418 protein-coding genes, 16 tRNA genes, 6 rRNA genes, 2 pseudogenes and 2 riboswitches (2 of these 444 running past the window's edge) are annotated in these 461,373 nt (G+C 34.9%); of the genes and pseudogenes, 328 read left to right on the plus strand and 114 right to left on the minus strand.

Annotated features, from left to right (window positions below):
• The 43 genes from H9L01_RS03355 to H9L01_RS03565 form a co-directional block, all read left to right on the plus strand.
• Nucleotides 1-529: the 3' end of a transglutaminase-like domain-containing protein gene (locus H9L01_RS03355; protein WP_187534620.1), read on the plus strand. The gene continues 1,766 nt to the left of window position 1, outside the view; only the last 529 of its 2,295 coding nucleotides appear in the window; its start codon lies beyond the left edge, outside the window; it ends in the stop codon at nucleotides 527-529.
• A 123-nt stretch (nucleotides 530-652) separates the two neighbouring features.
• On the plus strand, nucleotides 653-853 hold the full coding sequence (locus tag H9L01_RS03360) for a DUF1146 domain-containing protein (RefSeq protein WP_187534621.1): 201 nt from the start codon (nucleotides 653-655) through the stop codon (nucleotides 851-853).
• A gap of 24 nt (nucleotides 854-877) precedes the next feature.
• A complete protein-coding gene (mreB, locus tag H9L01_RS03365) occupies nucleotides 878-1,876 on the plus strand; it encodes a rod shape-determining protein (RefSeq protein WP_187534622.1) in 999 nt (332 codons plus the stop codon).
• A gap of 93 nt (nucleotides 1,877-1,969) precedes the next feature.
• Nucleotides 1,970-2,533 carry a hypothetical protein gene (locus H9L01_RS03370; protein ID WP_246449154.1) on the plus strand — a complete coding sequence of 188 codons (564 nt, stop codon included), beginning with the start codon at nucleotides 1,970-1,972 and terminating at the stop codon, nucleotides 2,531-2,533.
• Nucleotides 2,534-2,551: 18 nt separating this feature from the next.
• Nucleotides 2,552-3,754, plus strand: a complete 1,203-nt coding sequence (gene tilS / locus H9L01_RS03375; protein WP_187534623.1) for a tRNA lysidine(34) synthetase TilS — start codon at nucleotides 2,552-2,554, stop codon at nucleotides 3,752-3,754.
• 26 nt (nucleotides 3,755-3,780) lie between these two features.
• On the plus strand, nucleotides 3,781-4,320 hold the full coding sequence (hpt, locus tag H9L01_RS03380) for a hypoxanthine phosphoribosyltransferase (RefSeq protein ID WP_187534997.1): 540 nt from the start codon (nucleotides 3,781-3,783) through the stop codon (nucleotides 4,318-4,320).
• 13 nt (nucleotides 4,321-4,333) lie between these two features.
• Entirely contained in the window at nucleotides 4,334-6,208 is a 1,875-nt protein-coding gene (gene ftsH / locus H9L01_RS03385; RefSeq protein ID WP_187534624.1) for an ATP-dependent zinc metalloprotease FtsH, read from the plus strand.
• Nucleotides 6,209-6,262: 54 nt separating this feature from the next.
• Nucleotides 6,263-7,138, plus strand: coding sequence for an Hsp33 family molecular chaperone HslO (gene hslO, locus H9L01_RS03390; protein WP_187534625.1), 876 nt, complete (start codon nucleotides 6,263-6,265; stop codon nucleotides 7,136-7,138).
• Nucleotides 7,139-7,267: 129 nt separating this feature from the next.
• Complete coding sequence (gene lysS / locus H9L01_RS03395; RefSeq protein ID WP_187534626.1) at nucleotides 7,268-8,761, plus strand: lysine--tRNA ligase; 1,494 nt, start codon at nucleotides 7,268-7,270, stop codon at nucleotides 8,759-8,761.
• A gap of 203 nt (nucleotides 8,762-8,964) precedes the next feature.
• Complete coding sequence (locus tag H9L01_RS03400; RefSeq protein ID WP_187534627.1) at nucleotides 8,965-9,600, plus strand: IspD/TarI family cytidylyltransferase; 636 nt, start codon at nucleotides 8,965-8,967, stop codon at nucleotides 9,598-9,600.
• 135 nt (nucleotides 9,601-9,735) lie between these two features.
• Complete coding sequence (rpsF, locus tag H9L01_RS03405) at nucleotides 9,736-10,029, plus strand: 30S ribosomal protein S6 (protein ID WP_187534628.1); 294 nt, start codon at nucleotides 9,736-9,738, stop codon at nucleotides 10,027-10,029.
• Nucleotides 10,030-10,042: 13 nt separating this feature from the next.
• Nucleotides 10,043-10,480 carry a single-stranded DNA-binding protein gene (gene ssb, locus H9L01_RS03410; RefSeq protein WP_187534629.1) on the plus strand — a complete coding sequence of 146 codons (438 nt, stop codon included), beginning with the start codon at nucleotides 10,043-10,045 and terminating at the stop codon, nucleotides 10,478-10,480.
• Nucleotides 10,481-10,498: 18 nt separating this feature from the next.
• Entirely contained in the window at nucleotides 10,499-10,732 is a 234-nt protein-coding gene (gene rpsR / locus H9L01_RS03415; RefSeq protein WP_187534630.1) for a 30S ribosomal protein S18, read from the plus strand.
• A gap of 57 nt (nucleotides 10,733-10,789) precedes the next feature.
• Complete coding sequence (locus H9L01_RS03420) at nucleotides 10,790-11,341, plus strand: DUF2232 domain-containing protein (protein ID WP_187534631.1); 552 nt, start codon at nucleotides 10,790-10,792, stop codon at nucleotides 11,339-11,341.
• A gap of 66 nt (nucleotides 11,342-11,407) precedes the next feature.
• Entirely contained in the window at nucleotides 11,408-13,363 is a 1,956-nt protein-coding gene (locus H9L01_RS03425; RefSeq protein WP_187534632.1) for a GGDEF domain-containing protein, read from the plus strand.
• A gap of 1 nt (nucleotide 13,364) precedes the next feature.
• Nucleotides 13,365-13,814: a 50S ribosomal protein L9 gene (gene rplI / locus H9L01_RS03430; protein ID WP_187534633.1), complete on the plus strand. Its 450-nt coding sequence runs from the start codon at nucleotides 13,365-13,367 to the stop codon at nucleotides 13,812-13,814.
• An 8-nt stretch (nucleotides 13,815-13,822) separates the two neighbouring features.
• Nucleotides 13,823-15,187: a replicative DNA helicase gene (gene dnaB, locus H9L01_RS03435; protein WP_187534634.1), complete on the plus strand. Its 1,365-nt coding sequence runs from the start codon at nucleotides 13,823-13,825 to the stop codon at nucleotides 15,185-15,187.
• 9 nt (nucleotides 15,188-15,196) lie between these two features.
• A complete protein-coding gene (locus tag H9L01_RS03440; protein ID WP_187534635.1) occupies nucleotides 15,197-16,711 on the plus strand; it encodes a M23 family metallopeptidase in 1,515 nt (504 codons plus the stop codon).
• Nucleotides 16,712-17,434 carry an MBL fold metallo-hydrolase gene (locus tag H9L01_RS03445; RefSeq protein WP_187534636.1) on the plus strand — a complete coding sequence of 241 codons (723 nt, stop codon included), beginning with the start codon at nucleotides 16,712-16,714 and terminating at the stop codon, nucleotides 17,432-17,434.
• A 1-nt stretch (nucleotide 17,435) separates the two neighbouring features.
• Nucleotides 17,436-18,539 carry a S1C family serine protease gene (locus H9L01_RS03450; protein ID WP_187534637.1) on the plus strand — a complete coding sequence of 368 codons (1,104 nt, stop codon included), beginning with the start codon at nucleotides 17,436-17,438 and terminating at the stop codon, nucleotides 18,537-18,539.
• On the plus strand, nucleotides 18,536-18,997 hold the full coding sequence (gene rlmH / locus H9L01_RS03455) for a 23S rRNA (pseudouridine(1915)-N(3))-methyltransferase RlmH (RefSeq protein ID WP_187534638.1): 462 nt from the start codon (nucleotides 18,536-18,538) through the stop codon (nucleotides 18,995-18,997). The genes H9L01_RS03450 and rlmH overlap by 4 nt, the downstream gene beginning before the upstream one ends.
• Nucleotides 18,998-19,094: 97 nt before the next feature.
• On the plus strand, nucleotides 19,095-19,361 hold the full coding sequence (locus H9L01_RS03460) for a phosphocarrier protein HPr (protein ID WP_187534639.1): 267 nt from the start codon (nucleotides 19,095-19,097) through the stop codon (nucleotides 19,359-19,361).
• 64 nt (nucleotides 19,362-19,425) lie between these two features.
• Entirely contained in the window at nucleotides 19,426-21,090 is a 1,665-nt protein-coding gene (locus H9L01_RS03465; RefSeq protein WP_187534640.1) for a phospho-sugar mutase, read from the plus strand.
• An 86-nt stretch (nucleotides 21,091-21,176) separates the two neighbouring features.
• On the plus strand, nucleotides 21,177-23,147 hold the full coding sequence (gene tkt, locus H9L01_RS03470) for a transketolase (RefSeq protein ID WP_187534641.1): 1,971 nt from the start codon (nucleotides 21,177-21,179) through the stop codon (nucleotides 23,145-23,147).
• 243 nt (nucleotides 23,148-23,390) lie between these two features.
• Nucleotides 23,391-24,930 (plus strand): 16S ribosomal RNA (locus tag H9L01_RS03475).
• Between the two features lie 292 nt (nucleotides 24,931-25,222).
• Nucleotides 25,223-28,130: ribosomal RNA gene (locus H9L01_RS03480) — 23S ribosomal RNA — on the plus strand.
• Between the two features lie 76 nt (nucleotides 28,131-28,206).
• A 5S ribosomal RNA gene (rrf, locus tag H9L01_RS03485) occupies nucleotides 28,207-28,320 on the plus strand.
• Together the 16S, 23S and 5S rRNA genes form the textbook arrangement of a ribosomal RNA operon.
• 62 nt (nucleotides 28,321-28,382) lie before the next feature.
• Nucleotides 28,383-29,306 carry an aldo/keto reductase gene (locus H9L01_RS03490; protein ID WP_187534642.1) on the plus strand — a complete coding sequence of 308 codons (924 nt, stop codon included), beginning with the start codon at nucleotides 28,383-28,385 and terminating at the stop codon, nucleotides 29,304-29,306.
• A 110-nt stretch (nucleotides 29,307-29,416) separates the two neighbouring features.
• Nucleotides 29,417-30,073 (plus strand): SatD family protein, encoded by a 657-nt coding sequence (locus H9L01_RS03495; protein WP_187534643.1) that lies wholly within the window; start codon nucleotides 29,417-29,419, stop codon nucleotides 30,071-30,073.
• Nucleotides 30,074-30,952 (plus strand): DUF3307 domain-containing protein, encoded by an 879-nt coding sequence (locus tag H9L01_RS03500; protein ID WP_187534644.1) that lies wholly within the window; start codon nucleotides 30,074-30,076, stop codon nucleotides 30,950-30,952.
• A gap of 420 nt (nucleotides 30,953-31,372) precedes the next feature.
• Nucleotides 31,373-32,913: ribosomal RNA gene (locus tag H9L01_RS03505) — 16S ribosomal RNA — on the plus strand.
• Between the two features lie 292 nt (nucleotides 32,914-33,205).
• Nucleotides 33,206-36,113, plus strand: a 23S ribosomal RNA gene (locus H9L01_RS03510).
• A gap of 76 nt (nucleotides 36,114-36,189) precedes the next feature.
• Nucleotides 36,190-36,303, plus strand: a 5S ribosomal RNA gene (rrf, locus tag H9L01_RS03515).
• A 67-nt stretch (nucleotides 36,304-36,370) separates the two neighbouring features.
• The gene (locus H9L01_RS03520) at nucleotides 36,371-36,802 is read left to right on the plus strand and encodes an N-acetyltransferase (RefSeq protein ID WP_187534645.1); all 432 of its coding nucleotides are present in this window, start codon (nucleotides 36,371-36,373) and stop codon (nucleotides 36,800-36,802) included.
• A gap of 106 nt (nucleotides 36,803-36,908) precedes the next feature.
• Nucleotides 36,909-37,601, plus strand: a complete 693-nt coding sequence (locus H9L01_RS03525) for an MgtC/SapB family protein (RefSeq protein ID WP_187534646.1) — start codon at nucleotides 36,909-36,911, stop codon at nucleotides 37,599-37,601.
• Between the two features lie 8 nt (nucleotides 37,602-37,609).
• Complete coding sequence (locus H9L01_RS03530; RefSeq protein ID WP_187534647.1) at nucleotides 37,610-38,374, plus strand: inositol monophosphatase family protein; 765 nt, start codon at nucleotides 37,610-37,612, stop codon at nucleotides 38,372-38,374.
• Complete coding sequence (locus H9L01_RS03535) at nucleotides 38,365-39,135, plus strand: inositol monophosphatase family protein (protein ID WP_246449156.1); 771 nt, start codon at nucleotides 38,365-38,367, stop codon at nucleotides 39,133-39,135. Before H9L01_RS03530 ends, H9L01_RS03535 begins: the two co-directional genes overlap by 10 nt.
• A 4-nt stretch (nucleotides 39,136-39,139) precedes the next feature.
• Complete coding sequence (locus H9L01_RS03540) at nucleotides 39,140-39,781, plus strand: HAD family hydrolase (RefSeq protein WP_187534648.1); 642 nt, start codon at nucleotides 39,140-39,142, stop codon at nucleotides 39,779-39,781.
• 79 nt (nucleotides 39,782-39,860) lie between these two features.
• Nucleotides 39,861-40,538, plus strand: coding sequence for a DsbA family oxidoreductase (locus tag H9L01_RS03545; RefSeq protein ID WP_187534649.1), 678 nt, complete (start codon nucleotides 39,861-39,863; stop codon nucleotides 40,536-40,538).
• A 61-nt stretch (nucleotides 40,539-40,599) separates the two neighbouring features.
• The gene (locus H9L01_RS03550) at nucleotides 40,600-42,186 is read left to right on the plus strand and encodes a hypothetical protein (RefSeq protein ID WP_187534650.1); all 1,587 of its coding nucleotides are present in this window, start codon (nucleotides 40,600-40,602) and stop codon (nucleotides 42,184-42,186) included.
• A 137-nt stretch (nucleotides 42,187-42,323) separates the two neighbouring features.
• On the plus strand, nucleotides 42,324-43,094 hold the full coding sequence (locus H9L01_RS03555) for an endonuclease/exonuclease/phosphatase family protein (RefSeq protein WP_187534651.1): 771 nt from the start codon (nucleotides 42,324-42,326) through the stop codon (nucleotides 43,092-43,094).
• A gap of 21 nt (nucleotides 43,095-43,115) precedes the next feature.
• Entirely contained in the window at nucleotides 43,116-43,793 is a 678-nt protein-coding gene (locus H9L01_RS03560) for a YjjG family noncanonical pyrimidine nucleotidase (RefSeq protein WP_187534652.1), read from the plus strand.
• A 59-nt stretch (nucleotides 43,794-43,852) separates the two neighbouring features.
• Nucleotides 43,853-44,158 carry a hypothetical protein gene (locus tag H9L01_RS03565; RefSeq protein WP_187534653.1) on the plus strand — a complete coding sequence of 102 codons (306 nt, stop codon included), beginning with the start codon at nucleotides 43,853-43,855 and terminating at the stop codon, nucleotides 44,156-44,158.
• A gap of 45 nt (nucleotides 44,159-44,203) precedes the next feature.
• On the opposite strand, the gene H9L01_RS03570 is transcribed toward H9L01_RS03565, so the two are convergent.
• A complete protein-coding gene (locus H9L01_RS03570) occupies nucleotides 44,204-44,887 on the minus strand; it encodes an EpsG family protein (RefSeq protein ID WP_187534654.1) in 684 nt (227 codons plus the stop codon).
• 122 nt (nucleotides 44,888-45,009) lie between these two features.
• Here H9L01_RS03570 and H9L01_RS03575 point away from each other — a divergent pair, with 122 nt between their 5' ends.
• Nucleotides 45,010-45,567, plus strand: a complete 558-nt coding sequence (locus H9L01_RS03575) for a TetR/AcrR family transcriptional regulator (RefSeq protein ID WP_187534655.1) — start codon at nucleotides 45,010-45,012, stop codon at nucleotides 45,565-45,567.
• A 77-nt stretch (nucleotides 45,568-45,644) separates the two neighbouring features.
• On the opposite strand, the gene H9L01_RS03580 is transcribed toward H9L01_RS03575, so the two are convergent.
• Nucleotides 45,645-46,133 carry a thiol peroxidase gene (locus tag H9L01_RS03580; protein WP_187534656.1) on the minus strand — a complete coding sequence of 163 codons (489 nt, stop codon included), beginning with the start codon at nucleotides 46,131-46,133 and terminating at the stop codon, nucleotides 45,645-45,647.
• Between the two features lie 100 nt (nucleotides 46,134-46,233).
• On the opposite strand from H9L01_RS03580, the gene H9L01_RS03585 reads away from it, so the two are divergent.
• The 9 genes from H9L01_RS03585 (at nucleotide 46,234) to H9L01_RS03625 (ending at nucleotide 55,268) form a co-directional block, all read left to right on the plus strand.
• Complete coding sequence (locus H9L01_RS03585) at nucleotides 46,234-46,767, plus strand: HNH endonuclease (protein WP_187534657.1); 534 nt, start codon at nucleotides 46,234-46,236, stop codon at nucleotides 46,765-46,767.
• Entirely contained in the window at nucleotides 46,754-48,130 is a 1,377-nt protein-coding gene (rlmD, locus tag H9L01_RS03590) for a 23S rRNA (uracil(1939)-C(5))-methyltransferase RlmD (RefSeq protein WP_246449158.1), read from the plus strand. The genes H9L01_RS03585 and rlmD (H9L01_RS03590) overlap by 14 nt, the downstream gene beginning before the upstream one ends.
• Nucleotides 48,131-48,257: 127 nt before the next feature.
• Nucleotides 48,258-51,629, plus strand: coding sequence for an NACHT domain-containing protein (locus H9L01_RS03595; RefSeq protein ID WP_187534659.1), 3,372 nt, complete (start codon nucleotides 48,258-48,260; stop codon nucleotides 51,627-51,629).
• 175 nt (nucleotides 51,630-51,804) lie between these two features.
• On the plus strand, nucleotides 51,805-52,380 hold the full coding sequence (locus H9L01_RS03600) for a DUF6933 domain-containing protein (protein WP_187534660.1): 576 nt from the start codon (nucleotides 51,805-51,807) through the stop codon (nucleotides 52,378-52,380).
• Nucleotides 52,373-52,513, plus strand: a complete 141-nt coding sequence (locus tag H9L01_RS03605; protein ID WP_187534661.1) for a hypothetical protein — start codon at nucleotides 52,373-52,375, stop codon at nucleotides 52,511-52,513. The genes H9L01_RS03600 and H9L01_RS03605 overlap by 8 nt, the downstream gene beginning before the upstream one ends.
• Before the next feature lie 21 nt (nucleotides 52,514-52,534).
• Complete coding sequence (locus tag H9L01_RS10660; protein ID WP_223151042.1) at nucleotides 52,535-53,017, plus strand: hypothetical protein; 483 nt, start codon at nucleotides 52,535-52,537, stop codon at nucleotides 53,015-53,017.
• A gap of 61 nt (nucleotides 53,018-53,078) precedes the next feature.
• Nucleotides 53,079-54,482, plus strand: a complete 1,404-nt coding sequence (rlmD, locus tag H9L01_RS03615) for a 23S rRNA (uracil(1939)-C(5))-methyltransferase RlmD (protein WP_187534662.1) — start codon at nucleotides 53,079-53,081, stop codon at nucleotides 54,480-54,482.
• Between the two features lie 22 nt (nucleotides 54,483-54,504).
• Nucleotides 54,505-54,654, plus strand: coding sequence for a hypothetical protein (locus H9L01_RS03620; RefSeq protein ID WP_187534663.1), 150 nt, complete (start codon nucleotides 54,505-54,507; stop codon nucleotides 54,652-54,654).
• Between the two features lie 104 nt (nucleotides 54,655-54,758).
• Nucleotides 54,759-55,268 (plus strand): GNAT family N-acetyltransferase, encoded by a 510-nt coding sequence (locus H9L01_RS03625; RefSeq protein ID WP_187534664.1) that lies wholly within the window; start codon nucleotides 54,759-54,761, stop codon nucleotides 55,266-55,268.
• A 322-nt stretch (nucleotides 55,269-55,590) separates the two neighbouring features.
• Here H9L01_RS03625 and H9L01_RS03630 read toward each other — a convergent pair whose 3' ends face one another.
• The gene (locus H9L01_RS03630; RefSeq protein ID WP_187533310.1) at nucleotides 55,591-56,988 is read right to left on the minus strand and encodes a UPF0236 family transposase-like protein; all 1,398 of its coding nucleotides are present in this window, start codon (nucleotides 56,986-56,988) and stop codon (nucleotides 55,591-55,593) included.
• Nucleotides 56,989-57,187: 199 nt separating this feature from the next.
• Here H9L01_RS03630 and H9L01_RS03635 point away from each other — a divergent pair, with 199 nt between their 5' ends.
• From H9L01_RS03635 to H9L01_RS03650, 4 genes are all read left to right on the plus strand, one after another.
• On the plus strand, nucleotides 57,188-58,603 hold the full coding sequence (locus tag H9L01_RS03635; RefSeq protein WP_343062698.1) for a DEAD/DEAH box helicase: 1,416 nt from the start codon (nucleotides 57,188-57,190) through the stop codon (nucleotides 58,601-58,603).
• 3 nt (nucleotides 58,604-58,606) lie between these two features.
• Nucleotides 58,607-58,810, plus strand: coding sequence for a YwbE family protein (locus H9L01_RS03640; protein WP_187534665.1), 204 nt, complete (start codon nucleotides 58,607-58,609; stop codon nucleotides 58,808-58,810).
• A 17-nt stretch (nucleotides 58,811-58,827) separates the two neighbouring features.
• Nucleotides 58,828-60,159 (plus strand): 23S rRNA (uracil(1939)-C(5))-methyltransferase RlmD, encoded by a 1,332-nt coding sequence (rlmD, locus tag H9L01_RS03645; protein WP_187534666.1) that lies wholly within the window; start codon nucleotides 58,828-58,830, stop codon nucleotides 60,157-60,159.
• A gap of 150 nt (nucleotides 60,160-60,309) precedes the next feature.
• Nucleotides 60,310-60,525, plus strand: a complete 216-nt coding sequence (locus H9L01_RS03650; protein ID WP_187534667.1) for a sulfurtransferase TusA family protein — start codon at nucleotides 60,310-60,312, stop codon at nucleotides 60,523-60,525.
• A gap of 30 nt (nucleotides 60,526-60,555) precedes the next feature.
• Here H9L01_RS03650 and H9L01_RS03655 read toward each other — a convergent pair whose 3' ends face one another.
• Nucleotides 60,556-61,440 (minus strand): LysR family transcriptional regulator, encoded by an 885-nt coding sequence (locus H9L01_RS03655; protein WP_187534668.1) that lies wholly within the window; start codon nucleotides 61,438-61,440, stop codon nucleotides 60,556-60,558.
• Between the two features lie 166 nt (nucleotides 61,441-61,606).
• On the opposite strand from H9L01_RS03655, the gene H9L01_RS03660 reads away from it, so the two are divergent.
• From H9L01_RS03660 to H9L01_RS03680, 5 genes are all read left to right on the plus strand, one after another.
• Nucleotides 61,607-62,293, plus strand: a complete 687-nt coding sequence (locus tag H9L01_RS03660; protein ID WP_187534669.1) for a YeeE/YedE thiosulfate transporter family protein — start codon at nucleotides 61,607-61,609, stop codon at nucleotides 62,291-62,293.
• 17 nt (nucleotides 62,294-62,310) lie between these two features.
• Nucleotides 62,311-62,538 (plus strand): sulfurtransferase TusA family protein, encoded by a 228-nt coding sequence (locus H9L01_RS03665; RefSeq protein WP_187534670.1) that lies wholly within the window; start codon nucleotides 62,311-62,313, stop codon nucleotides 62,536-62,538.
• A 15-nt stretch (nucleotides 62,539-62,553) separates the two neighbouring features.
• Nucleotides 62,554-63,102 (plus strand): YeeE/YedE thiosulfate transporter family protein, encoded by a 549-nt coding sequence (locus H9L01_RS03670; protein ID WP_187534671.1) that lies wholly within the window; start codon nucleotides 62,554-62,556, stop codon nucleotides 63,100-63,102.
• A gap of 9 nt (nucleotides 63,103-63,111) precedes the next feature.
• Nucleotides 63,112-64,317 (plus strand): NAD(P)/FAD-dependent oxidoreductase, encoded by a 1,206-nt coding sequence (locus H9L01_RS03675; protein ID WP_187534672.1) that lies wholly within the window; start codon nucleotides 63,112-63,114, stop codon nucleotides 64,315-64,317.
• A 139-nt stretch (nucleotides 64,318-64,456) separates the two neighbouring features.
• A complete protein-coding gene (locus tag H9L01_RS03680) occupies nucleotides 64,457-65,074 on the plus strand; it encodes a peptidylprolyl isomerase (RefSeq protein WP_187534673.1) in 618 nt (205 codons plus the stop codon).
• A gap of 48 nt (nucleotides 65,075-65,122) precedes the next feature.
• Here H9L01_RS03680 and H9L01_RS03685 read toward each other — a convergent pair.
• The 3 genes from H9L01_RS03685 to fabV form a co-directional block, all read right to left on the minus strand.
• Nucleotides 65,123-65,199: transfer RNA gene (locus H9L01_RS03685), tRNA-Pro, on the minus strand.
• Nucleotides 65,200-65,288: 89 nt separating this feature from the next.
• Nucleotides 65,289-65,864: an NADPH-dependent FMN reductase gene (locus H9L01_RS03690; RefSeq protein WP_187534674.1), complete on the minus strand. Its 576-nt coding sequence runs from the start codon at nucleotides 65,862-65,864 to the stop codon at nucleotides 65,289-65,291.
• Nucleotides 65,865-65,950: 86 nt separating this feature from the next.
• Nucleotides 65,951-67,132, minus strand: coding sequence for an enoyl-ACP reductase FabV (fabV, locus tag H9L01_RS03695; protein ID WP_187534675.1), 1,182 nt, complete (start codon nucleotides 67,130-67,132; stop codon nucleotides 65,951-65,953).
• Between the two features lie 80 nt (nucleotides 67,133-67,212).
• Between fabV and H9L01_RS03700 the strand changes: the two genes are divergently transcribed.
• The 11 genes from H9L01_RS03700 to H9L01_RS03750 all read left to right on the plus strand — a co-directional run bounded on the left by H9L01_RS03700 (nucleotide 67,213) and on the right by H9L01_RS03750 (nucleotide 75,858).
• A complete protein-coding gene (locus H9L01_RS03700; RefSeq protein ID WP_187534676.1) occupies nucleotides 67,213-67,623 on the plus strand; it encodes an acetyl-CoA carboxylase biotin carboxyl carrier protein in 411 nt (136 codons plus the stop codon).
• 5 nt (nucleotides 67,624-67,628) lie between these two features.
• Entirely contained in the window at nucleotides 67,629-68,984 is a 1,356-nt protein-coding gene (gene accC, locus H9L01_RS03705) for an acetyl-CoA carboxylase biotin carboxylase subunit (RefSeq protein WP_187534677.1), read from the plus strand.
• Nucleotides 68,977-69,825 carry an acetyl-CoA carboxylase, carboxyltransferase subunit beta gene (accD, locus tag H9L01_RS03710; protein ID WP_187534678.1) on the plus strand — a complete coding sequence of 283 codons (849 nt, stop codon included), beginning with the start codon at nucleotides 68,977-68,979 and terminating at the stop codon, nucleotides 69,823-69,825. The genes accC and accD overlap by 8 nt, the downstream gene beginning before the upstream one ends.
• A 1-nt stretch (nucleotide 69,826) precedes the next feature.
• Complete coding sequence (locus tag H9L01_RS03715; RefSeq protein ID WP_187534679.1) at nucleotides 69,827-70,639, plus strand: acetyl-CoA carboxylase carboxyltransferase subunit alpha; 813 nt, start codon at nucleotides 69,827-69,829, stop codon at nucleotides 70,637-70,639.
• A complete protein-coding gene (locus tag H9L01_RS03720) occupies nucleotides 70,629-71,591 on the plus strand; it encodes a beta-ketoacyl-ACP synthase III (protein WP_187534680.1) in 963 nt (320 codons plus the stop codon). Before H9L01_RS03715 ends, H9L01_RS03720 begins: the two co-directional genes overlap by 11 nt.
• A 65-nt stretch (nucleotides 71,592-71,656) precedes the next feature.
• Nucleotides 71,657-71,878, plus strand: a complete 222-nt coding sequence (locus H9L01_RS03725; protein ID WP_223151043.1) for an acyl carrier protein — start codon at nucleotides 71,657-71,659, stop codon at nucleotides 71,876-71,878.
• Between the two features lies 1 nt (nucleotide 71,879).
• Nucleotides 71,880-72,785: an ACP S-malonyltransferase gene (locus tag H9L01_RS03730; protein ID WP_187534681.1), complete on the plus strand. Its 906-nt coding sequence runs from the start codon at nucleotides 71,880-71,882 to the stop codon at nucleotides 72,783-72,785.
• A complete protein-coding gene (gene fabG, locus H9L01_RS03735) occupies nucleotides 72,778-73,500 on the plus strand; it encodes a 3-oxoacyl-[acyl-carrier-protein] reductase (protein ID WP_187534682.1) in 723 nt (240 codons plus the stop codon). Before H9L01_RS03730 ends, fabG begins: the two co-directional genes overlap by 8 nt.
• Nucleotides 73,501-74,742 (plus strand): beta-ketoacyl-ACP synthase II, encoded by a 1,242-nt coding sequence (gene fabF / locus H9L01_RS03740; RefSeq protein WP_187534683.1) that lies wholly within the window; start codon nucleotides 73,501-73,503, stop codon nucleotides 74,740-74,742.
• Nucleotides 74,732-75,157 carry a 3-hydroxyacyl-ACP dehydratase FabZ gene (gene fabZ / locus H9L01_RS03745; protein WP_223151052.1) on the plus strand — a complete coding sequence of 142 codons (426 nt, stop codon included), beginning with the start codon at nucleotides 74,732-74,734 and terminating at the stop codon, nucleotides 75,155-75,157. Before fabF ends, fabZ begins: the two co-directional genes overlap by 11 nt.
• 5 nt (nucleotides 75,158-75,162) lie before the next feature.
• On the plus strand, nucleotides 75,163-75,858 hold the full coding sequence (locus H9L01_RS03750; RefSeq protein WP_187534685.1) for a lysophospholipid acyltransferase family protein: 696 nt from the start codon (nucleotides 75,163-75,165) through the stop codon (nucleotides 75,856-75,858).
• A 315-nt stretch (nucleotides 75,859-76,173) separates the two neighbouring features.
• On the opposite strand, the gene H9L01_RS03755 is transcribed toward H9L01_RS03750, so the two are convergent.
• Entirely contained in the window at nucleotides 76,174-77,103 is a 930-nt protein-coding gene (locus H9L01_RS03755; protein WP_187534686.1) for a virulence RhuM family protein/type II toxin-antitoxin system death-on-curing family toxin, read from the minus strand.
• Nucleotides 77,104-77,361: 258 nt separating this feature from the next.
• Here H9L01_RS03755 and H9L01_RS03760 point away from each other — a divergent pair, with 258 nt between their 5' ends.
• Genes H9L01_RS03760 through H9L01_RS03770 form a run of 3 tightly spaced genes read left to right on the plus strand, consistent with a single transcriptional unit; the run spans nucleotide 77,362 to nucleotide 80,318 of the window.
• The gene (locus tag H9L01_RS03760) at nucleotides 77,362-77,688 is read left to right on the plus strand and encodes a hypothetical protein (protein ID WP_187534687.1); all 327 of its coding nucleotides are present in this window, start codon (nucleotides 77,362-77,364) and stop codon (nucleotides 77,686-77,688) included.
• A gap of 33 nt (nucleotides 77,689-77,721) precedes the next feature.
• Nucleotides 77,722-79,701, plus strand: coding sequence for a hypothetical protein (locus tag H9L01_RS03765; protein WP_187534688.1), 1,980 nt, complete (start codon nucleotides 77,722-77,724; stop codon nucleotides 79,699-79,701).
• Complete coding sequence (locus tag H9L01_RS03770; RefSeq protein ID WP_187534689.1) at nucleotides 79,698-80,318, plus strand: ATP-binding cassette domain-containing protein; 621 nt, start codon at nucleotides 79,698-79,700, stop codon at nucleotides 80,316-80,318. Before H9L01_RS03765 ends, H9L01_RS03770 begins: the two co-directional genes overlap by 4 nt.
• Nucleotides 80,319-80,354: 36 nt before the next feature.
• Here the strand turns inward: H9L01_RS03770 and H9L01_RS03775 are convergent, their stop codons facing one another.
• Nucleotides 80,355-80,927 (minus strand): Imm64 family immunity protein, encoded by a 573-nt coding sequence (locus tag H9L01_RS03775; protein ID WP_187534690.1) that lies wholly within the window; start codon nucleotides 80,925-80,927, stop codon nucleotides 80,355-80,357.
• Nucleotides 80,928-80,964: 37 nt separating this feature from the next.
• The gene (locus H9L01_RS03780; RefSeq protein WP_187534691.1) at nucleotides 80,965-82,380 is read right to left on the minus strand and encodes a pyridoxal phosphate-dependent decarboxylase family protein; all 1,416 of its coding nucleotides are present in this window, start codon (nucleotides 82,378-82,380) and stop codon (nucleotides 80,965-80,967) included.
• A 101-nt stretch (nucleotides 82,381-82,481) separates the two neighbouring features.
• Here H9L01_RS03780 and H9L01_RS03785 point away from each other — a divergent pair, with 101 nt between their 5' ends.
• The 4 genes from H9L01_RS03785 to H9L01_RS03800 are packed head-to-tail and all read left to right on the plus strand — an operon-like array spanning nucleotide 82,482 to nucleotide 87,179.
• Nucleotides 82,482-83,360 carry a LysR family transcriptional regulator gene (locus H9L01_RS03785; RefSeq protein WP_187534692.1) on the plus strand — a complete coding sequence of 293 codons (879 nt, stop codon included), beginning with the start codon at nucleotides 82,482-82,484 and terminating at the stop codon, nucleotides 83,358-83,360.
• A 46-nt stretch (nucleotides 83,361-83,406) separates the two neighbouring features.
• The gene (locus H9L01_RS03790; protein WP_187534693.1) at nucleotides 83,407-85,566 is read left to right on the plus strand and encodes a peptidase domain-containing ABC transporter; all 2,160 of its coding nucleotides are present in this window, start codon (nucleotides 83,407-83,409) and stop codon (nucleotides 85,564-85,566) included.
• A 9-nt stretch (nucleotides 85,567-85,575) separates the two neighbouring features.
• The gene (locus tag H9L01_RS03795) at nucleotides 85,576-86,043 is read left to right on the plus strand and encodes a hypothetical protein (RefSeq protein WP_187534694.1); all 468 of its coding nucleotides are present in this window, start codon (nucleotides 85,576-85,578) and stop codon (nucleotides 86,041-86,043) included.
• A gap of 41 nt (nucleotides 86,044-86,084) precedes the next feature.
• Nucleotides 86,085-87,179 (plus strand): beta-barrel domain-containing protein, encoded by a 1,095-nt coding sequence (locus H9L01_RS03800; protein WP_187534695.1) that lies wholly within the window; start codon nucleotides 86,085-86,087, stop codon nucleotides 87,177-87,179.
• A gap of 33 nt (nucleotides 87,180-87,212) precedes the next feature.
• Here the strand turns inward: H9L01_RS03800 and H9L01_RS03805 are convergent, their stop codons facing one another.
• The 5 genes from H9L01_RS03805 to H9L01_RS03825 form a co-directional block, all read right to left on the minus strand.
• Nucleotides 87,213-87,965 carry an ABC transporter permease gene (locus tag H9L01_RS03805; protein ID WP_187534696.1) on the minus strand — a complete coding sequence of 251 codons (753 nt, stop codon included), beginning with the start codon at nucleotides 87,963-87,965 and terminating at the stop codon, nucleotides 87,213-87,215.
• Nucleotides 87,965-88,822 (minus strand): ATP-binding cassette domain-containing protein, encoded by an 858-nt coding sequence (locus H9L01_RS03810; protein ID WP_187534697.1) that lies wholly within the window; start codon nucleotides 88,820-88,822, stop codon nucleotides 87,965-87,967. The genes H9L01_RS03805 and H9L01_RS03810 overlap by 1 nt, the downstream gene beginning before the upstream one ends.
• A gap of 2 nt (nucleotides 88,823-88,824) precedes the next feature.
• The gene (locus tag H9L01_RS03815; RefSeq protein WP_187534698.1) at nucleotides 88,825-90,387 is read right to left on the minus strand and encodes a sensor histidine kinase; all 1,563 of its coding nucleotides are present in this window, start codon (nucleotides 90,385-90,387) and stop codon (nucleotides 88,825-88,827) included.
• Nucleotides 90,374-91,024: a response regulator transcription factor gene (locus H9L01_RS03820; RefSeq protein WP_187534699.1), complete on the minus strand. Its 651-nt coding sequence runs from the start codon at nucleotides 91,022-91,024 to the stop codon at nucleotides 90,374-90,376. The genes H9L01_RS03815 and H9L01_RS03820 overlap by 14 nt, the downstream gene beginning before the upstream one ends.
• Before the next feature lie 246 nt (nucleotides 91,025-91,270).
• Nucleotides 91,271-91,423, minus strand: coding sequence for a hypothetical protein (locus H9L01_RS03825; protein WP_187534700.1), 153 nt, complete (start codon nucleotides 91,421-91,423; stop codon nucleotides 91,271-91,273).
• A gap of 249 nt (nucleotides 91,424-91,672) precedes the next feature.
• Here H9L01_RS03825 and H9L01_RS03830 point away from each other — a divergent pair, with 249 nt between their 5' ends.
• A complete protein-coding gene (locus H9L01_RS03830) occupies nucleotides 91,673-91,894 on the plus strand; it encodes a hypothetical protein (protein ID WP_187534701.1) in 222 nt (73 codons plus the stop codon).
• Between the two features lie 487 nt (nucleotides 91,895-92,381).
• Here H9L01_RS03830 and H9L01_RS03835 read toward each other — a convergent pair.
• Nucleotides 92,382-92,458, minus strand: a tRNA-His gene (locus H9L01_RS03835).
• Between the two features lie 103 nt (nucleotides 92,459-92,561).
• Here H9L01_RS03835 and H9L01_RS03840 point away from each other — a divergent pair.
• The 4 genes from H9L01_RS03840 to H9L01_RS03855 are packed head-to-tail and all read left to right on the plus strand — an operon-like array spanning nucleotide 92,562 to nucleotide 95,338.
• Nucleotides 92,562-93,404 carry a DegV family protein gene (locus H9L01_RS03840; RefSeq protein WP_246449161.1) on the plus strand — a complete coding sequence of 281 codons (843 nt, stop codon included), beginning with the start codon at nucleotides 92,562-92,564 and terminating at the stop codon, nucleotides 93,402-93,404.
• Between the two features lie 56 nt (nucleotides 93,405-93,460).
• A complete protein-coding gene (locus tag H9L01_RS03845; protein WP_187534703.1) occupies nucleotides 93,461-93,832 on the plus strand; it encodes a GntR family transcriptional regulator in 372 nt (123 codons plus the stop codon).
• The gene (locus H9L01_RS03850) at nucleotides 93,825-94,526 is read left to right on the plus strand and encodes an ABC transporter ATP-binding protein (RefSeq protein ID WP_187534704.1); all 702 of its coding nucleotides are present in this window, start codon (nucleotides 93,825-93,827) and stop codon (nucleotides 94,524-94,526) included. Before H9L01_RS03845 ends, H9L01_RS03850 begins: the two co-directional genes overlap by 8 nt.
• Nucleotides 94,520-95,338 carry a hypothetical protein gene (locus tag H9L01_RS03855; protein ID WP_187534705.1) on the plus strand — a complete coding sequence of 273 codons (819 nt, stop codon included), beginning with the start codon at nucleotides 94,520-94,522 and terminating at the stop codon, nucleotides 95,336-95,338. Before H9L01_RS03850 ends, H9L01_RS03855 begins: the two co-directional genes overlap by 7 nt.
• Before the next feature lie 54 nt (nucleotides 95,339-95,392).
• Here H9L01_RS03855 and yfcE read toward each other — a convergent pair whose 3' ends face one another.
• Nucleotides 95,393-95,929, minus strand: coding sequence for a phosphodiesterase (gene yfcE / locus H9L01_RS03860; RefSeq protein WP_187534706.1), 537 nt, complete (start codon nucleotides 95,927-95,929; stop codon nucleotides 95,393-95,395).
• 125 nt (nucleotides 95,930-96,054) lie between these two features.
• On the opposite strand from yfcE, the gene H9L01_RS03865 reads away from it, so the two are divergent.
• The 20 genes from H9L01_RS03865 to H9L01_RS03960 all read left to right on the plus strand — a co-directional run bounded on the left by H9L01_RS03865 (nucleotide 96,055) and on the right by H9L01_RS03960 (nucleotide 106,189).
• The gene (locus H9L01_RS03865; RefSeq protein WP_187534707.1) at nucleotides 96,055-96,735 is read left to right on the plus strand and encodes a hypothetical protein; all 681 of its coding nucleotides are present in this window, start codon (nucleotides 96,055-96,057) and stop codon (nucleotides 96,733-96,735) included.
• Entirely contained in the window at nucleotides 96,713-98,695 is a 1,983-nt protein-coding gene (locus tag H9L01_RS03870; RefSeq protein ID WP_187534708.1) for an LCP family protein, read from the plus strand. The genes H9L01_RS03865 and H9L01_RS03870 overlap by 23 nt, the downstream gene beginning before the upstream one ends.
• 66 nt (nucleotides 98,696-98,761) lie before the next feature.
• A complete protein-coding gene (locus H9L01_RS03875) occupies nucleotides 98,762-99,646 on the plus strand; it encodes a diacylglycerol/lipid kinase family protein (protein ID WP_187534709.1) in 885 nt (294 codons plus the stop codon).
• A gap of 47 nt (nucleotides 99,647-99,693) precedes the next feature.
• On the plus strand, nucleotides 99,694-100,002 hold the full coding sequence (trxA, locus tag H9L01_RS03880; protein WP_187534710.1) for a thioredoxin: 309 nt from the start codon (nucleotides 99,694-99,696) through the stop codon (nucleotides 100,000-100,002).
• Nucleotides 100,003-100,130: 128 nt separating this feature from the next.
• Nucleotides 100,131-100,664, plus strand: coding sequence for a helix-turn-helix domain-containing protein (locus tag H9L01_RS03885; protein WP_187534711.1), 534 nt, complete (start codon nucleotides 100,131-100,133; stop codon nucleotides 100,662-100,664).
• 9 nt (nucleotides 100,665-100,673) lie between these two features.
• Nucleotides 100,674-101,723 carry a spermidine/putrescine ABC transporter ATP-binding protein gene (potA, locus tag H9L01_RS03890; RefSeq protein WP_187534712.1) on the plus strand — a complete coding sequence of 350 codons (1,050 nt, stop codon included), beginning with the start codon at nucleotides 100,674-100,676 and terminating at the stop codon, nucleotides 101,721-101,723.
• Nucleotides 101,723-102,568 (plus strand): ABC transporter permease, encoded by an 846-nt coding sequence (locus H9L01_RS03895; protein ID WP_187534713.1) that lies wholly within the window; start codon nucleotides 101,723-101,725, stop codon nucleotides 102,566-102,568. The genes potA and H9L01_RS03895 overlap by 1 nt, the downstream gene beginning before the upstream one ends.
• Nucleotides 102,565-103,377 carry an ABC transporter permease gene (locus tag H9L01_RS03900; RefSeq protein WP_187534714.1) on the plus strand — a complete coding sequence of 271 codons (813 nt, stop codon included), beginning with the start codon at nucleotides 102,565-102,567 and terminating at the stop codon, nucleotides 103,375-103,377. Before H9L01_RS03895 ends, H9L01_RS03900 begins: the two co-directional genes overlap by 4 nt.
• Nucleotides 103,374-104,423 (plus strand): ABC transporter substrate-binding protein, encoded by a 1,050-nt coding sequence (locus H9L01_RS03905; RefSeq protein ID WP_187534715.1) that lies wholly within the window; start codon nucleotides 103,374-103,376, stop codon nucleotides 104,421-104,423. The genes H9L01_RS03900 and H9L01_RS03905 overlap by 4 nt, the downstream gene beginning before the upstream one ends.
• 107 nt (nucleotides 104,424-104,530) lie before the next feature.
• Nucleotides 104,531-104,604: transfer RNA gene (locus tag H9L01_RS03910), tRNA-Cys, on the plus strand.
• A gap of 8 nt (nucleotides 104,605-104,612) precedes the next feature.
• Nucleotides 104,613-104,699 (plus strand) — tRNA-Leu (locus H9L01_RS03915).
• A gap of 43 nt (nucleotides 104,700-104,742) precedes the next feature.
• Nucleotides 104,743-104,819, plus strand: a tRNA-Arg gene (locus H9L01_RS03920).
• Nucleotides 104,820-104,824: 5 nt separating this feature from the next.
• A tRNA-Pro gene (locus H9L01_RS03925) sits at nucleotides 104,825-104,901 on the plus strand.
• A 29-nt stretch (nucleotides 104,902-104,930) separates the two neighbouring features.
• A tRNA-Met gene (locus H9L01_RS03930) sits at nucleotides 104,931-105,007 on the plus strand.
• 32 nt (nucleotides 105,008-105,039) lie between these two features.
• Nucleotides 105,040-105,116 (plus strand) — tRNA-Ile (locus tag H9L01_RS03935).
• 6 nt (nucleotides 105,117-105,122) lie between these two features.
• A tRNA-Ser gene (locus H9L01_RS03940) sits at nucleotides 105,123-105,211 on the plus strand.
• 24 nt (nucleotides 105,212-105,235) lie between these two features.
• Nucleotides 105,236-105,312 (plus strand) — tRNA-Met (locus H9L01_RS03945).
• Between the two features lies 1 nt (nucleotide 105,313).
• A tRNA-Phe gene (locus tag H9L01_RS03950) sits at nucleotides 105,314-105,389 on the plus strand.
• 69 nt (nucleotides 105,390-105,458) lie between these two features.
• The gene (locus H9L01_RS03955) at nucleotides 105,459-105,695 is read left to right on the plus strand and encodes a helix-turn-helix domain-containing protein (RefSeq protein WP_187534716.1); all 237 of its coding nucleotides are present in this window, start codon (nucleotides 105,459-105,461) and stop codon (nucleotides 105,693-105,695) included.
• A gap of 230 nt (nucleotides 105,696-105,925) precedes the next feature.
• Nucleotides 105,926-106,189: a hypothetical protein gene (locus H9L01_RS03960; RefSeq protein WP_187534717.1), complete on the plus strand. Its 264-nt coding sequence runs from the start codon at nucleotides 105,926-105,928 to the stop codon at nucleotides 106,187-106,189.
• 17 nt (nucleotides 106,190-106,206) lie between these two features.
• Here H9L01_RS03960 and H9L01_RS03965 read toward each other — a convergent pair.
• Nucleotides 106,207-107,369, minus strand: a protein-coding gene (locus tag H9L01_RS03965) for an IS3 family transposase (protein ID WP_187533829.1) whose coding sequence is annotated in 2 segments (ribosomal slippage) — nucleotides 106,207-107,072 and nucleotides 107,072-107,369 — 1,164 coding nt in all. Because the reading frame shifts where the segments join, the coding sequence is not laid out codon by codon here.
• A gap of 498 nt (nucleotides 107,370-107,867) precedes the next feature.
• Here H9L01_RS03965 and H9L01_RS10835 point away from each other — a divergent pair.
• The 3 genes from H9L01_RS10835 (at nucleotide 107,868) to H9L01_RS03975 (ending at nucleotide 109,050) form a co-directional block, all read left to right on the plus strand.
• Nucleotides 107,868-107,993, plus strand: coding sequence for a hypothetical protein (locus tag H9L01_RS10835; protein WP_281381199.1), 126 nt, complete (start codon nucleotides 107,868-107,870; stop codon nucleotides 107,991-107,993).
• A gap of 2 nt (nucleotides 107,994-107,995) precedes the next feature.
• Nucleotides 107,996-108,412, plus strand: a complete 417-nt coding sequence (locus tag H9L01_RS03970) for a hypothetical protein (protein ID WP_187534718.1) — start codon at nucleotides 107,996-107,998, stop codon at nucleotides 108,410-108,412.
• A 470-nt stretch (nucleotides 108,413-108,882) separates the two neighbouring features.
• Nucleotides 108,883-109,050 (plus strand): hypothetical protein, encoded by a 168-nt coding sequence (locus H9L01_RS03975; RefSeq protein ID WP_187534719.1) that lies wholly within the window; start codon nucleotides 108,883-108,885, stop codon nucleotides 109,048-109,050.
• Between the two features lie 61 nt (nucleotides 109,051-109,111).
• Here the strand turns inward: H9L01_RS03975 and H9L01_RS10840 are convergent, their stop codons facing one another.
• Together H9L01_RS10840 and H9L01_RS10845 are read right to left on the minus strand one after the other, a co-directional pair.
• Complete coding sequence (locus H9L01_RS10840; RefSeq protein WP_187534720.1) at nucleotides 109,112-109,414, minus strand: replication initiation protein; 303 nt, start codon at nucleotides 109,412-109,414, stop codon at nucleotides 109,112-109,114.
• Complete coding sequence (locus H9L01_RS10845; protein ID WP_187534721.1) at nucleotides 109,387-109,713, minus strand: RepB family plasmid replication initiator protein; 327 nt, start codon at nucleotides 109,711-109,713, stop codon at nucleotides 109,387-109,389. The genes H9L01_RS10840 and H9L01_RS10845 overlap by 28 nt, the downstream gene beginning before the upstream one ends.
• A gap of 620 nt (nucleotides 109,714-110,333) precedes the next feature.
• Between H9L01_RS10845 and H9L01_RS03990 the strand changes: the two genes are divergently transcribed.
• The 3 genes from H9L01_RS03990 (at nucleotide 110,334) to H9L01_RS04000 (ending at nucleotide 113,170) form a co-directional block, all read left to right on the plus strand.
• The gene (locus H9L01_RS03990) at nucleotides 110,334-110,513 is read left to right on the plus strand and encodes a hypothetical protein (protein ID WP_187534722.1); all 180 of its coding nucleotides are present in this window, start codon (nucleotides 110,334-110,336) and stop codon (nucleotides 110,511-110,513) included.
• A 187-nt stretch (nucleotides 110,514-110,700) separates the two neighbouring features.
• Nucleotides 110,701-112,344: a DUF6138 family protein gene (locus H9L01_RS03995; protein WP_187534723.1), complete on the plus strand. Its 1,644-nt coding sequence runs from the start codon at nucleotides 110,701-110,703 to the stop codon at nucleotides 112,342-112,344.
• Nucleotides 112,345-112,516: 172 nt separating this feature from the next.
• Nucleotides 112,517-113,170 (plus strand): ankyrin repeat domain-containing protein, encoded by a 654-nt coding sequence (locus H9L01_RS04000; protein ID WP_187534724.1) that lies wholly within the window; start codon nucleotides 112,517-112,519, stop codon nucleotides 113,168-113,170.
• A gap of 72 nt (nucleotides 113,171-113,242) precedes the next feature.
• On the opposite strand, the gene H9L01_RS04005 is transcribed toward H9L01_RS04000, so the two are convergent.
• Nucleotides 113,243-113,728: a hypothetical protein gene (locus tag H9L01_RS04005; RefSeq protein WP_187534725.1), complete on the minus strand. Its 486-nt coding sequence runs from the start codon at nucleotides 113,726-113,728 to the stop codon at nucleotides 113,243-113,245.
• A 169-nt stretch (nucleotides 113,729-113,897) separates the two neighbouring features.
• Here H9L01_RS04005 and H9L01_RS04010 point away from each other — a divergent pair, with 169 nt between their 5' ends.
• The 3 genes from H9L01_RS04010 (at nucleotide 113,898) to H9L01_RS04020 (ending at nucleotide 118,269) form a co-directional block, all read left to right on the plus strand.
• Complete coding sequence (locus H9L01_RS04010; protein WP_187534726.1) at nucleotides 113,898-114,299, plus strand: hypothetical protein; 402 nt, start codon at nucleotides 113,898-113,900, stop codon at nucleotides 114,297-114,299.
• A 120-nt stretch (nucleotides 114,300-114,419) separates the two neighbouring features.
• A complete protein-coding gene (locus H9L01_RS04015) occupies nucleotides 114,420-114,824 on the plus strand; it encodes a hypothetical protein (protein WP_187534727.1) in 405 nt (134 codons plus the stop codon).
• Nucleotides 114,825-115,029: 205 nt separating this feature from the next.
• Complete coding sequence (locus tag H9L01_RS04020) at nucleotides 115,030-118,269, plus strand: InlB B-repeat-containing protein (protein ID WP_187534728.1); 3,240 nt, start codon at nucleotides 115,030-115,032, stop codon at nucleotides 118,267-118,269.
• 134 nt (nucleotides 118,270-118,403) lie between these two features.
• On the opposite strand, the gene glpK is transcribed toward H9L01_RS04020, so the two are convergent.
• Entirely contained in the window at nucleotides 118,404-119,885 is a 1,482-nt protein-coding gene (glpK, locus tag H9L01_RS04025) for a glycerol kinase GlpK (protein WP_187534729.1), read from the minus strand.
• A gap of 239 nt (nucleotides 119,886-120,124) precedes the next feature.
• Here glpK and H9L01_RS04030 point away from each other — a divergent pair, with 239 nt between their 5' ends.
• The 3 genes from H9L01_RS04030 to H9L01_RS04040 all read left to right on the plus strand — a co-directional run bounded on the left by H9L01_RS04030 (nucleotide 120,125) and on the right by H9L01_RS04040 (nucleotide 123,913).
• Nucleotides 120,125-121,363, plus strand: coding sequence for a polysaccharide deacetylase family protein (locus tag H9L01_RS04030; protein WP_187534730.1), 1,239 nt, complete (start codon nucleotides 120,125-120,127; stop codon nucleotides 121,361-121,363).
• A 93-nt stretch (nucleotides 121,364-121,456) separates the two neighbouring features.
• Nucleotides 121,457-122,425: an amidohydrolase family protein gene (locus H9L01_RS04035; RefSeq protein WP_187534731.1), complete on the plus strand. Its 969-nt coding sequence runs from the start codon at nucleotides 121,457-121,459 to the stop codon at nucleotides 122,423-122,425.
• Between the two features lie 138 nt (nucleotides 122,426-122,563).
• Nucleotides 122,564-123,913 (plus strand): MATE family efflux transporter, encoded by a 1,350-nt coding sequence (locus tag H9L01_RS04040; protein WP_187534732.1) that lies wholly within the window; start codon nucleotides 122,564-122,566, stop codon nucleotides 123,911-123,913.
• On the opposite strand, the gene H9L01_RS04045 is transcribed toward H9L01_RS04040, so the two are convergent.
• A complete protein-coding gene (locus H9L01_RS04045) occupies nucleotides 123,893-125,242 on the minus strand; it encodes an esterase/lipase family protein (RefSeq protein ID WP_187534733.1) in 1,350 nt (449 codons plus the stop codon). The two genes, H9L01_RS04040 and H9L01_RS04045, sit on opposite strands and share 21 nt — an antisense overlap.
• Nucleotides 125,243-125,708: 466 nt before the next feature.
• On the opposite strand from H9L01_RS04045, the gene H9L01_RS04050 reads away from it, so the two are divergent.
• From H9L01_RS04050 to H9L01_RS04095, 10 genes are all read left to right on the plus strand, one after another.
• Nucleotides 125,709-128,855, plus strand: a complete 3,147-nt coding sequence (locus H9L01_RS04050) for a MucBP domain-containing protein (RefSeq protein WP_187534734.1) — start codon at nucleotides 125,709-125,711, stop codon at nucleotides 128,853-128,855.
• A 209-nt stretch (nucleotides 128,856-129,064) separates the two neighbouring features.
• A complete protein-coding gene (locus H9L01_RS04055) occupies nucleotides 129,065-131,143 on the plus strand; it encodes an InlB B-repeat-containing protein (RefSeq protein WP_187534735.1) in 2,079 nt (692 codons plus the stop codon).
• A gap of 83 nt (nucleotides 131,144-131,226) precedes the next feature.
• Nucleotides 131,227-131,913: a pseudouridine synthase gene (locus H9L01_RS04060; RefSeq protein WP_187534736.1), complete on the plus strand. Its 687-nt coding sequence runs from the start codon at nucleotides 131,227-131,229 to the stop codon at nucleotides 131,911-131,913.
• 15 nt (nucleotides 131,914-131,928) lie between these two features.
• Nucleotides 131,929-132,684: a YbgA family protein gene (locus H9L01_RS04065; RefSeq protein WP_187534737.1), complete on the plus strand. Its 756-nt coding sequence runs from the start codon at nucleotides 131,929-131,931 to the stop codon at nucleotides 132,682-132,684.
• 187 nt (nucleotides 132,685-132,871) lie between these two features.
• Complete coding sequence (locus tag H9L01_RS04070) at nucleotides 132,872-134,221, plus strand: FAD-dependent oxidoreductase (RefSeq protein ID WP_187534738.1); 1,350 nt, start codon at nucleotides 132,872-132,874, stop codon at nucleotides 134,219-134,221.
• 136 nt (nucleotides 134,222-134,357) lie between these two features.
• Nucleotides 134,358-135,851, plus strand: coding sequence for a collagen binding domain-containing protein (locus H9L01_RS04075; protein WP_187534739.1), 1,494 nt, complete (start codon nucleotides 134,358-134,360; stop codon nucleotides 135,849-135,851).
• 115 nt (nucleotides 135,852-135,966) lie between these two features.
• Nucleotides 135,967-138,066 carry an InlB B-repeat-containing protein gene (locus H9L01_RS04080; RefSeq protein WP_187534740.1) on the plus strand — a complete coding sequence of 700 codons (2,100 nt, stop codon included), beginning with the start codon at nucleotides 135,967-135,969 and terminating at the stop codon, nucleotides 138,064-138,066.
• Between the two features lie 307 nt (nucleotides 138,067-138,373).
• Nucleotides 138,374-139,120: a bactofilin family protein gene (locus H9L01_RS04085; protein WP_187534741.1), complete on the plus strand. Its 747-nt coding sequence runs from the start codon at nucleotides 138,374-138,376 to the stop codon at nucleotides 139,118-139,120.
• 154 nt (nucleotides 139,121-139,274) lie between these two features.
• Nucleotides 139,275-140,117: a PhzF family phenazine biosynthesis protein gene (locus tag H9L01_RS04090; RefSeq protein ID WP_187534742.1), complete on the plus strand. Its 843-nt coding sequence runs from the start codon at nucleotides 139,275-139,277 to the stop codon at nucleotides 140,115-140,117.
• Between the two features lie 22 nt (nucleotides 140,118-140,139).
• Nucleotides 140,140-140,730 carry a hypothetical protein gene (locus tag H9L01_RS04095; RefSeq protein WP_187534743.1) on the plus strand — a complete coding sequence of 197 codons (591 nt, stop codon included), beginning with the start codon at nucleotides 140,140-140,142 and terminating at the stop codon, nucleotides 140,728-140,730.
• A 71-nt stretch (nucleotides 140,731-140,801) separates the two neighbouring features.
• Here H9L01_RS04095 and H9L01_RS04100 read toward each other — a convergent pair whose 3' ends face one another.
• Together H9L01_RS04100 and H9L01_RS04105 are read right to left on the minus strand one after the other, a co-directional pair.
• Nucleotides 140,802-141,032 (minus strand): hypothetical protein, encoded by a 231-nt coding sequence (locus H9L01_RS04100; protein WP_187534744.1) that lies wholly within the window; start codon nucleotides 141,030-141,032, stop codon nucleotides 140,802-140,804.
• A gap of 75 nt (nucleotides 141,033-141,107) precedes the next feature.
• Nucleotides 141,108-142,250 carry a MucBP domain-containing protein gene (locus H9L01_RS04105; protein WP_187534745.1) on the minus strand — a complete coding sequence of 381 codons (1,143 nt, stop codon included), beginning with the start codon at nucleotides 142,248-142,250 and terminating at the stop codon, nucleotides 141,108-141,110.
• Nucleotides 142,251-142,472: 222 nt separating this feature from the next.
• Between H9L01_RS04105 and H9L01_RS04110 the strand changes: the two genes are divergently transcribed.
• The 6 genes from H9L01_RS04110 (at nucleotide 142,473) to H9L01_RS04135 (ending at nucleotide 146,632) form a co-directional block, all read left to right on the plus strand.
• Entirely contained in the window at nucleotides 142,473-142,880 is a 408-nt protein-coding gene (locus H9L01_RS04110) for a hypothetical protein (RefSeq protein ID WP_187534746.1), read from the plus strand.
• 82 nt (nucleotides 142,881-142,962) lie between these two features.
• Complete coding sequence (locus H9L01_RS04115) at nucleotides 142,963-144,051, plus strand: VOC family protein (protein ID WP_187534747.1); 1,089 nt, start codon at nucleotides 142,963-142,965, stop codon at nucleotides 144,049-144,051.
• A 10-nt stretch (nucleotides 144,052-144,061) separates the two neighbouring features.
• The gene (locus tag H9L01_RS04120; RefSeq protein WP_187534748.1) at nucleotides 144,062-145,054 is read left to right on the plus strand and encodes a ring-cleaving dioxygenase; all 993 of its coding nucleotides are present in this window, start codon (nucleotides 144,062-144,064) and stop codon (nucleotides 145,052-145,054) included.
• Between the two features lies 1 nt (nucleotide 145,055).
• Complete coding sequence (locus H9L01_RS04125; protein ID WP_187534749.1) at nucleotides 145,056-145,496, plus strand: MarR family winged helix-turn-helix transcriptional regulator; 441 nt, start codon at nucleotides 145,056-145,058, stop codon at nucleotides 145,494-145,496.
• Nucleotides 145,483-146,070 carry an alpha/beta hydrolase gene (locus H9L01_RS04130; protein ID WP_187534750.1) on the plus strand — a complete coding sequence of 196 codons (588 nt, stop codon included), beginning with the start codon at nucleotides 145,483-145,485 and terminating at the stop codon, nucleotides 146,068-146,070. Before H9L01_RS04125 ends, H9L01_RS04130 begins: the two co-directional genes overlap by 14 nt.
• 19 nt (nucleotides 146,071-146,089) lie before the next feature.
• Complete coding sequence (locus H9L01_RS04135; RefSeq protein ID WP_187534751.1) at nucleotides 146,090-146,632, plus strand: NADPH-dependent FMN reductase; 543 nt, start codon at nucleotides 146,090-146,092, stop codon at nucleotides 146,630-146,632.
• Nucleotides 146,633-146,657: 25 nt separating this feature from the next.
• On the opposite strand, the gene H9L01_RS04140 is transcribed toward H9L01_RS04135, so the two are convergent.
• The 3 genes from H9L01_RS04140 to pbp4b all read right to left on the minus strand — a co-directional run bounded on the left by H9L01_RS04140 (nucleotide 146,658) and on the right by pbp4b (nucleotide 150,781).
• Nucleotides 146,658-147,401: a hypothetical protein gene (locus tag H9L01_RS04140; protein WP_187534752.1), complete on the minus strand. Its 744-nt coding sequence runs from the start codon at nucleotides 147,399-147,401 to the stop codon at nucleotides 146,658-146,660.
• Nucleotides 147,402-147,505: 104 nt separating this feature from the next.
• The gene (locus tag H9L01_RS04145) at nucleotides 147,506-148,375 is read right to left on the minus strand and encodes a PRD domain-containing protein (RefSeq protein ID WP_187534753.1); all 870 of its coding nucleotides are present in this window, start codon (nucleotides 148,373-148,375) and stop codon (nucleotides 147,506-147,508) included.
• Nucleotides 148,376-148,441: 66 nt separating this feature from the next.
• Nucleotides 148,442-150,781 (minus strand): penicillin binding protein PBP4B, encoded by a 2,340-nt coding sequence (pbp4b, locus tag H9L01_RS04150; protein WP_187534754.1) that lies wholly within the window; start codon nucleotides 150,779-150,781, stop codon nucleotides 148,442-148,444.
• Nucleotides 150,782-151,298: 517 nt separating this feature from the next.
• On the opposite strand from pbp4b, the gene H9L01_RS04155 reads away from it, so the two are divergent.
• Nucleotides 151,299-152,702 (plus strand): PTS transporter subunit EIIC, encoded by a 1,404-nt coding sequence (locus tag H9L01_RS04155; RefSeq protein WP_187534755.1) that lies wholly within the window; start codon nucleotides 151,299-151,301, stop codon nucleotides 152,700-152,702.
• 54 nt (nucleotides 152,703-152,756) lie between these two features.
• Here the strand turns inward: H9L01_RS04155 and H9L01_RS04160 are convergent, their stop codons facing one another.
• The 5 genes from H9L01_RS04160 to H9L01_RS10765 form a co-directional block, all read right to left on the minus strand.
• The gene (locus H9L01_RS04160) at nucleotides 152,757-153,743 is read right to left on the minus strand and encodes a saccharopine dehydrogenase NADP-binding domain-containing protein (protein ID WP_187534756.1); all 987 of its coding nucleotides are present in this window, start codon (nucleotides 153,741-153,743) and stop codon (nucleotides 152,757-152,759) included.
• On the minus strand, nucleotides 153,733-154,110 hold the full coding sequence (locus H9L01_RS04165; protein ID WP_187534757.1) for a MarR family winged helix-turn-helix transcriptional regulator: 378 nt from the start codon (nucleotides 154,108-154,110) through the stop codon (nucleotides 153,733-153,735). Before H9L01_RS04165 ends, H9L01_RS04160 begins: the two co-directional genes overlap by 11 nt.
• A gap of 115 nt (nucleotides 154,111-154,225) precedes the next feature.
• Entirely contained in the window at nucleotides 154,226-155,221 is a 996-nt protein-coding gene (locus H9L01_RS04170; RefSeq protein ID WP_187534758.1) for a D-2-hydroxyacid dehydrogenase, read from the minus strand.
• A 35-nt stretch (nucleotides 155,222-155,256) separates the two neighbouring features.
• Nucleotides 155,257-156,168 carry a PTS sugar transporter subunit IIC gene (locus tag H9L01_RS04175; RefSeq protein ID WP_246449165.1) on the minus strand — a complete coding sequence of 304 codons (912 nt, stop codon included), beginning with the start codon at nucleotides 156,166-156,168 and terminating at the stop codon, nucleotides 155,257-155,259.
• Nucleotides 156,102-156,308: a hypothetical protein gene (locus H9L01_RS10765; RefSeq protein WP_246449168.1), complete on the minus strand. Its 207-nt coding sequence runs from the start codon at nucleotides 156,306-156,308 to the stop codon at nucleotides 156,102-156,104. Before H9L01_RS10765 ends, H9L01_RS04175 begins: the two co-directional genes overlap by 67 nt.
• 347 nt (nucleotides 156,309-156,655) lie before the next feature.
• On the opposite strand from H9L01_RS10765, the gene H9L01_RS04180 reads away from it, so the two are divergent.
• From H9L01_RS04180 to H9L01_RS04195, 4 genes are all read left to right on the plus strand, one after another.
• On the plus strand, nucleotides 156,656-157,393 hold the full coding sequence (locus H9L01_RS04180) for a GntR family transcriptional regulator (protein WP_187534759.1): 738 nt from the start codon (nucleotides 156,656-156,658) through the stop codon (nucleotides 157,391-157,393).
• Between the two features lie 73 nt (nucleotides 157,394-157,466).
• Nucleotides 157,467-158,288, plus strand: a complete 822-nt coding sequence (locus H9L01_RS04185; RefSeq protein ID WP_223151045.1) for an SDR family NAD(P)-dependent oxidoreductase — start codon at nucleotides 157,467-157,469, stop codon at nucleotides 158,286-158,288.
• 19 nt (nucleotides 158,289-158,307) lie between these two features.
• Nucleotides 158,308-159,732 carry a PTS transporter subunit EIIC gene (locus H9L01_RS04190; protein WP_187534760.1) on the plus strand — a complete coding sequence of 475 codons (1,425 nt, stop codon included), beginning with the start codon at nucleotides 158,308-158,310 and terminating at the stop codon, nucleotides 159,730-159,732.
• Complete coding sequence (locus tag H9L01_RS04195) at nucleotides 159,719-160,138, plus strand: PTS mannitol transporter subunit IIA (RefSeq protein ID WP_187534761.1); 420 nt, start codon at nucleotides 159,719-159,721, stop codon at nucleotides 160,136-160,138. The genes H9L01_RS04190 and H9L01_RS04195 overlap by 14 nt, the downstream gene beginning before the upstream one ends.
• A 26-nt stretch (nucleotides 160,139-160,164) precedes the next feature.
• Here H9L01_RS04195 and H9L01_RS04200 read toward each other — a convergent pair whose 3' ends face one another.
• The 3 genes from H9L01_RS04200 to H9L01_RS04210 form a co-directional block, all read right to left on the minus strand.
• The gene (locus H9L01_RS04200; RefSeq protein WP_187534762.1) at nucleotides 160,165-161,364 is read right to left on the minus strand and encodes a multidrug effflux MFS transporter; all 1,200 of its coding nucleotides are present in this window, start codon (nucleotides 161,362-161,364) and stop codon (nucleotides 160,165-160,167) included.
• Nucleotides 161,365-161,573: 209 nt separating this feature from the next.
• On the minus strand, nucleotides 161,574-162,491 hold the full coding sequence (locus H9L01_RS04205; protein WP_187534763.1) for an InlB B-repeat-containing protein: 918 nt from the start codon (nucleotides 162,489-162,491) through the stop codon (nucleotides 161,574-161,576).
• A 44-nt stretch (nucleotides 162,492-162,535) separates the two neighbouring features.
• Complete coding sequence (locus tag H9L01_RS04210; protein ID WP_484489037.1) at nucleotides 162,536-165,145, minus strand: InlB B-repeat-containing protein; 2,610 nt, start codon at nucleotides 165,143-165,145, stop codon at nucleotides 162,536-162,538.
• A gap of 428 nt (nucleotides 165,146-165,573) precedes the next feature.
• On the opposite strand from H9L01_RS04210, the gene H9L01_RS04215 reads away from it, so the two are divergent.
• Entirely contained in the window at nucleotides 165,574-166,299 is a 726-nt protein-coding gene (locus H9L01_RS04215; protein ID WP_187534765.1) for a Type 1 glutamine amidotransferase-like domain-containing protein, read from the plus strand.
• 50 nt (nucleotides 166,300-166,349) lie between these two features.
• Here H9L01_RS04215 and H9L01_RS04220 read toward each other — a convergent pair whose 3' ends face one another.
• Complete coding sequence (locus tag H9L01_RS04220; protein ID WP_223151046.1) at nucleotides 166,350-166,874, minus strand: GlgC family sugar phosphate nucleotidyltransferase; 525 nt, start codon at nucleotides 166,872-166,874, stop codon at nucleotides 166,350-166,352.
• 56 nt (nucleotides 166,875-166,930) lie between these two features.
• On the minus strand, nucleotides 166,931-167,863 hold the full coding sequence (locus H9L01_RS04225; protein ID WP_187534767.1) for a helix-turn-helix transcriptional regulator: 933 nt from the start codon (nucleotides 167,861-167,863) through the stop codon (nucleotides 166,931-166,933).
• Between the two features lie 87 nt (nucleotides 167,864-167,950).
• On the opposite strand from H9L01_RS04225, the gene H9L01_RS04230 reads away from it, so the two are divergent.
• The 3 genes and pseudogenes from H9L01_RS04230 to H9L01_RS10970 form a co-directional block, all read left to right on the plus strand.
• Nucleotides 167,951-168,571 carry a Type 1 glutamine amidotransferase-like domain-containing protein gene (locus H9L01_RS04230; protein WP_187534768.1) on the plus strand — a complete coding sequence of 207 codons (621 nt, stop codon included), beginning with the start codon at nucleotides 167,951-167,953 and terminating at the stop codon, nucleotides 168,569-168,571.
• A 62-nt stretch (nucleotides 168,572-168,633) separates the two neighbouring features.
• Complete coding sequence (locus H9L01_RS10665; protein WP_223151047.1) at nucleotides 168,634-168,867, plus strand: GNAT family protein; 234 nt, start codon at nucleotides 168,634-168,636, stop codon at nucleotides 168,865-168,867.
• Between the two features lie 12 nt (nucleotides 168,868-168,879).
• Nucleotides 168,880-169,074: pseudogene (locus H9L01_RS10970) on the plus strand (GNAT family N-acetyltransferase); the annotation flags it as partial.
• Between the two features lie 14 nt (nucleotides 169,075-169,088).
• On the opposite strand, the gene H9L01_RS04240 reads toward H9L01_RS10970, so the two are convergent.
• From H9L01_RS04240 to H9L01_RS10975, 8 genes are all read right to left on the minus strand, one after another.
• A complete protein-coding gene (locus tag H9L01_RS04240) occupies nucleotides 169,089-169,529 on the minus strand; it encodes a hypothetical protein (protein ID WP_187534769.1) in 441 nt (146 codons plus the stop codon).
• A gap of 203 nt (nucleotides 169,530-169,732) precedes the next feature.
• Nucleotides 169,733-171,127: an SseB family protein gene (locus H9L01_RS04245; RefSeq protein ID WP_187534770.1), complete on the minus strand. Its 1,395-nt coding sequence runs from the start codon at nucleotides 171,125-171,127 to the stop codon at nucleotides 169,733-169,735.
• A 181-nt stretch (nucleotides 171,128-171,308) separates the two neighbouring features.
• The gene (locus H9L01_RS04250) at nucleotides 171,309-173,411 is read right to left on the minus strand and encodes a heavy metal translocating P-type ATPase (RefSeq protein ID WP_187534771.1); all 2,103 of its coding nucleotides are present in this window, start codon (nucleotides 173,409-173,411) and stop codon (nucleotides 171,309-171,311) included.
• Nucleotides 173,395-173,763 (minus strand): ArsR/SmtB family transcription factor, encoded by a 369-nt coding sequence (locus tag H9L01_RS04255; RefSeq protein ID WP_187534772.1) that lies wholly within the window; start codon nucleotides 173,761-173,763, stop codon nucleotides 173,395-173,397. The genes H9L01_RS04250 and H9L01_RS04255 overlap by 17 nt, the downstream gene beginning before the upstream one ends.
• A 119-nt stretch (nucleotides 173,764-173,882) precedes the next feature.
• Entirely contained in the window at nucleotides 173,883-174,563 is a 681-nt protein-coding gene (locus H9L01_RS04260; RefSeq protein ID WP_187534773.1) for an ABC transporter ATP-binding protein, read from the minus strand.
• Nucleotides 174,547-175,608, minus strand: coding sequence for an FtsX-like permease family protein (locus tag H9L01_RS04265; protein WP_187534774.1), 1,062 nt, complete (start codon nucleotides 175,606-175,608; stop codon nucleotides 174,547-174,549). Before H9L01_RS04265 ends, H9L01_RS04260 begins: the two co-directional genes overlap by 17 nt.
• Before the next feature lies 1 nt (nucleotide 175,609).
• Complete coding sequence (locus tag H9L01_RS04270; protein ID WP_187534775.1) at nucleotides 175,610-176,554, minus strand: FtsX-like permease family protein; 945 nt, start codon at nucleotides 176,552-176,554, stop codon at nucleotides 175,610-175,612.
• A 200-nt stretch (nucleotides 176,555-176,754) separates the two neighbouring features.
• Nucleotides 176,755-177,837, minus strand: a complete 1,083-nt coding sequence (locus H9L01_RS10975) for an acyltransferase family protein (protein WP_415696608.1) — start codon at nucleotides 177,835-177,837, stop codon at nucleotides 176,755-176,757.
• A gap of 144 nt (nucleotides 177,838-177,981) precedes the next feature.
• On the opposite strand from H9L01_RS10975, the gene H9L01_RS04280 reads away from it, so the two are divergent.
• Nucleotides 177,982-178,707, plus strand: coding sequence for a helix-turn-helix transcriptional regulator (locus H9L01_RS04280; RefSeq protein ID WP_187534777.1), 726 nt, complete (start codon nucleotides 177,982-177,984; stop codon nucleotides 178,705-178,707).
• A 395-nt stretch (nucleotides 178,708-179,102) separates the two neighbouring features.
• Here H9L01_RS04280 and H9L01_RS04285 read toward each other — a convergent pair.
• Together H9L01_RS04285 and H9L01_RS04290 are read right to left on the minus strand one after the other, a co-directional pair.
• Nucleotides 179,103-179,178, minus strand: a tRNA-Phe gene (locus tag H9L01_RS04285).
• 1 nt (nucleotide 179,179) lies between these two features.
• A tRNA-Met gene (locus H9L01_RS04290) sits at nucleotides 179,180-179,256 on the minus strand.
• 186 nt (nucleotides 179,257-179,442) lie between these two features.
• On the opposite strand from H9L01_RS04290, the gene H9L01_RS04295 reads away from it, so the two are divergent.
• Complete coding sequence (locus tag H9L01_RS04295) at nucleotides 179,443-182,097, plus strand: InlB B-repeat-containing protein (RefSeq protein ID WP_187534778.1); 2,655 nt, start codon at nucleotides 179,443-179,445, stop codon at nucleotides 182,095-182,097.
• Between the two features lie 153 nt (nucleotides 182,098-182,250).
• Nucleotides 182,251-183,807, plus strand: coding sequence for an LTA synthase family protein (locus tag H9L01_RS04300; protein WP_187534779.1), 1,557 nt, complete (start codon nucleotides 182,251-182,253; stop codon nucleotides 183,805-183,807).
• A 38-nt stretch (nucleotides 183,808-183,845) separates the two neighbouring features.
• On the opposite strand, the gene H9L01_RS04305 is transcribed toward H9L01_RS04300, so the two are convergent.
• The 3 genes from H9L01_RS04305 to H9L01_RS04315 are packed head-to-tail and all read right to left on the minus strand — an operon-like array spanning nucleotide 183,846 to nucleotide 185,976.
• Entirely contained in the window at nucleotides 183,846-184,856 is a 1,011-nt protein-coding gene (locus tag H9L01_RS04305; RefSeq protein WP_187534780.1) for a hypothetical protein, read from the minus strand.
• Nucleotides 184,853-185,632 (minus strand): permease prefix domain 1-containing protein, encoded by a 780-nt coding sequence (locus H9L01_RS04310; RefSeq protein WP_187534781.1) that lies wholly within the window; start codon nucleotides 185,630-185,632, stop codon nucleotides 184,853-184,855. Before H9L01_RS04310 ends, H9L01_RS04305 begins: the two co-directional genes overlap by 4 nt.
• Nucleotides 185,629-185,976 (minus strand): PadR family transcriptional regulator, encoded by a 348-nt coding sequence (locus H9L01_RS04315; RefSeq protein ID WP_187534782.1) that lies wholly within the window; start codon nucleotides 185,974-185,976, stop codon nucleotides 185,629-185,631. Before H9L01_RS04315 ends, H9L01_RS04310 begins: the two co-directional genes overlap by 4 nt.
• Before the next feature lie 233 nt (nucleotides 185,977-186,209).
• Between H9L01_RS04315 and H9L01_RS04320 the strand changes: the two genes are divergently transcribed.
• The 5 genes from H9L01_RS04320 (at nucleotide 186,210) to H9L01_RS04340 (ending at nucleotide 190,564) form a co-directional block, all read left to right on the plus strand.
• Entirely contained in the window at nucleotides 186,210-187,250 is a 1,041-nt protein-coding gene (locus H9L01_RS04320) for a DUF6709 family protein (RefSeq protein WP_187534783.1), read from the plus strand.
• Between the two features lie 50 nt (nucleotides 187,251-187,300).
• Nucleotides 187,301-187,681 (plus strand): DUF805 domain-containing protein, encoded by a 381-nt coding sequence (locus tag H9L01_RS04325; protein ID WP_187534784.1) that lies wholly within the window; start codon nucleotides 187,301-187,303, stop codon nucleotides 187,679-187,681.
• Nucleotides 187,682-187,788: 107 nt separating this feature from the next.
• Nucleotides 187,789-188,148 (plus strand): VOC family protein, encoded by a 360-nt coding sequence (locus tag H9L01_RS04330; RefSeq protein ID WP_187534785.1) that lies wholly within the window; start codon nucleotides 187,789-187,791, stop codon nucleotides 188,146-188,148.
• A 16-nt stretch (nucleotides 188,149-188,164) separates the two neighbouring features.
• Entirely contained in the window at nucleotides 188,165-188,956 is a 792-nt protein-coding gene (locus H9L01_RS04335; protein WP_187534786.1) for a GNAT family N-acetyltransferase, read from the plus strand.
• Between the two features lie 135 nt (nucleotides 188,957-189,091).
• Nucleotides 189,092-190,564, plus strand: coding sequence for an ATP-binding cassette domain-containing protein (locus H9L01_RS04340; protein WP_187534787.1), 1,473 nt, complete (start codon nucleotides 189,092-189,094; stop codon nucleotides 190,562-190,564).
• A gap of 21 nt (nucleotides 190,565-190,585) precedes the next feature.
• Here H9L01_RS04340 and H9L01_RS04345 read toward each other — a convergent pair whose 3' ends face one another.
• Nucleotides 190,586-191,764 (minus strand): saccharopine dehydrogenase family protein, encoded by a 1,179-nt coding sequence (locus tag H9L01_RS04345; protein WP_187534788.1) that lies wholly within the window; start codon nucleotides 191,762-191,764, stop codon nucleotides 190,586-190,588.
• Nucleotides 191,765-192,051: 287 nt separating this feature from the next.
• Between H9L01_RS04345 and H9L01_RS04350 the strand changes: the two genes are divergently transcribed.
• The 6 genes from H9L01_RS04350 to trhO all read left to right on the plus strand — a co-directional run bounded on the left by H9L01_RS04350 (nucleotide 192,052) and on the right by trhO (nucleotide 197,441).
• Complete coding sequence (locus H9L01_RS04350; protein ID WP_187534789.1) at nucleotides 192,052-192,846, plus strand: alpha/beta fold hydrolase; 795 nt, start codon at nucleotides 192,052-192,054, stop codon at nucleotides 192,844-192,846.
• 207 nt (nucleotides 192,847-193,053) lie between these two features.
• Nucleotides 193,054-194,373, plus strand: coding sequence for a PTS sugar transporter subunit IIC (locus tag H9L01_RS04355; RefSeq protein ID WP_187534790.1), 1,320 nt, complete (start codon nucleotides 193,054-193,056; stop codon nucleotides 194,371-194,373).
• Between the two features lie 99 nt (nucleotides 194,374-194,472).
• On the plus strand, nucleotides 194,473-194,616 hold the full coding sequence (locus H9L01_RS04360) for a hypothetical protein (RefSeq protein WP_187534791.1): 144 nt from the start codon (nucleotides 194,473-194,475) through the stop codon (nucleotides 194,614-194,616).
• A gap of 14 nt (nucleotides 194,617-194,630) precedes the next feature.
• Complete coding sequence (locus H9L01_RS04365; RefSeq protein WP_187534792.1) at nucleotides 194,631-195,719, plus strand: DUF871 domain-containing protein; 1,089 nt, start codon at nucleotides 194,631-194,633, stop codon at nucleotides 195,717-195,719.
• Between the two features lie 16 nt (nucleotides 195,720-195,735).
• On the plus strand, nucleotides 195,736-196,395 hold the full coding sequence (locus H9L01_RS04370) for a GntR family transcriptional regulator (protein ID WP_187534793.1): 660 nt from the start codon (nucleotides 195,736-195,738) through the stop codon (nucleotides 196,393-196,395).
• 89 nt (nucleotides 196,396-196,484) lie between these two features.
• The gene (gene trhO / locus H9L01_RS04375; protein WP_187534794.1) at nucleotides 196,485-197,441 is read left to right on the plus strand and encodes an oxygen-dependent tRNA uridine(34) hydroxylase TrhO; all 957 of its coding nucleotides are present in this window, start codon (nucleotides 196,485-196,487) and stop codon (nucleotides 197,439-197,441) included.
• Between the two features lie 10 nt (nucleotides 197,442-197,451).
• On the opposite strand, the gene H9L01_RS04380 is transcribed toward trhO, so the two are convergent.
• Complete coding sequence (locus H9L01_RS04380; protein WP_187534795.1) at nucleotides 197,452-197,784, minus strand: MazG nucleotide pyrophosphohydrolase domain-containing protein; 333 nt, start codon at nucleotides 197,782-197,784, stop codon at nucleotides 197,452-197,454.
• A 107-nt stretch (nucleotides 197,785-197,891) separates the two neighbouring features.
• Between H9L01_RS04380 and H9L01_RS04385 the strand changes: the two genes are divergently transcribed.
• Genes H9L01_RS04385 through H9L01_RS04400 form a run of 4 tightly spaced genes read left to right on the plus strand, consistent with a single transcriptional unit; the run spans nucleotide 197,892 to nucleotide 202,194 of the window.
• Nucleotides 197,892-199,223 (plus strand): Sapep family Mn(2+)-dependent dipeptidase, encoded by a 1,332-nt coding sequence (locus H9L01_RS04385; protein WP_187534796.1) that lies wholly within the window; start codon nucleotides 197,892-197,894, stop codon nucleotides 199,221-199,223.
• A 1-nt stretch (nucleotide 199,224) separates the two neighbouring features.
• Nucleotides 199,225-200,769 carry a YfcC family protein gene (locus tag H9L01_RS04390; RefSeq protein ID WP_187534797.1) on the plus strand — a complete coding sequence of 515 codons (1,545 nt, stop codon included), beginning with the start codon at nucleotides 199,225-199,227 and terminating at the stop codon, nucleotides 200,767-200,769.
• Nucleotides 200,770-200,781: 12 nt separating this feature from the next.
• Entirely contained in the window at nucleotides 200,782-201,291 is a 510-nt protein-coding gene (locus tag H9L01_RS04395) for a GNAT family N-acetyltransferase (protein WP_187534798.1), read from the plus strand.
• Between the two features lie 54 nt (nucleotides 201,292-201,345).
• The gene (locus H9L01_RS04400) at nucleotides 201,346-202,194 is read left to right on the plus strand and encodes a hypothetical protein (RefSeq protein ID WP_187534799.1); all 849 of its coding nucleotides are present in this window, start codon (nucleotides 201,346-201,348) and stop codon (nucleotides 202,192-202,194) included.
• Nucleotides 202,195-202,218: 24 nt separating this feature from the next.
• Here H9L01_RS04400 and H9L01_RS04405 read toward each other — a convergent pair whose 3' ends face one another.
• Nucleotides 202,219-203,028: a MerR family transcriptional regulator gene (locus H9L01_RS04405; protein ID WP_187534800.1), complete on the minus strand. Its 810-nt coding sequence runs from the start codon at nucleotides 203,026-203,028 to the stop codon at nucleotides 202,219-202,221.
• A 79-nt stretch (nucleotides 203,029-203,107) separates the two neighbouring features.
• On the opposite strand from H9L01_RS04405, the gene H9L01_RS04410 reads away from it, so the two are divergent.
• The 7 genes from H9L01_RS04410 to H9L01_RS04440 all read left to right on the plus strand — a co-directional run bounded on the left by H9L01_RS04410 (nucleotide 203,108) and on the right by H9L01_RS04440 (nucleotide 214,873).
• On the plus strand, nucleotides 203,108-204,850 hold the full coding sequence (locus H9L01_RS04410; protein WP_187534801.1) for an ABC transporter ATP-binding protein: 1,743 nt from the start codon (nucleotides 203,108-203,110) through the stop codon (nucleotides 204,848-204,850).
• Nucleotides 204,837-206,594, plus strand: a complete 1,758-nt coding sequence (locus H9L01_RS04415) for an ABC transporter ATP-binding protein (protein ID WP_187534802.1) — start codon at nucleotides 204,837-204,839, stop codon at nucleotides 206,592-206,594. The genes H9L01_RS04410 and H9L01_RS04415 overlap by 14 nt, the downstream gene beginning before the upstream one ends.
• A 141-nt stretch (nucleotides 206,595-206,735) precedes the next feature.
• Nucleotides 206,736-209,864, plus strand: coding sequence for a BspA family leucine-rich repeat surface protein (locus H9L01_RS04420; protein WP_187534803.1), 3,129 nt, complete (start codon nucleotides 206,736-206,738; stop codon nucleotides 209,862-209,864).
• Between the two features lie 123 nt (nucleotides 209,865-209,987).
• Complete coding sequence (locus H9L01_RS04425) at nucleotides 209,988-210,461, plus strand: GNAT family N-acetyltransferase (protein ID WP_187534804.1); 474 nt, start codon at nucleotides 209,988-209,990, stop codon at nucleotides 210,459-210,461.
• Nucleotides 210,462-210,566: 105 nt separating this feature from the next.
• Complete coding sequence (locus H9L01_RS04430) at nucleotides 210,567-211,187, plus strand: YczE/YyaS/YitT family protein (RefSeq protein WP_187534805.1); 621 nt, start codon at nucleotides 210,567-210,569, stop codon at nucleotides 211,185-211,187.
• A gap of 174 nt (nucleotides 211,188-211,361) precedes the next feature.
• Nucleotides 211,362-213,944: a cation-translocating P-type ATPase gene (locus H9L01_RS04435; RefSeq protein ID WP_187534806.1), complete on the plus strand. Its 2,583-nt coding sequence runs from the start codon at nucleotides 211,362-211,364 to the stop codon at nucleotides 213,942-213,944.
• An 86-nt stretch (nucleotides 213,945-214,030) separates the two neighbouring features.
• A complete protein-coding gene (locus H9L01_RS04440; RefSeq protein WP_187534807.1) occupies nucleotides 214,031-214,873 on the plus strand; it encodes a PRD domain-containing protein in 843 nt (280 codons plus the stop codon).
• A 30-nt stretch (nucleotides 214,874-214,903) separates the two neighbouring features.
• On the opposite strand, the gene nagE is transcribed toward H9L01_RS04440, so the two are convergent.
• The 3 genes from nagE to H9L01_RS04455 all read right to left on the minus strand — a co-directional run bounded on the left by nagE (nucleotide 214,904) and on the right by H9L01_RS04455 (nucleotide 218,146).
• Nucleotides 214,904-216,352, minus strand: a complete 1,449-nt coding sequence (gene nagE / locus H9L01_RS04445) for an N-acetylglucosamine-specific PTS transporter subunit IIBC (RefSeq protein ID WP_187534808.1) — start codon at nucleotides 216,350-216,352, stop codon at nucleotides 214,904-214,906.
• A 205-nt stretch (nucleotides 216,353-216,557) separates the two neighbouring features.
• Nucleotides 216,558-217,487, minus strand: coding sequence for an alpha/beta fold hydrolase (locus H9L01_RS04450; RefSeq protein WP_187534809.1), 930 nt, complete (start codon nucleotides 217,485-217,487; stop codon nucleotides 216,558-216,560).
• A gap of 2 nt (nucleotides 217,488-217,489) precedes the next feature.
• Nucleotides 217,490-218,146, minus strand: coding sequence for a TetR/AcrR family transcriptional regulator (locus tag H9L01_RS04455; RefSeq protein ID WP_187534810.1), 657 nt, complete (start codon nucleotides 218,144-218,146; stop codon nucleotides 217,490-217,492).
• Between the two features lie 196 nt (nucleotides 218,147-218,342).
• On the opposite strand from H9L01_RS04455, the gene asnA reads away from it, so the two are divergent.
• The 3 genes from asnA (at nucleotide 218,343) to H9L01_RS04470 (ending at nucleotide 219,846) form a co-directional block, all read left to right on the plus strand.
• Nucleotides 218,343-219,347 (plus strand): aspartate--ammonia ligase, encoded by a 1,005-nt coding sequence (asnA, locus tag H9L01_RS04460; protein WP_187534811.1) that lies wholly within the window; start codon nucleotides 218,343-218,345, stop codon nucleotides 219,345-219,347.
• A gap of 47 nt (nucleotides 219,348-219,394) precedes the next feature.
• Nucleotides 219,395-219,470: transfer RNA gene (locus tag H9L01_RS04465), tRNA-Val, on the plus strand.
• Nucleotides 219,471-219,552: 82 nt separating this feature from the next.
• A complete protein-coding gene (locus H9L01_RS04470) occupies nucleotides 219,553-219,846 on the plus strand; it encodes a GNAT family N-acetyltransferase (RefSeq protein ID WP_187534812.1) in 294 nt (97 codons plus the stop codon).
• Between the two features lie 231 nt (nucleotides 219,847-220,077).
• Here the strand turns inward: H9L01_RS04470 and H9L01_RS04475 are convergent, their stop codons facing one another.
• The gene (locus H9L01_RS04475) at nucleotides 220,078-220,308 is read right to left on the minus strand and encodes a hypothetical protein (protein WP_187534813.1); all 231 of its coding nucleotides are present in this window, start codon (nucleotides 220,306-220,308) and stop codon (nucleotides 220,078-220,080) included.
• Complete coding sequence (locus H9L01_RS04480; RefSeq protein ID WP_187534814.1) at nucleotides 220,292-220,903, minus strand: TetR/AcrR family transcriptional regulator; 612 nt, start codon at nucleotides 220,901-220,903, stop codon at nucleotides 220,292-220,294. Before H9L01_RS04480 ends, H9L01_RS04475 begins: the two co-directional genes overlap by 17 nt.
• Before the next feature lie 223 nt (nucleotides 220,904-221,126).
• Here H9L01_RS04480 and H9L01_RS10850 point away from each other — a divergent pair, with 223 nt between their 5' ends.
• The 6 genes from H9L01_RS10850 (at nucleotide 221,127) to H9L01_RS04510 (ending at nucleotide 229,496) form a co-directional block, all read left to right on the plus strand.
• A complete protein-coding gene (locus H9L01_RS10850) occupies nucleotides 221,127-223,133 on the plus strand; it encodes an InlB B-repeat-containing protein (protein WP_187534815.1) in 2,007 nt (668 codons plus the stop codon).
• Nucleotides 223,134-223,322: 189 nt separating this feature from the next.
• Entirely contained in the window at nucleotides 223,323-223,823 is a 501-nt protein-coding gene (locus H9L01_RS04490; RefSeq protein WP_187534816.1) for a sigma-70 family RNA polymerase sigma factor, read from the plus strand.
• Nucleotides 223,816-225,159 carry a hypothetical protein gene (locus H9L01_RS04495; RefSeq protein ID WP_187534817.1) on the plus strand — a complete coding sequence of 448 codons (1,344 nt, stop codon included), beginning with the start codon at nucleotides 223,816-223,818 and terminating at the stop codon, nucleotides 225,157-225,159. Before H9L01_RS04490 ends, H9L01_RS04495 begins: the two co-directional genes overlap by 8 nt.
• A 108-nt stretch (nucleotides 225,160-225,267) precedes the next feature.
• The gene (locus H9L01_RS04500) at nucleotides 225,268-227,271 is read left to right on the plus strand and encodes an InlB B-repeat-containing protein (protein ID WP_187534818.1); all 2,004 of its coding nucleotides are present in this window, start codon (nucleotides 225,268-225,270) and stop codon (nucleotides 227,269-227,271) included.
• 98 nt (nucleotides 227,272-227,369) lie between these two features.
• Entirely contained in the window at nucleotides 227,370-227,627 is a 258-nt protein-coding gene (locus H9L01_RS04505; RefSeq protein ID WP_187534819.1) for a hypothetical protein, read from the plus strand.
• 189 nt (nucleotides 227,628-227,816) lie between these two features.
• Nucleotides 227,817-229,496, plus strand: coding sequence for a Na/Pi cotransporter family protein (locus H9L01_RS04510; RefSeq protein WP_187534820.1), 1,680 nt, complete (start codon nucleotides 227,817-227,819; stop codon nucleotides 229,494-229,496).
• A gap of 42 nt (nucleotides 229,497-229,538) precedes the next feature.
• On the opposite strand, the gene H9L01_RS04515 is transcribed toward H9L01_RS04510, so the two are convergent.
• From H9L01_RS04515 to H9L01_RS04525, 3 genes are read right to left on the minus strand one after another with little or no spacing between them, the layout of a single operon-like run.
• The gene (locus H9L01_RS04515) at nucleotides 229,539-231,296 is read right to left on the minus strand and encodes an ABC transporter ATP-binding protein (RefSeq protein WP_187534821.1); all 1,758 of its coding nucleotides are present in this window, start codon (nucleotides 231,294-231,296) and stop codon (nucleotides 229,539-229,541) included.
• Entirely contained in the window at nucleotides 231,277-233,052 is a 1,776-nt protein-coding gene (locus tag H9L01_RS04520) for an ABC transporter ATP-binding protein (protein WP_187534822.1), read from the minus strand. The genes H9L01_RS04515 and H9L01_RS04520 overlap by 20 nt, the downstream gene beginning before the upstream one ends.
• Nucleotides 233,049-233,243 carry a hypothetical protein gene (locus tag H9L01_RS04525; protein ID WP_187534823.1) on the minus strand — a complete coding sequence of 65 codons (195 nt, stop codon included), beginning with the start codon at nucleotides 233,241-233,243 and terminating at the stop codon, nucleotides 233,049-233,051. The genes H9L01_RS04520 and H9L01_RS04525 overlap by 4 nt, the downstream gene beginning before the upstream one ends.
• Before the next feature lie 137 nt (nucleotides 233,244-233,380).
• Here H9L01_RS04525 and H9L01_RS04530 point away from each other — a divergent pair, with 137 nt between their 5' ends.
• Entirely contained in the window at nucleotides 233,381-233,893 is a 513-nt protein-coding gene (locus tag H9L01_RS04530) for a TetR/AcrR family transcriptional regulator C-terminal domain-containing protein (protein ID WP_187534824.1), read from the plus strand.
• 54 nt (nucleotides 233,894-233,947) lie between these two features.
• Here H9L01_RS04530 and H9L01_RS04535 read toward each other — a convergent pair whose 3' ends face one another.
• From H9L01_RS04535 to H9L01_RS04545, 3 genes are read right to left on the minus strand one after another with little or no spacing between them, the layout of a single operon-like run.
• Nucleotides 233,948-234,412 carry a hypothetical protein gene (locus tag H9L01_RS04535; protein WP_187534825.1) on the minus strand — a complete coding sequence of 155 codons (465 nt, stop codon included), beginning with the start codon at nucleotides 234,410-234,412 and terminating at the stop codon, nucleotides 233,948-233,950.
• Complete coding sequence (locus tag H9L01_RS04540) at nucleotides 234,409-235,239, minus strand: hypothetical protein (RefSeq protein ID WP_187534826.1); 831 nt, start codon at nucleotides 235,237-235,239, stop codon at nucleotides 234,409-234,411. The genes H9L01_RS04535 and H9L01_RS04540 overlap by 4 nt, the downstream gene beginning before the upstream one ends.
• A gap of 9 nt (nucleotides 235,240-235,248) precedes the next feature.
• Complete coding sequence (locus H9L01_RS04545) at nucleotides 235,249-235,665, minus strand: LytTR family transcriptional regulator DNA-binding domain-containing protein (protein ID WP_187534827.1); 417 nt, start codon at nucleotides 235,663-235,665, stop codon at nucleotides 235,249-235,251.
• A gap of 194 nt (nucleotides 235,666-235,859) precedes the next feature.
• On the opposite strand from H9L01_RS04545, the gene H9L01_RS04550 reads away from it, so the two are divergent.
• From H9L01_RS04550 to H9L01_RS04635, 18 genes are all read left to right on the plus strand, one after another.
• Complete coding sequence (locus H9L01_RS04550; protein WP_187534828.1) at nucleotides 235,860-236,897, plus strand: ABC transporter substrate-binding protein; 1,038 nt, start codon at nucleotides 235,860-235,862, stop codon at nucleotides 236,895-236,897.
• Nucleotides 236,898-236,942: 45 nt separating this feature from the next.
• Nucleotides 236,943-238,025, plus strand: a complete 1,083-nt coding sequence (locus H9L01_RS04555; protein WP_187534829.1) for an ABC transporter ATP-binding protein — start codon at nucleotides 236,943-236,945, stop codon at nucleotides 238,023-238,025.
• Nucleotides 238,018-239,679: an ABC transporter permease gene (locus H9L01_RS04560; protein ID WP_246449171.1), complete on the plus strand. Its 1,662-nt coding sequence runs from the start codon at nucleotides 238,018-238,020 to the stop codon at nucleotides 239,677-239,679. Before H9L01_RS04555 ends, H9L01_RS04560 begins: the two co-directional genes overlap by 8 nt.
• Before the next feature lie 83 nt (nucleotides 239,680-239,762).
• A complete protein-coding gene (locus H9L01_RS04565; RefSeq protein WP_187534831.1) occupies nucleotides 239,763-241,403 on the plus strand; it encodes a sensor histidine kinase in 1,641 nt (546 codons plus the stop codon).
• Nucleotides 241,396-242,115 (plus strand): response regulator transcription factor, encoded by a 720-nt coding sequence (locus H9L01_RS04570; protein WP_187534832.1) that lies wholly within the window; start codon nucleotides 241,396-241,398, stop codon nucleotides 242,113-242,115. Before H9L01_RS04565 ends, H9L01_RS04570 begins: the two co-directional genes overlap by 8 nt.
• A 49-nt stretch (nucleotides 242,116-242,164) precedes the next feature.
• Nucleotides 242,165-242,240, plus strand: a tRNA-Arg gene (locus H9L01_RS04575).
• Nucleotides 242,241-242,515: 275 nt separating this feature from the next.
• A complete protein-coding gene (locus tag H9L01_RS10855) occupies nucleotides 242,516-243,622 on the plus strand; it encodes a MucBP domain-containing protein (RefSeq protein ID WP_187534833.1) in 1,107 nt (368 codons plus the stop codon).
• A 532-nt stretch (nucleotides 243,623-244,154) separates the two neighbouring features.
• Nucleotides 244,155-244,904, plus strand: a complete 750-nt coding sequence (locus tag H9L01_RS04585) for a MurR/RpiR family transcriptional regulator (protein ID WP_187534834.1) — start codon at nucleotides 244,155-244,157, stop codon at nucleotides 244,902-244,904.
• A 131-nt stretch (nucleotides 244,905-245,035) separates the two neighbouring features.
• Entirely contained in the window at nucleotides 245,036-246,358 is a 1,323-nt protein-coding gene (locus H9L01_RS04590) for a family 4 glycosyl hydrolase (RefSeq protein ID WP_187534835.1), read from the plus strand.
• Nucleotides 246,359-246,633: 275 nt separating this feature from the next.
• Nucleotides 246,634-248,187 (plus strand): PTS transporter subunit EIIC, encoded by a 1,554-nt coding sequence (locus H9L01_RS04595; protein ID WP_187534836.1) that lies wholly within the window; start codon nucleotides 246,634-246,636, stop codon nucleotides 248,185-248,187.
• A gap of 30 nt (nucleotides 248,188-248,217) precedes the next feature.
• Entirely contained in the window at nucleotides 248,218-249,405 is a 1,188-nt protein-coding gene (nagA, locus tag H9L01_RS04600) for an N-acetylglucosamine-6-phosphate deacetylase (RefSeq protein WP_187534837.1), read from the plus strand.
• Between the two features lie 17 nt (nucleotides 249,406-249,422).
• Nucleotides 249,423-249,905 (plus strand): PTS sugar transporter subunit IIA, encoded by a 483-nt coding sequence (locus tag H9L01_RS04605; protein WP_187534838.1) that lies wholly within the window; start codon nucleotides 249,423-249,425, stop codon nucleotides 249,903-249,905.
• An 8-nt stretch (nucleotides 249,906-249,913) separates the two neighbouring features.
• Nucleotides 249,914-250,684 carry a hypothetical protein gene (locus H9L01_RS04610; RefSeq protein ID WP_187534839.1) on the plus strand — a complete coding sequence of 257 codons (771 nt, stop codon included), beginning with the start codon at nucleotides 249,914-249,916 and terminating at the stop codon, nucleotides 250,682-250,684.
• 55 nt (nucleotides 250,685-250,739) lie between these two features.
• Nucleotides 250,740-251,933, plus strand: a complete 1,194-nt coding sequence (nagA, locus tag H9L01_RS04615) for an N-acetylglucosamine-6-phosphate deacetylase (protein ID WP_187534840.1) — start codon at nucleotides 250,740-250,742, stop codon at nucleotides 251,931-251,933.
• Nucleotides 251,933-253,123 carry an MFS transporter gene (locus tag H9L01_RS04620; protein ID WP_187534841.1) on the plus strand — a complete coding sequence of 397 codons (1,191 nt, stop codon included), beginning with the start codon at nucleotides 251,933-251,935 and terminating at the stop codon, nucleotides 253,121-253,123. The genes nagA (H9L01_RS04615) and H9L01_RS04620 overlap by 1 nt, the downstream gene beginning before the upstream one ends.
• The gene (locus H9L01_RS04625; protein ID WP_187534842.1) at nucleotides 253,120-254,307 is read left to right on the plus strand and encodes a MalY/PatB family protein; all 1,188 of its coding nucleotides are present in this window, start codon (nucleotides 253,120-253,122) and stop codon (nucleotides 254,305-254,307) included. Before H9L01_RS04620 ends, H9L01_RS04625 begins: the two co-directional genes overlap by 4 nt.
• Before the next feature lie 291 nt (nucleotides 254,308-254,598).
• Nucleotides 254,599-256,968, plus strand: a complete 2,370-nt coding sequence (locus H9L01_RS04630) for an InlB B-repeat-containing protein (protein ID WP_187534843.1) — start codon at nucleotides 254,599-254,601, stop codon at nucleotides 256,966-256,968.
• Between the two features lie 444 nt (nucleotides 256,969-257,412).
• Complete coding sequence (locus tag H9L01_RS04635) at nucleotides 257,413-258,948, plus strand: ABC-F family ATP-binding cassette domain-containing protein (RefSeq protein WP_187534844.1); 1,536 nt, start codon at nucleotides 257,413-257,415, stop codon at nucleotides 258,946-258,948.
• Between the two features lie 39 nt (nucleotides 258,949-258,987).
• Here H9L01_RS04635 and H9L01_RS04640 read toward each other — a convergent pair whose 3' ends face one another.
• The 3 genes from H9L01_RS04640 to H9L01_RS04650 are packed head-to-tail and all read right to left on the minus strand — an operon-like array spanning nucleotide 258,988 to nucleotide 261,184.
• Nucleotides 258,988-259,770 (minus strand): MetQ/NlpA family ABC transporter substrate-binding protein, encoded by a 783-nt coding sequence (locus tag H9L01_RS04640; RefSeq protein ID WP_246449174.1) that lies wholly within the window; start codon nucleotides 259,768-259,770, stop codon nucleotides 258,988-258,990.
• Between the two features lie 11 nt (nucleotides 259,771-259,781).
• Nucleotides 259,782-260,453 carry a methionine ABC transporter permease gene (locus H9L01_RS04645; protein ID WP_187534846.1) on the minus strand — a complete coding sequence of 224 codons (672 nt, stop codon included), beginning with the start codon at nucleotides 260,451-260,453 and terminating at the stop codon, nucleotides 259,782-259,784.
• The gene (locus H9L01_RS04650; RefSeq protein WP_187534847.1) at nucleotides 260,450-261,184 is read right to left on the minus strand and encodes a methionine ABC transporter ATP-binding protein; all 735 of its coding nucleotides are present in this window, start codon (nucleotides 261,182-261,184) and stop codon (nucleotides 260,450-260,452) included. Before H9L01_RS04650 ends, H9L01_RS04645 begins: the two co-directional genes overlap by 4 nt.
• 436 nt (nucleotides 261,185-261,620) lie before the next feature.
• On the opposite strand from H9L01_RS04650, the gene H9L01_RS04655 reads away from it, so the two are divergent.
• The 5 genes from H9L01_RS04655 (at nucleotide 261,621) to adhE (ending at nucleotide 268,461) form a co-directional block, all read left to right on the plus strand.
• A complete protein-coding gene (locus tag H9L01_RS04655; protein WP_187534848.1) occupies nucleotides 261,621-262,022 on the plus strand; it encodes an OsmC family protein in 402 nt (133 codons plus the stop codon).
• A gap of 87 nt (nucleotides 262,023-262,109) precedes the next feature.
• The gene (locus tag H9L01_RS04660; RefSeq protein ID WP_187534849.1) at nucleotides 262,110-264,395 is read left to right on the plus strand and encodes a hypothetical protein; all 2,286 of its coding nucleotides are present in this window, start codon (nucleotides 262,110-262,112) and stop codon (nucleotides 264,393-264,395) included.
• A 25-nt stretch (nucleotides 264,396-264,420) separates the two neighbouring features.
• The gene (locus H9L01_RS04665; RefSeq protein ID WP_187534850.1) at nucleotides 264,421-265,266 is read left to right on the plus strand and encodes an aldose 1-epimerase family protein; all 846 of its coding nucleotides are present in this window, start codon (nucleotides 264,421-264,423) and stop codon (nucleotides 265,264-265,266) included.
• Nucleotides 265,263-265,670 (plus strand): zinc ribbon domain-containing protein, encoded by a 408-nt coding sequence (locus H9L01_RS04670; protein WP_187534851.1) that lies wholly within the window; start codon nucleotides 265,263-265,265, stop codon nucleotides 265,668-265,670. The genes H9L01_RS04665 and H9L01_RS04670 overlap by 4 nt, the downstream gene beginning before the upstream one ends.
• A 157-nt stretch (nucleotides 265,671-265,827) precedes the next feature.
• Complete coding sequence (gene adhE / locus H9L01_RS04675) at nucleotides 265,828-268,461, plus strand: bifunctional acetaldehyde-CoA/alcohol dehydrogenase (RefSeq protein ID WP_187534852.1); 2,634 nt, start codon at nucleotides 265,828-265,830, stop codon at nucleotides 268,459-268,461.
• 52 nt (nucleotides 268,462-268,513) lie between these two features.
• Here adhE and H9L01_RS04680 read toward each other — a convergent pair whose 3' ends face one another.
• On the minus strand, nucleotides 268,514-271,270 hold the full coding sequence (locus H9L01_RS04680; protein WP_187534853.1) for a MucBP domain-containing protein: 2,757 nt from the start codon (nucleotides 271,268-271,270) through the stop codon (nucleotides 268,514-268,516).
• 203 nt (nucleotides 271,271-271,473) lie between these two features.
• On the opposite strand from H9L01_RS04680, the gene H9L01_RS04685 reads away from it, so the two are divergent.
• The 3 genes from H9L01_RS04685 to deoD all read left to right on the plus strand — a co-directional run bounded on the left by H9L01_RS04685 (nucleotide 271,474) and on the right by deoD (nucleotide 273,431).
• Nucleotides 271,474-272,058 (plus strand): TetR/AcrR family transcriptional regulator, encoded by a 585-nt coding sequence (locus tag H9L01_RS04685; protein WP_187534854.1) that lies wholly within the window; start codon nucleotides 271,474-271,476, stop codon nucleotides 272,056-272,058.
• Nucleotides 272,059-272,589, plus strand: coding sequence for a GNAT family N-acetyltransferase (locus tag H9L01_RS04690; RefSeq protein ID WP_187534855.1), 531 nt, complete (start codon nucleotides 272,059-272,061; stop codon nucleotides 272,587-272,589).
• Between the two features lie 122 nt (nucleotides 272,590-272,711).
• Entirely contained in the window at nucleotides 272,712-273,431 is a 720-nt protein-coding gene (deoD, locus tag H9L01_RS04695) for a purine-nucleoside phosphorylase (RefSeq protein ID WP_187534856.1), read from the plus strand.
• Nucleotides 273,432-273,456: 25 nt separating this feature from the next.
• Here the strand turns inward: deoD and H9L01_RS04700 are convergent, their stop codons facing one another.
• Both H9L01_RS04700 and H9L01_RS04705 read right to left on the minus strand, forming a co-directional pair.
• Nucleotides 273,457-274,239, minus strand: coding sequence for an ABC transporter permease (locus H9L01_RS04700; protein WP_187534857.1), 783 nt, complete (start codon nucleotides 274,237-274,239; stop codon nucleotides 273,457-273,459).
• Entirely contained in the window at nucleotides 274,239-275,195 is a 957-nt protein-coding gene (locus tag H9L01_RS04705; protein ID WP_187534858.1) for an ABC transporter ATP-binding protein, read from the minus strand. The genes H9L01_RS04700 and H9L01_RS04705 overlap by 1 nt, the downstream gene beginning before the upstream one ends.
• Before the next feature lie 211 nt (nucleotides 275,196-275,406).
• Here H9L01_RS04705 and H9L01_RS04710 point away from each other — a divergent pair, with 211 nt between their 5' ends.
• A complete protein-coding gene (locus H9L01_RS04710) occupies nucleotides 275,407-276,039 on the plus strand; it encodes an NAD(P)-dependent oxidoreductase (protein ID WP_187534859.1) in 633 nt (210 codons plus the stop codon).
• Nucleotides 276,040-276,067: 28 nt separating this feature from the next.
• On the opposite strand, the gene H9L01_RS04715 is transcribed toward H9L01_RS04710, so the two are convergent.
• Nucleotides 276,068-276,493: a GNAT family N-acetyltransferase gene (locus H9L01_RS04715; protein WP_187534860.1), complete on the minus strand. Its 426-nt coding sequence runs from the start codon at nucleotides 276,491-276,493 to the stop codon at nucleotides 276,068-276,070.
• Nucleotides 276,494-276,607: 114 nt separating this feature from the next.
• On the opposite strand from H9L01_RS04715, the gene H9L01_RS04720 reads away from it, so the two are divergent.
• Together H9L01_RS04720 and H9L01_RS04725 are read left to right on the plus strand one after the other, a co-directional pair.
• Nucleotides 276,608-276,811, plus strand: coding sequence for a heavy-metal-associated domain-containing protein (locus H9L01_RS04720; RefSeq protein WP_187534861.1), 204 nt, complete (start codon nucleotides 276,608-276,610; stop codon nucleotides 276,809-276,811).
• A gap of 9 nt (nucleotides 276,812-276,820) precedes the next feature.
• Nucleotides 276,821-279,274 carry a heavy metal translocating P-type ATPase gene (locus H9L01_RS04725; RefSeq protein WP_187534862.1) on the plus strand — a complete coding sequence of 818 codons (2,454 nt, stop codon included), beginning with the start codon at nucleotides 276,821-276,823 and terminating at the stop codon, nucleotides 279,272-279,274.
• A 65-nt stretch (nucleotides 279,275-279,339) separates the two neighbouring features.
• On the opposite strand, the gene H9L01_RS04730 is transcribed toward H9L01_RS04725, so the two are convergent.
• The gene (locus tag H9L01_RS04730) at nucleotides 279,340-279,543 is read right to left on the minus strand and encodes a cold-shock protein (RefSeq protein ID WP_187534863.1); all 204 of its coding nucleotides are present in this window, start codon (nucleotides 279,541-279,543) and stop codon (nucleotides 279,340-279,342) included.
• A gap of 208 nt (nucleotides 279,544-279,751) precedes the next feature.
• Here H9L01_RS04730 and H9L01_RS04735 point away from each other — a divergent pair, with 208 nt between their 5' ends.
• From H9L01_RS04735 to eno, 6 genes are all read left to right on the plus strand, one after another.
• Nucleotides 279,752-281,149: a UPF0236 family transposase-like protein gene (locus tag H9L01_RS04735; protein WP_187533310.1), complete on the plus strand. Its 1,398-nt coding sequence runs from the start codon at nucleotides 279,752-279,754 to the stop codon at nucleotides 281,147-281,149.
• A gap of 110 nt (nucleotides 281,150-281,259) precedes the next feature.
• Nucleotides 281,260-281,451: a copper chaperone gene (locus H9L01_RS04740; RefSeq protein WP_187534864.1), complete on the plus strand. Its 192-nt coding sequence runs from the start codon at nucleotides 281,260-281,262 to the stop codon at nucleotides 281,449-281,451.
• Nucleotides 281,451-281,630: a thermostable hemolysin delta-VPH gene (locus tag H9L01_RS04745; RefSeq protein WP_187534865.1), complete on the plus strand. Its 180-nt coding sequence runs from the start codon at nucleotides 281,451-281,453 to the stop codon at nucleotides 281,628-281,630. Before H9L01_RS04740 ends, H9L01_RS04745 begins: the two co-directional genes overlap by 1 nt.
• Before the next feature lie 550 nt (nucleotides 281,631-282,180).
• Complete coding sequence (locus tag H9L01_RS04750) at nucleotides 282,181-283,380, plus strand: phosphoglycerate kinase (RefSeq protein WP_187534866.1); 1,200 nt, start codon at nucleotides 282,181-282,183, stop codon at nucleotides 283,378-283,380.
• 2 nt (nucleotides 283,381-283,382) lie between these two features.
• Nucleotides 283,383-284,126 carry a triose-phosphate isomerase gene (gene tpiA / locus H9L01_RS04755; RefSeq protein ID WP_187534867.1) on the plus strand — a complete coding sequence of 248 codons (744 nt, stop codon included), beginning with the start codon at nucleotides 283,383-283,385 and terminating at the stop codon, nucleotides 284,124-284,126.
• Between the two features lie 24 nt (nucleotides 284,127-284,150).
• Nucleotides 284,151-285,446 carry a phosphopyruvate hydratase gene (gene eno, locus H9L01_RS04760; RefSeq protein ID WP_187534868.1) on the plus strand — a complete coding sequence of 432 codons (1,296 nt, stop codon included), beginning with the start codon at nucleotides 284,151-284,153 and terminating at the stop codon, nucleotides 285,444-285,446.
• A gap of 117 nt (nucleotides 285,447-285,563) precedes the next feature.
• Here the strand turns inward: eno and H9L01_RS04765 are convergent, their stop codons facing one another.
• A complete protein-coding gene (locus tag H9L01_RS04765) occupies nucleotides 285,564-286,844 on the minus strand; it encodes an ISL3 family transposase (protein ID WP_187533253.1) in 1,281 nt (426 codons plus the stop codon).
• A 208-nt stretch (nucleotides 286,845-287,052) separates the two neighbouring features.
• Between H9L01_RS04765 and H9L01_RS04770 the strand changes: the two genes are divergently transcribed.
• Nucleotides 287,053-289,026 carry a hypothetical protein gene (locus tag H9L01_RS04770; protein ID WP_187534869.1) on the plus strand — a complete coding sequence of 658 codons (1,974 nt, stop codon included), beginning with the start codon at nucleotides 287,053-287,055 and terminating at the stop codon, nucleotides 289,024-289,026.
• A 72-nt stretch (nucleotides 289,027-289,098) separates the two neighbouring features.
• Here H9L01_RS04770 and H9L01_RS04775 read toward each other — a convergent pair whose 3' ends face one another.
• Entirely contained in the window at nucleotides 289,099-290,496 is a 1,398-nt protein-coding gene (locus tag H9L01_RS04775; protein ID WP_187533310.1) for a UPF0236 family transposase-like protein, read from the minus strand.
• A gap of 127 nt (nucleotides 290,497-290,623) precedes the next feature.
• A riboswitch (purine riboswitch) is annotated at nucleotides 290,624-290,725 on the plus strand.
• Between the two features lie 166 nt (nucleotides 290,726-290,891).
• Here H9L01_RS04775 and H9L01_RS04780 point away from each other — a divergent pair.
• The 3 genes from H9L01_RS04780 to H9L01_RS04790 all read left to right on the plus strand — a co-directional run bounded on the left by H9L01_RS04780 (nucleotide 290,892) and on the right by H9L01_RS04790 (nucleotide 293,636).
• Nucleotides 290,892-292,175 (plus strand): NCS2 family permease, encoded by a 1,284-nt coding sequence (locus H9L01_RS04780; protein ID WP_246449177.1) that lies wholly within the window; start codon nucleotides 290,892-290,894, stop codon nucleotides 292,173-292,175.
• A gap of 33 nt (nucleotides 292,176-292,208) precedes the next feature.
• The gene (locus H9L01_RS04785; RefSeq protein ID WP_187534870.1) at nucleotides 292,209-292,781 is read left to right on the plus strand and encodes a phosphoribosyltransferase family protein; all 573 of its coding nucleotides are present in this window, start codon (nucleotides 292,209-292,211) and stop codon (nucleotides 292,779-292,781) included.
• 129 nt (nucleotides 292,782-292,910) lie between these two features.
• Nucleotides 292,911-293,636, plus strand: a complete 726-nt coding sequence (locus H9L01_RS04790; protein WP_187534871.1) for a DsbA family oxidoreductase — start codon at nucleotides 292,911-292,913, stop codon at nucleotides 293,634-293,636.
• A 69-nt stretch (nucleotides 293,637-293,705) separates the two neighbouring features.
• Here H9L01_RS04790 and H9L01_RS04795 read toward each other — a convergent pair whose 3' ends face one another.
• Nucleotides 293,706-294,530, minus strand: coding sequence for a helix-turn-helix transcriptional regulator (locus H9L01_RS04795; protein WP_187534872.1), 825 nt, complete (start codon nucleotides 294,528-294,530; stop codon nucleotides 293,706-293,708).
• Between the two features lie 133 nt (nucleotides 294,531-294,663).
• Here H9L01_RS04795 and H9L01_RS04800 point away from each other — a divergent pair, with 133 nt between their 5' ends.
• The 6 genes from H9L01_RS04800 to H9L01_RS10980 all read left to right on the plus strand — a co-directional run bounded on the left by H9L01_RS04800 (nucleotide 294,664) and on the right by H9L01_RS10980 (nucleotide 301,399).
• On the plus strand, nucleotides 294,664-295,752 hold the full coding sequence (locus H9L01_RS04800; RefSeq protein WP_187534873.1) for a phosphotransferase enzyme family protein: 1,089 nt from the start codon (nucleotides 294,664-294,666) through the stop codon (nucleotides 295,750-295,752).
• Nucleotides 295,753-295,880: 128 nt separating this feature from the next.
• Complete coding sequence (locus H9L01_RS04805; RefSeq protein WP_187534874.1) at nucleotides 295,881-297,194, plus strand: carbohydrate ABC transporter substrate-binding protein; 1,314 nt, start codon at nucleotides 295,881-295,883, stop codon at nucleotides 297,192-297,194.
• A gap of 73 nt (nucleotides 297,195-297,267) precedes the next feature.
• On the plus strand, nucleotides 297,268-298,164 hold the full coding sequence (locus H9L01_RS04810; protein WP_187534875.1) for a carbohydrate ABC transporter permease: 897 nt from the start codon (nucleotides 297,268-297,270) through the stop codon (nucleotides 298,162-298,164).
• A gap of 9 nt (nucleotides 298,165-298,173) precedes the next feature.
• Entirely contained in the window at nucleotides 298,174-299,055 is an 882-nt protein-coding gene (locus H9L01_RS04815) for a carbohydrate ABC transporter permease (protein WP_187534876.1), read from the plus strand.
• A 12-nt stretch (nucleotides 299,056-299,067) separates the two neighbouring features.
• Nucleotides 299,068-301,260: a 1,3-beta-galactosyl-N-acetylhexosamine phosphorylase gene (gene gnpA / locus H9L01_RS04820; protein WP_187534877.1), complete on the plus strand. Its 2,193-nt coding sequence runs from the start codon at nucleotides 299,068-299,070 to the stop codon at nucleotides 301,258-301,260.
• Entirely contained in the window at nucleotides 301,232-301,399 is a 168-nt protein-coding gene (locus tag H9L01_RS10980; protein ID WP_425486354.1) for a DUF6903 family protein, read from the plus strand. Before gnpA ends, H9L01_RS10980 begins: the two co-directional genes overlap by 29 nt.
• Before the next feature lie 88 nt (nucleotides 301,400-301,487).
• Here H9L01_RS10980 and H9L01_RS04825 read toward each other — a convergent pair whose 3' ends face one another.
• From H9L01_RS04825 to H9L01_RS04835, 3 genes are all read right to left on the minus strand, one after another.
• Nucleotides 301,488-302,534 (minus strand): InlB B-repeat-containing protein, encoded by a 1,047-nt coding sequence (locus H9L01_RS04825; RefSeq protein ID WP_187534878.1) that lies wholly within the window; start codon nucleotides 302,532-302,534, stop codon nucleotides 301,488-301,490.
• A 65-nt stretch (nucleotides 302,535-302,599) separates the two neighbouring features.
• Entirely contained in the window at nucleotides 302,600-302,911 is a 312-nt protein-coding gene (locus H9L01_RS04830; protein WP_187534879.1) for a hypothetical protein, read from the minus strand.
• A complete protein-coding gene (locus tag H9L01_RS04835) occupies nucleotides 302,908-303,558 on the minus strand; it encodes a hypothetical protein (protein ID WP_187534880.1) in 651 nt (216 codons plus the stop codon). Before H9L01_RS04835 ends, H9L01_RS04830 begins: the two co-directional genes overlap by 4 nt.
• A 275-nt stretch (nucleotides 303,559-303,833) precedes the next feature.
• Here H9L01_RS04835 and H9L01_RS04840 point away from each other — a divergent pair, with 275 nt between their 5' ends.
• Nucleotides 303,834-309,272, plus strand: coding sequence for an endo-alpha-N-acetylgalactosaminidase family protein (locus H9L01_RS04840; protein ID WP_187534881.1), 5,439 nt, complete (start codon nucleotides 303,834-303,836; stop codon nucleotides 309,270-309,272).
• Between the two features lie 17 nt (nucleotides 309,273-309,289).
• Here H9L01_RS04840 and H9L01_RS04845 read toward each other — a convergent pair whose 3' ends face one another.
• Complete coding sequence (locus tag H9L01_RS04845; RefSeq protein WP_187534882.1) at nucleotides 309,290-309,844, minus strand: hypothetical protein; 555 nt, start codon at nucleotides 309,842-309,844, stop codon at nucleotides 309,290-309,292.
• 82 nt (nucleotides 309,845-309,926) lie between these two features.
• Here H9L01_RS04845 and H9L01_RS04850 point away from each other — a divergent pair, with 82 nt between their 5' ends.
• The 10 genes from H9L01_RS04850 (at nucleotide 309,927) to H9L01_RS04895 (ending at nucleotide 319,509) form a co-directional block, all read left to right on the plus strand.
• Nucleotides 309,927-310,523 carry an SIMPL domain-containing protein gene (locus H9L01_RS04850; protein WP_187534883.1) on the plus strand — a complete coding sequence of 199 codons (597 nt, stop codon included), beginning with the start codon at nucleotides 309,927-309,929 and terminating at the stop codon, nucleotides 310,521-310,523.
• Between the two features lie 129 nt (nucleotides 310,524-310,652).
• The gene (locus H9L01_RS04855; protein ID WP_187534884.1) at nucleotides 310,653-311,939 is read left to right on the plus strand and encodes a PTS sugar transporter subunit IIC; all 1,287 of its coding nucleotides are present in this window, start codon (nucleotides 310,653-310,655) and stop codon (nucleotides 311,937-311,939) included.
• A gap of 50 nt (nucleotides 311,940-311,989) precedes the next feature.
• A complete protein-coding gene (locus tag H9L01_RS04860; RefSeq protein WP_187534885.1) occupies nucleotides 311,990-312,775 on the plus strand; it encodes a MurR/RpiR family transcriptional regulator in 786 nt (261 codons plus the stop codon).
• Complete coding sequence (locus tag H9L01_RS04865; RefSeq protein ID WP_187534886.1) at nucleotides 312,744-313,919, plus strand: aminotransferase class I/II-fold pyridoxal phosphate-dependent enzyme; 1,176 nt, start codon at nucleotides 312,744-312,746, stop codon at nucleotides 313,917-313,919. Before H9L01_RS04860 ends, H9L01_RS04865 begins: the two co-directional genes overlap by 32 nt.
• A gap of 1 nt (nucleotide 313,920) precedes the next feature.
• Nucleotides 313,921-314,295: a RidA family protein gene (locus H9L01_RS04870; RefSeq protein WP_187534887.1), complete on the plus strand. Its 375-nt coding sequence runs from the start codon at nucleotides 313,921-313,923 to the stop codon at nucleotides 314,293-314,295.
• A 198-nt stretch (nucleotides 314,296-314,493) separates the two neighbouring features.
• Entirely contained in the window at nucleotides 314,494-315,627 is a 1,134-nt protein-coding gene (locus H9L01_RS04875) for a J domain-containing protein (protein WP_187534888.1), read from the plus strand.
• Between the two features lie 71 nt (nucleotides 315,628-315,698).
• On the plus strand, nucleotides 315,699-317,393 hold the full coding sequence (locus tag H9L01_RS04880) for an Hsp70 family protein (protein ID WP_187534889.1): 1,695 nt from the start codon (nucleotides 315,699-315,701) through the stop codon (nucleotides 317,391-317,393).
• Nucleotides 317,394-317,401: 8 nt separating this feature from the next.
• Nucleotides 317,402-318,115 carry a J domain-containing protein gene (locus tag H9L01_RS04885; RefSeq protein ID WP_187534890.1) on the plus strand — a complete coding sequence of 238 codons (714 nt, stop codon included), beginning with the start codon at nucleotides 317,402-317,404 and terminating at the stop codon, nucleotides 318,113-318,115.
• A 90-nt stretch (nucleotides 318,116-318,205) separates the two neighbouring features.
• The gene (locus H9L01_RS04890) at nucleotides 318,206-318,910 is read left to right on the plus strand and encodes a J domain-containing protein (RefSeq protein WP_187534891.1); all 705 of its coding nucleotides are present in this window, start codon (nucleotides 318,206-318,208) and stop codon (nucleotides 318,908-318,910) included.
• Between the two features lie 77 nt (nucleotides 318,911-318,987).
• The gene (locus H9L01_RS04895) at nucleotides 318,988-319,509 is read left to right on the plus strand and encodes a hypothetical protein (RefSeq protein ID WP_187534892.1); all 522 of its coding nucleotides are present in this window, start codon (nucleotides 318,988-318,990) and stop codon (nucleotides 319,507-319,509) included.
• Nucleotides 319,510-319,556: 47 nt separating this feature from the next.
• Here the strand turns inward: H9L01_RS04895 and H9L01_RS04900 are convergent, their stop codons facing one another.
• Both H9L01_RS04900 and H9L01_RS04905 read right to left on the minus strand, forming a co-directional pair.
• Entirely contained in the window at nucleotides 319,557-320,465 is a 909-nt protein-coding gene (locus tag H9L01_RS04900; RefSeq protein WP_187534893.1) for a Gfo/Idh/MocA family protein, read from the minus strand.
• A 96-nt stretch (nucleotides 320,466-320,561) separates the two neighbouring features.
• On the minus strand, nucleotides 320,562-321,518 hold the full coding sequence (locus tag H9L01_RS04905) for an META domain-containing protein (RefSeq protein WP_187534894.1): 957 nt from the start codon (nucleotides 321,516-321,518) through the stop codon (nucleotides 320,562-320,564).
• A 384-nt stretch (nucleotides 321,519-321,902) separates the two neighbouring features.
• Between H9L01_RS04905 and H9L01_RS04910 the strand changes: the two genes are divergently transcribed.
• Complete coding sequence (locus tag H9L01_RS04910) at nucleotides 321,903-322,100, plus strand: hypothetical protein (protein ID WP_187534895.1); 198 nt, start codon at nucleotides 321,903-321,905, stop codon at nucleotides 322,098-322,100.
• A gap of 181 nt (nucleotides 322,101-322,281) precedes the next feature.
• Here H9L01_RS04910 and H9L01_RS04915 read toward each other — a convergent pair.
• Nucleotides 322,282-322,357, minus strand: a tRNA-Lys gene (locus H9L01_RS04915).
• Between the two features lie 202 nt (nucleotides 322,358-322,559).
• On the opposite strand from H9L01_RS04915, the gene H9L01_RS04920 reads away from it, so the two are divergent.
• From H9L01_RS04920 to H9L01_RS04935, 4 genes are all read left to right on the plus strand, one after another.
• On the plus strand, nucleotides 322,560-323,435 hold the full coding sequence (locus tag H9L01_RS04920; RefSeq protein ID WP_187534896.1) for an NAD(P)/FAD-dependent oxidoreductase: 876 nt from the start codon (nucleotides 322,560-322,562) through the stop codon (nucleotides 323,433-323,435).
• The gene (locus H9L01_RS04925) at nucleotides 323,435-324,202 is read left to right on the plus strand and encodes an HAD family hydrolase (RefSeq protein WP_187534897.1); all 768 of its coding nucleotides are present in this window, start codon (nucleotides 323,435-323,437) and stop codon (nucleotides 324,200-324,202) included. The genes H9L01_RS04920 and H9L01_RS04925 overlap by 1 nt, the downstream gene beginning before the upstream one ends.
• A gap of 54 nt (nucleotides 324,203-324,256) precedes the next feature.
• A complete protein-coding gene (locus H9L01_RS04930; protein ID WP_187534898.1) occupies nucleotides 324,257-324,592 on the plus strand; it encodes an ArsR/SmtB family transcription factor in 336 nt (111 codons plus the stop codon).
• 90 nt (nucleotides 324,593-324,682) lie between these two features.
• Complete coding sequence (locus H9L01_RS04935) at nucleotides 324,683-325,057, plus strand: Inorganic pyrophosphatase (RefSeq protein ID WP_187534899.1); 375 nt, start codon at nucleotides 324,683-324,685, stop codon at nucleotides 325,055-325,057.
• Nucleotides 325,058-325,131: 74 nt separating this feature from the next.
• On the opposite strand, the gene H9L01_RS04940 is transcribed toward H9L01_RS04935, so the two are convergent.
• Entirely contained in the window at nucleotides 325,132-325,464 is a 333-nt protein-coding gene (locus H9L01_RS04940; RefSeq protein WP_187534900.1) for a winged helix-turn-helix transcriptional regulator, read from the minus strand.
• A 105-nt stretch (nucleotides 325,465-325,569) separates the two neighbouring features.
• On the opposite strand from H9L01_RS04940, the gene H9L01_RS04945 reads away from it, so the two are divergent.
• On the plus strand, nucleotides 325,570-326,295 hold the full coding sequence (locus H9L01_RS04945) for an SDR family oxidoreductase (protein WP_187534901.1): 726 nt from the start codon (nucleotides 325,570-325,572) through the stop codon (nucleotides 326,293-326,295).
• Nucleotides 326,296-326,359: 64 nt separating this feature from the next.
• Here the strand turns inward: H9L01_RS04945 and H9L01_RS04950 are convergent, their stop codons facing one another.
• Nucleotides 326,360-327,223 (minus strand): HAD family hydrolase, encoded by an 864-nt coding sequence (locus H9L01_RS04950; RefSeq protein WP_187534902.1) that lies wholly within the window; start codon nucleotides 327,221-327,223, stop codon nucleotides 326,360-326,362.
• 23 nt (nucleotides 327,224-327,246) lie between these two features.
• Between H9L01_RS04950 and guaB the strand changes: the two genes are divergently transcribed.
• The 8 genes from guaB (at nucleotide 327,247) to H9L01_RS04990 (ending at nucleotide 335,238) form a co-directional block, all read left to right on the plus strand.
• Nucleotides 327,247-328,380 (plus strand): IMP dehydrogenase, encoded by a 1,134-nt coding sequence (gene guaB, locus H9L01_RS04955; RefSeq protein WP_187534903.1) that lies wholly within the window; start codon nucleotides 327,247-327,249, stop codon nucleotides 328,378-328,380.
• Between the two features lie 9 nt (nucleotides 328,381-328,389).
• On the plus strand, nucleotides 328,390-329,682 hold the full coding sequence (gene guaA / locus H9L01_RS04960; protein ID WP_187534904.1) for a glutamine-hydrolyzing GMP synthase: 1,293 nt from the start codon (nucleotides 328,390-328,392) through the stop codon (nucleotides 329,680-329,682).
• A 171-nt stretch (nucleotides 329,683-329,853) separates the two neighbouring features.
• The gene (locus tag H9L01_RS04965; RefSeq protein WP_187534905.1) at nucleotides 329,854-330,561 is read left to right on the plus strand and encodes a LytR/AlgR family response regulator transcription factor; all 708 of its coding nucleotides are present in this window, start codon (nucleotides 329,854-329,856) and stop codon (nucleotides 330,559-330,561) included.
• A gap of 221 nt (nucleotides 330,562-330,782) precedes the next feature.
• On the plus strand, nucleotides 330,783-331,223 hold the full coding sequence (locus H9L01_RS04970; RefSeq protein WP_187534906.1) for a hypothetical protein: 441 nt from the start codon (nucleotides 330,783-330,785) through the stop codon (nucleotides 331,221-331,223).
• Between the two features lie 71 nt (nucleotides 331,224-331,294).
• Complete coding sequence (locus H9L01_RS04975) at nucleotides 331,295-332,191, plus strand: hypothetical protein (protein ID WP_187534907.1); 897 nt, start codon at nucleotides 331,295-331,297, stop codon at nucleotides 332,189-332,191.
• The gene (locus tag H9L01_RS04980) at nucleotides 332,188-333,288 is read left to right on the plus strand and encodes a hypothetical protein (RefSeq protein WP_187534908.1); all 1,101 of its coding nucleotides are present in this window, start codon (nucleotides 332,188-332,190) and stop codon (nucleotides 333,286-333,288) included. The genes H9L01_RS04975 and H9L01_RS04980 overlap by 4 nt, the downstream gene beginning before the upstream one ends.
• Nucleotides 333,279-334,151, plus strand: coding sequence for an ATP-binding cassette domain-containing protein (locus tag H9L01_RS04985; RefSeq protein WP_187534909.1), 873 nt, complete (start codon nucleotides 333,279-333,281; stop codon nucleotides 334,149-334,151). Before H9L01_RS04980 ends, H9L01_RS04985 begins: the two co-directional genes overlap by 10 nt.
• Entirely contained in the window at nucleotides 334,129-335,238 is a 1,110-nt protein-coding gene (locus H9L01_RS04990; protein ID WP_187534910.1) for a hypothetical protein, read from the plus strand. The genes H9L01_RS04985 and H9L01_RS04990 overlap by 23 nt, the downstream gene beginning before the upstream one ends.
• 87 nt (nucleotides 335,239-335,325) lie before the next feature.
• Here the strand turns inward: H9L01_RS04990 and H9L01_RS04995 are convergent.
• Nucleotides 335,326-336,488, minus strand: a protein-coding gene (locus tag H9L01_RS04995) for an IS3 family transposase (protein ID WP_187533829.1) whose coding sequence is annotated in 2 segments (ribosomal slippage) — nucleotides 335,326-336,191 and nucleotides 336,191-336,488 — 1,164 coding nt in all. Because the reading frame shifts where the segments join, the coding sequence is not laid out codon by codon here.
• A gap of 635 nt (nucleotides 336,489-337,123) precedes the next feature.
• Here H9L01_RS04995 and H9L01_RS05000 point away from each other — a divergent pair.
• From H9L01_RS05000 to abc-f, 3 genes are all read left to right on the plus strand, one after another.
• Nucleotides 337,124-338,512 (plus strand): DUF5050 domain-containing protein, encoded by a 1,389-nt coding sequence (locus H9L01_RS05000; protein WP_187534911.1) that lies wholly within the window; start codon nucleotides 337,124-337,126, stop codon nucleotides 338,510-338,512.
• A gap of 111 nt (nucleotides 338,513-338,623) precedes the next feature.
• Nucleotides 338,624-339,058: a GNAT family N-acetyltransferase gene (locus tag H9L01_RS05005; RefSeq protein WP_187534912.1), complete on the plus strand. Its 435-nt coding sequence runs from the start codon at nucleotides 338,624-338,626 to the stop codon at nucleotides 339,056-339,058.
• A gap of 277 nt (nucleotides 339,059-339,335) precedes the next feature.
• Complete coding sequence (gene abc-f, locus H9L01_RS05010; RefSeq protein WP_187534913.1) at nucleotides 339,336-340,748, plus strand: ribosomal protection-like ABC-F family protein; 1,413 nt, start codon at nucleotides 339,336-339,338, stop codon at nucleotides 340,746-340,748.
• A 632-nt stretch (nucleotides 340,749-341,380) separates the two neighbouring features.
• Here the strand turns inward: abc-f and H9L01_RS05015 are convergent.
• Nucleotides 341,381-342,202 carry a DUF4839 domain-containing protein gene (locus H9L01_RS05015; protein WP_187534914.1) on the minus strand — a complete coding sequence of 274 codons (822 nt, stop codon included), beginning with the start codon at nucleotides 342,200-342,202 and terminating at the stop codon, nucleotides 341,381-341,383.
• Between the two features lie 971 nt (nucleotides 342,203-343,173).
• A complete protein-coding gene (locus tag H9L01_RS05020; RefSeq protein WP_187534915.1) occupies nucleotides 343,174-343,875 on the minus strand; it encodes a TetR/AcrR family transcriptional regulator in 702 nt (233 codons plus the stop codon).
• Between the two features lie 226 nt (nucleotides 343,876-344,101).
• Between H9L01_RS05020 and H9L01_RS05025 the strand changes: the two genes are divergently transcribed.
• The 4 genes from H9L01_RS05025 to H9L01_RS05040 all read left to right on the plus strand — a co-directional run bounded on the left by H9L01_RS05025 (nucleotide 344,102) and on the right by H9L01_RS05040 (nucleotide 348,427).
• Nucleotides 344,102-345,682, plus strand: a complete 1,581-nt coding sequence (locus H9L01_RS05025) for a BCCT family transporter (protein WP_187534916.1) — start codon at nucleotides 344,102-344,104, stop codon at nucleotides 345,680-345,682.
• Nucleotides 345,679-346,638 (plus strand): ornithine cyclodeaminase family protein, encoded by a 960-nt coding sequence (locus H9L01_RS05030; protein ID WP_187534917.1) that lies wholly within the window; start codon nucleotides 345,679-345,681, stop codon nucleotides 346,636-346,638. Before H9L01_RS05025 ends, H9L01_RS05030 begins: the two co-directional genes overlap by 4 nt.
• A 422-nt stretch (nucleotides 346,639-347,060) precedes the next feature.
• Nucleotides 347,061-347,729: a hypothetical protein gene (locus H9L01_RS05035; RefSeq protein ID WP_187534918.1), complete on the plus strand. Its 669-nt coding sequence runs from the start codon at nucleotides 347,061-347,063 to the stop codon at nucleotides 347,727-347,729.
• Nucleotides 347,730-347,767: 38 nt separating this feature from the next.
• On the plus strand, nucleotides 347,768-348,427 hold the full coding sequence (locus H9L01_RS05040; RefSeq protein WP_187534919.1) for a membrane lipoprotein lipid attachment site-containing protein: 660 nt from the start codon (nucleotides 347,768-347,770) through the stop codon (nucleotides 348,425-348,427).
• A 55-nt stretch (nucleotides 348,428-348,482) separates the two neighbouring features.
• Here the strand turns inward: H9L01_RS05040 and H9L01_RS05045 are convergent, their stop codons facing one another.
• The 4 genes from H9L01_RS05045 to H9L01_RS05060 form a co-directional block, all read right to left on the minus strand.
• Nucleotides 348,483-349,139: a redoxin family protein gene (locus H9L01_RS05045; protein ID WP_187534920.1), complete on the minus strand. Its 657-nt coding sequence runs from the start codon at nucleotides 349,137-349,139 to the stop codon at nucleotides 348,483-348,485.
• A 121-nt stretch (nucleotides 349,140-349,260) separates the two neighbouring features.
• Nucleotides 349,261-350,019 (minus strand): ABC transporter permease, encoded by a 759-nt coding sequence (locus H9L01_RS05050; RefSeq protein ID WP_159633273.1) that lies wholly within the window; start codon nucleotides 350,017-350,019, stop codon nucleotides 349,261-349,263.
• Nucleotides 350,009-350,656, minus strand: a complete 648-nt coding sequence (locus H9L01_RS05055) for an ABC transporter ATP-binding protein (protein ID WP_187534921.1) — start codon at nucleotides 350,654-350,656, stop codon at nucleotides 350,009-350,011. Before H9L01_RS05055 ends, H9L01_RS05050 begins: the two co-directional genes overlap by 11 nt.
• Before the next feature lie 40 nt (nucleotides 350,657-350,696).
• A complete protein-coding gene (locus H9L01_RS05060; RefSeq protein WP_159633267.1) occupies nucleotides 350,697-351,116 on the minus strand; it encodes a cupin domain-containing protein in 420 nt (139 codons plus the stop codon).
• A 289-nt stretch (nucleotides 351,117-351,405) separates the two neighbouring features.
• On the opposite strand from H9L01_RS05060, the gene H9L01_RS05065 reads away from it, so the two are divergent.
• From H9L01_RS05065 to H9L01_RS05090, 6 genes are all read left to right on the plus strand, one after another.
• Complete coding sequence (locus tag H9L01_RS05065) at nucleotides 351,406-352,755, plus strand: PTS mannitol transporter subunit IIBC (RefSeq protein ID WP_187534922.1); 1,350 nt, start codon at nucleotides 351,406-351,408, stop codon at nucleotides 352,753-352,755.
• Nucleotides 352,756-352,872: 117 nt separating this feature from the next.
• Entirely contained in the window at nucleotides 352,873-354,897 is a 2,025-nt protein-coding gene (locus H9L01_RS05070) for a BglG family transcription antiterminator (RefSeq protein WP_187534923.1), read from the plus strand.
• Nucleotides 354,890-355,336 carry a PTS mannitol transporter subunit IIA gene (locus H9L01_RS05075; protein ID WP_187534924.1) on the plus strand — a complete coding sequence of 149 codons (447 nt, stop codon included), beginning with the start codon at nucleotides 354,890-354,892 and terminating at the stop codon, nucleotides 355,334-355,336. The genes H9L01_RS05070 and H9L01_RS05075 overlap by 8 nt, the downstream gene beginning before the upstream one ends.
• The gene (pfkB, locus tag H9L01_RS05080; protein ID WP_187534925.1) at nucleotides 355,333-356,268 is read left to right on the plus strand and encodes a 1-phosphofructokinase; all 936 of its coding nucleotides are present in this window, start codon (nucleotides 355,333-355,335) and stop codon (nucleotides 356,266-356,268) included. The genes H9L01_RS05075 and pfkB overlap by 4 nt, the downstream gene beginning before the upstream one ends.
• Before the next feature lies 1 nt (nucleotide 356,269).
• The gene (locus tag H9L01_RS05085) at nucleotides 356,270-357,529 is read left to right on the plus strand and encodes a zinc-binding dehydrogenase (RefSeq protein ID WP_187534926.1); all 1,260 of its coding nucleotides are present in this window, start codon (nucleotides 356,270-356,272) and stop codon (nucleotides 357,527-357,529) included.
• Between the two features lie 182 nt (nucleotides 357,530-357,711).
• A complete protein-coding gene (locus tag H9L01_RS05090; RefSeq protein ID WP_187534927.1) occupies nucleotides 357,712-359,160 on the plus strand; it encodes a DEAD/DEAH box helicase in 1,449 nt (482 codons plus the stop codon).
• A gap of 54 nt (nucleotides 359,161-359,214) precedes the next feature.
• Here H9L01_RS05090 and H9L01_RS05095 read toward each other — a convergent pair whose 3' ends face one another.
• Genes H9L01_RS05095 through H9L01_RS05105 form a run of 3 tightly spaced genes read right to left on the minus strand, consistent with a single transcriptional unit; the run spans nucleotide 359,215 to nucleotide 361,151 of the window.
• Nucleotides 359,215-359,559, minus strand: a complete 345-nt coding sequence (locus H9L01_RS05095; RefSeq protein WP_187534928.1) for a hypothetical protein — start codon at nucleotides 359,557-359,559, stop codon at nucleotides 359,215-359,217.
• Nucleotides 359,560-359,578: 19 nt separating this feature from the next.
• Entirely contained in the window at nucleotides 359,579-360,055 is a 477-nt protein-coding gene (locus H9L01_RS05100; RefSeq protein ID WP_187534929.1) for a DUF4352 domain-containing protein, read from the minus strand.
• A 46-nt stretch (nucleotides 360,056-360,101) separates the two neighbouring features.
• Complete coding sequence (locus H9L01_RS05105) at nucleotides 360,102-361,151, minus strand: serine/threonine protein kinase (protein WP_187534930.1); 1,050 nt, start codon at nucleotides 361,149-361,151, stop codon at nucleotides 360,102-360,104.
• Nucleotides 361,152-361,183: 32 nt separating this feature from the next.
• Here H9L01_RS05105 and H9L01_RS05110 point away from each other — a divergent pair, with 32 nt between their 5' ends.
• The 4 genes from H9L01_RS05110 (at nucleotide 361,184) to H9L01_RS05125 (ending at nucleotide 364,872) form a co-directional block, all read left to right on the plus strand.
• Complete coding sequence (locus H9L01_RS05110) at nucleotides 361,184-361,600, plus strand: hypothetical protein (RefSeq protein ID WP_187534931.1); 417 nt, start codon at nucleotides 361,184-361,186, stop codon at nucleotides 361,598-361,600.
• A gap of 10 nt (nucleotides 361,601-361,610) precedes the next feature.
• Nucleotides 361,611-362,444, plus strand: a complete 834-nt coding sequence (locus tag H9L01_RS05115) for a hypothetical protein (RefSeq protein ID WP_187534932.1) — start codon at nucleotides 361,611-361,613, stop codon at nucleotides 362,442-362,444.
• A 221-nt stretch (nucleotides 362,445-362,665) separates the two neighbouring features.
• Nucleotides 362,666-363,553 (plus strand): hypothetical protein, encoded by an 888-nt coding sequence (locus tag H9L01_RS05120; RefSeq protein ID WP_187534933.1) that lies wholly within the window; start codon nucleotides 362,666-362,668, stop codon nucleotides 363,551-363,553.
• A gap of 29 nt (nucleotides 363,554-363,582) precedes the next feature.
• Nucleotides 363,583-363,650: riboswitch (Fluoride riboswitch) on the plus strand.
• A 40-nt stretch (nucleotides 363,651-363,690) separates the two neighbouring features.
• Nucleotides 363,691-364,872, plus strand: coding sequence for a cation:proton antiporter (locus H9L01_RS05125; RefSeq protein ID WP_187534934.1), 1,182 nt, complete (start codon nucleotides 363,691-363,693; stop codon nucleotides 364,870-364,872).
• A 36-nt stretch (nucleotides 364,873-364,908) separates the two neighbouring features.
• On the opposite strand, the gene H9L01_RS05130 is transcribed toward H9L01_RS05125, so the two are convergent.
• Complete coding sequence (locus H9L01_RS05130; protein ID WP_187534935.1) at nucleotides 364,909-365,163, minus strand: kinase to dihydroxyacetone kinase; 255 nt, start codon at nucleotides 365,161-365,163, stop codon at nucleotides 364,909-364,911.
• Between the two features lie 128 nt (nucleotides 365,164-365,291).
• On the opposite strand from H9L01_RS05130, the gene H9L01_RS05135 reads away from it, so the two are divergent.
• The 14 genes and pseudogenes from H9L01_RS05135 to H9L01_RS10675 all read left to right on the plus strand — a co-directional run bounded on the left by H9L01_RS05135 (nucleotide 365,292) and on the right by H9L01_RS10675 (nucleotide 381,979).
• On the plus strand, nucleotides 365,292-365,405 hold the full coding sequence (locus H9L01_RS05135; RefSeq protein WP_187534936.1) for a putative metal homeostasis protein: 114 nt from the start codon (nucleotides 365,292-365,294) through the stop codon (nucleotides 365,403-365,405).
• Between the two features lie 87 nt (nucleotides 365,406-365,492).
• On the plus strand, nucleotides 365,493-366,833 hold the full coding sequence (locus tag H9L01_RS05140) for a murein hydrolase activator EnvC family protein (RefSeq protein WP_187534937.1): 1,341 nt from the start codon (nucleotides 365,493-365,495) through the stop codon (nucleotides 366,831-366,833).
• Between the two features lie 84 nt (nucleotides 366,834-366,917).
• A complete protein-coding gene (locus H9L01_RS05145; RefSeq protein WP_187534938.1) occupies nucleotides 366,918-367,430 on the plus strand; it encodes a hypothetical protein in 513 nt (170 codons plus the stop codon).
• A gap of 175 nt (nucleotides 367,431-367,605) precedes the next feature.
• On the plus strand, nucleotides 367,606-369,138 hold the full coding sequence (guaA, locus tag H9L01_RS05150; protein WP_187534939.1) for a glutamine-hydrolyzing GMP synthase: 1,533 nt from the start codon (nucleotides 367,606-367,608) through the stop codon (nucleotides 369,136-369,138).
• A gap of 370 nt (nucleotides 369,139-369,508) precedes the next feature.
• A pseudogene (locus tag H9L01_RS10985) lies at nucleotides 369,509-369,679 on the plus strand (IS3 family transposase); the annotation flags it as partial.
• A 78-nt stretch (nucleotides 369,680-369,757) separates the two neighbouring features.
• Complete coding sequence (locus tag H9L01_RS05155) at nucleotides 369,758-370,009, plus strand: IS3 family transposase (RefSeq protein ID WP_187534940.1); 252 nt, start codon at nucleotides 369,758-369,760, stop codon at nucleotides 370,007-370,009.
• Nucleotides 370,010-370,911: 902 nt separating this feature from the next.
• Nucleotides 370,912-373,404 carry an RNA-directed DNA polymerase gene (locus H9L01_RS05160; RefSeq protein ID WP_187534941.1) on the plus strand — a complete coding sequence of 831 codons (2,493 nt, stop codon included), beginning with the start codon at nucleotides 370,912-370,914 and terminating at the stop codon, nucleotides 373,402-373,404.
• 136 nt (nucleotides 373,405-373,540) lie between these two features.
• Complete coding sequence (locus H9L01_RS05165; RefSeq protein ID WP_187534942.1) at nucleotides 373,541-375,997, plus strand: hypothetical protein; 2,457 nt, start codon at nucleotides 373,541-373,543, stop codon at nucleotides 375,995-375,997.
• A 475-nt stretch (nucleotides 375,998-376,472) separates the two neighbouring features.
• Nucleotides 376,473-376,727 (plus strand): hypothetical protein, encoded by a 255-nt coding sequence (locus tag H9L01_RS05170; protein ID WP_187534943.1) that lies wholly within the window; start codon nucleotides 376,473-376,475, stop codon nucleotides 376,725-376,727.
• Nucleotides 376,728-376,854: 127 nt separating this feature from the next.
• Entirely contained in the window at nucleotides 376,855-376,989 is a 135-nt protein-coding gene (locus tag H9L01_RS05175; protein ID WP_187534944.1) for a helix-turn-helix domain-containing protein, read from the plus strand.
• 209 nt (nucleotides 376,990-377,198) lie between these two features.
• On the plus strand, nucleotides 377,199-378,623 hold the full coding sequence (locus H9L01_RS05180; RefSeq protein WP_187534945.1) for an ATP-dependent DNA helicase: 1,425 nt from the start codon (nucleotides 377,199-377,201) through the stop codon (nucleotides 378,621-378,623).
• A gap of 73 nt (nucleotides 378,624-378,696) precedes the next feature.
• The gene (locus H9L01_RS05185) at nucleotides 378,697-379,209 is read left to right on the plus strand and encodes a DUF262 domain-containing protein (protein WP_187534946.1); all 513 of its coding nucleotides are present in this window, start codon (nucleotides 378,697-378,699) and stop codon (nucleotides 379,207-379,209) included.
• A 26-nt stretch (nucleotides 379,210-379,235) separates the two neighbouring features.
• Complete coding sequence (locus tag H9L01_RS05190; protein ID WP_187534947.1) at nucleotides 379,236-381,506, plus strand: DUF4268 domain-containing protein; 2,271 nt, start codon at nucleotides 379,236-379,238, stop codon at nucleotides 381,504-381,506.
• A 110-nt stretch (nucleotides 381,507-381,616) separates the two neighbouring features.
• Nucleotides 381,617-381,979, plus strand: coding sequence for a hypothetical protein (locus H9L01_RS10675; RefSeq protein WP_223151048.1), 363 nt, complete (start codon nucleotides 381,617-381,619; stop codon nucleotides 381,977-381,979).
• Between the two features lie 484 nt (nucleotides 381,980-382,463).
• On the opposite strand, the gene H9L01_RS05200 is transcribed toward H9L01_RS10675, so the two are convergent.
• Nucleotides 382,464-385,931 carry a MucBP domain-containing protein gene (locus H9L01_RS05200; RefSeq protein ID WP_187534948.1) on the minus strand — a complete coding sequence of 1,156 codons (3,468 nt, stop codon included), beginning with the start codon at nucleotides 385,929-385,931 and terminating at the stop codon, nucleotides 382,464-382,466.
• Between the two features lie 467 nt (nucleotides 385,932-386,398).
• On the opposite strand from H9L01_RS05200, the gene H9L01_RS05205 reads away from it, so the two are divergent.
• From H9L01_RS05205 to H9L01_RS05235, 7 genes are all read left to right on the plus strand, one after another.
• Nucleotides 386,399-387,757, plus strand: a complete 1,359-nt coding sequence (locus H9L01_RS05205; protein ID WP_187534949.1) for a PTS transporter subunit EIIC — start codon at nucleotides 386,399-386,401, stop codon at nucleotides 387,755-387,757.
• 37 nt (nucleotides 387,758-387,794) lie between these two features.
• The gene (locus H9L01_RS05210) at nucleotides 387,795-388,826 is read left to right on the plus strand and encodes an AbrB family transcriptional regulator (protein ID WP_281381207.1); all 1,032 of its coding nucleotides are present in this window, start codon (nucleotides 387,795-387,797) and stop codon (nucleotides 388,824-388,826) included.
• A 16-nt stretch (nucleotides 388,827-388,842) separates the two neighbouring features.
• Nucleotides 388,843-390,306 (plus strand): M81 family metallopeptidase, encoded by a 1,464-nt coding sequence (locus tag H9L01_RS05215; RefSeq protein ID WP_187534951.1) that lies wholly within the window; start codon nucleotides 388,843-388,845, stop codon nucleotides 390,304-390,306.
• Between the two features lie 16 nt (nucleotides 390,307-390,322).
• Nucleotides 390,323-391,117, plus strand: coding sequence for a MurR/RpiR family transcriptional regulator (locus tag H9L01_RS05220; RefSeq protein ID WP_187534952.1), 795 nt, complete (start codon nucleotides 390,323-390,325; stop codon nucleotides 391,115-391,117).
• Nucleotides 391,118-391,121: 4 nt separating this feature from the next.
• Entirely contained in the window at nucleotides 391,122-392,504 is a 1,383-nt protein-coding gene (locus H9L01_RS05225; RefSeq protein WP_187534953.1) for a M24 family metallopeptidase, read from the plus strand.
• Nucleotides 392,505-392,647: 143 nt separating this feature from the next.
• Nucleotides 392,648-393,619 carry a DNA-processing protein DprA gene (locus H9L01_RS05230; protein WP_187534954.1) on the plus strand — a complete coding sequence of 324 codons (972 nt, stop codon included), beginning with the start codon at nucleotides 392,648-392,650 and terminating at the stop codon, nucleotides 393,617-393,619.
• 151 nt (nucleotides 393,620-393,770) lie between these two features.
• On the plus strand, nucleotides 393,771-397,565 hold the full coding sequence (locus H9L01_RS05235) for an InlB B-repeat-containing protein (protein WP_187534955.1): 3,795 nt from the start codon (nucleotides 393,771-393,773) through the stop codon (nucleotides 397,563-397,565).
• 112 nt (nucleotides 397,566-397,677) lie between these two features.
• Here the strand turns inward: H9L01_RS05235 and H9L01_RS05240 are convergent, their stop codons facing one another.
• From H9L01_RS05240 to H9L01_RS05255, 4 genes are all read right to left on the minus strand, one after another.
• Entirely contained in the window at nucleotides 397,678-398,103 is a 426-nt protein-coding gene (locus H9L01_RS05240) for a GNAT family N-acetyltransferase (protein WP_187534956.1), read from the minus strand.
• A complete protein-coding gene (locus tag H9L01_RS05245; RefSeq protein WP_187534957.1) occupies nucleotides 398,093-398,548 on the minus strand; it encodes a MarR family winged helix-turn-helix transcriptional regulator in 456 nt (151 codons plus the stop codon). Before H9L01_RS05245 ends, H9L01_RS05240 begins: the two co-directional genes overlap by 11 nt.
• A 100-nt stretch (nucleotides 398,549-398,648) precedes the next feature.
• Complete coding sequence (locus tag H9L01_RS05250) at nucleotides 398,649-399,050, minus strand: HIT family protein (protein WP_187534958.1); 402 nt, start codon at nucleotides 399,048-399,050, stop codon at nucleotides 398,649-398,651.
• A 38-nt stretch (nucleotides 399,051-399,088) separates the two neighbouring features.
• A complete protein-coding gene (locus tag H9L01_RS05255) occupies nucleotides 399,089-399,949 on the minus strand; it encodes a Cof-type HAD-IIB family hydrolase (protein WP_187534959.1) in 861 nt (286 codons plus the stop codon).
• 178 nt (nucleotides 399,950-400,127) lie between these two features.
• On the opposite strand from H9L01_RS05255, the gene H9L01_RS05260 reads away from it, so the two are divergent.
• A complete protein-coding gene (locus H9L01_RS05260) occupies nucleotides 400,128-400,601 on the plus strand; it encodes a hypothetical protein (RefSeq protein ID WP_187534960.1) in 474 nt (157 codons plus the stop codon).
• A gap of 41 nt (nucleotides 400,602-400,642) precedes the next feature.
• On the opposite strand, the gene H9L01_RS10785 is transcribed toward H9L01_RS05260, so the two are convergent.
• Both H9L01_RS10785 and H9L01_RS05270 read right to left on the minus strand, forming a co-directional pair.
• Nucleotides 400,643-401,989: a YjiH family protein gene (locus H9L01_RS10785; RefSeq protein WP_187534961.1), complete on the minus strand. Its 1,347-nt coding sequence runs from the start codon at nucleotides 401,987-401,989 to the stop codon at nucleotides 400,643-400,645.
• The gene (locus tag H9L01_RS05270) at nucleotides 401,990-402,934 is read right to left on the minus strand and encodes an L-lactate dehydrogenase (RefSeq protein ID WP_187534962.1); all 945 of its coding nucleotides are present in this window, start codon (nucleotides 402,932-402,934) and stop codon (nucleotides 401,990-401,992) included. It lies immediately after the preceding gene.
• Between the two features lie 189 nt (nucleotides 402,935-403,123).
• Between H9L01_RS05270 and H9L01_RS05275 the strand changes: the two genes are divergently transcribed.
• Nucleotides 403,124-403,873: an IclR family transcriptional regulator gene (locus H9L01_RS05275; RefSeq protein WP_187534963.1), complete on the plus strand. Its 750-nt coding sequence runs from the start codon at nucleotides 403,124-403,126 to the stop codon at nucleotides 403,871-403,873.
• Between the two features lie 99 nt (nucleotides 403,874-403,972).
• Here H9L01_RS05275 and H9L01_RS05280 read toward each other — a convergent pair whose 3' ends face one another.
• Nucleotides 403,973-404,806 carry an ion transporter gene (locus H9L01_RS05280; protein ID WP_187534964.1) on the minus strand — a complete coding sequence of 278 codons (834 nt, stop codon included), beginning with the start codon at nucleotides 404,804-404,806 and terminating at the stop codon, nucleotides 403,973-403,975.
• 183 nt (nucleotides 404,807-404,989) lie between these two features.
• Here H9L01_RS05280 and dgt point away from each other — a divergent pair, with 183 nt between their 5' ends.
• Nucleotides 404,990-406,462: a dGTP triphosphohydrolase gene (gene dgt, locus H9L01_RS05285; RefSeq protein ID WP_187534965.1), complete on the plus strand. Its 1,473-nt coding sequence runs from the start codon at nucleotides 404,990-404,992 to the stop codon at nucleotides 406,460-406,462.
• A gap of 35 nt (nucleotides 406,463-406,497) precedes the next feature.
• Here dgt and H9L01_RS05290 read toward each other — a convergent pair whose 3' ends face one another.
• Entirely contained in the window at nucleotides 406,498-408,213 is a 1,716-nt protein-coding gene (locus H9L01_RS05290; protein ID WP_187534966.1) for an ABC transporter ATP-binding protein, read from the minus strand.
• A 185-nt stretch (nucleotides 408,214-408,398) separates the two neighbouring features.
• Here H9L01_RS05290 and H9L01_RS05295 point away from each other — a divergent pair, with 185 nt between their 5' ends.
• From H9L01_RS05295 to H9L01_RS05310, 4 genes are all read left to right on the plus strand, one after another.
• Nucleotides 408,399-408,719 carry a hypothetical protein gene (locus H9L01_RS05295; protein WP_187534967.1) on the plus strand — a complete coding sequence of 107 codons (321 nt, stop codon included), beginning with the start codon at nucleotides 408,399-408,401 and terminating at the stop codon, nucleotides 408,717-408,719.
• A 231-nt stretch (nucleotides 408,720-408,950) separates the two neighbouring features.
• Nucleotides 408,951-409,337: a RidA family protein gene (locus H9L01_RS05300; protein ID WP_187534968.1), complete on the plus strand. Its 387-nt coding sequence runs from the start codon at nucleotides 408,951-408,953 to the stop codon at nucleotides 409,335-409,337.
• Nucleotides 409,338-409,485: 148 nt separating this feature from the next.
• A complete protein-coding gene (locus H9L01_RS05305; RefSeq protein ID WP_187534969.1) occupies nucleotides 409,486-410,982 on the plus strand; it encodes a M23 family metallopeptidase in 1,497 nt (498 codons plus the stop codon).
• A 236-nt stretch (nucleotides 410,983-411,218) separates the two neighbouring features.
• On the plus strand, nucleotides 411,219-413,330 hold the full coding sequence (locus H9L01_RS05310; RefSeq protein WP_187534970.1) for a leucine-rich repeat domain-containing protein: 2,112 nt from the start codon (nucleotides 411,219-411,221) through the stop codon (nucleotides 413,328-413,330).
• A 24-nt stretch (nucleotides 413,331-413,354) separates the two neighbouring features.
• Here H9L01_RS05310 and H9L01_RS05315 read toward each other — a convergent pair whose 3' ends face one another.
• Nucleotides 413,355-414,548 (minus strand): hypothetical protein, encoded by a 1,194-nt coding sequence (locus tag H9L01_RS05315; RefSeq protein ID WP_223151049.1) that lies wholly within the window; start codon nucleotides 414,546-414,548, stop codon nucleotides 413,355-413,357.
• A gap of 293 nt (nucleotides 414,549-414,841) precedes the next feature.
• Between H9L01_RS05315 and H9L01_RS05320 the strand changes: the two genes are divergently transcribed.
• The 3 genes from H9L01_RS05320 to H9L01_RS05330 all read left to right on the plus strand — a co-directional run bounded on the left by H9L01_RS05320 (nucleotide 414,842) and on the right by H9L01_RS05330 (nucleotide 416,834).
• Nucleotides 414,842-415,387: a hypothetical protein gene (locus tag H9L01_RS05320; RefSeq protein ID WP_187534972.1), complete on the plus strand. Its 546-nt coding sequence runs from the start codon at nucleotides 414,842-414,844 to the stop codon at nucleotides 415,385-415,387.
• 91 nt (nucleotides 415,388-415,478) lie between these two features.
• Nucleotides 415,479-416,003, plus strand: coding sequence for a hypothetical protein (locus H9L01_RS05325; RefSeq protein ID WP_187534973.1), 525 nt, complete (start codon nucleotides 415,479-415,481; stop codon nucleotides 416,001-416,003).
• Nucleotides 416,004-416,066: 63 nt separating this feature from the next.
• The gene (locus H9L01_RS05330; RefSeq protein WP_187534974.1) at nucleotides 416,067-416,834 is read left to right on the plus strand and encodes an AAA family ATPase; all 768 of its coding nucleotides are present in this window, start codon (nucleotides 416,067-416,069) and stop codon (nucleotides 416,832-416,834) included.
• 25 nt (nucleotides 416,835-416,859) lie between these two features.
• Here the strand turns inward: H9L01_RS05330 and H9L01_RS05335 are convergent, their stop codons facing one another.
• Both H9L01_RS05335 and H9L01_RS05340 read right to left on the minus strand, forming a co-directional pair.
• Nucleotides 416,860-417,582 (minus strand): HAD-IIB family hydrolase, encoded by a 723-nt coding sequence (locus tag H9L01_RS05335; RefSeq protein WP_187532950.1) that lies wholly within the window; start codon nucleotides 417,580-417,582, stop codon nucleotides 416,860-416,862.
• A 106-nt stretch (nucleotides 417,583-417,688) separates the two neighbouring features.
• Nucleotides 417,689-418,012, minus strand: coding sequence for a hypothetical protein (locus H9L01_RS05340; protein WP_187532951.1), 324 nt, complete (start codon nucleotides 418,010-418,012; stop codon nucleotides 417,689-417,691).
• Between the two features lie 328 nt (nucleotides 418,013-418,340).
• Here H9L01_RS05340 and H9L01_RS05345 point away from each other — a divergent pair, with 328 nt between their 5' ends.
• The 20 genes from H9L01_RS05345 (at nucleotide 418,341) to H9L01_RS05435 (ending at nucleotide 440,814) form a co-directional block, all read left to right on the plus strand.
• On the plus strand, nucleotides 418,341-419,270 hold the full coding sequence (locus H9L01_RS05345; protein ID WP_187532952.1) for a DMT family transporter: 930 nt from the start codon (nucleotides 418,341-418,343) through the stop codon (nucleotides 419,268-419,270).
• A 97-nt stretch (nucleotides 419,271-419,367) separates the two neighbouring features.
• Nucleotides 419,368-422,106, plus strand: a complete 2,739-nt coding sequence (locus H9L01_RS05350; RefSeq protein WP_187532953.1) for a sigma-54-dependent transcriptional regulator — start codon at nucleotides 419,368-419,370, stop codon at nucleotides 422,104-422,106.
• Between the two features lie 116 nt (nucleotides 422,107-422,222).
• The gene (locus H9L01_RS05355) at nucleotides 422,223-422,630 is read left to right on the plus strand and encodes a PTS sugar transporter subunit IIA (RefSeq protein WP_187532954.1); all 408 of its coding nucleotides are present in this window, start codon (nucleotides 422,223-422,225) and stop codon (nucleotides 422,628-422,630) included.
• A 4-nt stretch (nucleotides 422,631-422,634) separates the two neighbouring features.
• The gene (locus H9L01_RS05360; RefSeq protein WP_187532955.1) at nucleotides 422,635-423,129 is read left to right on the plus strand and encodes a PTS sugar transporter subunit IIB; all 495 of its coding nucleotides are present in this window, start codon (nucleotides 422,635-422,637) and stop codon (nucleotides 423,127-423,129) included.
• 22 nt (nucleotides 423,130-423,151) lie between these two features.
• A complete protein-coding gene (locus H9L01_RS05365) occupies nucleotides 423,152-423,895 on the plus strand; it encodes a PTS mannose/fructose/sorbose/N-acetylgalactosamine transporter subunit IIC (RefSeq protein WP_187532956.1) in 744 nt (247 codons plus the stop codon).
• Between the two features lie 2 nt (nucleotides 423,896-423,897).
• The gene (locus H9L01_RS05370) at nucleotides 423,898-424,743 is read left to right on the plus strand and encodes a PTS system mannose/fructose/sorbose family transporter subunit IID (RefSeq protein WP_187532957.1); all 846 of its coding nucleotides are present in this window, start codon (nucleotides 423,898-423,900) and stop codon (nucleotides 424,741-424,743) included.
• A gap of 16 nt (nucleotides 424,744-424,759) precedes the next feature.
• Nucleotides 424,760-425,992: an RNA polymerase factor sigma-54 gene (locus tag H9L01_RS05375; RefSeq protein WP_187532958.1), complete on the plus strand. Its 1,233-nt coding sequence runs from the start codon at nucleotides 424,760-424,762 to the stop codon at nucleotides 425,990-425,992.
• A complete protein-coding gene (gene gndA / locus H9L01_RS05380) occupies nucleotides 425,983-427,365 on the plus strand; it encodes an NADP-dependent phosphogluconate dehydrogenase (protein ID WP_187532959.1) in 1,383 nt (460 codons plus the stop codon). The genes H9L01_RS05375 and gndA overlap by 10 nt, the downstream gene beginning before the upstream one ends.
• Before the next feature lie 10 nt (nucleotides 427,366-427,375).
• Nucleotides 427,376-428,935: a carboxylesterase/lipase family protein gene (locus H9L01_RS05385; RefSeq protein WP_187532960.1), complete on the plus strand. Its 1,560-nt coding sequence runs from the start codon at nucleotides 427,376-427,378 to the stop codon at nucleotides 428,933-428,935.
• 512 nt (nucleotides 428,936-429,447) lie between these two features.
• Entirely contained in the window at nucleotides 429,448-431,829 is a 2,382-nt protein-coding gene (locus H9L01_RS05390; protein ID WP_187532961.1) for an ATP-binding protein, read from the plus strand.
• Nucleotides 431,819-432,109: a hypothetical protein gene (locus tag H9L01_RS05395; protein ID WP_187532962.1), complete on the plus strand. Its 291-nt coding sequence runs from the start codon at nucleotides 431,819-431,821 to the stop codon at nucleotides 432,107-432,109. The genes H9L01_RS05390 and H9L01_RS05395 overlap by 11 nt, the downstream gene beginning before the upstream one ends.
• A gap of 326 nt (nucleotides 432,110-432,435) precedes the next feature.
• On the plus strand, nucleotides 432,436-432,561 hold the full coding sequence (locus tag H9L01_RS10860) for a hypothetical protein (RefSeq protein ID WP_281381162.1): 126 nt from the start codon (nucleotides 432,436-432,438) through the stop codon (nucleotides 432,559-432,561).
• Nucleotides 432,562-433,339: 778 nt separating this feature from the next.
• A complete protein-coding gene (locus tag H9L01_RS05400) occupies nucleotides 433,340-434,017 on the plus strand; it encodes a KAP family P-loop NTPase fold protein (protein ID WP_187532963.1) in 678 nt (225 codons plus the stop codon).
• Nucleotides 434,018-434,360: 343 nt separating this feature from the next.
• The gene (locus H9L01_RS05405) at nucleotides 434,361-435,005 is read left to right on the plus strand and encodes a hypothetical protein (protein ID WP_187532964.1); all 645 of its coding nucleotides are present in this window, start codon (nucleotides 434,361-434,363) and stop codon (nucleotides 435,003-435,005) included.
• Nucleotides 435,006-435,315: 310 nt separating this feature from the next.
• Nucleotides 435,316-436,005, plus strand: coding sequence for a hypothetical protein (locus H9L01_RS05410; protein WP_187532965.1), 690 nt, complete (start codon nucleotides 435,316-435,318; stop codon nucleotides 436,003-436,005).
• 179 nt (nucleotides 436,006-436,184) lie between these two features.
• Nucleotides 436,185-437,255, plus strand: a complete 1,071-nt coding sequence (locus H9L01_RS05415) for a Dam family site-specific DNA-(adenine-N6)-methyltransferase (RefSeq protein ID WP_187532966.1) — start codon at nucleotides 436,185-436,187, stop codon at nucleotides 437,253-437,255.
• Nucleotides 437,256-437,262: 7 nt separating this feature from the next.
• The gene (locus H9L01_RS05420; protein WP_187532967.1) at nucleotides 437,263-438,069 is read left to right on the plus strand and encodes a DNA-methyltransferase; all 807 of its coding nucleotides are present in this window, start codon (nucleotides 437,263-437,265) and stop codon (nucleotides 438,067-438,069) included.
• On the plus strand, nucleotides 438,062-438,922 hold the full coding sequence (locus tag H9L01_RS05425) for a type II restriction endonuclease (RefSeq protein ID WP_223151000.1): 861 nt from the start codon (nucleotides 438,062-438,064) through the stop codon (nucleotides 438,920-438,922). The genes H9L01_RS05420 and H9L01_RS05425 overlap by 8 nt, the downstream gene beginning before the upstream one ends.
• Nucleotides 438,923-438,930: 8 nt before the next feature.
• Nucleotides 438,931-439,929, plus strand: a complete 999-nt coding sequence (locus H9L01_RS05430; RefSeq protein ID WP_187532968.1) for an AbiH family protein — start codon at nucleotides 438,931-438,933, stop codon at nucleotides 439,927-439,929.
• 135 nt (nucleotides 439,930-440,064) lie between these two features.
• Nucleotides 440,065-440,814: a hypothetical protein gene (locus H9L01_RS05435; protein ID WP_187532969.1), complete on the plus strand. Its 750-nt coding sequence runs from the start codon at nucleotides 440,065-440,067 to the stop codon at nucleotides 440,812-440,814.
• 60 nt (nucleotides 440,815-440,874) lie between these two features.
• Here H9L01_RS05435 and H9L01_RS05440 read toward each other — a convergent pair whose 3' ends face one another.
• Genes H9L01_RS05440 through H9L01_RS05450 form a run of 3 tightly spaced genes read right to left on the minus strand, consistent with a single transcriptional unit; the run spans nucleotide 440,875 to nucleotide 444,511 of the window.
• On the minus strand, nucleotides 440,875-442,416 hold the full coding sequence (locus H9L01_RS05440) for a PTS transporter subunit EIIC (RefSeq protein WP_187532970.1): 1,542 nt from the start codon (nucleotides 442,414-442,416) through the stop codon (nucleotides 440,875-440,877).
• Nucleotides 442,417-442,436: 20 nt separating this feature from the next.
• Nucleotides 442,437-443,192 (minus strand): carbohydrate deacetylase, encoded by a 756-nt coding sequence (locus H9L01_RS05445; protein ID WP_187532971.1) that lies wholly within the window; start codon nucleotides 443,190-443,192, stop codon nucleotides 442,437-442,439.
• Entirely contained in the window at nucleotides 443,192-444,511 is a 1,320-nt protein-coding gene (locus H9L01_RS05450) for a family 4 glycosyl hydrolase (RefSeq protein ID WP_187532972.1), read from the minus strand. Before H9L01_RS05450 ends, H9L01_RS05445 begins: the two co-directional genes overlap by 1 nt.
• A 148-nt stretch (nucleotides 444,512-444,659) precedes the next feature.
• Between H9L01_RS05450 and H9L01_RS05455 the strand changes: the two genes are divergently transcribed.
• From H9L01_RS05455 to H9L01_RS05470, 4 genes are all read left to right on the plus strand, one after another.
• On the plus strand, nucleotides 444,660-445,424 hold the full coding sequence (locus tag H9L01_RS05455) for a MurR/RpiR family transcriptional regulator (protein ID WP_187532973.1): 765 nt from the start codon (nucleotides 444,660-444,662) through the stop codon (nucleotides 445,422-445,424).
• Nucleotides 445,425-445,480: 56 nt separating this feature from the next.
• Entirely contained in the window at nucleotides 445,481-445,975 is a 495-nt protein-coding gene (locus H9L01_RS05460) for a hypothetical protein (protein ID WP_187532974.1), read from the plus strand.
• A gap of 102 nt (nucleotides 445,976-446,077) precedes the next feature.
• The gene (locus tag H9L01_RS05465) at nucleotides 446,078-446,626 is read left to right on the plus strand and encodes a VanZ family protein (protein ID WP_187532975.1); all 549 of its coding nucleotides are present in this window, start codon (nucleotides 446,078-446,080) and stop codon (nucleotides 446,624-446,626) included.
• 385 nt (nucleotides 446,627-447,011) lie between these two features.
• A complete protein-coding gene (locus H9L01_RS05470) occupies nucleotides 447,012-449,195 on the plus strand; it encodes a DUF1430 domain-containing protein (protein ID WP_187532976.1) in 2,184 nt (727 codons plus the stop codon).
• Between the two features lie 59 nt (nucleotides 449,196-449,254).
• Here H9L01_RS05470 and H9L01_RS05475 read toward each other — a convergent pair whose 3' ends face one another.
• Together H9L01_RS05475 and H9L01_RS05480 are read right to left on the minus strand one after the other, a co-directional pair.
• Nucleotides 449,255-449,881, minus strand: coding sequence for an ATP-binding cassette domain-containing protein (locus H9L01_RS05475; RefSeq protein ID WP_187532977.1), 627 nt, complete (start codon nucleotides 449,879-449,881; stop codon nucleotides 449,255-449,257).
• Nucleotides 449,878-452,070, minus strand: a complete 2,193-nt coding sequence (locus tag H9L01_RS05480; RefSeq protein WP_187532978.1) for a hypothetical protein — start codon at nucleotides 452,068-452,070, stop codon at nucleotides 449,878-449,880. The genes H9L01_RS05475 and H9L01_RS05480 overlap by 4 nt, the downstream gene beginning before the upstream one ends.
• A gap of 422 nt (nucleotides 452,071-452,492) precedes the next feature.
• Between H9L01_RS05480 and H9L01_RS05485 the strand changes: the two genes are divergently transcribed.
• The 5 genes from H9L01_RS05485 (at nucleotide 452,493) to H9L01_RS05505 (ending at nucleotide 456,114) form a co-directional block, all read left to right on the plus strand.
• On the plus strand, nucleotides 452,493-452,675 hold the full coding sequence (locus H9L01_RS05485) for a hypothetical protein (protein WP_187532979.1): 183 nt from the start codon (nucleotides 452,493-452,495) through the stop codon (nucleotides 452,673-452,675).
• Between the two features lie 222 nt (nucleotides 452,676-452,897).
• A complete protein-coding gene (locus H9L01_RS05490; protein WP_187532980.1) occupies nucleotides 452,898-454,019 on the plus strand; it encodes an iron-containing alcohol dehydrogenase in 1,122 nt (373 codons plus the stop codon).
• The gene (locus H9L01_RS05495; protein ID WP_187532981.1) at nucleotides 454,009-454,767 is read left to right on the plus strand and encodes a Cof-type HAD-IIB family hydrolase; all 759 of its coding nucleotides are present in this window, start codon (nucleotides 454,009-454,011) and stop codon (nucleotides 454,765-454,767) included. Before H9L01_RS05490 ends, H9L01_RS05495 begins: the two co-directional genes overlap by 11 nt.
• 21 nt (nucleotides 454,768-454,788) lie before the next feature.
• Nucleotides 454,789-455,502 (plus strand): ribulose-phosphate 3-epimerase, encoded by a 714-nt coding sequence (locus H9L01_RS05500; RefSeq protein ID WP_187532982.1) that lies wholly within the window; start codon nucleotides 454,789-454,791, stop codon nucleotides 455,500-455,502.
• A gap of 3 nt (nucleotides 455,503-455,505) precedes the next feature.
• Complete coding sequence (locus tag H9L01_RS05505) at nucleotides 455,506-456,114, plus strand: YitT family protein (protein WP_187532983.1); 609 nt, start codon at nucleotides 455,506-455,508, stop codon at nucleotides 456,112-456,114.
• On the opposite strand, the gene H9L01_RS05510 is transcribed toward H9L01_RS05505, so the two are convergent.
• Nucleotides 456,111-457,640 (minus strand): BglG family transcription antiterminator, encoded by a 1,530-nt coding sequence (locus H9L01_RS05510; protein WP_187532984.1) that lies wholly within the window; start codon nucleotides 457,638-457,640, stop codon nucleotides 456,111-456,113. The two genes, H9L01_RS05505 and H9L01_RS05510, sit on opposite strands and share 4 nt — an antisense overlap.
• Before the next feature lie 52 nt (nucleotides 457,641-457,692).
• Here H9L01_RS05510 and H9L01_RS05515 point away from each other — a divergent pair, with 52 nt between their 5' ends.
• The 4 genes from H9L01_RS05515 to H9L01_RS05530 form a co-directional block, all read left to right on the plus strand.
• Nucleotides 457,693-458,958 (plus strand): M20/M25/M40 family metallo-hydrolase, encoded by a 1,266-nt coding sequence (locus tag H9L01_RS05515; protein ID WP_187532985.1) that lies wholly within the window; start codon nucleotides 457,693-457,695, stop codon nucleotides 458,956-458,958.
• Between the two features lie 105 nt (nucleotides 458,959-459,063).
• Nucleotides 459,064-460,653 (plus strand): PTS transporter subunit EIIC, encoded by a 1,590-nt coding sequence (locus H9L01_RS05520; protein ID WP_246448920.1) that lies wholly within the window; start codon nucleotides 459,064-459,066, stop codon nucleotides 460,651-460,653.
• Entirely contained in the window at nucleotides 460,654-461,058 is a 405-nt protein-coding gene (locus tag H9L01_RS05525) for a heme-binding protein (protein WP_187532986.1), read from the plus strand.
• 16 nt (nucleotides 461,059-461,074) lie between these two features.
• Nucleotides 461,075-461,373, plus strand: the 5' portion of a protein-coding gene (locus H9L01_RS05530) for a PTS sugar transporter subunit IIA (protein ID WP_187532987.1). The gene runs 163 nt beyond the window's last position; the window shows 299 of its 462 coding nt (coding positions 1-299); it begins with the start codon at nucleotides 461,075-461,077; its stop codon lies off the right edge, out of view.

Consider the following 461,373-nt stretch of genomic DNA (forward strand, 5'->3'; position numbering starts at 1 on the left):
CTACTTAGCGATTGCTTCAAATAGACTTCCAAATGGGACAATTATCGCAACAGCAGTCATGAAAAATATCGTGGATGATTGCGACTTAGATATCGATGTAAAACATGTGTCTATTGAAGATTTATTAGAAAATATTGATATCAGTGACTTAATGAAATCTTTAGATATCGATCTTCCAAAAGGTTTTCTTGTGATTGGTAATCCAGATGAGGAACCGACACAACATGTTATTAATGAACTTATTACCAAAAAAGAAACAATCAAGAATTCGGGTTCTAAGATTATCTTTTTGAATGGTGGAGAAACGAATCATCCGATGTTGAAATTACTCTCAGATTCCTTTGATAATGTGTTATTTGTTGATACCTGGCGTAAGGATATCGAGGAAATGATGGTTCGAAGACACTTTAGAGAACCGAAGGTGTATCCGTTTGTGGCTATTGTTAAGAATGGGAAGACATTACTAAGTAGTTGTGGATATCAAGTCGGATTTGTGGACAATGAAAATCTTGATGAAATCTTAAAATAGAGAGAAGCCTCTCTATTTTTATTAGGAATAAGCGAAATAAGTGTTAATATGTGATGCAATGAAACATTAATATTATCGTGGAAATCGACAATTATTTTTGATATAGTAATATAGGTGATAATAATGATTGACATCATGAGGATAGTAATCTATTTAGTATGCTTTTTATTAGCAGGTTATGCATTGAGTGGCATTGATTTTGAAAAGATTATGAAACGCGGTCATACGATTCATATTCAAATTCTTTATCTCTTGTTATCAATGGGAATTGGATACCTTGTGGCACAATTCATTTTAGGATTATCGTTGAATTATATCATGTAGAAAATTGAAATTGGAGGAATAAATATGTTTTCAAAAGCAGTCGGTATTGACTTAGGGACGGCCAATATTCTTATTTATGTACGTGGAGAAGGTGTTGTTCTTGACGAACCATCAGTAGTATCCATTGATGCAGAAACAAAGAAATGTTTAGCAGTTGGACAAGAAGCGAAAGAAATGTTAGGAAGAACACCAGTGAGGGTTTCAGCAATTAGACCTTTACGTGATGGTGTTATTGCAGATTTTGAAGTTACAGAAATGATGCTTCAATATTTTATGCGTAAATTAAAATTAAAAGGTGCATTCTCGAGACCTACAATATTAATCTGTTGTCCATCGAATATCACATCTGTTGAACGCAAGGCTATCAGTGATGCTGCATACCGTGCTGGAGCAAAACGTGTTTATATCGAAGAAGAACCTAAAGTAGCTGCAGTTGGTGCAAACTTGGATATTTCCAAGCCTACAGGTTCAATGGTTCTTGATATAGGTGGTGGTACTACTGACGTTGCAATCCTTTCATTAGGAGAAATCGTAACAAGTACTTCCCTTAAAGTAGCGGGAGACCGTTTAGATCAAGATATCATTAAATATGTCAAAGAAACTTACAAACTATTAATTGGTGATCGTACAGCTGAAGCAATCAAAACAAATATTGGTACAGCAACAGTTGAAGGAATCGCTGACATGGAAGTTACTTCTTACTCAGTAAGTGGTCGTGACCTTGTTACAGGACTTCCTAACACAATTACATTAAAGGCAGAAGAAACAGCTCATGCAATGCATGAAAGTCTTCAAGATGTTGTTCGTGCATGTCGTACAGTGCTTGAACAAACACCTCCTGAGTTATCAGCTGATATTGTGACTCGTGGAATTGTCTTAACAGGTGGTGGAGCATTACTTCACGGTCTTGATTCATTAATTTCTAATGAATTAAGCATTCCTGTATATGTTGCGGAAAATGCATTGACATGTGTTGCTGAAGGTACAGGAATCATGTTGGAAAACTTAGAACTTATTGGATAATAAAATGAAACTCAAGAACCGCTAATGCGACTTCTTGAGTTTTTATTAGGAATTTATGCTTCTGACATGTAATTAATGTTGGGGGTGTAAAGAATGGGTTATCGTGTTGAAGAAAAATGGTTGTCCGAATATGATCAAGATAAGCATTGTGATCTTTTAGAATCTTATTTTGACGACTACAAGAAATATCTATTGTCTTTGTCGAAAGGGCAACAACGGAAAGAATGTGTCAGTGGCTACAATCGGATGAAGCGAGTGAAATATTGGTCGTGTGATGCTCTGAATATCTCTGTTGAAGTTGGTGATATCTGTTTTATTGAGTATGGTCAAGTGTTTATTAACGAAGCAGGTTATCAACATTTTGGACTTGTCGTTTCTCAGTTTAATCACAAGTTGCTTGTTGTGCCAATGACGTCTAATGATGAGGCAGTGAGACAGGCTAGAAATGTTATTGATGAAGGCAAAGAACATTTGTATTATATTGGTAAAGTAGAAGGTTTAAATAAACCATCGGTGCTATTTTTAAATGATTGTAAATTTATAAACTCATGCCGAATCATTTCGGTTAATGGACATATCTCACCACGATCGAGAATGTTTAAAGAAATTTGCCAATGTTTAAAAGAGGGAATATCTTCGGGAGCTGTGGTAAAATAATTGCAAGGTGACTTAAGTATGGATAACGAAATTTGGATTGTAGGAGTTTCTGGCGGGCCAGACTCAATGGCTCTTTTGGATATATACTCTAAACAAGGAAAAAAATGTATCGCAGCACATGTTAATTATCATCAAAGAGAAACAAGTCAAAGAGATGAAGACATTGTTGTTGCATACTGCAAAAAACATAAGATTGAGGTTTGTGTAAAAAACTTTGAGCAAGAAGTATTGGGAGAAAATTTCCAAGCTCTTGCTCGAAATTTTCGTTATGATTTTTTTGAAGAGTTAGTGGTGCAATATGGTGCACGAGGTGTTGCCATCGCGCATCACCTTGATGATGACCTGGAGACCTATATTTTTCAAAAGCAAAGAGGTATATCAAGTGATACAAAAGGAATTGCAAACCAAACTATCATTAAAAATATTTTAGTTGTTCGACCCTTACTCGGCTACACAAAGCAAGAGCTCATTGATTACTGTCATGATAATAATATTACATACGGAATCGACGAGAGTAATGCAAGCTTAAAGTATGCGCGTAATAAAATAAGACATGAACTGACATATTTGGATCCGATTGAAAAAGAAATTTTAATAAAGTCCATGCGTCAAGATAAAAAAGACTTCACAAATTATCAGCGTCAAGTCATGGAAGCCACTAACGAAATGGAGTTGGTGAATTCGTTAGTGGATTATAGAAAACACGGTCCACGTCTTAGAAAAGATGTTCTAAGAAAATGGATGTCAAACAATGGCATTGAAACTCACAAAATATCTGCGCGGTTCATTGATCAGATTGATAGTGCAATCTTAAATGAAAAAGCGTGGTTTGAGTTTGGGAACCTCATTTTGAGTTGTAGCTATGGAGAGTTGGCTATAGTAAAAAGAAATGTCGTAGATGATACCTATAATTCTCTAGAGTATGTCAAAAAAGAGAATTATGAATTAAAAAAAGAAGGGCGAAAAATAGAAGGTGTATTTCTAACTGAATCCGATTTTCCAATCATCGTGAGAAATGTTAGAGACGGTGACCAAATAGAAATGAGATTTGGTAAAAAATCGCTGAATCGCTTCTTCATAGATCGAAAAATTCCGCGTCATAAACGGATAAATTGGCTTGTGATAGAAAATCAAAAAGGTAATGTTGTGTTTGTTGTGGGATTAGGGTGTGATACACATCATTACTCTAACAATCTGAATTTATTTATGATAGAATTATAGGTATCGCAGGAGGACTATTTTTGAGTATGCACGCAGATATTAAAGAAATATTGATTTCAGAAGCTGAGATCGTCGAAAAAAGTAAGGAACTCGGTAAAACATTAACCGAATATTACAAAGATGTAGAAGGACCTATCGTTTTGGTTGCACTACTTAAAGGGTCGGTACCATTCCTTGCAGAATTAATTAAACATATGGATTTAGATATTGAATATGATTTTATGGATGTATCAAGCTATGCAGGTACTGAAACGTCTCGCGATATCAAGATATTAAAAGATTTAGATCGTTCAATTAAAGGCACAAATATCCTACTTGTAGAAGATATTGTGGATACAGGGCACACAATCCAAGCAATTATTAAGTTACTCGGAAACAAGGGTGCAAGTGATGTGAAGGTAGTTTCTCTATTGGATAAACCATCACGTCGCGAAGTTGAGGTTTACGCTGACTTTATAGGATTTGAAATTCCGAATGAATTTGTAGTAGGATTCGGGTTGGATTTTAATGAACGTTATCGTCACTTGCCTTATATTGGAATTTTGAAAGATGAACTATATCAGTAAGGAGTGATTTCGATTGAAAAACAAGAACAGCAAAAAAAATAGTTTAATTCTAACCGTTTTAACACTGTTAATGGCAATTACACTGCTTCAATTATTTACGAATCAACCAAATAACAAATTAACAGTAAATCAGTATAACGAATTAATTGAAACTGAAACAATAACCGAAGCGAAAGTTACTGCAAAAAGTGCAGTGATTGAAGTTGAGGGAACATACGAAAAAGATGGACGTAAAAAAGGATTCTCTGTTCGTATGCCAAAATCAGAACAAATTTTGGATGAAACAATTACTAAGTTGAATGAAAAAAATGTTCCTTACGAAACGATTGACCCAAACTATGTTAATCCAATCGTCGAAGGACTTATGGTTATCGTTCCCTATGCACTTTTAGGTGGACTCATGTTCTTCCTATTTTCTAAAATGGGTGGAGGCGGAACGAATAAAGCCTTTGAGTTCAGTAAATCACGTGCTAAGATCCAAGGCGATATTAAAGTTCGCTTTAAGGACGTAGCGGGAGCGGATGAGGAAAAAGAAGAAATGACTGAATTAATTGATTATCTTCGTCATCCTAAAAAATATGAAGAAATGGGAGCTCGTATTCCTAAGGGAATGTTACTAGTTGGGCCTCCAGGAACGGGTAAAACACTACTTGCAAAAGCAGCAGCTGGTGAAGCTGATGTACCATTCTATGCAATTTCCGGTTCGGACTTCGTGGAAATGTTTGTAGGGGTTGGAGCGAGCCGTGTGCGTGACATGTTTAAAGAAGCGAAAGCAACTGCGCCTTGTGTTATTTTCATTGATGAAATTGATGCGGTAGGTCGTCAACGTGGAGCGGGACTTGGTGGTGGTCACGATGAACGTGAACAAACTCTTAACCAAATGCTTGTTGAAATGGATGGTATTCAAGAAAACTCAGGAGTTGTTGTTCTAGCGGCAACGAACCGTGCTGACGTACTTGACCCAGCATTACTTAGACCAGGTCGTTTCGACCGTACGATTACTGTCGGATTACCTGATATTAAAGGTAGAACAGCAATTTTAGGAGTTCATGCTCGTAATAAACATATTGCGCCAGATGTTGAACTTGAAAATATTGCCCGTCGTACACCAGGATTCTCGGGTGCTGACTTAGAAAACGTCTTGAACGAAGCTGCTATTCTAGCGGTTCGCGAAAAGAAAGATTCAATCAATATGGACCTTCTAGATGAAGCAATCGACCGTGTAATGATGGGACCTGCTAAGAAATCTAAGAAGTATACAGAAAAAGAACGTCACATGGTTGCGGTTCACGAAACTGGACATGCTATTGTCGGTATTCGTCTTGCAGCTGCAGATAAAGTACAAAAAGTTACAATCATCCCACGTGGTGAAGCGGGTGGATATAACTTGATGACACCTGAAGTTGAAACATTTACACAAAGTGAAACAGATCTTAAAGCACGTATTACTGGTTTACTAGGTGGTCGTGTCGCTGAAGAAGTTTACTTTAATGAAATTTCAACGGGTGCTTCAAATGATATTCAAAGAGCAACTAAGATTGCACGTGCTATGGTTACTACATTTGGAATGAGTAACTTAGGTCCAATTCAATATGATGTCGGATCTGACAATGTATTCTTAGGTCGTGATTATTCATCGGGTCAAAATTACTCTGGTGAAATTGCATACGAAATTGATAAAGAGGTTCGTCGAATTATTGATGAAGCGAAAGAAGAAGCGCTTCGCATCGTTGAACAAAATAGAGAACTTATGGATAAGATTGTGGATGCTCTACTTGAGTATGAAACAATTACTGCCGAACAAATTAATAATATCGTTGAAGGCAGAGACGCAAACGATTTTGGTGTTGACACAGTCACAACTGAATCAGAAAGTACTGAAGCTTAATTTCAAAGCCCCAACAATGTTGGGGCTTTAGTTAAATATTGAAGGAGAATATATATGAGCGATAAAGTAGTTAGAGCACTTGCTCTTGGTGGCAATGTTCGCGTTATTGTAGCGAAAACAACGGATATGGTAACAAGAGCTCAAGAAATACATCAAACATATCCAACATCGTCAGCTGCATTAGGACGTGTTATGAGTGTTGCAACAATAATGGGTGCAACATTGAAAGATGAGCGAGAAAAAATGGTTGTTGAAATTAAAAGCGATGGCGATATTAAACATATTCTCGTAAATGCAGATAATAAAGGTTTTGTTAGAGGATTAATCGATAATCCAAATGTCTTAATGATTAAAAAAGATAGTCCTAAGCTGGATGTCGGTGGTGCTGTAGGAAATGGATACTTAAGAGTTACGCAACAGTATGATGATACAGCAACATTCAGTTCTCAAGTTGAATTACAAACGGGAGAAATTGGCGATGATTTCGCATATTACTATGTTCAATCAGAACAGATTCCTACGGCATTGTCTGTCGGAGTTCTTGTGAATGAAGATTTAACGATTAAATCGGCTGGAGCAATTTTAATTCAATTGTTACCATCAGCAACAGATGTGGAACTTTCAATGGTTGAAAATGTTGTAAATAACTTAAAACCTGTTTCTGAATTGATGATAGACTATGAAGCAAAAGATCTTTGTGAGGCACTCTTTGATGATGTGGAAATTTTAGGTGAAACGGATGTCGCTTACTTCTGTGGCTGCAATCGAACACAAATGAAGGATGTTTTAGAAACATTAAATGCTGATGATTTAAATGATCTAATCAATAACGATCACGGTGCTACACTTGAGTGTCACTACTGTCATACTAAATACACATTTAAGGAAGATGAGTTGAAAGAATTGTTGGAAGAACGTTCTAAAAATTAGTCTTAATAAGATTCTTTGAAAGAAATATCATTCAAAGATTTAAAATGTGTTAGAATTAATGGGTATATTAAGGCAAGTGCGCTTTAGGGAAAGTACTTGCAAATTATAAAAGCGAGGTAGGTTAAGAATATGAGTCACGAACTAACAGAACAAGAAATTGTTCGTAGAGAGAAAATGGAGGCACTTCGCGAAAAAGGAATCAATCCTTATGCGAGTGGATTTAAACCTCAAGCACATGCAGATGAACTAGCAACTACATATGCTGAGAATAGTAAAGAAGAACTAGAAGGGCTTGCTGTCGAAACTTCGGTTGCAGGTCGTGTGATGACAAAACGTGTTATGGGGAAAGCGGGTTTTGTTCACTTACAAGATAAGACAGGTCAAATCCAAGTGTATATCCGTAAGGATACAGTTGGTGATGAACAATTTGAATATTTCAAAGATTTAGATCTTGGAGATATTATTGGTGTTGAAGGACTTGTGTTCCGAACAAATCATGGAGAGCTTTCAGTTAAAGCTACGAATCTTGTTCATTTAACTAAAGCGTTAAGACCGCTTCCTGATAAATTCCACGGACTGCAAGATGTTGAAGAACGTTACCGTCGTCGATATTTAGACTTAATCATGAATGAGGAATCAAGAAACACAGCATTCATGCGTCCAAAAATCATGCGTGCAATTCGTGACTTCTTTGATGACAGAGGATTGGTAGAAGTTGAAACTCCTGTATTAACATCAATTCTATCCGGTGCTGCAGCACGTCCTTTTGTTACACATCATAATACTTTGGATATGGAATTCTACTTGCGAATCGCAACAGAATTACCATTGAAACGTCTCATTGTTGGTGGGATGGAAGGTGTTTATGAAATCGGTCGCTTATTCCGTAATGAAGGAATGAGCCCAAAACATAACCCTGAATTCACAACCATTGAAGCATATGTAGCTTATGCAGATATGAAGGATATGATGACTCTTACAGAAGATTTAGTTGGCTACCTAGCAGATAATGTATTAGGTACACGACAAATCGAATATCAAGGAACACCAATCTCCTTAGAGGCACCATTTAAACGTGTTCATATGGTGGATCTCATTAAAGAAGTTAAAGGTGTTGATTTCTGGAATGTTGCATCTGATGAAGAAGCAGTAGCGATTGCGAAAGAACATGGCGTTGAAGTTGCGAAGCATCAAATGTCATTAGGACATGTTGTGAATGAATTCTTTGAAACATTCTGTGAAGAAACGATTGTGCAACCAACATTCGTATATGGTCATCCAGTAGAAGTATCACCATTAGCTAAGAAAAATGAAGAAGATCCTCGATTTACAGATCGTTTTGAATTCTTTGTTGATGGTCGCGAATATGCTAATGCATTTAGTGAACTTAATGATCCAATTGATCAACGTGAACGTTTTGAATCACAACTTAAAGAACGTGATCTCGGAAACGATGAAGCAAATGAGATGGATATTGATTATGTTGAAGCGCTTGAATACGGTATGCCACCAACAGGTGGAATCGGAATTGGTCTTGATCGACTTATTATGTTGTTGACAGACAGTGCATCAATTCGTGATGTTCTCTTATTCCCACATATGAAGAAAAGAGTCGGAGAATAGTCCGTTTACTTTAATAAAATGCTCCGTAATATCGTATGATATTGCGGAGTTTGTTGTATTGCTCTGGATTGGTTTATTTGGATAATGATCAACAGTTGATAACATTATTTAAGAGACTTGAAACATGTTTGGGTATTTATTATTGAATTGGCTTTTAAGTTACATATGATTATGTTAGAATAACTGACAAGAAGAGGTGTATTATGAACTATTCAGTCTTAATTGTTGCGGCAGGAAAAAAAGCAAGCGAAGGAGCAAGTTATGAAAAAGCACTTGCATCGTTTAATGATAAGAAGAGCGTATTGGCGCAAACAATTTCCATATTTTTGAATGATGACGCTTGTAAGCAAGTTGTCATTGTAGCAAGCTCTGCGGATTTAAGAAAAGTTGTCCTTGCAAATGAAAGTGGAAAAATTGTTTACGTCAAAGGTGGTAAAACTCGTCAAGAGAGTGTACTCATTGGATTAACAGCAATATCTGAAGATGTTGTGTTGATTCATGATGGTGTCCGTCCTTGGGTAAAACAATCCCTAATTAATCGTATTCTTAGTCGTATGGAAACTGAGCAAGCATGTGTTTTGGCAATCCAACCTAAAGCATCAATTCGCACAGTAAAAGACGGTTACCTCGAGACAGTTGTGGAGAAAGAATCAATTGTAATGACACAAACACCTCAAGCATATAACACTTCACTCATTATAAATTGCTATCAAAAGGCAATTAAGCAAGGTTTGACCAATCTTGATGATGCTGAAATAGTTTCCCTTGTCTCTGATACTAAAATTGCGGTAGAAAAAGGCGATATTCGAAATACACGATTTATTCTAAAAAATAATTAGGGACTAAGTGAATGAGATCATAGTTTATAAAGATGTTATAGTTTACACTTTTGATTTCATTTGCTATAATGGTTCAGGATAAGAAATATAAATATCCTTGCCCTAAAGGGCCATAGACCAGAAGGAGGTGTACAGATGCGTAATTATGAATTAATGTACATCGTAAAACCAACATTGGACGAAGAAAGTCGCAAAGCTTTAATTGAAAAGCTACACGCTATCCTTACAGATAACGGTGCAACTATCGATAAAGTCGATGAATGGGGATTACGTGAGTTAGCATACGAAATTAATGACTTTAAAAAAGGTTATTATGTGGTAACTACATTTACATCAGATGAACAAGCTGTCAACGAATTCAATCGTTTAGCACGTATTAACCATGATGTTATTCGTCATATGATTGTTCGTTTAGACGAAATCAAATAAGGAGTGATGATTAATGATTAATCGCACTATATTAGTGGGTCGTTTGACTCGAGACCCAGAACTTCGTAAAACTAATACTGGAAAATCAGTTGCCTCATTTACGCTTGCATGCAATCGTAGATTTGGACAACAAGAACAAGCGGACTTTATCAATTGTGTTGCTTGGGAAAAAAGTGCTGAATTTCTTGCTAACTACTTATCAAAGGGTGCTTTAATAAGTGTTGAAGGACGAATTCAATCGAGATCATATGAAGATGCTACTGGCAAACGTGTTTATGTTCAAGAAGTTGTTGCGGAAACAATACAATCTCTAGAATCAAAAGCGCAAAGTCAAAGAACGCAGGCTTCACAAGATAGTTTTCAACCATCTTATCAAGCTGATCCAGAACCATCATTCTCTGTGGATGATGAACCAGTTCTTGACATAACCAGTGACGATCTTCCATTCTAAAAGAAAAGGAGTGCTAGTATGTCATACAAAAAATTCCGTGGTCCACGTCGTAAAGTATGTTATTTCACAAAAAATAATGTAAAAACGATTGACTACAAAGATGTGGAACTTTTAAAACGTTTCATCTCAGCAAATGGTAAAATTATTCCTAGACGTGTTACAGGTACTAAAGCTAAATACCAACGTCCATTAGCAACAGCTATTAAACGTGCACGCCAAATGGCATTGTTACCATACGTTTCAGATAATTAATTTTTAAAATATCCTCTCCTTGTGAGAGGATTTTACTTTTATAGGAAGGGTCTTAAAATGAAAAATACGCGAAGTATTACTTCGGGAGCCATGACAGTGGCATTAACTGGAATCATCTTGTTTTTAGATCGAATAACTGTGGGTTTGTTTATGTCGTTTTTAGGAATTCCATTGATGGTGTATGGATATTTCTTTACATTTAATGAGAGCATTATTGTTTATATAAGTATCGTATTGCTTTCGGTCATCGTGTCGGGAATGTTGCCGACGGTTGTGATGATGGCGGGGTATGGATTAGTAGGGTTATCTTTTATTTGGGCTAAGGAGAAAGGCTTAAGTACGAAGAAATTACTAACAGTTATGGGGATTGTACTGGGATTTGTGTATATAATAATGGTTTTATTTTTCGGGGAATATTTTGGTTTCTCAATTGGTGTCGCTACTGAAGCAGTGAGATCTTTTCTTGAAACCTTTGGAATTAATGCGACTTGGGGAGTCGACTTGGTTGCTTATTTACTTTTATTTGTAACCTATCTTATGGAGTTATTTGTGATTTATATGTGTGGGAATCTTATTATTAATATGCTTTCCAAACATAAGAAGTCATAAAGGATGAAAATAGAAACTCAGTTGATTTTATGGTAAAATTACAGTTGAAAACCATGGAGGCTTACTATGACTAAAAAGTTTGAAACTATGAAGACTCGATTAATGGCTTTAATATTTGTTGAACTCGTATTACTTGTTCTATTTCACTTCGCCTTCAACAAATATTTATACATTGTTCAATATATTCTAATACTAATAAATATTGCGGCTATTTGTATTATGTTCTACTACATTATTAAAACACATAAGAGCCGAGTTCTTGAAGTATCCCAGTTACTGGGAACTGAAGCAAGAGACGCATTTGATTATGGTAAAATCGGAATTATTACATTAGATAGTGATAATACAATCAGTTGGATGAGTGAGATTTTTGATGAATTAGGAATTGAGGGCATTGGTGAAAAACTCGTGGATGTCTTTCCAAGTTCTGAAGGTGTTTTGGATGGTAATAAAGATTTCGCAACCGTGACCATTAAGGGTAATAATTATGAAATCACATCAATGGGACACAAGCAAATTATGTTTGTTAAGGATATTACTGAACTTACTGAACTTGAAAGAGTAAACCGATTAAATTCAGTTGTACTTGGAATTGCTAATCTGGATAACTATGAAGAGACGACGCAATATGAGGAAGAACAGCAAACAGCATTAATTGATTCGAATATTCGACAAGCTGTTGTTCGTTGGGCAGATAAACATAATATGTTTATTCGTCGTATTAGACCAGATCGTTATTTATTAGTAATGAATGAGGAGATTTACCAAAATATAGTCTCTGAACGATACTCAATATTACATGAAATTCGTAAACAATCTCGTGAGATGGATGTAAATATCACATTGTCATTAGCTTTTGCAAGACAGTCTACAAACCTTAAGGAACTAGAAGATATGTCTAACAAGGCTTTAGAGATGGCTCAGGCGCGTGGTGGAGACCAAGTGGCAATCAACACTAAGGGATCAGATATTACCTATTTTGGTGGTAGTTCTGAGGCTGTGGAGAAACGTTCGAAAGTTCGTGTTCGTGTTGTTGCGCAGGATTTAGGTAACCGAATAAAGCAAGCAGACAATGTAATCATTGTGGGTCATCGCATGACTGACTTTGACTGTTTTGCCTCAGCTCTAGGAGTGTCTTCAATAGTTGATGTTTATGGTAAAAAGGCTCATATCGTAATCAATCTGGAAGATACGGATTCTAACCTAGCAAGTGCCATTACTGAACACCGTGAAAGCTTTGAACCAAAACACAGTTTTATTGATAAAAATGAAGCAAAATCAATGATGGGTGATAATACACTCGTAATTATGGTGGATCACCATAGTCTTGAACAAACACAGACTCCAGAGTTGATTCATAAAGCAAAACGTATCATTGTAATCGATCACCATAGACGAACCGGTGAATTTAAGTTCAAGCCTGAACTTATCTATATTGAATCTTCAGCTTCTTCCGCAAGTGAATTGGTTGTTGAGTTGTTCCCATACCATCGTAAGAATGTTGTCATCTCAAAACAAGAAGCAACGTTTATGTATACGGGTATGATTATTGATACAAACAGATTTAGAAATAGATCGGGAAGCCGTACTTTCCAAGCTGCAGCAGAACTTAGAAAATTTGGTGCTGACTTGGCACAAGTTGAAAATATGCTTCGAGACGATTATGTAGACTTTGAAATGAGAAATAAAATTTTAAGTCGCTGTGAACTCTTTGAAGATCATTACGTTATCGCTGCATATAAAGATGAACCATTACCAAGAACCTTAATGTCGCAAGCTGCTGATGAAATATTATCGGTACGTGAAGTGGAAGCATCATTTGTGGTCGCTTCTGTAGATGATGATACAATTGCTATCTCATCAAGATCTAAAGGTGATCTTAATGTTCAGTTAGTTATGGAAAGATTGGGTGGTGGCGGTCACTTTACTGGAGCTGCTACAGTTATTAAAAACAAATCATTTAATGAAATTACAGAAATGCTAAAAGAAGCCATCGTTGATGTGCGAAAGGAAAGTGAATAATATGAAAGTTATCTTACTACAAAATGTTAAAAAAATTGGTAAAAAAGATGAAATTGTTGATGTTGCGGATGGATATGCACGTAACTTCTTGATTCCTAACAAACTTGCGGTTATGGCAAGTGATAAAAGTCGTGAAATTCTAGAAGATCAAAAAATTGAACGACAAGAAGAAGTTGCGCTTGAAATTGAAAAAGCAAAAGAAGTTGCGAAACAACTCGAAGGAATTACTCTTGAATTCTCAATTAAAGCTGGAAAAGATGGTCGTATCTTTGGATCTGTCTCAACCAAGCAAATCGAACAAGAATTAAAGAAAGAACATGATATTATCGTTGATAAACGTAAGTTTACACCATCAACTCCAATTTCTCATCTTGGAACTTCGCGAATTAAAGTCGTAATTTATGGTGAAGTTGTTGGTGAAATTAAAGTACACGTTAGTGCGAAGGAATAGGTGTCGTAATGCGAAAGTTGCCATATAGTCAAGATGCAGAAATGGCACTTTTAGGAACCTTGATGGTTTTCCCTGAAAGTGTTCATGCTGTTCAAGAATACAATCTACAAGTAGATGATTTTTATAATACGGAACATCAACGTATTTTTTCTCACATGCTCGAAATTATTGAAACAGGACGTATACTAGATGCAACAACGTTGATTTCGCGAATGAAGGATCATAATGAAATCGATTCAGTAGGCGGGATGGATTACCTATTCAGTCTAACTCAAAACTCTGCTGCCCCAGTGAGTCTCAAACACTACATTGAAGTTGTTCAAGAAAAGGCACAGATACGTCGTTTAATCGCAGTAGGACAAATGATTTCTGAAAAGGGGTTCGATACATCTACAAATTTAGATGCACTTCTCGACCTTGCGGAATCATCCGTCCTTGAAGTGACACGCGTGCGTAGAACTGAAGACATGCAAAAGAGTAAAGATGTTGTAGCGGAGTTCTTGGAAAATCTTCGCAGAATTCAAGAAAACAAAGACCGGATTACGGGTCTAAAAACAGGTTACAACAGTCTCAACTCGTTGATGAATGGATTACAACGTGGGGACTTAATAATCCTTGCTGCGAGACCATCTGTAGGGAAAACAGCGTTTGCGCTTAACTTAGGACTTAATGTAGCGCGTCATAATGATTCGGGTAAAGCCGGAGTCGCTATATTCTCACTTGAGATGCCTGCAACACATTTGATGAGTCGTATGATTGCTGCTCAATCGTCTGTAAAATCTGAGTTTCTTAAAACGGGATATTTGAATGATGATCAATCCAATCAGCTTCATATGGCTGCCGGTGTTTTATCTCAGACAAATATATTTATCGATGATAGTTCTACAGTTACCATTCCTGAAATATTCTCCAAGTGTCGGAAGTTGAAAGCTGAAGGAACATTAGACTTAATAATCATTGACTATATCCAACTTATTTCTGGACGCGGGAATACAGAAAGTCGTCAACAAGAAGTTTCGGAAATCTCACGTGGCCTTAAACAATTAGCCCGTGAAATGAATGTACCGGTTATTGCTCTATCGCAATTATCCCGTAATGTTGAAAAACGTGACGTAAAGATTCCACAGTTAAGTGACTTGCGTGAATCAGGGTCTATTGAGCAAGATGCCGATATTGTTATGTTTCTGTATCGTGAAGAATATTACAATCGAAACAATGAAGATAATGATGAACCCAAACCACAACAAAATGATGACGGAACTCAAGAGGTTCTCGTAAAAATTGCTAAGCATCGACAAGGTGCGTTAGCGGATGTATATATGAGATTTGATCCAACTATTAGTAAATTTTATGATGTTGCTAATGAAAGGTAGGTGTTTAAGATGAAGAAAAATTTAATCGTAATTTTAGCGGCTCTTGTAGTCAGTATTGGTTTAGGATTTGCATTGAAAAATGTCTCTGCTGCGCAAGAAGTTAAAACAATGTTTGAAATGACGGATGCTTCAATGGCATTGTTCCCGCAAAAAGTAATAAGTACAGGGAAGACGCCTCATGAGGTTACAAAACTTTATCGAGGAAAAGATCTTGTTGGTATTGTAAGTGATGAAAGTCGTCTGGATGCGCTTGTTGAAGAAGTGTATGAAAAAGAATATCAAGATGATTACCCCGGGTCGAAATTAGGGTTTAAAGATGATCTTTATCAAACAAACGAACTAACCTACAATGTATACGAAAATAAAGATGCTGAGATTTTTGACTATATCCACAAAGAAAATCTATTTGCAATTGAAACCAATCGTATTGAATTTAAAAACGGTGCTGTAATTTATGTAAAGAATATGGAAGACTTTAAGAAAGCTCAAGAAAGTTTTGTTAAGAACTTTATATCTGATAGTGCTTATGATGCTTTAAAAAATAACAAAGCAATTCCTGCTCTTGTCGACTATGGAACACGAGAAGTAGGGCTTGAAGTTAAAGAAGGTAATGAGATTGAAAGTTTGAAGATATCTAAAGGGCTTGCTTCGAAAGAAAAAATCTATCAAAGTGAAGCAGATATTCTTACATTCTTAAGTTACGGATTTGAACCAGAACTTAAAACATATGTTGTTGAAAAATATGAAAATCTTGATGGAGTTGGTTGGAAACACGGTATGACGGCTCAACAAATTGCGTCAATTAACCGTGATAAAATCAAATCTGTGGATCAAGCTATCTATGAAGGATTGGAACTTAACGTAAGTGAGTTCAATTCACCTTTTAATGTTGAGGTTGTAAAAGAGACGCTCACATCAGAAGTTGTATATCCAGATCAAACAATTTATCAAGAAGATCCGACTCTCACTGAAGGTAAGGAAGTTGTTGAAGTTGTTGAACAAAATGGTTCTAAGGATGTTGTTTATCAGGAAACGTTTGTAAACGGTAAAGCCGTAGCATCCAAAGATGTTTCGTCCAAAGTTATCATTGAACCTGTCCGTGGTGTCGTTCGATATGGTACTAAAGTTGAACCTAAAGTAGGTAGTGGTAAATTTAGATGGCCAATTAATGGTGGTGCTGTACTCTGTGGGTATGGATGCTATAGCGGCCATCAAGGTGTTGATTTCCATTATCCAGGTGGTGGTTATGGACCAATCTACTCAGTAGACCGAGGCGTAGTTGTAACAAATTCATACAACCCAGGCGGTTGGGGTAACTATATTGTTATTGACCATCAAAATGGATATCGATCACTTTACGCCCATATGATGACCCCAGGTTATTTCCAACCAGGACAAACAGTAGCAAAAGGTGATAATATCGGTACAATTGGGATGACTGGTCGAACTACTGCACCACATATTCATCTTGAAATATATTCGGGTGGTTCCAAGATTAACCCATGTACCGTGGTAGGTTGTTAAATGAAGTATACTATTTTAGCTAGTGGCTCGAAAGGAAATGCTTGTATTGTTGAATCGCAAGGAGTTAGACTCATGATTGATTGCGGGACAACTAAAAAGTATTTAACACAAAGATTTGCGGAAATTGACATGAACTTTAGTGATATTGATGCATTGTTAATTACCCATGATCATACTGACCATACCAGTCAGGTGAAGCATTTCCAAGAAAGCACATTATTCAGCCCGAGTATATTAAATTGGGAATATCAACACGTAATTCCCTACGAATCGTTCAAATTTGCACATTTTGACATCTTTCCCATAAAGACGTCACATGATGTTCAAGATTCTGTGGGATATATTATATGTGATGGTTACGAAACACTAGTGTATATTACCGATACCGGATACATTCGTGATTATGATTTGCAGTTTCTCAAGGGTGCTGATTACTACATTCTTGAGAGCAATCATGACCCAGAGCTTTTGATGCAAACGCGAAGACCTTATTCGATCAAACGTCGGATATTGTCAGATACTGGTCACTTGTCGAATGAAGAGGCAGGACTGGTATTGTCAAAAATTGTAGATGCAAATACAAAGGAGATTGTTCTTGCTCACATGAGTGAAGAAGCGAATGAAGTGGCGTTGGCGTTGTCGACAGTTCAAGAACTTGTTGATAATGAACACATAGATTTTAATGTAGCCAAACAGTTTGAACTTATGTTTGGAGGAAATTAAAATGAAAAGTGATCAAGGATTTAAAAGAACATTTCTAGGAATAATGGTAATGCTTCTGTTATGGAATGGCTTTCTAACATACCGCTTATGGGAAGTTAGTGAAAAGAAAGGTTCTCAATCATCGGATTCTGGTGATAAAGTGGTTGAAAAAGTCGTAACTGAGTTTGATACCAATGTCACAGATGTTGTAGACAAGTCGCAAAACAAAGTTGTGAGTGTAATTAATGAACAACAAGGTCAAGTTGCGGGTAGTGGATCTGGGGTTGTTTATAAAAATGAATCTGGAGTGGTGAAGATTATTACGAATCATCATGTTGTTGATAAAGGAACTAAATTCATTGTTCGTTTCGCAAATGGTGAAGAACATGAAGCTCAACTACTCGGCTCAGACCCTTACACAGACCTTGCTCTCTTAGAAATTAAAGCAGACTTAGATATTGAACCGTTTAAAATGGGAGATTCTTCCTTAACGAAAGTTGGGGAATTCTCGGTAGCGATTGGTAGTCCTGTAGGACTTGAATTTGCGAATTCAGTTACATTTGGTATTATTTCAGGAAAAGATCGTGTTGTTCCAGTAGATTTAAATGGTGATGGTGTTTCAGATTGGGATATGGTCGTGCTCCAAACGGATGCTGCTATCAATCCTGGTAATAGTGGTGGTGCTCTTGTTAATATGGCGGGAGAACTCATTGGTATTAATTCCATGAAACTGTCGTCAGCTCAGATTGAAGGAATGGGATTCTCGATTCCTATTAATGAAGTAATTCCAATTATTAATCAAATTGAAGAAAATGGAAAAGTAACATATCCGATTTTAGGTATCTCAGCAGTTTCGGTGCAAGATCTGAATCCTTTCCAAAGAAACTATTATCAAATACCACAATCAATTCAATCGGGTGTGTATATTGCTGAATTAACTCAAAATGGCCCAGCTAAAAAAGCAGGAATCAAAGAAGGTGATATTCTAACGGAATTTGATGGAGATACAATGTCCAGTTTCAAAGATTTTAGAAGAAAACTTTACGGTAAAAAGGTTGGCGATAAAGTTAATCTGAAATTGGCACGTGGTAGTGAAACATATGAAGTAGAGGTTGTCCTTGAATGATAAAAATAGTAGCTATTGGTAAAGTTAAAGAAAAGGCAATGAATGAACTCATTGCTGAATATCAAAAAAGGCTAAAGCCTATTTCCCAGGTAATGTTGATTGAACTGCCCAATAGCAAAAAGCAAGATTCAGATATTCAAGGCATAATAGAAGATGAAAGTGATCGAATACTGAGCAAAGTTAGTCCTCAAGATTACGTGATTCTTCTAGACTTGAAAGGTAAAGATTTAAGTTCAGAAAAAATGTCAGAGCATGTTATGGGAGTTCTTGATACAAGTAAACCCATCGCGTTTATTATCGGAGGCTCACATGGTGTGAGTGATGAAATAAGAAATAGAGCGAACTATCGTTGGAGAATTTCCAACCTAACTTTTCCCCACCAATTAGTTCGTCTCATGTTATATGAACAAATCTATAGAATATTTATGATTTCAAAGAATCACCCTTATCACAAATAATGTAAAGGCTTTTCATTTATTGAAAAGAATAAGGGCTAATCGTTGTAATATTGATTTAAATAGTATAGAATTGTAATGAAAAGTAGGAGGTTATACTATGAACGAAATTACAGTAACAGTTATTGATCCAGTTGGTCTACATGCACGTCCTGCAACAGTGGCAGTTAACGCAGCAAGCAAATTTAAAAGCGAAATTAAAATTAGCTATAAAGGTAAAGCTGTGAACATGAAATCCATCATGGGTGTTATGTCACTTGGTATCCCAACACAATCAGAAATCGTTATTTCTGCTGAAGGTGAAGATCAAGAAGAAGCAGTTAAGACAATCGAAGAAGTTCTAAGAGCTCAAAAAGTCGTTGCTTAATTTTATAATTGAATTAAAATAGAAGATGGTTATCTTCTATTTTTTTATATACAGGAGGCGAAACATGAATATTGAAAAATGGTTGGAATTATCTAAAGAATATCCATGGATTAAAGAGAGTTATGAGGCAATGAGCGAAAAGCAAATTGAAGATGCTTTCTATAAAGAATTGGAATTTGGAACTGCGGGGATGCGAGGCGTTTTAGGAATGGGGCCAAATAGAATGAATGATTTCACGGTAGCTCGTGCAAATTATGCATTTGGTCAATACCTTACAGAGACATTTAGTGATAAACCACTCAAGGTTGCGATTGCTTATGATAACCGTCATCAATCTCGAGAGTTTGCGGATGTCAGTGCAAGAGTGTTGTCAACATTTGGAATTGAATCGCATGTATTCCAAGATCCAAGACCTACTCCTGAATTATCATTTGCTGTACGAAGCCTGGGATGTGTGGGTGGTATCGTTATCACTGCTAGTCACAATCCCAAAGAATATAATGGTTATAAAATCTATGACGAAACAGGTTGCCAACTTGTAGATAATAAGGTGGCGAGAGTTATCGAAATTATTGGTGAGTTAGGTGATGTCACTGATATCGCCCTACCAGAAGGGGAACGCGATCTGATTCATAAAATTCCCTTTGATTTTGATACCTTATATATGGATGCAGTCAAATCATTGCAATTAAGAAAAGAATTAGACAAAAAAGTTAAGATTGTATTTAGTTCACAACACGGTACATCATACCCTATTGTTCCCAATATTTTAGAGGAATGCGGTTATGATGTGATTGTGGTGAAAGAACAAAGTAATTACGATCCTGACTTTACGAATACTAAAACCCCAAATCCCGAAGAACGAGCAAGTTATGAGTTGCCTATCAAATATGCTGAGAAGTATGATGCTGACTTAATTCTTGTTTGTGATCCCGACGCGGATAGAATGGGTATTGTCGTGAAACACCAAGGTCAGTATGTAAATCTGACCGGAAACCAAGGCGGTTCACTCTTACAAGATTATATTTACAGTTCCCTTATCGAGAAAAAGATGATGCCAGAACATCCTTATATGTTTAACACAGTTGTGACATCTAATCTCGGTGAATTGATTGCTAAAAAGTACAATGTTAATGTTGAAAAAACTTTAACGGGATTCAAGTATATTGGTGAAAAAATCGAGAATCTTAACAAGAGTAATAAAGGAACCTTCGTGTTCGGTTACGAAGAAAGCTACGGTTACTTAATTAAGGAATTCGTAAGAGATAAGGATGCACCACAGGCATGTATCATGGTTGCTGAAATGGCAAACTACTATCTTCACGAAAATAAAACTTTGGTTGATCGTTTGAATGAGCTCTATGATGAGTTTGGTTACTATCATGAAAATCAAGTAGCATTTACTTTGGCTGGAGCTGAAGGACTTGCAAAAATCCAAGAAACTCTCAGTTATTTCCGTGATAATGAAATTAATGAAATAGGTGGGCTCAAGGTAGTTGATAAAGAAGATTACCTTCTCTCGGTAAATTCAAAAGGCGATGTTCTTAATTTTCCAAAATCAAACGTTCTAAAATTCTTCTTAGAAGACGGTTCTTGGATTGCAATTCGACCATCAGGAACAGAACCAAAATGCAAGTTCTATTACTGTGTAGTGGATACCAGTCCGGAAAAATCATATGAGAAGTTTATACAGTTAAAGAATGCAATTGCTGCAATCACAAAATTATAGCCAGATACGTCTGGCTTTTTTTATGGAATGAATTGAAAGATTGGTCGAAATGAGGTATTGTAAGAATGCAGGAGGAGCGTATTTTTATGAGTAAAATTGAAGATTTAGCGGTTAGTTCACTGCGTGTTCTGTCGGTTGATTCAGTTCAAAAAGCAAATTCCGGTCACCCGGGAATGCCTTTAGGTTCTGCACCAATTGCTTACACAGTGTGGGCAAACCACATGAATTTCGATGTTAACGATACGAAATGGATTAATCGTGACCGGTTTATTTTGTCTGCTGGTCATGCATCAGCATTGTTGTATTCGTTATTACATCTATTTGGTTATGGAGTATCTCTTGAAGATCTCCAAAACTTCCGTCAACTGGGTTCAAAAACACCAGGACATCCAGAGTATGGTCACACTGAAGGTGTGGAAGCGACGACAGGTCCATTAGGGGCAGGTCTTTCTACAGCAGTTGGTATGGCAATGGCTCAAGAGCATCTTGCAGCTAAATATAACCGTGAAGGTTATGAAGTGCTCAACAACTTCACTTATGTTCTGTCAGGTGATGGATGTATGATGGAAGGAATTACCAGCGAAGCTTCATCACTAGCTGGTACACTTGAATTGGGTCGTTTAATTGTTCTTTACGATTCAAATAACATTACTATTGAAGGTGACACAGATTTAGCTTTCAGAGAAAATGTTAGACAACGTTATGAAGCATATGGTTTCGAAACATTCTTAGTCGAAGACGGAAATGATCTCGAAGCAATCAATGCTGCAATAACACTAGCTAAAGCAAATCTTGATAAACCATCGTTTATCGAAGTTCGTACCAAAATTGGATACGGAAGTGCTAAAGAAGGAAGTTCAGCAGCACACGGTGCACCTCTAGGTGAAGATAACATCGTTGCCCTTAAAGATTTCCTCGGATACCCAAGCCACGAGCCATTCTTTGTTCCTGAAGAAGTATACGCTCACTATAACGAAATTGCACAAGAAGGTGCAGCAGCACACGAAGCTTGGAACGTAATGTTCGAAGACTACCGTCGTGAATATCCTGAACTTGCTAAGTTGTGGGATGAAGATTTTAAAGAGATTACATTAGAAGAACTTGAAGCAGATTCATCACTATGGGAATTTGAGGATAAACCTCAAGCAACTCGTAATGTTTCAGGAATTATGATTAATCGTCTTAAAGATAAATATTCAAACATTTTTGGAGGGTCAGCAGACCTTGCTTCATCGAACATGACTCATATGAATGATGAAGAATCCTTTGCGGCAAACAACTATCTTGGAAGAAATATCCACTTTGGTGTTCGTGAACATGCAATGGCAGCAATGGGAAATGGAATTATGTTATATGGAGGACTTCGTTCTTATGTAGCTACATTCTTCGTATTTGCTGATTTCTTAAAACCAATGGCTCGTTTGAGTTCATTAATGGGTGTTCCATTAACATATGTACTAACACACGATAGTATCGGTGTTGGTGAGGATGGACCAACACATGAACCAATCGAACAATTAGAAATGTTGCGTGCATTACCAAACTTCCATACTTTCAGACCTGCAGATGCAACTGAAACAGCATATGGATGGGCACATGCTCTAACATCAAAAACAACACCTGTAGGATTGATCCTATCACGTCAAAACTTACCTCAATTAGAAATGACGGGTAAGGGAGCACTTAAAGGTGGCTACATTGTTTATGAACCAAAAGAAGTTGAAGCAATTATTATTGCTACAGGATCTGAAGTTTCATTAGCAATTGATGCAGCTAAAGAACTTGATGGTAAATTAGGTGTTCGTGTTGTAAGTATGCCTTGTATGGAATTGTTTGATGAACAATCAAATGAATACCGTGAAGAAATCTTACCGAACGCAATCCGAAACCGTATGGTAGTTGAAGCAGCTACGTCACGTGTTTGGGGTAAATATGTTGGAATTGATGGGAAGTATTTAACATTAGATACATTCGGAGCATCAGGTCCAGGTAACCAACTTTTCAAACATTTTGGATTTACTACAGAAAATCTAATTAATCAATTACTAAATAAATAAAATATTTACACTGAAAACAGCCTATTTAGGCTGTTTTTTGTATGTGTTTCACTAATAAAATAAAATAAATGAAATAAATGCGAAAAAGCGTTGACAGGGTGTTGAGGTAATGATATTATGTACAAGCGCTAAGGGAAACCGGCGCAGCAAATGGTCTTTGAAAACTGAACAGGAAACGTCAATTTCAAGTAAATAAAAACAAAACAAAATAAACTCGTCAGAGTTAAAAAAATGAGAAAGAATCAAATGGAGAGTTTGATCCTGGCTCAGGATGAACGCTGGCGGCGTGCCTAATACATGCAAGTCGAACGAAGTTCGAAACTAGCTTGCTAGATTCGAAACTTAGTGGCGAACGGGTGAGTAATACATAAGCAACCTGCCTCTATGCCTGGGATAACAGATGGAAACGTCTGCTAATACCGGATACGTTAATCGAAGACATCTTCGATTAATTAAAGTTGGGATACAACACAAAGAGATGGGCTTATGGCGCATTAGTTAGTTGGTGAGGTAACGGCTCACCAAGACGATGATGCGTAGCCGACCTGAGAGGGTGACCGGCCACACTGGGACTGAGACACGGCCCAGACTCCTACGGGAGGCAGCAGTAGGGAATTTTCGGCAATGGGGGAAACCCTGACCGAGCAACGCCGCGTGAGTGAAGAAGGCCTTCGGGTTGTAAAGCTCTGTTGTAAGGGAAGAACAAGTATGAGAGGGAATGCTCGTACTATGACGGTACCTTACCAGAAAGCCACGGCTAACTACGTGCCAGCAGCCGCGGTAATACGTAGGTGGCGAGCGTTATCCGGAATTATTGGGCGTAAAGGGAGCGCAGGCGGTTTATTAAGTTTATGGTGAAAGTTCGGGGCTTAACCCCGTGATGCCATAGAAACTGGTAGACTAGAGTGCAGGAGAGGTTAGTGGAATTCCATGTGTAGCGGTAAAATGCGTAGATATATGGAGGAACACCAGTGGCGAAGGCGGCTAACTGGCCTGTAACTGACGCTGAGGCTCGAAAGCGTGGGGAGCAAATAGGATTAGATACCCTAGTAGTCCACGCCGTAAACGATGGATACTAAGTGTTGGATAGAATTCAGTGCTGTAGTTAACGCAATAAGTATCCCGCCTGGGGAGTATGCGCGCAAGCGTAAAACTCAAAGGAATTGACGGGGGCCCGCACAAGCGGTGGAGTATGTGGTTTAATTCGAAGCAACGCGAAGAACCTTACCAGGTCTTGACATACCGCGCAAAAGCATAGAGATATGTAATAGTTATGGCGGATACAGGTGGTGCATGGTTGTCGTCAGCTCGTGTCGTGAGATGTTGGGTTAAGTCCCGCAACGAGCGCAACCCTTGTCTTCAGTTACCATCATTAAGTTGGGGACTCTGGAGAGACTGCCGGTGATAAACCGGAGGAAGGTGGGGATGACGTCAAATCATCATGCCCTTATGATCTGGGCTACACACGTACTACAATGGCGTATACAGAGGGAAGCGAAGCAGTGATGTGGAGCGAATCTCAGAAAGTACGTCTCAGTTCGGATTGGAGTCTGCAACTCGACTCCATGAAGTCGGAATCGCTAGTAATCGCGGATCAGCATGCCGCGGTGAATACGTTCTCGGGCCTTGTACACACCGCCCGTCAAACCATGAGAGTTGGTAATACCCGAAGCCGGTGGCCTAACCCTGTAAAGGGAGGGAGCCGTCGAAGGTAGGACCGATGATTGGGGTTAAGTCGTAACAAGGTATCCCTACCGGAAGGTGGGGATGGATCACCTCCTTTCTAAGGAGTAATATTTTAGAAAGACGTGAAATTGACAAAATAGTTTCCTGTTTAGTTTTGAGAGGCTGTAAGCATCTCAGAAATGAATGATCTTTGAAAACTGAATAACAGAAGAGATAGATAGACATTAAAAGTTATCAACAGAATATCTTTTCGAATAGTTGTAATAACTAGATTTACATCAAGTTAAACAAACAGTAACTTAAGCAATAAAAAAATAAGCGAACACACGTTTATCAAGCGATAAACATAAAAAACTGATTTTAAATAGATCAGGCGCGAAATTACATGTGATTAAATATGTAAGGGCGTACGGTGGATGCCTAGGCACTAAGAGCTGAAGAAGGACGCGACGAACGGCGAAACGCCTCGGGGAGTGGTACGTACACAACGATCCGGGGGTATCCGAATGGGGAAACCCAGTACAGGTTATGCTGTACTACACATAAGTGAATACATAGCTTATGATGAGGCAACCTTGTGAATTGAAACATCTTAGTAACAAGAGGAAAAGAAAACAAAATGTGATTCCCTGAGTAGTGGCGAGCGAAACGGGAAGAGCCCAAACCATCTTCGTGATGGGGTTGTAGGACCACAACGTGGGATTAATCAAAGTTAGTCGAATGGCATTGAAAGGCCAGTCAAAGAAGGTGCAAACCCTGTAGACGAAAGCGGCGATTACTCTAGTGGTATCCTGAGTACGGCGAGGCACGAGAAACCTTGTCGGAACCAGCCGGGACCACCCGGTAAGGCTAAATACTCCTTAGTGACCGATAGTGAACCAGTACCGTGAGGGAAAGGTGAAAAGAACCGCGGGAGCGGAGTGAAATAGAACCTGAAACCGTATGCTTACAAGAAGTCAGAGCCCGTTAATGGGTGATGGCGTGCCTTTTGTAGAATGAACCGGCGAGTTACTCATAATGTGCGAGGTTAAGTTGGAAAAGACGGAGCCGTAGCGAAAGCGAGTCTGAATAGGGCGAAATAGTACATTGTGGTAGACCCGAAACAAAGTGATCTAGCCATGACCAGGTTGAAGTTTGGGTGAAACCAAATGGAGGACCGAACCGACTGTCGTTGAAAAGCCAGCGGATGAGTTGTGGCTAGCGGAGAAATTCCAATCGAACTTTGATATAGCTGGTTCTCCCCGAAATAGCTTTAGGGCTAGCGTCAATGGAAGGCCACTGGAGGTAGAGCACTGAATGTATGATGGCCCCATCTCGGGGTACTGAATATAATCAAACTCCGAATGCCAGTGGATGGTAGTTGGCAGTCAGACTGTGGGTGATAAGGTCCATAGTCGAAAGGGAAACAGCCCAGATCGCCAGTTAAGGTCCCAAAATTCATACTAAGTGGAAAAGGATGTGGGGATGCACAGACAACTAGGAGGTTGGCTCAGAAGCAGCCATCCTTTAAAGAGTGCGTAACAGCTCACTAGTCGAGTGACCCTGCGCCGAAAATTTACCGGGGCTAAGTATGATACCGAAACTGCGGATTTGCATTAAATGCAAGTGGTAGGGGAGCGTTCTATACAGCGTTGAAGATGTACCGTAAGGAGCGTTGGAGCGTATAGAAGTGAGAATGCCGGTGTGAGTAGCGAAATGTCAGTGAGAATCTGACACACCGATTGCCTAAGGGTTCCAGGGGAAGGCTCGTCCTCCCTGGGTAAGTCGGGACCTAAGATGAGGCTGAAAAGCGTAGTCGATGGACAACAGGTTGATATTCCTGTACCCGATATATGAGTGAAGGAATGACAGAGAAGGCTAAGTTTTGCCAGCGACTGGAAGTGCTGGTTTAAGCGAAGGAGCAGTAAGATAGGCAAATCCGTCTTACAATGCAAAGGCGTAATGAGGAGCGAACCCGTGAGGAAGTAGCGAAGGAACCGATGCCAGCTCTCAAGAAAAGTTTCTAGCGTTAATCATATATTGGCCCGTACCAAAACCGACACAGGTAGGCAAGGAGAGAATCCTGAGGTGAGCGAGAGAACTGTTGCCAAGGAACTCGGCAAAATGACCCCGTAACTTCGGGAGAAGGGGTGCTCTTGTAAAAGGGAGCCGCAGTGAAGAGGCCCAAGCGACTGTTTAACTAAAACATAGCTCTCTGCGAAGTCGCAAGACGAAGTATAGGGGGTGACGCCTGCCCGGTGCTGGAAGGTTAAGGGGATGTGTTAGATTTCGATCGAAGCATTGAACTGAAGCCCCAGTGAACGGCGGCCGTAACTATAACGGTCCTAAGGTAGCGAAATTCCTTGTCGGGTAAGTTCCGACCCGCACGAAAGGCGTAACGATTTGGGCGCTGTCTCGGCAGCAGACTCGGTGAAATCTTAGTACCGGTAAAGATGCCGGTTACCCGCAACTAGACGGAAAGACCCCATGGAGCTTTACTGTAGCTTGATATTGAATTTTGATCCTACATGTACAGGATAGGTGGGAGACAATGAAGCATGCACGCTAGTGTATGTGGAGTCGCCATTGGGATACCACTCTTGTATGATTGAAATTCTAACCGCGGTCCGTGATCCGGATCCGGGAGAGTGTCAGGTGGGCAGTTTGACTGGGGCGGTCGCCTCCTAAAGAGTAACGGAGGCGCCCAAAGGTACCCTCAGATTGGTTGGAAATCAATCGACGAGCGTAAAGGCAGAAGGGTGCTTGACTGCGAGACCTACAAGTCGAGCAGGGACGAAAGTCGGGCTTAGTGATCCGGCGGTTCCGCGTGGAAGGGCCGTCGCTTAACGGATAAAAGCTACCCTGGGGATAACAGGCTGATCTCGCCCAAGAGTTCACATCGACGGCGAGGTTTGGCACCTCGATGTCGGCTCATCGCATCCTGGAGCTGAATTAGGTTCCAAGGGTTGGGCTGTCCGCCCATTAAAGCGGTACGCGAGCTGGGTTCAGAACGTCGTGAGACAGTTCGGTCCCTATCTGTTGTGGGCGTAGGAAATTTGAGGAGCGCTGTCCCTAGTACGAGAGGACCGGGATGGACATACCGCTGGTGTACCAGTTGTTCTGCCAAGAGCATCGCTGGGTAGCTAAGTATGGACTGGATAAGCGCTGAAAGCATCTAAGCACGAAGCCAACTCCAAGATGAGATTTCCCATACGTAAGTAGTAAGACCCCTGAGAGACGATCAGGTTGATAGGTCAGAGGTGGAAGCATAGTGATATGTGTAGCTGACTGATACTAATAGGTCGAGGTTTTAATCACACAAAGACAACATTCGAAAAGATATCGAAATTTCTGTTATTCAGTTTTGAGAGATTATCTCTCAGCAATGCCAGGATCTGGTGATTCTAGCGAAGTGGTCACACCTGTTCCCATCTCGAACACAGAAGTTAAGCACTTTAGCGGCGACAATATCTAGCCAAGCGCTAGTGAAGATAGCTCATTGCCAGGTAATTAGACATCCTTATGGATGTCTTTTTTTATGGTATACTTAGATTAGAACGGAGATAAATTATGCGAAAATTTAATCTAGGTACAAGTGATTTAGAAGTTTCAACAGTAGGTTTAGGATGTATGCGAATGGCAAATAAGTCGGTTGATGAAGCGATAGCCATTATTCAAGCTGCACTTGATAGTAATATTAACTTTTTTGATCATGCGGATATTTATGGAGATGGAAAATCTGAGATCATTTTTGGTGAAGCCATTAAACGTATGAAAATAGATCGCAGTGATATTATCATTCAATCAAAATGTGGCATTAACAAAGTTGATGGAACCTTTGACTTCTCTAAAGAGCACATTCTTAAAAGTGTTGATGAAATATTAGAGAGATTACAAATGGATTACTTGGATGTGTTATTACTTCACCGACCAGATGCCTTGGTTGAGCCAGAAGAAGTTGCGGAAGCATTTAAGATATTAAAAGATTCAGGTAAAGTTAAGTATTTTGGTGTATCAAATCAAAGTAGCATGATGATAGATCTTTTACAGAGAAGTGTTGAAGATAAGTTGATTGTAAACCAAATGCAATTTAGTTTAATGCATTCGCCATTGGTTGATTATGGAATGAATGTGAATATGGCTACAAATCCAGGTATTGATAGAAGTCAGGGAATGATCGAATATGCACGCTTGAATAATATTACGATTCAAGCTTGGTCTCCATTTTATGCTGGTTTCTTTGAGGCGGTGTTCGTAGATAATGATGATTACCCCGAAGTTAATGTGGCCCTTCAATTGCTTGCAGATAAATACAACGTTTCAAAAGAAGCTATTGCTGTAGCGTGGATTGATCGCCATCCTGCAAATATTCAAACTATTGTAGGAAGTATGAATCCAGATCGTATCAAAAGGATTTCGAAAGTATCAAATGTTTCTTTAAGTAGAAAAGAATGGTACGACTTATACAAAGCTGCAGGAAATATATTACTCTGATGATCGAGAACTAATTCATCAATTAATATGAAATTATTAGATTACACGATATATCATGAAGTATTGAATTTTCACGATATATCGTGTATTATATTGACAGAGGTGATATTATGTATATAGCACTAATTGGAGATATTATTAATTCTAAAGAATATCTAAATCGTAATGAGATTCAAAATTTACTTCGTAATAAGATAGACTCACTAAATAATAAGTACAAGAAAGATCTTAAATCACCAATCACAATCACATTGGGTGATGAATTTCAGTGTTTAATTAAGAACGTGAAGGTTTGCTTTCTCATCATTGACGAACTCAGTCTCTATCTTAGTCTAGAGGGTGTAGAGTTAAGATTTGGAATTGGTGTAGGAATGATTAGTACTGACATTGACGAGGGTATTAGTATTGGTGCTGATGGTCCTGCATATTGGAGTGCTAGAGAAGCAATTCAAATCGTACATCGAGATCATGACAATCGAAATACATCCACTTATCTAAAAATAACTGATGAGAATAACGAATCATTCTTTAATTCTATTGTGAGACTGCAGGATTTGATTAGAAATAATTGGACCCAAACTCAAAAACAATTTGTTTACGAAATTATTTCAGACTTCGGATATGAGCAAATTGTTCCGAGAACTCTGGTCGAGACGATGAATTTCTCATCATCGCAGGTTTCTAACAGACTGGCCTCGACGGCGATTAGGCAATACGTAACGTCACGTATCGAACTCTCAAAACAAGTTAGTTTGGAGGATATTTAAATGATTTATTTTTATATTATTTCGCATGTTTTAGGCGATTTCTATCTTCAATCCCAAGAACTCTCCGACTATAAAGCAGTATCTCGAGCAGGAGTGAGAATTCACAATATCCAATATGCTCTGGCTTTTATGATGGTGATGATACTGAGAATAGTTATATTACGAAATTTGTCCGCTATATTACCAGACTTTATACTAACTCTAATATTTGTTTCTATTCATGCAACAATTGATATTATTAAGTTTCGAGTAACGAAAACTGCTTATTATAAAAATATTCCGTACTCCAAACTCGACTATAAATTAAAACGAGATCGGTTTGTAGAGAGTACAAGATTCGACTTTTTTAGAAAAATAGCGATGAATGATATCCCTAGTAATGATAGTAAAGATAAATCATCCAGCAGTGGTAGAAAACCTCTAGCACCAATCACAATATTTGGAATAGATCAATTCTGCCATCTTTTTTCAATAGTAGCGATTTCCTTACTTGCGCGCAACATATATGGATATTCATTTAATCCTGAACTATCAGGATATGACTTTCAAGTTTTATTAAGAATGACGCTCGCAATACTTCTAGTTGGGAAACCGGCAAATGTTTTAATAGTCATGTTGACAGAACGATTCGATCCTAAGACTACGAAGATTGATGAAGGTCTTGCGGGAGCGGGAGCGCGAATGGGAACATTGGAGCGACTCTTAAGTTTACTGTTTCTTTCGCAAAATCTCGTCAGTGGAATCGCCGTTGTATTCACATTGAAGGGAATTGCAAGATATAAGAAAATCTCAGAAGATGCAAAATTCGCTGAATATTTCGTTATAGGAACATTTACAAGTTTGTTGATTGTCTTTATCGTATATTTATTTATATTATAAAAGAAGAAATTGATGGCCACATCAATCTCTTTTTTTATGGATTAAAGATTTTACGGTGACAACCAATAGATGTGTAACCGCTTTGATTTCATTAAATAAAAATTTAATAAAAATAAAGAAATATTTTGCATAAAAACTTTTTTGCAAACAAGTGTAAAAAGAGTGGAATATATATAGATAATTACAGAAAAAAATATACTTAAAAAGCCTGTTTAGTGGCTATTTCGACTGTTTTTAAAAATAAAAAAAATAAAAGTGAAAAAAGCGTTGACAGGGTGTTGAGGTAATGATATTATGTACAAGCGCTAAGGGAAACCGGCGCAGCAAATGGTCTTTGAAAACTGAACAGGAAACGTCAATTTCAAGTAAATAAAAACAAAACAAAACAAACTCGTCAGAGTTAAAAAAATGAGAAAGAATCAAATGGAGAGTTTGATCCTGGCTCAGGATGAACGCTGGCGGCGTGCCTAATACATGCAAGTCGAACGAAGTTCGAAACTAGCTTGCTAGATTCGAAACTTAGTGGCGAACGGGTGAGTAATACATAAGCAACCTGCCTCTATGCCTGGGATAACAGATGGAAACGTCTGCTAATACCGGATACGTTAATCGAAGACATCTTCGATTAATTAAAGTTGGGATACAACACAAAGAGATGGGCTTATGGCGCATTAGTTAGTTGGTGAGGTAACGGCTCACCAAGACGATGATGCGTAGCCGACCTGAGAGGGTGACCGGCCACACTGGGACTGAGACACGGCCCAGACTCCTACGGGAGGCAGCAGTAGGGAATTTTCGGCAATGGGGGAAACCCTGACCGAGCAACGCCGCGTGAGTGAAGAAGGCCTTCGGGTTGTAAAGCTCTGTTGTAAGGGAAGAACAAGTATGAGAGGGAATGCTCGTACTATGACGGTACCTTACCAGAAAGCCACGGCTAACTACGTGCCAGCAGCCGCGGTAATACGTAGGTGGCGAGCGTTATCCGGAATTATTGGGCGTAAAGGGAGCGCAGGCGGTTTATTAAGTTTATGGTGAAAGTTCGGGGCTTAACCCCGTGATGCCATAGAAACTGGTAGACTAGAGTGCAGGAGAGGTTAGTGGAATTCCATGTGTAGCGGTAAAATGCGTAGATATATGGAGGAACACCAGTGGCGAAGGCGGCTAACTGGCCTGTAACTGACGCTGAGGCTCGAAAGCGTGGGGAGCAAATAGGATTAGATACCCTAGTAGTCCACGCCGTAAACGATGGATACTAAGTGTTGGATAGAATTCAGTGCTGTAGTTAACGCAATAAGTATCCCGCCTGGGGAGTATGCGCGCAAGCGTAAAACTCAAAGGAATTGACGGGGGCCCGCACAAGCGGTGGAGTATGTGGTTTAATTCGAAGCAACGCGAAGAACCTTACCAGGTCTTGACATACCGCGCAAAAGCATAGAGATATGTAATAGTTATGGCGGTTACAGGTGGTGCATGGTTGTCGTCAGCTCGTGTCGTGAGATGTTGGGTTAAGTCCCGCAACGAGCGCAACCCTTGTCTTCAGTTACCATCATTAAGTTGGGGACTCTGGAGAGACTGCCGGTGATAAACCGGAGGAAGGTGGGGATGACGTCAAATCATCATGCCCCTTATGATCTGGGCTACACACGTACTACAATGGCGTATACAGAGGGAAGCGAAGCAGTGATGTGGAGCGAATCTCAGAAAGTACGTCTCAGTTCGGATTGGAGTCTGCAACTCGACTCCATGAAGTCGGAATCGCTAGTAATCGCGGATCAGCATGCCGCGGTGAATACGTTCTCGGGCCTTGTACACACCGCCCGTCAAACCATGAGAGTTGGTAATACCCGAAGCCGGTGGCCTAACCCTGTAAAGGGAGGGAGCCGTCGAAGGTAGGACCGATGATTGGGGTTAAGTCGTAACAAGGTATCCCTACCGGAAGGTGGGGATGGATCACCTCCTTTCTAAGGAGTAATATTTTAGAAAGACGTGAAATTGACAAAATAGTTTCCTGTTTAGTTTTGAGAGGCTGTAAGCATCTCAGAAATGAATGATCTTTGAAAACTGAATAACAGAAGAGATAGATAGACATTAAAAGTTATCAACAGAATATCTTTTCGAATAGTTGTAATAACTAGATTTACATCAAGTTAAACAAACAGTAACTTAAGCAATAAAAAAATAAGCGAACACACGTTTATCAAGCGATAAACATAAAAAACTGATTTTAAATAGATCAGGCGCGAAATTACATGTGATTAAATATGTAAGGGCGTACGGTGGATGCCTAGGCACTAAGAGCTGAAGAAGGACGCGACGAACGGCGAAACGCCTCGGGGAGTGGTACGTACACAACGATCCGGGGGTATCCGAATGGGGAAACCCAGTACAGGTTATGCTGTACTACACATAAGTGAATACATAGCTTATGATGAGGCAACCTTGTGAATTGAAACATCTTAGTAACAAGAGGAAAAGAAAACAAAATGTGATTCCCTGAGTAGTGGCGAGCGAAACGGGAAGAGCCCAAACCATCTTCGTGATGGGGTTGTAGGACCACAACGTGGGATTAATCAAAGTTAGTCGAATGGCATTGAAAGGCCAGTCAAAGAAGGTGCAAACCCTGTAGACGAAAGCGGCGATTACTCTAGTGGTATCCTGAGTACGGCGAGGCACGAGAAACCTTGTCGGAACCAGCCGGGACCACCCGGTAAGGCTAAATACTCCTTAGTGACCGATAGTGAACCAGTACCGTGAGGGAAAGGTGAAAAGAACCGCGGGAGCGGAGTGAAATAGAACCTGAAACCGTATGCTTACAAGAAGTCAGAGCCCGTTAATGGGTGATGGCGTGCCTTTTGTAGAATGAACCGGCGAGTTACTCATAATGTGCGAGGTTAAGTTGGAAAAGACGGAGCCGTAGCGAAAGCGAGTCTGAATAGGGCGAAATAGTACATTGTGGTAGACCCGAAACAAAGTGATCTAGCCATGACCAGGTTGAAGTTTGGGTGAAACCAAATGGAGGACCGAACCGACTGTCGTTGAAAAGCCAGCGGATGAGTTGTGGCTAGCGGAGAAATTCCAATCGAACTTTGATATAGCTGGTTCTCCCCGAAATAGCTTTAGGGCTAGCGTCAATGGAAGGCCACTGGAGGTAGAGCACTGAATGTATGATGGCCCCATCTCGGGGTACTGAATATAATCAAACTCCGAATGCCAGTGGATGGTAGTTGGCAGTCAGACTGTGGGTGATAAGGTCCATAGTCGAAAGGGAAACAGCCCAGATCGCCAGTTAAGGTCCCAAAATTCATACTAAGTGGAAAAGGATGTGGGGATGCACAGACAACTAGGAGGTTGGCTCAGAAGCAGCCATCCTTTAAAGAGTGCGTAACAGCTCACTAGTCGAGTGACCCTGCGCCGAAAATTTACCGGGGCTAAGTATGATACCGAAACTGCGGATTTGCATTAAATGCAAGTGGTAGGGGAGCGTTCTATACAGCGTTGAAGATGTACCGTAAGGAGCGTTGGAGCGTATAGAAGTGAGAATGCCGGTGTGAGTAGCGAAATGTCAGTGAGAATCTGACACACCGATTGCCTAAGGGTTCCAGGGGAAGGCTCGTCCTCCCTGGGTAAGTCGGGACCTAAGATGAGGCTGAAAAGCGTAGTCGATGGACAACAGGTTGATATTCCTGTACCCGATATATGAGTGAAGGAATGACAGAGAAGGCTAAGTTTTGCCAGCGACTGGAAGTGCTGGTTTAAGCGAAGGAGCAGTAAGATAGGCAAATCCGTCTTACAATGCAAAGGCGTAATGAGGAGCGAACCCGTGAGGAAGTAGCGAAGGAACCGATGCCAGCTCTCAAGAAAAGTTTCTAGCGTTAATCATATATTGGCCCGTACCAAAACCGACACAGGTAGGCAAGGAGAGAATCCTGAGGTGAGCGAGAGAACTGTTGCCAAGGAACTCGGCAAAATGACCCCGTAACTTCGGGAGAAGGGGTGCTCTTGTAAAAGGGAGCCGCAGTGAAGAGGCCCAAGCGACTGTTTAACTAAAACATAGCTCTCTGCGAAGTCGCAAGACGAAGTATAGGGGGTGACGCCTGCCCGGTGCTGGAAGGTTAAGGGGATGTGTTAGATTTCGATCGAAGCATTGAACTGAAGCCCCAGTGAACGGCGGCCGTAACTATAACGGTCCTAAGGTAGCGAAATTCCTTGTCGGGTAAGTTCCGACCCGCACGAAAGGCGTAACGATTTGGGCGCTGTCTCGGCAGCAGACTCGGTGAAATCTTAGTACCGGTAAAGATGCCGGTTACCCGCAACTAGACGGAAAGACCCCATGGAGCTTTACTGTAGCTTGATATTGAATTTTGATCCTACATGTACAGGATAGGTGGGAGACAATGAAGCATGCACGCTAGTGTATGTGGAGTCGCCATTGGGATACCACTCTTGTATGATTGAAATTCTAACCGCGGTCCGTGATCCGGATCCGGGAGAGTGTCAGGTGGGCAGTTTGACTGGGGCGGTCGCCTCCTAAAGAGTAACGGAGGCGCCCAAAGGTACCCTCAGATTGGTTGGAAATCAATCGACGAGCGTAAAGGCAGAAGGGTGCTTGACTGCGAGACCTACAAGTCGAGCAGGGACGAAAGTCGGGCTTAGTGATCCGGCGGTTCCGCGTGGAAGGGCCGTCGCTTAACGGATAAAAGCTACCCTGGGGATAACAGGCTGATCTCGCCCAAGAGTTCACATCGACGGCGAGGTTTGGCACCTCGATGTCGGCTCATCGCATCCTGGAGCTGAATTAGGTTCCAAGGGTTGGGCTGTCCGCCCATTAAAGCGGTACGCGAGCTGGGTTCAGAACGTCGTGAGACAGTTCGGTCCCTATCTGTTGTGGGCGTAGGAAATTTGAGGAGCGCTGTCCCTAGTACGAGAGGACCGGGATGGACATACCGCTGGTGTACCAGTTGTTCTGCCAAGAGCATCGCTGGGTAGCTAAGTATGGACTGGATAAGCGCTGAAAGCATCTAAGCACGAAGCCAACTCCAAGATGAGATTTCCCATACGTAAGTAGTAAGACCCCTGAGAGACGATCAGGTTGATAGGTCAGAGGTGGAAGCATAGTGATATGTGTAGCTGACTGATACTAATAGGTCGAGGTTTTAATCACACAAAGACAACATTCGAAAAGATATCGAAATTTCTGTTATTCAGTTTTGAGAGATTATCTCTCAGCAATGCCAGGATCTGGTGATTCTAGCGAAGTGGTCACACCTGTTCCCATCTCGAACACAGAAGTTAAGCACTTTAGCGGCGACAATATCTAGCCAAGCGCTAGTGAAGATAGCTCATTGCCAGGTAATTAGACATCCTTATGGATGTCTTTTTTTATGGTATAATGGTTTAGAAAGATATCGAGGGAAAAATATGATACGTTTGATGGAAATACCTGAAATTGATGAAGTCATGGACCTTTGGATAAATACAAACTTTGAGGTACATGACTACGTTGATTCTTCTTATTGGAGAGAAAATTACGATAGTTTTAAGGAAATGTTAGAAAATGCTAACATATATGTTTCTGTGGATAATAATCGAATAAATGGATTCGCTGGTGTGCTAGGTGGTCATTATCTTGCTGGTATATTTGTAGATACTGTTTCAAGAAATAAAGGGATTGGCAAAGATTTGATGAATTATCTTAAAGAACGATATGATGAGTTAACTTTGAATGTTTACCAACAGAATAAAAAAGCTATCAAGTTCTATGAACGAGAAGGGTTTGTAGTCATTGATGAAGATGTTGAAGAGGAAACTAATATACCTGAATTTACAATGGCTTGGCCAGAAAATCTATAATATACGTAATAAGGTAATACTAAAAATAGAGTAGAATAGTACAAAATCGTGTGGGGACGCGGTTTTTTAGACTTTGTATGAGACCATAGATGAGAGGAAAGTATGTATGGCATTTAAAGATATAGTTATACGATTGGGGTTAACATTAGTTTTTTCAGGGCTAATTGGTCTTGAGAGAGAAAAAAACCAAAGTAATGCCGGTATTAAAACACATTTACTAGTGGGAATAGGAGCAACTATCATTGCACTTATCCAACAACACATTATTTTTGATACATTACAGTATGCAAGAATTCATCCAGATCTGATTGGATCGGTTCGGTCAGATCCAGCACGACTAATCGCGCAAGTCGTAAGTGGTATTGGTTTCTTAGGTGCTGGGACAATTATAGTGACAAATAAAAATATATCAGGGCTTACGACTGCTGCTTCAATATGGACAACTGCAGCATTAGGTCTTGCACTAGGTATGGGTTACTATGAGTTAGCCTTTCTAGGTTTTCTTGCAACAATGATTGTTTTATATATTATGAAACGAATCATTGGCGAGAGTTTACCACACAAGCTAGTAGTTAAGTATATCGGTGGCCATAAGGTAGAACATGAAATTATTGAAACTCTTAATAGCTTTCAACTAGAAATTCACCGTGTTCAATACTCAGTAGAACTTTATGGTAACGAAAAAATATATACTTATGTATATGAAATACACGGTGGTAAGAAAATAACATTTGATGAATTGCAACATGAGCTTTCAAAAAATGATAATATCGTTTCAATTCAGTCTACAAATATATAGGAGTCATAATGAATAAGTATAATGTTGCGAGACAATCTGTACTCGAAGCAGGTTCTCTCATAAAAAATATGATGCAAGAAGACATTCAGGTTGATATTAAAAGCTCTGCTTCTGATTTTGTAACCAATGTCGATAAGCAAGTTGAAAAATTCCTAGTCGATACAATCAACAATTCATTTCCTAATCAAAACTATTTGACAGAGGAAAATACACGGGACTTTATAGGTCTTGAAAACCTTTGGATTATTGACCCTATCGATGGAACGACTAACTTTGTATATAAAAAAAGGGATTTTTGTATATCACTCGCCTACTATGAAAAAGGGATGCCAGTTTTTGGTTTAGTTTATGATGTTATGAACAATGAACTGTTTGAAGCAAAAACAGGTAATGGTGCTTTCCTAAATGGAGAGAAACTCGCTTTGCTTGATCAGAAGAGACCTCTGAGTGAATCCGTTATTTCTGGAGATGTTTATCGACCAAACTTTTTTAAAGCAACTCCCTCAGAAATTAAGAGGCAAATTATTGCCCATAGATTTTTAGGGTCAGGTGCACTCGAGATTTGTCATGTTGCAGCAAATATGTCGCAAGCTTATGTATTCAATAGTTTGAAAGTTTGGGATTGTGCTGCTGCGGTAATTATTTTGACAGAAGTAGGTGGAACGTTCCTTATGGGAACACAGGTCAATCAATTAGTATTCGATCAACAAGGTCACTTATTTATTGGTGCAGCAAACTCACTGATTATGAAAGGAATTGAAACATGGTTATAAATGAAAAATTAGAATTCGCAAAAAAGGTCGTCTACGAAAGTGGCGAACTTATAAAACAACAAATGAAAGAATCACTAACTGTCGACACTAAACAAAATAAACATGACTTTGTTACCAATGTTGATAAGTCTACAGAAATCTATATTGTGAAGCAAATTAAAGATAAATATGAGAATCAAGATTTTATCACTGAGGAGAAAAGTGTAAGTTATTTAGGAAATTCTCAGGTTTGGGTCTTAGATCCAATTGATGGAACGACCAACTTCATTTATCAAAAACAAAACTTCGCTGTCTCCTTAGCATATTACGAGGATGGAAAGCCTGTCTTTGGTATTGTTTACGATGTGACTCGTGACGAGATGTTTGTGGGTATAGATGGTGAAGGCAGTTATTTAAATGACCAAAAACTTCCCAATTTGGATCAAGATACGGATTTAGAAGATGCCATTGTAAGTAGTGATTTACCAACACTTAGACTGTATGATGAAGCATTAGAGAAGAAAATGATGGTGCACCGATACGTAGGTGCAGCAGCACTCGATACGTGTAATATAGCAAGTGGTCGTTCTCATGTTTATATTGCGCGACGACTTAAAGTGTGGGATATTGGTGCTGCAAATATTATTCTTAATGAAGTTGGTGGTAAAAGTCTAATTGATGGCGATGAAACACTACAACTTGTTACTACTTCAGTTGTCTATATGGCAGCCAGTAATGAAAGAATACTTAATGAACTCGTAAAATACTATAAGGGGAAGTAAGCGAATGTTGGAAGGAATAATTTTTGATTTTGATGGTGTTATTATCGATACTGAATATGAATGGTATCCGATTATTATGGATTGGTTTAAAGAAACACATGATTATGACTTATTGATGGAAGAGTATCTTATGTGTATTGGTTCTAATTCAAATAAAATGCTTAAAATTGTAAGTGAAAAAATAGGAACTGAAATCACGATAGATGATTATCATGATGCAATATTTCCAACGTTCAAAGAGAATACACAAAAATTACCAGCTATGTCAGGTGTTGAAGCTCTCATGAAGGATGCAAAAGCAAAAGGTTTAAAGATAGCAATCGCAACAAGTTCACCACGTAACCATCCTTTAACTCATTTAAAAAGGCTTGACCTTCTTGAGTATGTTGATGTTATTGTTGGTGGAGATGAAGTGGAAAATATTAAACCGGAGCCAGACTTATTTAATAAAGCGCAACAGTTACTGGGAATAGATAATGATAAACTTATAATTTTTGAAGATTCGCTCAATGGATTACATGCTGGCGTTAAAGCAGGGATTGATGTCATTGTGGTTCCGAATCGCATTACAAAACATCTTAAATTTGAGGGTCATCATGACATGATTGAATCACTGGATCATTTTGATTTGGAATCATATTTGTAAAAAAGCAATATACCCCCATGAGCATATTGTTAGCCGAAAATAATAGAAACAGTTAGAATATTCATGAGAGGTGACAATTATGAAAATTCAAATTTGGTCAGATTTTGTATGTCCATTTTGCTACATTGGTAAAAGACATTTAGAACAAGCATTAAAAGAATCCGGAAGAGATGATGTGGAAATTGAAATGATGAGTTACGAGTTGGATCCTGATTTTGTTGATCAACCCGGAATGTCTGTAGATCAAATGCTAGCAAATAAGTATGGAATGTCGTTAAGTGAAGCAAGAAGTAATAATGCACGTGTTAAAGAAATGGCAGCAAACGCAGGCCTTAACTATGACTTTGATGCAATGAAGCATTCAAATACTTTTAAAGCTCACAAGGTATTCCAACTAGCGAAAATTCAAGGCTTGGGACATGAAGTGAGTGAGAAATTCTTATCGGGGTATTTTGAAAAAGGTGCTTACTTAAATGATGATGAACAACTTGTTAAACTTGCTGTTGAAGCAGGAATGAAGGAAGAAGATGTTCGTAAGGCACTTGATTCCGATGAAGTTGGATTAAAAGTACGTCAAGATGAACAATGGTCACAAATGATTGGTGCTAAAGGTGTACCACATTTTGTTTTCGATGACAAAGTATCATTATCAGGAGCACAACCTGTTGAAACATTTAAACAAGCATTAGAATATGTTGAAAATCTTCCTAAGGAAGAAAACGTTGGAATGTGCGAAGATGGAGTTTGCAAAGTTTAGGAATCATGTTATGATTCCTTTTTAATTGTAATGCTCAGGTGCTTATCGAGGAGGAATAATTATGACAAAACGTAAATGGATATCAATTGGTATCGTAACGGTACTGTTCGTACTCATTGATATTGTAAATGGAAATACTTATCACTATATGGATATAGAATCAATGATTTATTTAAGCTCTTTTGTACTTATTATCTCAGGAATTCTATTTATTGATCGAAAAAATTATAAGAAGTTCTTTGGAACATTTGGAATTATTGCGTCTGTATTTGTTGTTGTATTTATTGTTGGGAGTGTTTCTTCTTCACGACTCATTAATGCAAAGCGTTATGCTAAAGTTGTGGGTCCAGTTCAACAAGTGAACTTTGAAGACCTCTATGGTGATGATCATAAAGTTGAGATGTCCTATGTAGACAAAGATTCAGCAATACTCGCAGCAGAAAAGAAAATGGGAGAGTTGAGTGATGTTTCTTCCAAATTTGATATTAATAAACGAGAATTTGCTCAAATAAACTATAAGGGTAATATGGTACGTGTTGCTCCATTTGTATATTCAGATACATTTAAGAAATATACTAATATGGGAAGTGGCGTTCCTTACTATGCCTTAGTAACAACGGGTGATGGAAACATTAATGCTAAAGCAGAGATCGTGAAATTGGATAAACCGATGAAGTACTATCCCGGAGCTCCTTTACAATATGATTTAAAACGTCATGTTGCTATGAAACATAAATTTAGTTATTTAGATGGATGGACTTTTGAAATTGATGAATCGGGTCATCCATACTGGATTGTTCAAAGCATTACGAAGAAAGTGGGAATTTGGGGAGCAAAAGATATGGAAGCTATTATTACCGTTGATGCTGTAACAGGTGCAACCCAACGCTATAAGCTTGATGAGGTGCCTGAATGGGTTGATTCCGTATATCCTACATCAATGCTCCTATCACAAGCTAAGGATCACTACACGCTCAACAGAGGCTACTTTAACTCATTTATGCAACAAGAAGGTGTCATGGCTATTGATAGTAAAGAAGGAACCTATAATTATGTATCAGTAGATGACGAAATTTATGTCTTTACAGGAATTAGACCTATCAATATTGATGCATCTTCAACAACAGGATTGCTATTCCTTAATCGTCATACAGGTGAAGCCATGGAACTTAACCTACCTGGTATTTCTTTAACATCTGCAGAAACTACTTCAGTAGGATCAATTCAAGAAAAAGGCTATACTCCCACAACACCAACACTACAAAATGTTGGCGGACACCCTACCTACGTTACATCTTTAAAAGATATTTCAGGTGTTGTGCGTAGCTTGGCTTATGTGAACTATCAAGACTATACTAAATCTGCAGTAGGAGAAACAAAACCAATTGCAGAGAAAAACTATCTTAATGTGATGGGCGACCAATTAGCAATAATTGGTGGTAAAGAGGAAACAATATCCGGAAGTATCACAGCAATGAATCAAGTTATTATTGATGGAAATACACATTTCTTAATTAAACTTGATGATAAGAAAATTATCTTTGATGCAGCACTGAGTGTGAATGATGAACTTGCATTCTTAACACTAGGGGATAAAGTAACCTTGAAAGTCACTGGAAATAAAATATTAGAACTTACACTAGATTAAGCTAAACCACTCAATAGAGTGGTTTTTCTATAAAATACGGATAAAAATTGTGATGATACCGTAAAAAATAAGGAAGCACGCGTTACCCCTTGAAATTACATTCAAAAAGACTATGATAGGAATAGGAGGACTTTGAAATGAGAATAAAGGTTGGTACTTACAACATACGGTTCGAAAACGAAGAAGACGGACCTGACCAGTGGAAGTATCGGAAGAAGGAATTATTGAAGCAAATAGAGAGAAACGGTTTCGATGTGATTGGATTACAAGAAGTTGTATCGAATCAATTTAAAGATTTAAAAAAGCTAAAGAAATATCAAGCAGTTGGAAAGAGTCGTGACGGAGAGGGTCATGAGGAATACAATCCAATTTTATATCGAAAAGATAAATTCAAATGTGTTCAGCAAGCAACACTGTGGTTATCTAAAACGCCATTTAAAGTTTCAAAAGACTGGAACTCAGCTTGTTATCGTATCTGCACATGGGTACTTCTTGAATGTTTAGAGACTCAAGAACGTTTTGTATTCATGAATGCACATATCGACCATGAAAGTTTAGAAGCTCAAATTAACCAGGTGAAAATTCTTGAAGAAATTACAGATGTTGAATATCCAATTATCTTAGTGGGAGATTTCAATGTCGAAAAAGAGAATAAAATCCTGCGACCATTACACAATCGATTTAATTATATAAAACCAATACAAAATCACGGAACATTCAATGATTTTAGATTGGATCCAGAAAATGATGAACTAGAGCATATTGATCATATCTTTGTATCAAAGGATATCGATTGTGACTCACTCACAATTTGTACTGAAAAAACAAGAAAAGGACGTTATCTATCAGACCATTTCTTGCTTACTACAGAAGCAAATATTCCCCACACAGTTTCAAAGATAGTATAATAAGACTGTTTGGAGGCTATTATGAACTATACAACTGTACTATTAGATTTGGATAATACGATTTTAGATTTTAAAGCAGCAGAAAAAGTTGCTCTTAAAAATACTATAGAGCATTTAGGGATTCCCTATACACAAGAACTAGTAAACCATTATGAGTCGGTTAACCATGACTTATGGAGCCAGTACGAACGTGGTGAAATACCTAAGGATCAAATATTAGAAACACGTTTTGCTGAAGCATTTAAATCATTTAATCTTCCATACTCAGGAATTGAAATGGATCGTTATTTCCGAAATGAGATTGAGGAAAATAATGTATTCATGGAATATGCTGAACAGTTTATGGAAGAATTATCAAAGCAATCCAAAATTATATTTGTAACGAATGGTGTGACAGAAACACAGCATCGTCGTATCAAACTAGCTAATCTTATGTCATATGCTGATGGTGAGGTCGTTTCATCAGAAACAGGATATGCAAAACCTATGAAAGAAATGTTTGACTATGTATTCAAAAAGTTTGAAATTACGGACTTGGAGAATGTCATAATGGTTGGAGACTCACTAAAAGCAGATATCCAAGGTGGTATCAATGCCGGTATTGCGACATGTTGGTACAATCCAAAACATGAAATCAATGATACTGGAATCATTCCAACTCATGAAATTGCAGATTTAAGAGAATATTTTAAAAAGTAGAATGCGCTTGCATTCTACTTTTTAAATTCGTATAGTTAAAGTAAGGAGAGGTGATAAGAATGTTGAAGACAAAAGTATTTAGAGATTATATGCCAGCTACAGACTATAAATTGGTAACTGCCTTGAGTCAAATGGAGGAATTCATTAACCAACCTAATGTTGTATACAAAGGGCATGATTTTACTCCAGAGAAAGTTAGTGGCTTTAACTTTGGAATTTGGTTCTTTATTTTTATCGGCCGTGCAAATCTTAAAACAGACACGCGGGGAATGATCACCCTTGTATACGAAGAATTAGAAGGGGATCTAAGTGAAACAATTATTGATGTGGAAGAACCAACATCAGTAGAAGAACAAGTATTATAAAGTATAATCAGAAAACAAGTCGATAAATTCGACTTGTTTTTATTACTAATTGAGAGATTTTTGATATTGAAGTCCCATTACAACTACCCAGACATAGGCAAGAGTTTTAGGAATCATTAAGAGACCTATTGCCTGATTTACATCCGACCATAACACCACAGGGATATAGAAACCAAAAGATAGAGTAATCGCCAGCCACATCCATTTGAAAGGATCATTCGCTCTCTTTCGAGACTCGTTATAGAATAGATAAATCATAATTATACCCATTATAGCAAAGGGGATATTGCGATAAATAGCCCAGTCTAGTGGTTGATTGTGAACAAGCCACATGTTTTGTGGGAAAAGACCAACGATAATTCGAACTGCAGCTAACACTAACAGAACGATTGATATAGTCTTAGTATTTTTGACTTGATAGTATTCTTTCCAAATAATATATAGGATGAGATAGAATACGGTCATTGTAATCGAAGTAACAGCCTTACCAAAGCCCATAGAAACTTCATACTGTATAAATGCACTTGTTAAATCACCGTTTGGACCTGCAGATAATAGTGCAATCACACGTGGAATTAAATGGAATGCGTCACCCGCACCAAGGATGACTGCCATCCATCCGTAAAGTTTTGTAACTTTATTTTTTGAATTTTTTAACAAATAAATACCCATACCAACGACACCTAATAAATAGATGATATCAAAAATTGATTCCATAATAACTCTCATAATTCACCTCCATGAACAGTGTTCATATTGTATTACTAATATAGTTCAACAAAAGAAGAATGTCAAGAAGTTTAATGAAAATTCGTGTTTAGTGTATAATAGATACGAATAGAGGTGACGCTATGAAAATAAAAAGTTCTGAAGTTAGAGATACAATTCTTGAGAAATCAAAACAAATTTTAGAAACTGGAGAATTTAATTCTTTAACGATGCGATCTGTTGCCTCAGAGTGTGATATAGCGTTGGGTACAATCTACCGCTATTTTAAAAATAAAGACGAAATCTTAGTTGAACTGAGTAAAGAGTACTGGCATGATGCTTTAGAATCTTTGAATGAGATTACTTATTCAGGAACAGATTTTGATACTAATCTGAAGATTTTTTATAGTCATCTCTTCCCATTATTTACTCGTTTTGAAAACGATTATATTTTGAGACTGCGTGATATGTCCGTTGAACTTAAAGATACAGGGAGATCCATGGAGAAAAGAATGTTTGATTTGTTTGTAGAAAGTATCTATGACATCTTAGTCAGAGATACGAGAATATCTTTACCTGATAATCTAGAGTTGCATGAACTTTCAAAACTGATCAGAAACTCTTTAATGTATTCGATACTACAAAAAAATGATAATATCGACCAAGACATTCATACTCTAAAGTCACTCATCATTCAATAGCACCCATATCTATAAAATAAAGCCGAACTCCTTGGAATTCGGCTTTATTATTAAGGTAATAATAAAATATGTTTAAATTAAGCGTTTTGCGCTGCTTCGAGAGCTGCTTCATAATTTGGCTCTTGGGCCATTTCAGGAACAATTTCTGAGTAGACAAGTTTTCCATCTTTATTGATTACAAAGATAGAACGAGCGAGCAATTCAAACTCTGGAAGGTAGATGCCATAAGCGTGTGCAAATTCGAGTTCGACATCGCTTAGCATTTCTGCCTCAATTCCAGCTACTGCACACCAGTCTTTGAGTTGATCAATGGTATTATTAGATACGTTCACAATCTTTACACTTGGATAATCACTTGCTACCTTAAAAAAGTGACGCGTTTGAAGATCACAAACACGAGTGTTGATATCAGGGAAAATACTGATAAGAACAGTCTGTCCTTTTAGGGAATCTAAAGAAACGGTTTCACCGTTGATATTAGGTAAATTAAATGATGGAGCCATTTCGTTTAAGGTTGGTTGAACACCTGCTACCTCAGTTGGAACTCCTTTTTTTGTTATTTGCATTAAAATATCCTCCTTGGCCTCATTATAAGTGATAAAGTAGTATATTCCAAAGGACATGCAACCTAATTTTTTGGTACAATAGAAATGAATTGAGGTAACTATGACAAAGAGAATTCTAACAACCAAACAAGAAATTGCGGATTATTGGAAAGATGCGATTGATACCAATCAAACAAACGTTACCTACAAAAATGCTACTTCACATTGTTGGCGATGTGGTGTTAAAAAACGTTTGGATCGTTGTCATATTCGCGCTTTTTCTCTTGGAGGAAAAGACGAGCCAGGAAATTTTATTCTACTTTGCAAACATTGTCATATTGATAATCCCAATGTTGAAGACATCAGTATTATCTGGGATTGGCTCCATGCTTATAAATTCGACGATGAGAAACCTTATTGGTATCATCAAGGTGTACGGGAATATGAATACATTTATAATGAGAGTATAGAGAGTCATTTATCTCGATATCATATTGAGATTAGAGAACAATTTGATAAACTTCTAGAAGAAACATTGAAAGATGTCGCGCACCACTTCGGACAACCAAGAAACAACCGAGCTACTGTTGCAGGAGCTATAAAAATAACATTAAATAAATTGGATGAAATTGAGGATAATTATGAACAAAAATGAACATTACCAAGTTGAGATAATCGACTTAACTTACGAAGGATTTGGAGTTGCGAAAGTGGACGGTTTTCCTGTTTTTATTGAGAATACGATTCCAGGAGAAGTTGTGGATATCACTATTTTGAAAGTAACAAAGCGCTTTGCATTTGGTAAAGTACTTTCGTGGACTAAAGAATCAAAAGCACGTGTCGAAATCACAGATGCAGTGGGAACTCGAACAGGAACGATGCCACTTCAGCATCTATCCTATAGTGAACAACTTAAGTTCAAAAAAGATTTAGTCATTAAGACATTATCGAAGGAAGTAAGCTTAGAAAATGTGATCATCCATGATACGTTAGGAATGGAAAATCCATGGAACTATCGAAATAAAGCACAGATTCCTGTTAGAGAAATTAATGGTCAATTGGAAACGGGGTTTTATAAAAAGGCCTCTCACGATCTAATTCCGATTGAAAACTATCACATTCAAGATTCTAAAATTGATGAAGCAATCATTATTGTTAGAGATATTCTTAGAAAACATAACATTAAGGCCTACGATGAAGAACATCACCGTGGTAACATTCGTCATATCATAGTGAGACGTAGTGAAGCAACAAACGAAATAATGATTATCCTCGTTACAAAGGAGTCAAAAAAACTCTCAATAAATATTGTGGAAGAAATTACCAAGGAAATACCCGAGTGCATAAGTATTGTCCAAAACATTAATGAGAAACGCACTAATGTCATTATGGGTCAACAACAAATTCTACTATACGGAGAAGATCGTTATCATGATATTCTATTAGGAAAGACTTTCTCAATTTCTTCAAGATCCTTCTTCCAAGTAAATACGAAACAAACCGAGGTTTTATATAGTAAGGCCATAGAATTGGCAGATATCAAACCAAATGAAACAGTTGTAGATGCCTATTGTGGAATTGGTAGTATCTCACTCAACCTTGCGGACCATGCGAAACATGTATATGCAATGGAAATTGTAGAAGATGCAATTGTCATGGCTAAAGACAATGCCGAAACTAATAATATTACTAATGTAACATTTGAAGCAGGAAAGGCTGAAGAAATCATGCCAAGATGGGTCAAAGAAGGGTTAAGTATTGATACTCTAGTAGTAGATCCACCACGTAAAGGATTAGATATCAATTTTATCGATGCTTCCGTTAAATCGAATCCAGAGCGAATTGTTTATGTTTCATGTAACCCGGCAACACTAGCCAGAGACTTGAAGTTATATCAAGAACGTGGATATGAACTTAAGGAAGTATGTCCTGTCGATATGTTTCCACAGACAGTACATGTTGAGTCGGTAGTCTTGTTGAGTAAAAATAATTTTAATGCTGTCAGTTTTAATTACTAAATCTAGTATGTATACTGAGGATATAAAAAGGTAATAATTGGGTATTCTAATAAAAAAACTAAAATTGTCTAATTAAATCAGTCAAAATGGTTGATTGAAAATATGGGAAAGGAAGTGATTTGTAAAAATGTGTCCAATAATACCAGAATACAAAGAACTAAATTCTCAGCAAGAAAGTCAAATGTGGAATACAATTTCATCGGATAAATATGATTGGGAGGATAATTACTTAGAAAAAAGATTGTTAGGTCTACTACCATCTGAGAGACATTTTTTTAATGACAGAAATCAACAACTATCAAAATCTCATCAAGAACAAAATCGTATTGTGGATGAGATAAATCAAAACATTGGAAGAATAAATCGAAATCTAAAGGAGAATTTCAATCAGTACGTTAGATCGGTAAGTAATCTATACTCAAAGTTGTATTCTTACAAAGACGTTAAAGAAGACTACTCAAACGAAGAAGTTATAAATGAAGCTTTAAAGTTTAATAAAGTATTTTTGATTACAGGTGTAGGTGGAATTGGTAAAAGTGAGTATATGTTTGAACTATCCCAAAAAATAAACGAGTATGGATTTGAGGTATTAACGGTTTATGGAAAGTATATTGAGCAGATATCAAGTGCAGTATTTAACGAAATTATAAAAATTTCAGAAGAGAAGAGATTTTTTCTTTTAGTTGATGCAATTAATGAATTAAGTGATGAAACAAGATTACAAGTTTTAGAGTTTATTGATAAAAACGAGGGAAATATGAATTTACGCATCATACTAACCTATAGAGATTATTCACTCCCTAAACACGAAATTGATTCCATAAAGTCAAAGGTAACTGATTTAGAAATTTTTAGTGGTGTTTCGAGCGAAGATGCGATTGAAAAGATATCTGAAAAGTACAATCTTGATTTAACTATGCACGAGCATTTTATTGTTAATAACAATCCATATCATTATTCACTAGCAATTAAAGTGCTGTCAAAAAATTTCTTAGTTAATCCAGACAGAAAACCTCTCATTAAAGGTACTCATCTTTATGAGAAGATGATTCAAATATCTTTAGGTAAACCAAGGTGGTCTCAGACAAAAAAAGTAATTATGGAAATGATTTCAATAAACAGTAAAGTTCTAACATTCACTCAGCTAAAAGAGATTTTAGGTGGTGAATTTAGTAGATATATAATTGAGATGGGACAGAAAAATTTCATTGTGACTTATAGTGATAAAGAAAATCAATACATTCTTTTTAAAAATGAATCTCTTTGCGACTATCTGATCGCAAGAAGTATTATGGGGAAAATTAAGGAACTCACTTCAGATGAAAGCGTTAAACTACTCAAGCAGCTATTAATCAATTTCCACTCGGTAAGTAGAGCCTTGATAATTATGATATTTGAAAAATGTGAAAATGAAATTAATGATGCATTGTTCATTATTATGGAGACTGGTTTGATTGAATCGTTAACTTTAGACATGTTTAACGAATTAGAATTAAGCGCAGAAAACATGAGAATAATTAAAGATAGGTTAACTCACAATATGACCGTGAAAGATTTAATCCGAGAAATTGGTGGATATCACTCAAATCCATTTAATTGTGTAAATCATATTAATATGCAATTGTTTGAAGATGCAAATAGTGTATATAGTTTGGAATATCAAAGATATGAAGTTAGCTCGATTCGTTCGAGACTTAAAATATGGATTAGAAGCATTGTTAGGTATGAATATTCAAGTATATATATAGAAGAAAAGTTCTGGTTTGCATTTTGGATAAGCTCATTACCTAACGGAAATATTAGATACTTAGCAAGAAAATTAATATTTGAAGTGGCAAAATTAAACAGTGAATATTGCGATGTTCTAATTGATTCATATTTTAGAGTGGAAGATGATTATATTAAAGAAGGAATAATTCATGTTCTCAGTTCTTTGGAAAAAGACAATAAAAAAATTGTTGAATTTTTTCAACAAATCAATAATGAAACCCTACTAAACATCAATTGCATTCAGTGGATTCAATTATATCTTTACGGATATAAGAGATTAACTAATGAAACTAAAATAGATATAAGTGAATTCAGAGATAAGCAAAATGATGATACAATATTCGATTTCCTATCAGTGGTTGGTTTTGATTTTAAGTACGATTACAGATTGCTAAATATGGACGTCTATAATATTGATAAATACAACATACATTTCAGAACACAGTTCTTAAGTGAAGATAAAGTGAAGATTAATAAAATACACCAAGAAGTTCATAAAAAGATGAGATTGAATGATCTTGATTTTTTAAAAAGATATGTATCAAATAATAAAGTAAAGGAGTACTATTCAGAAAGTGGAATTACTGAACAATTGGTAGACTCTTACGATATATATTTGTCTTGGCAGTATTTGTTTAAGTATTTTTTAAATAAATATCATATTGATCTACACGATATTGAGAAAAAAAGAGTTTTTGAGTCTGATATGAAAAATAATCTTTATAAAGCTTTAGATTTATCAATTTCTAATTTAGAAGGTTCTTTGGCATGTAATTATTACTTAAATACGTTTGACAAATATAACGAAAGAGAATTGTGTTTTGATTCATATGAAAACGATGTATATAATGAGTCAGTAGTTTTATACTATCCAATTAGTGTTTATAATGAAGAAATCGATAGTTTGGATAAAAAAATCATAAAAAAAATATATATACCTAAGATAAAAACAGATGAGTGGGCAGAAGATTTCAAATTATCTATCGCTAACTTCAGAGAATTAATAGCTCCCGTTAAGTTTAAAGGTGAAGAATGGAGGCTGATATATGGAAGTATTAAAAGAAGAGAAAAAGATAAAAAAAGCGGCAAATTAGTATGGAGTGATGAATATATACTAAACTTGGCGGTCGATGAAAAATATACACTTTCAAATAATCCTTCAAATGATAGAATGTATACCATAGAAACTCCGACGATTAATGATGATGTTATTAATATAAGTATATACGACACTTCAAGGACATGTAGTCTCAGAAGTACCAATGAGTTTAGAAATGAGTTTGTCGAAACAAATTTCAATGTTCCTTCGACTAGATTAGTAAAAATATTTGATCTTAAGTACAGCTTACATAATAACTCGTGGAAGAATAATAGTGGTGAGGATGTGATTCTTGTTAATAATAATAAAAGTTATTGGTATAATGATGGAATAACTGGGTCTTTGTTTATGAAAGATAAATATTTTAAGGTTCTTGAAAAAAAATGCAAATTGAAATATTTTGGTTTCTGTGAGCGTTTTTATGGCGATAAAGGATATAATAATGAATCAGCACTTCAAATTGAGTTATACTTGGATGGAACTGAAAATTACTATAAACATTATGAAAGGCCGAATAGAGATAAACCAAATCTTCCAAATAGTAAACAAAATAGACAGGAAGGCATCGATGATAACCAAATGGAAGAATATTATAAAAAATTAAATGATTTGGAGTATACAAATGAATAAGCTAAATGATCGAATTTAACTTGAATAATAAATTGAAAGCAAACAAAAAAGAAATTGCAGAGAAACGCCCTTATCTTTTTTGTGCATTCAATTCATGTGGAGACACTCGCATTACTTGCATCTATATTTTTATAGAAATAAACCAAAGTAGTAAATCTCAAGAGAGGTTATTATAATGATCATATACGTGACTAAAAAAACAGTTGATAGATTTAACATGGAAATAATGGAAACCTTAAGTGATAATTCAAAAGATGAAGCACAAAGAATAGTAAGTGCGGAAAGTTGCAATAAAATGCACGAATGGGGCACAAAGATATTCTATTTTGAAAAACGAAAGTGTATTCAACTCGTACATTTTGCAACGAAATTCACTCTTATATTAGTAGATATAAAGGTCTCCGATTTGGAACACTTGAGAGAGCTAATTCTTCATTATTTACTAACTTTATATACAAATGATGAGAAAATGCAGCTATGTATTTATCGAATGCTTTCTGAATGTCCTGAATTAGTCTATGCAAAGTTAACAGACAAACGAATCATTTCAACACTAAACCGGACACAACTCGATTTCTTATTGGATGGTTATAGATTGTATGACTACATTGAAAATGGTATTCTCGTAACTATGAAACTAAATGAAGATATGAATTTTAAGTGGTTGGTGACAGAAACTATTGAAAAGAAAACAGACTACTTTTTTGCAGGAGAAAAGTTCAAGGGGGTAATGATGGCTAATTATGGATGAGTACACTGATTTAAACATTGATAAAAAACCAAAAGAGACCTTGTTGAGTGAAATAAACAGTTATAAAAAAGAAATAGAAAATAATAAAATTTTATTAGAGAAACCAAATAAATATAGTGAAGATGAGTTCTGAAAAAGAATTATTGAGATAGAAATGTTAGCTGAGAAAATGCAAGATGCAATCGTTTCGTTTAAAAAAGCAGGCGGAATCTATGAACAATCAAAACTAGAACGAAAATCCTCAGAATTTGACAGAAATCTAAAGTATATTTATAAATTGATATTTTCAATCGGTGGATTCTTATCAGGATATAAAAATTATATAATTATAGTAGGCAAAGAAGAAGATTCGGATATTGAAGAAGGTGACTCTGAGAATAGAATACCTTTTGAAAACTCAATAGAAATAAAATCTTACAGAGACAAAGCATTTCTTGATGAATTAAAAGAAATAAAAATTGGTGAGTGGAGAAACAGTTACACTACCGAAAGATTTGGTTATACGATATACGATGGAACACAGTGGGAACTTGAAATATATTATTGCAATGCAAAGGGCCCAATTAGATTTTCAGGGAGTAACTCCTATCCCTATAATTTTAATAAATTTTTAGAATTGTTAAAAGAAGTAGAATAGTATAAATATCGGAAGAAATTAAAGTATAATTAAAAACGATTAAACAATTTGAGGTGATGTTATGAATAGAAACACATGCCCAACAGAAGTGTTGGAAGTCACAATCGATACGATTGAAGAAAATGGTTATGGGTATGCAAAATATACTCATGCACCTACAACAGGTTCACAAGGAAAAAGATTGAACCTCTTTATAAAAAATGTTGTACCTGGAGATGTCGTAAAAGTGACAGTTCCCAATGCACAAGGACGAAGAAAAGCTACTTTATCCTACGACGAACTTTTAAAACCAGGGCCAACTCGTAATCTGGATATTTCCACAGATGAATCTGTATCCGGTGGTGCACCTTTGCAGTATATGAAATATGAGAATCAACTTGAATTTAAAGAAAACATGGTTAAACATCATCTTGAAAATAATGGATTTGATACAAGTGTGGTTAAACCAATCATCGGCATGGAAAATCCATATCGTTATCGAAATAAGATGGAGCTAACATTTGGACCCAATGGTGAATTAGGAATGACACAACAAGGGAATTTCCGTAAGGTTATTGATTTGCAGGATTCATTACTGATGCCAGAAATTATGGTTGATGTGAAAAATGTTGTCAGTGAATGGCAGGAAAAGTACAAACTTTCGGGATATAATAAAGAAACAGAAGAAGGATTATTAAGAAATCTTATGATGCGTATGTCCTTTACAACGGATGAATTGATGTTGGTGTTTTATGCTACACAGTCTCCCGCAGCATACGAAGAAGAAGTAAGAGATCTTGTTGATTTACTGACAACGAAATTTGATAACCTCGTTAGTTTACAATGGATTGAACATGCTGAAGCTGTAGAACGTATTCAAGCTGACGCAATTCACATCCTCCATGGAAGAGATTATCTCGTTGATGTTCTTAATGGCTTTAAGTACCGCATTTGGCCCGATACGTTTTTTCAAGCTAATCCAGTTCAAGCTGAGAAGTTGGTTGAATTAGCATTGGAAATGGCAGAAGTTAATGATCAAATGAAAATGTTAGACCTCTTCTGTGGGGTTGGGACATTTAGTTTGCCTTTTGCTAAGAACAGTAAAGCTCTAGCAGGGATTGAAATTGTGGATAAATCAATTGAATCTGCAAGACGAAATGCTAAGGACAATGGACTGGAAAATACCTATTTTATGACAAGTGATGCGAGAAGTGGCCTTCCTAAATTGAAAGAAGAGTGGGGTCATCCTGATATACTATTACTCGATCCACCTCGTAGTGGTGCAGGGGGAAAAGTAATGAGAAGCATTGGACGTTTCGCAACTGACAAGATTATTTATGTTTCCTGTGCACCAAGAAGTTTAGCTGAAGATCTTGTATGGCTAAAGGAGTTTGGGTATAACATTGTGACTGTTCAACCAGTGGATCAGTTTCCACATACTGCACATGTAGAAACTGTAGTTCTGTTATCAAAGAATAATATGTAAACATAAATTTAAGGATAAGTTTATGAGCGTCCTAACAATAGCGAGTCAAAATTCTAAAGAAAGAGGTTACGATTACTATGTACGTGACCAAGTCCGCGAAGTTTTAAAATCAAATGAAACTGAAGCATATGCAGTTGTAAATGGTAGCGGCATGAATCTTTTTGACTTGTGAATATATATGAATGTGAATGAGTATTTTTAGATACGAAAGTTGTAATAATTATGAATCTTGTATCGACATCAATATAATAATATAAATGATATGGGAGAGTAGAAATGATCACATTGAAGAGTGTTAATGCAAATAATATTAATGACATAATTGAACTTGAAGTTAATGAAAATCAAGAGAAATTTCTTGAAACATCTGTTTTAAAAAGTATCGGAGATGCACTGGAGATGAATATGGATGGAACTCCAGCAGTCCCACTTGCAATATATAAAGATACAAAAATAATAGGGTTTATAATGTATATTTATGATGTTTTAGATCACGAAGATTTTCAAGGAAAAGAGTTCTACAACCAAAACACATATTTTATCTGGCATTTCGTAATTGATAAAAGATTCCAAGGATTAGGTTATGGTAGGGATACTCTAGTCGAGTTTGATAAACTAATTAAAACCTATCCTAACGGTCCGTCTGATAATATAGTTCTTTTCTTCCATTCTGATAACGAGATAGCAAGAAATCTTTACAGATTACTGGGGTATAAAGAAACATCAATTACAATGGACAATTCAACGATGTTAATAAAAAAATTGAATGAAACATTCACAGAGTGATTTATATATTGTGTATTGTGCGGTTTATGGAGATTGTTTTTATTCCAATCGATAATTCGGTAATAACGTACTGATTTTTTAAAATAGTGAAGTTGCTGAAAATATGATTGATTAATAATTTTAGTCAATTATACAAGTCCCAATCCGATTTAGTTTAATTAGCATCTAACAATCCAGGTTAATTAGTAATAGGTCGTCTAAATAATTTATTGATACTGCTCATGTTGAAACAGTGGTATTACTCGAAAAGCAGTAACGGGTTTCTGATTTAAGTGCAAATGTATTGTTAGTGTCAAATAAGTGGGGGAAAATAATGGTTTCTTTAATTTCTGCTGATATGTGCCTTAAGCCATCTTGAACTCGAGGATTTATCGTAAGCATTTCGTTGTTCGAACATCGAGAAGTCATATTTGGCTTCTTTTTGTTTTATACTTTTAGGATCTATTGAATCTAAATATAAGTTTCTAATATCGATATGGTTAAGGAATAAGTTTCTTAGATTAAGATAAGCATTTAAATTTTCTTTGCAGTATCCCTTAGGTCTATTTGAGTATATAGAAGCGAGATTATGACTGATAGCTGACTCCATACTACAACCTATTTTCAAGCCGTTGTAGCTGTACTGTATCGCAAGAGTATTGCGTAGTATATAATTACATTTTTCTTCTATTGTTTTTTGACGATTTGATTGTTCTGTACCATCTATCAAGGTTTGAATGATTTGATTAAAGGTTTCAGTATTTCCGTTAATTATATTGGAGGCGAGGATTTCTTTTGTAGGTTTATCTGTGGTGATATGATTAAGTGCTTGTTTAAAGTGAAACTTATCAAGGGCAAAGCTACTATGAGAAAATTCACGAGTTCCTGACTTAATCCATAAAGCACCATCTCCGAGTATGGTAATATTCTTGATTTTATCCATATCATACGTGATTGATAAGAGGTCATATACACTATTCCAGAAATTACTTTCAGTTCCTGAATAAACCATTTTATTAATCAATTGACGGCGCTTCTGAGGTCCTTTTATACCTTCAAAAATTACAGCTGACTTGACCATGACAGACTGAGATTCATTACGTTGCATATGAACATACTTTTCATCGGCCATGATGTATAAGTGACTTGGTGTAGGCTTAGGCTCACAAAGTTCAGACAGTGACGGCAAGGGACGTTTAACGGTATTATAAACTGTTTGTCTTGATATACGATAATGTTCACGATGCTGAGACGTTGAGAAAGAAGAAAAGATTCTGTCACCAATCTGCTCTCCGACTTTAATCATTGAATTTTGATTCGCAAAAGTCTCCACAATCATGCACTTTACGCATGGGTCATAGCGATCATATTTAGGTAAACCTAGTTTGCGATCGACATAGATAAAGGTTTTTCCTGTAGTCTTATCTTTGTAGATAGTTCGTTTAAACTTCACGACTCCAAATACAGTAATAAGGGTGCGTTCACGTGTTTGGTGAACATAGTAATCTCTTTTACGAAGTGCGGAATTCTTAAATTTTAAATCAAGAAGTTCAAAGTTTTGAACAAGATAGTCACAAGCAGCAATGCGAAGCCATTCTGAAGTATGTTCAATAAACTGAGAGTAATTACGGATCGTAAATTCTTGATTGGTAGGTTCTAAAAGGTAATTCGTTGATTCCTGGATAGACACAAATAAATTTTTTAAGGTGTTGGATAATTCAAATTGTGGTAAAATAGTCATGGCGATAGCTCACTTTCTAATAGTTTGTAGTAAAACCATTATAAGCGAGTTATCGCTTTTTGTATTCCCCCACCTATTTTACACAATCAAATGTATTATGTTAGTTTACTTATTAGGTGAAAACCGATAAAATAGTACTATCAATACATTCATTTACATATTTAGTTATATAAAAGAAGAGTGGAGACACTCTTTTATTATGGATATGATGTTAGAAACGGTAGAAAATATGAAATTTGAAGATTTAAAAATTAATGAGGAGCTACTAAGAGCCTTGAAGGAACAAGGTTATGAAGCCCCTACACCAATCCAAGAAGGAGCAATTCCTGCTGTTCTTGATGGTAGAGATGTCTTAGGATTAGCACAAACGGGTACGGGGAAAACTGCTGCCTTTGCAGTCCCAACGCTACAGATATTGGCACAAAATCCAAACCAAGCAAAGAAACGTAAAATTCGTGCATTGGTCCTAACACCTACGCGTGAACTTGGAACACAAATATACGAAAGTTATCGTGACTATGGGAAGCATTTACCGCTGACAACGACAGTTATCTTCGGTGGTGTTAACCAAGGGAAACAAGTTACCGCACTTCGTGCTGGTGTGGATGTATTAGTTGCTACACCGGGACGCTTGATTGATTTAATGAATCAAGGTCATGTAGATATATCTAAGATTGAAATATTCATTTTAGATGAAGCCGATCGTATGTTAGATATGGGATTCATTCATGATATTAAAAGAATCATGAAAATCGTTCCTCGTAAAAAACAAACATTGTTATTCTCTGCAACGATGCCAAAGGAAATTGAAGAGATCGTAAGCGAACTTCTTTACAATCCTGTGAAAGTATCCGTAACTCCGGTATCATCAACAGTTGATACCGTCAAGCAGACAGTACAATTTGTAGATCAAAAAAATAAAATAAACTTGCTCTCAAGATTCTTGAAGGAGAATCCTGGGTCATCAGTATTAGTGTTTACACGAACAAAACGTGGTGCTGACCGTGTCGTGAAAGATTTACAACGACGTCAAATATCAGCACTTGCCATTCATGGAAATAAATCGCAGAATGCACGCCAACGCGCCTTGAGTAGTTTTGAGGATTATGAAATTCAAGTACTTGTCGCAACAGATATCGCATCGCGTGGAATTGACATTAATGAATTGGGTTATGTTGTGAACTATGACATGCCAGATGTTCCTGAAACTTATGTTCACCGAATCGGTCGTACCGGTAGAGCAGGGCATGAAGGACACTCCATTTCATATGTTAACTATCAAGAAATTGAATTGTTGGAAGATATCGAGAAGTTAATTGGTAAAAACATAGAGGTTATCGACAATCCAGACTTCCCTCTAGTAGATAAAACGGAAAAAGTAAATAAGAGTAAAGCAAATCGCCACAAGAAGAAACAAGAATCAATTCAAACGAAATCGGACAGAAACGATTCAAAGACAAAAGACAATCGCCATAGAAAAAATAGACAAAAGAGTGAACCATGGCGTAAGTCAGAAGGAAAGAAATCAAATAATAAAAAATCTGGGGATAAAAAACCAGGCAATCGTACACAAAAAGCAAAACGAGAAGCGAATAAGAGAAAACGCAAGGGGTAGGTCATGGATCCAAAACAACGAAAAAATATTAAACCAGGACTTCATGTTCTTGTAGTACAGAAACAAGATCAACGTACCGGTGTTACTACTGAAGGTTATGTTGATAGACTGCTTACAAATTCACAGTATCATCCCCATGGAATTAAGGTAATGTTACAAAGTGGAATCGTAGGACGTGTTTGTGAAATCTTAGATGATCACAATTAGGGAAGAGAGAAATAAATATGAGTACAGTAACAAAGAATGAAAAATTAGAATTAGAATTTATTGATTTAACGTTTAAAGGAATGGGTGTTGCGAAAGTTGATGGTTTTCCTGTTTTTGTAGAGGGTGTCTTACCAGGGGAAAAAGCTGTCGTTAAAATCGATCGAGTTACAAGCCGTTACGCATTTGGAGAACTTGTTGAACTTAAATCACGTTCTTCTGAACGTGTTGAAGTAAAAGCAAAACATCAATCACTTACGAGCATTGCTCCATTACAACATATTTCATATGAAAAACAACTTGAATTTAAAACTAAACTTGTGAAAGATGCACTATCAAAAGAAGGATTTACAGATGTTGAAGTACGTGAAACCATGGCATCACCACTTGATTGGCATTATCGTAATAAGACAGTAATTCCTGTACGAAGTATCGATAAGAAAATGGTTACGGGCATTCTTGATAGAAAAACGCGTCACCTTGTTCCTGTTGATAACTTTAAGATGAACAATGAAGGTATCGATGAAATTGTCACAAAGGTTAAAGATATCCTTGTTGAATTTAATGAGAAACCTTATGATCAACGTACGCATACTGGAAACATTCGTCATATTATTGTACGTAAGGGATTTTACACTGATGAAGTCATGATTACAATTGTGACACGTTCAAAGAGCCTTTTCCCAGTTTCAAAAATTGTACCTGCAATTATTGATGCAATTCCAAATACTGTAAGCATTATTCATAATGTTAATGGCGCGAAAACAGCACAAGTTATGGGTGATTTATCCGAAGTCATTTATGGAGAGTCCTTTATCGTTGAACGCATTTTAGATGAATCATTCCTTGTTCCATCCACATCTTTCTTGCGTGCAAATACGCTTCAATCAGAAGCTATGATTAATACTATTTTCGGGTTGTTGAATCTGGAAGGTAACGAATCAGTTGTTGATGTTAATTCAAGCGTTGGAATCCTTTCAATTCTCATGGCTGATAAAGTTAAACGAATTGTTGGTATCGATGTTGTGGATGATAATGTCGAAATTGCTGAAGTTAATGCGGAAAATAATGGCGTTTCAAACGTTAAGTTTGTCCAAGGACATCCTGGAAATGTGAATGAGTTGATTGAATTTTCGCCTCAGGTAGTGGTTGTTGATTCACCTCGTGAAACAGTTGAAAACATTGCAGCCTTAAATTCAGACAAAATTGTTTATATAGGCGGAGATATCGCAAAAATGACACAAGATTTAGGATGCTTTATTGAATCAGGTTATAAACTTGAAGTCGTACAACCTGTAGATATGGCTCCTCAAACAACACAAGTCGAATCCATTTGCCTCTTATCTAAGTAAATTAAATTGTGAAATGATGAGATGAATAAACTTAATTGTTAAAAATATTCTCGAATATCAATATAATGGAATAAGTACCGAAGAATAAAGACTAAATACTTGTTCAGGAATTCAATATGCATGCTAAAATTCAATTAATAGAGGTGGCATATGAAACGTATCGATTGTTTAGGAGATATTTGTCCAATTCCAATTCTTAATCTGCAAAAGGAATTGGAAAGTATTCATAATGGAAATGAAGTTACTTTAGTAACGGATCACAGTTGTACGCTGCAATCCGTGAATGACTTCTGTGCAATGCACAATCTTAAATATACGGCGGATGAAGTAATATCGGGCGTATGGGAAATCATCATCACAAATTAAAAAAGAAACCCTACACATTGTGTAGGGTTTTTAGCATTTCGTTTCATTGAGTTTATAAGTAATAAAATCGATGATATCTTCATTACCATAACAGCGGCGTTTCGTTCGAATGAGTGAATACTGACATTGGTAGTCAAATCCTTTCAGCCGTACGATTCGTAATTGTTTGTTGTAGAGCTCTTTTTTAATAACCATATAAGGGAGAAAGGCGAGTCCATATCCACGAGTAATCGAAGTTTTAATGGATTCAATTGAATCCATATCATATGGGATCTTCAGACTGTCTATATTGACACCAATTGTATTTAAATACTGGTTTAAGAGGAGTCTTGATTTTTGAGAGTTTGCAAGCATTAGTAGTGGATAGTTTGCAAGTTCATCAATATCAAGCGTTTCAGGGAGATTACTATCATAACTTGTAACGAGATAGTAAGGGTCTTTGAAAGCGGGAATGGATATTAATTCGGGGTGTTGAGACTCTCCGACGATAAATCCAATGTGTGCGCGACCATTAGCAATGGCCTTCTCCACGGTATCACTTGGAAATGTTTCAAGATTCAATGAGTAATTATCGAAATTTTGACTGACATGAAATAGAGTACAGGGAAGGGCATAAGAGTTAATTATGGGGGTAGAATAGATCGTTAATGTTGAACAACTTGGTGTTTGCATGGCATGAATCATTTCGTGATGCGTATCTACAATTTGCTGTGCATACTCAACGAATACCTTACCTTGGTCGGTTAGAGTAACACCACGTGGTGATCGATTAAAAAGTTGAACATCCATTTCTTCTTCTAGTGATCTAATTTGTTGACTCAATGCAGGTTGTGAAATGTTTGCTTGCTGTGCAGCATATGTAATACTTTCAAATTTCGCAACATTAATTAATGATTGGTACAATGATATATTCATGACTATCCCTCCGTCTGCCAATATTATCACAATATTTCCTGTACGTTACAAGGTCATAAGTAAAACAAATGACCTATAAAAATGAAGTATTACCTCTATTGATAGAATAATGGTATATTAGTTGTGTAAACTTGTTAAATATATAACAAAGTTAAGGAGGGAAGCTATGACAGAGATTTCTAATGGGGAAATCAGAAGACAACGTCCAAAGCGTAAACCTAAGAAAAGTCAGATACCTTGGGCAATCTTAGTTACCATTGCTGTTGTCACAATTGGGTTTGCGTTGAAGACACGTGATCCTAAGTTGCCAATTTATTGGGGATTTGGAATTCTGTTTGGATATGTATTACAACGTTCACGGTTCTGCTTTACCGCAGCATTCCGTGATCCATGTATTACTGGAAGTACATCAGTAACTCGAGCAGTGCTTGTTGCTGTTGGACTGGGTTCAATCGGTATTGGTGGTATTAAACTGGGAGCACAACTTAACGGTGCTGATCCCGCAATACTAATGCAAGGTGTTAATCCAATTGGGTTACCACTAATTATTGGTGCTATCTTATTTGGTATCGGTATGGTTATCGCTGGAGGTTGTGCTTCAGGAACCTTGATGCGAGTAGGTGAAGGATTCACCATGCAAATGATTTCACTCTTCTTCTTCGTTGTTGGCTCACTATGGGGAGCACATGATATGGGAACGATTTGGAAAAGTATGAATGATTCGGCTCCGAAAATATTTATGCCAGATGTACTCGGCTGGTTTGGAGCGATTGTATCGCAACTCTTAATTATTGTATTACTGTATATTGCCGCAGTTAAATGGCAAAAGAAAAAAATGGGAAGTGCTGAATAGCACAGGAGGAAAATAAAATGAAAGAATTTGAATTAGATTGCATTGGGGAAGCATGCCCTATTCCATTGATGAAAACAGAAAAGAAAATGGAAGATTTATCAGTTGGTGATGTATTAGTAGTTCATATTGATCACAGTTGTGCAATGAAAAACGTACCAGAATGGGCACGTAAACAAGGTCATAATGTTGAAATTGATGAAGTTGATGATGGAGAATGGGATTTAATCATTCAAAAAGCAAAATAGGTAAAGGAGAAAAGGATGAAAGCATTTTTTATAAAGTTAGGAAATAATGAAATTTATAAAAAACTCATGAAAGAACCTTTAACTTATGTTGCTGGTGCTGCAATTCTTGCAGTGTTAAATATTGCTCACTTTGCAGTATTCTCGAATGGTTGGGGTGTTACAGGTACCTTTGCTAACTGGGGAGCATGGCTTTATCAGTTAGTAGGCGGCGATGTTTCCTCTTGGGTATATTTTGCAGGCGAGAAGACACAAAAAACACTTGCTGCAGGATTTCTTAATGATGGGGGATCCATTCGAAATGTGGGGATTATCGTGGGAGCATTAGCTGCAACACTATACGCTTCACAGTTTAAGTTAAAGAAAATTAAGAATAAGAAACAAATCGTTGCTGCTGTATTGGGCGGTCTCTTAATGGGATATGGTGCTCGTATGGCTAACGGATGTAATATTGGTGCGCTCTTTACTGCGATATCAGCATTCTCATTATCAGGATGGGTGTTTGGCGCATTCCTCTTAGTAGGTGCTTATTTCGGAAGTAAGTTACTTGCGAAATACTTTATGTAAGGAGAAATCATGGAAAAAAGAATTGAAGAATATGATGTAGTAATTATTGGTGGTGGTCCTGCAGGACTTACCGCAGGAATCTACTGTGGACGTGCTCGACTTAAAACATTAATTATTGAAAAATCATTAATTGGTGGCCTTGCAACTTACACAAGTGAGATTGAGAATTATCCAGGATATCCAGAGGGAACCAGTGGGATGGATCTTACCAGTGACTTCCACAAGCAAGCTAAAAACTACGGAGTTAAATTTAAATTAACAGATGTGCGTTCTGTTGAAGATAAAGGTGATATTAAAGTAGTTGAGACATTTAGAACAGACTATCATGCAAAATGTGTCATTGTATGTACGGGTGGTAAGCCGCGGTTAACAGGAGCAATTGATGAAGACTTATATCTTTATGATAAAGGTATTTCGTTCTGTGCAACATGTGACGCGGCAGCTAATACAGACAAAACAGTTCTTGTGGTGGGAAGCGGTGATGCTGCCATTGAAGAAGGTATGTTCCTGACAAAATTCGCGAAAGAAGTTATTGTTTCAATAATTCATGATGAAGGAATTATGGACTGTAACGAAATTGCGAAAAACCAAGCGCTTAACAATCCTAAGATGTCATTCTTATGGAATACAGGCGTGAAGCGTTATGAAGGGGATGAACGTCTTCACACAGTAGTTCTTGAAAATATCCGCACAAAAGAAGAAGTTCCTGTTACTGTGGATAGTTGTTTCCTATTTATCGGCTATCTACCAAATACTGATATCTTTGAAAATATGTTAGACATGACAGCTCAAGGATATTTAAAAGTTAACGAACATATGGAAACAAACATACCAGGAATCTTTGCTGCAGGTGACGTCTGTGATAAGACAATTCGTCAAGTTGCGACAGCAGTTGGTGATGGTGCTATTGCAGGATGTAGTGTTGAAAAATATCTTGCTGAATCAGAAGTATTCGAAAAACAAATTCTCAATGATGGTAAGAAGACCTTAGTTTATCTCTACGACGGTAGTGATGCAAAACAAAGAGAACATTTATCATTCATTGAAGAATTAGAAAATGACGTGGATGTAGTCCGTGTTGATGTTTATAAATCAAAAGGCCTTGCAAGACGTCTTCATGTTGAACAATTTCCTACGATTGTAATCATGAATAATAATAATGTTGAAACACGCATTGACAGTATTTCTAAAGAATCTGTCAAAAACTATCTATAATAAATTTGTCTTGTTCATTCTCTGACACGACACTTTGAAACCGATGCAAATCGGTTTTTTTATACCGAGTTATTCATACTTCGATGTTATAATGAGAAAGAGTTAATCTATAAAAAAATATTGAAGGAAGGTATTAATAATGAAAAAATCAGTTCTAATTCTAATAATGGTATTACTACTAACAGGATGTGTGGGGAAATCTAATAAGTCAGATGGAGATTATGAATCAATTCTATCTAAAGAAACAAATCCTGTAGCAACACTTACCATGGCGAATGGTAATATTATCGAAATAGAACTGTACCCTGAAATTGCTCCGAATACTGTTAATAATTTTATTGAACTTGCGAATAGTGGGTTCTATGATGGATTAAAATTTCATCGGGTCATTTCTGGATTTATGATTCAAGGAGGCGATCCTATGGGAACAGGAATGGGCGGCCCGGGTTATGCAATCAAAGGGGAATTCAATTCCAACGACTTTAAAAATCCTGTTAATCATGAGAGAGGTATAATCTCTATGGCGCGAAGTCAAGCGAAGGATTCTGCTGGATCACAGTTCTTTATCGTCCACCAAGACTCAGCACACTTAAACGGAGAATATGCAGCTTTTGGTAAGGTTATCGAAGGAATGGATCATGTTGATGCAATTGCAGGTGTAAAAACCCATAAAGACATGCCAGAAGTAGAACAAGTTATCCAAGAAATTCGTGTTGATCTTAAAGATTACTCAGCCCAACCTGTTGAAAAAATATAACTAAAAGCCGAAGTTCACAATATGAGACCTTCGGCTTTTTTGATTATTTGGTCGGAGTAACAGGATTTGAACCTGCGACCTCTTCGTCCCGAACGAAACGCACTACCAAGCTGTGCTATACTCCGGTTATGAGTATATTGTAGCACTATAAAAGTTATATTAAACAGATATCAAAGCTAATAGCAGAAAAAAAACAACCTTGAGGTTGTTTTTACTATTGAAATGGAAAGGTCGTGAAATTGGCACGATTACTGATATGTTCGTTCCAATATTTAGTATTTTCCACGATATCACTTCCAAGTTGTTGAATTCGACGATGAATATCTTCGTTGGTAATTTGATTGTTCTCAAAATCTGAATCAATAATAAATACATATTTTTGAATAAGATACGCACCAAGATATGACAAGATTGGCTTAAGTTGTTGCTCAGCCATCAAGAAATATTTAGGGGATCCTGAAGTGACAATGATACCTACTGCTTTACCACGAAGTCCATTCATTGGAATGAGATCGAAGATATTTTTTAAAGCTCCGGGTATTGAGGTTTGATAGGTTGGTGTGCCAACAATGATTGCATCTGCACTCATAATTTCCTGGATTAACTGCTGGGTATCCTCGTTATATTGATGGATTGGTCGTCCATCACTAAATTGTAGATCATACTCTCCGATTTGAACAATTTTTGTTTCAACATCGGGGTAGGTATTGTTGATGTGGTTGATTACATTCTCTAATGCAACCAGGGTTTTTCTACCAGAAACCGAACCAGTTAGTGCAATTACTTTCATACTATTCTCCAATCATTATGGGTTAATAACCTCTGTTATTATAAGCTTTAAACACTTTAATAACATCAATTAAACCCCAAGAATGATTAGAAATCTGAACTATCGGTAGGAAGTTGGTAGTCGACACCTAATACACTAAATCCGTTCATTTCTAAGAAGAGTTGTTTAAAAAGTTCAAAGTCGGTAATCGCTTTAAAATTATCGGGAGTGATTTGGTTCATAATTTCACTTACGATAGCTTGAGTTTTTGGATCTAGCTCGTGTGCGTCTAATCGATAGAGACCACTTTGATCTAAAGTTGGATTACCTCCATAGACCATTTCGTGAAACAGCCTGTGTTTGTGTTTAATAATGGACTCATGAGTTCCATTTTCTTGCATGACCTTAAAGAGTGCTGATGCATAAAGAGCAACAGTAGGAATGAAGACAGATGCTTTTGTCACAACTGTTTTTGAGGACGATACAATAGCTTCGCCATCATACTTCTTCATAATTTCTTGGATCTGCATGTTTGTACTTTCAAGGTCTCGTTTCGCATGTCCAATAGTACCTTCTTTATATATTGGATAAGTAATATCAGATCCCATATATGTATAGGTAATTGATTTCGCCTTTGGTGCGAGAAGATCTGCTTTATCAAGTGCTTGAATCCATAGTAAATAGTCTTCGCCACCCATCACTTTTATTGTTGAAGAGATTTCTTCTTCCGTTGCACATTCAAGTGATTCTTCTATGAGCGCTTCTTTCGCAATATCTACAGAGTACCCCTTAAAATCATTAAGAATTGGCTTAAGTGAAGAGGTATATTTTTCTTGGGTATCTGGATCAATTCGTATTCCGCTTGCGACAGAATATACAACGAGATCGATTTTTTTATTGCTTGATTTAAAATGTTCGATGACTTTATTCTTGGCATCATGGCTAAAGGCATCAATATTTAAATCATCATATGGAATGTTTTCTTCCTGTGCAAATTCAGCAAAGAATCGATTGTTGTAATAACCTGCACTTGCAGTATTCCTACCACGAGCTTCTCGTTCAAAACTAACATTGTATGTGTATGCATGAGCATTAAAAGCAAGGTTAATTCGAGTAGCAAGTCCATACCCTGAACTTCCACCAATAATGAGAACGTTGAGGTTTTTATCTGTAATGAGTGGTAATGATTTAGCTTCTTCAATATAATTTTTTACGAGTTGACGACATCCTTGAGGATGTGCATTTAAAGCGATATTGTTACGTATCATCGGTTTTATTACTGTAGTCATTTAAATTCTCCTTTGTTGACATCGTAAAATCATTATATTATCATTTAGTTTGAATATCAAACTATTTAATTGGAGGATTTATGAAAACAAAAGAAATTAAACAACTTATCGAAATATTAGAATCATCAAACTTAGAAACAATGACATACAAAGACAGTGAATTTGAAGTAACTCTAGGAAAACCACGTGTCCAAGAAGTTCCGGTACAGGTACAAACGTTAGCATCAGCACCAGTAGAAGTGCCGATTGAGACAAAAGAAGTGGAAACCATTAAGTCTCCGATAGTGGGGATTTTCTATGATAAACCAACACCTGATTCGGCGCCTTTTGTGAAGGTAGGTTCGCGTATTGAAAAGGGTGATGTCATCGCGATTGTTGAAGCAATGAAAGTCATGAATGAAATCAAATCAGATGTATCTGGAACCGTAAAAACCATTTGTGTTAAAGATGGAGATATGGTTGAATACCAACAACCATTATTTGAAATTTAATGAAAATGATTAATAAAGTTTTGATTGCGAATCGTGGTGAAATTGCGGTCCGTATCATTAGAGCTTGTCGAGAACTTAATATAAAGACAGTGGCAATTTATTCTACGGTTGATAAAGAGTCACTGCACGTTATGCTTGCAGATGAAGCCGTTTGTGTTGGAGATCATCGTTTAGAAAATTCTTATTTAAATCAAACAGCAATACTTCAAGCAGCTCTTAATACGCAAGCACAAGCAATTCATCCTGGATTTGGATTTTTAAGTGAGAATGCAGAATTTGTACGTGCTTGTGAACAACTTGATATTCAATTTATTGGACCGAGTGCGGGGGTCATTGAATTGATGGGAGATAAAGCAAATGCACGTCAAAAAATGATTGAGGCAAATGTTCCCGTTGTGAAAGGTTCAGACGGACTTGTTGACACATTTGAGGACGCGATAGAAGCAGCAAAAGAAATTGGTTTTCCTCTCTTAATCAAAGCATCAGCAGGTGGTGGTGGCAAAGGCATGCGTGCTTGTTTTAATCAAGATGAACTATATGATGCATACCATCAAGCAAAACAGGAAGCTCAAAATGCTTTTGGTAATGGGGATGTATACATGGAATATTTTGTGCAAAGTCCAAGACACATTGAGGTTCAAGTCCTAGGAGATTCTTTTGGACATGTCATTCATCTTAATGAAAGAGAGTGTTCGGTTCAAAGAAATAATCAAAAAATGATTGAAGAAGCCCCAGTACAAAATCTCAAGAATGAAACACGAAGTCGTTTGTACGAAGTCGCAGTCCGAGCAGCACAGGCTGTAAATTATGTATCAGCAGGAACATTAGAATTTATTATGGACCATGAAGAAAACTTCTTTTTTATTGAAATGAATACACGAATCCAGGTGGAACATCCAGTTACGGAAATGATCACTGGAATTGATATCGTGAAGGAACAAATAAAAATTGCGGAGGAAAGACCCTTAGAAATTCAACAGATAGATGTTGAAAGAAAAGGACATTCCTTAGAAATAAGAATAAATGCTGAGAACCCAATCGAAAACTTTAAACCTTCGGTTGGGAAAATAAATTCATTACACTTTCCAGGTGGTAATGGTGTTAGGATTGATTCGTTTTTGTACCAGAACTATACAGTATTACCTTTCTACGATTCAATGCTAGCAAAGCTGATTACTTATGCACCAAGTCGTGATGAAGCCATGGAAAAGTCGATTCGTTGTCTTGAAGAGATCGACATCGATGGTGTTGATACGAATATTGAGTTCCAACTCGATATTTTACTTAATGAGTCCTTTCAAGATAACGTCTATACTACGTCTCTTGTAAAAGATATTTTGAAGGAGATGAAGCATGTTTAAACATTTAAATAACAAAAAAGAACGCGTCAACAAGAAAAAAATTCAAGAATTTCCGGAACGTACCGTCGAAGCAAAAGATGGAATGTATGAAAAATGTCCTCATTGTGAAGAGATATATCCCATCGAAAAACTCGTTAAAAATGCTTGGATTTGTCCCCATTGTGATGCTCATCTAAGAATGCACTGTGCTGAAAGAGCACGATTAATTTTTGATGAACTTCATGTTTTTCAACATACCATGAAGACAAAAGATCCACTCAATTTCCCGGGTTATAAAGAAAAACTTCAAGGCATTCAAAATCATACGGGTATGAATGATGCTGTAGTTTGTGGCCAAGGGATGATTGGAAAAAGAAAAGTACTTACAGCAATTATGGATCCTAATTTTATGATGGGATCTATGGGAACTGTCGTTGGTGAGAAAATTACCCGACTGTTTGAAATGGGAATAAAAAAGAAATTACCGGTGATTATCTTTTCGGCATCGGGCGGTGCTCGTATGCAAGAAGGAATGGTTTCACTGATGCAAATGGCGAAAATAAGTGCCGCAATTGGTGAGTTCAATGAACAAGGTGGTTTATATATTACAGTACTTACCGATCCAACAACTGGTGGCGTAACAGCAAGTTTCGCAATGCTTGGAGATATTATCCTTGCAGAACCGGGTGCACTTATTGGGTTTGCGGGACCTCGTGTTATTGAACAAACTATGAAGTCGACACTACCAGATGGATTTCAACGCGCAGAGTTTTTACTCGAACATGGATTCGTGGATAAAGTCGTTCATCGAAAAAACCTGAAACAAACTTTAGAATTACTATTAGAAATGCATGAGGTGTAATATGACGAATAATTCAATAGAATGGAAAAAAGTTCAACTTGCTCGATCAAAAGATCGTCCAACATCTCGTGTCATGATTGATTCGCTTTTTGATCAGTTTACAGAATTACATGGCGACCGCTATTTTGGTGATGACCCTGCTATTATTGGTGGCATTGCAAAGTTAGACGATCAACCTGTTACCGTTATTGGTGTAATGAAGGGAAATTCCATTGAAAGTAATCTAAGTACAAACTTTGGAATGGTTCATCCTGAAGGGTATCGTAAAGCATTACGATTGATGAAGCAGGCTGAAAAATTCAGAAGACCGATTATTACTTTTATAGATACACCTGGAGCCTATCCAGGAATTGGTGCGGAAGAGCGAGGTCAAGCAGAGGCAATCGCAAGAAATCTCTTTGAAATGAGCCGCTTGACGGTACCAGTTATTGCGATAATACTTGGTGAAGCAGCAAGTGGTGGTGCGATTGGACTCGCAGTAGCAAATCAGGTATGGATGTTAGAAAATTCAATTTATTGTATTTTATCACCGGAAGGATTTGCCTCAATCCTATATAAGGATTCGACGAAAGCACCAGATATCGTTGAGCAAATGAAAATTACAGCAGATGCGTTACTTGAATTAGGAATTGTGGATGCGGTGATTGAAGAAGGTGAGAATGGCCTTCCCCAAAATCTTGTGTCCGTTTGTTATCAATTAAGAATGAAGTTATCATCAACTTTAAAGTCTTATAAAAAAATGAAACCAAAAGCAATTCAGAAAGAAAGAATGGAACGATTCCGCAAGTTCGGGGATGTTGATTATGAGAAATAAAATAATCCGAACAGGAAGTTTTATTCCAGAGACAAAGATTACAAATTTTGATTTGGAAAAGATTATGGATACTTCTGATACATGGATTCGTCAGCGAACGGGTATTGAATCAAGATATTTTTCAGAAGCCGGTGCAACTGAAATGGGCTACCAATCAGCACTCAAAGCTATGGAAGGAATTGATGTGGAAAGCATCGATTTCTTGATTGTTTGTACGTACACGAGTGACACATTCATTCCTTCTTGTGCTCACGAGATTCGAGCAAAACTTGGCATTCAAAGACCAATTCCAGCATTTGATCTTAACGCTGCATGTAGTGGCTTTGTTTATGGTATTCACGTTGCTGATGCCATGATGAAGACAGGAATCTACAAAAGAGCATTGGTAATAGGGGTGGATCAAAATTCACGTTACTTAAACTTTGAAGACAGAAGTACGTCAATATTGTTTGGTGATGGTGCTGGTGCAGTTATATTGGAATCAAGCCATGAGGTTGGAATTGTAAGTTCAAGTATTTTTAGTGAGACCGACACGAGCAGTAGCATTGTTTCGAGAAACACGACACAAACAAACAATCCATTCTTGAAGGTGGATTCAAGTGATCCGAATTTTAAGATGGAAGGTTCTACGGTATTTAAGTTTGCGGTGAAGTCCTTTAAACAGTGTGTTTCATTAGTGATGAACCAACATGATGTGAATTCAGATGACATTGACTTCGTTGTTGCCCACCAAGCCAATCAACGTATTATTGATACAGCCGCTAAAATGTTAAGGATGCCATTGGAAAAGTTCCCAACTAATTTAGATAAGTACGGAAACACCTCTGCTGCATCAATTCCAATTGTACTTGATGAACTGAATCGAAGTGGGCAACTGGAGTGTGGGATGAAAGTTATTCTCGTAGCTTTTGGTGGTGGACTCAGTTATGGTGTAAGTTATTTAGAATGGTAAAACCTTGATAATCAAAGTAAATTTATGATATAGTTTGATAGTCAAAGTAAATATAGGAGATAAACATGAAAGATAAAATTAAAGAAATAGTTTCAGAAATATTAGATGTAGAAGTTGAGAACATTGCGGATGATGCGTTAATTCTTGACGATTTAGGAGCTGACTCAATTGCAGTTATGGAAATCGTCATGGAACTTGAAGGTGAATATGATGTGGAAGTACCTACAGAAGATATTCTTAACCTAAAAACAGTTAATGAAATTGTCGCTTACATTGAAGCAAAATAATATGAACACTGTATATCTATTTGCTGGCCAAGGCCAGCAATTTCTAAATATGGGCTCAGATCTTTACAATCGTTATGATTGTGTAAAAAAAAGATACGATGAGGCGACAGATGTATTAGGTTATGATGTTCTAAATTTGTCAGCCGAACAGCTTAATGAAACGCAATATACGCAGCCAGCATTGTTTGTATTAGAAGCAGCGATTACTGATTATTTAAATGAACAGGGTATAAGTTATGATGCAGTAACTGGTTTGTCATTAGGTGAATATGGCGCACTTTATGCTGCAGGTGTTATTTCATTTACTGATGGACTCGAGATTGTTTCTAAGCGAGGAAAAATGATGCAATCGGCTTTTGAACCTTATGAAACAAGTATGGCTGCAGTATTAAAAACAGACTTTGAATTGATCAAGCCTTACCTCAGTAAAGGAAATGTGGAAGTCTGCAACTTTAATACTCAACAACAAATTGTGATTGGTGGAAAGCGTGAAGAACTTGAAGCAACTATCGAAACCATGAAATCTGATGGAATTAAACGTGTAATTCCTTTAAATGTTTCAGTTGTAAGCCATATGAGTTTATTGAAAGAAACGTCTAAAGAACTCTTTAAAGTTTTAAAGGAAGCAAAGTTTAAAGAACCACAGGTCGTATTCGTTAATAACCTTGAAGGTACTTCGCAAAGTTCTGGATTTATTGAGACTTTATCAAGACATATCAGTGAACCAACACATTTTGAGACATCTATTCTAGGTTTATTAGAACAAGGGGTACGAAAATTTGTAGAAATAGGTCCCAAGGGATCGCTATCGAAATTAGTTAAAGACATTAGCAAACAAAAAGACATACAGGTGGAGACATGGAATCTGTATGATGTTGAAACAGTGGAGGAATTTATCCATGAGTAAATTAGCAATTGTAACAGGAGCGACAAAAGGAATTGGTCTTGCTATTGCAACCCAACTTCAAAAAGATGGTTATATGGTTTACGGAACCTACGTTAGTTCCTACTCGGACCAGGAAATCGCTGTTCTTGAAACAGAATCGTTTAAGTTATTTCAGGTAGATGCGAAACGCATGGAAGCCTGTACTGATTTTATTAAAAAAGTAGATGCATCTGAATATCAACTTGAAGTACTTGTGAACAATGCTGGCGTCGTACGTGATCAATTATTAATTCGTATGTCAGAGTCGGAATTTGATGACGTAATTGAGACGAATCTAAAAGGTGTTTTCAATATGACCCAAGTGTGCAGTAAAACCTTAATTCGAAAGAAAAAGGGCTCAATTGTAAATATTAGTTCAGTTGTTGGACTAATTGGTAATAGTGGTCAAGCAAACTACGCCGCAAGTAAAGCGGGAGTTATTGGTTTTTCTAAGAGTCTAGCCCGAGAATTTGCAAGCAGAAATGTTCGCGTTAATTGTATCGCTCCTGGGTTTATAGAAACAGCAATGACCGATTCGTTATCGGGAACTCATATTGAATCTATAAAGAATCAAATTGCTCTAGGAAGACTTGGAAAAGCGGAAGATATTGCGAACGCTGTAAGCTTCTTGGTGAGTGATAAAGCAAATTATATAACAGGACAAACACTCAATGTTTGTGGCGGGATGGTGATGTAAATGAAGAATAGAGTTGTAATTACCGGTATGGGAATTGTTAGTCCTCTTGGAAATAATGTCGATGAGGCCTATAAAAATGCTATTGCAGGTAAAAATACTATTGAAAAAATAACCAGCTTTCCTGTCGAGGATTTAAAAGTAAAAATTGCTGCTCAAGTTCAAGATTTTGAACCTGAAAAATATCTATCCAAAAGAGAAATTCGACGTCAAGATCGCTTTAGTCAATTTGCGGTGTATGCTGCTTCTGAAGCTTTTGCAGACGCTAATTTTGATGAAACCTTAGACCCAGATAGAATTGGTGTAATCATCGGTTCGGGTATGGGTGGCATGATCACATTTGCCAACAACATTGAAAATGCTGTGGAAAAAGGTTACCAAAAAATTCAACCCATGTTTATACCTATGATTATTCCGAACATGGCAGCAGGAAATGTTGCCATCGCTCTTAATGCTCAGGGTCACAGTTCTTGTGTAACAACAGCGTGTGCTGCTGGAACCCATGCAATTGGTGACGCTTTCCGTATGATTCAATATGGTGAAGCAGATGTCATGGTAGCGGGAGGCAGTGAAGCTGGAGTGTCTCCATATACACTTGCAGGATTCAATGCTTTAACTGCTTTAAGCAATCAAGAGGACCCTCATAGAGCGTCGCGTCCGTTTGATAAAAATAGAGATGGATTTGTATTGGGTGAAGGTTCAGGAGTTCTGATTCTTGAATCGTTAAAACATGCCTTAAAGCGTGGTGCGAATATTTATGCAGAAATTGTTGGCTATGGATCAACATGTGATGCATATCATATTACGGCACCAAGTGGAGAGGGCGCTCGTAAAGCAATTCAAAAGGCACTCGATGATGCAAAAACAGAAGCAAGAGAGATTGACTATATTAATGCACATGGAACCAGTACACCCCTGAATGATGAATTTGAAACAAAGGCTATTAAAGATGTGTTTAAAGAGTCCGCATCAAAGGTATCAATATCTTCTACAAAATCAATGCATGGCCATGCACTTGGTGGTACCGGCGGTATTGAAGCAGTTCTGACCATAAAGACAATTCAAAACAGTATCATTCCACCTACAATTAATTACGATACAGTTGATGAAACTTGTGATCTCGACTATACCCCAAATGTTGCACGTGAGAGAAATGTTGACTATGCAATGAGTAACTCATTAGGGTTTGGTGGTCATAATGCTGTCGTTATCTTTAAAAAATATGAGGAGGAACATAATGCTTAATTCAAATGAAATTCAACAAATTATTCCTCATCGTTATCCATTCTTACTTGTAGATCGTGTTTTAGAAATGGATGAAACAAGTATTACTGCAATTAAGAATGTGAGTGTCAATGAAATGCAGTTTATGGGCCACTTCCCAGAAAAACATGTGATGCCTGGTGTACTCATAACAGAAGCACTTGCGCAAGCAGGGGCAATTGTTCTTTTGTCAAAAGAAGAGTATAAAGGGAAAATTGCATATTTTGTAGGCATTGATAATTTTAAGTTTCGTAAACAAGTGACTCCAGGAGATCAACTCATCTTGAATGTTGAACTCGTGAAGCTCAAAAGTATTATGGGAATTGCTGAGGCAAAAGCTACGGTTAATGGTGAAGTATGTGCGTCTGGAACCATTAAATTTGCAATTGGAGAGTGATTGATTTGGCAAAAATAGTAAGTATGTTTATGATGTTTCTAACGATTTTGGCTCTTCCATATTACTTGAAGCGTGCCAAAAGATTAGACCGAGAAGGTAACAAGGAAGCAATTCATCAAGAATTAAAACGTTATCCAACGGATTATCTAAAAATCAGAAAGAAAAATACCAAACGTATTAATGTTGGTAATACTGTGGCTGAAGGTCCATGTATCTATCTTTCAAATCATCAATCTCATAATGATATTTTCATTTTATTAGATACAGTTCCAGAAGCATTTCGATTTATTGCGAAAAAAGAATTGTTTGAAAGTCCAATGTATGGGTCATTTATGAAGATGTCGCAATCCTACCCACTTGATCGCGATGATCCCCGTCAGTCTCTTACATTATTAAAACAATCATTGAATGATGCGGTTGAAAAAAATGTATCATTGGTCGTTTTTCCAGAAGGAACACGTTCGCATAAAGCGGAAATGTCTGAGTTTAAGTTAGGGCTCTTCTCAATGATGAGAAAAAGTCGGGTACCTTTAGTACCTGTTTACATTCATGAAAGTTATAACCCAAAGACAAAAGTATATAAAGCATATTTTGGTGAACCAATAGAGCCGGAAGAATTTAATACACTCAAGCCACAAGAAATTTGTGATAGAGTAAAAAATACAATTTTATCGATGCAAGTTCTTGCGAATGAAAGCTAGGCAGAAATGAAAAGAACAAATTAGAATTGACATATGTAGAAAGACATTGAACCTCCCTTTGGGGAGGTTTTTTCCTATGAGGAAAATAGATAAACAGAGATAATTATGCTTTACTAATTAAGATTAGAGTCACAAATAGTTGAAAAGTTAACCTGCTTTTTATTCTTAGATTAAACCAAGAAAGTCTAATACGTAGTACACAATTTGAGAGGTATACAAAAATAGGGTATGTTACACCAATCACAAAGAAGGTCGATTATTTAAAAGTGTCTTTCTATATGATGAAATTTGGCCGAATTAAGTTCATAAATTTTTCTATTTGATACAATTCATAATTAAGCTAATTATTAGCTCTTTTTCTTTGGGGTTTGATTCGGCAATCATAATTGTAAGCGCAACAAGTGTGTGATCTTCAATCAACTTTTTTTCGTTTTGGAGAAGTACTGTGTTTTTGTGAAGAAAATGCAAAAATATGGTAGCAGCAATGCGCTTGTTTCCATCGATGAAACTATGGTTTTTTGTTACAAAATAAAGCAAATTCGCAGCTTTCTCCTCTAGTGACGTGTATAATTCTTCGCCATCAAAGCTTTGATAAATGTTTCCAATGCTTCCTTTAAAAGAGTCGTCTCTTTCCTTTCCAAATAAATCAGATTTACTACTATATTTCATACTATCAATAATATTCCGACATTCTTCATAGGTCAATTTATAGGTTGGTTGTGTTCCTTCAGGCCTCGAAATTGATTCGTGATCGTAATCATCTAAGAGATTTAAAGCCTCATTATACCGTTCAATTACCGATAAAACTTGCTCACTATCTAAATTATCCTTGGTTCTTTTCATCAACTTCACTATTTGATCTAATTGATTCATCCTGTTTTGATTTATTGCATAACCACGGATTATATACTCCTTTAGAACACGATTTGCCCAACGTCTAAAAGCTATGCCTCTATTTGACTTCACTCGATATCCCACAGATATAATCATGTCTAGATTGTAGTACTCAATGTCCCGAGAGACAGTACGATCACCTTCTGCTTGAACTGTCGCAAATTTTGCGACAGTTGAAGTGTCCAATTCTTCACGGAGTGCATTCCCAATATGTTTACCTATAGTTTTTACATCTCTTCCAAAAAGTGTTGCCATTTGATTCCGGTTTAACCAAACTGTTTCTTCTTCGGGAGTGAATGGAACTTTTAATGTCAATTCTTCATGTTCGAATAAAATAATTTCATTTTTCAAGTTAGTACCTCCTAAATTAAAATAGGCATTATTGTACATATTTCCTTGTATAAACGCTTAGCTTTTTATTTGTTACCAATTGCTCGCAAATTGTGGCCGAATAAAGGAAACAAACTTAATGATATCCGTACTGTGATATAGTGATAGGAATATTAAGAAATATGAATTATTAGTTGTAATTAAAATTGAGAGGGTTTTAGTAAGGAAAAATATGATGAAAAAAGATTGTCAAAGTTATGCTTCGTTTCTTTAATAATAATGTCTTGTTGTACGAGAGTATTTGCGGCTTCAAAAACGACAGAAAAAATTGGATCAGTAACTTGGAATAAACAAGTTTACTCCGTTAAGGCGAGAGCAAACTGGGTTTATGAAACAGGAGAATACTCAAGTAGAGGAAATCATACAGTAGTTCAAAAGCCCAATAATACTTTATTGAACTACTATGGTATTAGTTTTACCAACGAGGTTAAGAGTAAATATGCAGTTACTCAGTATTTCCAACCAGCTACACGAAACAATTTGTCGGGGTTCACTAGTTATGGTTCGGTAATAGGAATCGAGATGAAATCACCAGGGGCTTATTAGTATGTACGAGCCCTCTCATTATAAGGAGATAATATGAAAAAAATAATAATAGCATGTTTATCATTGTTTCTTGTGAGTAATCTTTACACAATTGTTCAATATTCTCAGATGAAAGAACATCGTAACTTTTTTTTCTTATCAGAGAGTGTATCCCCATATCGCGATAGTTTTGTTGTTAGTGAGGATTTGACAGAGAATATGGTTCAAGAAATTATTAAACAAGCAGAGCACTATAGTGTTGATTTGTTTCAAGTGGTTTATGATGAAGAGCACGGTAAGATTGACCAATACATTTATACTCAAAATCAAGAAACATTAGACAAACTACCAATTGAACCACATCTAACTCCAGATGATTTCTTGAATATAACAGAACCAATTAATAAATTTAGTAATCAATTTAAGCTTGATATTAATATAATTGGAAATCATCTATCCATTTTACCGTGGTCAGAAACAAGTACAGACCATATTGGCTTTGCTACTATTGTGACAGGATCTAGTGAGCAAGATCTCGCATTGTTTTTTGAAAATATGCCGGTTTCATATGTGAAGTCTCAAAATCATGAGAGTCTCACTATGTCACCTTTGTTTCAATTCATAACAACATTACAATTTTTCACCGAGCCGTCAGCATTAATTCTGATGATCGTAGTGTTAATATCAATGATGTTTTATACTTTGAAAAATCACAGAAAATATATGATTCAAAAATTAAACGGTCTATCAGTCCGCATGATATATCACAACACTTTAAAAGAAGTAATCCCATTAACAATTGCTTGTTATGTTTTGGTGATGTCAGCGGGATATATGGTCCTCACACAATCGGTTCACCTATTCAACAGGAGTTATATTACCATTAACATTTACTCGTTAATTTGGATTTTATTAATCGAAAGTTTATGGCTTTTTGTTTGCGTACAGATTTACGCAAGAGAAACCTATATCTGTAGAGAACGGAATATGAAAAAACGATTAGTCTTAATATTAATACCTATTGTGATTCTAAAATCTTTCGCAATATTGTTTCTTTATGACAAAATTGAAGTATATAGATTCAGCAACGAAATGCTAGGAAACGTAGAAGAAGCAGAAAAGTATTACAAACAAAATCCAGTGGAAATATTTCAAATTACTCCTGTTGGAAATATGTCGTCTATGGTTCTGTTTGATAACTCAAATATACTTTATCAAGAGTTGAATAATGATGGAATCGTAGTTATGGCAAATATGCATGATGAAAATTATCCAATTATCGAGGTTAATGAAAAATTTCTCAAAATGAATGGCATATCAACCCTTGGCGAAGAGAATTACTTTCTTGCTTCAGAGTCGATGTATGAAGAATTTAGAAGAGTTCTCGATACATCACCAGTATATTGTAATAGTCAAGAACATAATTGTGAGAAAGCAGATCTGGTGAATTTAGGGGAATTAAAGTTATCAAATTTGTTTATTGTTCCAGAGCAAATAATTCATTCTAACGTAGAACAAAATTATGTTTTGCATGTAAGGAATGATTTTATGAATTACCAAGATTTTCAAATCATTAATGTAGACGAAGATCATGAACGAAGAGAATTAACAAGGGATGGAGATATTAGCAAAAATCATTACAAATTTGAAACCAGAGCGTACGTCAATGAGAAAGAAAAAAACGAAACTAAAAGTTATCGAAGAATAAAACTAACCGAAGTATTACTAGCGACACTCATGAATATAACAATCATAGTGGTTGCGATGCTTATTACTATCCCTATGGTTGCGAGAAAAATAGCAGTTCAAGGTTTATCTGGCGTTTCTTCTTGGAAACAGATAAAACGCATCCTGTTAGGAATTCTAAGTACTTCATGTTTAACAATTGCACTAACTCACTTGCTGCGTAAAGGAAGTATTGAAACAGTTCTCTCTATGTTTATAATTCCTTTATTAGAAATCCTGATTCATGTCGCAGTTGTGTATACGTTAGATTTAAATATCACTAAAATTATTAAAAGGAGCAAATCATGATTAAATTAGAAAATGTAGATGTTCAATATGAAAGTCTTGATGTGTTGAGAAATTTTAATTTGGAAATTAACGAAGGCCAGATGATTGCGTTATGTGGTCGATCTGGGAGTGGAAAAACAACGATTCTTAATTTAATTAGTGGATTTTTGAAACCGAAAACAGGAACTGTTCTTGTGAACGATAAAAATGTATCAACGCTCAATAAAAAAGAACATCGGAAATTTCTTAAAAATGAGATTAGTTATCTTGTGCAGGATTTTGCATTGTTAGAAGATGAAACAATTTATGAGAATCTTGAATTTGTATTTGATGGTTCCAGAAAAGATAAAAGAGACATTGTTCAGAAAACGTTAGAGAAAGTAAATATTTATAAGGATGTTGACACTTTGGTATACACTCTTTCAGGTGGAGAACAGCAACGTATAGCATTGGCGAGAATCATGCTTAAGAAGAGTGACACAATCTTGGCGGACGAACCAACAGGCAATGTGGATGTTGAAAATGCTTCAATGATTCTCGGTTATCTTAGTGACTTAGCAAAAGCAGGTAAGACAGTAGTGGTGGTAACACATGATACCAATTTTATTGAAATGTATGATGCGGTAATTTATATATAAAAAAAACAGATTGAAGATAATTCAATCTGTTTTGCATTAGTGATTCGTATTTCTCAAAGTAAATCCATCTAAATACCATGGTGCTTGAACAATTTCACGTTCATGCATTTTTAGTATTGCGTAAGGATTATGAGCAATTTCAATCAAGCGACTCTTAGTATAGAGATACTGAGCTTCTTGATCACAGAAGATATAACTGTAGTCGACGGCCTCATCAATACTTTGAATCAACGACTTAATTAGTGATGTTGCTTTTTCTAATGACTCCCGTGAATTATCACGAATGAGTGAAGCTTGATCAATCTCAAAGTGAACTAAGAAGTCTTTTTCTTCATTAGATAGTTGAAGCCTGGTTTCTAAATTATAGTCCCCCATCTCTAAGTTAATATCTGCATAAGATGTCTTATAGGCTAATTTTTCAACAATTAAATTCATGTCGTCAGTTGACTGCACAGGTTCTTCCACCCAATCATCATAATCGCCTTTTTTAGGATGTGTAACAGTAAATGAAGTACTGTATACTTCAATAAGATCAATAATTTTCTCTATTTGTGCTACCGTATCTTCGGATGGTTCAAGCACAATGCCAAGTCCGATATAGGATTCCATAAATGATTCCTCCTCAATCGGTAACATCATACCATTATTAAGCTAATTTCGCATAATGAATTGCTAATTCATTTAATCTTGAGATAGTATTATTAATATCCTCATGAGTAGTATTAGGATTGATAGTACACATTCTTAATACAGTTTTTCCTTTAAGTTGAGTTGTAAATACTCCAGCATAACCTGAATCAACGATTTCATTCGCAACTTGTTTATTTATTTTGTTCAATGCTTCGGCGTTAAAGTTTGAATTAGCATATCGGAAGTTCAAAATTGAAAATTGCGGATTTGAAACAATTTCCCAGTCTTCATGATTTAGAACTTCTTTTTCTGTATAAAGAGCAAGTTCATGACCACCATCAATCATTCTTTCGAATTGATCGAGCCCAATTACTTGCAGTGACAACCAAAGTTTAAGAGCTCTTGTAGGGCGTGTTAACTCGATGCCTAATGAACCAAAATCATCCATGGTAGAACCACCAATATCATCAAGATATTCTGGATTAGCACTGAAGCTGTTCAGGAGGCTTGATTTATTCTTTACTAAGACCATTGCACAACTGTATGTTTGGAAGAGTAATTTATGTGCATCCCAACTTACGCTGTCTGCATTCTCAATTCCATTAAGTTGATGACGGTGTTTGTTGGAAAGAAGGAATGATGCACCATATGCGCCATCTACATGAAGCCAAACATTATGTTTTGTTGCTAAATCAGAAATAGCCTGGATATTATCCACACTACCGGTGTTCGTAGTTCCTGCACTTGCAATGATTATACCTGGGATCAATCCTTTTTCTAAATCTGAAATAATAGATTGCTGTAGTGCATCAACATCTATTTGAAAGAGTTCGTTCGATGTAATTTTTCTAATTTGGTTGTGAGTAAATCCTGCAATCAAGAGACCTTTTTCAACTGAGTGGTGTGTTTGATCTGAAATATATGCAACACCAAGATGTCTTTTGTCTTCAGGGATTGTATGATCCCGTCCAGCAACGATTCCTGTAAGGTTTGCCATGGAACCACCAGAGACAAAAATCCCGCCTGATGCTTCTGAATACCCGATTTTACTTCCTAGCCAGCGAATCATATTTGATTCAATAGTACTTGCTGCCGAGGCGTTAATCCAATTACTTCCGTGTAGGTTATAAGCTGAAGTCATCATGTCACCTAAAAAAGATAGTTTCGTTGGGACACCGGGTACAAAACCAAATGAACGCGGATGATTTCCTATTAAAGAATATTTATATACTTCTGATTGAAGTTGTTGATACACTTCATCAAGGGGTCTTCCTTCGTTAGGGATTTCAGATTCTAGTAATTCCTGAATAAGTGTATCAGGTGCTTGACTCCAAACAGGAACATCTCTCAAGTTATCTGTAAATTCAAAGTGATTGTCTATAAATTCATCACAAATGCGTTTGATTGTTTTGTTTAATTCGTAATCGCTCATTAAATCGCCCTCCATATTCGCATATCAATATAACATAGGATATAATATAAATATATTTAAACATATTTATAAGATGTATTAAAATTTTTTATGGAGGGACTATGGAAATAAGACATTTTAAAACCTTTATTCGTGTTGTGGAGAAACAAAGCTTTAGTAAAGCTGCGGAGTCTCTCGGTTACACTCAAGCTGCGGTCACAATTCAGATTAAACAAATGGAAGACGAGCTCAATATGAAGTTATTTGATCGGATCAATAATCAAATTTATCTTACTGATAATGGAGAAGCTTATATACACTACGCCAATGCAGTAATCCGTACTTTTGATGAAGCAGTAAACTTCAAATCTGAGATGAGTTATCACTCAACAATTAGAGTGGGAACGGTTGGCTCATTGGCTACGGCACAATTTCCAGAAATCATTAAGCAGTTTCACCAAATACATCCTCACGTTGAAATTAAACTCGTAGTAAGTAAGACACCAAACTTAATAGATATGTTGAACCGGAATGAAATCGATTTGGTATATACTTTAGATCACATGGTTTATGGACAAGAGTTAACGCGAGTGCTGGAAAAGAAAGAAAAAATAGTCTTTGTCTCAAATGATGAATCATTAACACCTCATAATAACTATTCTCTTAAAGAGCTATCCCGTATTCCTTTTCTCTTAACTGAAAAAGGGGAAGCTTATCGTTTTGATTTGGAAAGATATCTTGCGGAACAGCATCTTATTTTAACAAGTGTTTTGGAGGTAGGAAATATCGATGTCATTATTAATGTGCTGCTTAAGGGAATGGGAATTGCCTTACTACCGTATTTCTCAGTAAATAATCTTATTGAAGAAGGGAAACTTTTTGAAGTTGACTGTAAGATTCCAACCATTATCATGTATTCCCAATTATTCCATCATGAAAAAAAATATATAACACAACCTCTAGCATCGCTTACAAATCTTATTGATAAAATTAATAAATAGATAGGATAAATTTAATATGCCGCCACTTAATAGTGGAGGCATTTTTATGTTTACAAGATATGACAATGTATTACAGCATGATCAAAGCGATTGTGCGGCAGCATGTGTGGGTACGATTCTTAAATACTATAAGAAAGAACAGACTCTCATGAATATTCGCTTGAGAATTGGCACAGATCAAGTAGGAACAAGCGTTAAGGGTATTGTAGATGGTTTAAAATCTTATGGTTTCAATGTTAAACCTGTTCGAATGGGTTTATCAGATTTGAGTGGAGAGTTAAGTTATCCATTTATTGCTCATATTCGAAATAAGGAAGGATATGATCACTTTGTTGTTGTTCATCGATATAAAAAAGGTAAGTTGGTTATCGCAGACCCAGGGAAATCAAAAGTATATAAAGAATCTTTAGCTGAATTTGAAAAGTATTTTACAGGAGTATGCATTTTTATGGCCCCTACGAATGAATTTGAAAATACACAGAGGAGTAACATCAGTATGATGTCTCTGTATCAATCTATCGTACTACCCCACAAGAGAATGTTTGCAACTATAATTCTTTCATCATTTGTCTTATCCATATTTGGTATCGTATCAAGTTTATTTTCTAAAGTAATTATGGATGAAATTATTCCGTATCAAATGAAACGACAATTGTATTTATACTTAATTATCTTCGTGGTGATTACAATATTTCAAAATATACTTTCTGCGATGAGGCAGTATGTATCTTTATATTTATCAAGGAACATTGATTTTCCACTTTTAATGGGTTACTACGATCATGTGATGAAGTTACCTTATAATTTTTTCGGTATGAGATCTGTTGGCGATATTTTGACCCGATTTCAAGATGCAACAACAATTAAGGATATATTTACTTCAATTACTATTAATCTCATTATGGACATTATTCTAGCAATTGTATCTACAGTAGTACTCATTAAGATTAACGCGAGGTTGTTTTTAGTTCTGTTAGTAATGATGATTCTTAATCTAATTCTTATTATCACATTTAAAGGTATCTATAAAAGAAATAATATACTGCAAATGGAAAGAAATTCAGAGTTAAATTCACATCTCATAGAATCGATTCAAAATATAGAAACTGTGAAAGCATGTAGTTACGAAAAAAAATCTATACAGAAGTTAGAATCAAAGTTCATTAATGTAATAAACATTGGTTTCAAACAAGGGAAAGTTGAACTGTTCCAAGGATTGATTTCAAATGGTATTTCGAATATTGGAAATATAGTGTTTCTGGGATTAGGAGCAATTAGTATTATCGATGGAGCTATGACATTAGGAGATCTCATGGTGTTTCAGACCCTGAGTCAGTACTTTATCGAGCCAGTTCAAAGTCTGATCACATTACAGATGAGTTTTCAGGAAGCGGACATTTCAATTCAAAGATTGAAAGAACTAATGGATATAAAACCGGAACTCGAAGAAATAGGCAATGCCGAGAAACTGGAACTGAATAATTTTATTAACATCAATGATGTGACTTTTTCTTATGGTTCCAGAAGACCTATCCTTAAAGGACTAAATATGAGAATGGATAAAGGGAAGAAAACCGCAATTGTTGGCCCAAGTGGATCTGGGAAAACGACAATAGCCAAACTGTTGTTGAAAATGATGAATATCGACGAAGGTGATATCGAATGGGACTTCGAATCAGTGTTTGATATAAATACAATTAGCATACGGAAATCAATAGCTTATGTGCCCCAAAACGTTCAACTATTCTCATCATCAATTTATGATAATCTCACAATGAACAATACTGAAATTAGTTATGAACAAGTGAAATCAGTATCGAAAATTACGGGTGTACATGAGTTTGTCTCTAAATTGTCATATCGATATGAAACAAAAATAGAGGAAGGAGGAATGAACCTATCGGGTGGAGAAAAACAAAAAATTGCATTAACACGCGCATTACTTAATAATCCTTCGTTATACATTCTTGATGAAGTTACGTCGAATCTAGATATATATAGTGAGGCGAAGATACTGGAAATAATATTTAACACATTAAAAGATAAGACGATGCTGATAATTGCACACCGTCTATCAACCATCCAAAGATGTGATGTCATCTATTTTTTGAATGATGGCAAGGTAGTGGAGTTTGGAAGTTATCAAGAGTTAATGAATAAAAAAGGATTCTTTTTTAAGATGGTAAAGACTCAAGAAATTCAGTAGGGGAGAAAAATGGAAAAAATTAAAATTAATGACAACATTGAATTAAAATTAAATAATGTTATTGCACATAAACTAAACGATATGATCGTAGATCAACTTGATTGGGAAATTCATAATTTCGAGAATAAAATAGCTCTTTTGGGGATAACTTGTATCAGTCCAATAATCGTGAAAAGTAGCGGAACTAAAATTAATGAGGTTGGGGAAATAAGAGTTGACTATGAAATTCTCGTTGAAATAGAGGGGACTAGCAATCTTCCTGATTATTTCAGCTACTATGGAGAGTACCATGTACCAAACTGTGTACAAGTAATCTTTGATGATTCACCAGAATATTTAGGTATGGCATCTCAAAAAATGAATGTATATTTTTATGAAATGAATTACGAAGATAATGGGGAACTTTTTACTATTATTTCAAACTATTCTGAGGAAAACTGCCGTGTGGAATATTTTAAGCCTATTGCTAAAGTATGAAGTTATATTCAATAGAAGAAACATCCGATAGTTATATGTTTATGAAAAAAGAACCTCACAAATATATTTTGGCTTTTCTTGTCATAATTGTATTGTTAATCATAAGCATCCTTATCGGAATGAACTACCTTCACAAACCTTATATTGTGAAAGCGGAGGGTAATGTCCGTTTAAATCAAAGCACGTATCTAACATCCTTAACCTACGGTTCAATAGAGTCCTTAAATAAGGCGGAAGGAGAATGGGTAGAAAAAGATGAAATCATTCTTACTGTAAGTGACGGTAAAGAAAATCTTCAAGTAAAGTATTTAGATGAACAAATAATTAACTTAGAAGAACAAAAAACTTATCTTACACGATATGTTGAAGGATTGAAGAAACAAACACTAACTGTTAAGGAAGAAGAGAATCTAGCATACTATGGAAAATTGAAATATTATTTGGATGCTGTTGAAGAAGAAAACAAGCAAAAATTGTCAGTAATTCAGAAAATTACTTCCTATAAAGAAAGAATACAATCAGAAGTAAACTCGGAAATGAGCGAAGAATATCAATCACAACTTGAACAATTAGAACTTCAGAGAGATTCCCAACCTCCATCACAGAATATTTATTATCAATTATCATCAGAGGCAGGCATTGAAACGAATAGAATACAACAAGAGATTCTAGAACTGAAAAAACAAATCGATATTGTTACAACACAGAACGATCTTTATGAAGTTAAGGCGCAGGAGAGTGGAAGAATTCATTACTTGGCTCCAGTGGAAATTGGTGTTCCTTTAGATCCGAATCAAGTGTTCGGGGAAATTCAGAATGATGGGGATATTGAAATAGAATCTTACATTCCATCTCATGATCGTCACAAGGTTTCCTTAGGAGATGAAGTGCGAATCATTGTTCACGGAAGCAATGCCATACAAAATGGTTCACTTGATGGAGAAATTCAAACCATCGATAATGGGGTGACAACAAGTAGTGATGGTAAAAACTCTTACTATGTTGCAAAGATTAATCCAACCACTAATAAAAAGAAAAACATCGAGTTACACCATGGTATCCCTGTCGAAGTTCAAGTTGTCTACAACAAGGAAACGTATCTTATGTGGATGTTAAACCTTCTGAAATTTACGTAAAAAAACGAAACCAATTCGGTTTCGTTTTCTATATTAGAAGGATGAACGAGCATTCTTTCTTAGCGCAATATAACAGACAATTCCACTGATGGATCCAAAGAATATAAATGACTGGAACATCGGTGCAAAGTTATATGATGTAAGGAACCATGCATCTTGGAAATCACTAACAATGAATGCGGTAGGAAACATTTTTGAAATCACTTGGATAAAACTTGGGAAATCAGAAATGTTCATACCCATCATCCCTGATAGAATCATCATTGAGAAATAAAGTGTCATGGTTATTCCGTAACAAACACTAAATTTCTTCGATAGAAGTGCAATACCATAAGATAATATAAATAGAATAATAGAAAGTAAGATTATGACAAGAGCGTACATTGTGCCAGCATAGAGAGTTGGCATGGGCAATCCTAGGTAAGGAATTGTAATGGCACAATATAATATAATTGCGAATAAGAGTACTATTGATTGAGCAATCATCTTAGCACGCATTTGCATCGACTCTGTAATCCCAAATAGTGACATACGGGAAATAACATTTTTCTCAAGCTCTTGTGAGAAGAGAGCGGAGAAACCTACGAACATAAGTGCGAGAGGAATCATCAGTAAATTAGTAATGAATATTCGAACCACTGCAGCATCATGAGCAATTTCGGGAACATTCTTTAGAATTGCAGGTTTCAAAATTAATGTCATAAGAATAGGGAAGAATAAACCGAAGAAAATAGCGAAGAAATTACCCAGCATGTTTCTTAGTTCATAAGCAATTAACTTTTTCATTAGTTTGATCCTCCAATTGCATTAAGTGTTAGTATTTCAATATCGTTGTTACTTCGTCTGAAGTTGAGATTTTTTGCATTTAATTTTTTGATTATTTCCATTTCTTCATCTGAGTTGTTGCATGAGATGACGATTGAGTTATTTGGGGAACGAAGTTGCTTGTAAGAAGCAAAGTCGCCCTCAGTCTCAGGAGTAATGTCGCATCTAATAATGGAATGACCACAATATTTAGCGAATAGTTCATCATGGGTCCCAAAATCAATGAGTTCCCCTTTATCTAAAATGAGTAATTTATTCGTAAGTTGTGCGAGCTCTTCATAATAGTGAGTAACGAACATAATTGACGCATTTTTTCCATCATACCATTTAAGAATTTTTTGAATGAGTGCTTGGCGGGTTTCAAAATCGAGACCTGTTGTCACTTCATCAAAGAAGGTTAAAGGAGCATCTTGCATTAAAATCATAATAAGTGTGAAGCGTTGTTTTTGACCGCCGGATAGATTTTTATATTTCTTATCGAGATTAGGATTAAAATCGAAGAAATCAATTAACTCTTGCAGTTTTTTGTTGTCTTTTATATTGGTATTGAGAATCGCCTCAAGGATGTAACGAGTGTTCATGGTCTCTACATAATCGTTCGACTGCATATGAACTGCCATATCATTAGGATCAATATCTGTTTGAATCGATCCGTTATATGGAATCATTTTCAAACATGCTTTGATGAGTGTCGTTTTACCAGAACCGTTCGATCCGATAATTCCGATACGGTCTCCTTTTGATACTTGGATAGGTTGAGTAATATTAAGAGCACGAAACTCTTTATAGTGAACCTCGAGTTTATTAATGGTTAACATAATTAAATGTCCTTTCTAAATAGAAGTGTTGTTTTTACGCCATTACTGGTATTTTCAATTTTCCATTGCATACCTAGTAAGAGTACAAAGCTATCAACAATATAGAGTCCTAATCCAGAACCTGACTCATCCGAATGAACATTTCTGACAAATGGTTCAGCAATATGTTCAAGGATGGATTGAGGAATAAAAGCAGGAGAATTTTCAACAGTCAATGAATTTTCGCCGAGGATAATTTCAATTGAACCGTTTAGGTCTGTATATTTATATGCGTTAGTAAGCATGTTTTCAATGATAGAGGTAAGGATGAAGACATCTGTATATAATGAAACATCCTTGAGATTTGTTTGAACTGAAATACTTTTAATTTCTGTATGATTTTGTATTTGACCAACCATATTATTAATAAGCGGTCTAAGATCTAGTGTCTCATGTTTGATTTCAGAATTTAAATCATCAAAGACAAGAAGCATAGATTCTAACATCACTGTAATATGGTTTAACTCTTGTTTTACTTTAGGGAGGTATTGATCGGTATTGACCAGATTGCCAATTTTCGCAATCATACCTTCAACCATTAAGCTTGCACTGGAAAGTGGTGTTTTAAGTTGATGTGATATGTTCATCATCAAGAGTTTTTGACGTTCTTTTTCTAACTCTAATTGTGCATTCTTATCAGTAAGGGAGTGAATTGATTTCATGATTTCTTGATGCATTTGATTGAGAGCATCTTCTAAGATTTTAAATTCATCATCTTGATGGCTTTGTTTGAACACAATGTCTGTATCAGCATGTCGATTTGTTGCTTGAGAAGCCAGTGTTTCTATAGGTTTTGCAAGGAACTTACTAAAGTAATGTGCCGCAACTAATGTGAATAAAACTAGGAAAGCCAGAATCATTGGTGTACTAGCGAGAACAATAGGTGTGAGTTCATTTAGCTTTGGTGTCATAGCAGAAGCAAAGGTTAGATAAAATGAATCACTATCTTGATTGAAAGCCACATAGCTGGTGTAATCATTATTCGCATCTTTAACCTGAGAGCTAATGATGGTTGATCCATCTTCACTTTGTTTCGTACGAATAATGGGGTGCGGATCCATATCAAAAGAGTTGGTAAATGCACTATTAGTAAGCGTAAATAATCCATCCATATTCTGTGATTGGAAAATAGCTTCTATCTTACTAAAGTCTATGTCTTTAAAAGCACTTTCATTTTGATTAGTAATAGCATCATCAAGCGCAATTTTAAATGTATTCACAAATTCTACTAAGTCGGGATGATTTACTTCGATATCTGTTGAGATGAATGGTGTGCAAAGCTTAATTGAATCCCCTGATTTAGGAAGATTAATACTTGCTGCCATAAACGTATCCGTTTGTGTCGAAGCACAACCAATGTTCGCAACGTTGTTTGCCTGTATATCTGTGATACCTTTAAGTAGTCTTTCATTCTTAAAGTCTGCATATAACCCAGGCAACATTACAACGAAATAGCTGATAATTAATATCCCAGATAAGAATGTCGTAAGAGCTGTGTAAAGGAAAACTTTCTTAGATATTTTCATATTGATACCCTATTCCTATAATTGTTTTAATCAGTACCTTAGGTGACTTTTTCCGAATGTTTTTGATATGTGCGTCGATAACACGATCATTCACACTAAGATTGTCTGGATCTAAAATATCTAAGAGCTCAGATCGAGAAAAAACTTTCTTGGGAGATGAATACATTGCATTAAATATCAGAAACTCACTTACAGTAAAGTTTAATGATTGACCGTCGTAGTATACCTGGAAGCTTTCAGAAAGAACATTCAGGCCCTGTTGAGTAGTTCCAGTATTGCTTCGCCTTAGAATGGCTTCTACTCTTTTTAATAAGAGTGTTGGAGAGAAGGGTTTAATGATGTAATCATCTGCGAAACGGTCAAATGCATCTATCTGACTTGACTCACTTCCTAATGCAGTTAGCATGATAGTTTTAGTGTTAGGAGATGTCTGGGTTACTTTCTCTAAAACTTCGAGTCCAGAGTGATATGGAACTATGATATCTAATATCGCAAGATCATAAGTATTCTTTTGAAGATGAGATAAGGCTTCAAGACCATCATTGGCAATATCAATATCGTAGTTCAAAGTTTTTAAGTACTCGTGAGTTACTTCTTGTATTGCCTTTTCATCCTCAAGATAAAGTATTTTAACCATGTTGGACCTCCTAAGCACAGTATAGTTTACGGATGTGAAGACCGTATGAATTTTAAAAATAATTCAAACTACTGTGTCTGTCTCTATATTGATTTTATCGTAAAAATTAGTATTTTGGTTGATATACATAACAATGTTCTATAAATAAGGAAGAAATATAGTTCCTTACCAGTAATGATTACTCTATTAAAAATACCCAACATTATAAATTAAAGTTGGGTATGACTATTAATGTTTAAAAATATTTTATCGTGTTAGAAATGAAATGATAATTAGGATTACTAAAACAATAATGTAACGACAGATACGAGCAATATGAAGAACAAGAATGAATTCATTTTCTTCATGGCTGGATACCGTTCTTTGAGTTTTTGAAATGAAAAGGATAATTCGAAACATGATGAAATGAAACCTAAAACTTCTGAGATAAAATCCATAATAGCACTTCCGAGTCGACTAACTATATATCACAGTATACTTATATTATACCATGTGATCAAACTGAGGTAAGGGCTAACTTATAAGACTTTTTCAAATATAATATAAGTATAAAAAGCGAGAAATAATTGATAGTGGTTGAAATTGAAAATATGAAACTCATAATTATAGGGACGAAAATACTTAAATTAGAAGAAAGGAGGATTCAACATGAGTAGATTCAAAGCCGCGATATTGGTTTTTCTTAGTTTGTTTCAATTTGCGTTTGTGAATTTCATTATCGCGATATCACCTGGAGTAGGTGGATTAGTGGGAATGAATCTTATGGGGACACTGAATCAAAATAGAATTATCGTTCTCTATACATTTTCGTTTTTATTCGTAATTTACTCAATTATTCAACTGATTGTGAATTTTGGAAAAAAAGATTAATCTTATCTAAAAACGATTATCATCAACCAGTAACAAAAGGGAGGAGAAGTTAAAATGATTAAAAAAATTATTCTTACCCTGATTGCGATAATATATTTTTTTAGTAATTATTATGATTGGGGATTTATAAAATATATAATTGGAATAGTTTTTCTTGTGATATTGTGGCTTCCTTTAGAAACAAAAAAGTGAATAAAGATTAATGTTGAAATATGTAGTAAACTTTGATTGCATAAATGGCCGATTGATTTACATGTAATGATATAAGAGATTCAATCAAATAGAAATATTTAAATAAAATAACACCTTCTAATATGAGGTGTTATTTACTAGTGTTATTATCGATGAGAATTGGCATATAGTTCATTTAGGGATTACTAGAGTAGTGAGAAGGTTATTTTGATTGAAATTAAAAGTGGTGACTTTTTGGTTGCTTTATATTTATAAACACAAAAAAACCCTCTGTATAGAGGGTGTTATTTACATATGGGGCGATCGACGGGACTCGAACCCGCGCATGTCGGAGCCACAACCCGATGTGTTAACCTACTTCACCACGACCGCCATTTGCTTTGACATTATAGCTCATATAATTTGGTTTGTAAATAGTGTATATTAAAAATGATAAAATATGGTATAGTTACTATACAAATGGAGGACACTATTGATGAAAATAGCTGTAATTACAGACTCTTCAGCGGGAATTTCAAAAGAAGAAGCTTTAGAAAATGGAATTCTTGTAGCGAGAATGCCCCTGACCATAAATGGAAAAGAATATATGGAAGAAGAGGGCATCTCAAGAGAGCACCTCATTCGTTCAATGCGAGAAGGTGCTACTGTCGGAACGGCACAGCCACCGATGGGCCAATTAATTCAACTCTTTGAGAAAACACTTGAAACATATGATCATATTATATTTCTACCAATATCGAGTAAACTAAGTGGAACGTATCTTACGGCTTGTGGAATAGCACGTGATTACGAAAATCGTATTACTGTTATTGATTCCCAATTTGTTAGTGCTCCACTTTATCTCTTAAGTTTGGAAGTGAAGAAAATGGCAGAACATGGACTCGAACCTGATGCTATTAAGGAGATAGTAGAGCGTGATTCATTCATGTATGCTCCTCTAATTCCAGAAGACATTCAATATTTAAAAAGAGGTGGCCGTATTAAACCGGCTGCTGCAGCAATTGCGAACCTTTTGAAGATTGTTCCTGTACTTAAGGTAGCAGATGGAGAAATCGATTTAGCGGAGAAAGTTCGTACTTTTAAGAAGGCAGTTAAAGTTGGTGTAGATCTCGCAATATCGGATCGCAATCCTGAAGATTATACGTGGATTGTTCTGTCAGGTGATTGTGATGAAAAAATCTACTCCCATGTCATTAAAGAAGTTGAGAAACGTACTGGAGAAACGGTTGTCCAAAGAAATTTATATCCGATTGTATTGGCGCATACGGGTCCAGGTAGTATTTCAATTTGTGCATTCAAAAAAATCAAATATGAATAGAAAAAAATGTTTAAACGTGTTATTGTATTAGTGTAGTATTACAAAGGAGGTTTCCAATGTCAATAAAAACCGGTTCGGTAGCTATTTATCGACAAATAATTGAATATTTTGAATATGAGATAGCCTCGGGACGATTAAAAGAAGGAGAACGTGTCGAATCTATTCGCACACTTGCTTCTAATTTTAAAGTTAACCCCAACACTGTACAAAAAGCATTAACTGAGTTAGAACGAGATGGTTTAATTGTTACGGATCGTACCAATGGTAAATTTGTGACAGATGATAAGAAGATTATTCATGATTTAAAACTTAAACTCGGAGAAACAATTTGCGTTGATTTTATTGAGGGTGTTGTAAGCTTAGGTCTTTCGAAAGATGAAGTGATTGAGAAAGTCTCACGTTTATGGGAGGAGAAAAATCATGGATAGAAACTATATTGAACTTAAAAGTCTGTATAAAAGATATGGTTCGTTTCCTGTAATTTCTGGTGTTGATTTGAAATTGCAAGGTGGACGCATCGTCGGGTTATGTGGGCCAAATGGTGCAGGTAAAACGACTTTAATTAAAATGATAATGGGGTTACTAAGAGATTACCAGGGAAGCATTCGTGTACTGGGTAACGATATTGGTGATAAATCGAAGTTGAGTATTTCTTACTTACCAGATGTTGAATATTTAGCACCAACAATGACAGGGCTAAAAGCAGCAAGTCTGTATTCAGATATTTATCCGGACTTTGATGTTCATACACTTGAAGATTTATTTATGAGAATGAATCTTGATGCAACAATGCCCGTTGCGAAAATGTCCAAAGGTATGAGAGAAAAATTTCAATTAGCTTTATGTCTATCTCGAAAAGCTGATATCTATATTTTTGATGAACCGATAGCGGGAGTTGACCCAGCATCGCGTGACTCGATTATTGATACGATAATTAATAACTACACAAAGGATTCATTGTTAATTATTTCGACACATCTAATTGCTGATATCGAGTCAGTACTTGATGAAGTTGTATTCATTAAAGATGGACGTATTTTACTTCATGAAAATTGCGATGACTTACGTGAAGCACGTGGAGCATCGATTAATGAAATCTTCAAGGAGGAGTTCAAATGGTAATCAAACTTACAAAACAAGAAATTATTGAGACAACGAAAGCATTTATTCCTGTCGCAATTATGACAGTTGTTGGTGGATTAATCACACTTCTTATTGGGACACGTCTTCGATATATGTTTGATGCAGGAAGTTCAGGATATAATGCAGGAATTTGGGAATTAATTTTTCCACTAGGATTTTTGGCAATCTTTGTTCTTTTAATCGCTTCCGGAGTTTTGATGTTTATGATGGTTATTCGAATTTTATACCAAAGTATTTATAAACAGAATTCGTACCGATTCTTTACATATCCTGTTACATCAAGACAATTATTCTTTTCTAAGATACTTACAACCCTATTCTGGTCTGTTGTAAGCTATGCAATGATTTTGGGAGTATTCCTTATCGCAATTACACTCTCTGTTGGTGACTTATCTCTAATTTCTGGTTTCTTCGGATCAATGGGAGAAGCATTTGCCTACCTACTTGGAGGGAAAAATGTCCTCGGTCATGTTCTCGTAGCACTTCAAGGACTTATTACTAACTTACGTTACATTGTATTTATTCTCTTTGCAGGAAGCATCGCAAACTCGTCATATATTCGTAAGAATCGTGCGTTTATGACATTCCTTATTTATATGGGCCTTGTGATTGTGACTTCGATTCTCTATGGTATCGTTGGTGTTGAAGGAATTACATTCACATCAACAGGAGATCTTTCAATCTCCAATGTGAGCCTCTCAATCCAATTATTAAGTGACTTAATCATGATAGTGATTGCATCATTTGGTACAATTTGGTTCTGGGATCACAAACTTGAAGTCTTAAACTAAAAAAACTGTAGTGCTGAAGATTATTGGTCTTCTAACACTACAGTTTTTATTTGTTTATAAAGAAGTAGTTCTGTATACTTTATGTTCTAGTGTATATGTGGTCAATGTTCCATTTGAATAATAACCATATGTACATGGGTGGTTTTCTTTAGGAAGTGCAATAGACCCAGGGTTATAGATTGTCGTATTATCAATTTTCACTTCAATGGGAACATGCGTATGTCCGGTTATAAAGGCATCGGCGCCGGTCTTTGGTCCATCAGTTAGTGGATCCATGAGATGGCCATGTGAAATGTAAAGTATTTTTCCATTAGCATCAACGATAGAATAATCTTGAAGCATTGGGAAATCAAGTAACATTTGATCGACTTCAGCGTCGCAGTTACCGCGAACAGCAACAATGGGTATTTGAATGTTATTCAGTATCTTTGCAACTTCAGCAGGATTGTAGTCCTCCAATATTGGATTACGGGGACCGTGATACATGAGATCACCTACAAGAATAACCATATCAAAAGGATAGGGCGTTTCTAAGACACTATTGAGTTGTCGATGGCTCCCATGAATATCTGATATAATAAGAATGTTCATGAAAAATTCCTCCTCTATCTCTATTATAATAAAAATGTGAGAATAGGGGAAATTAAAGATGTAACTTGACATAAAAGGTTGAGAACTTTATGTTTAAGTAGGCTAGTTAAAGGTGGTACTAATAAATGAAAGATAAACATAAACAAAGTCGAGCGCTTATGGGGTTTATTCTTGTTCTGTCATTAATTACAGTTTCAGTAGGTAGTTACTATATTGTGAAAGCAAATAATAACCGTTCTGGAATTGAAAAAATTGGACACGTTCAAGATAAAAATAACTTTTATACACTCCGTAACAATGCGACAGAATATCAAAAAGAACTTTATGCACAATTAACTGAGGAACTATCGAAACCCATCAAGGACGATGAAAAAATCTCGGAATTAGTTGCGAAAAGTTTTGTAGCAGATTACTTCACATGGTCTAACAAGCTTAGAAATAATGATGTGGGTGGTATTCAATACATAATGAAAGATTACCAAAAATCTGTATATGACTATGCGACAGACACAATGTACAATGATGCATACTATTACATTCAAAAAGGCAAAGTTTCTGAAACGCTTGAAGTAACAAAGATTAATAGTACAACGTCAAAAGATACATTTGAGTTGATATCTAAAGATAAGAAGGAACCTAACGAAAAAATCGAAGGGTACCGTGTGACCCTAGACTGGGAATACAAGCCTTCTACAGTTGTTGAGACAAGTAAATATCAAAATAAAGCATCTATCATGGTTGTGAAAGACACTGACGGAATGTTTTCAATAATGGAGGTAACCAATGGCAAAGAAGGACAACAATAAGAAATCGTTTATAAGTTCTCCAACAGTTGGAGCCATCATTACTCTCCTTGCCAATATTCTTATCTTAGGAGTCATTGTTGTACTTGGACGTTATATGAGTATCGCAAATGAATATTTTGTTATTGGAATTGGTGGTGCAATTGTTGCGGCATTAATTATTAATATTTTCTTCTTATTAGGATATGCGAAGCGTATTCGTTTTTTCAGGAATATGCTCGTTATTTTTGGAGTGATTATCATCCTCTTTACATCTGTCGCTGCATACTATAGCTACAGTGCTGATGCATCGATTGATCAGTTGATTAATAAAACTGGTGTCGAAGATGTAGAACTTGTGCTTCTTGCATTTAATGAAGAAGATACACAAAAGAATATGGATAACAAATCAGTAGGATATGTTGTTAACTCTGACAAAGTGGAAGAAACCATTAAGAATAATATGACACGATATTCTAGAACTGTCGTTTATAAAGAATATCAAAATTATGGTGAACTGCTTACTGCTGTGAGTGATAAAGAAGTTCAATATGCTGTGGTACCTCGTAACTACACAAGACTAAATGAAGTTGCGCAACTTGAGGTGAATCCATTAGATAAAGCAGAAGAACTCTTCATTTTTAATACGAAGATTGAATCTTCAGTTGGTAGCAAGGATGTTCTTAAAGAACCCTTTACGCTATTAATTACAGGACTCAATGATGGGTTATCCGACTCCATTATTCTGGCATCATTTAACCCTCAAACATTGAAAGCGACGATGACGAGTGTTTCTCGTGACTCATATGTTCCGATTCAATGTTACCCGAACAAATCATTTGATAAGATTAACCATTCTCGTGGCGTAAGCCGTCAGTGTCTCATCGATACTGTTGAATCATTCTTGGATGAAAAAGTGGATTACTATTTTGAAACAGACTTTTATGCACTTGTTAAAATTGTAGACGCTTTAGGTGGACTTGAGATTACATCACCGATTACCTTTGCGGGATCACTTCCTATCGAAGGTACTGTAGGTACAAATGAGAAAAACATGGAAGGTATTACAGTTCCAGAAGGAACCAATGTTCTTGATGGTAAGCAAGTAATCACCTTTGCACGTGAACGTCATCATTTTGCGAATGGTGATTTCCAACGTCAATTAAATCAACAATATGTTATTAAGGAACTTGCAAACAAAATTATCTCGACACGTGATCCAAACACATTACTGAATGTATTGAATGCGGCCAAAGATAATATGGAAACAAGTTTACCTAAGGAATCTATGGTTGATCTTCTAGGATTTGCTATCAGTAATATTGATCAATCTCCTGTCGATCCAATGTCAACATTCAGAATTACGCAAACTCAGATTGCAGGAACGACACCTTTAATTAAAGGTGCAAGTGTGGTCCTTCCTTACAAGAAGGATGTTGAACTTACTCGTAAAGTAATTGATGAGAATATGTTGACTGAACCGGTGCTGCATAATGACTATGAATTTAGCTTCAATGCAAATAAACCATACACAACCAATTTTATTGATGCTGATTCAGCAGGTGGTGCGGGTGCATCCTTCTATAACTATGATCAACCAGGAAATAGTAAGACAAATACACGTACTGTAAAAGAGACAGATTCTGATTCGAAAGATAGTAAGAAAACAAATAATCAGAATACACAAGATAACAAAACAGCAAACAATAACAACAACAACAACAATAGCAACAACAATAACTCAAACAATACAAATACTGAGAAACCAAAAGAAACAACTCTCAAAGCACCTGATTTTGCAACGATGTCTAAAGACGATATCAGGGCTTGGGGAACCAAACACAATGTGAAGATAAATTTTGAGGTCTATGAAACATCTGAACCACAGTTTAATGACGGACAATATTTTGGACAGTATCCGGAACCAAATATGAATGTGGATGGATCGATATCTGTGAAATATGTTAAAAAGAAATCTCAGTAAAAAAGTTAAGCAGTTGTAATCAAAGGCATGAACCCTCATAATGTATAGGTAGAATGAGGTCGTTGTATGAAACATATATTTATTATTAATCCCACCTCAGGGATTGGAAAATATAAAAATGTCGAAAAATGGTTGCATCAAAATTTTTCATCGAGAGATGATGATTTTGAGATACACTATACAGATTATCCTGGACATGCAAAACTCATAGCTTCTCGCTATGGAAAAAATCATATTCTTTACTCAGTGGGTGGTGATGGTACTGCCCACGAAGTTTTGAATGGTATGAATTTGGATTCTGAACTTGCAATCATCCCGGTAGGTACGGGTAATGATTTTTACCGTATGTTACCAGAGAGTGACGCCACAATTGAAGAAATACTTGAAAATACAATTAACGGAGAAACACGTCATGTGGACATTGGAGAGGCGAACGGTCATCGTTTCTTGAACTGTTTGAACTTCGGAGTTGACTCCGAAGTCAACAAATCAGTAAATGCAGTGAGACACCCTATGTTTCCGAGAAAAATTATTTATTTGCATTTCGCAATTGTGAAACTCCTTCAAAAGAAACCAATTAATGTTACGGTTGAATTTGATGGCAACAGAATTCGAAAAAAAGTATTATTAACTTCAATAATGAATGGTAAATGGTATGGTGGTGGCTTTAAGTCGGCACCGGAAGCTTCTATAGATGATGGCTATCTCGATATGTGCATTGTGGAAGATATTCCTCTAAGAAAAATTCCGCGTTTAATGCCGAAATATTATAAAGGAACCCATTTGGATTTAGATCCCATTACATTCAAGAAGATTAAGAAAGTTCGAATTACTGCAGATCAAGAATTTGCACTTGGACTTGATGGAGAAGTACTTGAAACATCGCAGGTTGATGTGAGGGTTTTAGAGCATGCTTTAAAGCTTAGAACCCCGGTTGAGCATTCGGAATAGATTTTTATAAAGTTGTGATATAATCTAGGTGATTAGGAGGTAACGATATGAATAAAGTAACTAAAGCTGATTTTAATGAAACAACAAAAGATGGAATTGTTCTTGTGGATTTCTACGCTGATTGGTGTGGTCCATGTAAGATGATTAGTCCAATTCTTGCAGAACTATCAGAAACACTTGATGGTAAAGCTAAGATTGTTAAGGTAGATGTTGATGCTGAAGGAGAACTTGCACAACGTTTCGACGTAATGTCAATTCCAACTCTTGTACTTTTTAAAGATGGAAAACCAGTAGATCGTAAAACGGGTTTTATGCCAAAGCCTGAACTTGAAAAATTTATATTATCTGCAGAATAATTAAGAGCCAACAAAAATGTTGGCTTTTTTTTTCAAATGTGTTGCTTTTGAATGAGTCTTATGTATAATAAACATGTGTTTAAGCTTACTAATATATTTGTTTAGTAATACTAAACAAGGAGGCTCGCATGGAAATTGGAAAAAAACTCAAAACGATGAGAGTTAAAAATGGACTTACTTTAGAAGAGTTGGCCAGTCGTTGTGAGCTTACTAAAGGGTTCCTATCACAGATTGAAAATGATCTTACATCACCTTCAATTGCTACACTGGTAGATATTGTTGAGGCGTTAGGAACGAACATGTCAACGTTCTTTAAAGAAGAAACAGACGAACAACTTGTATTTACGGAAGAGGATTTCTTTGTTGATGAGCAGGATGACTCAGTAATTCACTGGATTGTTCCTAATGCTCAGAAAAATGAAATGGAACCGATTCTGTTAGAACTTAATCCTGGAGGTAAATCGAATGAGATCTTACCTCATGAAGGAGAAGAATTTGGTTATGTACTGCAAGGTAAAATTATTCTTCAATATGGGGATGAGGAAATTCCTGTAAAAAAGGGAGAAACATTTTATATCAAAGGGAATCAATCCCATGTCTTAGTTAACGGAAGTCAACAGAAGGCAAGAGTCATTTGGGTTTGTACCCCACCAATATTTTAGGAGGACAGCATGGAAAGAGAAGCACTTATTCAATTTAAAAATATCGTCAAAAGTTTTGATGATCAATTGGTTCTAAAAGGAATTAATTTAGATATCTATGAAAATGAATTTGTCACGCTATTGGGACCCAGTGGATGTGGTAAGACTACTTTATTAAGAATTCTTGGTGGTTTCTTAGAACAGAATTCTGGTGAAGTTTATTTCGATGATATTGAAATTACACAAGTTCCTGCCTATAAACGGGAAGTTAATACTGTATTCCAAAGATATGCGTTATTCCCTCACATGGATGTTTACGACAATATTGCGTTTGGATTAAGAATTAAGAAAGAAAACGAAGATGTTGTGAAACAGAAAGTAGAAAAGATGTTGAAGCTTGTAGGTCTTGTGGGGTTTGAGCATCGTTCTGTAACATTGCTTTCTGGAGGGCAACAGCAACGTGTAGCAATTGCTCGAGCACTTGTTAATGAACCAATGGTTCTCTTGCTAGATGAGCCTCTTGGAGCCTTAGACTTGAAGATGCGTAAAGAAATGCAACGAGAGCTGAAAGAAATTCAACAAAATGTTGGGATAACATTTATCTATGTTACCCACGATCAAGAAGAAGCACTTACAATGTCGGATAAAATCGTCGTTATGAACGAAGGTGAAATTCAACAAATTGGATCACCTATGGATATCTATAACGAACCGGAAAATAAATTTGTTGCTCACTTTATTGGAGATTCAAATATTATTGAAGGAACGATGATTAAAGATTTCTTAGTATCATTTGATGATGCTGAATTCGAATGTGTGGATCAGGGATTTGATGAGAATGAATCCGTTGATATCGTAATTCGCCCTGAAGACATTGACATTGTTGATGTCGAAAAAGGAAAACTGACAGGTATTGTCGAGTCTATTACATTTAAAGGTGTTCATTATGAAATCGTAGTAGCAACACCACAAAGAAACTTCATTGTTCATACAACGGATAATTCTGAAGAAGGAAAAGAAGTAGGCATCCACTTCTATCCTGAAGATATTCACGTCATGTATCCAATGGAGATGTATTAATGAAAGAATATCGTAAATTAATTATTCCTTATGTTATCTGGATGTCACTCTTTATTGTTTTGCCAATGTTACTTATTTTCTTATATGCAATTACCACAAAAGGAAATGATGTCATTTCATTACAATTTACCTTAGATAACTTTAAGAAATTCTTTGATCCTTTATTTATTAAAGTTCTTTGGGATTCGATTAAGATTGCGGCGATTACCACAGTCATTTGCTTAATCTTAGGATACCCACTTGCATACTATATTTCGAGAACATCGCCACACATGCAAACAATGTTAATTTTACTTGTAACGATTCCAATGTGGATAAACATGTTGGTTCGTACCTATGCTTGGATTGGAATTTTGTCTGATGTTGGAATTATTAACAATGTGCTTATGTTCTTTGGTTTCGAACCCATCAAGATGATGTATACCGACTTCTCTGTTATTTTAGGGATGGTCTATAACTTCTTGCCATTTATGATTATTCAAATCTATACTGTTTTATCTAAAATGGATGAGTCATTAATTCAAGCGAGTTATGATTTGGGTGCAAACCGATATCAAACATTTAGAAAAATTGTATTTCCGCTTTCTCTCTCAGGAGTTATTTCAGGAATTACACTTGTCTTCTTACCATCACTTTCAACCTTCGTTATTCCGAAGTTCTTAGGTGGGGGAAGTTACGTTCTAATTGGTAACTTAATTGAAAACCAATTCTTAAATATTGGTGATTATAACTTTGGTAGTGCACTGTCATTAATTATGGCGGTCTTGATTATGATCTCGATTCACTTCACTAATAAATTTGATCGTGATTCGGAGTTAACGACTAAAGGAGGTAAAGTACAATGATGAAAAAACGTAAATGGGGATCCTCATTAGCAATTTTCTTAATGCTACTATTCTTCTATAGTCCAATTATTGTCTTAATGGTCTTCTCTTTCAATGACTCGAAGTCCTTAACATCATGGGCAGGTTTTTCTACCCGTTGGTACCAAGAGCTCTTTGCAAGTCGAGATATGATATCTGCAATTCAAGTTTCCGTAGGTGTTGCGATTGCCGCAACAATTATCTCGACGATTGTAGGAACCATCACAGCAATTGGTTTATCCAAACATAAACCAATTGTGAAACGTACAGTATTATCAATTAATAATTTCCCGGTCTTTAATCCAGAAATTGTTACCGCAATCAGTTTAATGATTCTTTTTGCCTCAATCAAACCTATATCTGAAAATAAAGGTTTGATAACGATGCTAATAGCTCATATAACGTTCTGTACGCCCTATGTAATCTTAACGATGTTACCAAAGCTTCGATCACTTGATCCGAGCCTAACCGATGCTGCCATGGATTTAGGGGCAACGCCATTCATGGCGTTAAAGAAAGTTCTCTTGCCGCAGCTTACACCTGCTATTATTTCAGGTGCGCTCATTGCTTTCACAATGTCCTTTGATGACTTTGTCATATCATACTTTGTTACAGGTAATGGTGTCAGCAATATTTCAATCATGGTTTACTCCATGTCAAAACGAATTAATCCAACTATTAATGCTCTATCAACAATCATAATTGTGATCATTACCATAGCATTAGTATTAATTAATGTCGTTCCAATGTTAAAATCTAAAAACTTAAAACAAGAAGGTGGAAAAATATGAAAAAATTTATGTTAGCGAGCCTTGCACTTCTACTGGTATTAACAGGATGTGGCAAGAGCGGTGGAAAAGAAGAACTCCGTGTCTTTAACTGGGGAGAGTATATCGATAAATCACTTATCAAAGAATTTGAAAAAGAAAATAATGTAAAAGTTATTTACGAAATGTTTGAATCAAATGAAGCAATGTATAACAAATTACAAGACGGTTCAAAATATGACATAATTGTTCCTTCAGACTATATGACACAACGTATGCGTGAAGAAGGATTATTACAAGAAGTAGATTATTCAAAAATACCTAACTACAGCCATGTTATCCCAAGTTTAAAAAACCGTAACATGGATCCAGAAAATAAATATACTGTTCCTTACTTCTGGGGTAATGTTGGTATTCTCTATAATAAAAACAATGTTGATGTAAAAGATTTAGAAGAACAAGGTTGGTCAATTTTCCAAAATGAGAAATACAAAGGACATATGTATTTCTATAATTCAGAGCGTGATGCATTTATGATTGCTCTTAAAGCATTAGGATATTCAACAAATACTAAAGACCAAGCACAAATTGAAGAAGCGAGTGCATGGTTACAAGATATGAAACGTAACATCAAACCAGATTATGTTACAGATGAAGTTATTGACGGTATGGAGAGCGGCACACGCGATTTAGCTGTTATGTACTCAGGCGACGCTAACTACGTTTTAACGAAGAATGAGGACATGGCATACTTTGTACCTAAAGAAGGTACAAACACATGGGTAGACGCGATGGTTATCCCTGCAAATGCTCCTAATGTCGAAATGGCACATAAATGGATGAACTTTATGATCTCACATGATGCTTCGAAAGCAATCACTGAAGAGATCGGATACACAAGTCCAATTCAAGAAGTAATTGATGAAGTAACAGCACCTGGTGGATCCTTCGAAGGAATCGAATCTTACGTTACACGTACAGGTTACGAAAAAGACGAAGAATTCTTCTACGATGCAAAAATGAAAGAAATCTTATCAAACGAATGGTCCCGAATTCTCGCTATTAAGTAGGGTTTAAAGCGTATATTTCTAAATAAAAAAGAAATATACGCTTTTTTTAAAATTAAGGGTTGCATTTTGTTTTGGTTATTGTATAATGTAAAAGCACAGTGAGAAACGGTTCCTTAGCCAAGTGGTAAGGCAATAGACTGCAACTCTGTGATCATCGGTTCAAATCCGATAGGAACCTCCATAAATTATGGGGATGTGGCGGAATTGGTAGACGCAACGGACTTAAAATCCGTTGAAGGTAACTTCGTATGGGTTCAAGTCCCTTCATCCCCACCATTTACAAATATGGTGGCAAAAAAATTGAAATCGATGTATATACGCGCCCGTAGCTCAACTGGATAGAGCACTTGATTACGGCTCAAGAGGTTATGGGTTCAACTCCTGTCGGGCGCGCCATATTTCGGGATGTAGCACAGCTTGGTAGTGCACCTGGTTTGGGACCAGGGGGTCGCAGGTTCGAATCCTGTCATCCCGACCATTTTTATTAAAATACAATCGATTACATATGGCGGGATAGCTTAGTTGGCCAGAGCGCTCGGTTCATACCCGGGAGGTCGTGAGTTCGAGTCTCACTCCCGCTACCATTATTAATTAATTAAACAGATACTGTAGTTCCGGACCCTTAGCTCAGTTGGTTAGAGCTACCGGCTCATAACCGGTTGGTCGTAGGTTCGAGTCCTACAGGGTCCACCAAAAATTGGAGGAGTACCCAAGTGGCTGAAGGGACTGGTCTTGAAAACCAGCAGACGTTAGCGCGTGCGGGAGTTCGAATCTCCCCTCCTCCGCCAGTTTAATTAAAACCAAATATATATCGCGGGATGGAGCAGTCTGGTAGCTCGTCGGGCTCATAACCCGAAGGTCGTAGGTTCAAATCCTTCTCCCGCAACCATGGCCCTGTAGCTCAGTTGGTAGAGCAACGGATTGAAGCTCCGTGTGTCGTCAGTTCGATTCTGACTGGGGCCACCATAACAAGTAATTAAACCTAATGTCGTGTACGATGTTAGGTTTTTTTGTATAGTCAGGAGGTCGAGTGTAATGGAGTTAAAGCCACTCCTAAGTGTAGTTAGTGATTATGTCAACGATGAGATTGATCGTAATAATTACACTCAAAGGCAGTTCGCCAAAATTTCGGGAATTTCCCAGTCAACATTAGTGAAAATCGTGAGTCATGATGAAAAAGCTGGTATTAATTCTAGGAGCATTGATACGCTCCTCAAGAATACGAATACCTCCCTCACAGAATTATTCGAAAAGTACGGCGAGTACAAATAAAAAAAAGAGCCATCTGTCTTCACCTCTCATTTCTACTGTCAGCATTTTCCCACCACCGCTTTACAAAGTGTTTCCTTTTTCACTGCACTTTATCATGCATTGCACTATTAATTGCAACGCCAAGCACTTCGTGTCACGAGGTGAGCATTGCAATAAGTTTATGCATGATGTCGTTATGTTACAGAGGTTCACACATCCTTTGACTAAAGCCGAAAGGCAAGGAGGAAAATATGACAATAATTAGTAGAATTCGAACAAATGGTGAAAATGTAATTGTTCCTATGGATAGTATCGGAATTGTAGTTTCTCAAATATATGCTGACAGAGTTTATGATATTATCAAATTTGACCCAACAGATGATAACTATCGCCTTGAAGAAGTAACTGATTCAGGTTCTAAACAAGTTATATTCTTAAACTACCAACAGCTTTGCAACCTAATTGAAAACAACGAAATAGTTGAGATTAGCAACGGAAGTGACCTAGTTTTGTGAGACACTCATAAAAAAAATTAACCTAGGATTCTAGATTCTCGATACTTTACCGGGGATTTAAATTCCAGTTTTGCTTGTACTCGTGTGTTGTTATAATGTTTAATAAAGTTTATCACAGTTTGTGATATAATTTCATTGGAACTTTTCAGTTCTGGATATCGATAGAACGTTTCAGACTTTAAGGTGGAATGAAACGATTCGATTGGAGCGTTATCTGCAGGTGTGCCTTTTCGGGACATACTCATGGTAATGCTCTTTTTATATACTGTTTCCTGATAGATTTTTGATGTATACACGGTTCCTTGATCCGAGTGAAGTATACACCTATGCTTTATTTCAGGAAGTTGATTTAAGGTATCCAGCACAAAATTTGTATCCTGTGTATCGTCCAACGAAAAAGCAATAATTTCGCCATTATAAAGATCCATAATAGTAGATAAATATAATGTTTTTTCTCCCCATGGAAGATATGTAATATCCGTTGACAGTTTCTCTAATGGACGATTTGCGGTAAAGTCACGATCAATTATATTACTGGCAACAATCGATTCTTTTCCTTTAACGTGTTTAACTTTCTTAGGTTTAACCCTACATTGTAGATTGAATTTTTGCATAATTCTCTGAACAGTATTTTTATTTAAATGGTTTCCTTCGTCTTTAAGTATTCCTTTTATTGTACGATAACCATATTCATAATTCGTTTCTTTGCATTTTGATATTACTATTCTCTCATTATAAGAAATTTCATTTACTTCTATTTTGTTTTTCCATCTGTAGTATGTTGATCGAGGAATATCAAATAACTCTAGAATTAACTTAATTGGCATCAAATCCTTGAATTCATTTACAATCTCAATGATTATTTGTGGTACCACTTCCTTTCCTTCTCTTTGTACTTTTTTAATATCTTTATTTGATTCTCCAATATTTTGTTTTTAATTTCTAAACTTTCTTCTTTCGACCTGTCAGTTGGTCCATGACCATAACTATATTGTTGTCCAGGTGACTGTGACAATCTCTCAATTTCACCATCACGATACCAGTAGTACCAAGTGTATACTTGCGATTCACTTTTAATATCTAACATCACCTGAATTTCTTTTACGCTGTATCCCTCTTCTTTGAGCTTGATTGCTTCTAGTTTAACCTCTAGAGGGTAATAATTGTTTTTCTTAGCCATAATATAAAAGCACCTCCTATTGTACTTGTCATTGTCTAACAACGATTGTACGAATACAAGGTGCTTCTTTTTTTATTGTGTCCCACTAAACTAGGTCAGTGCCAACTGATAGCATCAGTTGTTTTTTTTATGTTTGATTTGGTTAATTAAACCATATCATTTTTAGAAAATTTTGATTGAATTTTGATTTCGCCGATACATCTTGCGAAAACAATTTTTAACTTAAATAGTCCTTAGCATTAACTTTTTTATTTACTTCTTTGACACCCTCACTGTAGCACAAACAGTCCCAATGCAACATTCGAAAATTTTTGAAAAGAACGTTGCAAAATTTTTCTCTCAAGCTACACTTCGTTATGGTTCACTCGCTTTGCTCGTCTTACACCCGTGCTAGCACGACTTCCAGCCATTGACTTCGTTTGTGTTGCATTACTCCCTTCAAGTTGTGCTAAGGATTGGGTGTCAAAGGGATACAGCCCAACTGGAGGAGGTGGTTAAATGAATGAACCAATGATAGAAATACCGTTATCGTTATTCATATGGTTAATTAGTCAGAGTGAAAACGTGGAAATGGAATTAGGGTTATCAGTAGAAGAAGTCAAAAAGACAAAAGGAGCCAATTAAAAATGTTTTATTATCAAGTTAAAGAAATAAATAACCAAGTAGAAGTTTTATGTTCATCAAATTATAAGCTACAAAAAAATGATGTCGTGGTCATTCCTGATTATGACAACGAACCAGCAACTGCACGAGTTCAAAAAGAAGTCCCCCCTTACAAGGCATTAGTTTCACCAATCGAACCATTGGAAATTATTGATAAGGTTGAAATTAAAGAATGGGAAGCGAAACTAAAAAAAGAAGTCGAAAATAAAGTTATATTCAAAAAAATGCAGAACAAAATTAATGAAATAAAAGTACTGGAACAATTAGAAAAATTCGCAGTAAAAGATAAGGATATGGCGGAATTGTTAACGCAGTATAAAAACCATAACGATTCTGATGTGGAGAATTCTCCACAAAACGAAATAAAAACTGAATACTAAAAATTGTGGAGGAAACTCCACAAAGTATTCGCCGTCGCACCATTTAAAAATTTTTAACACTATGGACTTCAGATAACGTAAACTTAAAACGGTCTTTGACACGTTTTATATCTTCGGTACATAGTTAAATTTTTAAAAGACGCTCCAATTTAAGAATGACTTCAATACATTGTAAGAATTTTTTTACAAATATGCTATTTTAAATTAAGAATCTCGGTTGCACTACGGTAAGTGATGATTGGCGTGTGCCGTTAACGACACACTGGTCATGGGCACGGTCGCTTGCTCACTCTTATCGCCTATGGCGATGAAAAACGTTCTAAGAATATAGGGCGCCGAAGTGACGCCCTGGATGGAAGAACGAGAGTTATATATTATTTGAAAACAGTTCCCTTATTCTCGTATCAACTATTTAGGAGATTGTAGCACTAATGCATATTTACAAGCATTTTAATGGAGCTTTAATAGAAGTGAGTGATCAGGGAGTAAAAACGGTAACTTTTGATGACATCCAATTCAATACTATAGGTGATGTCAACAATTATATTAATTCTGAAGTATATATTTATAAGTTAGATAAGGAAAATAGAAATTCAGATTACTATTCTAAGGCATATTTAAAAGCTAAGAATGAATAATTAAAAATAGGTGAATACTGTTCCATAAAAATTTTACAATGATTGTGATATAGTAATGTAGCTAGCATTGACTGGGGGTAGCTGTCTTTAGAACATATTTGTCAAAATCTGAGAATCTAGTTTGATATTCTTCCTTTGTATCAGTTATTTCTCTTAGTTCGTCCATGGGTATTTCTGGGTGAAGTTGACCTTGATTAAACTTCATCATAATCCATTTGAATAAAATCAAAGAATAGTTACTATTTAGATTTTCAATTTCTGTAATATGGTACTGAGTGAAATTCGACTTTAAATCAACAAGATACGGCATTATTAAGTCATTAAATCGTATAGAAACTATGTCATTATTATCACGGATCCCCATTGAAGCCTTGAAGTCACATTTATTAAGGCTTTCTCTTCATTCGGCAATTCTAAAACGATACCTTGTTGCGATAATCGTTGAAAAGATTGTTCCATTCTAGTAAATCTATTTGAATTATCCATGTCAAAAAAGTTAAAAATATCAACTTTGCTTAAAAATACTTCTTGCTTTGGAGCATTGGTATCTATACAAGAAACGGCCATTTCAAAAATTTTGAATGTGGTTCTATCTAGCTTATTTATCGCTTGAATCATGTCATTGCCCTGAACCATTTTGTTTGTTAAGTTGAAATCGTTCATAACAGTACACTCCTTGAAATAATAGTAATTACATTACCTCTGTTATTACTGGTGATATAATCACTGTTAAGTGCATATTTTCAAGCCTTAAAAGGATTTAAAAGAAATACTACTAGTATCCGAAAGATGAAATGATATGATAAATAAAAAGAATACCGAAAAAGAGTTTTATTTTGAAGGGCGATTAAACAAACTTTTTTATCCGCATTAGGGTTTTCAACAAGACAATGCAATCTCATAGCATGATCATTTCAAATACGTTATACTTAAAACAAGAGAAAAGGAGATTTTAAAATGAAAAACTTTTTAAAAATTATTAAAAATAATTTAAGTTTAATTTGGATATCGATTTGTTATATATCTATAATGCTATATTTGCAATTATATAGTACTTTATTCACTTTTTCCTTTTTTGAGCTAACCTCGGTCAAAGGAGACGCAATTTGGGAAGTTCAAGAACTCATTAATAATTTAATTAAAAACCTGAACATTTTTTTAACAATAGGGTTCTTAATATTTATAATAATTCATATATTGAACCGACAGATAATACATAAAAAAAACCCTAACTAGGGTTTTTTCGTATATATGAAACTCTTGAGTTTTTTGAATTTTCAAAGATGGAAACAGAAGAAAAAATCAAATTTTGTGAGCGAAAGATTATAGATCTTGAGAAGCTGTTTAAAAAGGAGCTTGCTACAAATTACGCAAAGAAGTGCTTTCATGAAGAATTATTGCTTCAAAAAATGTTCTTTGAAAGAATGATCTGTCAATTAAAAAATAGCAAAGAATTTGTATAAATGCATAAGGAAACAACTTCATAATAATATAGCAAATAAAATCAAAAGATATTTTAATGTGATTATGTAAATATGCCGTAAAGAAATTTCGAGTATCTTGTGAACTTTAATAAGTTCACTCAAAAATCAGAATTAATCATGGAATCCAGTGATACAATTAATTTATTGAAATCTGGAGGATTTAATAATGGACTATAATGCACTGGCACAAGAAGTAATTAAAGAAGTTGAAATCCGTGAAACATTTATCAGAAGATATATTGAATATAAAATCACCGGTACAGAGGAAGCTACCGCAATCGATGGCATTGATTTTGTAGACGGAATTGTATCAACAATTACATTTAAATGGAGTAAAGGTGTCGTGAATTGTGAAATGAACACCGACCTTATCAATAGAATTGAGTATTTTGAAGACGGATATGAATCCATTCAAAAAACTGAACTAGAGGGTACATTCGGGGATATTTCGAGTAAGGAGTATAAGGAAAAAGTTTTTCCAATTATTATAAATGCAATCCAATCAAAAATTGATCAGGAATCCTTTAAAGGAATATATGCTAGCAAACTAGTACTCAAGCTTGCCATTAATGAGAATGGAGTTAAAGTTAACCAAACTGTAAAATTAATATCAGATGTCAGAAATAAGAAGCTTCAACAATCGGTAGATGATTACTTTGAATCAGAAGAATATAAAATCTTTAGCTTCGTAGAAGATCGGTTTTCAATGGCTCATGCGCTAGATGTGGTCTTATCCAACCCCAATTCTAATATTGAACCCGAAGTGATTCTAGACTTCTTAGAAATCATTAAAGCGACTGCAATTAACGAAACGGGATGGCATACCTGGCTATATCCGATTCACTTCAAAGAAATATATAAAGAATACTCCAAGAAAAAAGATATCGATTTAAAACACTTAGATATCCTATTTAAAATAGCACAAGATGGAATGATGTTTGCAGATGAAGTGAAGTATAAGAAAGTCGCTATGAAATTAATAGAAAATATTTCTAAACAAGGCTATCAACCAGCTGTTGATATGATTGAAGAAGAAAATTCACAAAAAAATGATAATATAATTGAGATATCAACAAAGAACATTGAAATGACTTTTAATAAAAAAGAACACCTAATTGAGATAATGTTTAAGTCGAAAGGAGAAAATTCGTATAAAGAAGGAATCCAAGCAATTGTTGATAATATCAAGAATGGATTTCCTGGAAACTACTTAATTTCCATTGTATCTAAAGATGGTGAAGCTACCGATAAAGAATGGTTTGAACCAAGCGATACTGAAGAGTTTTGGGATAAAGCTGCAGGTTACGAATCACTGCATGATTTGATACGGGAATATCTTGAGTTAAACATGAGTGGTGACGAATATTACCTTGATAAATCAAGTGATGAAGCAATGTCTTTGGGCGGATATGCTGTCTGTTCCCTCGTTCTTGAGGACCCAAAACATGAAGATATATTTAGAAAATATATAAAAATGAATGACCAAGAACACTCACTGAAAGCTACAGAGATTGTGTCTGCATATATCAGCAAATACGGTATTACAAAAGATAATGTTGAAACAGTCATCACAGGGATGATACATGTAAATAATGATGAATTCTATGGTGACTTTGAAGGTTTAGAAAATGAAGATATTCTCGAGACCTTCATTCAAAAAATAATAGATATGGAAGTTGAGGGATGGGCTGTTGAGGAAATCATAGAAAAAATATGGGGAATTAATGATGAGTTTGAAGAACTAATTGGTGCGTCTTCAGGAAGATACAAGAGTTTATTAATGAAATTAAAGGAAATGTCTGAGGAGTAGCTAAGTATACACTAGTTGCGGTACAAGGCGATATTTCGATAAGAATAACACGTGTTTAAAAGTACATGTGTTATTTTTACAATAGAGTATTGAGTCTTAGAATTTCTAATTAAATCATAATGTTTGATAATTTATACGGGGAATGGGACTATAAATATAGTAGAGGTGGCGTATGAGAAAAATAATATTTATAATCTTGATTCTAACGATAGTGGGCTGTGCTCAAAATACAAGTGAAAATGTTAATAGAACTGATAACAATAAAAAAGAAAGCGAGCAGGATACCATGAGTAAAATAAAAATTAATCCAAATATCGATAAAGTAAATGAAAATAATGAATCCGAACTTCTAATTGCAGTGCACAATAATGATATTGAAGCGGCAATTAATTTGATTGATCAAGGTGCTAATGTAAACCTTCAAGATAATATTTCCGACTCGCCCTATTTGTACGCAGGTGCCCAAGGACGAACAGAGATTCTTGAGCACATGTTAAAGTATGCGGATATTGATTTTTCTGTTGTGAATAGATATGGTGGTAACACACTCATCCCGGCAGCTGAAAAAGGACATATTGATAACGTGAAACTTTTAGTAGCAGATGACCGCATCGATATTGATTTTCAAAATAACTTTGGTTATACAGCTCTTATAGAAGCAGTAGCTCTCACAGACGGTTCAGAAAAGTTTGTGGAAATTGTGAAGATCTTGGTAGATGCTGGTGCGGACATTACTCTTAAAGATAAATCAGGTAAGACTGCTCTAGATTATGCCAAAGAAAAAAAATATGAAAAAATGATAGAAATTCTAAGTAAGACGTCATAATAATCTAATAAAAAAAGAGAACTGACAAGAAAATATTCTGCAGTTCTCTTTTTAGATAGAATCTCTATTTGATTACTTTTGTACAGTACATGTAAATCCATTAGCTTCGAGTGCTTCAACTTCTTCATCAAGGAAGAGGCCTTTAACTTCACGATCATAGCCATTATAAAATTGTATTTTATTCATAATATCAAAATCTATTTTTGAAAAGTCTTGAATCTTTATAAACTCAAATAAATCATCAGTATCTGTAACTTTTGTCTCGTAACCTGGAATCTTTCCACCAGCCTTACTTTCAAACATTGAATTTTGTGCATCTACTGCCGCTACCAGTGATTTTGTTTTTGTAGTAAATTCCACAACATTTACCTTGGGGTCTCGAGTTACTTTGAGAGTTTCTGTCATCTTGGTAACGTCATTTTTATTTGCTTCAATTTCAAACGTATTTTCTATTATATCTAAGTTTTTAAATGAGCAGACAGTTGTTTCTGTTTTGTTTTTATTAGAACATCCCACAAGAAGAAACAATATGCATAATCCAGTAAGTAATTTATTCATAGTATACCTCCAAAAAATAATCATAGCATAATCAAAATGAAGTTTTGATGAAAGGTTTGTTAAGGTAGATGTGTTTAATTTAGGATATGATAAGATTGAATGAGATAGTGAATCGTAAAAAAAAGAAAAAGGTATAGATAATATACGTTTGAATAGAAAGGTGAGTCTAGTGGCACAGATAACAGTTAACAGAAGTAAAAACTTTATAGGGATGGCACGTGATTATAAAATATATCTTAACGATCAAGAAGTCGGGCGTGTTAAGAATAATTCTACCACAACAATCCAAGTGGAACCTGGAAAGTATGAGATGAGAGTTGGTATAAGTAAATTAAATGGAATGAGTAATTCCATAGAAGTGCACGTAAATGAGAATGATGATTTAGCATTCATCACTAAAATGAGTAAAGTTATGATAATGAGCTACGCGTGTGTATTTTTAGGAGGCGGCTTAATGGGTCTCTCATCTGGAACTAGAAGAATACCCATGATTATTATAGGGTTAGTTCTTGCAGTTTGTGGTTTATTTATGACATTCCGTCATAACATTGTGTTACAACAAACGGTTTAGTAGCAATTATGAATGTTCAAAAGAAAAATTGCTTGAACTAAAGTGAGGAAATGGTAGGATAGAATTAGATTTGATATTAGCAGTTATAATGCATCCATATAGTTAGGTAGGGGGACACTTATGGCTAAAATTACAATTAAACGGAACTTATCATTTTTAGGTTATCCACATAGTTATAAAATTTTTATTAACGATAAAGCTGAGGCACTAGTCCGCAATAATTCGAGTAGAACTATGGAACTAGATCCAGGGGTGTATCGACTCAGGGTCGGTATTGGGAAATTTAACACCCGAAGCAATCAACTTTATGTCAATGTAGACGAAGACAGTGAACTCTTATTTACAGCTAAAATGAATGCGTGGTTGATATACGGATTTCTAATTGCATTTGCGGGATTCGAGTTACTTCATTTTTTTGTTTCAGATGGAAATTTACCGATGATAATATTGGGTATTTTATTTGTTATTGGTGGGTTTGCAGTTTCATCACTTTATGCGGTAAAGCTAAAAAGAGTCACCAAATAATTTTGAAAGGTAATTTAGAATTCTCTAAATTATCCTTTTTTTACATTGGCCTACCAAACAATTTACCTAAAAACTAGGTGGAATATAAGAAAAATGAGTTAAAACGGGAATGAATTATAAAATATCACTATAATTTCACTTATGTTTCATTTGTTTACAAAAAATATAGCTTATTATGTGGGTAACGAAGAAAAAGGAGAATAATATGAAAAAATACTATATACTTGGTATTTCACTATTATTAATGATTGGCCTCGTGCCCGCATACGCTGACACTAAACCGCTCACCGATGATACTCAAAAAACTGAACACGTTGAGATTTCTGAAACTAAACAAAAAGACGATATTACTGAAAGTGAAGAATTCGTAGAGCAAATTCCTGAAAATAAAATAAATGATAATAATTCATCCATAAATGATGAAACTACTAAGCCTGAAATTAAAAGTTCGCTGCCAGAAGAAATAGAAGCTATTACTGATAAAGAATCTATAGTAAAAATGGAAGTTAAAGAACCAACAAAAGCTTTGAAAACTGAAAATGATGCGAACGATAAAACCGTAAGTGATTGGTTCTCAACAAAAGAGGCACAAGATGTCGTAATGGAGAAACTTCAAGTCTCTGCAACTGATATCATTACGCAAGAACAAATCGATTCGATAGTAATGATAGAATTTTCTAAAGTTGATTTAACCAATCTAAAACTCATAGATTTAGCACCACTAAAAAATCTTGATGCTATTACATTTAATACAACTACGAATATTCCTAATTTACATGATTTGGATGTATTTCCTAAATTAGATTACATTCGTATTTCATCCTCATCTGTAAAATCATTATCGGGAATAGAAAAAGCAAAAACGATTACAAGTGTAACGATGCAAAGAATTGATTTTGATGGCTCAGTAGATTTCTTTAATGGAATTGGTGAGCTTAACTTAAGAGACTTAACCATGATGTCAATGCCTAATTTGACCGACGAGCATGTGACATTCATTCCCAAATTAAAAAATTTGAATAGTGTAAGTTTGGAATCAACACAATTTTCTGATTTATCAGTATTTAAAGACATGCAATTGTTGACGTCAATTCTTGCAAGAAATGCATTTATAAAAGATATATCTATAGTTGAATCGATTCCTAAGTTGAAAAGTTTAAATATTGAAAACTTTGATGCTGATATCGTTCCGGAATCAAAACGTAATCGTGTTATAGATTACTCAGTATTAAAATCAAGCTATGTGCCAGGAACATTCTCACTATACATGGATAGACAAAGGGCTGAAGTGCCTGTAAAATTTGATAATACAAAAAAAGAATACTATCTTGATCTTTCAGAGTTCAAACTATTCAAAGACTCGACACTTACTAAAACAAGTATTCAAGGCGTATGCAATAAAGAGAAATATGTTTTTGACGAAACAACAAAACATCTGAGTGTTCCAGAAGAAAAAGTTCAAAGTTGGTTAAAAAATCCAGAAATTAGTTATCCTGGAGATGTGTTCTCAATTTCATTTGACACTGATGGTCCTTATGGCCCTGGACACATTGGAAGAATATTCTTATTCCCAGATTTAAGTGCCTTAAACCATACTGTTACTTACAAATATAATAATGGTGTTGCAGACTCGGAATTAAAAGATATTGCAAACAATTCCTTGCTTACTAAACCTGCTGATCCGATTTTTACAAATCATAAATTTGTAGGTTGGTACAGTGACGCGTCGTTCACAAAACCATGGGACTTTACAAGTAGCCGTGTAACCCAAGACACGACACTCTATGCAAAATGGATTCAAAATCCATGGACTGTTACCTTTAAGCATGGTGATACGCTAATTAAAACAGTTAGTGTTGAAAATGATATGCAGATTCCATTTGAAGACATTATTGATATTGAAATACCGGGGCACTCTATTGAAGGCTATTTTAGAGAAAAAGAGTTTACACAAGAATGGGATTTCTTTGGTGATACTGTTACTCAAGATACGACCTTGTGGGTGAAGACCTCTAAATTAAAATTTGATGTAACTTTTGTTAATAAAGCTGGAACAAACCTATACACAATTAATGATGTTCCTTATGAAAGTATTGTACCTGACGGATATCAAGAAGTTCTTCAAAAAGTTGGATCAACGTATATGATTTATACCGACGCTGAAATGACGAATGAATGGAATCCAAGTACCTTTAAAGTATTAGATGATGTTACACTCTATGTCGACTACAGACTCAATGATTACACACTTTCATTTGAAACAAATGGTGGAACTGCAATCGACGCGAAACAATTACCATATGAAACACTCATTGGTATGACGCATGAAACAACGAAAGCTAACCACAAATTAGTCGGCTGGTATCTCGATGCTGCCTTCACAACTCCAGTTACAGCAGAAACAAAACTAACCGCTGATACAACTATCTATGCGAAGTGGGAAACAGTTGAATACACACTCACCTTTGAAACAAATGGTGGAACTGCAATTGCTGCGAAACAATTACCATATGAAACACTCATTGGTATGGTACACGAAACAACGAAAGCAAACCACAAGTTAGTCGGCTGGTATCTCGATGCTGCCTTCACAACTCCAGTTACAGCAGAAACAAAACTAACTGCTGATACAACAATCTATGCGAAGTGGGAAGCAGTTGATTACACCCTCACATTCGAAACAAATGGTGGAACACCAATCGCTGCGAAACAATTACCATATGAAACACTCATTGGTATGGTACACGAAACAACGAAAGCAAACCACAAGTTAGTCGGCTGGTATCTCGATGCTGCATTTACAACTCTAGTTACAGCAGAAACAAAACTAACCGCTGATACAACTATCTATGCGAAGTGGGAAACAGTTGAATACACACTCACCTTTGAAACAAATGGTGGAACTGCAATCGCTGCGAAACAATTACCATATGAAACACTCATTGGTATGGTACACGAAACAACGAAAGCAAACCACAAGTTAGATGGTTGGTATCTCGATGCTGCCTTCACAACACCAGTTACAGCAGAAACAAAACTAACCGCTGATACAACAATCTATGCGAAATGGGAAGCAGTTGATTACACCCTCACATTCGAAACAAATGGTGGAACTGCAATCGCCGCGAAACAACTACCTTATGAAACACTCATTGGTATGACGCATAAAACAACGAAAGCTAAACACAAGTTAGTCGGCTGGTATCTCGATGCTGCCTTCACAACACCAGTTACAGCAGAAACAAAACTGACTGCTGATACAACAATCTATGCGAAATGGGAAGAAAATGAATCTCAAGTAAAACCTGGTATAAAAGATCCAGATAAAAATAAACCGACCTTACCAACTACCGGAGTTCAAAGTACAACTTTAACACTCTATGCTGTAGTTGCCGTTGGACTGATGCTAGTTCTCATTTCAACCAGAAAAAAGAAAGAAAACTAGATATTGACGAATTGTAAGATTCTTCAAGAATAAAACTGATAAAAAGGCGAATCACGATATGATGATTCGCCTTTTTCCTCTCATTATACTAGTTCAATATATTAATAATATGTATCTTTTTGATAATTACAAAGCTATTTTGAGGAAAGTGTCCGGTCAACAGCATTTGACCAATTTTCCAGAAGGTTTTCCCTGATAGCTGGTGGCATGTTTGTTTCATAAGTAGTACTTGGCGAGATGGTATTTTCAATTGATTGTTTATTTTCGAAGAATCCTGTTGCGAGTCCAGCAAGGAAGCAAGCTCCTAGTGCAGTTGTCTCAGAAACTACGGGACGTGTAACTTCAATATCTAAGATGTCTGCTTGAAATTGCATTAAAAAATTATTCATAGAAGCGCCGCCATCAACGTTCAAATTCATGAGAGGAATATGACTATCACGTTCCATTGCTTTTAAGACATCATGGGTTTGGTATGCGATAGACTCTAGGGCTGCTCTAATGATATGTGAGCGATTAGAACTACGTGTTAGACCCGTAATTGTGCCCCTAGCGTCCATATCCCAGTAGGGTGCTCCAAGACCTGTGAAAGCAGGAACAATAACAACTCCTTGAGTGTCCTCAACTGAGAGCGCGAATCGTTCCGATTCACTGGCATGATTAATGAGACAAAGTTCGTCACGAAGCCATTGAATGATAGCTCCTCCAATGAAGATAGAACCTTCTAGAGCATACTCAACATTGCCATCAATTCCTACCGCAATTGTACTAAGTAGGCCATTCTGACTATCGACTGCTTGGGTTCCAGTATTCATAAGTAAGAAACATCCAGTTCCATATGTGTTTTTTGCTTGTCCAGGGTAAAATGATTTTTGGCCGAAAAGAGCGGCTTGTTGATCTCCTGCGATTCCAGCAATCGGAATGCTAACATCTTGAATTGTCGTGTAACCGTAGATTTCTGAACTTGATTTTACTTCAGGTAAAATTTCTCGGGGAATATTCATAAGATTGAGTAATTCTTGATCCCACTGTAGCGTATGAATGTTAAAGATCATTGTACGAGATGCATTGGTAACATCAGTAACATGCACCTCACGATTAGTTAGGTTGTATACTAACCACGAATCGACAGTCCCAAACATTAGTTCGCCACGTTTAGCTTGTTCATATGCGCCTTCAACATGATCGAGGATCCATTTAATTTTCGTTGCAGAAAAATAGGCGTCAACAATTAATCCAGTTTTCTTACGAATCATTTCAGCATGACCTTGTTCGATGAGGTGGTGTGCATCCTCAGCTGTACGTCGACATTGCCAAACAATAGCGTTGTAAATTGGTTGTCCGGTTTTGCGATTCCAAATTAAAGTTGTTTCACGTTGGTTTGTGATTCCAATAGAATCAATTTCCTCGATTGCAATACCCGAACGAGCTATGACTTGGTTCATGGCTCCCATCTGTGTTGCCCATATTTCCATGGGATCTTGTTCTACCCAAGCAGCTTGGGGATAAATTTGTGTTAATTCAGTCTGTGCCATTGACACAACTTGATGATTTTTATCAAAAATGATTGCTCTAGAACTCGTAGTGCCCTGATCTAAAGCGAGAATATATTTTTTCATAGTACCCTCCGTACAAACATCATACAAAAATAAGTTAATAATTACATTAAAAACCAAGAAATACTTAGGGGAATGTGAATAAATGATGAGAATTTTATGTTGATATTGAGTCAATAACCTCATAATACGCACTTATCATCAGTGATTTTGATACTGTTAAAAATAATCGATTATTGACCATCACAAAGTCATGATTAACCTGTGTTATACTATTTAAGTAGATAATGGGGGTAACAGAAATGAAACTGAATAAGTGGTTAAAACCAACAAGTCATAAAGTAATCTTCTCTTTAATAATAGTTGCAGTCGTAATTGGAGGAGGATTCGGGATTAAAGCAATGGTAGAATCCATGAAACAACCCGAAATTACCTTTAAAGAACCGATAACATTGGAATACGGACAGCATTCTGATGCTGACTCTGGAAGTGAAAATAGCGAACTCTTAGATATATTTAAAATAGATTCGATGGTAGATAAAGAGACTTCAAAATTCGATGTTTTCTCTGTTTACGAAGAAGCGTTGACCGAAGAAAGTTATCAGCTTGAACCTATGAAAATTGATACTAGCAAAGTAGGCGATTTTGAGGGAGTCTTATATGCAAAACTCGGTAAGAATATCGCTTCATTTCCATTCAAATATAGTGTGAAAGATACCCAAAAACCGGTACTTTCAAATATAGAAAATCTTGAAATTGAGCAGGGCGGAAATCTTAAACATGACTTTAAAGCAATTGACGTCGTAGATGGTGATCTTGAAGTGGTCATCGAAGGAGACTATGATGCCAATAAACCAGGTGAGTATAGTCTTGTTGCTACAGCAATCGATGCTAATGATAATAAGTCATCACAAGAGTTCAAGTTGACGGTGAAAGAAAAGAAAAAGGAAGTAGACACTTCCAAAGGCACAATTACTAATGGTAGCTCTGGTAAAAAAGTTGTAGCACTAACTTTTGATGATGGACCACATCCAACCAATACACCACGCCTTCTTAATATTCTTGAAGAAAAAGGTGTTAAAGCGACATTCTTTATTCTTGGAGAAAGAGCTGATGAATATCCAAATATCGTTAAACAAACACATGCTAAGGGACATGAAGTCGAAAATCACTCATATAGCCACCCTGATTTGGCAGGCGCAAGTCTTGCCGTGCTTGACAGAGAAGTAGAAAGAACAAACAAAATTATTGAATCATTAACAGGAAGACGTCCTACTTATTTTAGACCACCTTATGGTTCTTATAACAAACAGGTATCTGCTAACATCACAAATCAGATTGCCTTGTGGTCTGTTGATACACTGGACTGGAAGTCCCGTAATGCTGCCGCTGTTCAACAATCGGCAATGAGTCAAGTACATAATGGGAGTGTCATTTTGATGCATGACATCCATTCCACAACGGTTGATGCGGTGGGACCCTTAATTGATTCTCTAAAAGCACAAGGATATACGTTTGTAAGATTAGATGAGCTTCGATAACTATTAATAGAAACTTTTAAAAAAAAATAATTAAATTAAGATTGTAAAAATAGCTTGAGGGGAATTTCGTACATATAGAAAGGTGGAATTCCAATGGAACACAAAGTTATAGATACGCATGCTCATCTTTGGCCAAACGGCTATTTAGATGCTTTAAAACAACAGGGATCAAACGATACTGATGTTGCAAGAGATATTGGAGCAGATGACTCCAATGAATCAATAAAAAAACGTATTAAAATGATGGATGAAGCAGGCGTAAAATTTCAAATTTTATCAGCTACACCACAATCACCACAGTGGGGTGATGAAGCAACTTGTGTCAAATTGGCTCAACAAATTAATAATCGCTATGCAGAAATTATGGAACAATATCCTGGAAGATTTAAAGCATATGCGGCAGTTCCATTACCTTACGTTGAAGCGTCAATTGAAGAGGCAAAACGCGCTATTACAGAGTTAGGATTTTACGGCGTAGCTGTGAATACCCTTATAAAAAATGAAATTCCAATGGGCGATGAGAAATTTGATGCGTTTTACGATGCGATTAATCAACTTGAGACGGTACTTTATATTCATCCAACAGGGTGTGGAGCTCATTCCTTCTTAGTTAATGACTATCATTTAGAATGGGTTATCGGAGCGCCAATTGAAGATATGATACTTCCTTTAATTGTGTTGAAAAAAGATTTACCCAATCGATACCCACAGATAAAATTTCATATTGCTCATCTCGGAGGGGGCTTACCTTTCTTGATGCAACGAATTGAAGATAATTACGAAGATTGGAACGCTTTTACATCAAGTCCTACGAAAATGTTAAAGGAACATTTTTGGTTTGATGCCGCGAATTTCCATCAACCATCTCTAATCAGCTCAGTTGAAACTTTTGGGGTATCAAGAATTCTCATGGGAAGCGATTTTCCATACTTTCAAAATGATAAATATCTTCGTGCTGTGAGATATATAGAAAACAGCAGCTTACCAGAAGAGGAAATTGCCGATATACTCTATAATAATGCACAAGACTTATATGGAATTGATGAGTCAAGTAAGAAATAATTGACTTTCAATGATGGTGTGATAGAATACACTGGAATACATCAGTAAGACTGCCGAGTCTGAAGATGCTCATCATATTAAAGCATGTAAGGCCTAAGTAAATGCTACTTAGGCCTTTTTTGTATTCTAGGAGGACATATGAACTATTCAAAAATGAGTAACCGCGATATAATTATTAAATTTGCGATACCGCAAATGATTGGATTGGTATTTAATTCAATTTACTTTATTATTGACGGTATATTTATCGGACAAAAATTGGGCTCTGATGCTCTTGCAGCAGCAGGTGTAGCTATTCCAGTAGTGGAAATTATGATTGCACTTTCAATGTTAATCTCTGTAGGTGCTGGAGTAGTAATATCTGCTTCATTAGGAAAAGGAAAAACTGAAGCTGCCAATAAAATGTTTAATAAAGCTAACTTAATAACACTTGTATTAGCGTTTGCAATTGTGATTCTTGGGAACTTGTTTATTGAACCAATTGCTCGTTTAATGGGAGCCACGGATCTTATTATTGATGATACCGTAGTTTACTTAAGATACTTCTTAACAGCATCACCGTTCCTAATATTTAGCTTTACTTTAAGTACGTTTGCAAGAAATGACAATGCTCCAAAACTTGCGATGTGGGCTTTAATTGTAGGGTCTCTGTCTAACATTATTCTTGATTGGTTCTTTATGTATCCACTCGATATGGGTATGGCTGGAGCTGCACTTGCTACTTCTCTAGGTCCGGTTTTTAGTGTGATAATATTACTGCCTCATTTTCTGAAGAAAAAAGGTGTTCTACACTTCAAGCTAGAACTCTTTAAAATAAAAGATATTGTTTTAATTATTAGAAAAGGTCTTTCAGCATTTATTACAAACTTTTCTATTGGCCTAGTAACATTATTCTATAACCTGGCAATTAATCACAATAACATGGGAGAAATTACACTCTCTGCATATGTCATAATAGGATACCTCGCACTGATTGCGCTGACAGCATTTCTTGGAGCCGCACAGGGAATTCAACCTGCTATTAGTTACTATAGTGGTAGTGGAGAAAATCATAAAATTAGGGAGCTATCACGTTTCTCAATTATATTTAATATTACGATTGGAATAATTCTAATGGTAATTATTTGGCTATTAGGTTCGTATATTATTAGTTTATTTACAATGGATACAAACCTCAATGCGTACACCAATAAAATCGCATCAATTTACTTTCTCAACCTTGTTTTTGCAGCTGCAAATATTATGATTGCGACTATACTTCAAGCACTCAACCAACAAAAATATTCAACATATTTATCATTAATGCGATCTACAGTTCCGTTGATCTGTTTATTGTTAATACTTCCTATTTTAGTTGAGAGTGATGGCATTTGGTATGCGATAACACTAGTGGAAGGTATAACATTGGGAATATCGTATATAATCTGGAAGAAAGTAATGGCCGAGAATAACGAAATGATTCAAGAGTTAGAATCCGCGTCTCTTTAAATCTTTGAGAATGTCACTATAAAATTCTCTTACATCAAAACCAGGGATGTTTTCTTTGTTGAGATCAATGATATCTGCATGGGTAATTCCTCTATTTCCAACTGGATCTACAATTGTGTTTGTGTCAAAAAAAGAAGCAGATTCAACAGAAACCAGACCATCATTTTTGCCATCGAAGTGCTTCACGATTGGATAGGTAATGTTAAGTGGGAATTTTCCAGAGCGGGAAGATGTCGTATACGAAGCAAAAGATTGGTAGAAGATGCTTTCTGAGTTAGGCATTAGTGTATTCAGTCTTTTACATGTTTCGTCGGTAAGGTCTGTAACTCCGGCTAGAAAATCAGGCTTAGTATCCCCGAGCGCTTCGAAAGTTTGATTATACATTTTAGATATTCGTTTAACGGCGCGATCTGGCGCATTTTGAAGAAGATAATTTGCAAAGATACACCCGTTATGAGGTGTGTTAATTGTGGAGAGTGAAGCAACTAAGTTCTCAACACCAAAATTTGATATTGCATACCGAGCATCTAAACCGCCTTTGGAGTGGGCGATAATATTTACCTTTTCACATCCAGTTGAATCAACAAGGTTTTGGATTCGTTGCGCTAGTTGTTTCCCGCATATTTCAACAGATTGCGAAGATTCCTGCTCACCGTAATAGAGTGTTGCACCTCTTTGTTCAAGGAAACGTGGGATCCTTCCCCAATAGTTGAGATACTTGATGTCTCTAAAAAAAATACCATGGACAAAAAGTACTGGGTATTGGGTTTCACAGTCATTATTGTATGTAGGAAAATCTCCGAGGTAATCCTTTTGTGCTTCAAATTCTAGTTCATCGGTCACGGTATTAATTATTTTCGTAAGATACCAGATGTTAATGATAGGAATCCATCCACATATGAGTCCTTTAATTCTTGTTTTTAAACCTAATTGAACTGAAGAAATATAGACACGAATCATTCCATTCCAAAAAATGAGAGACTCAAGAATAAAAATCCAAATAATTGTAAGAATGACAGCAAGTAAATTTGGTCTAAAAATAAAATAGTACCCAATATAGGATGGAATGATAAGAAGTAGCGATATTACAAAAATCTTTAAAGACTCATTACCTTGATATAACAAAGTGAGGTGTTTTCTTACGAAAGTTTGTTTGGGGTATTTTGTAAAAACTAGTAAGAACATTGCGACGGCACAGATAAAGACAAGCACGAGTTCAAAGTCTGATGTATAATTTGCGATGAAAAGCGGAGCCATAATTATTAAAACTTGAAGAAATGCTAGAATAATTCGTTTAATTCGATCTTTAAACAGATAAATAGATGTCATAAAGAAACCTCTCAATTAAGTCTTCATTGTTAATTTAAGTGTAACACACATTATTAAATATAATAGAATATAATTTTGCATAAAAATTAAATATTTATAATGATTTCTTTATTTATAGAATCTGTCATTTTAATATAAATCAGCACAAATGTGAAATATTTGTGAATAATTGTAAATGTTTATGAAAGGTAGATGAAGATATCGACCGTAAGCTAGAAATAAGAAAACTGAATGATACTATTATCTTAAGTGGTCTACATTAGCGAGTAAATGTGTTCTTCGAAAAATATTGAAAGAAGGGGTCTTAGATTAATAAATCATATTTTAAATATGATTTATTTTAATGTTCGTTGTATTGAGGATGGATATATTCGCGGAAATAATGTACACACTTCATAACTAAGAAAGGAATTTTATATTAATGATGAAAATTAATAGAGAAAATAAAAATATTTTTTCGACTAGTATGAAAGTAATTTTGTCATCTGTTTTAATGTTTTCTGGTTTTATAATTCCAAACTCAGAGGCACATGCGGATGAAAAAAAGGGGAATGATGTATCAAGTAGAGCGGTTGGACGTGAAATTCCTTGGCCGGATACAGGAGTAAACTTAATATTAGACGATAACGGAACACTTCATGTTCCGGGAGGGACATATGATTTTGCACCTCGATCATTTGCAGGAGTATTAAAATCCAAAGAAGTTAATATTCCAACAACAGATGTTAAAAAAATCGTTTTTGAAGGTCCTTTAAAATTTAGAGGAAGCGCTGACTCTTGGTTTGCCGACTTGGCAAGTATGGAAACAATTGAAAATCTAACTTATTTAGATACGAGTGAAGTAACAAGTATGCATCACATGTTCTTCTATGCTAAATCACTAAAAAGTTTAGATTTATCTAACTTTAATACTTCAAATGTAACAGATATGCATGCGATGTTTTCACAAATGGATACCATTGAATACTTAGATTTATCAAGTTTTGATACTTCTAATGTAACCAATATGTACACAATGTTTGATTTTAGTGGGAACATTAAAACTATCAATTTATCAAGCTTTAATACCTCTAATGTTACTAATATGGAAGGTATGTTTATAGGGATGAGCAGCCTCGAAAATCTTGATTTATCAACATTTGATACAAGCAACGTTAAAAAAACATCAGACATGGTGGCTTTGGATCGTGCCCTGTCTGTACTTACACTAGGAGAAAAATTCGTTTGGCACAAGAATGAAAATCTTCCCGATATTCAAAAAGTAAACGGTTATACTGGATACTGGCAAAATGTTGGAACCGGAACGATTGAAAATCCAAATGGAACCAACGTTTGGACGTCAAAACAGTTTATGAGCAATTACAATCCATTAACTGATAAAGATACTTACGTTTGGCAAAGAATGAAGTCTGAGGAAACCATCACAGTTAAGTATGTCGATGAGGCAAACGAACCACTTGCTCCTAACAAATCATATGAAGGAGCAGTCGGGTCTAATTATGACGTATCAACTCCAGAATATAAAATATCTATTCCGGGATATACTTACAAAGAATACAAAGGTGAACCAACTGGAGTTATTGGGGATAATGGCGGTGTTGTAACATATGTCTATACGAAAAATCCAATCGCAGCACAAGATCTTACTGTTCTTTACCAAGATACAGAAGGAAATGAAATTGCATCAACCAAGACACTGTCTGGATTTATCGGAGATACCTATGATGTATCCACAGCAGAATACAAACTTGATATTGCAGGATATACTTTCAAAGAAGTAACCGGAGCTGTTCAAGGAACACTTACAGATCAAGCACAAACAGTCGTTTATGTTTACACAAAAAACCCCGTAAAATCAGCAGGTTTATTTGTTAATTACCGTGATACAATGGGAAATGAAATTTTATCAAGCAAATCAGTTCAGGGAAATGTAGGTGATGCTTACGATGTCCTAACTTCCGAATATAAACTTGATATTGCTGGATATACATTTAATAAAGTAGAAGGAATTACTAGCGGCAGTCTTGGTGAAGACGTATTAATCGTAACCTTCATTTACACAAAAAATCCAATCGTAGCACAAGACCTTACTGTTCTTTACCAAGATACAGAAGGAAATGAAATTGCATCAAGCAAGACACAATCTGGATTTATCGGTGATACCTATGATGTATCGACAGTAGAATACAAACTTGATATTGCAGGATATACTTTCAAAGAAGTAATTGGAGCAGTACAAGGAACACTTACTGATCAAGCACAAACAGTCGTTTATGTTTACACGAAAAATCCAATCGTAGCACAAGACCTTACTGTTCTTTACCAAGATACAGAAGGAAATGAAATTGCATCAAGCAAGACACAATCTGGATTTATCGGTGATACCTATGATGTATCGACAGCAGAATACAAACTTGATATTGCAGGTTACACTTTCAAAGAAGTAACCGGAACTGTTCAAGGAACACTTACAGATCAAGCACAAACAGTCGTTTATGTTTATACGAAAAATCCAATCGTAGCACAAGACCTTACTGTTCTTTACCAAGATACAGAAGGAAATGAAATTGCATCAAGCAAGACACAATCTGGATTTATCGGTGATACCTATGATGTATCGACAGTAGAATACAAACTTGATATTGCAGGATATACTTTCAAAGAAGTAATTGGAGCAGTACAAGGAACACTTACAGACCAAACACAAACAGTCGTTTATGTTTATACGAAAAATCCAATCGCAGCACAAGACCTTACTGTTCTTTACCAAGATACAGAAGGAAATGAAATTGCATCAAGCAAGACACAATCTGGATTTATCGGTGATACCTATGATGTATCCACAGCAGAATACAAACTTGATATTGCAGGTTACACCTTCAAAGAAGTAACCGGAGCTGTTCAAGGAACACTTACAGATCAAGCACAAACAGTCGTTTATGTTTACACGAAAAATCCAATCGTAGCACAAGACCTTACTGTTCTTTACCAAGATACAGAAGGAAATGAAATTGCATCAAGCAAGACACAATCTGGATTTATCGGTGATACCTATGATGTATCGACAGCAGAATACAAACTTGATATTGCAGGTTACACCTTCAAAGAAGTAACCGGAGCTGTTCAAGGAACACTTACAGATCAAGCACAAACAGTCGTTTATGTTTACACAAAAAATCCAATCGTAGCACAAGACCTTACTGTTCTTTACCAAGATACAGAAGGAAATGAAATTGCATCAAGCAAGACTGTGTCTGGATTTATCGGAGATACTTATGATGTATCCACATCTGAATACAAACTTGATATTGCAGGTTACACTTTCAAAGAAGTAACCGGAACTGTTCAAGGAACACTTACAGACCAAGCACAAACAGTTATTTATGTATATTTGATAAATCCTGTAGACCCAGTAGATCCAGTAGATCCAGTAGACCCAGTTGATCCCGTAGATCCAGTAGAGCCAGAGGAACCTACTGAACCTAGTGAATCTAAAGAACCTTCATTACCTGCAACAGGTATTGATAATTCAGTCTTAACAATGAGCGGACTGCTTATTTCTTTAGGATCAGCAATTTTTATGAAGTCGAAAGGTAAAAAAGAAGAAGAATAAAAATTAAAAGTATAGCGTAAAATTTGGTTGATATGTATAAAACACCTAACTCGATTAATTACTAAAAGTGGTTAGGTGTTTTCTTTTGAATTAATGCTGACAAATTATTCATAATTATCTCACACACTTATCGTTTAAGTATCACAATTAAAAATATGTTAGTTGTTACACTAGTGATGGACAGTATAGAAAGAGGGCATATAAAGAATATGAGGAAATTATTGGATATAAGTTTATCAATTATTCTAAGTGTATCATTGCTTGTTACTGGGTTTTTAACGCAATCAGTTAGAGCAGATGAAACAAGTTGGAAGTTTGATAATCTCAAGGTGGAAACATCCACTCAAACATTGAAAGATGAGACCTATGTTGATGTCGTAATTTCAGGGTATACCGGAACACAAAAACTGGAGAACTATTTTCATAATGGGCACGCATTTCAATTTCCAGGAGAAGCGAAGGAGTCCTCTCTAGAACTACAATCGATTACATTACCTTATGTGAAATACATTAATAAAGACACTGGAAAAGAATACGGTGCATACTGGTTACTTCGTGGTGCAACATTTAGAAACAGTCATATCGAACGTGCCATTGATGCGACAACAGAAAATCAATCATATACATATACTCGAGAAACTTTTGCCCAAGAATATGGTGTAAATTTTGATTTTACTCAGGAAAGAGAGTTTACCTTTTATGTCGCTCCTCAAGAAAATGGAAATGAACAATTCTTCGATAATGAACCAACACTTGAGGTAGAACAAGTTGGAGATTTTGTTCTTAGATATAAAGTTAATACACATGACAATGGTTCAAATGATAGCTATCGTCCTGATTTTAAATTAAATTTTAATTCATCACTCGATGATGTTTATAAAACATTTAACTTAAATTCAATGAGATTCGCTGACTATACATTAGAACATACCATTTTAACCCAACCAAGCGCAGAAAATAATCATAAAGCGCTCGTGAAGTTTACACTCACAAATGAAAATCAACGATCAATCAATGATGTGAATCTTATACTTGGAGACAATCAAATTATCAATCTCATTGATTCGACTTCAACAGTTAATAGTTCAAGTTTGATGGCTGGTGAGAGTAGAGACTTTGAAATTGAAGTTGATGCAGAAAATATAAGTTCGTTATCTGTGGCATTGATGTCATTAAATGATGTTCAACATAAAACAGATTTTGATCCTCTAATTTTCTCAACAACCCCTCAATCCTTCACCGTGAATTTTGATTCAAACGGTGGTACTATAATGAACAGTATTCAAGTAACTAAGGGAGATAAAATTACGACCCCTTCAGTACCTACAAAACTAGGGTATACATTTAAGGGTTGGTATGCAGATATCGATTTATCAAATATTTGGAATTTTGATGTTAATACAGTAATCAGTGACTTAACACTTTATGCAAAATGGGAAAAGGATGCAGTCGTTTCAACTTATGATGTTACCTTTGATACTCAAGGTGGAACACATATTGAGCTTGCGAAGGTTGAAGCAGGTCAACGCCTCGATAAACCACAAAACCCAAGCAAAACAGGGTTTGAATTTGATGGATGGTTTACTGACGAACTTATGACAATTCAATATGAATTCGAAAGACCTGTAACTTCTAATTTTACCCTCTATGCAAAATGGAAAAAAGTAATCCTGACAGAAAAATATGATATTCATTTTGAAAGCAATGGCGGATCACCTGTGGCAAGTCAATTACAATTGGCTACTGGATCAAAAATTATGAAACCCCAAAATCCAAGTAAAGAAGGTTACACTTTTGAAGGATGGTATACAGATAATTCATTAAGTAAACTTTGGAACTTTGACACAGATTTAGTATCAGAAAATGTGACATTATATGCAAAGTGGAAAAAACTAAATACTGAAGTCGAAAAATTTAATGTTGCTTTTGAATCAAATGGTGGCAATACAATAGATACCCAAGTAGGAATTCAAAAGGGAGCTCGAGTCATAAAACCAATGAATCCAAAACGTGAAGGTTACACTTTCGAAGGTTGGTATTCAGATAGTAGCTTCAAGCAATCATGGAATTTTGATACGGAAACAGTAGAGAGTGATATGACACTTTATGCTAAGTGGATTCAAATTCAACCGGAAATTGAAATACCTAGTCCAGAAAAACCTAATCCAGTAGAACCAGAGACAGTACTACCAAAGACAGGTATGGCTAACTATGGAGTCCTTTCAGGGACCTTAATCATAAGTGGGTTTGTGCTTATCCTAGGTAGATTTAATAAAAAAGAAAACTAAAAATATGAAGAGGCCTAAATAAATGGCCTCTTTTTTGAGTGAGTAACAAATGATATAATGTCCCTAAAAGTGAGAGGTATGTTATGCGATTGGATAAATTTTTATCACACACAGGATTTGGATCTAGAAAAGCAGTAAGATTGTTAATAAAGAAATCGTTAGTGAAAGTAAATGGCGAAAAGGTTAAAGATATTGGACATATTCTTAATTTGAAGAGTGACATTGTCACAGTAGGTGAAGAAGTGGTTCAATATGAAGAAGATGTTTACATCATGATTAATAAACCTAGAGATTATATTTGCGCTCATGATGCGGTTGAATATCCGTCGGTTCTTGATCTCCTTGAGGAATCACGAAGTGATTTGTTTTTTGTGGGTAGATTGGACGCTGATACTGAAGGGCTCCTGATTATCACAAATGATGGTCAATTTTCGCACCGAATTGCTCATGGGAAAAAAGATATCAAGAAACAATACTATGTTGAACTCGATCATGATTTTGATAAAAAGTTTATTGGTGAGTTGGAAAAAGGAATTCCTATGGATGACACAATGTTAAAACCAGCGAAAGTTGAGATGGTAACCTCGAAGGCGCTTTTATTAACGATTTCTGAAGGGAAATACCACCAAGTTAAGCGAATGATGCACCATTGTAATAATGAAGTTGTTTATTTAAAAAGAGTAAAAATAGGACCTTTGAATCTCGATGAAAGTTTAGAATTAGGAGCGTATCGATCACTGACTGAAGAAGAAATTTCATATTTTAACTAATAAGGAGAAGTGTTCATGTCAAATATTGAAACAGTAATTAAAAAGTTACTTAGTGATAATATTTTTTATTATGTTTCAGACCTGACCATAGAAGAAAATGTAAATGATGGATCATTCTCAAACCGAGAAATTAATAAAATAAAGAGACACGGTTTTAAGATATATATTCAGTGTTTAATTCCAGAAACTATAAATAACAAACATATAGAATACATTCAGGTTCAAAGTGATAATATGATTAAAGCAAGTGAGATGCGAGAAACTGAAGGTCTAAGATTACGTATTTGTGTTGATATTATACTGAATAAAGAACTTGAAGTTATCTATCAACAGCTTTCACCGAATCACCCAGTCATGTTTAAAGATGAACGACTCGCAAGAATGCAAATGTTAAAAACAACGAGTAATATTAAAGAGTTGGAGAAAGAATGGGCTCGTTATAAATATTTAGTCATGGAGTACAGTCAAGAGGGATATAATGAACTAAGATCTCTTTTTGCTCACCCAGAAGAACTCACAGTTGATTTCTTTTATAAAGTTATCTTTCGAGTTTTTCGGGGTACTCCTTCGAAGGGGAGTCGCATGAATGCCCTTCAACATGTTTGGGGATATTTCAAAAATATCGCAACATCAAAGGAACAAGATTATTTTATAAAAAAAATGGCAAATTATGATGAAGACAAAGCAATAATTATTAAAGATTTCTTATACGATTTATCTCGAAAATACGATGTCCAATTTTTAAAAAATAGCTACTATTTTTATAATTAGGAAACTGAAAATGCTGCCGTATAATCTTTGAGATAATTTAAACAAAGAAATACACGAAAACCTAGTGAATTAGTCGGTATTTTTTAACAATCACCTTTAAAATTTATGTGAAAAAAGTCGGTCATTTTCCTTAGTGTTGGATGTATAAACAAGGTATACTGTACTCGAACGTCAAGGAGGATTTTATATGAAAGTCGTTGTTATTGGATGTACACATGCAGGAACATCTGCAGTGAAGTCAATTCTTAAAGAAAGCCCTGAGGCAGAAGTAACAGTTTTCGAACGTAATGATAATGTATCATTCTTATCATGTGGTATTGCATTATATATCGGTGGAGTTGTGAAAGATGCTCAAAGCCTCTTCTACTCAAACCCACAAGAACTTGCTGAACTTGGAGCAAAAGTTCATATGGAACATAATGTTACAGACATTGATATGGATGGAAAAACTGTAAAAGTTACAAATATGCTTACAGATGAAACATTTGAAGAATCATATGACAAACTAGTTCTTACAACTGGTTCATGGCCAATTGTTCCACCAATTCCTGGAATTGAGTCACAAAATATCTTGTTATGTAAAAACTATAATCAAGCACAAGAAATTATTGCACGTAAAGAAAATGCTGAAAAAGTCGTCATCGTTGGTGGTGGATATATTGGTATCGAACTTGTAGAAGCATTTGGTGAAGCAGGAAAAGATGTTACTTTGATTGATGGATTAGATCGTATTCTTAATAAATATCTAGACCCAGAATTCACAGATTTACTTGAAGAAGACCTACAAAACCGCGGAATTAAATTACAACTAAACCAAACTGTTCAAAAATTTAATGCAGATGATCAAGGTAAGGTCACTTCTGTTGAAACATCAGAAGGAACTTATGAAGCAGATCTTGTAATTATGTGTGTTGGATTCAGACCAAGTACAGAACTTGTTAAAGACAAATTAGAAATGTTACCAAACGGTGCATTAGTTGTTAATGAATTTATGCAAACAAGTCGTCCTGAAGTTTATGCTGCAGGTGATAACGTTGCGGTACATTACAATCCAAATAATTCAAATGCATACATTCCACTTGCTACAAATGCAGTACGTATGGGTACATTAGTTGGAAAAAACATTGTAGAAAACAAAGTAGCATACCGAGGAACTCAAGGGACATCAGGACTTTACCTCTTTGGTTATAACATTGGTTCAACAGGTGTTACTGTCAACTCAGCACCTCACTTCGGTCTCGATGTAGATTCCGTTGTGGTAACTGATAACTATCGTCCTGAGTTCATGCCTACAACTGAAGAAGTTCTTATGAAACTTGTTTATGAAAAAGGTACGAACCGAATTGTTGGTGGCCAAGTGGTATCAAAATATGACATTACTCAAACTGCAAATACATTGTCTCTAGCAGTTCAAAATCAAATGACAGTTGAAGATCTTGCATTTGTTGATTTCTTCTTCCAACCTCATTTTGACCGCCCATGGAACTACCTAAATATTCTTGCACAAGCTGCATTAGATAAGATTAACAAAAAATAAATGCAACATAAGGATGCCTCACGATGTGAGGTTTTCTTTTGATATAATCTCTTTGTGTGAAATATTGCACAAATTTTCATGGCGTCATCACACTTCAAGCATATGTATCAGATACAATGACTCTAGGAGGGATTATATGAAACGAAATAAATTTAGTTTGTTACTTATTAGCCTCATACTAGTTCTTAATCTAGGTATGAACGTATCTGCCGCAGAAATAGAGGAATTAAATACTAAATACATTACAAATGTTAGTCTCGTACGAAATGATGGGACTAAGATTAAAGATGGGGAAAGTATAGGAATGTACGAAAACTTTAAGTTAGTTTATGAGTTTTCACTAGGGACGCACAATCTTAAGCGAAATGATCAAATGAAAATAAAACTTCCCAAAAATGTAATACCAGCACATTCAATGGATTTTATGCTGAAAGATGATGAAACTGGACAGGATATCGCGAACGTTAAGTTTGATGCTAATACTGGACTTGCAATTATTACATTTACGCAGTTTGTTGAAACTCATTCTGATATAATAGGAAAATTCGAATTATCAACACGATGGGATTTAACGACAGTAACTGAAGAAACTAAGACTCCAATTGAGTTCAACTACGAAAATTTTAAGGATAAGTTTTTACCTTCAACAGGAAAGGTTAGACCCGTTAACCCAGATGAACTTCTCTACAAATATGGATGGATTGTAGACAAAGATAATCCCTCTATTATTGAGTGGAGAATACGTCTCAATCTTGCAGAAAAAACAATTAATAATGTGGAAATTATAGATGAAATTGGCGAGGGTCACCATATTCTAACGGAAACATTACAAGTTGATTATGTTAAGTATGATATCGAGGGAAATGTGTCTGAAAGACTCGGTAGTGTTGATTCCAGTTCAATACAAAAAAGTGAAAGTGGGTTCACGATAAATCTAGATAAGTTAGAGAATAGCTTAGAAATTAGATACAAGTCTAAAATAGATGCGTCATCAGCATCGAAAACCTATACAAATAAAATCACATTGTTAGGCGACGAAATTGGAACAGTTACTGATACTAGTACGCAAAAAATTAATGATGGTAATGGTAATGGTAGTGGCAAGCTTGGGAGTGTTAAACTAACTAAATATGAGACAAATACTAAGAAAACACTTCAAGGAGCACAGTTCTATCTTTATGATAGCAATAATATTTTGATTAAAGATGTAACTACAGATGAAAATGGAGTAATCCAAATATATAGATTGAAACGTGGCGCATATACACTAGTTGAATATAAAGCTCCAGTTGACTATATTTTAGATGGTACTCCGTTGAACTTTACCATTGAAGGGAAAGAAGAAAAGCTAATTGTTTTAGAGCACTATAATGAACATAAACCTGTGGATCCTGTAAAACCAGTAGATCCCGTAGAACCAGTAGATCCCGTAGAACCAGTAGATCCCGTAGAACCACTGGATCCCGTAAAACCAGTGGATCCAGTCAAGCCGATCGACCCTACTAAGCCAATTGAACCAACATTACCTAATACGGGTCAAAATAGTAAACTCTATATGACTACTACACTTTTATGTTTAGGTTTCGGATTGATTGTTTTGGATAAATTTATGAAAAAACCCACTAAATAAAGCTTGATATTTATCTTAAAGTAAGTATGATAAAATGATGAAAATTTTATGAATAATTGCTGTGATTAACATTATAGGGACCTCAAAGATTGTATTATTATGTCAGGAGGAAACTATGAAAAAAACACTAATAAGTATTTTAACGTCTGTATTCGTTTTTATGAGTGGTATATCCATTCAAGCAGATACAACAACAAAAATATTCAAAGATTTAAAGGTCAATCCATCACAAGGATCGATCAAGGTGGGGGACGAATTTACATATAGTGTCGAAGGATTTGAATTCGATACGGCACTAACACCAGATCTAGTGGGACAACAAAAAGGAGCATTGATGTTCGAGTTCTTCTCAGAAAGTATGGACTCCTCAATTGAACTCCAAAGTATAGAGTTTCCAAAAACGCAGTTTGTAACCGATGAGGGAGAAACATACGGAACACTTTTCACTGTTATGAATTTTGAGCAGTCAGATGGATTTGATGTTACGACATGGCTTAGTGACCCTCAATATAAAGTCACAACTCGTGATCAATATGTTAATGCATCAAGTAACTTTACTAAAAATGGTTTCAGAGTATATGTCAGACCGACTCATGAAGGTAGTGACTACGGTATCTACGATAAAACATATAAATCTATGAAGTCAGAAGGACCTATTAAATTTAACTACAAAGTAGTCGGAGATGGACATTCTGCAAACAATAAACCGAATCCTTATTTTGTATTCATGGCTAGCAGTCCAGAAACTGGTTTTCCTAAAGAAAACGCATTTGGTTATACATATTTCGCTGACTATAGTATAAATAGAGAAATTGTAGAGCCTTACAATAGTTCGGATCGTTCAATATCCATTAAATATACAATAAAAAATACGGGGGCATATCCTGTAACGAGAATTAATCTCTATGAAAACTCGGAGGGATTTATACCACAAGGTGGTGATTGGAATAGCGATTCGGCACCAATCTACTTTAAACAAGTAAAAAAAGAAAATGCCTATGAGCTCATTAATCCAGGTGAACATGTAGAATTTGTTGAAAAATTTATTCTTGATGAAAATTATAACCAACCGAGTTATACTTTCACCGGTGGACTATACACAAATAATGATTTTGCAAGACGAACTCCTGCAGAAGATTTAACGGTGAACTTCGAGGTTCAAAAATATAAAGTTAAATTTATAGTAAATGGTGGTAGTGAAGTAGCACCATATCTCAATGTTTCTAAGGACTCGCTTATTAATGTTCCTTCAAGTATTAAAGAAGGTTATAAATTATTGGGATGGTACAAGGATGAATTATTAAGTGAAAGATGGGATTTTACTACTGACCGAGTCACTAGTGATACAACACTTTATGCGAAATGGGAGAAATTACCAGTCGCTGAGAAGTATGATGTAACTTTCAATAGCAATGGTGGTACGATTGTTGAAAATCAATTACAGTTAACTGCTGGTTCAAAAATAAACAAACCTTTGAATCCAAGTAGAGAAGGATTCATATTTAAGGGATGGTATCAAGACAGTGCTCTAACGAGCGAATGGAACTTTGATACAGATTTAGTATCATCAAATATAACTCTTTATGCGAAATGGGAGAAATTACCTGTTGCTGAAAAATATGATGTAATATTCAATAGCAATGGTGGTACGATTGTTGAAAGTCAATTACAGCTAACTGCTGGTTCGAAAGTAAGCAAACCTTTGGATCCAAGTAAAGGCGGTTATACCTTTGCCGGCTGGTACCAAGATAGTGCCCTAACAAAACAATGGGATTTTGATACAGACTTAGTAACTGAAAATATTACACTCTACGCTAAGTGGAACAAAATTAGTATTGAAGAAAACAAATATAACGTAACATTTGAATCTAATGGTGGATCACAAGTAGATCCTCAAGTAGGGATTAAAGAAGGTAACTTAGTCATAAAACCATTTGATCCTAAACGTGAAGGATTCCAGTTTGATGGTTGGTATCGCGACGCAGATCTCAAGAAACCATGGAACTTTGATACGGATACTGTTGAAGAAAACATGACACTGTATGCGAAATGGATAGAAGTGAAACCGGAAATTGTAAAACCAGACCCAAGTAAACCAAATCCAGTATTACCATCAACGGGATTAGATAATAATTATATTGGTGTTTCAATGTTATTGGTCAGTGGAGCAATTATCTTAGCAATGAGTAAAAAGAAACGTAAAGAAATAAAGTGAAAACCTAAATTACGAACTTAATGTTAAGTATCGACAAAAAAACTCTCAGCGTTATCTTACGTTGAGAGTTTTTTTATTGATAGATTGGTGTGTCAATATAGTGGCAAAATTACGAACTAAAATTATCTTAATCTACTAAAAAGGTTAGCATATACCCGGTAATTAAATTAAGAATACTCACTATTGTGAAATTGTATCGACAATTAAGTGACGAAACGATGGTGTTCTTTGTGTAATAAAGAGATTGAAAATAATCTCCTGTATAATATGGATTGTTGATTATTAGGGTTTATGAAAGGAGATTAATATGTCAAAAAAAGGATATAGTAAAAAGAAATATAAAAAGCCAATTGATAGCGAAATTTCAATGAGCACTGAATATGGCGAGGAAGAAATGAACACTCAATCTACTGTTGAAATCGAGAATGTTTCCAATGACGCAATTGTGAAAAGTGATCCAGTATCAAATGTTAAAAAGTGGTTTTCAAACTTTACATCACATCAAGATAGAGAGGGTCTGGAAAATATCAATGAAGCGTTCATTGATGAAAATATCGAACATGATAATTTAAACAATGATATTGAAACGCCGAATTTAATAAATAACTTAACTATAGTAGAAGAGGACAGGATAATGGAAAGTAAAAAAACAATTATTGCAGAAGGTGTCGAAATAACCGGTAATATGACTCTAGAAGGGGACTTGGAGTTATTTGGTAAAATTAAGGGAAATATAAATTCTAAAGGAGATATCGTTTTTGCAGAAGATGCTCAAATGGAAGGGTCATTAGTTGGAAATAACTTTACGATGCAGGATGGTAATATTGATGGAAATGTACAATTACAAAACCATGTAATGATTGGGGCACATTCTCAAATAATCGGTGATATTCATGCTCTATCATTAGTATCTTCAGGAAAAATATTGGGAAATATTTTTATTAATGATTGTGTCATACTTAATGAAACCAGTGTAATAGAAGGTAATATTAAGGCAAAACAACTTGAAGTACGTCCAGGTGCAATCATTAAAGGACAGATTGAAGTAAACTGATAAATAGTTTTATCATCCAAAATGGATACAGTTAATAAAACATCTAAAAACTAGAACAATACTTTTTAGGTGTTTTTATTTTTGGAATTTTTCGACAAAATAGGTGAGAATTGTTAAGATATATGAAGAAAATTAATTTTGAGATGAGGTAGTTATGAAGCTAGACGTTTATGTAGCGAGTGCATTTAGCAAGAATCATTCAGGTGGAAATAGAGCAGGGGTAGTTTTTTTAAAAGCACCACTATCTCGCGATCAGAAAATGTATGTAGCGAAAAAACTTGGTTATGCCGAAACTGCTTTTGTTAGTGAATCAAAAAAAGCAGACTACAAGTTGGAGTTCTTTACGCCTAAAGAGGAAGTACCATTATGTGGACATGCAACAATAGGTACCTTTGCGATATTGATGTACTTAAACCAAGTTGAAGATAAAGATTATATAATTGAGACGAAAAGTGGTATTCTTTCAGTTCAGATTAAAAATGGATTAGTGCTTATGCAACAGAACGCACCAGAGTTCTATGAGCAGATGGATACTGATGAACTGGGTCAATGTTTCAGTACGAGTGCTATTGTTGTTGAGAAGCCTATTCAAATCGTTTCTACAGGGTTAAAAGATATTTTGGTGCCAATAAAAGATAAAAAAGCACTGGATCAAATCAAACCGAATTTTGAAGCTATTAAAAAGGTGAGTGATAAATACAGTGTAATTGGAATGCACCTCTTTACGATTTCAGGTAAAGAAATATATTGTAGAAATTTTGCGCCGCTTTATGATATTAACGAAGAATCAGCAACTGGAACATCAAATGCAGCATTGGCTTGTTACCTTTACACCCAAAATAAAGATAACAGAAAAAACTTTGTATTTAATCAAGGTCAATCCCTAAATTCTCCATCTGAAATTATAGTTGAATTGGATGCTGATGATGAATTAATCCATAAGGTATACGTTGGTGGAAAAGGATATTTCCATGAATTAATAGAGATGGAAGTTTAAGAGGAAGCGTGAGGAGAAGAAGATGGGATTTATAGTATATATCGTAATATTACTATTATTTATGTTAATGATTAGTTTTGTAGGAAATGGATTTGTAAATATATTCTTATTGATAACGAAAAATAATGAAGGTGTTGGAAAATTAATGAATAAGTTAAATTTTTTATACAAATCAAAATGGAAGTACTTAGTTATGTTTATCTTGCTTGTTCTGACAGGAATGGGCGTTAATCAAGCGATGATATATTACCTAACTTCAGGAGCCTATTTTTGGTTCGTTATTTTCACAATGGGATTATTACTGCTGATGTATATTGCACCTGTTGGCTCAATATTTATGCCTTTAGTGAAGAAACAATTTAGTAATTGGAATAAATTTTCTATGTTCTATTGGAATTTTGTGAGTGCAACATCATGGTTTTGGGGGTTACTTCTCATTATAGATAAAAGTGTCATAATATACGAAGATGAAGGTGGGGTAAACTTCCACTACGGAAGTTTACCATTAAAGACCTTTGGCGGAATATGCCTCATTATTGTAGCTCTTTATATGACACTGTCTATCGCATCTAAGAAAATGAATAAGCTTCCGAGGGTTGACAGTGATATATAGATTTATTATATACTAATAATTAAAAAGAAAGGAACACCTCTATTTTAGGGATGTTCCTTTTTAGTTGCTTATTAGATAAGATTAGAATCTTCAAGTTGGAAGAACCCGTCTGAATCAAGCATACGAATATTATTTGCAATATTATAGAGTTGTTCTTCAGTTAAAATACTGATGACTTCGGTACAACAATCTCTCATACTCAATACACCTTCAGTAATTACAAGTTCTTTAAGTAGAGGACTCTCTGGGTACTTTAACTTCATGTCTGTAATATATTTTGTATCTTTTCTATGATGAGTCATGTTAAACCTCCTTATTAATATTTTTTCATATCTAAGAGTTAAAATAAAGAGTTTTTAAGATAATAAATTATTAGACTAATTGTTATTGCTTGCTTTCTTTTTAAATACTTTGATGCTTGTGAATCCAATTCCTAAAAGTAATAAAGAGTATCCTGAATAAAGGTAGAGATTACTATATCCTGTAGCCGGTAATATAGGTTTTGTTGTCTCTGTTGGTTCTATAGGACTGACAGGTTTAACGGGATCAACAGGATTAATAGGAACTACTGGATCTACCGGCTTCACAGGGTCTATCGGTTTCACAGGGTCTATCGGTTTCACAGGGTCTACTGGTTTCACAGGATCAACAGGTTTCACAGGGTCTACCGGTTTTACAGGGTCAACAGGCTTAGCATTTTTTTCGAAGACTAGGGTTAGTGATAAGTCTTTCGCCTCAAACTTAGAAGGTAATGTAACTTCTGATTTTAAGGTATAGCCTTCAAATGTTGGAATCGTGTAATTAAATATTTGACCTACTTTGTCTGAATAAACACTATGATTTTGGATCTCAGTACCGTCAGTATCTTCATAACGAATAGTAACTGAAGGAAGTCGTAAGTTAATATCAATCACTTGATCATTTTTAGTGAATAATTTAGTTTCTTTTGAGCTTTCATCAGCAAACAAATAAGAAGCCGTAATCGGATCTAATGTAAGTGTATCAGAAGGAATATGGAATTCATCTGGGCTTACTTCATAGCGTCCATAAGCGATATCAGTTTTCAAAAGTTCTTTGGAACCATCTGTATTTACAAGATAGTAGTTTGCTTTAATTTCACTTGCTTTGGCATAGTAGGTTGCAATCGAATCAATCTTTAAACCTTTAGTATTCTCTAAATCAACGAGTTCCTGGTATGTTAGAGTATTTTTAATACCTTGAACAATTTCACCGTTTTCAAAGTTGATGTCATAGTTATAGAATACATAATTTCCTGAAGGAAAAACAAAGCTTCCTTCAGTTAAATCTTCATGTTTTAATGCGCTCCAAGTTGGTGTAGCAGTACTGATTGTTGCATATTGGATACCACTAACAATCGAGTATACATCTTCATTGGCATACTCATGAATATTAAAGTAGTACTCTTCTACAGAAAACGCTTCAGAGTCTGCTTTCACTGAAGTCGGAACAAAGTTAAATAACAAAGTGATCGTAAACAATCCTAATAATAATTTTTTCATATACATCTCCTCTATTTTTACAAATATTAGCATATTATTGTGAAATTCAAGATGTAATTTAATGAGTATTTTGTGAAATATACCGACAATGTATCAAGTGGATTTGTAGGTAAGAAAAGATGTGCCATAAAAACTGAACTTAAAATCACATATTCGTACATTCTAATCACAATGCATATTGGAAAACGAATGATATTGTTTTTATGAAAGAGAGGCAACAGTATGAAAAGAAAAACAATTATAGTGGTGTCTAGTCTACTCTTGATCGTTGCAATATTCGGATTGAAGGTGTTGAGTGAACGAGAATCTGAACCAGTAATTACATTTAAAGATAATATTAGGATAGTACTTGGACAGAAACAATATCAAGAAGCAGACAGTCAAGAAAGCCGTGTCGAAGAAGTTCTGCCCATCGTAAGACCTCAAGACGTAATTATTAGTAACGAATCTTACTTTGATGAAATATCATTTAATAAAATTAATACTGAATCTCAAACAAATTTAATGGAATCAAAACCATTAAATACGTTCCAATTGGGCGACCACGAAGGAACACTTTATGCCCGAAAAGGAGATAAGGTAAGTGAATTTGAATTTGTATACGAGGTTGTAGAACATTATGAAAGATAAATTATTTCGAAACCGAAGCATATTGATTGAAATTATTTCGAAACCGAAATAATATAGTGGTAACAAGACGGAGGTAAACAACATGAAAGTACAAGGAATTCATCACATCTCATCAATAGTAGGACATGCGCAAAAGAATATTGATTTCTATGCAAGTGTTTTGGGATTGAGATTAGTGAAAAATACTTTAAATTACGATGACCAATACAGCTACCATTTCTACTATGGAAATCGTGATGGAAGTTCAGGACTAACTACAACGTTTCCTATGACGGATAGTATTGAAGGTCATTCAGGAAGTGGACAAGTTGATACACTTGTTTATGCCGTGCCGTCAGGAAGTTTTGAGTTTTGGCATAATAGATTAGTGGAATTTGGGTTTAAACCCTATTATTATGATCGATTTGGTATGAAGAGGCTCGCATTTTCTGATCCAGATGGATTAGAAATCGAAATGATCGAAGTAAACCGATTTGATGAAAGTGCGTGGGAATACAATGGAATTACGAAAGAAGTCGCAATAATTGAAATTACAGGTTCAATTCTATTCTCGAATAATCCACCACAATCATTAAAATTACTTGTCGATGGATTAGGCTATCAACTTATCAATGAAGATGAAGAATTTTATTTATTAAAAATTAATGATCAGTTCTTATATTTGAATAAGCAAATAATGGCCCGTGGAAGAATGGGAATTGGTAGTGTTCATCATATTGCATTTAAAGTGGACAATGAAGAAATAGCATTGTGGCATCAGAAACTAATCGATTTAGGTATGAAGCCTACAGAAATAAAAAATAGAAAATACTTTAAATCAATTTACTTTAGAGAACCCGGTGGAGTATTAATAGAACTTGCCACTGAAGGACCTGGCGTACTCATTGATGAAACAGTAGAGAGATTAGGGTCGAACTTATTGATGCCGCCTCACTTCAAAGAATATGAGGATGAAGTTCGCGAAAAACTAATGCCTGTGACAGTAAGAGAAGTATCAAAACTAGAAGGTTATGGTTATCGAGATCGTTATGAACATGACCTACTTGTTAAGAAACAAAGAGTTAAAGAAGAACTTACATACTTACTTAGAAAATCTAAAACAGGATCGCTATCTGAGGAAGAAAAAGAAACATTGAAAACACTAAGACAAGATTTCATTACATTAAGATAAGGAGAATACTATGAAAGACTTACAATTAGGAGGAATCCATCACGTTACTGCGATTACAAGCAGTGCTCCCAAAATTTATGATTTTTTTACCGATATCCTTGGTATGAGACTGGTCAAGAAGAATGTTAATCAAGATGATTTAACAACCTACCACCTCTTCTTTGCAGATGATCGTGGAAACCCAGGAACTGATATGACTTTCTTTGATTTCAAAGGTATTGGACAACATGTTGAAGGAAATGAGGATATCTCAAAAACTTCATTCAGAGTGGATACTCATGAAGCTTTAGAATATTGGGTGAAACGTCTCGATCATTTTGAAGTAAAACACTCAGGAATTAAAAAGAGATTTGGTCGAAAATTTCTAGACTTCGTCGATTTTGATAACCAACATTACACCATCGTTTCTGATGAAGGTGTAGCAGGTGTTGCTCCGGGTGAACCTTGGTATAAAGGACCCGTCCCCAATGAATATGCTATTCGTGGATTAGGACCTATTTTCTTAACAGTAAGTGATGAAGAATTGATGAATACGATTCTTGTCGACTTGATGAAAATGAAGCGGGTACAAAAAGAAGAATCTCTAATTCTCTACGAAATGGGTGATGGCGGAAACGGAGGGAGTGTAATTGTTGAAGTGAGTGACATTGATACTGTAGCAATGCAAGGTTATGGTGGTGTTCACCACGTAGCATTCAGAGTTAAAGACCGTGAGGAACTCAATCAATGGACACAGTTCTTTAATCAATTACAAATACCGAATTCAGGATATGTTGATAGATTTTACTTTAAGTCACTTTACATTCGCCTTTACCCAAATATCTTGTTTGAGATTGCGACAGATGGACCAGGATTTATTGATGATCAAGAATCTTACGAAGTGCTGGGAGAAACACTAACATTACCACCACACTTAAGAAATCGAAGAGAATATGTTGAAAAACATCTGAAGACATTTGATTCTGTAAGAAGTACCAAATCATACGAAAAGGAATACTTCTAATATGGAACAGAAACTTAAAACTCTCATCATATTATTCAAGGCACAAGAAACTGTTGAACGAAGTGTTAAGAAGTCACTAGAATGTTCAAATCTAACGGTCAATGAGTTTGCAGCAATGGAAGCGTTGTATACGAAGCATTGCTTAACTACACAAGAATTAATTGATGCAGTTTTAATTCCGAATAGTAGTATGACATATGTACTCGATACATTAAAAGCAAAAGATTATATTCAAAGAATAAGAAAACCTGAGGATAAACGAATTCAGTCAATTTCGTTAACAGAATCCGGGAATAAGGTATTTGAAGATGTCTACCAACATCATTACGAATATATGAAAGAAATATTTGAGATTCTAGATCCAGAAGAGGAAGTTCAACTTCAGGAGTTATTAAAGAAACTTGGAAAGTTTGCAGAGGAAAAAAATTATGATAAACGTTAAAAGAGAAGGTAGCAACGAAAATTTAATGATTTTACTCCATGGCACTGGAGGCGATGCGACCAGCTTGTTTGACCTTGCAGCAATGATAGATCCACATGCAACTTATGTAGGAATTCAAGGTAATGTTGATGAAAACGGAGTCACACGTTATTTCAAACGTTATCCAAATGGACAGTTTGATTTAAAAAGTCTCGCTAAAGAAACTTATGAATTGAAAAATGAAATCGATAGGATTATTGCAGCAAATTCTGAGTTAAAAAAAGTAATTGTTCTTGGGTATTCTAATGGCGCGAATATCGCTCAAAATATTATGAAAGAGTTTGATGTATCATGGGATACAGTGCTTCTATTTCATCCGGTGAATGTCCGACCAGAAGTACCGTTCAAATATCAACCAAGCCAAGTTCTGATTACCTATGGTGATAAGGACCCTTACGTAAGTAAAGAGAACTATCAAGCATTCAAAGAACTGTTAAAACAAGCAAACATTAAATATGATGAAGTTGTTCATGATTATGGACATTCATTAATTAAAGAAGAAATAGATGCAGCGATTGCTTTATTAAATAAATAAAAGAAAGAGGAAGAGAAAAATGAAAATAGGAATAATTTTAGGAAGTATCCGTGAAGGACGAAATGGCGAAGCAGTAGCAAAATGGACTTTAGATTTCGCTCAAAAACGACAAGATGGTGTTGAATATGAACTAGTTGACTTAAAAGATTATGATTTACCATTACTTGGATTGGCTCCAACAGATGCACAAGCCGCTTCTATCAAAGCATGGTCAGAAAAAATGGCATCATTTGATGGTTATATTATCGTAACTGCAGAATATAATCGTGCGGTTCCAGGAGCATTAAAAAATGCCCTAGATTACTTGCAACCCGAACTCCACAATAAATCAGTTGGTTTTGTAGCATACGGTGGACTAGGCGGACTTGCAGCAATTCAATCCTTGCGTTTAACATTAGCAGAACAAGAACTTGCGGATGTAAGAACAATGGTTACATTCTCACTTATGACAGACTTTGAAAATATGTCAGTATTTAAACCTCATGCATATCATGAGGGAAATGCAACAAAGATGATGGATCAAGTGACATCTTGGGCAAAAGCGTTAAAAACAATTCGTTAACAAAAAGGAGAAATAGCCGGAATGGTTATTTCTCTTTTTTATAAAATATTGAAATAATAACAAGAATTATTGCACCCATTGCAAATACGAAAATAATGATTGGAAATGAAAAAATTCGCAGGAAACTTGATTGGTTTCTTTCATCATAGTTAGATTTGTTTAAGTTACGGAAATCCTCAAACTCGATAACTTCCCATTCGTTGATGGAATTATTGAAAGGTTTGTGACTTTGTTTGATTGGAATGATAGCTTCGGATTCAGGGAAATATATAAAATATGAATCATAATTGGGTGAATAATAATAAACTAAACCTTCAGGATTTAAATGATGGCTGTCAATCAAGGACTGAAGGCGAGATGTATCAACTGGAAGTGTGAGTTTATCGACATTCTCGTTAGCAAGTTCGATTGTATTAATCGCCATAGTATCATTTTCATTCTTAGAGAAAACGACTTTGTTACCGATGTCAGTGAGCACAAAGTAATATCGATATTGAACAATTGAGTTCAATGAACCTGTATCGTAAAGTGTTTCGGAAATATCCTGAGTTCCACCTGTGGTAGTAGTTTGTACTTCGCCAGTAAGATTGCCATAATGGTGATTATCATTTTTCATAAATTGATGGTAGTATTCAATACTATCCTGAATGTTATTAATATCTTCAGCTTGAGTCGCAGAGAATTCATCAATAGTAGGTTCCTCAGCCCAGATGCTAAAAGGTGAGGCAAGTAAGGACAGTAGTAGTAAAAAAATCGCTGTTTTTTTCATAAACATACCTCTCTTTACCTATATTATACCAAAGTCGTAGAAACTGTATAAAAAATCTGTCACATTCTTGCTACAGTAGCAACAGTGTGACAGTTATATATATATTACTGAGAAGGATTTTCATCATACTCAATCGGATCGCCAAGAATGTTTACAAGATGAATAACTAAGTATGACAGTTCATTGTTATCCAATTGAATATTCATTTCTTTATTGATCATTTCTATTATCTTACCCGCAATTTCTACATGTGTCGGGTAAGCACTTATAAGTGCTTCATTAACACCGCTTGATAATGTGCGTTTGTTGGCGAGAGCTCCCTCAATAATAAATCGAATATGAGTTAAGAAACGTGAATAGTGAACCGTGTTTCGATCAAACTTGACATGGTATGTTAAGTCTAGAAGTTCGTTAATGTCACCAATCAAAACATTGAGTGCATCCAATTGTGTTGAAGCATGTTTACTTGTGAGATTTTCAATATGTAATGCGATATAGGTTAACTCTGCTTCGGGAATTTTGAGATCATGTTTTGACTCGATAGTTTTAGCAAGCTCTACGGCACGATCATAAGATTGTGGATATAAAGCTTTTATTTCTAAACTAAAGAAGGAAACAATCGGTTCACCTCTCAAAATCCGTGTATATGCAGCGGCAAGATGATCTGATAAGGTTATAAAATGTTGTGTTTGAAGTTCACGATATCCGTGGGATCCAATTGCAGCAACAGTGTCCATAACCATGTCGACGATATGGTCATCAAAGCCATTAATAATACGATTAAATTCATTAGTCTGTGTTAATAACTTGTACATCTTATCATACTCAACGCCACGTTTTAATGTGTCGTTAGGTTTCAGACCAAAAGCAATACCTTTCCCCATAATAACAACTTCAAAGAATAAGTCTGAAGCAATTAAGGAGCTGTTGTTTAAGATACGTTTCACCTTGTAATTTCGATTTAATGTATTCATAGGTCCTCCATAATTAGACAGTTCTATTATACACTAAAATACAAAGTTTATAGCGAAACACTGAAACTATCGTTTATGATTAAGTCGTTTATTTTTTAATACAAATAGGAATCCTGCACTAATTAGAACCGAACCAATTATGTATAATGAAGTATTGTTATTAAGTCCAGTTGATGGAAGGGGGTTGTTTTCTTCTTTAGTTCCGTCAGGAGTTTTAGGCTCCTTAGTATCAGGTTTTTCAATTGGATCAACTGGATCAATGATTTCAATTTCTTTTAGGTTGTCATAACTTTCAAGTAACGAATGCAATGCTTCTTTTAAGTCATCATTTGTAAGTTGCGGTTGGTCAAGTGTTATTTCGTCAAGTATAGAAGAAGCATTATCATAAGCTAATTTATATTCTTTATAACTTTCTTCGGTATATTTACTTTCTTCAACGCCACTTGTTTTAGCATGTGCATCTTTGAGCTGTTGAATCAGTTCATTATCCAGTGTTGCTGGTTTTGTAAAAGAACCGAGCACACTTTGATCAAGATACTTAGTATCGTTTTCATATGTTTCTTTGAGAAGTGGGATAATATCTTGAATTTCTTTTGAGTTCCAGAGTGTTTTCGCATCGTCGTTACTGTGTGAGTATGTTTCTACAACATGGAATAATGCACGTACGGCATTTCTCTTTGATGCAGAAGATGTTTCTGAAACATTAGAAATTTCACCAAGAGTTAGCCCTTTAAGATATTCCATAGTTGATTCGTCACTACCTAAACCAAGTGCTTGATAGACCGTGTTAGTCACAGGGCCATAGGAATTGGTATTGAAGTTAGCAGTGTAGAATGCATCTGTTTCGCGATTCATGATCGGTGTATTTCGTGAGTTGGTCATGAGTGCAATGACTACGTTATTATCAGGATCAATGACGGTCACGGTCCCTGTCCATCCAGTATGTCCAACTGTTTTATCACTGGTGTAGTCAGAGAATGCCCATTTATAGAGTTGAGATTCACCAGCACGACGCCAACCCAGTGCATATGTATCTTGATTTCCTACATTTCCATAAGGAGTGGTGAATGTATCAATGACTTCGGGGCTAAAGAAACTGTTGTTTCCCATTCCGCCATTGTTTAACATGACTTGAGCCATCGTAGCAATGTCTCCAGCATTTCCAAACAGTCCGGCATGACCACTAATTCCATTCATTGTATAGAATGCTTTTTCGTCATGGACCTCGCCTTGTACGACACCATGGCGAACATTTGAGAAGGTATAACGGCCATCACGAGTATTTCCATGGACCTCAGAAGCGGTAACTTGATCTTTAGTGAATCCATTTTGTAATGGATTAAATGTTACAGATTTTAAGCCTAAAGGCGTCGTGAAATTTTCACGAACATAGGTATCTAAACGTTGTCCAGTTATTTTTTCGACAACAGCTCCTAAGAGCATGAAATCTGTATCAGAGTAAACGTTACCTGTTCCTGGAACAGTTGTAAGTTTCGTTTTTAACATCATCTCTAATGCGTGATTACGATTTTGTGTGAATAGTGGATTTCGATCTAAATTTGGATCGTTAATTTTTGAATTTTCATTGTGATATTGTGGATCGGGTAAAAATCCTGCATCGTGATGGAGTAGATTCGCTACTTTCACAAGTTTTCTATTTTCTACGGTATTAATGTCATCCTTAAAGTTGTCAGGAATGTTGATAAAATCTGGGAACAATTCGTAAATAGGGGTATTAATATCAAGTTTCCCCTCAGTTACAAGTTTTTGAACTGAATATACAGTTGCATACATTTTAGTATTACTTGCGAGATCAAAGAGTGTTGATGGTGTAACTGCAACACGATCTTTTACAGGAATTACATTAATGTCATCGAGGATAATAGTACCATTCGCATCGGTTTTACTTGCGTATGCTGTATTGTAACCATAGCCAGTTGATTTAATCATTTGGCCATCTTTTATAACAGCCAGTTGTGCAGCGGATAATCCATAAAGAGTTTCTGCTTCAATCATAGCATCGAGAAGTTTAAACCAATCGTTGTTGGAATCGATTGCTTGTGTAACATTTGGAAATGGGATTTTAATTGTAACAGGAGATACAGAAGTAACCTCAAGTTTGTTATTTCCGTTATTTACCAATTCAGAAATATCAATAATATTTTTATTATCGATATTGAGTTGTTGTCCGTTTAGAATTAGCTTAGTATTCGATAAATCATCACCAAGAATTTCTAATTTAGCACCATTTTTATAAGCTTTAAAGGATATTGTTTCGTGTGTATCCTCGATTGTTTTATCTATTTGATACGTTTGACTATCAGCAAAGACCTGAGTTGGAAAACTCAAAAATAACATACTGAAAACAGCAAGTCCGGTAATGACTTTCTTTAATAATTCTTTCATTTTTCCCTCCGATTTATGTGTTATAAAAAAGAGCTGAATAACCACGTCAAAAAAAGACAAAATTATCCAGCTCTTGCTCAAATATTTGATGGCACGCCTTCACAAACATCATAGTCAAGATTCTGAAAATGTCAACCAAAAGTTTAGCGCTTACATGAAAATAAATATCACACGAGCATTTCTAACTTGAATATTATTTAATGAAATATATTTTCATGACTATACTAAAAACCTTTAAATAGTGCACAAATCTGCATAAATAGAATCAGATCAAACCATAGTTATACAAGAAAATAAGCTAAACAAAATAAAATTAAAAAAATCTGTATTTATATTTGCTTGACAATTTGTAATGATTGTGTGAATATATGTTTAAGGCGTGCAATCGTAAGAGCAACAGCCGAGAAGTTATGGAACTATTTTTCCGTGCTTCTCGGCTTTTTATTTTGATTTTTCTCAAAAAGGAGGCGAATTGAGACGACGATTGGACACTTCAATGTTTATTAAGGAGGAGCACATGGATAATAAACAATTAGCAACTATAATTCTTGAAAGTGTGGGCGGTAAAGAAAATATCACTACTGCAGCACACTGTATGACACGTCTTCGTTTAAAGATTCGCGACGAAGAAAGTGTAGATTTTGAAAAACTTGAAGCAACAGAAGGTGTTATGGGGGTTGTGAAAAGTGATACACTGCAAATAGTAGTTGGACCTGGTAAATCTAAGAAACTTTACGACATCTTCACTGAAGAATTTGCTGTTTCAGCTGGTGGTGATGTTGATTGGGAAGAAAATAAGAAAGCCGTTAAGGGAGCTCAAAAAGAAACAGCTCTAAAACGCGGACTTAAAACAATTTCAAACATCTTTATTCCGATGATCCCAGCAATTATTGCTGCAGGACTCTTTTCAGGGCTTGCATCATTAATTGGGCAATTAACAGGTGCTAAAGAAGGATTCTGGTTTGTAACACAAACTTTATTCCAATTAATTAGTACAGGATTCTTAGGATACTTTGCTATCTTTACAGGTATCAATGCTGCGAAAGAATTTGGTGGAACGCAAGCTCTTGGGGGTATGATTGGTGCAATGTCAATTGCAGCACCACTCATCACCTTATCAACATACTTTGGACTTTATAATGCTGAACAACCTTTAAATTCTATTCTTACAACTGGTAAGGGTGGTATTATGGGAGTTATTCTTGGTGTTTGGATTATGAGTATGATTGAACGTAGAGTACGTAAAATCGTTCCTGACGTTCTTGACTTAATTGTCACACCATTAGTAACATTACTTCTTACAGCAATTATCTTTATCTTCGGTGTTATGCCATTAGCTGGTATCTTATCAGACTGGCTCGTTGCAGCACTAAACGTAATTATTAACTCAAGCAACCCTGTTGTAAGTGTTATTTCTGGATACATTCTTGCAGCTATCTTCTTGCCGATGGTATTGTTAGGATTACACCACGGTTTAATTCCTATCTATGCAATTCAATTAGAACAACTTGGTGGGGTTACTCTCTTCCCAGTACTTGCTATGGCTGGTGCTGGTCAAGTTGGGGCAGCAATCGCAATCTATATTAAAGCTAAGAAAAAAGGTGATACAAAACTCACTCAAATTATTGCGGGTGCACTTCCTGCAGGACTCCTTGGTGTTGGGGAACCTTTAATCTATGGAGTAACTTTACCATTAGGTAAGCCATTTATTTCTGCTGGTCTTGGTGCTGGTATCGGTGGTGCTTATGTAATGTTAACTAAAGTTATGGCTGTAGCTTGGGGACCTTCAGGACTTGTAGCTATTCCATTAATGAAAACACCAGCAATGATGTTAAACTTCTTTATTGGATTAATTCTTGCTTATGTGGGTGGATTTATCTTCACATTCTTAATGATGAAAGATTCAGACCTCGAACGTTAATCAAATAAAAATAAACTACTCATCAATAATTGATGGGTAGTTTTTTAGTGGCCGCTAATTCTTGTTTGATTGAATGTTGGAGAGATCCTTGTATGAAATAATATCGTCCATACCTATGAGTCCAAATGGAAGTGAGTCATCGACCAGCTTCACAGCACTTATTGCTGCAAACTGTCCTGTATAATATGCTTCATTGTAACCGTCAAATACAAGTTCGTCCATGCCGTTTGAAACATGAATAATAAAGTAGTCACTTCCAAATTTAGGATTAAGCAAAGCATGTTTGGTTACTTTATAACCATTCTTAGTCTTGAAAAATCCTGATAAATTTAAATTCATTAATGTGTGAATCATTCGAGTAGCCATTGGTTTGTCAAACCCCATATAAGTGAAAAAATTGAATTCTGGATATTTATGATTCAAAAGATATTGGTCAGCAAAGTTAAAATTAAATGTATCATACTTTACCGAGTGATGCATAAACTGGCTGTGCATATTCAAAGGCTTGTACGTTTCATTTTTAAGGGTGTAAGAAACGATCATATTTTCTAGAGTCCAATCTATTGCGGCCGAGCCGTGTTTCTCACCTAAACCAAGAATTACATGAATATCAACATTCTTCAAATTTGGATTATCTTTAATTAATTGAGTAGCAAGAATATTCGTGACGCCAGGAGCAATACCTACTCCCAATAAAATGGATGATTGATTTGTAAATTCTAGTTGTTGAACTTTATCTAGATAGCCACTATTTGCGCTTACATCCATATAATTCAGATTATTATCGATACAGTATTCAACGAGTTGTGTTGAGTTTTGATCGACGCACACTATGACCGTATGAACATCGTGAAAAAGTGACTCATCAAATGTATGAATATCAATTTTTATAGATTGAGCATCTCTTAAATTTGAATTAATAAATAATTGGATTTTTTCTGTATTTCTTCCACCAATCACCAAAGAGTGATGATTAAGAGCTTTAGAGATTGTTTGACCCACAGCTCCGTGACCACCAATAATCATAATTTTATTTCTCATATTCTTTTAATGCTTGATTAAGTAAATCAAGTCCTTTCATAAATGTTTCTTGTTCATCTGGTGTCAGGTTATCTTCGAGAGTATCGATTAAAATATTGTGACACTCTGCATGATATCTATAAATTCGTAACCCATTATCAGTGAGGGATAATCGTTTGATGCGTTTATCACTTTTATCGGTTTTTTGAATAACATAACCGTGCTCAACCAATTCCTTGATAAGTTGCGATACTAAACCTTTTGTAACATTTAAATGTTCGGTAATCTCATTTGCAGTTGTTTGGGGATAGGATCCAATCATTTCAATGATATGAGTTTGACTTGGATTTACCTCGTTGTTTTTTTCGAGCTCCTTGATACGAATCATAAGGGAGCTGATATTTATCATTAATTTTTCCATAAATATAGTTTAATTTCTAAACTATATTTCGGCAAGAACAATGCACCAAAATTAAAAAAACCACCCAAAGGGTGGTTGAAGTTTAGTTAACTCTGTTTTTAGTATCTCCAGTATTTAAGACATCTAAGACTGAATTTAGACCAATATTCATAATGTTTCTAACAGATACATCTGTATAGTGAGCAATGTGAGGTGTAAAGATGACTTTATCGTGCTTGATGGTTCTAACGAATAATTCGTCTTCGATACCTGATTCGCGATTATCTTTGGGAATATATGCACCCTCATTTTCATAGGTATCAAGTGCAGCACCTGCTAACAAGCCATTATCTAATGCTTTGAGTAAATCTTCAGTATTGACAACAGATCCACGTGCGGCGTTTACGAAGTAAGCTGAAGGTTTGAAGTTCTCGAACATCTTGATATCAAATTGATGAAAATTATCTTTAGTTGCTGGAACATGAAGTGTGACAATATCAGCATCTTTTACAACATCTTCGATTGAGTCTTTGTATTCTAAGAAGGATTTAGCTTCTTCATTTTGATAGATATCATAAGCAACTATTTTAGCTCCAAATGCATGGAATAGTTTTGCGGTCACACGTCCGATGTGTCCAGTTCCGATGACCCCAACAGTCATTTCATTGAGGAGCCCTGCTCTTATTTCTGGTTGCCAACGGAAGTCATACGCCATTGTTTTTTCTTGAATCAGTGGAAATTTTCTAACAAGATTCAGCGCAGAGGCAACTGTAAACTCAGCAATTGATTCGGGAGAGTAAACAGGAACGTTACTAATGATGATGTCACTCTCACGAGCAGCATCGAGATCATAGTAGTCAAATCCTGCACTTCTTTGTGCAATTTGCTTAATACCAAATCCCTTTAAGATTGGATAAATTTCGTTAGGGACACGAGAGTTTTGACTGGTTGTTACACCATCAAATCCTTCGCATAATTGAACAGATTCCATATTTAGTTGCCCATCAGCAATAGTAAGTTCAATATCATTATCAACTGCCCATTTTTTTGCAATCGCAACTTCTTCCTCACGAACATTAAATGCAATAATTTTCTTCATTGTATTTCCTCCTTTATTTTTGTAGTAAGTTATAATTATTTCTTTTCACCTGTATTTACAGTAAATAATTTATCTTCATATAATCCCATTTTAGTAAAAATAGTATGTGTTAATATAGCCATTCCTAGCGGAACAACCAGATATTGAATGACTAAAATTCCTGTGCTTACAAGAGGTGAAGTTTCCATAAAACTGTAAGCGTTAATTGGGCCAGCAAGACCAGTTAGTCCAAATCCTGCAGAACCTGTAGTTCCTTGAATCTTAAATAGGAATCCAAAGAAACCTGTTACTGCTGCATTAATAAGAATAGGTAATGTTAAGATAGGGTTTTGTAAGTAGTTTGGCATCATCATCTTAGGACCTGCAAAGAATAGTGCAAAGGTAGTTCCTTTATTATTAACACGTGATGATCCGTATGCAAGAGTAAAGAGTGTTGCGACGATCCCAACGTTTGCAGCACCTGAACCAAGACCTGATAGTGAGATTGCGTAGGCAATTGCGACAGTTGAAAGCGGTGTTACAATAATCAAAGCAAAGCTCATAGCTAATAATAACATCATAACAAGCGGTTGTAGCGTTGTGAAGTTAGCGATGATATTACCAAGTAATCCAGTAATTTGAGCCACGTATGGTAATGTTAGAACACCAATAAAGGCAGGAATAACACCTCCAAGAATAGGAATAACTACAATACCTAGATTAGCTAACGAGTTGTTGTACCATTTAATGATGAGAACAGCAATGGAAGCAACAATCATAATGTTGATAAGATCACCTGTACCTTTTAATACCCAAACTCCTTCAGTCAGTGTAGCAGCACCACTACCAACAAATGTAGCGCCAATAATAGATGCGGTTTCAATAGGTGTTAATTTAAATTCTAAAGCAATAAACATCCCCACAAGTACAGGTACTGTAAATTGAATTGCACCTGTAATGTTCCCCAAAGTAACAAAAATTGGACTGACACCCCCAGTGCCTTAAATATTTCTCCAAAAATTGCATTTGGAATTAATCCGACAACAATCCCCATTGCTGCACCGGCAAGAATTTTATTAATAAATTCTTTTATAGACATTTTTTCCATATAATATCCTCCTGTTTGTCCGTAGTACAAAGTTATCATTTATCAAATTCGTTCACAATCTTATTTAGAAAAAACCTGTGATATATTTAACAAAATATTTCGGAAAGGGCTATTTAATCGCTATTATTATATTTATATGTGAAATATATAACAAATTTAACAATGGATTTCACAAATGTAGGTTTAAAATGAAGGGAACAGATAAATATGAATAAAGGAATATGAATCACTAAAAATACTTATAAATAAATTGTGAGTGAAATATTTCTTATCGATTTAATTGAGTAGTGAAGATAATAAATAATGATTATGGTAAAATAGATTCAAAGATGAATTGAGGAGAATGTATGTTTATAATTGATAAGAATAATCCAACACCACTTTACTTTCAGTTACAAAATTCAATTGTAGATCTTATTAATGAAGGAACTTTTGAAGAAAATACAAGTCTGCCATCAGAATTGGAAATTATTGAATCAACTGGACTGAGCCGTACCACAGTTCGCCAAGCAATCGAAAATTTAGTGCAAGAAGGATATCTTGAAAGACGTAGAGGGATTGGGACGTTTGTAAAAATACGTAATAAGAACTTATGGGACCTCGAGAATCTAAGAAGCTTCAGGGAAGTAATGGAGATGGAGGGTAAACAAAGCTCGACATCATTAATATCAATAAAAAGAATTCCTACAAATAGAATCTTGGAAAAACGTTTTGGAGAAGATATTAAGGAATTCTATGAGTTAGAGAGATTAAGATATCTCGATGGAACACCGATAATTCTTGTAAATACATTTATTCCAGTTTCTTTAGTTCCAGGATTAGATACATTAGATCTTGAGAATAATTCACTGTTCGAAATTATGAAAAAAGAATATAACGTTAAAATTGCGTTTGCTGAAAAAGAATTAAGGGCTCGTGTTATTCGTCCTTATGATGCAAACTTATTAGAATTACCACAAGATTCTGTCGTACAGTTGGTAGATACTATTACCTATAATGATGAAGGAAAACCCATTGAATACTCAGTATCTAGAGATCGTGGCGATGTAAGTGTTTACAAAGTTCGACTAACTTATCAAGACTAAATATTATTGAACGCTCTTATGAGCGTTTTTTTTATTTGATAAAATCATTGACAAACAACTTTCAGATGATAGAATGACATTAGGACGTCATGACGTCATAACAGAGAGAGGTGTTTCTGTGGACTTTAAAAATAGAATTGCAGTTGTTACAGGAGGAGGGAGTGGAATTGGTAAAGGCGTGAGTCTTTCTCTAGCTGAAAAAGGAGCAATGGTAATTATTGCCGACTTGAGTGAAGATAATGCTATGGAAGTTGTAGATATCATTACAGATAAAAATCAAAAATCAGAGTTCTATAAGTTGGATGTTTCAAATTCAAAAGATGTAGAAAAATTTGGAGATTATCTAAAAGAGAAGTATGATAATATTGATTTTTGGGTAAACTCAGCAGGTATATCAAAAATTACGCCATTCTTTGATCATAGTGAGGAACTTTGGGATAAGACAATGGATATCAATCTAAAGGGGCAATTTAACTGTTGTAAAGTTGCTGTTGATAGAATGCTTGAGAACAATAAAGGTAGTATTATCAATCTTTCCTCCCAATCTGGAAAAGTAGGCACCAGTAATTATCAAGCTTACTGTGCTAGTAAATTCGGTGTTATTGGTTTAACTCAATCTTTAGCAGCTGAGTTTGGACCTCAAGGCATTAGAGTGAATAGTATCGCGCCTGGAGTAATCTATACTCCAATGTGGGATCAGCAAAAAATTGATTATGCAAAGAAACGTGATTTGGATCCAGATCATGTTATGGATTATTTCAAGAATAAAATTCCACTTCGAAGATTAGGAACTGTGGAAGATGTCGCACAACTTGTGTGTTTCCTTCTTAGTGATGACTCAAGTTATATCACCGGTCAAACAATTAATCTTAATGGTGGAGACATCATGTTTTAAATAAACAAGGAGAAGAAATATGGATTTCAAAATGAAGATTCAGAAATTTGGTGGATTTCTCGCAGGTATGGTTATACCAAATATTGGTGCATTCATTGCCTGGGGATTGATTACAGCTTTATTTTTAGAAACTGGTTGGTTACCTAATGAGCAATTAGCAACAATGATAGGTCCTATGCTTCAATATTTACTTCCAATCCTAATCGCTTACACGGGTGGTCGTATGGTTTATGGTCAACGTGGTGCGGTAGCAGGTGCTGTTGCAGCATCGGGAGCAATCTTTGGATCAGAAATACCAATGTTCTTGGCAGCTATGATTTTAGGTCCACTTGGTGGATGGGTAATGAAAAAAGTGGATACAGTCTTGGATGGAAAAATACCTTCAGGATTTGAAATGTTAATTAATAACTTTTCAATCGGAATTGTAGGATTAATCCTTGCTGTATTTTCATTCTATGTTATTTCACCAGCAATTGCAGGAGCAACTGCCGCTGCAACATCAGGTATTAACTTTTTAATTGATAAAGGTCTATACCCACTTCTTGCAGTAATCATCGAACCTGCAAAAGTATTGTTCCTAAATAATGCGATTGATCAAGGTATATTTGTACCACTTGGTGCAGCACAAATATTAGAACATGGTGGAAAAACTTTATTCTATATGTTAGTGTCAAGTCCAGCACCTGGTGCAGGAATTCTATTAGCTTACGCATTCTTTGGAAAAGGAAACAGTAAGAAATCAGCCCCATCAGCATTACTTATTCAATTCATTGGTGGTATTCATGAAGTATACTTCCCATATGTCTTGATGAAACCATTAATGTTCTTAGCAGTTATTGCAGGTGGTGTTGCTCAAATCATCGTTTGGGTACTCTTGAATGCTGGACTTGCTGGCTATCCTCATCCAGGTAGCATTGTTTCATTCTTAATTATGTTACCAAAAGGTGGTGCAGTTCCTGTATTGCTTGGAATTTTAGCTGGTATTGCAGCTTCAGCAGCATGTGCTGCCCTAATTCTCAAGACAGATCACTCAAGTGAAGAAGATGAAGACATTTCATTAAGTAGCGACATTGAAAATATGTTAGGTGTAAATACAAAATCAGATTCTAGTGAACCTGAAATTGTAAATGTTTGGAAGACAGCTGATATCGAGAAGGTAATCTTTGCATGCGATGCGGGAATTGGTTCCAGCGCAATGGGAAGTGGTATTCTTAAAAAGAAGATTAAGGATGCTGAGTTGGATATTCTAGTAGAAAATAGTGCAGTTGATACTGTGGATAAAAAAACTAAAGTAATCGTAACTCACAAAAAACTTGAAAAAAGAGCTCGAGATGCCGCTCCTGAAGCAGTTGTACTAACCGTTGAATCTTTCCTTAACGACCCTACCTATGATATTCTAGTAGAAGCGTTAAAGAAGGGTGAAGTTAAAGATGAAAATAGATAAGAAACAAATTAGATTCAATGTATCATCGTCTCCCAAAGACTCCGCAATTAGACTTGCAGGACAAGTACTATTAGAAAATGGATTCATCACTGAAGAATATATTGAATCAATGATTAAAAAAGAAGAAACTGATATAACTTATATTGGTAACGGTATTGCTATACCCCATGGTTTGTATGAAGATAAAAAGTATGTTCTAGAATCCGGTATCTCAGTCGTTCACTATCCTGAAGGAATAGAGTACGATGAAAACTTTGTTTTCTTAGTAATCGGTATCGCAGCAAACGATGAGAATCACCTTGAAATTCTTCAAGATATAGCTATAAAGTTATCCGATGAATCTTACGTAGAAAGACTTGTTTCTTCAGAAGATATCGACACATTTGTAAATTACTTTAATGAATAAAAGAATACACCTTGCGGTGTATTTTTTTAAGTGTTTTTGTTTGATTTATCCATGGTTAAGTAAGTAAGACCCATCATGATGATTGCAAGTACGACAAAGTATAGCGGCATGATTAATAGCGAATTAGATCGAATCCAAGACATGATTTGCATGAGACCACTAATTCCTAGGTAATATCCTAGACTTAACAAAGAACCGGCAGTACCGTATACATCTTCAAAGCCATTGAGGGATAAACTAATGGCATTAGATAATGAAATTGCTGTTCCGAACCGAACGATAAACATTCCTAATATATAGAGAAATGGCTTGACTGATTCGCTATTTACTAAAACGGTTGTGAATACCATAAAAATAGCTCCACATAAAACGAAAATATTTCCGATCATAATTATTGATTGTGGATCGTATTTTTTCAGTAATTGTTGAGTGCAAAGTGCTCCCAATATAGTTGCAATTGCTAGAGAAATCCCGAAGGATCCAATTCTAGCCAGCGACATTTGAAAGTGATGCGTAAAGAGTAATGGAATTTCCATGTAATAGATAGACATGATTGCATTATAAGCTGTGATAAAAAATCCATAGATCCAAACCGTTTTTGTGCATAACATGCGTTTTGCGACTTCAATAAAATTTATATTAGTGTTAGTTGTTTGTACTTGTGTCTCAGGCAAACGATAATAAGTGACAGCAACAATACACATACTTGATATAACTAGACAAATCAGTAGTAATCTTGAACCACCTGCGTCTACAAGGGCTCCTCCCAGTGTTGGACCAATCCCTGGAACAAATGCTAGCGCAATTGAAACTTGAGAGAATAGTTTATTTCTAACATTCTGAGAGAAGGCTTCTCTCAGAATAGTTTGAGTTGTTACTGAACCAGTCGCTAAACCAAATGCCCCAATAAATCTACCAACCATAAAAATGGTGAATGATGGTGCAATAATTGCGATTAATGTTCCAATTGTGTAAGTAATGAACCCAGATATCATTGCAGGTCTTCGTCCTTTTATATCTGAGAAGTATCCCCAAAATAGAACGCCAACTGCGAATGCAGTAAAGTACAAGCTCAATACAAGTTGAGCTTGATCAATATGAATTACAAATCTTTCAGCAATGTTTTGGATTGAGGGGGAAATCATTGCTTCATGTAATTGTGGAAACCCCAATAAAACTATTAATAGTATAAAACTTGGTTTATTATTTTCGATGTTTTTCTTCAAAATATTCCTCCTATCGAATTAGATATGAAAAAAAACATCAAAATCGGGTAGGGGAGCTATTTTCTTAATGATTAGTGTGAATGTCATAAGATAGTTCCTTTCAACTGAAGAACTATAACATATGTGGATTATTGATATCAAATATTTTGTTCAGTGAAAAGCGGCAGAGTTATTAATTCTGCCGCTTCATAATATAGTGATTCGATAAATTATTTATTTCTTTTGCGTTTTACAATGAGTGATAAAGCTAGAGCAACTGCTCCGACACCAACCATGATAAGTCCGTTATTTGAGTGAGCAACTCCGGTAGGAGGAATCACCGAATCTTTATCTTCTTTCCATACAGCGTAGAGTGTTGTATCTTCTGTTATTGAATAGAGAGCACCTTCAGCGAGTATGTTACTTTCGTCATCTTTTACGAGGCTCCAACCTTTGAATGTATAACCTTTACGGTATAGATCATTTTTACCTAAAAGAGTTGCTTTTTGTCCAGATTGATAAAGATTTTTATCAACGGGAGCAGTACCAGAAGTATTACCGTTTCCGTTATAAGTTAGTTTGAATTCAACGATTGGATCAATATCTTTTTCCCATACAGCATAAAATGTAATATTTTCTGTCATTGTATAGAGACTACCTTCAGTTAAGATTTTACTGTCATCGTCCTTAATGATACTCCAACCTTTAAAGGTATATCCTTCACGAAGAAGATCACCCTTGCCAAGAAGTGTTGCCTTTTGTCCAGCTTGATAAAGTTTGTTATCAATAGGAGCATTTCCAGAAGTATTGCTATTGCCATCATAAGTGAGTTTGAACTCAACGATTGGATCAATGTCTTTTTCCCATACAGCATACAGAGTTGTGTTCTTTGTAATGGTGTAGAGATTCCCTTCTGGAAGAACGTGGCTGTTGTCATCTTTTAGAGGACTCCATCCTTTGAAAGTATATCCTTTACGATGTAAGTCACCTTTACCTAAAAGTGCCGCTTTCTGTCCTGATTGATAAGTTTTATTATCTACTGGAGCACTACCTGAAGTGTTTCCATTTCCATGATACGTTAATGTGTATTTTTCTACAGGGGCAATGTCTTTTTCCCACACCGCATATACTTTAGTGTCAGCTTCCATAGTGTAGAAATTACCTTCGGTTAGTATATTGTTATTGTCATCTTTTACAAGACTCCAACCTTTGAATGTGTATCCCTTACGAAGAAGATCCCTTTGCCAAGGAGTGTTGCTTTTTGACCTGCTTGATAAAGTGTGTTGTCAACGGGAGCAGTTCCGGCAGTGTTACCATTACCATCATAAGTGAGTTTGAATTCTACAATAGGATCAATGTCTTTTTCCCAGACAGCGAAGAGCTTGGTATCTGCATTCATCTCGTAGAGACTACCTTCTGTTAAAATATTCGCTGTATCATCTTTTACAAGGCTCCATCCTTTAAAGGAGTATCCGCTTCGAACAAGACCGCCTTTACCTAGCAATGTTGCCTTTTGACCTGCTTGATAGGTGTTGTTATCAATCGGAGCGACTCCAGCTGTATTACCATTGCCATCATAAGTTAGTTTGAACTCAACGATTGGATCGATATCTTTTTCCCAAACAGCGAAGAGAGTAGTATCTAAATTCATTATATAGTCACTGCCTTCGGCAAGTGTATTATTTGCGTCGTCTTTCACAAGACTCCATCCTTTAAAGGTGTAGCCGTCACGAACGAGAGAGTTTTTACCAAGCAATGTTGCTTTTTGACCTGTTTGATAAGTATTGGAATCAGTTGGCGCGACTCCGGCTGTGTTGCCGTTTCCATCATAAGTTAACTTATGTTCAACTTCTTCCCAAACAGCATAGAAAATAGTTGTTAAGTCGGTTAGTATGAAGTCAGTTCCTGGAGTAATAGTAGGGTCAGGTTCTGTTGCATTTTTATCACGTGACCATCCTTTGAAAATGTAACCTGGACGTGTGATTTTTAATGAACTTCCTGAATAGATATTTACAGAACCATCTGTGTAAGCAATAGAGTATAATCTTGTGATAAGTCCGTCGGTAAGTGTTGTATACTCTAAACCTGTATAATCAGTAATCTCAGAGATATTAAGTTGTCCACCATTGGCATCATATCCTAATGATGTTACTGACACCGCACCTAAATCTTTATCACGTTTTAGACTACGCTGATCTGTAGCACCAAGTGATGTTGAACCTTTATAGTTATTATCAGCGAGACTATCGGGAATAATAGGTAATGTCATAACTAACTCAGGATTATACCCAGCTGTGATTGAAGTTAAGTTTTTTCTTAATCGAGGGTTGCTTCCTAGTAAATCAGAAACTGAATATTGTGGGGTTGCCCCACCATCTACGTTAATAATATTATTTTTACCAGTATCTGTTGTACTAGTACTGGAGACATCTTTATAAGAACTTGCTGTGCTTAAGGATCCGTTTGAAAATACATTATTACCAATAAATAGATTTCCAGAAGTAGATGCAGAGGCCATTGCAAATGCAGATGTTCCGCTAAGACCAACAGCACCACCTCTTTGCTCGACATTAGTTTTTGGCCCGCCAGCTGTATTATTATAGAAGGTTGAACCGGTGATACTATTATTGAAAGAGGTTAAGCCACCATTTTTGAAAAATTGGATGGCTCCTCCTGAGCGATTTCCGCCTGATTCCCCAAGAGCGGTATTATTGATAAATGTACTGTTTGAAATCGTGCTTTTAAAACCAGGGAAGCCTGTTGCTTGAATCATTATTGCTCCACCATCGTCGTAAGCAAAGTTACTATCAAAAGTACTTGAATCAATATTTAAAGATCCGCCACCCTTTCCATCAAATACATAGATAGCGCCGCCATCATATGTCGATGCAGTATTCATTGATTCGCCACCATTAGTTTTATTGCCTCTAAAAATTGACTGATTTACGGATACGTTACCTTCTAGATAATGCATGGAAAGTGCGCCACCGCCACCGCCGACTACGCTAGTGTTATAGCATTGGTTTACATTGTTCTCAAACAATGAGTTGTTGATTGTTAAGGTTCCTTTGTAGGACTTTGTAGCAATCGCTCCACATTCATAACCAGCGCCTGTTCCAATATTATTCGAAATTGTAGTGTTATTTATCGTAAGGTTACCGGTTCTTAATGTAATGGCTGATCCCGAATTACTGCTAGTATTGTGATCAAATAATGAATTCTTGATAACAATCTGTGAAGTGTCTTGAGCTGAAATATCCATGACACCATCGTTACCATTTTTTAATACAACGTTATCAAAAATAATTGATCCCTTTGTATTTGAAACTGTAACTAAGTTACGTGGGAAAAGGGTTCCATCAAAGGTTAGGTTCTTAATGGTTAACTTTCCAGAACCATCTCCTGAAATTGTTAGTTTATCTTTTGTTGAAGTAATGTTATTACCATTGATTGTGACGTCAACTTTTGGCATTGTAATATTAAAATTACTCGTATCAAAGTTTGCACTTAAAGTGAATTCATCACCATTGTTTGCACTAAGAAGTGCATCGTTAAGTTCCGTAACATTTTGAATATTATCAATCGCATAATTTTGAATTGATGCTTCCATTTTGACATCGGTCAATGGAAGATTACTAGCGTTAGAGTTAGGATCAATATTATCCGCTGATGCAGGAATTATAACTGTCATGATACCTAGGGTAAGGACCATAGTAAATGCTGTTGTTTTCTTTAACATATTCTTTAATTTCATAAAGGTTCCTCTCATCTTTATTCTCTTTCTATATGTAAATAGTAGCATAGTAAAAAGACAGTGATTCGGAGTAGAAATATACTAAAAATGTGAAGAAAATAAGCTGCAAAGGAGTATGAATAATTATTTATTTTTTTATTAGAGAGATAGGAGAGACTATTAAATTGCATTATATCTATAAAAATAGACATAAAGAATAACGATTAACATTGTTTGAAAGAGGGGATATTATGGGCTGAAACGACTATAAAATGTGGAAATACACATGATGAAAATTCTATGAATGTTGGTTAAAGAAATGTGAAATAAAAGTGAATTTGTTAAAAAGGGAGTATTTCTAACAAAGTAACAAACATACGAATTAGCATGTTTTTATCGTTGAAATCTTGCTGGAAAGCCTTCTAATATTTTTGATTTAAAAGAATTGAGAAAAACAGTTGAAAGTGTTAGTCTATATCATAAAGTGAGGTATCTATATGGGAACTATAATTACAATTGGAGGTGGCCAAGAACCTTTTTCAAGAACGCCTCATATAAGTAAGAAAATTATTGAGTTATCACAGAAACAGAATCCAAAAGTTTTATTCATAGGAACAGCAACTCGTGACAGTAAAGATTACATAGATAATTTTACTGATTTTTTTACCTTGCTTGGAGCAAATGTGGATTGTCTCGAACTCGTCTCAAGTAATCCAACCCGTGAAGCGGTGAAAGAATCTATTATGAACCACGATATAATTTATGTCGGAGGTGGCGATACACGATTCATGATTAAACATTGGAAACAATTTAATCTTAAAGAGGTTTTAATTGAAGCATATCATAAGGGAATAATTCTTTGTGGTGTAAGCGCAGGATCAATTTGTTGGTATCAGTGGGGAAACAGCGATAGTGAATCATTTGGTGAGTCCAATGAATGGAGTTTTATTCAAACACCCGGGTTAGGGTTTATTAATCTCGCCCACTGCCCACATTATGATGATCCTGGAAGAGATAGCTTTGATGGCATGATGAATGGTGAAGAATCATTAGATGGAGTTGCTCTAGAAAATGGAACTGCGCTTTTAGTACAGGATGGTAAAGGGCAAATCATAAAAGATGATGATAATAAAAAGGGTTACTATTTCAAACAAACAGAAAAGGGTATTCTGAAACTGGAAATAGAGGACGATACAATTATCGAAATTCTATTAAACATTTAATATTAATAAAACGTTACTGTAAATTTTAGAGTAACGTTTTCTTTAGACATTTATTTTTTTTGATTAAATTTTTTAATGAGTTCTTCATTAGCTTTTAAGATCTCTTCAATTTCAATATTCTTTTCGTTGTATATTAAATCATAATTTAAATCGCGTTCTTTATATTTATTAACACCAAATGCTATACAGTTTTTTGGAATATCGATGGTGATAATAGCTCCCGCAGCTACGACAGTATTTTCTCCTATAATAACTGGTCCCAAAATTTTTGCACCATCTGCAACAATGACGTTCTTAGCCAAGATTGGCATACCGACATTTTCCCAGGATTCAGTAGTTTTATTAAATCTCAAATTAGATCCGATAGTTACGTTTTGGTATATAACGACTCCTTCGCAAATTTTTGAGGCAATAACAGTACACCCACGTGCATGGTGTGCAAATTTAACACTGGGATGGATATCGAAACACTTTATTTCGCAATTATAGTTTATTTCTAATAGCTCTGCTGCTTTCTCTCTTTCTTCGTGATCTTGAGAAAAGCAGTTTGTTTGCAGTAGTTCGTTAAAGTTCATGTTAACCTCCATTAATCTAAGATAATTATAGTTTCATAAGCCATGTAAAGTAAATATTATTTGTTAAAATGATGAACCAGTTCATCAAGTAATATTAATACTTCTTCCGCTAATTCGTTAGGTTTAATTCTTTTGACTAGAGTTCCATATTGTAGAAAATAACGAGCTAAAAATTTAATTTCGCTAGAGTTATAAATGCCTTCAATATAAAAATCATCTTCTCTTGATACCCACTCCATATTGGGATAATGTTCTTTATTAAAAATATCGTGACCTGCTTCTTGTACTTCAACAGAGAAAAAATAGGGTCTTTCAGATAGATGAAACTGGCCTGCACGAGAAATTAAAACTTCTATTTCCTCTCCGTTCATGTTAACAGACGGAGTAACACTTTTAATTCTATCACATCGAAATACTCTAAATGCTTGCTTGCTAATATCAAATGCACTGATATACCAATGACCAAGTGAAGAGGATATTTCATAGAACTGTACAGTGCGGGATTCATCATTATTTCCATACTTAAGATGAACAACTGTTTGATTAATCATTAGGTCAAACAGTTTGGGTAGCATGGGATTTGCACCTACCTGAGAATAATTTGAAATACTCAGAGAATTTTCCATTTTTGAAAGACTAGTTTGTAGTGAACTCGGAATAGAATCTTTGAACTTAGTTTTGATGTGCTTGAACTCAACTTGGAAAGGTGTGCTTTCATAATTTTGAAGTGCATTCATTGAAAAATAAAGTGCCATTATTTCTTGGTTATTAAATATTACTGGTGTAAGTACATGGTCGTGATCAACGATGTAGTTTCCGTATCTACCGAGATTGCTGTAAATTGGAAGTCCCATTAGCTCTAAAGAACTTATATCTCTAAGTGCAGTACTTTTAGAAATTCTATAGTGGCTCATCAGATCTGATAAGTTGAAGTAACGTTTATCGCGCAAGTAAAATAACATATCGTTCAGACGTTCACTTTTATTCATAAATTTATCCTTTCAATTTTAATGGTGTCATATTTTGAAACTATTTTAACATACAATAAGTATATGAAAGAAAGAAAAGAGGAAATTATGAAAAATATAATTCTAACATCATCGTTTGCGGATGTAGCAGATGTGCTTAAGAAACCCATGATGCTTAACTTTAAAACTAGTGAAACAGTTGGTATTATTCCAACTGCATCGCTTGTGGAAGACTATACAGGATACATGGATGAAACCCGTACATGGTTTAAAGAAAATGCTATTAATACTATAGAACTTGATTTGCTTAACAGTTCTACGGCAGAATTACAGAAACAAATCGAATCACTTGATGTGCTGTTAGTTACTGGAGGAAACACCTTTTATCTACTTCAAGAATTAAAGCGGACGAATGTGGACAACGTCATTATCGAGTTCATAAATGCAGGCAAACTGTATATTGGTGAATCCGCTGGTTCAGTAATTCTATCACCGAATATTACCTATGTTGAATCAATGGATGATAGATCTGTTGCTACGTTCTTAACAAATGAGTGTGGTTTATCGGTAGTGGATTTTTATACAGTTCCCCACTATAAATCAGAACCTTTTATTGATACTGCAGATAAAGTTATCAATCAATACTCAGAGTTAGTGCCATTAAAAATTATATCTAACAATCAGTGCATCTCAATTAGAGGGAATGAAATAAAAATAAACACATTATAAAATTTCTTGACAATCACTCATTGTATCTGTAGGATAACAGCTAACAAAGGAGGTATCTTGACATGAATGTTTTAAAACTTAACAATCTTAATGAGAAAGATACTAAGGAAATTATAGCGACATGGAAGACATCTGTTGAAGCGACTCATGATTTTTTAACAAAAGAAGATATAGTCAATCTTGAACCACAAGTTATTGAAGGCGCCAAATACGTAGAAGATTTTTACGTACTTAAAAACGACTTAGGAATTATTTATGCGTTTCTTGGAGTCCATGATCATAAAATTGAAATGTAATTTGTTGATAATAAGGTAAGAGGGAAAGGAACAGGTAAATTCCTAATAAACTTCGCGATACAAAGTTGTAAGGCTACGCTCGTGGATGTTAACGAACAAAACATCCAAGGAGTAGGATTTTATAAACACATGGGATTTAAAGAAATTGGACGCTCTGAAACGGATGATGCTGGCAATCCATTTCCAATATTACACCTGTCTCTTTAGTAGTAGAGATAACTTTATCTTACAGTTAAATCAATAACAACCTCGTAGCGATTGGTTCCATGTGGAAGATAAATTTGAAATTCTTCCACCGCTTCGAGAACATTAGCATCTTGACTTGAAGATGCTTTTTTTAATGTCCAATCTAGAAGTAATCCAGAGAAAGACATTGCTTCAGCCATTCTTCTAACTAACCATTCATCATTCCAGTCAAAGTGTTGAGATGATTCGATATCATTCATTAAATCCGGAAGATTGCTAACGAGCCAAACTTCAGGAATTTTAGAAAATAAATAACGGCTTAGGAAAATATTGTCATAATTACTCGCATCCATTAGATCAATTAAGAAATAGACAACTTGATATTGATCAGTTTTAGGAAGTTCGACAATTACAGTCATATCTTCAGGAAAACGTGAATCAATATGTTTTAACGTTCGATAATGTTTTTCTAACATAATACAGTCACTCCTTTATATATATTATTTTATCATATTTGAATATAGCAAATTATTTGTAAAGTGTATGAAATTATGTAAAAAGAGAAATAGTTTAATTGAAAATCTAAATTTATAAAAATACTCTAACCTAGTTAAAAGTAATGTTTGAGCTAGGTTAGAGTCCTTGTCAATTCGTGGTGCAATATTATGCGTTTATGGAATTATTGTTGAGAAGCAAACTCTTCCATTTGATCGTATGTTTCTTTGGTGATGTAACAACCTGCTGCAGTGAATTCTGTAGGATTGATAGAACAATCAAAAGTATTAATAAAACCGGAAAGTGGTTGAATCATAGCATTCCATTCTACATCGTAAACCATACGAAGTCTTTTCCAATCCGTGAATAAAGGAACGCAGTCCTTACTGTTTTTACCTTTAGAAGTAGGGAAAGATAGTTTCGTATCTTTTTCAAGAATTATTTCACCATTGTCGCCGGGTGACAAATTTCCATCATTTTTCATCGGAACAAGGAATTTTGCTTTTGGTAATGCAAGTGACATAAACCTATAGTATAAATTATAGATTAATTGTGCATCTTCTGATTGAGGTGCTCCAATTTGACCCATTAAAAGTAACCATCTAACAAGATCAGGATTTGATATTGGGATTTGAATTTCTGGAATATTACTATAATCAGGTTCTGGAACAATCATATTTGCGTTGATTGCAGTTCTTTGAGAGTTGATTGCGACACCACATGCTCCATTTAAGTAAAAACTACTTCCCAAGAAGTTATAAATTCCATCTTTATTTTCTCCATTAGAGATTGCTCTGATTTCAAATAACTCTCTGGGATAGGTTTGCTCGTAAACTTTGGAATATGCCTTAGAAACTATCATAATGTCTGGTGGTGTACACATGTAACCTCCATTATTTTGTTTTACTGTGTTGGAAAACAAATGAGGTTCCCCAGTTTTTTTATTAATAATAGTATAAATTTCCTCAGAATCTAAAATTTTACTGATTAAATGTTTTGCGAGTACATCGATCTTGTTTCGGTAGATTTGTAGGTCTTTCTCAGCTGAACCATCTATCGATGATCGTATATGCTCATTATATAAGTTCCAAGCTTCAGCACAGTCTGTAATACTCATTTTATTAAATTCATCTTCAGTAAGGGATAGACTCTTAGATTTAATATAAGTTGCATCGATAGCAAAAACATAAGCATCGTGGACTTCCTTGGTACTGGCATCTCGTGAATGAATGACAGAACCGATTTTTATGTTTCCAGTTGATCCGTTTTTAAGTCGAATTCCAATTGGTTTGTTTGTAGCGGTTGTTACCATTTTTCCGAAACTTTCCATTGAAATAATCTCGGTTAGGAAAATTGAGCCCTCATCATCACCAATATTTGAAACATAAACAGCCATTCCAGGTTTCATAATCCCATGTACATAACCAACAACAACGAGATCATTTGAATCTCTAAGCTTGAAAACATCTTCAACACCATATACAAAGGAATTATTAGCTTCCTTGTTTTGATTCGGATTATCAATCCTTGAATCATCACTTTTTGTATTTTTACCAAAAAAACTAAATATGTTCTTCATTTTCTTCCTCTTTCTTTGAAGTAACATCCCCACCCAAAATACTTATATATTCAATAATAACCCATAATTAGATTTTTCCCAAACACTTAAGATAAGGTTTTATCAACATTTCATCTTCGTTTGAATAAAACCCTATTTCAGTTTCAATTGAAATAGGGGTCAGATTATTATATTTCGAATACTAATCGCTAACTCTCATAAGTCTCAGTCCATTTAAGGTGACGAGTAAGGTTGCACCCATATCAGCGATGATTGCGATCCAAAGCGTTAACCACCCAGGAATAATTAAGAGTAATGCAATCAGTTTAAGTACGAGAGAGATTGCTATATTTTGTTTAATGATTGCTAGCGTCTTCTTACTAAGCTTTACTAGAAAAGGCAACTTATCCAAATTATCATTCATTAGAGCAATGTCAGCAGTTTCTAATGCTGTGTCAGTTCCGCTGCCACCCATGGCAATACCTACGTTCGCTGAAGCCAGTGCAGGCGCATCATTAATTCCATCACCCACCATAGCCACATTCATGTATTCTTTTTTTAATTGGGTAATATATTCCAGTTTATCCTCTGGCATGAGACTACCTTTAATATCGGTAACACCAACTTGTCTTCCAATTACTTCTGCGGTACTTTGATTATCACCTGTGAGCATAATAGTATGCTCAATACCCATATTGTGGAGTCTTCTAATGACATCACGACTTGAATCTCTGACTTCATCAGCAACTGCTATAATTGCAAGAATTTCGTCATGAGTGCCAAAGATCATGACTGTTTTTCCTTGGCTTTGGAGCTCGTGATAGAGGCTTAAGTGATGTCTATCTTCATTGGCAATGTTATCAAACAACTTTGAATTCCCAATCTTATAATGTATTGAATCTATGGTGCCTGTAATGCCCATACCCGCTACAGAGAGAAAGTTATCAATATTCAAATTCTCAATTTGTATCTTTTCATCAGAAATATATTTCATTATTGCTGAAGCAAGTGGATGTTGAGAATAGGATTCTAGCGAATAAATAATATTTATGTATTCATTGTCTCGATGAGGATTTGTTACCACATAATCTGTTACAACAGGTTCACCTTTAGTCAAAGTACCCGTTTTATCAAAGGCAATTGCATTGAGTTTCCCAACTTCCTCAAGATATATCCCACCTTTAATGAGTACACCATGTTTAGCTGCATTACTGATTGAGGACACGATAGAAACAGGAGTTGAGATGACAAGTGAACAGGGACATCCAACTACAAGTAACGAGAGCCCTTGGTAGAGCCATTTGTTCCATTCTCCTCCCCAAAATAATGGGGGCAATACAATAACAAGTAGAGAGATTAACATGATTGTTGGTGTATAATACTTAGAAAATTTATCAACAAATGCTTGAGCAGGTGCCTTCTCATCTTGGGCCTCTTCAACTAAATGAATAATTTTAGCCAAAGTGGAATCCGCAACCAATTTTGTAACGCTGACTTTAACTAAGCCATCTTGGTTTAAAGTTCCTGCAAAAACATCATCATCCACATCCTTCAATACTGGAACAGATTCACCAGTAATAGCAGATTGATTAACACTAGTTTTACCGAAAGCAACAACACCATCCATCGGTATTTTTTGTCCTGGTTTGATAATCATGATGTCTCCAACTTCGATATCCTCGACTTGTACCAAGATTTCTACATCATTTTTAAGAATAAGCGCATCCTTCGGCGCGATATCCATCAACGAGCGAATTGAGTTGCGAGCTTTGTCCATAGAGAAACGTTCTAATGCTTCACTAAGTGCAAATAGGATTACTACAATAGCACCTTCAGACCACTGTCCTATCAATGATGCTCCTATAATAGCGATAGTCATTAGAGATTGCATTGAAAAATTTAATTTTAATAGATCTTTAAATCCTTCTTTGAACAAACTAAATCCACCGATTACGATGGCGCTGATATAAAGAAGAATTGTATAAATTGATTCTTCTCCAAACTGTGATTGAGTAATCATTGCACACATAATAATAAGAGCTGAAATAATCAAAGGAAGGTTTTCTCTTACCTTACTATTATTACCCATATCAATGCTGGGATTGCTTAAATCTATTACCTGCAACTTATCAAAAGCACCAGCCTTGTTTAGATCATCTAAATCTACATCTCCATTTACGGTAATCTTTCCCGTATTGAAGCTTACTTTAGCGTCTGAGACATTCGGTAATGCTCTTACATTATCCTCAAATTTCTTCGAACAGTTTGTGCAGCTTAATCCTTCAACTTTATATGTTTTTATCATGGATAGCACCTGAATTTACTAATGAAAAATTAATTAAATTTGCTATGTCCTTATTAATTAAAAAGTAATATAGCATTTTCCCATCTTTTCTTGAATCTAAAACATTCATCTTTTTAAGTTGTTGAAGATGATGGGAGGTAGTTGCTATCGTTGCGTTAATTACATTTGAAATATCGCAGACACACAGTTCCTCAACATGTAGAAGACTATATATGATTTTGAATCGTTTCTCATCTGCGAGTATTTTATATATAGAGGTTATAGTATTTGTGTCAATTGAGTTAAGTTGTTCCACAGCGTCATCAACATGTTTCTGGTGGACAAGATTTACATCACAAGTTTGGTTTTTCATAATTGCTCCTATTCAAATTTATCTTTGAATGTATATTAACACCAACAACGACAACATTCAAGCGTATACTTGAATGTAATTTGTAATTAAAACTAGTTTATTTATGCACTATTTCATATTTATTCTAAGTTTAACTTACCATTTTTGAGGAAAAGTATGCGATCACTTTTTTCAGCAAGTGCCATGTTATGTGTTACTAATATTACGAGTTTTCCTGAATCGACAAATGATCGGAGTAAGTCATAAATTATTTTGGAATTATGTTCATCAAGAGATCCTGTCGGTTCGTCTGCAATTATAACTTGCGGATTATTTACGATAGCACGTGCAATGCTTATTCTCTGTCTCTCTCCACCAGAAAGTTTACTTACCTTTCGATCAATATAATCTTCCATTCCAATACTGCTTAAAGTTGATATTACAGATTCGCGTTGTTGTTTGCGACTTAGTTTACTTTCTGAAAACATCAATGGAATTCGTATATTATGAAAAACAGTATAATCCTCTATAAGAGCAAAATCTTGCGTTACGTATCCAAATAATTTATTACGCAATTTAGCTTTCTGTTGTTCGGACAAGTTACTAATGTCGTCACCATGAATCTTAAGCGTACCGGAACTAGGTTCTAAGAGGAGTCCTATAATATTTACAAGTGTGCTTTTTCCACAACCTGAGGGACCAATAATTGCTAACATTTCAGGATTGTTTAATGTTAAATCAACTCCTTGCAATGCGTGAATAATTTGATTGCTATCTTTATACACTTTGCTAACGTTAATCAATTCAATAAGATTTGTCATAATCACTCCTCATTTCTGATGAAATATCATCTTTTAATAAATCATTTCTAAATATTAGAAATAGAACAATATTTAAGACACTTACTGTTAAAATCTCAATAAATAAACTATCGTTTAAACCCAAAAACAATGTGGAAATATAAATTGAAATTAGGCACGGAATAAAGCAAGAAAAAAATATAAAAACAAGTAAACGAGCGGAAGTATCTTTTTTGGTGAGACCAAACATTCTGTTTATATAATATTCTCGTTTCTTCTTATTGAGTATGTTTCGAAGTGAAATAAAGATGTTAATGCATACAAAAATAGAAACAATAATGAAGAAATTAAGTAACAAACGATTATTTGTATTCATTAGTAGTACGAATTCGTCATCGTTTAAAAAATTTGGATAGAAACGACTATATTCATCACTTAACAAGGTTGATATCTCGCTAATTTGTTCGTTACTACAATTATAAACAGTTAAATTATGAATAAGTTCTTCAGTGATTCTAGAATCCAAAATTTCAGTTTCTAAATGTGCATTTGATTTTAATAAAAATGTGTTCTTAAGATCAATACTGCCTTTTTTGGGTACTAAGATTGAATCCATAAAAATGATGTTCTCATCTTTGATTCTGTGTTTGCTTTTAGCTTCATTTATAATTAGCCTATTTGTATGGGCAGAAGTAATCAATAGATTGTCTTGATTTATAAATTGTGTCGATACAAGTTGTGGTAAGTTTCCAAATAATCGATAAGTATTTAACCCAGGAATAGTTTCATCGGTGTACAGAGTAAATGAAGGATAGCTTCTGATGATTGTATTGAGGTTGGAGGTTACATTGCTAGCGTGTGTCGAACCGGAGCTGTTTAAACTGTTGAAAGTTACAATATTATACGCTTGGGCATCCTTAATCGCACTATAATTCTTCCTATCAGATTGATATTGATTCAAAACAAGTGTTACACAGAAAATGGAAACAAAAATCTGAAGAAAGAGGATAATTAATCCAGATAAGTTATCAAGGTAATCACGAGTAGCAAGTTTAATATTTATCATGTCATCTCACCACTTTTCTAAGTTCAAATCGTATAAAAATGTAGTTGGTTAGATTGCAAAATACTTGGCAAAGAATCCAGGATATTAATAAATAAAAATGGATTGAAGAACCGGTGAAAACTCCTTGATATAAAATATAAAAGAGGACCATCGCTAATATTGAAGAGAGTAGAATGGTGCTAGATATTTCTTTCATGAGTGTTGTGGAGATTTGTTTTTTCGTTGCACCAAAAATGTGGTACACAACCATTGCTTTATGCTGGGTTCTAATAATACTCCAACTTGTAATAGCATAAATAATTGATGAAAGAAGCATACCTATTAGCATAAATAGTAAACCTGGGTTTGATGAAATAATATTAAAGTGGTTAATACTGTCAGAATCAATAGTATAAGTGTGCATTCCATTTTCTACGATAAAACTTTCAAAGGATTCAAAAGTCTCGGAGTTATTTGAAAAAATGTAGTATACGCCTTCGCTTCCGAATAATCCTAAATCATAATCATATAAAAATTGAAAAGAGTGATTATCTGCTTTACTATATTTTGCAGAAATTTCACTATTTGAATATCCATAAAGATGAGAAAATTTATCAAAAGTTGAATCTTCCTCAACATACAAATAGCCAATGATTTTTGTATCGAAATTTTTAAATTCGTCCAGTGTATATTCATCTGAGATAACAGAAATTGCTTGATTCGAGGTAGATCTAAAAACAATTGTACTATTATTCCAAGATTTGCTTTCTGAAATTAGAGATTCTATAAAATTATTTGATTTATATATATCGTAAGGCATATTTAAATGAATAATATATCGACGATAATTATGCGGCATATTAAAGTTGTAGGATAGGTTTGAATTGTAGGTCACTCCTAAAAAAGAAAAGAATGATGTGACGAGAATTTGAAATAATAATGTAATGATAACAATTTTCTTCTTCATACTTTCTCCCTAATTAGTGTTATGCTCTTATCATTAAAAGTTTTGAACGATACTACATGAATTAAGTTTAAGAAATGTTATATGTGAAGTGCGGAGAATGATAGATTACTTTTCTATTTTTATTATACCATGATGTACTGAGTACTAAAATCTCTACCAAGTGATTAAACCATTCTACATACATAGTATAAAATTTATATCTACTTATATTTGTAAGAGTGATTAAATGTTACTATGGTTCTTGTTAATAATAAACAAATAGAATAAGCCACAATTATGCTATACCAACCGTCGAATTGAACTGTTTTAACCAAGAATATTACAAAGGGGTGAATTAAATATATATATTTTGAATATGATGAAATCATCTTACTATCAATGTGGGAAAGAAGTGGTTTCGATTTCATAGCTACAAAAAAAATATAGTATGTAAATGGAATCACGCTTAAGAGAATGTTACTGTTCAATCGCTTGCTATTTTTTATAAGAATTAGATCAAACAAAAATAGAATGATAGAGAGGATGAGTGAGTGTTTCAAACTAACGATTACCTTAAGCTGATGTCTTTTTTGATAACAAGTATAGCCAAAGCAGACATAAAACAAACCAAAGAAAAGGAAGTTTCGAGTTGTAAAGAATACATTATAATAATTTGATAATAGTGATTGAACAGAAGGAGATAAAAACCCCCAGTATGTTTCGGTAGCTCCGAATAATAACAGAATAAAAGAAAGAAACATCAAATGTGATAACCCATACTTCTTATTCCATTTAGAAACAATGTTAATCGATAAAATGAGGGCAGGATAAAACCAAAGATGGTAATAAACACCCGAATAGAGAATCAAGATAAAAACAATAATAATTAATGCAAGTGGATAAACTATTAAGGGTGGGTTATATGTGTAAAATAGAGATTGCACATTTGATTCAATCAGATAGTAATTATCCGAACAAAAAGAGATTAGAAGTGGTAAATATATACAACTCCAGATTAAGTAGGTCTTGGTGTTGCTTTTGTTGTAGTTTAGAAGATAATGAGGGTTAATTTCTTCTTTTTGAGCGATGAAGTATCCGGAAGTGAAAAAGAAGAAAGGTACGCATATTCTACCAAGGCCACTATTAATGAAATAGTCTAAGTTGGGATAAATATTGTGGAAAGGTCTAAGATGAAAAACTACAATAATGAGTGACATAATTAATTTAACTAAGCTGATGTTTGTGTAGTTTGTATGCAATTGGTTGCTTTTTGTTTGTTGTGAATTCATAAATATCTCCTTCATGAATTACTCTATAGGAGACATACAAACAGATATAGCAACATGTAATTCCATAGAGATATTACAACGCAACAAAGAGTAACATTGATAAAAATTAATCAGATGATAAGATTAAGGTAATCATAAATTAAAATAAAGGGGAGAAAAATGAACATAGGAAAACTAATTAAGGAAAAAAGAACCGAACATCACCTTACCCAAGAAGAGCTCGCAAGTGAACTTTATGTTACGAGACAACTTGTTTCCAAATGGGAGAATGAAAAAAGTTATCCGAGTTTGGAAGATGCCGTGAAATTAAGCGAACTTTTTAATATTAGTTTGGATAATTTGATTAAAGGTGATGAGGCTTATACTCATGAACTATCATTTAATGCTAAAACGAAAAAAACTATGAAACTATTATTGTCATTACTATTAGTAGTCTCAATAAGTCTTGCCTCGATACTGTTGTTCATTATATTTGTTAATGGACCAGAACTTAGTGCAGAGGACCTTGTTATTACAAATGTAGAAATCACAGAACTTGAAGCTAATAAAATTCTGAATCAACTGACCAATCAGGAAGTTATTATTCCTCAAGATATTGAGATTACAATAACTTTTAAAACTGATAAACCGTTTGTAAGTCTGAACGGTGAATACAGTTCGAGGCTTTCTTATATGGAGAACAAAGATTTCACATTTTCTGTTTGGGGAGATTATCGACCATTTGGTAGCAAAGAAGGAAAAATAATTTTAAAAAGCCGTAGAGATACGATTACTGAAATGGCTAAAAGTAACTATGGCGCAAACATTTATATTCAAAATCTATCCGTGGGTCAACCCGATAATCTGTTAATTGGCTGGGAGGAGTTATACAAATATCTCAACTAGAAATAATGGAACAAGAATCTAGCATTTTGATAGATACATTGAAAAAGTTCGAAGTATTTCTAACTTTTTTGCTGTCAATATTTTGGTAGAAGAGACCTAACGTAAGAACAGCTCGTATTCATCTATTAGATAAAAATGATCATGAATATAATTCATATTACAATTATATTTTAACAATTTTCAGCCTACCCTGCCAGCAGTTACTTTCTGTGATTGTGTAAAATAGGTTGGAGATTACAAAAAGCGATATTCCGCTTATAGCGATTTTGTTACAAACTACTATAAAATGAGCTATCACCGCGACTACTTTATCGCTTTGTGATAACTTTTTTCTTGTAGATAAGAGCAAAAAAAAAACTAACATCTTGTATGATGTTAGGTTGTATACATGGTTATGGTGGCCCCAGTCAGAATCGAACTGACGACACACGGAGCTTCAATCCGTTGCTCTACCAACTGAGCTACAGGGCCATGGTTGCGGGAGAAGGATTTGAACCTACGACCTTCGGGTTATGAGCCCGACGAGCTACCAGACTGCTCCATCCCGCGATATGCTTATGCATTATAACATACGGCACAAATATTGTCTAATATCTACAAGGTTTAAAGGTTTTGATGACCTCTTATTACTGTTTCGTAACATTTTTACTTTGTGAAATATTGTTCAACGTTACAATTTACCCAGATAAACACAGGAAATATCGCTGTGCTTACGTAACAATGGAGGGAATTAAAATGAAAAAGGTAATCTTATCACTATGTTCTTTAAGTCTTTTGATGCTTAACACAAATGTCTACGCAGATGAAACTAAAGATATTATAGAAAGTGAAAATGTTGAGACGACGCAACAAGATGCGTCTGAACAAAAAAATGAAGAATCAAAGGATCAAATTGATTCTCAAAAAGAAGAAAACAGTAACAATACCAATGAAATAGAAAACATAGACACAGTAGAAATCAAGGAAGCTACAAAAGAATTATCTGAAAATCGAAATACAGACGAAGATACTGTAACAGTAAGATTTCATACAAATGGTGGTGTAATGGAAGATGAAGTTATTACCATCGATAAAGGTTCATACTTTAGCACTTATGACTTTACACCAACTCTTGAAGGGAAAGCATTTTATACTTGGTTTGAAGATGAGAATTTAGAGAAACAGTATTATGGCGGATATTTAAGTAACGATATCGATTTATATGCAGCATATACAGAAGTAGTTAACGAACAAGACTTCTCAGATGATTTGTTGAATTACCTTGATAAGGTAAGTGGTATGAAAGCACCGTTCGGAGAAAAAAATCTAGCCGATATACAAATGTTCAGTAATTATGAAGTTATCGATTATTATGATGTCGACAACGATGTTTACGTTTATGAAGAAATTATAGTTCGCGACTATAAAGGAATCGAGCATTTGACCGGAATTCGCGAAATGAGAGTTACAATCGATTTAGATAATAAGGTGTCTAATGATAGCCTATCTCAAATCTCAACTCTTAATAATGTTACTCATCTTGAGTTTGGGGCATTACTTCCAGAAGATGTTAGAAACGATTGGGGAGCTTCTGAGAAATATAATGCGTACAATCTATCAAACCCAATTCGAGTAAAACAATATGAAAATGAAATATTGAAATATATCAATGCAGTCGATTTGAAGGTGTCAGAGTACAATGATTCATATCTTGGTTTCAATAATACTTTATACTTAATGGACCAATCTTACCTAGCAGGAATTAAAAATACACAAAACATTAATACTGTTAGTCAGATGAATGGTGAATTTGGTGGTGCAGTAGTTGTGAAAGCAGAGCCAGTTATCGTTGATGGTGAGACAGTATATAAAATATATATATCTAATCCGTTCAAAACTGCATATAAAGATGTTGATTCAAAATTCATTGTTGATTCAGAATTCAAATACTCTCATAATGACTTTTATCCGATGATTAATCTTAATTATGATGGTGCGACAGATGAGGAAATTGAAAAATTCGAAGAAGCCATTAAAATGGAGTTTACAGACTTACAAGGAAATGTAATTAAGACGAATACTGATGATTATGATGGATCCATTCTCTTTAAAGATGTTTCCTTATATCTTAACGAAGCACAGTATCTAAATCTTGAAAAGCAAATTAGACTTGAAAATGAAAATCCAGAACATATCCCCCAACAAGGTGTAGGAAATATATTTGTGATGTCCTCATATTTCTACATGCCTGATAGTGAGATGATTAGTGGTGGAGGTCAGTATCCTGACTTCAGAAGTGATTACAGCGGTAGAATGAACGTTATTCTGGATGTAGAAAAATCATATACAGTTACTTTCGATAGTAAAGGTGGAAGTAGTATTGATCCACAAACAGTGTTAGAAAATACTGCAGCATCACAACCTACACAACCAACTCGTGATGGCTATACATTTAAGGGATGGTATACAGACGAAACCTATACTACGGAATATAACTTCGCGACACTTGTCACTGAAGATATGACTCTATACGCAAAATGGGAAAAGATCTCAGTGTATTATACAGTTAGCTTCGACAGTAAAGGTGGAAATAGTATTGATCCACAAACAGTGTTAGAAAATACTTCAGCATCACAACCAACACAACCAACTCGTGATGGCTATACATTTAAAGGATGGTATACAGACGAAACCTATACTACGGAATATAACTTCGCGACACTTGTAACTGAAGATATGACCCTATACGCAAAATGGGAAAAGATTTCAGTGTATTATACAGTTAGCTTCGATAGTAAAGGTGGAAGTAGTATTGATCCACAAACAGTGTTAGAAAATACTGCAGCAACACAACCTACACAACCGATTAGAGACGGTTATGTATTTGTAGGATGGTATACAGACGAAACCTATACTACGGAATATAACTTCGCGACACTTGTAACTGAAGACATGACCCTATACGCAAAATGGGAAAAAAATTCAGTGTATTATACAGTTAGCTTCGACAGTAAAGGTGGAAGTAGTATTGATCCGCAAACAGTATTAGAGAATACAGTAGCAACACAACCTACACAACCGATTAGAGACGGTTATGTATTTGTAGGATGGTATACAGATGAAACTTATATGACAGAATACAATTTCGCAACAGCTGTAACTGCGGATATAACTCTATTTGCAAAATGGAATAAAGAAGATATTACCGATCCTATTAAACCAGTAGATCCAGTAGATCCTGTTGAACCTGTTAATCCTATTGATCCAGTAAATCCAACAGAACCAGAAGAGAACGATGAGAAACTTCCTACAACTGGAGTTGATCAAAGAAGTGCTTATTTAGGGTTCGGCTTACTAAGTCTTGGATTGCTCTTTGCAATTGCAAATGTTTTAAAGAAAAAAGAATCTTAATAACTGAAAAGCGTCTCAATAATGAGATGCTTTTTTTGTGGATATATACTACATATTTGTGAAATATCCAAAAATCCATGTAAATAAGGCGTGATAGTGCTATCATATCTTTATGAGTTTATTTTTTAGAAACGAAGTTTAAGGAGAATTAAAGTGGAAAAAAATAAGTATCAATTCAAAAAGTCGGAAGGTAAAACACGTCTATTTATGACGCTATCGACAATCTTTGTAACGCTATCAATATTCTTTATTGCATTTACAAAATGGGCATTAGTTACTTTTGGGGACTTGGATTTTGAACAATACCTCTTCACAATTGCGGGACCTAATACCGGTACACCGAAAGAAATGTATATTAAAGTAGCGATTATAATAGGCATTGTAATTCTATTGATTGCATTGATTATGGTAGGGATTTATTACTTTGTAAGACAACAGATGTATATCAATAAAAAATCGGAAGGCAAAAGAGTACAAGTACTTTCTATGCCAATACGTAAGATTATTATTACTTGCGTGATTACAATATTCTTTGGATTTTCGATTTATTATACAAATACGAATTTGAAGATATCTACATACCTCTTAATGGGAGAGTCAGAGTTCATTGAAGGTCATTATATTGAACCTACAAAAGATAATGTAACATTTCCGGAAAAAAAGAAGAATCTTGTTTATATTTTCTTGGAATCATTTGAATCAACATATTTTTCAAAAGAACTTGGTGGAGGCAGTGATGTAAACTTAATGCCAGAGATGACAAAACTACTCCAAGAACCAGGAGCTATTAATTTCTCTCATCAAGAAGGATTAGGGGGACTGAGACAAATTTATGGCTCAACTTATTCAATTGCGGGGATGTTTGCTCAACAATCCGGATTGCCATTTAAAGTTCCGGGGGATGGAAACCAATACGGTATCAGCAATAACTTCATTCCTGGTGCAAAAATTCTTGGTGATATTCTTCATGATGAAGGATACAACCTTCAATTCTTAGCAGGTGCAGACGGCGGATTTGGTGGAGTAGATAATATGTACTATACTCATGGGGATTTTGATGTGTTTGATTATGTCCGTGCAAAAGAGGAAGGGAAGATTCCAGCAGATTATATGGTTTGGTGGGGTTATGAAGATAAAAAGCTTTATGAATATTCTAAAGAATTTATGGATGAACTAAGTCAAAAAGACGAACCTTTCGCAATCGTGATTGAAACCATCGATTCCCACTTCCCTGGAGGGTATACTGATGAATCATGCTCAACAGAGTTTGATCAACCTTATATGAACTCTATTAAGTGTGTTGATAAACTTACTGCAGATTTTATTAGAGATATTCAAAAGGAACCTTATTATGAAGATACTGTTATTGTAGTTATGGGAGATCATCTAAGTATGGATCAGGAGTATTTTAAAACTATTGATTCAAATTATGAACGCACAGTATTTAATGCATTCCTAAATGTTGATCAAACAATAATTGATCAAGCTAATCATCAAAATCGAAATGGTTCAGCTATTGATGTATTCCCCACAATTCTACGAAGTATGGGTGTTAACATTAAAGGACATCGTCTTGGTCTAGGAGCTGATCTCTACTCAAACCAAGATACATTGATAGAGCGATATGGACAAGAGCATGTTCATGAAGAATTAAAGAAAAATTCTATTTTTTATATGGATGAATTCTTAGAACAACGTTATGAAGAATAGTTAAAAAGCCCTGTTACAATTAGTAACAGGGCTTTACTTTACTCAAATCCAATATTTTCTTTCAATCTGGTATATTCTGCATCAATAATTCCGAGGACTGCATTATTATATTCCCTATCATTTATAACATCTGTCTCAATAATAAGTGCGCCACCCTCAATTGATTTAAAATAGTATTTAGTGTAGTTTGAATCTAATTCATGAGATTGCTCTGAAGTATCTTCATTATATTTATAGTTCTTTGAGATAATAGTAAAATCATAGTTTTCTTTAATGAAGTCTACATCAACGTTTTTCATAGAACCCTTCAATGCATGCAGCGAACTGAGTAACATTAGTTTTTCATTTTCCTCAGTGTGATTTTCTTCTATGAAGTGGTGTTTCAACATATTACCTTTGGAGTCATGAACTTCAAGATAGTTACCTTCAGAGAGAAAGTATCCATAATCAAATATTTTTAGTGGTTTTTCGGAATCTTTCAATCTGTAATACAGAAGGGATTTATCCTGATCTAAGTATCTTTTTCCCCCGTTGTAAGTAAAAATATGATCTTTATTCTTTGAAGCAAAAACTCGATTAATTTTAATTAACGGATCAGTACCTTCTTCGGTTTCAAAGACAATATCTTCGAGTCTCGGGGAGGCGTCATCTGATTGATAAAACGAAACACTACTTGGATTATTCAAGTATCGATCAATAATAAAACTATCTTCTTTTGAGAACCATCGAGTTCCCATTGTCCACTCAAAGACGCTGTTATCAACAAAGGGAATCTTTATATTATCTTCATAGGCAATTTGTCGGTGTACAAATCCTAGAGATTCCACTGAAATACTACTGTAATGAGTGTCAGTTTCAATGACTACAAGTTTATGTCGAAAATCATCATTAATAATTGTGCTAATGCGACAGTCTTTGACGTTGAAAGCTTTACAATGATCTTCGGCGAGAGTTGTTATTGAGAATCTCCATCGATACATGTATCCAATGAGAATGATGAGTCCGACATTCAGAATACTGAGAATAACGACTTTAGTTTTCTTTGTCATTGTGTACCTCCGTCAAGAATAGGAATGAGATCAATTCGACTATCCGGATTGAAAACTTCAATCATTATTGATTCAGGCATGCTTTCTATATTTTGCAATGGAAGTATTCCAATATCTTTGTAGGATCTAACACTGGTAGTGAAAATTGAATTGGAGTCATCCAAATATGTTAAGGGAATTGGAAGTATTATAGGCATTAATGCTAGCAATCTGGATTCATCAATATAAATACGAGAATCTAAATACAAGATATTCGGAGACACTAATGCGGATGTATTAGGATTATTATTGCGATACGAGAAGTAAATTAGTATCCTTTTATCCACGGTATATAGGATATCTTGGAAATGGTAGTCGAAATCTCCGATCGATGCTGAAACATCGATTTTTCTTTTATCAATGGTATTGAAGTATTGAAAAGATTCACGGTAGTCACCGTTTGAAATATCCCCATTCATTTGTGAATACTCTATATATGACGGAATGAGGTGAACCCCTACAACAACGACGAGTATAAATGCAGTAATTTTAGTTATGTATTGAAACCATACGAAATAGGGATTATGGACCTGATTCAGAGCACGACCAATTTCTAATGGATCTCCAAGACGTTCGATTACGATAGTTTCTGCATCTTCAAGACTTAATCCAGATTCCAATTCATCCTGAATCGCGTCTTGAATATGACTTAAATATTCATTGCGGAGTGAGTGCTTTACAAAAGGGTTCTTAACTTGGGAAAGCATTGCTTTAATGAATGCTTCTCTGTGATTCATGAGTTAGGAATCAAATTGGTACTGTTTACAACTCGCTGTACAGAAGAAGAAAATTCTTGCCAAGTATCTTTTTCTTCAACAAGTTGTTTTAGTCCCTTTTTCGTTATTTGATAGTACTTGCGGTCTTTCCCAGTTGGACCTTTTTTCATGTAAGACTTCAAATATCCAGAATTTTCCATGCGATGCAAGATAGGATATAGCGTTCCTTCCTTCATTTCAAAGGTGTTATCAGAACGTGTTTCGAGCTCTTTAATGATTTCGTATCCATAGCGGTCTTGTTCACTAAGTAGTGACAAGAGCATGAATTCTGAGCCAATACGTAGCCATTCTCGGTGTTTGTTCATGGTAATCCTCCTTACTATGTGTATCTATGTATATTATACCTAGATACACTATGTTAGTCAATTACTGTACATATTTCATCAACAATTCACTTAATAAGCCGTAATAAATGATATAATTCGCATGTTATTTTTGGAGAAGGTATATTCAAATAATGACAAGTTCAAAAAGAATGGTGAACTTTTTGGATTGAAAAGGGGAAATAAAAAGCTAGGATACATAAAGGTGGAAAAATATGAAAGAATTAATAAAGAAACGGAAGCGAAATGCTAATCGAATCATTTGGATTACATTAGCGATTATTGTAGGATTGTCAATTATTATGGCTGGTCCCGCAAACCAAGTTTTGAATTCATATAAGTCATTTCAAGCTAAAAATGTTGATGAAATTATGTCACTTTACGACACTTTAGAATCAGGGAAGCCAGCTCGAATTAAGACAAATGGTCTTGATGACAGTGGTTATTACTATGGTAGTAAGAATAAAGCGGATTTCACATATACGCTTGCTTATTTTGATGATTATATCGTTATTGTTAAGCAACCAGGCTATGATAAGTATCTTAACTTATTTGATGATGAGGGAAGTATTGTTGTTGAGAACATCAAGCAAACAAGTATTTCTCAAGAAGGTCAAGATCGCATCATTGAAGACTTCGCTGAATACCTTGAAGTCGAACCTGAAGAGATGGAAAATGCGTTCTACCCATTTGTTGTGGGAGCCGTAGGAATTACAAGCTATTCAACAATTTATCTTGTATCAATAAGTGCAGTATTTATAGTTGGATTGGCATTGTTCCTATATAAACATTATCGTGCTCTAAATGATCTTGAAAAAGAATTTAGTGCAGAAGAAATGGATCGCATCGATGAAGAAATGCACGATGCATTATTTAGACATAAGAATATGGTCTTAACACCCCACTATTTAATTTGTTTTCAAGGAATGGATATCAAACGACAAGTCATTCCTATAGACTCACTTGGATGGGTTTATAAAATTATCACTACGACACGTTTTTACGGTATTCGTACTGGAAGTACTTATGCACTTCAAATATGTATTAATCATTCTAAAAAGGAACTCACGATTAATATGAGTGAAGCAGATGTTGAAAGAGTGATTGAATTCTTAAGTGCAATGGATACAAAAGCAGTGCTTGGTTTCCACAAATCATTTAGAGGTGCATGGAACCGTAGCCGTGATGTAAACCAATTCCGAGAGGAAATTGGTATTGATAATATCGTAGATGACGAAAGTGAAGCAACTGCATAACGTTTCGCATCTAAAAGATATATAATAGTTAATATTTATAGGAGGATTATATGAACTATTTAAAGAGTTACTTCGACCATATGTTCAACAGTCAAGGTCGTATTTCACGTCATGATTTCTGGATGACAATGTTATGGGTAATGTTATTTAACTTTGGGGTTAATATTATTTTAGGGATTGTGAGTTCAATGATTGGGAAAGTTGTGAAACTTCCAACCCTAATGTACATTGTAGTTACAACAATTACAATTATCATGTTGTTATCAACAATTTCTATGCAAATCCGTCGTCTTCACGACACTGGAAAATCAACATTATTCATCTTCTTTAACTTAATTCCAGTTATTGGTCAATTCATTGTTATTTACTTCTACTGCTTACCAGGCGATGTAAATGCAAACGATTATGGCTATCCTGAAACAGTTAATTAAGTATTAAAGTTGTAGTTCTTAAGAATTACAACTTTTTTAATATCATCATTAAGCTGTGACCTTGGTAAATATGTTAAAGTGTATCTAACGAAAAGAAGGTGTCGATAATGAATGTTGAAATCATGATATATGTTAATAATGAAATTGAAAATGCGAAGTTCTTTCAACAAGCACTTGGAGGATTTTTAAATGAAGAGGCAATGTTCGATGAGTCGAAGAAGATGACGTTAATCCTTGAAGACTCAGTTAGCCTTGTATTCTTTAAAAGAAGTTTTATTGAACAGGTTTCACCGGAAGTATTAAACAATAGTCCTTCACTTTTATTTCAAGTAGATAATGTTGAAGAAGTGTACCAAAGAATTAAAAACTTAAATCAGAATATAAGTGAACTAAGTAATATAGAATCTAAACGTACTTTTAATTTTTCAGACTTAGAAAATAATTACTACGCAATTATAGAAAAATAATATAGGTGATGAAAACATGATTAAACTTGATGATGAAAATAAAGAAGAATTAATTGAATTTTTAAATCGAGATCCATATACAAATCTATTTTTGATTGGTGATCTTTTTGCATTTGGTTTTAATGATTCAATCCAAAGATACTACGGATTTTATGAGGGTGGAAGACTAGAGTGTGTCTTGTTTCGCTTTAGAGATGATAGCCTTCATGTCTATGGAAATATAACGGAAGAAGTGTTTGACGCTATTGAAACGTTGGTAGAGACCGAATCATTTCCTCGTATTTTTATGGGAGAATCAACATGGAAACAAGTTGGTGATAGGTTGGATCATCTTATTGACATTAATCATGTTTCGATATTATCCGCATATAATCCTAAAGATATTAAATTAGATTCAGGAAGAGCGAGAGTCCTCACAGAAGATGATGCACAAGCAAGTGTTCAACTTTTAAATAAACATTTTGGTGGTAAACCGATACCTGTTGAACGATATCGTGATGAATTAATTTCTGGTGAACGTGTTTCATATGGGATTAAAGTTGATGGTAGATTAGTTTCAATCGCAAGTTATGTTGCGAAAACTAATGATGCTGCCATGATCATTGGTGTTTGTACTGATGATGACCACCAAAAAAAAGGATATGCAAGTGAGATTGTTAAGTTGATGAGTGATGATTTATATGCACAAGGGCGCAAAGGGGTTCTATTTTATACAAATCCTTCAGCTGCAAGAATTTATGAAAGGCTCGGGTATGAGCCCTATGCACACTACCATATGATTGATCTTAAACGTTCGAAGGAAAAATAAATTCGAAAATGTTGACAAACACATTCTTAAGTTTTAAACTTTATTTGACTAGAAAGGTAGCAAATCGCTATCCGGTGACACTAATGGGAGAAAACTCTGTAGATAAAAAATAATTATACGAGAGGAGTTTTTACCATGTTTACATTTAGTGTTGCAATAAACACACAACAAGGGCGCGAACTCATTGCGCCTTTTTCTATGTCCGTAAATCAAAATGATAAAATCGCGATTATCGGAGAAGAAGGGAGTGGCAAGTCCCTATTACTCAAAACTTTGTCAAGAAGTCCGTTAACTGATTTAGTTGTAGACTTTCAAATAAGTCATGATATTTCGTTTTACAGACTTCAACAAGATATTGCAGTTGAAGAAGAATCATTAACCTTACTAGAATACGTCATTAATAATAATTGGGAACAATATGGCTTGTTTGCACAACATCAGCCGATTATCTTACCAGAATTAGAAGACGAAGATTTTGATCGTGAACTTCACAGTTTTAGTGGTGGAGAGCGTGTTAAAATTCAAATTTTAAAAATGATACTTTCTGAAGCTGATGTTTATCTCTTGGATGAACCAACTAATAATTTAGATTTAGAATCACTACTTTGGCTTGAATCGTGGGTGGATTCGTGTGAACAACCTGTAATATTTGTATCTCATGATTTAGAGTTCATTCGTAATCTTGCAAATAAGGTAGTGCATTTTGAACACATTCATCGAAAATCACGATCTCAAGTGACGGTTTGGAATGGAACGTATGATGAATATATGAATCACCGCGAAAATTCAGCTAACAACACAAATCAAAAAATTGATACTCAAAAAAGAGAACAAAATATTAAGGATCAAAAGTGGCAGCGACAATATCAACAAGTGTCCCATCAACTTCAACATGTAGCCCGACAAGATCCGGGACTACAAAAGAAAATGAAAGCCTTGAAGGCAACGCGAAAACGATATGATCGCGAAGAGGTAAATTCAAAAGTAGAAGAGGAACGTTCAATACAACTTTCATTCGAGGATTTTTCAGGTGTGTTGCGACACTATAACTTAGAAGTTCCTCGTAATGACATTGACGGAAAACATCTTGGATCTAACTATTTACTCCATATTAGACCGGGAGAGAAGATTGCATTAACTGGAAATAATGGTGTTGGGAAAACAACACTACTCAAACAGTTCAAAACTCAGTTGGAAAAGACTGCGAATGTTGGATATATGGGTCAAGCATATCTTGACCAACTAAACCTTGACTTAACGCCACTTGAAACCTGTCAGATTAATTCAGAAGTTGAACACATAAAAAAAGTAACCAATCATCTGACTTCTTTGAATCTTACGTATGACGAAATACATACGCCACTTAAATATTTATCGGGAGGGCAACGAACAAAAGTGCTTTTATTGAAACTTGTTTTAAATCAATCCGACATTTTAGTGTTGGATGAACCATCGCGTAATTTAAGTTATCGCTCGCGTCTTGAGATGATGTCACTCTTAAAAGAGTATCGAGGAAGCATTCTTTGTATCACTCATGACCGTGCATTAATTGAAGAAGTTATGGAAACATCCTACCAAGTTAGTGAAAATGGACTATTAGAAATATAAAAAAGAGCCGAAGCTCTTTTTTTATAATACAAGTGGTTTTTTCTCAACTAGTTCTCCTTCAACAAGAATTTGGACTTCGTACTCATTTCCTTTTGACATAAGGTACTTAAAGAATTCAGTAGCATCGAGGAATCCTTCTGGTCCAAAGAGGCCAATGGCTTTGCCTTTATTATGGGCAAGAGTTTGTGCTGCGAATGAGCAAGGGAGTGCAGTTGACATATTCATACGTCCCATTCTCGAAAATTTATACTCGGTTTTCTTTCCATCTTTCATACCAATCACATGAACTTGCGATGCACTACCAATATCGTCTTCTGGAGCAATATCTTCTGGCTCGACATTTTGAGAAATATCAGTGACGAGATCTACAATTAAGTCATCACGATTCATATCTTGACCATTAATATGGATTGGTTTATCGAGTGTTAGCCCAACTTGTTCGAACATTTTGTAGAATGAAATATCCGAACCGATTGGCCACAAGTTACCGCGATTTGTCACCGTTTTGACACCAGGAATTGAACGGGAAAGTGTGAGGGGTTCACCGTGCCCAACATAATAAATTGGATAGGAACCTAACTTACCTCCAAAGTCGACATCCACTTTTCCAGAGACACTTTCAACTTCTGTAAGCTTTCCGTCTAAAAATTGTGGACATGTTCCTGTAGACATTTCAATAGCATGCCATAGTGTAGCACCTGCTGCTTGGGTACTTCCTACAGTACTTACAACCCAGTTAGTATGAATTTCATCCGTACGGTCAAGTAATTCTGAACCAAGTTTACCAAACATATTGGTAGATCCAGGGCTTGCACCTGCGCAGATAATTGCAGTGATACCTGCTTCTTTACATGCATCTTCATAACCTAATAACATTGTTACTGCAGAAGAGTCATCAGCGATATCAACATAATCAATTTTTTCTTTAATACATGCTTCAATGATATGGCGTGCTGTTTTGTAAAACGGTCCAGTCGCATTTACGATAACATCATAATCACGAATCACATCTCTTAAGCGTGTTTCATCATAGATGTCGACATGAACAGCTTCAGCCTTTACGCCAATCTTTTTCGCAACGTCTTGCGCTCTTTCTAAATTAATATCCCCAACTCCAACTCGAGTTGTATCATCGGCGGTAGCTATGTCGGAAGCAATACCAGAACCGACACCACCCGCACCAATTACTAAATATTTCATACAATACCTACCTTTCGTATCTCTACCGTAACGCTAATTACACTTAAACTCAAATGAGATGTAAGCGATATCAACCCTTTTATAGATAAGTTTGTGAAAATTGGTAGAAGTATGTTAAAAAGAGGATGGTATGTTAAACGTGTGCAGGAAATCACAAATACGGCGTAATAACAATTTGTTTCATAGACAACCTCCTTCTCTTTAACGCACCTTAAATCCTATGGCGTAAAGCATGCGTGATTGTGAACACTATGATATGATTAGTGCCGTAGAATTGAGGGATAGATTTGGAACCAATTACAACTTATGATGGCTACACCATCAACTATCAATACAGTCCTGTTGAGGATGCTAAGGCAACCGTCATTTTCAGTCATGGCTTTGTGGAGTATTCGGCACATTACTCCAAGCTCGCATCACAACTTAATGCGTACGGATTTAATGTATTCAAATATGATTTGCGAGGTCATGGTCGAACAACGGCTCCACTGGGAGATCTTGAGGCATATGAGGATTTTGCACTCGATCTTAACGAGTGTGTTCAGTGGGTAAAAGATAAAGACAGCACACTTCCGATTTATACAATGGGATTTAGTATGGGTGGGATGATTACCGCATTATACGGAATTCTATATCCTTACGAAGTATCGGGACAAATCTTATTAGGAGCAGGGTTATCCATTGCGAGTCAATTTAATGATGTAACTGATGATGAAATCTCGGTGTTGAAATTTTTAGAAATGATGGGAACTACCGGTGATGGTGGTATTCGCCAACTGATTGCAATGGATTCGCCATACGTCATAAAAAAAACGACACGCAGATTTTTAGTCGAAAGCTTGGTTAAAGCACCAACTTTTATTCAAGAAAATTATGCTATGTACCAACTACCAGTTTTATTAATTCATGGGCAACAAGATCCGATCATCACTTACAAGGGGAGTCAAAAATTTTATGATGAGATTGCAAGTGACGATAAAGAAATACTAATTTATCCAGAATATGAACATGACTTACTCCGAATTCCAGATGCGCCTAAAATAATTGCCGTTATAGCGGAATGGATTAATCGTCATTTATAACATCTTATAGTAACTATAAGGTGTTTTTTATTACTACCGTTAATTGTACCTACAACTTTTATTGTTAATTACCTGAAAACGCTTGCGGTATAAATTTTTTGTGGTATATTATAACTGTGGCTGTGGTATAGACCATAAGATCTAAACATGTTAAGTGGTTTTTAACACAACCTTACTCAGATACATAGTTATCGAAGGAGAGGGAAAATGGAAGTATTTACATCTTGGATGGAGAAACACTTTGTTCCTATCGCAGTCAAGATAGGTTCACAAAAACATCTTGTTGCTATTCGTGATGCATTCGTAAGTATTATGCCTATTACTATGGCGGGTTCAGTAGCTGTTCTATTGAATGCGTTAGTACGTGACTTGCCAGCTAAGTTTGGCGGCGAAGGTATTACTGAAGCATTTGGATGGTTAATCGGAATTAATGGTTATGTTTGGTGGGGAACTTTAGCAATGTTGGCATTAATCTTTGCTTACGCTATTGGTTATCAATTAGCAAAAGCTTATGATGTTGATCCACTTGCTGGTGGATTAATCTCACTTGCTGCATTTATTGTTGTAACACCACAAGTTGCTTCAATTACACCGGAAGGTGCAACAGAAGCAGTTGTTGGTTGGGGATTCTTAAGCGTAGCGTATTTAGATGCTAAGGGACTCTTTACAGCATTAATCATTGGATTTATTTCTACTATAATTTACGCAAAACTTATGAATAAAGATATTACTATTAAGTTACCGGATGAAGTACCACCAGCAGTATCACGTGCGTTTGCTTCAATCATTCCAGGTCTTGCAGCACTTTACTCAGTTGCATTACTTGCTTACTTAACAGGTACATATCTTGAAACAAGTATTGGTGACTTAATTCTTCAATATGTACAGGCACCATTCTTGAACATCTCACAAAGCTTGGGATCTGTTCTACTTGTTACAATCGCAGTATCGGTCTTCTGGTTCTTTGGACTTCACGGTACAAACGTTTTAGCACCAGCTTTAGATGGTGTTTACAAATCAGCATTAGTTGCGAATACAAATGCTTATAACTCAGGTACACCAATCAAAAATTTACCATACTTATGGACACGTGGTTCATTCGATGCATACGCATGGATGGGTGGAGCAGGATGTACTTTAGCATTAATTGTCGCAATCTTTATCTTCTCAAAACGAAGTGAAGATCGTGCTGTAGCACGTCTTAGTGTTGCAATGGGAGCATTCAATATCAACGAACCTGTTATCTTTGGTTTACCAATTGTATTGAACCCAATTTATATTATTCCTTGGATCTTAGTACCAACAATTCTAGTAATTATTGGTTACGCAGCAACAGCATGGGGCTTAGTGCCACCTGTATTCCTAGAAGTTCCTTGGGTAATGCCACCAGTGCTTTATGCTTGGATGGCAACAGGATTCTCATTACCAGCAGCATTGTTATCACTTGTTAACTTTGCAATCGCAGTATTTATTTGGGGAATCTTCGTAGTTGTAGCGAATAAAGTTGAAATTAAAGAAGCTGCATAAAAAAGTGTGTTAAAATAGAAGTATCATTTAGAGAGGATTCTTCCTCTCTAAATTTGTCATTATTTAAACAATATAACATCATAATCAAGGAGTATATTTATGAAACAATGGTATCTATTTATATTAAGTATGGGCACGCTACTCATTATGTATTCATCGTTACAAAAGAATGGTTTCATGATGATGCTGTCGGGGATCATCCTTGTGATCGTGAGTGTTGTATTGTTATATAAGAAGAAATAAATACGGAGGATGAAATGGCAAGATTAGGTATATCACTATATCCAGATAACTCAAATGTGAATGATGATGTTGCGTATATACGCAAAGCGGGGAAAGCAGGATTTCGTCGTGTTTTTTTAAGTTTACTGAGTGTTGAAGGAAAAACAAGAGAAAGTATCATTGAAGAATATCGTGAGATTAATAAAGCGGCTCACGAAGAAGGAATGGAAGTTATTTTAGATATAGCACCTTTTATATTTAAGGAACTTGGGTTAGAGTATACTGACTTATCATTCTTTCATGAAATGAATGTGGATGGCATTCGACTTGATGAAGGCTTCGGTGGGGGGCTTGAAAGTCAATTGTCATTTAATCCTTACGGTTTAAAAATTGAATTGAACTCAAGTTTGGGTAATGATTATGTTGAAAATGTCATGAGCCATTATCCGAATCCGAATACAATTATTACATGTCATAATTTTTATCCACAACGTTATACAGGGTTAAGTCAATCTCATTTTGATTTTTGTAATGATAAAGTCAAAAAATTGGGACTCCCTATAGCTGCCTTTGTATCGAGCCAAAATGCAGATACTTTTGGACCATGGCCTGTCAATGAAGGACTATGTACTTTAGAAGCACACCGTGATTTACCAATCGATGTGCAAATTCGTCACTTAGTTGCAACGCAAATGATTGATGATATTATTATTGCAAATACGTATGCATCTGATGATGAACTTGAAATTTGTTCAAAAATTAATCCAGGTCTTTTATCCTTTAAAATAGACTTTGAGAAAGAACTCCAAGAGTCAGAGCGTAAAATTATTTATGAACATGAGCATCATGTTCGAGGGGATATGAGCGAATATATGGTTCGTTCAACGATGACACGTATTACTTATGCGAATGAATCTGTACGTCCAGAAAACACTCGTGATTTAAAGCGTGGAGATGTTATAATACTTAATGATGAGTATCCTCGCTATAAAGGGGAACTCCAAATCGTAATGAAAGATATGCCAAATGACGGTAGACGTAATGTTGTGGGTCACATTCCTGAAAATGAAATGATGTTATTAGACTTCGCGAAACCATGGCGTCCATTTGCTTTCTTAAAATAGTTTAGGTGGAGGTATCGTGGCAGTTCCAATATATTTACAAATTAAAGAAGACTTGATCAATCACATCAATGAGGCTCCAGCGAATTCACCTTTAGATAGTGAAAGGGACCTCGCAATCTTATATCGAGCAAGTCGAATGACTGTCCGTCGTGCTATAGATGAACTGGTTAATGAGGGCTATCTTTATCGTGAAGCGAACAAAGGGACCTTTGTAGCGAATCGAAGTTTACATAGAAAAAACAGTCTTGAATATGATGATTCTATGGATGTAACGCTTTTGTACTTTGATGTTAAAGCGCGTGCTGATGTTGCAGTTCAAAAAGCGCTTGCTCTGAAAAATGATGATCAAATCATCAAAGTTACACGTTTACTATCGCAAAACTCGCATCCGATAGCTGTCGAAGAATTATACTTTAAAAGACGTGATTTTTCAGATAAAGAGATGGAAATATTTTCTAAAGCGCATGAGCTCAATGAGTTTATGGCACGAGGTACCACGCACTATGAATTCCATGCAGCACTTGTACCGGTACAGTATATGAAAATGTTAAAGATTAAAATGAATACTCCAATTATAGAAATAAGTCGCATGATGACGTCGAAAGATGGATTGTCGATGGGCTATGGTGTATCTTATTATAATCCTGATACATATAAAGTTGAAGTAACATTATGACTCTATTCGTAGAGTCTTTTTTCTAGTCATTATGGTTGCGTGTCGGGAAATAAATTGATTAAACTTAATGCATAGAAAGAAGGCATAATATGGAACCAAACTATCGAGTGCTCCTTTATTATCAATATGTAACTATTGAGAATCCTGAGCAATTCAAAGAAGAACATCTTGCATTTTGTAATAGCTTAGGCATTAAAGGACGAATTATCGTATCGCATGAGGGGATTAATGGTACGGTTTCGGGAACCATTGATCAAACACAAGCTTATATGGATGGCCTTCATAACGATGTACGTTTTAAAAATCTTGTTTTCAAACAGGATCTTGCTTATGAACATGCTTTTGATAAAATGCATGTGCGTTTTAAACCAGAACTTGTGAATTTAAAACTTGAGGAAGATGTGAACCCACTGGAATTGACCGGTACATATTTAGAACCAGTAGCATTTTACGAAGCAATGAAAGATGAAAATACTGTAATTATTGATGCCAGAAATGATTACGAATTTGACTTAGGACACTTTCAAGGAGCAATTAAGCCAGATATTAAAACATTTAGAGAACTTCCCCAATGGATTAAGGATAATGATGAATTACTTGAAGGGAAGAAGATACTAACCTACTGTACTGGTGGCGTCCGTTGCGAGAAGTTTTCGGGTTGGCTTAAGGCGGAAGGTCATGATGATGTTGGTCAACTTCATGGTGGAATTGTAACGTATGGTTACGATGAAACAGTCCAAGGAGAGCTTTGGGATGGCGCATGTTATGTATTTGATAAACGTTTATCCGTTCCAATCAATCGTGTTAATCCTGTTGTAGTTGGAAAAGATATTCTAACCTTAAAACCTAGTGAACGTTACTTAAACTGTGCGAATCCAGAGTGTAATAAACAGATTATCATGAGTGAAGACAGTGAAGAAAAAACATTGGGAAGCTGTTGTCGCGAATGTATGATTCATCCACGAAATAGATATGTTCTCAAACATCATATTTCCAAGGAAACCATCAATCAAAAATTGAATGAACTTCCAGAATCATTTCTATAGAAAAAGGCCGTTAGTCGGCCTTTTGTTTTTCTGCATAACGTGATTCTAGTTTCGATTTATGGGATTCGAAAATGTCTTCGAGATCTAAATCGTAGTGGTTTGCTATGACGATAATATTTCCCAGGACATCTCCAAGTTCTTCGGTAAGATTGGCTTTAAGCTCGAGATCTGATTGTATATCCTCATCAGGACGATCACGACCAATCTCTAATGCGCGAATAGCTTGTGCTACTTCTCCTGTTTCTTCAGCAAGAAAGCCAATTCTAATAAAGATATCTAAATCAGACCAACCGCGTTCCTTGTAATGTTCTTTAACCCAGTTTTGAAAAGTATGTAAGTTCATTGTCATCCCCTCTTTTCTATAAAGTATTATAACTTAATTGTTGAAGAGGTGGTACAATAGTACTGAGACCTTTACATAATATTGTAAATGGAAAAAGGAGGAACTATATGGATTTAAAATTATTAATTGATGAAGCATTTGATGATTACAAACGTGATTTAGGACGTCTTGTGGGCATTGGTAGTGTTCTTGATGAAAATGGCGCTAAACCATTTGGGGAAAACATTCAAAAAGCACTTGAAGAAGTGATCGCAATTTCCAATGAAATGGGATTTAAGACATATATCGATCCTGAGGGATATTATGGTTATGCTGAGATTGGTGAGGGGGAAGAGATGTTTGGTGTCTTAGGACACATGGATGTCGTTCCTGTGGGTGATCTTGATGCATGGAATACAAATCCATTTGAACTTGTTGAAGCTGACGGCTTCTTAATGGGACGTGGATCACAAGATGATAAAGGACCAACACTTGCATCAATGTATGCTTTAAAGATTCTATTAGATCAAGGGGTTACTTTAAACCAAAGAGTACGCTTTATCTTTGGAACAGATGAAGAATCACTATGGCGTTGTATGAATGCTTATGTAGCAAAAGAAGAACTTCCTACAAAAGGATTTACACCCGATTCATCATTTCCATTAATTTATGCTGAAAAAGGTTTGATTGAGTATACACTTATTTCACACCAAAAATCAGATATCATGCTTTCTGGTGGTGATGCACTTAATGCGGTACCATCATCAGCACAAACAACTTATGATGCGAAAGTGGCTGAAGAACTTGATAACCTTGGTTACAAATATACTGTAAAGGATAATGTTATAACGGTACAAGGTAAAGCAATGCATGCTCAAGTTGCAGACAAGGGTGAAAACGCAATCGTCTATCTTGCACAAGCTCTTTATAACGCAGATAAACGTAATGATATGATTGATTTTATTGTTGAAAAGGGAACAGATGCTAACGGTCGTTTAATTTATGGTGATGTTCAAGATGACATTTCCGGTAAATTAATGTTTAACGTTGGTAAAGTTAACTTTAAAGAAAATATTCAAGAAGTAGGTATCGATATTCGTTTCCCCGTTACTTATCCAAAAGATAAAGTTGAAGAGATCTTAAAGAAGACCGCTCATGAATATCGTATTAATGTTGATCTATTTGATTATTTAAAATCAATTTATGTTGAAAAAGATTCAGAATTTATCCTAAACTTAATGGGAGCATACCAAGAAGTTACTGGCGATATGGTTACACAACCAATTGCTAGTGGTGGTGCAACCTATGCACGTGCGATGGATAATGTTGTTGCTTTTGGAGCAATCTTCCCTGGTGCTGAGAAAACAGAACACCAACCTAATGAACGAATTAAAATTGAAGATATGAAAAAAGCAATGAACGTTTATGCACAAGCATTCTTGAATCTTGTGGTGAAGTAAAATGGACAAGAAAAAGCGATTTAAGATGCCGAGTTCATACACAATTGTTTTTATAGCACTTGTGATTACGGCATTGTTAAGTTATTTTATTCCACAATCTGTCTTTGATAAGGAATCGGGTAAAATTATTCTAAATGCAGTCATGGATGCAGATGGAAATATCTTACAAGGCCAAGGGCTCCAACCGTTTGGATTCTGGGATGTCTTAATGGCTCCGGTACTGGGTTTCCAAAAATCCAGTGATGTTGCGATTGGTATTTTATCAGCAGGTGGGTTCCTAAGTGTTCTTCACCATGTTGGTGCCTTAGATGCGGGGATTGGAAGTCTCTTATCTAAATTTAAGGGGAGTGCACTCATTGCCGTAATGATGTTTGTATTTGCAGTTCTAGGAACCTCCTTTGGATTCTGGGAAGAAATCACTGCTTTCGCAGTCGTAATTGTACCGCTCTTTGTATTGGCGGGATATGACGTTATGACAGGACTTGGTGTTATCTTTATTGGATCAACGATCGGGAATATGGCTTCCATGGTTAACCCATTCTCAACAGGTGCTGCAGTCGCAGCTATCGGGAACCCTGAGTTATCAATCGGAAGTGGTATCGTTCTTAGAACAATTATCTTCTTAGCACTTTATGTGGTTGGAACGATGATGATGATTCAGTATGCAAATAAAGTTAAAAGTAATCCTGAAAAATCAATTCTTGCAGATGTTGAAGGTGTGAATACTTTGATTGACCGTAACGAACAGTTGCCCGAATTTACCAAAAAACGAAAACAGTCAGCACTTGTTCTTATTTTAATTGTTGTGATGACTATCCTAGGATATTTCCCATGGGAAGAAATTGCAGGAGCTGGAGTTGCGAATGCTATTAATGCACCATTCACTGCACTTGCTAAAATTCCACTTCTTGGGAATCTACTCGGAGCAGGTCATATTACACCTTTAGGAACTTGGGGATTTAATGAATTTGCTTTCCTATTTATATTAGGGGCTTTTGTTCTTAAGATGATTAATAACCTATCTGAATCAGAATTCTTGAAAATATTTATTGATGGGATGAAAGATCTCCTTGGTGTTGTCGTAGTACTTGCGATTGCTCGTGGTATCGCTATAATCATGGGTAACTCGACCATGGGTATGTCGATTACATTTATTTACTGGATTTCTAATGCGTTATCGAGTGTCCCACTTTGGGTATTTGGAATCTTTGCAATTCTAGCCTATGTGTTGATTGGTATATTCCTCCAATCTACAAGTGGTGTTGCGGGTATTTCGATGCCAATCCTTGGTGCTGTTGCTGCTGCTTTATTTACAACGAGTGCAGTTGGAGAATCCGGGGGACAGATTTTGTTAATTAGTGCCTTTGCGGCAGGAGTTAACTTTATGTCGGGGATTTATCCTTCAGCTACGATCATGGGAACCTTAGAACTTGTGAACGTACCATATGATAAATACCTTAAATTTACATTGAGAATCTTAACAGTGCTCCTTCTTGTTGCAGCTGTAATTATCTCAATTGCACCTTATATTGGAATTGTAAAATAAAGAGGATAAACGATGGATATTAAATATAAAAAGTTTTCAGCAGAACATGTACCTTATTATTATCAATGGCGAAATGATCCTGAGGTAGCAATCTATGATCAATCCGGATTCCTAAGACCCATGTCTTATGAAGAGGTTGAAGCATGGTGCCAGATTCTAATTGACGGCATGACATATATCGTAGAAGTTGATGGGAAACCGGTAGGTCAATGTGCATTTATGAACATGGACCAACGTAATCGACACGCTGAATTAGCAATCGTAATTGGTGATAAGAACTATTGGAGTCAAGGAATTGGTTCAATAGTCATGGCACAACTTCTAGAATGGGGATTTGAAGGATTAAATCTTAACCGTCTCTATCTCCACGTTTTTGATTTTAATAAACGTGCGATGGGATTATACGAAAAATTTGGATTTACCAAAGAAGGAACGATGCGCGATATGATTTATCGTGAGGGTCGTTACAATGATATCCATTGTTATGGATTGATGCGTAATGAATGGAAGAAAGAGGCTTAGCCTCTTTTCTTTTTGTCCAATTTTGGGTAGAGTATAGGTAAGCGAGGTAATGGTATGAACGAACTTGAAAAAAACGCGCAGGAAACACTGAAATCAGCGAGTAAACAACTCAAATTTCTAACGATGGTTACGAATGTTACATCTTATATTGTAGTTGGCGGCTTGTTGTCTGTAACACTCTATAATATTTTTACTGAAGGATTTGGTGATACCATCTGGATGATTTTGATTACAGCAATCACAGCACCCATGATTTTAGTAAGTATGAGACGTAAGATTAACAGCAGTCATGAAGATCGCTTTCTTAAAAGCTTTGATTTTATTGTAGACGCGCAATGGGTGTGTGGAACGTATCATGATATTTTAAAACAAGCAATCGAATCTTATCCACTCAAAACGAAATCTGACACTTTAATTGAAAGTTACGGAATTACAATTTTACATCGTAATCATGATGAAGAAGTTAATGAATTCTTGAATGATTATGAATTATGGCTTGAAGATAAAATTCTTAAAAATCGCTTTGAGTTCTTACGTCAGGTTAAAGAAAATCCAAAAATGACATGGGGTGAATTTGAATCACTACGTAATGGTACAATTGAAACAATGATTGCGAAAGGGAAAAGCAAATTGGATTCGTTATTTATTATTACCTATACAGCCAAGCTTGATTTAGTGGGACTCTATTATAAAGAATCTTATGATAAAATTCTGGAAATAATTGAAGCAAAACATCAAGATGCGATGAAACATCAAAACCCGCAATATGAACTCTTAAAAGGGATGGCATATTTGAAACTTGAAGATCTTGAGAAAGGGAAAAAAGCCCTTCAAAACTGTGTTAATGTAGCGAATGATTCAATCTATAAACGCTATGCATCCGAGTTATTATCAACACTATAAAGTAAGACGCTCAATTTGAGCGTCTTATTTAATACGGATAGAGAGTTCGATGATAAATTCATCTTCTGTTTTCACGGTTATTTCATTAACGAGAAGTTTCTCATAAAAAAAATCTTCCAAATCAAGATTTTTGTCCGAAGCAAACTGAATCATCGCTTCATATCCAATATACAAAGTATCAAAACTTCCGTGATGATAGTATGTAAGATAGGTTCCTGCAGGTTTGATAAAATCATTATCACTTGACTTATGATTTAATTTAGTGACGAAAAGATGGTTGGGTGCTTCATACTGTTTAGCGAAAATCTTATCTTTATGCGTGATTGATCCAATGTAATTTGCGAACAAGATATTGTTATCTTCGCAAAAGTTAATGTAGTCTGTTAAATATCCATGGGCGTTATGTGTATCAATAGCTTTACTAATAATGATGAGTTCTTCAGCAGAATTAACAAGCATACATGTGTTGGCAGGTTGGAGTTCTGCAATTTGCAACATGCTTAAAGTATGAGATATAAAATTTTTACTCATTTCCAGAGTTTGAATCTGATTTTCGATTGTATCTAATCTTTGTGATAAAATAGAAGTAAGCTGTTGTGGAGAACGTACATCAAGGTATTTTTTAATATCCTCAAGTGGCATTCCCATATCTTTTAAAAAGGTGATGACTGTAAAAGCATAGTATTGATGGTAGGCATAATAGCGATAGCCATTACTGTCAATTGATTCGGGTTTGAACAGGTCAATTTCATCATAATAATAGAGTACATGTTTAGGAACTTTACATAGTTTTGAAAATTGCCCGGTTGATAATTTATCATTTTTATTATTCATCTGTGTTTTCTCCTTGACTATAAGGTTACCTTATACTTTATTATAATACGGCTGTAGATAATTGTATAGGAGGGAAATTATGAAGCTAATCCTTAGATATTTAAAGAAATATAAACTCTTATTTTTCTTTAATTTGTTGGCTGTATTTTGCTTCGCGCTGGTAGAACTCGGAATTCCTACCATCATGGCAAATATGATCAACGTAGGTATCGCTAACCAAGATATTCGATATATACAAAACCAAGGGTTACTGCTCTTAGGGATTGCAGTTATCGGGGGTCTCGGTACGGTACTTTTAAACTACACATCCAGTCGAATTGCAACACGTATTACACGTGATATTCGTTCGGATATGTTTGAAAAATCTCAAGAATTTGGTCATTCAGAATATAATGAATTTGGTGTATCTTCATTGATTACTCGTCTTTCAGGAGATGTATACCAACTTCAATTATTTGTCCAAATGCTATTGAGAATGGGTCTCCATTCTCCGTTTATGATTTTGTTTAGTGGTTATCTTATTTATAGAACCAACCCAACACTTGCTCTAATTATTTCATTGAGTGTACCATTTATATTATTGGTCGTTGTAATTGTTGGTAAATTAAGTGGTCCTTTAAGTCGTAAACAACAAAAACTTATGGATACATTAAGCCGAATCACACGTGAAAACATCACAGGTGTTCGTGTCATTCGTGCCTTTAGAAAAGATAAATCTGAATCAGAACGTTTTGAAAAAGTTAATAAAGAATATGAAACAACAGCAAAACGTCTCTATCGTGTTATGGCACGTGCTGAACCATTGTTCTTCTTTATATTAGAAATTTCAGTACTTGTTATTTTATGGTTTGCATCCGTTATGGTTTCAAAAGGAACTCTTGAAGTCGGATCAATCGTTGCGTTCTTGGAATATCAATTCCACGCATTATTCTCATTACTCTTGTTCTCTGTAGTATTTATTCAATATCCACGTGCAGCAGTAAGTGCACGTCGTATCGAAGAAGTTCTTAACAAAGAACCAATGATTCAAAACCCAGAAAATGGTGTTCATGATGGTAATGGAATCACTGAAGTTGTGTTTGAAAATGTTGACTTTGCTTATCCTGATGGGGAAGCAAATGTTCTTACAAATATTAACTTCACTGCAAAAAAAGGTGAAACAGTCGCATTTATCGGCTCAACGGGTAGTGGTAAATCGACGTTAATTAATCTTATCGTAAGATTCTATGATGTTACGAATGGTCGTGTCCTCGTAGATGGCGTGGATGTTCGTGAATACGATATCTATTCACTTCGTAATAAAGTAGGATTTATTCCTCAAAAGGCACTACTCTTTAGTGGAAGTATTTCGCAAAATATTCGTTATGGTAAAGAACTCGCTACATCTGAAGAAATTGAAGAAAGTGCACAACTTGCATCTGCAAGTGACTTTATTCATGAAAAACCACATCAATATGAAGAGTGGTTAAGCGAAGGTGGTAGCAACGTTTCAGGGGGACAAAAACAACGACTTAGTATTGCTCGTGCACTTGTTCGTAAACCTGAAATCTATATTTTCGATGATAGTTTCTCTGCGCTTGATTATAAGACAGATGCTATGATTCGAAAGAACCTAAAAGATGAAGTTCAAGATTCAATTATGTTTGTGGTTGCACAACGTATTAGTTCAATCGTTGATGCGGATCAAATAATTGTTATGAATGAAGGTAAAATCGTAGGTAAAGGAACTCACTTAGAACTTATGAAAGAGTGTCCAATCTATGTTCAAATTGCGAAATCTCAATTAAGTGAAAAGGAGATGGAACAGTATGAAAAACTTTAAGAAATTATTAGAATTTTTAGCTCCTTATAAAGGAAAACTCATCACTGCAATCATCTGCTTATTTGTTGCAGCTGTACTTACAGCGGCAGCACCGATGATTGAAGGGATGGTTACAACACAATTAAGTAATGATGTCCTGGCAATCAGTAAAGGTATTGAAGGCGCACATATTCAATTTGATGCAATTATTAAAATTATGACCATTTTATTGATTATTTATATCGTCAATGCGTTATCACGTCTTGCAATGCAATATTTAATTTCTGATGCAATTCAAGCAACAATTTATGATATTCGTAATGCTGTAAAAGAAAAGATGACGCGTCTTCCAATTCGTTACTTTGACGAACACTCTGCGGGAGACCTCATGAGTCGTATGGCTACTGATGTGGAAACATTATCGGGAGCACTTCAACAAAGTTTCTCGCAAATTGTTATGGCAGTTTTAGGATTAACCTTCGCTGTAATTATGATGTTTGTGATTGACTGGCAAATTGCATTAGTGGGTATTACAATTATTCCTCTTAGCTTTATTGCAATTCGCGTTATTGGATCGAAATCTCGTATTCTTTTCTCTAAACAACAAAAAGCTTTAGGGGACTTGAATGGCGTTATCCAAGAAAAATTTACAGGATTTAACGAAATTAAGTTATATAACTATCAAGAGAATGCAATTGATGACTTCAAAAAAGTTAATAACACACTTTGCGAGAACGGATTTAAAGCTAACTTTATTTCAGGGTTAATGAATCCAACTGTTTCTATGTTAACGTATATCGTAATTGCGATTGCGGTATACATGGGGGCAATGCGTGTCTTAACGGGAGCGATGGCTGTTGGTGCCGTACAAGCGTTTATACGTTATATTTGGCAAGTAAACCAACCTCTTGCACAAATGACTCAATTAGCGCCTACAATCCAAGGGGCGATGGCTGCTATGGATCGTATCTTCGAATACCTTGATGAACCTGATGACGTTTATGATGTTGAAAATCCAGTTCAAATTGATAATTACCAAGGTTCTGTATCCTTTGAAGACGTCTACTTTGGATATGGACAACAACCAATCATTAAGGACCTAAGTGTTGAAATTAAACCAGGTGAAATGGTTGCGATTGTCGGTCCAACAGGTGCTGGTAAAACAACAATCATCAACTTACTCATGAGATTCTATGATGTAGATTCAGGATCCATTAAAATTGATGGTATTGATGTTCGTGATATGAAACGTGATGATTTACGGTCACTATTTGGAATGGTACTTCAAGATACATGGTTATTCAGTGGTAAAATTCGTGATAACATTGCTTATGGGAAACCTGATGCAATGTTAGAAGATATCATTGATGCTGCGAAACGTACCAACGTTCACCACTTCATTACAACCTTACCAAATGGTTATGATATGGAGTTGAATGAAGAATCTTCAAACATTTCTAACGGTGAAAAACAATTGATTACGATCGCACGTGCACTCTTAAGTGATCCGAAAATCCTAATCCTCGATGAAGCGACAAGTTCTGTAGATACACGTCTTGATGCAATGATTCAAGAAGCTATGGCTGAGTTAATGAAAGGCCGCACAAGCTTTGTAATTGCTCACCGTTTATCCACAATTCGAAACGCTGACAAGATTCTAGTTATGCGTGATGGAAATATTATTGAAATGGGAAATCACGACGAGCTTATGGAACAAAACGGATTCTATGCTGATCTTTATAACAGTCAGTTCCAAGATTCTTAATTTACACAAACTTCCTTCTTTGTTTAGAGAAGGAAGTTTTTTTTACACATTCATAACATCACAATTCACTTTAGTAACGATATAGAAATTACATTTATAAGGAGTTGCTAAAATAGAGTCAAGTAAAGGGGAATATTGATTATGAATAAATTGAGTAAGTTTGGTATTACTAGTATTACTATTGCACTCTTAGCGTCAAATGCTTCAATTTATGCTCTAGAAGAAGATACGGATAGAGCTAATGTTGTTGTTCAAGAAGTTACAGGCGAAGTACAGCCAATCGAAGTTGATAATGAAACAAAATCTGAGGAAGTTGTTGTAGAGAAAGTTGAACCTCAAGAACTCACAAGAGTAGATGCACGCCATACCTTCAATGAATCAGACTGGAAGATCAATAAACAACAAGGCAATGTCTGGATTATAGAGGACTTAGAAAATAAGTCACTGACAAATGTATATATCCCGTCAATTTATGATGATAATGGTACAGAAGTTCAAATAAAAATTAAATCACTCGAAATGTTTGTAATGAAAGGAAGTAACGATAGTAAAAGATTCCAATCGATAATCTTTGAATCTATTGCATCTCAGGATGATCCAAATTTTAAACCTTTAGTTGAAATTGAAGCCACAGACATTTCTAGATCTTTTTCAAATCATCCCGTTTTAACGAATGTGGAACTTGCTGGATTGGATGTCTCTAATGTTACAAAAATGACGTCGTTATTTTCAACTTCTGGGAGAATTACAAACATAGATGTAACGGGTTGGAATGTATCTAATGTAAATGACATGTCTTATATGTTCTATAAGACACAATCTTTAAATCGATTAAACTTAGATGGATGGGATGTTTCTAAAGTAACCAATATGTCATATATGTTTGCAGAGTCGGACTTGTGGGAGTTGAATCTTAGTTCTTGGAAAACAACGGAACTTGAGAACCTCGAGGGAACTTTTTCATACACCACTAAATTAAGAACAATTAACTTAACGGGGTGGAATACCGAAAACGTAACCAACTTTACTATGACATTCGGTGATGCATCAGGTGTGGAAAAATTGGACTTGTCTAGTTTTGATACAAGTAATGCATTGACAATGCAAGCGATGTTCAGAAATACAGGATCTCTTCAATCGGTTGACTTAAGCAGCTTTGACACAAAAAAAGTGGAGAACTTCTCCTATATGTTTGCAGGGGCTCATGGACTTAATACTTTAGACCTCTCCACAATCACAACGGAAAGCGCAAAAACAACGGAATACATGTTTTTCAAGACAGAAGTGTTTACAAGAGTAAATGGTTACCCTGTGCCGGGAGAAATTGAAGTTGGTCACTTTGAAATGCAGAATGTCATCAATGCTTCTTCTATGTTTGAGAGTTCTAATTTTAAAAAGCTTAATGTAGCGGACTGGGAATTGGATAGCTTAATCTATGCAAATAAAATGTTTTCAAATATGAAGAACTTGGAACAAATTGATGTTTCTCAATGGAATGTTGATAATGTTGAATATATGTCACAAATATTCTCACATACATATCAATTAAAATACATTAACCTAAATTCATGGAAGATAAACGAACCACACCAAGCTCAAAATTTATTTTTCGTGAATCCTGGTGCTAAGCAACCGCTTGTGGTAAAGACAACAGACCCGTATCTTCTATCGTATAATTATATTGGCGATAATCGATTAATGGTGGGTCCCACAAAACTTGCAATGAATGGAAAATTTGATGATGGTAGTACATCCAAACGTTATTTTGACCGCTATACCATTCAAGAGGACTCAGAATTGTTGATTACAGCTAACGACTATAATTCTTTCATGTTAGATACTCCAACTTCAAATCTACCGCATACGATATTTAAAGAATGGAATCCTACATATACTACCAAAACTGAAGATACCGAACTTCTATCAGATTCTAGCGAATACAAAGCAATTTATGAAGCTGAAAAAGTTAATGTGAAATTTGTAAATGATGGCACTGTAACGAATATTGAAACAGAATATAATCAGGCAGTTGATGGAGATTTAGTCCCAATAACTAACAAGTTGGGTTACACATTTAAGGAATGGAACACTCAATTGAATGGCGAAGGAACATCATTTGATCCTGAAACAGCATTAATTACAGAAGATATTACGGTTTACGCAATTTACGAAATTAATACATTCACAGTCACCTTTATTGATGGTGATCAATCGACGTCACTCAATGCAAATTACAATCAGACTGTAGATAATGACCGTGTTCCCACAACCAATAAATCAGGTTACACATTCAAGGAATGGAATACTCAATTGAATGGTGAAGGAACTTCATTTGATCCTGAAACAGCATTAATTACCGAAGATATGACGGTGTATGCAATTTACGAAATTAATACATTCACAGTCACCTTTATTGATGGTGATCAATCCACGCCACTCAATGTAAATTACAATCAGACTGTAGATAATGACAGTGTTCCCACAACCAATAAATCAGGTTACACATTCAAGGAATGGAATACTCAATTGAATGGTGAAGGAACTTCATTTGATCCTGAAACAGCATTAATTACAGAAGATATTACGGTTTACGCAATCTATGAAATTAATATATTCACAGTAACCTTTATAGATGGTGAACAATCGACGTCACTCTATGCAAATTACAATCAGACTGTAGATAATGACCATGTTCCCACAACCAATAAATTAGGTTACACATTTAAGGAATGGAATACTCAATTGAATGGTGAAGGAACTTCATTTGATCCTGAAACAGCATTAATTAAAGATGATATTACGGTTTACGCAATCTACGAAATTAATACATTCACAGTCACCTTTATTGATGGTGATCAATCGTCGCTACTCAATGCAAATTACAATCAGACTGTAGATAATGACCGTGTTCCCACAACTAATAAATTAGGTTACACATTTAAGGAATGGAACACTCAATTGAATGGTGAGGGAACTTCATTTGATCCTGAAACAGCATTAATCACAGAAGATATTACTGTGTATGCAATTTATAGTAGGAACAACGAAATTCCAGAAGTACCAGAAGTACCAGAAGTACCGGAAGTGCCAGAAGATATTGATACACCGGATAACGAAGTTAATCTAGAGGTAGTGGAGGAAAATAATGAAGTACTTTCTAATCTACCAACTACTGGACAAGATAAGAATACAAACATTATAGTACTCGGAACATCAATAATTGTACTTGGTCTAGCACTTGTGGTATTTAAAAGAAAAAATACAAACTAATACACACAAAGACAGGAAACGTTGATTAGCGTTTCTTGTTTTTATGGTGGAGCAAGATAGGTACTTGATAAGTTGGTGTGAAATTGGTACACTTTCGGTATCGATTATCTAAAAGGAGATTTTATGATACGAATAGCAACTAAAGAAGATATAGGCGCAATACAACTCATTGCAAATATAACACTGAGTCAAGCGTATTCAGAGGTAATGTCACCTCAAACCCAAGAACAATTTACAGAAACTCATTACTCAGATGAAGCTTTGCTTGAGCGAATTGAGAAAGATAGAATTCTTGTGGCTGAAGACGATGGATTAGTTCATGGTTTCTCAATATATCAGGTTAGGGAAGAAGATACGCGTATTTATGCGATTTATATACTACCGAAATATCAAAAACAAGGACTTGGAAAGGACTTTGTCAAAGAAATCGCCAAACGTGTTAAAAAAGAATCGAAGTACCTTGTCGTTGAAATTGAAAATGGAAATAAAACAGCAGAAGCATTCTATAAAAATCTAGGATTTGAATTGGAAGGATTTTCACCAGATGAAGTGTTTGGTCAACCTTTCAAAACTATTAAACTGAAGAGAGCAATTTAAGGCTCTCTTTTTATTTTCATCCGAATATAATGTATACGTTTACATATTGTCTTGAATGCGATGGAGAAATAAGCTATGATTGAATTCTGAGTGATGGTGAATAATATGAAAAACAATTATATCCTTCGAATTTTGAAAGTATGTGTTGGCTCTTTTCTTTCAGGATTAGGAATTGCGTATTGTATGCTTTCAGGTTATGGTGCTGATCCAATTACAGTATTTTTTGATGGGGTTAATAAAGCGACTGGCATGGATGTGGGGACGATAAGTAACCTCACACTTTTAGTTTTAGCTACGGGAGCATTCTTTGTAGATAGGAAACAAGTCGGAGTTGGTACGTTCTTGACGCCTTTTTTTATGAAGTTTGGAATTGATTTTGGAATGGGTTTAAACCTAATGCATGATGGTTGGATGGATATCATGTGGTTCATCATTGGGATTTTCGTCATAGCTATTGGTATTGCTATGGCAATTTCTGCTGAAATTGGTCAGCAGGGGACTGATGCATTAATTTTGGGTTTGGCTAAGAAGTATGGAACACAATATTATGTCATTCGTTGGATAACCGATGGAACGTTTCTTATAATTGGATTAATTCTTGGTGGCAAGCTAACGTGGGGCACTGTTATCGCTACATTACTCCTGGGAAGAATCATTACTTACTTCTTAAATCATCTTTTTAAACGTGAAAAAAATCAGGATTCTTCTTTGACAGTCAAAGGTTGATTTGATATTATTATAAATGTAAAGGGAGTAGAAGCCTATCGTATTTTCGTGTAGGTCATTGTTTCGTCAATACGACTCAAAATAGGGTCCGGAACATGCTTAAATTTCGAGACTTTATCCACACGAGTCGGATAGAGTTTTTTTTATTTCTATCCTATATATAAGGAGGTGCCCATGAAGGACACAAAGTGGTATACTCAAACACTTGAGGAAGTAAGCACTAGAGTTGATGTTGTAAATGGATTGACGACATCACAAGTCATGGAGTCACGAGAGAAGTTTGGAGAAAACAAACTTGTTGAAGCGAAACGTAGAAGTTTTTTCTTAAGACTTCTTGATCAGTTTAAAGATGTGACTATTGTAATATTAATCATTGCTGCGGTTATTAATGTGCAATTTGGAGAAGCGGTGGACTCAATTGTTATTCTCGCAATCGTTGCGTTGAATGCTGTCATTGGAATGGTACAGGAAGATAAGGCTGATAAATCATTGAAAGCATTGCAAGATATGTCAACGCCTACTGCCAAGGTTATTCGTGATGGGAAAGAACAAGCTGTTAATTCTCATGACATTGTAGTTGGTGATTTAATTATTCTTGATGCTGGAGATTTAGTAGCTGCAGACATTCGTATTACGAAATCAAACTCACTAACAGTTCAAGAAGCCTCTTTAACAGGGGAATCAGTTCCTGTTGAGAAACATGCAGACTATGTTTGTGCCGAAGATGCAGTTCTTGGAGATCGTAAGAACATGGCTTATTCATCTGGGATGGTTAGCTATGGTCGTGGTCAAGGGATTGTCACTGCAGTAGGCATGGACACCGAAGTTGGTAAAATTGCTCAATTATTAAATGAAACGAAGAACGAACCTACTCCTCTTCAAATGCAATTGAATCAACTTGGTAAAGTACTTGGTATTGGCGCAATCATTGCTTGTGGAATTATTTTACTCGTAGGGGTTCTCAATAACCATGATCCTCTTGAAATGTTCCTTACAGCCGTTTCATTAGCTGTTGCTGTAGTTCCTGAAAGTTTACCAGCAGTTGCTACAATCGTATTGGCATTAGGAGTTCAACGTCTTGTTGAGCGTCATGCAATCGTTCGTAATCTCCCTTCTGTTGAAACATTAGGTTCTGCTTCTGTAATTTGTTCAGATAAAACAGGAACACTGACACAAAATGTTATGACAGTTATGGAGTATTGGACTGAAGGCGATGTAAAAGAACTTGCTCAAGGAATGTTACTCTGTAATGACTCACGTAAAAACAATGGTGCTTGGGTAGGGGATCCTACAGAAACAGCACTGTCTGTATGGGCAGAAACATTAGATATGCCTGCTACAGAACTATTAACACAACATGTTCGTATTAATGAAGTACCCTTTGATTCTACTCGTAAACGTATGAGTACTATTAACGTTATTGATGGCGTTAAAACTGTACTTGTTAAAGGTGGAGTTGATGAAGTATTAAATGTTGTGAAATACATGGAAGTGGATGGAAAAGTTGTTCCAATTACTTCTGAATATATTCAAGAAATTCAAGAAAAAAATAAAGAAATGGGTTCAAAAGCACTTCGTGTTCTTGCTTTAGCTAAAAAAGTAGTTGAAGATGAAAATATCGAAGCAGCTGAAATTGAATCAGAATTAGTATTTGTTGGGTTAGCTGGAATGATTGACCCACCTCGTCCAGAAGTTGTGGATGCTATTCGTACAAGTAAAAATGCCGGAATTAAAGTTGTCATGATTACAGGTGACCACGCAATCACTGCGGAAGCAATTGGTCGTGAAATTGGACTTCTTGAAGAAGGACAACTCGTTATTACGGGTAAAGAACTTGATGCAATGGATGATGATGAACTCTTCAATCAGGTTGAACACATCGGTGTTTATGCTCGTGTATCACCAGAACATAAGATGCGTATCATCTCAGCGTGGAAGAAACATGGTCATATTGTTGCGATGACAGGTGATGGTGTTAATGATGCTCCTGCATTGAAGCGTGCTGACATTGGAGCTGCAATGGGTATTGTTGGTACTGAAGTTGCTAAAGGTGCAGCTGACATGGTCTTGACGGATGATAACTTCGCGACAGTTGTTGTTGCAATTGAAGAGGGTCGTCGTATTAAGGATAACATTAAGAAAGCTATTGCTTATCTGTTATCATGTAATGTTGGAGAGTTACTTGTATTGTTAATTGCGATTCTATTTGACTGGCCAGCACCACTTATTCCTATCCACATTCTATGGATTAACTTGGTTACAGACAGTCTTCCAGCACTTGCTCTTGGAGTTGATGGCGCTGAAGAAGGCATTATGGATCGTAAACCTGAAACATCTAAATCTCTTATTAATAAGGGTATGATGTGGAGAATTGCTTACCAAGGAGTCTTAATTGGTGGCGCAACACTCTTTGCATATATGTATGGTTCAGGAATGCTTTGGGAAGCAGGAGATGTTGAAACAGGTCAAACAATGGCATTCATCACACTTGGATTCTCACAACTCATTCACTCATACAGTATTCATTCTTCTGAAAAATCAGTCTTTACTTCATTCTGGAAAAATAAATACCTACTTCTCGCAACACTTGTTAATGCAGCAATGATGCTTGCAGTACTCTTTATTCCAGCAGTCAATGATCTCTTTAAATTGGGAACACTTGATTTACACCACTGGGAAATTGTAGTTGGTATTATGTTTATTCCACTTGCAGTAGTAGAAATTATGAAACTTATCAAACTGAATGGAAAACACTAAGCTTGTCGTAAGACAAGCTTTTTCTTTCACATTAGAATAGAGGACATATGATATAATAATAGGGATGAAAAAAAGGGGGCAACTCTATGAAAGTGAGCAAGGTATTCAATAATAACTGCATCGCAACCTTGATCGACGAACAAGAAGTTATTGTGACGGGATCGGGTATTGGCTTTCAAAAAAAAGCAGGCGATGACATAGACGAAACTCGTATTGAAAAAACGTTTAAAGTTATGAATAATAAACTGGACGAATTTGAAAAATTAATCAAACTGATTCCTATTGAATATTTTGAATTAACGCGTCGTATTGTTGAAAAAGCAAATCAAGATTTGAAAATTGAATTGAATGATTCCATTACTCTAGCTTTAACGGACCATATCTATTATGCCGTAATGAGATCGCGTGAGGGAATTGTACTTCCAGGTATCTTTACTGATGAATTGAAAGTATTCTATCCTGATGAGACAAAAGTAGCACATTGGGCAAGAGACGAAATAAGCATGGAATTTGATGCAGACTTACCACTTGATGAAGTAGGATATATTGCGATGCATATTGTTAATGCGCGCGGCTCACAACCGTCCTATCATGCTCAGGAAACGGTATTCTTTCTAAAAGAAGTCATCAAGATAATTTCTGAAGAACTTAATACTGAGATTGATAAGGATTCCATTGAATATCAACGACTTACTACGCATTTAAAATATCTTTCTAAGCGAATATTTGGAAAAGATGATGCTTCGAACATGCATGGAGAAGACAGTGAATTGGGATTGTTGATTGCAGCTCAGTTCAAAGATTATGATATCTGTATTGCTAAAATTGCATCATTTGTGCAGCAAAGATTTGACTACACACTGTCCCGTGAAGAAAAAATGTACCTCACGATACATATACATCAAATCATGAAAAAACAACTTCGATAATAGTTCGAAGTTGTTTTACTTTGGATAAAATTATTTCACAAGTTTTTTAAATTCATCAGCGACAAATTGAACTTCTGTACCAACGATAACTTGAACAGATTTTCCACCAGGTTTCACAACTCCGGCAGCGCCTGTTGACTTAACCAAGGCTTCATCAACGATGCTTGGATCTTCAAGTTCGAGTCTGAGACGTGTTGTACAGTAATCTGTTGAAAGAACGTTTTCTTTTCCACCAATTGCTTGTAGAATTATTTCAGCTTGATTCACAAATTTATCACTAGATGTTGACTCATAGGTCACATCGATATGATCTTCACGTCCTGGAGTCTTTAAGTTGAATTTAACAATCATGAAACGGAAGATAACATAATAAACAACGAAGTAAATAACACCTAGAACTAAAAGCATAAATGGTTTATTTGCAAGCGGGAGTCGAGAGCTAAGAATAAAGTCTACGAATCCAGCACTAAATGTAAATCCAGCGATCCATTGGAAGGATGCAGCAATAAACAAGGATATCCCTGTGAGTACTGCGTGGACAAAATAAAGTGCAGGTGCAGCAAACATGAATGAGAATTCTAGTGGTTCTGTAATCCCTGTGAAGAATGCTGCAAATCCAGCCGCAAGCATTAAGGATCCTACTGTTTCTTTGTTTTCAGGTTTTGCTGTATGGTACATAGCTAAACCGCCACCAACAAGTCCAAACATCATAACTGGGAAGAATCCAGCTTGGTACATTCCGGTAACCCCTTTGATTCCAGGAGCGGCATCAACTGCTGTACCCCAGAAACGACCAATATCATTAATACCAATTGTATCAAACCAGAATACAGAGTTTAATGCATGGTGTAATCCAGTAGGAATTAAGAGACGGTTAAAGAATCCAAAGAGCCCCGCACCTAGAGGTCCAAGTTTACTGATTCCAGTACCAAACGCAACAAGTCCTTCGAAAATTACAGGCCATACAAATAAGAGAACTGCTGATACCCCTAGCATTGCAACAGAAGTCATAATTGGAGCACATCGTTTACCACTAAAGAATGATAAAGCAGCAGGAAGTTTCGTTTTTGAGAACTTATTGTACATTACTGCAGCGACTACCCCAGATAGAATACCAATAAAGGCATTATTAATTTTTGCAAAAGCAGGACTTACTTGCTCTACTGGCGTCTTTGTAATCATTGCGACACTCGCTGGAGCTAAAATTGTAGTAACCAACAAGAATGCAACCAAACCACTGAGTGAGGCAGCCCCATCTTTATCATCAGACAATCCATATGCAATACCAACTGCAAAGATAATTGCCAAGTTATCAATAATTGCTGAACCGGACTTGATTAAAATCGCAGCGATTGGGCTATTTGCACCCCATCCCATTGGGTCAATCCAGTAACCAATACCCATTAAAATTCCCGCAGCGGGTAAAACTGCAACTGGAAGCATTAGAGATCTTCCAAGTTTTTGAAGACGTTTCATCATATATTTTCTTCTCCCTTTCTATATGATTTAAGAACTGAGAACACATAAAAGACCTACAAATATCGCATCAGCTTTATTTGTAGGTCTTGCCTTCTTCAGTAACAATCCTATCTACACCGAGATGTTAACATGGAATGAATGCGCTGTCAACAAAACTTTAAATATTATGAGTTATTTCTTATTGATATTTAGATATCAAAAGAAATTAGTTTGAAAAATTATTTAATTCTGATGCAATAGTCTTCGACTGAGTATGATGCAAGTAATGTGAACCCTCAAGAACAATCAATTTACTTTTACTACTATTTTCTAACATTGCCTCATGAATTGGTATCCAGTTTGAGTCGGATTCCACACTTTCACTCGCAAGTATATATAAGACTGGTAGATCAATGGGGTAGGTTGAATTCATCGTTTTATCAAAGTTATTTTTCATTTCATAACCTTCATTTTGTGTTGCTTTTGAACCGATACTATGGAGTGAAATATATTTAAATTGTTGTTTGAATTCTTCATCCATTGGAGGTGTGTTTAAAAAGTCATCACCAGTAGAAGATAAGATTCTATAAATACCCGATTTTGCTAAAAAGTTAATCATTGATTCTTGATTATCGTCAGCGCCACCTTGACTTGGGAGACTACTGTCGATTCCTACAAGTAAATTTACTTCGTTGGGGTACATTTCAATATATTTTAATGCATAGACGCCCCAAATTGAATGAGTTACTAATGAGTATTCTTTTATATCTAGAGAATCTAGTGCTGAATGAACCTCATTCACGAGATTTTCAACTGTGCGTGGTGCATCTGTATCGTCACTCATCCCATAACCTAAAGGTTCAATGACAACCACTTTATGATCAATAGATAGCTCATCAGTAAGTAACTTAAAATCTAGAGTTGGTGCACCTGTTAGATATCCAGGTAAAAGAACGAGTGTATCATCACCCTGTCCCAAGATTGAGACTTGCATTTCTTTTTCGCCTACTTTAATTCTTTGACCATACTCACTAATTTTTACGCTTTCTTTACCTAGTTTAATTTTATTGTTAGTAAAGATTCCACCAAACACTAAACCAATGATAATTAGGATACTCAATAAAATTATGACAAAAACCTTTAATACTTTATTCATTATTACTCCTCTGTAATGCCCTGGGCATTTTTACTTATTTCATGATTAATTCTCTCAATAACATAGTCATCTAAAATATCCAAATGATTATTCTTTAAAAACTTCTGTGAAACATGAATTTTTTGTTCAAAGGTTTCAATAGTATTTGGAAAGATAGCATTAAGGAACCATGTACTCAACACAAGAACGATTAATTCTGCAGTCTGTTTGGGGTGATCCATAGATAATGATCCATCTTCATTTCCCTCTACAAGTGCATCTTCGATGTAAGGAACCAATGTTTGGTTTACATAGTCAATATACTTTAAAAAGAATTTAGGACTATTCAGTAGTTCAAAAGAATTTGAAATGTATTTAAAAATGGACTCGTCAAACATACTTGCGACAAAAAAATCTTGTATCTTTCTTAAACCCGTTAATTGTTCATTTTTAGAAATAGAATCAAGGACATCCTTGGAGGGAATAAGTCTTTCAATTACTTTATCTGCTACTTCATCCTTTGATTCAAAGTGATGATAAAATGCACCTTTAGTTAAACCATCTAAAGGATTCATAATGTCTTGAACTCGAGTTGCATCAAAACCTTCTTGGATAAATAGTTTTGTAGCGCTATCTAAAATTAATACCTGAACTTCTTGAGCTGTATATTTTTTCTTCATGATACCTCCTAAACATACTCTGGGTATGTTTTTATTATAAATCAAAAAATAAATAGTTGTCAAGCAAAAACATTCTCTGGGTATGTTTTCTTTTTCTGTGTTAAAACACATATAAAAAAGTGAATAATAACAGAATGATAGCCTCGATTGTGATAGAATAGAAAGCAGAATACGCACTAGAAATGAGGATTAATATATGAGTAAAACAATTATACCTGAAGGTTATAAATCAACATTAGGTGTTTATGATACACAAACTGCAATTGGTTTCATCAAGCGTTGTTTTGAAGAAGCTCTAACTGGAAGTTTAAAGCTAAAAAGAGTTTCGGCACCGCTTTTTGTAGATCGAAATTCTGGTTTGAATGATGATCTCAGTGGTGTAGAAAGACCTGTACGTTTTGATGTTCCTTCTTTAGAAACAGAAGGAGAAGTTGTTCATTCTTTAGCGAAATGGAAACGCATGGCACTTCATCAATATGATTTCCGTCAAGGTAATGGATTGTATACGGATATGAATGCAATTCGTCGTGACGAAGAGCTCGATAATCTTCATTCTATTTACGTTGATCAATGGGACTGGGAGCGTGTCATAGCTTCTGAGTGGCGTACTGAAGAATACCTTAAAGAAACTGTTCAAGGACTCGTGAATGCAATTGTTGAGACATCCAGTAGACTTCATACAAAGTATCCAGATGTAAATGTTACAATTGATTCAAATGTAGCTTTTGTTACAAGCCAGGAACTCGAAGACATGTATCCAAAATTAACTTCAAAAGAACGCGAAAATGCTTATGTTAAGGAACATCCTACAACTTTTATTATGAAAATAGGCGGTGCACTTACGAGTGGTGTACCTCATGATGGGCGTGCTCCAGACTATGATGATTGGGAGCTTAATGGTGATCTGCTATTCTGGCATGAACCTTTAAACTGTGCTATGGAATTATCCAGTATGGGAATTCGTGTAGATTCCGCAAGTCTTCTAGCTCAACTCGAAACAGCCAACGCAACTGACCGCTTAAAGTATAATTTTCATCAACAAATTCGAGATAATAAACTCCCTCTCACAATTGGTGGCGGAATTGGTCAATCAAGAATGTGTATGCTTTTATTAGGCAAAGCACATATCGGTGAAGTCCAAGTTTCACTTTGGGATGAAGAGACCTTAGAATCTTGTAAAAATAAGATTGAATTACTCTAAATGAGATTGAACTATTTATGATGGTATGCTATCATAAATAGGCAATTGGACCATTAGCTCAGTTGGGAGAGCGCATCCTTGACGTGGATGAGGTCAGCGGTTCGAGCCCGTTATGGTCCACCATTTTATATAAATTCAGACTTGAAAAAGTCTTTTTTTATATCTTAAATTTAAAACTGGAAAAAAAGTGGAGGAACGATGAAAGATGTCGCTTAAAAGAGCTAGTAGAAAAGACATTGAATGGGTTAACAACCAGTACAAAGAAATCGGATTTGTAGAAAGTAATTTTGATAATGAAATTATTGTAATTGTCGAACATGAAGGGAATTGTGCAGGATTGGGAAGAATCGTAAATCTGAATAATAATGAAGCCGAAATGGGGGGAATATATATTCTCGATAAATACAGAGGATTAACCCTTGCTCGTAAACTTGTAGAAGGCTTAATAGATACCGCTCGATTAGAGGGATATAAAACGATTTATTGTCTTCCATTTTGAAAATCTCAAAAGTTTTTACGGAAGCTTTGGTTTCGTTGAAATTGACTCGTACGTTAATGTAAATGACGCTATACTAAAGAAACACACATGGTGTAATGATAATTACGAGATACCTGTATTATTACTAAAACTTGATGTGTAAATACATTTGAAATTAAAAATACCCATTCAAAAATAAGTTTGGGTATTTTTTTTATAACAAATACTAATTTGTAATACAAAATATTTTAACTAAATTTTACTTTCTCGGTGAGTAAAGTACGTACCAATTCCAGCAAGAGCAGACAATACAAGTATACTCTTAGAGTTAAAAATCAGACCTGCACTGAGCAATGCAACTGCAACTGAACCGTTAATTTTAGTATGCTTTTTAAGACTTTCACGATCATCTTTTGGTAGAGTCACATTGACACCTATTTTCTTATTGATGGCATTTATCTTTTGATTAATTTCTCGAATCATAGTCGTTCTCCCTTAAAATCTGTGGTAATGTTGCGCGTAATATAGTTTCGTAAATATCCTTTTTAGGAATTGTGGTTTCATGTCCTGATCTTAGTGTTGAAAGTAATATATTGAGTGTATCAAAAGTAAAAGTATCTGTCATTTCAGACTCAAGATTACATATTTTTAGTGATTCTTCAAAACTAGAAAAATTACTTTCAACTAATTTATTTATTTGATCTTGATTAAGTTTATTTAAAAACAATTGGAAGTCATGGTTATTAAATGTGTATAGAAATGGTTTGGATTCGTACTCTTGATAAAGCATGAGATTAAGTTGAATAAAACCTTCCAAAGATGGATTATGTTTGAGAATTTCTTCTGCTCTTTTTGCTAACTTATCTTGAATGTGTAAAAATGATTCATAAAAAAGCTCTTCCTTATTATCAAAAAGAAGATAAAAGGATCCTGTTGCAATGTTCGCATCTCTTGTTATTTTAGCAATACTTGTTTTGGTATAGCCGTGTTCAATCCATGATGTAATACATGTCGAAATCATTAATTCACGGAGTTTAATTTTCTCATTTTCCGTAAATCCTTTGGGTCCTGTTTTCATTATTTCTCCAATCGTGAATATTGCGAGTGATATATTCATGATTAAAATATAACATTCTAGTTATTAAAATACAAGATATATGAAAGAATATCTATTTTTTCGTGACACGTACAAAGTCATTCATGACAATATTCTTAGAAGTAGATATATAGATGCTATACATAATATAAGGATGACATTTTTTATTAGTTAAATAATGTCTTTACTTTAGAGGAGGGAATATATGAAATTGAAGAAAACAGCTCTCGCATTAATTTTGAGTATTAGTTTATTAGTACCCAATATGATGAGCATCAATGCTGATGCGGGTCAGAAGAATGTTAATGCAAATCTAGTGGGGGAAGAGCTCAATGAGACACAACAAATCTCGCTAAATTATGATAGTACTACGAATTTGTTGACCGATGGGCAGGGTGATGACTTGGAATTTATATCGACAGCTTCCAGTCGTTATCAGCTCGATTCAGTCGATATTACACGGAGTCGCCAAAAAGTGGAAATCGAATATTACTTAGGTGACTACAATTCTTCGACATTGATTGGTGTAGATAGTGGATATGCCGATTATGATGATGTTGTCAGTGATTATTACCTATCAATATCAGAAATTAATGAAAAATTTGGTACGACAATACCAACTTCATATCGAATGGTAATTACGAGTGATTACTTGGGATTGATCCCAGAAATAACTGATCCAGAACAACCTGTAAAAATTAAGATTTTGGTAGCAGAAGTACTCTCATTTACGTTGAGTGCTCATAAATATCAAAACAAACAAGATGCTCTTAACCCGACTGCAATTGGTAAGACTAAGTCAGAGATAGAGTCTTGGAGCGAATACTGGAGAGTATATCGCTTATCTACAAGCTTTAAAGGAATTCGTGGGCAAGAGATTAATTTAAAAAGTGCAGCACAATTTACAGATAAATACAAAGCAGGAAGTCGTGAAGGAAGTCTCGTAGAGTTCGGGTATTATGATCCAAGTGGTAACTTTGTTGAGGCAAGTACGCTAACTATTAGTGATTCATTGCCAAAATCAATTACAACTGGAGGATTCTACAGTGTTGATGATTATGGGTCAGCTGTTGTTAAACCATCTGAAGCAAGTGCAGTAACATCGGGAGCGAATGTTGGATTTACCGGGGGATCCGAAGGATGGAAACCTAAACAAGTAACAGAAAATTATCCGATTGCAACACAAAGAGATAAACTTGAAGCGTACCAGTTTAATTTAGACGGAGATCCTTTTACAAATCCAGAATTTGATCTTTGGTATCCACCCGTAAACTGGATGTTAGGTCACCCACTTCAAATTCAATACAACTATAACAAGATCGGTTCATTGTACACAGTTGAGTTTGAAAGCAATGGTGGAACTGATGTCGAGAGTATTCAAGGTATTAGTGAAAATTCCACAATTGGTGAACCATCATCACCAACTAAACTTGGACATAGTTTTGGTGGATGGTACCAAAAGAATCCTGAATCAGAAACAGTAACTGAATCAGACCGTTGGAATTTTGCTAGCGATTTAGTTCAAGAAAATATGACTCTCTATGCTAAATGGATTGCGAGTGAAGTGACTGTCGAATATGAATCAAATGGCGGAACAGCTGTTTCTTCCGAAACTGTTGATTTCAATAATGTGTTCACGCGTCCAAATGATCCAGTCAAAGATGGATACAAATTTATAGGTTGGTATTCAGAAGATACATTCGTAAATTTATATGATTTTAGTACGACAGCGACAGAAAATACGACTCTGTACGCAAAATGGGAAAAAATTGAAATCCCAGTAATTGAATATACTGTTACGTACGAAGATGGTGTAGGTGGTAGTGTTTTTGCAAGTGAGATATACACGGTAAAAGAAGGTGTTTCTACACCAAGTTTCAGTAACAATCCGGTTCGCGAAGGTTATACATTTACTGGTTGGTCACCTGCGGTAAGTGATACTGTTACTGAAAATGTGATTTATGTTGCACAATGGAAGAAAAATGATAAACCAGTTGATCCGATTGATCCAATTGATCCGGTAGATCCAATTAAACCAGTTGAACCAGAGACACCAAAGGAACCTGTCGAAGAGGTAGATAATTCTGGTTCGGAAAATGAGAAACTACCATCAACAGGGTTATCACATGATAATACTGGAATAATCTTCATGTTAGTGGGTACAATGTTGATTGGAATTGTTAGTTTACTAAAGAAAAAACAAAAATCATAGAAATGGATAATTAAAGTTTAAAGGTTAGATGATGTTGAGTACATATCTAACCTTTTTTTGTATTTTTCAACTATTGAGTGGTTTAGTTTGTCTAATAGGTGAAGGAGGAAAATTAGATGGTAATCTTTAAATTACAAAGTACTCAGAAGTGTCCTATAATATTCGTAAAGAAGCGAGAAAGGAGAACCTATGGAAATCAGTGATTATAAGAAAGCGATTCGTAACGATAAGCATCTCGTTGTAGTTCTTCAATCGTTTTCAGTTCAAATGCAAAAAATTGCTTTTTCTTACTATAATAATAGCGATTTTGCTGATGAAGTTATTTGTTCAACAATTTATAAAGTATATAAAAACAGAAAAAAAGTTCGTAAACCAGAATATTTTAAAACATGGGTGATGCGAATACTAATCAACGAGTGTAAAGATGAGTTAAAAAGACGAAATCAATTCGTTGAACTTGTTAACTTGAATGATCTACCAGTGCAAAGTACGGAAGACTATTCGTATGTAAAAGATTACTTAAATACACTTACTACGGATGAACAGGAAATTATCCGATTGAAGGTATACAGTCAATTTTCTTTTAGAGAAGTGGGAGAAATGTTGGAGATACCTGAAAGTACGATTAAGTCAAAATACTATTCAATTCTAAAGAAACTAAAAATAGAAATGGAGGATAATTATGAATAAAAATGATAAAAATCAAATTAGAAATATTGATCAAATGATCGAAGATACAGTTATAAAAGCACACAAAAACAAGATTAAAAAGAATTTAATTATGAGCTTTTCAATTGTTTTCCTGCTTTTTAGTGCTTTCACTTTAACACTTAACTTTAATGATAAGTTCTACACTTATGCAATGGATCAACCAGTACTCAAACCATTAGTCGTAAACTTAAGATTTAAAGATATTTATACTGAACCTGATAAAAATACCATTGAGAATCAGAAATTCAAATTGAATATTATGAATCCCGGAGAATATGAGGGATTTAAGGTAATCCAGAAAAGTATGGATTCCAAAATTGATGAGATGTCATTTTATGCAAACATTCAAAGTTCGGGATCAGATTTATATTTAGTTCAAATGAATGAAGGATATGTGGGTGCTTATGCTGAAGGAATTTGGAAGTATAATGTGGAAACAAGTAATTTGGATAAAGTTATCGATTTCGAGAATTTAAACATTCAAAATATGGAATCGTTTGGAGTAGTTAAGGATGAGTTATATCTAACAAATCGTATCGTTAATGGGGATGAAGAGACTCTAAAAATTATGAAGTATACTGATGGAAAACTCAGTGAGATTAACCAATCTATACATCATTTTTATCATTTCTTCAGTAATAAAATTAGTTTCTTTGAAGTAAACAATCAATTAACGTATACAACACTTGAGAGAAAAGATGATAGATACTGTTATGTCCTTAATCAAGGAGAATCCAAAACAGAGCTAGAGTGCTACACGGGCAAGCTCAATGCAGCATACATTCCAGTATTAGATCATCAAGCATCTAGCGAATATTATGATCTCTATCATAGCACGATGACAAACAATGAAAACTGGAGAACCGAAGGGAAAGAATCGGGACCAATTTTTACAAACATCGTCTATGATAAAAATGGGAATAATGTATATGAGAATAGTTACGCATCAGAGATAAAACTGGTGGGTAAAAATCTATTAATCAAATATGATGAAGAAGGAAAAGAACCTCATTTTGAAATATATAATCTAGAATCAAAAATTGAGAAAAAATATGGAAATATCTCGGAATTCTTCTACGGACTTCAAGATCATGGCATACGTTCCTATGTATTTGAAGTTGATGATTACGCTAAAAACTTAACTTCAGTTTACTCCAATCACTCGGTATTTACAGTTTTTGAATCAGTTGGAAAATTCAACTCCCAATTACCAGGGAAATATTTAACACTTCCTGATAAAGGGAATTCGTTTATCGTATCGACCGATTCGGAAAATACGCAGCTTTATATTACGATGATTAGTTATGATCGCTAACTTATGTTAGTGACAAATACAAGCCGGTTAATACAGAGTTAAACACAAATCTAGTAAGATTCATTAGAATGGAAACATAGATTGAGACAATTCTATGAGGAGATTCCTATGAAAAAACTATTAAAAGTTTTGATGGTCCTTACACTTGTGATCATTGTATATCCGTTTGAAAAAATCAGTGCAGATGTTGGCCAATCAATTGATGCCTATTTTTCGAGACCAACTACTGCAAGTGCAGTAGCGAGCGAATTAAAGAAATCAGATAATATAACTGAGAGTGATCTTTCTAAAGTTACAAAGATTACTCTCAATGAAAAAGATGGCTTTTCAAGCTTTGATACTGATCTTGGTAAGCTTCCAAACCTGAACATCATTTATATTGGATATACGGGCTGGGAATCTTTGGATGGTATCGAATCAGTGAGTAGTTCACTTACTACATTGACCTTATCAGAAACATTAATAACTGATATTGAACCCGTCGGTTCGCTGACTAACCTAAAGTCAATTTCGTTTAATGAACAAACAAATACGACCAATAATGCTATAAAAAATAATCCGAATTTTTTAAAACCTCTTGAAGATTTACCCTTAACGAGTTTTACTTCAATGTTTAGTCCTTTCAATGATAACCATCTTAAATCTCTAAGTAAGATTAAGACACTTACTAATCTTTCGATTCAAAGTTCAGGGGTTACTGATTTCACTATAATTAATCAGATGACGAACTTAAAATCAATCAACTTCAATGGGGGAAAACTTTCGAGTATTGAAGGAGCTTCAAATCTAGTGAATCTAACAAGTCTCAATATTGGCGCGAGAGACAATGGTAGTGAAAAAAATCAAATTACTGATTTTAGTGATTTAATGTATCCTTATACTTCAAATAATACGCGTGTAAAGTTAAACATGGATGGAATAACACCAGAAGTTAATATTAAATACGACAGCGTTGAAAATCTATATTATTTTGATTTGGATACTATTGTAATGCCGACACCCTCCACTGGTTATTCAAGTTTGGTACTGACACCGTACAGCGTTCCATTTTATGCTGAACTTGATCAAGTTAACAATAGAATTATTTATGAAAATGAATTTATTGAAGAGCGTCTTGCTCAAGGGTGGTTAGACTTTTCAGTTGGAAACTTCACGATGCAATCAATTGACAGAAGTTACGATGTAGAAGGGGTTATGTGGGTTAGAGGAGTTGGAATCGAGAATGTATACGAGAACTATACCGTTACCTTTGATAGCCAAGAAGGTACAACCGTAAATCCAATTACTGATGTAAATCATAACGCTTCAATCACAGCACCACTGGCACCAACTAAAGAGGGTCATGCATTTGATGGCTGGTATACAGATACAACGTTTGCAACAGAATGGTACTTTGATACCGATACGGTAACTGATAATATGACACTCTATGCAAAATGGAGTCCACTCATCTATACTGTTACATTTGATAGCCAAGAAGGTACAACCGTGAATCCAATTACTGATGTAAATCATAACGCTTCAATCACAGCACCAATGGCACCGACTAAAGAGGGTCATACATTCGCAGGTTGGTATACAGATACAACGTTCGCAACAGAATGGAACTTTGATACTGATATGGTAACTGATAATATGACACTTTATGCAAAATGGAGTCCACTCAACTATACCGTTACCTTTGATAGCCAAGAAGGTACAATCGTAAATCCAATTACTGATGTGAATCATAACGCGTCAATACCAGCACCAATTGCACCAACTAAAGAGGGTCATGCATTCGAAGGTTGGTATACAGATACAACGTTTGCAACGGAATGGAACTTTGATACCGATACGGTAACTGATAATATGACACTCTATGCAAAATGGAGTATTAATGTTATTGATGATAATCAAGAAGATAAGCCTAATCCAGAGGAAGATAATTCAGAGAATATTGTGATTCCGGAAGCAGAAATCGAAGATAACAATGACAAAAATGATACAGAAAATGTGTTACCTACAACGGGCGTTGCAAATACGATATCAAAGATTGAAGGATCGTTGATCTTATTAGGATGTGTGTTTATTATCTTATACTTAAAAGATAAAGTTAAAAATAATATCTAAAATTTGAAACTGGGTTGAATTTGAATTCAATTCAGTTTTTTTCTGTTTGTGCAGATACATCCCCTTTGGTACAATTAAGATATGGAGAGGAGTGCAGTATGAAAAATAAAAATAGAATTATGGTTGTTGTCGCAATCTTACTAATGGTATGTCTGATAGGATTGGGAATTACAAAAGTATTTATGCTGACAATCAATGGTATGAATCTTAACCTGATGGCACCAGATGTTTATGACTCAGGGTGGTTTGCTTATAAGCATATAAAGCTCGTGTTTGACATTGCAATTCTAACTAATATTATCGCACTCGGACTGGTACTTTATTCGTTATTTACTGATGAAAAAAAGAGAAAATAATTAAATAAACCAAGTTGTAGAATAGTACAATTTGGTTTATTTTTATCTTGTTAATGGCGACATATCATATATTTTGAAAATAATCTTTAAAACTGTGATGAATATTAGGATAAAAATGGAAATTATGTAGAAATTGATTTAGGTAAAATGATATGATGTTGAGGAAAATGTTTATTGATGGAGGAACATATGGAAGTTATCAAATCATTCATCCAGACATGTGCTGAATTAGAAGTACATGTTATCTTGGGAGGATTCGGTCTTTTCATGCTTGGTATCACGATGCTAGGGGATGGATTTAAAGCAGTTGCTGGTGATCGAATGCGAGAGTATATTGATAAATATACGAGTAATCTATTTTCCGCAATCTTAGTAGGTGCAGTCATGACGGGGATCATGCAGTCGAGTTCGGCGGCTACTGTCATTTCAATCAGTTTAGTTAGAGCTGGACTTATGAGGGTTGACCAGGCAATTGGTATTTCACTGGGTGCAAATATTGGTACCACAATGACTGCGATTATTATTGGTCTAAATATTGCAGACATGGGATATATCTTTTTATTCCTTGGTGCTATGATGATGCTATTCTCAAATAAAATTAATGTTAAAAATTATGGTAAAGTTATTTTAGCTTTCGGTATGACGTTTGTGGGTCTGCAAATTATGTCAGGGAAGTTGTTGTTGGTTCAAGAAATGCCTTGGTTCCAAGATGTCATGATTTCATTATCAGATCATCCGTGGTTATCGATGGGTGGTGGCGTTATTCTTACTGCAATTATTAACTCATCTTCAGCTACAATTGCTGTTGTACAACAAATATATGGCAACGGTGGTATGACATTAATCGCAGCGATTGCTTTTGTATTTGGTTCAAATATTGGAACAACCATTACGGCATACTTTGCATCTCTTGGAGGGTCGGCATCGGCACGAAGAGTTTCACTTTTTCATACCTTGTTTAACTTCTTTGGAGCTGTGATTATGATGTTTTTTATTGTTCCGTACTCACATTTAGTTTCGATGATTAGTAATTATCTTGGAAGTAGTGCTTCTATGGAAGTGGGGATTGCCCACTTAATGTTCAACCTTATCTTCTGTATTCTTGTAATACCATTCATACCAATGTTTATGAGACTTCTCACAATCTTAATTCCAGGTGATGATAAGATTGTAAGTAGAGAAAAACTTACACCTTTAGATGAAGAGATTATTCAAACGTATCCAGTAGGAGCTCTTCAACTTGCGAAAGGTAGAACGATTGATATGGCAAGCCTTGTCGAAGAATCGATTCGTACTTCACAGACTTATCTCCATTCTAAAGATAAACAAGACTATGAAGTTGTAATGCAACTTGAGGAGATGGTAAATGCCATTGATACAGATCTGACTTCGTATCTTCTTAAGATTATGCAAACCTCGAGTGGTGATGCTACTATTGCGAAAGCATACACTCAAAACTTAGAAATAATCAAAAACTATGAACGTATGAGTGATTTATCGACAAATCTTGTTGAGTTCTTTAAATTGTCTTTTGACAACCGAGAAAATTTCTCAATGGATGCATTGGATGACTTAGACAAGATGTACGAGCTATTACTCCATATGGTTCAAAAATCAATTGAGATTGTTCGTACAGATGATGAAACATTATTCGACGATCTTCTTAGTGAAGAAGATTACTTGGATCTTGTAGAGAAAAAATATCGTGAGAAACATTTCCAACGTATGGCAGAGAGTATTTGTGAGACTAAAGTCGCAAGCAGTGTCTATGTTGATATTCTTGGTATTTTAGAGCGTATTGGGGACCATAGTGTTAATATCGGGCGTTATATTGTATCGCCAATAAAGATTCACTCTGACGATCTATAGGAAATAATAAATAAAGTGTATCCGTTTCGGATACACTTTTTCTTATGCAGTTTGAAATTGGCTATTATACAAGTTATAGTAGAATGTTCTTTGTTCTAGGAGCTCATCGTGAGTTCCACTTTCAATTACATTACCATCTTTCATAACAAGAATTAAATCGGCATCTTTTATGGTAGAAAGGCGATGGGCAATCACAAAGCTTGTACGTCCTTTCATGAGTTCATCCATGGCATTTTGAATAATTAGTTCCGTACGTGTATCGATGGAGCTTGTTGCTTCATCAAGGATAAGTAGGGGTGCATTTTTTAACATGGCTCTCACAATCGTAAATTGTTGTTTTTGTCCTTCTGACAAAGATGTTGTCTCATCTAAAACTGTGTCATAACCATTGGGTAAACTGTTAATGAAATGGTCAATTCCAACCCGCTCACAGGCTTTCTCAACCGTATCAATATTAATGTTTGGGATCGAATAAACTAAATTCTCATAAACGGTACCTTCAAAAATCCATGTATCTTGTAATACCATACCAAACTGATTTCTTAGATTTTCTTTCGTGATATTAAAGATTGACGTACCATCAATTTTAATATCACCTGATGTTACATCGTAAAATCGCATCAGTAAGTTAACAAGGGTTGTCTTACCTGCACCTGTAGGACCTACAATCGCAATTTTTTGTCCCGCAACAACATCACACGAGAAATCCTTTATAATTGGTTTATTAGGATCATATCCAAATGATACATGATCGAAATTGATATTCCCTTCAACATGGTCAAGAATTTCAGGAGAATTAGTATCCGTAGGAATTTCATCTTCATTCATAAAGTCTCGAACGCGAATTGATGCTGCAGAAGCAGTTTGTAAATCTGTAACAACTTGAGTAAGTTGTGATAGTGGGTTGTTAAACTGACGAATATACATTGTAAAGGCAACTACTACACCAAATTCAATGGATCCACTTACAACCATTTTTGATCCTACAATTGCGACTGCAACGTAACTAAGATTTCCAATGAAACTGATCAGAGGCGTCATAATACCCGAAAGGAAGTGTGCTTTCTTTCCATAGTTTGTTAATTTATCATTGATTTCTGAAAATTCATCATTGATATCATCACTTGCATTATACACTTTAATAATAGTATGGCCGGTATAGGCTTCTTCTACAAAACCACTCATATCCCCTAAAACTTGTTGTTGTTTGTTAAAGTAAGGCTGAGATTTTTTTGTAATCAGTTTAACCATTGTGAAGCCAAGAAGTGTAATGGTAACGATAATAATTGCAAGGGTAAGATTTGAAGTAACCATCATGAAGAGTGAGCCAACCAATAAAGTGATACTTGTTACGATTGTTGGGATACTGTTGTTTAGGGTTTTACCAATTGTATCAACATCGTTCGTAACTCGACTCAATACATCACCATAACTAACTTCATCAAAATATGAGAGGGGTAGGCGGTTAATTTTTTGATCTATTTCGGTACGGAGTTGATTGTTTAAACGTTGCGTAATACTAGCCATAATAAATTGCTTAGCGTAGTTTATTCCAAATCCAATGATATAAATTATAACCAGGGTCATGCCTACTTTACTGATTCTTTCTAAGTCAATGCCAGTATGCATTCCTTCGATAATTAAATTGGTGATAGTTTCAATTTGTTTAGGTCCTAGTAAAATAAAGATAGCACCAGTTAGTGCTAGAACCCCAACAGTAATAAGAGAACCTTTATATCGCTTACTGTAAGAGAGTAGATTGGTAAGTCCTTGAAATTTTTTAGTTTCTTGTTGTTTCATCTTCAAGTTCCTCCTTTGATAATTGAGATTTCGCAATTTCTTGATAGACAGAACATGTCTTCAAGAGTTCTGAATGTTTACCATGGCCTACCATTTCTCCATTCTCAAGAACGATAATTTGATCGGCATCGAGAATCGTACCAATACGTTGGGCAATGATAATTTTCGTAGTTTCTTTAAAGTCTTGATTGAGTTGCTGTCTGATTTTTTGATCGGTTTGATAATCGAGAGCAGAAAAACTATCATCGAAAATTAAAATTTCTGGATCACGAGCAATGGCTCTTGCCATAGATAATCTTTGTTTTTGTCCTCCTGAGAAGTTTGTACCAAGTTGGGCAACAGGAGACTGAATCCCCTCGGGTTTATTGAGAACAAAGTTTGCAGATTGACATAATTCAAGGGCATCTGTAATTCTCTCTTCAGTGATTTTATCATTAAAGGTTTGTCCAAAATCAATGTTATCGGCTACAGTCCCACTGAATAGCATTGCTTTTTGAGAGACATAACCAATCTTACTGTATAGCGATTCCTCGTAGTAATCGTTAACGTCGACGCCATCCACATAAACGCTTCCTGATGTGACTTCATAGAGGCGGGGAATCAAGTTAACTAAAGTTGTTTTACCGCTCCCTGTAGCCCCAATAATGGCGAGTGTCTCACCTTTATTTATTGTGAAGTTAATATTTTTTAATGCGGGCTGTGCATTATCGGGATAAGTGAAACAAACATCCTTAAACTCTACAATACCTTGGTAATTTGAAACATTGTTGTTGATGGTTCCATTTTCCATACTTATCGGAGCATCCAAAACTTCATTAATACGATTTGCAGACACCTTAACGCGAGGTAACAATACTAATAAGATACTCATCAACATAAAGGATGCAATAATTTGTAGTGCATAGGCTGAATAGACTACCATATTACTAAATTGCACCAATTGATCCGAAGCTGAAAGACCGTTGATGAGATAGGCGCCAATCCAGTAAATACCAATACTCATCACAGACATGGCAAAGTTTAAACTCGGATGGAGCAAACCGACAACTCGAGTTCCAAAGAGGTTATTTTCCGCTAAGTCGCTGCTTGCCTTTTCAAATTTCTTTTCTTGATATGATTCAGCATTATATGCACGGACAACATTAATACCAGTAAGACTTTCTCTCATAATTCGGTTGATATTATCAGTAAGTTTCTGTACTTTATTAAATTTAGGTATCGCAAAGACTACGATAATTAAAATGATGACCAACAGGAATAAAATGCCACTTGCTATTAAAGCAGTCCATTGCCAGCTGTGATCAATGATTCGACTGATTGATGCGATTGCAAGTAAGGGTGACTTAATAGCAATCTGAAGTCCAATTGCAATAAATAATTGAATTTGAGTTGAGTCAGTTGTTGTACGTGTAATCAAGCTTGGTATTGAAAACTGTCCGACATCATGTGTTGTGAACTCGTTTACTTTCTCAAATAAAGCTTGACGTGTTGTACGTCCTAGAGAAGCAGAGATATTTGCAGCGATGTATCCAACGATTACTGCTAAAATAACACTTCCCAGTGATGAAGCTATCATTTTGAATCCAATACTTTGGATTTGATTAACCACATCCTCATTAGTCTGTACGAGACTGGTAATTTCAGTCATATATTCAGGAATCGATAAATCTAAGACTACTTGAACTGCGATTAATACTACGGCAACAGCAATTAAAAACCAATCTCGTTTTTTTAGTTTTTTAAATAATTTAATCATATTTTTTCAGGGTTCTCCAATTCTTTTATTTCTTTTTTTATTTGCACGATACGATCAACATAGACATTGATTGTTTTCATCTCGATGCTTGTAATATCATCAACTTTTTTTGCATATTCAACGTATGCGTGTTCCAATTTTTTCTCATAAACACTTAGCAATACATTTAAATTATTAAGGTTTTCGTTCATGATTTTTACCTCCTGACACCATTATGAAGGGAATTAAACCGAAAAAAAGAACAGAAAGTAAGGTCTGTACGGTAGCCTTACAAATATTAAAAAGTGTCAACCTATGATAGAATAAGAGTAGCTTAAAGGAGTAAACTATGATCTATAAACGTAATGCAACCACACTTGCAATCTACCATGGTTTGTTTGATTTACTAGAAACTACAAACTTTGATAATATTAGTGTGAATGATATTTGCCAAGCAAGTCTAATAAGTCGTACGACCTTTTACTCTTACTTTGAGGATAAGTATCAATTGGTGATGTATTGTTTTAGTGAGGAGCGTACAAAGTTGGGAATCGTAAAGGGTGTCTCAATGGATAAAAATCTAAAAGTCTTTCTCGCACGTATTAAGGAACAACGAAATATTTATCATAACTTATTTACATCGGGTGTAAACCGAGAATTAAATCAAATGGTTGCCTCACAATTTCAAGAAAGTATCTCAGGTATTCTTTCGAATGAATTCAGTGAAGATGAACAAGAAATTTTGCTTTATCTTTATTCGGGGGGAATCGTTTATACTATTATGAAGTGGATTGAATCGGGTTGTCAGATGTCAGAAGTTACTCTAGCGCAAACGCTATACCGTCAATTACAAAAAATATAAACAGGAAGTATCCCCCAAAAAAAGGGATACTTTTTAGTATCCCGATAGTGTCGTTCATTCGATTGATGTGACGTTTCTTTTTTTATTTGTAAAAATTGTAGCGCAGGTAAGAAGGAATATAAGTGGGGGTAAGATAATGAAAAAGGCAATGAATATTTCAGTGTCAAATTGTCCCAGTGTGTAAAATGAATACGACGCTCCACGTGATAATGTATGTAATTGAATCATTTGATGTAGAAAGAATATCAGTGAATAAAGTGATAACGCAATGATGAGAAGATTCATAATTCGTTGTGATGTTCTATTGTTTCTAATGTGTGATAGGCTGATGAGGAAGAATATAAATAATATATAGAAACTAAAAAATAGAAGTTGTGGATATTCTACTAACATACGATGGAGTGCAGTCCAAGACTCATCTCCTGCAGTAAATCCAGTTAACCATATTGTAAGGTAATAAACAGGAAACAAGAAAAGTGTTGTGAGAAGAAGTAAGGTATCTGAATATTTTTTAATCATTGGTTACCTCCTTGGTGGATATAACTTAAATTATTTGAATTTACTCTTATAGTTAGTGAGTCAGTATGTGGAATTTTAAGATTAAATTGTTGTGACGATTTTGCTTCAAAAGTTACATTTAATGCTTCAAGAAGTTTTGGATCAACACCGAAATCACCATCTATAAAGAGTATGGGATAAATTGAAGTTAATGTTTGTTCAGATGATGTGAGATTCGTTAGAGTAAAAGATACATCCGAGCTATTTAAATTCCTTTTGATTGTATTAAATTGAAGCAACCAGACGCCATCAATCGCATAGGTTCCATATTGATTACCTGGCATCACATTAGTATGGAAGTCATAGATATTATTTAGATGATCATAAAAGTAATTAAATGTTTCATTTAAGTAAGCATTACTGTGGTCTCTTAGTGTCGTGATATTTTTAGGTGTTACCTTAACATTCGAAGTGGGTATCTCGTCTTGATATTTCGTATTAAGTACAGAGTATGCGAGATTGGTATCTTCAAATATTTCATGACCAAATTGGTTAGCACATAGTTTGAGTTCTGGTATTTGCGAATCATATGTAGGTGTTAAGCAACGGGTTGTCAGAGTGCGAACGTTATATAAGTAAATTGAATACACTGAAATACAAGATAAAGTAATAAAACTACTCGATATAATAATGATGAATCCAGTTTTAGAAAATGCAAACTTACGTTTAGTATCTTTTTTTAGTGCGCTCCGAGCATTAAACGTTAGAGCTTTACTTTGGTACACCCAGCTCATAATGACGAATGCTAAGATGATAACAATGGGTAATATAAAAAGTGTCAGTGACATAAATACCTCCTAGATACCAATGGTTTTTTTGAATTCATAATAGTAACTACGATTAACATCGTGCCATTGGTTGTGTATGCGAATGTTGTATTTCATATTAAGACTCACTTTAATATCTTCAATGAAGTGCGGGTTCACGATCGTTGTACGATTGATGCGGAGTAGTGGTTCAACTTCAAAGTCTTTGAGAGGTAGTGTTGTATGAAAAGATTCATGCTCAGTTTCAACAACAGTATTTTGATCAATAACGGACACAATGAAAATATCCTGAAGATTAACGTATGATTTACGTCGTGAATCGTACACAGGAAACTTAGTGTTTTGTGCATAAAGAATATAAGAGCCATCGGATTCCACAATCTCTGCATGCATTAACTGATCTTTCGTAATGGGTTCGATAATATTTTTACCAAGTTGAATTTTCATCGTATCACCTGTACTTAAATGATAATGTTTATCTAGTAAATGTACAAGCAAATGATGGTGAGTTACGAAATAATGGTGGTGACTTGCAGTAAAATTGTGTATGTTTTGATATTTCGGATATTTTTGTGATATTTCAGGATGTGAAAGCGGATACACTAACGGTATACTAAGAGTAACTTAGGAGGAGATATGAAATGAAACGTACAATGAAATTGTTAGTGTCACTGCTTGTGTTCTCAGTTATTTTAGTTGGCTGTGGTAAAAAAGAGGATAAACCAGCAGCTGGTGGTTCCAATGAATTGGTTATCTATACAGCACGTAGTGAGGGATTAAATAACCTAGTTATTAAAAACTTTGAGAAAGAAACGGGTATAAAAGTTAAGACTGTTGTAGCAGGTACTGGAGAACTACAAAAGCGTGTAGAATCAGAAAAGAGTAACCCACTTGGAGATGTCTTATGGGCAGCTGATGAAACAATGCTCCATGAATATAAAGATTTGTTCATGGAATATGTATCACCTGAAGATGCTAATATGATGGATGGATTCAAGAATACATCAGGATACTTTACACCTGCATTCTCAGATCCAACAGTAATGATCGTGAATAAGGATCTTAAGGGCTCTATGAAAATTGATGGATTCCAAGATTTATTAAATCCTGAACTTAAAGGGAAAATTAGCTTTGGAGATCCAACGAACTCAAGTTCAGCATTCCAAGTTTTAGTTGCAATGTTGTATGACATGGGTGATGGTGATCCAATGTCTGATAAGGCATGGGATTACGTTGATAAGTTAATTGCTAACTTAGATGGAAAGATTGCATCAAGCTCTGGTCAAGTTCATAAAGGAGTAGCTGATGGAGAGTTTCCTGTTGGTTTAACATGGGAAGATCCTGCTGCAAATTATGTCAAAAATGGAGCACCTGTAGAAGTAGTATTCCCTGTCGAAGGCGCTATTTTCCCAGGAGAATCAGTGCAAATTATTAAGGGGGCTAAAAATGTTGAAAATGCTAAGAAGTTTGTTGATTTCTTAATTTCTGAAGACATTCAAAACCAAGTTGGAGAACAATTAACTGTTCGTCCACTTCGTAAGAATGCTAAACTTGCAGATTACATGACACCACAAAGTAACATCGTGCTTTCGAAAAATTACGATGAAGCATGGGTTGCGGAACATAAAGATGAAATATCCAAGAAGTTTACAGAACATTTAGAAAAATCAATGGACTAAAAAGACAGCTTCGGCTGTCTTTCCCTTAAATGAGAGGAGATTATTATGGGTGTCGATTTAAAAATAGATAAAGTAGTAAAACGTTATGGCGATAACGAGGTTGTAAAAGGACTATCAGTAGATATTAATCCTGGAGAGTTCTTTACATTGCTGGGTCCGTCAGGGTGTGGAAAAACTACACTCTTACGAATGATTATTGGTTTTAATACAATCGATAAAGGGAGCATTTCTGTTAATGACCATGTTGTGAATAAGATTCCAATTCATAAGCGTAATATGGGAATGGTATTTCAAAACTATGCAATCTTCCCACACATGAGTGTCAAAGATAATGTAGCATACGGACTTAAAAATCAGAAAGTTTCGAAAGAGGAAATTAACCGTCGTGTTGATGAAATTCTTGAGGTCGTGAAAATCACTTCACTGAAGGATCGTCTCCCTGAACAACTATCAGGTGGACAACAACAACGTGTTGCGCTTGCTCGAGCAATTGTTACTCATCCTGAAGTTCTCTTAATGGATGAACCTTTGTCAAATCTCGATGCAAAACTTCGTGTAGAGATGCGTCTGGCAATTAAAAATATTCAAAAGGAAGTCGACATTACGACAGTATATGTAACGCACGATCAAGAAGAAGCCTTAGCGGTATCTGATCGAATTGCGGTTATGAACGAAGGCGTAATCCAACAAATTGGACAACCTAAAGTAATCTATAGTCGACCTGTGAATACATTTGTTTCAAACTTCATTGGAACAACGAATTTCTTCACAGGACATCGTCAAGGTAATCGTATCGATGTTGAAGGTTATCAATTTGAGATGAACAACCTTGTTGCAGATAGTGATGAAGACGTCATTGTTTCCGTGAGACCTCATGAATTTAGAATTTCTGATGATCCAACAGGCATTAAAGGTGTGGTTAAGACATCAACCTTCTTAGGACTCAATACACACTACTATATATCTTTGGATGATGGGCGCGAAGTCGAAGTTATTGATGATAAAGAAAGTATCGAGATTATTCCAGATGATACAACAGTTTATCTCAAGTTTAAAGAGAATCGAATCAATCTCTTTAACATCACCACAGAACGTTCAATTATTGAAGGAGTTGATGAGTGTGAATAAGACTAAAGATAAATCAAGATTTACGATATGGCATGGATTAACACTTGCGATATTCATACTCTTTGTTGTATTTATCGGATATCCACTATTTTTAGTACTGTATAAATCAGTTGTTGTGAATGATTCCATAGGGCTATCAAACTTTGTGAAATTCTTTGAACGGAAATTCTATTGGTCAACGCTGGTTAATAGCTTTAAAGTTACAATTGTTGCAACACTAATTTCAGTAGCAATTGGACTTCCACTTGCATATGCCACGCGTAATGTGAAAATAAAATTCAGTGGTGCGGTTGATTTACTCTGTATTGTTGCATACCTATCACCACCATTTATTGGTGCATACGCATGGATCCAACTACTTGGTAGAAATGGATTTATTACAAAAATAATTAACAGTCTATTTGGAATTCAATATAACGGAATCTATGGTTTTGCTGGAATCGTATTGGTCTTCGCTATGCAATCATTCCCTCTCGTATATCTCTATGTATCAGGGGCAATGAAAAATATGGACCATTCTCTCAACGAGGCAGCTGAAAGTTTGGGGTCCAGTACTTGGAAACGAGTTCGCACAATTATCGTTCCCTTACTGGTACCGAGTATTTTGGCAAGTTCTCTCTTAGTGTTTATGCGCGTATTCTCGGATTTCGGGACGCCAATGTTGATTGGTGAAGGATACAAAACGATGCCCGTCTTAGTTTATACTCAATTTATGAGTGAACTGGGTGGGGATGCCAGCTTTGCTGCAGCCCTTTGTGTTATCGTGATTGGAATCATCATCAGTCTCTTCTTCATTCAAAAATACTTTGCGAAAAAGTTCAATTATTCAATGACAGCTCTCAAACCAATCCAACCACGTCAGTTAACGGGTGCGAAGAATATTTTGGTTCATGCACTTGTTTACTTCACCGTCTTTGTAGCTTCATTGCCGCAACTGGTTGTAATTTATACATCATTCTTAAAAAGTAATGGTGGACAAGTCTTTACGAAAGGCTTCTCACTCGACAGTTATCGTAATATCTTTGCGAATGGTGAAGGATTTGTAATTGGAAATACATACTTCATCGGTATTATTGCCATACTTATCATTGTTGTTCTCGGGGTTTTGATATCTTATATGAGCGAGAGAAAACCGAATGCGTTAACGGGATCTTTAGACACGTTATCGATGCTTCCATACATTATTCCTGGATCTGTATTAGGGATTTCGTTCTTATTTGCATTTAATGATTATCCATTGCTGCTATCGGGGACCTTCTTGATTTTAGTAATATCTTTCGTAGTTCGAAGACTTGCTTATACAATTCGGTCAAGTACAGCCATTATTGGTCAAATTAGTCCAAGTATGGAAGAAGCAGCCGTATCTTTAGGTTCATCAGAAATGAAGTCATTTAGAGACGTTATGCTACCGATGATGATGCCAGGAGTAATATCCGGTGCATTGATGAGCTGGATTACGGTAATTAGTGAATTGAGTAGCTCAATTATTCTTTATACCAGCAAGACGAAGACACTTACCGTCGCAATCTATACCGAAGTTATTCGTGGTAACTATGGAAATGCCGCAGCATTTTCAACGATATTGACATTAACTTCAATCATTTCACTCCTACTCTTCTTTAAAATAAGTGGTAAGAAAGAAATCAGTTTATAATTTGAAAGAGCTAATTTAATTAGCTTTTTCTGCGTTGATAATAAGGTGCTGTGGTATGATTGTGCCGAGAAGGGGACTAACTTATGAAGCGAAAATTTAGCGACTATATTCGAAAACAATTTCAAGTATATTTGATACTCGTACTTTTGACCATTGCAATTGTTTTTAGTGCAGTCACTTTTAGCCTCTTTAGTTTGTATATCAAAAATGAGTTAAAACGAGACAATCAGCATATTACCGATACGATTCACCAAGATTTTTCGGAACTCTTCTATAAATTGGATACGTTGGAAGATAAAGTAGCGCAAGAAGAGATTGCGGAAAATATCTTATATCGTGAATTGTACAATATGAGAAGTCAATCAACCATCAAGTATAATTTCACGATATTAGATGGTGACTTAAATATCGTGGTGAGTAATCTCTACCTCTATAATCAAGAACAACTGTTGAAAAGTTCGAATCTTAGTGAGTCACTGAGATATATGAAACTTCAAGATAAATCAGTCATCGTTGATGAAGCTAAAACTTCTTATTTAGAACAACAGAAAGCATCGATGTTTATTCTGACACGATTTGCAGATGGGTATATTGCAATTGAGCCGCTCGTAGAATCTTTGACTGAGATTACGAATCAATACTCGTCCTTTACCATCCTTTCGGATCAATATAGTAATATTCTATTTGAAGACACTACCCGTTATCGTGATGAGATTGGAAAAGTCTCGGTGGATAAGAAACAGAATATGACAGTCAAATCTCAATTCTATATTTATGATACACCTGTATTCTTGACAAGTATTCGCGAAACGACACTTAATCAAAATGTCTTTGTTATCGGGTTAGGATTGATACTAACAATTCTTATAGTATTGATAATTTGCGTTCGACCCCTAATTAATCGGATTACTAAGTCTTATGCTTCGCCACTTGATGAGCTGATGAATGCCATTGAGCAAAATAAATCTGGAAGCACAACCTATCTCATTAAGGAACAAAGCTTTGAAGAATTTGAAACACTTTATGAAGAATTTAATGAACTAACGTTAAGTGTAAGAGATTTGATTGCGAAGAATCAAGAACTTGCTGAAAGAAAGCGTTGGATGGAAATTAAACATCTTCAAGATCAATTTAATCCTCATTTCTTATACAATACTTTGGAATCTATTCGTTATGAGATTATTTTTGACCCCGATAATGCTTCAAAAATGATTATGGCTCTCGCACGTTTAATGCGTTATATATTAAACTATGGGCGAGATACAGTGACTGTTACCGAGGATTTAGGATATATTGAAGATTATCTCGAACTTCAAAAAATGCGCTTTAAAGAAAGGCTCAACTTTAAGATTGAAATTCAAGATGAAATCCTCACACAACAAATCCCCAAGTTGATACTTCAACCTATTGTAGAGAATAGTATTAAATATAATATGGAACATGTCGAAGTATTGAACATTGCAATTCTAGGCAGAATTGTCGAGAATTATATTCAATTTGATGTTGTGGATGATGGTATTGGAATCAACCAAGATCAGTTGGACGAAATTAATGATAACTTGCAAAATAATCAGAAAGCACGTGATAATTTAGGACTCTACAATGTCCATAAATCAATTCAACTTCTATACGGAAAAGAATATGGTGTATTTATACAGAATATTGGAAAAGGATTGCATGTAATGATTCGAATTCCATATAAAGGGGAGGTCAATCATGATTAAAGTACTCTTGGTTGAAGATGAAGAGAATATTCGAAAAGGAATCGGATATATGCTCGATTGGAAAAAGCTCAACATTGTTTTAGTTGCTCAAGCGTGGAATGGAAAACAGGGACTTGAATACATTGAAGAGTTCAAACCAGATCTCGTGATTACTGACGTAAGAATGCCATTTGTTGATGGCCTCGAAATGATTCGTGAAGGTAAAAAAATTCATGACTTCGAGTCGATAATTATTTCTGGCTTTAGTGAATTCGACTATGCGAAAGAAGCACTTGTTTTAGGAGTGAGTGAGTATATTCTTAAACCTATTGACTATGAGGAACTTTCAGAAGCTATCATGAGAATTAAACCTAAAATAAAGGCCAAGAATCCACAAACAAGTTCTGACCCGGCAATTCGTTGTCAGTCTCAGAAAATGAAACGAATTATTAAGTATATTGATGATAACTTAAGTCAGAAATTAACCCTAAGTGATCTCTGTGATATTTTTGAAATTTCGAGTACATCGATGAATGATTTATTCAAACAAGAAGTGAATACCACTGTGAATGATTTTGTAAATCAAAAAAAGATTAACAAGGCAATCCAACTCATTAGAGAAGAGGATTATAAAATATATGAAATTGCTGAAATGTTGGGGTACAGTGACTATAAATATTTTAACTATGTCTTTAAAAAATATACAGACGTAACTCCCTCTAAATTCAAATAAAGCTTAAATTGGAATCTGTAATGGAGTGTGATAGAATGGTAAAGGATACGCACCCATGGCGCAACGGATAGCGCGTTTGATTCCGGTTCAAAAGGCTGCAGGTTCGATTCCTGTTGGGTGTACCATATTGAAAATAACCTACTTTCGAGTAGGTTTTCTTATGGAAAAATGTCGAATGAGAAGATATCGAGAAGAAATGAATGTAAAGAGACTGTGTGACGTAAATTCTTAGTAATTAGATTGGGCCTTCTGGAAGTATGGGGTTCACAGGAGTGATTTATTTTATATCGTTAAGTTATTGTGATATGCTCGTGAAAAAATGATGACTAAATTATGAGACACACTCCTTGGAACTTTTTTGTAACAACTAGAGTGATATACTGTTGCTAGAGGTGAAAATATGAAAAAGAAATTTAGTTTATATTTATTAGCACTAATACTAATGGTAACGCCCGTTGCGCTCAATGTAGCCGCTGATAATGATCCATTTGAAGGGCAAATTGTATTAAATCAAAGCGTCGTAAAATTAGAGTATGAAGACGGCGAAGTAATTGGAAAACTAGAGGTAAACTTACCTTTAGATGAATTTGGTCCTTGGCAAAGATTGATGTCAGAAACTGAAAATAGCACTTGGACTGCGCATGATGACAACCTTCTTACTGATTTGATGAATGGCGGAAATGTATTTAGAGAAACACCATATACCTATTATGGGTATTACATATTGTATAAGGATGGAACTAAAGAAATCGGATATGAAAGAACACTAACTTACGAAATGTTACATCAAAAAGAGATTGATAACAACAAGCGTATCGATGTGGTTGAAGCCTACTTTGGTGAAACTTCTCAAATGATACTAAACTATCAATTAAAAGACATTGATGGTAGTACATCTTTAATTCGCTCAGATGTGACTTACGGAAAATATGATTTGAAGTACTTAGACGAAATTAATGTAAAAGGTGAAACACAGCCAATCGCCCAAGACTTAATATCAAAATATATTTTAGTGGATTCAAGCACACCAATGAGTTATGCATATACTAAAGAAAACAGTGCTTTTGATGTGAACTTAAGACTTCCAATTTATACAATCCAATTTCAAGATGAAGAAGGAAATAGCTTAAGAGCAAATGAGACTATTCAAGCAACTTTAGATAAAGCATTTGAATACGTTGCTCCTGGAATAGAGGGATATGAAATAAAAGGTATGAATAAAATTTCAAGCCCCTATACAAATGAAGATAAGGAGTTTACGCTTGTTTACAGTAAAAAAGTGACTGACTCTGTTGGTCCTGAAGATCCAGTTGACCCAGTAGACCCTGTAAAACCTGTCGAACCCTCGAAGCCGACCAATCCGGTTAAGCCAACGAAAAAGGTTAAATCTAACGAAACATTACCGGGTACGGGGATTGGGAATTCAGACAATCTTGCTGCCGCAACATTTATTATCACAGGAATCACTTTCTTAGGCGTATCAGTATTAAAGAAAAAAGAATTATAATTTGTACTAAAAAATTGGTATCATATCAATCTCTATAAAAAATAAACATCCAGAGTGACACTTACTTTAAAAAAGTATTAATTTTGTAGAAGTAATACTAAACCACAGTCTGAAATAATAGGTGCGTTTAGGAAACGATAGATAATTTACTTTGTTAGTAGTAAAAAAATGTTGCACACACTCAAGCTCCGTATGAGATTCAAATAATCTTGTGCGGAGTTTTGTAATGTAATAATATTCTGAACATACAATTATAATGATCTAGTACCATGCCTATATTCGATAACTAAATGGTCTAGTTATCGAGTATAAATAAAAATATGATTATTTGCCATGAATCTTAATGTATCAAAGTAAACATGATTAGATTCAGATAATAGAGGTAACTTTAGTATCCATAAAATACAAGTGTTATATAATTATTGTTGAGCTCTGTTAACAAATTCGTTACAATATCAATGATATGTAAGGGTTTTCTTTAAACGGGAATACACTATGACTTTACATTCTGGGGGATGAAAAGAGGAAAACTATGAATCGATTAACACATCATTTTGACTTGCTAACTGAAGCTGAAAAGCGCGTTTGCAATTATATAGTTCACAATTTTGATACCGTTAGCAAAATGAGTATCAATGATTTAGCTGATAAATCATATACTTCAAAGACTGTTGTAATAAACATGTCTCAAAAATTAGGTTTTGAAGGTTATACAGATTTGCGCTATTACTTAAAGGATATGGAATCGGAAGTATTGTCTGTAGAAACAACAGAAGTTATAAAAGATAATATCCTCAAAAATGCATCGATGACTGGAAATATCTTAAATTACGAAAAATTAAAAAGCGCTTCGGTTAAAATATTAGAAGCAAAAACAGTTTATATTGCAGCTCGCGGCACATCAAAATCTATTGCGAATCACCTAGCACATCTCCTTCTTACAATGGGAGTCAAATGCATGCTTATTGATGATTATAATTTATTGTCTATTATTGCTAACCAGGTCGACCCTAGAGAATTATTCATATTGATTTCGTTATCAGGCGAAACTCGAAAAATTGTTGATGCGGCGAAAATTGTTAAAGCACGTCAAGGTGAAATAATTTCGCTGACCGCATTCACACATAACTCGCTTGCACGATTATCTGACTTAAGTCTCTTTGCAGCTACTGAATCAGTAGAGACCGCAACGAATGATGATATATCTCGAATCGGTTTTTTTGTAATTTGTGAGATGCTGGCACATCAAGTAAAATTTGAGATTCAAGAAAGAAAAAAATGACCTAAGTCACATTGAGTGACCTAGGTTTTTTCTTAGGTAAGGATAATTCTCTTTTAAGTATCATTTAAATACCAATCCCTCTATGATGAATTTATAAGGCAGTATTGATTGCTATAGATAGAGGAGAAAGCATGAGAAAAGAACAAAATATCACCATTGTCGGTGCGGGAAGTTCGAGAACACCTGCACTCGTCGGATCGATTGTGGACTATAAAGATCGATTTAAAATTAAAAAGATTGTATTTTTTGACATACACACAAAAAGAACGTCAAAAATGGAGACATATATTCGTTTGGTATTGAAACAGGAAATTCCAAACGCAACTGTAATCTTCACCACTGATAAAACGGTCGCATATGAAGATGCGGATGCTGTTTTAGTACAAATGAGAGCGGGAAACACGGAAATGAGAAGCCTTGATGAGAAAATCCCACTAAAACATGGACTTGTTGGTCAAGAAACATGTGGTCCTGGAGGATTTGCTTATGGTATGAGATCAATTGGCGCAATGATAGAAATGGTCAATGATATTCGGGCAGTTAACAAAGATGCATGGATCTTAAATTATACTAATCCTGCAGCAATCGTTGCATTAGCACTTGATAAAGTATTCCCAGATGACAAGCGCATCTTGAACTTGTGTGATCAACCATACTCTATGATGCGTTCCTACGCAAAAATATTAGATAAACCGCAACATGATTTAAAGTGTACTTATTTTGGTCTAAATCATTTTGGATGGTTTACCGAAATTGAAGATTACCAAGGTAACAGTTATTATAACCAAGTTAAAGAATACTTAACAGGTCATGAATTTAAACCTTATAACGCAGAACAAAGATCTGCATCCTGGTTAGAAACATATAAAAGAGTCAATAAATATTTATCCTTCTTTCCAGAGTATCTTCCAAATACCTATCTACAGTACTACTTCTTTCCAGAGGAGATTGTAGAGGAGAGTGATCCAAACTATACACGTGCTGATGAAGCAAGAGATAGCCGAGAAAAAGAGGTATTTGAACTCTGTGCTAGTGCGGAAGGCCGTGATGATTTAGGAAATCTGGAAATTTTAAAAGGTTCAGTGTTTGGAAATCTCATGATTGAAGTTGCTGAATCGATCCTTTATGATTTAAACAATGAATTTGTAATCATGGTAAGAAATAATAACCTTATTCCTAACTTTCCTGCAGAAGCAATTGTAGAACTAAGTGGACAATTGGGGTTAGATGGTGCAAAGGCATATCCTTACGGAGCTATTAAACCATTTTATAAGGGATTGATGGAGGGGCAATATGCATATGAGTTGCTAACAGTAGAAGCTTTCTTAGAGAAAGATTATACAAAAGCTCTGGAGGCATTAACAATCAATAGAACCATAGTCGATCCCCAAAAAGCAAAAGCAGTACTTGATGATCTGATGGAAGCAAATAAAAATTATTGGACACTAACTTAGAAAGTTGAATTAGTCGAAAAACACGATTGTCTAAAGAATAATTAAATATATTCAAGAGATTTATTTACATGAATTAAATAAATCTCTTTTTTATTTTCCAAGGAAAACTTAGACAAAATAGTTGATTATTGAGCTGAAAAATTGAAAAAAAACAGAAATTTTAGTTACCTAGGTAAGATGTAGTGACCTAAGTCCTTTAAGGTGTAAACGAATGATAAGTCAAGAGTTGTAAACGCTTACCGCCGATGTTAAATTAAATGCACAGGAGGAGAATTATGAAGAAGTATAGTGAACAGATTCAACGATTTGGACGCTCATTGCTTTTACCAATTGGGGTAATGGCACCCGTTGGATTACTACTCGGAATTAGTGGCGCATTTTCTCAAAAATATATGATTGAGCTGCTACCTTTCTTGGGGAATCCAGCTGTTAGCCAAATTTTTATTGGTATACGTACAATGAGTGATGTTATCTTTAATAACTTACCGCTATTATTTGCAATGGGAGTTGCATATGGAATGTCGCGTAAGGATAAAGGAATTGCAGTATTTTCATCAGTACTTGCATATTTAATATTGATGATTGTCATGAATATTTGGTTAACAAATACAGGAAACCTTATCAAAGAAGGAAATATTGCTGTTGGTGGACAAGCCATGGTGCTTGGTATTCAAACTGTAAACGTTAACGTATTTGGAGGGATAATAGCTGGTCTTATTGCATCTTGGGCAACAGACAAGTATTATGATCTTCAACTTCCAATGGCATTCGCGTTCTTTGCAGGTAGAAAATCAGTTCCTCTGATCTCTATGGGTGTAGCAATTGTATTTGGACTTATAATTCCTTTTTTCTGGGAATATCTAATCGCATTCTTTGCAAGTATGTCGGGATTATTACTGAGTCCAATTTTAGGCCAAATATTAAACGGGGTTATTAACCGTTTGCTTATTCCTTTCGGATTGCATCATGTTTGGAATGCAATGCTCCGTTTCACAGAGGCTGGTGGAGTCTATTTAATTAATGGAGTTGAGTACATTGGTTACCTAGATGCGATGAACGAAATCCTATTTAATTTGGGACCAGATAGTGAGTATTGGGCAATGATGCCAGAATTAACTCGATTTGGAGCTCAAAACCAGATGGTTCGTGCATTGTTTGTATTCCCAGCAATAGGACTTGCAATGTATCATACTGCATATAATGAGAATAAAGCTATGGCGAAAGGTTTGATCATTACCAGTGTTGCAACTGCATTCTTTGGTAATGTTACCGAACCATTAGAGTTTACTTTCTTATTTATTGCTCCAGGACTCTTCTTAATATATTCTGTTTTAGGTGCTATTGGTGGTATTGCTCTTTACTTCATGAATACTGCTGTTGGTTATATTCGTGGAACGATATTTGATTTTATAATATTTGGAGTAATGTTTAAGAATTCAAACTGGATAAATATTGTGATAGTCGGAGTTATAGAAGCGGTATTAATATACTTCATATTCAAATGGTGGATTGTTAAGTTTAATGTTCCGACACCGGGACGAGAAGACTCTGCAGGGACAGATAATATATTAATTACTGAACGACGTTTCGATGAAGTAGCTGCACTCGTGATTGAAGGATTAGGTGGAGCATCAAATATAGGAAACGTAGAAAATTGTATAACAAGACTTCGAGTCGACTTTAAAGATAAAACGAAAATTAATAATGATTTACTTAAGAAATCTGGATGTTCAGGTGTGTTCTTCCCATCAAGCGGACACATTCATGTTGTTTACGGACCTATGGTTGAATTTGTAAGAAATGCTGTCGATGATCAACTTGGACGATAACAAAGGAAAATAAAGGAAACGGAGGAAAACATGTATTTATATTCTAAGAATATTTACTTTCCTAATCAAATAAAAAGGGAAGGATATCTAAAAATTGAGGAAGGTGTTATTACAGGGTTTGTTACTAACATTGGTTCAGAAAGTTTTGAAGATTATGAAAACTATCTAATAATACCTGGATTTATAGATCAACATCTTCATGGATGGGGTACAGGTTCGTTTGGAAATGACAAAACTCATCATGGGTTGTTAGAAATGAAAAAACATCTTCCATCAGTTGGAGTGACAAGTTTCTTGGCAACATCTGGTGCTGAGCCAATTGAAGATTTAATTCAAGGAATTAAGACAAGCTGCGAGATAATGGAAACACAGAAAGATGATGGAGCAAGTTTACTAGGCGTTCATCTCGAGGGTCCATTTGTAAGTCCTAAGCAAAAAGGCATGATGCGCGAAGAATTTTTTAGAGATCCATCCGTTTCACTAATGGAAACATTCGTAGAAACTCAAACGGTGCCAAACGCAATTAAGTTGATGACTATGGCACCTGAATTACCCGGATCAAAAGAAGTAATAAAATTTTGTAAGGCAAATGGAATTCAAATAAATATTGGACACTCACACGCTACTTTTGAAGAAATAGCAAATCTCAAAGAATATGGATTAGGTGGTGTAACCCACATGTTTAGCGGCATGAGAGGATTTCATCATCGTGAGCTGGGCGTAGCCGGAACAGCACTATTCTTTGATGACTTGTACTGTGAATTTGCGAAGCAAACGGGAATGACTGTGAAACCGGAAGCATTCCAAATAGCATATCGACTAAAAGGACCTGATCGTATTATTATGACTACAGATAATACAGCGATGGCACAGCTTACGCAAGAGCGATATCATTATATACGAAAACAAACATTTATACCTGATGGGGATTGGTTTGTTATCCGAAATGATGATGGAAGTGAGCAACGATATGATAGAACAGATTATGAACAAGTTAAACATCTTGAATTAAGTTATATTGAATCAATTCAAAATTTAATAAAAAATGTTCATCCATCAGTGCATGATGTTATTAAGATGACATCTGAAAACTGCGCAAAGTATCTAAATGTATATGATCGTAAAGGATCAATCGAAGTAGGGAAAGATGCAGATTTGCTTATCATTGATGAAGACTTTAACATCCATGCAACATATTGTATGGGGAAGAAATACTAAAACCCGGAGGATAAATCATGTTTAGTAAAATTTTCAAACCAAAACCTTTAGATTTGGTATCTCCCATGATGGGAAAGGTAATTGCAATGGAACATGTGAATGATCCTGTATTTTCGGAAAAGGCGATGGGAGACGGATTCGCTATAGAGTTCACTGACGGAAACGTTTTTGCTCCCGTTGACGGTGAGGTTGTAGCATTATTTCCTACAAATCATGCGATTGGTATTAGGGGGAATGATCGTAATGAATTCTTAATACATATTGGTCTTGATACTGTGAATTTCAAAGGAGAAGGATTTAAAGCACATGTTGAAATGGGGCAACAAGTTAAGAAAGGTGACTTACTTTTAGAAGTAAATCACAAATTTTTCAAAGATAATGATGTGGATATGACATCTCCTGTTATAGTAACAAATTTAAATGGAAGACGTGTTATTTTGTTAAAAGATGGAGAAAATGTAGAATCAGGAACACCTGGAATTATTGCGATTAAGGTTTAGGAGGAAATATGGGAACAATTAAAGAGTTATCAAGAGAGACTGTACGTGATAATCGACTCATAGTACTAGTTGGTACTTTAGGATATGCTTCTGTCACGGCATTAATTTCTGGAATCTTTCAAGTTATAAATTTATGGTGGATTGGAATTATACCGATGACACTATGTGTTTACGCATATTTATATAAAATCCATGAGTTAAGTCTAAAAATGGTCAAACATCAAGAAATAACAATAACCATGTTTTTTGAGAAACCGTTTGGGTCTAAGAAAACAACGATAGTTTTCCTAGGATATATTATATGGGCGCTGATTACAGCTGCAACTCTGTTTTTAATTACGATTGTTCCTAAAATGGGGATTTTATTACTCATTCTAATCTTTTGTATGCTGGTATTTGGTAATGAAGTAAGTAACTTCGTCATGTTACAAGATGATCTTGATGAAGGTATTTTAAAAAGCTATAAACAAGCAATTAACAGTGTTCTTACAAACAGATCACTTTTTGGACATAATATGTTGCGTTCCTTTACTGCAATGGTTCAAGGTGTCATTCTCGTTGTTTGTACTAATGTATTTGTTTATGGACCTCAGATTCAAAAAGCACTTCAGTTGGATGTATCCACATCTGAAAGTACAATCCGAATGATATTTTCAAGTCCATTAAGTTCATTTGTACAAACTGTTGGAATTCAAGTAGTAATCCTATACATACTCTTTATTAGTACAATAGTCACTACAACTTATGCTAAGCAAAAACAAATAATCAAACTACATTAACAATTGCTTCGCTTCTCAGTGAAGCAATTGTTTTAAAAATTGAAAAGGAGAAATTATGATTTATTATTCGAAAAATATTGTCACACCTCGCGGAGTCATTGAAGGGTTTCTGAAAGTATCTAATGGCAAGATTGTAGGTGTTTCAAATGAGTGCAAAGAACCCTTTATAGACTATACTGATGAAATAATTTTGCCTGGTTTTATTGATGTTCATGTACATGGTTGGGGTCGGGGATCATATATGTTTGAAAAGACACCAGAGTCTATCGTGTTGATGGCAGAAGATCAAGCTAAGGAAGGTGTAACTGGATTTTTAGCAACTACAGTTACGGATTCCTTGGAAGAAACATATAGATATATAGAAGCAGCAAATGAAATATATGGAAAACCAATTCACGGTTCTAAGTTCATGGGAGTCCATTTAGAGGGGCCATTTATGAATAAAGAACATAAAGGTATGCAGAAGGAAGAATACTGTATTAATCCGGACTTAAGCTTGATGAAGTCTTTTGTCGACCTCCAAGTAGAACCGCGAATGATAAAACTTATGACAATTGCTCCAGAATTGGATGGATCAAAAGAAGTTATCAAGTATTGCAAAGAGAATGGAATTCAATTATCTATTGGGCACTCTGGTGCTACATTTGATGTTATTTCTGAACTTAAAGAATACGGACTTGGCGGTGTTACCCACATGTTTAGTGGCATGAAGGGAATTCATCATCGTGAGCTAGGTGTGGTAGGAACAGCACTATATTATGATGACTTAATGTGTGAGTTCGCAAAACAAACTGGAATGACAGTAAGACATGAGGCATTTGATATTGTATATCGTATCAAAGGGGCAGATGGTATTTTTATGACAACCGATTGCGCAGGACTAGCAAATCGAAGAGAGCCATCCTATCATTATGTCAGAAAAATTACATTCTCTCGTGAAGGTAATGAATTTATAATGAAACATGACAGTGGTGAAGTTGAAAGAATCAATATTGATGACTATTCTTCATTGAGAACGTTGGAGATGGGATATATTGATTCAATTAAAAACATGTTGAGACATACTCCAATGACTTATCCCGAATTAGCAAAAATCACGAGTTTAAATCCTGCTCGATATATAGGGATGGATGATCACAAAGGTAAAATTCAAGAAGGTTATGATGCGGACTTAACGATAGTCACTCCTCATATGACGCTATGCGAGACTGTTGTAGAAGGAGAGCGTGTCGTCGTTGTTGAGAGATAATGAAACGATTTAGTGATCGTACGGTAGTAGTACTATTTGTTATCTATGGATTTGAAGCCGTGGCGGCAAATTTAGCACATCCAATAACACCGAATTTAATCGAATACCGCAATATGCCTAATTATATGTTCGGAGTAGTATTTGCAGCAATGTCCCTAACAAATTTTTTGTTATCACCCTTTTGGGGGAATATATGTAATCATATTGAGTCAAGAAAATTGCTAATGATTAGCGGTATTGGTTATGCTGTTGGCCAAGGCATGTTTGGAATAGCAACGAATCCGTTGGTGATGACGATGGCTCGCTTTGTATCAGGTTTATTTGTATCATGTATGAGCATCGCTGCAACATATTATGTTATTCTACACTCACCTCCAGAAGAAAAATCCAGAAATTTAACAATCACAATTACGACATTTACAGTAATGGGAACTTTTGGATATTTCTTAGGGGGATACTTAGGGAACATAAATATTTTTATTCCATTCCTACTTCAATGTATTCTACTTAGCTTATCGGGAATTTTATACTATATATTTCTTAAACCAAATTCTGTAGTGAAAGTGGCTAACTACAAGGAACTTATACATAAGTCAAACCCAGTTCAATCATTCATAGACATTGGACCAAGTCTCAGCCCACTAGTTATTTCACTCTTTGCTACGGTTTTATTTGCATCGCTAGCATCAACATCATTTACACAAAACTATGCTTATTACTTACAAAATACATTGGGTATGAGTCCATTAATTAATGGAATAACCAAAGGTCTTGTTGGTATATTTGCGACAATTTTCAATTTTACGATCACGCTAATGATTTTAAGGAAAAATGATGTAGAAAAGCATTTAAGTTATCTCTTTGCAGTATTAGCTTCAGTTCTTACAATTATCGGATTATACCGATCTAATCCAACCATTTTTATTGTATTGGGAATCGTTGTTATGGTTTTAGATACAATCCAAGTATCAATTTTGCAAGACAGAAATGCTGCTTACGCAACACCTGAGAATCAAGGTGTTATGTTAGGCATGCACAATGCAATGAAGGCGTTAGGAATGATTGGTGGATCTTTAATTTCTGGATTCATATATGATTTCAATCCATTTTATCCTTTCGTGATGACGTTAATTCTTTATGTGCTAGCTATGTTCAGTGCAAACAAATTAAGGAAAAGGAGTTGTTTATGAAAAGCAGTTTTAACACAATAAATTGTCGGCGTAATGATGGATCAGTTAAATGGCAACGATTTATTGAACAATGCCCCAAAGTAGAAGAGGGAATCATTCCATTTACTTTGGCGGATTGCGATTTTGAACATCCTAAAGAACTACGAGAAGGGCTTCAAAATTATTTGGACACAATGGTTTTTGGGTATACAATTCCAACAAAAAAGTACTATGATTCGGTCAAAAGTTGGTTTTTTAGAAGACATCATTGGGAACTTGATGAAAAATCGATACTTCATTCACCTGGGGTATTACCGGCCATTTCAAATTCAATTCAAGCTTTTACTAAAGAACAAGATAGTATACTAATTTTATCTCCAGTTTATTATCCTTTTAAAAGAATAATCGAATCTTTGAATCGAAATGTTACTGAAGTTAACCTTATCTACGAAAATGGTGTATATAATTTGGATGAGAATTCTTTAGAGAAGGCAATCCAGCAAAATAAAGTTAGGGTAATTATTTTATGTTCGCCACATAATCCTATCGGAAAAGTATGGAAGAGAGAAGAATTGGAAGTAATTGTAGAACTGTGTGTTAAATATAATATTCTAATTATTGACGATGAAATTCATCATGACTTGATTATGCCAGGTCACCAACATCTTTGCCTACCAACTCTTAGTGAAGAAGCCAAAGCGCGAACAATTTTACTGACATCAACAAGTAAAAGCTTTAATTTAGCCGGGTTGCGTACGTCTATCGTAATAATAGAGAACGACGAACTAAGATCTAAATATGAAAACTATGCCCGACACATGGAGTCGGGAATCTTATCGGTAAATGCATTTGGATTAAAAGCAACCGAGATTGCATATAATGAGTGTGGGGACTGGTTGGATTCATTTATTTTACATATTTTTGAAAATCATAAATTAGTTAAGGTTTTTTTTGAAACTAATTTACCACAAATCCATGTATTACCATTGGAGGGAACATACCTGCAATGGATTGATTTTAATCAGTTAAATCTTGATGAGGAACAATTAGTTGATAGGATGGAAAAATTGTCCAACGTGTATTGCGATCATGGCAAGCTATTTGGTGCGAATGGTAAGGGATTCTTTAGGATGAACCTTGCGTATCCACAAGATATAATTATTAACGCTCTTAAAAGAATCGAAAAAGAATTCAAAGTTAATTGATAACTAACAATATAGAGACGAAGTACAAACTTCGTTTTTTTTTATCTTGGAAATTAAAAAACACTGTTAATTAAGAACTGCTTGTGAATATTTCATTGGAAGTACATATTGCTATAAATAAGAAATGATACGATACGAATAAAGATGATTGTAATATGAATCAACTTTGCGATTAAAAATTATTGTAAAGATTAAATTGAAAAGGAGGCAATAGCACACAAACAATAAAATAGTGATGAAAGCAAAAGTTATTTCTTGAATCTTAACTAATTATTTGAAGGGAGACTTAATATGAAAAAAAGGGTTCGGATACTCCAATTGTTTTTAGTACTTTCTTTAATCCTAACGGGATTTCTCGTTACACCAACAAAGGCAGATGATACACGCTTGTTTGCTGGGATAAATCGATTTGAAGAATCGTCGCCAGCAACAATTTTTCATCGAAATATTCGCTACAAGAAGAATATTGAACCACTCCCAGAAGGGGTTCATCTTGAGTTGGAATATTACAATAAAGATGATGTTATGATACGTAAAGATGATTACTATACAATAGATAAAGAAGCTAATACGTATAATATTAAATTAACACTGGACTTGTGGACAGATAAAATTACGTATGTAAAAGTATATTCTGTAGATCCTAGTATTACTGAAGAAATTGAGCTTGGAAACAGTGCCAGTCAGTTAATGCGTATACCGGTCAACTTTCATGCTGAAGGAGGAAAATTTTCCGATGGGAACAGTGAAAATCTCACGGTATCTTATCAAGGTGGAAAAGTATATCAAGCAGATATCTATGAAGAGCCTACTCACGAGAAATATGCATTCAGTCATTGGGTATATTTAGGGGGACGTTGGGAGGATGAGCAAGTTCATAAGACAGCGATTAACCCCAATAAGGTTCGTGATTTTTATGCGGCGTGGGAAATTCCAGTTCATTTTGAGACTAATGGTGGCTCGGACATGGCCTCTATCATCGTTGAAGGGCAAAATAATTATATTCCCGAACCTATTGAACCCACTAAAGATGGATCAATATTTCAAGGGTGGTATGCAGATAAAGAACTCACTGAAAAGTGGGAATTCTATCTCGATGAAGTTAGAGAAGAACGAACGCTCTATGCTAAATGGAAAAGTGAAACCTTTGAAGTTAAATTCGAAACAGATGGTGGAAGTCCAGTTGAGGCTCAAACAATAGAAGTTGGGACAAAGATAACTGATCCAGGGAAACCAACAAAAGATGGGTATGAGTTTGAAGGGTGGTATCGTGACAATGGCTATCAAACGCAGTGGGATTTCAATAGCGATACTGTTGTTGAAGATACCGTACTTTATGCTAAATGGAAACGTATCGATGTCTATTACACGGTAACTTTTGATACTCAACTAAATGAACCCCCAACAACAAAATCAGTCTTAGAGAATACTCCAGTTGAAAAACCTATTGATCCAACACGTCCAGGATATAAGTTTGATGGATGGTATACTGACACAAAAGGTAAAAACTTATGGAACTTTGAAACCGTTATTACAGAGGATAAGACTCTATATGCAAAGTGGTCTGTTATTACTCATACGATTGAATTTGAAACGAATGGTGGAAGCAATATCAAAAGCGTAAAAGTTAATGAAGGTAAACCGGTCAAGGAGCCCAAAGAACCGGTCAAAGATGGATATAAATTTGATGGTTGGTATCAAGATGATTTATTAACTATTTCGTGGGACTTTAGCGCGCCAATTACAGATTCAATGACACTTTACGCTAAATGGGAAAGAATTACATATGAAGTAGAATTCGTGACTAACGGGGGGAAGGAAATTCAAAGTATACATGTTGGTTCAGGAGAAACTTTACTATTACCTGAACCACCGACTCGAGATAATTATGAATTTGAGAATTGGTATAAAGATGAGGAACTTACCGAAATATGGCTAGATGAACCTGTTTTTAATGATTTAAAACTCTATGCTAAGTGGAATAAAGTAGATGTTTACTACATCGTAACTTTTGACTATCTCTATAATGATTTAATTCATACCGAGATTGTCTTAGAAAATACTATTTTAGCGTATCCAGAAGAGCCTGTGAGAGATGGATATACATTTAGTGGATGGACTCTTGATAAAGCCGGAAATATCCCGTGGGATAATAAGAAACCAGTCAATGACAATGTCACCCTTTATGCAAAATGGGAAAAGGAAGTCGTATATTACACGGTTACCTTCTATCCAGAGAATGGTGAAACAGTAAAAATTGAAACTGTTGCAGGAGGTACGACAGTTACTAAACCCACGGATCCAGAAAGAAATGGGTATCTTTTTATGGGGTGGTATCTTGATGTAGAGAATGAGGCCCTTTGGAATTTTGATGAAAAAGTAAATCAAAATCAGACATTGTTCGCAAAATGGGCATTACAGATTGAGGGAGAAGAGAAACCAACAGAAGAAAGACCAACAGAAGAAAATCCAATTGCTGAGGATTCATCAGGTGAGATAATAATTCCAGAAAAAATATCAACTGATCAAGACAAAGAGGGGAAATTACCAACGACTGGTATTGCTAGCTACGGAATTTATGTTGGTATTAGCTATATAACTTTAGGGGTCATTTTAATTGTACTGAGATTTAAAATTCGTAAAGTATGGTCACACCGATAGTGTGCATTGACAATTCACAGTACAAGAAGTAGACTATGGGTAACGAGTCAGTGGATTGTTACTGAAGAAGGCAAGACCCAACGTAAGTGTTTTTACGTTCGGGTTTTTTCTTTGGACTCGTGTCTTTCAATGAAGGTAAAAAGATCCCAAGGGGTCTTTTTATTTAAGCTAAAATATTGCGATTTAAAATAAAGCTTGTTATAATGCGTCTTAGTAAGGGAGGTGTTTGACCTTGGTTAAATTTGCCGATGAGAAACAACAATATGTTACAAATGTTCATCACTTTGATGCTTTTTGTCGTGCAATTATTTTTACATCAATTCTTTCAACATGGGATAAGTGTCAAAAAAATTGAAGGAATCGTAAAAAAACCAATGTCAAATTGTATCCCGACCTGGCTTTTACGCTAGGTTTTTTTATTCCTTCAAGTATATAGGAGGAATTATGAAAATAATAATTAAAGATTTAGTGAAAATATATGCTGATGAAGCAGTTCTAGATGAGTTATCAATGGAAATCGTAAAGGGTTCACATTGTGCTATCGTTGGAGAAAATGGTAGTGGTAAGTCTACCTTGATGAAAATATTAGCAGGAATTGAAAACTACCAATCAGGACACGTTATCATTCCTAAAGAAATGGAAATTGGATATATGGATCAACAATTCTCTCAGTATGATAAGGATGCAAGAAGCTACATACTCAAAGATTTTGAAACATACCAGTATCTTTCGAAAAGTCTCAAAGAGATAGAGTTATTAATGTCAGAGAATTATACAGAGGAATTGGGTGAGAGATATGCGAAGCTCATGGATCGCTTTAGTGATATAGACGGATACGTATTTGAAAATAAGTTGGAATCTTATGCTAAAGGACTGGGCGTTTATCCATTTCTTGATCAAGCTTACGACACTTTGAGTGGTGGGCAAAAAACCAGAATAGCACTGGTTAAGTTGCTACTTGAGGATTGTGAAGTATTATGCTTGGATGAACCCACCAATCATCTTGACCTAGCTGGTATTGAATGGTTGGAAAGTTATTGTAGAAATTCAAATAAAACGCTAATTATCGTATCGCATGACCGAAAGTTTTTACTGAATACCGTCGATGTATTCTATGAAGTGGAAGACGGAATTAGTATTTGCTATCACGGAGATTACCATTCTTACAGAGAACAAAAGAAACAACGTTTTATTCAACTCGTTGAAGACTATGAGATTCAACAACAAGAAATAAAAAGATTAAGATTGGCTATTAGAAGGTATCGCCAATGGGGACATGAATCTGACAACCCTGATTTCTTTAAGCGTGCTAAAGCACTTGAAAAGAGAATTGAGCGTCTTGAAACATTACCGAAACCAGTCGAACTTAAAAATCAGCTCAACTTTGATTTTAAAACACCATCTAAAAGTAGTAAAAGAATTGTGAGTGGTCATGATTTACTTATCGGTTACGATACGCCACTTACAAACCCTCTTAATTTTGAAGTGTTATCTCAAGAACATTTCGCAATTTCTGCACATAACGGCAAGGGTAAATCGACACTGATTAAGACAATCACGGGGGATATTGAGCCACTAGGTGGTACGCTTAAATGTGGCGAAAGTATTAAATTCGGAATCATTCCGCAAATTATTGAATTTGAGAATGAGTCAGACCGACTTTTAAATTATGTTATGAAAACATGCACAATGCAGGAAGAACAAGCACGGAGAACTTTGGTGCAGTTTGGCTTTTATCATGATGTTGTGTATAAACCGCTAACGGTTTTAAGTGGTGGAGAGCGTGTTCGCTTAAAATTATTGGAGTTGATGTTAATGGAATGCCAGTGCATCATTCTTGATGAACCAACTAATCATCTTGATATCCAAAGTAGTGAAAAACTCGAAGATGTCTTACAACACTATGGAGGAACAATCATAGTTGTCAGCCATGATCGTTATTTCCTAGAAAATCTTAAAGTTCGAACTTTTGAGTTATAGAAAAAAAACAATCAGAATTTCTGATTGTTTTTAATGTAACTAGAATGATGGAACGAGTGTTTCACTATTCTTTTCTGTTAGGAACTTACGAACAGCTTCGCTATTCATTGCTTCCTTTAATTTTTGAATCTTTTCTTCATCTTTATTATCTTCACGAGCAACGAGTGTAATTGCATAGTGACCATCTGATTTTTCAAGTGCTAAAGCATCTTTGGGTGTTAAACCAACGCTCTTGATGTAAGTAGGGTAGTTAAATACAAGATCCACTTCTTCATATGCTTGATTCAAAGTAAGAAGTGCTACTTCAACCCATTGGTAGTTATTAGGTTTTAGGTCTTTAAGTGAAGCATCGTGATTTGTTTCTCGGTCAATTTCCACAATACCTTCAGCTCTCAATATTTCTAAAGCACGTGCTTGGTTTGGAGCGTCATTAGGAATTGCGATTTTTGCATTGTCAGGAAGATCTTTGAGATCAGAAACTGTTTTTGAGTAAAATCCCACTTTCGCGTCATATACAGCTGTAATACCTACAAGGTTAGCGTCGTTACCTTCGTTGTAAACTTGCATGTAAGGAACGTTTTGGAAAAAGTTTGCATCAATTTCTTTGTTTTGAAGTGCTGTGTTTGCTGCAGTATTATCAGATACTGGAACAAGTTCAAGCTCATAACCTTCTTTCGCAAGTTCTTCTTTCGCAATTTCTACGACGGTTGTCATTGGTTCAACATGTGATGCAACTCTGATTTTTGTATCTGCAGTTGCTTTAGGTGTTGAACATCCTGCTAAAACTAATAATGTAGTAACTATGATTGCTATTTTTTTCATCATCTTCTCCTTTATCGATGGTCAATCTTGCGTGCAATTGTACTTCCAAGAACTTGTACAAGTTGAACTAAGATAATCATTAATATAATGGTAAAGTACATGAGAGGGTAATCGTATTTCTGGTAACCATATCGCATGGCAAAATCACCAATACCACCACCACCTACAACTCCCATTACGGTAGAATAAGAAACAAAACTAATTAAAGATGAGGTGAGTCCAAGAATTAATCCAGAACGTGCTTCTACGAATAAAAAGTAGAAAACAAGTTGATAAATATTCGCGCCTAAGGATTGAGCAGTATCTACGATATCTTGGGGAACATCGAGCAGGGCTTGTTCTACAAATCGAGCATAGATTGCGATAGATACAACGGCCATAGGTACTGAGGCTGCAGCAGTTCCTAAAGACACGCCCATGAGCCATCGGGTAAACGGAACTAAGAAAACAATAAGGAGTAAAAATGGAAATGAACGTACAATGTTGACGTATCCATTCAGTATGACAGAAATAAATTTGTTTTCTAAAGGTCCGTCTTTTCGTGTTAGGTAAATTAGAGTACCCACAGGAAGTCCGATAAGAATTGCAAAGAGTAAAGAAATACCAAGGAGAAAAAATGTTTCAGAGAACCCCTTCACGATTTCTGCTTGATGTTGACTGATATGCAAGATGAAATCATTCATTGTTCTAAGACCTCCTTAGCCCAATCAGAATAACTCGTACTTGTGGACTTGGGTTTTGTATTATTGACAGATATGACATCAATAAGGTTCCCTTTTTCTAAAATCGCGACTCGATTACATAAGGCCTTCGCAACACTCAATTCATGTGTCACGATGACAATGGTAGTTTGAAATTCTTGGTTAATTTGTTTGAGTACTTCAAGAATTTCAAAAGTCGTATGTTGGTCAAGTGCCGATGTTGGTTCATCACAAATTAGAATATCCGGTTTTGTAACTAAAGCACGAGCAATCGCAACACGTTGTTTTTCACCGCCACTCAGTTGTCTTGGATACTTATGGGCGTGATCAAACATGTTTACAAACTTTAATGCCGCTTCAACATCCTCTTTACTTACTTTGCCTCTTATTTTGAGGGGTAAGGCAACATTATCATAAACAGTCTTGTTCTTTAAAAGATTGATATTTTGGAAGATAACGCCAATAGTTTTGCGAGTATCTGTTAATTGTTTCTTTGAAAGTGTTCTTAAATTAGTGCCATCAAGTATAATTTGCCCAGAACTTGGAAGTTCAAGAGCATTGAGTAATTTAAGGGTTGTGCTTTTCCCTGCACCACTCTCGCCAATTATTCCAAATATTTCAGATTTTTCAATATGAAAAGAAATATCCGATAATGCTACTTTTGAATGTTTAGTATCGTGGTAGGTTTTCGATACATTTTGAAACGTAATCAAGGGGAATCACCTCTCTTATTCCACGACCATTATAAGCGAACTTTGTTAAAAATGCATGGTTTATACACAAGTATTTTTATTATCACTAATGAGAAAGATTTATTATTATTGACGATAATTAATTATCACTCGTAAATGAAGACGAATAGCGCTGTATAAGTGCGTATTATTAAAGTTTGAGTGTCAATTATGGTGTTTGTGAAGGGTTTGAAATTGACGATTTCTCTAAAAAAATGATGAAAATATTATTGTTTAAAAAAGGATGTAAGGCTATACATTATTAATGAATATTAAACAATTCACTAACTAATAAAATGAAAATAGTGTCAATAATTATTAGATGATTGCATTACTATGTTAACTAATGAAATCAAGCATAATCATTTCGAATTTTAACGTCTTTGATATAATAGTGCCAAGGAAGGTGGCACTATTTATGGAAAAGAAATATACGACAACAGCTGTAAATGATACAAAAATAAGAGATACGACACGAATTGAAGGAGGTATGGAATTGAAAATGACCTCGCCTTTACGTGACACAAGTGGATCAAATCCTGAACAAACAATTGGAATCGCTTGGGCAACGTGCTTTAACATGACCCTCAAACAAATTCTTAATGCAAAAGGGCTTGATACGGATAGTAAAGTTTCTGTTGAAGTTAACTTAATGAAGGAAGGTGTCGGCTATTATTTTGAAATGATTGCAACGGTCGCAATTGATGGAATGAGCCTCGAAGATACTGACTATTATGCCGATTTAGCACACCACCGTTGCCCAGTTTCTAAACTTATTTCCAGTAATCCACATGTTCATGTGAAAAGTGAAACATATTAGTTTATGTGAAGAGGGGTCAAACCTTCTTTTTTTGTGGAATTCAGTGGCTTTCCTTGATAGACTATTCCATGTGAGGTGTTAAGAATTATGATTAATAAATACGAAACACTAGTATTAATAAAAGGCCGGGATGCAACGGATCAAATCGAATCGTTGCAACCTGCTAAAAATAAAAAAGAATATGAAATTAAACTAAAAGGAAAAGAAGAAAGTTTTATTCGTTCTCGCAAAGATGTCCAACTTAACGCATGTATTGAGAAAAAGGATTTAACTTATGAAGCGGTGATCATTCACAATGAAGTTTTTTATAATGTAGAGTCTGTTTGTTACTATGAAAATCATTATGCCAAACTGTATTTCAAAGATGGAAGTGATAACTTGTTTTTAATCCAAGATTTTGAACTTGTGCGTATTGTTGATGGTTCAGAACCATTTGGAGATAAGACAACTGCATGGTCCGCTTGGAATGTTTATGCTCAAAAAACAAACCACCCGCTTGCTTCAAAATTCACAACGATGAATTGCCTTCCAACCGACACGGCTGCTTATGCTCTTTTAGATCGCACAGGGGTTCTTGAACTCCCTGAAAAAGACAAATTAATGTACTATTTGGGTGGATACTCATTTGGAATCAAAGAAAGCCTTGACTATGCATTGACGAGTCGTTTATCGCAAGTTCATGTTCCTATCGCTACAAATTACGAATCCACATTACTATCAATGATTATGAATGCTGTAATTGATCAAAGACAAGTAACTGTGTTTGGTGATACCTTGAGCTTAACGAAAGCTTACGATTTACTGAAACGGTATGATTATGATTCCCTAATTTATTATGATGAATCGGAAGTTACAGACCTTTTTGATGCATGCCAAGAAAATATTAAGTCTCGAAAAAATCCAACTTATGATGTGTTTGATGAAGATTCATATCGTCATACAGAAGCAGACTATCGCCATAATTTGAATCAAATTGAAATCATGAAAGATTACGAACTTGAATTAGATACTTATGAAAAATTATTTTTTGATATACAAACTGAATATCAATACTTTAAAAATTTCAATAAAGATCAGTATCTCATGTACAACAATGAGATTATCCTAAATAAAGTTGAGTCATCTTTAATTTTAGACTTAATTGATGAACTTGTGGAAATGAAAGTTGAAACAGAAGAGTTTTCACATGAATATCGAAAAAGTTTAAAACATCGATTTGGATTGGATCTCATGGATGAACAGATATCATATCAGCACATTGTACTCCGATTACAAAATATGTTTTATCAAGCAATCCTCGCAGAATTATTAGAAAAAATAGATCAAATTCGATATAATATCGAATCATTAAAACCGGAACTTCTAAATGAAAAACTTGCGAGTTTGGGAGAAAAATTGATTGACTACCATCTTCATCATTATTATATGACGATGAAAAATATTGATGAGACAAATGAGGAAAGTGTTCAGATGAGATTCCCAATTACGTTTAGATCATGGGATCACGTCAATGAAACTGACCATGAGTTTGACTGTGTAATTGGACTGAATACGGGAGATGTTGACTTAGTAACCGGAGCGTATGTATTGGCGCATGCTCAACAAATGATTTCCTTTGATAAAGTGATTGAAGAAGATGGTGAAGAAAGTTCGTATGTAGATACGAACTACAGTGTTGCAGATCATTTAGATCCTAACACTTCATCTTTCGCACAAATGATTCACAGCCATCCAAAGACACAAGCGTATATTACGATGACCACTGAATTCAAAAATGAATCATCACTGATGAAACGAATGTTTTTAAATCAAAAATTGTATCGAAATCAGCTTCATGAAAGTCGCCATTTCCATGATTCTCGAATTGAAATGCTTCACTTCAATGATATGCTGGATCCGTACTTCATATTGGAAAAGGATGAGTACCTCTTCGAAGCAACTGCAGAAAGTGACTTGGATGATTATTGTATTGAACATCAAGAACTCTATGATATGTTTAGTTCTTATACACAATTGAAATCGTTTGATAGACCGATTGTTTTTTCTAAGTTTTATGAGTTCAAAAATGTTCGTCGTTTCCAAGATGATACAATGCTAATGATTAAAAATCATCTGAAAATGAACCGTTCAATATTAAATGTTGAACAAGATATTTTACTTATTAATATTATTAAGAATGTTCAGGATTTAAATTTAAGTATTAAGGACGAAGTTGTTCCATATATAATCTACAATCGTGTCAGTCATGAAATTGTAACGGTAGTCTATTCTGCAGAAATGGATGAAACTTACATTGAAATAATAAAAAAACAGTATAATACATTACCACTTGAAGTGTTTTTGGAAGAACCGCTCCAAGCACTCGTGGTATAATAAATAGGTTAATGCGAGGTGTCTAATGATTAATTTAGAAAATGACTATTTAAAAGTAACAATTGCACTAGATGGTGCTGAAATACGTTCAGTATTTGATAAGAGTAGAAGAATTGAAAGAATGTGGCATGCAGATGCAAAATACTGGGGGAGAACATCACCAGTATTATTTCCAATTGTAGGCCAAGTTAAAGGTGGTAGCTATACCTTCGATGAAAAGGATTATAACTTATCTCAACATGGATTTTTGCGTGATCAAAAATTCGAATTGGAATCTAGTAGTGAGAATCAAGTAAGTTTTATCTACGAAAGTCTTGATAAAATGAAAGATGTTTATCCATTTGAACATCGTGTTACAATCACGTATACCCTAGTGGAAAAGACAGTTTCAGTTACGTGGAAAGTGGAGAACTGTGATACACAAGAAATGTACTATAGTATCGGAGCGCATCCAGCGTTTAATTTAAATGGCGATCACTATGAGTTTGAATTTGAAACACGTGGAGATGTTCGAGAGTTCAGTCTTAAACAAGGATTGGTTGCAAACAGTGAAATAATTGCTGTGAAACCAGTGGAAGTTAATGTTGAAAATCTTCAAAACGATGCCATTATTTATGATAATATCGATGCAGTATCTTTAATTAACCGCGATAACGGTGAAGTAACGCGATTAGCGTGTCCTGGATTTGACTATGTTGGACTTTGGATGCCTGTGACTGATGGAATTCTTGCACCATTTGTATGTATAGAACCTTGGATGGGAATTACCGACAGCTTTGATGAGTACGGTGATTTTAGAAATAAACTATCTATTAAGAAACTAGCGCCTGAACAACAAGAAAGTTATGAATATACGGTATCTTATCTATGAGACAAAAACTAACTGAGTTTATGAGAGGACGTTATGGCGTCGATATGTTGAATAAGTTTTTAATGAACTTTACGATTGCGATGGCGATTATTGCGACAGTCGTATCATTAATGACGGGTAATCAATATTTATTTATTTTGTGGTTGATTCCTTTAGTGTTATCTTACTATCGTATGCTCTCTAGAAATATAAATCGTCGTTACCAAGAGAACCAAAAATATCTCTTAATCTATAACAAAGTTCGGAATAAAGTAAGAGCTATTAAAAATAGAATTGTTGATTTCCCTAAATATAAATATTTGAAATGTCCAAACTGTGGTGCGACAATGCGTGTACCACGTCGTAAAGGGAAGATCACAGTAACGTGTCCAAAATGCTCTCATCGATTCGATGCGAAGTCATAATTAACACAATATGTTAATAATTTCACAATGTAAGCGTTTCACTAATTCGCTTGCATTTTTTTATACCTAAAATTCGTAGAAAAGTATTGAAAATCATGTGCAAAATATCGCATATAGACTACGATATACCTGTGAAAGAAATAACAAGGAGGAAGTTATGTCAGAGAAAAAAGAAACAATCGATAACGAAGTAAATGTCTTAGTTGCAAATGCGCAGGAAGCATTACAAGAGTATCTAACATTAAATCAAGAACAAATTGATTTCATTGTCGCAAAGGCAAGTGTTGCAGGGGTAGATCAACATGGTAATCTTGCAGCTTTAGCTATTGAAGAAACGGGTCGTGGTGTCTTCGAAGATAAAGCAACCAAAAATATGTTTGCGTGTGAACATGTTATTAACCATATGCGTCATCTTAAAACTGTAGGAGTTGTAAGTGACGACGAAGTTACAGGTATTACTCAAATTGCGGATCCAGTTGGTGTTATATGTGGTATTACACCAGTTACAAACCCAACATCTACTGCAATGTTTAAATCATTAATTGCTTTAAAAACGAGAAATCCAATTATCTTCTCATTCCACCCATCTGCACAAAAATGTAGTGTTGAGGCAGCACGTGTAATTCGCGATGCAGCAGTTGCAGCGGGTGCTCCTAAAAACTGTATTCAATGGATCGAACGTGGATCAAAAGAAAAAACTGATGAATTAATGAATCATCCAGGTGTTGCAACAATTCTTGCAACAGGTGGTAACGCAATGGTGCGTGCAGCATACTCATGTGGTAAGCCAGCACTTGGTGTTGGAGCTGGTAACGTTCCTGCATATATTGAAAAAACAGCTGATCTTGATCAAGCAGTTAATGATATCGCGCTTTCAAAAGGATTTGATAACGGTATGATTTGTGCTTCAGAACAAGCAGTTATCATCGATAAAGAAATCTACGATGAAGCAATCGAAAAATTCAAAAAATACGGTGTTTACTTTGCGAATGCAACAGACAAGAAAAAAATTGAAAAATTCATGTTTGGTGTCGCATCAACAGATAAAAACTATGCAGAAGCAGTACTAAATCCAAACGTAGTTGGTAAAGATGCTACATGGATTGCAGAACAATCTGGAGTTAAAGTTCCTGCAAATACAATTATTCTCGCAGTTGAATGCGCGCAAGTAGGACCTAAGGAAGTGTTAACACGTGAAAAATTATCACCAGTTCTTGCTTTCCTCAAATCTGACAGCACAGAACAAGGTATTGATTACGCACGTCAAATGGTTGAGTTTAATGGACTTGGTCACTCAGCTGCAATTCATACAAAATCAAAAGAAATATCAGAACGCTTCGGGGAAGCAGTTCCAGCAATCCGTATTATCTGGAATTCACCTTCAACATTTGGTGGTATTGGTAACGTTTATAATGATTTTATTCCTTCCTTAACACTTGGTTGTGGATCATACGGTCACAACTCAGTTGGCGATAATGTTGGTGCAGTTCACTTACTTAACATCAAAAAGATAGGGAGACGTAATAACAATATGCAATGGTTCAAAGTACCTCAAAGAATTTATTTCGAAAGAAACTCAATCCGTTATTTAAAATCAATGAGAGATGTACAAAAAGTATTTGTTGTTACTGACCAAGCAATGGTTGATTTAGGTTTCTACAAACTTGTATGTGATCAATTAAATCTTCGTGCAAACCGTGTCGATATCAAGTTGTTTGCTGATGTTGAACCAGATCCATCAATCGAAACAGTTGAAAAAGGTGTTGAAATGATGAAAGCATTCCAACCTGATACAATCATCGCATTAGGTGGTGGTTCACCAATGGATGCTGCTAAAGGAATGTGGATCTTCTACGAACATCCAGATGTAGACTTTAACGACTTAAAACAAAAATTTATCGATATCCGTAAACGTGCATTCAAATATCCTGATCTTGGAGAAAAAGCACAACTTGTATGTATTCCAACGACATCAGGAACAGGTAGTGAGGTAACGCCATTTGCTGTTATCACAGATAAGAAAGCAAATAAGAAATACCCACTTGCTGACTACTCAATGGTTCCTAATGTTGCAATTGTTGACCCAATCTTCACAACAAATCTTCCTGCAACAGTTACTGCAGATACAGGACTTGATGTATTAACACATGCAACTGAAGCATTTGTATCTAACTTTGCAAACGACTATACAGACGGACTTTGTATCCAAGCAATTAAAATTGTCTTCGAATATCTCGAACGTTGTGTTAAAGATGGTAGAAATGATTTAGAAGCACGTGAAAAAATGCATAATGCTTCAACAATGGCAGGGATGGCATTTGGTAATGCATTCCTTGGTATGAACCACTCATTAGCTCATAAAATTGGTGGACGTTGGCATGTAATTCCTCACGGACGTATCAATGCTATCTTAATGCCAAACGTAATTCGTTATAATGGTACACAACCTGAAAAACCATCACTATGGCCAAAATACAATGTGTATCGTGCAGACCAAAGATATGCAGAACTTGCACGTATCCTAGGGCTTAAAGCAGATACAGTTGAAGAAGGTGTTGAAAGCTATGCTCAAGCATGCTACGACCTCGCTGTACGTTGTGGTGTCACAATGAACTTTAAAGACAATGGTATTGCCGAAAAAGAATTCTTCAAATATGAAGAAGAAGTAGCATACCTTGCTTATGAAGACCAATGTTCACCATGTAACCCTCGTTTACCTCTTGTAAAAGATATGCGAGACATTCTAAAAGCATCATACTATGGTGAAGTTTACGATCCAAAGCGTAAATAATTAATCATAAATAAAGGCAGTTATCATCATGATAGCTGCCTTTTGATATGGTTTAGTTTTCTTTTCGTTTCATTAATTTCACAACAATTAACATTGAACCAAGGAGTACAGAACCAAATCCAATGTAGGACGGAGCGACTCCTGTTGCTGGTAAAACATGGGTTGTTACTTCTGCTGGTGTTTCTTTTGAAATTAATGGTTTTTTAATTTGTTCTTTAGGTTTCTTCTTAACCCCTAAAACCACCGGTTGAGAATACGTATAGATAACAACTTGATCTTCTAATGTGAACAATCCTTTGGCATTGTCTGTAACAGAAACAAAGTCATAGTCTTCGCTATTCATTGCCTCAGTTTCATAGGGTAATCCATATTTGTTAAGGCCACTGATGAATTCAGGTTTGATAATTTCGTTACCTTCATCATCAAGATGCTTCACAATAACATTTCCTGCATTTTTGCGTTTATAAATATAAGTTACTGTTTGATCATTTTCGGTATAAGTTCCAGAGGCATTGCTTGGCACTGTGGTTAATTCAAAGTATTTTATTGAAACACTTTCAGTTTTAAAAGGTAATCCAAGTTTATTGTTTCCTTCTAAAACAACTGTAGTTGCGAGCGTATTTCCTTGTGTATCAACATGTTCCACTACGATATTTCCGGCGTTTTTACGTTTGTAAGTATACGTTACGATCTGTTCTTCGGCAGTAAATGTACCCGTTGCATTATCAGGTGTCCTTAAGAGTTCATAGTTAGTGATTGAAGCAGAACTTGTAGTATATGGTTTTCCTAATTGATGAGTACCATCAATTGTTTCAGAATCGGCTAATTTATTACCCAGTTCATCTACGTGGTTTACTGATATATTTCCAGCGTTTTTACGTGAATAGACATACGTCACTGACTGAGTTTCTAAAGAGAAGATTCCATTCGCGTTATTTGGAGTCTCTTTAAGTTCATAATTTTTAATATCATGTGATGTTGTAGCGTAAGGTAAACCAAGTTTTGATTCGCCAGATAGTAAATCACTATCTACTAATTTGATACCATCTGTATCAACATGGTTTACAATGACATCGCCTGAATTTTTACGTGCATAGATATAGTTTACAAATTGAATTTCTTGAGTAAAGGTACCTGTAGCATTAGTAGGTGTTTCTATTAAGTCATAGGATTCAATATCAACAGCGTGGGTTGAATAACTTAATCCGTATTTCCCACTTCCGTCTAACATGCTACTTTCAGCAAGAGGTTCACCCGCCGTGTCAAAGTGATTCACAATAACAGGGGCAGCATCTTTACGTTGATATTTGTAAATGACTTCCTGTGGCTCTTTTGTGAAGACACCACGTGTATTGCTTGTTGCAGATATAAAGTCATAGAACTCGAATGTTTGTTTTAAAGTCGTATAATCCTGTCCTAATTTGTTATGGCCAGATAGTGTGATTGAATCTGCAATTGGATTATCGTTATTGTCAACGTAATGAACAGTAACATCACTACCATTCATTTCTGGCAATGTTGCGAAAATAAGAATTTGAAATGCTTGTTGTCCATAGGGACTACCATCATCATAAAATCTGAAATGAAGCGTTTGTAATTTCTTGGGTGTATCTTTTTCAAGAACATCAATCAAGTCTTCACGATTCCAACGAATGGATTTAAGTGAATAATTTTCATCATATGTATATCGTTGATTTTTTGGACTATAGTCCCCTAAAGGGTTCGTATCACTTTTTGAACTTTCAACTCTTTCAGGCGCAATAAGTGCGTTCTTCATGGTCTTAGTTTTAGGGTCATAGGATTTTGGAGCTGTAATATAATCGAGGTTTAAAACAATTTCATCAGTCGTTTCATCGTAAGTGAGCATTGGGTTTTGCTGAATTTTATAGGCATGATGTAATACAAATCCAATACCTGAACCGTTATCCAATACGACAGAACTAAAGTCTGAGATTTGAGGAAGGTTAGGATTGAATTGATTTGAATTATGACCTTCGGCATTAATGTCTAGAGAAACATACGGATTTGTTAAAGTATCAAGTCCTGTCAAATCTTTGACGGGATTATCAATTAAGTTCAAGGAAGTTAATCGAGTGAATACAGTAAAGGGTTCAAAGGCAGTGATTTTATTAGCCATTGTCTCATTCCCTTGAACTACGAGTCGATCTTTAAGTGGACTCCCTACAGAGTTTACATCTCGAGGTTGTAAATTTGACACGTTAATACTTGAGAGAGATTGATTATTTTTAAGTGTATTAATATGTTTGTTTTCAATCCCTGCATTGTTTAAAGTCAAACGTGTGATGTTTGTTTTACTGATAGGTTCTAACATCGATTCACCGAGATCTAATATTCGAGGATTGGGTGCAATTACTTCAAGAGATCTTAAAGATCCTTTTTCAATCCCTGCATAAGAAACGAGGTCAGGTTCGGTTAATACTAAGTCATTTAACTTAGGAAGTGAATCAATAGACTGAAAGTCCTTGATGTCAGAGGAACCTCTAAGAACGAGTAATTCCAGATTCTTTAATGAACTGAATTCTTTAAATGATTGAATCTGAGTGTTGTTTTCACGGATGAACAATGAATCAATCGCATCTAATTGTTCTTGTGTCACAACAGTTTCATCTGATGATAAAGACAGTTCTTGCCGAACGGCTCTTTCAATACTCTTATTTGGAAAGAGTGCTCTAATGTCGTACGGTGTGTTTAAATCAGTCACTTCTGTATCTGCATGTACAGGAGGGTAAATAGAAATACTTAATGTCAGTGATAAAACCAACATTATTAAAACTTTGATTTTATTCATAATATCCCCTTCTACAACCAATGGTTGTCAACAAGCGAAAGTATAGGGGATTTCACATACTAATACAACTAACGTTGTGTATTCAATGAAAGTTTCATAATTGAAATGTGTATAAATATCTGAAATGAGTATTTTTATTGTAATTATTTAAGAGGATGTTATACTTTATTTAGACATCGATGTCTAAATAATTAGGAGGAATTATGAAAAGTACATACCAAAAGCGACGTTCTGACGATATTATCAAAATGGCTTACCCCGTATTTTCGGAGAATGGATATGCCAATGTCACCATGAAAATGATAATGGAATATACAGGTCTTTCCCGTGGAGGACTCTATGCTCATTTCGGTAGTGTTGAGGATTTATTTGTAAGTGTTTTGGAATATGATGATCAAAGAATCATTGAAGAACTATCTGCTTTTGATACGTCTCAATCTATACTCTCTCAATTTGAACAATGGATTTTGACGATCATTTCAAATGAGCGAATGCAACATCATTCACTGACCAAGGCCAAGTCAGAGTTCCTCACAGCGCATAACAATGAGTATCTCCAAAATAGAGAAGCTTATCTTGAGGAGACGTTACTGAATATATTAAAAGAAGCACTCAATAGAAATGAAATCGACGGAAATTTAGATTTAAAGAATTATGTTTCTTTCATGATTGCATCGATGAATGGAGTCATGTTGTATACTCACCTTAAACCAATGAGTGAGAAAGATTTTAATAGAGTTTCGCAGTTTCTAATAGAGGCATTACTTAAACCATTAAAAGGAGAATAAATGTTTAAAACAGATAGAATAGAATTAAGAAAAGTCCAACCAAGTGATAGTGAAATTTATTTCAACTGGAAAAATGATTATGATGTCATGAAACATACAAATCCTAATTTTGATCTTGCTACTCGAGAAGAAGTGGATGGGTTTATTAGCTTCATCATCGGAGAACCATCATCAAAAGGATATATGATTGTGAATCGAGAAACACAAGATGTCATGGGAATTGTATCGCTCATTAACATTGATACAAAAAACCGTTCAGCAGAATGTATCATCGACATTGGTAATAAAGATTATTGGGGAAAGGGATTTGGAAATGAAGCTTTATCATTACTGATGAATTATTCATTCAATGAACTAAATCTTCACCGTTTATATCTCAACGTCTTTTCTTCTAATAAACGAGCAATTGCTTTATATGAGCGTTTAGGATTCGTACATGAAGGCACTATGCGCGAAGGAATATATCGTGAAGGATCCTGGCAAGATATCCATAATATGGGAATCCTACAAAAGGAATTTCAATCAAGATAAAGGTGAAAGCAGCCACTAATGAAGCTGCTTTTATGTAATTAATGGTATTAGACTCAGAAGAAGGATTAAAACTTATTTGTTTCATGGTATAATCAAACTATAACTGAGGAGGAATTAGTTACATGGCTACACCACATATTAATGCAGAAAAAGGACAAATTGCAAAAGTTGTCTTAATGCCTGGAGATCCACTACGTGCTAAATTTATTGCGGAAACATTCTTAAAAGATGTAAAGCAATTTAATGAAGTCCGTAACATGTTCGGATACACAGGTACCTATAATGGCGTTGAAGTTTCTGTAATGGGTTCAGGTATGGGACAACCAAGTATTGGTATCTATTCATATGAACTCTATACACAATTTGGAGTTGAAGCAATCATTCGTATTGGTTCAGCTGGATCTTATGTTAAGGAACTCAATGTCTATGATGTTATCTTAGCGGATAGCGCATATAGCGAGTCTTCATTTGCGAAAGTTGCTTTCGGATATGAAGAAGATACACTTGAACCAAGTGCATTGCTTAATGCATCACTTCGTGAAAGTGCTAAGAAATTAGGCATTGCAATGCAAGAAGGAAGAATCCATTCAAGTGATGTATTCTACCGTGACTCAGGCGTTACATGGCAAGAACTTGTTAAAAATCACCAAGTAACTTGTGTTGAAATGGAATCATACGCACTCTTTGCAAATGCTAAGAAACTTGGAAAACATGCTGCATGTGTTCTAACAATTTCAGATTCATTTGTTACAGATGATGTTACTACAGCTGAAGAAAGACAACTCTCATTCACAAAGATGATGGAAGTAGCTCTTGATACAGCAATTACAGTTAAATTCTAAAAAAAAGGTCCGATGAATATCGGGCCTAATTTTTTGCAAGATTCATAAAGCGTTTAAAACCAACGACTCCCATAAGAATGGTGAAACCAACCATACCAGTGATACTTATTAGTAGAGGCATCGAAGTTACAGTAGGATAGATAATTGTTCTGAGGGCTTCATTAATATAAACGAGTGGATTGATTAATACCAACGCTTTGAATATCGGTAGGGGTGACAATGCATTCCAAGTAAAGAAGATAGCGCCTGTAAAAACAAGGGGCATTAAGAAACCTGGGAACATTGCAGCAATTTGCATTGGCTTAACGATTGTACCAACCAGTAGTCCTAAGGTTGCGGAAGTAATCGAAGCAAGAATAAGAATCCCAATGAGCATGAGTATTTGATTCGTTGATAATGAGAATGATAGATACTCATTCATAAAGATAAGTGAAATAGGTAAAACAATTAAAGCACCAATCCATGATTCAATCATTCCAACGATCATTTTTGATATCGCAATATATTTAGTGTCAATTGGCGCTTGAAGACGATCTTCAATTTCTCTTGAGTTATTAAAATCCATGGATAGCGGTACTGCAGTTCCGTGAATTCCTGTTAAGAGTAAACTCATTCCAACCATTCCAGGGAACATATATTTAGGAAAATCTGCAGATACGATTCCAATCTTAGGAAGTACATAACCGTAAATTACAATTAAAATAAAGGGTAGCATCGCGACACGGAAGATAAACTCATATTTATCACGAGCTTGAATCAGCAGGTCCCGTTTGATCATTGTTTTGATGATTTGTTTCTTGTTGTTCATTATTGTGTTGCTCCTTCCGTTGTGAGATATACGAAGACATCGTCAAGGCTAATACCACTTAAATTAAATGTCTCAATCTTTAAATTAGTTTCTCTAATCCAGCTTAGAAGAGATTCAGTCGGATTATCACCATCTTTTAGATATAAAGTAAATTGGTCGTTTTCAGTTTTTGACAGTGATTCCACAATATTAAGATTTTGAAGTAAATGTTCTTGTTCAGAACTGATTGTTTCAAACTTAACATTTGCAACGTGTTTTCCAGGAACACGTTTCTTTAATTCATCGGATGTACCAATTGCTTGGATTTTGCCATGACTGAAGATAGCAATTATGTCTGAGAATCTTTCTGGTTCTTCCATGTAATGGGTTGTGAGGAATACGGTAGTTCCTTCTTTGTTTAATTCCAACATTTGTTCCCATAAGATTTCACGATAGGCTGGATCAAGACCGGTTGTTGGTTCATCAAGGAAAAGTATTTCTGGACGATGAACCATTGCTCGCGCAATTTTTAAACGTTGAGCCATTCCTCCAGAGAATGAACGAACATATTCATTTTCCCAATCTGTGAGACCAAATTTATCAAGTAAGAAATCTGCTCTTTTGTTGGCTTCGTGTTTTGACATTCCGAAATATAAAGCGTGGAAAATAAGATTCTCTCGAGCTGTTAATCCGCGATCGAGATTGTTGTGTTGCGCTACGATACCAATTTTTTCACGAGCTTCAATCGCGTACTTTTCAAGATCCTTACCATCAATTGTTACTGATCCGCTTGTAATTTCCTTCTGAGTCGTTAACATACTGATTGTTGTCGACTTTCCAGCACCGTTAGGTCCTAGGAAACTAAATATTTCCCCACGACGTACATCAAATGAGATGCCGTTAACAGCGATGAAAGGATCACCATTCTTTTTCTTATACTCTTTAACTAGGTTATGCACTTGGATTATATTTTCCATGTTGAGCCTCCGTTTTCTTTTTACAATCACAGTCTACATTTGTAGACGATATTTGTCAACCCTTATGACTCAAATATTTTTTTGTTTTTTGAAACGTTCATGCGCACTTAAAAGGAACACGCGTACACGAGGGAAAATTATAATAAAAAATCACCATACTGGAAAATAGTGGTGAAAGAGGTCTATATTTAACATAGGAGGTAACACATTTATGAAAATTGCAGTATTAGGAGCAAATGGAAAATCGGGAGGGTTTATTGTTGATGAACTAATCCATCAAGGATATGAACCAACCGCAGTTGTTAGAAATAAAGATACTTATCAGGGAAATGCAAAACATATTTTAGTTAAAGATGTTTTTAATTTAACCCAAAACGATATTTTAGATTATGATGTCGTTATCAACGCACTCGGATTCTTTACGGAAGCAACCTTGAAAAATCATCTTGAGTCGACAAAACATCTCATTTCAATTTTAGAAGGACTTGATACACGCCTTATGGTTGTGGGAGGTGCAGGAAGTCTATTTGTTGATAACGATGAAACAATTCGTTTAATGGATACGCCAGACTTTCCAAGTGATTACAAACCTCTTGCTGTTGCAATGTACGAAGCTTTCGATTATCTGAAAACAGTGACTGATGTTAATTGGACCTATTTAAGTCCTTCAGCATTCTTTGACTTTGAAGGAGATCGTCTGGGACATTACCGTCTCGGAGGCAATCAACTTCTTGTCAACGATGCGGGTGAAAGTCGTATTAGCTATGCTGATTATGCAATTGCAATGGTTGATGAAATAAAAAACCAGAAATATAAAGGTCAACGATTTACTGTTGGCGAATAAAAAAACACGTCTCAGACGTGTTTTGTTTTTAGAGTTTCTTTGAAAAGAAATATTCTGTGTGTCCTTCAGGAGCATCTTCAAGTGTTCCAAAGATTTGATAACCTTGTTTTTCATAAAACTCTTTTCCTTGAAAATCAAAACTATCAAGATGTCCGACCTTACATCCAAATTCTTTCGCATCTTGCTCAACTTGAGCTAATAATGCAGAACCGATCCCTTGCTTGCGATAGGATTCATGAACCCAAAGCACATCAACATAAAGAATTTTCCACATGACTGCATAAGCGGAGATACCTGCTATGATCTCATCGGACTCATTTTTCATTATATATTGAAATGGGTGGAACTCTTCATCTTGCTCATAAGGTTTAATCGATTCATTGAAGTTGGAGAGTTGCTCATCCACATATTCGATATCTTCTTGTAAGCCTACTTCTAAACTATATTCTCTCATTTTTATCACCTGGTATCAGTATACCTCAAAAAAATTAAATAAGAAATGCAAACATCTTGTCAGAGATAGAAAAGCATGATAAACTACAAATGTAAACGAAAGAAGGAGTAACATATGGAAAAACAATATTTAGTAGAAGGAATGACATGTAATCACTGTAAAGCACGCGTTGAAAAGGCAATTGAAGCAGTTGAAGGTGCTGAAGTTGTTTCAATTGATGTTGATTCAAAACAAGCAATCTTAAACGTAGAAAATGAAGATGTTGCAATGGAAGTTAAGGAAGCTGTTGCAAACAGTGGTTATGCTTTAAAAGAATAGAGGTGCAGTATGAAAGATAAGACATATGATATTACAGGGATGACATGTGCTTCATGCCAAACACATGTCGAGAAAGCAATTGCTGGATTAGAGGGTGTTGATCACGTTGATGTAAACTTGATGACAGAACAAGCTCATGTTGTTATGAATGACACCGTGACAGATGAAACCATTAGAAAAGCAGTCGAAGACAGTGGTTATGGTGTAGCGGAAAAAACAGTATTAAAAGAAGTTGAATTAAAGATAACAGACATGACCTGTTCCTCATGTGTTGCGAATATTGAAGGTGCACTTCAAGGACTGTCAGGTATTGATAAAGCAGTCGTGAATTTAATGTCTGAACATGCACTCATAACCTACAATCCGTCAAAAGTTAAGCTTGTTGATATTATTGAGACAATTGAAGGTCAAGGATATGGTGCTAAACAAATCGAACGCGATATGTTTGCAGTTGATGAAACAGCCATTAAAAAGCAAAAAAAAGAGAAGCGAAATCTTACAATTAGCCTTATCTTAGGAGGGTTGATTCTATATATTACTATGGGACAAATGATTCCAGGAGTAACGCTACCGTTACCTTCTTTCATGAGTATTCATGATCATCCTTTGATGTATAGTATTGTTCAAATCATCTTGACAGTACCTGTAGTAATTCTAAACTTAGGATATTTCAAACGTGGTTTTAAAACATTATTCAAAGGTCACCCAAACATGGACTCATTAGTAGCCATTGGTACAGGTTCGGCTTTAGTATATAGTGTTTATGGTTTCATTCAAATCATGAATGGTAACTTAGATTTTGTTCATCATCTATATTTTGAATCCGCAGTTGTTATCTTGGCCCTTATTAGTTTGGGTAAATATATGGAAACAAGCAGTAAATCGAAAACTTCATCTGCTATCAAAGCTCTTTTAAATCTTAAGCCTAAAAAAGCAATTTTGCTTCGTGACGGTGAAGAAATTGAAATTGATTCTGATGAAATTACGGTTGGAGATCGTTTGGTTGTAAAACCTGGATCTTCAATTCCAATGGATGGTGTCATTATTGAAGGGCATACAAGTATTGATGAATCAATGATTACTGGTGAAAGTATGCCAGTTGATAAAGCAATCGATGACGATGTTATCATGGGAACCATGAATACTAATGGACGTATTATTATCCAGGCGACTGTCGCTAACGAGGATACAAAGCTTGCTCAAATCGTCAAACTCGTTGAAAATGCTCAAAATGAAAAGGCTCCAATTGCAAAAGTCGCTGATAAAGTATCAGGTGTCTTTGTACCGGTAGTTATCGTCATTGCAATTGTCTCAGCCTTACTATGGTTCTTCTTTACAAAAGATCTTGAACTCAGTCTTACAATCTTTGTTACTGTTTTAGTTATTGCATGTCCTTGTTCATTGGGATTAGCAACACCGACAGCAATTATGGTTGGTACTGGAGTGGGTGCTGAAAATGGAATCTTCATTAAATCTGCTGAAGCACTTGAGGAAGCATCTCATGTAGATACGGTTGTATTTGATAAAACTGGAACATTAACTTATGGAACACCGGTTGTTACCGATGTGAAAACTAAAGGTGATGTCTCAGCATTAATGGCAATTGTTGGTGCAGTAGAAAGTGCTTCTGAACATCCACTTGCTGCAGCAATCGTTGAAGAAGCTCGTAAGTACCATGATTCATTTGAAACTGCAACAGATTTTGAAGCGTTAGTGGGACGGGGTGTCGTAGGATATCTCGGAACAAAAAGAGTTCTTATTGGTAATGAGAAACTGATGGTTGAAAATAATATTTCGACAGCTGGTTACGAACAAGATATACACCAATTAGCTCAAGAAGGTAAAACAGCGATGATTGTTGCACTTGGTAATAATATCGTTGGGATCATTGCAGTTGCTGATACAATTAAAAAAGAAGCAATTCGAACTGTATCGATGCTTCAAGATATGAATATTGACGTTGTGATGATGACTGGTGACCACCGTGAAACTGCACAAGCAATTGCTGGTCAAATTGGAATTACACATATCTTTGCGGAAGTGCTTCCAGAAGATAAAGCAAATCATATCAAAGACCTACAAGATCAAGGTAAGTCAGTGATGATGGTTGGTGATGGAATCAACGATGCGATTGCATTGGTTCAGTCAAATGTTGGTGTCGCAGTTGGAACGGGTACCGATGTAGCGATTGAATCTGCAAAAGTTGTCTTAATGAAAGATGATATTACTGATGTAGTCAATGCACTTTCTTTAAGTCAGGCTACGATGCGTAATATTCGTCAAAATCTATTCTGGGCATTTGCCTACAACGCTGTTGGAATTCCATTTGCGGCAGGCCTATTCAAGGTTCTCTTCAATGGACCACTCTTGGATCCAATGATTGCTGGAGCGGCAATGGCACTCAGTTCAGTATCGGTTGTAACCAATGCATTACGATTACGTCGATTTAAAATTAAGAAATAAAAAAAGAGATGGAGGAATCCATCTCTTTATCCATGTCGCTCATTAGTGTGCTTTGAGAGCGATTATTATAAGCCTTTAACGTTGATAGCTTGTGGTCCACGTTGTCCCATTTCGATATCGAAAGTAACAACTTGTCCTTCGTTTAAAGTTTTGTAACCTTCTGAAACAATTCCTGAGAAGTGAACAAATAGTTCCTCATTGTTTGAGTCATTGATGATAAATCCAAAACCTTTTTCTGCATTAAAAAATTTAACTTTTCCTGATTCCATGTGATTTCCTCCTGTCTAGAGTAAGTTTCTATATTATATGACAGAATCACATAAGAAATATTACTTAACTTATGCATTATACAGTTTATATGATGATTTGTCAATCAAACCATTCATGAGGATTGTGTAAAATAGGTGGGGGAATACAAAAAGCGATAACTCGCTTATAATGGTTTTACTACAAACTATTAGAAAGTGAGCTATCGCCATGACTATTTTACCACAATTTGAATTATCCAACACCTTAAAAAATTTATTTGTGTCTATCCAGGAATCAACGAATTACCTTTTAGAACCTACCAATCAAGAATTTACGATCCGTAATTACTCTCAGTTTATTGAACATACTTCAGAATGGCTTCGCATTGCTGCTTGTGACTATCTTGTTCAAAACTTTGAACTTCTTGATTTAAAATTTAAGAATTCCGCACTTCGTAAAAGAGATTACTATGTTCACCAAACACGTGAACGCACCCTTATTACTGTATTTGGAGTCGTGAAGTTTAAACGAACTATCTACAAAGATAAGACTACAGGAAAAACCTTTATCTATGTCGATCGCAAACTAGGTTTACCTAAATATGATCGCTATGACCCATGCGTAAAGTGCATGATTGTGGAGACTTTTGCGAATCAAAATTCAATGATTAAAGTCGGAGAGCAGATTGGTGACAGAATCTTTTCTTCTTTCTCAACGTCTCAGCATCGTGAACATTATCGTATATCAAGACAAACAGTTTATAATACCGTTAAACGTCCCTTGCCGTCACTGTCTGAACTTTGTGAGCCTAAGCCTACACCAAGTCACTTATACATCATGGCCGATGAAAAGTATGTTCATATGCAACGTAATGAATCTCAGTCTGTCATGGTCAAGTCAGCTGTAATTTTTGAAGGTATAAAAGGACCTCAGAAGCGCCGTCAATTGATTAATAAAATGGTTTATTCAGGAACTGAAAGTAATTTCTGGAATAGTGTATATGACCTCTTATCAATCACGTATGATATGGATAAAATCAAGAATATTACCATACTCGGAGATGGTGCTTTATGGATTAAGTCAGGAACTCGTGAATTTTCTCATAGTAGCTTTGCCCTTGATAAGTTTCACTTTAAACAAGCACTTAATCATATCACCACAGATAAACCTACAAAAGAAATCCTCGCCTCCAATATAATTAACGGAAATACTGAAACCTTTAATCAAATCATTCAAACCTTGATAGATGGTACAGAACAATCAAATCGTCAAAAAACAATAGAAGAAAAATGTAATTATATACTACGCAATACTCTTGCGATACAGTACAGCTACAACGGCTTGAAAATAGGTTGTAGTATGGAGTCAGCTATCAGTCATAATCTCGCTTCTATATACTCAAATAGACCTAAGGGATACTGCAAAGAAAATTTAAATGCTTATCTTAATCTAAGAAACTTATTCCTTAACCATATCGATATTAGAAACTTATATTTAGATTCAATAGATCCTAAAAGTATAAAACAAAAAGAAGCCAAATATGACTTCTCGATGTTCGAACAACGAAATGCTTACGATAAATCCTCGAGTTCAAGATGGCTTAAGGCACATATCAGCAGAAATTAAAGAAACCATTATTTTCCCCCACTTATTTGACACTAACATTCATGAGAGTATTCATGTACTTTTAAAATCTATCTTGATATAATTGATATAAGAATTAAGGATGTGATAGAATGCGACATATTATATTTGTCAAAGGATTGGACAGTGAAGAAAAAGCACAACGTATTTCGGAAACTCTCGATGAAACTCGTTTAAAATATACAGTGAGTGTCATATCATCAAGCGTTACGGTAGAAGGATCAAATGATTCTGTATACACAGCAAAACAAGCCATCATGCAAGCTGGATTTATGGTTCAATAATGGCATATTTTAATTATCATGCACGTGCAAAAGAATTAATTGCGACAGGTCATCTTACACATTTTGAAATTGTAGACGATTGGAATGGTATTAAGCCAGCATTGGTTTTGTATTTTGATAATTACCGCCCGATGCCAATTCGAGAATATCGCTGGCCCGAGTATTTTGAAATACTCTAATAAAGTTATAAATACTGAGAGAGAAACTGGTTCATTACAGTTTCTTTTTTATTGCGACAATGATTGAAATAACTTGTATTTATGCTGAATAGTCATCAAACACTTGTCTTGAATTAGTATACGCATGAAAATGACTGTCTCATTCGAGATTGAGGAGTAGTTTATAGATAGATTCGTATTGGTCCATGAGCAGCATGTGTTTCACAGAACTTTGTATCTTCATAATCAACGAATTCCTTAAATAAGAGTGGGTTCGAGATAATATTTTTCTTTCTCGATTATCATCCTCGAAATCATAATGGGTATTTGGTTGCATTTTTAAAATTTCCTCAATTTTAAGATTAACTAAAAAATATGAAATTGACGGATACTTACTTATTTACAGTTCTCTTTATGAGAAAAGTGAATCCTTTAACAAATGAAAAGGGTTACATGAGTTGTTTTTTAAGTTTCGGTAAACTCTATGTGAAATCACGGACATCTCACTGATATTTAATTGTTTATCAAATGTTTATTTGCTATAATGTGGGAGGTAAATAAGGAGGCAATTATGACAAAAAGAACTGTCAGTGATCTTGATGTTGCTGGTAAACGTGTCATTGTACGTGTTGACTTTAACGTTCCACTAAAAGATGGCGTTATTACAGATGACAACAGAATCAATGGAGCTCTACCAACAATCAAATATTTGGTAGAACATAATGCAAAAGTTATTCTTATGTCGCACTTGGGGAAAGTAAACCATAAGGATGCAGAAAAAACAGAAGCAGACAAAGCTAAAAACGATTTAGCTCCTGTAGCAGTACGTCTACAAGAGTTATTACCGGAATCAAAGGTAACCTTTGTTCCAGTTACTCGTGGAAAAGCGCTTGAAGATGCTATTTCATCATTAGAGGATGGAAATATTGTCTTAATGCAAAATACACGTTATGAAGTTGGCGAAAGTAAAAATGATGACAACCTTGCTGAATACTGGGCAAGTTTAGGTGATCTATTCGTTAGTGATGCATTTGGATCAGTCCACCGTGCTCACGCTTCAACTGTCGGAATTGCAAAACATCTTCCTTCAGCATTGGGATTCCTTGTTGAAAAAGAAGTTAAATTCTTAACAGAAGCTATCTACTCACCAAAACGTCCATTCGTGGCTATTCTTGGTGGTGCTAAAGTTAGTGATAAAATCAGTGTTATTGAAAACTTATTAGATGTTGCTGATAAAGTTATCGTTGGTGGTGGAATGGCATATACATTCTATAAAGCAATGGGACGTGAAATCGGGACATCACTCGTAGAAATGGATCGTATTGATGTTGCGAAAGCAATCATGGAAAAAGCAGGAGATAAACTTATCTTGCCTGTGGATACTGTCGTAGCTAAAGAATTTGCACCTGATGCAACTCCAGTTGTAGTGAGTGCAGATGCTATTCCAGCAGATATGATGGGACTTGACATTGGACCTAAATCAATCGAACTTTTCAAAAATGAATTACAAGGCGCAAAAACAGTTGTATGGAATGGACCAATGGGAGTGTTTGAATTTGAAGCATTCGCTAAGGGAACATTATCAATCTGTGAAGCAATCACTGAACTCCCTGACGTATTAAGCGTTATCGGTGGTGGTGACTCTGCTGCAGCTGCAATCCAACTAGGATTTAAAGACCAAATCACACACATTTCAACAGGTGGTGGTGCAAGCTTAGAATTTATGGAAGGAAAAGAATTGCCAGGTATTGCTGCAATTCAGGATAAATAATTATGAGAAAACCAATTATCTTCGGTAACTGGAAAATGAATAAAACAAATGCTCAAGCACAAGTCTTCTTTGACGGTGTTGAAGCATTCGTAACAGATAAAGCTGACTTTGGAGTTGCTGTACCTTTTACAGCTCTTGCAACATCAGTGAATGCTGCATCAAAAATGAATGTAGCTGCTGAAAACGTACACTGGGCACCTAACGGCGCATATACTGGTGAAGTTTCAGTTGAAATGTTAAAAGAAATCGGTGTCAAATGGGTTGTTTTAGGACACTCAGAACGTCGTCAATACTTTAACGAAACGGATGCTGACATCAACAAGAAAGCTGTTGTCACAATCGAAAACGGAATCACACCAATCGTTTGTGTTGGTGAAACACTTGACGAATTTGAAGCAGGTAATACTGAATCAGTAGTTCGTACACAAGTATCAGGATGCTTAACAGGATTAAACGGCGAAGACGTAAAAAACATCGTTATCGCTTATGAACCAGTTTGGGCAATCGGAACAGGTAAGAGTGCAACTGTTGAAATTGCACAAAACACATGTGCATTAGTGCGTGACGAAGTTCGTAATATCTTCGGAAACGATGTTGCTGATGCAGTACGTATTCAATACGGTGGATCTGTTAAACCAGATAACATCGAAGAATACATGTCACAAGAAGACATTGATGGTGCATTGATTGGTGGCGCTTCATTAGAAGTTGACTCATTCAAAGCAATCATTGATGCAATTAAATAGGTTATAAAAGGAGGACATTTAAAAATGCCATTTATTATTGATATTTATGCTCGTGAAGTTTTAGACTCACGTGGAAATCCAACTATCGAAGTTGAACTTAGCACAGATTCAGGTGCTTTCGGACGTGCAATCGTTCCTTCAGGAGCTTCAACAGGTGAACGTGAAGCTTTAGAATTACGTGATGGCGATAAGAGCCGTTACGACGGAAAAGGTGTTTTAAAAGCTGTTGAAAACGTTAACGATATCATCGCTGACCACCTTATCGGATTTGATGTAACAGACCAAAACTTAATCGACCAAACAATGATCGAATTAGACGGTACATCAGACAAATCAAAACTTGGTGCTAACGCAATCTTAGGTGTTTCTATGGCTGCTGCAATCGCTGCTGCTGACTTCTACGGAATGCCACTATACAAATACTTAGGCGGATTCAATGGAAAAGAACTTCCTGTTCCAATGATGAACGTTATCAATGGTGGATCACACGCTGACTCATCAGTTGATTTCCAAGAATTCATGATCATGCCAATCAGCGCAACTTCAATTAAAGAAGCTATCCGTATGGGTGCAGAAACATTCCACGCTTTAAAATCAGTATTAAAAGCAAAAGGACATGTTACAGCTGTTGGTGATGAAGGTGGATTTGCTCCTAACCTAGGATCAAACGAAGAACCATTACAAGTTATCGTTGAAGCTATCGAAAAAGCTGGATACGTTCCAGGAAAAGATATCGTTCTTGCAATGGACGTTGCTGCTTCAGAATTCTACGATGTAGAAAAAGGAACTTACGTATTAAGCAAATCAGGTGGAGCTGAATTAACATCAGACCAAATGATCGACATGTACGAAGGATTCTTAGAAAAATACCCAATCGTTTCAATTGAAGACGGATTAGGAGAACGTGACTGGGATGGATGGAAACGTCTAACAGACCGTATCGGAGATCGTTGCCAAATCGTTGGTGATGACTTATTCGTTACAAACCCTACAATCCTTAAAGAAGGAATCGAAAAAGGAATTGGTAACTCAATCCTTATTAAAGTTAACCAAATTGGTACATTAACAGAAACATTTGACGCTATGGAAATGGCTAAACGTGCTGGGTATACTTCAGTAGTTTCACACCGTTCAGGTGAATCAGAAGATACAACAATCGCTGATATCGCTGTAGCATTCAATGCTGGTCAAATCAAAACTGGTTCAATGAGCCGTACAGACCGTATTGCTAAATACAACCAATTAATCAGAATTGAAGATGAATTAGGAAGCGCTGCTAAATACTCAGGAGCTGCTACATTCTTCAACATTAAAAAATAAATTTTATAGCTGTCAGTTTCCTGACAGCTTTTTTTGGCTCTTGAAAATCTAGTGTTGGTGAACTCCAATATTGATTTAGAGTCACGGCTCCATCACATTAATTTGTGGTGGAGCTTTTTATAATTGTAATGGTAACATTGTGTTGCTTATAAGTAAAACTCTCGCTCTAAAATTTGTGAATGATCGATACCCGAATGCAATTCTCTTAATTACTTTTATTAAGTTATTAGTACCTTCTAATTTTCCGTTTGAGTATTCATAAGTAAGTGCATTAAGTATCGATGTTTTATGATAGTTGAATGTATTGATTGTGGTTTGAATCGTCTTGGGTAGATGTTTGTAATTCTTGGATATTAAGTCTTCGAAATAGTCTATTTGCCTGTTATTGATAGAGAGCCGTATTCGCTGCATTAACCAATAACACTCTTCGAGTTCTTTTGAAGATCTCAAGAGTTCATCGACGACCTGTTGTTCAGTCATAAGATGAGGGAAACACTTAAAGTGCTTATATTCTTTGTCATCTAAATCATCTTGAGTCATCATTAAGAGTTTCCAATACTTCTTCAATTTAGAGTAGTATTGTTTATTCTCTTTCATAACTTGCGTCCTTACAGAGTTGAATGATCGATTAATAAGCTGAACGACATGGAATCTATCGGTAATTATTTTAGCGTTAGGGAAACAGGACTTTACGAGGTCGATATATCCTTTAAACATATCCATAGAAACAGTCTCTACTTGTTTTCTAACTTCAAGAGGGAATGAAAAGAAATAAGACTTGAGGAAACCAATATGACGATGCGTAAGGATATCCAGTATCTTACCTGTATCAGCGTCTGTAAAAATAAATGACATCTTACCCTTAACCTCTTTAACTGACTTAAACTCATCGAAGGATAGGTTCTTGGGCAAGGAATTGTGAGGTTGAATAAACTTTGAATTGATATTTGTGATCCAAGAGTTAATGGTAGTGTGAGAGATATTATTACTCTTTGATATATCCCAAACAGAACGTTTTGTCTTAATTTCTAAAAGTACTTTATGATAGGTGTTCTTGGATATGGAGCAGTTTTTATCAACTAGGTTTGTTTGAGAGATAAATGTATGCGAACACATCTTGCAGTAATAGCGTTGTTTTTTAAGTTTTAAGTAGGTTGTGAAATTAGAACACTTTGGAAGTTTAATTGTGACAGACTTAGTTCCGTTTTTAATAATAGAGTTATCTTGATTAATGCAACCACATTTTGTGCAATAATCGGGATGATCCGGAGAGTGTGTAGCGTATACAACGTGAGATAAAACTCCTTTTATGACTTCTTGTTGAACACTTTCATCTGAAAAATGTATGGATTTGTCTTTAATATTAAGTAAAATTCGTGTATTATTTTGATTGGACATAGATGATGGATCCCTTTCTCTGGTTGTGGTGACTTTAGTATAGAGGATTTACTTATCTATGTCTTTTTTTATTATCTAAAATAAAAAAGTGTTGATGAGATAAATATCTCACCAACACCAGATTTTAAAGAACCCTTTTTTTATGCAACAAATGAGGATGATTATACAATTATTCGTTATGTTATAATGGAGTGGTGAGGGTTTATCTATGAAAAATTTTAAAATTATTCATCCAATTAATAAAAATGAATATAAGAGTATTATCAAGAAAAATTGGTTTCTACCATTAATAGTACTGGCAATCACAATCTACTTTGGACCTGTTAAATCCATTCCTGCAGGTTATAATCCGAAAATGTTCTATAATCCTATTATTGACTTTATCGAAGTCAGCGGATTTATAATCGCTCTTGGAACGATTTATGTTGTTAAAAGCTTTTTGAAAAGTTCAGAAGAAGCTAATGATATGACAATTGGCAAAACAGCATTTGTGACTCATGCTGCAGCATGTTTTATGTTACTTGTATTGCCGGCTGTTATCTCATATACAATAGTCCTGTTTACTAACACTATGATGTTTGGTTTGGGGTCTGTTCCAGGTGCATTATCTCGATTATTAGTAGTTTCAATCATACTCTACTCAGTTATTCTTATTACAAACTGGGTTGTTGTAAATACGGGAAGTGTTTTCGAGTCAATTTTTTATACATTACTTATTTTGGTTACACCTTTTTTAATTTATGATGCAATATCGCTTTTATTTCTCGCAATGGTTCCAGGATTTTCTGTATTTAGACAAAGTGAAGTTCTGGGTTTAATTTCTCCTATTGCGGCAGGAGCATATGTTAACGAATCAGGTGTTCATCGCTATGGCGTAGAGTTTTTTGCCTCCTATTGGTTTATTATAAATATACTATTTACGAATTATTTAGGTAAAAAATTTGAGAAGCGAACAACTTTTTACGAACGAAACAAATATACGAATAATCGTTTTAAACAAGTAGTGAGCATCTCGATTACAGCTATGGTACTTGTTTATCTAACAATGTTTAAAATGGGTGTTCAAGAACAGTTCCAGAACTTTTTAGATTGGAAGGTGTTACTTTTACCACTTCTCATAGGTCTCGTACTATACTTCATTTTGTTTATGATTCAGAATCGAAAAATTGGAAAATTTCAGGATTTCTTCGTAACTTATACAGTTATCAGTGTTATTACCTTAGTAGTATGCTCGCTCGTATTCTTTACAAAAGGGATGGGCTTCAGTGATGATTTACCTAAAACTAGTAATGTATCGCATGTATCGATAGTTGCAGCACTGGGTCAAGAATACGATCCTTTTACAGTGTTTGAGATATATCCCTATATTCGTATTACAAATCCCCAAACGATTGATGAAATCATTAAATTCCACCGTGATGTGATTCAAGACATAGAAATTAATGGTCAAAATGACAATCTAAAATCTGGAAGTATGTTGGATATTACGTATTATATGAAAGAGGGAGAAAAAGTTAATCGTAATTATTTCATACCGGAAGACATTTACACACGCTTGCGATTCATCCTTGGTGATCTGGATGTGGCAATGCAATCTCAACCAATATTTTTAAATGACATGGTATCGATTTTTGCTTATAATGATGTATTTACGGAGTCACAGGATTTAATGAACTATAAAGATCAATTCATCGAAGCGTATCGTAAAGATTTGACAGAAATGGCGCCTCAGGATAGATATGATAATGGAACGCAAATAAAATATAACATTATCTATACTATGGATTTTGTTCGGTATATTGATGAGTATGGAAATTATCAAGTGAACAAACTTGAACATCCTACACCGCAACAGATTGTGATTGATGATCGTTATGTTAATACTGTAAAGCTTATCAACAGTTTAAACCTCGATACTGTAAAAACGGAACCTGAATATATTTTAATTGATAAGAATATCGAAGAAAATTCACGTCTGAAAGATGGTCGCGTGAAATTGGTTCATACTCTCAATTTGAGAAATGAGTTACTCATGAACGGAAATTATAGTTTCGGTGAAATAGAATTGTATTCGGGTCATTTGAAGAACACAGCCTACGATAACTCAGAGTATTCAAAACTTGTTATTCGGCTAAAAAATCAAGGAACGACCATTCGAACAGTTCTGCCCATAATAGATTAAAAAAGAGCGCAGTTTATGCGCTCTTTTGCTGCTCTGTTAGTGTCAAATAAGTGGGGGAAAATAATGGTTTCTTTAATTTCTGCTGATATGTGCCTTAAGCCATCTTGAACTCGAGGATTTATCGTAAGCATTTCGTTGTTCGAACATCGAGAAGTCATATTTGGCTTCTTTTTGTTTTATACTTTTAGGATCTATTGAATCTAAATATAAGTTTCTAATATCGATATGGTTAAGGAATAAGTTTCTTAGATTAAGATAAGCATTTAAATTTTCTTTGCAGTATCCCTTAGGTCTATTTGAGTATATAGAAGCGAGATTATGACTGATAGCTGACTCCATACTACAACCTATTTTCAAGCCGTTGTAGCTGTACTGTATCGCAAGAGTATTGCGTAGTATATAATTACATTTTTCTTCTATTGTTTTTTGACGATTTGATTGTTCTGTACCATCTATCAAGGTTTGAATGATTTGATTAAAGGTTTCAGTATTTCCGTTAATTATATTGGAGGCGAGGATTTCTTTTGTAGGTTTATCTGTGGTGATATGATTAAGTGCTTGTTTAAAGTGAAACTTATCAAGGGCAAAGCTACTATGAGAAAATTCACGAGTTCCTGACTTAATCCATAAAGCACCATCTCCGAGTATGGTAATATTCTTGATTTTATCCATATCATACGTGATTGATAAGAGGTCATATACACTATTCCAGAAATTACTTTCAGTTCCTGAATAAACCATTTTATTAATCAATTGACGGCGCTTCTGAGGTCCTTTTATACCTTCAAAAATTACAGCTGACTTGACCATGACAGACTGAGATTCATTACGTTGCATATGAACATACTTTTCATCGGCCATGATGTATAAGTGACTTGGTGTAGGCTTAGGCTCACAAAGTTCAGACAGTGACGGCAAGGGACGTTTAACGGTATTATAAACTGTTTGTCTTGATATACGATAATGTTCACGATGCTGAGACGTTGAGAAAGAAGAAAAGATTCTGTCACCAATCTGCTCTCCGACTTTAATCATTGAATTTTGATTCGCAAAAGTCTCCACAATCATGCACTTTACGCATGGGTCATAGCGATCATATTTAGGTAAACCTAGTTTGCGATCGACATAGATAAAGGTTTTTCCTGTAGTCTTATCTTTGTAGATAGTTCGTTTAAACTTCACGACTCCAAATACAGTAATAAGGGTGCGTTCACGTGTTTGGTGAACATAGTAATCTCTTTTACGAAGTGCGGAATTCTTAAATTTTAAATCAAGAAGTTCAAAGTTTTGAACAAGATAGTCACAAGCAGCAATGCGAAGCCATTCTGAAGTATGTTCAATAAACTGAGAGTAATTACGGATCGTAAATTCTTGATTGGTAGGTTCTAAAAGGTAATTCGTTGATTCCTGGATAGACACAAATAAATTTTTTAAGGTGTTGGATAATTCAAATTGTGGTAAAATAGTCATGGCGATAGCTCACTTTCTAATAGTTTGTAGTAAAACCATTATAAGCGAGTTATCGCTTTTTGTATTCCCCCACCTATTTTACACAATCGCTGCTCTAAGGTGTTTGACTTAAAACGCTTTAAATGGTAAGATTTGACCATAAAAACTCCATATATTTCTGGTAATACGGTCCGGAAGTTTCTACTTACATCCCGTAAAGATGTGAACTATGGCAAAAGGGACTTTGCGTTAGCAAATATTTTTTATTTTCTCTTTCTGCCAAACATGGCAGTTTTTTAATATATTGATTGAAGAGGAGAGAAAATGAAGGAATCAATAAATCGATTTTTTGGTATTGAAGCGTCAGGATCTACGATTAAAAAAGAGCTTGCGGGGGATTAACCGCGTATCTATCAATGGCTTATGTCATATTTGTGAATCCGATTATATTGGGACAAGCGGGTATGCCTAAAGATGCTGTCTTTATGGCAACAATTATTTCATCTGCGATTGCAATGTTTATTATGGGATTTTATGCGAAAATTCCACTTGGGTTAGCACCATGTATGTCGATGAATGCTTTCTTTGCATTTAGTGTTGTATTGGGAATGGGAATCCCATGGCAAACTGCATTAGCATCAGTGCTTGCATCATCAGTGCTATTTGTATTGTTAGCTATCAGTGGTGTTAGAGCCAAAGTAATCAAAGCAATTCCAATGACAATTAAGCAAGCAGGTAATGTTGGGTTGGGTCTATTTATTGCATTCGTAAGTTTTAAAAACTCAGGAATTATTGTACCGAATGAAAGTATGTTTATTACTTTTGGAGGCTTTGGTAATCCTAATGTAATTATTGCGTTTGTAGGAATCTTAACAGCATCGTTTTTCTTGGTTCGTAAAAATCAGTATGCCGTTTTTTATGGGATGATTGGTGCTGCAGTTTGTGGACTTCTTATTCGCTTTGGTTACAATATGGATGTCATTCATCTATCTGCCGAAGCGGCAGCAACGCTTCCTCAACTTCCTCAAGGAAGTCCGGTAGTATTCCCAACGGTTCCATGGAATGCAATGATAAATGAAACACTCTTTGTTGCGGTTAAAGAATTACCAAATCTCTTGAACCCACAAGCAATGATTGTTGTTCTTACATTCTTGTTCTTAGACTTTTTTGGAACAGCAACTACGTTATCTGCAGCTGCATCGCAAATTCCACATCTAAGTGAGGAAGAGTTTGAAAGCAATAAAAAAATCTATGTTGCGGATGCACTAGGGTCTTTCTTTGGAGGTATTCTTGGGACATCCAGTTTATCAACATATATTGAATCGGTATCGGGAATCATCTATGGAGCGCGTACGGGGCTCATGGCGGTAACTACAGGAGTCTTATTCTTGTTGTCGATGTTCTTTTACCCATTATTGTCTTTGGTTACTGCAGCCGTAACAACACCAGCAATGGTTGTAATCGGAATCTTCATGATGCAAAACATTACTAACATCGATTGGCATAGTGGATATGAGTACGTCATTCCATCCTTCTTAACGATTGTAATGATGCCACTGACGGGATCAATTGCTCTGGGATTAACTTTAGGATTTGTTTCTTATTGGATTTGTATGCTCTTTGCGAAAAGAATTAAGGAACTTCCACCCGTAATGCACTTTATTACCTTGATTTCAATAGCATACATGATGACTTTGTAGTATAATTTGATATAAAAATGAGAGAGGGATTGTATGAAACTATTAGAAGATAAAATTAAGGAATGTGGCTTCGTTGCAACATCAGACATACTTGATGTAAGCCAATTCTTAAATGCGCAAGTCGATGTAGAATTAATGCAAGCAATCGGAAAAGACTTTGCAGACTACTATAAAAATCATGACTTTGATGTATTTGTAACTGTGGAGAGTTCAGGAATTGCACCAAGTGTGTTCGCGAGCCTTTATGCCAACAAACCACTAATTGTGATTAAGAAAGATCAGACTGAAAAAGATAACGAAGTATTTGCACAACAAGCTTGTTATTCATATACTAAGAAGAATGCTTACTACCTAACAACACGTACAAAACTAATTGAAAATAAGAGAGCAATCTTAATTGATGACTTCTTAGCTCAAGGTAGTGTCGTGAAGAATGTGGAGCTGTTACTAGCATCTGTAAATGCAACACATGTAGCAACAGGGATTTGTATCTCAAAAAACTATCAACCAGGATACCAAAAATTAATTGAAGAAGGTCATGATTTATACTGCCAAGCACAAATTAAATCATTAGATCCTGAAACAAATACTGTAATATTCGAATAAATAATACCTTAAAACACATTGAAATTTCAGAAAATTTCAATGTGTTTTTTGTTTGAATAAGCGTTACTTGTATAAAAAAATTTGGACTATGCTATGATGCAATAGAAAAAGGTATAAAAAGGAGCCAATATGTCAACATTAAAAATTGAATTTTTCCATGATGTAATTTGTAGTTTCTGCTATCCAATGTCGTTTAGAATGAGACGAATTGTTTCACAAATTCCTGAAATTGAAGTGATACATCGATCATTCGCACTTGCTCAATCACCTGACGATCTAGCTCGTATGTTTGGTTCGCATGAAGGCGCGAAAGATATTATTATGGGTCATTGGGAACAAGCAAATCAAAATGATACGGAACATCGATTTAATATCGATGGAATGAAACAGGAATCTTTTCTATTTCCAACGTCCATGCAACCGTTACGTGCAGTGAAAGCAGCAGGTATGGTTGGTGGTGAAAAAGAGTACTGGGATGTGTTCGACGCGCTTCAAAAAGGCTTATTCACTGATAATTTAAATATTAATGATGAGGCAATCATCAATGATTTGGCTAAACCATTTGTCACAGATTATGAAAGATGGCAAGAGATCTATCAGAGCCAAGAATCTTTAAATGCGGTAAGAGAAGATTTTAAAATTGGTCAAAATTACGGAATCAATAGTGTACCAAGCCTTGTGATTGATGGAAAATACCTTATAAATGGTGCTGTTCCAGAAGACTACCTTCTCAAAACACTTCAAGATTATATTGAAGAAAAGAAAAATAAAGAAGGTAGATTAATTAATAAAAATCCTGAGAATGAAAGTGGCGAAAGTTGCAATTTTGTTGACGGAAAATGGGAATGTGATTAGTTTAAACCCTAATATAAAATAAAAGGTTAAATCATTATTTGATTTAGCCTTTTATTATGGAATATTAAGTTAATTAGCGAACGAATTTCGATAGTCAGATGGGGAAATATTTTGTACGCGTTTGAAGTATTGCGAGAAGTAGGAAGATGTTGAAAATCCTACAATACTTGCAATTTGAGAGATGGATAAGTCAGTGTTTTCGAGAAGCTTTTTTGACTCAATAATTCGCTTATTTAAGACGAAATCTATCGGTGCCATTCCAGAATGTTCCTTAAAGATATGAGATAAATAGTATTTATTCATAAAGGTTAAATCTGCGAGATGATCAAGTGTGATTGGCTCTCTAAAATGTACATTAAGATAGTTTTCGAGAAAGACGCAATCCTTGTTCAATTCTTCGCTTACATCACCCACATCAAGGAGTGTTTCTGTTCTTCTGACAGCATTAATAACTAAGATATTTAGAAGGTTATCAATGACAAGATCAGAATACGCATTATGATGCTGAAGTTCAGCTAAAATAGCCTTTAAATAAAAGAGGATTTCGTGTTTGTATTGGCTGTAGTTATGGATAGAAAATCCCAAATCATTTTCAATTCCAGCAAAGAATTTAACACCATCAATTCCAAGTACAATATACTCAAGAGGATTCTCTTGATCACTAACTTCTGTATGAATGATATTTGGGTTGATGATGACCATATCATCCTCCTTTACAGGAAAGGTAGAACTATCATTAAATTGAAAATATCCACGACCGCGAATAACATAAAACAATTCAGTAAACGGATGTGAGTGTAACGTTGAATGCCAGTCAGCATCGTAAGACGAGCTTTCGATGTAAAGTAATTTTAATTTAGTTATTAACTTTTGCATGTTTGTTGTGGTTTCCATAATATGCCCTCCGGTGCCATTATATTACGAAAATTAAAATATAACAAGAAGTCACATGTGGTGGACAAGATAATTGTTGTATACGCTATCAATTGTAGATAGAATAGGAGTGTAAATAAATGAGAGGTGAATTATGTACAGTACAAAAATAGATGAAGTCATTCAAAATTTTGATTTTAAAGGAGATCTTCGTTCTTATGACAAATATGGAAGTGGTCATATTAATGATACCTATCTGGTGAGATTCACTGGTGGAAACTATATTCTCCAAAGAATTAATCATGAAATATTTAAAGTTCCAGAACAACTTCAAGAAAACATTGCATTGGTCACAGAATTTATAGGTGATAAAATTGAAGCACAAGGAGGCGACCGCTATCGTCAAACGTTAACCCTCGTCAAAACAATTTCCGGGGAGAACTTTTATCGAGATAGTTTGGGATTGTATTGGCGTGCATACATTTTTATTGATGACGCAGTTTCCTATAACTTAGTTAAGAATCCTGATGATTTTTATCAATCGGCACTAGCCTTTGGTAATTTCCAATATCAACTTTCAGATTTTCCTGTTGAGAAACTACATTATACGATTCCTAAATTCCATCATACGCCAACACGTTTTGATAGTTTTATCAAAGCTGTTGAAGCTGATAAAAAAGATCGTGTTAAATTGGTTCAAGATGAAATTAATTTTATTTTAGAACGTAAAGCATTTACAAACTTACTTTGGGATTATCACGAGGAAGGGAAATTACCACTTCGCGTAACCCATAATGATACGAAATTAAACAACGTTCTTATTGACGCACGTACTGGTGAAGGGTTATGTGTGGTAGACTTAGATACAGTCATGCCAGGATTTACGCTGGATGATTTCGGAGATTCAATTCGTTTTGGAGCTACTACAGGAGCTGAAGACGAAAGAGATCTTTCGAAGGTCAACTTTGACTTAGAATTATACAGTGTGTATGTAAAAGGTTATTTGGAAGGGTGTCAGGGAACACTGACTGATCTAGAAATAGAGTTATTCCCAGAAGGTGCCAAAATGATGACACTTGAGTGTGGAATACGCTTCTTGATGGATTACCTTGAAGGGGATACATATTTCAAAATTGCATACGATGATCACAACTTAGTAAGAGCACGTACACAATTTAAACTCGTTGCAGATATGGAAGAAAACTGGGATGCAATGAAGGATGTTGTGAACGAATATCTCTAGTCACAGCTTTCAAGTATCAAAATATAGAATTTTACGAATATAGCAAGATTACACACGTGCATGGCAATATATTTGTAGATAAACCGCTTACATAGAATTATCATAGAGTTATACAGGAGGAACAATCAATGAAAAAGTTATTCGTTGCAATGTTAGCGTTTCTGTTAGTACTAACAGGATGCGGTAAGAAAGAAGCACCTAAGACAGAAAACAAAGTCTTAAAAGTCGCAGGACTTAATGGTGGTTATGAAACAGACGGTTGGAATGCTGTCATCAAAGCGTTTGAGGAAACAAAGGGTGACGGAACAAAGGTTGAAACTACATTCGAAAAAAATATTTCAGATGTACTAAGACCACAAATTCAAGCAGGTGACACACCTGATGTTATCTATCTTGCAATCGGAGGTGCTGGTAAATTAACAGACACAATGATCGCAGAAAAGAAAATTGAAGAAATTTCAGATGTATTTAATATGAAAGTATTAGGCGAAGAAAAAACAGTTAATGAAAAATTAACTCCAGGGGTTGCGAACACATTAAGAACAGCACCTTACGGTGATGGTAAACAATACTTAGCACCTAATTTCTACGCTCCAACAGGACTCTTCTACAACAAAGGACTCTTTGAATCAAAAGGCTGGACAGTTCCAACAACTTGGGATGAAATGTTCGCACTTGGTGACAAAGCTAAAGCAGAAGGTATTGCATTATTCACATATCCTACAACAGGTTACTTCGATGCATTATTCTCAGCAATCTTAAATGAAGCAGTTGGACCAGAAAAATATGCAAAACTTATGGCTTATGACTTAGAAACATGGAAAGATCCAGAAACTAAGAAAGCATTTGAAATTGTTGGAAAACTTGCACAATACACACATCCAGATACTGTAGCTCAAGCTAATAAAGAAGGATTTACAAAGAACCAACAATTAGTACTTGATAACAAAGCATTATTCGTAACAAATGGTACATGGTTACCAGGCGAAATGGAAAAAGCTCCACGTGCAGAAGGATTCGAATGGGGATTCACAGCAATTCCTAAATTAACTGCTGATGGCAAAACATACTCATCAACATTTACTGAAGAAGTATATATCCCATCCGATGCTAAGAATAAAGAATTAGCTAAAGAATTCATCACATTCTTATATTCAGACAAAGCAATCGAAATCTTTGCAGCAAATAAAAATGCAATTCAACCAACAACAAATTCATCACAATTCATTAAAGATGAATCAATTAAAGATTTCTACAACGTTTACGACAAGGGTGCTGTTGCTACATCCGTAGGATTCAAATCAGTTGAAGCTGTCGAAGGTGTTGACCTAACTTCAGAAACAGGTATCTTATACGGAACTGTAAACGAAGTTGTATCAGGACAAAAAACAGTTGATCAATGGTATGACGCAGTAATCGAAGCTGTCGCAAAATTTAAATAATTATAGAGGTTATATTAAATAGAGCGATGAATGCCAAAACCATTCATCGCTTCCTTATGATTGGAGTGGTATTATGAACAAAAGTAAATCGCAACGACGTTTCGTTATTGCATGTCTCACACCTGCATTAATACTCGTAGCTATCTTTATGGTATATCCAACCTTGAACATCTTCTTTATGTCTATGTTTAAATGGGGTGGCTTATCCGATTCAAAAACGTTTGTTGGTTTGAATAACTTTGTAATTTTATTTAAAGATCAATATTTTATTCAGGCTTTCCAAAACTCAATAGTCTTAATTGTTGTTGTTACCTTATTTACATTCCTATTTGCAATTCTTTTTGCAAATGTACTTGTAAGAGAAAATGTCAAAGGAAAGGGATTCTTCAGAGTTATTTTCTATATTCCTAACATTCTCTCCGTTGCCGTTATTGCAGCAATCTTTGCTCAAATCTATGCGGTTGACCAAGGGGGACTCCTCAATAATATTATTGCACTATTTAAACCTGATACTTGGAAGAACATTCAGTTCTTAGGGGATCCAAACGTTGTACTCTATGCAATTGCTGGAGCAATGATCTGGCAAGCTATTGGTTACTATATGGTTATGTATATGGCAAGTATCAGTAGCATTCCAGAACATCTTTATGAAGCAGCTGAGATTGAAGGCGCATCACGAACACGTCAATTCTTCCAAATTACATTACCACTCATTTGGTCTAATATTCGTACAACGCTCACATTCTTTGTAATCAGTACGATTAACATGAGTTTCTTATTTGTTAAAGTACTGACGTCAGGCGGACCTGGTGGAGCCAGTGAAGTCTTCCTAAGTTATTTATACAAACAAGCATACGATAATGCATCCTACGGTTACGGGATGGCAATTGGTGTCATGATCTTCTTATTCTCATTTGCACTCTCTGCAATTATTAATAAGATTACTGAACGCGATACCATTCAAATGTAGGAGGCAAGAATGAAAAAATTTAAAGAAATGTCAGCCGACAAAGTTTATAAAATATTCATTTATTTTGCACTTCTGATGTTGGCCGTGTCAATTATTATTCCGCTGGGTTGGGTATTCTTGGCATCACTCAAACAACCTCACGAATTCTTTATGAATCCGTGGAAATTACCCGATGCATTATACTTTAATAACTTTGTAGAAGCATTCAAAACTGCAAAAATGGGAGATTACTTCTTAAACTCAGTAATTGTTACCGCATTAGGAATCATTATCCTACTTGTGACAGCACTTCCTGCATCCTATGTCCTTGCTCGTTTTGATTTCAAGATGAAAAAACCGATTAACTCCATTTTCATGGCAGGTCTTTTCATTAATGTTAACTATATTGTTATTCCAATTTTCTTAATGTTACTCAAATTAAATAAAGGTGCCCAATCAATGTGGGGCATGGATATGTTCTTAAATAATCGTTTGGTATTAGCTATTGTTTATGCAGCAACTGCATTACCATTTACAATTTACCTCTTAACAGGTTATTTCAAGACATTACCAAAAGGATTTGAAGAAGCAGCATCAATTGATGGTGCATCACACTTCCAAACAATGATGAAAATTATGATACCAATGGCAAAACCAAGTATTGTTACCATTATTCTCTTTAACTTCTTATCATTTTGGAATGAATATATTATCGCATTGACACTCATGCCAGGGGTCAATAAAACCTTACCTGTTGGATTGATTAACTTACAACAAGCTGCTCGTGGTGCTGCAAACCCAGGACCGCTCTATGCAGGACTTGTCATAGTTATGTTACCAACTTTAATTCTGTACATCTTTGTACAAAACAAACTTACTCAAGGAATGACCTTGGGTGGTATTAAAGATTAGGAGACCGCAAACATGACGAAAATTAAAGGGCGGGTAACACTACCAAGCCAAAATAATTTCTATGAAGAAACAAAAGACTTAATGAACCGTTGGGGTGCTGATGCACTTCGAGATAGTGACGGTACAAAACTAGACGATCAAATTAAAGATCTTGATGCAAAAATATATACAACCTATTTTGTTGCACGAGGTCACAATGAATTTGCATACCAACATCTTGATGAAATGCAACAACTCTATCTCATGAGTGATTATACATTAGCTACTGAAACAGTATGTACAATTGACTTTATGAATGGATTTCTAACAGAACAAATCAAACCGGATTATCATCATGACCCTAAAGTTTGGTGGGATGTTTACGATCGAACTACTGAAACACGTGTTGATCCTGTTGACTGGAATGTTAATGAAGAAACACATCAAGTAGAGGTTCATAATGCAATTCCTTTCCATGAATATACGGTAAACTTCTTATCATACATGATTTGGGATCCAACCCAAATGTATAATCATATTACGAATGATTGGGGAGATAAACCAAAAGAGATTCCTTTTGATGCTCGTCAACCTCACTCACATAAATATATGGTTGAGACACTCATTGATTTTATGGAAAACAACCCTAAAACAGATGTTGTTCGATTCACAACATTCTACTATCACTTTACATTATTCTTTAATGATAAGCGTAAAGAAAAATTCGTAGACTGGTTTGGATACGGATCATCAGTATCACCTGCTGCATTAGAAGCATTCGAAGCAGAAAAAGGTTATCGTCTAACATCTGAAGATTTCATTACGAACGGATACTACAACTCAACATTTAAGGAACCAACAGATGCTTATCGTGACTACATTGATTTCCAACAAAAATTCGTAGCAATGCGTGCGAAAGAACTTGTTGATATTGTTCACCAATATGGAAAAGAAGCAGTCATGTTCTTAGGTGATAACTGGATTGGTACAGAACCTTATGGTAAGTACTTTGAATCCATAGGACTTGATGGTGTTGTAGGGAGTGTTGGTGGCGGAACAACGCTGAGACTTATTTCAGATATTCCTCATGTTAAATACACAGAAGGACGCTTCTTACCATACTTCTTCCCAGATACATTCTTTGAAGGTAACGATCAAGCAATTCTTGATGAAGCCGTTGATAATTGGGTATCTGCACGACGAGCACTTCTAAGAAGCCCATTAAATCGAATTGGTTATGGTGGCTATCCAAGTCTTGCTTACAAGTTTCCAACATTTGTAGATTATATTTCTGAAACTACAGAACAATTCCGAGAAATATTAACCCATGTTGAAGACAAGAAACCATACTCAAAATGCACAGTTGCTATTCTTAATTCCTTTGGTAAATTAAGAACATGGCAAAGCTACATGGTTGCTCATGCACTTCACTATAAACAAATCTATTCATACCTTGGTATTTTAGAAAGTCTAAGTGGATTGGATGTTGATGTAGAGTTTATTTCTTTCGATGAAATTAAAGATGGTATTCCAAGTCACATTGATGTCATCATTAATGCGGGGGATGCGGGAACATCCTTCTCAGGGGGAAGTCAATGGAGCAATCCAGAACTTGTTTCAACAATTAGACAATGGGTATATGAAGGACATGGATTTATCGGAGTGGGTGAACCCTCAGCACTTGAGAAAGGTGGTCATTTCTTCCAGCTCAATGATATTTTAGGAGTTGATAAAGAACTTGGATATACACTTTCTACAGACAAGTACTTCAACCAACCACTCTCGTCACATTTCATTACCGAAGACTTAACAGAAAACTTCAATCATGGTGAGCAAATCAATAACACTTATGCTCGATTTGAAGATACCGAAATCATTGCAATGGACCAAGAAAACGTAACAATAGCTGCACGTGATTACGGTCAAGGTCGTGGGGTTTATCTCATGGGACTCCCTTACAACTTCTCAAATACACGTATTCTCCTACGAAGTATCTACTACTCCATGAAAAAAGAAGAAGAACTCACACGATTCTTCTCCTCAAATATCTATTGCGAAGTTAATGTCTACCCTGAATCACATAAAATCGCAGTAGTGAATAATACCAATCAAGTTCAAAAAACTATCATCTATGATGGTCATGGAAACGGAATTGAAATAGAATTGTCAGGATCCGAGATATTGTGGGGTAATGTTCATGAAAAAGATATTGAATTTAGTGCTTAACATCCTTCTCTTTGTTGGTGGGTTATATTTAATCTTCACCTACCATAAGGAAATTAGCATGCAAAACTTAGGTCTTATGACAGTGGGATTATGTATGCTTCTGGGGAATTTATACTTGTATAATCGTAAGTTTAAATAGCGTTAAGTTAAGAAAAACTAAAGTCTCCTTTGCACTCATTGCAAGATGTGTGTAAAGGAGACTTTTTTTTATTTTTTAGGTAGAACGATTAAGGCTTTAATTTTTTTCGTAAAGTTGGGATTACTAAGATTGCGATACCAATAAAGATTATTATCAAGCCTGCACCTACAAGTTCATTATTTTGACCTGTAAGAGGGAGTATTGGGTTTGTTCCTTCTTCTTGGGAAGCATCGTCCGAAACTGTCGGTTCAACAGGATTTTCAGGATTAATTGAATCTGACGGATTAACCGGTTTTTCAGGATCAATCGGTGTAATTGGTGTATCGGTAATCCATCTTGCATAAAGTGTACCATCTTCAGTTACAACGTCATGGTCAAAATTCCAAGGTAAGGTAAGATCTTGATCCTTAAACCAACCATCAAATTGATATCCAGTACGTGTTGGAACATTAGGAGCAGAAATTTTTGTTCCGCTCGTGATATTAAGTGTTGGATCAATCATTGATCCGCCATTACTATCAAATGTTATGGTATAAGTATTTTCAATCCATTTCGCATACAATGTGACATCATCAGTAATTATATCTGTTTCAAAATTCCAAGGTAAGGTTAGATTTGAATCTTGGAACCAGCCAGCAAAATGATATCCAGGTCGAGTCGGTTCGATGGGTGCATTAACAAGAGATTCATTCAGTATGTCAGTAACGGGATCAACATATGATCCATCGTTACTATTGAACGTAAGTGTGTAGGTCTTCTCAATCCATTTTGCGTAAAGAGTTGTATCACCATAGATAAAATCATACTCGAAATAATATGGGTAAGTTAGATCGGTATCTCTGAACCATCCATCAAATTCATAACCAGCTTTGGTTGGATTATCAGGTTTAGTTATCACTGACCCAAACGGTAGATTGAGTAAAGGGTCAATAGAAGAACCACCATTTGAATCAAAAGTAAGGGAATAAGATCTTGAGACATCAATTCGGGAATTGCCTTCAATCACATAGAATGAGTCGCCATAGTAAAGTGATAGAAATGTATAAGAGAGAGTATCTTGGGGATAAAGGTTTGTCCATGTCACAGTGTTTGACTGTTCATCATAGGTACCTTGATAACTGGGTGATACAGTCACATCACTGATATTTAAAATACTATCAGGAACATTAAACTCTACTTCTCGTGAATATTCATCTGTGTTTATTGTATCTTCTGATGAAATTTTTTGACCCCTGCACTGAAGTACACTGAATCCTTTTGTTGCATCTTATCAAGACTTGAGAAATCGGTGAGAAAATTATTTGAGAGCTCAACATGTGTAATTGATGGATGATTTGAAACAACTTCTACAATATGAGATTCATCCGTTAGTTGATTTGCAAACAAACTTATTCTATTTAAATGTTGTAGATTATAGAGTTTCTCATATTCATCTTTAGAGTTAAGGTAGGAATTATTCAAGGTGATATTTTTGAGATTTGGGTGGTTGAGAAGTGGATCAAGTGAACTCATTTCCCCTGCACAACCAACGTTTCTAAATTGAGCATTGGATAGTCAAGGGCTTCAATGGAGGTGTCATCGAGAACTAAGTAGTTAAATTGTCGTAAGTCAGATAGTGATGAAAAATTAAAATTCGGCATATCTAAAAGGACCAAACTTGTGAAATCAAAACCACTGACTTCGACATTTTTAATATCAGTATTTATCAATTGAAGTGAGTAAAGCATTCCAGGTAAATATAAAGTATCAATACCAATATCACCTTCAATCTTTAATGTTCGAATAAGCCAAAGTGATCCAAGATTATGTGGTGTAACACTATTGTTGATAATTGTGAGATCGCGGACAGAATGCATTGAATTAAGTAATGATAAATCAACAATATTGCTATTGGTAAATGTAAGATTTGAGAGATGTGATAAATTCTCAAGACCATTTAATGAACTAACATCACCCTCAATGTCTAAATAATAAATTGTATTTAGTAAGTCTGCATCAATTTCATCATCAGAGTTTACTCCTAATTGTTTGGCTACTGCTTTTTCAACGTTAGCATCTACAAATACATCAGATAGTAAAATAGTATTGTTTGCATTACTCAGTGGAAATGACATAAATATCAAGCAAGAAAATAGAATCATGGTAATTAGCTTTTTCATAGTGGCTCCTTTTCATCCCGTAAGATTTTTTAAATTATAGCAAATTCAAGTTTTCAGTGATAAGTTGGATGTATATTTTATCTCAAAATTGTTATGAAAATATAATAATAGAGTATTTTTTCGTTTAAAATTCAATTTTTGATTGTGAACCTTATTGTCCCAAAAAACACATATAACAAGATACTATAAGGATACCACAACATAATTAAAGCGGTTACATTTTTAGACCTATATACTTAAGTTAGCTAAAAAAATCATAGCTAGAGGAGGAGTATATGAAGAAGTTTTTGACTGGATTTCTTGCGCTAGTCATTGCCCTTACAACAATGACTACAAACCCAAGTAAAATCTATGCTGACGATGCTGCGGAATGGCAATCCATTTCTGCTAGCAAAGGGACCGTGAAGGAAGTAATCAAAGATGGCGCACGCTACTATGAACTTTCATCATCAGATAAAAATGATAATCAAGGTAACCCTGCAAATAACCGATTTGGTGTTAATTTATTCTATAAAGATTCTAATAACTTTCTAACTGTAGCCTACGATGCAGGAGGATGGTTCTGGGAATATAAAGTTAACGGTAAAGGTGAATGGATGCAAGGAGGACGCGTTCCAGGACCTGCATTAAATTCCAAGAATACCCTCGAAGTATCTTTAAAAGATAACCTTATTCACGCTTGGATAACAGGTGAAGATGGAAATAAAACACCATTGTTTACGAAAGCAATTGACGCAAATATCATCAATCAACTTCAAGAAAAATCGGAAGATATTGTCGTGAAGTTGGGTACTTATGGTGGTGAACTTTCAAAAATTCTCGTTAAAGCAGATAACCAAGATGATATTGTTATCCCTGAACCAGAATTTGAAAGACCGGTACTTGATACCTATGAAGAATATACTTTTGAAAGTAATTTCGAAGATCTAACAGAAGAAAAACTTAAAGAAATGTTTACGGTAGAAAAAGGAAAAGTCTCAACATCAATTGTTGAAAAAGATGGCAATAAATCGGTTCGTCTCGACTTCCAATCTAAAGAAAAAAATCTTATTGTCTTTAGAGAAACTCCACTACTTGAAAACTATACGTTTGAAGCAGATATTACTGTTGAAAAAGCTGAAGATGCAGTGAAAGATATGATCCGCTTTGGTCAAGTTGGTCGTGTTCAAAAGAGTGGTGAATATGGTTATGCTGTCATGGGAGACAATCCTGGAGAGTATTTCACAGAAAACTTTGGTGCGAAACCAGCATGGTCTTCAACTTCAAAGGGAACCGTATTAAACCCTAATGAAGTACATCGTTGGAAAACGGTTGTTGAAGGTCAAACAATTACTCTTTTTATTGATGGACAACAAATTCTATCAAATACAATGGATGGCTTAGGCAAAGGCTTAGGAGCATTTGGCTTCTTTAAAGACCGTGGCTTAGGTTCAGTGTTAGTTGATAATGTTAAAGTTACGAAAATAACACCTGAACGTCCTGTTGATCCTGATAATGAAGGTGTCGTACCTGTAGAAATTAAATCTTCAGATATGACTGTTCGTCTTGATGAAGCATTCCCACGTGTACTTGATTATACTCTAACAAGTGGCAAGAAAATGGATGGACAACCAACCAAAATTGATACAATAAAAATTAATAATATTAACATTGTACCAGAGGTCACATCAGAAAAAGTATCTGAGAATAGCATTAAATATTACGTGAAAGCAGTTGATGCTGAAAATAAAATTAATGCAAACCTTACAATGCTTTTCGAAGTAAAAAATAACACACTTGAATTTAAAATAACTGAAGTAAAAAACAACAATGCATCACAGACAACAAATGCAGAAATTATCCGTACTATTGAAATTCCAAATCATAGCCTTGTTTCTGTAAAATCTACAGAACCAACAGCGAATGTTTATGGTGCAAAAATATCAACGGATACTACTGTGAATGGTGATACATTAACACCAGTTAATGACACATTGAGAAGTTTCAACAGTAACTACATGTATGCTGTAATTTCAAATGATGAGCTTTCAGCAAGTATGCACAGTAACTCTCAATTTTCAACAGGTGGTGGTTCAAATGACTTTGTACGTTTAAATGCACGTGCTAAAGAATTTGAAACATTTAACTCAGTGGGGTTATCAAGTTCACCATGGATTTATCATCGTGATGTCATGTTTAATGAACAAACACTTGAATTACCTGAAGCTAAAGTTGTAATTACAGAAGATGCTAACGGTGATGGTGTTGTGAACTGGCAAGATGGTGCGATTGCATTTAGAGATATTATGCACTCACCAATTGGTGCTGAATCTGTTAAAGATTTAGTTGCTTACCGTATTGCTATGAACTTTGGATCACATGCTCAAAACCCATTCTTAATGACTTTAGATGGTATTAAGAAAATCAACCTTCATACAGATGGTCTTGGACAATCTGTTCTATTAAAAGGCTATGGTAGTGAAGGACATGACTCGGGACACTTAAACTATGCGGATATTGGACGTCGTATGGGTGGTGTTGAAGAGTTCAAATACTTAATTGATGAATCAGTAGGATATGGTGCTAAGATTGGTATTCACGTTAATGCGAGTGAAACTTATCCCGAGTCAAAATACTTCAATGAAATGATTCTTCGCAAATCTGCAGATGGATCCTATAACTACGGTTGGAACTGGATTGACCAAGGTATCAACATTGATGCAGCAATCGATCTTGCAAATGGTCGTCGTTCACGATTTGAAGATCTTAAAAACTTAGTTGGTGATAACCTTGATTGGATCTATGTTGACGTATGGGGTAATGGTCAATCTGGTGATAACAATGCTTGGGCAAGTCATCAACTTGCAAAAGAAATTAATGATCAAGGATGGCGTTTAGGTGGCGAATGGGGTTATGCATTTGAACCTGATTCAACATTCCAACACTGGGCAGCTGACCTTACATATGGAGGGTATACTTTAAAAGGTATTAACTCTACATTAACTCGCTTTATCTTTAACCAACAACGTGATTCATGGCCAGCAGACTTCCCATCATACGGTGGTGCTGCAGAATACCCACTTCTTGGTGGTTATAACATGAAAGACTTTGAAGGATGGCAAGGACGTAATGATTACAATGGGTATATTGTAAACCTCTTTGAAAACAACCTTTCTACAAAATATATCCAACACTTTAATGTGAATCGTTGGGTAGAAGGAACTCCAGTTAACATGACTAACTCCAAAGGTAAAAACTTTGACTGGACTCCAGAAATGATGGTAGAACTTGTTAATGATGCTAATGATAAAGTAGTGATTGAAAGAAAATCAAATGACTACAAGAATAATCGTGAAAACTATCGTTCACGTACTATGAAACTTAATGACCGTTTAATCTTAGATGGTGATAAATATCTTCTACCTTGGAACTGGGATGAAAATGGAAATCCTATTACAGGTGATCAAGAAAAACTTTACCACTTCAACAAAAAAGGTGGAACATCAACTTGGGAGATTCCAAGTGATTGGAACGTATCAGACGTTAAGTTCTATCAATTAACTGAAACTGGTAATAAATTAATTGATACTGTTGCAGTAGAAAATGGAAAAATAACTTTAGATGCAAAAGCAGATATTCCTTACGTAATCTATAAGGGTGAGCAAGCAGAAAAAGTTGTAACTTACGGAAATGGTGCGCATATTGTCGATCCTGGATTTAACCGTCAAAACCTTGATGCATGGAATGTGACAGGTGAAAATGCTGAAGTTATGAAGTCACAAGCAACTAATGACATGTTACGAATTCAAGACAATACAGAAACTACAAAAGTTAGCCAAACACTTACAGATTTAGATGCTGGTGAAACATATGTAGCTTATGTTGGTGTTGATAACCGTTCCGACGCTAAAGCAATTCTTGAACTAAGTGTCGATGGCGAAATTATTTCTAACTATACAGAAAAATCAATTGCGAAAAACTATGTTAAAGCGTATGCTCACAATACAAACTCATCGACAGTAAATAATAACAGTTACTTCCAAAATATGTTTGTATACTTTACAGCACCTGCAGATGGTAAAGAAGTGAAATTATCACTTATCCGTGAAGCAGGCGATGGCGCAACATACTTTGATGATGTTCGTGTCACAAAGAATAGTGGAAACCCACATATCGCAGACAATGTTTTCTTCCAAGACTTTGAAAACAGTGCTCAAGGAATCTATCCATTCGTAGTAGGAAACCTTGAAGGTGTCGAAGACAACCGTACTCACTTATCAGAAAAACATGCTCCTTACACACAACGTGGTTGGAATAATAAAAAGATTTCTGATGTTATTGATGGCGATTGGTCATTGAAGACAAATGGTTTAACACAATACGAAAATCTTGTATACCAAACAATTCCTCAAAACATTCGTTTTGAAGCAGGAGAAACTTATAAAGTATCCTTTGATTATGAGGCAGGTTCAGAAGGAACTTACGCGGTCATGATTGGAGATGGAGAATTTACTGGAAATGAACAACAAATTCCTCTTGCTGCTACATTAAATGAAGAAGGTCCACAACGCTTTGAAATTGAAATAACAGGTGCAGAATCAGGTCAAACTTGGTTTGGTATCTATTCAACAGATGTTGCACCAAATCTTCAAGATTCAACAGATAAAGAAGCAAACTTTAGAAGTTATAAAGACGTGATGCTTGATAATGTTCGTGTTGAAAGAAACTTGCCACCACATGAAGTTACATTAGATGATACAGACTTTGGAGTAAGTATTACCGGTCTATCAAATGTCATTGAAGAAACTGATAAACTGGTTGTCACAGAAAATAAAGCACTTCAAGCCGAATTTGAAAATCAAATGGTTGATGCAGATGTTTATGATATTAATGTTGTACGAAATGATGTTGTAGTAAATCCACTGAATGGTGAAGTTACCGTAACAATTCCAACACGTACAACCCGTCAATTCCTCTTCATGAAGGCAGCACAACCAATGACTGAACTCCTCCACCGTCAAGCTGATGGCACATGGGTAACAGTTGAAGCAACTCAAGAAGGCAGTGCATTGACATTCAAGACTCAAGAATTGGGTACATTTGCACTTAACTACGGTAAAAAAGTTGTTGCCGTAGATAAGACAAAACTTGAAAGTTTAATCAAAGATGCACAAAAACTTAAAGCAGGAAATTACACTGAAGTAAGTTGGGCTCAATTTGAAACAATCTTAACGAATGCAAAGAAATTGTTCGAAAATACAGATGTTACACAAGCTCAAGTTAATTCTATGATTCAAGATCTTACTACAGCTATGAGTAAGCTTGAACTAATCGAACATAAAGATATCAATTATGACGCATTACAACTTGTTGTAGATACTTATAAAGATCTTAAGAAAGAAGACTACACAGAAGAAAGTTGGACTGAGTTTGAAACTGTTCTTCAAAAAGCAATCGCAATGTTAGAAAACCAAGATGCAGAAAATCAAGATGAAGTTGATGCACTTGTAATTACTCTAAATGATGCTGCTGTTTCATTGGAGAAGGTTAAACCTATCGAACCGGAAGAACCTATCGAACCAGTTAAACCTGTTGATCCAAAAGATCCATCGGATCCTAAACTACCTGGAACAGGTGTTGAATCACCAATGAGTATTATCGTAGTGGGTATTGCTGCAATCGCAATGGGATCATTATTTATTATTCTAAACAGACGTAAACGTCAATCTCATTAATAAAAAAAGGACTTCACTCAATCTTTGAGTGAAGTCTTTACTTTATTTTCAGTTTCATGTGTATCTATGATTTCTGCATCGATGATGGGATCTACAATCTCCTCGGGTTTGTTTTCTGTAAGAGAAGCAGTTTCAAGCGCTTCTTTTTCAATTTTGATTTCTTCTAATTTAGAATTAGCTTGGGATAGTTTTTCTTTTTGACGTTTTTTAGAGAGGTGTCCAAGGTAGACAATCCATCCCGCAACGTTTCCAGCAATGTTCACAACAATCCAGACAAAGATACCGGATTGAGTGGCGGTATCAATACCGTAAATCATCGTTGCATAATATAACGAGATAAAAGCAGCGATACTACCAATTCCGTAAAATATATTCAGTGCCCATGATCTAAATTGAAGAATAAAAAATAAATAAAGGCTAAACCCTAGAGACACTACAACTTGATTCAACAATGCATCGAACGTGAAATGAGCCCCTATAACTAAAAAGACTAAAATAACAAAGGTTAACATGCTGGCAAAAAACATTCCCAGACTGATAAATAGTGATTCTCGTAAGTGTTGTTTGTTCATAATGAGACTCCTTTAATAAAATATACCACATTTAGTTAAAAATGCATTCACTTTGATGTATTATAAGAGTAGAGGTGCAAATATGACACATAATTTAAAAATAGAGGGAATGGGCAAGGTTGTCGTCTCTCCAGACATGATGCGATTGAATTATGAGTTAGTTCAGACCGGTAACTCATATGCAGATGTATTTCATAGTCTCAAAAAGCAATATGCAATTGTAATTGAAGCATTTAAGAAGGTTGGCTTGAATACAGCATTCATCAAGACATCTTCAATTGATGTGGAAATGGATGAGGAATCAACAAAGAAAACTCAATTTAGAGCGAGACAACGTTTAATCTATGAAGATAGAGTTGATTTAAATCGCTTGACTCAACTTTTGGATGGCTTACAAGAAACAGATAACTTTAACTTTTCATTATCTTATTTTGTAAAAGATCCAACACCCCATCTCAATGATGCTTTAATTCTAGCAATCAATGAGTCAACAGATAAATCAAAGATTATTGCGGAAAGTTCGGGAATACGTTTGGGACACATCACAAGCATTGAATATGCAAACAATAATTATGCTCCAGTGATGCATCGTGCAGTTGCAATGGACTCCTATGGAGAACTGAATGTCGATGATATCATCTTTACGCAAACCGTTACAATGTCATGGGAAATTAAGTAGGCTATCATAAGATAGCCTTTTCTTTTGGAACTCTTGGGAAATTTCCCAGAAGAATGAATGGATATCTATGAGGGTTGATTTATAATCTTAGTGTAACCGATATCAAGAATATCGGATTAGGAGGAAAAAATGGATCGTTTTATTCAATTTATTGAAGAAAAAATGGTGCCACGTGTTTCTAAAGTAACAAACACACGTTACTTTGGAGCATTGAAATCAGGATTTATGGTGATTATGCCACTTACAATCATTGGATCAATATTCTTATTGATTACTGATTTCCCATTACCAGGATATGCAGAGTTTATGGCAGGTATCTTTGGAGCAGATTGGACATCATATTTGGATTCAGCTTATCGTGCAACATTTAATCTTATGGGGCTTCTTCTTGCAGGAACATTAGCGTATCGACTTGCAGAAGATTATAAATTAGATGCGTTATCAACCATGGTATTATCATTGGTTGCATATGTTGTGGTATTACCTAAATCTGTATTAACAGAAGGGGGCGAAACTGTAGGGCGAGTCCTATCGTTTACATGGCTTGGAACTCAAGGCGTTATCACAGCAATTATCATGGCATTTGTTACTGTTGAAATTGTGAGACTGTGTGTTCAAAAGAATTTAACAATTAAAATGCCAGATTCAGTTCCATCAATGGTTTCCCAATCATTCAGTGCATTAATTCCAGGTTTAGTAGTTGTTATCGTAAGTTTACTATTAAGTGGATTATCACGAATTGTAGCGGGTTCATTCCCAGAATTAATTTATCAAATTATTCAAATACCACTTGAAGGACTTACGTCTTCACTTGGAGCAATTCTTGTGGTTGCTGGATTGAATGGCTTCTTATGGTGGTTTGGGATTCACCCAACAGTTGTGAACTCAATTGTGAATCCGCTTCTCAATGCAAACTCAGTTAAAAACTTTGAACTATTCCAAGCAAACAATCTGACAATGCAAACCGGTAATGTAGGTACCATTCAAATGATTGATCAATTTGCTACGATTGGTGGTGCAGGACTTACTTTAGGTCTTGTAATTGCTATGATCTTTGTCGCAAAATCATCACGTCTAAAAACAATGACAAAGTTAATCGGAGTTCCATCAATTTTTAATATTAATGAACCAATTATCTTTGGTCTCCCAGTTGTCTTTAATCCATTGATGTTAATTCCAGTCACAATTGCGCCAATGGTATCCGTACTGATTGCATACTTCGCTATGAAGATTGGATTTATGCCAATGTTCAATGGTGTTATGGCACCATGGCCTACACCACCCATTTTCTCAGGATTTTTAGTAGCAGGATGGCAAGGTGCTGTAGTACAAGTTATATGTATTGCTGCCGCAACGATAATTTATTATCCATTTGTAAAAGCACTGGATAATCAATACTTAAAAGAAGAGAAATAATAATTATTAAATAAAAAAATGATATAATTCAAGAGAACGGAGGCGTTGTTGTGAGTTTAAGAAAACAAATCTCGCTTCATGCTCATACTTTGACAGAAATGGAGAAACAATTTCTCCGAAATCTCTTGGAAAATGCAAAAGAGTTTGAACCAAAGTCATTCACAATTGAAAATTTAGCGGAATACTTTAATGTTTCAAAAACAAGTGTCCATCGCTTCACACAAAAATTAGGTTATGACAGTTTTATCTATTTTCGAGATGATTTCTTTAGAAAAGATGACTCGCATGAAATGAAAGAAAAATGGGATGACCAATACGTAGAGATGTTGCAACATACATATGAATTGGTATCTTCCAGTATTACGGATAACTTACTTCAAAAAATGATTCATGCTAATCGTATTACATTCTATGGAATGGGTATGAGTAATTATTTGGGTAAGATGTTTCAGATTAAATTACAGTTATACGGTAAAATCGTAGAACAGTATGATGATTCGAGATACATGAGACTTTCAGCTAAAAACTTAGTGAAGGGGGAAGATCTCGTTTTTGTCATTTCTCGAACTGGAAGACCTCCTGAAATTGTGGAAGCAATTGTTGAAGCAAGTTTACGTAACATTGATATTGTGTTAATAACTGAGGAACCTATTTCACCCTTAGGTTCTCTAGCGACAGACATTATTCAAACTTCTTTTAGTCAAGATTCTGATCAATCAATTGATACAAGAATCAATGCACATATTGCATTGGATATCTTGATGAATCGATTTATAGAATTCAAAGAGAAAGAAGCTTTAGATTATGAAAGAAACGATAGCGATCTTGAATCGTGAAACTAATGGATCAAAAAAATGGAATCGAGAGTATATAAGTCATCGTTTTAAATTAAAAGATGATGTCACCATCTACCCGTTATTCATTGCGGATATGGATTATCGCCATTCTGATCAATTATTGGAAGAAATAAAAGCAGTTGTAGCAGACGATGATTTTGGATATTTTGATTTACAACCTGCTTATTATCAAAGTATTCAGGATTGGTATCGAAACATCCACGATATAGATATCAATGAAGATTGGATCATTGCTGCCAATGGGACCATAGCGGCGCTACATATGGCGGCACACTGTTTATCGAAAGATGACAACTACTTAATGCTAACGCCCGTCTATGGGGTGTTTAAAGCCCTCGCAGACGGTTTTGGAACACGATATGAAATGCCTTTAGGTACCGATGAAGAAAATCAATACTTTATAGATTTTAATCTATTCGAATCAATGATTGTGGAAAATCAAATTGGAACACTCTTATTCTGTAATCCACATAACCCATCAGGAAAAGTATGGTGCTATGAGGATCTCAAGATAATTGTAGAGATTTGTAAGAAATACGATGTAAAAATATTTTCGGATGAAATTCATGCGGATTTTACGTGGAATAAACCCTTTGTGTCCCTCGTTGAATTCCAGGATATCTATGATAAAATACTTGTAAGCACCTCACCCAATAAATCTTTTAATACATCGGGTCTCACAACGTCGTACTTATTGTGTCCTTTCAAACCATGGAGAGATAAAATTGAGGAAACACTTAAGCTATTCCATATTTCCGTAAATCGAATGGGAGCAGAAGTATCACGTATTGTTTATGAATCTGGTGAAGTTTGGTTAAATGATATTAAAGAGATTATTTGGAATAACATAACCTTTGTATCTGATATTTGTCATGATGCAGGTTTAAAAGTAATTGTACCGGAGTCAGGATACCTTGTTTGGATATCGGGAAAAAAACTAAAAGATGTCGATGCCTATGTGCAAGACTTATCTTATGAAACAGGTGTATTACTTGAAACAGGAAGTCGTTTTATTGGCAACTATGATTCTCACTTGCGAATTAATGTCGCAACAGATTCAAAAATGCTGAAAGAAGCCATGATTCTATTTACGAATCATTATAAGAACTATAAAGGAGAGTAAGATGAAAAAAGTACATAATACAGATAAAGCACCAAAAGCAATCGGACCTTACGTTCAAGCCGTTGAAGCAAATGGTTTTATTTTCACATCAGGACAACTTGGATTAAATCCTGAAACGGGAACACTGCAAGAAGGCATTGAAGCACAAGCACATCAAGTTATGAAAAATCTACAATCTGTTTTAGAGAATGCCGGAAGTGACTTTTCTAAAGTAGTAAAGACAACAATCTTGTTGTCAGATATTGCTGATTTCGCGACAGTTAATGAAATCTATGGAAGCTACTTTGGTGGTGAATTCCCTGCACGATCAGCGTATCAAGTTGCAACGCTACCTCTTGGTGGACTCATCGAAATTGAATTAATCGCACTAGCGTAACGTGAGAACCATGTGATATTGGTACTAAGATTTTAAATGCTATACTCCAAAAACTCCATCATTACTAAAGACTGGAGTTTTTTTACAGAAAAATTTTTTGATGGAATTTTCATTTGAATATCACAATAGGAAGAGTCTGAAATGGTAGTTTAAATTAGTAAGCGTGAAATCGCTAAATATATTATTGGAAGGAATAGTATGGGAAATGAACAAACTTGTTGGGAAATTCTAGGTATAGACAAAACTTATGATACCAAGTTAATAAAAAGAGCTTACGCAACACAAGCTGCACTTGTTCATCCAGAGGAAGATGCTACTAAATTTATAATTTTACGTCGAGCGTATGAACAGGCAATGGCAATATCTAGAGCGATGAATTCAATTCAAAATGATTATGACGAAAATAGTTATGTTTTAGAATCAAACATAACTAAATATTTGAATACCAGTACAGTCGATGGAGAAATAAGAAGTAGTAAATTTAATTTTGATAGTTTTGAAGAAATTAAAGATCAAAATCTGCAAACCAAACTAAATCTATTCTATATCGATGCCTTTTTTAAAAGTATTAAAGTAAAAAGAAAAGTATCTATAAGCACAATCTGTAATCAACCTGAATTTTCGGATATATTAAGTGATCGTGATGCGACAATTTATCTCTTAAATAATATATATTCCTATTTAAGAAGTATAAATGCCACCAATTCTGAACAAGCAGAACAGGTAATGAGAACAATAAGCAACTTTTGGTATTACGATGTTGAAATCGACGACAAAATATTTGGTATAATTAAAGAATTTCCAAAAGAACATGTTTATATAAATAAATATATAAAAATATTTATTACTGCCGTAGTGTCATTACTGATAGCGGTTTTTAGCCTTATCGGCAGTTCTTTAATTCCAGAAAAACAGCATAAACTCAAGAACGAATTTGAACTATCGTATAGTGTAAAACAAAATGTATTTAACGTTCAGTTTCCATACGATCATGGTATAGAGAGCTTTAATTTTATATTTGAAGATTATGAGACAGTCAATGTTCAGTTCTCAAATGTAGTAGGAGACGAAATAACAACTGATATAGAAACTTTTAAAAGAAATAATAATGAAAGAATTATTTACGAGCCGGATAAATGGGTTGTTGGAGTGTATGCTGATTTTAAGTATATGTCTGGTCGAAGTGGTCGGTATTTTATTCTAAGTGTTGGTCAATCAGAAGTCTTATACACGGTAGTTAGCAAAGAGGAGTTTGATGAAATCGTGGAAAATCCTTTAAAGTATAACGAAATAGAGACATTGATGTCAAAAACGACTCCAAGATATAAATAAAATAAAGTAAAAGCAAATTCAAAATTAAGAGCTAAAAAAATTGAATTGATATAGATAGGTGGGAAAAAGATATGAGAGTTGCAATAGATTTAGGAACTACAAATAGCTTAGTTACAATGAGAAATAATGGGAAAACTGAAATTATACCGAACCAATTTGGGAAACTTGTTACACCAAGCGTTGTCTATTCTAGGAAGAATAAAGTTTACGTCGGTGAGCTGGCACATCAACATGAGCTTGAAGATCCAGCTAATACATTTCGTGTTTTCAAAAGATCAATGGGAAAAAGCGATGAATTTGGTAGTGACAAACTAAATGCGATAGACCTTTCCAGTTTGATTATTAAACAATTAATCAATGATGCAGAGTCGTATACAGGTGAAGTAGTTGATGAGGTTGTAGTTTCTGTTCCCGCATATTTTACGGATTCACAAAGACAGGCAACGCGACAAAGCGCACTTCGTTGCGGTGTAGAATGTAATAGAATAATAAATGAACCTTCTGCTGCTGCGCTAGCATATTATGCAGAAACAAAGCAAGAAGGAATGGTTCTGGTATTCGATTTTGGTGGTGGAACCTTAGATGTAACAGTTGTAGATATTTTTGATAATATCGTAGACATTGTATCAATTTCAGGTGACAACAACTTGGGAGGTCATGATATAGATTTAATTATCAATGATGCGGTGTTAGAACAACATCCTGAGCTTAGCAAAATTAGTTTAGAGCAGCGAAAAGTACTTGATAAAAAACTGGAAGATATGAAAATATCCCTGTCAGAGAATGAAGAGGCTAAAAACTCAATCAATATCGATGGACAAGAATATGAATTATCGATAACTCAAAAAGATTTAATCAATCGCAGCCATAGTATTCTTTTAAAAATCAGGGGTGTTGTCTCACGAGCATTAACAGATGCGGGAATAAAATCAAGTGATATTGATGATGTCGTTTGCGTAGGTGGCTCATGTAAATCGATAATTATTCAAGAGTATTTACGAGAACTTATGAAACAAAACATTAATATTAAAGTCAATCCTGATGAAGCTATCGTAGTAGGCCTCGGTATGATGCTAGCCATAATGGATCGTGAAATTGAATACAAAGATATTGTTCTTACAGATGTATGTCCCTTCAGTTTAGGAGTACAAATGATCAATGATGTTTACTCTCCAATAATACGTAGAAACACTACATTACCTACTTCAAAAACGAACTACTATGTGACAGTAGGTGATAATCAAATGTATATAAACTTTAGTGTTTATCAAGGAGAATCGGTTATGGCAAGTGTCAACAAATTGTTGATGAGCACGGATATTAAAGTTAATAGAAAACCTAAAGGTGAAGCAGGTGCGTATGTTACATTTTCTTATGATATTAATGGTATTTTGAAAGTCGAAATAAAAGGCGATGATGTAAAACAAGAGTATCAAAATGAAATATTAACCAATACTCTTATTCCGAAAAAAGAGATTGAAAAAGCTCAAGCGCTAATAAGAAATCTAGATGTTCAAAAAAGTATGGGAAGAGAGGAACTTTTAAACGCTCGTTTTGGAAGACTATCCTATGAAATATCTGCCTCACAATCTCAACAATTACAAGCTTTATATTTAAATTACCAAGAAGAAAAACAAAATTTATCAAAAGGGGAAATGATTTTATTAATTAATAAGGTTAATAGTAGTCTTGATTATTTAGAGAAAACAGCCGATAATCCTTTTGATAATCCTAAATTTGAAAGTTCAAACAATAAGTATAATTAAGATAAAAGATGACAGATAAATTTATAACATGTTGGGACATTCTTGAAATTAAGCCTACTTTGGATGTTAAGATAATCAAAAAAGCATACTCTGCTAAGGCAATTCTGAGCCATCCTGAAGAAAATTGCGAAAGATTTATAGAACTTCGCAGGGCATATGAAGAAGCAATCTTGTTTTCTAAAATCAACTCCCTTCCTTTCGAGAATGATTCTAACGTTCGAGACAATTCGCACAAGACTCGTGATGATCAAAGAAAAGACAAAATTTTAAATAAAAGCGAAATGTTTGATTTCAAGTTCGCAGATAACGATGACCTCTCTTCACAAGAGCATTATTTAAATAAGGTATTCATTGAGGATTATTTTAGGAAAATTATGAAAAATCGTGATATCGCAGTAAACCAAATTATATATGAGGAAGAATTTTCACAAGTAATTGGCAATAAGAAATCAGTGATATATTTGATAAAAAAATGTTATGTATTTCAAAAAGGAACAAATGCTAAAAACACCAAAGAAATTGGTACATTAATTCGTTTGTTAGAAAGACAATGGTTTAGTGATAAAGAAGTAATTAGCATATTAGTAAAACTTGAAAACGATAGTAGATGGAATCAAATAGAGGAAACAGAAAACGCAGACTATGGATTGATTTTTATTCTATTACCCTTTCTACCTCTCTTCTTATTTTTAATTTATCAAATAATTACCAATAATAATTAAATAGGTTAAATTCCGCTAAATAAGAGATTAAAAATAATTACAAGATGATTACTACTAAATAAAAGCAGTAGCAATGCAAAGGAGATAGATATGGATAGATATTATTCTTGTTGGGATGTATTAGAGATAGCACCAACTAAAGATAAGTCAGAAATAAAAAGAGCTTACGCAAAAAAGGCAAGAACTGTACATCCCGAAGAAAATCATGATGAATTTATTCAAGTACGGCAGGCCTATGAGCAAGCAATTATATTTGCAAAGATAAATTGTAAAGATTATTTCGAAGAAGAAAATATTCAGATTATTGAAGATAGTGATATGAACTACAACTACGAAATATCAGAGAAAAATACGATGCGGAGCGAACGATTTGATTTCACAGCGGTAGAAGGTAATGACCCGAGTTTATTACAACATAATTTAAATATTATCTTTATCGATGACTATTTTTCAAAAATATTAAAGGATAGAAGAATTGCTGCAAACCAAATAATTTACGAGTTTGAGTTCGCTGAGGTTGTTAATCATAAGGAATCTGTTAAATATTTGCTCGAGAAATGCTATAAGTTCTTAAGGGAGATTTGGGCAACGGATGCGAATGAAATTGGAACTTTAATGCGAACATTAGAGCGTAGATGGTCCCAAGATTCTGAAGTACGAGAGCTAATAAGACAACTTGAAAAAGATAGTCGATGGAATCGAAATGAAGAGGAAGAACAAAAAAAGGGATATGTAAGATTGGCTATCATCCTAGCTTTGCTAATTTTTATGATGGCAATTTCTTTGAATAGTTGAGTAAATAACTAAGCACGTATTGAAGATTACAAAAGAATATCAAAAAGCTATAAAATAGATTGCCGAAAAGGAAAAAAATGATAAAAGTAGAGAATAAAAAGAATTATAAAATAATCAATAAGAAATTAGAAGAGTCGATTGCTGCTGATGAAACATGTGTTAAAATACGAAAATTATTAAAAAAACTAGTATATTTCGTTCTTGGAGCGAGTGTTGTAATGGTGATTGTTTTAATTGCATCAATTTTTCTTAGTGGGGTTCATTCAACAATGAAATTAAACTTACAAATCATAATCGGATTACCAGTTTCGTTTGTTATACTTGGAGCCATGTTACAGGGGATTTATCGAGAAGGAGCGAAAGCTTGTATGATTTATTTACTATTTCAAGGAGTTTACGGAATTATGGGTAGCTTGAATGTCATTCGATCAGGAAATGTATTCGTTGCCTTGATGATAGGATGGATCCTTCTTATATATTCAGTCACTCTATGTGGAATTGGTGTATTCGCATTATTAAACAAAGATGTAAAATATTTGAATCAGTTTGTTAAGACTGAACGTAAAAGGATTGAAGAAGATATGGCTGAGGAAATATAAATCTTCGGCTTTAAAATAAAAAGATAGGATCGTAAATTCCTATCTTTTTATTTTATTGATTGATAAACAGCATTTACAAGTTCGTGAGTAATTCGTGTAGACTCATACTCGACGGTATCAGGTTGTTTATTGATTTCAACTGCGTGGAGGAATGTTTCCACAACTTGTACGAATCCTCGTTTTTCTAAAGTCGTTGTCCAATCAGAAAAATGGTGGATTGTAAGGGTTCCATTTTGCTGTACTCTGAGATCTGTCATGTCTTCACAACGAGAGAAACTATCTACAGACATTACCTCAACAGATTCGCTCCGACCTCCAGAGTGCATGTTTATGGTGGCAGTACCCGTACAGTTTTCGGTATGAACTTCAAGGTGTGCGTGATCTAATATGCCATCATGAGTGACTGTTCGAACATGGTGAGAAATGATAGGCTCATCGAGGAGATAAACTAGCGTATCAACACAATGGATCATCATATCAAAAATGGCAAACTTAGCTTCTTGGTCTGTATTTTCTCGATGTTTCTGTACCATAATCATAGACTTATTGGAAACTTTCTTTTGTTCTTGGTAGTGAGGTGCGAAGCGTCTATTGAAACCGGTCATTAGAATGAGTTTGTTGGATTTTGCGTAATCAAGGAGTGCATTTACTTCATCGATATTTTCACTGATTGGTTTATCTACATAGACATGTATTTTTGCTTCTAAGAATTTTTGTATTAATTCTGCATGCGTATCAGTAGGCGTATGAATCATCACAGCATCCAATCCACAGTTAACAAGTTCATCCAAATCTGTAAATGTATTCTTGAAACCATAAGTTTTAGTAAGTGTTTCAAGTTTATCAGAGTTGCTGGAGTATAAGCACCAATCGACACGACTATTCAAATTTGAGTAGGTTGGTAAATAGGCTTTCATAGCAATATTTCCAAGACCGATAATTCCAATTTTCAACATTTATAATCTCCTTTTTTATTTATCATATCATAGCATTCATTCAGGTATAAAAATATAAAAGTACCAGGATCAAATTAATCCTAGTACAATTTTTCTCTAGTTTTGATGTAGATTGTTTATTTCTTTTATTAGGGGATTGAACCATTCGCCGAAGCTGTCAGATTCAATCAACTCAGATCTACTTTTAGAATTTGAACGATAACTATCGACATTCTCTTTAAATGTTTTATCAACATGGTCATTATATATTGGAGATTGATATTTTGATTGTCGATAATACATTTTTAAATTTGGATCCTCAATGAGATCCTTTTCATCCGCAAAATATTCGTCATAGTGTAAATCTACGATATTATTTGAATTCTTATCGTAAACAACTTGCATGCTAGCAAAAAGTCCACCACCAACATCTTGAGTCACAGAAATCATGGTTTGATTTGATTTCTGCTTCAACTTTGGTTCAATTTGATGTAGCAAAGGGATGAAACCTTTAGAACCACTCGTTGATGAACCTTCTGGAGTCTTGAAACTGCCTGATACCGAATTTTTTTCAATAACTTGATGTTCCAGGTAAGTCATGGTATTCACAATGGTAACAAGTGAAACGTTGGTTCGTTCATTCTGCATTTGCCAGTTTGCGTATCCGGATGTTCTTTTTGTTTGGTTTTGCCAAGCAACTGCGAAATAATCCCAAGTAGCTCGCTCATCTAGATGTACATGAATGATTCTATCCGTGAGAGGTTCCTTAACAATTGAGAGCGTAGCAAGATAACCGCCATTAAAATAAAGTGAATCATAGTAGAAGTCACCTTGAATAATTCCAACTGCAGGCCTTCCAGACCATTTCATTTTAGCTTCTTTCTCTTCACCAATATATACTTGTCCATTATTTTTACCTGTAGTAGCACCAGAGACAATATCAAATTCACTCTCTTGACCATTGACTTCAAATTTTACATGCGATTTAGAATTTTCTTCAATTTTATTTTGGAAATTACTTGTACATCCACTCAGTAGTATACAAAGTAAGATAAACGGGATAAACTTCTTCATTGCAACTCCTAACTCTTTTAAAACTATGCGTTTATATTAGAGGAGCATCTGTATTCCGTCAAACGGATAGCATTGATTTCACAAAATGTTCATATTGTGATTTTAAAGATCAAATCAATGCGAAATTACCTTACCGCCACTCATGAAAGAGTTTAAGATGAATTCAGAAGAAGAATAAGTGTGCCCATGATAAATGATTCACGATATCACAATGAGACTTTTACAATTAAAAATACCACCCTCGTAGTTGAGAGTAGTATTTATTTTGTTTCCCTTAAATTATATTTTATCATACTTTAAGAATTTAGTAAGAACTAACGTATTAATTTAAATATTATATAATATGTATATAGTAGGATGTGATGATAAAGAAAGAGGTGTCATATGAAAACCAAAACTAATTTTCAAATGTTTTTTCAGTTAACAGGTATTTTTATTCTCATGATTAACGGGTTACTGAAATCTGCTTTCGATAACTCGAATTTTTGGGTCGTGATTTCTAACTGGATTGTCTATACTTACCTCTTCATAGCAATTTGTCTCACTATCAAATATATCCACGAAGGGAGAAAACAAAAATAAAGAGTCTAACTGTAACGAATTGGGTTTTGTCATGATACTCTTTCGTTACAGTTTTTTTTCGTGCCTGCGCGCTAGTTTTGATTAAAGGGATGCAGAGACTACTTAATTGTTGTATCCCCACAGTATCCCCATAGGAACTTTGGCAATAAAAAACCCTCTGTTAAGAGGGTGTAATATTCAATGGTGCTCCGACACGGGCTCGAACCGTGGACCCACTGATTAAGAGTCAGTTGCTCTGCCGACTGAGCTATCGGAGCGTGCTAATATATTATAACGCTATCAAAAAATAATACAATCATTTTTTAGAAAAAAGATAAAAAATATAAGAATGGAATACCGATACTTTTAAGCCTAATTAAAGCGATAAAAACAACTATGTGAAACTAAGGATATCACCGGTTGAAGCTTGCGAGTGTTTGGGAGATGACTTATAATTACTAACAGTTAAGGGAGACAATTATGATAGAAACAGATGCATTAATCATTGGTAAAGGTCCTGCAGGAATTCAGGCTTCTGTATATCTTAAACGGGGAAATGTAGATCCAATTGTTATTGGTAAAGGCTATGGTGCGAGTGAGCAAGCGGAAGTTATTGATAACTTCTATGGGTTTACTTCAATTGGTGGTGTTGAATTGATTGAAAGAGGTATTGAACAAGCCCGATCACTTGGAATCGATGTTGTGGATGATGAAGTGACATCTATATCTTTTGATGGTGAGGGTTATGTTGTTACTACAATTAATGAAGAGTATCGCGCGATGTCTTTGATGTTAGCCACTGGTTCTCATCGTAATGTACCTCGTATTCGTAAAATTAGGAATTATGCTGGGAAAGGTGTTTCTTATTGTGCTGTCTGTGACGCATTTTTCTATAGAAACAAAACAGTTGCTGTAGTAGGTAGTGCTGAGTATGCAGCACATGAAGCTTCTGAACTTGTGGAAATTGTTGATAAAGTATATGTCCTTACAAATGGTGAAGCTCTCAGCGGTACCTTTGATGAACGTTGTGTTATCATTGATAAGAAAGTGAAATCAGTTTATGGCAATGAAAAGGTTGAAGGTGTTGAATTTGAAGATCAATCAACACTTGAACTCGAAGGTCTTTTTGTTGCGATTGGTTCTGCAACAAGTACAGACCTTGCAAACAAGCTCGGTGTGTATGTTGAAAATGGACGTATTGTTGTGAATGCGGAAATGGAAACAAATTTACCCGGACTCTATGCAGCAGGAGATTGTACACCTGGCGTTCAACAGATTGCGAGAGCAGTATCTGATGGTTGTGTTGGGGGCATGAACATGATTAGCTATATTCGAAATAAGAAGCGAGGAAAGTAATGAAATTATTTGCAAGTGATTATGATGGAACGTTATTTAAAGATCGTATTATTAGAGAAGATGATTTACACTCAATTCGAAAATTTAGAGAACAAGGTCATAAGTTTGGCTTAGTATCAGGAAGATCTATCGATTCATTAAAAACAGAAATTGAAAAACATGATATTCCTGTTGACTTCATAGTAGGAATCAATGGTGGTGCTGTTGAAACGGGTGAAGGAGAACAACTTTTCATTAGAATGATGGAAACTGACATCGCTCATGAATTGATTGAAGCAGTGGAAAACTTCGGAGTCAAGTTTTATGGTGCTAACGATGGATATCGTCTAAGTCGCGTCTATTGTAGTGATGATGTGGATGATTGTTTCAAGCCTAATATTAATTTAGTACCTATGGATATCATGCTTGATGAAGGTGTGAGTGCTATGTATGTGTGGGTAGGTGATGAAGATCGTGCCCAAACACTCGCAAATATGATTACAGAGCAATATGGTGATCGAGGTATTATTGCGTATCCTAATGTACACTCTGTAGATATTGGTATTAAAGGTATTAGCAAATCAACAGGTTTAGAGATGATTATTGACCATTATAATGTTGATGACACTGTTTATACTATTGGAGATAGCTTCAATGACGTACCTATGATTAAAGATTTCCATGGGTTTGTAATGGAAAATGGTGTTGATGAAGTGAAGGCATATGGTAAAGCAGTTCATGAAACTGTTGGATATGCACTCAATGCAGTCTTAAAAGACATTCAATAAACAAGCGCAAATGCTTGTTTTTTGATATGATAGAACTATAAAGAAGGTGAACAAATGGAACTTCATGAACTGAATCAAGATGAAATTACACAACTTGAAGAAAAGCTACTCGATGAAGATGAGTATCGTGACTTAGCAATGTTATTTAAAATGTTTGCAGATCCTACCCGTTTAAGAATATTCACGGTGTTATCCGAAAAAACAGTGTGTGTAGATGACTTAAAAGAAATTTTAGGAATGTCGCAATCTGCAATTTCTCATCAACTTTCTTCACTCCGTAAAATGAATCTTGTGAAGAGTCATAAGGTTGGTAAGAATTCGTATTATTCGCTAAGTGATGATCATGTTATGGAAATATTTAAGCAAGCATTGACTCACGTGAATGAGTAAGTTGTAAAACTATTTCATGAAAACAAAACTCTATTTACATTTTATGTTACAAAAGGTATAATACATATCTAGAAGAGATAGGATGATGGTATGCAAGACTTATTAAATAACGGTTATTTCTGGCAAAAAATTGACTCACTTGTTTTATCTACAAATGTTGTTATTTCACAAAAAAAGGGATCACACCATCCTAAGTATATGAATATGGTCTACCCTGTGGATTATGGATATTTGTCAGATACTGATCAAATTAAAGTATTCAAAGGCAGTATAAAAAGCTCAAGTATCGCAGCTGTAATGTTAGTTGCTGATATCCTAAAACGTGATTTAGAAGTAAAACTCTTGTGGGGTTGTACAGAAGAAGAAGAAATTGAAATTCTTCAATTCATCAATCAAACAGACTATCAAAAAGGAATCCTTGTACGTCGTGGTAATGAAATGCCAGACTGGGCTCTTACTGACTAAATTGATTGTTTAAAATACAAATGATAATTATTAAAAATACCGAGATCTTAGATTTAAAAGATCTCGGTATTTTTTTATCGACATAATACTGTTTCAAGTAAAGCAGGATCGGTATTTTCTAATCCCCAGTCGCAGATAGCATCCAAAATAGGAATCAAGGTTTGTCCTTTTGAAGAGAGCTCGTAGTCTACATGTGGCGGAACGGTTGGGTGGACGGTTCGTATTATTAATCCATCACGCTCAAGTTCGCGAAGTTGAACCGTAAGAGTTTTACTCGAGATATCACCTATCGTAGTTTGGAGTGCATTAAATCGAACAATTTTATTTTCATATAATTCGTAGAGAATGACTGTTTTCCATTTTCCTTGGATGCATTGTAGTGTTGCATCGAATTCATTAAGATACATAAAATGGCTCCTTTACTTACCTTTAGGTTACTGACTTACATAAATGTGCGTACTATTAATATGATTATTAAAATTATACACTAATTTTAGAAAGAAGGTATGTATATGAAATCAGGATTAGTAGTTATTACAGGAGCAAGTTCAGGATTTGGAATGGAAATAGCTAAGAAATTTCATTCCGAAGGGAACCCGTTATTATTACTCGCTCGACGTCTTGAGCCGATGGAGGCACTTGGGTTTGATAATGTTATGATTCGAAGTGTTGATGTGACATGTGCTGATCAAGTACGGAATGCGGTTGTGGAAGCTGAAGAGGTTTATGGACCCGTTCAATTGTTAGTCAATAATGCAGGGGTTATGCAATTGGGTAACTTGTGGGATCAAGATCCCCATGAATGGGAGACTATGATGAATGTGAACGTAGGTGGCGTTTTAAATGGAATAAGAGCTGTCATTAATGGCATGATTGAAAGAGAAGAAGGAACAATCATTAATATCTCTTCCATTGCAGGATTTAAGACATTTACAAATCACGCGGTATATAGTGCTACAAAATTTGGTGTTCATGCATTGACTGAGACATTAAGAAACGAAGTTTCTGGATCAAATATACGTGTGCTTCTTGTTTCTCCGGGTGCTGCAGAAACTGAATTATTGTCACATACTACCGATAAAGAAATCAAAGATGGTTATGAAAAATGGAAGGAAACGATGGGTGGAAAATCCATGGATCCAAAGTATGTAGCCGAAGTAGTGTCTATGATGGCTAATATGCCACAAGAAGTATCAATCCGTGAAGTCGTCATTGCTCCTACAAAGCAAGATAACTAATTGATTTTACCTCATAATTAAAAAAGCTAGAGAACTATCCTAAGTTTTCTAGCTTTATTTCTATTTATTTAAAAAGCGTGTTGATTGCGTGAGCAATACCATCGTCAAGAATATCATGGGTCACAAAGTCAGCACATTCCTTTACATGCTCAGGTGCATTCCCCATTGCGACACCAATAGCAGCTTTTTCAAGCATTTCCATATCATTGGCTGCATCACCGAAAGTAATGACTTCATTCCAAGTCAAGTTAAGCTGTCCAAGAACTTCTTCAATGCCGGAAATCTTTCCAGCTCGTTTTGAGTAGATATCATACGCATCAGCATAAGCTTTTGCATAGAATCCATCGGGTGAAAGAGGGTGTGATGCTTCAATTGTAGCTTCATCACCCATTAAGAATAAGCCCATAGGAACTTCATCTCCCTCAGGAATAAATTTTAAATTTGTTTTATCATCAAGAATATCAAGTTTGGGAGATCCTTGCATATAGACGGTTTGAAATACATTCATGTCATTCACGATTTCCATACTCTGTTGCATTTTCATTCCTAGACCTAAATTATGTTCAAGTGAGTAAGTAATCATAGCATTTACTTCGTCACGAATCATTGGGACACTAAAGATAACATTGTGGTCTTTGTTATAAACACATGCTCCGTTAATGGTGACATAGTAATTTGGTTGAATGGTTTCGTGAATGTCATCATGAATAAAATAAAAGGCTCTTCCTGTAGCAATCATGACTTCAATTCCGGATGCTTTGAGTTTGTTTATTGCTTTCACGGCACTGGGTTCTACAGTGATTTTTCCGCGCTTAATGAGTGTGTCGTCGATATCAAATATCGCGAGTTTGATGTTTTCTGTTTTCATAATTAACATTTTAGCATATTTTCCTAGAAGTTTAGTGATGTTTTCTGTATAATATAGCATAAGATTTAAGGAGGATAGATTTTATGAATGGTAAAGTGATTAAAGAAGCATATACATTTGATGATTTACTTTTGGTACCTGCTAAGTCGCAAATAGTTCCTGCACAAGTGAACTTAAAGACACGCTTAACAGACAAAATTACATTGAATATTCCAATTGTATCAGCGGCAATGGATACGGTAACTGAGGATGCCATGGCTATTATGTTAGCAAAACTTGGTGGTATGGGATTTGTTCATAAGAACATGCCTGTTGAGGATCAGGCACAAATGGTTCGTAATGTAAAAGAGGCAGCAAGTGATGTTGAGAATTACGCTGATGCAAACATCGATGGACAAGGACGTTTACGTGTTGGTGCAGCTGTAGGCGTAGGACAAGCGTCTCTTGATCGTGTTAGAGCACTTGTAGAAGCAGGTGTGGACATTGTTGCAGTAGATAGTGCTCACGGCCATTCTGAGGGTGTTATTGAGACTGTTAAAGCAATCCGTCAAGAATTCCAAGACTTAGATATTGTTGGTGGTAATATTGTTACAGCTCAAGGGGCAACCGATTTAATCTATGCTGGTGCTAATGTTATTAAAGTTGGAGTTGGTCCTGGATCAATTTGTACAACACGTGTTGTTGCAGGTGTTGGGGTTCCTCAATTAACTGCAGTTAATGATGTATACTCCGTAGCACGTCAATATGGTGTTGGTGTTATCGCTGATGGTGGTATTAAACTGTCAGGTGATATCTCTAAAGCACTTGCTGCAGGAGCAGACTGTGTTATGTTGGGAGGACTCTTAGCAGGGAGTGAAGAAACTCCAGGGGAAGTACTCGAAGTCTTTGGTAAAAAAGTTAAAACTTATGTTGGTATGGGATCATTAAGTGCTATGCAACGTGGTTCTTCAGATCGTTATTTCCAAGGTGGTGTTAAGGAACTTTCCAAACTTGTTCCTGAAGGAATTGAAGCTACAGTACCTTATAAAGGATCAATTAAAGATGTTATCTATCAAATGTTAGGTGGCGTTCGATCAGGGATGGGATACTGTGGTTGTGCAACCATCGAAGAAATGCATTTAAAGGCACGATTTGTTAAGATTACAGGTGCGGGGCTTCAAGAAAGTCATCCTCATGATGTGGATAACGTAAAAGAAGCACCAAACTACAAACGATAGGAGCCAATAATGAAACAAGATAAAATTGTTGTAATAGATTTAGGAAGTACTGAAAACGCTGCAATCGCACGTTTTATCCGCAAGCACCAAGTATACAGTGAAGTTTTACCGCATGATATTTCTCCTGCTACTTTGCTAGACAGAGAAAATGTCAAAGGTATTATACTTAACGGGGGCATGAATCGTCTTGTTGACGGTGCAAATGTTACTATCGTTGATGAACTCTATAATTTGAATTTGCCAATCATTGCTATCGATTATCCAGAATCTAAAGCAGAAGTAAATTATGATGAGATTCCAAGCGACGATATCCTTGAAACATTCATTTTTGAAACTTGCAATGCTGATAAAGACTGGAATGTTGATAACTTTATCGCGGCAGAAGTAAAACGCATTCAAGATGAAGTAAAAGATAAGAAAGTATTGTTAGCATTATCAGGTGGCGTTGACTCATCTGTAGTTGCTGCATTGCTCATTAAAGCAATCGGAAAACAACTTGTTTGTGTTCATGTTAACCATGGTTTAATGCGTAAAGATGAATCAGAGGGCGTTATTGAAGTATTCAGTAAAGACCTTGGTGAAAACTTAATTTACGTTGATGCGTCAGAGCGTTTCTTAACAAAATTAGAAAATGTTGCAGATCCGGAACAAAAACGTAAAATTATTGGTAATGAATTTATTGAAGTCTTTAACGAAGAAGCACGCAAGCTTGACGGTATTGATTATCTTGCGCAAGGAACAATCTACTCAGATGTTATCGAAAGTGGTACAAAAACTTCAAAAGGTGTTAAATCTCATCATAACGTCGGCGGGCTTCCTGAAGATTTACAATTTAAACTAATTGAACCTATGGCTCAACTCTTTAAAGATGAGGTTCGTGAATGTGGATTAGCTCTTGGGCTTCCTGAAGATATGGTGTTCAGACAACCATTCCCAGGACCTGGACTTGGTGTACGTACACTTGGTGCAATCACCCGCGATCGTCTTCATGCAGTTCGTGAAGCAGATGCAATTCTTCGTGAAGAGTTTGCAAATGCAGGACTAAATAAAAAAGTATGGCAATACTTTACAGTTATTCCAAACTTTAAATCTGTTGGAGTAAAAGATGGCCATCGAACATTTGATTACCCAATCATTATTCGTGCTGTTAATACAGTAGATGCAATGACTGCAACAATCGAACCCATTGATTATGAAATATTAAATATCATTGTTAATCGTATTCTTGCAGAAGTTGAAGGCGTTAATCGTGTACTTTACGATTTATCACCAAAACCAATCGCAACCATTGAATGGGAATAATATTTTGCTTAAAGGTAAGTTCTTTGAAGAAAGAACTTACCTTTTTTTGAGAATGAATGATAATAGTAACTATATATCTGAGAAGAGTAAAGTATGAAAGGTTGAAATTATATTTAAAATATATAAATGGTATAATATAAACATCAACAATTAAATCTAGGGGGGATTCTAGTGGATATCGCATTAGTTGATAATGATTTTTTAATCCATGATTTAATCCAAACAATAGTTAAAGAACTAGGAGAGCAAATTAACATGAACATAAAGCTTTCCTCTTTTATGAGTGCAGAGGACTACTTATGTAGAAATCTAAGTATTAAATATGACTTGATAATTATGTCAATAGAACTTCCATCAATCAGTGGAATTGAACTCGTACATATCTTAAGAAGAGAGAAAAAATGTCCGAGAATAATTTATATTTCAGACAATACATTTTCATCTAAAGAAGCATTTGCTCCACAGGTACTATATTATGTCCTAAAGAAAGATATAAGAAATAAACTTTTAACTTGTATATATTCTGCCCTGTATGAAATTAATAATGTAGTATTGAAAACAATTGAGTTCTATACAGACCAAGGATATGTTTTCATTCCGAGTAAGGAAGTTGTTTGTATCATATACGAAAATAGAAGTCCGATTCTATATACTTCCCAAAATTCATATGTTATTAGAAATGAAACTGTAAAAAGCCTTTATGCCAAATTGAGTCCTCGGGTTTTTATAAAACCAAACTATGGAACCATTGTAAACATGAGGTACATATCTTCAATTTCGGCAAAAGAACTTACACTAGAATCATTTCCAGAAATGATTCTAATATCGCGAGGAAAATATAAATATCTTATGGATGCAATCCGTGAGTTTTATAAATAGAACCATTTAGCTCTAATTAACGACAATTTAACCATAAATAGGCTTGAAATGAAATGGTAATGGTATTATCGGATTAAGTAAAAGGAGGGATTCATGATTCATTTATAGGTTAAAGTGTTACTGCTTATGATTATTCAGAACGCAAAATATGTGTGACTAACTCTTTACGCAACTTGTTACTGATTAAATATTTGAATTCAAAGTATGAAGGAGGATTTTACTTGAAATCAATTAAAATAAATCGTATTGATAGGAATAATAAACGACTTCGTATTTACTTCCTAGCGCTCACATGGGCAATGATATTGGTACTCATGAATCCGGTACATGCAGAAACTAAATCTATAAATACAGATCGCGGTAAAATGGAAGCCTTTATTGGTGGAGGCTATCTATCGTCAACAGGACAAAAATATGTAGATTACACATCAAGAATGACAAATGGATCCAAAACGAGGCTCTATCTTAAATCTTCAACATATGAGTACCGTTCTGGAAAATCAGTACACTCCGTACCAAGATTTGGCGGACCTGATAGAAATTACATACAAGATTACTTTTACCTTAAAGGATATTCGGGAACAGGACTTACAACCTATTCCACTCATGAGGCAATATACACTAACGCTCATTCCATTGTATTAGTCAGAGAAAACTACTAATAAGAAACCCAGAGCCAATACTATAATTCAAGGCCTGGGTTTTACTTAACATATATCAAATGGAGATAAAGATGAAAAAATTATTCATAATACTTTTTTTGTTTGCAGGTGGATGCAGTACTCAACAAGTACAAAAAGAAAAAATAGATTTCGATAAACCTAACAAGGAAAGTGACACAGTTTATGATTTTTCACATGGCATTGTTGGTTATAACTTTGAGAAAATTGTAAGCGAAGATGGAGAAATATCTTTCAAGTATCAAATATCTAATAATGGAAAAGAAGTTGACCTTGGCATTGTATTTCTAATTGACGGATTACCGCAAAAAATAAAAATTGATCGTGAAGAAGTGTTAATGTTTACAAAGCACTTTAATTCAATGGAATCAGAAGAAATAGAAGTGAAACTAAATGTTGATTCAGAGTTATATCCTCAAAACTCTAATCTTAACGCAATCGCTATTATCAACCCAACTATGAAAATTGAGACACCTCAGCAGTACGGTGTAAACCACTATGCTAGTTTCTCACCAACCATGAAGGTTGAGTTAGGTCAAGGTCAAAAAAGTGACATTGTCAGGAAACATGAAGAAGGATTGGTATTCATGGATCTTGCTGAAGAAGATAAAGTAAAGTATCAGCATCATGGAGAAAATATGCTAAATACTGAGGTATATATAGAAGTAGCTCCAAAGGTTCAAGAAGGTGTGGATACAATAAAAAAACAAGAATCAATACCTATAAAAATATTAGGAGCACCCGGATTCTATCGCGTAATAATTGCTGAAGATAATATATTAAGTGATTTGTTTGTTGCAGAAGTCAAGTCAGGGAAAAAATCTGAGCTTGAGATTAAAAGAGATTTTGAAAATGTACAAAATGTTTATTTTGTTGTGATTCCTATTGATGAACAGGACACTCATAGTTATGTGATGCCCGGTCAGTCAAGTAAGTGGGTATTAGAATGAAAAAAGTAGTCAGTATTTTATGTGTGTTGATACTGTTGCAAGGATGTGAAAAAGTTAATTTAGAGACGAAACCAGCTCCTGAATCTATGGCTGTTATAGAGGCGGTAAATAAGGAATTGAACGAAGATTACATCATCTTGAACTCTGCTAGGCATGAGGATATGTTGCTTGTCCTATTTGGCGCATATAATCGTGAGGATATTGCTCCATCAAAAATTGTAATTTATAACCTGAAAGACGAAACAGTTGTCGGGTCAAAGGATATGGGTGCTTATTTTGATAATGTATCGATTGTGACGTTGAATGGGGGTTTCTATATTGACAAAGACCGTATACCTACTGTGTATGATTATGAGCTAAAAGAAATCCTGAAGTTAGATTCTTTTAATTTAGATTCAGGTCATAGTTTTTTAAGTGAAGAAAATTCATACACATTTTCGGAAGATATGTCAAAAGTTGCTTATGTTAAATTATCAAATCAGGTTTTAACAGTCTATGATTTTAATACGGAAATTGAGACGGAATATTACAAGTTATCAGACGAGAACGAAAATATAAGTAAATTTAATAATTTTTTTCTATGTGGTACCAAAATTGGATTTGCGGGTATGGCATTCGAGGAAAATGATTTAGGTATTCAAGATTCAAATGTTTACGGTGTCATTGACATGGAAAACAAAGATATTAGCTTTAGTTATAAAATGCCAACAATGGCTCGATACTCTCAGGGTTCATTGTTGATTTATGATATGCCTCAGGTTAAAGAGAATGACAATGGAACTGGTGAGTCAATTTTACTAGATATAAACTCAGGTGATGAGCTTGTTATAAAGTTGCTCAAATCTATCAATAGCAAAGATGTCGATATAGTAGATGCTAACACGATCGTTTCCTATTCGGAAATTGGAAAAAACAGAGCTGAACTGATCCTCTACAGAGCTGACGAAGTAATCAAGCTTGAGGGTGTACTTCCTCAAGATGCGTTTAATATAAGGACCACTAAAATTACTGATAATAAACTCTTTATTTCTTATTTAACGACTGATAACGGAAAAACGAAGGCAGTAGCAAAAATGGTGGATTATTCATGGAAATAATAATTGAAAATTTGAACAAGTACTATGGAAAAAATCACGTCCTTAAGGATGTTAGTTTAACGTTAACTCCAGGGGTATATGGGTTACTAGGGCCAAATGGTGCGGGTAAAACAACACTAATACATGTGCTGATAGGCCTGCTTGAATATGAAAGTGGAACCATTCAAGTTAAAAATCAAATAATGTTTAATAGTGATGAATACATATCAAAAATAGGGTATTTGCCACAATATCCATCATTTTATCCCGAGTTCAAAATTCAAGAATTTCTTGAATATATGTGTGTTTTGAAGGGTGTAAATCCGTCAGAAATTCAAAGTAAAATTGACAAACTCTTAGTGAGTGTGAACTTATCGAATAAACGAAGTCATAAAATTAAAACTCTTTCCGGAGGTATGAAACAACGCCTCGGTATTGCGCAAGCATTAATTAATGATCCGGAGTTATTAATTTTAGATGAACCAACATCTGGACTCGACCCAAAAGAAAGGATTCGATTTCGCAATATTATATCAAAATTAGCAAAAGACAAAATTATTATCTTCTCTTCTCATATTATTAGTGATATTGAGCATATTGCAGATACTATTTTTTTGTTGAAGGATGGAAAACTGATTGTTGAAGCGTCTCAGTCGCTACTTCTTAAAAGTATTTTTGGAATCGTTCAAGAGATGAGTATTAGCAAGGAAGAATTAGTCCCATTATCAGAGATTTACAAAATTACTCGTGTAAAGCAATTAGATAATGGATATTTAATAAGATTCATGAGTCATGAGCGGGTTGGAGATGCGGTAAATCCAGATATTGAAGATGTGTATATGTATTACTTTGGAGATGAATATGAACAACTTGACACGTTATGAAATAAAAAAAATGTTAGACAAAAAGAGTATTCTCATTATTTTATTGCTTCTTGCTTTTAATGTTTTACATATTATTAACTTAAATTACGATGTAATTACAGATGGGTTTTATCAGGGAAAGCAAAAATTAGTTGATGAGGTTTCTGGTAAGATAACTGTAGATAAAGTTTCATTCATTAAAGAAGGAATGGTAAGTAATCAAGAACGCGTTGAGCAAGGATTGAATGATCCTCTGAATGGAAATGAGGGTACATATACTGGTTACTATTTCGGCGACATGAACGCGTTCTCCGAGATTTACAAAGATATGGAACGTATTTATAATTATGACTCACTCATGAAAAATAAAGTTGAGATAATTCGAGAAAACAGTAGGCATTCTGGATTCAATGATTCAGTAACCAGGAACACACTCAAAGACATGGACAACCGAATTATCACTCAGTATTACGATACATACGGCCTCGAAAATTACTTTTCCTATAATGATTCACTAATATTTGTTGGAATAATCATAATGTATTTGTCCATTAATTATCTGTATTTTGATCAATCCTATGAAATGAATACGATAGTTGGATCAACAGTAATTGGCAAGTCGAAATATCATTCTGTTAAGAGGAGAATGACGATCCGACTTACCTTGATAGTTTCTGCAGCATTTTTACTCATTGATTTAGTAACCTATTCTGTACTATTTAATATTAAGGGATGGCATAATCCAATCTATAGCTTACCGAGTTATCAATATAGTTACTTTAATATAAGTATTTTATTTATGATATTCATTCAAGGTTTTGAAAAAATAATAATACTGGTGATGTTTTCAATTTTTATATATCTCATCTCAAAATTCGTTCGCTCTCATTATCAATGTGGAGTATTCGCGTTACTCATGTTAGGCTTGTTGTGGTTGAATGTATTTTCGAAAACCTCGAAATATTCATACCTAAAGATTACTCAAACATTACTTCCCTTAGCTGTAATCAAATTTTCAGAAAAATATTTACTCTTCATTTCAGTAATTTTCTTATTAATAATGCTCGCGTACTATAGATTTACTTTTCGAAAGATGAGGAATCACTAATGTTTCGTTTTGAGTTTAAGAAGAATGTAATTGCAAACAAGTTTTGGGTGGAAGTGACCTAGTTTTGTGAGACACTCATAAAAAAAATTAACCTAGGATTCTAGATTCTCGATACTTTACCGGGGATTTAAATTCCAGTTTTGCTTGTACTCGTGTGTTGTTATAATGTTTAATAAAGTTTATCACAGTTTGTGATATAATTTCATTGGAACTTTTCAGTTCTGGATATCGATAGAACGTTTCAGACTTTAAGGTGGAATGAAACGATTCGATTGGAGCGTTATCTGCAGGTGTGCCTTTTCGGGACATACTCATGGTAATGCTCTTTTTATATACTGTTTCCTGATAGATTTTTGATGTATACACGGTTCCTTGATCCGAGTGAAGTATACACCTATGCTTTATTTCAGGAAGTTGATTTAAGGTATCCAGCACAAAATTTGTATCCTGTGTATCGTCCAACGAAAAAGCAATAATTTCGCCATTATAAAGATCCATAATAGTAGATAAATATAATGTTTTTTCTCCCCATGGAAGATATGTAATATCCGTTGACAGTTTCTCTAATGGACGATTTGCGGTAAAGTCACGATCAATTATATTACTGGCAACAATCGATTCTTTTCCTTTAACGTGTTTAACTTTCTTAGGTTTAACCCTACATTGTAGATTGAATTTTTGCATAATTCTCTGAACAGTATTTTTATTTAAATGGTTTCCTTCGTCTTTAAGTATTCCTTTTATTGTACGATAACCATATTCATAATTCGTTTCTTTGCATTTTGATATTACTATTCTCTCATTATAAGAAATTTCATTTACTTCTATTTTGTTTTTCCATCTGTAGTATGTTGATCGAGGAATATCAAATAACTCTAGAATTAACTTAATTGGCATCAAATCCTTGAATTCATTTACAATCTCAATGATTATTTGTGGTACCACTTCCTTTCCTTCTCTTTGTACTTTTTTAATATCTTTATTTGATTCTCCAATATTTTGTTTTTAATTTCTAAACTTTCTTCTTTCGACCTGTCAGTTGGTCCATGACCATAACTATATTGTTGTCCAGGTGACTGTGACAATCTCTCAATTTCACCATCACGATACCAGTAGTACCAAGTGTATACTTGCGATTCACTTTTAATATCTAACATCACCTGAATTTCTTTTACGCTGTATCCCTCTTCTTTGAGCTTGATTGCTTCTAGTTTAACCTCTAGAGGGTAATAATTGTTTTTCTTAGCCATAATATAAAAGCACCTCCTATTGTACTTGTCATTGTCTAACAACGATTGTACGAATACAAGGTGCTTCTTTTTTTATTGTGTCCCACTAAACTAGGTCAGTGCCGGTACTTATTATCTTGATTTTTTTTACTACTGTCAGTACTCATTTATATACAAAAAGTACTGAAGTTATTCCGGAACATGATACTTATGAATACTATTACGAAGTATTGAAGGGGGAAATCAACAAAGACAAAATAAACTACCTTTCCGAAGAAAGAAATAGAATAAATAATTATGAAAGTGATCGACAGGAAATTACACGTAAATATAAAAGTGAAGAAATATCGGATGAGGAGTATCAAAGTCACGTCGAAACTTTAAACCTAACTAGAAAACGGTCCAAAGGCTTTGAAGATATAAGTGAGTATGTAATGTTTCTTGAACATGACGAAAGTCTTAGATATGTAAATGAGGCATACTTAAACAGCATTTTAAAAATGAGGGTTCCGTACACACTCATTACTTTTTCGCTATTGACCGTGATAATATCATTTCAAAATGAAAAGAAAATGCAGCCCATTACGTTGACAACTTTACACGGAAAGCAGAAATTATTTAGGACAAAGATAGTCGTATTATTAATCATTAATTCGATGATATTTTTTGTTTATAAGTTCTCTGTGATTTTTTTAAGATACGATTCAAAATATGTTTCCGATTATTACTCAAAGTTAAAAAGTCTTCCAAGTTTTCAAGGATCTTTTTTTGATGGAAAAATCATCGAGGCAATCGTGATTACAGCAGTAATGCAATGGCTAGCAATTGTACTTCTAACCCTTTTTACATCAAAATTTTGCCTCAAGAGTAAACTAAATGGCTATCAAATTCTTATGATCAACATGGGTATGTTTCTAATATTCGGTTTTTTACTTAGTGAGTCTCGATATATGTATTATTTATCTCCATTTGGTTTTTTTAATCCCCTGAGATATTTCTGGGGTAAGGTTGATGGTTACGAGGGTATTCAATATATATTTAATTACAAAGATATTATTTTTGTATCAGTGATGACAATTTTTCTAACTATGATATGTTTAACAAATTTAAAGAAGAACCTGAGTAAAATATCAATTTTTTGCTGTATTCTTTTATTACTTGCAGGCTGTGAGCGAGAGGAAAAAGTTGAAAATACAATGATGTACGGCAACACAAATGGAATCAGCTGCAATGAATCTGTCTGTTTAGATGTGATAGATAATAAAATGCTTGAAATTGGAAGTAATGTGGCCTATGAGCTAAATAGGAACCCGTTTCAAGTTGAAGACGTTTTTACAAATCACTTTATTTATAAAAATTATGTCTACTACATAGCTTCAAACGAAAAAAATTTAACCATTCAACGGGTGGATACCACAACTTTTAACCAAGTAGAAATATACCGAAAAAATCTTGTAAGCTACGATATATTTGGTAATATTACTGGATTCGAACGTTTTTATCTTCCCATCCAACTCTTTGTCAATGAAGATAACGTATATTTGACATATCACGATCGGATTGAACAAATTATCTCAAAAAACAAGAGTAAAATATTACTCGATTCAGATGCGGAAATTTTCGCAACTAATAGTTCCTACTTATTTTACTTGAGTACTGATAATTTATTAAAATCTTTAAACTTGTCAACTCTAAAATCACAGACAGTTGTTGAGACCTTGGTTCAATCTCCGGTAAAAGTTGAAGATACGTTCTATTACATTAAGTTGAAAGATGATTTTCTTTATGCTTATGATATTGAGGAACGTAAAGAGCGATTAATCGTAGATGAAGCAGTTTTTCAGTATCAAATAGACGGCACCCATATATATTATGTAAACCAAGAGATGGATGAACTTAAAGTGAAATCAATTGAAGGGTCTAACAGCGTAATTATTTTGATGGATGTGGAAATAAATGGATTTATGGTTTTAGAAGATCGAATCATGATTTCGAGTGAAGATGGAAAAAATAGAGAAATATTAAAAACTCAATTACCCAGTTAAATCATAGCCACATCATTTTCCAGACCAACTTGCAGAAATCACTATTTGACAAAAGATTCACTGCTTTGAGTATAATGTATATAACAAATAGGAATTGCAGAGGCTTAACATATGATGAAGATTAGAAATTTAGATATAAATGATTTACCACAATGTACTCAATTATTTAAAGATACATTTTCTAAAGAACCTTGGTTCGATAATGATTCAATGGAAGATATAAAGATGCTTTTTATGAATCATATGAATAATAACTATTTTGTAGGATATGTACTACTGGATGATAGTAAGATTGTAGGCCTTAGTTTAGGGTTTTCAAAACCCTGGATTAGAGGTATGGAGTACTATATTGATCAATTTGTAATTGAGTATGGGAGTCAAGGAAAGGGATATGGTTCCAAGTTTATTGAACTTATTGATACAGATATTAAAAACAAAGGAATGAATGCAATAATATTAAATACCGAAAAAGGATATCCTGCAGAAAAATTCTATCTGAAAAATGGTTTCCGCATTATTGATAATGTCATTGTACTCGGTAAGTAAAAAAATTCTAAGATAACCTCAATACACATTATTTTGAAGTTATTGTATAATGAATGTATATAGGAGGTATGCTTTATGTATTGTGTTAGAATTCGTTTACAACAATTAAGTGAATCGTAGTGATAACTTAGTTGTGTTGCAAAAGCATAATTAACGTAAAGGCATACTAATGCTCTTTTTGTTGACAAGACTGGTTATCCGAGTCTTGTCTTTTTTATAGCACAAGACTCTTTTGGTCTTGTTTTTTTTATGCTATTAAAAAGAAAGAGAGGCTACTATGAAACCTTTAATAGAAGCAAAGAATATAGAAATTGAATATAATAATAAAACTGTTTTGGACATTAATAAAGTTGAAATATATCCAAATCAAAGAATCGGGGTTGTAGGTAAAAATGGATCAGGAAAAACAACCCTCATAAAAATTCTCGCAGGAGTAATTGAAAACGGTCGTGTTAGTCATAATGCGTCCATACATTACTTATCGCAGAATGATTTTGAGTTGGTAACTGTTCAAGATTATGAACAATTAAGTAAACAAGGGATTCTCCATGAATCAGAAGCGTATAGTGGTGGTGAAAAAATGCGTATAAAATTAGCTGATGCGTTCTCTAATATGTCAGAAGTGCTCTTTTTGGATGAACCGACAAACAACCTCGATAACGAAATGAAAGCAAGCTTAAAATATCAATTGATGTATTATCCAGGCGCAGTCGTACTAGTAAGCCATGATCGAAGTTTTTTAAATGATATTGTCGATGTCATATGGGAAATAAGTAATACATCTCTTACTATTTATCCAGGAAATTACGACGACTACGAAAATTACAAAAACGAAGAATTAGAGAGGCAAAAGTACTTATACGAGGGATATCAAAATGAAATTCAAAAATTTGAGAAACAAAAAAATGAAATTAAGCAAAAAGCTGAAAAACTAGGAAATAGGAAAGTGAAGAAGACAGAAAGTTCGGGAAGATTAAGTCATGCTAAAGGAAATGATTCGAAACAAAAAAATCTTAATCGAAAAGCAAAAGAAATCGAAAAGAAAATTGGTAGAGTGGAAAAGATTGAAAAAGTAAAAGAATCTAAACAATTAATATTTACGCCAACTATTGCGAAACAATTACACAATTCGTATCCAATTAGAGGTGTAAACCTCAATAAGTCATTTGGCAGTAAAACAATATTCAGTAATTTTAGTTTTTCAGTTCCTTTAAACAGTAAGATAGGGATCATCGGCCCAAATGGTTCAGGCAAAACAACCTTAGTTCGTATGATCATGGATGAAGAAGAAGGTATTGAACTTGCTCAGAATAGCAACATTGGATATTTTAAGCAAGATAGTATTGAAAGTGTTCAGGATGTGAGTGCGATATCTTACTTAATGGAAAATCAAGTGCTAACCGAGGCAATTCTAAGAAGCTATTTTGCTAACTTAGGTTTTGAACAAAATCAACTCCAAACCTCGATGAGAGATTTAAGTGGCGGTGAAGTCATGAAACTTGTATTGGGTAAACTACTATTGTCTGAGAGTAATATTATCATTTTAGATGAACCGACGAACAATTTAGATATTGAATCTGTAAAGGCACTCGAGCTGATGCTGAGAAGTTACCCAGGGACGGTACTAATAATTAGTCATGATGAGAGACTCATTGATGAGATATGCGATGATGTTATAAATATAAAATAATTATGATAAGTAATGAGATTGAATGCGAAATTAATTAAAGAGACTTTAGTCAAATATTTGAGGGTTTTATCGGTACATAAATAGTGTGTATCAATATTTTGTATGGATAAGATAGCATAAAACAATAAGAATTAGTAGCGATATCACATTCGGTGGAGTCTACTATACCGGTTAAAACCTTAATCAATCTTAAAACAATTCTGAAGATACTATACCTGCAATAGCGGTAGATAGTTTGATGTAGGTTGTGGGTCCACAACTCGAATAATTTAGTTTGTTGCAATCTTAATAGAACTCAGGCAAAGAGAAGATCACAACATAATGATGATGAAAACCAAGGTGGAAGATCCGTGGGAAGTCTAAGAGGAGTTTATTTGTATTTGTAATAAGATAAAGAGGCCGAATTGTGCGGCCTCTTTCCATAGATTAAGACAGGGATAATAGGCTAAAATATCGCCATATCTTGAAAAATCAAGGTAAGTGAACAAGATAAATTTAGATTCGATGGCAACCATCATCATACAAATAACCGTAATGCAGAAAAAACGTCCTCACATTTTAGTGAGGACATAGGGTGATACTCATGGATCCAGCGTAAGTGCGAGTGCGGAGTAATTCTTAAAATATTGCGGTTAATCGCGACTGTCTATCTTTACATCCCTCAGAATGAAAAATTCACGTGATTGATCAAAGCCTCCAACAGTGGCGGTAATCTTCATGTTTTGTCGATTTAAAGTAGTTGAAAAATTGGGAATCATGACACCTTCAGCGCGGAAAAGTGGACCGCGAATGTCGGTTTCGGAGTTCTCAATGTCTCCAACCATAAAATTAGTAGTATACTGTGTATCATAAACCTTTTTCTTTCCAGATAGAGGAGAAGTAGTTGTGTAATTTGACCAATCCCAAGAGTATCCATCAAACTGAATGGTTTTCCCTTTATACTTAGTGATAAATTCTGTGACTTCTGGATCACTTGGATTTTTAGTGTGTAAAGCTGCTTTAAAATCAGCATTGTTCGCTTCGGTTATCACAGTTTCTATGTTGGTTTCTTCATGCTTGGTTTCTTCATGCTTAGTTTCTTCTGATTTATCATCACTGGTAGTTTCTTTACTAGTTGGAAATGTATGATATCTTACAACAACTTTTGATGTTTTGTCAAAGATATCATCTTTTTTGTAGTCATGATTATCATTAATCAACACTTCTTCTACTGCACCATCTTTTGTCATAAAACCGATAATTAAATCTTGTATTTCTTCGGTAGTGACATCTTCGAAACCTTCACTTTGTATCTTTTGTGTAACCTCTTCAAAATTACTGTTTTTAAATTCTTCAGAAGTAAATGTAACTCTAATTTGGTTTTCATTAACTTTTTGTTTAGAACATCCCGTTGATGCTACAACAAACACCATCAAAATCGTTAAAATAAGACGTCGATTTTTATTGTTTTTCATAAGTTCTCCTCTAATCTTAATGGATTAATTATATCACCACATTTCTATAAAACCCATATAATTATCTAAAGGTATGAAATTAAAATCAAATCCAAGGGTTTGACAAAAGAAGTAGGTCGAATTATCTCGCTAGGATAGTTGCTATAGATACTTACGAAATTTTCTAGGGAAAAACACTCTTGATGCATATTGTGTAAAGGGGAGGTGAATTCATAGTTTAATCATGGTTAAATCCGTGTGATTGAAATGGAAAATTTAAATACTAGAAAGTAACAAACTTGAAAATAATACTAACACGGATTCTTACTTCAAGATTAAACAGACAAAAACGAAACAAATCTGTACTACAAAGATTTTAAAGTGGCACAGCACTCAAATGACTATAATCTTTAGGTCAGCAATAAAGCAAATAATTGGGAAAATTTTAATAAAGATCAAGTTGTCGCATTGGTTAGACGCTAAAATAAAGCTGGAAAGAAACATTCATGATTGAATTTATTAAAAGAAAAAAGACGCTATTAATTCTATCGTTGGCATATTCATTACTACTATTCTCTGATATAGGTTTGGTAAGAAAAGGTTTCGAACCTATATTTTCTCCCATTATTACAGTTTCAAACACAACAAAGTTTCGAATTGGATTTTTGTACTATTTTTCTGAGGAAATTAGTATTAGTCCAACACAACCATTGAGTCATTCTCCGGAGGTAAGGGTTGGAATTTGGTTTGCGAGAGGAATTAGGCTTTATACTAACGCATATGATGAGTAATTAACTTCTTCTATTGTTTCCTAGAAAGAAAATGGTACTAATGTCTTGTATAAAATGCATTATGAAAAATAGTGGATCTATTTAATCCACTATTTTAATTTGACAATTACTTTTTCTCATATTATTGATTGATTTTTTTGCTTTTCTTTTGGGTACAACGATCGTTTTTACTTTTGTTTCTGTTAAAGTGTAAGCATAAGACTACCGAGTATAACTCATTGCCAATATTTCTTCAGTAGTTGGAACTTTGAAATCATCGCGAATCAGATGATTATCAATAAACTCAACAAGATAGTCGAGGAACAATGGAACTGCCGCTGAAGAATCAATATCTTTATTGAATAGTCGGTTAGAAAAACCCCCGTGAATGATGTAGAAGAAATCTATAATATAGGTTTCTTTTTCTTTTGGAAAGTATCCTTGTTCAAAGCAAGGGGCATATAACATCTGATTTCTCTTAATCATGTCTTTGTCAGTAACAATTTGATTAACACTGTCTTCATTAATAGGGAATATTTCAAAATATGATTCTAATTTTGATAGTGCATCTTGAGTATATTCTGAATTAAAAACATAGGCATATGCGCCTGGATTCTCAAATGAACATTCTGCATAGATTCTCCAAGAAAGCAGTAAAGCTTCAATAGGATTGAAATCTTGACTTAGAATATGTGCAAAACCGTGCAGATAATCGGTGACGCTATCAATCATTGCAAAAGAAATCAAACTATCTACATTATCAAAATAGTTGTAGATTGTTGCACTATTATAACCTGCTCGATTTGCGACATTACGAATAGAAATTTTATTGATACCTTCTTCTTCAGCAATCTCTTTGGTTGCATCGATGAAGAAACGCATCGTTCTTTGTTTTTGTAAGTCTTTCTTATTTATAGAGTTCATCTTGGCACGCTTCCTTTACTCAAAATTATAACAGATGAGAGAACGGATAACCAAATAAGCTGTGAAATCTTTAATTAATTATACTAACTTAGCTAAAACTCGTGAAATATTTCATCAAGTTTTGATAAAAATGTTATTTTATCATGGGATCTCATAGAAATATTAATCGGTCGGTCATATAATAATCACGTGATTAGTTTGAGAATAAACTAACAAGGAGGAGCATATGAAAGATTCGTCAAAGACGAAAGCGACAATTGACAAGAGTTTGTTTTTTATTCCGTTAGGAATTGTTATTGTCTTCTGTGCATTGGTTGCGGTATTCCCGGATTCGTCCACTGCAGCATTTAATGCAATATTTGGGGTTATTACAGGGAACTTTGGTTGGGCATTGCAATGGTTTTTCTTTGCAAACACAATCATTATGATCTACTTATCATTTAGTAAATACGGTGATAAAAAATTAGGAAATGAAAAACCGGAATTTAGTACTCCGGTATGGCTAGGAATGCTCTTCGCAGCAGGAACTTCTGGAGTAGCAATTTATTGGGGATTCAGTGAATGGTTTCAATATGCTGTTGCCCCACCATTTGGATTAGAACCATTATCAAGACAAGCTATGACTTATGCTTCGACATATAGTTTCTTCCACTGGGGACCTTCAGCTTATGGGCTCTATGCAACAGTAGCTGTTGTATTTGGTTTCTTCTTCTTTGTAAAAAGAGAAGACACAAACAGACCAAGCGTTGCATGTGCATCAGTTATTGGTGAGAAAAACGCTAAAGGTTTACTTGGTAAAATTATTGATATCGTTTATATGATGGGAATCATTGGCGCTGTTTCTGCTGCTATTGGTTTATCGACACCGTTAATTAGTGCGATTATTGCTGATCTACTAAATATTGAAACATCACTTTGGATCGATGCAGGAATTCTTGTATTCTTTACAATTTTCTTCGTCTTCGGTGTCTATGGTGGATTACAAAAATCTATGAAATTTATTAGTAATTTAAAACTTGCATTGGTTATTGGACTTCTTGCATTTGTATTCTTAATTGGACCAAAATCATACATGTTAAATACATTTACTGATAGTATGGGTATCTTTATTAGTGACTACTTTAAGATGATGTTTGCTACTGAACCTCATACTGCAGGGACATTCCCGCAATCATGTACTTTATTCTTCTTTGCTTGGTGGTCAGCTTATGCATTGAATACAGGAATTTTCCTTGCTCGTATCTCACGAGGTCGTTCCATTAAACAACTTGTATTAGGCTCAACTGCAGCTTCATGTATTGGATGCTGGTTACATTTCATTGTTCTAGGTTATTATGGAATGCACGCATATGAAACAGGTGTTGTGGATGTTATTCATATTTTCCAAACCCAAGGAATTACCGACGCAATCATCGCAATTATTAAAACAATGCCAATCGCTACGGTTGTCCTTGTTGTCATGTTAGTAGTTATGGCAGTTTCAACCGTTACCGTTATTAATAGTGCAGCATATACACTTTCAATAGTTTCGACAAACAATCTACCAGCTGATGAAGAACCTGGTCGAGCAAATCGAATTTTCTGGGCAATTGCTCTGGGAGCATTAGGACTTGTGCTGATCTTTATTGGTGGTTTAGGACCAATTCAAACAATCAGTTTATCAACAGGTATTCTAACCATGGTTATTATCGTAATAATCTTTATTGCTTTCTTTAAATATGATGGCAAGAAGTGGGATGAATATATGGAACGCAATGAGCGTTTGGATGCAGAAGCAAAAGAGAAAAAAGTGGAGGTTCAAGAATGATATATATAACTGAAGAACAAATTCAAAATATTGTAAATATGCCAATGGCACTCGATGTTTTCCGTCAAGCATATATCGATAATACGAAAGAATTAATTTACACTGGGGGCCGCATTGTAATGCCAATTATTGATGTGGAAAATAGTGGTCAGTGGTTGACAGCCATCTCTAAATCTCAACCTTACTTCGGCTCTAAATTCTCATCAGTTTTCCCAGGAAATCTGAATAAAGGATTACCAAGTGTCATGTCTACAATTAGTCTCTATTCAACTGAAACCGGAGAGCTCAAAGCGTTACTCGAAGCAAACTATCTTACTGCTATTAAAACTGGCGGTAGTGCTGGAGTTGCTACAGATGTCATGGCAAGAAAAGATGCATCAAAATTAGGGATTATTGGGTCTGGACTACAAGCATTTACGCAAGTACTGGCAATTCAAGAAGTTCGTGATCTCGAAGAATTGCATGTCTATGATATTAAGCCAGAATATGTTGAAGGGTTCATAGAACGTATCAAGAAAGTTCAAAATAGACCATACAAAATAATTGCGGAACCAACAGCTGATGCGTGTGTTGCTGCATCAGATATAATCTGTACATGTACAACTTCACATACCCCTGTTTTCAGCGCTAAGGCACTACAACCTGGAACGCATGTTAATGCTATTGGATCATTCACACCTTATATGCAAGAAATTGAAGATGAGGTTGTTGTCATGTCCAGTAGAATCATCACAGAACATGTTGATGGATTGTGGGCAGCAGCTGGAGATGTCATTATTCCAGTAGAAAAAGGTCTTGTTTCAAAAGAAAAAGTTGTCGGATCTGTTGGTGACGTGCTTGTGGGAAATGTCATAGCTCGTGAAAATGATACTGAAATTACACTTTATGAAAGTGTCGGATCATGCGTATTGGACGTAGCAATCGCGATTGCATCATTTGAAGAAATTACAAAATAATATCAAAATACCCTGCAAATAGGCCATTAAATCGAAATCATTCTCCTATTGAATCGTAACTATTTGCAGAAATATAAAAGTTGTAGAGGACTAAGTGGAGGAACACATTTAGAACCAATACAACTTTTTATTTGCCTACCTCTGTTGTTTCATAAAGATAGAGGTGTTATATTTAAGGTAGAGAAAACGATTTCATATGATTGATAATTAAACGAATCATTCCGCACTCAAAGGTTAGAAGAGTAAGCATTTCTAAAAATCTTTGATTTTTGTTAACTTAAATCTTAAGTCAATTCAGGTGTTGGATGAAGTACTTTAAGTGTGCGCAACTATAATAATGCACAAGCGTGTTGGTGATTGTAAGGTGTCTTTAAATAATGAGATACATTTACTGTGTAACTATGTAAAGTTTTAGGAGGTCTATGTCAAAGAAGATTATTGTCTTACTGACATTTTTATTAGTATTGGTAGGATGTAGTACAAGAAGAGAAATAAAATTCAATTCCGGAACCGGAGAGTTTTCAAATGGAAAATACAGTGAGAAAAAAACTGTCGAAGGATATAATATGGAAAAATATATTCCTAAGATTAAAGACGAGTATCTTCCTTATTTTTTAGGATGGGTCGATGAAAATGATGATTTTATCGATATTCAGAATATTCCTAAAAATGTGAGAACAATTACAGTGAAATGGGATGAAGAAAAAATAGTTAGTTATTTAAAAGATAAAGATGCGAAACAAATTGTCAGCGTCTTAAATGAAAAATTCAATAAATCTAACAATAATAATGACCTCAAATATAAGTTTACCTGGGAAGAGATTGAAGACAAAAAGTATATAGTTATGAATACTGTACTTATTGATCAACAACTAATCTCAATCCTTTCCAATCAACAGACAAGTGACAAGGGTCGCAAAGAGATAGTTAAAATTTATAACTCGCTTGAAACTTGTAGAGTAGAAGTTAAAAAGAACAGTTATGATCGCTATCCGGTAGCTACACGTTTATCTCTTGACGATGAAGAAAACACGATTATCTATGAGTCCATTGATGATCGTATCTTGATAAATCTCTTTGATTTATCATAGAAATAACCGTTGTTAGTACAACATGAAAGAGGAAGTTTATGAAGAAAATTGCAATCACTATTTTATCGGTGTTATTACTCGCTGGATGTAGCAGTAAACGAGATATGACATTTAAAACAGATAAAATGGAATTTGAAAATGGTAAGACTGAACAAACAACTGAGGTAGAAGGTAAGAATATCGAAACATATCTACCAAAGGTAGAAGAGGAATATCAACCGTTTGTTCTTGGTTGGGTGGACGAAGCAGGTAAAGATGTAGATGTCACAAATATACCAAAGAAAACTACAAATATTTCGGTGAAGTGGGATGTTGAAAAACTTCAAGATTATAATGATACAAAAGAGTTAGAAGAAACGCTTGTACTAATGAATAAGTATGTTAAAACTTTGAATGAAACTCCGGGTATTGAATTTGAATTTAGCCTTGAATCGTACGAAGAAGTAAAATATATCTTTATTACAACAATAATTACCCATGAAGAATTTTTGAAAGAGTTTGCAAAGCCTAATTCATTAGCAAGACAAAAAACAACTTTAGCGCCGATGTTTGATGCATTTGAATTGATGGCATCTCAAGTTTCAGATTTTAATGATACAAAATATCCGATTGCAACTCGAGTGAAAGTTATGGATGCAGAAGAAACTGTGATCTATGAATCACTTTCAGGTCGTGTCGTAAAAAATATTTTAGAGTAGAAAAAAGGAACACCGTTTAAAATGATGAGATCATTCAAAACAGTGTTCCTTTTTATTATTTTTTATTTTGAATTAAGAAGTGGATTGCATCGGTAATTGATACTGGATTGTTAACTTCCGTAGCATATTCGATATATTGTACAATGTTATTTTCATCCACAACCATAATCGTACGAGCAAGCAATGCATAATCTTCCATGAGAAGATGATTATCACGAGCAAAATCAAGAGTTTTGAAATCAGAAAGAACGACGACATTCTCAATGTCATTTGCCCCACAATAGCGATATTGCGCGAAAGGCAAGTCTGCAGAGATTGTTAAGAAGTTTACATCTCCATAATCTGCAGCTGCAGAATCGATGTCACTCGTTTGTATAGCGCATGTTGGTGTATCCAAAGAAGGAACTGTAGTAATAACTTTCCATCCTGAATAATCATTTAAGTTCTGTGTCTTCATTGAGTCAAATGTAGCCGTAGGTAGGGTTAGAATAGCATCGGTCGAAAGTTTATCACCAACCTTAAGAAGGTCGTTGCCTGCAATAATAATTGCTTCGCCTTTGACGGTAAGATTTGCTGGAGTAGCAGGGCTCACAATTGGTTCAGTAGGAACTTCTGAAACTGCTGATTTTGTTTCTTTTTTAGGTGCAGGTTGACAGGCAACCAATGCAAACAATATAATCATTGCTAATAACATTTTTGTAATTTTCTTCATAAATAACCTCACATTTAAGTTCATTATAAGTTTAACGACTGAAATGTGACATTGCAAGAATTTAGTTTACAACTTTTTTAACTGATAAAAAACATGAGTCTAAAGAAACTCATGTTGTAAGTTAACGTATAAACTGATCATGTTGATTGAATGCTTTTCGATAAGCTAAGGTTACGGAAATGAATGATGAGATACTGGTGGTTGCTACAAGCATGAATGTAACCATAATTTGATATTGGATTGCCAATGAAGGAACTGTACCTGCAAACATTAATCCTGACATCATACCGGGTAAAGAAACAATTCCAATCGTCTTCGCTGAATCGAGCGTTGGTTGCATACCAAGACGTATCGTTTCGTTAATAATCGATTTACTAGCTTGTTTTGGAGTAGCTCCTAAAGCAAGTTTTTCTTGTATTTGTTGTCTTTGATCTCTGAAGAAGTTATTAAGATTTCGATAAGTTAAGCCTAGTGCTGTCATGGCATTACCAGCAATCATACCAGAAATAGGAACAACTTGAGATGGTGTAAATGCAACTGAACCAGAAGCAATGAGTACACCTAAACTTAGGGTTAACGCGCTAAATATCGCAATTAGGGATATTTTGAATCCGTCTTCCATTCCCTGACTTCGTTTGTTTGCGTTCCAAGAGGCATTAAATCCAATAACTAAAACAAGGGCGATAGTAACAATACCACTGTTTAGTCCAAAAAGGTAGGTTAGAACATAACCGACGATAATTAATTGAATCACCGCTCTTGTAATGCTATAAATTATTTCTTTGACGGTTCCTATCTTTTCTTTATATGAGATGAAAATTCCGACGCAAACAAGCAGAAAAGTCATAACAAGAGTTTGAGGACTTACATTAAGATTCATAGTTTACCACACTCCCATTTTCTATGATTATTTTATGTGTTGCATTTTCAATTTCATCCACTTGGTGTGTAACTGAAATAATGGTTAATTTTTCTTCACTATAGAGTTTATTGATAAATTTCCACACCTCTTGTTTGCTCTCTGTATCGAGAGCACTTGTGATTTCATCTAATAGTAATACTTTGGGCATGAAGATGACATTACGAATCAATGCAACTCTTTGTTTTTCTCCACCAGAAATATCGTTGATCCCTTTGTCAATGAATCCTGACAATCCGACGGTATCCAACAGATGTTGTGCTCTACCTTCGTCAAAATCAAGTCCGCGAATTTCATAGGGAAATTTTAAATTATCCCTTACTGTCTCTCCAAAAAGAACGGGTGTTTGGAAACAATAGGATACTTCTTGTCTATATTCTTGTGGTGAATATGAGGTTTGATTCTTTTCGTGATAAATAATATCTCCAGAAGTAGGGGATATTAAAGATCCGATCATTTTCAAAAGTGTACTTTTTCCACTTCCTGATGGCCCACTTACGACAGTGAATGAACCTTCTGGTATTTCAATATTGATATTATTAAGGATATGTTGTTCCTTAACAGTGTAATTAACATCTTTAATTTCAAAACAATTCATGGTCTCACTCCTTCATAAAAAAACACTGACGAATCAGTGTTTAATGTTCGTTTGGATCATCAATAGCATCTTGATGGGTTTTGTGAACAGTTCCTTTCAAATGGTCAGGACCTGCATAAATAGTGTAAAGTTTTAAAGGTTTTGTACCAGTGTTGGTAACATTGTGCCATGTATCTGCAGGAACAAAGATAGCAAAGTCTTCCTTCACAACTTCACTGAAGTTTAAATTATCCTCAGTAGGTCCCATTTCGCATAAGCCTTCACCTTGTTCAATTCTTAGAAATTGATCAATACCTTCATGAATTTCAAGACCAATATCATCACCAGGTTGAATCGTCATTACGGTTACTTGTAGTTGACTTCCTGTCCAAATCGTTGTTCTAAAGTTTTCGTTTTCTAATGTCATTCCTTCGATATCTTCAACAACGGGTTTCTTTCCTCTGTCTTCAAAATTGTACATCTGAAATTCCTCCTCTTTATACATATAATGATAATCACTATCACAATCGAAATCAAGACTAATGACTAAATACTTTATTTATAATAAGAATTGTAAAAAAACTGTAAGTAGTTTTAAGAGTAAAAGGAATATCTATATAGTTTATTGTAATTTGAGTTAATTTAACTTTATTAATAATTAAAACTCTTTCCTTTTGTCATGGATAGGTGATGTCAACGTTAAATTAGTTGATAATATATGTATGCGCATACAGGTTATAGTATAAGTGTAAATAAAAGGAGGAGAATATATGAAGGAAAAAGTACAAAAATTTGGACGATTCCTAAGTGGAATGGTAATGCCTAATATCGGAGCATTCATTGCATGGGGATTTATTACTGCATTATTTATTCCTGATGGGTGGATACCAAATGAAAAATTTGGTGAGCTTGTTGGACCAATGGTCACTTACTTGCTACCAACTTTAATTGCTTATTCAGGGGGTAAGATGATTCATGGAACTCGTGGTGGTGTCACGGGTGCAATAGCAGTATTTGGGGTTATTGTTGGAACAGAGGTTCCTATGTTCTTAGGAGCTATGATTGTAGGGCCTTTATCAGGATGGGTCATGAAGAAAGTTGATGAGGCTCTTGACGGAAAAATACCGGCAGGATTTGAGATGCTTATTAACAACTTCTCATTGGGTATCATTGGATTGTTATTAGCTTTATTTAGCCTTACAGCAATTGGTCCTATGGTAGCTTGGGCAATTACTGCTCTTGGGAATGGTGTTAAAGTTATAGTTAATGCGAAATTGTTACCACTAGCATCAATTATTGTGGAACCTGCAAAAGTACTATTCTTAAACAATGCAATCAATCATGGAGTCTTCGGGCCACTTGGTATTGAACAAGTTCAAGAAGTAGGGAAATCAATATTCTATCTAATCGAAACAAATCCGGGACCAGGTCTTGGAGTTCTCTTGGCATGTATGTTCTTTAGTAAAGGAGAAGAAAGACAATCTGCTCCTGGAGCAATCATTATTCATTTCTTTGGAGGAATTCATGAGATTTACTTCCCATACATATTAATGCAACCTTTACTATTACTTGCAGTCATTGGTGGTGGAGCAGCTGGAGTCTTTACGTTCCAACTTTTAAATGCTGGACTTGTCGGACCTGCTTCACCAGGTAGTATTTTGGCACTTAGTGCAATGGCACCAAAGGGCGGATTACTTCCAGTTCTAATTGGGGTGGCTGTATCCGCAGCAGTATCCTTTGCAATTGCTGCAGCGATCTATAAGATGGGTCACGCAAAATCAACACTTGAAGAAAGTAAACAAACGATGGATAGTCTTAAGAATAAGCCGAAACAACATAATATCGACTTAATCATCTTTGCTTGTGATGCAGGAATGGGATCTTCTGCAATGGGAGCTACAACATTACAAAAGAAACTTAATAAGGCAGGAATTACAATTCGTGTGGAAAATCACTCTATTGAAGAAATTCCACTTGATGCGAAACTTGTAATTACACATCAAAGTTTGCAAGCTCGTGCTCAAGAACGTGTTCCTCAAGCTGAGGTAATTGCGATTCAAAACTTCTTAAGTGCTCCAGAATATGATCAACTTGTTGAAAGATTTACGAGGAAGGTTTGAGTTCGCTCAAACCTTTTTGCATTCTGTCATGATTGGTTTATGCAAAATTAAAATAGATAAAGCTAGTGTGAGGTTGAACTTTGCTATACTTATATTAAAGAGGTGATGCACGTGGATATGATTTACTCGCCAAGACTTCTTGAAATTTTAAAAGTCTTGGTATCACATGATGATTATGTATCAACACATGTTCTTGCAGAAGCGTTGAGTGTGAGTAATCGCACAGTCTTCAGAGAGATTCAAAATGTTAATTATCTTTTAGAACCTTTTAATATTGAACTCGAATCAAAATCGGGTTTTGGATATAAACTGAGAGGAAGTCCGGAGGATGTTAATCGACTAATACAAAGCCTTGAATCATCACAAAACATACTTCCTTACAGAAATGCTGATGAAAGACGTGAGCTCTTGATGATCGAATGTCTTATGCAAACATCCATGATTAAGTTAAGTAATCTGGCTTCGATTTTTGATGTTTCAGAAGGTACCATTAGCCGAGATTTAGATATTATAGAAGAAAAATTAAAACGGCATCATTTAAAGCTAATTCGACGTCAAGGATATGGTATCGAGATTGAGGGTCGAGAAGAAGATGTACGAAAAGCAATTATAGAAGTTGTTCATCAACAATTAGCACTTCAAAATGAAACACTTTTTGAAAGATGTCATCAGGATATTGTTCAATACTTTCAAAATCAAGAATCAGGAATTCTCGGTCTTCTGAACCAAGAAACGGTCTACAACGTCATTGATGTACTGGAACATAGCAGCACCCAGATTGTGAGTAAGATTACAGAACATTCCTATATTGGTTTAGTAATTCATCTAACCATTGCTGTAGAACGAATCCGTGCGGGTGATGCAGTACTATCCAATCTGAATCTTACTTACGACGATGAAGCACTTGAATCTGTAGCGAAGATTATTATCAGCGATATTGAATCTCGATTTAATGTTACGTTTCCTGAAGCGGAAGTGGGATATGTCTTAATGCATCTAAAGGGAACGCGTCCTCGCAACTCATCGCAATTATCTCAAGAACAATTAATGAGTAACTATGAGTGTATGTTGATGGTGGAAAGTCTGGTATCACGTTTTTCAAATATAATGGATGAAGATTTTCGAGATGATGAATCCTTAATGACGGGACTCCTGGCTCATTTAAAACCTACTCTAAATCGTTTGGATTATGGGCTTGAAATTCGAAACCCTTTACTAGAGGAAATAAAAACTCAATACGGAGAATTACTTAAGATTGTGAAAGAGACTACAGATATCTTGTATCTTGAAAACAATCTAAAACTTAGTGATGATGAAATTGGATATTTAACACTACACTTCGGAGCAGCGATTGAGAGAATGAAACTTAACGATACGGTTAACAAATCTGTAAATATTGGTGTTGTTTGTGCAAGTGGCATTGGAATTTCAGCGTTACTGGCATCTAGAATAAAATCTACTTTTATGGATGCGGATGAAGTTATTGCGCTGTCAGTAGATGATGTAATAAATAAATCGTATAAAAATATAGATCTATTAGTTTCAACTTTAGAAATTGAGAGTGATATCCCAATCGTAAATGTGAATTCATTGCTCAGAAATGACGATATACTAGCAATTAGAACAGCATTAGATGGTTTGAAAAAATTACATTCACCAATGGGAGATAGCGATAATATTGATTATTCATGGCAAGTTATTGAGAATATAAGATTAGTAACATTAGATCTTAATCGCAATAAAGAGCAGGTCATTGACAACCTTATTCAACAATCAAATAGTGATCAGGGTATTCATCCAAAAATTCGCGAAGGTATCATGAATCGAGAAAATCGTGACTCGGTTATTGTCGAAGATCTAAATTTTGTTATGTATCATGCAAAGATTGAAGGACTGCAATTTCCGGAAGTTATCTTTTTCAAGAAGAGCAACAAAAAAACAAGTGTTGATTATCAGAATATTGAAAGAGGGGTTTTTATGATTGTTCCGTATCCTACATCGAAAGATGTGCGAAAAACAATGAGTACAATAACTGCATCAGTATTAGATTGTGAGTTATTGGTACCTGCAATTGATTCGGGAAATCAAGAAGTATTGATTCAAACAATTACAAAGTTTATGGAGGATAAAAGATATGGATAAGAAAAACCCTGTGTTAATTAAAGAAAATATTAAACTGAATTGCAAGCCGGTTGATAAGCATGCTGCAATTGATGCTGTAGGATCACTGCTTGTAGATCATGGTTACGTGACACCAAAGTATGTTGAAGGCATGCATAATCGTGAGGATGCCCTAACCGTATACATCGGTAATATGCTGGCGATTCCTCATGGTGAATATGAAGTTATCGATGAAATTATTCAGTCGGGAATTGCGGTCATGATTTATCCTGATGGTATTGATTGGAATGGTGAAGTTGTTAAGGTTGTGATGGGAATTGCAGGAGTCGGGGATGAGCATATGAAAATACTCTCTCAAACTGCAATCTTATTCTCAGAGATTGAAAATGTCGAAGAACTCATCGCGATGACAGATGTTGATGAAGTTTATAACATGTTGACCCAGGAGTATGACGAATGAGCATCATTACTGTAACACTCAACCCAGCTATTGATAAAACAATCTATTGCGATTCTTTTGAACTGGGAGCAACTAACCGTATTCAACATGTTACTGAAGATATTGCAGGAAAAGGCATCAATGTGTCGAAAAATCTTAGAGAGCATCACCTTGAGAGTACTCTCGTTGCAGTGTTTGCGGGTCATAATGGTGATAGAAGCTATCGTTTCTTGATAGGTGAAAACTACGATGTGGTAAAAATTGATGCTATCGGTGAAACTCGAATAAACCAGAAGATTGTGGACAAATCAGGAACTACTACTGAACTCAATGAAAAAGGCCCATCAATTACCCAAGATACTATAGATGATTTATATACATGGATTAAAAATAATGTTAAGACGGATGACATCGTCATCTTATCGGGAAGTTTACCTCAAGGAGCACCGACAGATATTTACGGAGAAATTATTCGCATCTGTCATACATTGTCAGCTAAAACAATTCTTGATGCTTCTGGAGAATGTCTAGTTGATGCCATAAAAGCTAAACCATTTTGTGTCAAACCGAACGACGATGAAATACAGACACTACTAGAGTTAGATCGAAAACCAACAAAAGAAGAAATGCTCGTTTATGGTAAGCAGTTGATTCAGGAGGGTATTGAGAAAGTAGTTATTTCATTGGGAAAAGAAGGTGCATATTTTATTGATAAAGAAAGGATACTTAAAGGAAAAGGATTAGAACTTAAATCTTTATCCAGTGTTGGTGCAGGGGATGCGATGGTAAGTGCACTTGCCTATAGTTTTTACCATCATGAAACATACGATCAAATTGTTAAAAGAGCGATTGCAACTAGTGGTGCAGCTGTTGAAACAGAAGGAACAAAACCTGGGAAACAGAGTCGTGTACTTGAACTAATGGAACTTGTGAAAATAGAAAAAGGAGCATAATATGAAAACAAGAGCAGTCAGAATGTATGGGGAAATGGATGTAAGATTGGATGAGTTTGAACTACCTGAAATTAAAGATGATGAAATTCTTGTTCGTGTCATCAGTGACAGTATTTGTATGTCGACCTACAAATTACTTCAACAAGGAAAGAAGCATAAGCGTGCACCACAAAATATTGATACAAACCCAATAATTATCGGTCATGAAATGGCAGGGGATATCGTGAGTGTGGGTAAAAAATGGCAAGAACAGTTTAAGCCTGGACAACGTTTTGCTTTACAGCCAGCACTTAACTACAAGGGTTCTTTAGACTCTCCAGGGTATTCATACGAATTCTTTGGAGGCGCTTCAACTTATTGTATTATTCCCCAAGAAGTCATGGAACTTGGATGCTTAATGGTATATGAAGGTGAAGCATACTATGAGGCTTCTCTTGGAGAACCAATGTCGTGTATAATTGGGGGATTTAATGCAGTATATCATACCAATAAACAAAACTATCATCATGCAATGGGAATTAAAGAAAATGGTAATATCTTAATCATGGGTGGATGTGGACCGATGGGATTAGGTGCCATCGATTATGCCCTACAACTTGATACAAAACCTAAAAGAGTTGTTGTAACTGATTTATCTGACGATCGAATTAATCGTGCACGTGAAGTATTATCAGAAGAAATGGCTAAAGAGAGAGGTATCGAATTAATCTATCATAATCCAAATAACTTTGAGGATAGTAAAAAAACACTTCTTGAATATACTGAGGGACATGGTTATGATGATGCATTCGTATACGTTCCAGTTGCATCTCTTGTGGAAGAAGCAGACAGTCTTCTTGCATTTGATGGTTGTCTTAACTTCTTTGCAGGACCAACTGATAATACGTTAAGCGCAAGCGTCAATATTTATAATGTTCACTATATTAATACAAAACTCATGGGATCGACGGGTGGCAATAATGATGATCTTATTGAAGCTCTAGATCTATCAGCAAGAAAACGAACAAATCCGAGTGTCATGGTAACTCATATCGGGGGTATTGATGCAATTGCTGAAACATCACTAACACTTCCTACTATTCCAGGTGGTAAGAAACTCATGTATACCCATGTAGAAATGCCACTAACTGCTATTGCTGACTTTGAAGAATTAGGTAAAACTCAACCTTTATTTAAAGAATTACATGAAGCAGTTTCAAAAACACACGGGTTATGGAATGCGGAAGCAGAAAGAATCTTACTAAAGCATAGTAATTTATAGAATATTTACACTCGATAAAATGGTAGCGATAATAGAGACGCTACCATTTTATCGTTTGCACTTAAAATTATAGGGTTGAAAGTGATTGAGAAATAAATAAGATACCAATAGTATCTATATTATGGTAAACTAAACTTCGAAAAAGAATTCAAAATAAATATAAAATGAAGAGGTGTAATATAATGACGTTTGAGAGATTTAATTTAAATGAAAAGACAATCCAAGCATTGGATAAGTTGGGATATACTGAACCTACAGATGTACAAAAGGAAGCCATTCTTCCAATACTAAAAGGAAGAGATGTACTCATCAAATCGCAAACAGGAAGTGGGAAAACTGCCTCTTTTGGTATTCCTATTATTGATAAAACGGATTGGGATATCCGTACACCTCAAACAATCGTATTAACACCTACTCGTGAACTTGCGCTACAAGTGCGTGATGAACTTTCTAATATTGGTCGTTACCACCGACTTAATGTTCAAGCAGTTTACGGGAAAGATTCATTTAAACTACAGAAAAGAGATCTGTCTCAACGTACGCATATTGTTGTTGCTACTCCTGGACGACTTTATGATCATTTAACACAAGATACAATTGATGTTTCGAAAGTAAAAACGTTGGTAATTGATGAAGCTGATGAAATGTTAAGCATGGGATTCATCGAACAAATTGAAGATATCTTAAGCTTCATGCCTGAAAGAATTCAAGTGATTCTCTTGTCAGCGACATTCCCGGAAGAGATTAAAAAATTATCTGATGAAGTTCTAAGAGGACCCATTGAAATTAATGTTGTCTCTACAAACAATGTTGGAAACCGTATCATTCAAGAATCTTACCGAACAACGAGTGAAGAAAAACTTGCGCTATTGCATGAAGTATTAATCGTGAAGAATCCTGATCATGGAATTATCTTTGCGAATACTAAAGAAGCTGTGAACAACATCGAAGCATACTTAAGTGAATTTGGAGTAAATATTCGTAAACTTCATGGTGATATGGATCAAAAAGATCGTACACAGACAATTCATGATTTTAAAACAGGGAAATTTAGATTCCTCGTTGCGACAGATGTTGCGTCTCGTGGATTAGATATTCATGATGTTAGCATTATCATTAATTATGATACACCGCACCACCTTGAAACGTATACCCATCGAATTGGACGTACAGCACGATTGGATAAAGAAGGACTTGCAGTTTCATTACTTGATGATGATGACGCATACTGGATTGGTAGTAACGGAATTTCCGAAGTTTATGAGATTACTGCAATGAAAAAACCAAGTGAATCTCTGGTTGAAGCAAGACAAGAGCTATTCTTGAAGAAACAAAACCGTAAACAAAAGCCTCGTGAGACCCAAGAAGCCGTGTTTAAGGAAGATATCATGAAATTACATATTCGTGGTGGTAAAAACAATAAAATACGTCCTGGTGATATTGTGGGGGTTATTACGAGCATCTCAGGAATTACATTTGAAGATATTGGAGTTATTCAAGTATTGGAAGATTCAACATATGTCGATATTCATAATGGCAAAGGAAACACCGTACTTAAGTATCTACAAAATCATCCGATTAAAGGAAAACAACGTCGTGTAGGTAAAGCCTATAACGATGTCATACGATAACATTCAAAAAAAGGAATGATTTCAGAAGAAATCATTCCTTTTAATTTGGTGTATTTACGCTATAACTGTTTTCTTCATTTTTGCATAACCTACAAACGATAAGATAGTTTGAACTAATACAAACATAAAGTAGATTGGGAATAGAACCATAGATACTGCGTAGAGGATTCCACCTGTGAGTGCAAATCCTTTTTTATTCATGGACCAACCTAAAATATTAAAGAGTGTTGCGAGACCAACACATACAATATGTGGGAACATAAGTGTGACCGCAAGTGCAGCACCTGCTTGTTCTGCGCCATCTGTTCCTGAAATTGCACCAGTTGCGTAAGCAACTATATAACCGAAATACAAAGCTCCTAAAATCCATGATATCAATAGTAATTTACTTTTTTTCATATATAACTTTCTCCCTTAATTATTTGATGATAAATTTGATAGGTTCCTTGGTAGAGAATGTTGGTTTATAGTAAACAAATAAATTTGTTTCATCACCACTGATTACAAAGCTTTTCTCCCCAGAAAGTTTTTCACCAGGAAGAACATCCCCATCGACACTACCGTCAAGTTTTCCCCAAATGTTTGAATCTTTTTCTCTACCCTCATTATCCTTCATTGAAAGTTCTAAAATGCCGCCGATGTATTTTGATTTTGATCCAGTGTTTTCAAATGTAAAATCAACAGCAATCCATTCTTTTCCTTCTTCAGGTTTGATGTAATCATCACCTTCAAGGGTACGTGTTGAATTAACGGTGATCTTTAGACCATCTACTTCCGCAGTTTCCCCGATTGCGAACTCTGTTTTTGGAGCTTCTTTTTCTTTTTTCTCACCGGAACTTGAACATCCAGTTAATACAAGAACACTTAATAACATAACTACTAAAATTTTTTTCACGCTATAATATCCTCCTAGTAGCTTGATTATAGGTAAAAAAAAAGAATCATTGGTATGCTGGGAGCATACTTGTAATGATTCCACTAATGATGACAAATAGAAGAATTAGGATTACAAATAAAGTAACCCCAAGTAACAGAGATCCAATAATTTTATATTTTTTTAAGGGAGTAGGAATTAAATTCCTAATATTTAGATAGTTTGTAGAAATTGTAAAGATTGGAAAAATAAAGATTGCCATGAGTATTTTCGCTTGAAAATGATCATATGCAGAAGTAGGTTCGGAAGACTCAGTGACAAAAATCAATCCAAACATCAAGAAGTATCCAATTAATGCCACAACTTGTTTCCAGCGAGTTTGTGACCGAAAACCAGGTGGTGTGAATTTAGATTTCTTGGATTGAATTCTACGGAGTTCTTGCTCAACCTCTTGAACATTTTGATATCGGTCATCTCGATCGATTTGTGTGCATTTTAATATAAGTGGACGAAATTGGGTTGCAGTTAATTCATCCTGGATAAAGCTACCAGTTAGGAGTACATTAAAGAGTACACCCATACTATAAATGTCAGAGCGAGTATCGCTTCTTGAAAATCCATATTGTTCTGGAGAAGCATAACCAGGACTTCCTAACATTTGTGTATCTTTGAGGCTAGTTGTTTCTGTGGCGATAGGTTTCGAGATATCAAAGTCATTAATGACAACTCTATTTTGATATAGATAAATATTTTCAGGTTTCAAATCACGATGAACAATATTCATGTTGTGAAGATGACTGACTCCTGCACAGATTTGTAGCGCATAGTGCAGAAATTCCAGGACATCTTTTACAGGAAGATTATCAGCGAGTGTCTTAGTTCCAAGATCCTCTTCAAGTACAGAAAAGGAGTCATTCTCTTTCTCAACTTCATAGATAGGACAAATGTTTATATGCTTTCTAAGACGTAGTCTTCGATAAATTTCGATGTTGTCATGTTGAAAAAACGTCTTCACTATTTTAGTCGATCCAGGCGAGTTATTAAGTGTAACACGTTTAATGATTTTTTCTTTTTCTTCGAGAAGAATTATTTCATCTTGTATTTCAAATGGTTCCATGAAATTATTATAGCATAGAAGTAGAGGAAATTATGAAGAAGAAAACTATAGATTTGCAATCAATTTTAAAGCATGCATCACGCGATGAATTATCCGAAATGATAGAATCTATTGAGTGTCCAGAGTTTGTGAGTGAGCTTGAAAAAATGATCTGCACTAAGCAAACTACTAAAGGGGAAGTAATTAGAAACACACTTCTTGAAAGAACTTATGCGTACCAGATTATGCAGGGTAGAAAACAAGGAAGTAAAGATAAAATTATTCAAATTTGTTTGGCATTAAAATGTAGTATCGAAGAAACAAATCGTTTTTTAACCTTAACTCATAATCCGAGTCTCTACGCCAAAGATAAGCGAGATATGCTCATAATCTTTGCGGTGGAAAATCAAATGTCAGTGATGGATACAAATGAACTTTTATCCAGTCATAATTCAAACGTTTTAGAGTAGGAGTAATATCATGGACACAAACCTTTATGAATATCTATCAACGAATGGTAAGATATTAAAAGTCGGAGATTTTAATTTTTTAGATCAAAGAGTTGCTTACTATGTTTGTAGTATAGATGATGAACAGTTCGCCAAAATTAAAGAGCTCTATCCAAACCACGAACCCGATACTAAAGACAGGATAATTGTACTGGATGAATATCACCAATTATTTTCAATATCAACAGTTTATGAAACAAAAAAACATTTCGAGGCAAGAAAAGAACTTTATCAAAACAAAAAGTTTATTGAGGAATTCCAGGAAGAACTAAATACTATTACAAGTCTTGATGGATTGAAAAGTAATAGACGGTTTGTGAATCTAACCTTAAATCATAGTCCCTATTTAAGAAAGCTTGTTCGTAAAGTAAGACTCAAAGCTTCAAGTTATGTTTTTATGCTCCTCATTTTGGTTCTATACTTTGGATTTATGACGATTCAAAAATCTTTCAACTCATTAACAGAACTCGTCTTAACTCCAACTATTTCAAATATCTTAGTAATTTTGCAGATTCTTTGGGTTGTGATCATGATTGCTATAGTATTCATGCCACCCAAAATAAATCATCTTAACCCTGATAATCCATCGGCTAAGTTGGCTAAAAAGTTGTTAATAATATTAACAGGCTTACTCTTGGTGTTTTCTATTCAATCGTTGGGGAAGAATTTTGTTGTCAGATGCACACCGCAAACAATCATTGATAAAGAAGTTTTAGAAGTAGAGTATTTAAATGGTTCAAAGAAAAAGTTTATGCTCGAAGATTCTATTTGGATGCGTCATGCAGGAGAGGGGTTTGACTCATGACAAAGAAAAAAGTATGGATTGGGGTTGTATTGTGGGTTTTCTGTATGAGTATATTTTTATTGAATCTGACACCTTTCATGATAGTGGGCGTTTCATTAATATTTTCAATAGCAGCACTTTTATTTCTTAGATACTTAAGAAAACTGGTTTCTAAAGACCCCTCAGATAAAGCATTTCGACACGTCATTTTAATATCATGTTCCGTAATAATCTGTATCTTTATGGGACTATATTCGTATATATCCTATGCATCATTTCACTATACAGAATATGTTGAAGTGGATGGTAAAAACTATGTTGCAGTACCTACAACAGGATGGAAAAATCAGTTTGCATTAAAAAAAGCAAATCCACTTACAGTTTCTAAGAGTCCTACTTATGCGAAGTCATGTTCATTGAGTTTTACTTTAGCAACAATCACTGAAGGTGAATGCAAGATAGAAAAATATCACAGAGGTATATTTAAAGATCCGGCTCAATTGTTTAACGAGTTAAATCAAGCGGTTAATAATATTGATACCGAAAATTTAAGACCGGATAAGAATAATGATTCAACACCTCAGAGCGAGGAAAGTGATTCAAAAGAAAAGGAAATAGTGTTTGAGGAACCCAATCAGGAAGAAAAGGAATCTCATTCGATTGACCCAGTTTTTACAGATTTAGAAGTATATAATGAAAATAGAATATATGAAACACTGTCTGGAAAGATTTATTACCAAAATACAAAACGTGCTGTTATTAATATGGGGAAAGCTGGATCAACAGATATGATTGGTATCTTTTCACCGAGAGATAATGGTGGGTGGTATTTAGAAGGGTATGTTCCCAATTCAAGAGGCGTTTTCAATTTTTATGACGTGAGTGAGAACTATTTTATATTTTCTTATAATGTAAGTGATGACAAGATAACATTCAACTTTTCAAGAGACGGCGGAATGACTTGGAAACTTACCCAGATTGAGCCTACTGAAAGAAGGAATTATGCGGTAACCTCCTTAAAAGAAGTAGATAATAAACTTTGCATCACTACAGGAACTGATCCGTGGTCAACGCAAAAAATACCAGAATCAACGTATTGTTCTGATGATCAAGGAGAAACATGGCATTAGTATTTGCATTCCTTAGTAACCAGTGTTATATTTAATAAAGCGATGGTGTTCGCTAGAACCATTATCTAAAGTGATAATTAATGACGCCTACCAAAAATTTTTTTGGTAGGTTTTTTTGAGCCTTAAAGGAGAGACATATGTTATTAAGTTTAGCGTTAATATTTATGGTTGGGTATCTACTTGCTGCTGTATTTAAGAAGTTGAGATTACCTGAACTTATTGGTTATTTACTTTCGGGGATGATTCTAGGTCCCTATGGTATGAATGTATTGGATGCCTCATTATTAGATATTGGTGGTGATATAAAGCAAATTGCATTGTTGATTATTTTAACTCAAGCAGGTTTATCATTGGAACTTGATGACTTTAAAAAAATGGGGTCTAAAGCTGTATTTATGAGTTTTGTGCCCGCTTGTTTTGAGATTACTGCAACATTCTTTCTATCAAAGTGGTTGTTTAACTTTAATACAATTGATGCATTACTTTTAGGTACAATTATTGCTTCAGCGTCACCTGCAGTGATTGTTCCAAAAATGTTGAAGTTAATGAAAGAGGGGTATGGTGTCAAGAAAGGTGTTCCACAACTAGTACTTACAGGAGCATCCGTAGATGATGTGTTTAATATTGTATTATTTACGTCTGTATTAGGATTCCAAGCGAACTCAGGTGTTTCTGCCATGGATTTTGTAATGATTCCAGTAACGATTCTCTTGGGCATCGGCTTGGGAATCGTGATGGGATTTGCTGTCAGTTATGTGTTTAAAAGAATTAATACTTCAATCCAAATAAAAACTATTTTAGTTTTGAGTATTGGTTTTGTTCTCTTGACAGTGGAGCCTTTAGTTGCAAACTATTTACCATTCTCAGCACTAATTGCAGTTATGGCTATGGGAGTTACTCTCTTAAAAACCTATCCTGAAGATGCGAAAGCAATCTCCCATCAGCTGTCAAGACTTTGGGTTGGAGCGCAAGTTCTTCTCTTTGCACTTGTTGGTGCGGCAGTTAACCTTGGTTACGCAAGCAAAGCAGGATATCTGGCTATCATCATGCTAGTATTAGCACTTGTTGTGAGAAGTATTGGAGTCATGGTATGTGTTAGTCGAAGTGACTTCACACGAAAAGAAAAAATATTTGCTGCAATAGCGGGTACTCCAAAAGCAACCGTTCAAGCTGCAATAGGGGGAATACCACTTGCAATGGGACTCCCAAATGGGGAAATGATTCTAGCAATTTCTGTAATCGCCATCCTGTTCACAGCACCAGTAGGGGCAATACTAATTGATCTTACTTATAAGAAGTTTCTAACTCATGATATTTAAATAAAACGATCGGCCATGCAGTCGATCGTTTCTTAATTATCCTTTTTTACCTTGAGATTGGCGGAACATATCTTCCACAACAATATCAAATATTTCTCCAAGTGTTGCACAGTAACTTAACACAAGCCATGGTTCGTTTGTATGATAGTGAATTTTGATTAAACTATCATCACCGACAACCAGCAAACAATCGCCCTCAAATTCATTTTCAAAGTGTTTCGTAATTTCAACTTCTGATAAGTCAGTGCCTTCAATTAGAAGTTGTGTATCGTAACGGTAATCTGTTTCCATAAATGTGAGTCCTTTCTTCTAAGTACGAATTTAGTATATTCCTAATGCGAATCATTTGCAAGTGTGTTGACATCTCATTAAAAGTATGGAATAATTCAAATGCAAATCGTTCGCAATTGGAGGTAGATATGATAAAAGATGTTAATGCAGCTTATCGGTATGTTAATTCTAGAAACAAGAAGACTCGTAGAAAAGCACTCGCGATGATACGAGAACATAACCGACTCAAAGAAAAGAAATAATGAGGGGGAAGAAATAGTTAAAGCCTTACGTTCGCACAAATGCACTCGAAAGAGTGCATTTCTATTAATATTTGAGAGGATGATACGATGAAAAAGAAACGTTGGATTCGATTTCTAGTGGCATTACTACTAATTGGATTGACTCAAGTTTCACCACAATTGGTTGAAGCAGAGACCCTTACTGAATTATGTACTACTGACAAAAATGATGCTCGATGTCAAAACTTTAAAAAATTAACCGAGACAAAAGCAAATCTTGATGACATCAATAAAAACTTAGATAGTTATGCAGAAGAGTTAACACTCTACCAACAATCAATGGTGGCAATGCAAGAGGAAATTACTCAGAAAGAATCTGGAATTGAAGCTTTGAATGAAAGTATAACCAAGTCTCAAGAAGAAATTCAGGTGCTTGATGAAAAGGTAACAGTGAAAAAAGATGAAGTAGCGAAACAAATGGTTCGAAGTCAATCGACAATGCGTGTGAATAACTACTTTGAGTTCCTTTTTGATTCCAGAGATTTTGCTGACATTATACGTCGCATTGAAGCCGTGAATATTATTCAAAGAGCAAACCGTGAAGTAGTGAATGAATATCATGAAGCATTGAACGAATTGAATACTAAGCATACTCAGTTAGAAACGGATCAAGCTACGTTGATTCAAGAAAAAGAAACTCTAGAAAAGGATTATGAATCAGCATCTATTGCGAAAGAAAATATTGGCGTTATTGTGAAAGAATTGATGGTTCAAAAGGAATCACTCATGATTGAAGAAGAAACGATTAATAGTAAAGTAGCTATAGATGAACAAAAGTTTCAAGGAGTAACACCAGGTAATGCAACACCTGCACCAAGTGGAGGTCGACTATCGAGACCTCTCGCAACAGGATATTGGGTATCAGCCGGTGTATGGTCCTATCCATGGGGTGGAACACATCTTGGGGTAGATCTTGCACCAGTGAATGGAAACGTGGGAATGAATCTTTTGGCTCCTGGGAATGGTATTGTAGTAGGAACTCATGGTGGTTGTCCAACTTGGGGGTCCTATGGAAGTCGTTGTAACGGTGGCTATGGAAACTATATGAATATGATTGTTAGTGATGGTGTAACATCCTATGGTATTCTCTATGCACATCTTATGAGTGGAAGCTTCACAGTGCCCGCAGGAACCGTAGTTCAAACTGGAGATGTCGTAGGTCGTGTTGGTTCCTCAGGGAGCTCTACAGGTCCCCATGTTCATGCAGAAGCCTATAATCTCGGTAATATATCAATTCAAGAAGCTTACAGTAGATGGAATGGTAGTAATACTTTCAGTACTGGTAGTGCCTCTAGTAATGGCTTAAACCATCGTTGTTCAGTTTCAGGAGTACCTTGTCGAGAGAATCCTCAAGAAATTTGGAATTACCAATATGGTGCTTCGTACTAATCACCCCATTAATGAAAGATATTTCATATAAGACATCAACTAAAAAAGATATGCTATATTAAAAATATAGATTAAGGTGATAGTATGGGTCGAAATGGAACTACCAAGGTAATCCCTAGTGGTCAAAGTTTTAACGGATACGAAAAATATGCTCCTTTGTTTGGAAGTTTAGCCATCTTAGGTGTTGGTTTTGTTATGTTAAAGTATCCAACACTCTTAAATGGGAGAACACCTTTTACTAATTTTATTGTGTATCTTGTATTAATGTTGGGTTTGATTGGATTGGGCTATTCTGTTGTCATCCACATACCACGTATGAATTGGAATGCAAGTCAGAGCCGTATTGAACTGTATCAGAAAATGGTGGTTATCTATCAAGATCGACAGATAACTGAAATACCATTTGGAGATATTGATGCTATTGAAGTATCAAAGACAAAAGTTCCAATGAATCGTACTGGAATCCATGACTATCTTGTAGATATCTACGATATTCAACGTCATAGAATTTTCCAATTTCATACCAGTCATTATCCCAATGCATTAGAATATTTGGAGTTATCATCACTCCAGTCATGTATAAAAATTATAAATTAATACGCTTACAGCTAAAAAAACATGAAAAAAACAAGATTTTTTCCAATTTTTTTAGCTTTTTTCTAGGATTGAAAAAGAGGGTTATGCTAAAATATTTGTGACGCATCAGGACCACAAATTGTGAGGAAACCCTCAAGAAAGTTACCCAATGATGTTGAAAAGGAGGCCCATTTAGATGGCAAATAAAATCATTGTGTTAGATTTTGGTTCTCAGTATAATCAACTTATCGTAAGACGCATACGCGACTTAGGGATTTACAGTGAACTCTTAGATAATGAAATTACAGCTGAAGAAATTCGTGCAGATAAAGATATTGCAGGGATTGTACTTTCAGGAGGTCCAAACTCTGTTTATGAAGAGAACGCTTATCATATTGACCAGGAAATATTTAATCTTGGACTCCCTATTTTGGGAGTGTGTTATGGAATGCAGCTTATGGCACATCAAAATGGTGGACGAGTTGAATCTCATTCAAAGAAGGAATACGGTTTAGCACCTATTAATATTCTCAAAGAGAATCCATTAACCCATAACCTACCTCAAACATTCAATGTATGGATGAGCCATGGTGATCAAGTAAAAGCAGTACCTGAAGGATTTGAAGTCTATGCTTCATCAGATAATACCGATATCGTAATGATGGGAAATGTGGAGAAACATCAATATGGCATTCAATTCCATGGAGAAGTAAGAAACACAGAACACGGTATTGATATCATCGAAAACTTTGTTTCAGATATCTGTCATGCTGAACGGACTTGGTCAATGGAAAACTATGTTGAACAACAAACAGAACTAATTCGTGAACAAGTCGGAACAGATCAAGTTATTTGTGCTTTATCTGGTGGTGTAGACTCCGCAGTCGTAGCCGCACTACTTCACCACGCAATTGGTGACCAACTCGTATGTATCTTTGTAGATCACGGACTCCTTCGTAAAAATGAAGCAGACCAAGTTGTGGAAGTATTTAGAGATCACTTCAAAATTAACTTAATTAAAGTGGATGCTCAAAAACGATTCCTTGATAAACTCGCTGGTGTTGATGATCCTGAGCAAAAACGTAAAATCATTGGTACAGAATTCATCGCTGTATTTGATGACGAGACTAAGAAACTAAAAGATGCGAAATGGTTAGCACAAGGAACTATCTATGCTGATGTCATCGAATCCGGTACTAAAACTGCACAAACGATTAAGTCACACCATAATGTCGGTGGCTTACCTGAAGATATGCAATTTAAACTAATCGAACCGCTACGTTCACTTTTCAAAGATGAAGTTCGTAAACTTGGACTCGTACTCGGTTTACCAGAACATATTGTTCATAGACAACCATTCCCAGGTCCTGGACTTGCAATCCGTATCATTGGTGATATTACCGAAGATAAAATTAAAAAAGTTCAAGACAGTGATTGGATCTTCCGTGAAGAGATTGCGAATGCAAGTCTTGAAAGTGAGATTTGGCAATACTTTACGGTGCTAACAAATATGAGATCGGTTGGCGTTATGGGAGATCAAAGAACCTACGATTATACCTTAGCACTTCGTGCGGTTACCTCGATTGATGGGATGAGTGCTGATTGGGCACGTATTCCTTATGATGTAATTCAAAAGGTGTCAGTACGAATTGTGAATGAGATTGAGGGAATTAATCGTGTAGTGTATGATGTGACCTCAAAACCACCCGCAACAATTGAGTGGGAGTAAGAGAATAAGAGCAGTAAGTCCTTTATTAATAAGGGTTTACGCTCTTTTACTAATGCAGGATATTTATTCTTTCTACCCATATGACAAGCTCCTCATTTTTGCACTATTGTCTTATAACAATTGTACGAATACAAGATGCTTAGCTTTTTATTGTGTCCCATTACCTGGGGTCAGTACCTGAGTTATCGCTTTTTGTATTCCCCCACTATTTTACACAATCATTACACTTTGGTTGACACAAAAGATAAGAAGTTCGTGGTAAACTAAAGGAAAACGAGCAAATACAAACTCACGAAGAAAACGAAGAGAGTATACAGAGGACTTTAAAAGATAAATGGTTCAGTTGTAAAAAAATGGTAAGGCATCATAAGAAATTCTTGAAGAGTATGACTTAACTGCTTCTACTTTCCATAAATGGGTTAAGCAAGATGAACTATCCGGATCATTTAAAGAACGTGATAATTTAACTCCCGAACAAAAAGAAATAATTGAATCGAAAAAGCGATTGAAACATGCAGAAATGAAAAATGATATTTTAAAGCAAGTAGCTCTGATTATTGGATGAAAATAATTGTAATCAAATATCAAATCTTATGCGCACAAATATCCAATAAGATCTATGTGTAAAATACTCGATATTAGCATATCAGGTTTCTATAAATATAAAATTAGCAAACCGAAAATCGATACTGAAACACAACGTGTAGTAAGAATCTTTAATGATAATCAAAAAACCTATGGATCACGTTGTATCCGAAAAGAATGCAGACGTGAAGGAGTCGTGGTATCAAGAAGACGTATCGCACGTATCATGCAGGTTGAGGAGTTAATCTCAACGTGTGTACTTGCCCATTATAAAGTTCATAAATAAACAGTTAACGAAGATACTGTAGCAAATGAAGTTAATAGACAATTCGATGGAAGAGATAGCTATGAGGTTCTCGTCAGTGATCTAACTTATGTAAGAGTAGATGGAAGTTGGAATTGTATTTGTATGATTCTTGATTTACACAATCGGGAAATTGATGGTTACAGCTCGGTTCTAGTAAAAATGTATTTTTAGTCATGGAGGCATTTTCAAGAATCAAAAAAAAATTATCAAAGGTACAATACTTCCCTGCAGATAGAGGTAATGAATTTAAAAAATAAATTAATAAATGAAACACTAAAACATTTAAAATAAAACGGTCCATGAGCAATAAGTGTACACTATATGATAATGCCGTAGCAGAAGAGATATTTAAAGCTATAAAAACGGAATTTGTATAGCAAAATTCATTCAAATCACTTGATTAGTTGGAAAAGAAACTATCGGCTTATATTTGGTGGTTTAATAATAGAAGATTACACTCAGCGCCTGGATATTTCCTCCAGTTGAGCACAAAGATAATAACTCCTTATAAAAAATGTCCACTAAAGTGTTGACATTCCATAGTATAAATTCTGGTCGGTGTTTTATTTAACTAATACTGTGTCTAATAAATGGCAGTTAATATAGTGATTTAAGATATAATGATAGTAACAGGTAGAAAAATATCAAATATATCTGTTAGAATAAAGCTACAATGATGAATTTCAATAAAAAAAGTTTATCTTAAAATGAACAAGTGGATAGAGTGCCACTCGATTAAGACATTTACATCTATAAGTAGAACAAACAAAATGGTACTCAACAGCAATTTTCTTCATTTCAGTAATATGTAAATAACACTAGTATTGCTACTTAATTTTACTCATTAGGAGAAGTAATAATTTCAAACAAGGAGAACAAAAATGTACCGAAAAATATCAGAGAAATTATATGAAAAATTTGTAGTTAACCATATGGCTTGTGCAATTCAGGGAAAAGATGGAAAATATTATACTAAGTATATTAATGTAAGTAGTAAAATCATCGAATCTATGCTTAAATCAAAAAGCTCGATGGGAATATATCAGCAACTAAATGGAAATGTAAAATGGGTTTGTATTGATTTTGACTGTAAAGACAAAGAATATCCTAATGTTGAGTTGATGTACGAAGAGATAGTAGATGACTTCATATTTAAATTAGATAGTTTAAATATTTCATATTTGAAGGAATACTCAGGAAGACGAGGAATTCATATATGGATAATATTTGATGAGTTTATATCTAAAAGAGATGCCTATAGAATAGTTTCGTATCTTATTTTAGATATTAAATACGATAAAGAAAAATATGGGATTGATTTATTTCCTGCAACACCGACATCTGCCGGTAATAAGGTAGGCAAGCAAGTAAAGCTACCATTATCAACACATAAAATGGGAAACCAATCGTTTTTTTTTGAAAATGAGCTTGATTTAAAAAAAGAAATAAATATAGATGAACAAAGTGAAATTTTAGAGAAATATACGTTTCAAACTCCTTCACAACTGATTGCATTACTTAATGAAGATTCGACAAATTCTCAATCGGTATTTAAGAAGCATGCGATTAAATCTGAAAAAGATACTAATATATCGGTTTTCTTTAGAGAAGTTTACTCTATTTTATCTGAATTAGAACCATATGAGAGACTCTTTACTAAAATTAAAAATGGTCAATTAGAAAATGTAGATTATTTAGTGCTTTATGGAACCAGTACAGGATTTTCTAGTGATGATTCTTTTTTTGAATATTTGATGGAGGATAATCCACTGTATAATGAAGAAATTTCCCGCAGAAAAACGAATAAAATAAAACAGGGATATGGGATACTCACGCTGGGGAGCTTATTTGATAGATATTGTTGTAAACTTAGCGAGAATCTTAATCCTCTAGATACTGCTGTAGATTTCTTTATGAGAAAAACTAATGATAAATACTTGATGTATATAACTGATATTAAAACCGAAACGGAAATTGATATATTAAGTAATATATCATATACAGCCAGCAAAGAAAAAAATTATTTTTTTGAAAATGACGAAGTTATTAATCCAAACATATATATTGATTTTATGAAAAATCAAGTTAGAACCAATGAATTTATAGTTTCTGACATTGAAGAGATATGTTTTGGGAAAAATAAACATTCAGAAAATATCGAATTTTATAGGTATATTAGAAAAGAAAAGGATAAGGATAGACAACTCGTTTCGTTAGGCTATAAGGATCGAATTTTAACAACACAGTTAGCTCTGAATATTTCCTATGCACTTAATCGATTTCAAAACATTAAGTCATTTAGTTACAATATCAATTTTTCATCTAAAAGATACATATTCTTTAATTGGTTCAATTCATGGAAAGAATATACAAAACGTATAAATACATACTTAGAAATCCCCTTTTTTGATGATTATGCTTTGATTCAGTTAGACTTGAAGAAATTCTACGAGAACATTGATTTTATTACTCTGTCTGAAAAATTGAATAAGCTAACTGTTGATGATAGTGTTTATTATCAGTTAAAATATCTTGTTAATTATAATGAAAAACTCATGTATGAGTTGACAAAATCAAGAAAAGGGGTGCCGCAAGGTCCAGCTTATGCAAGAATAATTTCTGAGCTATTTATTCAATTGATTCTAGATGAAGCTTTAAAAAACCATTCAAGTTCAACTGTTTTAAGATATGTCGATGACATGTGCATAATTTGTCCTAAGGATGATGTCGATGATATGTATAATGAATTAAAAATATTACTCTTAAAGAATGGATTACCATTAAATAATAATAAAACAAGAATTTATTATGAATTAAGTGATTTAACAGAAGAAGAAAAAAGAACAATTAATTTTGGTAATAAAATGTCTTATGAGTTTAATACATCTAACGAAAATATGTTGCAAACTAATGAAGAAAAGAGTGACTTAATTTCAGACAAGTTGAGTAACTACAATATTGATGATTGCAGCTTATTGTTTTCAACATCTACGGATGATTACTATAAAAAAATGTACTTTATAAGAAATGCAAAAAGTATATTTTCAGAGGAATTAGGAAGAGGAAGTACATTCATGAAGATATATGCATTTCTATTTTCTAGTGATGAACTTGTGGAACTCTGTGTAAAGAATAAACTTTTTAAAAATTTAAAAAGTGAATCATTAAATTTTAGTGTTTTTATTAATCATTTATTCATGTTCATTGATCAAGACCTTATTTCTGATAAATCCTTATTATTAATTTGTGAATCATACTTGATGAAACTAGATATTGACGAAGTTATCGTGCAAAACATTGATGATTTACAAACATTAAATGCTATCAAAAAACATGTAGAAATGACTGCTAAAGAGGATGTGAACTATAAGTAAAATAAACGAGTTATATAAAGCTGTCTACTTGAGTGAGGAACCCCAAAATATAATCATATTATTACAGGAGTTTAACGGTTATTATTCTGAGGATTTGATTGAAGATCCAATATTAACAATAAAAACTTTCATACTAATGATTCGTAAAATTACGAATCATTCAATTAATGAAGAATACCAGAGTGATCTTGATAAGGAGATTATTAATGCTTATTCAAATATCGAAAATATACCGATAAATGATCCAATTAATATCGAGACCAAACTTTTTTCTTTCATTAAAAAAGTTAATAATCTTGATGGGAATATAAACGCGTTAGAACAACTATCTACAGATATATCAAAGTTTTCATTAGAGCTGGATGGTATTAATAGAATTTTCACTGTGAGAAATAATGAAAATAAATTAGTTTTTCCTTTGGGAAATATAATGAAGTATGTTTTGGAATCTGACTTAGAAAAATTCACTAGAATGGGTGAAAAAGAAATTGGAATTATTTTGCTTTCTCTAAGCATTTTTCGAGACACAGAGAAATATAAAGAGAATGTTGCAGAACTTAATAAATTATTAAAATCCTGTAATATTGTGCTCTTTGACTACATTTCGGAAGCTGATCGTGATGAAAATTTTGTGAAAAATTTAGTTGATAATGGATTAATTGTAATTTCGGCAAAATCAAAAAATAAGATTTATATCAGAACAACAAAAAGTAAGGACTATTTTGATGGCGGTGATCATTATGTTCAATCAGAAACTAATATCAAGGGTGAGGAAATTGCTTGGTTTGTTATAAAAGAAATTAATAATTATGAATTTAAATCAGGGAATGATATTATAAAAGAAAGAAATCCAAAACAAATACTTAGATTACTTGATTTTGTAATAGGTGATTTACATTATAATGTATTTGCAAAAGATGCTTTTTACTTCTGCAATCAGGAGTTGTTTATTACTAATGATTTTACATTTAGAGATGAGGTTATTATTTTTGATAAAAAATCTCATCGAATGAATTCATCAGATGTTGTGTATAAATTAATAGAAAACTATAGACTACAATTTTTTTACGATAATCTTTCATCATTTAATAATGTTACTTTAGGATTTATCGCCGAATTGATTTTGAAATGTGGAATTTGCACAGATGATTTATTGGATTTAACTAACGAAAATGATACGGTCGGGCTTCAAGAACGTATCCTCACTAACTACATAGACAGTGGAGAAATTTCGCTGATAAATCTTGTAGATTTTCTGACTATATGGTTAGCAGATTTAGAGTATACTGCAGAAAAAAATAACTTTAAAAGTAAACATGTTAAAGATTTAAAAGGATTTTATCCAATACAGTTTTCTGATAATTTCTATTCCGTAGTTACTTTTGCTTATATTGAAAATTTTGATTTTTTAAGTTTGCAAAGGCAAAGAGATGTTTTCTCGATAGAAAAATCTGATACACCAATCAATTACAATGATAATCGATTAGGCTTCTTAGATAGAGATGGGAATATTTATAATGATAATGGTGAAAGTAAAGATATTACATATAGCTACTACCTAGAGATTGGAGATGAAAAAATCGTTAATGAGGATATAGATCAACTTGGAAAATTATTCAGAAAAATAAGTATTGAAAGTGCTTGCTATGTTCCGTTAGGCATTTTTCTAAGTTTGAATAAAGTCGGTATTGATCAGATTCTAAAAATTATGGATTTACAAAAATCTGGACTGTGTTTCGATTTTGACACTACGATTTGCGAGTCAATATATTTCTTCAGGCTTGTTAATCACTTAGTATATTACGAAATTTATGATCAAGAATCTGTAGAAGCATTTGTAAAGTTAATAAGCGTTTGTCATGATATTATCGATTTTAATGTAATACTGTCAAAACATATTAAGAATTTAGATAAAAATTGCTTATTACTAACAAAAGACCATTTAGGAAATGACTCAACAGCTCAAATGGCTATTAAAGATTACTGTACTAAGCCAAATCAAAGAAACAATTTAATAGGATTTTCTCAAACAATTTCACTAAAAAAAGAGAATAATAGTTATAACTTCAATAGTAAGGATTCAAAAATAAACAGAATAGAGATTGTGTTTGATTTGACTCAATCAGGAAAAAGCACTCTTGAGACATTAAACCACTATATGGTTGATGAAATTAGCGATGGATTCAGGCCTAGAATTATTTGTGAAGATAACTATGTTTTGGTTACTGATATTTGCTGTTTAAATGAGTGTCCTTTAATTATTGAAGTATTTGCTGGGAGTGTAGATTCAAAAGAAAAAATAGAAACTTTTATGAATGGTTTTTCAATCTCTAATTGGGAAGTGAATTATTTAACAATGATAAGTAAAATTGTAGATGATAACTTTGTGAATTTGTGGAAGACTGCATATCCTAAAGTAACATCAATGTACGGTGATATCGGACATGATAATAGAAATGGACTACTTAAAATTGGCAATTTTCCAGTAATTAGAGAGTATAACCAGCCTAAGATGAATATCTATGCTAATGATGAAATGAATTCAAATCAAATATTCAACATATTAATTAAGAAGAAAGAATTACAATACTAGTACGGAGAAAACAGACTAATACCGCCTAACAGAAAGAACATAAATGATTTAATTAGCAATTTCTACCGAGTAGATCTAATATTTTATTTTTCAGTAAGAGTGTTTAATAATGGTAGTAGGATTACCGCCAACCACTGGTTAATCAGGGATCTCTCTCACACGACATTTCTGGTAGTAATTATGGTTACACCTTTAATAATTTCCTCAATTACCCCGCTTTTAGCTCTTAAAAATATTACATTGAACTGTCCAACTTTGAAATTCTAAATAATGATACGATATAGAAAAGGATAAACTAAATAAGACAAGAAGGAAAGTAGGGAAATCTACTCTAAATAATTATAAGTATCATCTTCGATTTAAGTACAAATAATTAGAACTATGAGCCTACCCACTTACGATTGATTGTTCAACCATGATTCGCTTAGATGACAGTCAATGTGCGTCCCATCCATTCTCGGAAAGAGTGTGACGTATGAGAGTCATACGTAATATTTGTTGTGGAATGGATGCATGCAAGAATATCATCGTTGCAGCGATTGTGAACGTTAATCACGGTGGTATTTCAACGTTAATTCGAAGAAGCTTCTCAATATATAATAATGAGTCGATAGACCTTTGCGTGCGGAGCTTATTGAAAATCAATGTACACAAGTCTGTATGGAATCGAACGGTGAACATTGGATTAAAAATTTCAATATCTTTGAGTCTGATATTGAAGTTTTTCTAACTTCGCCCAAATATGTTTAATGCAATAAAAGTGAAAAAAACTGACATAAAACATTGATAAGCTCCCCTTAAAGAAGACACCCGAAATGAATTAAAACAGGCACTTCAAAAAGTGAGTAGTTTTTTCAATGGTTGGAAGCAATAAATATCCAGAAGAAGTAAAAGAACAGGTTGTTAAAGAATACTTGAACGGAATAAAAAGAATAAAAGAAATAGCTGAAGAAATGAGAAAGAGGATTGATTTGATCCATTTACTGATATAATGCATTTCACACAAAAAATTTACACTTGACTAATCATTTTTACCACTATTTTTGATCAGGTCTTAATTTGATTTTCACTTAAAGCAAAAAAAAGTAAAAGCTTCATAAACTATTATATATTTAGTTTTAGTGATTAAGGTTTGGGTCAAGGTATGAAGTATTGGTTGAAATTGCTATAATTGGATTGTATGTAAGAAAAGAGGATTGTAATGAATACTTTAACAAATAGTCAACAAATTGCATTTAATGAAATGATGGAGAAGAATAATGTGTTTATTACTGGTGAAGCGGGAACCGGTAAATCTTTCTTAATTAACAAGTTTGTTGAAGAGTGTGAAGCAATAAATAGAAAAGTATTGTTGGTTGCTCCAACAGGAATTGCAGCACTTAATATTGGCGGTTCAACAATTCACTCACAATTTAATGTACCACATCACCCACTGGTCGGAAGTGAGAAAATGAAAATAAACAATTCATTAAAAAAAGCAGATGTAGTAGTTATTGACGAAATTTCAATGTGTAGAATTGATTTGTTTGAGTTTGTAATTAAAATGATTTTTGAAGCTGAGGCACAATCAGGAATTAGGAAACAAATCATTACTGTTGGAGACTTTTTTCAATTATCTCCAATTACAACGAGAGAAAATAAAGGAATACTTAAGGATCACTATCCAAATTTTGTTAACGGATACGCATTTGAATCAGATATTTGGACCACGCTCAACTTCCAAACAGTTTATCTTAAAGAAATAATGCGCCAAGATGATTCGGAATTTATAAACAAGCTGAACTCTGCGAGAATAGGAAATAAAGAGTGTATTCCCTATTTCAATAATCTCGTAGGTAAGCCAGACAATGAAGGAATATTTTTGTTTGGAACAAATAATGATGTAAACAAGGTTAACCAAAAAAAATTAGATGAATTACCTGGTAAATCAAAAATTTATAAAGCTGAAATAGAAGGTGATATAACTGAAGCAAACGTACTAGCAGTTAAAGTTTTGGAATTAAAAGTGGGAGCTAGGATTATGATGCTAGTTAATGATATACAGGGTTTCAAATATAAAAATGGATCTCTTGGAGTGGTGAAAAAGTTAGAAAAGAATCAAATACTAGTAACAATTGACGGCGATGATGACGTAATTTCGATTGACGTTCATGAATTTAACAACTCCATATATGAATACGTTGAAAAAGAAAACGAGTACGGAGAGTTAGAGGGGAAAATGGAAACTAATATAATAGGCACATTCACTCAATTTCCTCTAAAGTTAGCTTACGCGATTACTGTTCATAAATCACAAGGACAAACTTTCGATAAGATAAATTTATCGCCGGATTTCTTTAATCCTGGACAAATGTACGTTGCTCTGAGTCGTGTTAAAAGTGTAGACGGATTAACATTGATCAAATCAATTAGCCCATCAAATATGAAGCATGATCCAAGGGTTAGTGATTTTTATAATCTAGAAGTAGAAATGAGCAAAAGAGAAAAAGAAGTTGTTTCAAGTTTAGGATTAAGATTATTAAACCTAGACGAAAAAGATATATTATCTAATCCTCAGATTGTTATAGAACAAATCAAAAAGGCTAAGAGAAAGCTGAATTTTGAAAAAGATGCCATCGTGGAATAATTTATCTTTGACTTAATCGACACTTTAGATGAGCATAGTTGCTAACTGACTATGTATAGAAAGGAATTAAAGAATGACAAATGAATTGCAACCACTATCATTGTTATTTCAAAATAGATTATTTCGTATACCGGATTACCAACGAGGGTATGCATGGCAGCAATCTCAATTAATTGATTTCTGGGATGACGTTACTAATCTTCAGAAAGAACGATACCACTACATTGGATTATTATCTCTAAAGGAACTTGAAAAAAAGGAAATAGAGACATGGGGCAGCGACATATGGATGGTTGAAGTAGGCTTTACAGCATGCCATGTAGTGGATGGTCAACAACGTCTCACTACATTTATAATATTACTAAATGAACTCATAGAAATAGCAAAATTAAATAACCCCGATAAGTCCGAAGAAGATATCGTCCTAGGATTTGAGACCTTAAAAGATATTAAAAAAAAGTATATTTGTCGTCACCGACCACCAAATAATCAGATAACCACCTATCTTTTTGGTTATGAGGTAGATAATCCTAGTTCGGATTATTTGAAATATAGAATATTTGGTGAACCATATTCTGGGGCGTAAATGAAACGTATTATACGAAAAATTTAATGAATGCAAAAAAATTCTTTAATGAAAACTTAGTTGAGCTTTATAAGAATGAAGGTATTAAAGGATTTAATGAACTTTATTCAAAAGTTACGAAGAAGTTGATGTTTAACATTCATGTTATTGATGATGAATATGATGTTTTCGTAGCTTTTGAAACAATGAATAACCGAGGGAAAAAACTCACAAATTTAGAACTTTTAAAAAATAGACTTATATATCTTACCACCCTATATCCAGATGATTTTTTTGATGAACTCGATAAAATCGATTTACGTAAGCAAATTAACAATGCATGGAAAGAAGTGTATTATCAGCTAGGAAGAAATGAAAAAAATGCCCTGTCGGATGATGAATTTCTGAGAGCACATTGGATCTGTTATTTTTCCTATTCTCGTAAAAAAGGTGATGACTACATTAATTTTCTCTTAAATAAATTTTCTTCAAAAAAAATATTTGAAATGAAAATAGTAGATTCAAATGATTTTGAGGATTCGTTTTCTGGATTTACTTATGATGATGAAGAAACAATAATTGAAAATGATGACTTGGAAACACTTGAACTATCAAAACTTACACCTAATGAGATTGATTCTTATGTCAATAGTCTAAAGGATTTGTCGATGTACTGGTATGATACATACTTTCCTAATGAGAGCACGAATCTTACACCTTATGAAAGAACATGGGTGGATAAATTAAATAGAATCGGTATTGTGTATTTTAGACCGCTAGTAATGGTAATTATTAGCAAGAGAGACTTAACCGAGGAACAACGAATTCATGCATTTCGAACAATTGAAAGATTCATTTTTATCTGCTTCAGAATTGGCTCAAACCAAGCAACATTCAGAAGTAGTGAATTTAATCGATTAACAAAAAAATTATACTGGAATGAAATAGATTTAGATGTGGTAATTAATGAAATCGAAGCGACAACTAATGCTAATACGGACTATGCTCTACAAAACTATGTAACGAAAATTGAGAAAAACTTTGACAGTAAACTAGGTTACTATGGATGGAATACTGTTCGATACTTCTTGTATGAATATGAAATAAGTTTGGCGAAGAAAAATAATATCGAAAAACTGGATTGGAATCTATTTACAAGAAGTGAAAGGGACAAGGTTTCCATAGAACATATACTTCCGCAAAAACCATCAAAATACTATTGGAGAAACACTTATAGACAATTTGATTCTGATGAGATAATATCGCTGTCAGGATCTCTTGGAAACTTGCTCCCACTTTCACAAAGCATAAACTCATCCCTACAAAACGATAGCTTTGAAGATAAAAAAATATCAAAGCTAGATGGTAGACGAGGTTATGAGAATGGCTCTCATTCTGAAATAGAGGTTTCTAAATATGAGGATTGGACTGCGGAAATTATTTATCAAAGAAGCATTAAACTCTTGAATTTCATGGAAAAGCGATGGAAATTTAGCTTTAGTGCTGATCAATTTAAGAGGCTTGTCTACGTTTCATTTGTGCGCGATGGAAGAGAAATACCTAAAGACCTTCTTAAAGAAAAGGTGCTAGAAGAAAACTCAAAATCGTACACGGATCTAGATAATTTTTCTTCGAATGAATTAGGAAATAAACAGCTTTCTTTTTGGATTGATTTTATTAATTATTGTAAAAGTATAGGTAGAGATAATCTCGTTAACAGAAAACCGTTTGCACAAAACTGGTATGATATAACAGTTCCCAATGCACAATTTCATTTATCTTTTACAATTACAAGTAGTAAATACATCACACTTCTGATATATGCATATGATCTAGACATGTTTGTTAAACTAGAGGAACGAAAAGATGAAATTGAATACCATTTTGGAGATAAACTGAACTGGTATTCATCGAGAACCGGTAGTACCGCTAAAAGAATTCTATACAAACAAGAATACGATATTTTTAATCCATCAAAAAAACAAGAAATATTTGATTGGATGATTAAAAAGTATGACTTAATCTATAATGCACTTATTGAGGTGGAATTAATAAATGCAGGAGATTCACCTGAAAGTCGATTCTCTTTTCTGAAACAATACCTACAAGAGAAAAACGATGAGATTATTATATTATCGTTCAGTCAAATTGAAGAAATTATCAATTCTAAACTTTGTGATTCTGCTTATAATTACAACGCATATTGGAAATGTTCTAAGACGCATGTTTTACCTAATTTAATATTTGAGAGCGGCTACGATATAAGCAATATAAGTTTAATTGATGAGAAAATAGTTTTAAAGAAGCGAATACAATAATTGTGTTTATCACTACGTGGAAAAAATGATGCATAAATTGGATATTATACTAAAATAGATTACAATGAAAGTAAGATAAGTAATTCGCACTAATCAACTTGGAGGAAAAGATGATGAATATTTTAAATGATATTTTACAAGCAGCCATTGATGGGCTTTCGACTGATGATATGGGCTGTGATTGGATATGTGATAACTGTAATGCATACATGAATAATCAAAGTGGATTTTCGACTCTTAATGGAATATGGACCTGTTCTGAGTGCGGAACATGTAATGATGTTTCATCAGATAACATTAGGAATTACGGTACTCAAATAATAACTGATAATCAGAAGAGATATATCCAAAAGATAGAGGAATTATTGGGAATTACATTTTATGGAGATACATTCGAGGAAGCATCTGATTTTATTGATAGTAACAAAGACAGATACCAAAGTAAACTGCATACACCTCACAAGTATAGGTAGAAAATATATTAATTAGTTTTACTAGATTTAGGATATAAATATTTTATGATTGTAGATCCTTATGAATTAAAATCAGATTACACTTTATTTTATTGCCTGAAAGGCAATCTGATAATCATTGATTAATCTGATTATCTCACGTATAATTTTATGAATTACGTAAATAAGTAAATAGTTAGAGTTGAAAGAACGCTTAGAAAGTAGAAATGCAAAATTTTAATTAATTAAATTGATATAACAGTCGAAGAGTAACAAACTGTCCAATTGAATTCAAGAACAATACAATAAAGGTACTCATTAGAAATGTTTCATGTTATAAAAACTTTAATCGTCAATGGACTAGAATAATTTGTTGTATAAATTCGAAAAAACACGGCAATTTTACCGTGTTTTTTCGTTTCTCGATGATTCCAGATTTTAAAGGGATTTATATATTTCTATTTTCACAAATCAATAATTATTCTTCAAATTTGCTACCTAATGATTAATTCTCTTTATATTTCTTTTTGCCAAGAACAATTAGAACGAATCCGATTAGTACATAAAAGTAATTCATGTAATTTATACCAATACCTGTGTTAGGTAAATTAGGTTCAGGAGTTGTTGGAGTTGGATCTTCAGGTTTTTCTGGAGTAACTTTCACAACTTCTTCTTTTTCATATACATAGGTAACTACTTGTTCAGAACCAGTAAATGTACCAGATGCGTTTTTAGGTACTTCAGTAAGTTTGTAGTTTTCAACATTCTTAGCAGTTGCTAAATATGGTGTTGTAATCTTTCCTGTAAGTACTTCTGATGGTGATACAGTGTTACCGTCTGTATCAACGTAGTTCACAATAACGTTCGCACCATCAACAAGATCATACACATATGTAACGGTTTGAGCTTCAGTTGTAAATGTTCCTGATGCATTTGTAGGTTGTTCTGTTAATGTGTAGTTTTTAATATCTTTTTGAACACTTGTATATGGTGTTGTAGCTTTACCATTTAATGTTTCGGTGTCTGCAATTTCATTTCCATCGATGTCAACATATTTTACAGTGACTGCAGCACCGTCTACAAGATCGTATACATAGGTTACTGTTTGCTCAGTATCTGTAAATGTACCAGTTGCATTATTAGGTTTTGTAGTTAATGCATAATTCTTAATAACTTTTTCTACTGACGTATATGGTTTTGTAATCTTACCATTTAGGGTTTCAGTATCCGCAATCTCATTACCTTCAGTGTCAACATAGTTGACAGTAACTTTTGCACCATCAATAAGGTCATAAACATAAGTAACTGTTTGAACTTTGTTTGTGAATACGCCTGTTGCATTGTCAGGTTGAGCTGTTAGTGCATAATTTGTAATTGTCTTTTCTGATGCTGTATAAGCAGTTGTGATTTTACCAGATAAGGTTTCTGTATCCGCAATCTCGTTACCATCGATATCAACGTATTTTACTGTTACATTTGCACCTGCAATTAAGTCATAGACATAAGTGACAGTTTGTTCTGTATCAGTAAATGTACCGGATGCGTTGCTTGGTTTTGAAGTTAATGAATAGTTTTCGATTGCCTTTTCTACTGAGGCGTAAGCAGTCGTAATCTTACCTGATAGTGTTTCAGTATCATCAATTTCATTACCATCGATATCAACATATTTTACCGTAACTTTAGCTGCATCTACAAGATCATAAACATACGTTACTGTTTGTTTAGTGTCTTTGAATGTACCCGTAGCATTAGCAGGGACTTCAACTAACTTGTAGTTACCAATCGTTTTTTCTACTGAAGCATAAGGTGTCGTAATCTTACCATTCAATGTTTCTGTATCTGCGATTTCGTTACCTTCTGTATCTACATATAATACGGTAACAGGTTCTCCTGCGATTAAGTCATAGATGTAAGTTACAGTTTGTTCAGTATCTGTAAATGTACCCGTAGCGTTTCCAGGTTGAGCTGTGAGTGCATAATTCTTAATTGATTTTTCTGCTGCAGTATAAGCTGTAGTAATTTTACCGGATAGTGTTTCAGTATCAGCGATTTCATTACCGTCAGTATCAACATATTTAACTGTTACATTTGCGCCTGCAATTAAGTCATAGACATAAGTTACGGTTTGTTCTGTATCTGTAAATGTACCTGAAGCATTTTCAGGTTGAGCTGTGAGCGCATAATTTGTAATTGATTTTTCTGTTGCAGTATAAGCGGTAGTAATTTTACCCGATAGTGTTTCGGTATCGGCAATCTCATTACCTTCCGTATCAACATAATTAACTGTTACATTTGCACCTGCAATTAAGTCATAGACATAGGTTACAGTTTGTTCAGTATCTGTGAATGTACCTGTAGCGTTGTCTGGTTGAACTGTAAGGGCATAATTTGTAATAGTCTTCTCTAAAGCTGTGTATGGTGTAGTGATTTTACCATTCAAGGTTTCAGAATCTGCAATCTCATTGCCATCAGTATCAACATAATTTACAGTAACTTTAGCTGCGTCTACAAGATCGTAAACATACGTAACAGTTTGAGCTGTGTCTGTAAATTTACCAGTAGCATTAGTAGGCTGTTTTGTAAGCGTATAGTTCGTAATTGTTTTTTCTGTAGCAGTATAATCAGTTGTAATTTTACCACTCAAAGTTTCGGAATCCGCAATTTCATTGCCGTCAGTATCAACATATTTAACGGTAACATTAGCTCCGGGAATAAGGTCATAGATATAAGTTACGGTTTGTACTTGATCCGTAAATGTACCTGTAGCATTATCTGGTTGAACAGTTAATTCATAGTTTTCGATTGTTTTATCGGTCGTGAAGTAATGAGCAGTAACATCGCCTGAATAGGTTTCATCCTCTGCAATTTTATTACCATCAATATCAACATACTTCGCGATGACATCAGCACCTCTATTTAAGTCATAAACAAATGTGACTGTTTGAGCAGTATCTGTAAACTTACCTTTTGCACTTCCTTGAGTTTCTACAAGGTGATAGTTGGTGATAGTTTTTGCGACTGCTTCATAATCAGAATTAATTTTACCTTTTAAAGTGTCCTCTCCTGAGATTGGGTCACCTTTTAAGTTTACATATTTAACAGTAACGTTTTCGCCGTCAGCAGCTTCATAAACGTAGGTAATTTCTTCATGATCGATAGGAAGCTTGCCAGATGCATTGGCAGGTGTAGTTTTTAAAGTATAGTGTTTATTGGTAACTGGAGAAGATGTATAAGCATCTCCTGCGAAACCAGTGATTGTTGTTGAGTCTGCAATTGGATTACCATCAGTATCAACATGATTTACTGTTACACCACCGGAAGTTACCGCTTTTAAACTAATTCCGGTAAATTCTGCGATTGTTTCTAGAGTATCATATGATTCGTTTTTTAGATTAATCGTAACTTTTGTACCCGAAGGTTTGAAGTAAATCGATTTAGAACTAGTGCGACCTTCGGCAGTTGAACCTTCGCCAGCAGCAGCCGTTATCGTGTTATCCCCAATCACAACTGTCCCACCAGAATCTACAACTTCTACCTTTGCGGTGAAAATCCCTGTTGCATTATTCTTTGTCATAGTTACAGTGCTATCAATTTTGTAAACTCTATTTGGAACAAGACCTTCAACAGTTTGAGTTAGTCGATTGCCTCTATATCCTACTCTTCTAATACCTTGTTCCATAAATGCACGAATTGCAGCTCCACCTGGAATAGGTTTGTATTGTTCTTGCCATTGATCTTCTGGCATGTTATCCGTATACCATGTATCTCGTAAGTTAGTTGATGGGTAACCTACTGTCCATGGTTGTGGCGCATAATGACCAGCTGAGAATGTAACTGTGAAATCCGTGTTTTTTAGTAATTCGTCGTCAGCTGCACTTACTGACATCTCTTGAAAACCAAGTAAAGAAATAACCATTAGCAATGATAATGCTAATTGAGTCATTCTTTTAAATTTTACTTGTGTTAGACGCATAAAAAGCTCCTCCTATATTATTATGAAAAAGAAACTATAAAACCGGTAGCTACCTTAAAAATTGTCTCCTTTTCTTACAGACATCGTAAGTTAATCGTTATCGAAATACCACTGGAATACATCGAAAAGTTGTATTTATTTTATAATTTCATTGTGAAAAATATGACAATGAATAATTATTAATCTAACCAATTTGTGAAATATGGTAAGACTAATCACGAAGATGTTGCGAAAAAGCCGGATTTCATGCCAGTTTAAGTATTTTAGGAGATTGTGAAAAATAGGAGTTGAAAAGGGGAAGCAATGAAATAGGGTGCAATTCCTGCAACCCACATAAAAATGTAAACGCTTAGAATGGAAGCAGATAGAAAGTAACATGGAGCGTTATTTTTCTATCGATTCGATGACGTCAAGAATACAATCATTATTTATTAAAGGATACAACCATATTAATTTAGGAGGAAAGTATGAATAATAATGAAACTGCTCGCAAAATAATAGAGTTAGTCGGAACAGAAGACAACATATCAAATGTCATGGCGTGCCAAACAAGACTTCGATTCACACTATTAGATAATAAAAAAGCAAATGTTGATGAACTGAAAAAATTACCTAAGGTATTGGGAATCAGTATTACGGAAACGCAATTTCAAGTCATTATTGGACCAACAGTGGATCAAGTATTAACGGAAGTTGAGAAAGAACTCGGAGGAAATACTGCTGAAGCTACGAATAATCAAGTTCAGGAAAAGAAGAAATTAACATTCCAAGGGATGGGTAAATTTCTATTTGATTATATCTCTACGGCATTCAGTCCTGTATTAATTTCAATTCTTGGTTCTGGGGTATTAAAGGGATTGAATATTTTATTCTCTACGACTCTAGGTTGGTATGCACCGACATCTGGAATTGGACAAATGATTAATCTAATGGGAGATATTCCATTCTACTTCTTACCATTCTTCATAGCTTATGGTGCAGCGAAGAAATTAAATACGAGTATTCCGTTAGCGTTATCGCTTGCGGGAGCATACATGCATCCCTCGATTGCTCAAAGTGCAGCAAACGGAGTAACATGGAATATCTTCGGATTCAATATGCCAATGATTGGTTATAACGGAACTGTCCTGCCAATCTTATTCTCAGTGCTTGTCATGAGCTTTGTATATAAGAAAGTTAATGAATTGATTCCTGTAAGTGTTAGAAATATTTTTGTTCCTGTTATCGTTCTCTTGGTGATTGTACCATTGCAATTTCTAATTTTAGGACCAGCAGGCTACTATTTAAGTGGCTATGTGGCAGTTGGACTTGAGAAATTGTTCTCATTGAACTCATGGGTTGGTGGTTTTGTTTATGGATCACTTCGACAATTACTCGTCATGACTGGACTCCATTTGAGTATGACACCAATTATTATGGAAAATATTCGTGTCTTTGGTGGTGATTATTTAATGCCTGTTCATGCTATGAGCTCAATGGCGGTTGCCGGAACTGCTCTTGGTATTTACTTTAAAGCTAAGAAGCCAGAAATCAAATCTTCAGCAATCGCAACGTTCATTCCAGGGTTTATTGGAGTCACGGAACCTGGGGTATTCGGACTTGCAGTACGCTTTGGGAAACCATGGGTTCCAATTGCAATTGGTGGTGGTGTAGCTTCTGCGTTTGTTGCAGGAATGGGTGCGAAATCTGTAGCGATTTCACTTCCAGGACCACTCTCATTTAGTATCTTTGCAGAATCTTTAAATGTCATGATTATAGGTTGGGTTATAGCCTTTGTAATCTCCTTTGTCATTGCATATATGATGGGTGTAGACGAAACGAAATAAATTTAATGAATTAGGGTTAGGAGCGATTATTATTGTTATTTTATTTGTAGGAGCGATTGCTATCGGGTATATTCTTAAGAAACTTAAGGTACCCGGTGGTATGATGCTTGGATCATTAATATTTAGCGTTATTTATATTAACTATCAAGAGTCCCCAGTGACCTTTAATCTTGATTTATCATTGGTTTCACAGGTACTTGCGGGAGTTTGCATTGGTGCAAAAATTACGATGAATGATGTTAAAAACATCAAAAATTTGTATAAAGAAATTATCATGATAAACATAGGTTTATTAGTGATTAGTATTACTTCAGGGTTACTCTTGTTTTATGTTTTCAAGTTATCTCCCTATGATTCATTCTTTGGATCAATTCCAGGAGGGATGACATCCATTCCAATAATCGCGATGGAATATGGTGCAAATCCAGTGAATGTCACCATTCTTCAATTTGTAAGACTCATCGTTGGCATTGGAATCTTCCCAAGATTGATATCAAAACAACTTAACTTATCCGTTAAAAAAGAACAGGATTCATCATATGAAAAAATGAATAAGTTAAGCACTAAAGATGCTTGGTTACAAAGTATCTTCACAATACTTACAACTTTAGTATTAGTAGCATTCCTAGAATATCTCAAGTTCCCATTAGGAACATTAGTACTCGCAATTGTAATTTCGGCACTCTACAACATTATTACAAGCAAGGCATATATTCGCGATGAGATTTATAGTTTAGCGCAGTTGTTACTAGGAATGTACATTGGAAGTGTTGTAGATATGAAAGGTGTTGCATCGTTTAGTAGTTTAGTTTTACCGCTCTTATCCGCTGCATGTATCTTTGGTTTTGGAAGTTATTTCCTAGGGAAATTAATTAAGAAATACACTGATTTTAATACTACAGAAGCATATTTCTCGGCGATTCCTGCGGGAGCTGCGGATGTAGGTTTGATTACGCAAGAACTTGGCGTATTCAGTAGCAAAATCGTAGTCGTTCAGGTAGCAAGAGTGCTCATTGTGACACTCTTGTTCCCACCTATTATGGATTTTGTGATTCATTTATTAACATAACGAAGGAGGAATAGTTATGAAAAAAGTATTAATTGGAGGATTTGTTGCAGAGTCTAATCAACACGTCAGTCATCAAACACCTCTTGAGAAATTTGTATTGAAATATGGCGATGATGTAGCACGTTCACTTTATATTGACGAGTTAGCTAAAGAACATGATATTGAATTGATACCTTCACTTTATGCTGATGGTCGAGGCGGAGGAATTGTTAAGAAAGATGCATTTGATTATATTCAAAATGTTATCTTGAATGACGTTAAGAAATACTACCGTGATGTGGATGCAATTTTCATGTTCATCCATGGTGCAAGTCAAGTTGAGGAGTATGGTTCGGGAGATCATGAGTTAATCAAAAATATTCGTAAAATTGTTGGTGACTATCTACCAATCGTTATCGTCTCAGATCCTCATGGTAACATCACAGAGAATTTCACGAAACATACGACCATCCACCGTACATTTAGACATTCACCACATACAGACCGTGCTGAATGTCACCACTTCACCTTTAAACTACTCGTTGATTTGCTAGAGAATCGTCAAAATATCAAACCAGAAATTGCAAAAATTCCTGTAATGCTTGGTGGTGAGCGTTCTGTATCAACAGATGAGCCAATGGTTACCATCAACGCGTATCTTGATGAACTTGAACGTGATGAGAGATTGTTGTCAGTATCGTTATTCATCGGTTATGTACGCCATGACAGTGATAAATGCGGTGCTGCCGCAGTCGTCGTTCCTGCAAAGGAAGAATACCAAGAGTATGCACAGGAAGTTGCTCGTAAAGTTCATAATTTTATGATTGATAAAGCAACATCGTTTAAATTTCATGGAGAAGCACTCGAGCTCGACGAATCATTAGAGAATGCATTTAATACAGCTCAAGGCCCAATATACATTACAGATTCAGGTGACAACTGTACAGCAGGAGCTGCAGGTTACGATACACATGTATTACGAGAAGTATTAAAACGAGAAAGTTTTAATGGCAAAAAAGTACTCTTTTCCTGTATTGCTGATCCAAACTTAATTATGAGTGATTTCAATGACAAGAAAGTTGGCGATTTCATCAGTGTCGAACTGGGAATGAATATCAATGAATATTCTCGTCCTGTCCATCTTGAAGGGGACATCATCGCAATCGGAAGATTGTATCATCACTATGGTGATGGTGACAGTATTGGCGCGTGTTATACTGTAAAAGTAAAGGATAAAGATTTATACGTCGTCATTGCTGAACATGCAGTCTCATTCGCTGAGAAACGCCAATATGATATGGCAAATCTTGACTGGAATGATTATGATCTCATGATTGTGAAACAAGGTTACTTGTATCCTGACCTGAAGGCTCGTGCACAATATTATGTCATGGCACTTACAGATGGAGCAACAAATCAAAGAACAGAGAGACTCAACTATAAGTTAATACGACGTCCAATGTATCCTTATGACCAAGTAGAAACACTAAAAAAATATTAGTGATAAAGGAGTTAAGATGATACTAAACAGATTCGGACTATTATATTCATTATTTTCAATACTAAATCAAAAAAACCAATCAGATGCAGACTATATCATTGCGAAGTATCTTCTTGAGAACTATGAAAACATGGGTGATCTAAACATCTACGATGTAGCAGATTCTTGCTATGTATCAAGGTATACAGTAAGACGCTTCTGCCAAGCCATAGGTTTTGAAAACTTTAGTGACCTTAAAAAGCAGTTTACAAAGTATGATGATGCCTACGAAAAGTATTTGATGATTTATCAACATGATGATTTCAACAGTTACTTCATGCAAGAAGTCAATGATACGGCAAAAGCAATTAATGCGATTGATGATAGTCTTATTGAAGATATTGCCTCAAAAATAAATGATAGTTCAGAAGTTGTATTCTTAACCTCAAGTATTGGAGCGACTGCTGTTGCTCAATTTCAACAAGGAATGATTTTCGCTAACAAAGTGATTCAAGTAGTAGGAGACCACTTTGAGAATCATCATCTTCTTAACTCCTTGGATGAAGATGATCTCTTAATTGTACTCTCAGGAAGCGCAGGAATTGCGAAAAGTATTGTTCCTCAACTTAAACAATATAAAGTAAAAACAGTCCTAATGACTATGAATGAAGATGTTGATGATTTGTCTGAATATGATCATATTTATTCATTGCGAAATGTGAGCACGGATGATGCCCTCAGTGTTGTTCACATTAAATATGGATTTATGTTCTTTTTAGACAGATTGTTGTCATATTACATATCAGAGTATTCGGAGAAAGGAAATATGTAAAACGATGAAAATTGATATAAAAAAGATTAATTCACCAATGAAAGACAATAGTAAAGCTCCTGTATTAATTACAGATGCGACGATTGCAGAACGAAAAGAAAAGGTTCTCTCAAATATGAGAGAGGCAAATATAAGTTCACTTATTATTTATGCAGATAAGGAACATGGTGGAAACTTTGAATACTTAACTGGGTTTATTCCCCGTTTTGAAGAAGCACTTCAAGTCTTAAATGTAGATGGAAGTAGCACTTTAATTCTTGGTAACGAAAACTTTAATAAAGTAAGTAAATCACTGATTGAAAGTGAAGGTGTGCTCTGCCCATTATTCTCACTCCCAAACCAGCCAATGGGTGATTTCAAGCCTGTTTCTCATTACTTGAAGGATGTAGCGATTGATGACTCTCAGTTTGTGGGCCTGGTTGATTGGAAATTACTGGCGAATGATTATGAAGCCTTCCATAAATTATCCTCAATACCTTCATATATCGTGGAAGGTATTAAAGAAGTAGTCGATGGTAATAAAGTTGTGAACGCTACTCAAATTTATATTCATCCTGAAAAGGGAGCACGAACTATTAATAACGCTAATGAAATTGCGCGTTACGAGTACGGATCATCCTTAGCTTCAGATGCTATCCTTGATGCAATGAATCATCTTCAAGAAGGATGTACAGAACTTGAAATAGGTAACTTACTACAATTGGAGGGACAAACCCCTAATGTTGTAACCATCTCAGCTTTCGGAAAACGCTTCGAACAAGCTAATATCTATCCAACATCTAAGAAACTCATGAATGGTGATGCTGTTGCTCTCACAGTGTCTTATAAAGGTGGACTCTCGAGTCGTTCTGGTTTCGCAGTTAATAATGTCGAAGAACTCGAAACTGCTCAAAAAGGATACTTAGATAATATGGTAATTCCATATTACCAAGCATACGTTTACTGGCTAGAAAATCTAAAAATAGGGATCAATGGACATGACTTTTATACTAAATTTAATGAGTTCTATCCACAATCTAAGTACGGATGGGAACTTAATCCAGGCCATTTAACGTCTGATGAAGAATGGTTATCATCACCATTCTTTGAAAATTCAAAGGCAGATGTAAAAAGTGGTATGATATTTGCCGTTGATTTTATTCCTATTATGGAAGGATACAATGGTGTTTCAGCTGAAAGTACCGTAGCAGTAGCTGATGAAACTTTACGTAATGAGATTAAAACACAATATCCAGACTTGTGGGATCGTATTGAAAATCGTAAAAAATATATCAAAGAAATCATTGGAATTGAACTTAGTAATGAATTATTGCCAATGACAAGCACACTTGGTTACTACAGACCTTTCTTATTGAATACCCGTGAGGCTTTAGTTGTAACTCAATAAAACTTTGAAACACGCACATTAAACAGTGCGTGTTTTTTTACCTATGCATTTTTAGCTGTCTGATACTTGGAACATTATAGTAAATAGAAATCTAAAAATTGATATAATAAAGAAAAAAAGAATTTCGAGATAAGAGGTACATTATGGATAGAAACCAAATAATAATAACCCTTCTGAATATTAAAGGAATAGGGAATCAAACGATTCTAAAGCATGAATCGAAGATTAACGAAAATATGGATCAAGGTACATTGTATGACTTAATAATAAATAACATAAACAAGAATTTAGAATTTGATATATTCTCACAGGCGGTAGGTAAGTCAGAATTGATAATTAAGGAGTGTACTCAGAATAATATCTTGATTACTAATTTTTTACAAGATGATTATCCTGGAAAGCTACTGTCTCTTGATAACCCTCCAGTAATTTTATTCTATAAAGGATCGATTGAACGACTACGTTCTCATCCATCTATAGCCATTGTGGGAACACGTGAACCCTCAAATTACGGTAAGGAAATTACGAAGCGCTATGCAGACTATGTTGCGAAAAATAATATCAATGTGATAAGCGGTCTGGCTAAAGGGATTGATAGTATTGCTCATGAATCTACAATTCAGGCAGGGGGTTATACTGCTGCCATTCTTGCACAAGGATTAAACACAGCTATCTATCCAAAGGAAAATAATGAACTAGCCGAAAGAATTCTTGCTAATAATGGTGCCCTTATCTCAGAGTATATGCCAGGTCTCATGCCTTCAAGAAATACATTTGTTGAAAGGGATAGAATTCAAAGTGGCACAAGTGATGGTGTTTTGGTTATTGAAGCTGCCAAAAAAAGTGGAACGATGCATGCTGCAAATTCTATTTTAAGTCTTGAGAGGACCCTTGGTGTATTCAAACACCCAGAAAAATATGTAGTGAATAATGATAAGGCGTTAGGCAATTCGATGCTCATAGATGAAAAGGGTGCCATGGCTGTTTTCTATGAAAGTGAACTCATGAATTTCATATCTTTAGTTAAAAAACACCACGATTATTTTATAGGTAACCATGTTAATGCCAAAGATAATTTAGAAAGACAAGTTGATCAAATATCATTTGATATTTAAGCTTCGTCGCACTAATTATCACAATTAGTGTGTTCACGTGAAAACTGAATGAAATTTTTTTAAAGGTGTTGTGTAATCATATCTCTGTATCGAAGTCTCTTGATATAATTTGCTTAATCTACCCAACAATGGATGATTAGGAGAAAATAGTATGAAAAGAATACTTAGTTTAATGATTGCAATTCTTTTAAGTATTATGGTGGTGCCAATATCAGCTGATACACCCAATCTTAACGAAATGTTTTCAGATAACTTAATTGATATGGTTCGTTATGATGCAAAGAATCACGGTGTATCTGTAGATACAGATGAATCATTCATGAATTACGTTAAGAGTATGACTCGTGTGGGATTTGTTCAACAAAATAGTGGTTTTTACGACAAAGTAACACCAACAGATTTTAGAGGTGTAGAATATTTTGAAAATGCAGAACAAATTGATGTTCCAATTATTGTTGGTTATGAACCGTCAACAAATGATAGTTATGTTGCGGTTAAAAATCTAGAGAAATTACCAGAAAAATTTGTTAATTCAGGTAAAGAACTGAACTTGCTGCCTGGAGTATTCTATACTGAGCAACAAGTAGTTCTCCCTATTGATACAATTTACAATAACAACCCAGGCGGTCGTGAGAAGTGGCTAACACAAGAACAACTCTCATATTTTCGAAAAAACTTTGGATTACAAATGGGATCCTTGTTAGACCAATACAAAGGTCCTCGAGTAAAAGCAAAAATTGGTAGAAATGATATCTTAGTTAATAACTTTAATTGGATGTCTAATAAAAATCGAAATATTGATGTTGTCGTAGAACTTGGTAATAGTGATCGATTCATCGCGATGCCATTACATGAACACAAAATTGGAAATCAAGAATACTATGAAATAGATATCGTTGCAAATGATATTCCAGATGTAGTTGTTACGGAAACTTCTCAGTACCGAAAAGTTGATCCACAAGAAAAAACAATTGGAATTAACTTTGATATGATAAAAAAATATGTAAAAGATAACCTAACAGCAGGTGATAAGGACATTGCGGAATTTGAACTTCTTGTTGAATTAAAAGATGGTCAAAAATTCAATGTAAATCAAAGTTATAATCCTGCAGGTGGACAAAGTAATCAAGATAAATTCTTTGTGCTAGGAAAGTCTTTACAAGGGCTTCGCGGTGAAATTAATACCATTACGTTGCGTTTTCCTGTGACAGATGATATCAAATCACGTTTTGAATCAACATCTAATGCCTATAAAGACTATATGAGGATACCATTAGAAGATCTCCACTCAAAAGATGTTGTGAATCATCAGTACTTTACGAAACAACAAGGACTTCAAATTGAATCTTACTACGTCAACAGTGATAATTCTTTACGGAAAGAGCCACACTCAGTAACGGTACATTTCCTCCCACTGTTTTCAAAACAGTATACTGTTGATTTTGTAAGCGATGGTGGCTATATTCTTCCACAAAGACTTTATTGGGAGCAAGCTCATATCGAACAACCTACTGATCCTGTTCGTCAAGGATACATCTTTAAAGGATGGTATTCAGATCGAGAGTTTACAAATAAATGGGACTTTGAAACCATGCAAGTATCATCTAGTATGAAATTGTTTGCAAAATGGGAATTAAAAGGAGTTACGGTTAAATTTCACTCGAATGGTGGCTCAGCGGTTGAAGATGTAAATCTACCCCCAAGTGGTGGACTCATTCCTCGCCCAGCAGATCCTACGCGTGATGGATTTAAATTTGTTGACTGGTACTCAGAACCAGAACTTAAATATGAATGGGCATTTGAACGTTATAAAGTTGATGAAGACACTACTCTATATGCTAAATGGGAAGCATTGCCAGTAACTTATGATGTAACCTTCGAAACCAATGGCGGCTCGACAGTTACAGCACAATCAATCGAAGCTGGTAAGTTTGTAGTAGAGCCGACAGCTCCAACCAAAGCTGGCTTCACATTTGAAGGATGGTATAAGGATTCTTCACTTACTACAGTATGGAACTTCGCAACGGATCCAGTAACTGAAGCAATGACACTCTATGCTAAATGGGAAGCAATTCCAGTGTTCTATGATGTGACATTTGAAAGCAATGGTGGCTCAACCGTCACATCACAATCAATCGAATCTGGTAAGTTTGTAGTAGAGCCAACAGCTCCAACAAAAACAGGATTCACATTCGAAGGTTGGTATAAAGATTCAACATTCACAACAACATGGAGCTTCGCAACAGATCCAGTAACTGAAGCTACAACACTCTATGCGAAATGGGAAGCAATTCCAGTGTTCTATGATGTGACATTTGAAAGCAATGGCGGCTCGACAGTCACAGCACAATCAATCGAAGCTGGTAAGTTTGTAGTAGAGCCGACAGCTCCAACCAAAGCTGGCTTCACATTTGAAGGATGGTATAAGGATTCTTCACTTACTACAGTATGGAACTTCGCAACAGATCCAGTAACAGAAGCAACGACACTCTATGCGAAATGGGAAGTAATTCCAGTGTTCTATGATGTGATATTTGAAAGCAATGGTGGCTCAACCGTCACAGCACAATCAATCGAATCTGGTAAGTTTGTAGTAGAGCCAACAGCACCAACAAAAACAGGATTCACATTTGAAGGTTGGTATAAAGAATCAACATTCACAACAGCATGGAACTTCACAACAGATCCAGTAACAGAAGCTACAACTCTTTATGCGAAATGGGAAGCAATTCCTGTATTCTACGATGTCACCTTTGAAAGCAATGGTGGTTCGACAGTTAACCCTCAATCTATTGAATCCGGTAAATTTGTAGTAGAACCGACAGCTCCAACCAAAGCTGGATTCACATTTGAAGGTTGGTATAAAGAATCAACATTCACAACAACATGGAACTTCGCAACAGATCCAGTAACAGAAGCTACAACTCTCTATGCGAAATGGGAAGCAATTCCTGTATTCTACGATGTGACATTCGAAAGTAACGGTGGCTCAACAGTCACAGCACAATCAGTCGAATCTGGTAAGTTTGTAGTAGAGCCTACAGAACCAACCAAAGCAGGGTTCACATTTGAAGGATGGTATAAAGATTCAACATTCACAACAGCATGGAACTTCGCAACAGATCCAGTAACAGAAGCAACGACACTCTATGCGAAATGGGAAGCAATTCCAGTGTTCTATGATGTGACATTTGAAAGCAATGGTGGATCAACAGTTAACCCTCAATCTATTGAATCCGGTAAATTTGTAGTAGAACCGACAGCTCCAACCAAAGCTGGTTTCACATTTGAAGGCTGGTATAAAGATTCAGGATTCACTACAGCATGGAACTTTACAACAGACACAGTAACAGAAGCTACAACTCTATATGCAAAATGGGAAGCAATTCCTGTATTCTACGATGTGACATTCGAAAGCAATGGTGGAACACCGGTTAAAACTTTATCTGTAAAATCTGGAAATCCAATTACTGAGGTTATCAACCCAATGAAAGAAGGATATTTATTTAAAGGTTGGTATAAGGACTCATTACTAACAACACCATGGATTTTCGAAATTGACTTGGTAACGGAATCAATAACACTATATGCAAAATGGGAAGCAATTCCAGTAGCTTATGATGTGACATTTGAAAGTAACGGTGGAACATCAGTAGCTTCACAATCAATTGAATCAGGTAAGTTTATAGTAGAGCCTACAGCTCCAACCAAAGCTGGATTCACCTTTAAAGGATGGTATAAAGATTCAGCTTTCACCACAGAATGGGACTTTACAAAAGACACAGTGACAGAACCAATCACACTTTATGCTAAGTGGGAAAAAGATACGATACTTCCTCCTACAGGGATATCATATACAAATTCTGTAATGATTGGGTTAACGATGGTTGGACTCGGTTTCGTAATCATAGGTTATCGAAAAAAAGAAAAACTATCTAAATCATAAATTTATTACTCTATATTAAAGTTAAAGCGCAGCTTATCAAATTGATAAGCTGCGCTTTTAATGAGATTACCCTCTTGGCAATCATTTAGAAAAAATTTACTGACGTCATATTTTAAATTTTAGACCATGTCATAACAAGATCTTTTTCATTGTTGATAAGATCCATAGATTCTTCTACAATTTCAAAATTCTCACGAAGATAGAATTTTTTTGCACGTACGTTCTTATCATAAACATTTAAGGTTAGTGTAGAATAGATGTTTTTAGCGTACTCTAGAAGATCTTTTCCGTATCCTTTCGATTGATGATCAGGATGGATAAAAATGCCTTCGATATGGTTGTCATCTAATCCAATAAATCCAACGATTTTACCATCTACAATATTGACATACAACGTGGCCATAGGGAGCATCGTTTCTACTTCAGGAAGCATGCTTTTCCAGTAATTTTCTGAGATAAAATGATGAGCGGTTATATTTGATTGTAACCAAATATCCACGACGTCACGTAAATCTTCATTCTTGAATTTAGTAATCATTATCTTCCTCCATTTTTAAATCTATATTTTTTTTGAATGATTCTGTGTACTTAGTTAGTAAGCAGGTTAATAAGTTTCTTTCTTCATTTGATAGTAAGGACATTGCGATTAATTCTGAATCTCTTAACGGAGCTAATATTTCTTCTGCATATTTTCTTCCGGATTTGGTAAAGAGAATAATCTTATTTTTATGTGTTCGATTATCAAGTAATACAAGGTTCTTGTCGATTAATTTCTTAAGAACATTATTTACAGTTTGCTTCGGTAAAAAAGAGGCATCACAAATCTTTTTTTGAGTACAATCTTCGATTTCAAAGATTAAGTTAATAATTTGTAATTCTGTATAACTGTGACCAATTTGAGTTGCATAGTTACTATATACCTGATCAATTTGTTCTAAGTTTATAGCAAGATTATCGATACTACTTTTTAACGAATCAGACATTCAATCACCTCATAGTCCTATTTGGGACTATTTAATTATATAGCTTCCAGTATTTGAAGTCAATGAAAGAAAAAACCCCCTTAACGGAGGTCTATATCTATTAAAAGTTATCCTTTAGATATTTTTTTATTGAGTCATTGAAAGTCTGTGTATCAAACTGTAATTGCTTTGGATTTATTAAATCATAAAAGTTATCATTTTTGTAGCGCGGAATAACATGAAAATGGAAGTGTGTGTTTTGAGACATAACATTTCCATTATTGAAAATAGAAGTTGTACCAAGAACATCAAAATTTTCTTCGTAAAATGATGAAACCAATGATTGTAATTTAACCATTTCGAGTAATTCGTTTTCAGATAATTCTGAAATATTCATATGGTGTACTTTCGATATAATTAGAAGATGCCCTTTTTGAATTGGATCGATATCCCATACACCAAAAAAATAGTTAGTTTGAAAAAGAACATCAAGTTTTGATTGATTACAAAAAATACAATTCATAACATTACTCCTTCTCACTTTGGTTAGTAATAAAATAATTATATAAAAATATTAGGAATTAATTCATATATCTTTTCAGCAATGCCATCTTCATTGTTTGTCAATGTAATAGTATCTGCGGCTTCCAAAACTTCAGAAACAGCGTTTCCCATAGCACAACCGATTCCTGCTTGTTGAATAAGGGATAAGTCATTATGGCCATCACCAAAGGCTAAAACATTTTCGAGACTGTGTCCTAAAGATGAAAGAACGCGATCTAACGTTGCTGCTTTATCGATGCCCTTATCTGTAAATTCATAGTAGAAAGGGGCGGAAAAAGCACTAGTAAGATGTTCGGAAACAGGTTTCTGCAAAGCGTGATGGTGTTCATCGAGGTATTCTGGTTTCGCAGCGATAAGTACTTTATGAATTGGCAACCCAGCAAGTTGGGTCATATCTGCAATTTCTGTTAACAAAAAATCACCGCCGCGTGCTTCATATTCAATGATATTTTCGAGTTTATCTGAATTGTGGTATAGAGGAATCATGCCACCATAAACATCATTTACATACATTTTATCTTCATGAGTAACCATAGTTATGACATCAAAGTCTTTTAGATGATCAAACAGCTTGAAAGCCATCTCTTCTGAAATAGTTTGTTCATAGATAACTTCGTTTGTTTCGCAGTCTGTTACGCATGCTCCATTGAAAGAAATAAGAAAACCGTGGTGTTTGTTCATTTCTAAGTCTTCGGCGAGGTGTGCCATTCCTGTTGTAGGCCTTCCAGAAGCAAGAATTACCTTAATACCATTTTCTTGAGCCTTAATTAAGGCTTCTTTAGTTTTTTCACTAATAATCCTATCTTCAGTTAATAGAGTTCCATCAATATCGCAGACAATTGTATCAATTTTTTTCATAGATTCCTCTTTCATTATATTAAAGTATACTTGAGTTCATTCTATCATAAATATCATGGTGAAAGATGCTTCAAAAACATGATAAATATTTAACGAAATAATAAGGAGCATGTAAATACGACTTTACATTTTAATATGGTAATATCAACTCAATAATTGGAAATTATGAGGAGAAAATATGATGAAAAAAGCAACCTTAATTGCAATGACAATTTCAAGCTTATTGGTTTTAGCTGCTTGCGGAAAAAAGGAAACAGAAAAACCTGTTGAAAAGAAAGAAACACCAGTTGTAAGTGAAACGAAAAATGAAAACAAAGGTGAAGAAAAACAAACAGAAAAATTTGATGTTGAAAAAGTAGATGTTAAGAAATTTATCATGGATAACAATTCGAACCTAACAGACTTTAAAACAAATGGTGAGAATGAACAGACTCTCACAGTTTCTTACAATACAACAGAATCATTTGAAGATATTCAAAAATTTTATACAACTTTAGGAAAAGAGTTAAAACTCACAGATACTTCAGAAGTCAAAAGTGATAGCGTGAAGTCTTGGATCATGGTTGGAACTATGGGAGATGCTGATGTGCAGTTTACTGTTGTACCTGAAGAGGGGAATACATTTATTGTTCTCATCGTCATTGTTGCTTAGTAGCGTAAATTAAAGGGCCATGCGGTTGCATGACCCTTTTGTTAACTCAATCCGAGTATTTTTGCAAATAAAATTACGAATGGTAGCGCGATGAATGTTCTAATAACGAAAACTAATAAGACGTCTTTGAAATTCTTTACAACCTTAGTAGATGTTAATAAGGATGCGATTTCTGACATAAAGACAATTTGCAGAATACTCATGGCTGCGATAATAAATCGACTTTCAACACTCATTATATTTTGACCCAGGATGACAGGGAGATAGTTATCAGCAAAACCTGACATAATAGCACTCGCACTGGCTGCTGGTTCCGATACATTTGTGAGTTTTAGTATGAGTTCGATGGGGTAGGATACCCATTGTAGAATCGGTGTATACATGGAAATAATAAGTGCAAGTGTTCCCCAGCATACGATAATAGGTTGAAGCCAGATAACATAAAACAACATATTATTGATTTTGCTTGTAAAGTTTTTAATACTTACTTTGTCAGCTCGTTGTAGTGCTGAATTGTAAGCGAAAGCAAGTTTTGATTGATCTTTATTTTCTTGTTTCTTAACTGGTGAAACAAGAGATCCATCGACGTAAGTATCTGGATATTTTGAAATAGGAGGGATACGAACACCTACCATTGCTACAATAATTCCAACAAGAGTAATGACAAGGAAAAGCGTCGCAAAGTGATCCATGATTCCAAAAACAGAGCTTACGAGTACAATCCAACCGACACTTGATGTAGAGAATTGAGATCCAATAATAGCCGCTTCTTTTACAGTATAATATCCTTCTTCAAACAGGTTTTGAGTTGCAAGAATTGCAGCATTACCCGGTCCTACCCAAGCACTGATGATACTTACGGCTCCCATCTCCGATACTTTAAAGATAGGTTTCACGATAAATCCGATAAGTTCGCCAAGAAATTCCATAGCACCACATTCAAGAATGAGTGTTTGGAGGAGTAACATACAAGGAACAAGGATTGATAATTGTGTAGCAAGTCCGAACATACTGGAACCTGTATCTGCAGAGATAATAAATTCAGGCCCAATGTTGAAGTAAACAAGAACACAAATCAAAGCACCTAGAATACGGTTTGCAATATAGAATGGTGTTGTCGAGAGAATATTCTTAAGAAGTTTATTGTTACGAATCCAATCAGGTTTCGCAATGTTATCATAGAGAGCTCCTAATGCACTTAAGACCATTAGTAACATAATAATAAATCTTAGTGGTTTATTGAAATGAGTAATAAATAATTTGAGATAGTAGAAGAGAACGGTATCTACTGCACCATTGAAATCAAAGGGAATAAGCACCAATAGTATTCCTAGAAGTGTTCCTCCAATGAAGACAATCGAATTTCTTAATTTACGCTTGGAATCCATTTAGTTTGATCCTCCAAACTTAATTTGATTCGAGAGATCTTTCAACATTTCTTTTGAATGGGTTAATTTTGCTGCTTCGTCTTCATTCATAGGCATCTTTAATGCATCATGTGACCCTTGACGATTAATTAGGTTTGGTAAACTGATATAAATTTCTTCACCTGATGCTGTAGTTGTCATGCTTGAAACAGGTAAAATGACAGACTCATCGCGAATAATTGCCTTAGCGACACGTGAAATGGCTGTTGCAACACAGAATGCATTGGGTCCTTTCATTTCCCAAACATCAAATGCTGTTTGGCGCACTTCATCTTCAAGTTTTTTAAAGTAATCATCTTCAAGTTTAATATCATTGAGTTGTGCATATTCTTCTACAGAAAGACCTGCAACATTGGTTTTTGACCATAATACGACTTGTGAATCGCCGTGTTCTCCAACTACAAAACTAGAGATGTTTTCTGCCGATACTTTTAAGTCTCGTGATAGAAGATAACGAAGGCGTGATGTATCAAGCATTGTACCTAAACCGATTACGCGTTCTTGTGGTAGGCCAGAAACCTGGTAAGTAATGTATGTAAGAAGATCTACAGGATTGCTTACAACAAGTAGAATTGTATCGGGACTATATTTTAGAATTTGTGGAATAATTGATTCTAAAATTTGGGTATTCTTTTGTAGTGGAACCAATCTTGATTCACCTACAACTTCTGGAACACCAACTGTAATAACAACAACATCAGAGTTTGCGCTCATTGAGTAATCGCCACTGATTACATTAATAGGTTGATTTAAGGGCATTCCATGCATAATATCAAGAGCTTCCCCTGTTGCTTTACGCTCATTGATATCAATCAAAGCTACCTCGTTAACCCATGATTCTTGTGATAGTGTAAATGCTGTCGCTGCTCCTACAGCACCTGCACCAATAACTGAAATTTTTGACATATTCTTTCTCCTTTTATCAAAACGGAACACTGTTCCAAAACAAAATAACACGAATCGATTCAAGATTTAAACTTAATTCCAATTTTTTTGAAGTTATTTGTGATATATTTGAAAAGAAGGGCAATTTATGAGTTTGATTGTGAAAAATTGTTCAAATTGTATAAAAAAGTGAAAAATGGAGGCTATGTCATGAGTGAAAGTATTAAGACGATAGATAATGCATTTGATATTATTGATTTACTGGATGCCCAAGATCAAATCGGTGTTGGAGAAATCGCTTCGCAATTGAATCTTGCGAAAACCACGGTGCATCGTATATTAAAAACGCTACATAATCGTGGAATTGTAATTCAAGATGAACAAGAGCGGTATACCTTAGGATATGGAATGTATAAATATGCTCAAGGGATTAACCGTCATCAACTTATTGTGAACATTGCTCGTAAACCAATGGCTAAATTTGCAGAAAAAACAGGAGAGACTCTTAACCTTGGTATTTTAGTTGGTGATGAAGTTGTCATCATCCATTCTGAAGAAGGTGAGTTTTATTCCTTACAACCTACTTTATCTGCAAGTTCTGATTTAAATTGTTCCGGTATGGGAAAAATATTCTTAAGTTCGTTCTCTGAAGAAAACTTGGTTACCTACTTTGATCAAGACTTTAAACATCGAACGATCAACACAATTACATCACTCGATCAATTTAAGAAGGAAAAAGATCTTATCTTAACACAAGGTATTGCACATGATGATGAAGAGTATGAATATGGATTGTCTTGTATTGCAACGTCAATTACGGACAAGAATAAAAAAACGATAGCAGCATTGAGTGTTTCTGGACCGACCTCACGACTCCAATACAAAAATGTCGAAGCATTAACTCAGGAACTATTAAAAACTGCAGATGAAATTAATAAAATTATGATTGATAGTTTTTAAAATGATACTTACAAAAACACCCTTTGTACTGAACAATACAGAGGGTGTTTTCGATTGGTAATGGATTCATGAATATAATTAATATATAACTCGAAGGGTCTAGTGAACAGGTTTTCCACAATGCGGACATGTTTCCACATGTGCATTCTTTTCCTTCTTTTTATTTAAAAGTTGAGTTTGTTCGATAAACCCTGCAGAGAGAATACCGGTTGGTATTGCAGTAAGACCAATTCCTAAGAATGTAACAATAGCACTTAGAATTCTTCCAAATGTGGTAATAGGGTAAATATCACCATATCCTACAGTAGTGATGGTTGACATGGCCCACCACATTGCCGAGAGTGCATTATTAAACTTATCCGGTTGTGCAGCGTGTTCGACATCATACATTAACATAGCTGCAATAAAAATCAGAACTAGAATCACAACAATTGAGGAAATTAACTGTGAAGCACGGGTACGTAACACAGCACCAATGAGATAAAGGGAATCGGTGTAACGATTAATTTTAAAAACTCTAAATAAGCGAACAATTCTCATAATACGAATTGCTCCGGTGCTGACACCAAAGAATGGTAAGAAAAATGGAAGAATCGAAAGGAGATCAATCAGAGCCATAGGAGTCAGTGCATACTTAAGACGTGCTTTGAGTGGGGGTAAATCAGGATAGAGAAATTCTGATGTCCATAAGCGAATACCATACTCAATTGAAAATATGAAAATAAAGAATGTTTCCATGGTATTTAGGATATCCATATATGTATTTGCAATCTCAAAAGTACTTAAGAATGCAACGACAACACTGATGATGATAAGTATCATCAGAACACCGTCTACAATGTTTGCTGCCATATCATCATTGCCATCGTGATCGCGGATTAAATCATATATTTTATGCTCTAAAACTTTATTATGAGACTCTTTCGTTTTCATCTTTGGGGTTCCTTTCAAAAGTTTGGTGTATTAGTTACTTCTATCTTATCCATAATAAGAAGAAAAAGCTATGAAATCGGATTTAATAGACAATGGAGATAACATTTCAGATTTAATAAAATAAAGCATGGTATAATTTTATCAGTACCTCAAGAATGATTTTGATGGTGGTAAGGAGGGTCTATGAAAACATACTTTACAGTAAATAGAATTGGTTTAAAACATCCTATTGCGCAAGCAATGGAAGATGACATTGTTTTAAGTGAAATTCAAATGGATTACAATACGATTATCATGAGTCCCGAGTTTCGTCGTATGCAAGATAAAACTCAGGTTTTTCCACTCAGTCGTGGCGACTTTGTAAGAACACGACTAACGCATTCTTATGAAGTGTCGATTATTGCTGAACAGATTGCTCGTTATGCCCTTATTTATCTTAATAAAAGAAAACCGGATTTGTATGATTGGAATGAAACGGATCGGGAACGATTTGTGGAACTCGCAAAAACAGTGGGTTTGGTTCACGATATTGGAAATCCTCCCTTCGGTCATTTTGGAGAGGAATGTATTCGAAACTGGTTTGACGAAAAAAGACGTAAAGTTATATTTATGGATGAAGATCTCAACAAAGTACGATTCATGGATTTCTTAAACAAATCTAAAGTTGATTATCCTTTATACGAAGATTTCTTAAACTATGATGGGAATGTTCAGGGCTTAAGAGTTGTGTTAAGATCTCATCCTTCAAGTGGTGCTCAAGGCATGAACCTCGTTGAATCGCTGATACATTCTATGGTTAAGTATCCCTTCGATTCAAAAACTGCGAAGGAACAAAACCATAAAAAATTTGGCTATAACTATGCTGAACGTGAATTATACGAACACGTCATTAACGCAACACAAACCGACAACCCACGTCATGTTGTGACGTATATTCTCGAAGCTGCGGACGATATTGCGTATCGTACTGCAGACATTGAAGATGCCTTGAATAAAAAAGTAATTACGGTCTTTGATATCAAAAGGTATCTGACTCAGTATCTTGATTTAGAAAACAAATATGACTCGAGAATTTATGATTCTTTTATGACTTTCTTTGATGATGCTGTTGCAGATGATGATATTGCAGTTGAGCTCGTAAGGTTGTGGCTTTATGAAGTTCGTATCAATCTTATGAAACATGTTGCTCATCAATTTGCAGAAGACTTTGATGCCATTGTTTCAGGATCAGTTAAAGATTATGAGCTTACTGAACATTGTTATGGCAAGAACTTTTTCCTCTTTGCGAAGAAGCTAACACAAGAGAAGATTTATGATAATGACAGTGTTCTTGATCTTGAAGTTGCAGCTAAGGCATGTATGTATGACTTACTTGATTTATTTGTTGATGCAATGATTGCGTATGATGCGAATATCACTGTCACTCAATCAGATGGAAACGTTGTTACTTTAAAACCAACTTACTACCAAACTAAATTAGTGAAGTTGATTCCTCAAGAATATCTGTATACTTATGAAGAACAGAAAGTAGAAGGCGATGAACCTTATAATCTCTATCTTCGAATTCTATGTGTACTGGACTATGTATCAAGCATGACAGATCGATTTGCTTATGAGAAACGAAGAATTGTGACTGGACTTGGTTCAAGTCAATAAAATAAAATGGCCCTACTTACGTAGCGCCATTTTTATTAGTTTCTAAATTGTGCGTTATATAATGCGAAGTAAGCACCTTGTTTAGCCATAAGATCATCATGTGTACCTTGCTCAGCAATACCACTCTCATCAATAACGATGATACGTGTCGCATGTTTGATGGTTGCTAATCTATGGGCAATCATGAGCGTTGTACGACCTTCAGAAAGGGAAGACAGTGACTCTTGGATAATTGCCTCTGTTTCTGTATCAAGTGCAGAAGTTGCTTCATCCAAAATAAGGATTGATGGATTCTTGAGGAACATTCTTGCAATAGCCAGACGTTGCTTCTGACCACCCGATAATTTAACGCCTCGCTCACCAATTACAGTGTGAATACCATCAGCCATCCCATCAATTACCTTTTCAAGATGTGCAAGCCTCACAGCTTGATCAATCTCTTCATCCGTGGCATTAAGTTTACCGTATGCAATATTCTCTTTAATGGTACCAGGGAATAAAAAGACATCTTGTTGAACAATTCCGATTTGTGTTCGAAGTGATTTCAATGATAAATTGCGAATATCTTGATTATCAATCGTGATTGATCCTTCGTCAATGTCATAAAAACGAGGTAACAAATGACATAAGGTTGTTTTACCAGCACCACTTGGGCCTACAAAGGCGATAATTTCACCCTTCTTTATCGTCATATCTAAGTTATCAAGAACGGATGTTCCATCACTATATGAGAATGATACATTCTTATAATCAATAGCATCATTAATTCCTGTTAGTTCAATTGGATTGTCAGAATCTTTAATGGTGATAGGTTTATCTATTTCTTCAATAAATCTTTTGAAACCGGCAAATCCTTTTGGATAGCTCTCCACCATAATATTGATTTTCTCAATGGGACGTGTAAAGACATTGGATAACAAGATAAATCCTACAAAGTTACCAGCTGTAATCTCACCATTAATCGTGAAATAGGCACCAAACAGTAAAGCAAATAAATTCATAAGACGAATGAGTAAGTAGTTGTAGGTTGAACTAATTGCCATGGTTTTATAGAATGCAAGTTTTGATGTGCGATAAAGATTATTGAGGCGCGCAAATTTGTTCTTCTCAAAATCTTCGTTTGAAAATGCTTGAGTAACCCGAATACCACTGACACTTGCTTCAATTCCAGCATTAAACTCACCGAGGTTTTCGTATATTTCTGTATTTACACGTGTCATCTTTTTATTAAAGAAAACAAGAGCTGCGGTAATGAAAGGAACAAGAATTCCGGTAATGATAGCGAGTGTTGGATGAATACGGTACATCAATATGAAAGAACATGTTAATGTCATAATCGTAATAAAGACATCTTCAGGGCCGTGGTGTGCTAGTTCTGAAATTTCAAATAAATCGGTAGTAAGACGTGTCATTAACTTTCCAGTTTTCTGATTGTCATAGTATTCAAACGGTTGTTGTTGCAAGTGGTTGAATAGTTCATTACGCATGTCTGTTTCAATGTTAACCCCAAGTTTGTGTCCAAAGTAGACAACAATGTATTGAAAGACAGTATTAATGAGATAAAAACCGAGAAGCCCTAAACTAACTAGGAGAACTCTTTTAAGATCCTGTGATGGCATCACAGTATCAATAACGAAGTTCACGATGACCGGGAAACTAAGTTCTAAAATTGCTGCGAGAGTTGCGCATGTAAAATCTAAAATAAATAACTTTTTGTATGGTTTGTAATAACTAAAAAAACGCTTAAACATCTTCTCCTCCTAAATAACAATATCCTTATTCTACATGAAGTGAGCTAATAAAGATATTAAACCAACCGTTAAATATTGAAATTATGATGGTGTAATTAGGTGAGAACTATTTTCATTTAGACCTATTCCTCTCTCTAGTTCGTTATATAGATAGTAGCAGTTGTAATTTGTATAAAGGGGATAACATGAAAAGAAATGGTGTACTAAGCAAAGTTAAAAAAATATTATTGGGAATATGTCTGTATTTAACTATTTTGAGTAATCAGGTTTATGCAGAAGAAAATCAATGGGTGCTCGAAGCACCTTTGAAATTGCAAACCTCTGATGTACTCATACTTGATTCGAATCGCGAAGATGAGGAACCAATTGTTTTAGGAACCAGTAAGAAACCGAAAGAGGAGAACCGTGAGTCAACGATCGTGGGCGAGACAGTCTACTTAATCATAAACTTAATAATTGTTATAGGAATTATCGTCTACACTCGAAAAGTAAGAAACAAGCGGTAAGCATTTGATTCTATTGATGGTCATCCATGTATTGTAGCATTCGTAAAATATGATATAATGCTAGCAATACAAACAGTAAGGAGCGTTTCTGATGAAAAAATCTAATACAACAATTCTATCACTAGGCATCAGCAACCAAACCGCTGTTTTCTTCGAAATATCCCTCTAGATGGGATAAGTGCGTCCTTACTAACCCTAAGCACTAACAGTGGTTTGAAAAGAGGATCAATAATGAAAATAATAAGAAGAACACCGAAGAGTGTCAATCAACCTGTGGGAGAGTACGCCCACATTACCAAAATACCAGCAGGAATGGATACGTATGTTTTATCAGGACAAATTGGTGTTCAAGAAGACGGAACCATACCAACATCATTTGAAGCAGAAATTACTCAAATGTTTATGAATATTAAAGATGTTTTACGAACAGCAAATTTAACCCATGAGAATGTGACCAAAGTAAACATTTGGTCAGTAGAAGAAATTGACTGGGATTTTTTCTATAAAGAATGGAATACATTTTTTGAAGGGGATTACCCTTCAATGACGATTGCTTATATTAAAGCATTGGGTCTACCGGAAATAAAAATAGAAATCGATATTTGGGCAGCTAAATAATCGAAAGGGTTAGTAACTAAAGGAGATGTGAAGGCATCTCTTTTTGTATACTCAAGTTGGTTGTGATTCAAGAATTGTAATTGAAAAGAGATTGGTATATAATTCTATATGCAAACAATTCGCATTTGAAAGTTTATGAGGGGACATCATGAAGAATAAGAAAATACAAACGTTTATTTTGTTGAGTATCATTATTTTATTAAGTGTCATTCTGGGTACACTCACAGCACACAAACATCAACCTTGGATTCATTCCGATTCTTTGAAGACGGGGATCGTAACTCAAAAAAGTGAAAACAAGCATAAAATACCTTACGAAGTACAAACTTTATACTACAAAGATGAACTTGTAGCCCGTGTAAAAAATATTGAAACAATTAATAAGCACTTTGAAGAAACCTACCAAGAAGCTTATCAGAAAGAATTTCCAGACTCTAAGATAGGTTTGGATCAAGATTTGTACTATTTGCCTCAACTTACTTATCAGGAATATCAAGATGTCGATCAAGATGTTATCGATTTCTTGGAAACCAAAAAATTATATAATGTTGAAACAAATAAAGTTACCTTTAGTAATGGCGCTGTTATTTACGTTAAAGATGAAACGGACTTTCAGCATGCAAGAGAAAAATTTGCCTTAAACTTCCTGGATGAATCGTCACTAAAGACATTACAAGATAATAAGAAAATTGAGCCGCTGGGAATATACGGAGAACAAGTCATTGACTTTAGTGTTAAAGAAACGATTAAAATTGAAAGAGATTATACATCTTTCGATAATATCTATAAAGATGAAGCAGAGATTCTTAAATTCTTAAGTTATGGTTATGATCCAAGCATTGATAATTATACAACTCAAAAACTTGATACGATTCCCGGAATCGCGTGGCAGTTTGGAATGACCCCCAATCAGATTGTAAGTATTAATACACCTAAAATTAAAAGTGCTGAACAAATTTTAGAAGAGGGAACCGTTCTCAATGTATCCAAGTTTAACTCACCGTTTACAATTGAGACGAAGCACGAACGATTCTTTGAAGAGGTTATTGAGCAACCAAATACTCAGTATATTGAAGACGAGACACTTAATGAAGGTGTTCAAGTTGTGGAAACGGTTGGAGCGAATGGAATTGCTGAGAAGCGATATCATGACACTTATATTAACGGTTCATCGGTTGATTCTGAACTCATTAAGTCAAAGATACTCCTTGAGCCAGTTCAAGAGGTCGTACGCGTTGGAACACATGTCGAACCATCACAAGGTAGTGGTCGATTTGGATGGCCTTTAGCGAACGCTTATGTACTATGTGGCTTCGGATGTTATACGAATCATCGTGGTGTTGACTTCTCTACGTATGGATCAGGTTATGGGCCAATTCTCGCATCTGATAATGGTATTGTTTCTCAGAAAGGATACCAAGCTGCAGGTTGGGGTAACTACATTAAGATTGATCATGGTAATGGATATGCAACACTGTATGCACACATGAATGCACCAGGTTACTTTCCAGTTGGAGCCAAGGTTGCGAAGGGAACCGTGATTGGTTATGTAGGGATGACCGGAAGAACCAATTACCCTCATGTTCATTTTGAGGTGTGGGATCATGGAACGCGTGTCGATGGTTGTAAGTTTGTCGGGTGTTGATATAATTACTAAAAGTATTGATAAGAATACCGTTCTGTCTACAGCAAATAAAAATATAATATAAACATAAAACCACTTACTTCTTAAGAAATAAGTGGTTTTTAATAACAAAGTGAACCTTTTAACATATAAATATCTGTGATTCTTGAGAATTATATTGCTTCATAAAAAAATCATGATATATTAAATATGGTTAACCTAACATATAAATACGGATAACCTAAACAGGAGGTCATATGACTATTAAAGAATTAAAAATAAAGGGCATCGCCTTGATGTCCGTAGCTGTTCTTGTAGGATCGCTCGCAACGGTACCTGTAGCAGCAGACGAAACACCGATCTCAGTCCAACAAATGACAGATCAAAAATCAATCATTATGGTAGAGGGGATGCCCTATACTATTTTATCACAAAACACAGTTGGTTTTGGCAATGGTAAAGCACTAAAGTTTGAATACTCGCTTAAAAATGAGATTCCAGCTTCAATTGTGCATGAAGGAAAAACATATGCAGTTACTGAAATTATGGCAAATGCATTTAAAGTTGCGGATTTCGAAACAATAAGTCTTCCAGATTCTATTGAAAAAATAGGGCCAGAAGCATTTAGTGGGGCGACTCTTAAAGAAATCAATTTACCAGATTCAATTACATCATTAGGAGAAGGTGCATTTCAAAATACGCAACGATTAGAAAAAGTATCACTACCACCTAACATCACTGAAATTCCAGATAAGTTGTTCCATAATAGCCAAGGCCTATCATCTGTAGTGATTCCAAGTGGTGTCACTAAAATTGGTAAGAAGGCATTTGAATCAACTACAAAATTATCAGAAATATCAATTCCTGATTCTGTATTAGAAATTGAAGAGGATGCATTCCGTCAAGCAGAAAATCTTGTGGATGTGAAATTTGGAAAAGAATCGAAACTTAAATCAATCGGAGACCAAGCATTCATGCATGTTGACGCTATGAAGCGATTTGTTATTCCTGGTTCAGTTGAACATATTGGAAATAAAGCTTTCAGTGGTGCAACACACCTCGCAACACTCGTAGGTCTCGAAAATAGCCAAGTTAAATATCTTGGAGAAGAAGCATTCAATAACTCTTTACTGAGAACCATGAATTTACCCAACAGTCTTGAAAAATTAGGACGTCGTGCATTCTCGGGAATGGATAAGTTGGAATCTATCACAATTCCAGAATCAAACCGATACTTCAGTGTAGAGAATGATGTTCTCTACAACAAAGATAAAACACAAATGATTCAATATGCACGAGAGGCACGTCACGATTCTCTTACATTACCAAACAGTGTAAAAACAATGGGTACTTACAGTTTTGCGGAAGCGATTCGCTTATCAGAAATTAACCTCAATGAGGGTCTTGAAGTTATTGAACCTTTCGCAATGCGTTATATGAATGAAGTTACAACACTTGTTCTACCTAGCACCGTAAAGTCCGTTGGAAATCTAGCAATCTCTGATATGTTGATGTTAGAAAGTCTGACACTCTCAAAAAGTCTTGAAACTGTTAATGGTTACAGCTTTTATAACCTAGAGAGTCTTGAATCTCTCATTATTCCTGAGGGTGTAAAACTAATAAAGAATAATGCATTTACAGGTGCCATTAAGTTGAACCAAGTAACGATTGCAGGCGATAGTATAGAATTTGAATCAGGAGCGTTTGGATCCGTTGATGCTGCGAAAAATATTCATTTTAATGTTGAATCAGAAGCTATAGCACAAAAACTTCAAGCAATCGGTTATCAAGAGAACCAAATAACGGTTAAACAACCCGTATACTACACAATCACAGTTCAATTCGTTGATGAAAATAATGAAATCATTCAAGACGAAATTGAATTGACAGAATTAGAATTGTCAAAGTTTGAATATATTTTACCCGAGATTGAAGGATACGAACTCTTAACAAAATCAGATGATTTACCACTCGTTTATAGTGAGAACCAAATACTTCAAGTTCGATACAAAAAGGTGCTACCTGTAGATCCAGTAGACCCGGTAGATCCAGTAGACCCGGTAGACCCAGTAGACCCAGTAGACCCAGTAGACCCAGTAGACCCAGTAGATCCAGTAGACCCAGTAGATCCAGTGGATCCAGTAGGTCCAGTAAATCCTGTCGAACCAGTCGAACCAATTAATCCAGTAAACCCAATAGATCCAAACATTACTCAAGAACCAAGCAAACCTAATGAAGTCAAAAGCAATGAAGATAATCGAGGTAATGTACTACCTTCAACAGGTATCGCTACCTCCTATCTCGGATACAGTTTATTAGGACTTGGAACTTTAGCATCAAGTTATAGAAAATATCGTAGAAAAGATTAGTAAAAATGAACCGACTCGTTCGGTTCATTTTATCTGTGCAATGTAATACCAATGATAGATACAGGCAATCGAGCGGTAGGGTTCGTAACTCTTAAAGTAATGCTCAAATGTGTCACGATTCATTTCCTCAAGTTGTAGAAATGATTTTACCGAATTTCTCAGAGCAATGTCTTCATATGTATCTAAATTTAATCGATTATAAGAGTGTATAAGAATAATTTTTGCACTCCATACTCCAATACCTTTTAGTCTCGTAAGTTCCTTAATGGCTTGATCATCAGGCATCTCATATAGAGCATTTAGGTTTAGATTGCCACTCTCCATTTCCTGGGCAATCAAGGAGATATAGTCGGCTTTGGAAAGTGTTAGGCCAACTGATTTTAAATCTTCAATGGAGGCATCTCTAACCGCCTCTTGTGTAGGAAATGTATCAGTGAAGCGTTTCATAATTGTTTTTGCAGCAGGAGCGCTAATAAGTTGACCGACAATGGCATAAATTATGCCCCAAAATGGATCGGGATGTGAGGGTCTCTGTATGTACCCATATGTATCAATCATCATTGCTATAAAAGGTTGGTTACTAATTTCTTGAATTTGAGCAAGTGAATAGGAAACGAAAGGAGTTTCATCGTTTAAAGGATCTGTAAGTGTTGGATGAGGAATTGGCTTAAGGTGGTCCTTGCCGTAGGCAACAATTAGGGCATGAAATTCTTGAAAGAGATAAGTATCTAAAGGTAGCGAATCCATCATATATTTTTGAATTTTTTGATATGATTTCATCTCAGGATGGCCAGTTCTTATCAACAATCGTTTTAGATAAGCATCAACAACAAACACAGGGCGATTGAACAAGTATAGCAGAATACAATCACAGGTTTCCTCTCCGATCCCATGTATGGAAAGTAGTTCGTTTCGCAAATCAAGAGTAGGTATAGATTCTAGTTTTTGTTTATCAAATTGGTAAGTCTCAAACCATGAGAGAAGATTTTTAATAGTTTGTGCTTTACGGGTGTAGAATCCTGCAGGTTTAATGACCTCAATAAGAGTATCTAATGGCATGTTTAAAATTTTGTGACCGTGCCATGAACTGAAATTTTTAAGTGCTGTTTCTACATTGCTCCAGTTTGTATTTTGGACAAGGACAGCACCTATCATCATTTCAATATCATTGTCGGCAGGCCACCAGTACTGTTTACCATAAGTGTTATAAAGATTCATGTATATTTGGTCAATAGTAATCATGAGTACAATATAACATAGCTAATCAAAATAAAGTATAAAACTAATAAATTTTGAGAACTTCTAGCTTATGATTCGAAAACCTGAGCGATTATCTTACGTATACTTATTGAGAAGTATATTTTCATGAAATATACATATCTAAGAGACGATAAAATGATATAGTGAAAGTAAGAAAAGGTATCCAAGGAATGAAAATAATAAGAAAGGAGATCGAAAGGTCGGTACCAAATTCAGAAGACTTTAACATTTTAAACAAAAAGGAGAAATATATGAAAAAAATAATATTTTCATTTTTGATTTTATTCTTATTGGTAGGATGTACGCAGAAAGTAGAAGACACTAAAGAAACAAAAGATCCGGTAAAAGAAACTAAAGAAAAAACACTTGCGCAAGCACAACCTGATAAAGTGGATTGGCTTGTGGAAATGGAAAAAGATGATGTCACAAAACTGTTGTCGATGGTTGATATTAAAGATGAAAACTACAACGGTGATATAAGAGTGTTTGTGATTAAGTCAAAGGCAAATGTCGGCGAAAATAAAGTGGGTCTTTTTGGTATCCCGTGCTCGGGAGCAGGATATTTTTCATTTACTTATGAACCAGTTGGGGAATTCACTTACCGCCAAGTGGGAGAGGCAACAGAGAACTCTGATGGTATGATGGAAAATCTGAAGAAAGACTATTTCTTCTTTGTCATTAAAAATAATAAAATTAAGTTTATTGATGCAAAAGATGATCTAACGATTGAACAAATGGACAACCTAGATATGAGTGATGGTCTCAACCTATCTACAGGTGAGGCACAGTGTCGATAAATGTTACTTTGAAAATGAAATTAATTTCATAAAGCAAAACCAGCCATTTTTATATGTTATAGTTTTGGATAAATAGAATGGGGTTTTTACTATGAATCAAACAGAAGAAAAAGTTGTGACACTAAGAGCTGCGGCAGAACACAGTAAGTATGAACTTTATGTACCGCTCTTTGGTAGTATTGGTATGATAATAGCTGGTTTAATATTAGGAAATATTCCTGTGTTTTTACCAGGTTCGAATGCTGCACCTAAAGTTGTGACCTATGGTGCTTTTGCCTTAGGGATTATTGGATTCATCTACTGGGCAAGTGTTCAAAAACCACGTGTAGAATGGAATAGCAAAAATGGAAGAATTATCTTTTATCCGGATCATTTCGTTCAAGTTATTAATCAAAAAGAGATTACGGAGAACTATGATAATATCAAAGAAATCCGTATCATGAAAGCAACGCAACAAACGCGTGGAACAGGTTTAACTGCAGTCACAACCAACCATTTTGTTTCGATTATAGACCAAAGTGGCAAAATCATTACTACCTTTAATACAAAGACATATGACAGAGTATTGGAGTATCTTGAATCAAGTCCTTTACAAAATATTTTAGTTTATCGATAAGTCCTTCGGGACTTTTTTTACTGTATAATTAGTATATACAAGATATGGAAAAGAGGTGGAATAATGCTAAGAGAGATTAGTAAAAGAAGTTATAGGAATCAATATCCTTATAACACTATTGATTTTGAATATCTTAGTTTGAACGCACCAGTTGTCTTCTTTACGGGAGAGAATGGATCGGGTAAATCAACACTTTTAAGAGCCATTAGTATTCATTCAAACAGCTACACCGTTGCGAAGAATATCGACTATAATAGCTCACAATATTTAGATTATTCCTTATCGTGGAGTCGAAAATTGAAAAGAGGATATTACTTCCAATCTGAAGACTTTTATTCATTTTTAAATTGGGTTTCAGATGAAGAAAAGGAAAATAAGGATTTATACGATGATGCGAAAGCACGTCATGGTGAGCACTCAAGTATGGGGACCATTCTGGAATTAGGAATGCATGAAGGAAATCGCCAAAGAATGAACAATATGGTCGATGAATTTAAGCTTGCATCTCACGGTGAGGGATATATCCGGTTCTTTGCATCAAAATTAAGACCGAATACACTCTACCTACTTGATGAACCTGAAACACCGTTATCATTTCAAAATCAATTGACACTCATTTCACTGATTCATGAATATGTTACTAAGGGAAGTCAATTTATTATCTGTACGCACTCACCCATCTTATTAGCTTATCCAGATGCACTAATATATCAGTTTGATCAAGATATTAGAGAAATTGACTATAATGATCATCCGATTGTAAAGGATTATAAGTCATTTCTTTCTCGTCCAGATCATTATTTACATTATTTATTAGATGAGGAAGCATAAAGAAAACGGAGCCTAAACTCCGTTTTTATAGTAGGTTGATTTGTTCTAGAATTGTTTTCGCAACATCTGATTTTTCAATCGTAAATGTTGCATGTTTTGCATAATCACTATCACCGACACAATATGAGCGAATTGAATCTTTAAACATGGGGACATCATTCGCATCATTACCGAAGGCAACATATTCTACGATACCGAGACTTCTAATTGCATTTGATTTACTACAGTTTTTGGGTGAAACATCAATAAGGTGTTCGCGAGAATGTTGGGTAAGAACAACATCTTGTTTTTTTAAGAATTCGATTGTTTCTGCTGAAGGTTCGAAAATTAGTATTTTATTAATTGTTTTCAGTTCGGATAATGGAAGATGCTTCGCAAGGTGACTGTTGACTTGTGGATAGAATGCACCATTAAGGTCACCCTTAAAAGCAAAATCCCAATCACTATCAATCATATAGTCATAATCATTTTTTTCAACATGTGCCAGTATCGGCTCATGGACTTCTTTTGCTAGCTGTTGCGCATCAATACCTTTATCAGTTTTGGTAAATGCGCCATTACCACCTATCCACATTGAATCTTTAAACTCTTTCGGAACGATTTCCATCATATCTCGAATTGGACGAGCGGAAGCAAAGATTATTTCGCCACCTTCTTCTTGTAATTTTAATAATGCGGATATGATTTCTTGGTCTATGGAGACACCATTAAAGGACAATGTTCCATCAATATCAAATACATAGTTCATAGTAAACTCCTTCAAATATTCTGCTCAAAATATCATAACACGAAGCTACTAATAAATGAAAAATAATGATTAATTTTAACATTACAATGGAATAACCCTAAATAATTTATTCAATTATTTCATAATGAAATTCATGAACGAAAGAAGCTTTTTCCCTTGTGATAAAAATTTGAAAGAGGGTGGGATCGTTTGGAAAGTCAAAATTTAAGTGTACCGAATCAAAATGTACAGGCTTTGAAAAATCAATAATATCTTCAATTTTGATGTCATCGATACTTGTTACATAGAAAGGTTTAGTATGATCTTTAACTTTAAGATGATAAATATTTTCTGATTTCAGTTGCCTCTTTATTTGTTTATTATCTCTTATGAGACAAAATATAACGACTCCCATTAATACAAAAATGATTTTTGTTGTTTTATTTTTCATGGTTTCCTCCTGATATTAAGATAAGCGATAATGATATATAACCATACTAAAATACGTGGAAATAACACTGAGAATTATAAAAGGATGAAAGGACATGCTAAGTGGTATTAAAAAGAAGAACAGTTGATTCATTGGTCACACCATATTGTGAATTGACACAGTGAGACACACATTCAAGAATCAATAAAAATAACGCGCTCACACTTACTGTTGAGTGCTTTTTTTGTATTGTCGAAAAAATGGCACAAAACTTGCACTATAGGAGAGAAGGAAGATTTTTTTGTGGAATTTAAGAGTGTATTCTTAAAATTTCAGTAAAGGAGGAAAAATGTTTAGAGGGATAATATTTACACTTATTGCAGGAATCGCTTTTGGGTTTTCGCCTGTTATATCAACACTCGTTTATAACAATGGTGGTGATCCAATGACACTCGTTTTTTTACGCTATGCGTATATGATACCTGCATCATTGAGTATCGTTTTGTTTAAGAAAAAAGAATTACGGTTACCTGCAGAACAAATGCTCAAGCTTGTATTTGTTGCGGTAGGATGTTCTTTGGTTTCAAGTCTTACACTATACATGAGTTATCAGTGGATTGATCCAGGCGTAAGTACGGCGATTCACTTCATGTATCCCGTTATCTTGGTAGTATTATCGTTAATCATCTTTAAAGATAAAATAGATAAGAAAACAATCATTGCTCTAGCATTCTCTATTGGCGGAACACTTTCGATTGTCGAGTTTGGACAATCTGGAAGTATACTTGGAGTCGTATTTGCAATCGTAAGTTCTTTTGCATATTCTATGTATCTATTATTAAATGAAAAATGGCGCTTAGCAGAACTTGATAGTATGGTATTTCTCTTTTATGTTTCAGTTTTCTGTACCTTGACCATGCTTGTAATGATGCCATTGGGATTTAAAATTAATCTAAATCAACCTATCGAAAATCATTTAGTGATGATCGTCGTAGCATTACTAACTTCATGCGTAGGACTTCTCTTTATGAAGGAGGGTGTTCGTCTCCTTGGAAGCAGGATAGCAAGTGTGATTAGTATGTCTGAACCAATTTCTGCACTAGTGTTCAGTGCGTTACTCTTACATTCAGAAGTAACGATATCTACAGTTATCGGAGCGGTATTTATTATCACAGCAATACTGATTCTTTTATATAAGCCAAAAAGAAAAAGAGTAAAAGTATCTGATACTACTCATGAAAAGATGACTACAAACGAACTCAATGAGAGCAAAATCTGAGAGCACAAAATAAAATGATTCTAAGCTATAAATTTAAATCCTTTAAATTAAGGTTAGTGTACTATATACTTTAGGCAAGGATTTGAAGGAGGGTGTCATGTTACGAAAAGAAGTTGTATTAGAATCCCTTAACAATTATACGAAAACTATAAATCTTGAGATGATTCGAGATGGTTATAATGGTGCCACAACTCAAGAGCTTGTAGATAAGTTAGATATAGACCGTACTAACTGTAGTCGCGAACTCAATAACTTAGTAAATGATGGGCTTGTCATTAAGATTACAGGAAAACCAGTCAGATATTTTCCTGTGGAACATCTTGAATCGCTTATTTTTGCGAAAATAATAATTGGAGAAGGAACTTCGTTGCGAGAAATTGTTGAGAACAGTGTACAAAAACTGAGTGACTTTGACTCAATTATTGGTGCTGGAGGAAGTTTAAGTATGGCCATAGATCAGGCCAAGGCTGCCATGATTTATCCTCCATTTGGTCTCCATACACTTATCACAGGTGAAACAGGTATTGGTAAAACAATGTTTGTGGAACTGATGTATAACTATGCAAAAGAATTTGGTGTTTTAGATAATAGGGCTGAATTGGTAACTTTTAACTGTGCAGAGTATGCAGATAATCCGCAACTCCTGGTATCAGAACTCTTCGGCTACACTAAAGGTTCATTCACTGGAGCTGATACAAACAAACCTGGGTTAATTGATCGCGCTAATAAAGGAATACTGTTCTTAGATGAGATTCATCGTCTTCCTTCTGAAGGACAAGAGATGTTATTTCAACTAATGGATAGTGGTAAATATCGAAAAATGGGAGATTCAACCCAAGAGTGGAGAGCGGATGTACTCATCGTTGGAGCTACAACTGAAAGTATTGAATCCAACTTACTCCTTACATTTATTCGTCGGATTCCGATGTTAATAACATTGCCAAGCCTTGAACAGCGTCCTTTAAAAGAACACCTGGATCTCATCAATCTGTTTTTTGAAATGGAACAAAGCAAAATAAAAAAGAATATCCATGTTGATCGTAAAGTATTGGAATCATTGTTGAGATATCGTTATCCTGGTAATATTGGTCAATTAAAAACTGATATTCAGCTTATCTGTGCGAGAGCGTTCCTTGATTCAATGAAAAATAAAAATACTGATTTGAAAGTAACACAAGAATTTCTGCCTCAATATTTATTAGAGAATAGCTATGGTGGAAATGATCAATATATAGCTGTTGATACATTATTAAAATCGTATGACAAGGGCGCTCACTATGATGGTAACCAAATCGTGCGAACACCTCTTGCTGAAGTGAACACTTATAATGGTATTGATGAAACAATGGGAATTGATGAGATTAAACACTATATTCAAAATATGATTCTCGGTTCCTATGAAAATCGGGGAGAACTGAAACACAATCCTGACGAAATATTTAAAATTATAAAGCCAGAGATCTATTATAGTGTAGCGGAATCATTATCATTAGCTCAATCACGACTTAAATGTACATTTTCGAGTCAAACATATATCGCTTTTGGACTTCATATTCAGTCAATTATTGAAAGAGGACTCGAAGCAAAAGTATTTTATAATGTGAGTGAAGATATAAAAGTTCATCATCCCGAAGAATATCAAGCTGCGAAGCTCGTGATGTCCTATCTTGCAGATGAACTTAAGTATGATTTTGCTCCCGAAGAAGCATATCTTGCGACCTTATTTCTAACAACACATCATGAAAAAGATGAAGAGCGTGTTGGATTAATGGTAATTGCTCACGGAAATGGTGTTGCGAAAAATATTGTGAATGTAGCAAATACGTTACTTGAAACTGACCATGCTGAATATTTGGATATGGGACTTGAAGAGAATGTTGATACTTTTTACGACAAATTTAAGGCGAAAGCTAAACTTGTCAATGAAGGTAAGGGTGTATTGATTATTGCCGATATGGGATCACTTATGAACTTCGGAGAACGTTTCACGAAGGAAACAGGAATTCCTACTAAAACCGTAAACTTTGTTTCGACACCTTTAGTCTTAGAAAGTTTACGAAAGGTTCTGTTCAGTACGACATCTTTGGGTCAAATTCACTATGAATTACTAATGACTTTGAATGCGATGTCTAGTGAACCCGAAGTAACACGAAGAAAAAGACTTGATGATACCCAACATGGTAAACCTAAGGCTATTGTTGTGACATGTATGACTGGAGAAGGTGCAGCAATTGCTCTTAAAAACTATATTCAAGATTCCTTATCTTCTATCGGTCATTTGAATCTGAACATTGTTACTACAAATAAACAAAATTATGATCCAAGTCTTGAAGATGAGTATGAGGTTACGGCAGTTATAGGTGCCGTCGATCTTAAACTCGATTCAATTCCTTATATTTCAACCGAAGAAGTACTGTTGGGAAACGGACTGAAAACACTAGAATTTCTATTATTAAAACGGAATAGTCAAAGAGAATATCTGACAAACCAAAGAATTGATACAATTCTTAGAATTCTTGAAGATACTTTGGGTTTCTTAAATCCAGAGAAAACTTTAAATCTTGTGATGGATACCTTTATGCAAATTAGTGATAATTATGAAATTTCTGAATTTGAAAGATTGAATATCAATTATTCATTACATCTTCCAAATATGATTGAGAGAGTTATCCGCAATGAAAAGATACCTTACGATGAGATTGAATCAAGAATAAAACAAAATCAGAAGTTGTACGATGTGATTAAAGAAGCGCTCAAAACAATTGAGGAGGCTTATCGTATTCAGATCCCTGACACAGAGATTGGTTATATCATGGACATGTTCGACACAGTTTGACACAGATTAAGTTAGTACGTTTAAAAAGGTGCTGAGAGATAAATCTCAGTACCTTTTTTAGTGTTTTTGTAAAGTTGGCATGAAACTTGCTGTATATGAGTGAAAGGAGATTGTTCGTGGAAAAACATTTACTCATATTAACACATGGTAGATTTGGTGAAGAGATTTTAAAATCAGTAGAGATGATTGTAGGACCGGTAGAAAATGCATCTACAATATCCCTAATGCCAGGTATGCCACCAGAAGTATTTCAAGCAGAAGTTGAGAAGCTTGTAGGAACTATTGACAAAGATAAAGAAATTTTATGTCTTGTCGACTTATTTGGAGGAAGTCCATGTAATATCGCATTACGTGTTAATTACGATCGTCCTTTAAAAATCGTTTCAGGTTTAAGTCTCCCACTGCTTATCGAAGCAGTATCGCAAAGAGATTTCCTAGAAATGAATGAACTGGTTGAGATCATGGTCGACTCAGCACAAACGGGTTGCTTTGATGTCTTAAGAACAAAGAAAATGGAGGGCTAATATAATGGCTGAAATTAAATTAATACGAGCTGATTTTCGCTTGATTCATGGTCAAGTTATTACAAAGTGGCTCAAACAAACAGGAGCAAATAAGATCCTGATTATCGATGATGAGTTATCTAAGGATGTGTTTATGGCAGAAATATACACAATGTCAGCGCCTCCAGGAATTGACGTTATCATCAAATCTGTAGATGAAGCTGTACAAAGTTATAAAGAAGAAAATCTCGGAGAAGGAAAACTCTTTGTCTTATTCAAAAATGTTCCAACAATCTATGATTCATATCAAAAAGGATTCCCATTTACAGAATTACAAATTGGTGGATTGGGTGCAGAACCAGGACGTAAAGTTGTCTATGGACCGATCACTTTTAATAAAAGTGATGCAGATAAATTAACTGAAATGGAACAAAATGGTGTGAAAGTGTACCTTCATCAAGTACCTCAAGAACCAAGTATCTTATTAAAAGATGCATTAGCAAAAGTCACATTAGACTAGAAAACTATAAAGGAGAAGAACTATGAACCAACTATTATTGGCTACATTGTGTGGAATCTTATATTGGATTGGTACAAACCGTATCGGATACGGTTTAACAACTGCGACTGGCTCACCAATCTTTTACGGATTAATCTTAGGCGCTATTTATGGACAAGTTCAACAAGGATTAATCATTGGTGGAACAATTCAACTTGTATACCTTGGAATGATTGCAACTGGAGGAAATATTCCAGCTGATCAAGCTCTTGCAGGAATTGTTGCGATTCCAATTGCCTTAGAAACTGGCTTAAGTCCAGAAATGGCAGTAGGTGTTGCAGTGCCGTTTGGAGTTCTTGGTGTTTTCTTAGACCAACTTCGTCGAACATCAAACTCATTTTGGATCCACCGTGCAGATAAAGATGCACTTGAGGGAGACCGTAAAGGAATCTTCCATAATGCATTTACACTCCCAGCAATTGTCAGCTTTGTACTAAGATTTATTCCAGTGTTTATCATTACAATGTTTGGTGCTGAGGCTGTAACATATCTCTTAACAGTGTTACCACAATGGATTATTACAGGATTAAGCGTTGCTGGAGGAATTCTACCTGCTATGGGATTCGCAATTATTATCCTAACAATTGGTAAAAAAGAACTCATGCCTTACTTTGTACTTGGATTCTTTGCAGTTGCTTACCTACAAATTAATGTTATGGCAGCAGCTATCTTTGGTGGATGTATCGCACTTCTCATTATGTTCAGAGAAGGTAAGAAGGAGGCGTAATCATGGAACAAAAAGTAAATATGACGAGTGATAAAACACAACTCTTGACCAAAAAAGATTTAAGAGGCACTTTCTCAATGTGGTTTTTTACCACAGAACTCAGTAATTCATATGAACGTCTTCAAGCATTAGCATTCTGTAATGCAATTTCAAAGAACTTAGAGAAGCTATATAAAGATGATCATGAAGCTTATGTAGAAGCACTAACACGCCACTTACAATTCTATAACTCAGAAGGAACAATTGGGTGTATCATCCTGGGTGTTGCATTATCAATGGAAGAAGAAAAAGCACTTGGTAGTGATGTACCACCAGAAATGATTACAGGTATTAAAACTGGATTGATGGGACCTATCGCAGGTATTGGTGACACGATTATTTGGGGAACTATTAAACCAATTATTATGGGTCTTGGATCATCCTTTGCATTAGCAGGAAATCCACTTGGAGCCTTCATTATTTTCTTATATCCATTAGTGATTGTAATTGTTGGTTACAATATGCTGAACTTTGGTTACAAAGTGGGTAAAGAATCGGTCATGAGCCTCTTAAAATCTGGTATGATTAACAAAATTATTACGGGAGCAAGTATTCTAGGTCTCTTTATGATGGGTGCTTTATCATCAACATACGTTAAAGTTTCTACACCATTAGCATGGGAAATTGCTGGAGCTAAACCTATTGTTCTCCAAGAAATTTTAGATGCAATCTTACCTGGAATGTTACCACTTATCGCAATCTTCGGTATTGTATGGTACTTCAAAAATAAAGGTGGAAACTATAACCGTGTACTCTTCTTTGTAATTATCCTATCACTTGTAGGAGCATTCTTTGGAGTCTTAGCATAAACGTAATGAGGTAAATATGAAACAAAAATTCGAAGCCAAACTAAAACAAAAACAACAACAAACGTTAAGCACTCGGCAAATTCAAATGCTCGATTTCATGATGCTAAACCAAAGTCGATTGGATCAATCGATTTTGGAAGCATTTGAAAGTAATCCAACACTTGAAATTGAGGATGGCTATTTTAAAAGTGGAACGTTAGTATTTGATGATGTTTTAGCTGCATATGTTAAAGGACCTTCATTAAAAGATGACCTCTACATGCAATTGTTGGAACGAAGGGATTTGAATCATGATTTGATGAGCTATCTTATTGAATCATTGAATGATCAAGGTCTTCTTCCGACTTCGAATTCTGTTTTAGCACAAGAACTCGATAAATCGGAGTGCGAAATTGAGCGTCATCGTTTCGCACTTCAACATTTTGATCCCATTGGTATTGGTAGTGAGTCAGTTAAAGAATCTATCATCGTTCAATTGAGAGCATTGAATCATCCTTTAGCAGAACTTGGAATAAAGATATTGAATAATTTTCTAAGTGTGAACGATTATTCTGAGTCAAAGATAATAGAAACCTATCAGATTGATGAAGAAACACTCAATGATGTATTGAATGTTATCCATAAATGTAAACCAACATTTGACTTTGATTCTGACGATTCAAAGAACTTATACCCAGACCTAATCATCAACGTCAATCATCAAGAATTGGAATGTACTTCCACACGTGATTATTCAAAAATAAAAATCAACTATGATTACAAACAGGAAGCGAGTGAAGAGATTAAAACTTGGTATCAAGAGAGTGAAATTTTACTTGAGAAAATTCAGTTTAGAAATCACACGCTTACCAATGTCGTGCAAATTATTCTTGATAGACAAAAAGAATTCTTTATGAATCAAAAACCGTTGAATATTTTGACACAGTCAGATGTCGCGGAATTGTTAGATATCAATCCATCAACAGTCTCTCGGAGTATTGCCAATAAATCGGTGCTTTTTAATGGCGATATTTATGAACTTTCTGACTTCTTTGTCAGTGCAACTAAAGGTGGTAGCAGTGCGGACACGATTAAACGCAAGATTTTAAGAATTGTGAAAAATGAAACCAAACCGTATTCGGATCAAAAAATATTAGAACTACTACATGATGAAGGAATTAAGGTTGAACGAAGAACAGTTTCTAAATATAGAAAAGAATTGAATATTCCGTCTTCATCAGAAAGGAGACGTATTAAGAAATGGTATTAAATCAAATAGGAGTGATCGGACTTGGCGTTATGGGTTCAAATTTAACATATAACTTGTCTGATCATGACAATTTCGTATCGGTGTACGATCGAAATAGTAATGCGGTCAATTCGGTATCACATCATAAAAATATTACAGGATATCAAAATTTACAAGAATTTGTAGCATCCTTAGAACTCCCAAGAAAAATAATACTGATGGTTAATGCCGGAAGGCCAGTTGATGCAGTGATCTCAGAACTTCAGGAATATCTTGATGAAGGAGATATCATTGTCGATGGCGGTAACTCATACTATCGCGATACTTTGCAACGTCAAAATAAGTGTAATGAAAAGAATATCAATTTTGTCGGAATGGGAATTTCTGGAGGTGCTGAAGGAGCTCGTTACGGAGCAAGTCTCATGCCATCTGGAGATGAGTCATCGATTAGTATTCTTATGCCTTTTTTAGAAGATATTGCGGCTGTCACAGAAAAGGGTGATAGTTGTGTCGATTATATTGGTAAGGAAGGTTCAGGACATTTTATTAAGATGGTTCACAATGGTATTGAATACGCTGATTTGCAAATACTTTGTGATGCCTATGCAATCATGAAGTATGGCTTACGAATGTCAAATACTGAAATATCAGAAGTATTTGAAGGATGGCAACAAACAGAGTTACAATCTTATCTTACAAATATTGCATCAATCGTCTTGAAAGAAAAAGATGAAATTACTGGTAAAGACCTCATTGATCTTATTTCTGATAGAGCAGGAAGCAAGGGTACTGGGAAATGGACCATTCAATATGCTATTGAAGAAAACATCCCTTGTAACACGTTATTCTCAGCTGTAGATATACGTAATATTTCGCAACGAGATAGAAATACTCATCAAAGTGAAGTTAAAGAATTATCACAAGAATTAAACTTAGAGATACTTAAACAAGCAGTATATGCATCAAGAGTATTTGCATATATGCAAGGTTTCTCAATTATGGAGGAAGCATCTTCACAATATAATTGGAATCTTAATTTTGAAAGTATCTCCAAAATTTGGGGAGCAGGATGCATCATTCAAGGACAATTGATTAATGACATCCATGAAGATTATGAGAACAATTCGATTAGTTCCTTAATGCATTCACCCAACATGCAAACAATTCTAAACGATAGGACCAATGCAATGAGAGATACACTCATTTTTTCGATGAGTAAAAATGTATGTTGCCCAGTAATATCAGCTGCATACAGTGATATTATGGCAACGAATACACCGAAGTTATCAACGAATCTCCTTCAAGGGATGCGCGATTATTTTGGGGGACATACATACGAAAGAATCGACCTTGAAGGAAATTATCATACCAACTGGAATACAGAAAATAGATAAGGAGAAATGAATGAATAGGAAAATAGTTAAAACACAAAAAGGACAGCTTTCTGGTCTTGTAGAATCAGGCGTTGAGAAGTATTTAGGGATTCCTTTTGCAAAACCACCAGTAGGTGAATTAAGATTTTTACCACCTGTTGAAAATGAAGCATGGGTTGGAGTTCGTGATGCTATCACACTACCAAACAGCCCAATGCAACCGATTAAAGAAAATGGCAAACCATCACGTCAATTGACAAGAATCAGTGAAGATTGTCTTTATTTAAATGTATACGCACCTGAAAATTCAGAAGGACGTAATTTACCGGTTATGTATTGGATTTATGGTGGTGGCTATACCGTAGGAAGTTCCGCAATGCCTCTTTACGATGGTGAGAATTTTGTAAAGAACAATGATGTCATTTTAGTTACTGCAAACTATCGCGTAGGTATCTTTGGATTTATGAGTCATCCTGCTCTTAGCAAACGAGCAGAACATCACACGAATGCGGGAGTTGCAGATGCCATTGCTGGTTTAACGTGGGTAAAACATAATATTGAAGCATTTGGTGGAAATCCAAATAATGTCACTGTTTTTGGACAATCAGCAGGTTCTTCATTGATAAATATATTATTGTTGTCTCCTGTAGCAAAAGGACTATTCCATGCTGCAATTACTCAAAGTGGTTCGCCGTTTAATCATGACGAATGGGATATTGATACAGAACAAACTTATGAAAAATGTCGTAAGTATATGGAATCTGTTGGAATTATGAACGAAGAGGACCTTTACAGCGCTCCTGCAGAACAATTCCTTCAAGATAAAGATAATTACGCTAGAGCAGAGTTCTGCCCGTATGTGGATGGTTACATCCTACCAGACCGACTTGAACAATGTTTCTTGAAAGGGTTATTCCATGACGTTCCAGTAATGCTTGGATGTACATCTGATGAGGCTTCATCTCTAGTCAACGGAGGCGATGCACACGGAAGTCGTTCAAAGACTACAAAAGAATCATTTGGTAAAACAGTAGATATAAAATATCCAATCAAAGAGCACAACGAATTCATTTGGGAAAAATATGGTCCCTATGCTGAATATGACGCAGGTTATGCACTCTATCGCTTTAGATCCGATAACACTGCAGCGAATATGAGATACTTTGCATCTTGCCTCAAAGACTACAACGAGAGTCCAGTTTACTACTACATTTTCCAACATGTACCACCTACCCATAATCCATCTTTCCTAGGTGCACATCATGGTTGTGAAGTTAACTATATCTTCCAAAACTTCGATGCAGACAAAGAAATCATTGCATACGGAAGTTACGATGAAAAGATTGGAAATGATGTGTCAGCATACTGGACAAACTTTGCACGTAATCATCATCCAAATAGTGAATCACTACCACACTGGGAAGAATTCACTCCTGAGAACAATATGATTATGTACTTAGATGGACCTTGCGAATGTAGAGAAATAAAGAACAAAGCAATTACAGATACATTCGAAAGATTTCTTGCAGAAAGAACAGAAGCCAACAACCCCGGGTTGATGGTTAAATCAAAGAAAGCAGCAGATTTCTAATAAAATTATGAAAAAAATAACATTTCTCTTCAAAAATAAGATGAGAAATGTTATTTAAATTAGTAAATTTGAAGTTTACAATAATTAAAAAATAATAGTGCTCGTTATGTAGGTAATTAAATATCCTGCAGTATTTAGAACTAAATAGACAGTGTTAGATATAATCCTCATTGGTTCATACTATAAAAAAATTTAATTATGTCTTGATAAAGTGAATACTATAATTATTATAATATGTGATTAAAGAACAATAAATTATCGCGAGGTTAGAGTAAAAAAAATCAAGAAGATTAATTAGATGTTTTAAATTTATATATGTGCTAATATGTAAGCATAGAAATTGATTTTTTTTTGCATCAATCAACACTAGTAAAAATAAGAAGTGTGTCTCTAAAATTTGTTTAAGGTTATCAAGTAATCGACAAATCTATTTTTCTGCTTAATGCATTTGTTTCCAGAATTGATTGGTTATGGATTGCTTTTTATAGTTAATTTAAAAAGGAGATAATTATATGTGGAATGCAATAGACTTACATATGCACACATCTGTTGGAGTTACTCGGGATGGTAAAAGTGATACAGTAAATTTCTCGTATTTAAAATTCGTTCAGGTGCTCTCAGAGTATGAATTGAAACTTTTATCAGTTACAAATCATAATATCATTGATTTTTCTAATTTTTTAGTATTAAATTATTTATCTGATATATTAGGTTCAACAATGCTTTTGGGTGTGGAATTTGATACAGTTTTTGCTGATAAAGAGGATCAGCCTTTGCATCTCGTGGCTATATCAGAAAAAGAATTTGAAGATAATTTTGAAATGTCTAATAACATAAATATTGAGACTCAAAATAAAAAAAATAATATCGGTGAAGTAATATATTCTGCCGAAGAATTGATGTCATTAGTTAGAAATCATAATTTAGTTATGATACCTCATGGATCTAAATCGAGGGGGATTTTTGAAGACCCTTCTGAGGAAAATATTAAAAGTGCTTTAAAAATTGTTCGAGAAGGATTTATTAGAGTATTTGATAGTCCATCTAATTGGAAGTTAAGCCAGATTAAATCTTTTATGACGGAGGAAAATTACGCTGATAATATTGATGATTTCGGAGGTGTTTTATTCTCAGATGTTCGAGATTGGGATCAATATAGTTCAAAGAATAGAAACTTCTATATGAACGCAGAACCGAGTTTTAAAGGCCTAATACACTCACTATCGAATCCAGTACATAGATTTTCTACCAAAGATCACATTAACAAAAATAATCACTATATATCCAGAATTGAAATTAAAAAAAGAGAAGAAGAAAGTACTTCCCCATTGGAACTTACCGAGAATTGTATTAATCTTGATAGGGGGTTTAACTGTATAATTGGTCGATCGGGATCAGGGAAAAGCTTATTACTAGAAATAATTAAACAATCTTTAACTGAATCAACCAAAAGTTCTTATGATGTAATTAGCGATTATGAGTTTTCGTTCTATAATGAGAGTGACGAAAAGCTAGACAAATCCAACATAAATATAGGATTTGGAGAAAAAATTTATGATAAAATTATTCAAGCAAATATGTCTTCTGATAATGAAGAAATGTATAGTATTGTAAGATATATCATGCCAGATTTTGTTTCCAAAAGAAATTTTCAGGCGGTGAATGAGGTTTTTGAAAAAAATGTTAATCTATATATAGATACTAAAAAAAAATACTCTGATAATTCAAAAAAAATCATTGAGGAAATTAATAAATTAAACGGTAACGAACTTAAACTTAGGGACTTGGAAGATATAAGTACTTTTCAAATATCACTTCCTGATCCATTTAAACTAACATATACCCAAGAACAACTAAATAACTTTGCAAAATACAGTGAACATTTCGAGAGTTTAAATACAATATTAAATATATATAAAGATAATAAAAAAATAAATATTAAGAACAAACTAGACGAAACAAATAAATTATTTAAAACAGTGTATCAAGAAATAACAGAACTACACAAGTTTGAAACATATGAAATTCGCAAATATGATCTAGTGAAAAAATGTATTAATGATGTTAATGGAATTTCGTCTACTAATGCATTGAGTAAATCAACTTTAATAAATTCAATGTCGAGTACGCTCGATAGCATTGTTTCGAGTTTTATTGAACATAAGATAGACGAGTTTAACCTACTATCTATGGATGTAAGTTACAACTTACAAGGTTCACATCAGGAAACATTGATCAATAAAAACAATCAGATTTTAGTTGTGGAAAAGGTAAAAGAAGAGGATATAAAGCTTGTATCCGAGAGAGAGAACAAGCTTTTTAAAACATATGGACATAAGACAAAATTGAATGAAAAAAAATATGATTTAACGAGTAACAAAGACACAAAAAACCTACTAAATAAATACATAAAACTTGATATAATGAGAGATTCTTTTAAGATAAATGACCTATTCGACGTTGAAGTTGAAATATTCTTTGATCAAAATAATATTAAAAATTTAAATCCAGGAGACATTGCTAAAACATATCTAGAGGTTTATTTTGACAATAATATTATTAATTCTAACAACTCAGTAATTTTGTTCGACCAACTTGAAAATGATGTTGACAAGGATTTTATTAGTACCACGATAAAAGAACAGATCAATAAAACGAAGGGAAAGGTTCAATTTATTGTTGTCACTCATGATCCTATAATTGCTGTAAATGCGGACCCAACCAATTATATTGAAGCTATTAAAAATGACAAAAATATTGAATATAGAAATTTTAGGCCGGAAAGCTATGTACAAAATGAGCTAATTACAATTGCGAATACAGTTGACGGGTCCCGAAATGTAATAAAAAATCGATACGAAATTTATAAAGGAGATAGACAACATGAAAATTGAAATTGAAAAGACTGAAAGTGGTGCACATTTTAAATATTGTGATGAATCAAATTGGAGAAATGTCGGGTATAGCGAAATTAATGAATTTATTGATTATTATTTAGATAATCTCGAAACAAATGGAGATTGTGAAATTATTGGAGAAGATAATGTTGAAAACTATAAAACTTTATTTTCAAAACTGATTAGTGAAATGAATAGTGAAGACTTCATTCTTGCATATAAATTGGCTAAAGAACGCAGTAGTGAGGCTGAATCAATACAGGATGAAAGGGATTAAGCTAAATTTAAGTACTTAAAATGTCATCAAATTTTTGCACATGTAGTTTTAAAGTCGTTTAAATTCTGTGTTGCAAATTGATATTTAATATATCGGATGATATGGTATTTCATTCTAAATTAGCTTTAATTTTCGAAGATTGAATTAGTATTGTGATAAAGATATCTTTTAATAAGAAGCTGCTAGTTTTTCTCATTATAATTGAACTTATTCTTTGATGTTCAGTAGTCTGTATGTATCATTGAAAACAAGTAAGAGTTCAGAAAAATTCGATTGAAATAAGGAGTTACTTTAACCATCGTATATTTATAATAGAGGTGATTAAAATGTTTGATTCAAATTATGAAGAGTTTCCGGGTGTATTCTATATCTATGTAGGATATTGGAGAGAATATGTAGTTGATGATCAATCAGGGAAATATATTCCTTATTTTTTAATCTGGTTTCTTTAGTTTTTCAGGAGAAATAGTCCGGTTTACAACAGTAATTATGAAAATGTAAAATAATTTAGGAGCGATTGCATATTGTTTCTCTACCTAGTTTATATTGTATCCAAAGTGAGTAAACGAACTAGCTTCACAAGTGTTGATTTTTGAATGATGTGAGGACAAAGACAAGTGAATCTAAACAATTATTGTTGGATGTACACTTGCTACTAATGCTTTAAAGAACTGAACCATATCTTATCCAAAATATACTTTTTTTAGCAAGCCATCATTTCTAGAAACTTGAAACGTCTTTTTGACAGATTCATATATACACACAAGAATATTCTCACTAATAATTCAAGGTCAAAATCTATTAACAGGTTCGAGTCACACAACAAAAACTCTAGGATCGGTGTGAAAGAATACTTCATAATTTCTAGAAATTTCTCAATGTGGTTATCAGCAAGCTTTCCATTATAAGTTTGCTGATAAAAATGTTACAACTACATATGTTCCTTTGAAATTATGGTGTTAATCATACATTTTAGCTAATTCGAGTATAGTTGACGGTATAATATAAAAACCCACTTGAAAGAAATCTACATTTAGCACTATATCGTTTTTAATAAATTATTTCGACTCTATCCCGAAAATTTTTAAAATTTGCAATGATGAAAGAATTGTGAATTTTGAAATTATAAGCTATTTTTTGATTAATAAATGATATCATAAAGAAAGAGATAGTATTCAATTCACGATCTTTTTAGTGTACAAAATGAATAAGGAGAAAAAGGAAACGAATATGAATAGTGATTTTGATAATCTTAAAAATACTTTAAGCAGGGTAGAAGTTCCTATTGATAATGTAGAACATGATAAATTTAGATATAATAAAAATGCAGAAGGGTTCGCAAAATTTCTTGAAAAATGTGAAATGCCGATAACAGTATCAATTCAAGGAGATTGGGGCTCAGGAAAAACCTCATTTATGAACTTAGTTAGAAATAATTTTCTGGACAATAATTCAAAAGAACAAAATGAATTCTATAAATTTGATGCATGGCAATTTTCGGCATTTGGTAGTGAAGAATTTCTTCCGATTTTTTTGTTAGAAGAAATCGCAGAAAATACAGGTTGTAAGTCAAAACAAGCCACAAGGTTTTTTGAGGAATTAAAAAGTATTTCCATACTAAAATTGGTTGAAACTGGTAGTAATTATGGGATCAAGATTGACCCATCAGTGTTTGATTCAAATCATGCCCAAAAGAGAGAAAAACTAATTAATAGTATTAATGAAAAAACTTCAGGCAGAAGAATTGTTTATTTTATTGATGATTTGGATAGAGTCAAGCCCGAAGTTGCTATAGAAATGTTAGAAGTAATAAAGTCAGTACTCAATCTTAAGAATTTTATTTTTGTTGTCGCGATAGATCTTGAGGTGATTAGAAAAGGGTTAGAAAAAAATTTAGTAATAATATGAATGCTGATAAAGCTCAAGCATTTTTTGATAAAATATCCCAGGTGAATTATGTTATACCTAATCATCAAATTGATATTTCAGATTATTTGCTTGAACTTTTAGATTTCGACTTTGTATATGAAAATGATGTAGTTAAAAAAATGGATTATATAATATTTTTCAACAAACTATACAAGATTGTGTTTCTAATAATCCAAGACAACTCAAAAAATTAGTAAACAACTACTATTTATATTCGACAATTGTTTTAAATGAGTTACATAAACTAGAAGATAGAGATGAAAAAAATGCTTCTAAACTTTTAATATTTATCGTAGTTGCTCTGAAAGAACATAGTTATGACTTGTATAAAGAATTCTTAAACCTACCCGCGACTTTTAATATTTATGAAGATGCAGAGGGATTAGATAATTCATTAAAAAATGCAATCCTCAATCTTGATAGAATAAAACTAAATTATATAAAAGACATCAGTAAGTATAATAGCCTAATTGTAAATATTTCAACTCAAGCACAAGTAGAAGTTTCCAAAGAAAGGGATACAGAAACGAAATCAGATGATGATAAAATATCAAGATATTCTTACAAAGGAAAGAAATATAACTCTGTACAGCTGAATGCTGAGTTACGAAATGAGTATCTCAGGACAGTTTCGAGAACTTTCTATAATAATCAAGAGCTAACGGCAGAAGAGAAAAATAAATTTATTGGAGATGGTACAGTAAAAGGTATAATGTCTTCTACAATCCAACAACTTACGGATAGGGGATTAAGTATTAAAGCAATAAGTAGCATTCAGGGTAATTTAATGATAAAAGAAGGAAAAAATCCTGATATAGACCAATGGAAAAATTCAGCTAGAATATTCGAATTTCCAATTGGTGAGGAAAAGTTTGTTTATTTTGATACTAATATTTCAATTAGGGATGCTTATGTATTATCAATTAGAATGATAGAAGAATCAATGATAGAAGAATCTATGAAGTGATTATTGGAAAACTCATGAAATTGTTATACATTCCTAACTTGGGAATATATAATAGCAATTAGGTCCGTAATGCAAATACTTTTGCAGTAACCTTAGATGAAAGTTGTATGCATATGTGCTAAATATTACTGTATAAATATTTTAAGTAATTAATTTGAAAAGACTTTTCTAATTAATATGGTGGGATATAGTTTTCAAAATAATTAGTATTTGAATGAGAAATAAGTTACTCAAATTATTTTTGAGTAAAAGTACTTTGAGATATATATTAAAATTTAAGTTTAAAATATAGTAGAAGGAGAATATGACCATGTGGGGTAATGCAAAGATTCAAGATAGTAATATGTTGGAAGCACAAAGAGAAATGTACACATCAAAGAGGGGAAATAAAATAATATATAATAAGGGAGGAAAGGATAATTTCCAAGTAAGTATTATTGAATGTGATACAAATGACGCGTATGCTATGAGAGATGTCGATTATTTTGAAGTGATTCTGAAGTATAGTAATAAATATGAGGTAGAAATTCTATCATTGATAAGACAGATGTCCGAATTTATTGACCAAAACGCAGGTGGATTTTATGATAGTTTTATAGGGTTGATATTTGAACCAAATGAACCATTCGATATTAATAATCGAAACACGTTCGGGTATAATGACCAGTTACATATTAATAATATTATAAATATAGTTGATACCTACGATGGAATGGAAATTGAAGATCCTGAATCTGAGCTTGAGGAAGCACTAGTAATAATCTACTTAGCAATGGTTTCTGAATGGTATTATGGATTTAGTTATGGCGGAATTGATAGTGGTAAAAGATCAAAGTGGCAACATAGAATGAAGATTCTTGGTTTGCATCAAGTAATTAATCGAGATTTAACACCTGAATGTGCTGCAAGATATTCAATTAGATTAGGTGAAGATCAAATTTCAGATGCATTAGAAATATATGGAATCTATTCTAAGCCTTTGAAGTTTCCTAAAAAATAGGTTAATTATACTCGAGGACATAATTATAATTTGAGATGGGCTACCTTTACCCATCTTTTTACTTCCTATCTTGTAAAAGAACTTTTGTAATTAAATGGCGAGGTTATTTTTTATGAATAGCAGCATAACACATTGTGCACTTTGATGCACAATATGTTATACTTATAGACGGTGATAACATGGAAATACTTGAAGAGTTAGGAAATAGAATAAAAGAAATTAGAGATAAAAAAGGGATTTCTCAAACGGTTTTAGCAGAAAGATCGGGAATCGTAAGAGAACAAATATCTAGAATTGAAAATGGGCAAATTAATGCAACAATAGAATCTGTATATAAACTTAGTTTAGGTTTAGATGTGGAAATAGCGGAGTTGGTTAGCTTTAGTAATAACAATATATATATAAACACAAAAAAAGAAAATAGAATCAAGCCATTAGTAAAATGGGCAGGTGGGAAAACTCAATTACTTTCAGAAATAAGGAATCTTTTACCCGCCACTTACAATAATTACTTTGAACCATTCATTGGTGGTGGTGCATTATTTTTTAGTATTATGCCAGAAAATGCTGTTATCAACGACTATAATTCAGAATTAGTCGCTGCATATAGGTGTTTTGAAAATATTAATAGCTACTTACAACTAATTGATATATTAAAAAAACACGAAGTCAATCATAACGAAGGGTACTATTTAAGTATTAGAGAGTTGGATAGAACAGAAAATTTTGATCTACTGAGTCAAGAAGAAAAAGCTGCTCGTTTTATTTACTTGAATAAATCATGTTTTAATGGCCTATATAGGGTGAATTCAAAAGGTCAATTTAATGTTCCGTCAGGGAAAAAAAGTGCCGTTAAAGCATATGACGGAGAAAATTTTCAGAGAATATTTTCTTATTTTGATGAAAATAATATTAAAATATTGAATGAAGATTTTGAAGTAGCTGTTCAAGATGCAACTTCAGGAGATTTTGTGTATTTTGATCCGCCATATGATAGTTTTGAAGCCTCTGATTCATTCACATCATATTCTAAAAATGGTTTTGATAGAGATGATCAATTTAGGTTGATGAAATTATTTAGAAATCTAGATAAAAGGGGTGTCAATGTTATGTTATCTAATCATAATACCCCATATATCAATGAACTTTACAAAGGATTTAATATTAAAGTAGTCAAGGCTAAAAGAATGATAAACTCCAAAGCAGATGGCCGAGGCTTTGTAGAGGAAGTTATAATTACGAATTATTAGGAGGACTATGAAAAATATCAATTGTAATAAGAAAAAAATCATGATTGATGAAGATGATTTTGTGTTGATGCATGGTGATTCTTTAAAATTGCTAAAAAAAATAGAACAGAATAGTGTTGATATGATTTTTGCAGACCCTCCGTATTTTCTTTCAAACGGCGGTATTACTGTTCAATCAGGAAAAATGGTTTCAGTAAATAAAGGCGAATGGGATGAAGGAATGTCTCTAGAAGAAAGACATAAATTTAATCGAAAATGGATTCGGATGTGCAAGAATGTATTAAAGGATGATGGAACAATATGGATAAGCGGAACAATGCATAATATATATTCAATTGGTATGGCATTAGAATTAGAAGGTTTCAGTATCATCAATAATATTACTTGGGAAAAATCAAATCCTCCTCCTAATCTTGCGTGCAGGTCATTCACTCACTCAACAGAAACGATTTTATGGGCAAGAAAGCAGCTTACTAGCAAAAAGAAAGGTAAACATCAATTCAACTATAGTGTTATGAAAAAGATAAATGGTGGAAAACAAATGAAAGATGTTTGGACTTTTTCTACTACTCCTCAACGTGAAAAAAAATGTGGTAAGCATCCCACTCAAAAACCAATAGCAGTTTTGGAAAGAATTGTTTTAGCATCAACAAATAAAAATGATGTAGTCTTAGATCCATTCAATGGGAGCGGAACGACAGGGATTGTATGTTCAATGCTTGGCAGACGTTATATTGGAATTGAACAAGAAAGTGAGTATATTGAACTGACAGTAAATAGACTAAATAGTTTAAAGGAGAACAAGGATGATTAGAGATTTCGATGAATGGCTTATGAACTTTAAAAACACAATAGTTGATTGGGATTATTACGTTAATTTTCCCAAAGTTTATAGCAATGTAGAGAGTATAAAAGTGGAGTTAAATATTTTGAATAGCTTAATCGGATCAAAGGATATTGAAACAGAATTTAAATCACTTGCTACGAATTACCCAGAAATTATTAAGGTAATTCCGATTCTAATAGCAAAGAGAGAAAAAGAAATTGCAATCGCAGATAATAAAGAAGAGTTTTTTTTCAACTTTAATCAACCTAACTATTCAATTGATGAATATTGTAATTTCATGAGAAAAACTGGACTTTTTAATTTACTTGAGAATCATCTCGTAGGGGATTTGACTGACTACGTTAAGGGAATAGAAGTGGGATTGGATTCCAATGCACGTAAAAATCGTACCGGGCATCTTATGGAGGATATAGTAGAAAAATTTATAGTAGATGCAGGTTATGAAAAAAATAATAATTATTTTAAAGAGTTAAAAAAGACCGAAATAGAAAAAAAATATGATGTTGATCTATCTGCTTTAAGTGGCAAATGGAAAACGAACAAGCGATTTGACTTTGTCATTAAATCAGAAAAGACGATATACGTTATTGAAACCAATTACTATAGCGGAGGCGGATCAAAATTAAATGAAACTGCAAGAAGCTATGAAATGTTAGGAACTCAAGCAAAAAGTATCGAAAACTTTGAATTTATATGGATTACTGATGGTCAAGGGTGGAAATCTGCAAAAAATAATTTAAGACAGACTTTGGAAAGCGGTGTAAACGTTCTTTCGTTAAAAGATTTAGAAGAAGGAATTCTCTCTAAAATAATAAAGTGAGATAAAATATGACCTCTATAGTAGTAATAGGAAATGGATTTGACTTGCACCACGGTTTGAAAACCAATTATAGCGATTTTTTCAACGAAAATATAAATAATAAAGATGTTGAGGATTACAATAATTTAATACTACAAAGATTTCCTGATATTAGTAATGATTGGACTAAAATAGAAAACAATATATTAAAAATTAGGAAGGTATATTCTACTGCAGAAAGTCAACTAGTAATGTGCGGAAAAGTTATCGGCTATGAGAATTTCAATGAATTTATAGAATTACAAAAAAAAATAACTAAATTATTTATAGAGTACCTTAAAAATAATACACACTTTGATAATATCCAAATGAATCCCAAAATAAATGGTTATCTAATAGCTTCACCGTTAATTGTGAATTTCAATTATACTGATACTGTTGAAAGTATTTATTGTTTGAATTGCAAGCACCCAAATGGATTCATTGACAATGGTTATGTGATATTTGGTCATATGATGGAGAGTATTCCCCATGATGGCAGCATGAATTACGATTTGAATATTAAGCATTATCAACGGATAATAATGAGTTTTTATAATCAAATACGTTTGAAGTACGATGGAGAGACTGTTAAAAACAAACTGAGAATTTTTGAAGATGAAGTGATTACAGAATTAGGAATCGATGGACATGGAGCAGGTATTGATGAATCATATAGTCATACAGATCCGGATATTAATTACTTTATAAAAAATAATTATGAAAAAATATATCGACCCATTAGTTATTTTTTTAGTGATTTGGAAGCAAAATTGGACATCAACCAACTAGTTGTGATGGGACATGGTATAGAAGCAGATACTGATTTTTATGAAATAGTGAATCAAATATATCACATAAAAGAAGTAATTATTTTTTCACACGATAGAATTAAAACAAATAAAGAAGAAATTCCACTTATAAAGAAAATTTTTAGAACTGTAAAAATCAATATTGAAGATTATACCAACACAATTAACATTAAGTAATATTTGATTTATTATGCTTTTTATAGTAAATAGTATTATTTCAACTAACTTGAACCTAAAATGATTATCACTTTATTTAATAAATAATATCAGCTAATCGTGAAATACATATGGCATGGGAGAGGAAAATTAAAAATGAAAAAAAAATATATATTTATATTAGCTTTGTTACTGCTTGTTTCTGGATGCAGCAGCAAGACGAAAACGATTACCCTACATCTCGATAAATTTAGTTTTCTAGATGGAACTAGGCGTAAAGATGTTACCGTAGAGAATGGAAATATTGTCGGTGCAACCCCTTCATTAAGTTCTGAGGCAACTCCATATTTTATTGAGTGGAAAGATGAGAAAAATAATTCGGTAGAATTGAATAATATCCCGAAGAATGCAAGAACACTTGTGGCTGTTTGGGATGAAGAAAAAATTGCTGAAAAAAAACAAGAAACTGTTTCAAAGGAAGAAACAAACCAAGAAGAAAAAGATAAAAGTGATGATGAAGCTAGAAAAAAAAGCGAAGAAAAATACGAATTGGTTGACAAATATTCTAAAGAAATCGAAGAAAAACTGAATGCTGATATGGGAGATTTTTCTAATTTTAAGGTGAAGCGTAAAGTTATGCAAGGTAAAAATCTAATTTCAATCGAAATAGATATCACTAGTCAGGAAATTATAAATAATTTTACAGATAACATCACCTCAGGTAAATATAAAAGAGAGGTTGCTTCTTTTCTGGATGCTTTAAAAATTCTAGAGTTATCTATAGTGAAGGGTAATCCAACGGATCATAATATTTTTGTCACTATTTTGAATCCCGCAAATAAAAAAAATGTATTGTATGGATCTTTGGACGGAGTAACGTTGGATTCATACTTCGTCACGAATTAGAATACTATAAAAAGGTCTTTAGTACTTCAAAAATTAGAAATACTAAAGCCTTTTTTATTTTTATTGATTTTTTTTAATATGTGCTTCGAGTCCTTCGCGAACATCTTCAACACCCATACCAATAACTATTTGAATATGGTTTTTCTTTGAAATAATACCTGAGTTACCAAATTGATTAATGAGGTCCTTATTTACAAGAGAGTCATCAATGAGATCAATTCTTAATCGTGTAATACAGTTGTTAATTTCTTTGATGTTTTCTACACCACCTAATCCATCAACAACAAGTTGATAGTTTCTGTTTGTAGTGGAGAGTTCCGATTCATCATCGAAGATATTGTTCTCTGCCTCATTGAAGTTATCTGTTCTACCAATAAGTTTGAGATCCCATTTCTCTATCACAAACTTGAAGACAAAGAACTCAACGGCGGTGAGTATGACAAATAGAATTGGAACAAGCCATTGTCTACCAAGTTCCATTGGAATGATGATAGAGTTCATAACTGTTTTTATGACTGTAGAGACTTCAATATTAAGTCCTACAAGGTTGGATAGCATGAGTCCAAATCCATATACAATACCATGGAATACCCATAAGATTGGAGCGGTAAATAGGAATAGGAATTCGATTGGTTCTGTAATTTCCGCAAACATAGCCGCGAATAGTGCTGGTAAGACGATTGCCTTAACTTTTGATTTATGTTCTGGCTTCGCAGTATGAATCAATGCAAGACAGATACCAAGTGGTAGGGCTGTAAATCCGAAGTTTGCAAGATATCCAACGGATGGATGAATTGCGGTAATTTGACTGACACTACCAATTTCTGCTAACCATATATTTAGAGCTCCTGCATATGATGCTCCAGCAACAGTTGCGGTTCCACCAAGAGGTGAGAAGAGGATTGGCATATAGAGTAATGAATGAAGACCCATTGGTAACAGCATTCTATTTGCAAATCCGTAGATGAAGAATCCAAATGATCCCGACTTAGATATGATGTTTACAAGTCCTTCGATGAGACCGTTAATGAATGGCCATACGTATGACAGTATAATAGCTAAGAAGATTGATACAAAGATCATGACGAAGTATACAAATCGTGTCCCTTCGTAAGGTGCAATCATCTTATGAAGTTTCTTATCATGATATTTGTTGAATACATAACCTGCAACACAACCGAGTAGAATTCCTAAGAAGACTCCCATGTCAACGACTTGGAATCCAAGGACCATAGCTTGACCAGTACCAGCAAGGCCATATTCTCCTGGAGTTGCAAGTTGGTTTGTTACAGTTAACCATTGGTTATTGGCTACAAGGAATAGTAAGAATGTTACGATACCAACGATGGCAGCATCGTTTTTCTTTGTCTTCGCAATGGATGTTGTTAGCGAGACACAGAAGATGACAGCCATTTGGCTAATAAAACTACCTGTTAAAAGGTTAAAGAGGAATGAGCCACATTGTTGAATGAATGTTGGCATAAACTCCATCTTAAGAACAGCAGAGATTGAAATTAATAAACCTGCCAGTGACATAAACATAACTGGCCTAATAATAATTCTAGAAAACTTTTGCATTGATGACATTATTTTATCTTTCATGTTTTCTCCTCCTAAAGTTATTACTTAATGACACTAAAATTAACGAGTTTAATTTTATCGTGATTTTTTATTTGTTTTGAAAAATCTGAATTAATAACAAAATCTAAAGTACGTGTTCTTTGATCGGTTAGTGATGAATGTTCAAGTACATAACGATCAAGATATCCTGGATGACAAATAAGTTCTAGAGATTCATAGGTTAAACAGTCATCAATAATATTATCAAGATAGGGTTGAAGCATAGTCGGATGTATATCTCCACAAGTATCGAAGTGTAGATCGATACGTTTGGTTGAACGGATATCATCAGGAAGATTATAGTTTTTACGAACAGGAATATCATACTTTCTTCCGAGTGCTTCAATAACTTCTCTATTTTTCCCTAATGCGTGAACGTGATGATGTGAATCGAGGTGCGTTGGTGTAACACCAAGTTCAATGATTCTTTTTATTTGAGCATCCCATTCTTCAAATAACTCCTTGTTATCGATTGTGAATGTCTCATCTTGATAGAAAGATAGCTTGTGGAAGTTCCCTTCGGCATCCGTTAAAGTTTGGTGTGTCTTTAAGAGTGGTTTACCAGCAGTTAAAGTGAGATGAACACCAATACCTAAATCGGGATAAAGATTGGCTAAACCTGCTGCATAAGCTGTAGCAGGCATATTAGCCATAAGTGTTGTGGATGTAACGATTCCATACCGATGAGCATCGACGATGCCATCCGTAATACCTTTACTTAATCCGAAGTCATCAGCGTTAATAATGAGATATGTCATTATTTTAACTCTGGCCAGTAACCTTCATTAGCTATGATCATCTCATCAAGTACTAATTTCGCAACACGTGCTGAAGGAACTGTTTGGTTAAGAGTAAATGCTTCTAAAGCTTTTTGATAGGAACCTTCGAAGAATGCGTCAACAAGAAGTTTCTCAGCTGCAACTTGTGCTTCCATAAGGCCTTTGTGGAAATCTGGAATGTCATGACGAAGTGAGATTGGTTCAACGCCTCGTGCATTAACATACACTGGAACTTCAACAACAGCATCTGATCTTAAGTTAGGGATTGCGCCTCGGTTAGGAACAATTAATTTGAAACGACCGTTTAGGTTGTTGAGTAGGGATAATGCAATATCGACGATATACTGACTGTGAGCTCCTTTTTCAAAGAAGTCATCATTCTCTACATCAGGATTTTCTCTAATTAAATCCGCAACTTTCGCAATGTGTTTTAAGCGTCCGTCCATGATGACATTGGCACGTGTATAGTTAGGATCTTGTTTTTCAACAAACATGTCTGGATATAAATAGTATTCTAAGTAGTTGTTGGAAATATTGTTTGGGAAGTTACTGGTAATATAACCAAGCATATCGTAAGTTTTTTGCCAGCTTGTTTCAAGACCGGGTACAGAGATCCCACCATTAATAACACCTTCAATAAGTTCAGGCATGATATCACGTTTTTCGTTCACATCATAAATACTATCAAACCAACCGAAGTGGTTTAAGCCATAGTAATCAGCAATCCAATTCTTACGATCGTATCCAAAGTTTTCTGCAAGTGCTTCTTCAATACCAATCGTCATATCGCAAGCGTTAATAATTTTGGCATTTGGGAACTTACGTCTCACTGATTCTGAAATAATTGATTCAGGGTTTGTATAGTTAAGAATCCATGCATCGGGAGCGTAGTCTTGAATAAATTGAACCATTTCAAGGAAACCACCCATTGAACGCATACCGTAAGCAAATCCACCAAGTCCACATGTTTCTTGTCCAACAAGACCATGTTTAAGCGGGATTTTTTCGTCAAGTTCGCGCATCTTCATTCCGCCCACACGAATTTGTGCAAAGACAAAGTCGATGCCAGTGAATGCAAGTTTTGGATCATCGGTTGCGAGAAGGTCAATGTGAGCCATATCGTTTTGTCTTAAGATATAGTCAACAATCACATTCATGTCATCATTACGTTTAAAATCTGTGTCATATAAACGAATTTCTGAAATTGGAAATTCTTTATAGTTATCTAATAATAGTTGTACAATCGCTGCAGTATGGGTACTACCACCACCTGCAATACATATTCTTTGTTTCTTCATAGCATCCTCCATTATTTTTGTAGCTAGCACACCTGTAATGTAACATCCTCTAACCCAAATTAATAGAACTATGGTAAAATAAGAAAGCGATTACACCGTTGGTGTCAATTTACATTTTTGGTAAATATTTACATAGAGGAGGATACCCATGAAATTAGAATCATTAATCAACGAACACTACCACAATCTGAGTGAAGTAGATCGTCATGTACTTCAGTATATTGTAGCGAATCAAAGGGATATCGATTCCCATACAATTTCAGATATTGCGGAAGAATGTAATACCTCAACGACATCTATATATAGAGCAGTTAAAAAATTAGGATTCTCAGGTTACAGTGAGTTTCGTTTTTTTATTAAAAATCAAAACTCACAAACTGAGGTTGTTTCGGATATGAATCTAAAAGATGAAATGTCTAATAATATCAAACAAACAATGAAGCTACTTGAAGATGAAAAAGTTGAAGCGGTATGCTCATTACTTTATAATTCAAAACAAATTTATGCTTATGGTACAGGCTGGAAACAATCTGCAATTATTAAATCCATGAGTAATGACCTCAACTATTATGGTAAGCATTTACTACATCTTAGAACAATGACTGATCTAGAGAATATGAGTCACGTTATGACACCAGATGATGTTGTCATTATTATTTCGTTAAGTGGTAATACAGAAGGGCTCAATAAGACATTAAACATATTGAATCTTAGAGAAGTTCCTATTGTTGCGATTGCTCCATCTAATGTAAATGTTTTATCCAGTCGTGCTACTTATACCTTATATCACAATCCCAATATTTTAGGAGATGTTTCGTATATCAAGCATTGGTCAACTTTTGAAGTGAATCTCATCATTGATTACTTAGTTAATAGTTATGCTAAATATTCATATACCAAAAATAATATATAAATTTAGGGAAAATCATATTCAGGGCATATTTATATACCTAGGGGGTATTTATTATTATGTCAGATAAAACTGAATCACAGACTACATCAACTTTTACAACTAAACCTAAAAAGATGATTTTATTTGAAATTGTACTTCTTGTGATTATCTTTGTTTCGTATCACCGTTTTACAAATGCTCAAACAGGCATGCCGATTGAAAGAGAAGTTGCCTTATATCTATATATTCCCACATACTCATGTATCATTGTTTTTATAGTTCTTTCAATTCTAGATACCAATAAGAACCGACATCTAAACAAGTTAGTTGTGATGAATGGAATTCTTGCTTCACTATTCTTTGGTATAAACCTCGACAAAGAATTGCATAGCTCTTATCATGTGACACTGAGTGATATGCTTAATCCACACTTAAAAGATTATACGATATCTATTAATGCGCTAATAATTATGTTTGGTATCGTTTTAATACTTACAGGTATCTATTTTTCAGCATTTATTAAGAAGCGGAAGTTGCAGAAGAATAATGAATGCTTACCCGCAAAATGTTAGTTCTTCATGGTTTCAAAATTGTGATACAAGTAAGAAAAGCGTTTTTATTGTATGAAAGGAGGATAGAAAAAGTGACGCTAAGCAAATAAAGGGGGGATAAAAATGGCTTCTGAATTAAATACTGGTTTTCCTATTTATGTTCTCGTATATATTTACATATATTTTAGATACATGAAAAACATGGAGGCTAAGCAGATATTTTGGTTTACATCTTTTGTAATATATTTGTTCTTAGTTATAGATATTACAATTTTTCCGATTCCAACATCCTTAGAAAGAATTCAATATAACTTCATTATTAGAGATGGTAATTCAGTTCTAGATTCTATCAACTTAATTCCTAACCTTAGTCTAAATAATATTCTTTCTAGGAATTTCTTTTTAAATATGGTTATGTTTGCGCCATTCGGTTTTTTGATAAATGTAATCTTTATCGAAAGCAGTCGCTTCAAGAAAACATTTTTTGGGAGTTTGATGTTTACTCTATCGATTGAGTTAACTCAACTTGCTCTTTTATTTTTTACTGGATCATTCAAAACTGTAGATATTGATGATATAGTTTCTAACATTCTTGGGTCACTTATCGGACTATTATTTTTCTCTATTTTATTTAATCAGATAAAGGGGGATAAAGAACGAAAAGAAATATAGCAGTTTTTATATTTTCTCTATCATCATTCTTATCTCTATCCTTTCTTACTTCTTTGCGACGAATGCAAATAAATTCTTTTTTAATCTTCGATAAACAAGTCACCCTATAATGCACAAATTCTTAAATCAGATTTTTCAAAAATATGAATAGGGTATTAGATAAAGTAAAAGAGAATGTCTGACAAAAAGGACGTGCTTTCTTTAATGTACATAGAAACTTTACATGACGAAAATCATATGCTAAAGTAACTTTAAAGAAGGTATGCATCATAAATACCTCGTCAGTTTACTCTACATGATTTAATTTCAAATATATTATTAGTCAAATCCTCAAAACTTATCATATTTTCTATTGTTGGTGCACTTATGAAAGGCAGGATACGCAATGAAAAAGGTAAATAAAGTTTTGAATATACTCCTTGCAACCCTTTTCTGTTTTCTAGCAATTCAAAAACTAGATGGTGCGAATGATTTTTTAGGATCGTATCCTTTTTATTATGAAGACATTAATGAAGAAAATGAAATTCTTCAATTATCATTGAATACAAATATTGATCAACTTAAAACTAATTCGCTGAAGGATGTAATTTTAAAAATGTTTGAGACGTATCCTTATGATGGATATGTTCAATCGATGAGTTCGACGACAAGAAAGTCTAAGGATGAAATGGCATATTCCATTTACGTATATCCTAGCAAAACGATTCAACCTAATGGATCTATTTATAGTCATTTAACTTTTGATACCGTGAATCCGATACAATATCATTCACTTGAGTCCTCAGGCTACTTAACCAATGATCTTAATGATTTGAATGCATATGCTCGCGTTAAACAACCAACCAAGATTAACAAAGAAGTTAAAGACTTTTTTGGAAACCAAAGTTATCAAATTTATCCCTGGACAAAATTTGAGGAAGTAGATATATCGGAAGTATCTTCATATACCATCCGATTCTATGTTCCAATCAGTGAAATCGAGGCCTTCAAGAAGGAAGTATATGAAGACTTTAGTCAAGAGTTCGGATGTACTACAGACATGTCTAACGAGATAATTAATGTGTGCGGACCAGGTGTGCTTGGCGTAGACAGTGGATTTACATATGTTAGTGAGACTCTAGATTTTATAAACATATCAAATTTACTATCATTTCCTACAAGCTTAGTATTTATAACTTTCGCGGCAACAATCGTCGTCTTGTTCTATCAAAGTCTTGTTCAGAGAAGAGAACTAACGGTTCGTATCATCAATGGTAATACACCCATAAAAATATATAAAGAGGTATTTTTTCCGGTTGTTGTATCGCCATTCCTTTACTTTGCAGTTACTTCGGGGATAATATCCTTTCTCTTCGTAAATTTTGATGTGGGTTTGAGTTCAGTTCATCTGAAGAAGGTACTGACAGTAATTGCGTGCTACTTTCTAATCTCACTACTTTTAAGTATTATCTTTTTCTTAGTTTTCTACATTACGCAAGGGAGTATCGTTTTGAAGAAGGACTCCAATGCGAGAATCAGTTTGTGGATGAGTTACTTATTGAAAATTGGAATAATAGTAGCACTGCTTGTACCATTATCTAAGGATTTGGAAGCGTTGAATAATTCGAAGCAATATCTGAAACATTTTGATTCAAGTATGCTCTATAGAACAGGGAAAATAGTTTCAATTTATGAAAATTCAACTTTGAACACTGAAGATAGTGAAAAAGAAAGTAGATATATATTTGAGCTCATGACAAGACATGGTTTAGACTACTTAAACTTTGATTTTTTTGGACACGTTGCTTCCGAAAAAAATACGAGTTTTATAGCAGTGAATAAGAATTTCTTAAGTAAGTTTCAAATCATGAAATCAGATGGTACTCGTTTAAATACTGATGAATTGAATCATGATGTTTTAATTGGAACACAAAATAATCTTGACTTATTCCACAACCCATCAATTCAGAGTATAGATAAAATCGCTGTAGATTATACACTCGATGCATTATTCATCGTTTCAGGATTTTATGCACAGAACCCAGTCGTATATGTACTCACATCTTATGAAAATCCAGTTCTTAGTTTGGGTAATTACTCTATTGTGACAGACCAAAATGATATTCAAGAATTCATAACTGAAGTAAACGAGGTTGCCTCAGTATCAGAGATTATTAAAATCGAAGATATGCGTGAGTATATGAGTGATAAATATAAATCTGATCAAATAAAAGTTTACTTAGAATTATTTAGTTTTCTAATCATGTTAATTATTTTTTCTACACTTGCTATCACAGCATTCTTTGAAATTAATCGTAAGAAACTTGCAGTAGAATATCTTCATGGTATCGGAAGAATACAAAGGTATCGAGAATTGATTGTGTTTGAAGGAGTCAGTCTTATACTATCCTTCGTAATATTGTTTATGATCAACCAACATCAAAGTACAGAAATTGTTAACTATGTAGATACACAAATAATTACTTCTTTGTGTGTACTCATTGTAGTGATTGATTTTGCTATCTGTAGTATCTATATCAGAAAGTTTGAAAAAGAACAAACATCTATGATTCTCAAAGGAAGCATCTAAAAATTTCTAAACTAAAAAAGCCAGGAGTCTCGCAAATTGAGAATCTTGGCTTTGTATTGTTATAGATAAACGACACGTTCAGTGGCATTAATTATTTCAGTATCATGTGTGACAATAATAACAGTCTTACCACTTTGATGAAGTTCATGAAGTAGATTCATGACAATGTGTTTATTTTCGTCATCAAGACTTCCAGTTGGTTCGTCACAAAGAATAAGATTAGAGTCTTTAAGTAAGAGCCTTGCTATCGCAATACGTTGTTGCTCTCCACCAGAACACGTATACACTTTCCGATTTAAATAATCAATGAGACCGACATTATCTAATGTTGCATTCAAATCAGAGTCTTTAATCTGTTTTCGTGAAAGTGCAAGTTCAAGATTATAACGAACTGTTTTGTTATCAATGAGCGCAAAGTTTTGAAAGAGATAACCGATACTATCTTTCAAAATTTTAGTAGCTTCGTTACTAAAGGGTTTGGGTGCTTTCTTCCCATAGAGTAGGTAAGTACCACCATCAAAAGTTTCGAGAAGGCCGAGTATGTTTAAGATTGTTGATTTTCCTGAACCTGACCTACCAGAAATACAGATCATCTCACCTTCATTGATTTCTAAATTGAAGTTTTCTAATACAGGGATGTTATTATAGCTTTTATTTACATCCTTTAGTTGAATTATTGGTGTCATGAATTTTCTCCTTTCAGAACCGTTGAGCTTGTTGATTTTTGGAATGTTCGTGCCATACTCAAGAATAAACCAAGATCTAGAGTGATTAATAACCCTAGGATTAGATAAATGCGTTGAAGTGGAATAGTAACTGCTAATTCTCCTGCAAAGTATTTATTGTTGAGGTGAAATAAGATCACAACAATCGATATTAAAGTAGGAATAAAAGTAGCGAACATAATCTTACGATATCGTTCAAATCGGGTTTTACCTAAGAGGTAAGCGACGGCTAACTGCTTTCTTTCGTTGTAGAATAAAATGGTTAGAATAAATTGTGTAACAATTAAGGAAAGAAACAATAGAGTTAAGGTTAGTTCGATTACGGTAGCACTACTCTCGGAAATCCAAGTATCTAAAAATGTCTCGTACACACTGTTATCTACAGAACTGGTTAATCCGATGTTGGTAGATATTTCCTCAAGAATTTCAAGACGTTTTTCCTTTGGGGTATCGTATTCAAAGAACATGTCAAACGTTGCGGTGTTGAAGTCAGAATAGTCATCAACGATTAAATAAATAATTTTTGAATCGTAGGAATTAACCATTAATCCGGCTTTTTTAGATTTTAATAGAGGCGTATCCTCTACAAAAATTATCGGTTCTTGAAGTGTATCTAACCCTTCTGAATTTTGATATTTTTTCGGAACAATATAACTATTTGTTGTTATGGTATCGAGATCAAGCACATTCCCATCTAAGGTTGAAATTTTATAAGGATTTAGGAAATAATTATTAACTGTAGTCACATCTAAACTTTCAATAATCGATTCCATGAAGTAGTAATCCTTGATGATCCCAAAATGATGTTCTTGAATCATATCAATAAGCTTCAAATCTGTTTTTTCATCCCAATTTTGAGATTTAGGATGACTAAATTTGAATCCTGGTTGTGTAGGAGGGGATAGGTCAATTCTTTTCAAGTAATAAGGATCACGTTGAATAACGTGTTTGAATCCTTTTAAATCTGCAAGAACTTCATGATTATCAATAATTGGTAAAATAAGGCTAAAAATAAGAATAAATTTAAAGAGTGTAGAAACAATGACAATGTTGTATGACGAGAATGATTTTTTGAGTAATGTATTCGGATTAGAAAGTTTGAATATTAAATAGGTAATATAATAAAACAAACATACGATTAATATAAAAATAAGTGTTAAACCAAGAATCATTTTATTAAATGTTTGCGTCATTGTATTAAAGTCGCGTACTTTCCAAATCCATAGGCCAATTGTTGTAAGAATATAAGTTTCGATAATGATAAAGATATTGTCATGAGTAACACTTGTGAATGTTTTAAAGAGAGAGTTTCCATTCATACGTCGTATCATAATTTCTTTTGAATTCGAAAAACTTTCATAGAATATTATTGAAAACAATGCGATTAAAGACATTGTAAAGACTACTTTAGTGATTGAAGTAGTATTTGTTAAGATATCGTAAAAGGATATTTTTCTTTCCCAATAATCTTCGTAAAGACTATTGGCTACCAACATTCCTTCACAACCTGAATTACCACACATGTTTGAAGGATTAAAAACCTCTTTAATCATAAGCTGATTAATCTGGTCTTCTGTATAGAAATCACTAATAATTGACAAACTAAAAGGTGTCTTATAGTTGAGAGTGTGACTTGTAAGTAACATGTGCATAGGCATTATTAAGTTATTGCGTTCTTTGCGGCTAAATCCAAGCTCATCTCTGCTCCCATACAGATGTTGGATATGAAAAATATTATCTCCAGTCTTTATCGGATTATCAGTAAGGATTTTATCCTCTGTACTCAAAGAAAAATCAATACTTGATAATTCTCGATCAAACTGAATATGGTTAAATGCTTCTGTATTCTTCACAGTCGTATAAGTAGCTGATAAGTTTTCTCCGTTGGTATCAAAACTAGCATAATACACAACAGCATCAATCTGCTCGTTAGTATTTAGAGTCGTCTCTAATTTTATGAAGAAATCGACAGGGTCATCAAGGAAATGGGTTGATAAATTATAGTTGACACCGTGAATATCTCCATCTCTAATTTGATGGTAACTAATTTCATACACATTCTTATCATAAAAGGTGCTTGCGGTGGAAAGTGTTGCATTGAACGTTAAGAGTGCAACAAGAATCGTGAAAACAATACTATGTTTCTTCATAAAATCACCAGTCCTTTGTATATTGGAATGTAAAATGAAATTTTTACTCAGAACATTATTATTAATTTTGCTTTCGGATAGTGGATACTTTACGAGTGGTAATTATAAACCAACAAGTTTTTAGTTTACTCATTGTTAGAATTTTTAAATGATATTAAAAATATTGTGGAAAATCTGATTTCTGAAATTATAAAGAAAACAATCTATTGAATGGCTACGAATTGTTGTATCTTTGACTCAACGTAAACAGATCACGATATACCATAATAATAGTTTAGATTGATTCCTTTTTCAATAGAAGCCAAAAGTTAACTTGAGGTTGGCATGTACTTGTTCTAATCTAAGGAAACTATTTATTCATTAATGTATTGCTATTGTATATACTTTTGATATAGTTTATTTAGCAAAGGTGGGAACAAAAGATGAACAGAAATGATAATACTAATGAGAAAGATAGACTGGATAATGATTGCCTAGATATAAAATATCTTACTCAGGATGCATTAAGTATGGAATTAGAGAAGGGATACAGAGAGATGATAGATGGAGAAGGGACTTCAGTTGAAGAAACTTTTTCGAGTATTCGTAAAAAATACAATCTATAACATTTTTTTTGGACAGTTTCATATTAATATCTGCTCTAGTGAAATTGAATAAGTAATAATAAACTTGGTTATCGAAGGCTCAATTATGACCTTCGATTTTTTATGTATCCCTAAGACTCTTATAGTTATAACTTGCCACATTGATATGGTTTCTTATTGACCTATTAGAGATTAGAGTTCGATCCAATCTGGATATATAATAGCAGTAGGAAGGAGATATTTATGACTCGCTATTATCAACCAACGCAGATTCATTTTGGTCCTAAAAAGACAGAATGTATCGGTGAAATTACAAAAAAATATGGCAATAAAGCACTGCTTATTTCGAGTGCTGATGAGCCACTACAACCTTTATATACAAGAGTAAAAAGTAAATTAGATGAATCAGGAATTGTTGTGACACACTTTACGGGTGTTGTACCAAATCCGACTGTTGATTCTGTTGAAGAAGTTTTAAAACTTGTTGAAGATACAGACATTGATGTTGTCGTTGTAGTTGGAGGTGGAAGTGCTATTGATACTGCTAAGGCATTCGTATTTAAATCAGCACATCCAGAATTATCCTGGGATACAATTTTTGAAAACTTTGGATCACCAGTTCCAGAATATGAGCCATTGGATAACCCATTTCCAATTGTTGCAATACCAACCACATCAGGTACTGGATCACATGTAACGCAAGCAGCAGTATTATCTTTTGGTTCGGATAAGTTAACGCTATTTCATCAGGATTTATTCTCCCAAGAAGCTATTATTGATCCTGAACTAACAACTACTTTACCTAAAAGAATGACAGCTGCTACTGCTTTTGATACTTTCACGCATGCTTTTGAAAGCTATGTGAGTCCACGTGCTAACGACTTTACACGTCATGATTCAATTGAAGCAATGAAACGTGTCTTAAACGCATTACCTAAAGTTCTTGATGATCCCACATCAATTAGCTTAAGAACAGAATTATCGGTGGCAGACTCCCTTGGAGGCCGTGCCCTTGCAAATGCGGGAGCATCAACACCTCATCCACTTTCCGAAATCATCGGTGGTATAACCGGAGCAGTTCATGGAGAGGCACTTGCATGTGTCTATCCAGCATTCATCAAATACGGCATGGACATGTTTCCCAATCAATTTGAGGTTATTGCACAATTGTTCGGCAGTGGCAAGCATGCTGAAGACCTCGAAGCACTAGTCAGAGATTTCTTAGTGGAAATTGGTCTGACACGCTCTCTTGATGATTTTATTACCCAACCAAATCAACGTGAACAAATCACATCTCATCCAGCGTTAGATCATCTTCCTTTTGGAAACAAAGAATACTTTGTAAAGATACTCAATGAATCCTAGTCAAAAGCGAGTATTTATTGATTTAGATGGCACATTATTAAATTCCGAAGGATCCGTCTCTTTCTTTACCAAGCAAGAGATAGAGAAAGCAATAAATCGTAATATAGAAATTTGGATATGTAGTGGACGTCCGTATTGTTTCGCACAAAAAATCGCGAATATGATTGATGAACGAATCAAGACTATTAGTTATAATGGATGTATGATTGAATCGAACATTGAAGATTCCTTCAATCCTCAAATACTCGAAGATATTCTTAAACTAATGAGTCCAGAATCAATCATAATCTTAAAATCACGCACAACGCTCTATTCCAATAAACTACCAGTTATTGATTCCTTTGCCTATCGCGATGAATTAAAAACTTATAGCATGGAAGAAAAACCACTTATTGAGTACCAAAATGATTGTATACTTAAAGTATTAATTCTTGAAAAGAATCAGTATGCACACATGAAGGATAACTTAATGAAACAAAACTTGGAATGTTCCATTGCTTTCTACGAAAACTTAGGTTGTGAAATTACGCCTAAAGGAATCAACAAAGGATCAGCTGTTAAGAAGGTGCGTCAAGAAAATGACATCATCATTGGTATCGGAAATGATATGAATGATATCTCCCTTTTTGAAGCATCGGATATAGCAGTTGCCATGAAAAATAGCCATAAACAATTATTAAGTATGGCACATGTAATTACATCATCTAATGATCAGGATGGTGTTGGAAAATACCTCGAAACATTATAGAAAATTAAAAGGAGAAAAAATATGAAACACATTAAAATTGCAGCAGGATTAGCTCATGTTAATTACGGAAGAATTGCAGATATCGTCAAAGAAGTCAGTGATGCAGGAGTGGATTACATCCATTCTGATGCAGCAGATATGCATGACTTACAAAATATGAAACTTATGGGAGGACATCAAATCATTGCAGGGATTCGTCCAGAAACAGAATGTCCAATCGAATGTCATATCTATACAGAAAGTATGGACAGAATGTTCATCGAACAAATTGCGGAAGCAGGAGCTCAAATGTTAATTATTCCTGCTGAACATTTCATTGGTGCGCAACTTGCATATATCATTAACTGGTGTCGTGAAATGGATTTAAAAGTTGGTTTAACATTAGGTTGCTACACACCACTTTGCTTTGTAGAAGAATCAATCTACGATATTGATCGTCTTCACATAGTAACACATGGTGTTGACGAAACTGATGGTAAAGATAACTGGGGTTGGAGAAAGAGTGTTGTTGACCTCGTGAAACGCGCACGAGTCATGATTGATGAAAAAAATCCTGATTGTGAACTTGCAATTGATGGTGGATTACGCGCTGACAACATGGATTTATTAATTGAACAAAATCCAGATGTTATCGTTTTATCATCGGCTATTTTCAAAGATGAAAATGGACCAGCAGCAGGGGTACGTAAATGTCGTGAAGCAATCGATGCTGCAGCTGAAAAATACAATCTGTAATTTATGAATCACGCAAAAATATCAACGTATGGTAAAATCGTTTTAAGTTCAATACTAACAGCCTGTGCAGTTAATTTCTTCTTTCTTCATGACGGTCTTGCACCCGGAGGACTTACAGGTCTTGCGTTAGTCATTGGCTCGGTGACAGGGATTGAAGTGTCATTAATGACACTTCTCATCTCAGTTCCAATGTTAATTATTTCAACACTCGTATTGGGTAAAGGATTCGGGATGAAAACAATCATTATTACATTCCTTACGCCATTATTCATGAAAGTTATTCCAGTAATCTGGCTGACACAACCTCTTACCAAGATCCATCCCTATTTAGAATTATTAGTAAGTGCAGGTCTGGGTGGTCTCTTAATTGGGGGATCAATCTCGTTAGCTTTGTCAGCAAAATGTGCGACAGGCGGAACAGATGTGGTTGCCTTACTGATTCAACATGTTTTTAAAGATTTGAAGTTATCGCACATCATTTTAGTACTCGATGGCATGATAATCGCAGCAACAAGTATTCTACATAAAAATATTATGTTGGGCTTATTCAGTCTTGTTTCATTGTTTGTCATCACGCAAACAATTCAATACTTTACACAAAAGAGAGCCTAATCAAGCTCTCTTTTTGGTGAATTTTTAGTTTTAAACAGGGGTGTAATTAATTTCTTTAAGCGCAGTAAATCATCATCGCTAATGATGTTTCCTATTTGAATAACAGGTATTGGTAGATTTAAATCGATGGTACTTGTCGAAAGAATGCAGTCGAATGGTGATAAATCAAATTCTTTGAGTTCATGAGTTGTGATACTGGATTCCAACTTAATTTCGGGAATATTGAATGTAACTCTTTGGATAAGAACTGACTGAGCGCTACGACTTATTTCTGTTACAAGCAACGTGTTGAGGGATTTCTTTTGACGTTCGAGAGCACCCGCAAGGTAAAGTGTAATGAAACCAAGCTCGTCTTTAGAGAGGTTTTGCCAATATTCTAAATCTGAATCACGAATACTATCTTGAAGGAGTTGATACGTATTAGAGTAATAGGCATCGATTTCATGAAGGAGAGGATTACGAATTGGAATCCCATAGTTGATGCGTATATCTACTGTATTCATATGACGTCTTAAATCTTCAATGAGTTTGTCATCTTGTGATAAATTGACAGAGGAATGATGGTTCCAGTAGTTTATGAGATACGCAACGAACTCATCAATGTGACCGGTATTGTCTGAAGAAAGTGTCGTAACTTGTTGGTAAGCAACAACGTATATTTGCAGATAATACACATCCATTGGATCGCACACTAATGTTTCAAAGAAATCTTGTTCTTGGAGTAAGAATTGACTGATCTCATAGGCTTCGGGATATGCTTTGAGTTCTGTGATAAATATATCTGAGAGATTGGCTGAATAACCAAGATTAGATCGTATACAGACGATAAGAACACGAACTAATAAGTGACTGAGATTATTAACAGTATAGTTTTGAAGTGTCGCATTCCCAATGGTTAAGATAGTCTTGAAACCGGCTTGAATCTCATCATCTGTTAAATCAAGTCCAGGGAATATGAATCGACCATCACACGTTTGATTGATATTATGAATATAGGACTCGAAGATTGGAAAAGTACTACTTTGAATCATTTGGTCAAACATATAGTTTCGTATTTTTCGTTCCTTACCTTCAAACCATAGACCTTGCTTGCCTTTTCGTTCTAAAGAAATCTGAAAAGAATGAGCAGTGTCTTTAATTTCACTAATATCTTTTTGAATGGTTGCACGAGAGACGTAGAGTTCATCCATTAAGTCAAGGATACGCACCCCTTCATCAGACAATATTCTTAAAGAAATATAGATTTGACGATCACGAGGTGCTAGGGCTTGATGAGAATTATGTTGATACTTGATTTGTGATTCAAGGGTAAGTTTTGCTTGAGGGGTTCCTTCAATCATAACGCCAGAACCTGTTTTCTTAATGAGAGTTAGATTGCACTCTTGAAGTATGGGGCTAAGAGCATCGAGATCGTGACGAATGGTACGATTGGAAACATTGAGGTGATTGGCAATATCCTGAATTGTACGAAATTGATTTGATTTTAATAAATAACGAATAATTTGTAACTGTCTGGATTGTTTCATGATGTTCACTCCTTGGCAGTATTGTATCATAGAAAATGAAAGGGACTACAGTATGAAATTTAACATTGATAAAAAAGAGGAAAATATTCTGTGTGCTACAGCAAAACTTGTATCGATTAATTCAGTACGTGACTTAGAGACACGTGAGGAAAATGCTCCATTTGGTAAAGGAATTCGCAGAGCAATGGATTGTTTTACATCTATTGCGAAAGGATGGGGCTTTCGAGTTGGCGATGTTGATGGCTATGCAGTTTATGCGGAAATAGGTCCTGAGAATAATGAACATATTGGCGTGTTGGGACACTTGGATGTTGTGGAGGCAGGCGACCTAAATTTATGGCACAGTGACCCATTTCATCTTGATAGAAGAAATGGCATGCTATATGGAAGAGGCGTCAATGATGATAAAGGACCTCTCATCGCGGCACTTTGGGCAGCTCGTGCTGTTTATGAAACAAGTGAAATGAACCTGCCAATTCGCGTCATAGCTGGGGGTGCAGAAGAAACAACTTGGGAATGTATGACCCATTACTTTGAACACCATCCTCAGCCAGTTATGGGATTTTCTCCTGACGGAAATTTTCCAATTGTGAATGGGGAAATGGGGATGATTCATCTAAGGCTTATTTTCCCTAAAGAACCAGATTTTAAAGCAAAATCAGAGGTTCAATTTTCATACAACTGTAGTGATATAACTATTAATGGATTGCGAACAAAGAGTAATAAAGTCTTATCTCGTAATCCTCAACGATCAGACCATGCCATCTTTAATTGGATCAATCAATATGGATTCGGAGGCAGTTTAGTATTACGTACAATTCATGATCTTATTCAACCGGATTATCATGGTAAAGGCTTGGGTATCGATTCATTTCACGAAGAGATGGGAAATTGTAACGTTTGTATCTTATCCCTAAACAGCCAAGATGATGATACAGTCTTGGATCTTGATATTCGCTATCCGATTTCAACCTCAGAAGAGATCATTATCAATCAACTTATAAAACTAGGAGAATCTTACCAATTTGAGGTTATGCCTTTAAAAAGCAGAAAACCGCTATACGTTGCATCAGATCATCCCTTAATAAAAGCACTTAAGGATGCCTACCAAACAGTAATGCATGAGGAAGCACATTGTATTACGAAGGGTGGCGCAAGCTATGCACGCGTTATGAGTGCAGGTGTTGCCTTCGGAGCGACATTTGAAGGTGAAGATCCCCAACCACACATGCCAAACGAAAAAATGCCTGTAGCCTCTTTAATGAAAGCTACTGATATTTACATTGAATCGCTAAAAACATTGAGTTCTTCACAATAAAATAGTTATTTTTTGCCACAATGATTGGGTAATAACCATGTCTACTTGAAACTTGTGAAAGCGCTTGTAGTTAAGTAAACTTTAATTACGAAGGGAAGTAAAAGTATGTTGAAAAAAATACAAGGAAAACTCCAAACATTTTCCGGAGCCATGATGGTTCCAATTATCTTACTTGTTTTAGTTGGTTTTTATGTAGGGATAGGGAGTGCATTTACGAACTATATTCTACCTGAGGGGTCATTCTTCTCAAATATGTTTGCCATGTTTACAAACTTAGGATTCATGTTCATGAATAATCTTCAAGTTTGGTTTGCAGTTGGTATTGCGTTTGCTTTAGCTAAAAAAGAAAAAGGCTGGGCAGCGTTTGCAGGGATTGTAATGTACATGTGTTTCATTCGTGGACTTGAAAGTATGGCAGGTTTCCATGGTTGGAATGCTACAACTACAACTATCGAAGCTTTAACTGCCTCAGGGTATACTCCTGAAGCAGCATTAACGTTCAATAATTTATGGGGAACATCGTTAGGAATTTTTAACTACAACATGGGTATTTTCTCCGGGATCATCGCCGGATTATCTGCTTCATGGATTCATAACAAATTCGTTGATACTCAGTTACCTGCCATGTTCGGATTCTTTGCAGGAACAAAAATGGTTATCATCATGGTTACGGTGCTTTCAGTACCAATGGCATTTGTCTTCTACTATGTCTGGCCATTTGTAGCCCAAGCTCTTGCGGCCATAACTGGATTCATTTCCAATGCTGGCCTCTTTGGTACCTTTGTCTTTGGTACTTTAGATAAAATGCTTCTACCATTTGGTATTCACCACCTAATCGCATTCCCAATTGAATATTCATCAGTTGGTGGAACCATGATGATTGATGGTGTCGTCTATGAAGGTGTTCGTAATATTATTAACGGTCAAGCTGCAAGTGCCGACGCACTAGGATATATTACTCGCAACTTTACAACAGGACGTGTTTTATTCCAACTTGCTGGATTACCAGGTGCAGCATTTGCTATGTACCGCTGTGCTAAACCAGAAAATAGAAAAAAAGTGGCATCACTTCTTATTCCAGCAGTATTTACACTTGTCTTAGTTGGAATTTCAGAACCTATTGAATATACATTCTTATTCTTAGCGCCTCAATTATACTTCTTAATCTATGCACCACTCTGTGGATTAATGTATGTCATTGCGGAAATATTCAAAATTTCTATCAATGGTAACGCACTGTTATTTATGATTCCAAATATTCTACAACCTCAAAAAGTACATGCAATGAGCCTCATCTTCTTATTGCCAATGACATTTGGTGTCTACTACTTCGTGTTTAAAGGAGCTATCTTAAAATGGAACCTTAAGACACCTGGACGTGGTGATTCTGAAATGAAATTAATGAGTAAAAAAGAATACAAGGAACGTAAAGAAGGACTTGAGATTGAAGATTCTCTAGAACAAAGAATTATTGAAGCTTTCGGTGGTCCTGAAAATATTGAAAGTGTCACATGCTGTGCAACACGACTTCGTGTGAAAGTTTCAGATGATAGCTTGGTTGTAGATGATGAAACATGGAATCAACATCTCAATGCGATGGGAGTTGTTCGTGGTGAAAAAAGTTATCAAATTATTTATGGTGTCCAAGTCCAATCAATTACGACTAAAGTGAAAGATCTCTTAGGTATTGATTAGATGTGGAACTCAGAAACAATTAATGCACTTTCAAAATGGTTGTTGGAAAAAGCAATCGCAGAGGAAATTGCATTCGAACTGTACAGTTTAAATCACTGTGTATCCATGTACTGTCCAGTAACTTTGGCTAAAGATAAGTTGAGTTGGCTCTCAAGAAAGCGAAATACAGTACTTCGCTTTCAACTCAACTCTCAAGATGTCTCAGAAAAAAATAAAAATGATGAAAATGCGTTTTACAAAAAATATGGTTTAGAGCCATCAGAGTACACCCTAACACCGGGTTCAGTAGCAATCATCGACTCCCAAGGATTAATGTGCGGTGTTGTCACCATTACAGGTAAAACACCACAAGAAGATCATGAAATTGCAATTGAAGCTAAAGCGTATTTTGAATCATTGAAATAAAAATGGAGGCAATAACGTGTTTGGATTTAAAAAAGATAAATGGTGTGCACATGCAAAAGGACGCCTAATAGAAATAGAAAATGTACCAGATCCCGTATTCTCCCAAAAAATGATGGGTGATGGTTATGCTATTGAAGTTGTAGGAGATGCAATTTATGCACCTACTGATGGTGACATTACCATGATATTTCCTACAAAACATGCCCTAGGTATCAAAACCAACAAAGGAATCGAAATCCTTGTTGACATTGGTTTGGATACGGTAGCACTTGAAGGAGAAGGTTTTACAGTTCACTGTAGTGTTGGCGAACATGT

This window comes from Erysipelothrix inopinata (assembly GCF_014396165.1).
GTDB classification, from domain to species: domain Bacteria; phylum Bacillota_I; class Bacilli_A; order Erysipelotrichales; family Erysipelotrichaceae; genus Erysipelothrix; species Erysipelothrix inopinata.

Coding starts and splice junctions, on each gene's coding strand:
- H9L01_RS04450 (WP_187534809.1), bottom strand. CDS start 217,487: ATGAATAAAGTATTAAAGGTTTTTGTCATAATTTTATTGAGTATCCTA.
- H9L01_RS05480 (WP_187532978.1), bottom strand. CDS start 452,070: ATGAAGAAACATAGTATTGTTTTCACGATTCTTGTTGCACTCTTAACG.
- H9L01_RS03370 (WP_246449154.1), top strand. CDS start 1,970: ATGGGTTATCGTGTTGAAGAAAAATGGTTGTCCGAATATGATCAAGAT.
- H9L01_RS04040 (WP_187534732.1), top strand. CDS start 122,564: ATGAACTATTCAAAAATGAGTAACCGCGATATAATTATTAAATTTGCG.
- H9L01_RS04990 (WP_187534910.1), top strand. CDS start 334,129: ATGAACAACTTGACACGTTATGAAATAAAAAAAATGTTAGACAAAAAG.
- H9L01_RS04525 (WP_187534823.1), bottom strand. CDS start 233,243: ATGAACGAAAACCTTAATAATTTAAATGTATTGCTAAGTGTTTATGAG.
- H9L01_RS05115 (WP_187534932.1), top strand. CDS start 361,611: ATGGACACAAACCTTTATGAATATCTATCAACGAATGGTAAGATATTA.
- H9L01_RS04980 (WP_187534908.1), top strand. CDS start 332,188: ATGAAAAAAGTAGTCAGTATTTTATGTGTGTTGATACTGTTGCAAGGA.
- H9L01_RS04015 (WP_187534727.1), top strand. CDS start 114,420: ATGGCTAAAATTACAATTAAACGGAACTTATCATTTTTAGGTTATCCA.
- H9L01_RS04020 (WP_187534728.1), top strand. CDS start 115,030: ATGAAAAAATACTATATACTTGGTATTTCACTATTATTAATGATTGGC.
- H9L01_RS04210 (WP_484489037.1), bottom strand. CDS start 165,145: ATGCTACTATTTACATATAGAAAGAGAATAAAGATGAGAGGAACCTTT.
- H9L01_RS05160 (WP_187534941.1), top strand. CDS start 370,912: ATGTACCGAAAAATATCAGAGAAATTATATGAAAAATTTGTAGTTAAC.
- H9L01_RS04215 (WP_187534765.1), top strand. CDS start 165,574: ATGGGAACTATAATTACAATTGGAGGTGGCCAAGAACCTTTTTCAAGA.
- H9L01_RS05280 (WP_187534964.1), bottom strand. CDS start 404,806: ATGAAAACGAAAGAGTCTCATAATAAAGTTTTAGAGCATAAAATATAT.
- H9L01_RS04950 (WP_187534902.1), bottom strand. CDS start 327,223: ATGCTATATTATACAGAAAACATCACTAAACTTCTAGGAAAATATGCT.
- H9L01_RS03465 (WP_187534640.1), top strand. CDS start 19,426: ATGAATATTGAAAAATGGTTGGAATTATCTAAAGAATATCCATGGATT.
- H9L01_RS05495 (WP_187532981.1), top strand. CDS start 454,009: ATGAATCCTAGTCAAAAGCGAGTATTTATTGATTTAGATGGCACATTA.
- H9L01_RS04745 (WP_187534865.1), top strand. CDS start 281,451: ATGGCATATTTTAATTATCATGCACGTGCAAAAGAATTAATTGCGACA.
- H9L01_RS04190 (WP_187534760.1), top strand. CDS start 158,308: ATGGATTTCAAAATGAAGATTCAGAAATTTGGTGGATTTCTCGCAGGT.
- H9L01_RS05360 (WP_187532955.1), top strand. CDS start 422,635: ATGGCTGAAATTAAATTAATACGAGCTGATTTTCGCTTGATTCATGGT.
- rlmD (WP_187534666.1), top strand. CDS start 58,828: ATGAGTACAGTAACAAAGAATGAAAAATTAGAATTAGAATTTATTGAT.
- H9L01_RS04890 (WP_187534891.1), top strand. CDS start 318,206: ATGGATAGATATTATTCTTGTTGGGATGTATTAGAGATAGCACCAACT.
- H9L01_RS03595 (WP_187534659.1), top strand. CDS start 48,258: ATGTGTCCAATAATACCAGAATACAAAGAACTAAATTCTCAGCAAGAA.
- H9L01_RS05260 (WP_187534960.1), top strand. CDS start 400,128: ATGATGAAAAAAGCAACCTTAATTGCAATGACAATTTCAAGCTTATTG.
- H9L01_RS04700 (WP_187534857.1), bottom strand. CDS start 274,239: ATGAACAACAAGAAACAAATCATCAAAACAATGATCAAACGGGACCTG.
- H9L01_RS04325 (WP_187534784.1), top strand. CDS start 187,301: ATGAACTATTTAAAGAGTTACTTCGACCATATGTTCAACAGTCAAGGT.
- H9L01_RS05475 (WP_187532977.1), bottom strand. CDS start 449,881: ATGACACCAATAATTCAACTAAAGGATGTAAATAAAAGCTATAATAAC.
- H9L01_RS04900 (WP_187534893.1), bottom strand. CDS start 320,465: ATGTTGAAAATTGGAATTATCGGTCTTGGAAATATTGCTATGAAAGCC.
- H9L01_RS05500 (WP_187532982.1), top strand. CDS start 454,789: ATGAAACACATTAAAATTGCAGCAGGATTAGCTCATGTTAATTACGGA.
- H9L01_RS10855 (WP_187534833.1), top strand. CDS start 242,516: ATGAAAAAGAAATTTAGTTTATATTTATTAGCACTAATACTAATGGTA.
- H9L01_RS04295 (WP_187534778.1), top strand. CDS start 179,443: ATGAAAAAGGTAATCTTATCACTATGTTCTTTAAGTCTTTTGATGCTT.
- H9L01_RS03970 (WP_187534718.1), top strand. CDS start 107,996: ATGTTTTATTATCAAGTTAAAGAAATAAATAACCAAGTAGAAGTTTTA.
- H9L01_RS04985 (WP_187534909.1), top strand. CDS start 333,279: ATGGAAATAATAATTGAAAATTTGAACAAGTACTATGGAAAAAATCAC.
- H9L01_RS04145 (WP_187534753.1), bottom strand. CDS start 148,375: ATGAATACATTAAATCGAAATTACAAGGTGAAACGTATCTTAAACAAC.
- H9L01_RS04035 (WP_187534731.1), top strand. CDS start 121,457: ATGGAACACAAAGTTATAGATACGCATGCTCATCTTTGGCCAAACGGC.
- H9L01_RS04135 (WP_187534751.1), top strand. CDS start 146,090: ATGAAAATAGGAATAATTTTAGGAAGTATCCGTGAAGGACGAAATGGC.
- H9L01_RS04625 (WP_187534842.1), top strand. CDS start 253,120: ATGAAAAGCAGTTTTAACACAATAAATTGTCGGCGTAATGATGGATCA.
- H9L01_RS03845 (WP_187534703.1), top strand. CDS start 93,461: ATGTCAATAAAAACCGGTTCGGTAGCTATTTATCGACAAATAATTGAA.
- H9L01_RS04130 (WP_187534750.1), top strand. CDS start 145,483: ATGATAAACGTTAAAAGAGAAGGTAGCAACGAAAATTTAATGATTTTA.
- H9L01_RS03440 (WP_187534635.1), top strand. CDS start 15,197: ATGAAGAAAAATTTAATCGTAATTTTAGCGGCTCTTGTAGTCAGTATT.
- H9L01_RS04550 (WP_187534828.1), top strand. CDS start 235,860: ATGAAACGTACAATGAAATTGTTAGTGTCACTGCTTGTGTTCTCAGTT.
- H9L01_RS04640 (WP_246449174.1), bottom strand. CDS start 259,770: ATGAAAAAAATAGCAATCATAGTTACTACATTATTAGTTTTAGCAGGA.
- H9L01_RS03790 (WP_187534693.1), top strand. CDS start 83,407: ATGTTTACAAGATATGACAATGTATTACAGCATGATCAAAGCGATTGT.
- H9L01_RS10835 (WP_281381199.1), top strand. CDS start 107,868: ATGAATGAACCAATGATAGAAATACCGTTATCGTTATTCATATGGTTA.
- H9L01_RS04050 (WP_187534734.1), top strand. CDS start 125,709: ATGAAAGTAATTTTGTCATCTGTTTTAATGTTTTCTGGTTTTATAATT.
- H9L01_RS03660 (WP_187534669.1), top strand. CDS start 61,607: ATGACAGAGATTTCTAATGGGGAAATCAGAAGACAACGTCCAAAGCGT.
- H9L01_RS03680 (WP_187534673.1), top strand. CDS start 64,457: ATGAAAAAATCAGTTCTAATTCTAATAATGGTATTACTACTAACAGGA.
- accC (WP_187534677.1), top strand. CDS start 67,629: ATGATTAATAAAGTTTTGATTGCGAATCGTGGTGAAATTGCGGTCCGT.
- H9L01_RS05385 (WP_187532960.1), top strand. CDS start 427,376: ATGAATAGGAAAATAGTTAAAACACAAAAAGGACAGCTTTCTGGTCTT.
- H9L01_RS03445 (WP_187534636.1), top strand. CDS start 16,712: ATGAAGTATACTATTTTAGCTAGTGGCTCGAAAGGAAATGCTTGTATT.
- H9L01_RS04005 (WP_187534725.1), bottom strand. CDS start 113,728: ATGAATAAATTACTTACTGGATTATGCATATTGTTTCTTCTTGTGGGA.
- H9L01_RS03725 (WP_223151043.1), top strand. CDS start 71,657: ATGAAAGATAAAATTAAAGAAATAGTTTCAGAAATATTAGATGTAGAA.
- H9L01_RS04885 (WP_187534890.1), top strand. CDS start 317,402: ATGACAGATAAATTTATAACATGTTGGGACATTCTTGAAATTAAGCCT.
- H9L01_RS05390 (WP_187532961.1), top strand. CDS start 429,448: ATGTGGAATGCAATAGACTTACATATGCACACATCTGTTGGAGTTACT.
- H9L01_RS05045 (WP_187534920.1), bottom strand. CDS start 349,139: ATGAAGAAAATTACAAAAATGTTATTAGCAATGATTATATTGTTTGCA.
- H9L01_RS04500 (WP_187534818.1), top strand. CDS start 225,268: ATGAAAAAACTATTAAAAGTTTTGATGGTCCTTACACTTGTGATCATT.
- tpiA (WP_187534867.1), top strand. CDS start 283,383: ATGAGAAAACCAATTATCTTCGGTAACTGGAAAATGAATAAAACAAAT.
- H9L01_RS05425 (WP_223151000.1), top strand. CDS start 438,062: ATGATTAGAGATTTCGATGAATGGCTTATGAACTTTAAAAACACAATA.
- H9L01_RS05320 (WP_187534972.1), top strand. CDS start 414,842: ATGAAAAAAATAATATTTTCATTTTTGATTTTATTCTTATTGGTAGGA.
- H9L01_RS04880 (WP_187534889.1), top strand. CDS start 315,699: ATGAGAGTTGCAATAGATTTAGGAACTACAAATAGCTTAGTTACAATG.
- H9L01_RS03665 (WP_187534670.1), top strand. CDS start 62,311: ATGAAAGAATTTGAATTAGATTGCATTGGGGAAGCATGCCCTATTCCA.
- H9L01_RS03990 (WP_187534722.1), top strand. CDS start 110,334: ATGGAAACAGAAGAAAAAATCAAATTTTGTGAGCGAAAGATTATAGAT.
- H9L01_RS03770 (WP_187534689.1), top strand. CDS start 79,698: ATGATTAAATTAGAAAATGTAGATGTTCAATATGAAAGTCTTGATGTG.
- H9L01_RS03520 (WP_187534645.1), top strand. CDS start 36,371: ATGATACGTTTGATGGAAATACCTGAAATTGATGAAGTCATGGACCTT.
- H9L01_RS03570 (WP_187534654.1), bottom strand. CDS start 44,887: ATGAGAGTTATTATGGAATCAATTTTTGATATCATCTATTTATTAGGT.
- H9L01_RS03490 (WP_187534642.1), top strand. CDS start 28,383: ATGCGAAAATTTAATCTAGGTACAAGTGATTTAGAAGTTTCAACAGTA.
- H9L01_RS05410 (WP_187532965.1), top strand. CDS start 435,316: ATGTGGGGTAATGCAAAGATTCAAGATAGTAATATGTTGGAAGCACAA.
- H9L01_RS04660 (WP_187534849.1), top strand. CDS start 262,110: ATGATTAATAAATACGAAACACTAGTATTAATAAAAGGCCGGGATGCA.
- H9L01_RS04770 (WP_187534869.1), top strand. CDS start 287,053: ATGAAAAATTTTAAAATTATTCATCCAATTAATAAAAATGAATATAAG.
- H9L01_RS03420 (WP_187534631.1), top strand. CDS start 10,790: ATGAAAAATACGCGAAGTATTACTTCGGGAGCCATGACAGTGGCATTA.
- H9L01_RS05230 (WP_187534954.1), top strand. CDS start 392,648: ATGGATAGAAACCAAATAATAATAACCCTTCTGAATATTAAAGGAATA.
- H9L01_RS04085 (WP_187534741.1), top strand. CDS start 138,374: ATGTCAAAAAAAGGATATAGTAAAAAGAAATATAAAAAGCCAATTGAT.
- H9L01_RS04425 (WP_187534804.1), top strand. CDS start 209,988: ATGATACGAATAGCAACTAAAGAAGATATAGGCGCAATACAACTCATT.
- H9L01_RS05025 (WP_187534916.1), top strand. CDS start 344,102: ATGAAAGATTCGTCAAAGACGAAAGCGACAATTGACAAGAGTTTGTTT.
- H9L01_RS05185 (WP_187534946.1), top strand. CDS start 378,697: ATGACAAATGAATTGCAACCACTATCATTGTTATTTCAAAATAGATTA.
- H9L01_RS05270 (WP_187534962.1), bottom strand. CDS start 402,934: ATGTCAAAAATTTCAGTTATTGGTGCAGGTGCTGTAGGAGCAGCGACA.
- H9L01_RS03620 (WP_187534663.1), top strand. CDS start 54,505: ATGAGCGTCCTAACAATAGCGAGTCAAAATTCTAAAGAAAGAGGTTAC.
- H9L01_RS04875 (WP_187534888.1), top strand. CDS start 314,494: ATGGGAAATGAACAAACTTGTTGGGAAATTCTAGGTATAGACAAAACT.
- H9L01_RS05095 (WP_187534928.1), bottom strand. CDS start 359,559: ATGAAAAAAAGTAAATTACTATTGATATCATGGATTTTAGGAGCTTTG.
- H9L01_RS04815 (WP_187534876.1), top strand. CDS start 298,174: ATGAAAAAATTTAAAGAAATGTCAGCCGACAAAGTTTATAAAATATTC.
- H9L01_RS05330 (WP_187534974.1), top strand. CDS start 416,067: ATGCTAAGAGAGATTAGTAAAAGAAGTTATAGGAATCAATATCCTTAT.
- H9L01_RS03560 (WP_187534652.1), top strand. CDS start 43,116: ATGAACTATACAACTGTACTATTAGATTTGGATAATACGATTTTAGAT.
- H9L01_RS05035 (WP_187534918.1), top strand. CDS start 347,061: ATGTCAAAGAAGATTATTGTCTTACTGACATTTTTATTAGTATTGGTA.
- H9L01_RS05205 (WP_187534949.1), top strand. CDS start 386,399: ATGAATAATAATGAAACTGCTCGCAAAATAATAGAGTTAGTCGGAACA.
- H9L01_RS05165 (WP_187534942.1), top strand. CDS start 373,541: ATGATTCGTAAAATTACGAATCATTCAATTAATGAAGAATACCAGAGT.
- H9L01_RS05490 (WP_187532980.1), top strand. CDS start 452,898: ATGACTCGCTATTATCAACCAACGCAGATTCATTTTGGTCCTAAAAAG.
- H9L01_RS03780 (WP_187534691.1), bottom strand. CDS start 82,380: ATGAGCGATTACGAATTAAACAAAACAATCAAACGCATTTGTGATGAA.
- H9L01_RS03855 (WP_187534705.1), top strand. CDS start 94,520: ATGGTAATCAAACTTACAAAACAAGAAATTATTGAGACAACGAAAGCA.
- H9L01_RS03460 (WP_187534639.1), top strand. CDS start 19,095: ATGAACGAAATTACAGTAACAGTTATTGATCCAGTTGGTCTACATGCA.
- H9L01_RS03535 (WP_246449156.1), top strand. CDS start 38,365: ATGGTTATAAATGAAAAATTAGAATTCGCAAAAAAGGTCGTCTACGAA.
- H9L01_RS04620 (WP_187534841.1), top strand. CDS start 251,933: ATGAAACGATTTAGTGATCGTACGGTAGTAGTACTATTTGTTATCTAT.
- H9L01_RS04405 (WP_187534800.1), bottom strand. CDS start 203,028: ATGAATAATAAAAATGATAAATTATCAACCGGGCAATTTTCAAAACTA.
- H9L01_RS05275 (WP_187534963.1), top strand. CDS start 403,124: ATGAGTGAAAGTATTAAGACGATAGATAATGCATTTGATATTATTGAT.
- H9L01_RS05340 (WP_187532951.1), bottom strand. CDS start 418,012: ATGAAAAATAAAACAACAAAAATCATTTTTGTATTAATGGGAGTCGTT.
- H9L01_RS04605 (WP_187534838.1), top strand. CDS start 249,423: ATGTTTAGTAAAATTTTCAAACCAAAACCTTTAGATTTGGTATCTCCC.
- trhO (WP_187534794.1), top strand. CDS start 196,485: ATGGAACCAAACTATCGAGTGCTCCTTTATTATCAATATGTAACTATT.
- H9L01_RS03875 (WP_187534709.1), top strand. CDS start 98,762: ATGAAACATATATTTATTATTAATCCCACCTCAGGGATTGGAAAATAT.
- eno (WP_187534868.1), top strand. CDS start 284,151: ATGCCATTTATTATTGATATTTATGCTCGTGAAGTTTTAGACTCACGT.
- H9L01_RS05465 (WP_187532975.1), top strand. CDS start 446,078: ATGGCTTCTGAATTAAATACTGGTTTTCCTATTTATGTTCTCGTATAT.
- H9L01_RS04930 (WP_187534898.1), top strand. CDS start 324,257: ATGGAACTTCATGAACTGAATCAAGATGAAATTACACAACTTGAAGAA.
- H9L01_RS05070 (WP_187534923.1), top strand. CDS start 352,873: ATGATTTACTCGCCAAGACTTCTTGAAATTTTAAAAGTCTTGGTATCA.
- H9L01_RS05000 (WP_187534911.1), top strand. CDS start 337,124: ATGATATTTTTTGTTTATAAGTTCTCTGTGATTTTTTTAAGATACGAT.
- H9L01_RS04305 (WP_187534780.1), bottom strand. CDS start 184,856: ATGACAAAGAAAACTAAAGTCGTTATTCTCAGTATTCTGAATGTCGGA.
- H9L01_RS04530 (WP_187534824.1), top strand. CDS start 233,381: ATGATCTATAAACGTAATGCAACCACACTTGCAATCTACCATGGTTTG.
- H9L01_RS03825 (WP_187534700.1), bottom strand. CDS start 91,423: ATGTTTCGAATTATCCTTTTCATTTCAAAAACTCAAAGAACGGTATCC.
- H9L01_RS05180 (WP_187534945.1), top strand. CDS start 377,199: ATGAATACTTTAACAAATAGTCAACAAATTGCATTTAATGAAATGATG.
- H9L01_RS04790 (WP_187534871.1), top strand. CDS start 292,911: ATGTCAACATTAAAAATTGAATTTTTCCATGATGTAATTTGTAGTTTC.
- H9L01_RS04535 (WP_187534825.1), bottom strand. CDS start 234,412: ATGATTAAAAAATATTCAGATACCTTACTTCTTCTCACAACACTTTTC.
- H9L01_RS04360 (WP_187534791.1), top strand. CDS start 194,473: ATGAAACAATGGTATCTATTTATATTAAGTATGGGCACGCTACTCATT.
- H9L01_RS04440 (WP_187534807.1), top strand. CDS start 214,031: ATGAAAGTGAGCAAGGTATTCAATAATAACTGCATCGCAACCTTGATC.
- pbp4b (WP_187534754.1), bottom strand. CDS start 150,781: ATGAAAGAATTATTAAAGAAAGTCATTACCGGACTTGCTGTTTTCAGT.
- nagA (WP_187534837.1), top strand. CDS start 248,218: ATGTATTTATATTCTAAGAATATTTACTTTCCTAATCAAATAAAAAGG.
- H9L01_RS05240 (WP_187534956.1), bottom strand. CDS start 398,103: ATGATTACTAAATTCAAGAATGAAGATTTACGTGACGTCGTGGATATT.
- H9L01_RS04495 (WP_187534817.1), top strand. CDS start 223,816: ATGAATAAAAATGATAAAAATCAAATTAGAAATATTGATCAAATGATC.
- H9L01_RS03545 (WP_187534649.1), top strand. CDS start 39,861: ATGAAAATTCAAATTTGGTCAGATTTTGTATGTCCATTTTGCTACATT.
- tkt (WP_187534641.1), top strand. CDS start 21,177: ATGAGTAAAATTGAAGATTTAGCGGTTAGTTCACTGCGTGTTCTGTCG.
- H9L01_RS04345 (WP_187534788.1), bottom strand. CDS start 191,764: ATGAAATATTTAGTAATTGGTGCGGGTGGTGTCGGTTCTGGTATTGCT.
- H9L01_RS05060 (WP_159633267.1), bottom strand. CDS start 351,116: ATGTACAATTTTGAAGACAGAGGAAAGAAACCCGTTGTTGAAGATATC.
- H9L01_RS03605 (WP_187534661.1), top strand. CDS start 52,373: ATGGATGAGTACACTGATTTAAACATTGATAAAAAACCAAAAGAGACC.
- H9L01_RS04430 (WP_187534805.1), top strand. CDS start 210,567: ATGAAAAACAATTATATCCTTCGAATTTTGAAAGTATGTGTTGGCTCT.
- rpsR (WP_187534630.1), top strand. CDS start 10,499: ATGTCATACAAAAAATTCCGTGGTCCACGTCGTAAAGTATGTTATTTC.
- H9L01_RS04180 (WP_187534759.1), top strand. CDS start 156,656: ATGTTTATAATTGATAAGAATAATCCAACACCACTTTACTTTCAGTTA.
- H9L01_RS04115 (WP_187534747.1), top strand. CDS start 142,963: ATGAAAGTACAAGGAATTCATCACATCTCATCAATAGTAGGACATGCG.
- H9L01_RS04780 (WP_246449177.1), top strand. CDS start 290,892: ATGGCTTATGTCATATTTGTGAATCCGATTATATTGGGACAAGCGGGT.
- H9L01_RS05310 (WP_187534970.1), top strand. CDS start 411,219: ATGACTATTAAAGAATTAAAAATAAAGGGCATCGCCTTGATGTCCGTA.
- H9L01_RS04455 (WP_187534810.1), bottom strand. CDS start 218,146: ATGAAGAAAAAATATACAGCTCAAGAAGTTCAGGTATTAATTTTAGAT.
- H9L01_RS05415 (WP_187532966.1), top strand. CDS start 436,185: ATGGAAATACTTGAAGAGTTAGGAAATAGAATAAAAGAAATTAGAGAT.
- H9L01_RS04920 (WP_187534896.1), top strand. CDS start 322,560: ATGATAGAAACAGATGCATTAATCATTGGTAAAGGTCCTGCAGGAATT.
- H9L01_RS04840 (WP_187534881.1), top strand. CDS start 303,834: ATGAAGAAGTTTTTGACTGGATTTCTTGCGCTAGTCATTGCCCTTACA.
- H9L01_RS04740 (WP_187534864.1), top strand. CDS start 281,260: ATGCGACATATTATATTTGTCAAAGGATTGGACAGTGAAGAAAAAGCA.
- H9L01_RS03495 (WP_187534643.1), top strand. CDS start 29,417: ATGTATATAGCACTAATTGGAGATATTATTAATTCTAAAGAATATCTA.
- fabV (WP_187534675.1), bottom strand. CDS start 67,132: ATGACTACAGTAATAAAACCGATGATACGTAACAATATCGCTTTAAAT.
- H9L01_RS05335 (WP_187532950.1), bottom strand. CDS start 417,582: ATGAACTATGTATTTGATATTGATGGAACATTGTCCTTTAATGGTGTC.
- rlmH (WP_187534638.1), top strand. CDS start 18,536: ATGATAAAAATAGTAGCTATTGGTAAAGTTAAAGAAAAGGCAATGAAT.
- H9L01_RS04265 (WP_187534774.1), bottom strand. CDS start 175,608: ATGATAAATATTAAACTTGCTACTCGTGATTACCTTGATAACTTATCT.
- H9L01_RS04735 (WP_187533310.1), top strand. CDS start 279,752: ATGACTATTTTACCACAATTTGAATTATCCAACACCTTAAAAAATTTA.
- H9L01_RS04925 (WP_187534897.1), top strand. CDS start 323,435: ATGAAATTATTTGCAAGTGATTATGATGGAACGTTATTTAAAGATCGT.
- H9L01_RS04100 (WP_187534744.1), bottom strand. CDS start 141,032: ATGACTCATCATAGAAAAGATACAAAATATATTACAGACATGAAGTTA.
- H9L01_RS05485 (WP_187532979.1), top strand. CDS start 452,493: ATGAACAGAAATGATAATACTAATGAGAAAGATAGACTGGATAATGAT.
- H9L01_RS04845 (WP_187534882.1), bottom strand. CDS start 309,844: ATGAACAAACAACACTTACGAGAATCACTATTTATCAGTCTGGGAATG.
- H9L01_RS05135 (WP_187534936.1), top strand. CDS start 365,292: ATGATAAAAGATGTTAATGCAGCTTATCGGTATGTTAATTCTAGAAAC.
- H9L01_RS05460 (WP_187532974.1), top strand. CDS start 445,481: ATGTCAGATAAAACTGAATCACAGACTACATCAACTTTTACAACTAAA.
- nagA (WP_187534840.1), top strand. CDS start 250,740: ATGATTTATTATTCGAAAAATATTGTCACACCTCGCGGAGTCATTGAA.
- H9L01_RS03820 (WP_187534699.1), bottom strand. CDS start 91,024: ATGGTTAAAATACTTTATCTTGAGGATGAAAAGGCAATACAAGAAGTA.
- H9L01_RS05455 (WP_187532973.1), top strand. CDS start 444,660: ATGAAATTAGAATCATTAATCAACGAACACTACCACAATCTGAGTGAA.
- H9L01_RS10675 (WP_223151048.1), top strand. CDS start 381,617: ATGATGAATATTTTAAATGATATTTTACAAGCAGCCATTGATGGGCTT.
- H9L01_RS04140 (WP_187534752.1), bottom strand. CDS start 147,401: ATGAAAAAAACAGCGATTTTTTTACTACTACTGTCCTTACTTGCCTCA.
- H9L01_RS05290 (WP_187534966.1), bottom strand. CDS start 408,213: ATGTTTAAGCGTTTTTTTAGTTATTACAAACCATACAAAAAGTTATTT.
- H9L01_RS05055 (WP_187534921.1), bottom strand. CDS start 350,656: ATGAATTGTTTTGAAATTAAAGATGTTAATTACACTGTTAAGGAACAA.
- H9L01_RS05370 (WP_187532957.1), top strand. CDS start 423,898: ATGGAACAAAAAGTAAATATGACGAGTGATAAAACACAACTCTTGACC.
- H9L01_RS03450 (WP_187534637.1), top strand. CDS start 17,436: ATGAAAAGTGATCAAGGATTTAAAAGAACATTTCTAGGAATAATGGTA.
- H9L01_RS03715 (WP_187534679.1), top strand. CDS start 69,827: ATGACGAATAATTCAATAGAATGGAAAAAAGTTCAACTTGCTCGATCA.
- H9L01_RS04830 (WP_187534879.1), bottom strand. CDS start 302,911: ATGAGTTCACTTGATCCACTTCTCAACCACCCAAATCTCAAAAATATC.
- H9L01_RS03765 (WP_187534688.1), top strand. CDS start 77,722: ATGAAAAAAATAATAATAGCATGTTTATCATTGTTTCTTGTGAGTAAT.
- guaA (WP_187534939.1), top strand. CDS start 367,606: ATGGCAAATAAAATCATTGTGTTAGATTTTGGTTCTCAGTATAATCAA.
- H9L01_RS03830 (WP_187534701.1), top strand. CDS start 91,673: ATGAGTAGATTCAAAGCCGCGATATTGGTTTTTCTTAGTTTGTTTCAA.
- H9L01_RS05200 (WP_187534948.1), bottom strand. CDS start 385,931: ATGCGTCTAACACAAGTAAAATTTAAAAGAATGACTCAATTAGCATTA.
- H9L01_RS04165 (WP_187534757.1), bottom strand. CDS start 154,110: ATGATTCGTATCAAGGAGCTCGAAAAAAACAACGAGGTAAATCCAAGT.
- H9L01_RS04940 (WP_187534900.1), bottom strand. CDS start 325,464: ATGTATCTTAATGAATTCGATGCAACACTACAATGCATCCAAGGAAAA.
- H9L01_RS03500 (WP_187534644.1), top strand. CDS start 30,074: ATGATTTATTTTTATATTATTTCGCATGTTTTAGGCGATTTCTATCTT.
- H9L01_RS03550 (WP_187534650.1), top strand. CDS start 40,600: ATGACAAAACGTAAATGGATATCAATTGGTATCGTAACGGTACTGTTC.
- rlmD (WP_246449158.1), top strand. CDS start 46,754: ATGAACAAAAATGAACATTACCAAGTTGAGATAATCGACTTAACTTAC.
- H9L01_RS04400 (WP_187534799.1), top strand. CDS start 201,346: ATGAACGAACTTGAAAAAAACGCGCAGGAAACACTGAAATCAGCGAGT.
- H9L01_RS10975 (WP_415696608.1), bottom strand. CDS start 177,837: ATGAAGGAGATATTTATGAATTCACAACAAACAAAAAGCAACCAATTG.
- H9L01_RS04585 (WP_187534834.1), top strand. CDS start 244,155: ATGAATCGATTAACACATCATTTTGACTTGCTAACTGAAGCTGAAAAG.
- H9L01_RS05110 (WP_187534931.1), top strand. CDS start 361,184: ATGAAGAAGAAAACTATAGATTTGCAATCAATTTTAAAGCATGCATCA.
- nagE (WP_187534808.1), bottom strand. CDS start 216,352: ATGATGAAACGTCTTCAAAAACTTGGAAGATCTCTAATGCTTCCAGTT.
- tilS (WP_187534623.1), top strand. CDS start 2,552: ATGGATAACGAAATTTGGATTGTAGGAGTTTCTGGCGGGCCAGACTCA.
- rplI (WP_187534633.1), top strand. CDS start 13,365: ATGAAAGTTATCTTACTACAAAATGTTAAAAAAATTGGTAAAAAAGAT.
- H9L01_RS03600 (WP_187534660.1), top strand. CDS start 51,805: ATGATCATATACGTGACTAAAAAAACAGTTGATAGATTTAACATGGAA.
- H9L01_RS04030 (WP_187534730.1), top strand. CDS start 120,125: ATGAAACTGAATAAGTGGTTAAAACCAACAAGTCATAAAGTAATCTTC.
- H9L01_RS04075 (WP_187534739.1), top strand. CDS start 134,358: ATGAAACGAAATAAATTTAGTTTGTTACTTATTAGCCTCATACTAGTT.
- H9L01_RS04895 (WP_187534892.1), top strand. CDS start 318,988: ATGATAAAAGTAGAGAATAAAAAGAATTATAAAATAATCAATAAGAAA.
- H9L01_RS04070 (WP_187534738.1), top strand. CDS start 132,872: ATGAAAGTCGTTGTTATTGGATGTACACATGCAGGAACATCTGCAGTG.
- fabF (WP_187534683.1), top strand. CDS start 73,501: ATGAAGAATAGAGTTGTAATTACCGGTATGGGAATTGTTAGTCCTCTT.
- H9L01_RS05520 (WP_246448920.1), top strand. CDS start 459,064: ATGTTGAAAAAAATACAAGGAAAACTCCAAACATTTTCCGGAGCCATG.
- H9L01_RS10850 (WP_187534815.1), top strand. CDS start 221,127: ATGAAATTGAAGAAAACAGCTCTCGCATTAATTTTGAGTATTAGTTTA.
- H9L01_RS05450 (WP_187532972.1), bottom strand. CDS start 444,511: ATGAAGAAACAAAGAATATGTATTGCAGGTGGTGGTAGTACCCATACT.
- H9L01_RS03565 (WP_187534653.1), top strand. CDS start 43,853: ATGTTGAAGACAAAAGTATTTAGAGATTATATGCCAGCTACAGACTAT.
- H9L01_RS04245 (WP_187534770.1), bottom strand. CDS start 171,127: ATGAAGAACATATTTAGTTTTTTTGGTAAAAATACAAAAAGTGATGAT.
- gnpA (WP_187534877.1), top strand. CDS start 299,068: ATGACGAAAATTAAAGGGCGGGTAACACTACCAAGCCAAAATAATTTC.
- H9L01_RS10980 (WP_425486354.1), top strand. CDS start 301,232: ATGAAAAAGATATTGAATTTAGTGCTTAACATCCTTCTCTTTGTTGGT.
- H9L01_RS05225 (WP_187534953.1), top strand. CDS start 391,122: ATGAAAATTGATATAAAAAAGATTAATTCACCAATGAAAGACAATAGT.
- H9L01_RS04680 (WP_187534853.1), bottom strand. CDS start 271,270: ATGAATAAAATCAAAGTTTTAATAATGTTGGTTTTATCACTGACATTA.
- H9L01_RS03700 (WP_187534676.1), top strand. CDS start 67,213: ATGAAAACAAAAGAAATTAAACAACTTATCGAAATATTAGAATCATCA.
- yfcE (WP_187534706.1), bottom strand. CDS start 95,929: ATGAACATTCTTATTATATCAGATATTCATGGGAGCCATCGACAACTC.
- H9L01_RS04515 (WP_187534821.1), bottom strand. CDS start 231,296: ATGAAACAACAAGAAACTAAAAAATTTCAAGGACTTACCAATCTACTC.
- H9L01_RS04335 (WP_187534786.1), top strand. CDS start 188,165: ATGATTAAACTTGATGATGAAAATAAAGAAGAATTAATTGAATTTTTA.
- H9L01_RS04470 (WP_187534812.1), top strand. CDS start 219,553: ATGTCGCTTAAAAGAGCTAGTAGAAAAGACATTGAATGGGTTAACAAC.
- H9L01_RS05395 (WP_187532962.1), top strand. CDS start 431,819: ATGAAAATTGAAATTGAAAAGACTGAAAGTGGTGCACATTTTAAATAT.
- pfkB (WP_187534925.1), top strand. CDS start 355,333: ATGAGCATCATTACTGTAACACTCAACCCAGCTATTGATAAAACAATC.
- H9L01_RS03625 (WP_187534664.1), top strand. CDS start 54,759: ATGATCACATTGAAGAGTGTTAATGCAAATAATATTAATGACATAATT.
- H9L01_RS04645 (WP_187534846.1), bottom strand. CDS start 260,453: ATGAATGATTTCATCTTGCATATCAGTCAACATCAAGCAGAAATCGTG.
- H9L01_RS04385 (WP_187534796.1), top strand. CDS start 197,892: ATGGATTTAAAATTATTAATTGATGAAGCATTTGATGATTACAAACGT.
- H9L01_RS04910 (WP_187534895.1), top strand. CDS start 321,903: ATGAAAACCAAAACTAATTTTCAAATGTTTTTTCAGTTAACAGGTATT.
- H9L01_RS04610 (WP_187534839.1), top strand. CDS start 249,914: ATGGGAACAATTAAAGAGTTATCAAGAGAGACTGTACGTGATAATCGA.
- H9L01_RS03955 (WP_187534716.1), top strand. CDS start 105,459: ATGGAGTTAAAGCCACTCCTAAGTGTAGTTAGTGATTATGTCAACGAT.
- H9L01_RS04570 (WP_187534832.1), top strand. CDS start 241,396: ATGATTAAAGTACTCTTGGTTGAAGATGAAGAGAATATTCGAAAAGGA.
- H9L01_RS04670 (WP_187534851.1), top strand. CDS start 265,263: ATGAGACAAAAACTAACTGAGTTTATGAGAGGACGTTATGGCGTCGAT.
- H9L01_RS04120 (WP_187534748.1), top strand. CDS start 144,062: ATGAAAGACTTACAATTAGGAGGAATCCATCACGTTACTGCGATTACA.
- H9L01_RS05300 (WP_187534968.1), top strand. CDS start 408,951: ATGAAAATAATAAGAAGAACACCGAAGAGTGTCAATCAACCTGTGGGA.
- H9L01_RS04795 (WP_187534872.1), bottom strand. CDS start 294,530: ATGGAAACCACAACAAACATGCAAAAGTTAATAACTAAATTAAAATTA.
- H9L01_RS03575 (WP_187534655.1), top strand. CDS start 45,010: ATGAAAATAAAAAGTTCTGAAGTTAGAGATACAATTCTTGAGAAATCA.
- H9L01_RS04320 (WP_187534783.1), top strand. CDS start 186,210: ATGAAAGAATTAATAAAGAAACGGAAGCGAAATGCTAATCGAATCATT.
- H9L01_RS04260 (WP_187534773.1), bottom strand. CDS start 174,563: ATGACAAATCTTATTGAATTGATTAACGTTAGCAAAGTGTATAAAGAT.
- H9L01_RS05120 (WP_187534933.1), top strand. CDS start 362,666: ATGGGACTATATTCGTATATATCCTATGCATCATTTCACTATACAGAA.
- H9L01_RS05470 (WP_187532976.1), top strand. CDS start 447,012: ATGAAAAAGGTAAATAAAGTTTTGAATATACTCCTTGCAACCCTTTTC.
- H9L01_RS05235 (WP_187534955.1), top strand. CDS start 393,771: ATGAAAAGAATACTTAGTTTAATGATTGCAATTCTTTTAAGTATTATG.
- H9L01_RS03850 (WP_187534704.1), top strand. CDS start 93,825: ATGGATAGAAACTATATTGAACTTAAAAGTCTGTATAAAAGATATGGT.
- H9L01_RS04775 (WP_187533310.1), bottom strand. CDS start 290,496: ATGACTATTTTACCACAATTTGAATTATCCAACACCTTAAAAAATTTA.
- lysS (WP_187534626.1), top strand. CDS start 7,268: ATGAGTCACGAACTAACAGAACAAGAAATTGTTCGTAGAGAGAAAATG.
- H9L01_RS04685 (WP_187534854.1), top strand. CDS start 271,474: ATGAAAAGTACATACCAAAAGCGACGTTCTGACGATATTATCAAAATG.
- H9L01_RS05220 (WP_187534952.1), top strand. CDS start 390,323: ATGATACTAAACAGATTCGGACTATTATATTCATTATTTTCAATACTA.
- deoD (WP_187534856.1), top strand. CDS start 272,712: ATGGCTACACCACATATTAATGCAGAAAAAGGACAAATTGCAAAAGTT.
- H9L01_RS04715 (WP_187534860.1), bottom strand. CDS start 276,493: ATGAGAGAATATAGTTTAGAAGTAGGCTTACAAGAAGATATCGAATAT.
- H9L01_RS04205 (WP_187534763.1), bottom strand. CDS start 162,491: ATGGAAGCTGACACTAAAGTATATGCGGTGTGGGAAAAAGACATTGCC.
- H9L01_RS10785 (WP_187534961.1), bottom strand. CDS start 401,989: ATGGATTCCAAGCGTAAATTAAGAAATTCGATTGTCTTCATTGGAGGA.
- H9L01_RS05190 (WP_187534947.1), top strand. CDS start 379,236: ATGAATGCAAAAAAATTCTTTAATGAAAACTTAGTTGAGCTTTATAAG.
- H9L01_RS04330 (WP_187534785.1), top strand. CDS start 187,789: ATGAATGTTGAAATCATGATATATGTTAATAATGAAATTGAAAATGCG.
- H9L01_RS04090 (WP_187534742.1), top strand. CDS start 139,275: ATGAAGCTAGACGTTTATGTAGCGAGTGCATTTAGCAAGAATCATTCA.
- abc-f (WP_187534913.1), top strand. CDS start 339,336: ATGAAACCTTTAATAGAAGCAAAGAATATAGAAATTGAATATAATAAT.
- H9L01_RS04155 (WP_187534755.1), top strand. CDS start 151,299: ATGGATAATAAACAATTAGCAACTATAATTCTTGAAAGTGTGGGCGGT.
- H9L01_RS04410 (WP_187534801.1), top strand. CDS start 203,108: ATGAAGCTAATCCTTAGATATTTAAAGAAATATAAACTCTTATTTTTC.
- H9L01_RS03650 (WP_187534667.1), top strand. CDS start 60,310: ATGAAACGTATCGATTGTTTAGGAGATATTTGTCCAATTCCAATTCTT.
- H9L01_RS03400 (WP_187534627.1), top strand. CDS start 8,965: ATGAACTATTCAGTCTTAATTGTTGCGGCAGGAAAAAAAGCAAGCGAA.
- H9L01_RS03870 (WP_187534708.1), top strand. CDS start 96,713: ATGGCAAAGAAGGACAACAATAAGAAATCGTTTATAAGTTCTCCAACA.
- H9L01_RS10840 (WP_187534720.1), bottom strand. CDS start 109,414: ATGGGGATCCGTGATAATAATGACATAGTTTCTATACGATTTAATGAC.
- H9L01_RS04905 (WP_187534894.1), bottom strand. CDS start 321,518: ATGAAGAAGTTTATCCCGTTTATCTTACTTTGTATACTACTGAGTGGA.
- H9L01_RS03885 (WP_187534711.1), top strand. CDS start 100,131: ATGGAAATTGGAAAAAAACTCAAAACGATGAGAGTTAAAAATGGACTT.
- H9L01_RS04765 (WP_187533253.1), bottom strand. CDS start 286,844: ATGTCCAATCAAAATAATACACGAATTTTACTTAATATTAAAGACAAA.
- H9L01_RS05015 (WP_187534914.1), bottom strand. CDS start 342,202: ATGAAAAACAATAAAAATCGACGTCTTATTTTAACGATTTTGATGGTG.
- H9L01_RS04725 (WP_187534862.1), top strand. CDS start 276,821: ATGAAAGATAAGACATATGATATTACAGGGATGACATGTGCTTCATGC.
- H9L01_RS04060 (WP_187534736.1), top strand. CDS start 131,227: ATGCGATTGGATAAATTTTTATCACACACAGGATTTGGATCTAGAAAA.
- H9L01_RS04480 (WP_187534814.1), bottom strand. CDS start 220,903: ATGAAAACAGGACCCAAAGGATTTACGGAAAATGAGAAAATTAAACTC.
- H9L01_RS03555 (WP_187534651.1), top strand. CDS start 42,324: ATGAGAATAAAGGTTGGTACTTACAACATACGGTTCGAAAACGAAGAA.
- H9L01_RS04270 (WP_187534775.1), bottom strand. CDS start 176,554: ATGAAGAAGAAAATTGTTATCATTACATTATTATTTCAAATTCTCGTC.
- ssb (WP_187534629.1), top strand. CDS start 10,043: ATGATTAATCGCACTATATTAGTGGGTCGTTTGACTCGAGACCCAGAA.
- H9L01_RS05365 (WP_187532956.1), top strand. CDS start 423,152: ATGAACCAACTATTATTGGCTACATTGTGTGGAATCTTATATTGGATT.
- H9L01_RS05040 (WP_187534919.1), top strand. CDS start 347,768: ATGAAGAAAATTGCAATCACTATTTTATCGGTGTTATTACTCGCTGGA.
- H9L01_RS05065 (WP_187534922.1), top strand. CDS start 351,406: ATGAAGGAAAAAGTACAAAAATTTGGACGATTCCTAAGTGGAATGGTA.
- H9L01_RS05430 (WP_187532968.1), top strand. CDS start 438,931: ATGACCTCTATAGTAGTAATAGGAAATGGATTTGACTTGCACCACGGT.
- accD (WP_187534678.1), top strand. CDS start 68,977: ATGTTTAAACATTTAAATAACAAAAAAGAACGCGTCAACAAGAAAAAA.
- dnaB (WP_187534634.1), top strand. CDS start 13,823: ATGCGAAAGTTGCCATATAGTCAAGATGCAGAAATGGCACTTTTAGGA.
- H9L01_RS04555 (WP_187534829.1), top strand. CDS start 236,943: ATGGGTGTCGATTTAAAAATAGATAAAGTAGTAAAACGTTATGGCGAT.
- H9L01_RS03540 (WP_187534648.1), top strand. CDS start 39,140: ATGTTGGAAGGAATAATTTTTGATTTTGATGGTGTTATTATCGATACT.
- H9L01_RS04655 (WP_187534848.1), top strand. CDS start 261,621: ATGGAAAAGAAATATACGACAACAGCTGTAAATGATACAAAAATAAGA.
- H9L01_RS03360 (WP_187534621.1), top strand. CDS start 653: ATGATTGACATCATGAGGATAGTAATCTATTTAGTATGCTTTTTATTA.
- H9L01_RS03775 (WP_187534690.1), bottom strand. CDS start 80,927: ATGGAATCCTATATCGGACTTGGCATTGTGCTTGAACCATCCGAAGAT.
- H9L01_RS03840 (WP_246449161.1), top strand. CDS start 92,562: ATGAAAATAGCTGTAATTACAGACTCTTCAGCGGGAATTTCAAAAGAA.
- H9L01_RS04520 (WP_187534822.1), bottom strand. CDS start 233,052: ATGATTAAATTATTTAAAAAACTAAAAAAACGAGATTGGTTTTTAATT.
- H9L01_RS04710 (WP_187534859.1), top strand. CDS start 275,407: ATGAAAATTGCAGTATTAGGAGCAAATGGAAAATCGGGAGGGTTTATT.
- H9L01_RS03810 (WP_187534697.1), bottom strand. CDS start 88,822: ATGTTAACCATTAATAAACTCGAGGTTCACTATAAAGAGTTTCGTGCT.
- H9L01_RS03805 (WP_187534696.1), bottom strand. CDS start 87,965: ATGAAAAAGTTAATTGCTTATGAACTAAGAAACATGCTGGGTAATTTC.
- H9L01_RS03795 (WP_187534694.1), top strand. CDS start 85,576: ATGGAAAAAATTAAAATTAATGACAACATTGAATTAAAATTAAATAAT.
- H9L01_RS04365 (WP_187534792.1), top strand. CDS start 194,631: ATGGCAAGATTAGGTATATCACTATATCCAGATAACTCAAATGTGAAT.
- glpK (WP_187534729.1), bottom strand. CDS start 119,885: ATGAAAAAATATATTCTCGCTTTAGATCAGGGCACTACGAGTTCTAGA.
- H9L01_RS03960 (WP_187534717.1), top strand. CDS start 105,926: ATGACAATAATTAGTAGAATTCGAACAAATGGTGAAAATGTAATTGTT.
- H9L01_RS10665 (WP_223151047.1), top strand. CDS start 168,634: ATGAATGTTTTAAAACTTAACAATCTTAATGAGAAAGATACTAAGGAA.
- H9L01_RS04750 (WP_187534866.1), top strand. CDS start 282,181: ATGACAAAAAGAACTGTCAGTGATCTTGATGTTGCTGGTAAACGTGTC.
- guaB (WP_187534903.1), top strand. CDS start 327,247: ATGAATGGTAAAGTGATTAAAGAAGCATATACATTTGATGATTTACTT.
- H9L01_RS04255 (WP_187534772.1), bottom strand. CDS start 173,763: ATGAAAAACCAAACTTGTGATGTAAATCTTGTCCACCAGAAACATGTT.
- H9L01_RS10765 (WP_246449168.1), bottom strand. CDS start 156,308: ATGGAAAAAATGTCTATAAAAGAATTTATTAATAAAATTCTTGCCGGT.
- H9L01_RS04280 (WP_187534777.1), top strand. CDS start 177,982: ATGAACATAGGAAAACTAATTAAGGAAAAAAGAACCGAACATCACCTT.
- H9L01_RS05170 (WP_187534943.1), top strand. CDS start 376,473: ATGAGAGTCATACGTAATATTTGTTGTGGAATGGATGCATGCAAGAAT.
- H9L01_RS05005 (WP_187534912.1), top strand. CDS start 338,624: ATGATGAAGATTAGAAATTTAGATATAAATGATTTACCACAATGTACT.
- H9L01_RS03630 (WP_187533310.1), bottom strand. CDS start 56,988: ATGACTATTTTACCACAATTTGAATTATCCAACACCTTAAAAAATTTA.
- H9L01_RS03815 (WP_187534698.1), bottom strand. CDS start 90,387: ATGAAAATATCTAAGAAAGTTTTCCTTTACACAGCTCTTACGACATTC.
- H9L01_RS04095 (WP_187534743.1), top strand. CDS start 140,140: ATGGGATTTATAGTATATATCGTAATATTACTATTATTTATGTTAATG.
- H9L01_RS03585 (WP_187534657.1), top strand. CDS start 46,234: ATGACAAAGAGAATTCTAACAACCAAACAAGAAATTGCGGATTATTGG.
- H9L01_RS04595 (WP_187534836.1), top strand. CDS start 246,634: ATGAAGAAGTATAGTGAACAGATTCAACGATTTGGACGCTCATTGCTT.
- H9L01_RS05400 (WP_187532963.1), top strand. CDS start 433,340: ATGAATAGTGATTTTGATAATCTTAAAAATACTTTAAGCAGGGTAGAA.
- H9L01_RS05085 (WP_187534926.1), top strand. CDS start 356,270: ATGAAAACAAGAGCAGTCAGAATGTATGGGGAAATGGATGTAAGATTG.
- H9L01_RS04185 (WP_223151045.1), top strand. CDS start 157,467: ATGACATTAGGACGTCATGACGTCATAACAGAGAGAGGTGTTTCTGTG.
- H9L01_RS04420 (WP_187534803.1), top strand. CDS start 206,736: ATGAATAAATTGAGTAAGTTTGGTATTACTAGTATTACTATTGCACTC.
- H9L01_RS04435 (WP_187534806.1), top strand. CDS start 211,362: ATGAAGGACACAAAGTGGTATACTCAAACACTTGAGGAAGTAAGCACT.
- H9L01_RS10660 (WP_223151042.1), top strand. CDS start 52,535: ATGTTAGCTGAGAAAATGCAAGATGCAATCGTTTCGTTTAAAAAAGCA.
- H9L01_RS05175 (WP_187534944.1), top strand. CDS start 376,855: ATGGTTGGAAGCAATAAATATCCAGAAGAAGTAAAAGAACAGGTTGTT.
- H9L01_RS03720 (WP_187534680.1), top strand. CDS start 70,629: ATGAGAAATAAAATAATCCGAACAGGAAGTTTTATTCCAGAGACAAAG.
- H9L01_RS04630 (WP_187534843.1), top strand. CDS start 254,599: ATGAAAAAAAGGGTTCGGATACTCCAATTGTTTTTAGTACTTTCTTTA.
- hslO (WP_187534625.1), top strand. CDS start 6,263: ATGAGCGATAAAGTAGTTAGAGCACTTGCTCTTGGTGGCAATGTTCGC.
- H9L01_RS05295 (WP_187534967.1), top strand. CDS start 408,399: ATGAAAAGAAATGGTGTACTAAGCAAAGTTAAAAAAATATTATTGGGA.
- H9L01_RS04250 (WP_187534771.1), bottom strand. CDS start 173,411: ATGATAAAAACATATAAAGTTGAAGGATTAAGCTGCACAAACTGTTCG.
- H9L01_RS03900 (WP_187534714.1), top strand. CDS start 102,565: ATGATGAAAAAACGTAAATGGGGATCCTCATTAGCAATTTTCTTAATG.
- H9L01_RS04690 (WP_187534855.1), top strand. CDS start 272,059: ATGTTTAAAACAGATAGAATAGAATTAAGAAAAGTCCAACCAAGTGAT.
- H9L01_RS04065 (WP_187534737.1), top strand. CDS start 131,929: ATGTCAAATATTGAAACAGTAATTAAAAAGTTACTTAGTGATAATATT.
- H9L01_RS03690 (WP_187534674.1), bottom strand. CDS start 65,864: ATGAAAGTAATTGCACTAACTGGTTCGGTTTCTGGTAGAAAAACCCTG.
- H9L01_RS04975 (WP_187534907.1), top strand. CDS start 331,295: ATGAAAAAATTATTCATAATACTTTTTTTGTTTGCAGGTGGATGCAGT.
- H9L01_RS04540 (WP_187534826.1), bottom strand. CDS start 235,239: ATGTCACTGACACTTTTTATATTACCCATTGTTATCATCTTAGCATTC.
- H9L01_RS03865 (WP_187534707.1), top strand. CDS start 96,055: ATGAAAGATAAACATAAACAAAGTCGAGCGCTTATGGGGTTTATTCTT.
- H9L01_RS05050 (WP_159633273.1), bottom strand. CDS start 350,019: ATGAATCTTAATGTAAGTCCTCAAACTCTTGTTATGACTTTTCTGCTT.
- H9L01_RS03530 (WP_187534647.1), top strand. CDS start 37,610: ATGAATAAGTATAATGTTGCGAGACAATCTGTACTCGAAGCAGGTTCT.
- H9L01_RS04055 (WP_187534735.1), top strand. CDS start 129,065: ATGAGGAAATTATTGGATATAAGTTTATCAATTATTCTAAGTGTATCA.
- H9L01_RS04945 (WP_187534901.1), top strand. CDS start 325,570: ATGAAATCAGGATTAGTAGTTATTACAGGAGCAAGTTCAGGATTTGGA.
- H9L01_RS03655 (WP_187534668.1), bottom strand. CDS start 61,440: ATGAATATATCATTGTACCAATCATTAATTAATGTTGCGAAATTTGAA.
- fabG (WP_187534682.1), top strand. CDS start 72,778: ATGAGTAAATTAGCAATTGTAACAGGAGCGACAAAAGGAATTGGTCTT.
- H9L01_RS04045 (WP_187534733.1), bottom strand. CDS start 125,242: ATGACATCTATTTATCTGTTTAAAGATCGAATTAAACGAATTATTCTA.
- dgt (WP_187534965.1), top strand. CDS start 404,990: ATGAAAACATACTTTACAGTAAATAGAATTGGTTTAAAACATCCTATT.
- H9L01_RS05315 (WP_223151049.1), bottom strand. CDS start 414,548: ATGAATCTTTATAACACTTATGGTAAACAGTACTGGTGGCCTGCCGAC.
- H9L01_RS04000 (WP_187534724.1), top strand. CDS start 112,517: ATGAGAAAAATAATATTTATAATCTTGATTCTAACGATAGTGGGCTGT.
- H9L01_RS05325 (WP_187534973.1), top strand. CDS start 415,479: ATGAATCAAACAGAAGAAAAAGTTGTGACACTAAGAGCTGCGGCAGAA.
- rpsF (WP_187534628.1), top strand. CDS start 9,736: ATGCGTAATTATGAATTAATGTACATCGTAAAACCAACATTGGACGAA.
- H9L01_RS04805 (WP_187534874.1), top strand. CDS start 295,881: ATGAAAAAGTTATTCGTTGCAATGTTAGCGTTTCTGTTAGTACTAACA.
- H9L01_RS04315 (WP_187534782.1), bottom strand. CDS start 185,976: ATGAACAAACACCGAGAATGGCTACGTATTGGCTCAGAATTCATGCTC.
- H9L01_RS10860 (WP_281381162.1), top strand. CDS start 432,436: ATGTTTGATTCAAATTATGAAGAGTTTCCGGGTGTATTCTATATCTAT.
- H9L01_RS10845 (WP_187534721.1), bottom strand. CDS start 109,713: ATGAACGATTTCAACTTAACAAACAAAATGGTTCAGGGCAATGACATG.
- H9L01_RS04855 (WP_187534884.1), top strand. CDS start 310,653: ATGGATCGTTTTATTCAATTTATTGAAGAAAAAATGGTGCCACGTGTT.
- H9L01_RS03760 (WP_187534687.1), top strand. CDS start 77,362: ATGTCTTGTTGTACGAGAGTATTTGCGGCTTCAAAAACGACAGAAAAA.
- H9L01_RS05525 (WP_187532986.1), top strand. CDS start 460,654: ATGTGGAACTCAGAAACAATTAATGCACTTTCAAAATGGTTGTTGGAA.
- guaA (WP_187534904.1), top strand. CDS start 328,390: ATGAAACAAGATAAAATTGTTGTAATAGATTTAGGAAGTACTGAAAAC.
- H9L01_RS04510 (WP_187534820.1), top strand. CDS start 227,817: ATGGAAGTTATCAAATCATTCATCCAGACATGTGCTGAATTAGAAGTA.
- H9L01_RS05435 (WP_187532969.1), top strand. CDS start 440,065: ATGAAAAAAAAATATATATTTATATTAGCTTTGTTACTGCTTGTTTCT.
- adhE (WP_187534852.1), top strand. CDS start 265,828: ATGTCAGAGAAAAAAGAAACAATCGATAACGAAGTAAATGTCTTAGTT.
- H9L01_RS04240 (WP_187534769.1), bottom strand. CDS start 169,529: ATGTTAGAAAAACATTATCGAACGTTAAAACATATTGATTCACGTTTT.
- H9L01_RS05145 (WP_187534938.1), top strand. CDS start 366,918: ATGGGTCGAAATGGAACTACCAAGGTAATCCCTAGTGGTCAAAGTTTT.
- rlmD (WP_187534662.1), top strand. CDS start 53,079: ATGAATAGAAACACATGCCCAACAGAAGTGTTGGAAGTCACAATCGAT.
- H9L01_RS03635 (WP_343062698.1), top strand. CDS start 57,188: ATGGATATGATGTTAGAAACGGTAGAAAATATGAAATTTGAAGATTTA.
- hpt (WP_187534997.1), top strand. CDS start 3,781: ATGCACGCAGATATTAAAGAAATATTGATTTCAGAAGCTGAGATCGTC.
- H9L01_RS05075 (WP_187534924.1), top strand. CDS start 354,890: ATGGATAAGAAAAACCCTGTGTTAATTAAAGAAAATATTAAACTGAAT.
- H9L01_RS03580 (WP_187534656.1), bottom strand. CDS start 46,133: ATGCAAATAACAAAAAAAGGAGTTCCAACTGAGGTAGCAGGTGTTCAA.
- H9L01_RS05440 (WP_187532970.1), bottom strand. CDS start 442,416: ATGAAAGATAAAATAATGTCATCAATGCAAAAGTTTTCTAGAATTATT.
- H9L01_RS03730 (WP_187534681.1), top strand. CDS start 71,880: ATGAACACTGTATATCTATTTGCTGGCCAAGGCCAGCAATTTCTAAAT.
- H9L01_RS04340 (WP_187534787.1), top strand. CDS start 189,092: ATGTTTACATTTAGTGTTGCAATAAACACACAACAAGGGCGCGAACTC.
- H9L01_RS04160 (WP_187534756.1), bottom strand. CDS start 153,743: ATGAGAAATAAAATTATGATTATTGGTGGTCACGGAGCTGTGGGTCAA.
- H9L01_RS03675 (WP_187534672.1), top strand. CDS start 63,112: ATGGAAAAAAGAATTGAAGAATATGATGTAGTAATTATTGGTGGTGGT.
- H9L01_RS05515 (WP_187532985.1), top strand. CDS start 457,693: ATGAAATTTAACATTGATAAAAAAGAGGAAAATATTCTGTGTGCTACA.
- H9L01_RS03425 (WP_187534632.1), top strand. CDS start 11,408: ATGACTAAAAAGTTTGAAACTATGAAGACTCGATTAATGGCTTTAATA.
- H9L01_RS04505 (WP_187534819.1), top strand. CDS start 227,370: ATGAAAAATAAAAATAGAATTATGGTTGTTGTCGCAATCTTACTAATG.
- H9L01_RS04125 (WP_187534749.1), top strand. CDS start 145,056: ATGGAACAGAAACTTAAAACTCTCATCATATTATTCAAGGCACAAGAA.
- H9L01_RS04475 (WP_187534813.1), bottom strand. CDS start 220,308: ATGATTCGAGAAATTAATCAAAAGATAAATGCCATCAATAAGAAAATA.
- H9L01_RS05505 (WP_187532983.1), top strand. CDS start 455,506: ATGAATCACGCAAAAATATCAACGTATGGTAAAATCGTTTTAAGTTCA.
- H9L01_RS04395 (WP_187534798.1), top strand. CDS start 200,782: ATGGATATTAAATATAAAAAGTTTTCAGCAGAACATGTACCTTATTAT.
- H9L01_RS04800 (WP_187534873.1), top strand. CDS start 294,664: ATGTACAGTACAAAAATAGATGAAGTCATTCAAAATTTTGATTTTAAA.
- H9L01_RS04490 (WP_187534816.1), top strand. CDS start 223,323: ATGGAAATCAGTGATTATAAGAAAGCGATTCGTAACGATAAGCATCTC.
- H9L01_RS05305 (WP_187534969.1), top strand. CDS start 409,486: ATGAAGAATAAGAAAATACAAACGTTTATTTTGTTGAGTATCATTATT.
- H9L01_RS04545 (WP_187534827.1), bottom strand. CDS start 235,665: ATGAAAATTCAACTTGGTAAAAATATTATCGAACCCATTACGAAAGAT.
- H9L01_RS05375 (WP_187532958.1), top strand. CDS start 424,760: ATGAAACAAAAATTCGAAGCCAAACTAAAACAAAAACAACAACAAACG.
- H9L01_RS05255 (WP_187534959.1), bottom strand. CDS start 399,949: ATGAAAAAAATTGATACAATTGTCTGCGATATTGATGGAACTCTATTA.
- H9L01_RS05130 (WP_187534935.1), bottom strand. CDS start 365,163: ATGGAAACAGATTACCGTTACGATACACAACTTCTAATTGAAGGCACT.
- H9L01_RS05350 (WP_187532953.1), top strand. CDS start 419,368: ATGTTACGAAAAGAAGTTGTATTAGAATCCCTTAACAATTATACGAAA.
- H9L01_RS04730 (WP_187534863.1), bottom strand. CDS start 279,543: ATGGAATCAGGAAAAGTTAAATTTTTTAATGCAGAAAAAGGTTTTGGA.
- H9L01_RS04110 (WP_187534746.1), top strand. CDS start 142,473: ATGAAAAGAAAAACAATTATAGTGGTGTCTAGTCTACTCTTGATCGTT.
- H9L01_RS04390 (WP_187534797.1), top strand. CDS start 199,225: ATGGACAAGAAAAAGCGATTTAAGATGCCGAGTTCATACACAATTGTT.
- potA (WP_187534712.1), top strand. CDS start 100,674: ATGGAAAGAGAAGCACTTATTCAATTTAAAAATATCGTCAAAAGTTTT.
- H9L01_RS05140 (WP_187534937.1), top strand. CDS start 365,493: ATGAAAAAGAAACGTTGGATTCGATTTCTAGTGGCATTACTACTAATT.
- H9L01_RS04720 (WP_187534861.1), top strand. CDS start 276,608: ATGGAAAAACAATATTTAGTAGAAGGAATGACATGTAATCACTGTAAA.
- H9L01_RS04850 (WP_187534883.1), top strand. CDS start 309,927: ATGACACATAATTTAAAAATAGAGGGAATGGGCAAGGTTGTCGTCTCT.
- H9L01_RS04810 (WP_187534875.1), top strand. CDS start 297,268: ATGAACAAAAGTAAATCGCAACGACGTTTCGTTATTGCATGTCTCACA.
- H9L01_RS04355 (WP_187534790.1), top strand. CDS start 193,054: ATGGAAGTATTTACATCTTGGATGGAGAAACACTTTGTTCCTATCGCA.
- H9L01_RS04835 (WP_187534880.1), bottom strand. CDS start 303,558: ATGAAAAAGCTAATTACCATGATTCTATTTTCTTGCTTGATATTTATG.
- H9L01_RS04230 (WP_187534768.1), top strand. CDS start 167,951: ATGAAAAATATAATTCTAACATCATCGTTTGCGGATGTAGCAGATGTG.
- H9L01_RS03670 (WP_187534671.1), top strand. CDS start 62,554: ATGAAAGCATTTTTTATAAAGTTAGGAAATAATGAAATTTATAAAAAA.
- H9L01_RS04310 (WP_187534781.1), bottom strand. CDS start 185,632: ATGAATCACAGAGAAGCATTCATTAAAGCAATGCTTTCCCAAGTTAAG.
- H9L01_RS04170 (WP_187534758.1), bottom strand. CDS start 155,221: ATGAAGAAAATTATTGCATTTAATGTTCGTGAGGAAGAAGTTGCGATT.
- H9L01_RS05030 (WP_187534917.1), top strand. CDS start 345,679: ATGATATATATAACTGAAGAACAAATTCAAAATATTGTAAATATGCCA.
- H9L01_RS04785 (WP_187534870.1), top strand. CDS start 292,209: ATGAAACTATTAGAAGATAAAATTAAGGAATGTGGCTTCGTTGCAACA.
- H9L01_RS04380 (WP_187534795.1), bottom strand. CDS start 197,784: ATGAACTTACATACTTTTCAAAACTGGGTTAAAGAACATTACAAGGAA.
- H9L01_RS04220 (WP_223151046.1), bottom strand. CDS start 166,874: ATGAACTTTAACGAACTACTGCAAACAAACTGCTTTTCTCAAGATCAC.
- H9L01_RS03800 (WP_187534695.1), top strand. CDS start 86,085: ATGAAAAAAGAACCTCACAAATATATTTTGGCTTTTCTTGTCATAATT.
- asnA (WP_187534811.1), top strand. CDS start 218,343: ATGAGTAAAACAATTATACCTGAAGGTTATAAATCAACATTAGGTGTT.
- H9L01_RS05510 (WP_187532984.1), bottom strand. CDS start 457,640: ATGAAACAATCCAGACAGTTACAAATTATTCGTTATTTATTAAAATCA.
- H9L01_RS04195 (WP_187534761.1), top strand. CDS start 159,719: ATGAAAATAGATAAGAAACAAATTAGATTCAATGTATCATCGTCTCCC.
- H9L01_RS05245 (WP_187534957.1), bottom strand. CDS start 398,548: ATGTCTGATTCGTTAAAAAGTAGTATCGATAATCTTGCTATAAACTTA.
- H9L01_RS05155 (WP_187534940.1), top strand. CDS start 369,758: ATGTGTAAAATACTCGATATTAGCATATCAGGTTTCTATAAATATAAA.
- H9L01_RS04565 (WP_187534831.1), top strand. CDS start 239,763: ATGAAGCGAAAATTTAGCGACTATATTCGAAAACAATTTCAAGTATAT.
- H9L01_RS04935 (WP_187534899.1), top strand. CDS start 324,683: ATGCAAGACTTATTAAATAACGGTTATTTCTGGCAAAAAATTGACTCA.
- H9L01_RS04705 (WP_187534858.1), bottom strand. CDS start 275,195: ATGGAAAATATAATCCAAGTGCATAACCTAGTTAAAGAGTATAAGAAA.
- H9L01_RS03895 (WP_187534713.1), top strand. CDS start 101,723: ATGAAAGAATATCGTAAATTAATTATTCCTTATGTTATCTGGATGTCA.
- H9L01_RS04665 (WP_187534850.1), top strand. CDS start 264,421: ATGATTAATTTAGAAAATGACTATTTAAAAGTAACAATTGCACTAGAT.
- H9L01_RS03905 (WP_187534715.1), top strand. CDS start 103,374: ATGAAAAAATTTATGTTAGCGAGCCTTGCACTTCTACTGGTATTAACA.
- H9L01_RS05090 (WP_187534927.1), top strand. CDS start 357,712: ATGACGTTTGAGAGATTTAATTTAAATGAAAAGACAATCCAAGCATTG.
- trxA (WP_187534710.1), top strand. CDS start 99,694: ATGAATAAAGTAACTAAAGCTGATTTTAATGAAACAACAAAAGATGGA.
- H9L01_RS04080 (WP_187534740.1), top strand. CDS start 135,967: ATGAAAAAAACACTAATAAGTATTTTAACGTCTGTATTCGTTTTTATG.
- H9L01_RS05445 (WP_187532971.1), bottom strand. CDS start 443,192: ATGACATATCTCATTATTAACGCTGATGACTTCGGATTAAGTAAAGGT.
- mreB (WP_187534622.1), top strand. CDS start 878: ATGTTTTCAAAAGCAGTCGGTATTGACTTAGGGACGGCCAATATTCTT.
- H9L01_RS03995 (WP_187534723.1), top strand. CDS start 110,701: ATGGACTATAATGCACTGGCACAAGAAGTAATTAAAGAAGTTGAAATC.
- H9L01_RS05215 (WP_187534951.1), top strand. CDS start 388,843: ATGAAAAAAGTATTAATTGGAGGATTTGTTGCAGAGTCTAATCAACAC.
- H9L01_RS04415 (WP_187534802.1), top strand. CDS start 204,837: ATGAAAAACTTTAAGAAATTATTAGAATTTTTAGCTCCTTATAAAGGA.
- H9L01_RS05250 (WP_187534958.1), bottom strand. CDS start 399,050: ATGAATTGTATTTTTTGTAATCAATCAAAACTTGATGTTCTTTTTCAA.
- H9L01_RS03640 (WP_187534665.1), top strand. CDS start 58,607: ATGGATCCAAAACAACGAAAAAATATTAAACCAGGACTTCATGTTCTT.
- H9L01_RS03785 (WP_187534692.1), top strand. CDS start 82,482: ATGGAAATAAGACATTTTAAAACCTTTATTCGTGTTGTGGAGAAACAA.
- H9L01_RS04865 (WP_187534886.1), top strand. CDS start 312,744: ATGAAAGAAACGATAGCGATCTTGAATCGTGAAACTAATGGATCAAAA.
- H9L01_RS04590 (WP_187534835.1), top strand. CDS start 245,036: ATGAGAAAAGAACAAAATATCACCATTGTCGGTGCGGGAAGTTCGAGA.
- H9L01_RS05420 (WP_187532967.1), top strand. CDS start 437,263: ATGAAAAATATCAATTGTAATAAGAAAAAAATCATGATTGATGAAGAT.
- H9L01_RS05020 (WP_187534915.1), bottom strand. CDS start 343,875: ATGAACTCTATAAATAAGAAAGACTTACAAAAACAAAGAACGATGCGT.
- H9L01_RS04635 (WP_187534844.1), top strand. CDS start 257,413: ATGAAAATAATAATTAAAGATTTAGTGAAAATATATGCTGATGAAGCA.
- H9L01_RS03525 (WP_187534646.1), top strand. CDS start 36,909: ATGGCATTTAAAGATATAGTTATACGATTGGGGTTAACATTAGTTTTT.
- H9L01_RS04870 (WP_187534887.1), top strand. CDS start 313,921: ATGAAAAAAGTACATAATACAGATAAAGCACCAAAAGCAATCGGACCT.
- gndA (WP_187532959.1), top strand. CDS start 425,983: ATGGTATTAAATCAAATAGGAGTGATCGGACTTGGCGTTATGGGTTCA.
- H9L01_RS05105 (WP_187534930.1), bottom strand. CDS start 361,151: ATGGAACCATTTGAAATACAAGATGAAATAATTCTTCTCGAAGAAAAA.
- H9L01_RS05125 (WP_187534934.1), top strand. CDS start 363,691: ATGTTATTAAGTTTAGCGTTAATATTTATGGTTGGGTATCTACTTGCT.
- H9L01_RS04225 (WP_187534767.1), bottom strand. CDS start 167,863: ATGAATAAAAGTGAACGTCTGAACGATATGTTATTTTACTTGCGCGAT.
- H9L01_RS05345 (WP_187532952.1), top strand. CDS start 418,341: ATGTTTAGAGGGATAATATTTACACTTATTGCAGGAATCGCTTTTGGG.
- H9L01_RS04105 (WP_187534745.1), bottom strand. CDS start 142,250: ATGAAAAAATTATTATTAGGATTGTTTACGATCACTTTGTTATTTAAC.